Below are 461,373 nucleotides of genomic sequence, written 5' to 3'. Positions count from 1 at the left end.
AAGCATTTTCATTCTCGCAACATTCGGAGCCTGTCTTGCAATGTCGATTTCGCCCATGTAAACGATGCATTCCAAACCGAGAAGTGCACAAGCTGTTGCTGTTGCAACTCCGTGTTGTCCGGCTCCTGTTTCGGCAATGATTCTATGTTTCCCCAAACGTTTTGCCAATAAAACCTGCCCCAAAGCATTGTTGATTTTATGCGCTCCGGTATGATTAAGGTCTTCTCTTTTTAAATAAATCTGAGTCTTGTATTTTTCGCTTAAATTTTTCGCAAAATACAATGGAGTAGCGCGACCTACATAGTTTTTCAACAAATCCTGATATTCATTTTGAAAATCTTCAGATTCTATAATTTCAAGATAACTTTTTTGCAGTTCTTCTACATTCGGATAGAGCATTTCAGGGATAAAAGCGCCTCCAAATTCTCCGTAATAGCCTTGTTCGTCTGGATTTTTATAATTTGTTTTAATCATTTTTATAATTGATTTCAGGTTGATGTTTTACTTCAAAATTCAATGAATTGGCAATAAAACAATATTCATTTGCTTTCTGATGAAGTTCGATTGCTTTTTCGACCATTTCTTTTTCGGCAACCAAAATTTTTGGTTTTAAGATAATTTGTGTGAACTTTCCACTGCCGTTTTCGCTTTCTATCATTGTTCCTTCTGCAAAATCTTCATATTCTAAAACCAAAATTTTATTGACCGAACAAAAATGCAAATACCACAAAAGATGGCACGAAGAAACGGAAGCCAACAACAAATCTTCAGGATTATGAAGGTTTGGATTGCCTAAAAATGCAGGGTCTGAAGAACCTTTTATTTCAGCTTTTCCATCCACCGATATGGTATAACTTCTTTCATAAGAACGGTGATTTTTCGTGGATTCACCGGTATTTCCCGTCCATTTTATTTTTGATTTGTATTGATGGTTTTTCATATGAAATATTTTAAGTTTAAAAGAGTTCCGAAGGGACGATTTAACAGAGCATAGGAATTTATTCCTATGAATTTAACAATTGTTTAAATAACATTAATCCCAAATATATTTTTCATCATAATCTATTTTATATTTTTTATAATAATTAATCATCTCATTTTTGAAATCAAATTCTTTATGATGCTCTCTTTGGTTTTTAATATATTCAGAAACTGGAAAAATTTTATTAGGACTCACTGGAAAAGCTCCATAACCTTCCTGCCAAAAGAAATCTTCATATTTTTTTCCTTTCGTCTTTATCCATTTTGATGAAATTGCTTTTATTTCCTGAACCAATTTCATCAAAGCAATTTTCCTCGACAACAGACAGAGAATATGGATGTGATTGTCTGTTCCTCCTATTTGCAATGCTGTGCTTTCAAAATCTTTACATAATGTAGCAATATATGAGAACAATTCTTTTTCTATGCTTTCATCAATAAAATCATTTCTGTGTTTTGTGCTGAAAATGATATGGACGTAGTTTTTGACTAAGGATTGTGACATTTCTTTGTGTTTTTTATCTGTTTTTTGTTGATAGGATTGCGTCCTATCCTTTGTTAAGTCGTCCCTTTGGGACTTTTAAATTTATTTACAAATTCCTTTATTTTTTTTAAATCTTTAATTCCAGGCTCTATTTCAAATTTTGAGTTGATGTCTAAAGCAAATGGTTGTTGGTTGATGGTTTTGAGTTGATGGAAGTTTTCCAAAGAAATTCCGCCACTTAAAAAATAGGGAAGAGGGATTTCGATATCGTTGAGAATATTCCAATCAAATGATTTTCCTGTTCCGCCAAATGCTTTTGAATCGGTATCAAATAAGAGATAGTTGATGATTGTTGGTTGTTGGTTGTCAGTCTGAGCGGAGTCGAAGATTTTTTGTGTCTGAAATCTGAAATCTGAAATCTGATTTCCAACTCTAATCACTTTTATAATCTTAATTTCAGGATTTAATTTTTTTCTCAATTCCAAAATAAAATCTTCACTTTCATCGCCGTGAAGCTGAATAAAATTTAAATCTGCTTTTTCAGCAATTTCTATTATTTTATCTGTATTTTCATTGACAAAAACCCCAACTTTTCCTTGATGATCTATTTCTGATATTTCATCTAAATTTAAATGATTCAGAACATATCTCGGTGATTTTTCGTAGAAAATAAAACCTATAAAATCAATTTTTAATGCCACTAATTCAAGAATTTGACCAACATGAGTCAGTCCGCAAACTTTAAGTTTTGGTTGAGGATTTTCTGTTGATGGTTGTTGGCTTTCACTCATTGCTAAATTGGTAAACTGTTATATTTTTACATTAGAAACAAATTCAGAGAATTTATTTCCGGGATTTTCATTTTTCATAAAATATTCACCCATCAAAAAACCGTTGAATCCTTTTTCTTTTAAATATTTAAAATCATCTTCATTATAAATTCCGCTTTCTGCAACAGATAAAATATTTTCAGGAAGCTGATTTTTTAGATTGACAGAATGTTGTAAATCAACTTTAAAATCTTTTAAATTTCTGTTGTTGATGCCTACAAAATCAATGCTTTTATTAATATGTTCCAATTCTTCTTCTGTATGAATTTCCAATAAAACTTCTAATCCTAATTTATGAGAAAGTTCTGTAAATTCCTGAACCTGAGTTGTCGAAAGACAAGCTGCAATCAATAAAATTATATCTGCACCGATTGATTTTGCTTCATAAAACTGATAGTCGTCAACCATAAAATCTTTTCGCAGAATCGGAATTTGGATATGATCTCTTACACTCAAAATATCGTCAAAACTTCCGCCAAAAAAATCTTTATCAGTAAGAATAGAAATTCCGCTTGCCCCAAATTTTTCATAAGCGGAAGCCACTTCTAAAGGCGAAATTTCATTATTTATAATCCCTTTTGAAGGCGATTGTCTTTTAAACTCAGCAATAATTCCTGATTTTGATTCTAAAGTTTCTTTCAGAGAAAAAGTTTTTCTTCCGAAAAATTCTGAATCTTTCAATTGCTGCAAAGAAATTTTAGATTTTGAATCTTCTATTTCCTGTTTTTTTCTTGCAATGATTTTATCTAAGATGTTCATTTTTATAGTATTGATTATTTTTTGTCTTTGTCATTCAGAACGAAACGAAGTGTAGTGAAGAATCTAAAAAAGATTTCTCACTTTGTTCGAAATGACATTATACTAACATTTTCATTGAAAGATCTATTCAATTTTATCATTCCAAAAATCCCAATTCGGATTAATACTTTTGATCAGATTTTCTTTTTTCATTCTTGAATAGCCTTTGATTTGTTTTTCTCTCGCAATTGCTTGTTCTACATCTTGAAAATGTTCATAATAAACAAGATTAAAACATTTATACTTTGTTGTAAAATGAAGTTTATCTTCTGTTGTTGGATTTTTATGATGATACATTCTCATTTTTAAATCATTTGTTATACCTACATAAAGAACAGTTTTATTATAATTTGTTAATATGTAAACATAATAATTATGCGTTCCTAATATTTTCATCAGATTGTGTTTTAGTTTAGATTCTTCACTTCACTACGTTTCGTTCTGAATGACAAATGCAAAATTTCATCATTTAATCCAATAACAATTCAAGACTTTTTAATGCCTTTCCGCTTTCCAAGCTTTCCTTAGCAGTTAAAAGACAGTCTTTGTAGGTTCCATATTTCTGGGTGTGATACAAAGCAACCGCTGCATTGACTAAAACCACAGCATTTTGCGAATCTGTACCTTTTCCTTCTAATATATTTTTGAAAATTTTTGCCGTTTCTTCAATAGTTTTTCCAGCTTCGATGTTTTCAGAATCAACAGGTTTGAAACCTAAATCTTCTGCCGAATAAATATTTTCACCACTTTTTGTAATGATCTTACTGTCTTGAGTAAGGCTGATTTCGTCATATCCATCCATTCCGTGAACTAAAACAAAATCCTGATTTTCTTTCTGAAGCAGATATTGATATATTCTTGCAATCTCCAGATTGTAAACTCCAATCACAGAAAACTGCGGTTTTGCAGGATTTACCAACGGACCCAGTAAATTAAAAAATGTACGTAAGCCTAAAGATTTTCGCAAAGCTCCGACAGATTGCAATGCCGGATGAAAATAGGGAGCGTGAAGAAAACAGATATTTGCTTTTTCTAAATCCTGATTAAGCTCGTCTGATGTTTTTTTGAATTGATAACCTAAAGCCTCTAAAACATTGGATGAACCTGTAACCGTTGATGCGCCATAGTTTCCGTGTTTGGTTACTTTTTGTCCGGCTCCTGCAACAACAAAACTTGCTAAAGTAGAAATGTTGATGGTGTTTTTTCCGTCACCACCGGTTCCCACAATGTCGATGCTGTCGTTAGTATTCAAATTAACCGGAACCGCCATTTGAAGAAGTGCTTCTCGAAAACCTTTCAATTCTTCTAAGGTAATATTTCGCATTAGAAAAATACTGATAAAGGAAGTGACTTCAGTAGCGTTAAATTTATTTTGAGCAATCTCAATCATAATAGCTTTTGCCTGCGATTTTGACAAAGTGTGATGATTGAAGAGGTATTCTAATATTTCTTTCATAATAGTAAATGGTTGCTGGTTGTTAGTGATTGGTTGTTAGTTTTAAAGTATTTTTAGAATAATTTTCTATCAACTATCACCTAAAATCTATTAACCAATTAAAAAATTTCTAATAATGGTTTTTCCATCGGGGGTTAGAATGCTTTCAGGGTGATATTGAACACCATGAACATCAAATGTTTTGTGTTTCAAACTCATAATCATTCCTTTGCTGTCTGTACTGGTAATTTCCAATTCGTCAGGGAAATTTTCTGGATTTACTGCCCAACTGTGATATCGCCCGACTTCTAAAGTTGAAGGTAAATCATTGAAAATTTTATGATTACTTATTTGAATAGCTTCTGTCGCCACACCATGAAAAATCTCTGTAAGATTGATTAAGCTTCCACCAAAAGCTTCAGCAATTGCCTGTTGACCAAGGCAGACTCCTAAAATACTTTTTGTTGGAGCGTATTTTTTGATTACATCTAATAAAATTCCTGCTTCTTCGGGAATTCCGGGTCCTGGAGAAAGAATGATTTTATCATACTTCTCAATTTCTTCTAACGAAATCTCATCATTTCGGTAAACATCAACTTTTTGATTCAGAATTTGCTCAATCATTTGAACAAGGTTGTAGGTAAAGCTGTCGTAGTTATCGAATACGAGGGTTTTAGTTGATGGGTTTATATTTGTCATCTTTTCTATATTTTTTAATTGGATTTTATCCAATTCTATGTTAAATCGTCCTTTCAGGACTCATTATTATCTGTTTTTGATATTTTTTCTCACCTCGATTTTCAAGTTATGGCGAAATTGCGACCCGGCTTGAGCGGAAATCCTTTTTGTTATTGCGATTGCTGAAAAATTATAAAGATTGCTTCACTTTGTTCGCAATGACAAAAAGATTGGGAGCGGAAGACGGAATTTGTCGCCATAAAAGACTTAAACTAATCTCTCCGCTTTTTCAACAGCTTTTTTCAAAGCATTTAGTTTATTGTTAACCTCTTCCAATTCATTTTGAGGGATTGATTTTGCAACCAAACCAGCTCCTGCCTGATAAAATAATGTGTTGTTCTTGCTTAAAAATGTTCGAATCATAATTGCCTGATTGCAATCGCCATTCAAACCAATCATTCCGATGCAACCGCCGTAATAACCACGCGAATCTTTCTCGTATTCATTAATAAGCTGAAGGGCTTTGTATTTTGGTGCTCCGCTTAAAGTTCCCTGTGGGAAAGTATCTGAAACAATGTCAAAAGGATTGGTATTTCCTTCCAACTCAGCAGTAACTTCACTTACCATGTGAATAACGTGAGAGAAAAGCTGAATTTCTTTTAGCTTAGTTACAGTCACATTTTTTCCTTTTTTTCCTAAGTCGTTTCGGGCTAAATCTACCAACATTGTATGTTCAGCATTTTCTTTTGGGTCTTTTTTTAGGGCTTCTGCAGATTGTAAATCGGTTTCAAAATCGCCGCTTCTTTTAAAAGTTCCTGCAATAGGGTGAATGATGGCTTTGTTGTTTTTGATAATTAGTTGACTTTCAGGGCTTGAACCAAATAATTTGTAATTTCCGTAATCGAAAAAGAATAGATAAGGCGATGGATTGATATTTCTCAAAGCACGATAAACATTAAACTCGTCACCTTTAAATTTCTGCTCAAACCTTCTGCTCAAAACCAATTGAAACACATCGCCTCTTTTACAATGTTTCTGAGCTTTGTCTACGAGTTCCAAATATTCTTCATCAGTAAGATTTGAGGTTTCGTAGCCGTCTTTTTCGAATGGATAAACAAGTGCGTTTTTATTTTTAATTAAATCCTGTAACAACAGCATTTCAGATTTTACTCCGTCGATTTGATTTTCGATAAGATGCATTTCATCATTAAAATGATTAATGGCAATCACATATTGATACAGTCTGTAACGAAGAATAGGGATTTCAACTTCTTTGCTTTGAGGTTTAAAACTGATATTTTCAAAAAGCGGAACGGCTTCAAAACTTGTGTATCCAAAAAGACTTTGCGCAGTTTCTTCTATTTTATCGTTGGTTTTTTCACAAACAAAAACTTTAGAAAAATCGTTCAGCAATTGCGTAACTTCTATGTTTTCTAACGATTTTTTCTCCGGATTTTCATTGGGGAATTTGATTTCATATTCATGAAGATTTTTTATTTCAATTCCGGCAATGGCATTTACCGCAATGAAAGAAAAGTTATTATCGATATTTTTTGCATCAGAGCTTTCAAGCAAAATGGTATCGCGAAATTTATCTCTTATCTGAAGATAGATGTTCATCGGAGTTTGCAGGTCTCCCAATGTTTTTTTTGAGGTGGTTTTTATATTGATCGTATTGCTAAACATATTTATAATTTTTTAAAATAATGAACAAAAAAAAGACTTCAACGCAATCGTCAAAGTCTCTGTATATTTTTCTATAGAATTCAAGCTGTAATTTAACAACACGACAATAGCATCAGACCCGACGAAGAGTTTGAGTGCCACCACCAATTTTTGTTGTTAGAAATAATCATGGGACAAATGTAGAAATTTTTTTATTATCAAAAACAAAAAATTCAAAAAAAGAAAATTTATTTTTCCAGAAGTTGCAATTCTTGTTTCAGCTCGGTGATTTTTGACTTAAATTGTACATCATCATACACTTTTACATAATCTTCTAATGCAAGAATATAATCTTTTATAAATTTTATATTGGTTCTGTCGGCTTCGTATTTTATTCTTGCAGAATTAATTGGGCGTTGTAATTCGTACATTCTCAAATTCTTACCTTCCTCAGATTGTTGAAAAAGAATAACGATATTTTTCTCATATCCAGGAATGAATTTTACAGGAAATTCTTTGTCGGGAACCGGAATTCTGATTGCATTTTCTAAAGGATAAATCGCCGCAGACATCGTTGAAAAAAAAGTTTCAACATATTTGCCATCCTGTTTTTTTACAATGGCTTCGTAATCATGAATGTATTGGTCGTTCAAAGTTGAGTTGGTTTCAACATCTGAAGTGATAATTGCCGTGCTTTCAACACCGTACTTATTAAGAAACCAAGCGTTCAGATACTGCCCGGCAAAGCCATTACCTATGGATAAGGGAATGATAAATATGAGTAGCCATGCTTTCCGAGTGATGATAGATAAAACTCCGAAAAATAAAATAAATATCAATACGGAATAAAAACCATGATGACTAAAGAAAAACAGGATTTTTGATATGATGACCATTTTATTAGTTTTAAAATCACCCTTAAATATAATCATTATTAATTAACAGCCTCTTTCAAAATATCATTTAAAAAAGGCAAGAACACTCTTATTATAAAACTTTATTTTTATATTTTTGTCACCGAAATTATTAAAAAGTGAAATCGCAAATTGATTTCATTTGAAAATTAGAAAAAATAAGTATTTAGATATGAAAAAGTTATTAGCAATCGCATTTATCGGAAGTATATTCGCAGTAAGCTGCTCAAAAAAAGCTGACAAATCTCTACAAGACAGTAACGTTATGCTAGAAGAGCCAGCTGCACCTACAGTAGTAGATTCTACTAAATCTACACCAGCTCCAGTAGCAGCAACACCTGCACCTGCAACAGATTCTACAGCTGCAAAATAATGAAAAAACTGTTTTTGACAGGATTGATAAGCTTATTTATTGTTTCCTGTTCTAAAAAAGAAGATTCACAAGCTTTATCAACAGATTCTACAGATATTTCGACTCCAGTAAATAACAATATTTCAGGGAAAGATTTAATTGAAGCTTCTGATTGTATGGCTTGTCATAATGCTGTGGAAAGAACGATTGGCCCATCTTATAAAGAAATTGCTGAAAAATATTCTGAAAAAGATATCGAAATCTTGGCTTCAAAAATTATTGAAGGCGGAAGCGGTGTTTGGGGAAGTGTACCTATGCAGCCCCACCCACAAGTTTCTAAAGATGACGCCAAAAAAATGGTAGAATATATTTTAAGTCAGAAAAAATAAATGACTGCCGAAAAATCAACTCTGCACCCAAGAAATCTGCACCGAAATTCTTACGATTTTGAACAGCTGATTTCTTGTGTGCCAGAATTGAAACATTATGTTTTCATCAATTCTTACGGTACGCCAACGATTAATTTCAGTATTCCTAAAGCTGTCAAACTGCTGAATAAAGCTTTATTGCAACATTTTTACGGAGTTAAAAATTGGGATATTCCAGACCAGAATCTTTGTCCGCCAATTCCTGGGCGTGCAGATTATATTCATTATCTCGCAGATTTGTTGACTGAAAATTCTGAAGAAATTCTAAAGGATTTATCCATAAAAGGTCTCGATATCGGAACCGGAGCCAATTTGGTGTACCCCTTAATTGCCCATCAATCTTACGGGTGGGAAATGTTGGGAACCGATATTAATCAGAAATCTTTGGAAAATGCTCAGAAGATTTTAGATGATAATCCTGATTTTTCATCTCATATTCAGTTGAAATTTCAACCGGATTCAAATTTTATATTCAAAAATATTCTTTCTCCCGAAAATCGATTCACATTCTCTATGTGTAATCCGCCTTTCCATGATTCTGAAGAATCTGCAATGAAAGGAAATCTAAGGAAGACAAAAAATCTTAAAAAATCAAAAACTCCCAAAACCAATCTTAATTTTGGAGGACAACAATTTGAGTTATGGTGCGAAGGAGGTGAATTGGCTTTTATCTCAAAAATGATTGAAGAAAGCGCTTTGTTTTCATCTCAAATTCTTTGGTTTACGTGTTTGGTTTCCAAACAGGAAAATCTTTTTAAGCTGACATCACTTTTAAACAAAGTAAAAGCTGTTGAGGTGAAAACTATTGATATGGCTCAAGGCCAGAAAATCAGCAGAATATTAGCGTGGACATTTATTCCAAAAGAAAACAGGAAAAATTGGTTTTAAGATTTTAATAATTTGGGCAGCTTAATCCGCCTTCCACTCCAATCTTTTGTTCGTCGTTTCTCCTCACAAAAGGATTTCCGCTCAAGTCGGGCTGCGATTTCAACATAAAATCATAAATTGTCATTTCTATAGAATCTAAGCAACGCTGTAGAAATTCCTACGGATTGAGAAATTTACGCTGAATATAAATCTGCAAAATTTGCTTAATCTGCGAGAAAAATTTCTTACCAAAATTTAACTTCCATAAACCTATAAAATTCACTATTTTTGCAATTCGAAAAAATTGAATTACAATGCAATTATCAGAACAGGAAATCATTAGAAGAGAAAAGCTGAATAAGCTTGTTGAAATGGGAATCAACGCATTCCCTGCGGAAGAATATAACGTTACAGATACTACAGAATCTATAAAACAGAATTTTTCTGAAAGTAAACAGGTGAAGATTGCGGGAAGATTAATGTCTCGTAGAATTCAGGGGAAGGCTTCTTTTGCTGAATTGCAGGATTCTACAGGGAAAATTCAGGTATATTTCAACAGAGACGAAATCTGTACAGGAGAAGATAAAACTTTATACAACGACGTTTACAAACACCTTTTAGACATCGGTGATATTATTGGTATCGAAGGAGAATTGTTCACAACTCAGGTTGGTGAAATGACGGTTTTGGTAAAAAACTTTACGCTTTTAACGAAAACTTTAAGACCTCTTCCTCAGGCAAAAACTGATGAGAATGGAGTAGTGCACGATGCTTTCAATGATGCTGAATTAAGATACAGACAGCGTTATGTAGATTTAATCGTAAATCCTCACGTAAAGGAAACTTTCGTGAAGAGAACAAAAATGTATACTGCAATGCGTCAGTTTTTTAATGATGCAGGTTATATTGAAGTAGAAACTCCGGTTTTACAGGCTATTCCTGGTGGAGCTGCAGCAAGACCATTCATCACGCATCACAATGCTTTGGATATTCCTTTGTATATGAGAATTGCGAATGAATTATATCTGAAAAGATTGATCGTTGGTGGTTTTGACGGAGTATATGAATTCTCAAAAAACTTCAGAAATGAAGGAATGGACAGAACTCACAATCCTGAATTTACCGTTATGGAGATCTATGTAGCTTACAAAGATTACTATTGGATGATGGATTTCACCGAGAAAATGATAGAACATTGTGCAATCGCAGTGAACGGAACTACAAAAGCAAAATTCGGTGATCAGGAAATTGATTTCAAAGCACCTTATGCTAGAGTTTCGATGACAGAAGCCATTCAAAAATATACAGGTTTTGATATTACAGGAAAATCTGAACAGGAATTGTTTGACTTTGCTAAATCTATCGGAATCGAAGTAAACGAAACGATGGGTAAAGGAAAATTAATCGACGAAATTTTTGGTGAAAAATGTGAAGGAAACTTCATTCAGCCAACTTTCATTACCGATTATCCGGTAGAAATGTCGCCTTTGACTAAAAAACACAGAAGTCAGGAAGGTCTTACCGAGCGTTTTGAATTAATGGTTTGCGGTAAAGAAATCGCGAATGCTTATTCGGAATTAAATGACCCGATTGACCAAAGAGCACGTTTTGAAGACCAATTAAAATTAGCTGAAAAAGGAGATGATGAAGCAGGGCAATTTATTGATGAAGATTTCTTGAGAGCTTTAGAATACGGAATGCCGCCAACTTCAGGAATGGGAATAGGTATGGACAGATTGATCATGTTCTTAACTAACAATCCTTCAATTCAGGAAGTATTATTCTTCCCTCAAATGAAGCCTGAAAAATTAGTTCCTCAAATTGAGTTGGGAGAAGATGAGCATTTGATTCTTGATATTTTGAAATCAGGCGAGCAAATTGCTTTGGCTGAAGTGAAAACTTTAAGTAAATTATCCGGTAAAAAATGGGATAAGGCTTCAAAAACTTTAACGAAAGGAAACTTGGTGAAAGTAGAGAAGATAGACGAAGTTGTTTTGATGAAATTGGCTTAAGCTCAATTATCAAACAAAATTATATTTAAATTCCTGAAATTATTTTCAGGAATTTTTTGTTTTTTGAAACAATAATTAAATATTTTTCCGTTGTAAAGAAAACTCAAACCGATGAAATATTTTGTTTTGTTCTTTTTAATTTCAACAGGATTGAATGCACAAATGATGACTTCTGTTTATTTTATACACAATTCTTACGAACTAAATCTTGAATCTAAACAAAAACTGGATAGTTTAACACAATTGAGAACCAGCTTAAAATTCAAAATTTTTGGAAATTGTGATTCTTCCGGAACGAATGAATATAACGTGAAACTTTCAGAAAATCGTGCAAATACAGTTCGCCATTATCTTCAGGATAAAATTTCAGAAAACATCCAATTAATCAGTGTTGTTGGTTTAGGTGAAGAAAAACAAATCAATGACAACAGTACCGAGGAACTGCGTGGAAAAAACCGTAGGGTTGATATTTTTATTGAAAAAACTTTTGCTTCGGGAGAGAAAGTTTCAAGAAATGCTTTGCCCAGTTTTTTAAGTACGGAAATTTCTCAGATGAAAGTGAAAGATACTTTTGCACTTCCGAATGTCAATTTTGTTGGAGGTCGTCATATTTGGCTCCCGAAAGGGCAATCTGAGATTGTAAAACTTTTAAAAATTCTAAAAGAAAATCCTACATTAAAAATTGAATTGCAGGGACATATTTGCTGTGACTATGAAAATTTTGATGGTGAAGATTTAGATTTAAAAACATTTAATCTTTCGTTTACCAGAGCCAATGCAATCAAAGAATTTCTATTGAAAAACGGAATTGATTCCAGCAGAATTACTGCAAAAGGACTCGGTCACCTCCATCCTGTTGCATATCCCGAAGAAACAGAATTGGATAAAACTAAAAATCGCAGAGTAGAAGTTGTTTTGTTGAAGAAATAATGCTTTGAAAATCTAAGATTTATAAAAAATATTTTAAGTCATATATTTTTTATACATTTAAAATGGCTGAAATGGTCAATAAAAACACAATCTTAATCTATGTTTGATCTCAACAAAGCTATAGAGCTAATCGATGAAAAACTTGAACTTTGGTTCCGGGAAATTGTAAAAATTTTACCCAACCTGCTTTTGGCAGCGTTTATTTTGGTAATTGGATTTTTCGTTGCAAAATGGATCAGGAAACTGACATTGAAAATTTTTGGTAAAATTTCTTCCAATCATACGATAACCCATCTTTTCAGCACATTTATTTATATCACTGTTCTTGGCGTTGTTTTTTTTACGGCGCTGAGCATTCTAAAACTTGATAAGGCAGTAACCTCAATTCTTGCCGGAGCTGGAATTTTCGGGTTGGCTTTGGCTTTTGCATTTCAGGATATTGCAGCCAACTTTATTTCGGGAATTTTTATTTCGTTTCGAAAACCTCTGCATATCGGTGATATTGTTTCGGTTAAAAACTATATGGGAAAAGTAATGGAGGTGAATCTTCGTGATACTGTTATCAAAACTTTTCAAGGGAAAATGGTCATTATTCCGAATAAAGATGTTTTTCAAAATCCGGTTGAAAACTATTCTCTTCTTGGCAAACGCCGTCTCGATCTGAAAGTAGGAGTTTCTTATGATGCTGATTTAGAAAAAGTAGTTCAAATTACTGTAGATGCTTTAAAAAATATTGAAGGTCTTGCTCCTGAAGAAGAAATTACCCTTTTTTATCAGGAGTTTGGTGATAGTTCAATCAATTTTACCGTCCGTTTATGGTGTAGATCTACTGAGCAGATAGATTATCTTAAAATGGGGCATGATGCGATTATTTCCATAAAAAAAGCTTTTGATCAACACAAAATAAGCATTCCGTTTCCGGTCAGAACACTGGATGTAAACTGGCCGGAAAAAGTGTAGCTTTTCAGGAATTTAAAAATTATCAAAATTTAAAATTATTTATTTCTTTGATGCTTTTGAAAATGAAAACATCAGATAAAATAAAAAAGGTAAAATAAATAGGGAACCCAATAACAAAGCCCATCCTAAAGCAGAAATGGTTTTTGGTGAGGCTACATGTTCTAATAACGAAAGATGCTGTCCGTTTCCTAATAAAATAATATCAGGATTATGTTGGTAAGTTGCCGCCACTAAAATCATTATGATTTGGAATCCTGCCAAAGCTCTTACGGGAAGTAATTTCTTCTTATGCATCGCTCTTAAAATTAAACCTAAAGCAACTGTTGCAAAACTAATAGCCATCACTCCGAGATATTTTGAGAAGATCCATTTTGTTAAAGGGATACCGGAAAGATAAGCCGCTAAGAAAACCAATAATCCTGTAATGACTACAAAAATCATTGTTTGATGGGATTTGTGAATCATTAATTCTAATTCCAATCTATCGCTAGTTTCCCGTAAAGAAAAAATGGATGCCAAATAGGCACAAAGCGAGACGGTAAACAATCCCACCGCAACGCCGAACCAATTGAGCCAACTGAAAACATATAAATCTAAAAAGTTATTTGCATCTGGATTGATCGATTGTGAAACAGTTGCAGCAGCTATTAAACCTAAGAAAAAAGGCGTTAAAAGACTTGCATAATAGAAAATCTGAGTATAAATAATCTGCCATCGGTCTTCCACGGCATCGTAATGTCTGAAAGTAAATGCTGTACCTCTTGCAATAATTCCGACAAGCATTAATACTAATGGAATGTGAAGGTAAGTTGACAAGGTGGTGTAGATTTCAGGAAATCCTACAAACAGAATTACAATGGCAATGATGAGCCACATGTGATTGGCTTCCCAAACAGGAGCAATCGACTCGTACATGATTTTTTCGGTGTACTTTCTGTTTTTCTTTTTGGTCATTAATTCTACGATTCCGGCTCCGAAATCAGCGCCGCCCAAAATCACATAAAGACATACGGAAAGCCATAGAAAACCAATTACAACGTAGATCATGATTTTTTGTTTTTAGAATTAAACTGAGGGTCTGTAGGATCGTAAAGTTTGGGAACCATTTGTATCTGTCTTCTCAAAAGAAAAATAATAATTAATGATAATGAAATAAATATAGCCGTAAAAAAATAAAATGAATACTGAATTCCGGGCATCGGCGTAACAGCGTCCACTGTTTTCATAATTCCGTAGATAATCCAGGGTTGTCTGCCGACTTCTGTGACTGTCCAACCTGCTTCCAAAGCAATATATCCAAAAGGTGTAGCAAAAAGAAATGTTTTTAAAAGCCAGTTTTTATTCAGCCAATCTTTTTTGAAAAAGAAAGCATAAAGATACAGGCTTCCAATGCAGATCATCACAACGCCAAAGAAAATCATAATCTGAAAAGCATAATGTACAACAGCAATAGGTGGCCATTCATCTCTCGGGAAATCATTTAAACCTTTTACTTCAGCATTAAAATCATTACTCACCAAAAAACTTAAAACTTTTGGAATTTTTATAGCATATTTAATTTCTCCTTTTTCTTCATCTGGAATTCCACCCAATACAAAAGCTGCTCCTTTTTCGGTTTCAAAATGAGCTTCCATTGCGGCTAACTTTATAGGTTGTCTTTCAGCCACAGATTTTGCAGCAACATCACCACTCAAAGGTGCACCGAAAGCACCAATCATTGCAAAAGCTGCAGCAATTCTAAATGCTTTGGTGTGAAATTCTACATTTTTCTTTCGCATAATTAAAAAAGCATGAACTCCCGCAACCGCAAATCCTGTTGCACAAAAAGCGGCAACTGTCATATGTAATGCCTGTGGAAACCAAGCGTCATTAAACATGGCTTTTATAGGGTCTATATTGAGGTATTGTCCATTGATATAGTCAAATCCGATTGGTGAATTCATCCACGCATTTGCCGCAACCACTAAAATCCCTGAAGCTAAACCGCTTAAGCCAACCAAAAATCCACAAAACCAGTGAAACCATTTATTAAATTTATCCCATCCGTAAAGGAAAAAGCCAATAGCAATCGCTTCAATAAAAAATGCTGTTCCTTCAAGAGAAAACGGCATTCCGAAAATAGGTCCTGCATGTTTCATAAAACCAGGCCAGAGCAACCCGAGTTCAAATGAAAGCATGGTTCCGGAAACTGCTCCGGTTGCAAAAAGAATTGCAACTCCTTTGCTCCACGCTTTGGTAAGACCTTTGTAAATTTCGTTTCCGGTTTTAAGATATTTCCAGTGGGCAAATGCCATTAAAAAAGGCATAACCATTCCAACACAGGCGAAGATGATATGAAAACCTAAAGAAAGCGCCATTTGGGCGCGTGCAGCAATAAAATCATCCATAAAATTTAATTTTTCAAGTTTAAAGTTAAGGATAAATTGTTGAGAAGAAATATGATTTAAAACATTCCAATCAATTCAAATCTGCATTGTAACTTTATTGTTTTTTTTCGTTAAAATAAACTCTGTTTTTTAGGATAAATTCTGATATTTTATGATGGAAATTACTTTCATAAGTCGAAAAAAATCACGATATTTGTGGGTCTTTGCATTAAGCAAATTTATTTAAATTTATATGAGTCAAAAACAATATACAGCTAGTAGTATCCAAGCCTTAGAAGGGATGGAGCACGTTCGACTAAGACCATCTATGTACATTGGAGATGTAGGAACAAGAGGTCTTCATCATTTGGTTTATGAAGTGGTAGATAACTCTATTGACGAAGCTCTTGCAGGTCATTGTGATACGATATTAGTTACCATACACAAAGGTGAAAGTATTTCTGTAAAAGATAACGGTAGAGGTATACCTGTAGATTTTCACGAGAAAGAACAAAAATCAGCACTTGAGGTTGTAATGACCAAAATTGGAGCGGGTGGAAAATTTGATAAAGATTCTTACAAAGTTTCTGGTGGTCTTCACGGTGTGGGGGTTTCTTGTGTGAATGCACTTTCTACTTTGTTGGTGGCTACAGTTAGCCGTGACGGTAAATTATATCAGCAAAAATATTCTGAAGGTAAAGCTTTAACGCAGGTTGAAGAAATTGGTACTACTGACGAAAGAGGAACTGAAGTTTTCTTCCAGCCGGACGGAACTATCTTCCAGGAATTGGTGTATAATTATGATACACTTGCTGCAAGATTAAGAGAATTATCTTTCTTAAATAAAGGAATCACTATTACTCTTATAGACGAAAGAGAGCCAAACGAAGACGGATCTTTTGCTGTTGAAGTTTTCCATTCTGAAGGTGGTTTGAAAGAATTTGTTGAATTCATCGACGGAAACCGTGAATCAATCATGGAGAATGTTATTTTCATGGAAGGCGAAAGAGAAAATATTCCTATTGAAGTAGCAATGCGTTACAATACTTCATTCAGCGAAAATCTTCACTCTTATGTTAATAATATTAATACGCATGAAGGAGGAACTCACTTAGCTGGTTTTAGACGTGCTTTGACGAGAACGTTGAAGAAATATGCAGATGATTTAGGAATTCCTGCTAAAGAAAAAGTAGAAATTACGGGTGATGACTTCCGTGAAGGTTTAACGGCTGTAGTTTCTGTAAAAGTAATGGAACCTCAGTTTGAAGGACAGACAAAAACTAAATTGGGTAACTCTGAAGTTTCAGGTGCTGTTGATAAAATTGTAGGTGAAATGCTTACCAACTTCTTGGAAGAAAATCCAAACGAAGCAAAACTTATTGTACAGAAAGTTGTTTTGGCTGCAAAAGCAAGACAGGCTGCAAAGAAAGCTCGTGAAATGGTACAGAGAAAATCTCCGATGGGAGGTTCTGGTCTTCCTGGAAAATTATCTGACTGCTCATCAAAAGATCCTGCAGAATCTGAATTGTTCTTAGTCGAGGGAGACTCGGCAGGTGGAACTGCAAAGCAGGGTAGAGACAGACATTTTCAAGCGATTCTTCCGTTAAGAGGTAAAATTTTGAATGTTGAGAAGTCAATGCTTCATAAAGTTTACGATAACGAAGAAATTAAAAATATTTATACGGCACTTGGGGTTTCTGTAGGAACCGAAGAAGATAGCAAAGCCTTAAATATGGCGAAGTTAAGATACCATAAAGTAGTGATTATGACCGATGCTGATATCGACGGTTCTCACATTTCTACTTTGATTCTTACGTTCTTCTTTAGATTTATGAAAGAAATGATTGAAAACGGATATATTTATATTGCACAACCGCCTTTATATTTATTAAAGAAAGGGAACAAAAAAATATATGCTTACAACGAGAAAGAGCGCGAAGAATTAACTTTAGAAATGTCTCCGGACGGAAAAGGTGTAGAAGTTCAGCGTTATAAAGGTCTTGGGGAAATGAACCCGGAGCAGCTTTGGGAAACTACTCTAAATCCGGAACACAGAATTCTGAAGCAGGTAACGATTGATAATGCAGTAGAAGCAGATAATGTATTCTCTATGTTGATGGGAGATGAAGTTCCACCAAGAAGAGAATTTATCGAGAAAAATGCAAAATATGCTAAGATCGATGTTTAATCATCTTTTTAAATAATATTTTAAAGGCTCCATTTTTATGGAGCCTTTTTTTGATTAAAAAAAATCTAATAATTCTCATATTTATGATAATTTTTTAACATTTTATTAAGATTTTTTATATTTTTGAGGAAAATATTAACAATGATGAAATTATGGTGTGTAGGAGCATTTTCTTTAGCTTCTTTTTACTATGCACAAAGTTATCCGGTATCAGAAATTAGTGATGTTTTAAAAAAGAACGCAAGTGCTGTCATCCGAAACGAAAGCACAGTTTTGGAAATCAATAAAGTGGACGAAATCGTTTATCGGAACTCTTCAGCAATTACAGTAATCAATAAAGATGCGGTTGGTTTTTCGCTTCCAAAAATATATTATGAAAAAGGAAACACGGTTTCTAACGTCAAAGTAACAGTATATGATGAAAAGGGTGCTAAAATAAAAAGCTATTCTAAAAGTGATTTTACTGATGTTGCAGCTAATTCTCAGGGTTCATTTTATTCTGATAACAGGATGATGTATTTATCTTATACACCTACAAGTTATCCTTATACCATTGAGTTTAGTTACGATCAGAAAGATCAGAATACAGTTTTTATTCCGGATTTTACACCTTTTAATGACTTTAATATTTCGTTACAGAAAAGCAGTTTTAAAGTTATCAATAAATCAGGAATCAATTTACGCTCGAAAACTTATGATTCGCCTTTTGGGTTTGCTTCGGTAAATGTTTCAGAAGGAGATGGCGGGAAATTGTATACTTATCAAAATATTCCGGCAATTGATCAGGAAGATATGGTTCCAAGTCCTAAAAAAATACTACCCAAAGTAAGTTTTTCTTTGGATCAGTTTAATTTGGTTGGAAAAAAAGGGAATATCACAACTTGGAAAGATTTCGGTTTATGGTATTATAACAATCTTTTGACACCAGTTTCGGTTTCTACTCCGCAAATAAAATCTGAAATTGCTGCGCTTAATCTTTCAGGATCTACGGAAGAAAAAGTGAAGAAAATCTATCAGTATATGCAAAGCAAAACACGATATGTTTTCGTAGCCTTGGGAATTGGAGGTTGGCAACCGATGATGCCGGATGAGGTTCAGAAAAAAGGTTATGGCGATTGTAAAGGTCTTACCAATTACATGAAAACGCTTTTGGATGAAGCGGGAATAAAATCTTATTATGTAATTATTAATTCTAATTCTTCACCAATAAGTTTTGATATAGATTTTCCAAAAATGGGAGGGAATCACGTGATTTTGGTTATTCCAACAGAAAAAGGAAATATCTGGCTGGAAAATACATCTCAGGAAATGGCTTACAATCATTTAAGTTTCAGTACAACCGATAGGAATGTTTTAGCTGTAAAGCCTGATGGAATTGAGATTATGGAAACCCCAAGCTATTCTTCACAGCAAAATAAAGAAAAACAGGTTTTAAATATTCAGTTAAATCCCGATAAAACGATTACCGGGAACGGTAAATTTACTTATACCGGAAATCAGTATGATTTTAATTTAGTATTTGCAGGATTAGGGCAGTCTGAGAAAAATAATACCATAAAGAATACACTTTCTATATTAGATTTTGAAAAGGTTGAGATGTCTGATTTTAAAAATAACAGAGATTTGGCAACAATCGATTTTGATCTGAATTTTAAAGCTGTTAATTATTCTAAAATGGTAGGTTCTAGTTATATTTTCAGAGCTGTTCCTATTTATACCAATGCTAGATACCATCAGGATGAAAACAGAAGTCTTCCTTTTGAAAATCGCTTTTCTTACGAAGACGAATATGAGATCATTTATAAGCTTCCCGCAGGATATATCATTGAAGAAATGCCGGAAAACGGAAATGTAAATTCAGAATTTGGTACGTATAAAATTTCTTTTGAAAAGAAAGAAGATAAGCTTATTGTAAAAAGGTTTTTTCAAATGAAAAAAGGGCTTCATTCTAAAGATAAATACAATGACTATGTAAGTTTCAGAAAAAAAGTAATGAATGCCGATAACTCAAAAATTTTAATTTCAAAAAAATCATAAATGAGAAATATAATAACCCTATTTTCTGTATTTTGTATAAGTACAGCTCTTTTTGCGCAGAATCAACAGTTCCTAAAGATGCCTAAGTTTAATAAAGCTGATCTTAAAAAAGAAAAATCAGAAATTGATCCTAAAGCTCCTGCAGAATTATTGTATAGATCTATACATTATCGTATAGATAATAGCACAGGAAATCTTATAAAAGAATATACTTATCGTGTGAAAATTTATGAAAAAGATAAATCTGAAGATTGGCACAATTTAGAGGTTTCTCTTTATGATAACAACTCTGGAGATCGTGAGGTTTTAGCTAATATGAAAGCCCTTGTTTATAATTTGGAGGGTGATAATATTATTGAAACTAAAGTTGATAAAAGTTCAAAATTTAAATCCAAAGAAAATAAATATGTTACAGTTAATAAATATGCTTTTCCCAATATAAAAAACGGATCAATTTTAGAATATCAATACGAAGTTTCTTCTCCTTTTGTATATGAAATTCCACTGATTTATATCGAATTGGATGTTCCTTCAGTTTATACAGAATATGTTTTTGATACGCCGATGCAAATGTCTTATAGTGTAGATTTTACAGGAAGTTTAACTCCGAAATATAAAATAATGAAGGAGGATATTATTTATGGTTCACAACATAAGACTTATAGATTCGGTTATGATAATTTGAAAAGCTTCAAAACTGAAAAATATGTAAAAAATAACGATAATTACAGAACTAAAATTAGAGCAGAACTTCATTCAACTTATTTTGGCGATAATCTTAAAATGTATACATCCACTTGGGAGGATATTAGAAAGAAACTTTGGAATCATGATGATTTTGGTTTACAGTATAAAAAAGATAAACTGGTAAAAGAGTTACTTCCTGCAGGAATTCTTGATGATAAAGATGATATGTCTAAAGCCAATAAAATTTTGGATTATGTAAAGACTACCTTTACATGGAACCAGAATAATGGTATCTATGCAGAAAACGGAATCAGAGATCTTATAAAAAATAAAACAGGAAATGATGCAGATCTTAATCTGATGTTAATAGCAATGCTGAGAAGTGCAAACATTACAGCATATCCGATTCTTATTTCTACAGTAAGAAATGGATATTTAAATTTAACATTTCCGAATCTAGGTAATTTTAACTATGTGATTGTAGGAGCAGAAATCAACAAAACATTTTATCTTTTTGATGCAACGTCGAAACAGTCACAAGCAAATCTTTTACCATCACGAGTATGGAATGATAATGGGCTTTTGGTGAAAGATGACAAATCAGAACTTATTTCACTTACTAATATTAAAGTAAGCCAGAATAGCCATACAGTTAAAGCAAAAATAAATCCTGATGGTACAATTTCAGGTGCTTATCAAGATCAGGATGAAGGGTTGATGGCTATGAATGCAAAAGAAAATTTTGATGAAAATCCTGATAAGTATAAAAAACAGTATAAGGAAAACTTTTCAGTAGGTTTTGATAATATCAACTCTAGAGTTTTGGAAGGGGGAGAGTTTCGGTCTACTATGAGTTTTAACTCAAACAATATGATTGATAATGTAGGAAAAAAAATGATTATGAATCCTCTTTTATTTTTACATCAGACCAGGAATGATTTTGATCAGCAGGATGAAAGAAAATATATGATTGATTTTATTTCGCCAATTAGTAAAACGAAAGTTGTAGAAATAGAAATTCCTGAAGGATATGATGTAGCAGATCTACCAAAAAGTAAAAAAATCGTTACTGAAGATAAAGAAATTAGCTATTCTTACACAGTAGAGAAAAAAGATAATAGAATTATAACGATTTCTGAATATAATATTGCAAGTGCAGATTATCCTAAAGAATATTACCCTGCATTCAAGAAAATCTGGAAAGTAATTTCAGATTCTGAAAGCCAAGTAATGAGTTTGATTAAAAAATAATCGATTATTTATACAAATTTTTAAAACCATTCATTTTTTGAATGGTTTTTGCATTCTAGTCGAAAAATAAATTATTATGAAAAATAAAGTTGTACTAATCCTGTTCTCGGCAGCTTTCCTTTTGTCTGCATGTAAAAAGACAGAATCAGAAAAAGTTGACACAAAAACTGAGAATAAAAGTCCTGAAAAATTCACAATAGATTCTCTTAAAGTAAATGATTCTTTGAAGGTTAACGATAAACTTTCTGTAAATTATGCTTCAAAAGTATTGGTTTTCCCAACTTTAAAAGATAAAGCCCTTTTAGACAGTATTTATTACGATAAAACAGGAATTACTGATTACTCAAAACAAGGATTACAAAATTTTTTAGATAAAGATAAAACCGAATTTTACGCATCAGTAAAAGAAGACAGTAAAGAATGGATTTCCGATATTCAGAATCCGCAAACCTGTGAAGCTGGCTCGTTTATGAAACTGATTTCTCAAAACGATGATTTTCTTCAGATTGAATATTTACATACTTCGTATCAAGGCGGAGCGCATGGTAATTATTCTTTCGATACACGAGTTTTTGATTTAAAAAACAACAAAAAATTAGATTTAAAAGATATTACCACAATGCCTAAAGCAAAACTGGAAGAACTTTTAATGAAGAATATTGACAAACTTCCGAGCGGAACCACCGATTCTGATGGTCCGGTTAAAAATTCAGATATGCTTTTGGTGGATGTAATTCCGGCAAACAAAGATTTTTATTTTGATGAAAAGAATTTATATTTTCATTACAGTCCTTACGAAATTGCAGCTTTTGCAGCCGGAGATATTGTAATTCCTGTCTCTTGGAAAGAGCTCGACGGAACAATTAATCCGGAATTTAAAAAGAGAATGAAAATTAACTAATATTAATGCTTCCAAATCAGGAAGCATTTTTTACTTTTGTGGCAATGGAAAGAGTAGCTTTTATCATCAATCCTTTTTCGGCAAAAAAAAATTACCAGCCATTTCTGAACGAACTTAAAAATAAAGTGCAAAATCCTCTGTACTATATTTCTGAGTCTATTTTGGGAACTGATGATTTTATCCAAACACACTTCGATGAGGTTGATTTTTTTGTTGCCATCGGAGGCGACGGAACGATCTCTACGGTCGCGAAACAACTCATTAATACCGAAAAAGTATTAGCTATTTTTCCGGCAGGATCGGGAAATGGTTTTTCTAATGAAACACAATTCAGCAAAAATTTAGATGAATTATTAGATAAATTAAAAGCTAAAAAATCTCGTAAAATAGACACTTTTACGGTGAACGACAGACTTTCGATCAATGTTTCAGGAACTGGTTTTGATGGGAAAGTGGTTAAAGAATTTGAAAAAACCAATCGCGGATTCAAAAATTATATCAAAGTTTCTTTGAAGACTTTTTTTAATTATAAACCAATCAAGCTTAAATTTTTCGATGAAAATTATAAGCAGTACAATGGGAAGTATTTGATGGTGAATATTGCCAACACCCGTCAGTTTGGTAACAACGCTTACATTGCGCCAATGGCGAGTAAAAGTGACGGTCTGGTTGATATGGTTCTGGTGAAAAAATTTCCGTTGACGTATTCGCCGCTTTTTGCATTCAGAATGTTTACTAAAAAACTGAAAGAAGATGATTACATCACGTATCTTCCGGTTTCAGAAATAGAGTTTAAAGTAAATACCAAAAACTGGCATCTTGATGGAGAATTCAACAAAATAAAATCTCCGATTCATGTGAAAGTTCAGCCTTCAAGCCTGAATATTTTAATTTAAAATCATTGTGAAATAAAAAAGCCTTCCGTGAAGAAGGCTAAAAACACAAATGATGAAAAAATTATCATTACGATAATAATGTATTACAAAGTAAATACTTAGAACCTATATTTTTTATGGTTTTAATCATATAGATTAAAAAAACTTAATTTTATTGCCTATTACTTATTGTTTCATGAAGGGCAATTCGGTTTCCTTCACTGTCTTCAAATTCGGCAACCGCAAAACCATGTTTTTCGTTTAAGGTTTTTGGATAAAGAATTTTCCCCTTGTTTTCTAAAACTTTTTTTAATACAGAATCAATATTTTCGGTTTTAAAATAAATAATCACCCCATCTTTTGTTGGTTTATAAACGTCTCCTTTTGCCAAAGCTCCGGAAATTCCGCTTTGGGTTTCTTCGAAAGGGAAAAGCATCATTTCATAATCGTCAATTATTTCTTTTTCAAATTTAAAATTAAAAACATGGGTGTAAAATTTTTCCGCCCGTTCAATATTGGTAACAGGAATTTCAAAATATACTATCGGATTATTTCCATTCATCTTTTTGTTATTATTTTGTTCGTTGCAGGCTAAACAAATTCCTGCAATAAATAGTATTATGAATTTTGTGAAAATTTTCATTAAAACAATCTTTAAACTTCCAGTTTTTTCTCAATTTCATTAGGGTTTTCCAGGCAATATTGAAGCTGTTTTTTATCTAATTGCTTTTCCCAATTGGCTACCACTACGGTTGCGACAGAGTTTCCGATGACATTCGTTAAAGCACGACATTCACTCATAAATTTATCAATTCCTAAAATCAAAGTCATTCCCGCAATCGGAATTTCAGGAACTACAGCCAAAGTTGCCGCTAAAGTTACGAAGCCAGCTCCTGTAACTCCTGCAGCTCCTTTCGAACTCAGCATTGCCACCAAAAGTAGCATCAGTTGCTTTTCAATAGAAAGATCAATATTTAAAGCTTGCGCAATGAATAATGAGGCGAGAGTCATATAAATATTGGTTCCGTCAAGATTAAAAGAATATCCGGTGGGAACCACCAAACCCACGATCGCTCTGGAACATCCTGCTTTTTCCATCTTTTCCATTATTCCGGGAAGTGCAGATTCTGATGAACTTGTTCCTAAAACCAACAAAAGTTCTTCTTTCAGATAATACATCAGTTTAAAAATATTAAAACCATTGTACCAAGCTACGGCTCCCAAAACCAAAACGACGAATAGGATAGAGGTGATGTAGAAAGTTCCTACAAGAAAAATTAAATTTAAAACGGAAGCTAAACCATATTTTCCAATCGTAAAAGCCATTGCTCCGAAAGCTCCAATCGGCGCTAGTTTCATCAGCATATGAACTATTTTAAAAATAGGAGCAGCCAAAACCTGTAAAAATTCTGTGATTTTCCCGCTTTTTTCTTTCGTTAAAACCAAAGCAATTCCCATTAAAATAGCCACCAAAAGTACCTGAAGAATATTATCTCCAATCAATGGACTGAATAGTGTTTCCGGAATAATATTCATGATAAATCCGGTGAGCGTTGTATCATGTGCTTTTTGCTGATATTGCGAAACATCTCCCGATAAACTTGCTGGATCAATGTTTAAACCTGCTCCGGGTTGAATAATATTTCCTACAATTAAACCGATTATCAATGCTAACGTTGAAAATGTAAAAAAATAGAGCATTGCTTTTATGGCAATTCGTCCTACTTTTTTCAGGTCTGTCATGTGGGCAATTCCTAAAGTAAGCGTAATGAAAATGACCGGAGCAATGATCATTTTAACCAATTTAATGAATCCATCACCTAGAGGTTTCATTTTTTCGCCTAATTCGGGGTAGAAATTTCCTAAGAGAATTCCTAAAGTAATGGCAACAATTACCTGAAAATAAAGTTGCTGGTAGAATTTTTTTGCTTTCAAAAGAGATGAGTTTACTTTTTTAAGAACGAAAAATAGGAAAATTTGAAACAAACTTTAATTTAATTTGGTGAAAAGTTTAATTAAATTTAAAAGCTTCAGTTGAAATTGTTACCTAATTTTCCAAATCTCTAATCTTAACTTTGAATATCGAATCTCGAATCTCAAACCTCGAACCTCAAATAAAATTTATTCTACTGCAACAGAGTCATCACCACGACCATCTGCAACAGCATGAATATTTCCATTATCGTCTATGACAATCATTTCCGTTCTTCCTAATTGATTCACCCTTTCAGCTTTATACCCTAATTTTTCTAAATCTTTAATCGTTGTTTCCGGAAAATTCTTTTCAAAAGATACTGTTTCAGGCAGCCATTGATGATGGAATTTCGGAGAATTAACAGTCATATTGGTATTCAATTTAAAATCAATCACATTCACAATCGACTGATAAACAGAAGTTGGAATAGTCGTTCCGCCCGGAGTTCCTACAACCATATACGGTTTTCCCTTTTTCAAAATAATGGTTGGTGTCATCGAAGAAAGCATTCTTTTATTAGGCTGAATAGCGTTTGCTTCGCCTCCAACTGCACCAAACATATTGGGAACACCAGGTTTTATTGAGAAATCATCCATTTCATTATTCAAGAAAAAACCTGCTCCCGAAACAACAACTTTACTTCCATACAAACCATTTAAAGTTGTGGTAACTGCGGCTGCATTTCCGTCTTTATCAATCACTGAAATATGCGTGGTTTCCGTAGATTCTTTGGGCTGATTAATGACTTTTCCTACTTCCGAACTTGGCGTAGCTTTACTAAAACTAAAACTTTTCCATCTGTTTTTCAAATAATCATCAGAAATTAAATAGGCTGTTTTATCCTGAATAAAATCGGGATCGCCCATATATTCAGCTCTGTCGGCAAAAGCTCTTCTTTCGGCTTCCACCATAATCTGAACTGCCTGCGTGGAATTTTGTTGATATTTTTCTAGATTTTCATAACCCGACATCTTTAGCATCTGTGCTAAAAGAATTCCGCCGCTTGAAGGTAAAGGCATCGAAACAATATTGTTTCCTTTATAATCAAATTCGAGTGCCTTTCTTTCGGCGACTTTATAGTTTTTCAAGTCTTCTAAAGTGATGATTCCGTTTTCTTTTTTCATTTCTGAAACCAGAAGTTCGGCAGTTTTTCCTTCATAAAATCCTTTTAATCCTGATTTTTGAATTAATTTTAATGTTTCTGCCAATTCTTTCTGTATCAGAATGTCACCTGATTTCCAAACCTCGTTTTTTACAAATGCATTGGAGTTTTTATTATATTTTTGAAAATATTCTTTATGGGAATTTAATAATCTGGCTTCCTGTTCAGTAATAGCAAAACCTTTTTCAGCCAAATCAATAGCAGGTTGAATCAGTTTTTCCATCGGAAGATCGCAATGTTTTAAAGTTGCAAAAAATCCCGCTACACTTCCAGGAATTCCGACTGCTAATCTTCCGTTTTGAGACAAATCGGTATTGGCTTTTCCATTTTTGCTGAGGTACATATTTTTGGAAGCGTTTTTAGGAGCTGTTTCGCGATAATCGAGCGTAAATTTTTCTCCGTTATTTTTTACACCTACCAAAAATCCGCCACCGCCAATATTTCCGGCTTGAGGATAAACAACAGCTAAAGCATATTGTGTAGCGACCACTGCATCATAAGCATTTCCGCCCATTTTAAGAATTTTTGCTCCGGCTTCACTTGCCAAAGGATGCGCAGAAACTACAACTCCTTTATTTTTCACTTTAACTTCTTTTACAATATTAATATCAGTGTACTGTGCTGAAAGCGAGCAAGAAAGCAGAATGCAGGAAATAATAATTTTTTTCATTTGTAAAAATTGTAATCGAATTTACAATTTTGTTTTAAAATAGGGTCTAAAATTTCTATTTTTGCTTTTATCATAATAATAAAAAGTAAAATGGAGTCTTATACGGAAAAAATATTGATTACAGGGGCTTTAGGGCAAATCGGAACTGAGTTGACGAACAGATTGGTAGAGATACATGGCGCTGATAATGTAGTTGCTTCAGGTCTTGACAGATGGCAAAAGGGTCTTACTTCTGCCGGACATTACGAAAGAATGGATGTTACCAACACGCAATTGGTAAGACAGGTCATTAAAGATTACGAAATCACAACAGTGTATCATTTGGCTTCTCTTCTATCTGGAACATCAGAAAAACAACCCATTTTCGCATGGAAATTAAATCTTGAACCACTTCTTCAGTTTTGTGAGCTTGCAAAAGAAGGTTTGCTTAAAAAGATTTTCTGGCCAAGTTCTATCGCTGTTTTCGGAAAAGGAATTCCAAAAGAAAATGTAGGTCAGGATGTAGTTTTAAACCCTACAACCGTTTACGGTATTTCTAAAATGGCGGGAGAAAAATGGTGCGAATATTATTTTGATAAATATGGAGTAGATGTAAGAAGTATCCGTTATCCTGGTTTGATTTCTTGGAAAACTCCTGCAGGTGGAGGAACTACAGATTACGCTGTTGAAATTTTCTATGAAGCGATTGAAGAAGGAAAATATACAAGTTTTATTTCTGAAAATACAGGAATGCCGATGTTGTATATGGATGATGCGATCAATGCAACGTTACAGCTAATGGATGCTCCAAAAGAAAGTCTTACCGTTCGTTCTTCTTATAATTTAGGTGGAATGTCTTTTACTCCAGCAGAATTGGCATCAGAAATTAAAAAAGAAATTCCTGAATTTGAGATCGATTATAAACCGGATTTCAGACAGGCGATCGCAGATTCTTGGCCAGCTTCAATTGATGATTCTGTTGCTAAAAAAGATTGGGGATTATCTTATGATTTCGGAATTTCTGAGATGTCGAAAGATATGATCAAAAACTTAAAAGTAAAATTGAATAAAAATTAATTAAGATAATTATAGAATATTTTTTAAACCACAAAAGCAGCAAAAGATTTTATTATGGAGTAAGCTGTTCAAAAGCGCACAAAATTAGTAATAAATTAAAGTTTTACATTTTGTAAACTTTTGATTTTTTGCAATCGTCTCTTTTGACTCCTTGTGGAAAAAATATCATTTTTATTAATTATAAATTTCATCTAAAATCTATTGAATGATATTGCTCACTTTTAACATCGTAAACTTTGAAGCTGGAACCAAAAACAGCAGCATTATTTCTGATGATGAAAGATTGAAAATTTCCGAAAGCAATACCAAAGCAATTCTCAGGATTTTAGATCTTCACGATATAAAAGCAAGTTTTTTTGTAGAGATTTCTATTGCAGAAAAACTTCAGAATTTACTAAAAGCAATTTCTGCTCAAGGGCATGAAATTGTTTTTTATAATAAAGATTCGAGTCTTGAAAAGATCGATCAGGTAAAAAAATCAATTCAGGAATTTCTTGAAAAACAGATCAAAGGAATCCGCCAGAAAGACAATCAGTTTTCTTTGGAAGATTTAAAATCAATCGGTTTTAATTATATCTCAAACATCGATCACGCTGATATTCTGTTTCCTTTTAAACGATTAAAAAGAACCTCTGAAATTATCGAAGACAACGGGTTAAGCATTGTTCCGGAAAGTATTTCTCCATACAGTCAGTTGCCTTATAACGATTTTGTCTTTCAGATTTTGCCGATGCAGTATTATCAGAATATGGTTTTTGAAACCTTGAAAAATGATGATTTTGTCTTAATTTATCTTGAATCTTGGCAGTTTACTGATATCAATAAATATCAGTTTAAAGTTCCGTTTTACCGAAGGTTTTATTTAGGAAAAAAGATGGAGGATAAATTGGAAGCTTTACTTTCATGGATCAATGAAAAGGAATTGGCGACCTCAAGAATGAAGGATTATATTTTTTAGTTTTGGGTTTCGGGTTTTGGGTTCCGAGATTCGAGTTTAAAGATTCGTGGATTGAAATTCGAGATTTAAACCTGTAACTAAAAACCTCGAAACCCAAATCCCTGATTGCGAATCTCGCAACACGAAACTCGTATCGCATAGCTCGCATCTTTAACTCAATTCAAAAAGCGTAATTTCTGGTAAAACCCCAACTCTTCCTGGGTAGCCTAAAACTCCAAAACCTCTGTTTACATAGAGCATTTTTCCTTCACTTTCGTACAAATCAGCCCATTTTGGATAACGATATTGTACAGGAGACCATTTTATATTTTTTAAATCTAAACCAAACTGCATTCCGTGTGTATGTCCTGAAAGCGTTAAATGAATATCTTTAGGATGTTTTTTCACAACGTAATCAAAATGAGTAGGGTCGTGGCTCATTAATATTTTAGTGGCGCTTTGCGGAACGTTTTCCAAAGCTTTATCAATATCTCCATATTGTGGAAAAGGCTTTAATCCCCAGTTTTCAACACCTAAAATATAGATATTTTCTCCGTTTTTTTCGATAATTCTGTTTTCATTACGAAGCATATCAAATCCGGCTTGTCTTTGATAATCAATTAAGGTTTCAAGATTTTTGTTTTGTTCGTCCTTAGAATTCCATTTTACATAATCGCCGTAATCATGGTTTCCTAAGACTGCAAATTTCCCGTCTTTCGCTTTAATTTTAGAAAATAAAGGAATAAATGGTTTGAATTCATCTGCAACATTGTTGACCATATCTCCCGTAAATAAAACTAAGTCTGGATCTTGTTCATTAATTAAATCAATGGCGTGCTGCAGTTTGCTTGGGTCTGAAAAACTACCGCTGTGAACATCGGAGATCTGAATGATTTTATATCCTTTAAAACTTTTAGGAAGATTAGCGAATTTTACTTTTACTCTTCTTACAGTATGTCGGTATTTTCCAAATGTGATCCCATCAATAAACAAAGCTGAAAGTACACCACCTAGACCTAATCCCATTAAGCTTAAAAACTTCCTTCTTTCCGGGAAGAAATTCTCAGTAGGTTTTGTTAATCCTACCAAATAACCTCCTGTTCTGAAAATATCGTCAACCAATAAAAACAGAACAATGAAAATTTTAGGTAAAATAAAAATTAAAAATAAAGAGATCGTGATCTGAGCTCTTTCTGTACTTCGGTCGCTTCTTTGGAAATGGCTGACTTCATAGGCAAAAACACCGTAAACAGCTAAAGATAGAACGATATAGCCTAGTCTTACCCAGAAATTATCTGTTAAGGTTCTTATTGCCTGAAAAATATAAACTTCTAAAAATAAGAAGATTGCGGCTATGAATAAGAAGTTTTTTTGCATAATCAGGTTTAAAAAAAGCACAAAAAATAAATTTCCTGTGCTTTTTATATTGTTTAATTAATATTCTTATGGAAATTTATAAACGATCGCATTGATGTTCATTCCGGCTCCAACCGAAGTCATCACAATGTTCCCTTTATCTTTAAACGTATGACCCTCCATTTTTCCTTTAATTATTAAATCAAACATGGTAGGAATTGTTGCTACAGAGGTATTTCCCAAATCCTGAACTGTCATAGGAGATACAGAATGATCGTAATCTTTCACATCATAAAGCTTGTGAAGTCTGTCTATCATTGCATAATCCATTTTAGCATTCGCTTGGTGAATCAATATTTTGTCGATGTCTTCAATAGACAATTTTGCGTCTTCGATAGTTTCTTTAATAGCTGCAGGAACATTTTTAAGAGCGTACTCATAAATTTTTCTTCCCTGCATTCTTACAAATAAACGAGTCTGATCTGATTCTTCGTTGATAGAAGGTCCGTTTGCAAGATAATTAAGCTCAACACCATTATCACAGATTGTATTATGAGCAATAATCCCTACATTTTCTTCGTCAGTCGCTTTTACTACTACAGCTCCGGCTCCGTCTGCGAAAATCATTCTGTTTCTATCGTGCGGATCGGTTACTCTGCTTAAAGTTTCAGCTCCAATGACAAGGATGGTTTTTGCAACATTAGCTTTAATTAAATTATCAGCCAAAATCATCGCTTCAACCCAGCCCGGACAACCGAAAATCATATCATAAGTAATACATTTTCTGTTTTTAATGCCCAGTTTATTTTTAACTCTTGCAGCCATTGTCGGCATAAAATCTACATATCCGTTTACGGTAACTTCACCAAAATTACTTGCGTAGATAATATAATCAAGCTCTTCCTGGTCTATATTTGCGTCTGCAATAGCAATTTTTGCAGCTTCAAAACCGATTTGTGAATTTGAAAGATCTTCGTCAATAAATCTCCTGTTTTCTATTTCTGTAATTTCTACAAATTTTGCAATAGTTTCCTCAGCAGGTTTGTCAATCTTCACCCCGTCTTCTGTATAAAACTCTGAATCTAAGAAAAAATCCCTTCCAATTATTCTATTCGGAAGATAAGATCCGGAACCAATAATGATCGTATTTGGCATTCGCTTATGTAATTTTTTAAAGATGCAAAGTTAATAATTAATATTAATAAGAAAGAATTAAAAATATTATTAAATTTGCAAAAATTGTTTCAGCCAATCTATGAAAAACAATCCGTCTTTAAAAGGTTTAATTATTGCTGCTGTGGTATTTATCGGTGCTTTTGCCATTTACAACTTCTTTTTAGCAAAGAAAAATTATTACCTTGTAGATAATCCTACTCCCAATACCTACTATTTTAAAATAAATAATGAGCCTGAAGGTATTATTTCGGCAGGCCAATCTGTTCAGGTAGACTTACAGAAAGGGAAAAATTCTATAAAAGTTTTTGATCAGAATAAGAAAATGCTTTATGATTCTGCTTTTGAGGTAAATAAAATTCGTGGTCTTTTAAATATTGCCCATAAAGATTATTATATCAATGAGCAATATTATGGGTACAATCTTAAAAAAGATTCATTACTTTTGGCACTGGATAAAACCATGATTGACGGAAAACAATATTATGGGGGAGCTAAACGTTTTAATAAACTCTATACAGAAGGTTTTTATTATAATGTAGATGAAGACTATGATCAGATGATCAAAAATATTCAGAAAGTAGAGTCCCGTACAAAGATTTTCCGCAAGCAGGATTATCTTAATTATTATAAAGAATACTATAAGTTTTAAGTTTTGACAAAAGATATCAACCAAGTAACGCCTTACAATTCTGAATCTAGCAAAAAGAGTCAGGTAGAGGATATGTTCGACAACATTGCGCCTAAATACGATTTATTAAACCACGTTTTGTCTATGAAAATAGATGTATTGTGGAGAAATAAACTGGTAAAATGGATGAATCACGACAGCCCGAAAGAAACGTTGGATGTCGCTACAGGAACCGGAGATTTGGCCATTGCGGTAGAAAAAGGAACCGGTGCAAAAGTAGTGGGATTAGATTTGTCGCAACAAATGTTAAATGTTGGCGTTATTAAAATAAAAAAACTTAATTTAGACGGCAAAATTTCCATGCAAAAGGGCGATGCAGAAAATTTACCTTTCGAGGACAATAGATTTGATGCTGTTTCCGTTGCTTTTGGAGTGAGGAATTTTGAGAACCTTACCAAAGGTTTGGCAGAGTTGAGAAGAGTGGTTAAAGAAAATAAGAGTGTTTATATTCTTGAGTTTTCAAAGGTAGAGGGTTTTTTAGGACCATTTTATATGTTTTATTTCAAAAATATTTTGCCGGCAATCGGCAGATTGGTTTCTAAAGACAACAGGGCGTATACTTATCTTCCCGATTCTGTAAATGCATTTCCTTTTGGAGAAAAGATGAGACAAATTCTTTTAGATACAGGATTTAAAAAAGTAGAATACAAAAAATTAAGTTTAGGTATAGCCACAATTTATAAAGCAACAAAATAACCTATGAATAAATTTCTATTAAAAGCTCTGGTTTTAGCCTCAGTAAGTTTTGCAACAGTTGCAAATGCTCAATTTAGAACCCGTAACAGGATGGACAAGTTGGAAGACTTTGACCAGAAAAAAGTGAGTTGGGGTTTTTATCTGAATGGTAATTTACTGGATTATAGAATTGTACTCAACCCAAGATACGGAATGTATGAAAATCATAATTTGGTATCTTCAAAAGAAAGCACAAGCTTTGGGGCGGGTCTTATAGCCAAATTCAGATTAAATGATTATTTAGATGTAAGAGTAGAGCCAGGTTTGCAGTTTGCTCAGAGACAACTGACTTTTAATACCCAATCAAATAATATTTATAGTGATGGAAGTTTAACGAATCCTCCTTTCATTCCGATTGCTTTAACAGAAAAAGATAGGGTAAGAGATATTAAATCTACTTTGGTAGATATTCCTGTTATGTTGGAATTACACGGAGACAGATGGTACAACTCAAGACCATATGTTGCAGCTGGTGTGAATTATATTGTTAATTTACAGTCAAACTCAGATTCTCAGGATGATAACATGCAGCAGGTTTTCAGATCAACAACGCACAATTTTGCTTGGTCTGCAGAGATGGGAATTCAGTTCTATTTTAATAAATTTAAATTAACTCCCGCAATCAGAGGTACATTTTTCATGAATAACGAAATGGTTTCTGATAATGCTTCAACGCCTCCATATTGGTCTGCAGCAGTTTCTACACTACAAACAAGAGCGGTTATGTTTGTTTTGAAATTTGAATAATATAATATAAAATTAATATAAAAAGGAGGTGCTTGGCATCTCCTTTTTTATTTTTGTCAAAATATAGAGATTATTATTTTCATCGGTACTAATATTTTCCTATTTTTGCTAATAGTTAGAAAATTTATAAACCTGAAATGCTTCAAGAATTAGAAAATAATTTTTCAGAAATAGAAAAAAAGATTTTGAACCTCCAAAAAAGTTATCAAAATTTATCTGAAAAATATTTAGAATTAAATAAAGAGCATACTGAGCTGAAGACGAGATACGATGAAGAGAGAAAGAAAAATCAGGTATTGGCAGAAGAACAGAAAAATATAAAATTGTATTCAGCAATATCAGGAAATCCTGAACACAACAGACTCATGAAAAACCACATCAACAGATTGGTAAAAGAAGTAGACTTTTGTATTGCACAGCTTCAAAATAGTGGATTATAATGGAGGTAAGGAGAATAACCATCAACATTGCAGGAAGAGTATATCCGCTAAATGTACCCGCAGCAGAAGAAGAAACTCTGCGTAAAGTGGGGAAGCAAATAGAAAATATGATTAAAGATTTTGAACAAAATTTTGATGTAAGAGATAAACAGGATGCTTTGGCAATGTGTGCCCTAAAACTGGGAACCAACGCAGAAGTAGTTGCTCTGAATCATGATAAAAATATAAAATCAACCAACGAAAGATTAACAGAAATTAATCGGTCACTGGACGATATAGGAAAATAGATTTTTTTTTCCGAAACAAACTGCCTACAGTAATTCTAACACATTAAGGTAAACTCAACGCTAAACAATTTAATGTTCGAAAGTCTTTTCAATGGCGCGCTGCATTACGCAGATTACAGAGAGAAGAAATCAGATCAAATCGTGAAGATTAGGAGTTTACTCTAAATCACTGGATTGCTGTGGGTTTTTTTATTTAAGTTAACAAGACAATTAAAACTCAATATATATATGACAACAGCCATTATAGTAGGCGTTATTTGCTTAGTAATCGGTGCAGTAGCAGGGATGTTTTTCTCTAAAAGTTCACTGAATACAAAAGCTAAATTCATTGTAGATGATGCAAAAAAGAACGCTGAAAACCTTATAGAAAAAGCTAATGTACAAGCTGAATCCATAAAAAAAGAAAAGAATCTTCAAGCTAAAGAAAAATTCTTAGAACTAAAGTCAGAGCACGATGCAGATATTCAGGCTCGCGAAAAGAAAATGCAGGACGCTGAAAAAAGAACGAAAGACAAAGAAAATAAGCTGAATGACGAGCTTAGCAAAGCAGGGAAATTAGAAAAAGATTTAGACAGACAGATTGCTGATTATGCTAAGAAAAACGAAATTTTAGAAAAAAAGCAAAGCGATCTGGAGCAGGCAACTGCTAAGAAAGTTGAAATGCTTGAAAAGATTTCAAACTATACTGCAGAAGAAGCTAAAGCAGAATTGGTGGAAACCATGAGAGCAGAAGCAAAAACCAGAGCTCAGGCGCATGTTCAGAGCATTATGGAAGAAGCTCAGTTGAATGCGAAAAGCGAAGCAAGAAAAATCGTTATTCAGACTATTCAGAGAATTGGTACAGAACAGGCGATTGAAAATTCAGTTTCGGTATTTAATATTGAGTCTGATGAAGTAAAAGGTAGAATTATCGGTAGAGAAGGTAGAAATATCCGTGCTTTGGAAGCAGTTACAGGTGTAGAAATCATCGTTGATGATACTCCGGAAGCTATTCTTCTTTCATGTTTTGATCCGGTAAGAAGAGAGATTGCAAGACTATCACTTCACAGATTGGTTACAGACGGTAGAATTCACCCTGCAAGAATTGAAGAAGTTGTAGAAAAGACAAGAAAACAAATCGAAGAAGAAATTATCGAAGTTGGTAAAAGAACCATTATCGATTTAGGAATTCACGGTTTGCATCCTGAATTGGTGAAAATCGTTGGTAGAATGAAATACCGTTCTTCATACGGACAAAACCTTTTACAGCACTCAAGAGAAGTTGCCAACATCGCTGCAACAATGGCTGCAGAATTAGGATTAAACGTAAAATTAGCTAAAAGAGCAGGTCTTTTACACGATATCGGTAAAGTTCCTGAGCAGGAATCTGAACTTCCACACGCACTTTTAGGAATGCAATGGGCTGAAAAATATGGTGAAAATGCAGAAGTAATCAATGCAATCGGAGCTCACCACGACGAAGTAGAAATGACTTCTTTATTGTCTCCAATCATTCAGGTTGCCGATGCAATTTCTGGAGCAAGACCGGGAGCAAGAAGACAGGTTTTAGAATCTTATATCCAAAGACTAAAAGATCTTGAAGCTGCAGCATTAAGTTTTGAAGGTGTTTCTTCAGCTTATGCAATTCAGGCGGGTAGAGAACTGAGAGTTATGGTAGAAAGTAGTAGAATAAACGACGAAATGTCTTCTCAGCTTTCTTACGATATTTCAGAGAAAATTCAGAATGAATTGACTTATCCGGGACAAGTAAAAGTAACGGTAATCAGAGAAACAAGAACGGTAAATATCGCAAGATAATTAAAGTTTAAAACAAGAATATACTTAGAAACCTTTCATTTAATTGAAAGGTTTTTTTATGTATTTTTTTGAAGATTGAAAATTACTTTTATGGATGTTTTAGGCTAAATGGAATTATGTGTAATAATTTGATAATATTAATTTATTGTTTGTGATTTATTTATAAATAATACTTACATTTGGTACTCAAACTATATTGTTAAATTTAAAAACTAATCACATGACAAACATTTTGAAAAACGCAAAAAAATTAAAACAAGCAGATCTTAAAAACATCGTAGGAGGAGTAAGCGGAAACCCTGATTTATCTCTTTGTGGATGCGATTGTGCAGGAGCTGTTACAGGTCCTTACTATTGTGTACAGTATATCGGTTGCCCGCAAGTGTATACTTGCAAAGATGTATATTAGATCTAGACATTAAAAAATATGAATCTGCCCCAAAACTGAGGCAGATTTTTTTATTTTTAATGTTATATTTTATCCTTTCTATATTTTTGGAAGTTGATTTATATTGTAAATATTAAAAGATAATTAAACTTTAAAATTCAATTATGTATAATAATTTGATAATATTTATTATTTATTTGCGTTCTATTTAGAAATGATATTTAAATTTGATCATCAAACTATATTATTTAATTAAAAAACAAATCACATGACAAACATTTTAAAAAACGCTAAAAAATTAAAGCAGGCTGACCTTAAAAACATCGTCGGAGGAATTAAAGTGGGAAACCCAGATTTATCTCTTTGTGGATGCAGTTGCACAGGAGCCGTTACCGGTCCTTCATATTGCACACAATATATGGGTTGTCCGCAAGTATATAATTGTAAAGACTAAAATAATAAAACCCTTCCAAAGATAATTTGGAAGGGTTTTTACTTTTAACAATAAACCTTTATAAAAAAGGTTTCATTTCGTCTTCAATCTGAGTTCTCAGCTCCATAAGACGTTTTGCATATTTTTCCTGTTGTTTTTCTTCTTCGGTTTCAGGAATCCATTTCGGAACAGGAAGTTTCTTTCCATTTTCATCTACGGCTACAAATACAATGATACAATGCGTTTTCTTGTCAAAAGTAGGCTGCTTCAAATTTCTTGAGAAAACATTAATCGAGATATGCATACTCGAAGAACCGGTATAAATTACCTGTGCTTCCACTTTTACAATTTCACCAATTTTAATAGGTTCGTAGAAACGAATTCCTCCAACGTAGACTGTTACAGAATAATTCCCACTCCATGTTGTTGCACATGCGTAACCAGCTTGGTCGATCCACTTCATTACACTTCCGCCGTGTACATTTCCGCCGTAATTTACATCTGAAGGCTCAGAGATAAACTGAAAAGTAACAGGTTTGTTATCCATTTTTTTAATTTTAATAAAGGTATTTAATAATTTTCAGAATTTTATATTTAGCCTTACTTTTGGGGAAAATTTAATTTATGAAGAAAGTTTTTCACCTCAATACTTGTGATACCTGCAGAAAAATTTTAGCACAGTTTGATCTTTCAGACTGGGAAAAAAGAGAAATAAGAAAAGAACCGATCACCAAAGAAGAATTGGCTGAAATGTATGAGCATACAAAGTCTTATGAAGCATTATTCAGCAAGAAATCTACGCAAATAAAATTGAGAGGATTGGATGTGAAATCTTTAAAAGAAAACGATTTTAAAGATCTTATTTTAGATCATTATACTTTCCTAAAACGTCCGGTTTTCCTTACAGATAAAGAGATTTTTGTAGGAAATGATAAGAAGAATGTAGAGGCTTTGAAAGTGTTTTTCGGCGTTAATTAATTATTGTCATTGCGAGGAGCGAAGCGACGAAGCAATCTCAAAATAATTTGTTTTTACAAACAAGTTTTTTTTTACTGAAAAACGTTAAACAAAAGACGGAAATTTTAGCCCCGATTGAAGTGAAAATCCTTTTTTTGCAAAAAAAAAAGATTGCAACGGAAAGCGGGAATAGCTCCTAAAAAAAACCGCTTCATCAAAATGATAAAGCGGTTTTTTCTATATTTAAAGAATATTCGATTATACAAATGGCATTTTCACCACTTTCGCCGGAATATTTTTGGTTCTTACCTGAATAAAGATTTCTGTTCCTAATTTGAAATGAGGCTTGTCTACATAAGCGATTCCCAAACCGATTTTTTTCATTGGCGACTGAGTTCCCGAGGTAACTTTCCCGATTACATTTCCTTCAGCATCTACCACAGGATAATCATGTCTTGGAACGCCTTTGTCTGTCAATTCGAAACCAACTAATTTTCTGGTAACGCCAACCTCTTTTTGTTTTGCGAAAATATCTTTAGAAACAAAGTCCTTATCAAACTTTGTAATCCAACCCAATCCCGCTTCAATAGGAGACGTTGTATCGTCAATATCCATTCCGTAAAGACAGAATCCTTTTTCTAATCTTAAAGTGTCTCTTGCAGCCAATCCACAAGGAATAATACCTTCTTCAGCTCCGGCTTCAATAATAGCATCCCACAGTTTTTCTGCAGATTCGTTGTTGAAATAAATTTCAAAACCACCGCTTCCTGTATAACCAGTGTTTGAAATAATTACATCACTTACTCCGGCAACAGAACCAACAGTAAAGTTGTAATATGGAATTTCAGAAAGGTTAGTTTCTGTTAATTTCTGAAGAATTTCAGTCGCTTTTGGTCCCTGAACTGCCAATAAAGACATTTCGTCTGAAGCGTTGGTCATTTTTGCTCCGAAACTGTTGTATTTTGAAATATGATCCCAGTCTTTATCGATGTTTGAAGCATTTACAACTACAAAATATTTTTCATCTGCCATTTTGTAAACAATAAGGTCGTCTACAATTCCTCCGTTTTCGTTCGGAAGACAAGAGTACTGAGCTTTTCCGTTTTCTAAAACATCAACATTGTTTGTCGTTACAAACTGCAAAAGATCTTTTGCACCTGATCCTTCAACGAAAAACTGTCCCATGTGAGATACGTCAAATAATCCTGCTTTTTCTCTTACTGCAAAGTGTTCTTCCGTTACTCCGGAATATTGTACAGGCATTTCAAATCCTGCAAAAGGTACTATTTTCGCTCCCAAAGAAACGTGTTTGTCGTACAATGCTGTTTTTTTCATAGGTAGATTTATTTCTATTTTTTAATTTTAAAACTTTCAAAAGTCTCGTTAAAAACTTTCATATAATTTCCGTTCCAGTGTTTCTGTTGGCAATTGATGCTTACAAGAAACATATTTTTATCTTTCTGGTACAGTTTTGTAATCCAGAATAGTTTTTCTTTCTCATCAAAATATTCATACTGATATTCTGAATATCCTTTTTTGCTGCCTGTATTTTTTACTTTTTTCTCGTCATCAGGAGAATTGTACAAAGCAAGGATAAATTTTTTCACTTCTGCTTTTGGCAAATCCAGATTATGATATTCTGAAATGGTGATTGCGCCAATTTCATTGGTTGGGAAAATGTTTACAATTCCATCATCGTTCGTCGCTTTCCATGTATCGGGCATAGCGATTGAATAGTTTTCGCTTTCATAAAGCTCTTTTCCCAAATTCTGCGAAAACGAGAAAACGCTGAACAAGAATGCGGTAATAAAAAAGGTTTTTTTCATAAGTGTGTGTTTAAAAATGATGTTTGTATTCTTCCAGAATAATTTTAAACCATTCTGTAAATTGTTCGGGATGTTCCGAAATTTCTTTATCTAAATTTTCCAGCGAAATATAGCGAACTTCTGCCACTTCATCTTTATTCAGATTGAAATCAGAATTGTAAGTTCCTGTAAAGACGTGATCGAGTTCGTGTTCCCAAAGTCCACCTCCAACATCAGCTTTATAGATAAAATGAAATTTTTCTGAAAGTTCTGCATCAATTCCCAATTCCTCATTCAGCCTTCTTTTTGCGCCTTCAAGATAAGTTTCTTCAATTCTGGGATGCGAACAAACTGCATTGGTCCATTGGTGAGGAGAGTGGTATTTTTCTGCAGCGCGTTTCTGCAAAAGCATTTCTCCGTTTTCATTAAATAAAAAAACCGAAAAAGCACGATGAAGAAGTCCATTAATATGAGCTTGCTGTTTTTCCATCAAACCTAAAACTTTATCCTCGGGATTTACTAATACTACCAATTCTTTCATTCCTACAAATTTAAGTTTAAAACGTGATTTTGTAAAATAAATGTTTAGTTTTTTTAATTATTTATGAAATATTGGCTTTTTTGAATGCGAAAAACATTCTCTATATTTATGAAAAATGCAATGAAATATTAAGTTTCGTTAATTTTAAATTTGATTTTGTGTTAAATTTTTAACATAAATTAAGATTAACGTCACTGTTTGGATGAGAAAGTGTAACTTTGCACTTTAAAATTTTGAAGCGATGGAACTAGATTATATTGAGCATATCAGTCCGATTCTAAAAGACGGAATTAAAAATTATCTGATAGATATCGACGGAACAATTACAGAAGATGTTCCCAACGAAGAGCCGGAAAGAATGGTAACTTGTGAGCCATTTCCAGATGCACTAGAAACCGTTAATAGATGGTATGACGAGGGACATCAGATTTGTTTTTTTACTTCAAGAACTGAAAATTTAAAACAAATTACCATCGATTGGCTAGATAAACACGGTTTCAAATATCACAGCGTTTTGTGCGGAAAACCAAGAGGTGGAAATTATCACTGGATTGATAATCATCTGGTAAGAGCTACAAGATACAAAGGCAAATTTACTGATTTGGTAGAGAAGCAAGTTACAATAGAAGTTTTTAAAGAAGATTAAATCATAGAGAAGATTTAAAGATTAAACGAAAGGTGAAAACCAGATATTCTTTTAATTTTTAAATCTTTTTACATTTTAAATAGATTATAAGTTAGTTATGAAAGTTTTAGCAAACGACGGTTTAGATCAGTCTGGGATTGATGCATTAACTGAAAAAGGCTTTGAAGTAATTACCACAAAAGTTCCGCAGGAGCTTCTTTTAGATTACATCAACGAGCACAAGATTCGTACAGTTTTGGTGAGAAGTGCGACACAGGTAAGAAAAGATATTATTGATAATTGTCCATCGCTGGAAATTATCGGTAGAGGTGGAGTAGGAATGGATAATATTGACGTAGATTATGCAAGAGAAAAAGGAATTCATGTGATTAACACGCCTTCTGCTTCGTCAGAATCGGTTGCAGAATTGGTTTTTGCCCATTTATTTTCAGGAGCCAGATTTTTGCAGGATTCTAACAGAAAAATGCCTTTAGTTGGGGATACAGAATTTGCATCGCTTAAAAAAGCTTACGCTGCAGGTATTGAATTGAAAGGAAAAACCATCGGAATCGTTGGAATGGGAAGAATCGGCCAGGAAGTTGCTAAAATCGCTTTAGGCTTAGGAATGAGAGTAATTGCTGCTGATAATATGGTCGGGAAAGCAAGTATTAAAGTAACTTTCTACAACAATCAATTCATCAATGTTGATATTGAAACTGAACCTTTGGAACAGGTTTTAAGACATTCGGATTTTATCACACTTCACGTTCCGGCTCAGAAAGAAGGTTATATGATCGGTAAATCTGAGTTTGAAATGATGAAAGATGGTGTTGCTATCGTTAACTGTTCAAGAGGCGGTGTGATTGATGAAACTGCTTTAATTGAAGCTTTAGATTCAGGGAAAGTAAGATTTGCAGGGCTTGATGTTTTCATTAACGAACCGACTCCCTCAAAAGAAATTATTACGCATTCTAATATTTCTGTAACTCCGCATACGGGTGCTTCAACTTTGGAAGCTCAGGATAGAATAGGGCTTTCTTTGGCAGAGCAGATCTCAAGTATTTTTCAGATTCAGTAAAAATATTGTTTTATCATGATAAAAAATCCGCCGCAACTAAAAGTTGCGGCGGATTCGTTTTTTATATAAAATTTTATTATTTCTTTTTCAATTCATCGCGAATTTCAGAAAGTAACTGTTCTGTAGTTGTTGGTGCAGCAGGTTCTGCAGGAGTTTCAGCTTCAGTTTTTCTCATTCTGTTAATTGTTTTTACAAGCATGAAAACAACAAACGCAAGAAGGATAAAATTGATCGCTACCGTAATGAAATTTCCGTAGGCAAAAATTGCCGCATCCGGAGCAAGTTCTTTAGCCTTTGCAAGTGTTGATCCTGCAGGAATATTTTCAGAACCTTTTCCCATTGCGAAATAAATACTGCTAAAGTCTGGTTTTCCAACGATTGCTGCAACGATGGGCATGATTAAATCATCAATCATACTCGTTACAATTTTTCCGAAAGCACCACCGATGATTACCCCCACCGCTAGATCGAAAGCGTTGCCTTTAATGGCAAATTCTTTAAATTCTTTAACAAATCCCATAATTTATATTTTTAGTTGTTTTACACAAAAGTATCATTTAAAAATAATAAATCTTAAATGTTTTGGGTATTTTTTTTGCTTTAAATTATTAGAAATTATAATTAAATTGAAAAAAAACGATCAAAATGAAAATTTTTACTGTAGAAAATATCAGATTGGCTGATCTTTATACCATTCAGAATGAACCGATTTCATCTGTTCAATTAATGGAAAGAGCTTCTTCACTTTGTGCAGAATGGATCTTTTCAAATTGTAAACATCATACAAAATTTGCAATATTTTGCGGAAACGGAAATAATGGCGGTGATGGTTTTGCCATTGCAAGAATGCTGTATCTGAAAGGTTTTGATGTAGATGTTTTTATCAATAAAGAGCAGTTGAAATTTTCTGATGATGCTTTAATTAATTATAATAGACTGAAAGATATTTCCGGGATTTCAGTGATAGATTTTCATGAAATTTCAAAATACAATTTTGATGAAAAAACAGTAATCATCGATGCGCTTTTCGGAACCGGATTATCAAGAAATCCTAAAGGTATTTTTAAAGAGGTGATTGAAGTTTTAAACTCAAAAAGTAATCCTAAAATTTCGATTGATGTTCCTTCGGGATTATTTGCTGATCAAATCAATGATGAAAATTCAACCATATTTAAAGCAGATTATACATTGACTTTTCAATTCTGGAAAAAAACTTTTCTTCATCCTGAAACCGGAAGTTTCACTGGAAAAGTAATTGTTTTAGATATCAATTTAGCTAAAGAATTTATTGAAAATACTTCAACCGATGATTTTGTAATTGATGATGATGTCTTTCAGAATATTTTTAAAATCAGACAAGAATTCGCTCATAAAGGAACTTATGGAAAATTAATTATTGTGGGCGGAAGTTACGGGAAAATCGGAGCTGTAGTTTTGGCTACAAAATCAGCTTTGAAAACGGGTTCCGGCTTAACGTTTGTTTTGGCTCCCAATTGTGGTTATGAAATTCTGCAGACAAGTGTTCCGGAAGCAATGTTTATGGATGGTGGTGAGAAAAAGATTCATCAAATTGAAAAAGTGGAAAATACTGTTTACGGGATTGGTCCTGGTTTAGGAACAGAAAAAGAAACGAAAAAAGCTTTGCTGGAATTTCTTGAAAATCATCAATCTCCTTTAATTTTGGATGCTGATGCTTTAAATATTATTTCTAAAGATAAGAGTTATTTAAAATTAATTCCGAAAAAATCAATTATTACCCCGCATCCGAAAGAGTTTGAAAGACTTTTCGGAAAAACTGAAAACTCATTTGAAAGGTTAGATTTAGCCAAAACAAAAGCAAAAGAATTGGGGATTTATATCGTTTTGAAAGATCATCATACGCAAATGGTAACTCCAGAAGGAAAAGTTTTCTACAATATCACCGGAAATTCAGGATTGGCAAAAGGCGGAAGCGGAGATATTCTTACCGGAATTATTACCTCCCTTTTAGCTCAAAAATATTCTGAACAAGAGGCCGCTATTTTAGGCGTTTGGCTTCACGGAAAAGCTGCTGATTTTGCTGCCGAAAAATACTCTAAAGAAGCAATGCAACCTACAGATGTAATCGATGAGATTAGTAATGTCTTTCTTCATTTAAACAAAAAAGCCACAACTCAGTTGTGACTTTCAGATTTGTATGTGTTTTAAAAATTATTCAGGTTTTGCATTTTCAGCTTCTGTAATTTTTAAATTTTTAGAATAAAGCATAATGATAAATCCTGCAATCATAAACGGAATTGATAAAATCTGTCCGGTATTTAATCCTGCAAAAGAAATAAACTCGTCACCTTGAGGTTCTTTCAAAAATTCTACAAAGAATCTGATTGCCCATAAAATGATAAAGAATAAACCAAATAACCATCCTTGCTGATATTTTTTGTCAGTTTTTCTGTATAAAGTCCAAAGTAAAATAAACAATAAAACATAACCTACTGCTTCAAATAACTGAGTAGGATAACGCGGAATTGTTACACCATATTCACTGCTTTGTTGTGGAAAAAGAATTGCAAATGGTGAACTAGGATCAACTGGTTTACCAATGATTTCAGAGTTGAAAAAATTCCCCATTCTTACAAAAGCTCCGCCAATAGCAACTACAATTCCTAATCTGTCATATACCCAAAACGGATTTTTCTTGATGATTTTAAATGAATAATAAAGCGTTGTTAAAATCACGGCAATTGTAGCTCCGTGACTTGCCAATCCGGAAAAACCAGTGAATTTTAAACCGTTTTTTGTGCTGATTGGTAAGAAAACACTCCAAAAATCTTCTTTAAATAATTCAGGCTGATAAAAAATAACGTGCCCCATTCTTGCTCCCAGAATTGTACCGATTAAAGTCCAAGTAAAAATAGGCTCTACATATTTCAGGTTTACATTATCAGTTTGATACATCTTTGTCATTAAAACATATCCTATCCCAAATGCGAAAATAAACATTAAGCTATAAAAGTGCAGCGTAACTGGTCCCAATTTGATTCCTGGACTAATATCCCAAATTTTAAATGGAGTTTCTAATGAAACAGTGTCGGTTGGAGCGACTGGTTTTTTAGTTTTTAATGCATATTTCAGCGTTTCAATTTTATCTTCAGAAATATTTGAGTTTTCTACAAGCTTGAAATCTTTATCAAAAAATTGATAGTTTGCGCTCTTGTAACTATTGATAAGAATTGCATTAGAATGGTAAGGATCTGCTTCAACATTGGTTTTGGTGAAAATAACCAAAGTATTGTCATTGGTCACTACATCAGCAAATTTATTGATGTTTCTAAATTCTGTACTGGCATAAATTTTTACAGGTAACTCGGCAGAATTAATTTTTAATGTTCCGTCAGATAAACTGTCTTGATGATTCTGTGCAAAAAAACACTGGGTAACCAATGCGAATAGTACAAAATAAATTCGGAAGAAAATATTACTCATTTTTATTTGTTTATTATTGAATATTTTATTTTTTTGGAGGAACGGGATCATAACCGCTTCCGCCCCAAGGATGACATTTTGAAATTCTTTTTATGCCCAACCAAAATCCTTTAAAAATACCGTGAACCTGCAGAGATTCTACCATATAATGTGAACAGGTAGGTTCGTATCGGCAATTCTTCGGAAGTAAGGGCGAAATAAACCATTGGTAAAATTTGATGAGAATTACCAAAGGTGAAGTGATGATTTTGTTAAATGAAAGTTTCAAAACATTGCAAAAGTAGGGTAAAAAATTGAAATTTAGTTTAAATTTGTTTGAAGTTTCAGAGAGTAAACGGATGATCCGTCGGATAAATTGATAGCTTTATCAATTCTGTTTACTTTCGCCAAATATTTAAAATTCAAATAGATAAAATCTTGAATCACAACACTCCTTTAGCAGAAAGATTAAGACCAAAAACCTTAGATGAAGTTTTAGGGCAGGAGCATCTTACCGGTGAGAAAGGTACCATCCGAAAAATGCTTGAAAATGACACCTTAAATTCTCTTATTCTTTGGGGACCTCCAGGAACAGGAAAAACGACTTTAGCTGAAATTATTTCGGAAAAATCGGGAAGAAAATTTTTTAAACTTTCGGCAGTTTCTTCAGGCGTAAAAGATGTGCGTGATGTGATAGAAGATGCGAAAAAACAGAATCTTTTTTCAGGAAAATCTCCCATTCTTTTTATTGATGAAATTCACCGTTTTAATAAATCCCAACAGGATTCTCTTCTTCATGCCGTAGAAAAAGGTTGGGTTGTTCTTATTGGCGCAACTACCGAAAACCCAAGTTTTGAAGTGGTTTCAGCATTGCTTTCAAGAAGTCAGGTTTATATATTGAAATCTTTGAGCCACGAAAAGCTTGAAGAGCTTATTGATATTGCATCAGATAGGTTTAATAAAGATGAAGGAACTGATTTTACGATTAAAGAAAAAGAAGCTTTCATTCAGTATTCTGGTGGTGATGGTAGAAAGCTTATTAATTCTGTGGAGTTGGTACTGAATCAGTTTAAAAATTCTGATAATAAAGAAATTTCAAACGATGATGTAATGTCGGTTCTTCAGGAAACGATGGCGCTTTATGATAAAAATGGTGAGCAACATTATGATATTATTTCGGCTTTCATAAAATCAATGCGTGGAAGCGATCCGAATGGTGCAGTTTACTGGCTGGCGAGAATGATTGCAGGCGGAGAAGATATCAAGTTTATTGCGCGAAGAATGCTTATTCTTGCCTCTGAAGATATTGGTTTGGCAAATCCGAATGCTTTGGTAATTGCAAATAACTGTTTTCAGGCAATTAACGTTATAGGAAATCCGGAATCGAGAATTTTACTGAGCGAAACGGCGATTTATCTTGCAGTGTCTCCGAAAAGTAATTCAGCTTATATGGCAATTAATGATGCTTTGGCTTTTGTGAAGAAAACCGGAAATCTTCCTGTTCCTTTACATTTGAGGAATGCTCCGACAAAATTGATGAAAGATTTAGATTATGGTAAAGAATATAAATACGCCCATTCTTTTGAAGGGAATTTTGTGAATCAGGATTTCTTGCCGGAAGAAATAAAAGATGCCAAATTCTACGAACCCGGAAATAATGCTACCGAAAAGAAGATTTACGACGAGCTTAAGAAAAAATGGAATAACAAGTATTAGTCATAAAAAAAACGGATATTCAAAAGAATATCCGTTTTTTTATAATTTGATTTTTTATTTTGCCGTAGTCGTTATGAATACAGATTTTACACCGTTGTAGTCTTTAACTTCTACTTGTTGTGCAATTTCTGCATATATTCTCATAGCGGTATCTTTAAACTCATATCCTTCGATGATAACAGGAGTTTCTTTAGGAAGATTGTTTTGCTCGTTAAGTTGTGCTAAACTAATATTGTCTAAAAGACCTACATTGTTTTTAAACTTAACCTCAGTAAGACCTTGATCTGCAATAAAGCTGAATTTTTTAAATTTTTGAGGTAAATTGGCAGACTTATATGCCTGTGTACTTTTTACATATTCTTTTTGGTTTTCAAACAACGTTGTTGTACCCACCATATCTTCTAAGATAGCAAATTTTATCTTTGTATTTTTCTGAGCAAATAATGTTGCAGAAGCAAAGATGAATAAGGAATATAGGACTTTTTTCATAATTAATAATATAAACGTTAAAAACGTGATAAATATACTTACTTTTTATAAAATATCAAGGGGGATTTTAAATTAATTCTAAAATATTGATGAATAATAGTTTTTGAAAGGATTTTAAATATCTTCATTGGCTGAATTCTCATTCTTTTCCACGAGGTTTTTAAGTACATTTTTAAATTTTTGAAACATAAATGAACTCAGCAATAAAATAATTCCCAAAATAATGAAAGCGATAATTCTGGAAACGTTATCCATTTGCCAAACATCATATAGGTATAATTTGAGAATGGTAATACCGAGTAAACCAAAACCAATTTTGTTAAGTTCAGGAATGTTTTTTTTCAAACCTGCAAAAATAAATCCACAAGATAAAATTGCCCAGATGATAGGAAGATACAGAATGCTGAAATGCTCCTGCAATTGAAAAACATTTTTATAAGTGGTGTTATTCGAAAAAATATAAACTCGGTAAAGTTCAAAACTTACAGAAAGAATGAAGACAAATGAAATGAGTAAATAACCGGCTTTCTGCTTTAAAAACTGTGATGGTGGAATCAGTTTTATAATTAAATATAGAAGTGGCGCCAAATAAATCAAATGAATCCAATAGAAACTTAGTCCTATTTCTTTTGTTATTACTGCGTGTACAATTTGTGAATTGGTAATATGTGCAATAAATAAAAACAACAAAACATAAATCAACAGATTTTCTAAGTCTTGAAAAATGCTTAATCTTTTCTTTAATATTAATAATAAAATTGTGAAAACAATACTGTACAAAAGGCAGTAAGTAAGAATAATAACGATATTTAGTGACGAAAGCTGATAAATCAATTCAAATAAAATGGAAAAGTAAATCACTCCAAAGCATAAAACTTTAAAAGCATTTTCAAAAAACTCGGCATCGCTTTTTTCTTTGGATTCTTTCTTCAGTAAAATTAAATTGAAAAAACAACTTGCAATAACTACCAAACTCGTCAGAAAAACAGGATTGAAAATTATAGTTAAATGTTTTTCATTATTTATATATTCAGTCCAGGTCATTATTTGAGATAAAATAACCAACGGAAAAAGCAGATAGAAAAATATTTTGAAAATACTGTGACCGGTTTTTTTCCATATATATAATAAAAGAGAAGCTTCTATCGCCCAAACACTCGTGATGAGGTGGGGTTTAAATTGTAATGCAACAGCCAAAGTCAAAAGACTGATGCCAATTCCGGCAAAAACAGAATAATTTCTTTCAAATTTTTTATTCTGATATTCTCTGAACGCGAAAAAGATATTGATAAACGCAAAGCTGAGCGGGAAGATACTTAAAGGTTCATATTTTAAAATAGAAAAGATATAAACCAATCCGATGATGCTTGAGAAATTAATCAGAACCAACATTAAAATATCAAGCTTGGAAAGCAGATTTGTTTTAAAATAATTTTGAAGTGCAAAAGCGTAAAATATAATATATGTTACAATGTAAAAGATGATACTTGTAAGGTCAGTTTTCTCGATAGTCCAGAAATAAAGATAGATCGCCGTGAAAATAAATGCAATCCAGCCTACACTTTTCCAGTTTTTCAAATAAACGGTAATCAGCATTCCAATATTTAAAAGAGATAAATACGTGAAAAGGAAAATATAATTGCTTTGTCCGGTACTGATCATTAACGGCGCCAGAAAACCTCCGAACAATGAAAAAATAATCAGCGTCTCACTATTATAACGATAAGAAAGGAAAATTGAAAGCAGAGTAATCGCACAAGTAATTACAAATGCCGTATTCTGTGTAAACAAATGATACTCTCTGAATGCGATGGTTGTTGTAAAATAAAGCACCGCAATTCCGCCACCCATAATGATGGATGAAAAAATAGTATAATTTTTCCTGATAAAATGAGCAATGATGATAAGAATAAATCCTGCAAGAAAACCAATTCCCATTCTTGCGCTTTCACCAATCCAGTTTTTATCGATGGCATATTTTACAAAATAACCGATTCCTAAAACCAAAGTAAATATGCCAATAATCGTAAGAAAATTCTGCTTAATAAAATCAAAAAGCGGAGTCAGCCAGTCTTTTTCCGGTTCTGAATCTTCTTCAATGATTTCTGATTTTACAGTTTGCCCAACCTCGATTCTTTCATTAGACAAGGTTTGAAGTTTAATGGTTTCTGTGGAACTCTGTTCTTGTTTTTCAATATTGGCTTTATCTTTTGATAAATCAGAAATTTTCTGTTCCAGAATTTTAATCTTTCTGTTCAGGTTTTGATAAACTAAAACAATCAGTAGAATTAATATCGTGATAAGTGCGTAAATCATTCATTTGATTTACTACCAAATATAGTGATTTGAAAGTTTAACCGTTAAAAAATCTTAAAACAGATTTAATCATTTTCTTCTTTCCAGTTTTCTTCAATTAATTTCATTAAAAAATCCGGACATTTAATTACTTTTTGCGTTTCTGAATTTAAAAAAAATAGAGTAGTGGAAGCTTCGGTGATTTTAATTCCTTCTTCGTTGTAAATTTCATATTCAAATTCTATTCTTACTCCCGGATTTTTTTTCATAAAAGTGTGAATTTCTAATTTTTGATCGTATAGTGCTGGTTTTAAATACTTAATTTTATAATCAGAAACCGGAAGCCAAATTCCTTGCTTTTCTATCTCGTCATAAGAGATGCCGATGCTGCGAAAAAGTTCCACACGACCCAATTCAAAATACGTTGCATAATTGCCGTAATAGACGTATTTCATGGGATCGGTTTCTGCGTAACGTACTCGTAATGAGTGTTTTGAGTGTATCATTTTTATCTCTTAATTATACATACAAATATATTTTTAAATAATCAATATGAGAAATATTTTTTTATGAAAATAAAAAATGAGACCTTTGTCTTCCTCCTAAAACGACTAACCAAAGAATTAATCAGGGCATAAAAATGGGTGAAAATTTAATGATGATATGGCAGAAATGCCTTCAGTTTATGCGTGACAATCTTAACGCAGCTGAAGACAATTCTGATCTTAAAAAGCTTGAAAAATCTTTCGATTTACTATTCGACAAAGTACAACCAATTTCATTGGTTGAGAACAATCTTACGTTGATGGTTCCGAGTGATTTTTACAAAGAATATATTGAAGATAACTATCTGTCATTGCTTTCTGCTGCTCTAAAGAAAAATATCGGTAAAGGGGTAAAACTTTGGTATTCTGTAATGGAAAATAAACCAAGCGGTTTAGAAAGACCAGTTACCATGAATATGAAAGGGAAGTCTACTCCCACTCCGAAAGTTCAGGAAACCATGCCTCAAGGATTTTCCGGAAATATTGTGAATCCTTTTGTAGTTCCGGGAATTAAAAAAGTAAATATTGATTCTAACCTTAAAGCAGATTTCTCTTTTGATAATTATGTAGAAGGTGAAAGCAACAAGTTTGCTTCTACCGTTGCAAGATCAATTGCTAAAAGACCTGGAGCAACTGCTTTTAACCCTTTGTTTTTATATGGAGGTTATGGAGTTGGTAAAACTCACTTAGGTCAGGCTGTAGGTTTGGAAGTGAAAAGCCAGTTTCCGGATAAAGTAGTACTTTATTTATCATCTGAAAAATTCATTCAACAGTTTATTTCGGCTGCTAAAGCTCATAAACAGACAGAATTTGCCAATTTTTATCAAATGGTAGACGTTCTGATTATCGATGATATTCAGTTCTTGTCTGGAAAATCTGCAACACAGGACAGTTTCTTCCATATTTTTGATTATTTGCATCAAAATGGAAAGCAGATTATCCTTACTTCAGATAAGGCTCCGGTTGATATTATGGATATTCAGGACAGAATTGTTTCCCGTTTCAAATGGGGACTTTCTGCAGAGATCAAATCTCCGGATTTAAATACACGTAAACAGATTATTCAGGCTAAATTGAGCAGAGACGGTATCGTTCTTACCGAAGATATGCTTGATTTCCTTGCTGCGGAAGCAAAAACCAATGTAAGAGAATTGATTGGAATTATTAATTCTGTAATCGCTTATTCTACGATTTATAAATCAGATTTAAGCTTAGAATTATTGAAAGAAACGATTAATAAAATTGCGGCTAATCAGAAAAAGGTCATCAACATTCCTTATATTCAGGATGTAGTTTGCGATTATTTCGGAATTAAAAGAGAGCAGCTTTTATCTAAAACAAGAAAAAGAGAAATTGCACTTCCGAGACAATTGGCGATGTATTTTTCAAAAGAATATACCAACGCTACCTTCAGTAAAATTGGTGAAGAAATGGGAGGTAAAGACCACTCAACTGTAATGTACGCTTGCGATACCATTAAAGATGTTTCTAAAATTGATAAAGAAATTAAGAAATACGTAAAAGACTTAACAGAAAAAATCAAAAATTAATTCTGTACAAAATATTTATAGAAAGGAGAATAGGCTTATTCTCCTTTTTTATTTAGCTTTGTTTGAAGAAATATTATTAATTAAATTTTTAAATGATATTGAAATGAAAATTTTAATGGTCTGTCTCGGAAATATTTGCAGAAGTCCTTTAGCAGAAGGAATTATGAGATCAAAACTTCCTGAAGATTTTATAGTAGATTCAGCCGGAACAATTGATATGCATCAGGGAAGCAATCCTGATAAAAGATCGGTAAAAACCGCTGCCAAATACGGAATTGATATTTCAAAACAACTTTCCCGACCAATTACTACAGAAGATTTAAATCAGTTTGATAAAATTTACTGTATGGATTTGAGTAATTTAAAAAATGTAATTTCTTTGGCTCAAAATGAAGAGCAGCGAAGCAAAATTTCATTATTGATGGAAGCTGCTGATCTCAATCATGCTTCAGGAGAAGTTCCGGATCCTTATTGGGACGGAATCGATGGCTTTGAAAAAGTCTATCACCAATTGGATGAAGCCTGCGAAAAAATCGCCGAAAAACTTCTCATTTCAAAAACTCAAAACTCATAATTCACAACTCATAACTTACAAAAAATGCTTTTTCTACTTCCCGCTTATCTTTCAGAAAATACTTCAATCAGCCATTTTTCACCTGTCATAAAAGATTACATTATGCAGACCGATTATTTTTTTGTTGAAAATGAAAAAACAGCAAGAAAAGTCGTGAAGTTTTTTGCACCGGAAAAAAAGCAGTCAGATTTGAAACTTTTTTTGTTGGATAAATACACAGAAAATGCCGACATCAAAGAAGCTCAGGATCGAATGATCGACGGACAGGATTTTGGTTTGCTTTCTGAAGCCGGACTTCCGTGTATTGCAGATCCGGGAAATTTAATTGTAAAATGGTGTCACGAAAAAAATATAAGAGTGATTCCTATTTCTGGACCTTCTTCGATTATTTTAGCGTTAATTTCAAGTGGTTTTAACGGACAGGAATTTACTTTTAACGGATATTTGCCGATTGATAAAAGTGAAAAGAAAAAGCAGATTATGCACTTGGAATCAATTGTTCAGAAAACAGGATATTCTCAGATTTTCATGGAAACGCCTTATAGAAATAATGTGCTTTTCGAAGATTTAACCAAATTTTTATCGCCGAATACAAAACTTTGTATCGCTGCAAACATTAATGATCCTGAACATGAGTTTATTAAAACCAAAACAATAAAAGAGTGGCAAAAACAAAAACCGGAACTTCATAAAATTCCTGCCGTATTTGTTTTAGGAAAATAATGTCATTGCGAACTGAAGGTGAAGCAATCTTTAATAAATAAATGTCTGAAAAACATCTAAAATAATAATTTAACAGCCATTAACACCCTCTTTGCATCATTCTTGTCTATTGACAGATATAACTTTAAAAAATCAAATTATGTCTGAAAAAAAATTAGCAGGACTTTGGATCGATTCTCAAAAAGCCATCGTCGTAAAAAATCATGATGCACAGAATGCCTTTAAGTTTTTTCTTTGCAGCCCGGTGAAAGCGGTGATACAGCATGGCAACTCAAGTGAAAATGCAGGGAACAATGCAGAACAAACCAATAAAGTGAAATTCTTTAAAGAAGTAGAACACCTTCTGACAAATTCCGAAGAAGTTTTAATTACCGGTCCGGGAACGATTCAGGAAGAACTGAAGCATTATCTTCATGACACGGCTCAGTTTAAAAATTTAAAAATAACCTTAGAATCGTCTCAGCAAATGTCAGATGAACAGGTTTTAGAAACTGTAAAATCGCATTTTAATGCTTAATATAGTTTCATCTAAATAAAAAAATCCGAATGTCATTTGATATTCGGATTTTTTATGATGTTGAATTAAACTCAAATTATTCTTTTTTCTTTCTGTTTCTCCATTTTTTCCAAACCAAAATAACAATTGGAATTAATAAAAAGAATGGCCAAAGAGAAATGATTCCTAAGAAAAATGCTACAAAACTATTCCAGCCTTCTGTGAAAGAATCTCCGAAACGATTTCCAAAACCAATTTTTGAGGTTGCAGAGCTCCTTACTTTTTCTTTGTACAGCATTAAATTCAAGGTACTATAGTTTACTCTATCGTCAATAAAGCGAAGTCTGCCTTCAGCAACGTCAATTTCATCTTCAAGCTCGCGAATATTTTCCTGAATTTCCAGCATGTCTTTTGTCGTTTTTGCACTTCTAAGCATATCTCGGTATTTTTCGAGATAGATTTTTTTGTTGGCTAATTTTATTGAAACATCGGTGTATTCCTCGGTTACGTCATCGGAAGCAATATTTTTTGATAAAACAGAACCAATTCCGTTTGAAAAAGAATTGATTAAACCATCAAAATTTTTGTGTGGAACACGAATGGTAAAAAACTGTTTTTCATCAATATCAGTATTGTTAAAACGCTCAGTTTGTACATAAGCGTTGTTGCTTTTTACAATTTCATTAACTTGTTGATGTGCTTTTTTAATATCACCCACTTGAATCTCAAGATCACCATTTTTGATGATTTTTTTAGAGATAGTATTTTGAGTTTTCGAAGTTATAGGTTCGTTATCTACAGTTTTAGCCGAAACCATTGCCTCTACTGGTATTTCTTGAGCAGGGGGAGCATTATAACTCATAGCTTTATCTTCTGAGATAATCTCAACTAAATCAGACTTTATTTCTTGTTGTTTGCCGGATTTGTTGCAATTGATAAGAATTAAGAGAAATAAAGGGATAAATAATTTTTTCATAAATCGATTTTGTGAATTTGAGCAAAAACTATGCTTAAAATTTAGAATTACTTTTATATTTTTATTGAATGAAAAAAAGTCTTTTAGCATTTGCATTTTCGCCGTTCTTAATTTTTGCTCAGGAAAGCCCGAAACTGACAGATGAAATGGCAATAAAGTTATCCGAAAAACCGCTTCATTGTATCAATCAGGAATATCCGAACAAAACAGCACACATTATTAATAATGCGAATGAAGTAACTTTGAGCCCGAAAGATCTTCACCCAAGTTTTTATGGGTGTTTTGATTGGCACAGTTCGGTTCATGGTCATTGGATGTTAGTTCGATTGCTTAAAACCAAACCAGACTTATCAGTTGCTAAAGACATTGAAAAAATATTAGACAATTCATTTACTAAAGAAAATCTACAAACTGAAGCTGATTATTTTTCAAAATTTCAATTGACGACAACTTTCGAAAGAACTTACGGCTGGGCTTGGTTATTAAAGTTAGATGAAGAATTAATGACCTGGAACCATCCAAAAGCTAAAATCTGGCATCAGAATCTAAAGCCTTTAACAGATAAAATTCTGAGTTCTTGGAAAACATATCTTCCAAAACAAACGTATCCCAACAGAACAGGAGTTCATCCAAACACAGCATTTGCAATGGTTTTTGCATTAGATTGGGCAAGAGCAACAGGTGATAAGACTTTTGAAAATGAGTTAATTGAAAAAGCAAAATATTTCTATTTAAATAATACCAAAACTCCGGCATATCTTGAACCAGACGGTTCAGATTTCTTTTCTCCGAGTTTGGAAATTGCAGATTTGATGAGACGAATTCTTCCTCAGAAAGAGTTTGTAAAATGGCTTGACCAATTTTATGAGAAAAGAAGTATCGAAAATATCGAGAAAATTCCTGTAGTAAGTGATTTGAGCGATTATCAAACCGTACATTTAGTAGGATTGTCTTTTACAAAAGCATGGTGTATGAAAGGAATTGCAAAATCTCTGCCCGATAATCATCCGCTGAAAAAACAATTTCAAAAAACAGCAAATATCTTTTTAAATAATGGACTTCCATTATTATTTCAAGGGAATTATGGTGGTGATCATTGGTTGGCAAGTTTCGCAGTGTATGCTTTGGAAGATTAAATTTAAATGGATAAAATGACTGCTTTAGAAAAGTTCGGAGTTGATATTTTTACACAACATAATATTTTCGAAAGAATATCTGTGGATAAACCTTTCCGTCCGGATAATCCTGCCTTTATCTTTATTAAAAGCGGTTCTATAAAGCTTCGTCAACATTTTAACGATCTTGAACTTACTGCAAATACATTTATGGTGACAGATCCACAAACGGTTTATGAGATGATTTCTGTGAGTGATGATTTCCAATCGAGAATGGTTTCTTATAAACGTGAATTTATTTCTGCTTTGTCATTGAAATTCAATAGGTTGATTACGTATCGCTATTTCCGTCAGCAAATGAATGTAGGAGTTCCTTTTTCTAAAGATGATTTAGATCTTATTTGGAAAAGCGTTAATTTCTTAAAATCTATTTTAGATTCTGAAACTGAAATGACCTATAAAAAAGAGATTGTAGAACATCTTTTTTCAGTTTTCTGTTATCAGATAGCAGGAATTATTTCTAATGAAGATAGCCGTGCAATGAATCAGATGTCGAGACAGCAAGAAATCGTTTTTGTTTTCCTAAATGATTTGTCGTCTCACCATCTTAATAATAGAACAGTAGAGTTTTATGCCGAACGACAATCAATTACAACGAGACATCTTTCGTCGGTAGTAAAGTCTGTGACGGGTAAGTCGGCTAGTCAAATTATTGCTTCTATTGTAATCAATGAGGCAAAAGTATATCTTAACTCTTCAAAAATGCCTATTTCAGTGATTTCTACAATCCTTGGTTTCAGTGATCAGTATTCATTTTCACACTTTTTTAAGAAACATTTAGAGATAAGTCCGAGTCAATACAGACAACAATATCAATAACTGAATCCTACATTTGAACATCTTTTTCCAGAATTCAAACATTTGTTTGAATCTATGCTTCAACTAACTTTGCATCTGTAAAGCAAGGTAAAATGGTAAAAAACATAAAAACAGCTCTATCAGTTCTGATAGGTCTTTTTCCTGCGCTGTTTTTTTCACAAGAAATAAAACAGATGACAGTGGATGAAGTTGCCCAATTGGCAATTCAAAATCATCAGCAACTTAAAGTTTCAGCTCAGAATATCGATATTGCAAAACAGCAGAAAGATATTACAAAACTTCAGAAGCTTCCTACGATTACAGCTTCAACAAGCCAATTCTATTTGGGAAATGTAATTGCAATTGATAAAGATTTTTCCAACTCAACTACGATTCCGATGCCGCATTACGGAAGTTCGTATGGTGTTCAGGCGACTCAACTCATTTTCAAAGGAGGTTTGGTGAATAAGTCTATTGAGTTAGCAGGACTTCGTGAACAGCTTTCAGAATTAGATTTTGAAAGCAGAAAACAGGATATCAAGTTTTTGGTGATTTCTAATTATTTAGATATTTATAAAATTTTAAATCAGGAAGTTGTTATTCAAAACAATAAAAAACTGGCTCAGGAAAGGCTGAAAAATATCCAAAAGTTTTATCAGCAGGGAATGGTTACCAGAAATGAAGTTATTCGTGGTGAATTGGCGATTAAAAATTTAGACCAGGGAATGTTAACCTTAGTCAACAACAGAAAAATCCTTAATTATAATCTGAATATCGCTTTAGGATTAAATTCCGAAACTCAGATAATTCCCGTAGAAAATTTAGGCAATAAAGAGACCGGAATTGGGATGGATTATTATCTGAATTTAGCTAAAGACAGCAATCCACAAATGAAATCTGCACAAACCAATATTGCTGTTGCCGATAAAAATATAGAAGTTATTAAAACGGATAAAATGCCGACACTTTCAGGTTTTGGAGGATATACTTTGCAAAGACCAATTACGACAAGAAATCCTGTTTTGGATATGTACTCGAGCGGTTGGCAAGGCGGTGTTTCTTTGAGTTATAATATTGATAATTTATATAAAACCAAAGAAAGAGTGAAGCTTGGTGAGCTGCAGAAAAACCAGGCAAATGATGCGATGACTTTGGTGCAACAGAATCTTGATATGACAGTGAATGCAGCGTACACAAAATACCAGGAAGCGATTCAGCAAACTGCAATTCTGAATGATGCTAAAAGTTTAGCAGAAGAAAACTACAAAATTACAGAAGCTAAATATCTTAATCAATTGGCTGTGCAAGCTGAGATGATTGATGCACAACTTCAGAAATTACAGTCAGAATTAGATTTGGCAAATGCTGAAATCAATGTCTTATATCAATATTATAATCTGTTGAAATCAACAGGAACGCTTTAATAAAAAACATTCAACAACTAAACCTTTGTGTTCTTATATAAGTGAAACGCCTTTGCGAACTTAAAAACAGTCAGCAATAAAAAAAACTTTGAGGACTTTGCGTTAAAAGCGACACAAAAACACAACTATTTAAAACTGAAAATCAAGATAATGGAAAACAAGGAACAAAACACTCAAGATACAAAACCTGCGGTTTCAAGCGCAGAAGCTAAGAAAAAGCAAAATAAAAAGAATAAAGTAAGAGCTATCCTTTCAAATATCATCGTTTTTCTGGTGATTGGTTTGGGCTTATTCTGGCTTATTCGTCAATATTTTCACATTGGTGATAAAACGTATACCGAAGCTGCTCAAGTGGAGGAATTTATTAATCCGATCAATACAAGAGTTTCGGCTTATATCAATGAAATTAGATTCATCGAACATCAAACGGTAAAAAAAGGAGATACTTTGGTGATTTTGGATAAAAGAGAAATTCTTACTCAATTGGGTCAGGCTGAAGCGGCTTATCAAAATGCTTTAGCTCAAAAATCGGCAACAAGTTCATCGGTAAATACGGTTTCTAATAACGTAAGTGTTATGGAATCTAATATTGCCGGAGCAAAAGCCAGACTTTGGAATGCCGAACAGAATTTAAACCGATACAAAAATCTTTTAGCTTCTGAAGCAGTTACAAAACAACAATTTGACCAGGTGAAAACAGAGTACGATGCTCAAAAAGCGGCATACGAAACCTTGGTTAATCAGAAGCAGACGGCCAATCTTTCTACAACTGAAGTAAAAAGCAAATTAGGAATTAACGATGCAGAAATCAAAAGAACAAGATCTGCATTGGAAATGGCTAAAATCAATCTTTCATATACTGTAATTACCGCACCTTACGATGGAGTGATGGGAAGAAGATTGATTGCTGAAGGACAACTGATCCAGCCGGGTCAACAAGTAGGAACAATTGTTTTGAATGATCAAAAATGGGTAACCGCAAACTTTTTAGAAAGCCAAATGCCCAATATTAAGATCGGACAAAAAATGAAAATGACAGCCGATGCCTTAGGTAAAAAAGAATTTGAAGGTACGGTAACAGCGGTCTCTGCAGCAACAGGTTCTAGATATTCAAGTGTTCCTACAGATAACTCTACCGGTAACTTCATAAAAGTACAGCAGAGAATTCCGGTAAGAATTGAGTTTACAGCATCCAATAAAAAGGAAGATATCGCTAAGCTTAGCGCAGGGATGAATATGAATGTTTCAATTAATTAAAATTAACGACTAAAAGATTTCAGATATCAGATTCCAGACTTGATGTATGAAAAAATGAAGAATGCTGGAAATCTGATGTCTAATATCTGAAATCTAATATCTATAAAAAAATGTATAACAAAGGTCTTTTCAGCGATTGGGTTCCCAAGCCTGTTCAGCTGTTACTTATAGTTTTGCTGCTTGTGGTCGTAATGCCTTTAGGAGGTGTTTATGCCGGGAATATCAGCTTTATGACGAGCGGAACCGGTCATCTTACTGAATATTTTATGTGGGCAAATTATGCCACAACTATTGGGATGGGAGCTTGTATGCCGGTTGTTCTCAGATTTAAAATGAGATATAAAGTGCGTGATAAAGTGGTGCTTTTATTGGTGCTTTTAGGATTGTTAAGTTACATCAATGGAACTACTATGGAACCTGCAATTATCATTGTAAGTGCTTTGGTTATTGGATTTTTAAAAATGATGATCACCATCGAGCTTTTTCTTCCGTTGATGGTCATCATGGGTGGAAGAGGGGTTTTCTACGGAGTATTTTATACATTTGTTTTAACTTTGACGCAGATCTCCGGTTACTATGCGGTAGAAATTTCGATGCTCTATAATTGGCAGCAGTTTTTCATCATTGCGTCACTACAGTGTTTCGTGATGGCTTTAATTTGCTGGATCTTTATGCATAATAAATATTTTGCTTTAAAAGTTCCGTTACATTACATTGATTGGCTGAGTATCCTTTTATTTGTTTCTACTTTCATGTTTTCGGCTTATGTTTTTTCATTTGGAAAACAGCAGGATTGGTTGAATTCTACAAGGATCATTAATGCGAGTATTGCTGCGTTTGTTAGTTTTGCTTTGTTGGCAATTCGTCAGATGACCTTGAAAAGACCTTATTTGTCATTCAAAATTTTCAAGCGAAATAATGTTCAAAACGGATTGTTTTTACTGTTTTGTTTAGGAATGTTCTTAGGAACTGCTTCAATTCAAAATATTTTTTCAGTCGGAGTTTTAGGATATGATCAATTGACCAATGCTAAACTGAATTTAATGATGATCCCTGGATTAATTCTTGCCGGAATTGTCGCTGTTTATTGGTTTAAAAAAGAAAAACCTCTTAAAACGTTCATCTTTTCAGGATTTTCTGCGATGATAGGGTATACAATTATTATGTACTTTTCAATGGTGCTCGAATTCAATTATGAAAGTTGGTATTTGCCGATGTTTCTGAAAGGTTTTGGGATGGGATCGCTCTTTATTTCAGTGTGGTATTATACTTTAGATAAGTTGGAACTCGATGATATGTTGGCTGCGATCGGATTGGTTTTGGTTTGGCGTACATTTCTTGCGGTAGGCTTTTTCTCGGCTTTGTTTTCGTGGTTTCAGTATCAGTTTCAGATTGAAAGTTTAGGCAATTTAGCGGTTTATTTAGATGGAATGACGCTTACTTCACAAAATCTTTCAGCCAATTTAAAAAGTATTCAGCTCAATGCGATCCTTTCTGCCAACAAGAAAATTTTCGGCTACATTATCGTTGCAGGTTTCGGAATTTTACTGTTTGTTTTGACGCATCATTTTGGGGAAGAAAAATTCAAATATCCAAGATTTATTAGACTTATCAATGGGAAATCTGTCATTGCAAGAAGAAGACTTCAAGAACGCAGAAAATTATTAGAAGAAATAAAAGATGCGGCAGGACCGGTCATCTAAAGATACCTTGTTTTTACTTGTAAAGTCTCGTTTTATTTTCAAAACGGGACTTTGCTTTTGGAGAACAATCACTATCAAAAATAAGTAGAATTATTACTTATTAATCATTACCAATTACTCATGTTTTTCCGTAGCTTTTTCCCGCTATCCACTATATCTTTTGTTCCGCTTCGCTCCACAAAAGGATGCCGTTTCTATCGGGGCTATAAAGTAGAAGTATATCAAAAATAATTCCCTGTTTTTTAAAAAGATATTCTAAAACCACCCCGCCTTCTCCCTTTGGTCGAATCCACCCCTCCAAAGGAGGGGAATTCAAAATGTTACCAAATTTATTACTATTTGTCACATTCAGGATATTTTCTACATTTGTGAGGTAATCTTCACAAAGACATGAAAAATATTTTATTATTCTTATTTCTCACTTTCTCACTTTTATCGTATTCACAGGATAATTATGTGCATTCTATAACCAAGAAACAGCAGTTTCTCAATCTTTCCGGAAAACCGTTGACCGATAAGTTTACCAATATGAAGTCTGTAAAAGTGGTTTATGATTACGGTGCGAAAAAATTATATTTCTTTAACAGTACAAGATATACCTATCATTATGATTTCTGCTCGCAGGTTTTGGGATTTAGCCAGGAAATCGGAGAGTTTAACAAAGAATCTTACAATCCGACCAACAAGAGAACCTATCTTCTTGCGAATATCAATTATTTGGAAGATTCTGATGACTGGGTGATGGAACTGGCAGCTTCTGATGAGATGAATGCAGGTTTGATCAATTTCTTTTTTAATGAGGTCAATAAAAATGTGTTTTTCAAAGATAAGTTGAAGTTTTATTTGAATTCTCCCCATGTAATAGGTTTAAATTCAAAAAAAGCATTAAAAATACCAACAGTTTTCTCAGATTTTATTTTTAAAAGAATTACAGAACAGTCGATTGAGAATGCTTCTAATGTGGGAATTTTGAAAAAATATGATTTGCAGAAAAAACAAGATTTCAATCCTAAATCTGATGAAATTATCATCATTAATACAACTCCGGAATTTATTCCAACAGTTCGTGGAATTATTATTACCGAGCTTCAGACTCCTTTAAGCCATTTGGTTTTACTGGCGAAAAATAGAAATATTCCGGTGTATGTTGATACGAAAGTTTGGGATAAACAATCTGTCAATAACCTTTTAGGTAAGAAAGTGGAGTTGATAACCAAAGAAAATTCATATTCATTAAAAGCTTCACAAAAACCAATTCCAGCTAAAAAAGCAGTAAAAGAAATTATTCTGAAGAAAGATCTTTCGGTTACCAATTTGGTCGATTTAGAAACAACAACGCCTTTAAATATTGTCAATTCTATCGGTTCAAAAGCTACAAATCTTGGACTTTTAAAACAGATTCAAAAAGAATTAAAGTCGTATAAAACTCCGGAATACGCTTTTGCAATTCCATTTTATTATTTTGATCAGCATATTAAGGATAATCATTTTCAGGATAAAATCAATGCATTGTACGCGATTCCGAAAGATTCTGTAAAACTGTTGGAGAAAGAACTAAAAGCATTCAGAAAAACGGTAAAAAACTCAAAAGTGGATCCTGAACTTTTGAAGAAAATTGAAGAAAAGCTCAATGCACAAAGTGATTTTAAAAACTTCAGATTCCGTTCTTCAACCAATGCTGAAGATATGGAAGGCTTCAACGGAGCTGGATTATACGATTCTAAAACCGCAATCATCGGAGATTCTGCAAAAACTGTTGAGAAAGCTATTCTGGATGTATGGTCGAGTTTTTGGAATTTCCGTGCGTTTCAGGAGCGCGATTTGTTTGGGATCGATCATGAAAGCTGTGCAATGGGAGTTTTGGTACACCGTTCTTTTCCAGACGAAAAAGCCAACGGAGTTTTGGTCACAAGAAATTTGTACCGTGATCAATATGCAGGAATTACCGTAAATGTTCAATTAGGTGAAGAGTCTGTAGTAAAACCTGAGCCAGGTGTAACTTGCGATGAATTTTACTGTCACAATTTCAATTATTTAGGTTCGTTTGTGGTTGATTATCGTTCTACATCAAGCCTAAACAGTGGAAAACCGATTCTTACAGAAACAGAAATTAAAAAGTTATTTGATATTTCTCCTGTGTTAGAACGAAAATTATATCTTCTTTGGCAGAAACGAAAAATGACCAAGAGAAGCTATCCTTTAGATATTGAATTCAAATATTTAGGGGATGAAAAGCAATTGTACATTAAGCAGGCAAGAGCTTATATGGATTGAGTTTTCTCTCGCAGATTGAGCTAATTTCGCAGATCATTAAATTAAAAATCTGCTTAATTTCCTAAATCTGCGAGAAATTTAATTCTGCTATTTTTCAAAAAGAATGTCATTTCTACGTAGGAGAAATCTAAAAAGATTAATGTAATTATTAATGAGAAACCTTTAAAATCACAATATTATCATTCAGATTAATACTTTTAATGTTATAGCTGAAATTTTTCAATTTTGTTTTTTCGGTTAAAACTCTTTTGCGTTCTGTTTCTTCCAATTGAAGAAAATCTAATGAGGAAATAACTTCAATCGAGTTTTTTTCAGAAACGATAGGTGATTTTTTTTCGAAATAATTTAAGATCAAATAAATTACAACAATCGAAATGTTGATCCCTAAGAGAATTTCAAGATTTTTAATGGGCAAAAGTCCGTCTAATAGCGAAAGTGTGATGGAGACAAATAGAAAAACAATGGTCTGAATGGTAAAAGTTTCCGTTCTGAAACGCAGGATCGAGAAGATGGCAAAAAGACCAAAACCCACTCCGAGACTATATTCCGCTTTGGTAAAAACCAAACACATAAAAAATGTACAAACGCTAATTAATCCCAAAAGAGGGTGCAGTCTGATGTTACGGTTTCTATTTGAAAAATAATAAAGAGTAAAGATCGATATACAAAGTATCGCTAAACGTTCAAAAAGTTCCTGTAGTTCCAAAATTGTGCTTTAATTTCTGACAAATATACAATTTAGAATGAATGGTTTTTAGAAAAAATAAAATTCGTTAGTTCGAGTGTTTTTCCATAGCAAAGAGAAGGAAAAATATATCGAGAACTCTTTTATGATGCCTGTTCTCGATACAAAATTCTTTCAGAATTTCTACTCGAACTGACGTGTACCTAAAAACAAAAAAAGGGAAGCATAAATCTCAAGACTTACGCTTCCTCTATGTCATTATTATTGTTTCAAAATTAATTTCTGAACAATTGTCTTACATCTGCAGAATCAAAAGTATAAGTTGCACTGTTTTCAGACTTATCTAATTTTTTACTGATGGTTAAAGCCCAAAGAACTAATTCTTTGCAGAAGTTTTTGTCTTCTTTGCTAAATTCTGAAGCATTTTCTTCAACAACGGTGGTTAAAGGTGCAATGCTGTTAAATTTATTATAAAATTCTTCATCGGTATCGGTATAATTTAATTCCAAATGATTTTTGTTGAACCATTTAATCAAATCGGTGTACGGAGTTTTGATGCCTTCTTTTTCTAGTTTTGAAATGCGGGGAAAAATACTTTCAAACTGAATCATCACCGCTTTGTCAATCAGAATTTTTGCAACATAATCAGCGCCTTCCTGTTCTCCTTCGTAAACCAATTCAATCTTTCCGGTAATTGATGGAATGATCGATATGAAATCAAGCAGACGAACGGTAGTTTTATCGGTTCCGGTTTCTATTAATCGTAATTTTGCTGCTGCGACCAAGTTTTCCATTGCACTGATCGTCAAACGGGCACTTACACCACTTTTCGCATCAACATATTCGCTGTCACGGGCTGCAAAAGCCACTTCTTCCAATAGGTTTTTTGCTAAATCAGGAATCTGAATCTGTGCTTTATCTTCTGCAGAAACCTGAGCTTCCTGTTCGGTAATCTGTTTTGCTAAAGCAATGGTTTTTGGGTAATGTGTGAAAATTTGAGATCCGATTCTGTCTTTCAACGGAGTTACAATGCTTCCACGATTGGTATAATCTTCTGGATTTGCCGTAAACACAAACTGAATATCCAAAGGCATTCTCAACTGAAATCCACGAATCTGAATGTCACCTTCCTGCAAAATGTTAAATAGAGAAACCTGAATTCTAGCCTGTAAATCGGGCAATTCATTTAAAACAAAAATCGAACGATTCGCTCTTGGGATCATTCCATAATGTAGAACACGCTCGTCGGAATAAGGAAGCTTTAAAGTTGCTGCTTTAATAGGATCAATATCGCCAATTAAGTCGGCAACATTTACATCGGGAGTTGCCAGTTTTTCAAAGAAACGATTTGAACGGTGAACCCACGAAATTGGAGTTTCATCACCCAATTCAGCAATTAAATCTCTCGCAAATTTTGAAATCGGCTGAAACGGACTATCATTAATTTCAGAACCTTTTACGATTGGCATATATTCATCCAAAAGATTGACAATGCTTCTTGCAATTCTGGTTTTTGCCTGTCCTCGTAAACCTAATAAATTGATATGATGTCCCGCTAAAATTGCCTTTTTCAATTGTGGAACTACAGAATCTTCATAGCCCCAAAGTCCTTCAAAAACGGGTTCTTTTGCTTTGATCTTTGCAATTAAATTCGCCTGAATTTCTTGGCTGATGGTTTTATCGGTATATCCTGATTTTTTTAATTCTTTGAATGTTGTATCGTTTTTCATTTTTTGTAATGATGTTGTTATTAATGGTTGGGTGTTGGATGATTGAAGCTGGAGGTTAAGCTAATTAAGAAATCAAACAATGACTTTACTATAAAAATTTGCCAAATATTGATTTGTAAACTTTATAGACACCCAACATCCAGCTTCCTACATCCAACTTTATATTCTCTTAATCCTATTCTTCTCGTAATCCTCAAAAATCATTTGTCCTAAACCTGAAAGTCCTGTAAGAAAAGCTTTTCCTTTATTTTGAGCGGTAAAAGCATTAACAAACTGACGAAGATAAGGATCTTGGGCAATCATAAAAGTTGTAATTGGGATTTTCAATTTTCTGGCTTGTGCAGCTTTATTGAGACATTCCGTTACAATTTTCTGGTCTAAACCTACACTGTTCATGTAATATTCACCGGTTGGAAGTTTCAGGCAACTCGGTTTTCCGTCGGTGATCATGAAGATCTGTTTGTTGGTATTTCTTTTTCTGCGAAGAATATCCATAGCCAATTCTAATCCTGCAACGGTATTGGTATGATACGGACCGACCTGCAAATAAGGAAGATCTTTGATTTTTATCGGCCAAGCTTCGTTTCCGAAAACGATAATATCGATGGAATCTTTGGGATATTTTCTTTTGATCAATTCTACCAAAGCCATTGCAACTTTTTTGGCAGGTGTAATCCTGTCTTCACCATACAAAATCATCGAGTGACTGATATCGATCATTAAAACCGTACTCATTTGAGCTTTATGTTTGGTTTCTTCTACGATGAGGTCGTCTTCGGTCATTCGCAAATCTGAAATTCCGTTGTTGATCTGTGCGTTTTTCAAGCTTTCAGTCATATTGACGGTAGAAAGATCGTCGCCGTATTGAAAATTTCGGTTTTCGCCATCGCGCTCGTCACCGACTCCAGATTTGTTGGTTCTGTGATTTCCGATTCCGCTTTTTTTGAGTTTGCCAAAAATTTGATCTAAAGCATATTCTCGTAAAGCGGCTTCCAGTTTGGCTGTAAGAATATTTTTACCTTTCCCGGTTCCTGAATTTCCATCTTCGGAATCGTCTTCTTTTTTGATGTAACCTCGCTTTCTTAAATCTTCTTCAAAATCCTCAAGCGTATACTCGTCGGTGAAAATATCATACTCTTTGTCGAGCATATCGAGCCATTCAAAAGCCTCCTCGATATCTCCTGAAGTGTGGGTCAATAAATCTTTGAACACATCAAAAACTCGGTCAAAATGTGAAATGTCTTCCGGAATATGTTTGCTGAAAGTAAATCCCTGTTGAAAATTTAAATGTTTATCTGTCATGAGATGAATCTCGTTTTTAGAAAAGACAAGTTAGGGAAATATTGTAAGAAGAAATGCAGTTGAAAATAGAAAATGTGGATAATTCCGATAGTCACAGATAATTTAATTCAATATTTTTTTTGTTTTAAATTCTATTAAATTGATATTGGTTGGTAATTGGTAACTTGTTTTTTCTTTGATTCCCATCAAATAGTGTAAGTTTATTTTGCTTTAATACGTATTTTCTAAAAAATTGAAATGAAAATTCAATAGTCTCAAATTTTTGCAAGAAAAATAATGTGAGATTAAAAACTGATTTTGGGTGTTTATAGACAGTGCTTTTGCGAGTGGAACTTATTCGAATTAATATTGGACTTTTAATGCTAATAAAGATTGTGAAGCTTAAATTCAAGAAACTATATATAAACAGTACTTGACAAACAGGAGAAGCTATTATTTAATCAAACCTGATGATTCTGATAGAAAAAATTAACATACTCCTGAAGTACTATGGTTGTTGATATTACAGGAAACAGTAATACAACTATGCCTGTTAATTCAAAAATAAATTGTAATTATAAAAATAAATTGTAATTTTGATACAACAAAACGGAACAAAAAAACCACCTTCCGGTGTTCTGAATGTTAAAAAAAATGAATCCCTCTCAGCAAAATTGCAACAAATTCGGCGCTGATTGAAAATTCAAAATCGAAATGTTTATTTTTAAATTTCCATTTCATAGATTTCAAATTTAAATTAATATTTGTTCTAGTTTAAGCTAAAAAATTGCTAGACCTCGACCGTCTAGCTTTTTTATGTTCCTTAAAACTTATGTAAAGTTACAAAATGGATTGTGTAGTTACTATAGGTAAAGACTAATTACCTAAGTTTTAACCTTGAAAGTTTTCCACATTTGCATAGAACTCCCTTCACCATTGATTTACAAGTATTTATGTGATAAAAATAACACTATTGCGTAATAAACTATTAAACATTAATAAGTAATTGGTGTTTAATAGCTTGATATTTAACCTATTAAATCTTAAACAATTATTTGTTAAAAAATAACAAAATCGGACATAAATACTAATGTACACAGTACTTTGACAATAAATGTTAGTTATTTTATTTCTCAATTACAATGTGAATAATTCAAGAGTTATGAAAAACCTTAATTATCTAGACTCAACTAATATCTTCGGATAGAAAATTTCCCCTTATTATCCCACAAAACAATCCTGATGCTTTAAGAGGGTTGGAGTCATCACAATTGACTTATTACTAAAATAACGAATAATTAGTTTAAATCTAAATATAGCTTTAAATTGATATTACTAAATCTTATCTTTGCATCCATAATTACCACTATGAAAGACTTAATGGGACGTGCAATCTGGGATTATTTTCACAATGAAAATCCTGAGGATTTGCAGACTGAAACTTCAATTTCCGAACTCGATGAACTTCCGGTAGACTATCTTTTCAGAGATTTTGAAGGGATGAATAAAATTGAAAAGAAAGCTTTAAAACTAGCTGACGGAAAAGTTTTAGATATCGGAGCTGGAGCAGGTTCACATTCGTTGTATCTTCAAAATGAAAGAAATTTAGAGATTACTGCTTTAGATATTTCGCCAAAATCAATTGAGGTTTGTCAATCAAGGGGAATTCAAAAGGCGGTTGCTCAGAATATGCTTGAGTTTTCGGGAGAAACTTTTGACACGATTCTTTTGTTAATGAATGGAACCGGAATTTTTCAAAGCTTGAAAGTAATTGATATTTATCTTAAAAAGCTTCATTCTTTATTAAATAAAAACGGACAAATTTTAATTGACAGCACCGATATTCTGTATATGTTCGATGCGGATGAAGACGGTGGAGTTTACATTCCTGCAGAAGGATATTATGGTGAATTGGATTATATTGTTCATTACAAAGGGGAGTCTGAAGATCCTATCAAATGGCTGTATCTTGATTTTAATACCTTAAAAAATGCTGCTGAAAATAACGGTTTTAAAATAGAAAAAGTTATTCAGGATGAAGATTCTTATCTGGCAAAACTGACGAAGAAATAATTTGATTTTTTAAAATTATAAGTCTTTATTATTACAATAAATTGAAAGTCAATTCCGATAGGTTTTGGCTTTTTATTTTAGATTAAATCCAAATTATATTTTTAATCAATTGATTTGTAGTTGATTGTGTTGTTGTCTTTGTCAAAAATAAAGAAAGGGACTTTCCACGGAATCATTTTTGTATTTATAATTATAATCACACTAAAATATACAATTATGAATACCAACAGACTTTCACCTGCGCTGGAAAAAGCATTGAGTGACCAGATGAATAAAGAAATTCACGCTTCACACACATTTTTATCGTACGGAATTTGGGCAGATGACAAAGGTTATCAGGGAATTGCCAATTTTTTATACCGTCATTCGCAGGAGGAGAGAAATCATTCCATAAAATTTATGGAGTACGTTTTAAACAGAGGGGGAAAACCAAAAGTGGATGCAATTCCGGCTCCGCCTGCAGATCCGGAAACTTTATCGGCTTGTTTCGATGGTGTTTTTAAACATGAAGTAGACAATACAACCTCTATTTACAGGCTTGTAGATTTGGCTTTGGAAGAAAAAGACTGGGCAACATGGAACTTTATGCAATGGTTTGTTCAGGAACAGATCGAAGAAGAAACTTTAGCTTCCAATTTAATAGATAAATTAAAAATTGCCGGTGGCGATAGAGCTACAGACGAATCATTATTCAACTTAGACAGCGCAATGGCATCTGCTCCAAATGATGTTCCGCTGGCTCAGGAAGCAACAGGGAATAATCCATAAATGCAAATAGCAAAAAAAAATATTTCTGAAGATCCGTCAAATTATTGGCGGATTTTTTATTATGAATTTCACCGTAAAATCACTATATTTGCACGCTGAAAGTGAAAGGTAATATCACCTGCACTTTAAACCTTAAACTTTGAATCTAACGTTATGAAATGTGGAATCGTAGGCTTACCGAATGTAGGTAAATCAACTCTTTTTAACTGCTTAAGCAATGCTAAAGCACAGTCTGCCAATTATCCTTTCTGTACTATCGAGCCGAACTTAGGAACGGTTTCTGTACCGGATCAGAGATTATTTGAGCTTGAAAAACTGGTAAACCCTGAAAGAGTTTTGCCTGCTGTTGTAGAGATCGTAGATATTGCTGGTCTTGTAAAAGGAGCGAGTAAAGGAGAAGGTTTAGGAAACCAATTCTTGGCAAACATTCGTGAGTGTGAAGCGATTATTCATGTTTTAAGATGTTTTGATAACGGAAATATTATCCACGTTGAAGGTTCTGTAGATCCTTTGAGAGATAAAGAAATTATCGATATCGAGCTTCAGTTAAAAGATATGGAAACAGTGGGTAAAGCTGTTGACAAAGCAAAGAAGTTTATTAAATCTGGTAAGAAAGAAGATCTATTGACATACGAGACACTTCAAAATCTTCAGAAACATCTTGAAGACGGTAGAAATGCAAGAGAATTTGCGATGGATGATTTTGCAAAATCAATCATTGGTGAAGTTCAGCTTTTGACCAATAAACCGGTTCTTTACGTTTGTAATGTAGATGAAAATTCAATTAAAAACGGAAACGAGTGGATCGCAAAAATTGATGAAATGGCGAAAAGCGAAGGTGCTGAAACAGTAGTTTTGGCAGCTCAGATCGAAGCTGATATCAATGAACTTGAAACTTTCGAAGAAAGAGAAATTTTCTTGGAAGAATTAGGTCTTACAGAACCTGGAGTAAACCGTTTGATCAGAAAAGCTTACGATTTATTAAAGCTTCAGACGTATTTTACAGCAGGTGTAAAAGAAGTAAGAGCTTGGACAATCGGACAAGGTTGGACTGCTCCTCAAGCTGCAGGAGTAATTCACACAGATTTCGAAAAAGGTTTTATCCGTGCGGAAGTAATCAGATACAATGATTATGTAACGTATGGCTCTGAAGCAAAAGTAAAAGAAGCTGGAAAGCTTTCTGTAGAAGGTAAAGAATACATCGTTCAGGACGGTGATGTAATGCACTTCAGATTTAATGTTTAAAAATATTAAAAGTTAGTTATATAGTATTTTAAAATACGCTTCCATGAATTTGGGAGCGTTTTTTTACTATTTTTAGAGAAAATTAATAATCTTGAAATATCTAGTCTTTTTACTGTTCGTTTTTTCATGTTCTAAAAATGAAGAACAGACCAATTGTTTTAATGATAGATCTGAAACACTGAATCCTGAAGAGAAAATACCACAAACTGTTACAGGCATTCTTGCTCACAAACCTGAATATCTTCAAATTGTTGATTTAAAAAACTTTAGAACATTTAAAGAAGATAGTATTTATGAACATGACTTTAGGATACAGGCTTCTGAAATTCAAAAATACAATAAAGATTTCGGCATTTTTGATTATAAATTTGAACGTCAGTTTATATGCTTTGCAAAACAGGAAGTTGGGGATACTTTGTATTCTTTGGCAAAAAATGATGCAGGTTATTGGCTGCTGAAAATTCAAAACCGTATTCCTTATGCGTATTTTCTGGGTCTAAGTTTTAATCAGTATTACATTAATATTATTCAGGAAAAGCCTATTATTCAGGATGGATTTCTGCAAATGGAGGGAAGTTTTGCTGAAAAAATCAAGAAACATTATTCTTCGGCAATTGAAGACGGAAAGTTGTTTAAAATAGAATTAGAAGATTTAATAAAAGATACCGATAAGGATGGGTATAATGATATTTTTGAGCGTAGTTTTGGCTTAAATCCAAATAATAAAGATTCGGATGGCGATGGATTAAATGATCTTGATGATATGAATCCTTTGTATAAATCTGAGAAAAATAAATTTTCAGAACTTTATCAGCGTGCTCTTCCGGTTCCTTTTTCAGAAAGAAATTATAAAAAGCTGTATTACACAATCAATTTTTATAACAGCGACTGTAATTATTTTCATCAGGTTGATCCGTATATCAGAACGATATTTGTTTCTGAAGACAAGAAGAAAAAGACCGATTACCTTTCTGTTACTGACGTAATTAAGAATAAGATTATTAAAATTACCAAAAGCGATAAAAATCCAAATCTTTTCTGTGTTTATGAAGAAACAAAAAGCGGAGCATTAAGCTATTGTAAAGAGTTTAAAGACGGAAAATGGGAATCTATAAATGCAGGAGAATGTCTGTAGAATTATAAGTTCTTCTTATATTTGAATTATACAAATTCCGCATTATGGAAAAACTAGCTCATGCTTCTCTGGAAGATTTTTATCTTGAAATGACTAAAGGATTGGGAAAAGATATGGAAAGTATCTTTCCGAAAGGTCTTCACAAAGATATTGGTCATTTTAATGTATTTGATATTGCGCAGACCATCGCCAATATCAAAAAGACTTCTGAAATGCCTTATAACAGGAGAAAATATTATAAAATAAGTTTAATCAGAGGGAAAAACAGGGCAGAATATGCAGATAAAGTAATCTCAATAAAAAAGAATGCTTTGCTTTTTGCAACCCCGAAAGTTCCTTATCATTACGTACCTGAAGACGAGAATCAGTCTGGTAATTTCTGTGTTTTTACGGTTGATTTTTTTACTAAAAATTCTTCGAAAAATATTCTTGAAGATTTGCCATTATTTCAACCGGGTAGTATTCCTGTTTTTGAGATTGATGACGAGCTGGCTGATGAAATTGATTTGTTGTTTGGAAAAATCAAAAAAGAAATAGATTCTGACTATGAATTTAAATATGATTTGATCCGAAATTATGTTTCAGAACTGATTCATTACGGACAAAAGCTACAACCCGCAGAAAAAGTTGGAAATTCGCATAATGCAGCAGTGAGAGTGGTTTCTTTGTTTATCGAATTGTTGGAAAGACAGTTTCCGATTGAGTCTTCCAGTCAGCGAATTCAATTGAAAGTAGCTAAAGATTTTGCAGATCGATTGTCGATCCATGTGAATTATTTAAATAAAAATTTAAAGGAAAAAACCGGAAAGACAACCACAGAATTTATTGCTGATCGATTGATTCAGGAAGCTAAAATATTATTAAAACAAACCAGTTGGAATATTTCCGAAATTTCTTACGCTTTAGGTTTTGAAGAGGTGGCTCACTTTTCCAATTTTTTCAAACGTAAAACGTCATTTGCTCCAATGGAATTTCGTGCGTGATTTGAATTTTGCAAATTTCAGATTGATTGGAGTAAATAAATTCGTTTGAAATTGGCTCAACTTTGTACCAACAAAAGATCAAATATGAATAACAGAACAAAAATTGCCCTTGTAACAGGCGGAAGTAGAGGTTTAGGTAAAAACTCAGCTTTAAAAATTGCAGAAAAAGGATTGGATGTAATTATTACTTACAATTCTAATAAACAAGAAGCGGATAAAACCGTAGCTGAAATTCAGGCTTTGGGAAGAAAAGCAATTGCTTATCAATTGAATACAAAAGATGTGAGATCATTCGATGAATTCGTTAAAAAAGTAGGTGATCATTTAGAAGAAAATACGGGAAGCAGAAACATTGATTTTCTTATTAATAATGCCGGAACGGCTTTGTATATGCCGATTGCAGATGTTACAGAAGAGCAGTTGGATGATATGGTAAATATTCATTTTAAAGGAGTTTTCTTCCTTACTCAGAAATTTTTACCATTTATGAACGATAATGGCGGAATTATCAATCTTTCTTCAGGTTTGGCAAGATTTGCAATGCCCGGTTCATCGGTTTACGGTTCTATGAAAGCGGCAGTTGACCAATTAAGCAAATACATGGCGAAAGAATTAGGCGCAAGAAAAATTAAAGTCAATGCTGTTGCACCGGGAGCGATCGAAACCGATTTTGGTGGCGGAAGAACAAGAGATGATGAACATGTAAACGCTATGGTTGCTGGTAATACGGCTTTAGGAAGAGCTGGTTTGCCAGATGATATCGGTGGAGTAGTAGCTTTTTTATGCACCGATGATGCAGGTTGGATTACCGCACAAAGAATTGAAGTTTCCGGCGGAATGTTTTTTTAAAATAATAAGGAGTAGGCAATGTCTGCTCCTTTTTCTTATCTTTAATAGATGAAATGACATTAGATTCAGCGATAATTTTATGATGATTAAAGAGTTTTTAGACCAGTTTCCCTATATTTTAGTAGGTATTGAAGTTTTATACTTTGCAGGTGTATTTTTTCTTGCCGCTAAAATTATTATAGATACCAAGACCACGAGCAAAACGCTGGCTTACCTTATGCTGATTGTTTTTCTCCCTTTCGTAGGGATCATTATCTACTTTGTATTTGGGGTAAACTACCGAAAGAATAAATTTTATACGTTTAAAATTGAAGGGAATGAAGAAGTTTTTCAGAAGATTTTAAAGTTTGTTAAAGAAACTCATTATACAACACTAAACAGTCGGAAAGACGAGCTGAATCATTTTATAACCACCATAAATTTTCTTTATCATTCAGGATATTCTCCTTTAACACAGGAAAATGAAGTAGAAATATTGGTGAATGGAGAAGAAAAGTTTTCTAAAGTTTTTGAAGTCATCCAAAAGGCAAAACATCATATCCATTTAGAATATTATATTTATGAAAATGATGATATTGGAAATAAACTAGCTGATCTTTTGGTGCTAAAAGCAAAGGAAGGAGTAGTCGTTCGCTTTCTGTATGATGACATGGGAAGCGGAAAAATAGGAAAAAAACTTTTAAACAGATTAAAGGAAGCAGGCGTTGAAGTCTCTCCGGTGAATAAAATTACTTTTAGAATTTTTGCCAACAGAGTAAATTATCGTGATCACAGGAAAATTATTATCGTAGACGGAAAAGAAGTTTTCACGGGTGGTATCAATGTTTCAGATAAGTATATTAATCCCAATTCCAAACAATATTGGCGAGATATTCATTTGTATATTAAAGGGAATGGCGCTTTTTATTTTCAGTTTTTATTTTTAAGTAACTGGACTTTTGCTACTGAAAAAATTCCCAAATTATCGCAGGAATATTTCGAATATGAAAATTTAGGTTCGGAAAATAAAATCGTACAGGTTGCAGCAAGCGGTCCCGATACAAAACCTTCTATCATGCTGAGTACAACCTCGGCTATTCTTTCTGCTAAAGAAAAAGTGTATATTGTGACGCCTTATTTTATTCCGGTGGAAACTGTTCTGAATGCGATAAAGCAAGTAGCTCTTTCCGGGCTGGATGTGAGATTAATGGTTCCGAGATCAGGAGATTCTGTGATTGTGAACGCTGCTGCTTACTCTTATTATGAAGAATTGTTAGAAAATAATGTCAGGATTTTCTTTTACAAAAAAGGGTTTATTCATGCTAAAACAATGGTGATAGATGATAATTTCTCTTGTGTAGGAACGGCAAATATGGATGTTCGCAGTCAGGAGCTTAATTTTGAAGTAAATACCCTTGTGTTTGATAAAGAGGTTAATCAGAAACTACAAAATATATTTCTCAGCGATATGGATGATTGTGACGAGATTATATTAAATGAATGGAAAAAACGACCAAAGCATAAAGTTTTCTTTGAACATTTAGCGAGATTGCTTTCTCCACTTATCTGATTTAAATAGAATTTGAAATTAAATTTTAGCTAGATTTTCAATCGCCCTTTCTAGGGTTTCATTCTTCTTTGCAAAACACAGTCTGATCACATTTTCATTTAATTTATCCTTGTAAAAAGCCGAAAACGGAATACTTGCCACTTTATGATTGATCGTTAATTCTGTTGCGAAATCAAAATCATTTTTATCTGAAATTTTGTCGTATTTCAAAGCCTGAAAATACGTTCCTTCACAATCGAGAAGTTCGAATGAAGTTTGGGCTAAACCCTGTCTCAGAAAATCTCTTTTTTCCTGAAAAAACTGATTCAGTTGATTGTAATGTTCATCATTTTTCATGTATTCTCCCAAAGCCATCTGAAGTGGCGTATTTACGCAGAAAACATTGAACTGATGTACTTTTCTGAATTCATCGGTCAAAGCTTTTGGAGCAGCACAATATCCAATTTTCCAACCTGTGATATGGAATAATTTTCCGAAAGAGGCTACTAAAATACTTCTTTCTTTGAGTTCGGGATATTTACAAATGCTTAAATGTTTGTTTCCGTCAAAAACAATATTTTCATACACTTCATCACTCAAAATTAAAATATTAGTGTCTTGTACAATTTTTATTAATTCCTGAATATCATTTTCTTTTAAAATTTTGCCTGAAGGATTGTTTGGGTTATTCAGAATAATCATTTTTGTTTTTTCTGAAACTAAATTTTTCACAACATTCCAATCGATTTCGTAATCCGGAGCTTTCATTTGAAAACGTTTTACAACACCTCCGAAAAGCTCTACGGTCGGTTCGTAACAATCATAAGCGGGTTCAAAAACAATCACTTCATCATTTTTCTGAATGAAAGTGGCAATCGCAGTGAAAATTGCCTGAGTTCCGCCTGCGGTAATCGTAATTTCAGTTTCGGGATGGTAAGTCGCTTGATGACTGTTCTCAATTTTTCTTGCAATTTCCTCTTTTAAACCAATAATTCCCCCTAAAGGAGCGTATTGATTAAACCCTTTTTTAATGAAATCATTTGCTAAATTCAGTAATGCTGAATCTGTTTCAAAATCGGGAAAACCTTGTGAAAGATTAATTGCCTGATGTTGATTGGCGAGTTGAGACATTTGGGTAAATATGGTGGTTCCTACGTTGGGAAGTTTCGAAGAAGGAAGTTGTATCATTTAAAAATTCTTTATGAATCTAAATTAAAGCAAATTTTCAAATATTTTAAATTAAATTTCAAGAAATATATGGTTGTAATATTAAAATTTAACTAAAAATATTAATAAATAGAAACCTAAAAATTCGGATATTTTTCGGCGTTTTTGTACTTTTGTATGTTTGCTGAAATAACATATGTCACAAGAAATACAACCTATCTATTCCGAAGATAATATCAGAACCCTCGATTGGCAGGAACATATTCGTTTGCGTCCCGGTATGTACATCGGGAAGCTTGGCGATGGCTCGTCTGCTGATGATGGTATTTATATTTTACTGAAAGAAATTCTGGATAACTCGATTGATGAATTCAGGATGAAATCCGGTAAAAGAATCGAAATAAAAGTTGATGACGGAAAAGTCACGATCCGTGATTTTGGGCGTGGAATTCCTTTGGGGAAAGTCGTCGATGCCGTTTCAAAAATGAATACCGGAGGTAAGTACGACAGCAAAGCCTTCAAAAAATCTGTAGGTTTGAACGGTGTCGGTACAAAAGCTGTAAACGCACTTTCAGATTATTTCCGTGTGCGCTCTTTCCGTGAAGGGAGAATGAAAATTGCAGAATTTTCTAGAGGTATAATAACTGAAGAACATGATGAGAAAGAAACTTCAGACAGAAACGGAACCGAGATTTCGTTCATTCCCGATGCAGATATTTTTCTTCATTTTAAATACAGAAAAGAGTATATCGAAAGAATGCTCCGCAATTATGCGTATCTGAATCCTGGATTGAAAATTCTTTTTAATGGTGAAACATTCTTTTCTGAAAACGGATTGAAAGATTTGCTTGAAGAAGAATTGGAAAGTGATACTTTGTATCCGATTGTACATTTGAAAGATAATGATATTGAAGTTGCGATTACCCATACTGATAAATCTCAGACGGAAACGTATTTTTCATTCGTTAACGGACAAAATACAACGCAGGGTGGAACGCATTTGAATGCTTTCCGTGAAGCGTATGTAAAAACGATCAGAGAATTTTTTAATAAAAGCTTTGACGCTTCTGATGTGCGAAAATCTATCGTTGCGGCGATTTCAATCAACGTTGAAGAGCCTGTTTTTGAATCTCAGACGAAAACAAAATTGGGTTCGAATGATATGGGACCAAACGGACCAACTGTTCGTACATTTATTATTGATTTCTTAAAAAGTAAATTAGATAATTTTTTACATAAAAATCCTGAAATTGCTGAAGCAATTCAAAGAAAAATCTTAATTTCCGAAAGAGAAAGAAAAGAACTTTCCGGAATTCAGAAACTGGCAAGAGAAAGAGCAAAAAAAGTATCTCTTCACAATAAAAAGCTTCGTGACTGCAGACAGCATTACAACGATCAAAAAGCCGAAAGAAAAGCGGAGACACAGATTTTTATCACCGAGGGAGATTCTGCATCAGGATCTATCACAAAATCGAGAGATGTTGAGACTCAGGCTGTGTTTTCATTAAAAGGTAAACCTTTGAACTGTTATGGTTTGACCAAAAAAGTGGTTTACGAAAATGAAGAATTCAACTTACTGCAGGCTGCTTTAAATATTGAAGAAAGTCTTGAGGATTTAAGATATAATCAGGTGATTATCGCAACCGATGCCGATGTCGACGGAATGCACATCAGACTTCTGATGATTACGTTTTTCCTTCAGTTTTTCCCGGATGTGATTAAAAACGGACATTTATTTATTCTTCAGACTCCGTTATTCAGAGTTAGAAATAAAAAAGAGACAAGATATTGTTATTCTGAGCAGGAAAGAGTAAAAGCTTTGAATGAATTGGGTAAAAACCCTGAAATTACCCGATTTAAAGGTTTGGGAGAGATTTCACCAGACGAATTCAAGCATTTTATTGGAAAAGATATTCGTTTAGAACCCGTAGTGATAGGAAAAGATCAAACAATTGATCAACTTCTGGAATTCTACATGGGAAAAAATACACCGGATCGACAGGTTTTCATTCTTGAAAATTTGGTAGTAGAAGATCAGGATATTAATAAAAAGGAGATTTTAGATGAAGTTGAACTTTAAGAAATAAAAAAAACACAAACAAAAAACGCAAAAATGCACGATGAGATTAAGTAACAGGAAAAAAGCACCTGTATATAATTTTTTCAATACCTTTTTATTGATAATGTTAGCTGCAGGAATTACAGGTTTTATTTTAAATGAAATGAGATTTAATATTTTGGACGGCAAAAGTTACCTTTTGATCATTATTCCATTAATATTATTGATTATTTTTCACCTGAATGGAAGACAGATTTTTGAATATGATAGTGATGGAGAAGCATTGCATTTCAAAAACAGAAATGTGATTCCGTTTTTAAATAGGCCACTAAGTGATGAATTCCCAAAATATAAGCTGATTAAATTTGAGATGGTCTCCATTTTCTTTTTAAAAAGACTTTATATAACGATTTCGAGTAAAAATAGTGGCTCGGCAATTCTAAAGTATGAAGTTTCTTATTTAACAAGAAAAGAAACCATTGATTTAAAAGCATCCCTCAATAAAGTAATAAAAGCGAATAAAGAGAAAGACATCAAGAATAAGTAATGATAGAAGACAACTCTCACGAAGGCGAAAGCTTAAAAAAAGTTTCAGGACTGTATAAAGACTGGTTTCTGGATTATGCATCTTATGTAATTTTAGACAGAGCGATTCCGTCTGTTTATGATGGTTTCAAACCCGTACAGCGTAGAATTATGCATTCTATGCGTGAATTAGAAGACGGACGTTATAATAAAGTAGCCAATATTGTTGGTAATACAATGAAATATCACCCTCACGGTGATGCCTCCATTACCGATGCAATGGTAGGAATCGGGCAAAGAGAATTGTTGATCGACACTCAGGGAAACTGGGGGAATATTTATACCGGAGATTCTGCTGCGGCGGCAAGATATATCGAAGCAAGGTTAACTCCTTTCGCTTTGGAAGTGGTTTTTAATCCCAAAACAACAGAATGGTCTAAATCTTATGACGGTAGAAATAACGAGCCGATAGATTTACCGGTAAAATTTCCTTTGCTTCTTGCACAGGGAGTTGAAGGAATCGGGGTTGGGCTTTCTACAAAAATTCTTCCACACAATTTTAATGAACTGATTAATGCTTCTATTGCTCACTTGAAAGGTAAGAAATTTGAAGTTTTTCCGGATTTTCTGACGGCAGGTTTTCTTGATGTTTCAGAATATAATGACGGTCACAGAGGTGGAAAAGTAAGAGCCAGAGCAAAGATTTCTCAGGTCGACAAGCATACTTTGATGATTTCTGAGCTTCCTTTTTCTAAAACAACAACAGACTTAATTGATTCTGTTTTAAAAGCCAACGAAAAAGGTAAAATTAAAATCAAAAAAATTGAAGATAATACTTCAGACAAAGTTGAAATTCTGGTTTACCTTCATAACGAAGTTTCGCCAGATAAAACGATTGATGCTTTGTATGCATTTACCGATTGTCAGGTTACGATTTCGCCGAATGCGTGTGTAATTGTTGGTGATAAACCAATGTTCCTGAACGTTTCGGAGATTTTAAGAATGAATACCGATCATACAGTTTCTTTATTAAAAAAAGAACTGGAAATCGAGCTTCATGAATTGCAGGAAAACTGGCATTTTTCATCATTAGAAAGAATTTTTATCGAAAACAGAATTTACCACGATATTGAAGAGGTGAAAAGTTGGGAAGAAGTTCTGAAAACAATTGATGCAGGTTTAAAACCTCACACTGCTCATCTTTTAAGAGAAGTTACTGAAGAAGATATTTTAAGATTAACTGAAATCAGAATTAAAAGAATTTCAAGATTCGATTTAGATAAGTTTAAAGAAAATATTGCTGCATTAGAGGGTAAAATAGAGCAGGTAAGATTCCACTTGGCGAATCTTATAGCCTATGCAATTGAGTATTACCAAAATATTCAGAAAAAATACGGAAAAGACAGAGAAAGAAAAACAGAATTAAGAATTTTTGATACTATTGATGCGACAAAAGTTGCCGTTGCCAACGAAAAATTCTATGCTAATTTTGAAGAAGGTTTCATTGGAACTTCTTTGAAAAAAGACCAATATCTGTTTGACTGTTCAGACATCGATGATATCATCACGTTCAGAAAAGATGGAAGCATGAAAGTTGTAAAAGTGGAAGCCAAAACTTTCATCGGAAAAGACATTCAGCACGTTGCCATCTGGAAAAAGAACGATAAACGCACGGTTTACAACATGATCTACCGTGAAGGCAGAGACGGACCTTATTACATGAAACGTTTTTCGGTAACTGCGGTTACAAGAAATACAGATTATGCTTTAGGTTCAGATAAAAGAGGCTCTGAAATGCTTTATTTTTCGGCAAATCCGAATGGTGAAGCAGAGGTTGTAACGGTTTTATTAAAACCAAACCCGAGAATCAGAAAAAATAAAATGGAAATTGATTTTTCTGAACTGGCAATTAAAGGAAGAGATTCTAAAGGAAATTTGGTGACCAAATATTCTGTAAAGAAAGTCGACCTGAAAGAAGAGGGCGTTTCTACTTTGGCGCCAAGAAAAATTTGGTTTGATGAAACGGTAAGAAGACTGAATGCAGATGTAAGAGGAACTTTATTGGGGAGTTTTAAAGGGGATGATAAAATCTTAATCATTAATGCTCAAGGTGAAGCGAAATTGGTGAGTTTCGATCTTGGAAACCGTTTTGATGATGAATATATCGTTCTTGAAAAATGGAGACCAAACCAGCCCATAACCTGTATTTATTACGACGGAGAAAAGGATATGTATTTCATCAAAAGATTCTTGCTTGAAAACAATACCAACCTGCAAACCTTTATGCCTTCGGAACATCCTAAATCTTTTATCGAAAGAATTATAGTTTCAAACAATACAACGGCGGAAATTATTTTCGCAAAAGATAAAGGGAAAGAACGCGATCCTGAAACCATAAATATCGATGAATTTATTGCTGTAAAAGGTATTAAAGCAATCGGAAATCAGTTTACAAAATTTAAGGTTAAAAATATCAACATCACAATTCCTGAGCTTGAAGAAGAGGAACCGGAAGTATACGAAGAACCAGATTTTACTTCATCAAACGATGATGGTGCAATCGGAAATTTGTTCGGAAGTGATGATAACGAAAATACTGCAGAATGAATATCATAATTTTAGTTATTGCTATTACTGCAATTATCAGTTTTATCGCATTTAATAATAAAGAGATATTTGAAAAATATAAATTCAATGTTGGAGCTATTCGACATAGAAAAGAATATGTCAGAATACTTTCTGCAGGATTTCTACATGCAGATATAATGCACTTATTGTTTAATATGATGACTTTATATTTCTTCGGTCCTGTAATTTTAGAAGGATTTGGAAATATAGGATTTCTTATTATTTATATTGGATCTATTCTTTTAGGAAATATTTTTTCATTATTTATTTACCAAAAACAGCCGTGGTATTCTGCAATTGGAGCGAGTGGCGGAGTTTCAGGTATTTTGTTTGCAGCGATTGCAATGATGCCCAATATCGGAATCTATTTCTTTTTTATTCCTATTCCGATTCCGGGATTTATTTTTGGACTTCTATATTTTGGATATTCTGTTTACATGATGCTAAATCCTAAACAGTGGGATAATTTAGGACATGCAGCGCATTTAGGCGGAGCGTTTTTCGGGTTGGTTTATGCTGTAATTGTTCAACCCCAAAGTGCAATTGAACATTCGATGTTTATCGGGATCATGTCACTTCCGCTCATTTATTTAAGTTATCAAGTTTTTGTTAAAAAAAATATTAAATAAAAAACACATTAAATAAAAATACATATGAAACAAATTATTTTTCTCTTTTTGCTGATTTTTAGTCATTATTTTTCAGCTCAAAACAATTTTACTTTAGTTACTCCAAAACCTACGGATCAAAAAGCTGTTAAAATTGCTTTTTCTACTGATAATGTTGGATTTATCATTAACAATAATAAAGAATTGTTAACAACAAATGACCAAGGTCTGAATTGGAGTATTAAACAGATATTAAATTTTCTTCCGCGTGATATAAAATTCAGAAATAATATTGGATTTATTGTGGGTGAAAATACAATCCTTCGTACAGCAGATTATGGAGCGACTTGGAATTCAATACCTAATTATGGAACAAGTCTTAATTCCATCAATTTTATTAGTAATGATATTGTTTATATTTCCGGACAAACTCAAATTTTAAAATCTTCAGATAATGGAGTGACATTTCCTGAACAGAAAATAATGAACGGAATGTCGGTTTCTATGTCGGTTTTTACCGATGCAAATACAGCTGTTGTTACATGTTTTGACGGAAGAATTAGGAGGACGACCAATGGAGGAGATAGCTGGACGACGAATTATTCGGATAATAGTTCTGCAAACACCTTATATACATTAGTTTTCCCTTCTCAAAATATTGGATATGCTAATAAAGGATTCGGAGAAATGCTTAAAACAATAGACGGAGGACAAACATGGACAGCTTTTGGATATAGTACTTATTATAAGGAAACTTATGGAATGCAGTTTTTTGATGACAATAACGGAATTGTTGTAGGATATGGTGGTGCAGTTTATAAAACTACAAACGGAGGGACGTCTTGGCAATGGATGAGTCCAAACTCACCTTATTCCACCGATACTGATTATAATTTAAATTCACTTTATTTCTTTAATAATCAAACGGGTATTTGTGTTGGGAATAATGGCAGAATTATTAAAACCCAAAACGGAGGAACTAACTGGACTAACTATTCCCCGACTTACGATGTAATCAATGAGATTCACTTTATTGACCCGAATAAAGCCTATTTTAAAACTAATTTAGGAGAACTTTTTAAAACGCAGAATGCAGGTAATAATTGGCAGAAAGTACAATATCCTGCACACCAGTCTTATAGTAATGGATTTGTGTTTTTAAATGAAAATGTAGGCTATTCCTTTGGAGCTAATCAAGGTTTGGTATATAAAACAACAGATGGTGCAATAACATGGACTTCGAGTACTCTTATTCCTTATGAATCAATATATAGCTTCAGTTTTTTGAATGAAAATATAGGATTCGCAAGTGGCGGATATAGCAGTCAATATGCAGGATTTTATAAAACGACCAATGGCGCAAACTCTTGGCAGAAAATATCAGATGAAAAATTTTCATTTTTAAAATTTTTTAATAACAATGTTGGATATGCTGTAAAATCGGGTATTTTCTATAAGTTGTTTAAAACTACAGATGGAGGAATTACTTGGAATCAGTGCTTTGATACTGGATCTTCAGACATTCATTTTGACTTTTTAAATGAAAATCAAATATTTTTAAAAGGAAATAATGGAGATTTCTTTAAATCCAATGATGGTGGAACAACATGGATACAATCTACAGCGCCTTATTATTCTTTTGATAAAGTCAAATTTATTAATTCTACAACAGGTTTCATTGCTGATGACAGAATGGTTTACGGTACAATTGATGCGGGAGTAACCTGGACATTGCTTTTAGATAACAATTACAATTTTGATATCATGACACTTGAAGCTTCAGGTGATTATCTTTATATTTCTGGAAATGGAGGCAAAATTTTCAAATATTCTCTTGCTTATCTTGCTGCGAGTGAAGTTAAACCGGAAAAAAATTCTGTAAAAGTATATCCTAATCCGACGAGTGATTTTGTAAATATAAAATCTGATAAGAAAGTTTCGGAAATAAAATTAATTGATATCTCAGGTATGATCCTTAAAACAGTAAAAGCAGCCGCTCAAATCAATATTTCTGAATATCCGCACGGAATGTATTTCTTGGAAATTGTGTTTTCAGATAACACGAAACAGGTTTCAAAAATTATAAAGAAGTAATATTCTAGGAATCTAACTTAAAAAAGACTGTTTTCCATTAAAAACAGTCTTTTTTTTATTATGTTGAAAATTACTATTCAGCCCAGGCAATTGGGATATAAACATTCACATAACCGTCTTGTCCAACTGAAGATGGTGTCAAAGTTACTGTAGTAGAGCCGTAACCAACCCAACCTCCTTGACCTTGATAAGCCGAAATTTCATAAGTTCCTTCCGGAAGATCATTAAAATATCCTGGTAATTTTGCAAAACCACCAACATAAGTGATATATCCGTCATAAACATCACCTGTATTGACGTCGGTTGCATAAATTCCACCCATGTCATAAGTTCCGTTCATGTAGTTTACTCCGTTTTGAGTAGTCCCTACTTTTAGCTGATAAGTCTGTTGTTTCCTACTATTCTCACTTTTATTGGCAAGATTCATTTCAGAATCTGTCAGAGTTGTCGCATCAGTGCTGCAACTGAAAATCGTAAATAAAACTCCGCAAGCAAGCAGAGTGCTTTTCATTGAATTTTTCATAAAAATAATTTTTGTTTGGTGTGATAAAATTAAGAATATAAAAATAAAACGAAATTTGATTACAATTAACTTTATATGAATTATAAAAATTATTTTGTTGGAAAGCGCAAAGGCGCATTTTTTTTCTTTTTAAGGCGCAAAACACTTCGATTTCGCTCAGTGTGACTAAAAAACTTCATAAAGAATTTAGAAATAAAACAGTTGAAATTTTATCGTAGATAAAATTCTTGCGCCTTAAAACAGTTTATATTATAAATTGCGCCTTTGCGATTGCCAACTTATTTAATTCCAAAAATAAAACGGTCGTTTTCGCTCAGATCTTTTATCAGTTCAGCTTGCGCAAAATCTTTGTATAATTCTAGCGTTTCCGTTCCTAATTTCTGATTGATTTCTAAGAAAAGCAAACCATTTTTATTCAAATGTTTTTTAGAATCTTCAGCAATTTTTCGGTAAAAAATTAAAGCATCGGAAGTTGGAGAAAACAATGCCATTGTAGGCTCAAATCCCTTTACAGAATCTGCAATCTCGTTCTCTTCATTAATTCCAATGTAAGGCGGATTTGAAATGATAACATCGAAGTTCTGATTTAAATCTAAACTCAAATAATCAGCATGAATAAAATTGATATCAAGCTGGTGAAAATCTGCATTTTTTTTGGCAACTTCTAAAGCTTTTTCCGAAAAATCAATCGAACTAACTTCCGCTTCCGGGAAATGTTTTTTTAAAACCAGAGGAATAATTCCGCTTCCGGTTCCGATGTCTAAAACTTGGAGATTTGAGATTTGAGATTTGAGATTTGAGATTTTCTGAATCGTAATTTCAAGTAATTCCTCAGTTTCAGGGCGTGGAATAAGCACATTTTCATCCACAAAAATTTTCATCCCATAAAATTCGGTTTCGCCTAAAATCTGTAAATAAGGTTTTCCGGTTTTTAACTCTGAAATGATTTCCTGAAATCTGTTTGTATTTTCATCAGACAATTCTAAATCTGCAGATTGTCTTTGCTGAAAATTATTTAAGCCAAAAATATGTTCAGCAAAAATCTGAAATATAAAAACCGTTTCAGAATCTGTATAAACTTCCGAAAGTGAATCTGAAAAATGCTTTTTAAGTTGTGATAGCGTCATTATCTTGTGAAAACGAGTTTTGTATCGGTCGATTTTTCCTCATCAATTCTGTAGCCTTCATAGTTGAAAGCTTTCACATCGTTTAATGTTTTTGCATTATTTTCTGCGCAGAATCTTACGACTAAACCTCTTGCATGCTTCGTATAAACTACAATTGTTTTCAGTTTTCCGTCTTTTATTTCATAAAAATCAAAATCGATAACCTGATGATTGAGTTTTTTTCGGTCGACAACTTTTATATATTCGTTGCTCGCCAAATTCAGAAGAATTTCGTTTTTCTTCATCTCAGAATTAAGCTGTTCGGTTACTTTTTCTGTCCAAAATTGGTAGAGATTTTTATTGTTTTCAAATTCAAAATTTCTTCCCATTTCAAGTCGGTATAGCATTACTTTGTCTGAAGGTTTTAGCAAACCGTACAAACCGGAAAGCATTCTGTAGTTTTTCTGAAGATAATCAACTGCATTTTTGTCTAATGTTTTTGCATCCAACCCACGATAGACTTCACCCGTAAAAGCGAACATTGCAGGAGCAGATTCTTTTGCGGTGGGTTTAGATTTCCATTTTTGGTTTCTTTCCCAGTTTTCGTCTGCTAATTTTGCCGAAATTTCCATTAATTCGGAAAGATATTTTGGCGATTTATGTTTTAAATGAGATTGAATTAATTCTGCTTCTTCGATGAATCTTGGAGTAGAAGTTCTCAATAAATCTGTTGAGTTTTCTACGTTCATTAATTTTGCTGGAGAAGTTATGATTTTCATAAGTTAAGTAAAGATAAATGTTTAGAATCAATAAAATTCATGATCATCATCGAGATAAAGTCTATCAGGAAATGACAGATTATTAGAATTTTAATGTTTGAATATTTTTTATAAAATAAAGCAAATACGATCCCAATAAAGAAAGGGACAACAACCTGACCGATTGTTCCGTAAGTGCTGTGTAAAATGCCAAATAAAAGTGCTGAAACAACCACACCCAACATTGGACTGTTGTATATTTTTTCAATTCTTGGCTGAATATAAGCCCGCATCAGTAATTCTTCAATAATTCCTGCGGTAAGACAGGTGAAAATGATAAGGAAATAGTTGTTGTTAAATAAAATTTTAAACTCCAGAAGTCTTTTGCTAGCTTTTTCTTCGGTCAAGAAAATAATAATTGCATTCAGAAAAGCTCCGCCAAATACACAAATAAAGTATAAAGCGATTACAGCACCCAAATAAAATAAAGGGGAATACTTCTTTTCTTCCCAAACAAAAAATGATCTGTTTTCAATAAAAAAATTATAGACTAAAATCAAAATTAAAACCAACCACAGAGAAAGTCTGTCGTAAAAAAAGAGATCAGCCGTTAAGGTTTTATAATTCAAAAATGAATTAATTGTCGGGATTGAAAACAGCATTGAAGCGGCAAGTAATACGAAAGTAAGTATTATGCCTAAAGAATATCTTCCGCTAAGACTCATTTTATCAATCGTTCTAAATTTCTCCCTTTCCTTGTCTGATAATTTCCGGCTCGCCCGATGTAAGATCTACAATGGTTGAGGCAATATTGTCTCCATAACCAGAATCTATTACAATATCAACTAAATGATCGTATTTTTCAGCAATCAGTTCCGGATCTGTAGAATATTCAATAATTTCATCATCATCTCTAATGGAAGTTGATGCAATCGGATGTCCTAATTTTTCAACAATCAACTGCGGAATTGAATGATCGGGTACACGAATACCAATTGTTTTATGCCCCTTATATGCTAAAGGCAAACTTTTATTTGCTTCCAGAATAAATGTAAACGGACCAGGAAGATGACTTTTCAAAAACCTGAAAACAGAAGTATCGATAGGTCTTGTAAAGTCTGATAAATGGCTTAAATCATTACAGATAATCGAGAATTTTGACTTCTCAAGCTTCTGTTTTTTTATTTGTGCCAGTTTTTCCATGGCTTTGATATCAAAAATATTGCAGCCTAAAGCATAAATGGTATCAGACGGATAAATAATCAGTCCGCCATTGTTCAGGGTTTTAATCACCTCATTGATAAGGTTTTCCTGAGGATTATCGGGATAAATTTTCAAAATTTTTGCCATAAACAAATGTACGAATATTTAAATAAATTTTATAAAAATGCTTTATTTAAAAGGATTGCTTGCAGTTTTGAAATATATTCGTATATTTGCAATCCAATATCGCGGGATGGAGCAGTAGGTAGCTCGTCGGGCTCATAACCCGAAGGTCATCGGTTCGAGTCCGGTTCCCGCTACTAAGTATAACGTTTTCGGTAAACGTTTCAAAAAATATACCGCGGGGTAGAGCAGTAGGTAGCTCGTCGGGCTCATAACCCGGAGGTCGCACGTTCGAGTCGTGTCCCCGCTACTAAGAAAAGTGTTTTCGGTAAACACTATAAAGATATATCGCGGGATGGAGCAGTAGGTAGCTCGTCGGGCTCATAACCCGAAGGTCATCGGTTCGAGTCCGGTTCCCGCTACTAAGTATAACGTTTTCGGTAAACGTTTCAAAAATATACCGCGGGGTAGAGCAGTAGGTAGCTCGTCGGGCTCATAACCCGGAGGTCGCACGTTCGAGTCGTGTCCCCGCTACCAACAGGAGAATCAGAAATGGTTCTCCTTTTTTTTGTTATTTATGCTAAAGTTTAAAATAAAAAAGATCCCGCTTCATTGAAACGGGATCTTTTTTGTTTATGTAGTTCCTTATTTAACCAAAGTATCGAAAGGAGCCAATTTGAAATCTTCAGATTTTACCTGCTCAAAATAAGATGCTTTTGTCATACCTTTTAATTTACCTGCTGCTTTTGAAGCTGCTGTAAAGTCAGTATCGATTTTAGTAGCAATCTCTGTAGGTTTAAAATCTTTTTTCACAGAATCATCTTCTACTCCTAAATATCCGTTTTTCTTTGTGATGTAATTAATGAAGTTATCGTAATTACCTAATGTGTTTCTGAAATACAATGTGTGATAATTCATACATTTTGTTGCTTTTTTAGAAGATTTATTGACAATGCAGCTTGCCATATTTCCTCTGTAAAGATCAAACTCTAATGCAACAGCATCGTATTCTTTTTTAAGAGCAGTTTTTCCATTGGTAAGAATAGAGTTGTCATTCTGCGATTCGCTTATTTTTTTCAAATGTTCCAAAACTAAAGGAACGGTGTTTTCAATTTTTGTTTTTGCTTCAGTAACCGACCCGAAAACAGAAGATGTCTGCGCTGATGTTACATTAAATATCAACAACATTAAAACAGAAAGTAGAGTATATCTTTTCATTAGAAATTTTTAAAGCACTAAAATAAATATATTTTCTCATTCTGTGCACATTCATTTTAATTTTATTTAATAAAATTTAACAAGTTTTAAGAATTTACGCTCATATTTAGCTTTTCTCTGATGATTAATAATTGCATATTTTTTATTAATTAAAAATTTAACATATTTTAATATTTTTTATTCAATTGATTATCAATGATTTATTTGTTTTTAATTTTTATCACTAAAAAAATAGTTGTTCGAGTGAAAAATATTTCTACATTTGTATAACTAATTTATTAGTGATACGATTTTTTTAGTAATTTTATCACTTAATCTAAATTAAAATTATGATCATCCAAACTTTAACAAAAGCAGAAGAACAGGTAATGCAGTTTTTATGGAAACTCGAAAAAGGTTTTCTTAAAGATGTTTTGGATCTTTATCCGGAACCAAAACCTCATACCAATACAGTTTCTACGATTCTGAAAGTTTTAAAAGATAAAGAGTTTGTAGATTATAATGTGTACGGAAGACAGCACGAGTATTTTCCTTTGGTAACCAAAGAGCAATATTCTGGGAAAACGATGAAGAGTCTGGTGAAAAATTATTTTAAAGGTTCTTACAAAAGTGCCGTTTCTTTTTTGGTTGAAAAAAACGAAATGACCGTTGAAGATCTTGAAATGTTATTAAGCGAACTTAAAAACAAAGACTAATATGGAAGCTCTGATTTTTTACTTCGGAAAAGTAATCATCTGTTCGGGTGTAATGTTTTTGTATTATCAGTTGTCTTTAAAAGACAAGACCTTTCATCATTACAACAGATTTTATCTTTTGTCGGCAATGTTGATCTCGATTTTGCTGCCTTTGATTAAAGTGGAAGATTTCACCATTGAGGTTAATGAGAATCTGTTTGTGTTGATTAATAAGCTACAAAATTTAAATACAAATAAAACCATAAGCCATGACTACATTTATTTTAGAATTATTTTTTCAGCTTTGGGGCTGGTTTCTCTCTATTTTTTAGGGAAATTCATGTATGGGATTTTCAGAATCCAACAGCTCAAAAGTCAGTTTAAAAAAGAAAGTTTTGAAGGAGTAAATTTTTACCAGACCAATCTTTCTGAGGCTCCGTTTTCGTATTTCAAAAATCTTTTCTGGAAAAACTCTATTGTTATCAATTCAGAAGTTGGAAAGCAGATTTTAAAGCACGAAATGGTTCATATTGAACAAAAACACTCTATCGACAAGATATTTATAGAGATTCTTACTTCTGTTTTTTGGTTCAATCCGTTCTTTCATATCATCAAAAAAGAAATCAATTTAATACACGAATATCTGGCTGATAAAAAAGCCGTCAAACAATCGGACACAAAAGCATTTGCGCAGATGCTTTTAGCAAGCCACTTTTCCGGAAAACCGTTGCCTGCGACCAGTCCGTTTCTAAGTTCAAACCTTAAAAAACGACTCAAAATGTTACAAAAACCTCAAACAAAATTCGGGTATGCGCGCAGAATATTTGCCTTACCGGTTTTATTCACCGTTGCATTTGCATACATGGTTAATGCGAAAAACAAAGAAATAAAAGAAGTAAATAACGAAATTGAAAAAGCAGTTGCTGAAATTAAAAGAGACACTATATCTCCAAAAAATGAAGTTGATCAAATTGTGAAAATACAGCAAGAGAAAATTTCAAATGCAAATGAAAAACTGAAAATTCAGTCTGAAAAAATTAAAACTCTAAGTGAAAAATCAAAAGAAAAAGCTGCTGAACTTCAGAAAATAGCCAAAGAAAAAGGGGAGAAAAGCTACGAATTTGAATTGAAAGCAAAAGAGCTTAAACAACTTTCCAGTGAAATGGATAAGATTACCCGCGACAAACAGTTTTCTACGGATTTTGAAGATCTACTAAGTAGAAGAGACAAAATGCTGGCTGAGAAAGATGCTAAAGTTATCCTTAAGGACATGAGTTTTAAAAGAGTATTTCCTGATGGAGATAACTATAAAATAAGCGTTAATGGAGAAGAGCTTGATTTAGAAAAAATGTTTGATTCTAAAGAATTCAAAGAGAAAACAGGTTTAACTGATGAAAAGATCAAGTCTTTGAAAAGTACTTTTTTATCGCCGGAATTTAAAAAGAAATATGATAATATCAATAGGTTTTATATAAACGGAAAAGATGTATCTGCAATTAGCCCGGAAGATTCTAAAAAACTAGAAGTTTTTAAAGATTATGGTTACAGAATTTTAAATGATAATCTCGATCGTAGAATGGATCAAATAGCGAAAGGCAAAAATAATCTTTCTAAAAAAGACCAAAGAAAACTTGAAAGATTATCAAAAGAAAAAGCAGAACTTTCTAGAAAGCAAGCAGAACTCTCTAGAAAACAAGCAGAAATCATCAGAGAAAAAGCTCAAAACAATCCGTGGATTGTTTCAGTAAACGCTCATGCACCGAAAGTAAGTTACTCAGCAAGCTCTTCTTATACAGATTTTTCAAAGCCTTCTAATAGTAAATTTCTTTCTACAGGCGGAACTTTCCAAACAAATGTGAAAGATATGATTAAGACTAATTCTGTGGGAGATATAAAGTATTTTATTGATGGAAATGTAAGTTCGAATGAAGAAATGCAAAGTCTTGATCCAAAGAATATAGAATCTATTAATATCAACAAGACGAAAATTTCCGGTAAAGACGCGGGGGAAATTCATATCAAAACAAAACAAAAATAATTTTTAATTATTCACAAAATAAGTTTTAGAATGAAAAAACTAATAACCGTTTTCAGTGTATTGCTCATCGGGATCTTTGCCAATGCTCAAAACAAACGTTTCACTTACGAATATCGTTTTATACCAGATTCTACCAATGTAAGTGATGTAAAAACGGAGATGATGAATCTGGATATTGCAGATTCGGGATCTAAATTTTACAGCTACACTGCTTATCATTCAGATTCTATTATGAGAGTTGATTTGGAAAAACAATTGGCTTCAACCGGGATGATAAATGTTAAGACTGATGGACGAAAGGGCTCAATAAGATATTCATTTTCTAAAAAATATCCGAAATATGAAGTTTTCCTTCATAACAGAATTTTGAGAGATCAGTACAAAGTTTCTGATGACCGAAAAATAGACTGGAAAATAAGTTCCGAAAAGCAAAAAATCGGAGAATGGAATACCCAGAAAGCCGAAACTGAATTTGGAGGAAGAAAATGGGTGGCTTGGTTCACGTCAGATATTCCGATTCAGGATGGCCCGTACAAATTTCATGGTCTTCCCGGTTTAATTGTAAAGCTTGAAGATCTTAGTAAATCTCATGTTTTTAATCTGCAGGCTGTAAAAAATCTCACGGAAATTCCAAAAGATGTTTTTGGAGAAAAGGAAATTTTAGTCAATCAAAAGCAATATGATAAATTGGTTAAAGAATATGAAAATGATCCTACAAAAGGATTAAAACAAATGCAGATGGGCGGTGTTACGATGATTATGAAAGAAGGTACTGGTAATCAAATGAAAGATCAGGAAGAACGTCTGAAAGCAAGAATAAAAAAAGATAACAATAGAATAGAACTTAATAAAACAAAATAGAATGAAAAAAATATCTTTAGTACTTTTATTAATTATAGGATTCTCAAGTTTTGCTCAAAACCGTTTTTTCTACGATTACAAATTTATTCCGGATTCTACAGATAAAGCAAACGTTTTGAAAGAAATTATGCTTTTGGATATTGATAAAAGCGGATCAAAATATTACGGTCAGGAAAAGTTTATAGCAGATTCTACTTCACAAGCAGATTTAGAGAGACAATTAAAATTGAGTCCCAACAATATTAGTATCAGTAGAAACGATAAACCGGGAATGATTACTTACAAGGTTACCAAACAATATCCTGATTTTAAAACCCACCTTTTTACAAGGATTTCCAACGACAGTTATAAAATTGAAGAAGATAAAAAACCTGAATGGAAAATTCTTCCCGACAAGCAGAAAATTGGTGAATACAATGCTCAAAAAGCGACGACGAAATATGGCGGAAGAGAATGGACGGCTTGGTTTTCTACAGATCTGCCTTTTCAGGACGGACCTTATAAATTCTACGGACTTCCGGGTTTGATTGTGAAAATTGAAGATAAAACAGGTTCACATTCCCTGACTTTAGTTGGAAATAAAACGATTCAAACTACTACAGAAAAGGAGATGAATCTTCCGCAAGGAGTTCAGCTTTATGGAATGGGAGGTAAGGATATTGAGATTAATAAAGCTCAGTTTAAAAAAGCATGGAAAGCATATAAAAGTGATCCTACGAAAAATATGCGAGAAATGATGTCTAAAAGTTCTGATACCAATAAGGTTATTTTTAAAACGAAAACAGCCGATGGAAGAGAGATCTCAGATCCTAATCAGGTTTTCAGAGAAATGGAGAAAAAAGCAAAGGAAGGTTTTAAAAAGAATAATAATCCTATCGAGCCGGAATTGTATAATTAGTTATTAGTTGTTAGATTATTTGAATTTAAACTATTAAATATTTTCAGGAACTGTAAAATCTCATTCATAATAAAACAAGCGAGGAAATTTTTCCCCGCTTGTTTTTATTTTAAATTCTTTGAATAATATAATTTTTGATTTTTACATAGGATGTCAACCCATCAACTATCAACCAAAAACGATCAACAAAATAAATTAGCTTACTTTTTTCCAGTCAACCACTGATCCTGAAGTTTCTGTTCTGCAGGAGTAGGATTGGCTTTAAATGTAAGCGTTTCCAGCGTTATTTTATCTAAAACAGCTTTTCCTTTCAAATCAATTTTGTCCATTTTATCGCCGTTTTTACGAAGAACGGTTACGGTAACGTTTTGTCCGTCTTTGATCGATTGTGCATAGCCAATAAATTCCTGTGCATTTTGAATATTGATGGTTTTTCCGTCTAAAGCAAAAACTTGATCGGTAATTTTCATTCCGATGCTTTTTGAGAATGGTGACAATGCAGAATGATCATCAAAAGCAAAAGCATTGTTCTTCTCATCATATCCGGTTTGTGCAGGATCTTTGATAAACCAAAACATTGGCGGAGTTTCCTGTTTCGTGATTTCAACACCCACTTGAGCTAAATATTCTGCATAAGGAGTTGGCTGGCTTCCTGCAATATATTTATTGTAAAAATCTTTTACCTGCGGATATCCTGTAATGGTTACCAATTCGTCAATCAGTTTATCATCTTTAAAAGGTTTGTTTTCACCAAATCTCTGAGATAATTTTCTGATCATATCGCGATAACCCATTTCTCCGTTTGACAGTTTTCTCAACTCAATATCAAGACACATCGTCAAAAGTGTTCCTTTTTCGTAAACATTTCTGTACTGGTCTTTGTACTGATCCTGAAGAATATTTTTACTCATTACCGTAAAAGGCATGGTATCATCATAACTTTTAGAATTTTTGATCTTGTCGCCGATTCTTTGTAAAAACTGATCTTTGGTAATTAAACCTTCCTGAATCTGGAATAAATTGGCAAAATATTCGGTTCCGCCTTCATACATCCAAAGATGCTGAGACATTTTAGGATCTGCATAATCGAAATAATGAATTTCTTCAGAATGCGTTTTCAAAGGATTCACAGTGTGGAAAAACTCATGAGAAACTACATCAACAATAGATTCGTCAATCGCTTCTTTAGGCATCATCTCGTGAAGGACAACACTTGTAGATTCGTGATGTTCCAATGCTCCGAAACCTTTTATTTGCGGACCTTCAGTTCCTGCAAGATAAAGCATGATCGCATATTTCTTATTGGTATTCATATCGCCCAAAAATTTCTTTTGAGCAACGACCATTTTTTCTAAATTTTCTTTAAAATCTGCAGCTTTATATTTTCCTGTCGGAGAATAAACGCCTAAAACAAGATCCATTCCGCCTGCATTGAATGTAATGTAATCAGGTTTTGAATACATTAAAGGAGAATCGGTCAGTTTAGCGTAATTTGCTAATGTAAAAGTATCTGTTGCTTCAGATTTATCCTGATCTACCAAAGCGGTCGTTCCGTAAAAATCATTAGGTTTCTGAATTACCAATTGATACGGAACATCCTGCATATTGTCGATATAACCTACAAAACCGTGTGTATTAATCAAATAAACTTTTCCCTGCTCAATATCTGTTCCGGAAGGTGAAAATACAGCTTTATGTTTGTCTGTGTCGTTTTCCTCATCGAAACTGTCGTTTACTAAATACGTAATTTTACTTAAAGCTTTTGCGTTTTTTAGGGAGTAGGTATTGTCATTCACTTTGGTAAAAGCGATTTCTTTTCCTTTATTATCTAAAAATTTTATTCCTTCAATAAATCTTCCGTAATCATCCACAGAATAAGTTCCGGGAACCGTCTTTGGAAAGTGAAATTTTACGTCATTCGATTTCATTTTCGGAAATTCCATCGTAACGGCGATTTTATCGTCTTTTACGTTTACCAAATCAATATTGGTCTTGATCGACTGCGCTTGAACGAAAGCCACCGCAAGAATTCCTAAACTGAGTGCTATTTTTTTCATTAGGTTTATTTTATTGATAAGTAGTTGATTTTAAATTGAGATTGTTACAGAGAAATTTATAATTTTTTGCTAAACTTTAGTTAAAAAAAGCAAAACCATACTTATGATTTTGCCTTTTAAAATTTCATTAAATCTGTTTATACTTAATATAATAATTCTTGCTAAACTCTACCGGATCTGAATTTTTAAGCTTCAAAGTCTGCCAAGATTCACTCGGTGAAATGGTGTATTCACCAAATCTTATCGGAAGGTTTAGGTTTTTTACACCTTTTACAAAACGGTATTTCAATTCTGTTCCTTTTTGAGCATATTCTAAAATAGGAACATCGGTTGTCCGTAAATATTGGTTAAAAATCGATGTGAAATCGAAACCCGCTTTCTCTGAAATATATTTTTCAACTTGTTCGGTTGTGACGGTTTGATGATAAAAATCTTTATTTAAACCTCTTAAAATTTGTCTGAATTTTGCATCGTCATTAATAATCTGTCTCATTGTATGAACCATACTTGCGCCTTTCGCATACATATCGCCGCTTCCTTCATTTCGTACACCGTATTTTCCAATAATAGGAACGTCGTTTTCAATATTATTCTGAATTCCCTGCGCATACATATCCGCAGATTTTTTATCCATATAATTTTCGGTGAAAAGAACTTCAGAATAATTAGTAAAAGCTTCATGAATCCACATATCGGCTTGATCTTTTGCCGTAATATTATTGGCAAACCATTCGTGTCCACTTTCATGAATAATGATGAAATCCCAGTTTAAACCAACTCCGGTTCCTGAAAGATCTCTGCCTAAATATCCGTTTTGATAACCATTTCCGTAAGCGATATTGCTCTGATGTTCCATTCCCAAATGAGGGGAATCTACCAATTTGTAAGAATCTTCATAAAAAGGATAAGGACCAAACCAATATTCAAACGCTTTGAGCATCGGTTTTACCTGCTGAAACTGTTTTTTTGCTTTATCTAAATTATAGTCGATTACCCAATAATCAAGATCCAGTTTTCCTTTTTCTCCGCTGTAAGAATCTTTAAAATTTACATACTTTCCGATATTCGGAATAATAGAATAGGCATTGATCGGGTTTTTAACTTCCCAAGTGAAGATATTTTTATTGTTTTCTGTCTTTTTGTTGATTAATCTTCCGTTTCCAACTCCAACTAAATCTTTTAGAGTAATAATCTTCATAACAATCCCATTGTCTGGTTCGTCACTCCAAATATCTTTTGTAGGAAGCCAGACTGAAGCGCCAATTCCTTCATCAGCAACGCTCATCCAAGGATTTCCTTTTTCATCTTTTGTGAAAATCCAGCCTCCGTCCCAAGGTGCTCTTTTTGCAATCGTTGGATTTCCGGAATAGCCAATATCAATGGTGTATTTTTCTCCCTTTTTAAAGTTTTTATGAGAGGAAATAAAAATAAAATCACCTTCTCTTTTAAATGGTTTAGGAGTAGGGAAGCTACATTGTACAACATCAACTTTCATTGGCTGTTGCAGATCAATCTGAAAAACAGGATTTGAAATATCTTTCGTAATCTCAAAACTTATTTTATTATTTCCCGCGATACTTTTTTGCTGAAAATTGGGTTCCACAGAAAGTTCATACTTTTTTACATTCCAGAAATTTCTGAATTCGGTATTAGAACCTTTTAAAGTGTCCTGTTTTGTAAATGTTTTACCTTTTTCGAAAAACTGACCGAAAGCTAAACCTGAAACTAATAAAAGCGAGTAAGATATTTTTTTCATTAAGATGAAATTTGACTAAAGCCAAAATTAAAGAATATTGATTGGAATCTATTCATAAAAAGATATAAATCTCTTGAGTAAAGGTATATTTTTTTCTCCGTAAACATATCTTGAATAAGGATGGTAGTAGGGATTGTCAATTATATCTTTATAACTGAAATAATTAAATTTTGAATTTTTCACATAATCAAAAATTCCTCTTGCTGTCTTTTGTAAATATTCAGAATGCTTTGTTTTACGATAAGTGTAAAAATGAAAAAAACCTAAATAGACGGGTTTGTTTTTAAATTCACTAATCACTTTGTGTAAATCAATATATAATAAATCCTGATTAGCATTTTCAGCCTTTTGATAAGCAAGGTTTATTTTTGGTTCACAGATGTTATATAGATTGTAAATTTGAATTATACCATTAAGTTTTAAATCTTTGTCTACATGGTTACCATTAAAAATTGTAGCAATCCTTCTTATGGTAGGATCATTACCAGATACTGACCAGGTTTCGCTATTTATTTTTTCTCCTAAAAAATTTGAAATGTTTTGGTAAGTCGAATCGTCTAATGCAATTCCGGGCTTCGCGCTCCCCGGATTTTTCATTACTATAGAACCAATTAAGTCCCAAGAATCTCCGAATTGTAAAAGTGTTTTTGTACGAAATTGTAATCCATTATGTTCTATAAACTCTGCGAAAACTTTCATGTTTTTTTCATATTTAATATTTATCAAATATATAATCTGAAATGCAAAATCTATATTATTTCTACTGATTAATTGATAGCAAGAAAACAAGCGGCGCGAAAATCGAAGATTTTCGCGCCGCTACTATTTATATTAATTTTTTTAAGATTTTTGAACCGTTTTTAAAGCGGCATCACGTTTTTGTACCTTTTTATAAGTGTAACCACACATTACAATACTGAATTCATACAATAATAAAAGCGGTAAAGCTGCCATAATCATACTCAAAACATCGGCAGGAGTAATAATTGCGGCAACAACCATAATCAAAACAATAGCGTGTCTTCTGTACGTTTTCATAAACTTAGGATTCAGAATTCCGATATTGGTCAAGAAATAAATTAAAACCGGAAATAAAAAGACAACGCCCATTCCTAAAACAACCTGTAAAAATAGAGTAGTGTAATCACTAAGGTCATATAACGGAATAATAATGTCTGAAATTTTAAAAATAACTCCAAAATTTACCGCAAAAGGTAAAATCAGGAAATATCCGCATAAAACTCCGGTCATAAATAAAATCCAAACTGAATTGATAATGAAAAGCGAATTTTTTCTTTCATTAGGATGCAAAGCCGGACTGATGAATCTCCACAATTCCCAAACGATATAAGGAAAAGCTGCCACAACTCCACCAAAAATAGAAACTGCCATCATCACATTAAATTGCTGATACAATCTCTGAACTCGCACCGGAAATTCATCAGGTAAAGTAATACTGTCTTCACCCAAAATCCATTGTGAAAATTCATTCACAAGTTTAAACGTAGGGAAATCATTTCGGGTAGGACCAAAAAAGATGTGATCCATAATCCAGTTGATATTAAAACCGACAACAACTGCCGCGATAACAATAGCAAGAATAGAGCGGATTAAATGCCCTCTCAATTCCCCAATATGTCCGAAAAAGGACATGTCTTTATCTTCTGCCATAAATATATGTTATGAATTCTGAGATTCGATTTGCAATGATAATAATTATTTTAGTTAATTATTGTTCTGATAAGCTAATTCTTTATCTAATAAAGTTTTTAATTCGGAGTCAGGAATAAATTTCACATGAAATGTAAATGGAATTTTGTACCATATTTCTTCTTTAATCGTATATACGCCTAATTCTTTTAAAATGGATTTTAAAACTTCAAATTGTGGTTGAGCATTGGCTACAGAAATTTCATAAACTTCATACTGATCTCCGCCATCATTTTCTGTTTTTATATTTCCATGAATTAAAAATGAACCTAATAAATAAGATAATAATTGGTTTTTTGTTCCTTTTAAAACTTTGTCATGATTTAATCTCCCACGATAATTTTCTGTACCTTTTGTTTTAGAAAAAGAATAAAATTGATTGATTTCTTTTTCATAACTATCAGAATTAAGAGAAACCCAATTTGCTAAAGTTTCAGAATTGAAGTTTGAAAATTTTAAACCGGAAACTTCTTGAAGCCTTTTAATTTTATTAGTTTCATCTTTATTGACCATTAAAACGTAGCCTTTATAATCACTGTTTTTTAGTTCATAATTTCTACCGGAATAATTATCAACTGCTCCTAATAAATAATACGTTTTATCAATTTCCTGAGCATTTAGATTAAAAGATAAAAAGGCAAAACAAAATATGATGAAATTTTTCACTTTAATAATCACAGAAAAATTAATTAATTCCTTCGTCTAATAATGTGTGCAGATCAATAATTCCAAAGTATTGTCCGTTTTCTGTTACAATTAATTGTCCGATGTTGTTGTCTTTTAAAATTTTCATGGCTTCTTTCGCCAAAACATCTTTCTCTATTGTTTTAGGATTTGCAGACATAATATCTTTCGCCAAAACTTTAGAAATATCATCTCCTTTCAATAACATTCTTCGCAAATCTCCGTCGGTAACAACTCCGATAATTTTATCGTTATCTGTTACTACAGTGATTCCATGACTTGATGCACTGATAGAAATAATAACATCTCTGATCGAAGAATCTTCTGAAACCTGAGGTTTTTGTGAAGAAAGGAACTGTTCAACTCTTGCCGTTAAGTTTTTACCTAAACTTCCACCCGGATGAAATTTTGCGAAATCATTTTCTTTAAAGTCATTCATTTCCATAAGGCATACAGCCAAAGCATCGCCTAAAGCCATTTGATTGGTTGTAGAACTTGTTGGAGCTAGTTTATTCGGGCATGCTTCCAAATCTACATGAGTATCTAAAATGACATCAGAAAATTCTGCAAGTTTGCTTTTTCTGTTTCCTGTCATTCCAATGAGTGCAGAAGAATAATCTTTTAAATAAGAAACAAGATTGGTAATTTCAGGTGAATTTCCAGAATTGGAAATACATAACACCACATCCTGCTTTTGAATAACTCCTAAATCTCCGTGAATTGCTTCCGAAGCATGTAAAAACTGAGAAGGAGTTCCTGTAGAATTTAGCGTTGCAACGATTTTATTGCCCACATGAGCCGATTTTCCGATACCAACTACGATAAGTTTTCCGGTAGCAGAATGAATCAGTTCTACTGCTTTTACAAATTCGTCTCCAATTCTTTCTTTTAATTTTTCCAGTTCGGAAATTTCTATGGTCAATGTGCTTTTTGCTATTGAGATAATATTGTCTCTTTCCATTTTTATAACGAAATTAGTATGTAGATTTACCAATGATTTCAATTTATACTTAATATAAATTTGATTACTAAAAAATTCTATTACTTTTATTTTAAGTAAAAATTTTATAACTTTGGATTGGATGCAAATTTAGCAATACAAAATTAGATGAGCGCAAAAAAAGCCAATTTATCAGGCGAATTAAAAAAATACTTCGGATTTTCTACCTTTAAAGGACAGCAGGAAGAGATCATTAATAATCTCTTAAATGGAAAAGATATTTTTGTTCTTATGCCTACAGGAGGCGGTAAATCACTGTGTTATCAACTTCCGGCTCTTATTTCTGAGGGAACGGCAATTGTTGTGTCACCGCTTATTGCTCTTATGAAAAATCAGGTAGATGCAGTAAACGGTCTTTCTTCTGAAACGGGTGTAGCCCATGTTCTTAATTCTTCTCTTAACAAAACTCAGACCAAACAGGTCTTTGATGATATAAAAAGTGGTAAAACAAAGCTGCTTTATGTAGCTCCGGAATCTTTAATTAAAGAAGATTATCTGGAATTTTTGAAAGATGTTAAAATATCTTTCGTTGCAATTGATGAAGCGCACTGTATTTCAGAATGGGGGCATGATTTCCGACCGGAATACAGAAATTTAAAACAAATCATCGATAAAATTGCAGATGTTCCTGTCATCGCTTTAACGGCGACGGCAACCCCTAAAGTACAGGATGATATCCAGAAAACTTTAGGAATGAGCAATGCTTTAGTATTTAAAGAAAGTTTTAACAGGGCTAATTTATTTTACGAAGTAACTCCAAAAGTTAATATTGATAAAGAAATTGTAAAATTTATCAATAAAAATAAAGGAAAATCAGGAATTGTTTATTGTTTAAGTCGAAGAAAAGTAGAAGAATTTGCCCAGCTTCTTCAGGTAAACGGTATCAATGCGCTTCCTTATCATGCAGGTCTCGACCAGAAAGTGAGAGTTGCTAATCAAGATAAGTTTCTGATGGAAGAAGCAGATGTAATTGTGGCAACGATTGCATTTGGAATGGGAATAGATAAACCGGATGTACGTTTTGTGATTCATTATGATTTTCCAAAATCTTTGGAAAGTTATTACCAGGAGACCGGTCGTGCAGGTCGTGATGGAGGAGAAGGGTACTGCCTTGCTTTCTATGATCCTAAAGATATTGAAAAACTGGAAAAATTCCTGGCTCAAAAACCTGTTTCTGAAAGAGAAATCGGCTTACAGCTTTTAAATGAAGTAGTAGGTTACGCTGAAACTTCGATGAGCCGAAGACAATATATATTATATTATTTTGGTGAAACTTTTGATCCTATAAATGGTGACGGAGCCAAAATGTGTGACAATGCATCAAATCCGCCGAAGCTGAAAGATGCTACGGCTGATCTAAAGAAAACCTTAGAATTAATTAACGAAACGAAAGAGAAATTTAAATCTAAAGATTTGATTTCTGTAATTGTTGGAAAAGAAACAGCGGTTACAAAGTCGTACAAATTAGAGCAAAGCTCATTCTTTGGTTTTGGAAAATCTGAAAAAGATAATTATTGGAAAACAATTCTAAGACAAGCAACTGTACAGAATTTTTTACAGAAAGATATTGAAACATACGGTGTTTTAAAAATTGCCGAAAAAGGGAAAAAAGTCTTATCTGGTGATTTTAAAGAACCATTTTTGATTGCTGAAGACCGTGAATTTGATCTTTCACAGACAAAAGCTGAAAGCGATCAGGTGCAAATGCAGTCAAGTGGAGGTTTAGATCAAAACCTATTTGTTCTTTTAAAAGAACTTAGAAAAAAAGTAGCCAAAAAACATGGGATTCCACCTTACACGGTTTTCATGGATCCTAGTTTGGAAGATATGACCGTTCAGTATCCTATTTCTGTTGAAGAAATTGCCAAAATCTACGGAGTCGGAGAAGGAAAAGCTAAAAAGTACGGAAAAGAATTTGCAGATTTTATAGCAAAATATGTTGAAGACCACAACATAGAACGTACTCAGGATATGGTTTTGAAGCAGGTGGCGAATAAATCTAGCCATAAAGTTTTTATCATTCAGAGTACCGATAAAAAAATTGACCTTGAAGATATCGCAAGAGCCAAAAATCTTTCGATGAATGATCTTTTGAAAGAGATGGAACGTATTGTTTATCAGGGTACGAAACTGAATATCGATTACTATATCGAAGACAATTTTGATGAAGATGTAGTAGATGATTTTATGGAATTTATGAACGAATCTGAAAGCGACAGTATGAAAGTTTTGCTTGATGAATTCGGAGATGAGCTTTCTGATGAAGAAGTAAGAATGCTGAGAATAAAATTTATCAGCGATGTAGCCAATTAATTTTTGATAAAATTAAAATGGAAAATCCAATATTAGAAGCAAAAAGAGAACTCATTCAGTGGATAAAAGAAATGAATGAGCTTGATGATATTGCAGAATTACTTGAGATTAAGAATAGAAAAACTTCAGTTCATCAAGTTGCAGAATCTCAAGCTGAATACGTTGTAAAAGATGACTTTGATGAACGATTTGCGAGAGGAATAACTGGCGAAGATTTGATGAGAAAAGTTTATGCACATATTGAATCTTTACCTTGGAAAGAGAAATAATTTTTTCTAATGATGTTAAGGTATTCCTTACAGATTTAGTAGATATTTTATATTCAAAAAACTATTTTGGTTTTGAAGAAGATGCTAAATCTTATGTACAGGAAATTATTTTCTATATAATGAATTTTGATTTTCAGGTTAATATTTATGAAACTCCTGAGAATTTTAAAAAGTTTGGAAGGAAATTTTTTAAATATAAAGCAAACAACAATACGTCTTGGTATATATTTTTCGATCAGAAAGAGCATAAATTTTTAATAAATCATATTACAAATAATCATTCTCAGGATTTTCCAGACCTATTGTGAAACAAAATTCCTTTGAAAATATTTAAAAAAATCTTAGGATGAATAAGAAAATTTCTGTCATGTTTATTCTGCCGGATCTTGAAACCGGAGGTGCAGAAAGAATCGTTACCACCATTGCAAATCATCTTTCCAGAGATCGTTTTGAGCCTATGATTTTGCTTTTACGGAAACAAGGTGGTTACTTAAATTTTCTAAAAAAAGATGTAGAAATTATTGACATCGATACCGAAAGAATCAGACATTCTTTAAAGCCTATTCTTTCACAAATTTACCGCAGAAAACCCGATATTGTTTTTTCGGGATTTGGAGAAGTAAATGCATATTTGTCTGTATTTATCAAGCTTTTTCCGAAAATTAAATTTATTGCAAGAGAAACCAATGTCGTTTCAGAGCATATAACGAGAAAAGAAATAAAATTCTTCTATCATTTTTACAACAATTATCAGCAGATTATTGCGCAAAGCGACGATATGATGAATGATTTGGTGAATAATTTTAATATTAAAAGAAATAAAATCACCAAAATCAATAATCCTGTAGATTTTGAGTTTATCAATGAAAAGCTTCTTATTTCTACAAAACCTGAAAGTTTTAAATACAATTATAAAAATGTAGTTGCCATCGGCAATTTGTCTGCGCGAAAAGGATTTGATAATCTGTTAAAAGTTTTTTCAAGACTTAAAAATGAGAATATTATTCTCCATATTTTAGGAGATGGCAGAGATCGGGAGATTCTTCATCAGATGAAGGATTTTTTAGGTTTGAAAAAAGTTATTTTTCATGGAAGACAGGAAAACCCGTATCAGTTTCTGAAGTTTGCCGATTTGTTTATTCTTTCTTCACGTTATGAAGGCTTTCCGAATGTTTTGTTGGAAGCCGGAGCTTGCGGAACATATTCTTTGGCAAATAATTGCAGAGGCGGAATTAACGAAATTATTCAGCACAACACCAACGGTGAAATTGCAGACATTGAAAATCACGAAGATTTTTCTCAAAAAATTATGCAGATTTTACATCAGTCATTTGATCAGGATGCAATAAAAAATTCTATAAAATCTAGATTTTCCAAAGAAATTATTTTAGATAGATATGAAAAAATCTTATTGGATCTAATAAAAAAATAAGTTTTACAATCTCAAAAATTTTAAATGCAAAGATTTGTTTCTTTAATATTTCTACTGATCCTATTTTCTTGTAAAAAACAGGAAGCTGTAGTGATTAAAGAAAATAAAGATACTATCGAATACGAATCCACAAATTGGCAGGAAGGTTTCCGTCTAACTCATTCAATTGATCTTGATTCTGTTTGGGGTAAACCTATGAGATATTACATTACAAATAAAAACTGCGATCCTGTTGCAAGAGATTTTTATTTGGGAGTTTACAGACCAAAAGATGAACCTAAAACAGAAAAACTATTAAATTTAGTTACAACAGATAATGATTCTTTAAGACCTTTTTATCGATGGATTTTAGATAAGACGATATTTATTCAAGATGGCGCTTTAGGAGAATACACCGGACTTCCTGCAAGAAAATATGCAGAAAAATTCCCAAAAGAATTTTTTGAGTACATGGAGTTTGATGAATCTGGAAAAAAGTATTCTGATTGGTGTAATTCTATTTTATACAGCGGTTTTAATGATTTTGAAAATTCTGATAACACAGAAGAAATTAAACAGGGTCTTATTAAAACAATGACCCAGAATTGTAACAATTGTAATGCAAATTATGAAAAAAGAATAGTGAAATTTGCTGATGATTGTGTTTAAAATGAGAATATTACTAAATGAAAGCTTTTATATTTCCTTAAATTTGCGTTTCAATTTTATTTAAAATCAATATTTCATTCATGAAAAAACTTCCGAAACTGGGTTGTGCCTGCGAAAAACACGACTTAAGTGTATCTGAATATAGAACTTCAATAGTTGGTACAGATTTTACCAGTGGTAAAAATGCAGAAGTAAGTATAATTCAATGTAGACTTTGCCAAAGAATTTGGCTTAATTATGCTATAGAATTTCCTGATTCCCAAGAATCCGGAAGATGGTTCAAAGGAATTATCGCTAAAAAAGAGGTTGCAGAAATGAAACCAGAAAACGCAATAAAATATCTGGAAAACCTTCCATGGTACATTTGCGGGGGTTCTTATTTTGGAAATAAAGAAGTTTTTGGAGAAGGGAAATTGAATTTGTAAATTAAGTTAGATGTCAGAAGCTTTAAAAATATTCTCAATCATTTAAACATCCATCATCCCGCTTCAGACTTCCTACTTAAAAAAAATCAATTAAACTTCCATCCTCTAACATCCATTACCCTGCAACAAAAAAACTTGACAAAACTCACTTTGTGGCGTGGTAATTAATCATTAAATTTGTAAGAATTAATCATTTCAGATAATAATAAATAAAAATATAAAATGAGTCAATTTGATGTTACCGTAATCGGTTCCGGTCCTGGAGGTTATGTAGCTGCAATTCGCGCTGCACAATTAGGTTTCAAAGTAGCAATTATCGAAAAATATTCAACGTTGGGTGGAACTTGCCTTAATGTTGGATGTATTCCTTCAAAAGCGCTTTTAGACAGCTCTGAGCATTTCGAAAACGCAAAGCACAATTTCGAAAACCACGGAATTATCATTAACGAGCCAAAAGCTGATATCGCAAGAATGATTGCGAGAAAAAATGAAGTGGTAGAGCAAACTACAAAAGGAATCAACTTTTTGATGGACAAAAATAAAATCACTGTTTTTGAAGGTCTTGGAAGCTTTGAATCTGCTACTCAAATTAAAGTAACTAAAAACGACGGTTCTTCTGAAACGATCGATTCTAAATATACAATCATTGCAACAGGTTCTAAACCTTCATCTTTACCGTTCATTACTTTAGATAAAGAAAGAGTGATTACTTCTACGGAAGCTTTAAATTTAAAAGAAATTCCTAAGCATTTGGTAGTAATCGGTGGTGGTGTAATCGGTCTTGAATTGGGTTCTGTTTACCTAAGATTAGGAGCTCAGGTTACTGTTGTTGAGTTTATGGACAAAATCATTCCTACAATGGATGGTGCTTTAAGCAAAGAATTGACTAAAGTTCTTAAAAAACAAGGAATGAAGTTTATGCTTTCTACAGCAGTTTCTGCGGTTGAAAGAAACGGAGATTCTGTAAAGATTACTGCAAAAGATAAAAAAGGAGAGGAAGTTACTGTTGAAGGAGATTACTGTTTGGTTTCTGTAGGAAGAAGACCTTTCACAGATGGACTTGGATTGGAAAAAGCAGGTGTTGAGCTTGACGAAAGAGGAAGAGTAAAAACAAACGACCATTTACAGACTAACGTTGCCAATATTTATGCAATCGGAGATGTAATTAAAGGAGCGATGTTGGCTCACAAAGCTGAAGAAGAAGGAGTTTTCGTTGCTGAAACTTTAGCTGGACAAAAACCTCACATCAATTATAACTTAATTCCTGGAGTTGTTTACACTTGGCCTGAAGTTGCCGGAGTTGGTAAAACTGAAGAGCAATTGAAGGAAGAAGGTGTAGCTTACAAAATCGGAACTTTCCCAATGAGAGCTTTAGGAAGAAGCCGTGCAAGTGGTGATATCGATGGTTTGGTGAAAATTATCGCTGACGAAAAAACGGATGAGGTTCTTGGTTTCCACATGATCGGAGCGAGAGCTGCAGATTTGGTTGCTGAAGGAGTAATTGCAATGGAATTCCGTGCAAGTGCAGAAGACATCGCAAGAAGTTCTCACGCTCATCCAACTTACGCTGAAGCAGTGAAAGAAGCTGCTTTGGATGCTACAGGAAAAAGAGCTCTTCACATGTAAGAGTTAAGTAAAAAGTAGAAAGAGCTAAGTTTTGGCGAAAATATAAAAGAGAAGTTTTGGCTTCTCTTTTTTTTGTCTGAATTTCGCTTGGATTCAATATTTTGAACAAAGTTAAAACAAATGATTTTAAATTTTATTTTAATTGAAATTGTTCATTTTTGGCATGAAAATAGAGTGGGAATTCACTATAGAATGAAATCATTATGAAAAAAATATTTACAGTTTGTTCAATCTTATCCGGTCTATTGTTTTTTGCGCAGGAAGCAGGAAAAGCGGGTGAACTTTTAAAAAACGAAGTCTCTAAAAGAGAGATTGAATCTACAACCTCTAAAAGGCAAGATTCTCGAAATAATAATTCAGATAATTCTTCAGGATTCAGAAATTCAAATAATCAGAATAATACAAACAGAAGACCTGCAAATCCGAATTACCAATGGAATAATAACTATGGATATGCAGAAGTTTTCCTGAGAATTCCGGAGCAGGGAAGTTTTAGTGTGGAATTAGCGGATCAGTCGATTTCAAACAACTCAGGTAAATATAGATTCTTTGATCTTCCTTCGGGAAGAATTCCTATTTCAATCTACGAAAACGGATTTTTGATGTACAGAACGACTTTGAATGTCAGAAATAACAGCAGATTGGTTCTCGATTTTTTCACGAATGAAGGTTTGTATCTTTTAGATTCTTATCCGCTCCAAAATGGCTATTACGGTTTTAATAACTGGAATGATATCTGGAACAATCCTTATGGGAATTCAGGAAATATTGGAAACATAAATTATCCTAATGTCATGGATAATCAAACTTTCCAGCAATTTTTAAGTAAGATGAAAGAAGATGCTTGGTTTGATGATAAAAAAATCATTTTCATTAATCAGCAAGGTCGTCACGCTATGTTTACATCGGAGCAAATAAGTGTTCTGGTAAAAGATCTGAGTTTTGATAAGAATAAAATTGCTTTGGCTAAATCTTTATTCTCGAAATGTGTTGACAAACAGAAATATTTTGTTGTTGGAGATGCATTAGATTTTGAAAGTAGCAGAAGAGATTTGATGGACTTTGTATCTAACTATTAAGATTTTTCAATGAAAAAAATGATTCCGTTTTTGCTCATTTTTTTATCAGGATTGATTTCTGGTCAGAATATTGAGCCTGTAAGAAAAACTGTTCAAAAAATTAATCAGACAACAGATTTTAAAATTAAAACAGTTCCCTATTCTTATTTTATGGATAAATCTGAGGTAACAGATAACGGAATTGAATTAAAAGGATTTTATAAAAACGGTGCGCTTAAAAAGATGGAGCATTTTGTTGGTTTATCAGCCTGGAACATTGTAACCGAATATTTTTTTTCGGAAAATCATCAATTGGTTTTTGTACATTCAACAAAATATCAAACGGTTGACGAAAATGGATATTTAGAAAAACCTCAAAAGTTGTCTGAATTGAGATGTTATTATGAAAATGATAAGCTGATAAAATCTGTCGGAACATTTAATCCTGATGAAAAAACAGATTATATGAAAGAATCCCAAAATCTTATCAGTGATTTAAGAAATTACAATAATTAAATTTAAATGTAAAAAAACTCAAACTCATTAACTCTAAAACTCTCCAACTTATTTTCCTTACCTTTGCAGACTAAATTTATCATTAATGCAACTCGGAAAAACCCAGACTTTAAAAATTTCAGAAAAAAACAATTCAGGATGGATGCTTGAATCAGAAACAGGCGATACGGCTTTTATGTCTAAAGTTTTCATTCGTGAAGAAAAAGAAATTGGTGATGAGATTGAAGTTTTTGTGTATCAGGATGATAATAAACTGAAGGCAACGACTGAAATTCCTTTGGCTGAAGTAGGCGAGTTTGCAGTAATGACTTGTGTGCAAAGTCTTCCAACCGGTGCATTTATGGATTGGGGAATCATTAAAGATGTCTTCATTCCTTACAAACAACAGAAGGCAAAAATTATTGAAGGTAAAAGATATCTTGTGCATCTGTATGTTGACAATGATTTGAAATTGATTACCGGAACAACAAAATTTAAAAGAAATCCACAGTACGAAAATCTTCCTTTCAAACAAGGAGACAAAGTAGATTTGCTGATGATGAATGAAAGTGAACTGGGCTGGAATGTAGTAATCAACAAAAAGTATATCGGATTAATCTATACTTCGGATGTTTATAAAAAACTATATCCGCTTTCAGAAGAAGAAGGTTTCATCAAAGATATCCGTGAAGACGGGAAAATTGATGTTTCGCTACAGCCTGTAGGTTTTGAGAATATCGATGAATTCAAACAAAAGATTCTTAATAAATTAGAAGAGAATTTCGGTTTACTGCATCTTTCAGACAAATCTTCACCAGAAGAAATTAAAGATGAATTGCAGATGAGTAAAAAGAACTTTAAAAAAGCTTTAGGCGGATTGTATAAAGATAAAATCGTAGATATTTTAGAAGATAAAATTAAGTTAGCTTAAACGAAATTAATTTACCAAAATAAAAAAACGAGCAGAAATTTCTGCTCGTTTTTTTGTTTTACTCTCTATTCTTTATCAAAAGCCAGCCTGTATAATTTCTACCATCTGATACTTTTATCGAGTACCAATAATTTCCTGTAGGAATTGGTGAACCATTTATTTTACCATCCCATTCCAGAGGTTTTTTGTTGATGATCTGTTTGAAAACCAAAACTCCTTTTCTGTCGAAAACGTGAATTTCTGAACCCGAATAATTTTCTAAACCTGCAATTTTCCATTTGTCATTTATTCCGTCTCCATTCGGGCTGATTGCGTTCGGAATATTAAAAATAGAAAACGGTTTCTGACCAATGATACAGCCTGATTTTGTTCTTGCATAAACAATATATTCTCCCATTCCTAAATTGCTGAAGACATTAGAATCTTGCCAAGAAGAGTTGTCTAAAGAATACTCGTAATTTCCGGAAGCTGAAAGAATAACCGTTGCAGAATTGTTATTGATATTTACCGAAACAATTTCCGCTAAAACAGAATAGCTCAGCTGAATATTATCAGTATTGCTACATCCAAACATATTAGTAACAATAACAGAATAATTTCCGGGACTTGAAACATTGATTGTTTGTGTGGTTGCACCTGTATTCCATAGGTACGATGTAAAGCCGGTTCCTGCGTCTAGAGTTACGGTTTTGCCTTTACAGAAATCAAGATCTTCCGGAAGTGTAATAATTGGTTTTGGATTTAAAACTAATTCTAAAACAACATTTTTAAAACACCCATCTGCCGTTGCAACTTTTACATTGATCACATTTGAACCTATATTTAAAGTATAATTTGTAGGAATTGTAATTGGAGCTCCCGTTTGAGTGGTATAGTTGAAAATATAATTATTAGGATTTGCAATAAGGTTGCTTTGGTATGAAGTAAGGTCGACAACCATTGTATTTCCTGTAGAAACATTACAAAGTGACGTCCTGTAATTGTCTGCTGGAACATTGTTTTGTGAAAGTGTTACTGCAATTGCCAGTTTTTCAGATTCACAACCATTTAAAGTTTGGGTAACGAAATAAGTTTGCCCATGAACGAGCGGAGTGGTAAGCGGTAAAACATTTCCTGCAGCATCGTAATATATTAAACCAGTTCCGTTTACTACTAAATTTGCCAATCTAGGATTTGCCGATTCACAGAAATCCTGATCCATATTTGCAACAGGTTTGGGTGTTGTGTTTAAAGTAACCTGAATAGAGATTTTAGTACTTTCACAACCGTTAATCGTTTGTGAAGCAAAATAAGTTTGCCCATTTACCAGTGGAGTAGTTGTAGGTAAAATATTATTTGTAGCGTCATACCATTTTATATTTTGACCTGTGATTTGGAGGTTTGCTATTGTTGGTTGATCAATTGCACAGAAAGGTTGAATAGGATTTGCAATTGGGCCTGTATCTTGCAAAGAGAATACTTTAAAAGGAACTTTTTCACTCTCGCATTCTTCAACATATTGTACAACATAATACTGAACTCCGGGAGTAATATTTGAATAATTACCCAGAATATCTCCATTTGCATTATAAAACCTTATATTTTGATTATTATTGATATTAAGTTGGTTAAATGTCATACCATATACATTGCTGCAAAAATAAAAATCACTTACTGATAATGGAAGTGGTGATGTTTTAATAATAACTTTAACTGGAAGCCTTTTAGGATTTAAAGGACAAGATTCATCCTGTACTGATGCATAATATGTTACATTGTTCTGTAATAGTGTATTTGCAGGTAGAGGTACTATCGATAATGGTGAATCATACCATGTTGTATAAGATGTGTTTGGATGTAAATCCTGTATTTTAGGATTTGATAATGAACAAAAGGTTTGTGTTTTGGCACCATCTGGAGTTCCATTATAGCATTTACCAAACTTTTGTATAAACCCACTTATATCCCCACTTGTATATTTTATATTTTTAATATCTTGATCAGGATCAAAATCTTGGTAATCATCATAATATCCGACTAATATTATATTTCCTTCGTAATCTACATTTTGACTATAAGATGATGATGAGAAATCACTTTTATTAAAAATTAATTTACCGTCATTTCTAAATTTCAGATAAAAGGCTTTAGAATTTTGGGATAAATAATTATAATTTAAATTTATGTCCAATCTATGAACTGTTTCTTCAGAATTATTATGACCATTAATTACTTTTATAATCTTATCGTTTTGATAACTCACAAAGAAGTTTATTGTATTATCGGGATTTAGTTTAATCGAAAGAAAATCATAGGCATCCTCACCTTTAATGATTGACCTCCAAACCAAATTTCCAGTAGTATCAATTTTATAAATAATATTTCTTCCTCCATCTGGAGCTTGAAAAGTTTGATTTGGAAAACTGACAGTTTGTGGTTGATAATAGGTTGTTGCAGTATAAATATTATGATCGCTATCAATATCAATTTTCGAATTCGATGCAAATCCTCCACTGCTATAATAGGTGAGATTTCGATGCCATAAAAAATTACCGTTATTATTAAACTTTGCAACAAAACTTCTGTTAGACGAACTTGTATTCGCAGGATAAGTGACGTTATCAATTTTTAAGTATGCTTCATAATTACCTATCACAATGATATTGTTATTTTTATCTGTTTTTACGGTATTTATAGAAGGTGTATTGTGTGCGTGTATTGGTCGAGCCCAAGAGAAAGTTCCATCTTGCAGATTTTTCATAATAAATAATCCGTTTGGAGCTGGTAAGGTGTAAACATTTGTAGGACTCGGATCAAAATCAGTTATAGCAACTGGTAAATAATTTACATAATTTCCTGTTGAAATTATATTGTTATTTTCATCTATTGTACAGGTCATATTCCCGACATAATTGTAAATATTCCCGAATATAAAATTACCTGCGGAACTTAGTTTTACAAGAAAAGAACTGGAAGAAGTAATACCGGTGTCAAAAATTGTATTTGAATTAGGATTTAATTTTAAATTTTGTCCGTCTGTGTATCCTGTAACAACCACATTATCTTGCTTATCGATAACTAATGAGTTTATACCGGAGCCATAACTGGAGCTTATTTCTTTCACCCAAATCACATTTTTATTTTTGTCAAACTTAGCAATTACAGCTCTGGATAGCTCTGTGCTTGAAGTCGTATTACTAATACTTCCAAATGTTATATTATTTACACTCGGAAACGCAAGTCTTCCATATCTTCCTCCAACGTAAATATTTCCTTGAGAATCTGTATCGCTAAATGTAATAAAATGCTGGGATTGATTAATGGTACTTGTAGTTTGAAAATCCCAAATAATATTCTGCCCAAATAAAAAAGCACAGCTAATTATTGAAAATAAGAGTAAAGTTTTTCTCATCATTATTAATTTTCCGCAAATATAATCAAACAAAGATCTTATACGAATTAATAAATCATGAATACGTGATTCTGAGTGTAAAATATGATGCAAATCATATTAATTATTTTGTTTAACAATTTTGTCAAAACAAATGATTGATATATATTTGCACAAAATTGTTTAACAAAAATGTCAAAACAAGAAAAAAAAGATCAAACCCAAGAGTTAATCAAGCAAACCGCAAAGAATTTATTCTTTGTACAGGGTAAGTTTGATGCCACAACGCAGGAAATAGCAGATGAAGCAGGTGTCAATAGAACACTTATCAATTATTATTTCAGATCCAGAGATAACCTGATCCAGATTATTTTTGATGAAGCTCACCGAGTAGAAAAAGAAAAGTCTGAATTGATTATGAATTCAGATCTGCCTTTCAAAGAGAAGATTGCCAATTTTATCGATGGCAGTTTACAGACAAGCCTTCAATATCCTTATCTGGAGACCTATATTGTTTCACAGATCAATAAAGGAAGCTGTCATAAAAGAGATGTTGAAGAAGACGAACTGAAAAAACTGTATGCAGATATTGAAAAAGAAATGGAATTAGGGAACATCGAAAAGATGGCACCTGTGCAATTTGTACTCAATATGATTTCGCTGCTGGTGTTTCCAAGTGCGGTGCGTCCTCTCTTTTTAGAGAATATGATGATTGATGATAAAGAGTTTGATGCGTTAATCGCAGACCGAAAAGATATCATTCTTAACATGCTTTTTAAAAATTAATTAAAAACTGTTAAAGTAATTTAAGAATTAAATCGTCCTTTAGGAATAAAGATTTTAACAAAGACAACAAAAAATAAACGAAGTATAAAATTATGAACAGAAAACGTATAACTGCTAAAAAGCTCAAAATTGGTGTAGCTGCAGCATTTATGATGTTGGCCTCTTCATCAGCTTATGCGCAACAGCAGATTTCTCTGCAGGAAGCTATTAAACAGGCGTTGCAAAATAAAGCTGAAGCTAAAAAAGCGGCTTTACAGATTAAAAAAGCAGAGTACAAAATCAATGAGGCCAGATCTGGAGCTTTACCTCAGATTGGGGCTACTGCAGGAGTAACTTACAATCCGGTAATTCAGGAGTCATTGCTTGAATTTGGAGGCGAAAGAATTCGTGCACAATTGGGGCAGGCTTGGCAATCACAAGCGGTAGTGACTCTTAATCAGACTATTTTTGATCAGAGAGTTTTTACAGGTCTTAAAGCAGCAAAATCTACAAGAGAATTTTATGTTTTAAATGCTCAATTGACGAACGAACAGATTATTGAAAATGTAGCAACAGCTTATTATCAGGTTTTTGTACAGGAAGAAAATCTTAAAACTTTAAATGTAAGTTACACCAATACTGAAAAAGTAAGAAATGTAATTAAAAGTTTAGTAGATAATGGTTTGGCAAAAGGAATCGATTTAGATCGTACGAATGTTCAGTTGACGAATATCAGTTCGAGCAGACAACAATTGGTCAATGCAGTAGAACTTTCAAAAAACTCTTTGAAGTTTTATATGGGAGTTCCTATTGAAACTGATATTGAGCTTGAAGAAAAAACGATTGAACCTCAACCTCAGCTTTTGGCAGATGCTGTAAATCTTGAAGGTCGTTCTGAATTGAAAGTTCTTCAGAAAAACAGAGAGCTTTTAGTGTATAACAAGAAAGCTACTGAAGCCTATCTTTATCCTACTGTTGGATTGCAGGCAAACTACGGTTGGGCTGGAATGGGTAAAAAATTCCCTTTAACAAACGGATTGAATAACGGAGTTCTTTGGAGTGACTATTCTGCGATTGGTTTAAATATAAACATTCCGATTTTTACGGGTGGTTCTACGAAATCAAAAATTCAGCAGGCTGAAATTGATATCTTAGATCTTGATCAGGATATTCAGAATACACAGCTTCAGTTAAGTCTTGAATATAAAAATGCAGTAACCAATATTGAAAATTCATTGATCAATATTGAAAGCATGAAAAACAACGTAACACTTGCCGAAAAAGTACAAAAAGATACGCAATCAAATTATCAGTACGGTTTAGCAACGCTTACGGAAGTTTTAGATTCTGAAAATGCATTAACAGATGCAAAACAGAATTATACAACTGCTTTATTAGACTACAAACAGGCTGAAATTAAATTAATAAAAGCTAAAGGCGAGCTTAATACTTTACAAAACCCATAAGAACATGAAATCGCTATGAATTGTAGTACAAAAAAAATACTAAATATTTGGCGATTGCATTTGACCTTTAAATAATAAATAACTTCAAATGAAAAAAACTTTAATATATATCATCGTAGCAGCTGTACTTGTTGGTTTGGCAGCTTGGAAAATTGCTGACAACAAAAAGAAGCAAGATACTGAAGTAAAAGAGGTGGCAAGACAGGTTGACAAGATCAACGTGAACGTGATCACTGCTTCAAGAGAAAATATTGATACCGATTACAGCGCAAACGGAACTTTTCTTCCTAAGCAGGAAATGCAGCAGTCTTCTGAGATCTCAGGACGTATTGTAAGCGTTTTGGTAAAAGAAGGTTCAAAAGTTGGAGCCGGACAAACTTTGGCTACTATCAAAAGAGATGCAATCGAAGTTGATGTTACTCAGGCTCAGAATAATTTGCAAAATGCGATTATCGATAACCAACGTTACGAAAATGCTTATAAAACTGGTGGTGTTACTAAACAACAGCTTGATAACTCAAGATTACAGTTGAAAAACATGCAGGCTGCAGTAAGAGCTCAAGGAGTTAAAATTAACGACACAAGCATCAGAGCCGGAATCAGCGGTACCATCAACAAGAAAATGGTGGAACCGGGAACTGTAGTTTCTCCGGGAACAGCTTTATTCGAAATTGTAAATATCAATTCATTGAAGCTTTCGGTTTTGGTTGACGAAAGCCAAATCGGAAGAATTCAGCTAGGTCAGGAAGTTCCAATTAATGTAAATGTTTTACCAAACGATTCTTTCAGCGGAAGAATTACATTTATTGCTCCTAAAAGTGATGCTTCTTTAAACTTCCCAGTAGAAATTGAAGTTCAAAATAGAGGGAATTTGAAAGCGGGTATGTATGCAACTGCGACTTTCAAAACCAACAATGGTGCTGAAACTCAAAATATGTTGACTGTTCCTGCGGAAGCTTTCGTAAACGGTGTAAGTTCAGGACAATTATTTATCGTAAGCAACGGAACTGCTAAATTAATTAAAGTTCAAACCGGAAAAGTGTACGGCGACAAAGTTCAGATCTTAAGCGGATTGAATGGTGGTGAACAAGTAATTACCAGCGGACAAATCAACCTAGATAACGGTTCAAAAATCAATATCGTAAAGTAACAGCAGATGAAGTTAGCAGAAATATCCATTAAAAGGCCGTCCCTCGTTATCGTATTATTTACGATCCTTACGTTGGGAGGTTTATTAAGCTACTCCATGATGGGGTACGAGTTGATTCCGAAATTTGAAACTAATATGGTAACCATTTCTACGGTTTATCCGGGAGCTTCACCTTCTGAGGTAGAAACTTCGGTGACCCGAAAGATCGAAGATGCTGTAGGTTCTTTGGAAAACGTAAAAAAGGTAGAATCATCTTCATACGAAAGTTTATCAGTGATCATGGTTCAGTTGAACACAGGTGCTGATGTAAACTATGCTTTGAATGATGCTCAAAGAAAGGTAAATGCTATTTTGGCAGACCTTCCGGAAGATGCAGATCCTCCTTCTTTGCAGAAGTTCTCATTGGATGATCTACCGATCATGACTTTGAGTATTACCAGTAATAAATTGAATAATAAAGAGCTTTATGACCTTTTAGATAAGAAGATCGAGCCTATTTTTTCAAGAGTAAATGGTGTTGCTCAGGTTGACCTTGTTGGTGGACAGGAAAGAGAAATTCAGGTGAATTTAGATGAAAAGAAATTGCAGGGTTACGGTCTTTCTATTGGAGACGTGCAGCAGGCAATTCTTTCTTCTAACTTAGATTTCCCTACAGGTGCTTTGAAGACCAGAACTTCAAGGTCTACCATCAGACTTTCCGGAAAGTATAGAGATGTGAATGAAATGAATAACCTTGTTGTTTCTAATAAAAATGGAGCACAGGTGCGTCTTTCAGATATCGCTACTGTTTTTGACAGCCAAAAAGATGTAGAAAAAGTGGCAAGATTCAATCAGAATTCTACCATTTTAATGCAGGTGAAAAAACAATCTGATGCCAATGCAGTAGCGGTTTCAGAATTGGTTCAGAAAACTATTGCTCAGGTTCAGACAGATTATAAAGTTCAGGCGATCAAAGTAAGTATCGTAGATGACTCTACAGATTTTACGCTTGAAGCAGCAGATCACGTAATTTTCGATTTATTCTTAGCGATTATTTTGGTTGCTATTGTAATGTTGCTATTCCTTCATAATATAAGAAATGCATTTATTGTAATGGTTTCTATTCCATTGTCTTTGATTGCTACGGTGATCGGAATGTATTTAATGGGATATACTTTAAACTTAATGAGTTTACTTGGACTTTCATTGGTGGTAGGTATTCTTGTGGATGATGCGATTGTAGTTTTGGAAAACGTTTACCGCCACATGGAAATGGGGAAAAGCAGAATTCGTGCAGCGTACGATGGAGCTTCAGAAATTGGATTTACGGTAACGGCAATCACGATGGTAATTGTGGTGGTATTCTTACCAATTGCAATGAGTTCGGGCTTGGTATCTGATATCTTAACTCAGTTCTGTATAACGGTTGTTATTGCAACATTGTTTTCATTATTGGCTTCATTTACTATTATTCCTTGGTTATCTTCAAGATATGGTAAATTGGTTCATTTGTCAGGTAAAAATCCTTTCGAGAAATTTATCCTTTGGTTTGAAAAGCAATTGGAGAAATTCACACACTGGATCACAGGAATCTTGGAGTGGGCTTTAAAATCAACTTTAAGAAGAATAATGACCGTAATTGTTACTTTCATTATCTTAATTGCTTCATTTATGTTGGTAGCATTCGGATTTATCGGTGGTGAATTCTTCCCTAAAATGGATAGAGGACAGTTCCTTGTTCAGATGGAATTACCTAAAGATGCTTCTGTAGAAAAAACCAATCAAATAACTCTTGAGGTTGAAAAATATCTTAGAGCAGATAAAGATGTTGTTGATATGATTACAACAGTAGGTCAGCAATCATCAGGTTTTGGTGGTGCACAAGCAACTTTGTATCAGTCAGAAATTCAGGTAATTTTAGTTGATAAATCTGAACGTAATGAAAGTACAGATATTAAATCTGCTAAAATTAAAAGAGCTTTAGAAGAAAAATTCACCGGAGTTGAGTTTAAAACAGCGCCAATCGGATTAATGGGAGCAGACAATGCACCAATCGAAATGGTAGTAACTGCTCAGGATAACGAAACAGCAAACAAAGAAGCAAACAGAATTCTAGAATTGCTTAAGAAAGTTCCTGGTTCTGTAGATGCTGAATTGTCAACTGACTCAGGAAACCCAGAAGTTCAGGTGAATATCGATAGAGATAAAATGGCTTCTTTAGGTTTAAATCTTTCGAGTGTAGGACAAACGATGCAAACTGCATTTAATGGAAATACAGACGGAAAATTCAGAGCTGGAGAGTATGAATATGATATCAACATCCGTTTTGGTGATGCCAACAGACAGTCGATCGAAGATGTAAGAAACTTGATGTTTACAAATCCTCAAGGGGAACAGATAAGACTTAGTCAGTTTGCAGAAGTGAAAATGGGTTCAGGGCCAAGTTTGCTAGAACGTAGAGACAAAGCGCCTTCTGTAAAGGTGAAATCTAAAGTTGTAGGTCGTCCTGTAGGAGATGTTGCCAACGAATGGGCAGCGAAGTTTATGGATAACGAAAAAACAAAACCTGCAGGTGTTTCTTATATCTGGAGTGGTGATATGGAAAACCAGACTGAAGGTTTCGGTACTTTAGGAATTGCTTTATTAGCAGCTATTGTATTGGTTTATTTGGTAATGGTTTCATTGTATGACTCGTTTGTGTATCCGTTTGTGGTATTGTTCTCAATTCCTTTGGCATTGATCGGAGTAATGGTTATTTTGGCCATCACCGGAAATTCAATTAATATCTTTACGATGTTGGGGATGATCATGTTGATTGGTTTGGTTGCGAAAAACGCGATCATGATCGTCGACTTTGCCAATATGAGAAAAGCTGCAGGAGCAACTACGCACGATGCTTTGATTCAGGCAAACCACGCTCGTCTTCGTCCGATCTTGATGACTACTATTGCGATGATCTTCGGTATGATCCCGATCGCAATTGCAAAAGGAGCAGGAGCGGAGATGAACAACGGATTGGCTTGGGTAATCATCGGTGGTTTGACATCATCATTATTCCTTACTTTGATTATTGTACCGGTAGTATATTCACTATTCGACTCAATGTTAAGAAGAATGGGTAAACATGAAAAGCCAGACTATGAAGCTGAAATGAAAGCTGATTACGAACATAGAGAACTAAGTGAAGACGGGTTTACCGCAAAACACGTAGATTAATATAACAACCTTTAATTAACCTAAAAGCGCATCAATTTAATTGATGCGCTTTTTTATGTCATTGCGATGAGCGAAGCGTCAAAAGATAAACAGAATCTTTGTCATTCCGGTAGGAATTTAAGCAGAATTATTAGAGATTAACTTTGAAAAGATTCGTATTGGGATCTCTACGAGATGACAAAGTGGATGTGACTTTGCTAGGCAAAATCTTTGCTTCTTATAAACGTAACCTAAATCAAACACTTTGCGCCTTTGCGATTAAACAAAATAAACAAAATAAAAAAAGCCTCCGGAAAACCGAAAGCTTATCATTCATTTTTCATGCAGAGCATTAGTCTGCCATCACTTCACCAGACTTTCTAAAGGTAAAATTCCCATAGATATGTCTTCTTGCGAAACGACTTGGCGAATCTGCATTCACCATTTTGATATAGGTATTTCTAGGAACACCAATATATTCAAACATTTTACCATTCAAATGTTGCACTTTCAAAATAGATTTCTCCAAATAAAAATCAGTAATGATTGAAGTGGTAATCGTTTCTGTGTATTCTTCTTTGTATTTTTCCTGCGTTTCAGGGTTGATGCTTACCAAAAAATGATAGGCCTCAATCACAGATTTGCTTTTTTCTTCTGCAGCCAGTTTCCCTTCTTCATCATTCACAAATTTATCAGGATGTGTATCTTTCATCACATTTCTGTAAATTGTTTTCAAATCTTTCAAAGTAGCGGTATTGTCTACCTCAAGAAGTTTTCTGTAATCACCTATTTTTTTCATAACGTACAATCCTTATTTCGGGGTGCAAAATTAAGAATTTAAATTGAGAAAACCGTAAGTTTTTGATTATTAATTTATTTGAGATTAAAAAGATATGTTTAAATTAAGATTTAAGAAAGATTAATAATACTAAATTAAATTTTAATTAGTTTTTCATTAACAACTTTAATAATTTTTCCGGTAGCAATTAATTGTAAATTTTCATATAGCTTGAAACCCATTCCTGCTTTTAATTTTGCGTGAAAATATGCTTGAGATAGGATATCAATTTCTGCATTCACAATATCTCCAGGGAAAGCATAATCTGTCCCAATATAAATTTGACGAGCAGAAGTTTTGTAATCATCAAAGTTGAAAACTAATTGACATCTATAATCACTTTTTACATAATTTTGTCTCCCTCCTTCATTTTCTTTTTTTAAATGAATTTTAGCTATAAAATCACATTTTGAATTTTCAGTTTCTAATTTATTCTCATTAAAATATTCATAAGCATAACCTTCTAAATCTCCACCTTCAGAAATTAGATTGTCTTCTTCATCATAAATTTTAAGGGATTCTTGTGAACCTCCAATACTTGCCGAACCATCCAAACCAAGCAAAATTGTATAAAAGGTATCATCTAAAAGATAAGAAATGATCTTTTTTAATTTTTCAGTTTCAATATCATTAAGATTTAATTCTTCAATTTTTGTTGAAACAAAAGTTCTGTGTTCTGATTGAATATCAAAAGTTGAATGGAGAATATTTTGTTTTTCTAAATAGAAGTTTTTTATGAAATCTTCGGATGTCATTTGAGATTTAATTAATATTAAAAAAATTACTAATTAAGAATTTGGTGCTCTTAAAATACAAGCCCATAAATTACCATGATTAAACCAAGAAAACAAATATTGATTTTTTAATTCAAATAATATTTTTTTTCCACCAACACTTGTATCATAAACTTTGGCTTCGGATAAGAAGTTATTAGAAATGTCATAGCTCCAATTCTTAGATGCTTTATTTTTAGGGTTTATAAAATGTTCATAATCCGTTAAAACTAAACAAGTAGTAAAAGAAACATAATTGTTTATTAAATATAATTCAGAATAATGTAGATCTTTATAAACTTCACACATGAATATGTCACTTCCTCCTCTGTTTTTACCTGAGTATGCTAATTTTTTATAAAACTTTAATTCAATGGAATGTTTTTTATGGATTTTTGAATCTTTATAATCTATTATAATGTCTGCAATAATCTGTCTGTTATTTATAATATGTGATGATTCTAATTCTATTTCAAACCTTTCATCAGGAGAGAATTTTACTAACTGTAAGATATTACTTAAAATATTTGCATAATGAAGTTGTAGAGATGCTTCTTTATTAACCCTTATTTCATAATTACTAATTTTTGACAAGCAAACTTTCCAAGCAAAATCAATTGACCATTGTATTTTTTCGTCTAATACATCAGGTATATCATTCATGTAATTTTGAATTCATTTTAACAAAAGTAAATATTTATTTTAAATAAATTATAATAAAAAAAGGAGCCCCAAAAGGCTCCCGAAAAAATAAATATCAATAAATTAAAGCGTCTCCAAAGCAAACTCCTCATTCATCTCCCTCGAAGCCTCCACCATGGCAATCAGCGCCTTTTCCGTTTCATCCCAATGACGGGTTTTCAAACCACAATCAGGATTTACCCAAAGTTGCTGTGCAGGAATCACAGATTGTGCTTTTTTAAGCAATTCTACCATTTCCTCTTTGGACGGAACTCTCGGTGAGTGAATATCATAAACTCCCGGTCCAATTTCATTCGGATATTTGAAATCAGCAAAAGCATTCAACAATTCCATCTGACTTCTGGAGCATTCAATTGTGATTACATCAGCATCCATATCGGCGATATTTTGAATGATGTCATTAAACTCAGAATAACACATGTGTGTATGAATTTGCGTTGCATCTTCCACACCGCTTGCCGAAATTCTAAAGGCTTCAACTGCCCATTTCAAATAGTTTTGCCAGTCAGATTTTCTCAACGGGAGTCCTTCACGAATTGCTGGTTCATCAATCTGTATAATTCTGATTCCCGCTTTTTCCAAATCATTTACCTCATCACGGATCGCCAAAGCAATTTGTTTACAAGTCGTTGAACGAGGTTGGTCGTCACGAACGAAAGACCATTGAAGAATCGTTACAGGACCAGTCAACATTCCTTTTACCCATTTTTTAGTTAAAGACTGTGCATATTCTGACCAATAAACCGTCATCGGATTTGGTCTGTGAACATCTCCAAAAATTACCGGAGGTTTCACGCAACGGCTTCCGTAGCTTTGAACCCAACCGTTTTGTGTAAACGCAAATCCAGCCAACTGTTCGCCAAAATATTCCACCATATCGTTTCGCTCAAATTCTCCGTGAACCAACACATCGATCCCGATTTCTTCCTGCCAACGGATCGTTCTTTCGGTTTCTTGTTTCAATAAAGTATCGTATTGTTCAGCATTCAATTCCCCTTTTTTGAATTTTGAACGCCAGTTTCTCACTTCTTTCGTCTGCGGAAATGAACCAATTGTTGTTGTCGGAAACAAAGGAAGTTGCAACACTTCTTGCTGCGTTTCTTTTCTTATAGTAAATGGCGAATTTCTTTGTGCATCTTCTTCTGTTGTTACATCAACACGGTTTTTCACATCCTGATTGTGAATTAATGTGGATATTTTACGGTTTTCAATCGCCTTTTTATTTTCAGCTAAAGTCTGTAAAGCATTGTAATCCGGATTTCCTGAAGCTAATTTTTTTAAATGAACGATTTCATAGACTTTTTGTTTGGCAAAAGCCAGCCATTGCTTGATCTCAGGAGATAAAATGTCTTCGTTTTTCTCAGAATCAAGGTCGAAAGGAGAGTGGAGTAATGAACAAGACGGAGCAATGAAAATTCTTTCCGAACCAATTTTTTCAACGGCTTTTTTAATAAAATTTAAAGACTGGCTGAAATCATTTTTCCAGATATTTCTTCCGTCGACAATTCCTAAAGAAAGACTTAATGTTTCAGGAATTGTACTTAAAACTTCATCCAATTGTTCAGGACAACGAACCAAATCAACATGCAAAACATCGATCGGAAGGGAAGTAGCCAACGCCAGGTTGTCTTTTAATCCTTCAAAATAAGTTGCAACAATAAACTTTAATTTCGGGAATTGCTTTCTGATCTCAGCATAAATAAACTGATAGGTTTCTTTCGCTTTTTCAGTTAAATCTAAAGCTAAAAACGGCTCATCAAACTGAATATATTCCGCACCGTGATTTTCAAGTTCTTTTAAAATCTGAATATAAACCGGAAGCAAGTTTTGAGCTAAATCCAATTTGTCAAAACTTTCTTCTTTCTCTTTTCCTAGTAATAAATAGGTCAACAAACCGATAATCACAGGTTTTGCATTAATTCCCGCCTGTTTTGCGCTGATGAATTCTTTGATGATCTTATTGGAGAATAATTTAAACTCCTGATCTTTCTGAAATTCAGGAACGATGTAGTGGTAATTGGTATCAAACCATTTCGTCATTTCCATCGCGGTGATATCCAATCCATCTTTCTGAAATCCTCTTGCCATCGCAAAATAAAGATCGATTTCAGATTTTTTGAAAGCAATTTCCTGATAACGTTCCGGGATTGCTCCAACCGTTAAGGTCATATCCAAAACCTGATCGTAATACGAAAAATCGTTGCAAGGAATAAGATCGATTTCTGCTTCCTGCTGCAGTTTCCAGTTGTTTTGAGTGATGGTTTTTCCGGCTTCTAATAATTCGTCTAAAACAATTTTGCCTGACCAATATTGCTCGCAGGCTTTTTTGAGTTCTCTGTTGCTACCAATTCGCGGATAGCCAAGAAGGTGTGTTTGCATTTCTTAAAAACTTTTAAATTAAATAATGATTTTAAAAGCTCTTCAGATGCTTCGTAATGCTCTCTTAGAAAGAGATTTTGTGGAGTAGAGTAGATACCATGAATATGTAATTTTCTTATCAATAATTTTTAAAATTTGACCATTAAGAAGATTTAAGTAGTTAAGATACATTAAGAAACATCGAAGATGTTTTACATAAGCGTAACATTTAATAATTTGAGATGGTCAAATTATCAGAACTTAAAATTCTCAAATTCTTAATGTTGAATTTTTTGACGCAAAGTTTTAATTCAAATTTCTATATTATTTAAGTAGGCAAAGAAGAATCAATAAATTGATTTTAAGAAGCGGACGTATAAAAACATCCACTCCATCAGCGACAAAGTCGCAACTCTTTGCTCCCTAAAAATAAGAAGTCATAACAAAAAATCTTTGCGTTTAAAAATTAAAAAAGTTAGAATTTTAAACCAAATTACATTCAAAAGTATCATCTGTAAACCCAAAAACTCCAATTTGCGAGAGCATTGATCATTCGGAACAGGCAGGTCTCCTGACTTGTAACGGTTTTTGTCATCCTTCCCGTTTTCACAGTGGATATTCTCGGACAAAAACTTTTGGTGTGTTACTTACAGTTGCGCGACAGTTCGTGATTCTCACACGATTCCCTATTAATTTATCTTAAATAAAACCTTTTCCGTTTGATGAAGTATGTGAAAGAACAATTTCTTTGGTAAAGATAGGGTTAAAGTGAATTGATTGGTTTTAATTTAAAAATAAAGGATATTGTTCTTTTTATTTTAATTATAAAAGATATTTATTCTTTAAATTTGAAAATTATAATCAAAAAAAAGAATATTATTCTGTGGAAAGACTCGACGAAAAGGATTTACAACTATTAAGAATCCTCCAAAAAAATGCAAAACTGACCGTAAAAGAGTTAGCTAAAGAAGTAAATCTTTCAGCATCACCTGTTTTTGAACGGATGAAAAGACTGGAACAGGAAGGGTATATTAAACATTATGCAGCTGTTTTGGAAGCTGAAAAACTCAATCGTGGATTTACTGTTTTTTGCCAAATTAAACTCAAAATTCATGATCGTTCTGTAGGAAACCAATTTGTGGAAGATATTCTGCAGATCGATGAAGTGGCAGAATGTTATAATATTTCAGGCGATTTTGATTTCTTACTGAAGGTTCAGGTAAGAGATATGAAACATTATCAGGATTTTGTGTTTAATAAACTAGGAAGCGTAGATTCTATCGGAAGTACACACAGTACTTTTGTGATGGCGGAAGTGAAGAATATTTATGGGGTGAGTATTTAATCAAATATTTTCAAAAGGAATTATTTTATCATCAGTCAATCTCTTTTTCAAGCGATCTGCATATTGATTGGCAAACTTTTCTTTTTCGACTTTTGGAAGACTCATATAATGATTATCTCTGATTTCTTTTGCATCATAATCTTCATCATCATTTCCAGGTCTCTCCACAACTTCTAAACAATGTACGTAATGCCCAAATTCATGCAATAAAGTTCTGTAAAGTTGAGTATTTCTTGAAGATTCTAATTTTAGTTCAGAAACAAAATTTCTTTTATTTTCAATGAAGAGGTGTCCGTCTTCTTTTAACCGTGTAAATTCTTTTTGGTCTTCAATGGTTTGTTTTTTAGACCAGATTAATTTTTTATTTAAATCAATAGAATCTAAAACTATTGCAGGGAAATATTCGTTTTCAAATTCAAAACTATAGATTAATCTACCCCAAACCGGAGAAATTATTTCTTCTTTTCTTTTGGGTTGGCGAAGAATAATAAATCTCAATTCTCCATAATCTTCTTTAGGTATATGCTGAATAATTTTTGCTAAATCATTCACCGAACAAGAATGAAAGCAGTTTTCCCGGGTTTCTTCAGTTATAAATAAAAATTCATGTTCATTGATAATTCTAATCTCTGTTTGAAACTTTTCTATTCTTTCATAAAAAGATTTCAGTGTTCCGTAAGGAGTAGAAATTTTCAATTTATTATCCTGACTAAAACCTTGATTTTCGGTTCCTATATTTCTGTTTCTTCTTGTTGGATTAAACATGGGACTAAATTACAAACTTGGTTTTACTAAAAATAAATTATTTCAAATTACGATTCGTGTGATAAATCGATGCGAGTTCCTCTGTAGGAATTCTAACTGAATTTACATCATAAATATTGAAGTTTATCGACTGATGATCTTCATAAGTTTCAGCATAAAAAATTAATGCATATTTATTATTTCTAAAATAGATCGGCTTTGAAAAACTATAAACAATAGAACACATCAATTGTTCTTCTTTGGTTGGGAAATTTTGTATCAAACCATGATCGATGATCAGATCTTTAAAATATAAAGCTTTTGAATTTGGAAATAAATGATCATTCCACAAAAAAGTTTTTAACTTATTCAATTCTGAAATAAGATATTCCCGCTCAGATTTAGAAATCGAAAAATAATTCTTTTTACCATAATCTTTTTCAAACTTATTTGTTTTCGTTAAAATTTCTATAGCTTGATCAATTGATTCGCCATCAATATCTTTTGTGTAATATAAACTGTCGCATTTTACATTTCCATAACTTTCTCTGCTCTTCATTTCTAAAGGGATATCGAAATAATCGAACTTTTCTTGACTTGAAAATAAATTAAAACTTGAAATTAAAATGATTAAAATAAATTTTTGTTTCATTTTTTTACAATTTATTTGATCTATTCAGTATCAATATACGTCAGTTTTGCCCCTTTAATAAATTCTTCCAAAGAAATGTCTTTTGTAGCTTTATCATTCATCAATTCAAAAAGATAGGTTGAGGTTGTGTTTAATCGAATGTCTTTTAGTGAAACTTTAAATCTCTTTGTTTTTATGTTTGAATTAAAAAAAGTCAGTTCAGAAGTGTTGCTCAGCTTGATATTATTCACATCAAAAGAAGCTTTTGGATCTTTCTGAAGTTTTAAAAACCTTTTCTGGGTTTTATCGGTCGACTCATCCAGGAATTTCTGCATTTGATAATCGGTTAAAAGCTGCGGATAGATCAGACCTTCTTTCAGAATTGTAGCAGTTATTTTATCGGATTTGTCATAATAAACTGTCTTATCATCAAACTGTATCAGATTATCTTTTACAAGAATTTTACCTACAAATTTTTTATAATTTTTCTTTTTATAATCGGTTTTAAAATGGTCAACGATGGCAGCATCTTTCGTGCTCATTTTTTCATTTTTCTGGGCAAAAAAATTAGAAGAAAGCAATATTGAAAGACCAATTGTGAATATAAATTTCATAATACTTTAGATTTTTGGATTTAAATATTTAAAGAATATTTTTAAGACGAAGATGTTGCAAAAGTATAATGGTTTTGGCATCTTTTATTTCACCATTATCAATCATAGAAAGGGTTTCATCAAACTGAAGCTGTAAAACTTCGATGTTTTCACCTTCTTCTTCCAATCCGCCACCTTCGTTTATTTTCATATCATCAGAATATTCGGCGATAAAAAAATGCAGAATTTCGGTAACAGATCCAGGCGACATATAAGCTTCGAATATTTTTTCGACTTTCGAAATTTTATAACCGGTCTCTTCTTCAGTTTCTCTTTTAATGCAGTCTTCGGGATTATCGTTGTCTAAAAGTCCAGCACAAGCTTCAATCAACATTCCGTCCGGATTTCCGTTGATGTACGTCGGAAGGCGGAACTGTCTCGTTAAAATTACATTTTTAGTATGCGTGTTGTACAGTAATATAACGGCCCCGTTTCCTCTGTCATAAGCTTCCCGGCTTTGGGTTTCGGTGTGTCCATTTTCTTTTTTTATATTGAAGGTTACTTTTTTTAAAGTGTACCAGTTATCAGATAAAATCTCTGTTTTCTCGATACTTACATTCGTCTCTTGCATTCTATATTGTATGTCTTTTTATTTATTAAATTAATTCTTTCAATTGTCAAAGTTTTGTCTTTTTATTAATTTGTCATTCCGACGAAGGAGGAATCTATTAACCTTTAAAAAGATTCTTCATTCCACTTCGTTTCATTCAGAATGACAAGTAATTTATACCAATTAATATTGAAAATCATTTACTTCTTCAGCAAATCTTCCAAAGCCATTTTCAAATCAGGAAATTGAAATTCAAAACCTGCCTTCTCTATTTTCTCTGATGAAGCTCTAAAACCTTCCAGCAAAGCGTCTGCCAATTCACCAAATATCAATTTCAAAATAAATGATGGAACATTCGGCATGAACAAAGGCTTGTTTAAAACATTCGCAATTAATTTCGTCAAATTTTCATTTGTTGTATGTTGTGGCGCTGAAACATTGTAAGAACCTTCAATTTCAAGATTTTTTAAAGCAAACTCATACATCCTGCAAATATCATCAATATGGATCCACGGCATATATTGTTTTCCGCTTCCAAGTGGCGATCCAATTCCGAATTGTATCGGAGTCATCATTTTTGCCAAAGCGCCTTCATTTTTAGAAAGAACAACAGCTGTTCTTATTTTTACCACTCGTTCTGCGATATTTTGCTCTTTAAATTCATCAGCAGCTTTTTCCCAAACTATGACAACTTCACTTAGAAAGTCATTTCCGGGAGCATCGTTTTCAGTGAAAATTTTATCTGTAGTTTTTGTTCCGTAAAAATTAATTCCAGAAGCTGAAATAAAAGATTTTAGCTTTAAATTTTTCTTTTTAAGTGTATTTAAAATCAATTTTGCAGAATCTACACGACTCGAAATCAATTCTTTTTTTCGGTCTTCTGTCCAGCGTTTTTCAGAAATATTGGCTCCTGCAAGATGAATGATATGGCTTACGTTTTCAAAAGCATTTTCGTCAACAATCTGGTTTTCAAGATCCCATTCAAATTCGTTTTCAGCTTCTTTCTTGCGGGTTAAAAACCGTATGGAATATTGGTTTTCCAGTTTTTTTGAAAGCACTCTTGCAATGGCTCCGCTTGCACCGGTGATTAATACAATTTCTTTCATTACAGTGTTTACATTAATTTTTTACAATGAGAACGTAATCTTCTTCAAGAATTTTATAGCCGTGATCGTAAATAAACTTGTATTCCGAACCGTTTTTATACACTTTTATATTGGTGAAATAATTAAAATCAAAACCTAAGCCATCGAGTTTAGATTTTGGAATTTTGGTTTTTCCGTCGATATTTATTTCATTCAGAATGCGGTAGTTTTTACGGAGTTTATTGTTTACATTCCGCATCAGGTTGCTCGAATCTTTATTTTGCTTATTGTTGTAAGCATTTCTACAGGCATCATTACAGAATTTTTTATCAGATCTTCCAATGATTTTTTCGCCGCATTCTATACATTCCATATTTTTTTAATTTTTCAAATTGTGTTTGTGTCTTTTATGTAAAAGTCGCTTCCATTTTGTACTGTTGGGATAACTTCTGTGTTTAGTCATATTATTAAAAACCAAAGCCACCAAAAGTAAAATTAAGCAACCCGAAAGAACCGGAGAAAGTACATACCAATATCCCAGTTCAGGAATTTTACCCGTTGAGCTTACTGCAATTAACGCCGTTGCTCCACCGGGTGGATGAAGCGTTTTTGTATATTGCATGGCAACAATTGAAAAAGCAACAGCGAGTGGTGCAGAAAGCCAAATAATATCAGGAACAATTTTAAAAACGGTAACTCCGATTAATGCTGAAATTACATGTCCGCCAACAAGATTTCTAGGCTGAGCGAGTGGACTTTGAATGGCTCCGTAAATTAATACACAAGAGGCTCCGAATGAACCGATTAAAAAAATATTCTCTTGTTTGAATAGATATTGAGACTGCAGTAGAGCGATCAATCCAATTCCGAAAAACGCACCCAGAAAAGACCAAAAATGTTCTTTATAATCAACAAGTGTTTCTTTATAAATGACATATTTTGAAACTCTGAGCGTTCTTTTGAAAGTTTTTTTCACAATAAATTTATTTGAAATTTAAAGGTACGAAATATCCGTTTGTAAACGGGTATGAATGAAATCATTATTAAATCTAGGTAGTTTGTTTGTCATTCCGCAGGAATCTAAAATATGATGTAGAGAGATGTTTGCAGCACGACAAACTATTAACTCTCGCAGATTAAACAAATTTTGCAGATATAAAAGCTTAAAATAATCTGCTTAATTAACTCAATCTGCGAGAAAATTATTTCTAATCTCAATTGTTCCTTTTGCTTCTTTTTGCAATAAAAAAGACCAAATATTTTTTAATGTCATTTAAAAACATCAATTTTGCGCCATCAATGGGGTGCTGCTAATTGCGGCTGAGATGATACCCGGGAAAATTTTCCACACCTGATCTGGGTAATTCCAGCGTAGGGATTTTTTGATTTATCATCTCATCATTTAATTTATACAAGTTAATTTGATGCAGGACATTTTACAACAGATCACCTTACCAGAATGGTTTGGGGTTTTCTTTTCAGTATTTCAGGTTTTATTGGCAAGAAAAAACAATTCCAATAATTATCTTTTCGGTGTTGCCGGAATTTTATTAACGCTTTACGTGATGATTCAGTCTAAACTCTACGCAGAGTTTACGCTTAATCTTTACTATCTGGTAATGAGCATTTACGGATGGTTGTACTGGAAATTTGGAAAGAGAAAGTCTGAAACATCAATTTCTGAAACGACCAATAATGAAAAATTAATTACCGCAGGAATTGTGATTGGAACCTTTAGTATTTTCTATTTTTTCCTGACAAATTTTACCGATTCTGATGTTCCGATTTTGGATTCTTTAGTCAGTGCTTTTGCATGGGCTGGAATGTGGTTGATGGCTCGTAGAAAAATTGAAAACTGGATTTTACTCAACATCAGCAACATTATCGCAATTCCGTTATTGATTCATAAAGACCTTTATTTGTATGCGGTTTTGACGGCTTTCTTATTTATTGTCGCAATTTCTGGTTATCTGGAATGGAGGAAAATTATTAAAACTAAATCGGTTGTTGTTTAATTAAAATTCTCAAACGAATCGAGATTATCTGCTTAATCTGTTAAATCAGCGAGAAATAATTAAACGCAAAGTTTTATATTAAAAATACATATTTTAAAGGAGCAAAGATGGCGACAAGTCGCTGATGAAGCTTGAAAACATATGCTTAGAATCAATTTTATTGATTATTCTTTGCCTCTTAAATAAAAGCGCACAGAAATAAAACTTTGCGTTAAAAAAAATAAGAATTATAAAGTCCCATTTAGATTAAGGAAATTAATCTGTTTAATTATTCAGAGATAGATAAAAGGTATGTTTACACCTAAAGAAATAAGAGAAAAAATGCATGGAGCTTCTGAAGTCCCACAGTCAATCATGGCTCAGATCCATCATGAAAGATTGCTTCAGATTTGGGTCCCGAAAAGGTATGGCGGATTGGGATTACGATTAAAGGAAGGCTTGCAACTACTTTTTGATTGGTCAAAAATAGACGGGAGTTTAGGCTGGATGTTAACCTTATGTTCGGGTGCTAATTTTTTCTCAAGAAATTTAAACCCCAATATAGCTAAAGAGCTTTTTTCCAATTCAAAAACCTGTTTTGGCGGAAGCGGAATGATTGGCGGAACAGCTGAAAAACAAACCGACGGAACTTTTTTGATTAACGGACTTTGGCATTTTGCAACGGGCGCTCCCCATTTAAGTCATTTTACCTTAAACGCAAAACTAACCGAAAACGGAAATCCTTTGCTTGATGAATCAGGAAATGAACTCATCAGATCTTTTGTTATTTCTAAAAATCTGGTTGAAATAATTCCGAACTGGAAATCGATGGGAATGAAAGCAACCGGAACTTATTCTTTTAAAGTTGATAATGTAAAAGTTTCTGAAGATTACAGTTTTATTTATGATGAGTTTTTTACGGATGATGCTTTAGATAAAATTCCGTTTAGGATTTTTGCAGATTTGACATTGTTGGTTAATTATCTTGGAATGGCTTCTCATTTTTCAGAAGAAGCGATTAAAATCCGCCCTCATCTTGATTTAAAGTTTTTCGATAAAAAAATAGAAGATGCGATGGTAAAAGTGATTGAATTTGCCAATGAAATTGAAGGATTATTAAACATGTCTGAAACGATAACTCAGGAAAAACAATCAGAAATTCACGATTATTCTTCAGATTTGGTTGAAAGTTTATCACAACAGATTTTGCAGATCTACATTCAGTTAGGAATTAAAGCGAGTCATACCGATTCTACAGTTTATCAAGTTTTCTGTGATTATTTTACGGCGACGCAGCATTCTAATTTTAGGAGAGAGTTTAAGAATTAGAATGCAAGAATATAATTTGAAGGTGGAAGAACATTAAAATATTTTTGAAGCTATTTTATTCATTTACTAGTTCTATCCAATAATTTACCAAATCTTCTTCAGAAAATAATTTGGAAATGTTTTCTTTAACGTTTATGCTTTGCCTATCTCTATTTTTAATTTCACCCTGAAATGGTTTCGTTATCGAATAATACCACTGCTTCTCAATTAGTAAATCTTTTGGTGAAAATCTTTTTATAGGACCAACTATTTTATATGAATCAACAAGTATTGTATCAATTTGTAGGTTTTCATACGGATTATCTATTTCAATTGAATCATCCTGAAATAATTCTTTAACAATTTCCTGATCTGTAGGGTTACTATAAATAGTTGTCCAAAGATAAACAGGCTGATTTGACAAATTTAAAAAACCTCCTTTTTCAAGAATATTATTATCAACTTGAATATTTGCATTTACCAAAACTTTATCACAGTATGAATAAACCTTATGTTTTCCAAACTCAAGACTTACGTTAAATTCTTCTTTAGGTTTAATTATATGTTGCTCATCATCTATTTTAACAATCATCTCTTTGGAATAAGGATTATATATTACAATATCATTTTCATGAGATTTACTGATTAAGAAAAATGTAAATAATAGTATCGCAGGAAGTAAGCCTAAAAATATAAAGAATAAATTTTTATTTTTCATTTGAGAATTTTAATGAGTTATCAAGTTGATGAGATAAGTTCAAATATAATCAATAAAAATTTTAGGGTATGATTTTTTTACTATCCGTTTTCAAACGACTACAAACGAATTTAAACAGTTTATAACCGACTAATTTTTCCAAACTGGCGAATCTTTGCAACAGAGATTTGAGAAAACAAGTGAACGTCTCTTATCTAAATCGCTAATCTTAAAAATATAAAGTTATGTCACTAAGAAACAAAGTAACCTTAATCGGTTTCACAGGAAAAGAAGTTGAAACAGTAAACTTCGAAAACGGAGGAATGAAAATTTCAGTTTCATTGGCTACAAACGATCATTACACCAATGCAAAAGGTGAGAAAGTAGAAGAAACACAATGGCACAATTTGGTTGCTTTTGGGAAAACGGCTGAGATTTTTCAGAAATATGTTCCAAAGGGAAAAGAGATTGCCATTGAAGGGAAATTAACGTACAGATCGTACGATGATAAAGATGGTGTGAAAAGATATATTACCGAAATCAGAGTAGATGAACTTCTGCTTTTAGGAAGTAAATAATTATAAACTTTAAAATCACAAATAATGAAAATAAAAGTTTTAAAAATCAGAATAGCAGATGAATTTCTGCGTGAAGACCAGAAAGTAATTGATCAGTTTCTTGAAGATCATGATATTATTAAAACTGAAACGGCATTTGTGCACGACGAACAGTTTTGGTCGGTGGTATTGTATTTTAATGATGTAGAATCTGCCATTAATAAAACGAGTGTAAAAGATTCTAAAGCTGTAAAATATTTTGCCGAAGACGAAGCTCTGAACAATGATGAAATTAAAATTCTGGATGCACTGAAATTGTGGCGTTCCGAGAAAGCAAAAGAGCAAAATCTTCCGACCTATTTTATTGCAACCAATAAAGAACTCGTGTCTGTTGCTAAATATAAACCTGCAAAAAAAGAAGAGTTGCTCGATATCAAAGGCTTCGGCAAACATAAGATTGAAAACTACGGCGAAGAGATTTTAGAAATCTTAGAAAGCGTGTAAAATCAAAAACTAAAACACAAATGATTAAATGAAAGGCCGGAGAAATAAAATCTACGGCTTTTTTATTGATTTAAAAGTCCTTTCAATTCCTTATTTTTGCAATCTAGATTATTTATCAATCATCAATTATCATTTATAATAATGAAGCCAAGCTTAGCAAAAGGAACGAGAGATTTTACATCGCTGGAAGTTTCAAGAAGAAAATACATCATCAATATATTACAGAAGAATTTCGAATTATTTGGATTTCAACCTTTAGAAACACCAAGTTTTGAAAATCTTTCAACATTGACAGGAAAATACGGAGAAGAAGGAGACCGTTTGATCTTTAAAATTTTAAATTCAAGCATTAACGAAGCTAAAGAGGATAAGAAAACTCAAATGTTGACTGATTTTCAGAAAGCTTTAGACAAACCTTTCAGTGCAGAAAGTCTTACAGATAAAGCGCTTCGTTATGACTTAACAGTACCTTTCGCAAGATTTGTAGCGATGAATCACGGGAAATTGACATTTCCTTACAAACGTTACCAAATTCAGCCGGTTTGGAGAGCAGACCGTCCGCAAAAAGGAAGATTCAGAGAGTTTTATCAGTGTGATGCCGATGTTGTAGGAAGCGAAAGTCTTTGGCAGGAAGTTGATCTGGTTCAATTGTATTTAAAATCTTTTGCTCAGTTAAAAGTTTCAGTAACCATTCATGTCAACAACCGAAAGATTCTTTCAGGTTTGGCAGAATATGCCGGAATTACAGATAAACTAATTGATTTCACAGTTGCTTTAGATAAGTTAGACAAGATCGGAAAGGATGGAGTAGTGAAGGAGCTTTTGGAAAGAAATATTTCTCAGGAATCGATCGATAAATTAGATTTCCTTTTCAATCAGTCGAATGATGCTTTAGAAAATCTTCTTCAGTTGAAAGAAAAATTTGCTGGAAATGAAGTAGGTTTGAAAGGTGTTGAAGAACTTGAATTTGTGATTACGCAATCTCTAAATTTGGGTGTAGATATTCAGAATCTTGTTTTTGATATTACTTTGGCGCGTGGTTTAGATTATTACACCGGTGCAATTTTTGAAGTGAAAGCAGATGAAGCGCAAATGGGTTCTATCGGTGGTGGTGGAAGATATGATAACCTAACCGAAGTTTTTGGGGTGAAAAATGTTCCCGGAATCGGAATTTCTTTTGGCTTAGACCGAATTTATCTGGTAATGGAAGAGCTTAATCTTTTCCCAGAAGAAGCTACATCAAATGTAGAATATCTATTTGCCAACTTTGGTGGAGAAGAAACTTCAGAAGCTTTAAAATTAATCATCCAATTAAGAGAAAAAGGAATTTCTGCAGAGCTGTATCCTGAAAGCGCAAAAATCAATAAGCAGTTTACTTACGCTGAAAAGAAAGGAATTAAAAACCTTGTTTTCTTAGGTGAAGAAGAGCTGAAAAACAATACGGTTACTTTTAAAAACTTAGAAGCAGGAGAACAGAAAACGGTTTCTTTGGAAGAGTTTCTTAATTCTTAAATTCTCTGCAGATGAATACTTTTCACATTCTGAATGGCGATTGTTTAGCCGAAAAATTTCCAAAAAATTTGGAAGGTGAAATTATTATCTGGAGAGAAGCTTTAATTGATGGACCTGTTTCGGACAATAATTTCTTTGAAAATCGTAAAAAATTTATCACAGAAAATTACGATTCAGAAAGCGACTATGATGAATTGGTCGTAAAAGAATTTCAGAAAATACAAAATATTCCAGAGGATTCTGATGTGTTTTTCTGGTTTGAAGACGATTTGTTTTGTCAGGTGAATTTTTGGTTTTTAATTTCGAGTTTGAATTTAAATAAGAAAAAGATTTTTAGAGTTTTCCCGAAAAATAAAGAAAAAGGATTTGCGGAAAGTGATGAAAACGATTTACTGGAACTATTTGATTCGGCAAAAGAAATTAATGATACCGAAAGAAAATTAATTTCAAATCTTTGGGCAGATTTCCAACAGAATAATTTATCGAAAGGGAGCTCATCTGAAATTGTAAGAAACCTTGAAGAACTGATTACTGCTAATGAAAATAGGTTTAACAGAACTTTGGAAAATCAAATAAAAGATATTCAAAAGAATGCAGAAACTTTTGAAGAAGTTTTCAAAATCTTTAATCAAAAATATCCGATTTATGGTTTTGGAGACTTGCAGTTAAAGAGATATATTGATCAGTTTCTAGATTATTCTTAAAAGAAATATTGAGATTATAGTTTTTAGAAAAATAAAGTATAATTCTTGTAGATAAAATATAAAATTCCGGCTCGAAGAGCCGGAATTTTTTTCTGTTATTTAACTTTAAAAGTAGAAGATATGGAATGTTGGGAGGATTTTTTTCGTGATTTTCTCCATTCCCAAGGCGCTGTAGGAATTTTGTCATTCCATAATCCTAATTTCAGTTTTCTTGCCTGCTTTTCCAGATCATCATAACTGTTGTCTTTAGAATATTTTTTGTAATGCCAAGCAAAACCATTTTTCACTAGTTCTTTATTAAGATTTTTCCCGTTCGATAATATGATCTCGGCAAGCAATCTTTTATTGCGATCTTTTTTCCAGCCAGTAGAAAGTTTAACTTTTTTTCCAAAGCATAAATCAGATGCAAACTGTTTTGCATTGTTTCCGAACGGCTGTTTTTTTTCCGGACAATCAATGTGGGAAAGCCTCACGACTTGCGGTTTTCCATCCATTAATATTTCTACAGTATCACCGTCTTTTACCCCGATTACTTTGTAAGATTTATTTTGCGAAAATATAATAATTGGAAAGAGAAAGAGAAGAAAAGTTTTATAAATCATTTAAATATAATTACATTATCATTGTTATTCGCTTTCAATAATACCAAAATCTACAGATGAGATTTTTTAAAAAGTATGATCGATTACGATTGCCTCTACATTATTCTTAGTACACGACAGAAAAGCTTAAATATCTTTTTTGCTGCAAAAGTATCAAAAGAAATGATAAAAAAATCTATTCAAATGGGATGTATTCAATTAATTTATTTTACGCATTTTTAAAACACTTACTCTCAGTATTTTGACAACCTGAGAGTAAAATTATCAGTAATGAAAATTTTATTTTCAATGATCTGGGCTTTGATAAGTATTTATTTAGGGTACATTTTTATCAGAAGGTTTTAAGTAGAATGGTATTTTTAGTAATAAATCTTTCCTTATTAAAACTTTTTTTGAATCGAATGCATCAATATTTTCTTTAATTAAATCATCTGCATAATCGTTCTTTTGAAATTGATAAACGTCCTTGATTATCTTATTTTTTTCAAAGATTAAATTTACAATCTCTTCAACATGTGTTGTGCTGTCCGTAAGTTTATTCAAATCAAGGTTTTTGTTTTCTTCATTCAAAGCCATTTTATTAGGCAAAGGATTAAGCTTGCTTTTCCATAAGCTGTCTTTTTCTGAAACTTCATTTGTAACTGTTTCTTGAGATACGGGTGAAACGTCTGGAATTACTTCCTGTTTTTTTTCTTTCTCATAAAACATTGTGAAAAATATCAATGCACCTATCAATAAAATATTCAAAACAAAAGAAATAATGAGAAAGACTGCATTTTTACTTTGTTTTTCTTCAGTATGATTAGAAAATTCTGCAAAAGACGGTCTTTGTAACGGAAAAGAACTCGTATTTTGATTATTGGTTAAAGATGAAATTTGGGTAGGGTAATCTAATTTTCTTTTTTCTTCCTCAAAATTTTTCTTACAATCGTTATAAAGGCGAAGCACTTCATCAGGCTTTTTATCAGATTTTAGTTGTTGAATAAATTCATCATATTTTTTCAAAAAATTAAAATAAAGATTACTGATTTTGTTTACATTGTTTTTTGATTCGTCAATTTTTTTTGCATTTTCACTCTGTTTTTTCTCATTCGATTCAATTTGTTTTTTTAAATCGTCCACAATTTTTTTCCTTTCAATCTCTAGTTTTTCCTTTTGATTTTCGAGTGTAGAAATCGTATTGAGAACCTGTTGTTTTATTTCAGTTTGAAAGTTTTGAATTTCTTCTTCTAAAATATTGACGTCAATTAATCTGAAAAGTCTTTTTTGAGATACAAACTCAGCGATTTCTTTACTATCAATAAAAAACAGAGTATCATATTTTGGTAAAATTTCCAACGCTTTTTTAAACAGATTCTGAATTGAATTATTGTCTAATTTATTGGTGAAAATAACCAAGTTTTTATCTGAACTTTGCCAGTCTATAAAACCTATTTTTCTGCTGTTGTATTTAATTTTTTCAAAATCCTGATCAAAAACATTCGTGAGATTAAATTCTTTTGAATGATTGATATTTAAAACATTATTGCTTACATTATTGTTCTTTAATTTTTGATGAATCTGGTGCAATGAGTTTAATATCAAATTTTCATCAGCAATTTCGTCAGAAAAAATCAAACTTGTCCCAATAAAAGTACCTGTTCTATTAGAATTTTTTTCTTTTGCATAGGTATAAACAGAATAAGAGATCAAAAACTTATCGGCAATACCTTCTTTTCTAATCGAATAAATACGGTCATTGGGAGATAATAATTGTATGGCATCTGTTTTTAAATCGAAAGTTTTTAGAGCTTTTTCTAAAATTTTATTTCCATAAATACAGGATTGTGTAAAACCATTCGGTGTCCCAAATGTTGCATAACCAAAGACATTTATATTTTTCATTTATTTTGAAAAGCTAAATTTTATTTTTTCCCAGAAAGTCCCTTCGTAATCCAAATTGTAGCCAACAATATTGTGATAGAGCCACTTTGCAATGACTTCTGCCGATTCCAGATTCAATAGCGTTATTTTTTCAATTCCGGCCTGATTCTGTACATTTCCTATTGTAAAATAGGTTTTGCTGAGGTTATAAGTGTCAATTCGGTTATTGGTCATACTCAATCTTTCGCTGATGAAATTTTCAAGATGTTGTTCGTTATCTACGCCTGTATTTCCAGATTTATCCCATTTGGAAATCACAAGAAGCACATTTACATTTTTCAGATTCTTTCCTTTTTTTTCCAGATAATCTAAAAATTCTACAATTTTAGAATCTTCATTGTGCGCTTTGTCATAGCTTGTTACAATCAGAAAGTTCAGCGGAATGTCTGAATTTAAGTACGCTTCAATATCTGCATGATATCTTCCGCCTCTTGAAATTTCGTTATGATTTTCCCCAGCCGTTTCTAAAAATGAAATATTAATGGAAGGAACTTTTTTCGATTGATTATTCGGGTCAAATACAAAATCTAATCTTGTCACCTGATCTCTCGTACTTCTGTTGGGAAGAATGCCCTTTTTTATATTTTCAAAAAAATCAGCCAACAAAATTTGAGCTTCCCTGGAATTTGGACTTCCCAATTTTGGTCTTAAAACTCCGGCATAAGAATTTAAATAATACAAAATTGCCGATAAAATAACAGATTTTCCTGAAGCTGAAGTTCCGTAGAAGAAGACGAAATTACTGTCTTTATTTTTCACAGTGGTTGTACTGCCGTTTGAAGTGGGAACAAAACCATCATCTTCTATTTCAGGATGGGTGTAAATATTTTCATTCGTTACAATCTCGTTTTGAGGCTCTGTAAAATCATCGAATTTTTTAAAATCGTTATCATAATCATAGTTATCGAAGGAAAAAGGTTTGTCATTATTCATAATGGTAATTATTTATTTGGGATTAATGTTCTGCCTTTTTTTCTGTTTCCTAAAACGCTGTTATTGGTTCTGTTATCCGGACTTGTCACCAATAAAATAATAATTACAATCACAAAATCTAACAAAATACATCCCGCCAAAACAACAAACTGGTACATTCCGAAGTTTTTAACTGCATGTTCAAAAGCATAACCGATTTTTCCAACGTCTTGCGTTTTAGAAAGTAAAGGCTCGAATTTAAATTTTTCTTCTCCCAAAACATTGCTGCCTCGGTTTCCAAGCTTGTTATAATCTGTTAAGGCATTGTCTATAAGGGCTTGTGCCAAAATATCTTTATCTTTTTTAGGCAACAACAAAAACTCCTGTATTCTTTTATTCCATTTCAGAACAGAGTTATTAATGTCAGATTTTAAATTTCTTTCGTCTGGCGACAAATCCATTACCATATTATCGATTTGACTTCCCATTCTTTGAGCCAAATCTTCATAATCATTTCCAATCGGAGTTAAAAGATCTACTTTTTGCCCTGTCATTTTTTCAATATCTCTGATTAATGACTGCGCTCTTGAGCCGATTCCCTGATTTGCAGGATCAATAATTTGAGCCATTAATTGTTTTTTCTTAATCTCGATATTTCTTGTGGTTTCTTTCGGGTATTTATAATTTAATTTTGCTTCAATATTATTTTCCAGCGTATTAAAATCTTCATTAATCGTTTTTAATTCGTTGGTGTAGATATCGGTACGCATAAATCTTGTGTATAATGCGTTGAAATTAGCAATAAAGCAAAATGATGCAATAAATATGTAAATTCCTACCAAGCTTCCAGTAGATTTACCTTCAAGTTTTGCAGCACGAAGCATCCAGCAAAGGAATAATAATAGCAAAGAAAGCACAAGTGCTATTACAAATGATGCATTGCCGAAGATCTGTTCAAGCCCGACCCAGGTTTGATAAAAGCTCACGCTGATTAATAATATTGCGAGCACTCCTAAAAATAGATCTGATGCTCCTAAAGAATTTTTACTCATGGTTGGTATTTTATAATATTGTTTTTTTCTTTTTCTAAAACAAGAAATTTAGTATTCTAATTTTTCCCAAAACTACAGTGGCATTCTTATATTTTTTTACGGGAAACCATAAAGCGCGAATATTTCAGGAAAAAATTATATTTACAGAAAAAAACAATGGAAAATTATTTAGACATCAACAGGAAATCCTGGAATGCCAAAGTAGAACCACATCTGAAATCGGATTTCTATTTTGTTGATGAATTTTTGAAAGGAAGAACTTCATTAAATTCTATAGAGCTTGGGCTTTTAGGAGATATAAAAGGTAAAACAATTCTGCACTTGCAATGTCATTTTGGGCAAGATTCTATTTCGCTTTCGAGAATGGGAGCAAAGGTTACCGGAATTGATCTTTCAGATAAAGCGATTGAAGCGGGAAAAGATTTAGCAAAACAATGCAATACAGATACAGAATTTATTTGTTCTGATGTGTATGATTTACCTACTATTTTAGACGAAAAATTTGATATAGTTTTTACAAGTTATGGCACAATTGGCTGGCTTCCCGATCTTGAAAAATGGGCGCGTGTAATTGATCATTTTTTAAAACCAAACGGGCAGTTTATCATGGCGGAATTTCATCCTGTAGTTTGGATGTTTGATGATGATTTTAAAGATATTGCGTATAATTATTTTAATGAAAAGCCCATTGCAGAAACTTATGAAGGAACCTATGCAGACTTTTCTGCCGAAATCGTTCAGGATTATGTAATGTGGAATCATTCTTTATCCGAAGTAATGCAGAATCTGATGAATAAAAACTTAGTAATAGAGCAGTTTCAGGAATTTGATTGGTCACCTTACCCGTGTTTTAAGCACATTGAAGAATTTGAAAAAGGAAAATGGCGCACAGAAAAATTTGGAAATAAAATACCTATGGTTTATGCCCTTTCAGCACAAAAAAAGTCATCGTAATGATGACTTTTTTGTATATGAATGTTAAAATGAATATCTAAGTTTATCGATTCTAATCTTATAATTTAGATGCAGAATCTTCTACTTTTGTTTTTGCTTCGTCAAATTTACTTTGAGCCTGGGAAGCCACTTCATTTGCTTTATCTTTCAAATCATTTCCCCATTTGTTCAAATTATCCTTAGCAGAATTGATTTTGTCTTTCACAGCTTGTTGCTGTTCCGGAGTAGATTTTTTGTATTTCCAATATGCTAAAGCACCTATTCCTAATAAAGCTAATAATCCGTTTGTCTTATTTCCCATGATTTCTGATTTTTAAAAGTTATAATATTAAAATTTTGTTATTAATAACTATGTAAAATGTGTGCCAAAAAATTTATGGGAATAATAAAAATATGTTAAAATTATTTAAAGATTTCAAATTGATTTCCATCAAAACTTGCAAAAACCATTGTAGGGTAAGATTCTTGATGGTAAATGTTTCCGTTTTTATCAATCGCAATAGCTCCTGCAAAGCCATCGATTGTTTTTAGCTCAGTAAAAGTTTTGTCAAAAGCATCTTTTAAACTCATTCCATCTGTCACTCTGGTTACAATTTTGGCAGAAGTAGCATTGCTTACAATATCTTCACCCACTCCGGTGCAGCTTACTGCGCAAAATTCATTGGCGTAATTTCCAGCTACCGTTGCAGAATCTGAAATTCTTCCCGGAATCTCAAAACCTTTACCTCCGGTAGAAGTAGCAACAGCTAATTTTCCGTTTTTATCGATCGCAACACAACCAACAGTTCCTTTTCCTCCATTTTTTAGCTTTGCTTCGTATTCTTTTCTTCTTTGAGGAATTTCTGTTGAGAAATTTTCAAATCCGTTATTGTTAGCATAAATTTTAGCTCCGTTTCCACCTAAAACCCGGTCATCTTCTTTCATTAATTCTTTTGCTACAAAAATCGGATTTTTCACATCCTGAATATTGATAACACCGCTCATTTTCTGAGTTTCACCATCCATTAGTGCTGCACTCATTCTGATAACGCCGTCGCTTTGAATTTGAGATCCGATTCCTGCATTAAACAATTCATCATCTTCCAAAAGAGAAACCGCGTAAGCAACAGTATCAACTGCAGAATGGATTTCTAAATATTGATATGCCTTTTCAGCGATGTTTTTTAAAGAATTTTGTTTGGCTACTTTCACTTCGTGGCTCTGGTCACTTTCAGAAAAAAAACCTCCGTGGATAATGATTTTCATAAAAATTATAGTTGATGATTGATAGATGATAATTGATATTAAACCTTCGATTTTAAATAATTTGATTTGAAATTACAAATCAAAATCATTTATTATTTATCGATTATCAATGATTATTTTACGTTTGAGGTATCGGATTAAACTGTGAGTTTTCTATCGTCAGTTTTCTTGTCGTCAAATCATAATGATCGTTCATCGACATCACGTGAACGGTAAGATTATCTATTGAAATTGGCTCACCTAAATTGATATTGGTAAGATTAGTGTCTTTAATGAATCTTCCATCAACAATAATTACTAAACCAGATCCTACAGCGGTCATGGTATCATTATGTATAAAAAGTCCGGTGTCTTCACCTAAACCGATTCCTAAAGTTCTAGGATTGTTTACCACAGCTTGGAAAAGTCTTCCAATTCTTCCTCTTTGTACGAAATGCGTATCTACAATTACATTATCGATTAAACCTAAACCTTGAGTTGTTTTAATTTCACCTTTCAACAAAGCCTCAGAACTGCTTCCTTGATAAATCATATTTTCAGAAGCAGCAGCAGCTCCTGCAGAAGTTCCGGAGTAGATAAAATCCTGCTCCATATATTTCAGCAAAATAGTGTCATGAAATCTTGTACCGCCCAAAATAGAAGTCAGTCTTAACTGATCACCACCCGTAAACATTACAACATCAGCTGCATTTGCTCTTGCAACAATAGCATCCGAATTGGCTTCTTCACGGTTGTGAATATCAAGAATGTTGACATTTTTGGCTCCCAAAAATTCAAAAGCTTTTTTATATTCAGCACCTACTATTTGAGGAATTTGCGAAGCCGTAGTAATGACTTCGATAATTGAGTTTTCTTTATTCTTAGATTCAGTAATGATTTTTCTTAAGATTCCTCTCTCAAAAAAGTTAAGATTTTTTTCAACATTCTGATCGTAATCGGTCTCAGAAAAACTGCCTTTATTAACAGCCCCACCGATAATAATTAATTTTCCAACAGGTTTCATAGCTTGCAAATTTAAAAAATAATAAATTGTTAATGAAATGTAAACCGATTTTTAACGTATTTAGTTTGATTTCTAATTGATTACAGAAATTGTATTTTTTTAATAAATCTTTAATAACGCTATGGTTTTGTTTCATGTTTTACATTATCTTTGATTTAGAAAGATGTTTTTATTAATATAATAAGGTATAACTAAAGTATGAAAATTAAGAAGATACAGGCTTTGCGTGGTCCAAATATTTGGAGTATAAGAAGAAAGAAGCTGATACAGATGCGTTTGGATCTGGAGGAAATGGAAGATTTTCCTACAAATAAAATCGAAGGTTTTCGTGAAAGAATAGAACATCTTATACCTTCGCTCATTAGTCACCGTTGTTCAGAAGGAACGAGAGGAGGTTTTTTTCATAGAATAGAAACCGGTACCTGGATGGGGCATGTCATTGAGCATATCGCTTTAGAAATTCAGACTTTAGCGGGTATGGAAACAGGATTTGGAAGAACACGCGAGACAAAATCTCCCGGAGTTTACAACGTCGTGTTTGATTATATCGAAGAAAATGCAGGAATCTATGCAGCCGAACAGGCGGTAGAAATTGCTTTAGCTTTAATTGAAAATAAAGAATACGATATTAACGCTTGTATTCAAAAGTTAAAAGAAATCAGAGAGCGTGTAAGATTGGGACCTTCTACAGGAAGTATTGTTGAGGAAGCAGTTTCAAGAAAAATTCCGTGGATAAGATTGGGAAGCAATTCTCTGGTTCAGTTAGGTTATGGTGTTAATCAACAAAGATTTCAGGCGACAATTACCGGAAACACAAGCTCGATTGCTGTAGATATTGCATGCAATAAAGAGCTGACGAAAAGAATGCTTCATGATGCTGCAATTCCTGTTCCGATGGGAGATTTAATTGTGGATGAGGAAGAACTACAAAGCGTCATCAAAAAAATTGGTTATCCTATCGTTATCAAACCTTTAGATGGAAATCACGGAAAAGGTTCTTCAATCAATGTTAACGATTGGGTTTCTTCTGTGACGGGTTTAGAATACGCTCAGAAATATTCAAAAAAAGTAATTGTTGAAAAATATATTACGGGATACGATTTCAGAGTTTTGGTAATCAATAATAAAATGGTTGCTGCAGCGAGAAGAGTTCCAGCTCATGTTGTTGGTGACGGTGAATCTAATCTTGAGCAATTAATTGAAAAAGAAAATCAGGATCCAAGAAGAGGATATGGTCATGAAAATGTTCTGACGGAAATCACAGTCGATAAAGACACTTTAGAATTACTTGAAAAACTTCAATATACTTTAGAAACTGTTCCTCAAAAAGGAGAAATAGTTTATTTAAAGTCTACAGCTAATCTTTCTACAGGTGGTACTTCGATTGATGTTACCGATATGGTGCATCCAGAAAATATCACAATGGCTGAAAGAATTTCAAAAATCATCGGTTTAGATGTCTGCGGAATTGATATTATGGCAGAAAACCTTACCCAGCCTTTGAAAGAAAGCGGTGGAGCGATTATTGAAGTGAATGCAGCTCCTGGTTTCAGAATGCACTTGGCTCCGAGTGAAGGTCTTCCGAGAAACGTTGCAGCTCCGGTTGTAGATATGTTGTATCCGCAAGGAAAACCTTTTACTATTCCTATTATTGCAGTTACAGGAACTAATGGAAAAACAACCACGACGAGATTAATTTCACATATCGTAAAAAGTAACGGTTATAGAGTAGGCTTTACCACATCAGACGGAATTTATATTCAGAATACAATGTTGACGAAAGGTGATACAACAGGTCCTATTTCAGCCGAATTTATTCTAAAAGATCCAACTGTAGAATTTGCAGTTTTGGAAACGGCAAGAGGTGGAATTCTTCGTTCCGGTTTAGGTTTCGGACAGTGTGATATCGGAGTTTTAACCAATATTAAAGAAGATCATTTAGGAATGAATGATATTCACAACCTGAAAGATTTAACCAAAGTAAAAAGGGTAGTACTCGACAGTGTAAAGAAAAGCGGATGGAGCGTTTTGAATGCTGAAGATGAATATTCAATGAGAATCATCAACGATTTACCGAGTAATGTCGCTATTTTCAGTTTGGATGAAAATAATGAATACATCAAAAAATTCGCTAAAGAAGGGCGCACAACCTGTGTTTATGAAGAAGGCTATGTAACCATTAAAAAAGGGGATTGGAAAATAAGAATCGGAAAAGTAAAAGATTTCCCGATTACAATGGAAGGAAAGGCAAAATTCATGATAGATAATGTTTTGGCGGCTAGTTTGGCTTGTTATCTTTATGGTTTTGGAATTGAGGATATTTCAAATTCACTTCGTACATTTATTCCAAGTGCACAGTTGACTCCGGGAAGACTGAATGTATTTAAATTTAAAAACTTTAAAGTTTTAATAGATTTTGCACACAATCCTGCAGGCTATGAAGCGATTGAAGATTATCTTAAAAATGTAGAATCTACCAAGAAAATCGGAATTATTTCCGGTGTGGGAGATAGAAGAGATGAAGACATCAGACTGTGCGGAAAAATTGCCGGAAGAATGTTTGATCATATTATCATCAGAAACGAAAAACATCTTCGAGGAAGAACAGAAGAAGAAATCAACGGTTTGATTATTGACGGAATGCAATCTTCGGGAAGAGATGTTAGCTACGAAACGATTCCTAAAGAAATTGATGCGCTGAAACACGCAATGGGAATGGCAGAAGAAGGAACTTTTATTACAGCTCTAAGTGATGTAATTTCTAATGCGATTGACCTTGTACAGGATTATCAGGCGAGGGAATTGCTTGAAGACGATAAATTTTAAAATAAAAAAAGGAGTAAAGTTAATTTACTCCTTTTTTTATTTCCGGCTGCTCAGAATTAGCGTAAATCATGCCTATAGTAAGGTTTTTGTAATCCTTTAAAATCTGTTGATTAGATTTATTTTTTAGGCTGTCTCTATAAAATCCGATCCTCTTTGTTTCAGAATAAAAAAGCTTATTGGTTTCAACGTCTTGTTCTTTAATAAAAAGCGTTAATCTTGCAGGTTGTATTCCTTTTTGCTGAAGTTGATATTCATCTTTTCGATTACTAAATCTTAAAACAATGAAACTCATTTCTTCAGACCAGCCGCCGCCAACGTAAGCTATCTCAAAATTTACTTTAAGGTCTCTTAAAAGGTCTTTTACTTTTTTATTGAGGTAAAATTGTTCATTTTCTTTAAATTTTCCAATTTCCTGTTTAGAATAAATTTTTTGTTGAGCATTCAGCTTAAAAGTAAAAACTAAAATAATCGGCAAAATGATTTTTAATACATATTTATTCATTTTCATAAACTATTGTTCCCCAAAAAAGCATTAAAACTGCTTGTCCAAATTTTATCTTTTTTTACTACCAGTTTTTCTCTATTTTTTGGAGCTTAATCAAGTAAGGAATTAAAACAGCAACTTCAAGTCGTAATTCAAAATTTTTAGTAAAAAATGGTAAAACAAACATTGAAATTCCACAAACTACTAACCCGATAATTGCGTCTATTTTTGCGATTTTTATTCCCCAATCTTGTTCAAACCACAATCCGTACGAGACAATGCCTTTTAAAATAAATAAAGCTGTGAGGAAAAATCCTATTAAACTATATGCTTTATCAGTTTCAAGCCCGTAAAGAGATAAGTTAATTTTGCCCAAGAAAAATCCGAAAGCCAGAATTAAAACACCAATAAAACCGCAAGCAAAGAAAAGCCAAGTGAAAACTTTTATCCAGATAGGCAATAGATTTCTTCTTCTTTTTGTGTCTAATTGATGATCAAATTCATCAAAAACTGATTTTTCTTCCATATGTATTTATTATTTTTATTCTTCCCCAAAAAACGCATGAGAACTGCCAATCCAGATTGCATCTTTTTTGTTAAAATCTACATTTACCATTGCAGCTTTTGTCATTCTTGAAAGGTTTTGAAGTAAAATTGGTCTTTCTTCATTTTCTTTCCAGATATAAAGTAAACGAATTTCGGCTCTTGAGAAATCTCCGTTGATATCTTCAAAAACTGGTTCGTAGTTTACTTTTCGCTGCAAGATATAATTTTTTTTATCTAAAATAGCATCAGTAATCTCTTTTGTGGGATTTAGATTTACACCGCTACCTGCAAAAGAAAACAAAGGTTTTAAAACAAAATTTTCAAGGCTTTCATTTTCAGGAAACTCGTGCAGAAAATAGCTTTTCGGAACAAACTCGTGTTTTAGCAAAGGCAGAAGATATTTAGAAATTTTAAAAAACCAATTCGGATGAGTAATCCATTCTACATCTACATCTTCACGGAAATTAAACTCAGTTTTAAGATCAGGAATTTTATCAAGCTCATCAAAAATGACGCGGTTATAAATTCTTTTGATTCTGATCAGTTCACCATTGCGCTCATAAAATAAGTGATTTCCCTGCTTTTTTACTTTAGTTAGACAAACAGTTTTTATTCCTAAAAGTTTTTCGGTTAAAGCAAAATCAATAGCCGTTTTCTGTTTTTCAGGATAAATTTCAAGCAAAACAACGTTTTCAGGATTTTCTTTACCAACAATCAATTCATATAAATGTTTCTGATAATGTTCATCCGAAATATTATTTTTTAATTGATTTAAGAATGGATAAACCTCACAAAAAGTATCTTCATAAACATTCTGAAATGCATACAGCGAAGGAAACGCTTGCAATTCTATCAGTTGAGGTTCTATTTTACCGTTTTCGCTTCTGCAAATCCCAAAATCTATGGTGAAAAAATGAGGTTGTTTGGTATCGTTGGGAACTTTACAGTTTTCAGGAATCGAGTTTTCTAAAGTTCCTTCGGGGAAGTTTTTAATCTGATCAATAATACTTTCACTTGCCGAAACTAATTTTTCTTTGAATTCATGAGTTAAAAAAATAGGACTTTCAGACAATCTGAAGGTAGGTTGTATGCCGCTTTTTTCTTCTAATATCGATTTTATCTGATCGTATTTTTCGCTGGTGAATTCTTCGTTAAACTGTTTTCTGTATTTTTGGATCATAATTTTTTTCTTTTGTGATTTAAAAAATCGAGCAATAATGCTCGATTTTAATTGTTTTTATTTGAATTTTTTATCAGGCTGTTGCCGTATTTTGTTTCAAAATATTTTTCTTAGCATCGCTTAAAAAACGAGGTAGAATCTGAGATTGTGTAAGAACGATTTTGTCTTCGTCATTAATTCTGTCTACGGTTTCCAGATATTTTTCCATACCGTAATTTTCAATCATAGCTTCTTTATTTTTCTCGTCTTTCAGATTTTCAATCATTCCGTCAGGATTAGCTTCAGGATGAAACTGTGTTCCGAAAATTTCATCAGAAAAACGAACTGCCATAATTGCCCGCTCCAAATCGATATGAGGACGAGATTTTTCAATCGCCACCATTTTCATATCTAATTCTTCAAAACGCTCTACATTAGGCTCAATAAACTGATATGCTCTGGAATCTACAGCATAAAAAGGATCGGGTAGGTTTTTGAATAAAAATTCAGCTTCACCTTCTTCCGTTTTATGAATTGGCTGCACTCCAAAAGAATAAGATTTTCTTTTACAGATATTTCCTAAATCCCAATGAATACTTGCCAATTGGAAAGAATGACAAATCAGAAAAAGATATTTTTTTGTATCATTATGTTTGTTATATTCATAAACTGAATCTAAAAAATCTGCAAATTTCTGCTCCCATTCAAAGCCTTCACGGTGAGGATTTCCCGGTCCACCTGAAGAAATGAATATATCAAAATCTTCAATGTCTGGAATTTCATTTTTATGTCTTACATCAAAACCTGTAATACTTATATTTTCTTCCGATTGCTTCTGGAAATTCTCAGAGATTTCTTTTATATTTTTAAATCCCTGATTCGCCTGATTGTTGTTCATATCCAGCAAAGCAATTCTTACATCTTTCATAACCACATAATTTCTGCAAAGTTATGAAATTATTATAAAGCAGTTTGGTTATGCGTGATGCCGTACTCTGTCTCAGATATCATATAATCAACGACTTTCTTTAAGTCGCCTGTTTCTTTATAGACGGCTAATTGTCGGTCTGCACCGGTTCCGTTTTCCAAAATTTTCCAGGCATATTCTACTTCTTTTCTGCATCCTAAATCATCTACAACATCATCAATAAACTCTAAAAGTTCTTTTAAAAGATCAGGATAAGGTACCGATTCTTCTTTACCAAAATCAATCAGTTTAGAATGAACTCCATCTCTGGAAGCACGCCATTTATTTTCGTTAAGCAATAATCTTCTGTAGCTTCTGAAGCTTAAATTCTGCTGGTGAAGCTTGTAAATTTTAGCCACTAAACTCTGCATGATTGCAGCCAAACAAACCGTTTCTTCAATTCTTAGAGGCATATCACAAATTCTGAACTCAATGGTCGGATAAAATGGATGAACACGCAGATCCCACCAGATTTTCTTAGCATTGTCAATCGTTCCGGTTTTCACCAAAAGATCAACATAACTGTCAAACTCTGCCAACGAATTAAAGTAACTTGGAATTCCGGTTCTTGGAAATTTGACGAAAATTTCCTGTCTGTAAGATTTAAAGCCCGTGCTTCTTCCAATCCAAAAAGGAGAGTTTACGGAAAGTGCATAAACATGTGGAAGGAAATAACGCATTACATTCTGTATTCTCACGCCTTCTTCACGGTTAGGAATTCCAATATGAACGTGTAATCCAAAAATAAGATTTCCACGGGCAACATCGCCCATATCGTCTACAATTTTGTTGTAACGTTCACCATTTGTAATCGTGTTGTGTTCCCAGTTTGAAAAAGGATGAGTTCCACCGCCGGAAACACGAAGTCCCTGTTCATGAGCTGTATTGATCAAATGTCTTCTAAGATTGGTGAGTTCAGCCTGAGCTTCCTGAATATTCTGGCAAATTCCGGTTTCCATTTCAATCATTGATTCGTGCATTTCATGTTTTAAATTTTCGCTTAAAACAGCTTTTCCGCCTTCAATAATTTTTGAAACATGAGAAATTAAATCGCGGCTTTCAACATCGATAATCTGATATTCTTCTTCGATTCCTATTGTAAATTGATGCATTTTTTTTTCAGTGTTTTTTTTAGGTTTTTATTTTACAGAGTCTTTTACAAAAGTTCCCCACGAAATATTAGGTTTTCCGGGAACATATTCTTTAGCTTTTTCAATGGCTAATTTTGCAGAATGTTCTACAATCCATGCAAAATTTTCTTCTCCTACAGAGTTTTTGTCTGCATCCGGAGCTGGGTTACAGAAATCAATTGCATAAGGAATTCCGTCTCTTACCGCAAATTCTACGGTGTTGAAATCATATCCTAAAGCCTGATTCATTTTAATGGTATAATCATGAATTGTTTTCAATAATTTTTTCAAATCTTCACCTTCTGTTTGATGAGTAGTTTCATATCTCAAGTGAGGTGCATTTCTTGGCTCATACGGCATAATGTGAACGTATTTTTGTCCTAAACAATATACTCTGTAATAATCCTGGAAAACAATTTCTTCCTGCACCATCATTACTAATTGTTCTGTTTCGCTCAGTTTATCCCAAAGATCCTGCGGGTTTTCTACTCTGTATACGCTTTTCCAGCCACCACCATCATGAGGTTTCATATAAGCCGGAAATCCTACGTAATCAAAAATATATTCCCAATCATGTGGAAACTTTAGGTTTCTGAATGAAGTTTCTGAGGTATCTGTAGGTCTTTCGTGTGAAGGAAGTAAAACGGTTTTAGGTAAAGGAATTCCAAGTTTCGTCATTAAAGCATTGTTGAAGAATTTTTCATCAGCACTCCACCAAAAAGGATTATTGATTACATAGGTTCCGTTTAAAGCTGCATTTTTAAGATAAGCTCTGTAGAAAGGAACATCCTGAGAAATTCTGTCGATAATCACGGCATAACCATAATCTGCACCTTGCTCCAGTTTATCTATATTCACAGCTTCAGCGATTACTTCTCCACCTCCAAGTTCGTTTACTTTATCAATAAATGCCCACGGAAATGTATCTTCCATCCCGAATAAAATTCCTACTTTTTTTGCCATAATTTGTTTTTTTAATGATTTAATATTAATATTTGAGTTGTTTTAATTTAAAAAAATGCCCCGATGTACGTTGGAAAAGTCATTCTCCAAAGTGGCCAGTCGTGATTGATCCATTTTTTTTCGTCATACCAGAAATCAATTCCTTTTGAGGCTAAAATCCCTGCCATTTCCACATTTTTATCTTTGCATATATCTTCATCAGAAGTGCTTAAAACAATGTGCATATGCTTATATTTCCACGCTTCATCGTTTTTTACAAATTCTCTTGGACAGTTAAAATAAACGAGTTCACCATCATATCCATCCATGAAATTTCGAATGCTGAATGCTCCCGAAAGACAGAATAAATGCGAAATCACATCAGGAAATCTGAATGCAAAATTAGCTGCATGATAACCTCCGAAACTCGCTCCTGCAATCGCAACACGATGGATCTGATGAAGTTTTTGGATATAAGGAACAAATTCCTGAATCAGAAACTGGACATATTTTTCGTAATTTTTTATTCTTTGTTGCGGCGAAATTTTTTCGTCATAAAAAGTCCATGCATCAATGGTTTGAACGTTGTATAATTTTACTTTTCCCTGTTCAATAAAATAATTGATGCTACTGTTCAGGTGAAAATCATGATTTTGAGTATATAAACCCTGTGAAGTCGGAAACATAATAATCGGATAACCGTAATGTCCCGTAACTTCCACTTTAAGGCTTGTTCCTAAGATATTAGAATAATAATCTGTATGTTCTATATGTGGCATATTTTATTGTTTGAGCTTTTATTTGTGTTAATATTATATGAACTTAATGAATTCAATTCCACCCAGTTGATCATCTTGAAGAATATCCAGAACAATTGTTTTATATTTTGGATGTTCTAAAATAATATTTTCTTTAAACTGCCATTTTGATCCAGGTTTATTTGCACCTGTAGAATCAACAAATTTGTAATATGCTTTACTTTCCCATTTTCCAAATTTGATGGTGTTTAAATTAGTTTTTAAATTAGATTCTTTTGGTAAATTAAATGTTATAAAATCTATAATTTCTTGAATGTCAATTTTTCTATTCATTAAAATTAAGAACTCGGTTTATCTTTCGGGGGAAGTACATTCAGCATCTCCGCATGAATCTTTTCAGCTGCAGAATCAAGTCTGTCCTGAACAATATCAGAATCTTTCGATTTATAAACAATTCCTACATGATAGTCGATTGGAAGAAATTTCACGACTTCTTCACATTCAAAATCTTTATAATTGGGAGCTAAATCTTTAATCAGCGCAACAATCAATCCCGAATAATATCCAGTCGGTTTTGAAACTTCGTAATGATTTCCTCTTAATAGTGCATCTTCAATTTTCGCCCATTCACGCCAGATATTAATGTTGCTCGAAGCTTCTACCAAATCTGGAATATGGGCGCCTCCAACTCTTGAGGAAGTTTCGAGGAAATACCATTTTTTGTCTTCTTTACCACGAATGAATTCTGTGTGAGTAGCACCATTCAATAAACCAAAATTGTTTAAAACTTTAGCATTAGCTTCTTCCAAAGCTTTAAATTCTTCAGAATATCTTCCTAAAGTTTTGGTTCTGAAAACCCCGCCTTCATGAGAAACCTGCATCGGTGGAGCTAGGTATTTTGAAGCAGAAGTAAAAACAATTTCTTTATTGAATGTTAAACTGTCTACATGATAAACATCGCCCGGTTTAAAACTTTCGAGAAGAAATAAATGTCTTTCTTCACCCAGTTTTTCCAAAGCATTCCAAAGTTCTTCCTGAGTTTTTAATTTTTTAATTCCTGATGCTGAAGCTTCTGAACGTGGTTTTAAAACCCAAGGCGGAGAAACTTTTTCGGTGAAATCTTTTACTTCCTGATCATTAAACACAGCGGTAAATTCAGGAACGTTGATTCCAGAATCTTTTGCTTTTTGACGCATGGCCAGTTTATCTCTGAAATAACGGTGCGTTGTCTGTCCCATCCCGGGAATACGGAATGTCTCACGAATCAGTGCAGCTTTTTCAACATCATAATCATCCAAAGCGATTACAGCATTTACTTTCCTGGTTTTCATCAAGTGAGAAAATCCCTGAATAAGATGATCGAGATTCCAGACCGAAGGCTTTATCTCCGGCATATAGAAAACTTCATCGACAGCGTGCCATGGCCAGTTTTTGTCTTTTAAATTTTCCGATGTTACGAGGATGATTTTATTACCGAGTTTTTTCATCTCGTCCATAAAATCGTAACCTTTATAATAGCACGAAATACATACGATGGTTTTCTCCTTCATATAATGATTTTTAATTTTTATTAAATTATAAAAAATAAAAGCTTATGATTATTGATTATTTAATATTAAAAATTGATAATCGGTGTGCTTTTGAAAATTACTAATCAAGTATAAGAAGAAAAATTTTAAAAAACTAATTTTTAATGATAATTTTCGATTAAATCGGCCAGTAATTGCACTCCAAAGCCGGTTGCTGCTTTTTCTTTTGCGTATCCTACACTTCCAAATGCAACTCCTGCAATGTCGAGATGTGCCCAGTTGGGATGGTTTCCGATGAATTGCTCCAGAAATTTTGCAGCAATAATACAATCTCCGAGAGGTTTCATTGAAATATTTTTAAAATCGGCAACATCAGATTTAAAATCATCCAACCAAACATCCCATAATGGCAGATTCCATAATCTCTGATTAGTCTTATCACCGGTTTTAATTAAAAGATTTTTCAAATCCTCATTGTTAGAAAACATCGCTCCACAAGTATCTCCAAACATTCTTACAGAACTTCCTGTAAGGGTTGCAAGATCAATTAAAATATCGGTTTTATAATTTTTTGAAAGGTAAGACAGGCCGTCTGCAAGAGTCATTCTGCCTTCTGCATCGGTGTTTAATACTTCAATTGTTTTTCCGTTGTAAGCCGTGATGACATCGCTTGGTAAGTAGGCATTTTCAGAAATTGCATTGTCTGTAATCGGTAAAATTGCTGTAATGTTAACGGGAAGTTTCATTTGCGATGCGTAAATTAGCGCTCCAATCACTGCGGTTGCGCCTCCCATGTCAGATTTCATGTAGTGCATATTGTCTGAGGCTTTTAAGGAAATTCCTCCAGTGTCAAATAAAACGCATTTTCCTACAAGTCCAAAAGTTTTGGCATTTTTCTCCGTTGTTTTATATTCCAAAATAGTAAAAGCTGCATCATAAGCACTTCCCTGATTAACAGAAAGGAAAGCTCCAAGACCTAATTCTTCACACTTTTTTCTATTAAAAACAGTGTATTTCAGCTGATTTTTCTTGGCTAAATTCTTTAGATAAGTATTGAAAATCTCAGGCTTTTTTAAATTGGCAGGTTTATTAAGCCAATCCTGACAAGCTACTTGTCCTTCACAGATCGCATCTATTCTTGAAGAAATAGTATCTAATTTTTTCTGGCTTAAATTCCCAAAATGAAGCTCGAAAGATTTATTCCAAAAAGGATGGGTTTTATCAAATGGGTAAGTGTAAGTTCCCAATAGTAATCCTTTTGTGAACTCTTCAAATTGTTTTTGATTGATGAATTCAGAAATTAATAACGTAGGTACGGTTTGTATATTTTTTTTCTGAGTCTGAGAGAATTTTACTCCAATTTGCTGAAATTCAAAATTCTGTAAAGTTTCTTTTCCAAGACCTATATAATAAGTGATGGTTTTTTCATTGGTTTCAATAAAGACTTCATGTTTTTTTCCTGAAAAAAGAAGGGCAATATTTTTGTTGAATTTTTTAGAGTTTAAAGTCCAGGATTCTTCTGTGAATAATTGAAAAATCTGAGCGTATTGTTTATTTTTTTTGTTGAATAATTGCATTTTTAAATCGTTTTATTTTTAATATTTTCCTGTTGTGGTGTTACTTCAACAGGATTTTCTGTATTGTTATAGAAAAGCCATTCAATCGCTCTAGGAAATTCCTGTGACCAATAAAATTCGCTGTGTTCTCCGTCGGGATTGATATTGGTTTTAAATTCAAAATCAAAAAGATTTTTCTTTTCCCACCGTTTTAAATAATTTTCAAAAACCTGAATTCTTTTTACCATTTTAGCTCCTTCCTGTTCGCCTCCATAAAGATAGATTTTAGTCTTAAAAGGAACTCTGAAACTCATCATCGGAAAGTTATTATTAGGTTCTATCCAAAGCGAAGGTGAAAAAATAAGCAGTTTAGAATAAACTTCAGGATAAAGAAACCCACTGTACAAACTAATGAGCGCTCCTAAAGAACTTCCGCCGATCCCTGTGTTTTCGCGGTCTTTTTTTGTGCGATAATGTTCATCAATAAAAGGTTTTAAAGTGTCTGTAACGAATCTGATGTATTTTTTTCCTTCAGATCCGTTGGCAACGTTATCATTATCAAAAATATATTCTTTAATTCGGTCTTCGCTTCCGTGTTCTACTGCGATTACAATAACATCTCCACGACCGTATTCCGCAAGAATAGATAGCTTTTTGTCGATTTCCCAGTTTCCATATGCACTGCCTTCATTGAATAAATTTTGAGCATCCTGAAGATAAAGAACAGGATATTTTTTATCTGAAATATAATAATCGTAGGGGAGAAGCGCCCAAACTTTTCGGTAACGGTCAAGCTGCGGAATGTAAAATTCTTCAGAAATAACCTCAACAATAGGGAAGAACTCATCTTTAAATGGTCCCCAGTTGAATCTCCATTTTTCTACAAAATCATTGGTTGTTCCAGATTTTTTTTTGACTTTTCTGTTGGGCGTAATGTTTCCATATTGATCCAGTTCTACATTTTCCCACCCGCCTTTTGTGAATTTATATTCTATGTCATCACCGAGCAATTGGTCTTCAATGTCAATGCTGTAGGTGTTTTCATCCAAAATTGTAAGTTGAAAATTGTAATCTTTCGGATTCCATTTATTAAAATTTCCGGTGATGAAAATAGGTCTGTTGTCTTTTTCTGCCGTATTGAGCGTAAATTTCATTATGTGTTTTTAACGGTTTTAAAACTTTTAAATTTATAAAAAATATTTTTATGAATTCTTTTTAATATTGATTAAAAATAGCTTTTGCCAAGGGAAAATTTTATATATTTGGTAGTCATCGTAATTCTGTAAAAGATATATGTTTATGATGATGTAGACCAAAACCGATTATGATGAATTTTGTAAAAACCTACACCCTTTTTACGGATCATGATGTCTATCTTTTTAAAGAAGGTAAACATTACAGACTCTACGAAAAGTTTGGTGCTCATTCTGTTGAGAAAGACGGAATAAAAGGGGTTTATTTTTCGGTTTGGGCTCCGAATGCTAAAAAAGTTTCCGTTATCGGGAATTTTAATAACTGGAATCACCGCGAACACATCCTTTTTCCGAGATGGGATCAATCCGGGATTTGGGAAGGCTTTATTCCTGCACTTTCCTTGGGTACACTTTACAAGTATGCAATAGAAACTGTACAGGGGAAAATTTTAGAAAAAAGTGATCCATATGCTTTAAGTTGGGAACAAAATCTCCAGGCTGCATCAATGGTTTCTACCAATTGGTATGAATGGGGAGATCAGGAATGGCAAGAAAAACGCTGGCAAAAAAATAGTTTAGATGCTCCGATTTCCGTTTACGAATTACATTTAGGTTCGTGGCTACGAAACGAAAACAATCCTGAAAAATTTCTTAATTACAGAGATATCGCCTCGAAACTGGTTCCTTATATTAATGAAATGGGTTTCACTCATGTAGAGTTTATGCCTGTGATGGAATATCCTTATGATCCGAGTTGGGGGTATCAGATTACCGGTTTTTTTGCGGCAACGTCTCGTTTTGGTTCTCCGCAAGATTTAATGTTCTTAATTAATGAACTTCATAAAAATGATATTGGCGTTATTTTAGACTGGGTTCCTTCGCATTTTCCGGGTGATGCAAATGGATTGCATCGTTTTGACGGTTCTTATTTATATGAACATGAAGATCCCAGAAAGGGGTTTCATCCCGATTGGAAATCTTATATTTTTAATTACGGACGAAATGAAGTGAAATCTTTTTTAATTTCAAATGCTGTCTTCTGGCTCGATCGTTATCACGCAGACGGACTTCGGGTTGATGCAGTAACTTCGATGCTTCATTTGGATTATTCAAGAAATGAAGGTGAATGGGAACCGAATATTTATGGAGAAAATGTAAATCTTGAAGCAAAAGCTTTTCTTCAGGAATTTAATACAGCAGTTTATAAAGAATTTGGAAATAATATCATGACCATTGCCGAGGAAAGTTCAGACTTTCCAAAGCTGACAAAACCTGTCCACGAAGGCGGAGTAGGATTTGGTATGAAGTGGATGATGGGTTGGATGCATGATACTTTGTTTTATTTTAAAGAAGATCCAATCAATAGAAAACATCATCATAACAAACTGACTTTTTCTTCGATGTATATGTATAATGAAAATTATATGATTCCGCTTTCGCACGATGAAGTGGTACACGGAAAAGCCAGTCTGATCTATAAAATGAAAGGCGATGAATGGCAGAAATTTGCTAATCTCAGAGCTTTATACGTTTATATGTTTACGCATCCAGGAGCAAAATTATTGTTTATGGGAGATGAATTCGGGCAAACCAATGAATGGAATTTTAAACAGAGCTTAGATTGGCATTTATTGGAATATCCGGTTCATAAAGGCTTGCAGACTCTAGTGAAGGATCTGAATCATCTGTATAAGAACGAAACAGCACTTTTTGAAAATCAATTTGATCAAAATGGTTTTGAATGGGTTGAAGCTAATGATAAAGAAAATTCTGTATATATTTATTTAAGGAAAGGAAAAAGACGGGATGATGTTTTTATGGTCATTTTAAATCTTACCCCAAATGTTTTAGATTATAAAGTTGGCGTAAATTTAGGAACACACTGGGAAGTAGTTTTGAATTCTGATGATGAAAAATACAGTGGAAGCGGAGTTGAGGCGAATATTTTCAGAGAAGATCATGATGAATGGATGAATCGCCCAAGATCAATAAGCCTGAATCTTCCTGCGCTTTCCGGAATTGTTTTAAGACAGAGAAAAGATAAAAAGTATAAATTAAATAGGATTAAACAACACAAAAAATGACAATATTTCACCTCAGTACAGAATGTTATCCCGTAGCAAAAGTTGGCGGACTTGCAGATGTGGTCGGTGCTTTGCCAAAATATCAGAACAAAATAAAAGAGGTCAACGCAAAAGTAGTAATGCCTTGGTACAATAAACATTTTGTGTACGATTATGATTTTGAAGTGGTTTTTGATGGGTTTATTCATCAAGGTCCCAATATGCTTCAGGTTCAGGTAATGAAAGAAACTACAGATGTTTTGGGATTTGAATTGTTTATGGTGAAAATTCCCGGTTTGCTCGATCGTGAAAATCCATACGGCTATGAAGATGAAAGTTTTCAGTTTTTAGCTTTTCAGCAAGGAGTTTTACATTGGTTAACGGCGATGAAAATTCGTCCTGATGTGTTGCATTGTCATGATTACCACACCGGTTTGGTTCCTTTTATGATAGAAAATTGTGAAGAGTTTGAATTTTTAAAAGGTGTAAAAACCATAGGAACGATTCACAACGGAGAATATCAGGGAATGATGAGTTGGGATATGGTCAATTATATGCTTCCTTTTGATCATCACAAATGGGGACTTCTCGACTGGAATGGATTTATTAATCCTTTGGCGAGTATGATCAAGTGTTGTAGTGCTTTTACAACGGTTTCCGAAGGGTATCTTGAAGAACTGTTTGTAAGTTTCAGAGGCCTTGAAAGTTTGGTAAGAGAAGAATTTTCTAAAGCTTATGGAATTATCAACGGGATTGATACCGATGTTTGGAATCCACAAACCGATCCGATGATCGATTTTAATTTTAATAGTAAGAATGCGCTTAAAATAAAGAAGAAAAACAAGGCTAAGCTTTGTAAAGAATATGGTTTAAATCCTGAACTTCCTTTGTTTGCTTTTATCGGAAGATTTGCTACTGAAAAAGGTGCAGATTTGCTTCCTGATTTAATTTGGCGAAGCATTAAGCAGAGTTTTGGAGGTTTGAATATTATCGTTCTCGGTTCAGGAAATGCTTACATAGAACAACAGTTGAAAGAATTAGATTCAGTTTATTCAAATTTTGCGACAGATATTGGATATAAAGAGCATCTTTCTCATAAAATTTACGCTTCGGCAGATTTTTTGTTGATGCCTTCAAGAGTTGAACCTTGCGGCCTCAATCAGATGTATGCAATGCGTTATGGGACTGTTCCTGTCGTGAGTTATACAGGTGGATTGAGAGATACTGTAAAAGATATTACAACAGGAGGTTCCGGCTTGAATTTTACCTATCCCGGAGTTGACGATATTATTCACGCGATGAGTCGTGGTGTGAATATTTACAAAAACAAAGCACAAATGGATGAATTGGTTTTGTCTAATATGAAATTTGACTTTGCCTGGGAAAAATCAGCTGAAAAATATTTAACATTATATAAAAATTAAAAAAACGCAGATATTTATGAAACACAACGTTATTTCTATTGTGTTGGGAGGAGGTAGAGGAACAAGGCTTTTTCCATTGACTTATACAAGGTCTAAACCCGCTGTTCCGATTGCAGGAAAATACAGATTGGTAGATATTCCGATCTCGAATTGTTTGAATTCAGGATTAAATAAGATCCTAGTTTTGACTCAGTTTAATTCGGCTTCTCTTAACTCGCATATTAAAAATTCTTACCACTTTGATATTTTCAGTCAAGGTTTTGTAGATATTTTGGCTGCAGAGCAGAATGTTGACAGTGACAGCTGGTTTCAGGGAACTGCAGATGCGGTTCGCCAATCGATGAAACATCTTGAAAAATACGATTATGAGTATATTCTTATTCTTTCAGGAGATCAGTTGTATCAGATGGATTTTAATGAAATGCTCGATTTCCATATCGATAATGGAGGTGATGTTACGATTGCAACCATTCCTGTCAACGCAAAAGATGCAACAGGTTTTGGAATCTTAAAATCTGATGATGATGGAAACATTACTTCATTCGTAGAAAAGCCAGGATTTGATGAACTTGAAGGCTTACAGTCTGAAGTTTCAGACGAGAATAAAATGAAGGGAAAAGAGTTTTTAGCTTCAATGGGAATTTATATTTTCTCTAAAAGCATTCTTAAAAAAATGTTTGAAGATGGAGCGGGAGATGATTTCGGAAAAGATATTATCCCAAATTCTATAGGGAAATACACTACGTTAAGTTATCAATATGAAGGTTACTGGACGGATATTGGAACCATTGAATCTTTCTACGAAGCCAACTTAGATTTGTGTCACGATTTTCCACAGTTCAATCTTTTTTCATCAGCACCAATTTTTACGCGTGCAAGAATGCTTCCGCCATCAAAAGTGAACGGTTCGTATGTAAGCAAGGCTGTTTTCGGAGACGGATGTATTATTATGGCAGATAAAATTGAAAATTCTGTGATTGGAAACCGTACAAGAGTTGATAAAGGCAGTACGATTGTAAATTCTTATATTATGGGAGCTGATTTTTATCAAAATACTACAGAAATTGTAAATAATGACAGAAAAGGTTTACCTAATATGGGAATCGGGAAATACTGCTACATTGAAAAAGCAATTTTAGATAAAAACTGCTTCATCGGTGATAATGTAAGAATTATTGGCGGAAAACATCTTCAGGACGGTGATTACGGAACACATTCGGTACAGGATGGAATTGTTGTCGTGAAAAAAGGTGCGATACTTCCTCCTGGAACTCACATTGGATAAGAGAGGTTAGAAGTTTGATGCTGGAAGATGGATGTTTTGAGAGATTATAACTTTGAAGTTTGGTTGTTATTAATCAAAACTTAAATATTTGCATATTAACATCCGCCATCAAGCTTCCATCATCCATCAAAAATAAAAAACAAGAGTGATCAAGATATTGGTCACTTTTTTTATTTGTATTACTTTTGTACGATGCGTTTTTTCAAAATCATAGCGGTTATTATAGTTTTGTTAGTGGGAGCTTATGCGGCTTCCATGTATTATTTTGTAGATGAAAGTAAAGAATTTACGATAGAGAAGGAAGTAGATTATCCTTTAGAAAAGGTCTTCAATCAGTTTAATAATTTACAGAATTTCACCCGTTGGAATAATTTTTTCTCCAGCTCAAAAACCATTACGATTGATTATTACACACCTTACGAAGGAAAAGGAAGTGCAATCAGCTATAATGATCCTAAAAGCGACGATGGTGGCGAAATGTTTATCCGTTACGAAAACCCAAACAAAACGTTGAGGTATCAGCTTTTCGAAGATGAAGATGAAAATCCTACTTTAATTGATGTGAAATTTACCGCAGTTTCTGCTGAAAAAACAAAGATCACTTGGTATGTTCATACTCCGAAGTTATCAGTTTTATCAAGAGCTCAGAATTTTTGGACGGAAGATAAATTTGCTGATAACATCGAGAAAAGCATGCTTAATCTTAAAAATGTTTTAGGAAATAAAGTAGAAAAAGATAACCAGCTGGCTGCCATAAAATATGACAGTCTTATGGTGGAAAAGGAAGAGGAGAAAATGATTTTGGGAGTAAATGTAAGTACTTCTAATAAAAAAGATGCTTTGTACAGAAATATTGTCATGAATTATAACAAAATAAATAATTTCGTGACGATGGATCTAGGTAAAAAAAGTGATGAAGTGGGGTATCCCGTTCTTATTACCGATGCCGATAATTTTAAAGACAATGAGGTATCTTATTTTTTCGGAATTCCATTATCAAAAAAAATTGGAATTTCAGATAATAATTTCAGTTTCAGATCTGTGAGCCCAACAGAAAATTATGTAATGTATTTCAAAGGATCTTATCCGGCAAGAATAAAAGCAATTCAGCAACTTATACAAAAAGCAAAGAAAGATGAAATGCGCTATGGTGATGTTTATCAGACTTTTATAGAACCGCCTGTGGAAGGTCAGGATGTTAATATGAAACTTTCTCTCTCTGTTTACAGATGATTTTTTCCCAATTCTCTTTTTTATATTTTTTTTAAGGTTTTGAGGTTATCCCAACTCGGTTTTTTTTATTAAATTTGAAGATTAATACGTTAAACAAAATTTAATAATAGATAAACTGTAATAATGGACAGATTTTCATTCCTAAACGCAGCTCATTCTCAGTTAATTGAGGATTTATACCAACAATACTTAAAATTTCCTGACTCTTTAGAACCATCATGGAAAGCCTTTTTTCAAGGCTTTGATTTTGCCATTGAGAACTACAGTGATGACGAAAGCATCCAGTACGTGCAAAATTCGGTGAAATCTTCACCTGCAGTGCAGCAGATTTCTCAGGCGGCTTCAAACGGTGAAGTTCCGGAGCACATCAAGAAGGAATTTAAGGTGGTAAACCTTATTGAAGCTTACAGAACGAGAGGTCACTTGTTTACAAAAACCAATCCGGTGCGTGAAAGAAGGCATTATACGCCAACTTTGGATATTGAAAATTTTGGACTTGACAAGTCTGATTTAAATACAAAATTCAACTGCGCTGTTGAAACAGGTATGAAAGGTCCTGCAACTTTACAGGATTTGATTACACACTTGCAAAGCATCTACTGCGATTCTATTGGTGTGGAATACATGCACATCAACAACGTTCAGGAGAAAGACTTTATCAAGCAGTGGCTTCAGGTAAACGAAAACCACCCAATTCTTTCGGCGAACGAAAAAACTGAAATTTTATTAAAATTAAATCAGGCGGTTGCGTTTGAAAATTATCTTCATACAAAATTTGTTGGGCAAAAAAGATTCTCACTGGAAGGTGGCGAAACTTTAATTCCTGCTTTGGATCAGTTGATCTCAAGATCTTCTCAGTTAGGAGTTGATGAGGTTGTTCTGGGGATGGCTCACAGAGGAAGATTAAATGTTTTAACCAATATTTTCGGGAAATCTTACAAGCAGATTTTCTCAGAATTTGAAGGAAAAGAATTTGAAGAAGATGTATTCTCTGGTGACGTAAAATATCACTTAGGTTCATCTAAAAAAATAAAAACAGCTTCAGGAGAAGAGGTTGCAATTAATTTGACACCAAACCCGTCTCACTTAGAGACTGTTGCTGCTTTGGTAGAAGGTATTTGTCGTGCAAAAGTAGACGATAAGTATAAAGATTACTCTAAAGTTTTACCAATCATCATTCATGGTGATGGTGCATTGGCAGGTCAGGGTATTGCTTACGAAGTTGCTCAGATGATGACTTTGGACGGGTACAAAACGGGAGGTACAGTTCATATTGTTGTAAATAACCAGGTTTCATTTACAACCAATTATATGGATGCAAGATCTTCTACGTATTGTACAGATGTTGCGAAAGTAACAGAATCTCCTGTAATGCACGTAAATGCAGATGATGCAGAAGCGGTAGTTCATGCGATGCATTTTGCTGCTGATTTCAGAGCTAAATTTGGTAAAGATGTTTATATCGATTTATTAGGATACAGAAAATATGGTCATAACGAAGGGGATGAGCCAAGATTTACACAGCCTAATTTGTATAAATTAATCTCAAAACATCAGAACCCAAGAGAGATCTATAAAGATAAACTGTTGAAAGACAACGTTACGTCAAATGATGTAATTGCAAAAATGGAAACAGAATTCAAAGCGCTTTTAGATAAAGACTTTGATGCTTCTAAGGAAATCGAAAAGAATGTGATGGATATTTTCATGGCAGATGACTGGACGAATTTCCCGATTGCAAAAAGAGGAGCTGTACAAGATGCTGTTGACACAAAATATGACTTAGCTAAGCTGAAAGAATTGGCAATTAAAATGTCAACACTTCCTGCTGATAAAAAATTCATCAATAAGATTACAAGACTTTTCGATAACAGAATCAAAGCTATTGAGGCAAACTCTTTAGATTGGGCTCTTGGAGAGTGGTTGGCTTATGCTACACTTCTTGTGGAAGGTCACAACGTAAGAATTTCTGGTGAAGATGTAGAAAGAGGTACTTTCTCTCACAGACACGCTGTTGTAAAAACTGAGGATACAGAAGAAGAATATGTTCCTTTAAAAGAAGTTTCAGAAAGCAGATTTGATGTTTTCAACTCTCACCTTTCAGAATACGGAGTTTTAGGATTTGATTACGGGTATGCAATGGCATCTCCGAATACTTTAACGATTTGGGAAGCTCAGTTCGGAGATTTCGTCAACGGAGCTCAGATTATTGTTGACCAGTATTTGGCTGCAGCAGAAGAAAAATGGAAGATTCAGGACGGTTTGGTAATGTTGTTACCTCACGGTTCAGAAGGACAGGGTGCAGAACACTCTTCAGCAAGATTGGAGAGATTCCTTACGCTTTGTGCTAATGAGAATATGGTTGTTGCGAATATTACTTCTCCGGCAAACTATTTCCACTTATTGAGAAGACAGTTGAAATGGGCATTCAGAAAGCCATTGATCGTGATGAGTCCAAAATCTTTATTAAGACATCCGAAAGTGGTTTCGCCGCTTGAAGATTTCTCAAACAAAGGATTCCAGCCGATTTTAGATGATCCTACTGCAGATCCTGCAAAAGTTGAAAAATTAGTTCTTTGTTCAGGTAAATTATACTTCGAATTATTAGCTAAAAAAGAAGAATTAAATTGTGAAAATGTTGCATTGGTAAGATTCGAGCAGTTATATCCGCTTCAAACTGATGCTATCGAAGCTATTTTTGCTAAATATGATAACAGAAAATCAATCATTTGGGCTCAGGAAGAACCAGAAAACATGGGAGCTTGGTCTTATATCTTAAGAAATTTCAGAGATACAGGAATTCAGGTTGTTTCTCCGGTACCAAGTGGTGCACCGGCTCCGGGAAGTCACAAAATGTTTGAAAAAAATCAAAATGCTGTAATCAACAGAGTATTCGACAGAGACGATGCTCCGGCTAAAAGACCAGTAACAGCTTAATAAAAAATAGAAACTAGAAATTAGAGGTTAGAAATTAGTCTTTCATCTTTTATCTATTTTCTCAAAGTCTTAATAAATATCAATTAAAAAAATAAAAAATACGATATGTCAATTTTAGAAATGAAAGTTCCTTCACCGGGAGAATCAATTACAGAAGTTGAAATTGCAACTTGGCTTGTAAAAGATGGTGATTATGTACAAAAAGATCAACCAATCGCTGAAGTAGATTCAGACAAGGCAACTTTAGAATTACCTGCAGAAGAAAGTGGTATTATCACTTTAAAAGCTGAAGAAGGTGATGTGGTACAAGTAGGTCAGGTTGTTTGTTTAATTGATATGGCTGCAGCTAAACCGGAAGGTGCTGCTCCTGCTGCTGAAGCTCCAAAACAGGAAGAAGCTAAAGCTGCTGAACCTGCAAAAGTAGAAGCTCCAAAACCAGCTCCGGCTGCTCCTCAGTCTTACGCTACAGGAACTCCTTCTCCGGCTGCCAAGAAAATTCTTGACGAAAAAGGAATTGATGCTGCTCAGGTTTCAGGTTCTGGAAGAGACGGAAGAATCTCTAAATCTGATGCTGAATTAGCTGCTGTTCCTGCAATGGGAGGAAGCTCTTTAACAGCTACAGGTGCAAGATCTACTACAACAACTAAACTTTCAGTTCTTAGAAGAAAAATCGCTCAGAGATTAGTTTCTGTAAAGAACGAAACTGCAATGTTGACAACTTTCAACGAAGTTGATATGTCTGAGATTTTCAGATTAAGAAAGCAATATAAAGAAGAATTTGCTCAAAAACACGGAGTAGGACTTGGTTTCATGTCTTTCTTTACAAAAGCGGTTACAAGAGCATTACAAATGTATCCTGATGTAAATGCATCTATCGACGGAGATTTCAAAATTAATTATGATTTCTGCGATATTTCAATTGCAGTTTCAGGTCCTAAAGGATTGATGGTTCCTGTATTGAGAAATGCTGAAAACATGTCTTTCGCAAACGTTGAAGGAAACATCAAAGATTTGGCTATCAAAGTAAGAGACGGTAAAATTACGGTTGACGAAATGACTGGTGGTACTTTCACTATTACAAATGGTGGTACTTTCGGATCCATGTTGTCTACGCCAATTATTAACCCGCCACAATCTGCAATTTTAGGAATGCACAACATCATCCAAAGACCGGTTGCGGTTGACGGACAGGTTGTAATCAGACCAATGATGTATGTTGCAATGTCTTACGATCACAGAATTATCGACGGTAAAGAATCTGTAGGATTCCTTGTTGCGGTAAAAGAAGGGATCGATAATCCGGTAGAAATTCTATTGGGTGGAGACGAAAGAAAAGGCTTAGGATTATAATATTTTTTTAAATAGATATATATCTACAATCTCGCCTTGAAAAAGGCGAGATTTTTGTATTTAATGTTTTAAATTGAATGAAATGTTTTCTAAAATTACTTCTAATATCAAAGTTTCGGTAGACCCTGAATATGATAGTATGAACTCTTATCCTTCAGAAAACCGTTACGTTTTTAAGTATAACATTGTGATTGAAAACGATGGTGATTTCCCGATTAAAGTCCTTAAAAGAAAATGGCTTATTTTCGATGTAGGGTTTGGGTTTACAGAAGTTGTAGGTGATGGTGTGATTGGACTGACTCCCGATGTAGAAATCGGAAATAACTTTGCTTATTTTTCGAATGTGATGCTGCGTTCAGGCGTAGGAAATATGAGCGGAAAATATTTGGTTGAAAACTTATATACCAAAGAGCAGTTTGAAATAGATATTCCTAAATTTAATTTGGTGTCTGAGGTTTTAAGCAATTAAATTAAACCTAAATTATTTTAAAATATCTAAATAAGAGAATTTTTTGAGTGGAAATTCAAAGATTAAAGCATTTTAATTTTCTGCTTCATGAACTCTGAAACCTCATCATTGCTGGTAAGAAACAGTTTTTCAAAAGCTAAAAGCGAAATTCTTGCGCAAGCTTCTGCATCATCTCCGGCTCTGTGATGTTTAAACTGAATATCGTGATACTCCGCAAGATGTTTTAAGCCATATTTCGGAAGATAATTCCAAGATTTTTTGGCTAACTGAATACTGCAGAGATAATTCAATTTTGGGGTAAACATTCCGTAATAATCAAGACATCCCTTTAAAACTCCTGCATCGAAACTTGCATTGTGAGCAATCATCAAAGTTCCGTACATCATATCCTGTACTTCATACCAGATTTCATCAAACCTTGGTGCGTCTTTTACATCACTCGGTAAAATGCCGTGTACATCAATGTTTCTCTGATGAAAATAAGGGTAACTTGGCGGTTTTATCAGCCATGTTTTGGTCTCCACGATTTTAGAATCCTGAACAATACAGATTCCCAATTCACAGGCAGAATGCTTCTCGTGAGTGGCGGTTTCAAAATCTAATGCGCAGAAGTCCATAAATTATTAATAATAAGTGATGATTGATATTATTTTTTACCTCCTAAAAAGTGCTTAAAAATAAGCCACTTTGTTTGGTAATATTCTGATTTTTGATGCTTTTGACGGCGCTTAATTGTTTCAGGAAGTTGAGCATAAAAGCCAAAATGTCCTCTTGCAACTGCCCAAAGATGTGAAAATCCGTTTTTGTAAGCAAAGTATAAAGATGCAATTCCGTCTAAACACAACCTGAAAAAAATCAACCCAATCAATTTTGGAAAAGGCAAATTTTTAAGCATCATTGAAAGATTATTTCTGATGTTTAAATATGTTTTTTGTGCGCTTTGCTTATTTAAAGTTCCGCCACCAACATGATAAACTTCAGATTTTCCGGTATAAAATATCTTCTTCCCGGAATTGATTAACCTCCAGCAAAGATCAATTTCTTCCTGATGCGCAAAGAATCTTTGATCAAAACCATTCTGTTCCCAAAAATCTTTTGATCTGATAAAAAAACAACATCCTGAAGCCCAGAAAATTTCAGTTTCGTCATCGTATTGCCCTTTATCTTCTTCCACATCGTCAAAAACTCTTCCTCTGCAGTAAGGATAACCTAAATTATCGATCAAACCACCTGCAGCTCCGGCAAATTCAAAATAATTTTTATTATTAAAAGATAAAATTTTAGGCTGAATCGCAGCAATTGAAGGATCTTTTTCAAATAAATTTAAAACAGGGTTAATCCAGTTTTCTGTCACTTCTACATCAGAATTCAGAAGACAGTAATATTCCGCATTTATTTTTTTTAAACCTTCATTATAACCGCCTGCAAAACCATAATTTTTATCATTAATTACAATTTTTACAGTAGGAAAGTTTTGTTTTAAAAAATCAACAGAATCATCTGTCGAATGATTATCGATAACGTATATTTCAGCTTCTTCAGAAAAACGAATAACGCTCGGAAGAAATTTTTGTAACCAGTTTTTACCGTTCCAGTTTAAGATTGCTACGGCAATATTTTTAGAATTTTCTATCATTTATTCGCCGTCATAAGTTTTTATAGAATCCTGATATTTCCATTTTCTGTGTGACCAAAGATAGTTGTCCGGGTTTTTTCTGATGGTATTTTCAAGCAGCTGATGAAATTTTCTTACCACTTCATTCTTTACAAACTTTTCTCCATCTGGATAAATTCTGTGATAATTAACCTGATAAAAACCTCTTTTTACCTTCTTCATTTCACAGTAAATAAAAATCAGCTCCATTCTTGTTGCCAGTTTATCATAACCGATAAAAGCAGGAGTTCGCTGATTTAAAAATTTTAAACCATAATTGACGTGAGCAACATGCGGAGTTTGATCTGCCACAAACATATAAATAGATTCCCCGTCGTTTTGGTTCCTGAAAATATTTAAAATCACTTCATTGGCTTCAAGAGCTTCATTTCCGAATTTATTACGGACTTTCTTCATCTGATCTTCCCAAAAGCTGCTGTTTACTTTTCTGTAAACCGGATGTGAATTTTTTTGCGGAGTTAATGTTGCCAAAGCATTCATCCATTCCCAATTGAAAACATGTCCCGCCATCAGAATGATATTTTTACCTTCAGCTTTAGCCTCGTGAAATAAATGCTGATTAATATGCTGCATTCTTACACGCGTTTCGGTCTCAGAAATACTAAATGATTTTACTGTTTCTGCTAAATAATCTGAGAAATTTAAATAGAATTTCTTCCTTATTTCTTTAATTTCCTGATCTGTTTTTTCAGGGAAAGAATTTTTTAGATTTTGGGTAATAATTTTCTTTCTGTAGCCTACAAAATAGAAATTTAAAAAGAAGATAATATCCGAAAAAATATATAATATTTTTAGCGGCATCTTAGAAATCAGGAAAAGTATTTTTATCAGAAGATTCATAAAGTATGCAAATTTAGTGATAAAAAAAATATGGTTTCATTTTTGCTGGTAATAACTATTATTTTTATTTTTAAAGTATGAAAAAAATGTCGTTAGTAGCTCTTCTTGCCTTAAGCACATTAGCTTTTGCACAGAAGATACATCAACCAACAAAAGTTAAAAATTCAAACGATAAAGCTTTGTTGGTGAAAAGTGATGCAGCAGAACTGGAAGCGAAGAAAAAAGCTGCGGCAGAAGAAAAAGCAAAGCTGCCCAAGCCTTATGATTCTAAAGCAGATGCGCAGGCTGATATCAATAAACTTGTAGCTCAGGCTAAGAAAGAAGGAAAAAATATTATGATTCAGGCGGGAGGAAACTGGTGTATCTGGTGTTTGAGATTCAACCAATATGTACAGACAACTCCGGAATTGAAGAAAATTGTAGATAAAAATTATCTTTATTATCATTTAAATTATTCTCCGGATAATAAAAATGAAAAAGTTTTTAGTCAATACGGAAATCCTGGAGAGAAATTCGGGTATCCTGTTTTTATTGTTTTAGATAAAACGGGCAAAATGATTCATGTACAACAAAGTGACGTTCTGGAAGAAGGAAAAGGCTACAGTTTGGAAAAAACGAAAGCATTTTTCAACCAATGGGCTCCGAAATCATAAAAAAGTAAAACCGAGAAATTTTCTCGGTTTTTTTATTTAAAGAAATCTTTTGATCCAGCTTAGCTTTTTCTCAGAATAAGGCGGATATTTTATATTCGGTTCGCCCCAGGTTGCTCTTTCTAAAATGGCTTTTTGATGTGAAAAGGTTTCAAAACCAAATTTTCCGTGATAATTTCCGATCCCGGAATTTCCAACGCCACCAAACGGAAGGTTTTCATTTCCTAAATGCATGATCACGTCGTTAATACAACCTCCGCCAAAAGAGATTTTATTTTTAAAATTTTCTTTTTCTTCAGAATTATTGGTGAATAAATAAGCGGCCAAAGGTTTTTCGAGTTCTATAATTTCATTTAAAATCAAATTAAAATTGGTAAAAGAAATGACGGGTAAAATAGGACCGAAAATTTCTTCCTGCATCACTTCATCTTTCCAATTAATATTTGTTAAGATTGTGGGTTCTATATATCGTTTTTCTTCATCATAATTTCCTCCAAAATAAGTTTTATCCTGCTCAATAAGCTTTATTAATCGCTGAAGATTTTTTTGATTAATGATTTTTGTATAATGTTCAGATTGAGGTTCATATTTAAATTGCTGAATGTTTTTTCTCAGCATTTCTAAAAACTGTTCCTGTATAGATTCTTCAACCAATAAGTAATCCGGAGCAACACAGGTTTGTCCGGCATTTAAAAATTTTCCCCAAACAATTCTTTTAGCAGCGACTTCAAGATTAGCGTCTTTAGTAATGATTGCAGGTGATTTTCCTCCCAATTCCAGAACAACCGGAGTTAAATTTTCTGCTGCAGCTTTGTAAACGATATTCCCGATTTTTGTGCTTCCAGTAAAGAATATTTTATCGAATTTGAGCTTTAAAAGTTCTGTGGTCTCGTCAATTCCGCCTTCATAAACGTATAAATATTCCGGTGGAAAATTTTCATTGATGATTTTTGCCATCACTTTCATTGTATTTTCGGCAATTTCGCTGGGTTTTAAGATACAGCAGTTTCCGGCTGCTAAAGCTGCAACAATTGGAGATAACGAAAGCTGATAAGGATAATTCCAGGCTCCAATAACCAAAATATTTCCTAAAGGTTCGTTGTGAATTCTGCTTTTTCCGAATTGATTAGCAAGATTTGTTCGTACTTTTTTGGGTTTTGAAAGTGATTTTAAATTCTTTAGATAATATTTAATATCATTTAAAACAAATGAAATTTCTGTGGTAAATGTATCAAATTTTGATTTTCCGAAATCTTTATAAATCGCTTCATATAAAAGGTTTTCGTTTTCTAAAATCAAATCCCGAAGTTTTTCAAGATACATTTTTCTGAATCTTAAATTTTTCGTTTGCTGTGTTTTGAAAAACGCTTTCTGCTGTGATACAATTTCCTGAATTTCCATAAGTTAAATTGAAAATTTTAATGTACTTATCTGTTTTGTTGAATGAAAAATATTTACAATAAGCTTACCAATATTTTATTCATAATTAAAAAAGACACTTTATTAATGAAAATTTATATTTTATCATTGTTTTGTGATAAAAAAGTTATTAATTTTATTTCACCAAATTATTAAGATGAGAAAAATTCTACTACTAACTTTTCTTTTAATAAGTTATATTTTAAAATCCCAATGTACAGGATGTACAATTACAAATCCTACCAACCCCAATTTTCATTTTCCGGATAATGAAATTGTTTGTTTTACTACTAATACAACGTTTAATAATCCCACTTTTGGTTCCAATGTAAAGGTATGTATTGCGCCCGGAGTTACGGTTGAATTCGTGAACAATATTGCAGGAGTGAATAATGTGATGATTTATTTTGACGTGCATGGAACACTTCTTTTAGATCAAACAGTTACCACAGTTGCCGATCTTAATATACATGTTTTTAATAGTGGAAATATATCTGTAGGTTCCGGAAATGGAAATCTTACGTTAAACGGGCAACAGAATATTATTTTAAACGAAGGACTTATAGAACTGGGTGTTTTACAATTTGGAGACAATACTAATAATAACATCGATAATTATGGGAATTTAAATATCAACGGCAATGTTAATATGAGTAATTCTTCGGTGACTAAATTTAGAAATGAAGGTGGAGGGCTCATTCAGCTGACCGGAAATTATAGTAATAATGAAAACAGTGTTTACATCAATTGCGGAACGATTGTTTCTAATAATGGATTCAATATTAATGGAGGAGCTGTTTATAATACCGGTTTTTTTACAGTCGGAGGTGATATTAATATGTCGGGAAATTCCAGCGAAATTCATAATTACGGACTTTTTACTTCTACCGGAAATATGAATAATGCTCCCGCAGATGCTATTATTTATAACGAAGGAAAACTTTCTATAAATCAGTATCAAGGAGGAAATGCCGCATTTCATGGTCCTTCTTCTTCATCAAAAAAAGGATATATAGAAGTTGGAAATGCAATACAGGTAAATAATTCGGTGATCGGGCCTAATCTAGATTTTAAACGAACTACAGGAGTTTCTGATCCCGGTACAGTTTTTATAAACAGCAATCCTTCTTTTCTTGCCAATGTTACGTATGACTGTGCTTCAACAAATAGTTGTAGCGCACCTCTTATATTTATGCCTGGATTTTGTCCGACAATTAATGGTGATTTACCTCCAATGGCAGTAGATGATGCGTATACTATTGCGGCAGGTAATAATTCCACTGGGATTGTTTTAGATAATGATTTTGAAACATTCGGTGGAGCGCAAGCAACTGTAACGAATGTTATCATCTCTCAGGTTTCAACTTCCAATTCCGGAATTAATTTAAATACTGCGAATGGGCAAGTGGAAGTTAATGCAGGAACTCCTTCAGGAACTTATACTTTAGAATATCAGATCTGCCAGCAAGCCAATCCGTCCAATTGTGATACAGCCATTGTTACGATAACTGTTCCCGGAACTTCTACTTGTTACAAACCTGCTGCAAATACAGGAACAGTACTTCCTTCAAAAGTTGGAATTACCGCGTTGGGAAGAGCAGAATCGGGAGATGCAAATTGGCCTGCAGTAAGAAAAGGAGCTTGGATGGTTTTAGAATCTAAGACCAAAGGTTTTGTTTTGAATCGATTAACGGATGCAGAAGTTTCTTTAATTCCTGTAGCAGATCTAAAAGAAGGGATGATGGTTTACAATCTCACTCAAAACTGCCTTCAAATCAATATTAATGGAACTTCTACAGGTTGGAAATGTTTTAATAATCAAACTTGTCCGGATTAATTTTAAAATTAAATCAAAATGAAAAAAACAATTATACTGATAGGTTTAATAGCTTCTGTTACAGCGTATTCACAAGTTGCAATTGGGAAAACTATTTTGGAATCTGCGTCATCATCATTGGAATTTGGAAATGAAAACCGAGGAATGATGCTTCCTTGGGTGACGAATGCTTCAGATTTACAAAACACTGTCAACGGAACGCTGGTTTTTGATCTTTCTGATAAAAAAGTGAAATCTTTTCAGAATAATACCTGGGTAGATCTTTCTATCAACACATCAGGAATTGCCGACTCAAGCTTACAGGATAATCTTAATGATAATTCTTCAGCAAAAACTTCTATAGGAACACCCACAACAACTGCAGGAATTTTAGTTTTGGAAGATAATAACAAAGCCATGATTTTACCTAAAGTGGCAAGTCCGCATCTCAATATTATCTCTCCGGACGCAGGAATGATGGTTTATGATACCGTCAAAAAGCAACTCGCAGTTTTCAATGGTTCGGTATGGACATTTTGGGGCGAATGAAATTTAGGCTGGAAGTCTGAAGAGGGAAGCTGGAAGTTTAATAAGCACTATACTTACTTCCGACTTCCATCATCAAGCTTCCAACCTTAACAAAAGCTTACAGAATATTTCTTACTGCAATTTTTACCGGATGATACAGTAAAACGACAAATGCTGTAATTAATGCTAACCAAAACAATCCTGTGAAAATTTCCATATTGGAAAGAAGAATGGCTTGTGCATTAATTTTAGTTTTAAAAGCTCCTGCTGTCATAGATATCGACTCGTTTACCGGAAGTTTTGATATGTTTGCTCCAAAGATCTGACTCCATTGTGAGTAGAAAACAGGATTGGTATCGGTAAATTCGGAACTCAAAGTGTCTGAATGTTTTAAAGTTAAAAATAATATCAAATTTTGCATTAATGCATATCCTATTGCGGTTGTCCAGAATCTTGTGGAAGTTCCGACTGCCGTTGCATTAGAAACATATTGTTCGGGCATTCCTGCAATGAGAAAAAATACCAAAGGCGTGAAAAGCAATCCTTGCCCGACTCCCTGAAGAAATAATGGGGGACAAATCGTTTGAAGCGTTGTATCTGGATAAAAAGTATAAGTAAACCAGGCACAATCTATTGCTAAAATGAGAAAACCAGTGAAGAAAACCAATCTTGATGAAGCTCCTTTTGTAATACAAAGTGCAGACAGAAAAACGCCTAAGAGTGTTCCTGCAACATTCCAGTACTGAATTTCTACAATATAATCCCACGGCCATTTCCAAACGGTTGCCATAATATTGTAAACGTTATTGATGCTTGCTCTTAAAATATAAAAGATGAAGAAAAGTATGACACCAACGATCACATTTTTAGAACTGAATACTTCAAAATGAAAAAAAGGTCTTGCCGAATTTCTTTGTTTTAGCATAAATAAACCTCCGGAAATCATGCAGATAAAAAGACAGATGACGATAATATTTGATTCAAACCACATTAATCTCTTTCCATAAATAATTGCATATGCTCCAGATTGCAAACATAACCAAAGCAAAAACCAGCTCGCAATATCCAATTGGTACAATGGTTTCTTCGCAAAAAACCTGTTTTTATTGAAAATAGCCACCGCAATAATTAAAACAAAAACATGAAAATAAACCATCATTAAAATCATGTGCTGAAAATCGTAATCTTCAATACTCGACTTCAAAAGGGAAGTGGTAATCGTTCCGCCGGTGAGAATTATGGTATACATGAAAAGATAGGCAATCTCTTTGGCGTGTTTTGTTTTCAGTTCCGCAATGATTAACGGTAAGAATATAGCGCCTTCCAAAACTCCAAAAATTCCTTCCAAGACACGAATGACCAGAATAATATGATAGTCATTGGTAATGGAAAGAGCATAAAGAATAAGAATGGAAACGGAAGACATCAGCAACGTGTAGTATTTCACGCTGAAATACGCCATAAACCGCTGTATCACTAAAAGAGTAACCACAAATGTTCCGTACATTAAGATCATCAAATATTGAATGTCATCCGAATCCGCATCCATAAATGAAGAGGTAAAAGCACTGTTGGAATGCAAAAGCGACAACAACATCAGGTGAGGAAAAAGAGCTAAGATCAAAAGGGGTAATTTCAGCCATTGAGGCACCCATTTATGATAAACTGTATTGTGATGCATGATTTTTCTTTAAAAAGCGAATCAGCTTATTAGCCAATTACCGATTGTGTTTTATATTATTTTGTTTAATTTTTTAGGAGCTTGATCCCGCTTTTCACTATATCTTTTGTTTCGCTTCGCTACACAAAAGGATGCCGTTGCGATCGGGGCTAGAGTTGAGTCATTCCTTCAACGTTTATCATTATACAGAGCTTGTAATTCCGCAGGGATCTAGGCTCCAATCTTTCCTATAGAATACTATGTTTAGATCGCTACGGAATGACAAACTTGCTTAAAGAGTTTAAATAAAATTATTATTAGTGAAAAAATGCGAAAAGACAAAAAAGCAAGGGATAAAAGTAAAGGTAAGATGGCAAAATTGCGATTCTGTCTTTCCGCTAAAATATTTTAATTTGAAAATTTGACAATGAGATAATTTGAAAATTTCGAGCAGAATGTTTTTACTCTAAAACTCTAAAACACTCCGACACTCAAACTCTATATCTTTTTCGCGCTCACCAGAACATTCATTCCGGAAAGTAGCTTTTCGTTATTCTGATTGTTCTCAAGAATGATTTTCACCGGAAATCTTTGTTCTATTTTTACGAAATTTCCTGTTGCATTATCCGGTTTTACCAAAGAAAACTGTGAACCTGAAGCTGGGGAAACAGAAACTATTTTTCCTTTGAATTCAGCATTTGGATAAGCATCTGCAGTGATGATAACTTCTTTATTCTGATCAATTTCTCCTAACTGTGTTTCTTTATAATTGGCAATGATCCATTTTTCTTTGCTTACAATTTGTACCAAAGCCTGACCTTCTTTAATCAACTGACCTTCCTGAATGGTTTTCTTACCGACCCAACCGTCGTAAGGTGCTGTAACCACCGTGTAAGAAAGGAAAAGTTTGGCATTATTAAGATTTGCAGAGCTTTGCTGAATCTGGCTTTTTACCGGAGCAACTTTTGTTTCCTGTTCATTTACACTGGCTCTCACTGCATTTTTCTGTTGCTCTAAAGCTAAAAGGTTTGCTTTTGCCTGTTCATAAGAAGCTTTTGCATTTTCAAATTGCTGTTCAGTGGCGGCATCTTCAGAAACCAAGTTTTTATATCTTTTAAAATCCTGTTCGGTTCTCCAGATGTCTATTTTAGCGGAAGCTATTTTTGCATCAATAATTTTAGTGTCGCTGGCTTTTGTATTTACTCCGCTTTCGATGGTGTTAATGTTCTCAGAGTTTGCATTAAGGCTGGCTTCAGCCATTTTTACCTGATTGACAAATTCGCGATTGTCGATAATAATTAAAGTATCTCCTTTGTGAACGAATTGATTTTCGTTAAACTTAATAGTTTGAATAAACCCCGAAACTTTGCTTGAAACTGGCGTAATATATTGTTCGATTTGCGCATCGTTGGTCGTCACGTTTTTTCTTGAAAAAAGATAAAAGCTTAGCATTCCGGTAATTCCGGTGATGATGAGGATCCAGGCTAATAAAGTAATCGTTTTGTTGATTCTTTTTTCCTTTCGTGTTAATTGCTTTTGTGCCATAGTTTTTATAGGTTTCCAATAGTGTATTGGAGTTGGTAATATTTTAGTTGACGATTTATTTTTACTGAAATTAAATTAGATTGAGCTTCCAAATAAGCGTTGTCTGCATCGATTAATTCGGTGATAAGGCTTAATTTGTTGGTGTATTTCTTTCTTACAATTCTGTAGTTTTCCTTAGCCTGATCAATTGCTTCTTGTGCGATGCTCACTTTCTGATCGGTTTCTTCAAACTTTTTGTAAGCTTCATAAACATTATGTCTGATATTTTCTTCATTTTCTTCGATCTGCAATTTGGCAAGGCTAATATTTTCCTTTGCTTCCTGCATTTTGTATTTATTTTTATACAGACTTTCGATAGGATAAGTAAGATTGACACCAATCATTCCTAAACGATAGGCATAAGGTTCGGGCGGAAAAAACATCATATTCGGATATTTCATAAAATATTCTCCACCTGCTGTAATTTTGGGTAAATAATTAGCTTTTGTAATTTTTTTATCTAATTCCTTCAACGAAAGATTTTTGGTTGCCATTTCAACAGTTTCGTTTTTATGCAAAGCAGTTTCCGTTAATTCATCCACGTAAGGAATTTTTGCATTTTCTGAGATCAGATCTTCCGTATCAACATGCATTTCTTGATTTTCGGGAAGTGACAGAATGGTTTTTAATTTATGTTCTGCAATTTGTACATCATTATCCAGTTCTGTCCAGCTCATTTTGTGATTGGAAAGCTGTAAGGAAGTTCTCAAGACTTCATTTACCGTTACAACACCGTTTGCTTTTAAAGCTTTTACCTGTTTAATATTGACAGAATCTTCATGCATTTTATCATTGATTAAACCTTGCTGTTCTTTTAAATGATGGATCTGAAGAAAAGCAGTGATGATCTCCATCGTTAATTGTCTTTTATCTAAATGTGTTTTTAGTGAAGAAATTTCAGTGTCAATTGCTGCTTTTTTTTCAATATTTTTAATTTTTCCACCTATGTAAACTGGGATTGAAGCCGAAAGCGTAAAATCATACATTCCATTGATGATATCATACTTTGTTGCTTTTCCAAATACGCCATTTTCATGTTGAAAAAGATTTGAAACCTGATTATAACTTGTGTGAAATTCAATATCCGGAAGCTTTTCCATTTTGAGATCTTTCTCTTTGGTCTCGGACATTTCATTTTTTAAATGACTGATCTGAATTTTTTTATTGTTTTTTAATCCAATCTCAACAGCTTGTTGCAAACTGAGATGTTGATAATCGATCATCTGTGAATGTAGAAAACTGCTTATCAATAATAAGCACAACGCCATACAGTGATATCTGTGTGCGCCAAATATCATTTTCATAATTTAAATAAAAGTTTTTTGCTAAATTGATTTTGATTCTGCAAATTTACGGGGTGAAGCTTGAGACATGATTTGTGAAAACAGAAAAATATTTGTCCATTTGCGCCAAATTGATTTTTTTATTACCTTTATTCGATGAACGACAGTCATTTTGGAGCCGTTGAAGAATTGGATGCCGAATTTTATATCTATCATGTTCTTGCAGATAATGTAAAAACAGAAATACATCATCACAGTTCTGCTCAGTTAGTGTATGCAGAAGGCGGTATTGTACATATTTTTACCGATTTGAAACATTGGTATTTACCAGCAAGATGTTTTATGTGGATTCCTGCTGGAACTCCGCATTATATTTTTTCTACAAGCCCGAAAGTTGACCTTTATAACTTTTATTTTAAAAAAGAAGAAAATGAAAATGGCTTTTTTGATGAAATTAATATCTATTCAGTCAGTCATTTGCTTAGAGAGATGATTTTATATACAAAAGACTGGGATGGGAAAATCACAAAAAATGATGGTGCTAATTATTATTTCCTTAAAGCTTTAAAAGGTATTTTACCTGAAAAACGAGATAAAAAACTGGCATTTCCGATCCAGCATCCTTTTCCCAATGATGAAACATTATTGAAGGTTGCGCAATACATTCACGCCAATCTTGAAAAGCCCTTAACCATCGAATCTACCGCAAAAGAATTTGGAATGAGCACAAGAACGCTTTCGAGAAAGTTTAAAGAAATTTTGGGGATGAATTACGTTCGTTTTCTACGTGCTTTGCGAATTACCCGTTCTCTGGAATTAATGATCGAAGAAAAATACAATATGTATGAAATTGCTATGATGGTGGGGTACAACAGTCTTTCGTCTTTCAGTAATATTTTTAAAAAAGTAATCGGAATTCCTCCGACGGAGTATCAGCAAAAGCTGAGAGGGAATGATTAGGTGGAGAGTGATGTGTTTGAGAGTTGGATGGTTTTAGAGCTAGTGAGTTTTTACTGCGAAGTTTTTTGTGTCGTTGCGAGAAATGATGTGATGAAGCAATCTCTTTAAAAGAATCATTAATAAAGATCTTCATAAAGTTTGTCATCCTGACAGGATCTAGGCAATGGTTTTTACAAATCAGTCTCTACAAAAAGAGTTTAGATTCCTAAGGAATGACAAAGTGGACGTAGATTTTAATTTTATATCGAGATTACTTTGTCGCTACGCTTCTCGCAATGAAAAAACTTCTAACGCACGAATTCCCTTCCTTTGGAGGGGTGGCGAAAATTCGAAAGAATTTTTGACGGGGTGGTTTATGAGGCTAAAAATTGCTTCTTCACTAAACTTCTCGCAATGACAGAAATGGAATGAAAGACAGATTTCCTAGCCCCGATAAAAACGGTTACCCCGCAACAAGGAGTGGGAAAGTTTGAGGGTTTTGGTGTGGGAATGGGTTTAGAGTGAGGAGTATGAGTGGTTAGCGGGAAATAGCTTCTAAAAAACATACTAAAAACAAAAAACCACTTCAAATGAAGTGGTTCATATTTTTGAGAAAATCTCTTTAAATCTTATGCTTCTTCAGTAGAAGGAGTTTCTTCAACTTTAACTTTAGGAGCAGCTGGTTTTGGAGCTTCTACCGGTGCGTCAGATACGATGTCGAATTCGAAGTTGTATTCTACATTTCTGTGTAATCTTACGTTTGCAGTTACTTTACCAGTTCTCTTAATAGTGTTTCCTGGGATTTTGATATACTTCTTATCAACAGAAACTCCAGCTTTAGCAAGAGCAGCAGAAAGATCTGCATTGTTGATAGATCCGAATAATTTATCACCAGAACCTACTTTTGCAGGGATAGTAATAGAAGTTTTCTTTAATTGATCTACTACAGCAGTTGCAGCAGCAATTAATTTAGCTTCTTCTTCTTTTCTAGCTTCCAAAGTAGCTTCAAGAGCTGCAATGTTTTTAGGAGTAGCTAAAAGTGCATAACCTTGAGGTAACAAGAAGTTTCTTGCATAACCTGGTTTTACGCTTACTGTGTCGAATTCAAGACCTAAGTTTTCTACGTCTTTTTTTAGAATAATGTTCATTGTTGTTGTCCGTTTTAGTTTTAGAGCCAAGAACCAAGAATCAAGAATCAAGACTTTAAAAATCTTTTATCTCTTATCTTTTATCTCTTATCTAAATCGTTAGAATTAATATTTATTCAGCAACAAAAGAAGAGATTGCTCTCTTCTTTTATTTATTTTTTTAGCTTATTTCAATAAGTCAGCTACGTAAGGCATCAAAGCTAAGTGTCTAGCTCTTTTGATAGCAGAAGAAACTTTTCTTTGGTATTTCAAAGAAGTTCCAGTGTATCTTCTAGGTAAAATTTTACCTTGCTCGTTTACGAATTGTAATAAGAAATCAGCATCTTTGTAATCAACGTGCTTAATTCCGAATTTTTTGAATCTACAGTACTTTTTATCAGTTTTAGTGTTGATATCAAGTGGTGTAAGGAATTTTACTTCAGATTCTCCTCCAGCTGAGGCTTGTTTAGCCATATCATCTATTGCCATGTCTTGTCTTTTTTAAATTTTGGGTTAATAAATAATTAAGCTCTTGAAGCTTTAAGTTTAGTTCTTCTAGTTACAGCGTACTCTACAGCGTGCTTGTCTAGTTTTGTAGTAAGGTAACGAATTACTCTTTCGTCACGTTTGAATGCTAATTCTAAATCAGCAACTACATTACCTTCACCTTTAAACTCGATTAAAGTGTAGAATCCATTCTTTTTTAATTGAATTGGATAAGCTAATTTTTTTAATCCCCAATTTTCTCTAGTGACAATCTCACAGTTCTTTTCTTTCAAAAGATCTACATACTTGTTCACTGCTTCCTCCACCTGAGCTTCAGATAGAACGGGAGTTAAAATGAAAACAGTTTCGTAATTGTTCATAATGTTAAATGAATTTGTTAATTATTTCGAGGTGCAAAATTATGAAATCTATTTGTAATATACAATATGAAGCAGGTTTTTTATTGGAATAAAAAAAGACCCGCAAAAACGGGTCTTTAATTCATTTTAGAATAAATTGATTATTTCTTGATTATTTTCGCAGACTGTAAACCGGTTTCTGTTTCTGCAGTTATTACATAAGTTCCAGAACTTAGACTTGAAACATTAATTGCAGGTTTGTTTGAATCAATCATTTCAGTTAGTACATTCTTACCACTTAAGTCATATATTTTTACTGATTTTATTTTTGATACTGAATCAATATTTAAAATATCAGAAACAGGATTAGGGTATATTTTTAGGTTTGAATCTTTTTTAGTCAAGTCATTTACAGATAAAGAAGTAGCCACATTTACGGTGTAGTCTTCCGCTTGTCCATAACTACCATCTTCACAAGGGAGGGTAAGGTCCGTTGTTCCGTCTAGCTTTTTAATTCTCATTCTGGTATTTCCAAGAAGAGCAGTTGCGGGAACGGCGATAGAATGTACCGCCTGAGCAGCATCAGTTCCTGTAGAATTTGTAATCGTTTGTGTTACAGTATATACTTCCCCGGCATCACTTAGGCTTCCGTTTTGATTCCAGTCAATGAATACTGCAAAATTGTTTGTGTAATTTCCACCAGTATTACCTTTTAAAGTAATATCATAAGACTGTCCTCTGGCTACGTTGGCTGTTTGTGTAAGGAAATATTCATGACTGTTTCCAACGTATGCAGTTGCACTACTTGTATTATTGATTCCTGCAAAATTTACTAAAGTAATTGGTTCGTCAGCATCGTCCCCGAAAAAATCTGAAAATACAAGTGGTCCACAATAAGAAGGTGGTGGTGCAACATAAGTAAAATCTACTTTAATGTTATCTACCATCAACATAAATTTGTCATTACTGTTATTAACGAAGGCAAATCTTACATTTTGACCAATGTATGGAGTTAGACTTACAGCTCTGCTCGTCCAGTATTTGTTTTCGCCTGAGGTATTGTAAAGCTCTACAGTAAAATCATTAACTGTATTTCCTCCGTTTGGAGCAAGCATTACTTTGTAGCCATCAGGATAATCTCCGTCTTGTGCTTTGGCGTCCCAATATAAAGTGGGTGAAGCTCCAGAAACAGGAATTGTGGGGGAAATTAGCCAATCATTTGATGTTCCTGCGGGAGTATACCAAGATGTACTCATTGCTGCATAGTTTCCAGCCGGTCCTCCAAAACTTCCGTTAGCTCCTTGTCTGTCGATACGATTCCAGCCATTGGTTATGAAATTTACAGCCGAAGCGGGTGTTAATCCGTCAACATCTATTATAGTCCAAGCTGTGATTCCCTGACCGTTTCCATCGAAATTCTCCTGAAATATCTGGCTGAAACCAAATACAGGAAGTCCTAAAAGTAGTACACTGAGTAAATGTCTTTTCATAGTATTTAGTTTTTTTGTATTCTTTCCCAAGTTAAACAAAAAAATAATTACATTTCAAATGTAAGTGATATTTAAGATGTGTTTTTAATTAAATTTTAATCTTTCCTAATTTCTGTTAAGAAATTCATTTTCAGTACATCATACAAAGAATGTCTGCTTACTAAAATTGAAAATAATGAAGAAACCATTCCTGCCAACATCAAATGAAAAATCAAAGAATGTCGGTCTGTCATTTCTAAAACAATAATTGCTGATGTAAATGGAGCTCTCGTTATTCCCGTAAGAAAAGCGACCATTCCTGCGAGAATGACAACGTTGGTTTCGTTTGGAGTTAAATGAATAATACCTGAGATTACAGAACCAATACTTGCGCCCGCTGTTAAAGCCGGGGCAAAAATTCCACCTGCGCCACCGGAAGTAAAAGATAGGGCAGGACCAAGCATTCTTAATATCGGAACATACCAATCTTCATGTTTATCTGGAGTGAAAAGAACCCGTTCCATAATTTCTTTTCCAGAACCTAAAACTTCGCGGCTTATAAAAAATGAAATGAAAGCAATCACTAAGGCGCATACTACAAGAAATAATACATTGGATCTATCGGTTTTTAATTTTCTTTTTTTCCAATCACTTATCTTAAGCATAGTTACTGAAAGTTGACTAGCTAAAATTCCTGCAATTCCTCCAACTAAAATTATGGGGAACATCACCATTAATGAAACATCATTCGTTTTGGGATAGCCTAAATATAAATAAGAACCAGCCAAAGTTTGAGCCGTTAAACCGGCAATAATAACAGCGGTAAAAAGTGCTGTTTTAAAGTAATTAATATGTGTTTTTGAAAGTTCTTCAACGGCAAATACAATTCCGCCAAGAGGAGTGTTAAAAGCGGCTGCAAGTCCGGCAGCAGCTCCGGTCATAATCATGTTTTTCTTGGATATTTTTGGCCACCATTCAGGAAGATATTCGTTAACTTTTCGAAAAATTGAACCTGCGATCTGAATGGTAGGACCTTCTCGTCCAACTGCACCACCCCCGATAACTAAAACTACGGATGAAATAATTTTAAATACAATAATTTTGATACTTAAAAGACTTCTTATTTTTCTGTGTTCTTTAGGATTTGCCAATTCTACAGCCGCCATAACCTGCGGAATCCCACTTCCTTTTGCGTTTGGGGCAAATTCTTTTACCAACCACCATGATAATACAAATCCTATTGGTGCTATAATAAAAATCATCCAGTCGTGCCAGTCTAAAATGAAGTGAAGCAGATTTTCGCCCCAGGCAAATATCTTAGCATACATGACGGCGAAAAAACCCGTAATCACCGAACCTATCCAAAAAGGAATTGCCTGAAGCAAATTATGTTTCAGTTGTTCGTTTCGGATGTTGTCAAAAGATTTTTTTAACCCTTTTCGGATGTAGACCAATATTCTACGCATAACCTCAAATCTAAACTAATTTTTAAGGATATGAAAATTTTAAGTCTAATTTTGATAACTAAATTCTGAAATTCATAATAGTTTTGATTTTAAGCAAACTTTTGAATTTAATTTGAGTATTAAACAAACAAAAAAACCTCCGAAAAAAATTCGAAGGTTTATATTTAAAATCGACAGTAAACAAATCGCTCATTGCCAATTACTCATTACTTATATTTCTGTGTTAAGATCCCAGTTTTCAAGATAATCGTGAACATGTTTCAACATCATTCCACCTAAAGAACCATCTACTACTCTGTGATCGTAAGAGTGAGACATGAACATTAACTGACGGATTGCGATTACATCACCATCTTTAGTTTCAAGAACAGCAGGTTTTTTAACGATAGCTCCGATTGCCATAATAGCAACTTGAGGTTGAGGAATAATAGGTGTTCCCATTAGGTTTCCAAAGCTTCCTACGTTAGAAATCGTGTAAGTAGCACCTTGAGTATCTTCTGGTCTTAATTTTTTGTTTCTTGCTCTGTAAGCTAAGTCGTTAATTGCTTTTGCTAAACCTGAAAGTGATAACTGATCAGCATTTTTAATTACAGGAACAATAAGGTTTCCGTCTGGTAAAGCTGTTGCCATACCGATGTTGATATTTTTCTTCTTGATGATATTGTCACCATTGATAGAAACATTGATCATTGGGAAATCCTGAATAGCTTTTACAATCGCTTTTACGAAAATTGGCATGAACGTAAGCTTTTCACCTTCACGTTTTTCGAACATATCTTTGTTTTTTGCTCTCCATTTTACAACGTTGGTTACGTCTGTTTCGATGAAAGAGGTTACGTGAGGAGCAATTTGTTTTGCTTTCACCATGTTTTCAGCGATGATTTTTCTCATTCTATCCATCGGAATGATTTCGTCACCTGCAGAAGTAGAAATAGTTGTTGCCGGAGTTGACGCCGCTTTTACTGCTGGAGCAGAAGTTGCCTGCACTGCCGCAGCTTGTGGAGCTGGCTGGTTTCCTCTGTTGGCAACGTGTGCCAAAATATCTTCTTTGGTAATTCTTCCTTCCAAACCGCTTCCTTTGATAGTTTTCAGTTCAGATTCAGAAATATTTTCTTGTTGAGCGATAGATTTTACAAGCGGAGAAAGGTATAAATCTCCCGAAAACTCTACATGAGAAGTAGCTGTCGCATTTAAAGGCTCTTCAATTGCTTGAATTGTTGCTGCATCCGGAGCCGAAGCTTCAGCTTTCACTTCTTCAGAAGCTGTATTTCCGCCTTCTCCTTCGATTTCTAAAATAGCGATGGCTTCACCTACTTTTGCAACTTCGTCTTTCTGTTTAAGGATTTTTACAATTTTCCCCGAAACTGGTGTCGGAACGTCTGAATCTACCTTATCTGTTGCAATTTCCACTACTGAATCATCCTCCTTTACCTGGTCGCCTTCATTGAATAACCAAGTGATAACTGTAGCTTCCATCACGCCTTCACCCATAGAAGGAAGCAATAATTTGTATTCTGCCATTTTTAAATTTTAGATTTTGACAAATATATAAAAAAAATCGGTTTTTTTATGAAATAGATAATTTTAGAAAAATTCAATGTAAATATTTTCTCCCACATTCAGTCCAAAAAGTGTTTTTGCACCATTTTTTTTGCTGCCTTTATAGATGGTTAATTCAAGTTGATCGCTGTCATTAAAGATGGCTGCAGATTGCCCGTGATACTCGGTTTCTCTTTCCCAGTCTACCACCAGTTCTGTATGGCTTGAATATATTTTTGAAAGACTTAAGTTCCTGAATTTGATGGTGAAACTTTCAAAACCTTTAGCTAAAGTTTCAAAAAAATCTTTATTAATATTTGAGATTATATTTCCGAAATTATCAATATAGGTTACTTCACCAATAATCATTTTTTCAGGTTCATTATAAACCGGTTTTGGGAACAAAAGCTGTTTTGCAGATTCTATCTTCCTACCAATCACTTCAGGCAGTCCGCCATTGGCTAAATGTACCGCAACGGGTACAAAAACATCGGTAGAAGTGAAGCTAATTATATCATCAAACCTGTTATTGAGGGTAATTTCGTAAATAGCTTCAGGTTTAATGTCAAAAAAAATCAAACTTAAGAGCCCATTATCTGCTGCTAAAAAATAGTGTCCTCCTGCTTTATACAAAATATTTTTTCTTGATTTATGAAAAAAACTATCAACAGAAAGAATGTGGATGGTTCCGCTCGGAAAATATTTATAGGCGTTTCTTACAATATAAGACGTTTGAATTAAGTTATATGCCTGAATATCATGGGTGATATCAATAGTATTTACCTCAGGATTTAAAGACAGAATTTTTCCTTTCATAGCCGAAACTCTGTAATCTAAACGTCCGAAATCTGATGTAAGGGTAATAATTGACATGAATAAAAGGGATAGAATTGCAAATTTATCTAAAATAAAAAGAAAGAAACGGCTATTGTGGATAAGAATTTAATTTAAAATTGAAAAAAAACATTTAAATTTAAATTCTAATCTAAAAATATTTGCATGTTTGAATTAACGTATGATTTAGAAGGTATTGATTCAAAAAACTTCTATGGAGTTAATAACCAATATTTCAATTTAATAAAATCAAGCTTTCCGACACTTAAAATCACGGGTCGTGATCATTTTATCTTTGCGATGGGAAATCAGGAAGCTTTAGATATATTTAAACAAAAGCTCGACGACATTGTGTCGTTTATTTCCAAAAATAATTCTATCGGATTAAAAGATATCGAAAACTTCCTCAATCTTAAGGATGAGAATGAGAAACATTTGGTTTTTGACCAGGACATAATTGTAAAAGGTGTCAACGGGAAAATTATTAAAGCTAAGACAACCAATCTTAAAAAACTCGTAAAAGAAACCGAGAAAAAAGACATGGTTTTTGCAATTGGTCCGGCTGGAACAGGGAAAACTTATACCAGCGTTGCTTTGGCGGCGCGAGCTTTAAGAGATAAAGAGGTTAAAAGAATTGTCTTGACAAGACCTGCTGTAGAAGCTGGAGAAAGCCTTGGTTTCTTGCCAGGAGATTTGAAGGAAAAGCTTGATCCTTACTTACAACCTTTGTATGATGCACTTCGCGACATGATTCCTCATGAAAAACTGGAAGGTTTTATGGAGAAAAAAGTAATAGAAGTAGCACCTTTGGCTTTTATGAGAGGACGAACTTTAGATGATGCTTTCGTAATTTTGGATGAAGCTCAAAATACAACGCATGCCCAAATGAAAATGTTTTTAACGAGAATGGGGATGAATGCTAAATTTATTATTACCGGAGATCCTACTCAAATCGATTTACCACCTAAACAGCATTCTGGTTTGAAAGAAGCGATGCGAATTTTGAAAGATGTGAAAGAAATTGGTTTTGTGTATTTAACAGAAGAAGATGTAGTACGCCATCCTGTGGTGAAAAAAATCATATTGGCTTATAACGAAGAAGATAAGAGAACACGGGAATAGCCTAGTTTTTATATTTTTTCAGAAATGTTTAAAAGTATTTTGTGATTCCAGTAAAAGTGATATATTTGGAATCTTAAAATTTGTTAAAAAATTCAAACTATGAAAAAATTATTACTTATTGCTTCTGTTGCTGTAATGGGAATTACTGTTAAAGCACAAGAATTTCGATTTGGGCCTAAAGCAGGTTTCGCAATGTCAACGCTTAAAATTGATGAAAAACAAGACGATCTTGGTAAAAGAAATATGGATCCTAAATATACTTTCTATATAGGAGGTATGGCAGAATACAAAATCAATGATAATTTTGGTTTCCAGGCGGAAGTTTTATACTCACCACTTGGAGGGAAAGAGAAAATTGACGGAATAAATGCAGGAGTTGTTTTTGTGGGTGAACAAACTAAGGTTAATTTGGGAACTCTTTTGGTACCAGTTTCAGCGAAATATTTTATTACAGAAAGCTTTTCAGTTGCTGCAGGCGCTAACTTTGGAGTTATCCTTACAGCGAAGCAAAAAACGGTAATTGGTTCTGATTTTATTAGTATAGACGTACAAGAAGAGGGTTCAGGTGAAATGGATATTAAAAAAGACCTCAAAACACTCAATATTGCTCCGTTTGTAGGTGTTGAATACATGTTGGAAAACGGACTTTTCTTTGATGCAAGATACAGTTTAGGAGTATCTAATCTTTCTAATGACGGAAGTGGAGGGAAAGTTACCAATAGTTTCGCACAAATCGGGGTAGGCTTCAAATTCGGAGGAAACTAAAAAAATACTTACGAATCTATTATAAAGCAAGGCAATTATTTGTCTTGCTTTTTTATTTAAATAAAATCCTGCGGCATTATGTTTGCTGTAAAGCATCATTGAGTTAATAAACATTTAAATTTTTAAAATGAAAAAATTACTATTACTAGGTGCATTTGCATTGTTTGGAGGGGCTTTACAAGCTCAGGAGGGTTTTAAACTGGGAGCTCATGTTGGTGCACCTGTTGGTGATGCAGCAGATTTTGCTTCAGTTACATTAGGCGTTGATGCTGCATATATGTGGAACGTTACAAAAGGTTTAGATGTCGGGATTGCGACAGGATATTCACATTTCTTTGGTAAAGATCGTTGGGAAGATTTCGGATTTATTCCTTTAGCAGCTTCAGGAAAATATAAATTTAATGGGCTGCCTCTTTTTGTAGGTCTTGACTTAGGAGGTGCAATTTCTACTAAAGATGGTATTGATAGTGGTTTGTATGTATATCCGAAAGTAGGATTTCAATTACCTAAAGCAGAACTGTATTTAGGATATCAAAACATTGGAAGCGAAAGAGGAGATTGGGACAGAGATAGAGACAGAAGAATTGATTCTAATTTTGGTGCAATCAATTTAGGAGTTAATTTCTTTTTGAAATAAATTCTTAAGCAATGATATTGAACTCTGATTGAAAAATCAGAGTTTTTTTATGTTAATTTTTGAAAATAAAAACATTTCTATCTCTTAGATGTAATTTCTACATGATAAAACCTAATATTTATGCGTGATATTAATCACATTAACAAATTTTAATATTTACTGAGGTCGGTATAAATTTGCAGTCAAGAAAGTATAAAATTATTCAAAATGAAAAAATTATTAATTGCAAGTGCTGTTGCACTTTTCGGGTTATCAAACGCTCAGATTGCTAAAGGAACTGTTTATTTATCTGGATCTGTTGGTTATTCTCAAGAAGAATCTAACAACGGAAACTCTAAAGTAGAAAACTTCAACGTTCTTCCTACTGTAGGATATTTTGTTGCACCAAACTTTGCAGTAGGTGTAGGAGTTGGTTACCAAACTCAAAAAAGCACTGTAATCTCTACTACAACAACACCTGTGTCTACAACAGTAAACACTGCAGAAGTTAAGAATCCTGCTTTTGTAATTGCTCCTTTCGCTAGAAAATATTGGACTTTGTCTGACAAATTATATTTCTTCGGTCAATTAGCAGTGCCAATGCAGTTTGGAAAAACTGAAACTGTAGATTCTTCTGTAACTACAGTTGGAAATACTACATCTTCTTCATCTGTTTCAACAGAAGCTAAATACACTCAAGTAGGTGTTACAGTTAAGCCAGGTTTAGATTATTTCTTAAACAAAAACTGGACTATTGAAGCTACAATCGGTGAATTCGGTTACAATAACTTCAAACCAAAAAATGGTGATGCAGTAAACAACTACAGCTTCGGTTTAAACCTTGCTAATGTAGGTATCGGTGTTAAATATGTATTTGCTAAATAATTAGTAAACATTAATTAATATAAATCCTGAGATTTTTTCTCAGGATTTTTTTACATTTCAAAACTAAATATATCAAACAATAATGAATAAAATATTACTTACTATTGCAGTATTGGTAGGCGGATTAGCTTCTGCACAAATAGCTAAAGGAACAGTTTATCTTTCCGGGCAAGCGGGCTATTATAAAGAAGGAAAAGAAAGCTCAAACAATTATGTAGAAAACCTGAAAATATTGCCAACCGCAGGATTTTTTGTTTCTCAAAATTTTGCTGTAGGATTAGGCATTGGATATACAAAGAATAAGACTTCTCAAAACTATATACTTTTTGAAGGAGGTACTTCATATATTTATTCGAAATATACCAAAGAATCTGCTTTTGCAGTTAGTCCTTTTGCCAGAAAATACTGGGCTTTAAGCGATAAGCTTTACTTTTTTGGACAGCTGGAAGTTCCTTTAGAATTTGGTAAAACTGAATTGTACGAATATCAGTCACAACCTTTCAATCCTATCATAGGAAATTACTATGTAGGAAATACAAATACTTACAATGCCAATTATACTTCGGTAGGAGTTAACATAAAACCTGGTTTGGATTATTTTATTACAAAAAATTGGACAGTAGAAGCTACCATCGGTGAATTTGGATTTAATTCTTATAAGCTTGATCTGGAAGGTGCCCAAAACATTAATAAAACTGATTTAGGAGCTAAACTTTCTTCTGTAACATTAGGAGTAAAGTATGTTTTCGCTAAATAATTATTAATAAAATTTAAAAGAATAAAATGAAAAAAAAATTTTTTGCAGTTACAATTGCTATTTTCGGATTTTCAAATGCACAAATAGCTAAAGGAACAGCTTATCTTTCAGGTCAGGTTTCTTATGCTCACGAAAAAGATAATAATGTAAATAGTAAAAAGACCAATGTTACTATCATGCCAACTGCAGGATTTTTTGTTGCTCCCAATTTAGCAATCGGAGCCGGAATAGGCTATGTAAATACCAAGTTTACAAAAGATCAAACCATCAATGGAATGGCTGGAGTTTTTAGATTTAACAATATCAATGAGCAGTCTGCATTAAGAATTGCTCCTTTCGCAAGAAAATACTGGACTTTATCTGAAAAATTATTTTTCTTCGGACAACTTGAAATTCCTGTTGAATTTGGGAGAGAAGAGTATGAAGCACATTCTAGTTTCGTGGGTGATTTTGGTGATTATTCTGTTAATAACAGCAATGGTAAAACAAAATTTACTACTGTTGGAGTTAATATAAAACCGGGATTAGATTATTTTCTAAATAAAAACTGGTCTATTGAAGCTACTTTAGGCGAATTTGGATACAGTAATTATAAAGTAAATGACACAGATTATTCAAAAGATATTTACAATTTCGGAGTAAATCTGGCTTCTGTAGGAATCGGTATTAAGTATGTTTTTGCGAAGTAATTATCTGTAAAAAAATAGTAAAAACACTGATGTTTTCTCAAGGTTTTTTTAGTATTTTCGCCGATTCAAATATCAATAAACTATGAAAAAATTATTATTAGTTGGTGCAATAGCACTTTGTGGGTTATCTAATGCTCAAATGACTAAAGGTGACTGGGTGATCAGCGGAAATACCGGGATGGGTTTTAATAATGTGAATACTACTTTCAAAGCTGAAGGAGAGTCTGAAGACGGTCCTAAAGTAAGTACGTTTTCTATAACACCATCAGTAGGTTATTTTGTTATCGATAAATTAGCTGTAGGAATTGATCTTGGTTTCACAACGATGACTACAAAATATGACGGTGAAAAGTCTACTACTACAAATTTTGCTGTAATGCCAACCGCAACGTATTATTTTGCAAACGATTCTAAATTTGTTCCTTTCTTGGGAGCAGGAGTAGGTTATGCGTCAGTAAAAAACAAAGCTTCTGTAGACATTATGGGAGTAACAACTTCAGACGAAATGACTACTGATGGTTTAGCATGGAAAGTAAAAGGAGGTATTACTTATATGGCAACTCAGTCTTTAGGTATTAACTTAGGAGTTTCTTACGATCAGTTTTCAAACAAGGAAACTTATTTTGGTACAGAAGTTAAAACTAATGTTAAAACTTTTGGAGCAAACATCGGTTTCTCTTATTTCATCAAATCTAAACCTCAAAAATCTGATAAATAATCATTTATCAATTTGATTTAATATAATCCGATTCAAAAATTTGAGTCGGATTTTTTTATAAAAACAGGTACAAAAAAACTCTCAGAAAAAATCCTGAGAGTTTGTATATTTTAAAAAGATCTGTCGATTATTTTCCAAACATTCCGCCCATTCCCGGCATATTTGGCATCTTGCTCATCATCTGCATCATTTGTTTTCCTTGTGGACCCTGCATCATTTTCATCATTTTTCCCATTTGGTCAAACTGTTTCATCAAAGCATTTACGTCTTCAATTTTTCTTCCTGCACCTTTCGCAATTCTGTTTTTTCTCTGAGTATTGATAATAGAAGGTCTTCTTCTTTCATCCGGAGTCATAGAATGAATAATTGCTTCGATATGTTTGAATGCATCATCACTGATTTCAACGTCTTTAATGGCTTTTCCAACTCCCGGAATCATTCCCATCAAGTCTTTCATATTACCCATTTTTTTGATCTGATTGATTTGCTTTAGGAAATCATCAAAACCAAATTCGTTTTTGGCGATTTTTTTGTGAAGTTTTTTTGCTTCCTCTTCATCAAATTGCTCCTGAGCTCTTTCTACTAAGGAAACAACGTCTCCCATTCCTAAGATTCTGTCGGCCATCCTTTCTGGGTAGAAAAGATCTAAAGCTTCCATTTTCTCACCTGTAGAGATAAATTTGATTGGCTTTTCAACTACCGAACGAATCGTTAAAGCAGCTCCACCACGAGTATCACCGTCTAACTTCGTTAAAACAACTCCGTCAAAATTTAAAGTATCGTTGAAGGCTTTTGCAGTATTCACGGCATCCTGACCTGTCATTGAATCTACTACGAAAAGTGTTTCGTTGGGTTGAATCGTAGAATGAACAGTTTTGATTTCCTTCATCATCTGCTCATCAATTGCAAGACGACCTGCTGTATCGACGATTACAACATCATGACCGTTAGATTTAGCAAAAATAATCGCATTCTGAGCAATACTTGCAGGATCTACAGAACCTTCTTCTGTGAAAACAGGAACACCAATCTGTCCACCAAGAACTTTCAACTGATCAATTGCAGCAGGACGGTAAACGTCACACGCAACCAATAAAGGCTTTTTGGTTCTTTTAGTTTTTAAATAATTAGCAAGCTTCCCGGAAAAAGTAGTTTTACCCGAACCTTGAAGACCTGCAATTAAAATTACAGATGGTTTCCCTGAAAGATTGATTCCTTCCTGAGAACCTCCCATCAAGTCTACCAACTCGTCGTGAACAATTTTCGTCATTAATTGTCCCGGAGTAAGCGAAGTCAAAACGTTTTGTCCTAAAGCTTTATCCTGAACTCTTTTGGTAAGATCTTTAGCAACTTTATAGTTAACATCGGCATCTACCAACGCTCTACGAATTTCTTTTACGGTCTCCGCAACGTTAATCTCGGTGATTTTTCCACGTCCGGAAATATTATGAAGGGCTTTGTCTAATTTATCCTGTAAACTATTAAACATACTTTAATTAATTAAATGGTTTGCAAAAATAACAATTTTATATCTAAAAACCTTGATATGATTGATATTTAAAAAATAGTGAAGGAAAGAATGGGGAAATAGCTCTTGTCAAGATTCAAAACTTTAACAAGGATACTGAAGAAATTAATAATAAATTTCATTTTTCACATTCGGGAATTTAAAAGTAGAATTGCCGGGAACTACTGCATCCATTTTCGGAGGTGCTATTTTTTTATTTAATTTTTGTGATTGTAAAACTTTCTTTTCTCCATTTTCGCAATTTTCAACAGTTTTCTGATAAGTAGCATCGCCTGTACTGATGTTGTAATCGAATTTCACCCAATAATCACACGGCGCCCCAAAACTTGCCGATGCACCAATGAGATACCAATCACCATTCTGAAAACGATAGCGATGTGTATATTCCCATTTATCTCTGCTTCCTCCAAAATGATCGATGACAATGCTTTTCTTGGCAATAGAAATTCCGTTAAAAGGATTTCCCATCATTCCTCCACTTTGTGAAGAAAGTAGAGGAGAAGAAGTTTGATGAATGATTTTCCACTTTTCATTTTGTTTTTTATAAATAGCAAGTATTTGTTCAGCATCTTCACGATCTGTGTTTGGCATTTCGTAAACTGCAACAGCTTCTTCGTTTTCATCTTCATCTAAATTTCCGTAGGCAATTTCTTTTAGTTCCCAATATTTTGGAGTGAAATTTTTAATATCATCAGATTCTTTTACCGTGATTTCTGCATCATAAGAATTAGCTTCAATAGCACGTTTTTTTTCATTCAAATAAAAGTCATTTTCTTTGGCAATTTTTGGGATGTTTTTTCTTATTTCATTAATGATTTCTGGTACTTTAGGAAGTACATCGTCCTTTTGTTGACTGTCTTTTGTGTAATATTCAATTTCTCGAGTTTCAATCGAAGTCAGTTTTTTCTTTCCAATAATTCCATTATTTGCTTCGCTGTACAATCTTTTTTTAACAATCCAGTTTCCTTCTTTATCGTATTGATATTCAAATTCTTCGATACTGCCAATCGAGCCATCGTAATATTTGGTCTGGTCAAAAGTAATATTACCATATTGATCATATTTTTTGTAATTTTTTGATGCGATTTCCGTTCCTAAAAGATGATAACGAGATTCTATAGTTTCTGTATAATCATTATTATAAGTGAATTCTGTTTTGTTTTCTAATCCTTTTTGATTGTACCAAATTTCTGAGATGAGGTGTCCTTTTTTATCATATTTAAAATAAACTTTTCTGCCTTCTACAACGTAATCTTCAATTTCATCAAGCTTATAAATACCATTCAATAAAGATAATTTCTGAACTTTAGACTGATAAAGCGGACTGATTTTGATTAAATTTTTCTGATTGAAAATATAGGTTTTATCAGGATCTGAAATACTATCTGAACCAATTTGAGAAACCGTTATTTTTTTCTGGCTCGCAGAATCTTCTACTTTATATTTTGTGTAATTGCTTAAAGATATTTTTGTGTCATTTTTTTCTAAATTGATTTCTTCAGAAATGATTTGATTTTTATCATAAAAATACCAACTTGAATATTGTGATTTTCCGTATTCTCTATCGTATTGGCTTTCTTTTAAGACTAAATTCCCAGAAGATTCATTATAAAAATATTTTGAAGTTGAGACACCGCTTCCTGAAATTTCTTTTCGAAAACTTCTTCTGCCATCTTTTCTATAAATAGTATGATTTGTTAAGTGTAAAGTTTTTCCTTCAAATACTTTGTCGTCTTTTGATTTTTTTTGGTTGCTGTCGGATGTGTAGCTTTTTACAGAAAATACATTTCCTTTTAATACATTTCTATCTTCAGAAGGTTCTGAAAATGCTCCGATGTCGAGGTTTTCATTGATTTGCTTACTGGGAATATTTTGTTGAGAGCACATTGTAGTACTTACTAAAAATAAAGCTAACTGTAAAAATATTTTCATCACGATAGAATAGGGGGTTCTCTCTCAAAGATAAAGCAAATCTCAGTCAATTTTAAATTTTAATTTATTGATGAGTTTTTTATAATTATCAAGAGAAATGATTAAAACGCGTAGTTAATAATGAATTTTTATGACTTATTGTTTTAGTTATTTTAAAATAAAATTCAGCGATCAACAATCTGCGAAATGTCATTTTATATTGTTTAAATGATATTGATAAATTTTGGTAGTTTTGCAACCAATGGAAAAGTTTTTAGTTGTCTTAAAAGGATTAGGATTTTTTTTACTCTTGTCGGCATTATTATTTATTGCACAGTGGCAATTGGCAGAAAATAATGTAGTGGTGCTCAATTATAAAATCCATATTCTTATATTTTTTATTACGTTAATTAGTTTAGTAACGATTTTAGTGGTTTTTGCCTTAGAAAAAAAGAATATCATAGGCTTTATTTTTCTTGGGTTTGTGGTTTTTAAAATTTTCGCAATCGGCTATATTGCTGTGTTTCAGAAAGATTTTGAGCTGAATATTATACCTTACTTCGTTATTTACTGGATTTACCTACTGATAGAAGTAGTTTTTGTTTTAAAATTAGTTAAAAAACAAGACTAATATCATGTAATATAAAATTGAAGAATTGCTAAAAATCGAATAAAAATTTATATTTTTGCAAAAATTTTAGAAATAAAAGTCTAGTCATGAGTTTTAAAAAACTGTTAATCGCCCTTTATCTTTTTGTCTTCTGCTTCTCTTTTGCAGAAACACATGAAGGTACTGCGGAAGCTGCAAAGGATGAAGTATACAATCCGGTTCCATTTATTATGCACCATATTGCGGATGCACACAATTGGCATCTTTGGGGTGAAGGCCATAATTCTGTAGGAATTTCTTTACCTGTAATTCTTTGGGATAATGGTTTGAAAGTTTTCAGCTCTGAAAAATTCGGACATGAAGAAGAAAAAGTTGCTGAAGTAGATGGTAATTTCTACAAAGTACACCACAACAAAATTTATTCGACAGATGCTAACGGAACTTTGAATATGCACGACGGGCATCCAACAAACAATGAGCCTTTAGATTTTTCTATCACTAAAGTAGTTGCTCAAATGATGTTGGCTGCTATTATTTTATTAATCATCGGTTTTGCTTCGGCAGCAAGTTATAAAAAATCTCAGGTTCCTTCAGGAATTGCAAAATTCATCGAGCCTCTTGTAGTTTTTGTAAGAGATGATATTGCTTTACAAAACATCGGATCTGTAAGATATAGAAAATATGTGCCTTATTTGGTTACTTTATTTTTGTTCATCTGGCTTCTTAATATTTTAGGTTTGCTTCCGGGAGCTGCAAATACAACGGGTAACATTGCATTTACAATGGTTCTTTCAGTATTTACTTTATTAATTGTAAACTTAAGCGGTAGAAAAACATATTGGATGCACATGTTAGATCCTTTAGGAAAAAATATGCCATTCGGAGGGAAAATTTTAATCTATATTATCCTTATTCCTGTAGAATTATTAGGAATTATTACTAAACCTTTTGCATTGATGATTCGTCTTTTTGCGAACATGACTGCAGGACACATCATTATCATGAGTTTGATTTCTTTGATTTTTATCATGAAAACTTACTTCATTACTCCGGTATCATTAGGTTTAGCATTATTTATCTATGTATTGGAAGTATTGGTAGCGGCTTTACAGGCTTATATCTTTACAATGTTGACAGCATTATTTATCGGGTCGGCTGTAGAAGAGCCTCACCACGATCACTAATTAGAATTAAAAAAAAATAACTTTTTAAATATAATATTATGACAGGTAGTATCGCAGCAATCGGAGCTGGTTTAGCAGTAATCGGAGTTGGATTAGGAATTGGTAAAATTGGTGGTAGCGCAATGGAAGGTATTGCAAGACAGCCAGAGCAATCAGGAAAAATCCAAACTGCAATGATTATCGCAGCAGCTCTTATCGAAGGTGCTGGTCTATTCGGTATCGTAGTAGCATTACTAGGTAAATAAGAATAGTAAACAAACAGGATTCTACAAACGGTTGGTTTGTGGAATCCTTTTAAAAAAGTTAAAAAACAAATTAAAAATAATAATTGATATAAAATGGATTTATTAACTCCTTCAATTGGTAACATATTCTGGACAGCAGTAGTATTTTTATTATTGGTAGTTCTTCTTAAAGCTTTTGCTTGGAAGCCTATTCTTAGTGCTGTGAAAGAAAGAGAAGACAATATTCAGGATGCTCTTAACCAGGCTAAATTGGCTAAAAAAGAGATGGAAACTCTTAAAGCGGATAACGAAAGAATTATGCGTGAGGCTAAAATCGAAAGAGATGCTATGTTGAAAGAAGCTAGAGAAATTAAAGACAGAATTGTAGCTGAAGCTAAAGATGCAGCTAAGTCTGAAGGAGATAAATTGATCGAAGCTGCAAGACAAACAATCAACGAAGAGAAAAATGCTGCAATGGCAGACATCAAATCTCAAATCGGTATTTTGTCTGTAAATATCGCAGAATCTATCTTAAAGCAAAAGCTTGAAAACAGCGAAGCTCAAAATGAGTTGGTTCAGAATTATTTAAACAAATCAAATCTTAACTAAGAATGCTTACATCTAAAGTAGCTAAAAGATACGCACAAGGTTTACTGGAATTCACAAACGAATCTGGGCAAACTGAAGCGGTTTTTTCTGAAATGAAAGATGTAGTGAAGCTGATGTCTGAATCTAAAGATTTGAACAAATTTTTCCTTACACCTTACATTGATGCTAATAAGAAAACTGAGATTGCCAACGAAATTTTTAAAAGCTTTTCGCCTGTAGCTCAGAATTTAATTAAACTTATCATCAAAAACGGAAGAGAAAACCAAATTAAAAATATTGCACAGCAGTATATCAATAAAGTTGAAGATATTAAAGGAGTTCAAAGAGTTACGATTACTACCGCAACACCACTTTCTCAGGAAAATATCGATCAGATTTTAAAATCTACTTCTTTGGTAAATGCAAGTAATAATGCAGATGTTGAGGTAAATGTAAAACCAGAAATCTTAGGAGGTTACATTTTAAGAGTAGGAGATCAGCAAGTTGATGCTTCTGTGAAATCAAAATTGAATAAGATTAAAAAAGACTTTCAGTTAAATTAAGAAAAAAACAACCATACAATGGCAGAAATAAATCCAGCAGAAGTATCTGCGATCTTAAAACAGCAATTGGCCAACTTCGATACTCAATCTAATGTTGAGGAAGTAGGTACAGTTCTTACCATCGGTGATGGTATTGCTCGTGTTTACGGGTTAGAAAATGTACAATACGGTGAGTTGGTGAAATTTGCTAGCGATGTAGAAGGTATCGTACTAAACCTTGAAGAAGACAACGTAGGTGTTGCTCTTTTAGGGGAAAGTAAATTGGTAAGAGAAGGAGACACAGTAAAAAGAACAAACAGAATTTCTTCTATCAAAGTAGGAGAAGGAATGTTAGGTAGAGTAGTTGATACTTTAGGTAACCCAATCGATGGTAAAGGTCCTATCACAGGAGATCTATACGAAATGCCATTAGAAAGAAAAGCTCCGGGTGTTATCTACAGACAGCCTGTAACTGAGCCTTTACAAACAGGTATTGTTGCGATCGACTCTATGATCCCTGTAGGAAGAGGTCAGAGAGAGCTTATCATTGGTGACAGACAGACAGGTAAAACTACTGTTGCTATTGATACAATCATCAACCAAAAAGAATTTTTTGATGCAGGAAATCCTGTATATTGTATATATGTTGCAATCGGACAAAAAGCTTCTACAGTAGCTCAGATTGTAAAAACTTTATCAGATAAAGGTGCTTTAGCTTATACAGTAATTGTTGCAGCTAATGCTTCAGATCCGGTTCCAATGCAGGTTTACTCTGCAATGGCAGGTGCATCTATCGGTGAATTCTTCAGAGATACTGGTAGACCGGCTTTGATCATTTATGATGATTTATCTAAACAAGCGGTAGCTTACCGTGAGCTTTCTCTACTATTGAGAAGACCACCGGGACGTGAGGCTTATCCTGGAGACGTTTTCTATCTTCACTCAAGATTATTGGAAAGAGCGGCAAAAGTAATCGCTGATGATACTATTGCAAGCCAAATGAATGATTTACCTGAATCTCTAAGACCTTTAGTAAAAGGTGGTGGTTCATTAACTGCACTTCCAATTATCGAAACTCAGGCGGGTGACGTTTCTGCGTATATTCCAACGAACGTAATCTCTATTACTGACGGACAGATTTTCTTGGAGTCTGACTTGTTCAACTCAGGGGTTCGTCCAGCAATCAACGTAGGTATTTCTGTATCTCGTGTTGGAGGTAATGCTCAGATTAAATCAATGAAAAAAGTTTCTGGAACTCTTAAATTAGACCAGGCTCAATATAAAGAATTGGAAGCGTTTGCTAAATTCGGTTCTGATCTTGATGCTTCTACTTTAGCAGTTATCTCTAAAGGAGAAAGAAACGTAGAGTTGTTGAAGCAGCCGGTTAACTCTCCACTTCCTGTAGATAGCCAAGTTGCTATGATCTATGCAGGTACAGAGAACTTAATGAGAAACGTTCCTATCAAGAAAGTAAAAGAATTCCAAATCGAATACATCGAGTTTTTAAGATCTAAGCACCCTGAAACTATGGCTGCCCTTAAAGCTGGAAAAATCGATAACGATATTACAGGTGTTCTTAAGCAAGTTGCTACAGATTTAGCTTCAAAATATAACTAAAATTAGTTGATGGTTTTTGGTTGATAGTTGACAGAATTTTCTAAAACTAGCAACCAACAACCGACAACCAACAACTAACCCAATATGGCAAACTTAAAAGAAATACGAGGAAGGATCACTTCAATTTCATCTACGATGCAAATTACACGTGCTATGAAAATGGTTTCGGCAGCGAAACTAAAAAAAGCACAAGATGCCATCGTAATGTTGAGACCTTATTCTGAAAAACTTCAGGAGATCATTCAGAATGTAAATTCTAGTTCAGATCCTGATCAGGTTTCTGTTTACGCTCAGAAAAGAGAAGTAAAAAAAGTACTATTTATTGCTGTAACTTCAAACAGAGGTTTGGCAGGTGCTTTCAACTCATCTGTTGTAAAAGAATTAAACCACCAGTTTCAGAACAACGCTCAGTACGAAATTGAAATTCTTACTATTGGTAAAAAAGTTTATGATGCTGTAAGAAAAAACCGTTCGGTGTTTTCAAATGAAAGTGCAATTTTTGATAATCTTACTTTCGATAAAGTAGCAAACATTACTGAAAGTGTAATGACAAGTTTTATTGAAGGTAAATTTGATGAAGTTTATGTTGTTTACAATAAATTTATCAACGCTGCAACTCAGGAAGTGATCACAGAGCAAGTTCTTCCGATCTCAATGGTTGAAACTGAGAAAGAAGAAGGACAAACAGAAACTGATTATATCTTTGAACCTAATAGAAATGAGATTTTGGATAATTTGATTCCTAAATCTATTAAAACTCAGGTTTTCAAAGCTGTTTTAGATTCTGTAGCTTCAGAACACGGTGCGAGAATGACGGCAATGCACAAAGCAACAGATAATGCTGAAGCCCTTAGAAATGATCTTAAGATTTTCTATAACAAAGCAAGACAGGCTGCAATTACCAACGAGATCCTAGAAATTGTTTCAGGAGCAGAAGCTTTGAAAAACTCGTAATAAAATATTCAAAAAATATGAAAGCACCGATACCTTCGGTGCTTTTTTTGTTATTATTATTTTGTATATCTTTGCATAAATAATTATAATTTCTAAATGGATTCTGACATAGTCAGGCTTTTGCTAGCCTTGTTTCTTGTATTGCTTAATGGCTTTTTCGTAGCCGCAGAATTTTCAATTGTTAAAGTTCGTTACTCTCAAATTCAGCTTAAAGCTGCCGATGGCGATTCTATGGCAAAACAGGCAGAGCATATTATCAAACATCTTGATGAGTATCTTTCTGCAACACAGCTTGGTATTACTTTAGCATCTCTTGCTTTAGGTTGGGTGGGCGAAAGTGCGATGCACCACGTTATTGATAATGTATTTCATTCTTTAAATATAAATCTTGCTGAATCTACTGTTACAACAGTTTCTTTGGTTTTAAGCTTTCTGATTATTACAGTAATGCACATTGTTTTTGGTGAATTAATTCCAAAATCGATTGCGATCAGAAAAGCAGAAGCTACTACAATGGCAACTGCGGTTCCTTTGAGAGTTTTTTACACAGTTTTCAAACCATTTATCTGGTTGATGAACTTAATGTCTAACGGGGTTTTAAGATTAATCAAAATTCATCCCGCTTCAGAACAGGAAATTCACTCAACTGAAGAACTTCAGCTTTTGGTAAAGCAATCTGCCGATAGCGGAGAAATTGAGGAAGAAAACTACGAGATCATAAAAAATGCATTTGATTTTACCGATCATTCTGCAAAACAAATCATGGTTCCGAGACAAAATATCCTTTCTATTGACTTTTCAGATGATCTGAATGTAATTATTGATAAGATTATCGAAAGCGGATATTCCAGAATTCCGGTGTATGAAAACTCTATCGACAATATTATTGGGGTATTTTATACAAAAGAAATTATCAGAGAATTCGTTAAAAGAAAAGGAAACCTTAATCATGACGATTTAAAAAGTCTTATGGGAGAAGCTTTCTTTGTCGTTGGAAGTAAGAAAATTTCAGATTTATTAAAACTTTTTCAACAGAAAAAACGACATTTAGCTATTGTAATTGATGAATTTGGTGGAACTGAAGGAATTATTACCTTAGAAGATATTTTGGAAGAATTGGTGGGTGAAATTCAGGATGAAGAGGATGATGAAGAAAAATTGGTTGATAAAATTGCTGAAAATACCTATTGGGTAAAAGCAACTCAGCCATTGGATGAAATCAACGAATCTTTGCCTAAAAAATTGACTGTTTCTGAAGAAAGCGAGTACAATACATTAGCCGGATTTATTTTGCATGCTTTGGAAGATATTCCGGAAGAAAATCAGGAATTTGATTTGGAAAATTATCATTTCAAAATCTTGAAAATGAACAATAAGAGCGTCGAAATGGTTGAATTGGTATATATTGAACCGAATATAGTAGACGATATTTTAGATAAATTAGACGTTTAAAATACATAAATAATGATTTTTTATAACAGCATAAAAGATTATGAAGATCCAAAACGACAGTACGAAGAGGAAGTTCTGGTTTTGGATGATACAGATGAAGTGTACAAACTGATTCTGCATAACGACGATATTCATACTTTTGACGATGTAATTGAAGCATTGATTCAGATTTGTAAACACGATCCGATACAGGCAGAGCAATGCACCATGTTGGTTCATTTTAAAGGCAAATGCACCGTAAAAACAGGCTCAATGGATATTTTGAAGCCGATGCACGAAAAATTAATTGCAAGAAGCTTAACAAGCGAAATCGTATAATACAGACTCCGACATTTATGTCGGAGTTTTTTGTTTAATTTAAATTTAATTTATCAAAGAATACAATCTTTTTTCAAGCTAAAAAAACATCCGGCTTCAGACTTCAAACTTCCATCATAAATACTATCTTTGTAAAAACTCTAAAGAAATAAATAGAATGCTTGTAATAGGAATTGCCGGAGGTACAGGATCGGGCAAAACTACCGTTGTTGATAAGATTATTCAACAGCTTGATATTGAGGGAATGAATATTCTTTCTCAAGATAATTATTATAATGATAATCACAATCTTACACTTACAGAAAGAGAAGCTTTAAACTATGATCATCCGAAATCCATCGATTTTGATTTATTGATTAAACATGTAAAAGCTTTGAAAAATAACGAAACAATCGAGCAACCTCTTTATAGCTTTGTAACGCACGGAAGAACAGGGGATCATATAACCGTTGAGCCGAAAAATGTTTTGGTAGTTGAAGGAATTCTGGTTTTAACCAATAAGGAATTGCTTAAAGAATTTGATTTAAAAGTATTCGTTCACGCAGATTCAGATGAGAGACTGATCAGGAGGATCAAAAGAGATACACAGGAAAGAGGAAGAGATCTGAACGAGGTTTTACACCGTTATCAGACTACCTTGAAGCCAATGCATCAGGAATTTATTGAGCCTTCAAAAAACGAAGCCGATTTAATTATTCCAAATATGAGACAGAATTCTGTCGCAATTGATTTTTTAACGACCGTTATTAAAAATTCATTAAGAAAACACTAAAAAAATGGCAGAAAAAGAACTTATTAAAGATATCAAACCAAAATCTGAAATTTTTAAATTTTTTCAGAGTTATGTTTTAAACAAATATATTCTGACGATTTTCTTGTTTTTGGTGTGGATGATTTTCTTTGATCAAACTTCTTTTTTGGTAATCCATGAGCTCAATGGCGAAATTAATAAGTACGAAGAACAGCTCGATTATTACAAATCGGAATACGAAAAGAATGATAAATTCTACAAAAAACTGATGAATAATAAGTCTGAAAAAGAAAAATACGCCAGAGAAAATTATTTTATGAAAAAGCCTAACGAAGAGATCTTCATCCTCGTTGTAGACAGCGCAAATATTGCTAAAAAATAAACTTTAACGTGAACTGTGAATGTCAATTAGAGTCGCTGTCAATTTAAAATAAATAAGCGGATCAAAATTGTTCATTACCCATTACATATTACCCATCATTTATGTCAAATTCAGAAACTTTCTCAAGCTGGAAAAATCTTGTTAAAAAACAACTTAAAACGGAAGATATTTACACGATCCTGAAAAAAGAAAATTTAGAAGGAATTGATGTAAAACCTTTTTATAATTCTGTGGAAAAACCAATGGTAAACCTTCCGAAAGTAGAAGAAAGCACCCATTTGGTAGCAACATACCACGAAAGTCTTGAAGATGATGTTTTTGCATTTTTATTGAATGAAAATGTAGAAAATCTTGTAGGAAAAACTGTTTTTGTTAACAATAAGGATTTGGCAGAGCACATCAGTCCGCAAGATGAAGATCAATATTTCTCTTTGATTGATGTTTTTAATGAACAAAATGCAGAAATTAATGATCAGCTGGTAAAAGAGCTTTTGGCAAAAGATTTTAAAAGAAATATTTGTGTAGATATTTCGCTTCATCAAAATGCCGGAGCTGCAATTTATCAGCAATTGGGGATTGCTTTGGCAAAAACTAAAGAATTGATTGAAATTTACGGAGCAGAAATCATCAATAAGCTGATTTTTAGGATTGCTGTCGGAGGAAACTATTTCTTTGAAATGGCTAAAATCCGTGCTTTTAAATTGGTTTTTAATCAGTTATCTAAAGAATATGATTTAAACGAGATTCCATATATTTTTGCTGAAACCTCACTTAGAAATAAATCAATTTCAGATAATGAAAATAATCTTATTCGCTCGACTTTAGAATTGGCTTCTGCCATGATTGGTGGAGCAGATGCGGTTTACAGTACGAATTATCTGGTTGAAAAAAGCACAGAAAATTCAGAAGAAATTTCTTTTAAACAACAGATTGTCTTGGCTTACGAAAGTATCATCAATGTCTTTGAAGACGCATCCAACGGAAGTTATTACATAGAAGATATTACCAATCAAATCGCTGATAAATCTTGGGAATTCTTTGTTGAAATCGAAGAAAAAGGAGGTTATCTGGAACTTTTAAAACAAGGAATTATCCAGAAAAACATCTACGATCACGCTGTTGAAGAACAAAAATGGGTGGAAGAAGGTAAAATAAAACTGATTGGCGTTAATTTATACCCCAAATTAGAGCTAAAAAAATCTATTGAGGAATTATATCATCAAAATGAATTAAAAGCCGTTCGTTGGGCTGAAATGTTTGAATAATGAAAAGGCAATAAATTGTGTATTTGAATATACTTATCATTTGTTATTTCAGAAAATTTGAAGGATTGGGAAAAAATAAATAGTTTTATTAATAAGCGATTATTAAAATAAAAAATGCTTCGACTCCGCTCAGCATGACATTTCTAATATTACTACGTCATTTTATTACGTTGTCATGCTGAGCGAAGTCGAAGCATCTCTTTCAAAGAATCTACAAATCTGTGTTAAATAAAATAATTTTAAATAAAGACATTCAAAACTACATCAATGCAAATCTCACCGCAGATCTGCATTCTTTATTATTAAAAAAATCTCCGTTTCCTGAAGTTTCTATGCAGGAAATTGTTCAGCAGATTAAAGGAAAACAGGTTGCTCAGAAAAAGTTTCCATTTCTTTTACAAGACGGAATTATTTTTCCGCCACAACTCAATCTCGAACAGTCTTCTTCAGAAAAAACAGCTTTTTACAAATCAGAAATTTTAAAAGGACAGAAATTCATCGATTTAACGAGTGGTTTTGGGATTGATGCTTATTATTTATCTAAAAATTTTCATGAGATTACTTTAGTTGAACAAAATAAAGAACTTTTAGATATTGTACAACATAATTGGATTGTTTTGGGCAAGAAAGCAAGCTTTATTGACTTAAAACTGGAAGATTTTCTTATTGAAAACGAAGAAAATTTTGATGTAATTTATCTTGATCCGGCTCGAAGAGATCAAAATAAAAATAAAGTTTTTCTGCTTGAAGATCTTTCGCCAAATATTCTGGAAATTCAGGATCAATTGCTTTCTATTTCGGAAGAAGTCATTATAAAACTTTCGCCTTTAATTGATTTAAAATATCTGATTTCGGTTTTAAAAAACATTTCTAAAATTGAAATTATTGCCGTTAAAAATGATGTAAAAGAGATTGTGGTTTTTCTTTCTAAAAATTATTCAGGAGAAATTATTTGTAAATGTATTAATCTTGAAAGCGATGAAAAAGATTTTAGTTTTGAAATAAATGCTGAAAAACATTCAGAAGCTGAATATTCAGAACCTCAAAAATTTATTTATATTCCGAATAATACCATTCTCAAAGCAGGGATTTTCAATCTGATTTCAGAACAGTTTAAACTTAAAAAACTACATCCGAATACCCATTTGTATACTTCTGAAATTAAAATTGAAGATTTTCCTGGAAGAATTTTAGAAATGGAAGTGATTGATTCAAAACAGATTAAAAAGAAAGAACAGTTTAATTTGATTTCAAAAAATTATCCTTTAAAACCTGAAGAAATCAAGAAGAAATATCAGTTGAAAGATGGCGGAAATCAATATCTTATTTTTACACAATCCAAAAAAGGTAAAATAATATTAAAATCAGTCTAAAAATGTTGCCGAAAAATGCAATATTTCTTACTTTTGGGCAATAAAAAATTATAGAAGAAATCGCAAAGATTGTTTGAGCAACAAACATCGATCGATAAAGTGATTTCATTAGATTTAAAAATAAATATCTGCATATGAAAAAATTAGTTATATGTTTAGCTCTTGCAACGGTAGCGGTAAGCTGTAAAAAAATCCAGGCTGGAGGGAATAAAAATATCATCAAACTGGAAGAAGGTACAGAAAGATATTCTGATGATCATCAAGGTGGTTCAGAAGCTCATGGTACAGCTCACGAAGCGGCGGCTCCTGCACATGCAGAACCAGCTAAAGATGCTCACGGAACTGAAGCTCCAAAAACTGATTCTACTGCTGCAAAGAAACAAGAGCCTGCAAAAGCAGAGCACTAATTTTCTGAAAATAAAATATATGAATCCTGCTTTTTTGCAGGATTTTTTTGTTGAAACAAGATTAAATTTTTTCAAAAGAAATTAAAGCTAATTTGTTTGCTGTGGCGATACAATTTTTTTAATTTTAACAAAATTTAATTTACAATGCAAGAAACATTAAATTACATCAACGAAAACAAACAGCGTTTCGTAGATGAATTGTTTGAGTTACTTAGAATTCCTTCTATTTCTGCCGATCCGGCTTACAGCAATGACGTTTTAAAATGTGCTGAAGTTTGTGCAGAACACCTTAAAAATGCAGGAGCAGATAATGTTGAAATATGCAAAACAAAAGGATATCCTATCGTTTTCGGTGAAAAATTAATTGACGAAAACCTTCCAACAGTTTTGGTGTACGGTCACTACGATGTGCAGCCTGCAGATCCTTTAGAACTATGGAAAAAACCACCTTTTGAGCCTTATATTGAAAAAACTGATCTTCATCCTGAAGGAGCGATTTTTGCAAGAGGTTCAGCAGATGATAAAGGACAATTTTTTATGCAGGTGAAAGCTTTTGAAGCAATGATGCAAACTAATTCTCTGCCTTGTAATGTGAAATTTATCTTAGAAGGTGAAGAAGAAGTAGGTTCTATAAGCCTAGGAGATTGGGTAAATGAGAATAAAGAAAAGCTGTCTTGTGATTGCATATTGATTTCAGATACTCATATTTACAGCAATGAACAACCAACAGTTACAACTGGTTTAAGAGGTTTAAGCTATGTAGAGGTTGAAGTTGAAGGACCAAACAGAGACTTGCATTCAGGACTTTATGGAGGTGCAGTTCCGAATCCTATTCACGTGCTTTCAAGAATGATTACCAAATTAATTGATGAGGACGGACAAATCACGATTGATGGTTTCTATGACAACGTAGAAACTGTTTCTGATGAAGAAAGAGCTGAAATGAATAAGCTGAAAGATAATCCTGCAGAATTTAAAAAATCTATTGGTTTAAATGATGTGGAAGGTGAAAAAGGATATACAACTTTAGAGAGAACTTCAATCCGTCCTACACTAGATTGCAACGGAATTTGGGGTGGTTATACAGGTGAAGGCGCAAAAACGGTAATTCCGTCTAAAGCTTCAGCTAAAATTTCGATGCGTTTGGTTCCTTATCAGACACCTGAAGAAATTACAGAAAAGTTTACAAAATATTTTGAGAAAATTGCTCCTGCAAATGTAAGAGTAAAAGTTACTCCACATCACGGTGGAATGCCTTATGTTTTACCAACCGATACCAAAGAATATTTGGCGGCTAAAAATGCAATGCAAACTGCTTTCGGGAAGGAAGTTCTTCCATACAGAGGAGGAGGAAGTATTCCTATTACATCGATGTTTGAGCAGGTTTTAGGAGCTAAATCTGTCTTGATGGGATTTGGTTTAGATTCTGATGCAATTCATTCACCAAATGAACATTACGGTTTGTTTAATTTCTATAAAGGAATTGAGAGTATCCCAATGTTTTTTGAGAATTATTCTAAGTCTTAAAAAGTGAATTAATTTATTAAATAATAATCCTTAAGAAATTTTTCTTGAGGATTATTTATTTAATATTGATATTTTTTGTTGGATTGAATTATTTTCTTTAATTTTAGCATATAACTTAAATTAATATATCATGAAGAAAATTTTACTATTAAGTGCCCTAGTTGGGTTAAGATTATTGAATGCTCAAAATGTTTATAGCTATGGTTTTGATACCGTTTTTTCTGCAAGTTGGGCAATGACGAATCAAAGTACCTCTGCTAATGCAACTACAATATGGAGTAAGGCAACCTACACATCATCCTCTACATCTACTAATTCCATTTTTAGTAGCGGGATTGGCGGAGTTCCAGTAGGGCAAGCTGGTGGAGCTAATTCTTTTGCATTAGTAAATTATTCATCTACAACAGGGTCAGGAACTATAAGTAATTGGTTGATTAGTCCTGTTGTTAATGTTAAAGATGGTGATGTAGTTAGCTTTTACAGCAGAAAAGGAACTGACGGAACAATGGATTATCCAGACCGTTTGGAATTGCGCTATAGTACTGCAGCCACAACCGTAGTGCCTTCAACAGGTCCTACGGATCTCGGTTCTTTTACTACTCTTGGAGTTACGATAAATTCTGCACTTGCAGCCGGCTTTGTGTATCCAAAAACTTGGACTCAATATAGTTTTACTATCACTGGAGTTGGTAGTACGCCTGTTCCTATAAAATTCGGTTTCAGATATTTTGTAACAAATGGTGGAACTACAGGTGCTAATTCGGATATTATAGGTATTGATACTTTTTCAGTTGATCGCGTTAATTTAGGTGTAAACGATGCAATTGCTAAAAAACAATTACTATCAGTATATCCTAATCCAACTACAGATTTCTTGGCGATTAAAACGGAAAATAAAATAGGCAGTGTTTCTGTTTTTGATATTTCTGGTAAAAATATAAATGTAAAATTAGATGGCGACAAAGTAGATGTTAGAAGTCTTCCAGCAGGAACTTATTTAATCAATGTTGAAACAAAAGATGGTGTTTCTACAGAAAAATTCATCAAAAAATAAATTACTGATCAATCTCAGTATATTAAAAACGCTCCAATTGGGGCGTTTTTGTTATTTTAGAGTTTTAAAAAGATTAATCAATGATAGAAAATAAAGTAGCATATATTACGGGAGGAACAAAAGGAGTAGGATACGGAATTGCAAAAGTATTACTTCAAAATAATGTTTCAGTTGCATTTTCGGGAAGAAAAAAAGAAGAGGTTGAGAAAGTAGAGAATGAATTAAAACAATATTCAGCTAATGTTTTAGGTTTGATTTCAGATGTTAAAAATATGGATAATGAGTCTAATGCAGTCAAAAGCATCATAGACAAATTCGGAAGATTAGATTTTGTAATTGCAAATGCAGGATTGGGAATTTTCAAACCTGTTGATGAACTAAGTTCCGAAGAATGGAATGAGATGATTGATACCAACTTAACTGGAGTTTTTCATACTTTAAAAGCTTCAGTGGAAGAATTGAAAAAAACAGAAGGATATTATATTACAATTTCAAGTTTGGCAGGAGCCAATTTCTTCGAAAACGGAACAGGTTACAACGCTTCCAAGTTTGGTGTAGTAGGCTTTACTCAGGCTGCTATGATCGATTTAAGAAAGTATAATATTAAATCTACTGTAATAATGCCGGGCTCAGTTGCGACAAATTTTAACGGAAATATTCCTTCAGAAAAAGATGCCTGGAAAATTCAGCCGGATGATATGGGGAATTTGGTATTGGATATTTTGAAGATGAATCCAAGAGTTTTACCAAGCAAGATTGAGTTTAGAGCAACAAAACCAAAGTCTTAGAAACTTATAATGCGCTGAATAATAATTAAATAAGTATTATGCATGCATAATATATTTTTTATTTATATTTACAAAACTTAACAAACAAAAATAGCTTCCGAAAATCTCAGGATTTTAACAGGCTGATAATAAAAATTTATAACGCACATGGAGCCGTAAGGCGACATTTGGTAAATGAAAATAATTAAAACAACATATGAAATCGCCATGATTTGGAAACGCTTTTACCAATGAAACAAGCGATAACATATGGCAATTAAAAACAATAAAATCTACATATGAAAATATTAGTTTGCATCAGTAGTGTTCCGGATACTACTTCAAAAATCAATTTTACAGCAGATAAATCTGCATTCGACAAAAACGGAATTCAGTGGGTAATCAATCCGTTAGACGAATTCGCATTAACGAAAGCAATCAAATTACAAGAATCTCAGGGAGCAACTGTTACAGTTTTAAACGTAGGAGATGCTGGAACTGAGCCGGTAATCAGAAAAGCTTTGGCAATTGGTGCAAATGACGGAGTAAGAGTAAATCTTGACCCGAAAGACAGCTATTCTACAGCGAAAGAAATTGCTTCTGTAGCTCAGAATGGAGGATACGACTTAATTCTTTGTGGTAAAGAATCGATTGATTACAACGGAGGTTCTGTTCCTGGAATGGTTGCTCAGTTGTTGAATCAACCTTTTGTAAACGCTTCTGTTGGTTTGGATGTGAACGGAGCTGAGGCGACTGCTGTAAGAGAAATTGAAGGTGGTAAAGAAACTATTTCTGTGAAATTACCTGCTGTAATTGCTGGTCAGAAAGGATTAGTTGACGAAAAAGATTTGATTATTCCAAACATGAGAGGAATTATGTCTGCAAGAACAAAACCTTTGCAGGTTGTAGAGCCTACTTCATCTGAGGTGAAAGTTCAGGGAGTTTCTTATGATTCTGTTCCACCAAGAGCAGCTGTGAAGATCGTTTCTCCGGATAATTTAGATGAGTTGGTAAGACTTCTTCACGAGGAAGCTAAAGTGATTTAATAAGAACCAAGTAAAAAGTAAAAGATTCAAGTGGTTTGATTCGGAGTTTAAATTTCAAACGTCAAATCTCAAATCTTGAACATTAAACCTTAAACTTTAAACAAAATTAAAATGGCAGTATTCGTATACGCAGAAAATATAAACGGTGTTTACAAGAAAGCAGCTTTTGAAGCAGTTTCTTATGCTAAAGCAGTGGCAGATCAGGCGGGTGATACCGTTACGGCAATCTCCGTAAACCCAACAGATTCTTCAGATTTATTGTATAAATATGGAGCAACAAACGTAATCAATATCAAAGACGAAGGTCTTGAAAATTTCTCAGCAAAAGCTTATGCACAAGCTGTAAGTGAAGTTGCAGACGGAAATATCCTTGTTTTTCCTCACACAACAGATGCTTCTTCTGTAGCGCCAATGTTGGCTGTAATGAAAAATTATTCTTTAATTACTAATGTTTTGGAAGCTCCGGAAAGCCAGTCTCCGTTTCAGGTGAAAAGAAAAGCGTTCTCAGGAAAAGGTTTCATGCATGCAAAAGCTGAAGGAACAGGAGTAATTCTTACTGTTTCTCAAAATGCTTTCGGTGTTAAAGAAAATGCAGTTTCTGGTTCAGAAGAGGTGAAAAATCTTTCTGTTGCTAATGAAGATACTAAAGTAATCTCTCACGAGCAGAGTTCAGGGAAATTAGACTTGAAAGAAGCTGAAGTAGTAGTTTCTGCAGGTAGAGGAATGAAAGGTCCTGAAAACTGGGGAATGGTAGAAGATTTAGCAAATGTTTTGGGTGCTGCAACAGCTTGTTCAAAGCCGGTTTCAGACATCGGATGGAGACCTCACACAGAACACGTAGGTCAAACAGGTAAAGCAATTGCACCTAATCTTTATATTGCAATTGGTATTTCTGGAGCGATTCAGCATTTAGCTGGAGTAAACTCTTCTAAAACAATCGTTGTAATCAACAGTGATGCTGAAGCTCCGTTCTTCAAATCAGCTGATTACGGTGTTGTAGGAGATGCTTTCCAGATTATCCCTGCATTAACAGAGAAAATTAAAGCACTTAAAGGATAGAAAGGTTAATGGGGAATTTTGCTTCGCAAGTCAATAGTGAATTTTAAAATTGACAACGAAGTTAATTGACATTTGACCATTCACAATTTAAATAATTACAATAAAAGCTCGGCTTCCGGGCTTTTATTTTTGTCTAAAAAGTAAAACCTACAATAAAAAATTAATTTATATTTGTAGTCATGGATTATAAACAGCTAATCATACGCGGAATATCGTACAGCCAGACCCAATCGGGCGCTTACGCATTGCTATTGGAACATGAAGAAACAAACATTAAATTGCCCGTTGTTATCGGTAATTTTGAAGCGCAATCCATTTCTTTAGGCTTAGAAAAAGACATTCATCCGCCACGCCCGCTTACACACGATTTATTTACAAAATTTATTATTTCTACGAATTATAAATTGGTTTCGGTAATCATTTATCAGATTGTAGACGGCGTTTTCTTTTCAAATATTAATTTTAAAAATTCCGAAACCGAGGAAGAGCTGATTCTTGATGCAAGAACTTCAGATGCTGTTGCAATGGCAGTAAGATTTGATGCGCCAATTTACACAACACAGCAGGTTTTAAACGAAGCCGGAATTTTATTGGAATTAGAAGAAGTAGCTAAAGAAGAAGAAACTTTTTCTGAAACAGTACAACCAGAAGACAGCTTGACGTCTGTCTCAATGGAAGAATTGCAGAAATTGCTGGATGAAGCCGTAAAAGAAGAAGATTTTGATACCGCTCTTGAAATTCAGGAGGAGATCAAAAGGCGAAAAAAGAAAATAGATTAAAGAGATATTTACAATTAAAAAATGAATTTAAAATTACGATTGACCATCCTGAGCTTTTTACAGTTTGGGGTTTGGGGAGCTTATCTTACTTCCATGGGAAATTATTTGGGCTCTGTAGGATTAGGTTCCAAAATTGGACTTTTCTATGCAATGCAGGGGATTGTTTCCATTTTTATGCCTGCGATTATGGGAATTATTGCAGACCGATGGATCCAGGCTCAGAAACTTCTTGGAATCTCACATTTTCTTGCCGCAGTTTTCTTGATTTGGGCTGGTTATTATGGAATGTCAGCAGGAGAAAATGTTGAATTTTCAAAACTTTTTCTTCTTTACGGATTAAGTGTCACTTTCTATATGCCATCCATTGCACTTTCCAATTCTGTTGCGTACACAGTTTTGGTAAATAATAATTTTGATACGATAAAATCATTTCCACCCATTCGAACTATGGGAACAGTAGGTTTTATTTGTGCAATGCTATTTGTGAATTTTGCAGGTATTCAAGATGGAAATTTTAGTTTTAATTTTTCAAATGAATCGGGTTTCCCAAGTTTTCAGAATAGTTACAGCCAATTTTTTGTTTCGGGTATTTTAGGAATTATTCTTTTTATTTATTCATTTACCTTACCGAACTGTCCGGTTAATAAAAGTGATGAAAAAAGAACTTTATCTGATGCTTTAGGCTTGAAGGCTTTTGCTTTGTTTAAAGAGAAAAAAATGGCAATTTTCTTTATATTCTCAATGTTCTTGGGTGTTTCTTTGCAGATTACCAATGGTTATGCAAATCCATTCATAACAAGTTTCAAAGAAATTCCTGAATTTGCAAATACATGGGGCTCAAATAATGCTAATGCTTTAATTTCTCTTTCGCAGGTTTCAGAAACACTTTGTATCTTATTAATTCCTTTCTTTTTAAAACGATATGGAATTAAAAAAGTAATGTTAATGGCAATGTTTGCATGGGTTTTAAGATTCGGATTATTTGCAACAGGAAATCCTGGAGGAGGAGTTTGGATGTTTGTTTTATCAATGATTGTTTACGGTATTGCATTCGATTTTTTCAATGTTTCAGGATCACTATTTGTCGATAAAGAGACAGATAAAAGTATTCGTTCAAGTGCACAAGGAGTTTTCATGATGATGACTAACGGTTTTGGGGCAACAATTGGGATGTTGGGAGCTCAGGAAGTTGTAAATCACTATGTTTTCTCACAAACAGATCCTTCTTTACAGCTTGCAGGATGGCAAACTTCATGGTATATTTTTGCAGGTTATGCATTAATAGTAACTATTGCCTTTGCTATTATTTTTAAGCATAAACACGATCCCAATCAATTAAAAGAAGTAAAACATTAAATTTATTTCAATAATTAAAGAAATATAAATTGCACTTTTGAAAAAAAGTGCAATTTTTTTTTACTTTTAGGCAACCATTTTCAAACTGTACCGTCTTATAGATAGAAACTACTACATGAAGCATTTAGAAGAGAATTTTAAACTTGCCAAAAAATACGATCGGAGAGCTCAGAAAGCACTTTACGATTTGTTTTCAGCTAAAATGTTGGCGGTTGCAAATTCTTATACTAATAATATTCATGATGCAGAAGATGTTTTGCTGAATGCTTTTCTGAAATGTTTCAATAAAATCAACGATTGCAAAGACTGGAAAAGCTTTCCATTTTGGCTGAGAAAAATTGTAGTAAATGACTCAATATCCTTTATCAGGAGAAACAAGAATATTTTGTACACAGATATTGAAGTTGCTGATGAAATTTCTGAAGAAGAGCTGACTGATAACTTTAGTGAAATCAATATCGAAGAAATTTTTTCTAAAATGCCAACGGGTTACCGATTGATTTTTAATCTCTACGTTTTTGAAGATAAAAAACATCAGGAAATCGCTGAAATTCTGAATATTTCAGAAGGTACAAGTAAAAGTCAGCTCAGCAAAGCCAAAAAATGGATTGCTGATTATTTAAAATCAAAAGAAAATGGACAAAAAAATACGGAAACAGTTAAAAACTGACTACGAAGACCTCGAAATAAAGCCTTCTGCGAACCTTTGGGATCAAATTGAACTAGGATTAGATAATGATTCTGAAACTGTGCAGAAACCCTCGTTTCAATGGTGGAAATATGCTGCAGTAATTGTTCTTTCACTATCATTTGGAACCTTGTTTTACTACAATTCTGATCAGTTTTTTAAATCTAAAGAAACACTTGTAGTTAAAAAGCCTGTAGAAAATAACAGTAAACCAAAAGACAATATTGAATCTGTCGCTGATAATAAAATTGAGGAACTCAACAATACTTCTGAAATAAGTATTAAATCAGAAAAAGCTCAGAAAAAACAATCGGAAATATTAGTTCATACACAATCTGAAGTCTTAAAAGAAACTCCGAAAATCGTCAATACAGAACCTCAAATCAGTCTAAAACCTGAAGTTGAGATTAATAACAAACCTGAACAGCAAATCCCTGAATCTCCTCAATTAGCAAACGCACAACCTGTTGTGAAAGCTAACAAAGTAAAATATGTTACTGCAAATGATCTTATTTTTCAACGAAAATACAGCACTGAAAAGAAAGAAAATGCTCAGGAAAACGGAAAAAGGCTTGGGATTATTACGATTAATAGAATCAACGTAAGTCCGGAGTTTATTACCATTTTTAACGGTAGCAATAACAATACAAGCGAACAAAAATAATTCATCAGATATGAAACAAAAAATACTATTAACAGGAGCTTTTATGTTTCTGTTCTTAATCGGCTTTTCCCAAAGTAAAACAACTTTGAGAAAACAGATGGAGAATTACACCAACAAAATCGACAGCGTGGTTGTTGAAGAACGAAACAAAATGAATGCTGAATTTGATTTGCTTGAAAAGAAAATGAAAGCCGGTGAAATCTCTGAAAAAGAGATGAATGAACTGAAAAATACAGCAGCCATTCGATACGAAGCGATTATTAATGATGAGATTGATCGGCAGAAAGATGAATACGAAGAAATAACAGGGAAAACGGTAAGGAGAGCGCTTTTCAAAAGTAATATTACTAAAAATAATAATCTATTCAGAACAGCAAGAGGAGCTTTACTGGATCTTACATTCGAACAGCCTGAGTTTGATGATCCCGAAGATCCTAAAAATTATCTTGAAAGTTTTGGGTATGTTGCAGGAATTTCCCTAATCAACTTCACAGATAATAAGTTTTTTAATTTCTCTAAAGGAAATGAACTGAAAAATTCTATGTCCGGAAATTTTACTCTCCGTTACGAAAATCAGTTAGGTAAAACGACAAGCCCTGTTTTTTATCGTGTAGGATTAGGATGGAGACTTGAAAGCATAATTCCTTCCAACGACAGAATTTTTGCACAAGATGATAAAAACCTTTATTTAACAGATTTTGCGGGCAATAATTTTAAGAGTGCGTGGTTAAGAACCGATTATATCTATGTTCCTGTAGAAGCAATTTTCGTGTTAAATCCAAAATATAAAGAGTACAAAGGAGTGCGTTATATTGATAATACCAAAAAACAATTGCGTATAGGATTAGGGCTGTATGGTGGAACTAAAATAAATGACAAAATTCATCTTCAATACAAAAATGATTTTGGAAATCGTGTTTATAACCGTGAAGGAGTATCAAAAGGATTGAATCCATTTATATTTGGAGGTAAAATTTCGATAGAATATTTTGGGTTTAATATTTTTGTGATGAAAGATTTTACCCCTATTTTCAATAATGATGCATTGATTGGTAACAAAAGAGGAGTGCAGATTGGTATAGATCTTTGGGCAATAACATTTTAATTTTCAGAAAGATTTTACAATACTTTTAATGATAATGGTTCGTAAACAGTTAATATTGACTGTAAATTGGTTTATGAATAGTAAATATTAATTATTAAATATCTATCAAAATTAAATTAGTGTTAAATAATTGATAAATTTTACGTTATACTTTTATCTAAATAATATTATCATTCTTAAATAAATGATTTTAAAACATACTTACAAAAAGTATGTTTTTTTTTGTATTTTGGCATTCTGAGATTCATTTAAAATTGTAAAATAAAGTAATGAAAAATTTACAGCTTTTAGGATTACTTTTGGTCGTGGTGGGCAGTTTTTTACCACTTGTTCATGTTCCTATCATAGGAAACTGGAATTACTGGCAACTCGATCATTATTTGGCGATTTTTTGCTGGATATTCTGTGCATGTGCACTTTTCGGGATTGTAAATAACCGTGCAAAACTCGTCAATACTTTTGCTGTATTTCTACTTATTTTATTTGTATTCAGCTTATTTGCAATAAAATATCAGGCTTCAAGCTACTTCAGTTTTTTACCATTCAAATCTTGGACGAAAGCTTTGGCCGGAACAGTAAAACTACAATGGGGATGGTTTGCAGAGTTTTTGGGAGCATTAATTATGCTTTTCGTGAAATCTAAAAGAGAAAATTAAACTATAGTATAAAAGAGAAAAAATATGAAAGAAGTATTCATCGTTTCCGCAGTAAGAACTCCAATAGGAAGTTTTATGGGTAGCTTGGCTACAGTTCCTGCTACAAAATTGGGCGCTGCAGCGGTAAAAGGAGCATTAGATAAAATTAATCTGGATCCTAAAAACGTTCAGGAAATCTATATGGGGAATGTTCTTCAGGCAGGCGAAGGTCAGGCTCCGGCAAGACAGGTTGCTTTAGGAGCAGGGTTGTCAAACGAAACTCCATCTACAACTATAAATAAAGTTTGTGCTTCAGGAATGAAAGCTGTTTCAATGGCTGCACAGGCAATTAAAGCTGGTGATGCAGACGTAATTGTTGCAGGAGGTATGGAAAACATGTCGATGGTTCCTCATTACTATAATGCAAGAAATGCTACAAAATTAGGTGATGTGAAAATGCAGGACGGAATGATTTTAGACGGTCTTACAGACGTTTACAACAAAGTTCACATGGGAGTTTGCGCAGAAAAATGTGCAACAGATTACAGCATTACAAGAGAAGATCAGGATAATTTTGCAGTACAATCTTACACAAGATCTGCAAAAGCTTGGAGCGAAGGGAAATTTGCTGAAGAAGTTGTTCCTGTTTCAATTCCACAAAGAAAAGGTGACCCTATCATTTTCGCTGAAGATGAAGAATATAAAGCTGTAAATTTCGACAGACTTCCTACACTTCCTACCGTTTTCAAAAAAGAAGAAGGAACAGTTACTGCAGCTAATGCATCTACTTTAAATGACGGTGCATCTGCTTTAATTCTAGTTTCTAAAGAGAAAATGGAAGAATTAGGATTAAAACCTTTGGCAAAAATTGTTTCTTATGCTGATGCAGCTCATGAGCCTGAAAACTTTACAACAGCTCCGGCAAAAGCTTTACCAATCGCTCTTAAAAAAGCAGGTTTGGAAATTTCAGATATCGATTTCTTCGAATTTAATGAGGCTTTCTCTGTAGTTGGTTTGGCAAACAATAAAATCTTAGGATTAGATGCTGCTAAAGTAAACGTAAACGGTGGAGCAGTAGCTTTAGGACATCCACTTGGAAGTTCTGGTTCAAGAATCATTGTTACATTGATTAATGTTTTAAAGCAAAATAACGCTAAATATGGCGCTGCAGCTATCTGTAATGGAGGTGGTGGTGCTTCTGCAATTGTTATTGAAAATATATAATTATTGTTTTTATATAAATCTTGGAATCCGGAAGCGAAAGTTTTCGGATTTTTTTATACCTAAATAATAAAAAACTTGCTCCGGAGGAGCAAAATCTTTGTAGATAAAGTTCCCAGAGTATTTTGAGCTCCGTAGGAGCGACACGCTTATCTGTTCTTAAACATTTTTAAAACACTTCTAATTTTAACAAATCAATAAAATTTAGACTAAAAAAAATAAAAACTGCCGAATGTTCAGCGGTTTTTCTATTTTTGTGCAACTAATTCGTTTGAAAATGTCTGAAACTGAAATTCAACCTACTCAAAATATAAAAAATAATCCAAAGATCATGAAAGCTTGGGCGGTCTATGACTGGGCAAATTCCGTGTATTCTTTGGTAATTACTTCTGCGATATTTCCGATTTATTATACGATTCTTACGACAGCTTACAATAAAAAGGAGTTTGTTCCGGAAGCAGGAGAAGTTCAGGAAATTCCTGTAAGAAACATGATCAAGATCTTCGGAGACGCCTATGAGCCTGAAGCGGTTTTAAGTTTTTCTTACGCAATCTCATTCTTTTTAGTCGTTTTATTGTCTCCATTTTTATCTTCTTTGGCAGATACGATTGGAAATAAAAAATCATTTCTTCAGTTTTTCTGTTACTTAGGAGCAACTTCTTGTATGGGATTAGCTATGTTTACAGGCATGGAAAACATCTTTTTAGGATTGCTGTTCAGTATTACGGCGAGTGTAGGTTTTTGGGGAAGTCTGGTGTTTTATAACTCATTTTTACCAGATATCGCTACTCCGGATAAACAGGATGCATTGTCTGCAAAAGGATATATTTACGGATATATTGGTTCTGTAGTTTTATTGATTATCTGTTTGGTTTTAATTCAGGTCGTTGCAAAAGGGCCGGATCAGGCTAAAATTTATATCAGAATCAGCTTTTTATTAACGGGAGCTTGGTGGTTTGGTTTCTCACAATATACATTCAAACATTTACCTCAGTTTGGAGATGTGAAAGAAAAACTTCCTAAAGATCTTGTTCTTTTAAATTATAAAAACATCTTTAAAAAACACCAGGAACAGGGAGGTTTTTTTGAAGTATTAAAAGATAATATCAGTTTCTATAAAGATATTGCGAAAGAGAGTTTCAGAGAATTATTCAGTGTTGGGAACAAGCTTTTTTCAGACAAAGCTTTGAAGTTTTTCCTGTCGAGTTTCTTCTTTTACAGTGTTGGGATGCAGACCATCTTTTTAATGGCAGTTCCTTTCGGAAGTACGGTGATTTTTCCTAAGGAAGCTGATAAATACAAGTTGATCATTACAATCTTAGTTATTCAGATTATTGCGATTTTCGGTGCTTTCTTATTTTCAAGATTATCTAAAAAAATTGGAAATAAAAACGTAATTACCATTGCTGTAATTATCTGGATTGCCTGCTGTTTATCTGCATATTCTTTAAACAAAGAAAATCCAAATGTTCAGCTTCAGTTTTATGGATTAGCTGGTTTGATTGGTTTGGTAATGGGTGGTCTTCAGGCAATGTCGAGATCAACTTATTCAAAACTTTTACCAGAAAATTCTATGGAAAATACAACGTTTTTCAGTTTCTATGATGTACTTGAAAAGCTTGCAATCATTTGTGGAATGCTTATTTTCAGTGTATTTATTCAAAGGTTTCACAATATGCAATATGCATTTATTTCGATGTCGGTATTTTTTGCGGCGGGTGCAATTCTTATCAGATTCTTAAAAACGAAGATATAAGTTGTACAATGGCTTAAAATTTGTTAATATTCAGCAGAATAATAGTAACTTTGCATAAAGATTTTTAACACAAAATGACGAACCCTTTATTTTACGCTAAAATTATCCTCTTCGGAGAGTACGGAATGATAGAAGACTCACAAGGTCTTGTAGTTCCTTACAGTTTTTATAAAGGCACTTTAAAGTTTTCAGACTCAGATTCAGAATTTGAGAAAAAATCAAACTTTCATTTACAGAAATATGCTGATTTTCTGGAGAACTTAAGTCTTCCCGAACAATTCAAATTAGATGTAAACCGTCTGAAAGAAGATATTTCTAATGGACTTTTCTTCGATTCTAATATTCCTCAAGGATATGGAGTTGGAAGTTCAGGAGCTTTGGTTGCGGCCATTTTCGAAAAATACAGCTTTACAAAACACGACCCTGAAAGTATTTCAAAAGAAAATCTTAAAAATATAAAAGCCGTTTTTGGCGAAATGGAAAGCTATTTCCACGGTAAAAGTTCAGGAATGGATCCTTTAATTTGCTACATGAATCTTCCGATTCTTATTGAAAACAAGGAAAATTTAGATAAAGTAGCGATTCCAAAAGAAGAACAAGGAAAAGGAGCAATTTTCTTGATTGATTCAGGAATTACAGGCGAAACAGGACCGATGATTCAGATTTTCTTTGAAAAAATGAAGACCGAAGGTTTCCGTAAAACGCTAAAAGAAGAGTTTATTCGTTACAATAATGCTTGTATCGATTCTTTCCTTAAAAAAGATATGAATCCGTTTTTTAGAAACCTTAAAAAGCTTTCTTATTGGGCTTACGAACATTTCCGTCCGATGATCCCTGAAAGTATTTTCAACATCTGGAAAAAAGGTTTAGATTCTAATGCTTATTACCTTAAACTTTGCGGAAGTGGCGGTGGTGGCTATATTTTAGGTTTCACCAAAGACTATGAAAAAGCAGAAAAAATGCTTGACGGTTTCCAGAAAGAAGTGATTTATAGATTCTAAAAAGTTGGAAATGAGTTCTGAAAAAGAGAGTTTCCAACAGAAAAATTATATCCGAAAATCTTTATTTTACAGATTATCACAATTCGTGGGCTTTCTTTTAGGCGCACGTTTTTTTGTGGCTGTTTTGCTTACTTTCGCACTGTATGTTTCTACTTTTTTTCTGTTTAATCAGGAGGAAAGTTTCAGGAAATTTGTATTTGATTTCAAAGTTCACGGCATTATTTTCTGTACCGTTTTAAGCATTCTTGCAGGTGGAATTATCAATCAGTTCTACGATTTTGAAAAAGATCACATTGTAAAACCTTTTCGTACAAGAATTCAGAGCTTTATTCAGCAGAAATATTTTTTGTATGTGTATTTGGCTTTAACGGTAATTTCACTGGGTGTAGCAAGTTTTATTTCGTATCGGGTTTTGATTTTCTTCGTTGTTTATCAGTTCTTTATGTGGTTTTATAGCCATAAATTAAGTCGGATTTTAATTTTAAATAATCTCACTTTTGTCAGTTTAACATTATACCCTTTTTTTGGGATGATGGTTTATTATCAGACTTTTTCAAAGAAAGTTTTTTTAATGGCTATTTTTCTGTTTTTGATTCTTTTATGTATTGATATTGTGAAAGATACCTTAACGAAAAGTGTTGATAAAGCTTTTGGTTATACTACAATTCCAAACTATTTTAAAAGTAAAAATACCAAGATCATTCTTATCTCTTTGCTGATTGTAACGATGGCAGTTTCGATGAAACTTATTCTCAAAACCGGAATTTTAGGTTTTATGTCTTATTATTTTACCGGAGGTCTGTTTGTGATGGTTATCTGTGTTTATCTGCTTTTAAACTCCTCAAGACGAACTAAATTTCTTACACTCAATATTTTACGTTTCTGGGTTTTTATTGGAATTCTTGCAATGCTTCTTAACGGAATTGAAGGTAAATTGTAGAAAAAAAGCTTTAAAAAAGCTCAGGTTATTCTTACATTTGCAAAATTAAATTAACAAAAAGGAATGCCCATTTTCAACGATACCAAAGTTGCATTTGCCGATAAAACTGATGCACAATTAAGAAAAGCCTATTGGATGTTTAAAATGATTGAACAGCCTGCTTTAACAAGTCTTGGAACTTCTGTCCTGAATTTTACCGTTCATAATAATTTCCCATTCGTTACCGGAATTGTGAAAAACACTTTGTTTGAGCAATTTGTAGGTGGAGAAACTCGTGAAGAGAGTATGAAAGTGGTAAAACAGCTTTTCAAAAGAGGGGTTGGAAGTATTTTCGATTATTCGATTGAAGGGAAAGAAGACGAAGAAACCTTTGAAGCAGTGTGTCAGGAAATTAAAGATATCATTAAATTTTCTGTAGGAAATCCTGCTATTCCTTTTATTGTTTTTAAACCTACCGCATTCGGAAGAATTGATTTGTATGAAGCTGTCGGGAAAAATGCAGAACTGACTTCAAGCCAAAAAGAAGAATGGCAAAGAGTGGTAAAAAGATTTGATGAGGTATGCAAACTTTGTCATGAACATGATAAAAAAGTGATGGTTGATGCTGAAGAAACCTGGATGCAGGACGCAGCAGATCAGCTTTGCGAAGAGATGATGGAAAAATATAATCAGGAAAAACCGATTGTCTGGAACACTGTTCAAATGTACAGAACCGGCCGTCTTGAATATATGGAGCAGAACCTTCAGAGAGCCAGAGAAAAGAATTATTTTATTGGTTATAAGATTGTTCGTGGCGCTTACATGGAAAAAGAAAGAGCAAGAGCTGCAGAAAAAGGGTATGCAGATCCTATTCAGCCAACCAAAGATGCATCCGATAAAAATTACAATGCCGGAATTGATTTTGTGATGAATCATTTAGATAAAGTTTCTGCGTTCTTTGGAACTCACAATGAGATTTCATCTGAATTGGTAATGGATAAAATGAAGGCTAAAGGTCTGGAAAATAACAATCCTCACATCTATTTTGGGCAACTTTATGGGATGAGTGATAACATTACATTCTATTTGTCTGATAAAGGCTATAATGCAGCAAAATATCTTCCTTACGGACCTGTAAAAGACGTTGTTCCTTATCTTACAAGAAGAGCCAGAGAAAACACTTCTGTTGCCGGACAAACCGGAAGAGAATTAGGTTTAATTAAAAAAGAATTAGACAGAAGAAGAAAGTAATTTCTCTTTAGAATAATATAAAAGCTCGGTCATTTTGATCGAGCTTTTTCGTTTTTAAAATTTCAATCAGTGTATAATGTTCTTAAAAATTGAGTTTAGATTATTGTGATATTCTTTTAAATTTTAAAGAAAGATAGCCCTAAAAAAGTTGAAATAAATTCTATTAAAAGTATGAATTCAGTGGTGGAAGTTATAAAGATTGTCAAAACATTTGGATGGGTAAATCGCATCAAAGTAGATGGGGAAAAATGCATTTTTAGACTAAAATAACAGTTGTTTTTTTTATTTAAAAACTAAAAATAGACCTTAAATTATTGTGATATTCTTTTAAATTTTAAAGAAAGATAGCCCTAAAAAAGTTGAAATAAATTCTATTAAAAGTATGAATTCAGTGGTGGAAATTATAAAGATTTTCAAAGAATTTGGATGGGTAAATCGAATCAAGTAGACGGAGCAAAAATGCATTTTCAGAGTTGAAAATTTCTAAAATAAAGTTGTTTTTTTTGATTTAAAACTAAAAATAGACCTTAAATTATTGTGTTTTTTCACAGATTTTTCAAGAAAAATAGTCCTAGAAAAGCTCAAATAAAGTCTATTAAAAGTATGAATTGCGTGGTGAAAATTATAAATATTTTCAAAGATTTGGATGAGTAAATCGCATCAAATCTATAGAACAAAAATGCATTTTCAGAGTTGAAAATTCCTAAAATAACAGTTGCTTTTTGTGTTTGAAAACTAAAAATTGAGCTTAAATTACTATGATTTTTTCTCAAATTTTAAGATAAATAACCCTTAAAAAGCTCAAATTATCTCTATTGAAATTATGAATTTAACAGGAAAAATTGTGGCTATTTTGAAAGTTTTAGATGTGCAAATTGCATCAAATTGAAGGAACAAAAGTGTATTTTCAGGGCTGAGAATTTCCAAAATGACAGTTATTTTTTGTGTTTGAAAATTGAGCTTAAATTACTATGATTATTGTTGAATTTTTAAGATAAATAATCCTGAAAAGTTCAAATTATCTCTATTCAAATTATGAATTTAACAGGAATAATTGCGTAAATTTTGAAAGTTTTAGATGTGCAAATTGCATTAAATCGAAGGAACAAAAGTGCGTTTTCAGGGCTGAGAATTTCCGAAATAACAGTTGTTTTTTTGTGTTTGAAAACTAAAAATTAAGCTTAAATTATTGTGATTTTTCTCAAAATTTTTAGATAGATAATCCTGAAAAAAGTTCAAATTACCTCTATTTGAAATTATAAATTTAGCAAGAATAATTACGTGAATTTTGAAATTTTTAGATGAGCAAATTGCATTAAATCGAAGGAACAAAAATGTATTTTCAGGGCTAATAATTTCAAAAAAAATAGTTGTTTTTTGGGGTTTAAAAACTAAAAATAGAGCTTAAATTACTATGTTTTTTCTCGAAATTTAAAGATAATAATACTATAAAATGTCAAATTATCTCTATTCAAATTATGAATTTAACGAGAATAATTAAGTGAATTGTGAAAGTTTTAGATGTGCAAATTGCATTAAATCGAAGGAACAAAAGTGCGTTTTCAGGGCTGAGAATTTCCGAAATAACAGTTGTTTTTTTGTGTTTGAAAACTAAAAATTGAGCTTAAATTATTGTGATTTTTCTTAAAATTTTTAGATAGATAATCCTGAAAAAAGTTCAAATTACCTCTATTGAAATTATAAATTTAGCAAGAATAATTACGTGAATTTTGAAATTTTTAGATGAGCAAATTACATTAAATCGAAGGAACAAAAATGTATTTTTAGGGTTGAGAATTGCAAAAATAATAGTTGTTTTTTTGTATTTAAAAACTAAAAATAGAGCTTGAATTATTGTGATATTCTTTTAAATTTTAAAGAAAGATAGCCTTAAAAAAGTTCAAATTACCTCTATTGAAATTATAAATTTAGTAAGAATGATTACGTGAATTTTGAAAGTTTTAGATGTGCAAATTGCATCAAATCGAAGGAACAAAAGTGTATTTTCAGGGCTAATAATTTCCAAAATAACAGTTTTTTTTGTGTATTTGAAAACTAAAAATTGAGCTTTAAACTACTATGATTTTTTCTCGATTTTTTAAGATAAATAATCCTTTAAAAGTTCAAATTATCTCTATTCAAATTATGAATTTAGCGAGAATAATTACGTGAATTTCGAAAGTTTTAGATGTGCAAATTGCATTAAATCGAAGGAATAAAAATGTATTTTCAGGGTAGAGAATTGCCAAAATAACAGTTGCTTTTTTGTGTTTAAAAAACTAAAAATTAAGCTTAAATTACTATGTTTTTTCTCGAAATTTCAAGGTAAATAATCCTAAAAAAGCTCAAACTTCCTCATTTTAATTCTGAATTTAGCAGAGAAAATCACGAAGTTTTTGAAAGTTTTAGATGAATAAATTGCCTCAAATCAAAGGAACAAAAGTGTGTTTTCAGGGCTGAGAATTTCCAAAATAACAGTTGGTTTTGTGCTTGAAAACTGAAATTTGAGCTTAAATTAATGTGGTTCTCTTCAAGTTTTTAAGATAAATTAGACCTAAGAAAGTTCAAATTATCTCTCTTTAAATTATGAATTTGGATGGAATAATTGCGAAGATTTTCCAAGTTTTAGAAGAGTATATGGTATCAGATTCACCGAAATGAAAAATGTGTTTTAAAGAATAGAAGTAAGACTTTCAAAATTTGCTAAGCTTATTTAACTACTATTTTATCTTTGAAAAAAAGCCTGATTTTAAAATTAGTCTTTCTTATGGCTCAAAACTTTCAAATTTTCCATTTTCATAAAATAAAATGATACGTTTTATCTTATTCGATTGATTTCCAATAACTTGACTAATGATTTCTTCGTTTGATTTTTCTAATCGCTGAGAATCGAATATTTTTTCGTTTGCTTTACTTTGATACGTTTTAATCGATTCTGAAGGGCTCTCAATTATGACTGGTTCTTCAGGTTCTTTACTGCCAAAATCTTTATCGTTATTCATCATCGTAAATAAATCGGGTAGGGAAGTTGGTTTTTGTTTTTCTTGCGTTACTGGTTCTTCCGTATCGGGAAGTTCAGACTTCAGCATTTCGCCATCACCTGTCACTAACCAGTCCCATAAGATTTCGGGAAAGCGAGATTTTATTTTGATAATAAATTCTAGAGACGGCTTATTTCTTCCGGAAGTTACATGAGAAATAGACGAACGCTGTACATCTATCTCATCAGCAAATTCCGATGAAGTAAAACCTGAATATTCTATAACTTTTGAAATTCTTTCATTTAAACTCATAAAATAACTTGTAAAATATAGTTAACAAATGTAAACAATAAATTTACAAAACACAAATACAAATGTAAATAGCTGTAAATTGATAAATACACAAAAGTAAATTATTGTAAGTTACTGTAATACAGTGTTTTTACACAAATGTAAAATTTATTCCCATAAATTATTAAACAACGTTTCCACAATCTTTTGCTGAAAGATTCCACTTAAACTAAGTGAAGAAGCAAGATTGTTAATGTAAATTTGAATAATAATTGAAGATAAACGACAGAGTTAAATTCTTTTTTTTGAGATTAATAAGTACCGTTAATCCCTTTAAAAACTCTATTGAGTTGAAGAGAGCTTAAGTAGTATTAAAAACAGGTTTTAACATTATTCTTACCGATAAATTTTAATGCACCGTTGTCATTTACAATTGATAAACACTTTTAATAATTTTTAAGGATAAATGAATAATTATTTTAGAGTTTTTCCTAAAAATCTTAATTAAAAGTCTTTTTTTATACTTATTAAGATGATTTAGAACTGAAGTTATTCACAATTAACATTTGTATATTGATTAAAAAATGATTTTATCAACAAATATTTTGTTTAAGTTATTTAAGCACATTCTTGCGAAAACATGTGTAAGTTCACTTAAAGTACATTTCGTTTTCTACTTCATTTAAATATTGTAAGTATTTGATTATTAAATTATTGAACTTACTTAATTGAGATATTGTTAATTAACAATTTTACTAACAGACAAAATGGCAGTTTGTGTTGTTTGTTCTTTTTACAAATGTGAATTTTATTTTTAAAACCAAAATGGTTAATTTTGAAAAATGTAAATTATTATTAATGAACTTTGAACATTTCTACACTGCAAATTCTGATTTTCCTAATCGCTATATTTCTCCTGAAAAATTATTTTCTTACTTACAGACGAATCTCAAAGATTACATTCAAGAGATTGGAAGGTCTTATTTAGATAAACCCATTTATAAGTTAAGTGTAGGAACTGGTAAAATCAATATTTTAGCTTGGTCACAAATGCACGGAAATGAATCTAATGCAACGCATGCGATGTTGGATCTATTAAAGAGTTTTGATAAAGCGCCCGAATTAAAAGAAGATCTTTTCAGTAAGATCAATTTAGATTTTATTTTTATGCTAAATCCAGATGGTTCTGAAAAATGGACCAGGCTTAATGCATCGGAAATAGATCTTAATAGAGACTTCCATAATGAAGCAAGTAAAGAGATTAAATTTCTGAAAAATCTGGCAACTTCAAAGAAATACGATTATGCTCTGAATCTTCACGAGCAACGCACGATATTTACCACCGATGGAATTCATCCGGCAACATTATCATTTTTGGCTCCATCAGAAAATGTAGAGCGAACTGTTACCGATAATCGAAAAAAATGCATGGCGGTAATTGCGGATGTTTACAACCACTTGAAAGAATTAATTCCTAATCAAATTGGAAGATATTCTGATGAGTTCTATCCCACTTCTACGGGAGATAATTTTATAAAAGCAGGAATGCCGACCATCCTTTTTGAAGGCGGACATTTTGCAGATGATTATTCCAGAAAAGAAACCAGAAAATATTATACGATTGCTTTGTACTATGCATTAAAATCAATAAGCAAACTTGACTCAAATATTACAGGTTGGGAAGCTTATCAAGAGATTCCCGAGAATCAGGAAACGCATTATGATGTTGTGTACAGAAACGTAAAATTAAATACGGACCATGAATGTATTTTGGATATTGCGGTTCAGTACAGAGAAGTTTATGAAGAAGGGAAGGATGAAATTTCATTTATCCCTTTTGTGGCAGAAGCAGGAGATGTGAAGAAAAGAAAGGGCTGGCTGGAAATTGACTGTACCGGAAAAAAATATATCTCCGATACCAAATATCCTAAACTTGATGCAGAAGTTAATTTCAAAATAGAAGACTAAAAAACGCGGAACAATTTGTTCCGCGTTTTTGTTTTATATTCTTTCATGCTGATCAAAATCAAAGCATAGCAAAACAATATTTTTAAATCTGATTAGTTGACAACTTTAATTCCGTTGGCTACGAATCTTATTTCCTCTTTAGGTTGAGTAATGGCATCAATTTCTGCCTGAGGTTTTTTAGCATCTTCTGCGTAATGTTTCTGCTCATCAATAGAAGTTACTTTTCTTTCAGCAGTTCCGTCTAATACAACTGTTTTTCCTTTCAAAGCTGTTGGAACGAAGAATGCATAATCTTTCATTTTTACAAAAAACTGAGAATTATCTTCAGTTTGAATGGTTAACCAACATCCTTTTTTCTCGCAAACGTCTGTTACTTTACCTTTTACAGCTACGTTCTCAACTTTTTTATTTTCTTTCTTAAGCTTTTTGCCTAATTTTTCAACAGAGATAGCTTTAGATTCTACAGAAGAAGCTACAGCAGACCCATAAGTGTCTCCTACGATTGCATTACCTTCCGGCGGACCCATTTTTTTCTTTTCCTGAGCAAAAGCCAAAGTCGATACGCTTACTGCTGCTAAAACTAATATTGCCTTAAATTTCATTATTAATATTTTTTCCAAAATTAACAATAATATTTGAATTTAGAATGATTATAAACTTGATAAATAACAGGTCATTTAGAAATCGAAAACAAAAATGAAAAACAATTGCAGATTTATCTATATTTGAACGGAATATTTGAATATGCAGAAAAAACTAAAACTATGGGACGCCATTATGTTGGTAATGGGTTCGATGATTGGAAGCGGAATTTTTATCGTAAGCGCCGATATGATGCGGAATCTGGGTTCCGGATACTGGATGATCGTTGTTTGGGTGATCACCGGAATTATGACCGTTGCTGCAGCAATAAGCTATGGTGAGCTGTCATCGCTTTTCCCAAAAGCTGGTGGGCAATACACTTATCTTACAGAAATTTTTGGTAAAAAAATGGGTTTCCTCTACGGATGGGGATTGTTTACCGTGATTCAGACCGGAACAATTGCTGCTGTTGCAATGGCATTCGGAAAGTTTACCGCATATCTTGTTCCAGAATTAAATAATGCTGCACCTATTTTTCAAAGCGGAACATTTCAGATAACCTGGATTCAGATTTTGGCAATCGCAGTGATTATTTTATTGACCTACATCAACACAAGAGGAGTAGAAAGTGGCAAGCTCCTTCAAAATGTTTTTACGGGATCAAAAATCATTGCTCTCCTTGGATTAATTGCTTTAGGATTCATCTTAGTAGACGTTTCTCACTTGGCTGAAAATTTCAGCTTTGGAACAGATTCTTTCAACAACTTAAAACAGGACGATAAAGGCATCTTTTTACAATCGGGTTGGGAATCTATCTCCGGAATGACTTTGATGGGAGGAATCGCTGCCGCAATGGTTGGTTCGGTGTTTAGTTCGGTTGCCTGGGAGAGCGTAACTTTTGTTTCAGGAGAAATCGAAAACCCCAAGAAAAATGTTGTGAAAGCAATGATCTTGGGGACTTCAGCTGTAATGTTGTTGTACATCGCGGTAAATTTTGTTTACATTAATGCTTTAGACAGAGATTCGATTGCTTTTGCTGCCAATGACAGAGTGGCGGTTGCCGCTTCACAGAATATTTTTGGAAGCGCAGGAACGGTGATTATCGCTGTTTTGGTAATGATTTCTACATTCGGATGTAATAATGGATTAATTTTAGCCGGAGCAAGAGTTTTTCAGACGATGGCAAAAGACGGATTGTTCTTTAGATCGGCTGTTGACAACAACAAAAATCATGTTCCCGGAAATGCACTTTGGATGCAGGGAATTTGGGCATCATTACTTTGCTTGAGCGGACAATATGGTAACCTTTTAGACATGATTTCGTTTGTCATTGTATTGTTTTACATGATTACCGTTTTCGGAGTAATTTACTTGAGAATTAAACAACCTAATCTTGAGAGACCTTACAAAACTTGGCTATACCCAATTACTCCGATAATTTACCTTTTAATCGGAACCGCTTTTTGCGTATTGCTTTTAATTTATAAACAACAATACACTTGGCCGGGATTTTTAATTGTTCTTCTCGGGCTACCCGTTTATTATCTTATCAATAGAAATAAAAAAACAGATCAATAATTTTTTTAGGGGCTAATTCCCGCTTTCACTACTCGCTTTTTTCTTTCTTTTTTGGCGGCTTTGCCGCCGCCAAAAAAGAAAGAAAAAGAGCTCAAACATGCCGTTCAATCGGGGCTATAAAATTCGGCACTATTCAAAAAGTATCCTATTCATCAACTGATCAAATTTAAGATCAACCATGTCAAGGTTTCAAACCTTGACATGGTTTTTTTTAACAGTCCAAATTGAGAAGTAACTGAAAAGTATTTATTTTATTATCAGCGTATTTTTTCAACAAAATTTAATTCCTATTCTTTAAAAATTTTTAAAGAAAATCATCAAATCAATTTTACATCTTTTTTATAAGCTTAGCGAAGCAAATTTATTTGCCTTTGCTTCTTAAATATAAAATTTCAATATAAATCTTTGCGCTAAAAAGTTTTTGTATGCTATATAAAAATTCACAAATATTTTTATTCCAAATCTCGCTTAATACATCAATGAATTTTCATGTGAAAGTTCATAGCTTTCAAAATGTAAAAAAATCCTTTACTTTTAATAATAATTTTAATATTCCATAACTCATTATTTCCCAAAAATGATTAATTTGGTATTTCGTTTTAATTAACACCAAAGAGAAATAACGAAATATCACTTATGGACACACCAAATTACAGAATGCCTTTTGTACCGTCTACACTCATGTCCGAAGGTGGAAGTATCGATACCTGCGATATGGGAGAAAGCATCGCTCACAATATTATGCTTTTGATCACGACGAAAAAAGGAGAAAACAGATATGATGACAACTACGGAAACGATGTTTGGAATCTGGAATTCGATAATGGCGTAACATCAGCAGTTTGGGAAAGTGTATTTGTAAAAAGTCTTAAAAGACAGATCTTACAATACGAGCCGCGAATTGTACAGCCACAAGTTGATGCTCATGTAAAACTTGTAGAGCATAACTATGATACCAAAGAACATACGGAAATCAAGAAAAAAGTAAAAATAGGAATTAATGCAAAAATGGAAGCTACAGGGGAGCGTTTCAGTTTTTCTACCGAACTTTTTCTAAGCCCGATGTCCATCGACTAAATATTTATTTGTAAAAAGATTTTATGAATTTAGATCAGAATATTTATTCCAAAGAATCCGTAAAAGCGAGAATGCTTCAGAATGCTACAAAAGTTTGGGGATTGAAAAGTCCACAGTCATTAGATCCTTTTGTAAAATTACTGATTGATGCATTCAGCACCGAAGTTTTTAAAGCGAATAATGAAATTCAAACCGTTAATGCAAGAATTTTAGAAAAACTTGCCAAGCTATTAACACCGTCAATTTATACCCACCCGATTCCGGCTCATGCTTTGGCTTATACTTCACCCGATGAGTCCTCTGAAATTTTGCTGGAGCACACTGAGTTTTTTTTCAAAAAACACATGAACTCCACGGTAAAATCAGAATCAGATAAACAGCTGAATATTCCTTTTACACCCATTGGAAGCGTAAGAACAAATAAAGCACAGACTGCAATTATGTTTGTCGGGAATACCTGCTACAGTTTAGATGAAAGACTGAATAAAATTCCAATCTCAAGATTTCAGGGAAGACCGGAAGATTACAGAAAAGTAACCATCGGAATTGATGTTTCGAAATTTACCAACGAAAAGTTTCCGAAAACATTAAGCCTTTATTGCTCAAATCCTGCCTTTGAACATCTTGATTTTGTGTATAAGCTTTTACCTTACAGCACGGTCTCAAGCAACGGAAATCCTATGTTCATTAAGGAAGGAATATCTTATGTGAAGAATAATGAGAAAGAAGGATACGAACAGATATTTCATGAGCAATCAATAAAAACAAAAATTATTGAGGATATCAAAAGTATTTACAGTCATAAGTTTGTTGAGGTTACAGGTCTTTCAAGAGATCTTTTTACAAAAGAACTTCCACAGGATTTAGATTTTTTAAAAGGAAGAGAAGAAATTGAAAAATACCTGAACGGAAAAGAATATTTATGGTTAACTTTTGAGTTTCCGCCACAGTTTTCGGCAGAAATCTTAGATAACTTTACTTTTGTCTTAAATGCTTTTCCGGTATACAACCGTGGCTGGAAAAAAACAGAATACAGTTTAGATATCATGGGAAATAATATTCCGTTGATTACCGAAGAAGCTGAATATTTCCTATATGTAGATGAAGTTCAGGATGGAGAAGGAAGAAAATATACCGAAATTCCTTTCACACCTTCAGATAATCTTAAAAAAGGTTTGTACACCGTAAGAAAAGGCGGGATGGAACGTTTCAACAACAGAAATGCGGTTGATATGATTTCTAATGTTCTTGAACTGACAAGAGACGAAATTGCAGCATTTTCATTATTAAACCGTGATAATGTAAAAGGAATGTTGGGAGAGATGTCTGATAAAATGAAATCGATGGTGCAAAAAGTAAACAACGCCAAAAGAAATATCAGACAGGAGCTCAATTACGTGATTATGGAACCTGTTGAAAAAACAGGCCATACTTATGCAGCATTTTGGATTACGCATTGCACTTTTGCCAATCACATGCGTCCCGGAACCGAACTTTCGAACCAGTTGAAGTCGCAGTCTATGATTTTGCTGACAGAAACAATTGGCGGAGCAGAAGAGCAGAAAGGTTCAGACAGTATTCAGGCTTATAAATATGCTTTAACGACGAGAGATAAAATCATTTCTCTGGAAGATGTAAAAAACTATTGCCGAATGGTTTTGAAAGACGAAATGAAAGATGTTCGTGTTAAACGCGGAACCATGATCAGCAACAAACCAAAAGAAGGTTTTGTAAGAACCGTTGAGGTGGAAATCGTACCCAACAATTATTCTTTCTATGGAAGAATGTATTGGGAAAACATGGCAAACATTTTGCGGAACCAAATCGTAGCAAAAGCAATCGACGGAATAGAATATCTCGTGAAAATAAGCAACGAAGACACCGATTTTTTTGAAAATTAATTTTAACATCCAAATATAAAATATGAAAAAAATAATGATGGTTGCACTCGCTTTGTCGCTGAGCGTAGCAAGTGTAAGCTGTAAAAAAGGAATGGATAAAATAGGAAATGCCGTTCTGAAAGCCGGAGAAAACGAATCTCAGGCGATTATAGATTTTAATAACGATTTTTTAGATTCTTACAAAACCTCTTCAAGACATATTGAAAATATCGTAAAATATGCAGAAGCTGCCGTAAAAAAATCTAAAGGCGAAACAGTTTACAGCATGCCGGTTGTAATTGGATCTATGGATTATTCGCTTAGCAAAATAAAAGATGTTCCGTCTGGGTTTGAAAATGATAAAAAGGTAATTGAAACAGATTTTAATACCTACAAAGCAAAAAGAGAAAGCATAGAAAAAAAATACGAAGAACTAAAATCATATATTACTTCCGAAGATTATAAAGATGATAAAGGTGTGAAAGCTGAAGCTTTGCAAAAAGATATTACAGCAGAAGCACAGGCGTTTTTTACAGCGGGAGAAAATATTTTAACAAAAATAAAACCTGCAACCGATGCAGCAGAAGAAGTGATTCTTAAAGATCATCCGATGAAAGAGTTTATAGTTTCTTCTAAAGGTTTGATGAGTTCTATGGATTCTGTGATGGATGTTTTAGATAAACAATATACAGGAAGTTTTAATGAAGCTGAAGCACAGAAAAAGTATGATGAGTTTGAAAAGGTAGTTACAGATAACAGCAAAAAAGTTTTTAATGTAAAAGAACAGCAGTACGCTTACAAAAAAACTCAGTTTGAAAGTGTAAACCAAAAAGCCTCTGACTTTTTAGATAAATTCAGAAAGCTAATCAGAGATTCAAAATCTACAGGAAAAATTCCGGATAGCAATATTCAGGAAATGGATTCTGCTTACGAATCTGTTTTAAATTCTTACAACTCGTTTGTGAAATAAATTAAAATATCAACTAAATAAAAAGTACCGATGGAAAATTTCATCGGTACTTTTTTATACAGAAAACACGGGAAATTTTTAGAGGTAATTATTACCCATTGTGCATTTTGATTCGTTTTCGTCACTTCGAGTAGAATTTTGAAAAAAATTGTATCGAGAAGCTCTTAATTTCGAGAACAAATTCTATTCTCGATACATTTTTTCTCCCCTTCATTATGAAAAAACACTCGAATTGACGAAAATTTAAAAAGAAAATTAAAATATATATAGGCATAATTATTAATAACAAATCTATAGATTTAAAATTAAAATGGATAAAATATCTCTAATTTCACAGATGAGAAACTAACATTTTTTAACACAATAAATTCCATAAAATTCCGTAATTTTGCACATCGTGATTTTCAGGTAAAGTCACCCCAAATTATGAGTAAATCAACTGAATATATAGAAGTTTACGGAGCTCGTGAACACAATCTTAAAAATATTAATGTAAAAATTCCGCGCAACGAATTGGTCGTAATTACAGGTCTTTCGGGAAGTGGAAAATCTTCATTGGCTTTTGATACGATTTTTGCAGAAGGTCAGCGTCGTTACATCGAAACTTTTTCTGCTTATGCGAGACAGTTTTTGGGAGGATTGGAACGTCCGGATGTTGATAAAATCGAAGGTCTTTCGCCCGTGATTGCTATTGAGCAAAAGACAACCAATAAAAACCCTCGTTCAACTGTAGGAACTGTTACGGAACTATACGACTATCTTCGTCTTTTGTTTGCGAGAGTTTCTGATGCTTATTCTCAAACGACGGGAAAAAAGTTGGTAAGTTATACGGAAGATCAGATTCTGGAAACGATTAAAGAAAATTATAAGAACGAAAAAATAATGTTGATGGCGCCGGTTGTGCGTTCCAGAAAAGGGCATTATCACGAACTTTTTGTTCAGATGGCCAAAAAAGGATACGGACAGGCAAGAATTGACGGTGAATTACAGGACATTGAATATGATTTAAAACTTGACCGTTACAAAACCCACGACATCGATATTGTAATCGACCGTTGGATTATCGGAGAAAGCGCATCTGAAGCCAGAATGGAAAAATCGTTGCGTACCGCAATGGAAATGGGAGAAGGTTTAATCGGGATTCAAAAACTGGGAAGTACAGAAATTGAATATTTCTCAAAAAATTTAATGGATGCTGAAACCGGTCATTCATTGGCTTTACCGGAACCGAATACTTTTTCATTCAATTCACCGAAAGGAAGCTGCCCAAGTTGTAAAGGTTTAGGAACAATTAAAAAAATCAACACCGATTATTTTGTTGAAAATCCTAAATTATCAATCAATCAGGGGGCTTTGTTGCCTTTGGAAGATATTAAGTCTAATAAATATGTACTTTCTCAAATCAAAAATATTCTTGAAATTTTTGGTTTAGGATTGGCAACGTCTTTTAAAGATATTCCGGAAGAAGCGTTGGACTATATGTACAATGGTTGTCATAAAGAATTTAATAAAGATTTAAAATACGCAGGAATTTCCAAAAAAATCAAAATCAGTTTTGATGGTTTGATTCCTTTTATGGAAGAATTGATTGAAGAAAGAGAATCTTACGAAGCAATTTTGCTGGAAAGACATTTCACCACGGAAGAAACCTGTCCGGAATGTAAAGGAGCGCGTCTTCAACCTTCAAGTTTGAGTTTTAAAATTGACGGAAAAAATATTGCTGAAATCAACGGTTTAAGCTTATCGGACTTAAAAGATTGGCTGGCTGATGTAAAAGATAAATTTTCAGAGAAAAATTCTATTATTGCTCACGAAATTTTAAAGGAAATCGAAACCAGACTTCAGTTTTTACTGGATGTAGGTTTAGATTATTTAAGTTTGAGCAGAAGTTCAAAAACTCTTTCTGGTGGAGAATCTCAAAGAATTCGTTTGGCAACACAAATTGGTTCACAATTGGTCAACGTTCTTTATATTTTGGATGAACCAAGTATCGGATTGCACCAAAGAGACAACGAAAGGCTTATTAATTCATTAAAAAATCTTCGTGACATCGGAAACTCTGTTTTGGTTGTAGAGCACGACAAAGATATGATCATGGAAGCCGATGAGGTTTTAGACATTGGTCCAAGAGCCGGAAAATTTGGTGGAGAAATTCTTTGGCAGGGAAAACCGAAAGATTTGCTGAATGCCGATACAATTACCGCAGATTATATTACAGGAAAAAGAAAAATTGCCATTCCGGAAGTGAGAAGAGAAGGAAACGGTAAAAATATTATACTAAAAGGAGCAACAGGAAATAACCTTAAAAATGTAACGCTTGATATTCCTTTGGGAAAATTGGTTGTGGTTACAGGAATTTCAGGAAGTGGAAAATCTTCTTTAATTAACGGAACTTTATATCCGATTCTAAACAAACATTTCTACAGAGCGGTTCAGGAACCTTTACCTTACAAAAAAGTAGAAGGTCTTGATAATATCGATAAAATTGTAGATGTAGACCAGACTCCGATTGGAAGAACGCCTCGTTCAAATCCTGCAACCTATACAGGAATGTTTACCGATATCAGAAATTTATTTTCAGAATTGCCTGAATCTAAAATCCGTGGCTACAAACCGGGAAGATTTTCTTTCAACGTAAAAGGCGGAAGATGCGAAACTTGTCAAGGTGGCGGTTTGAAGGTAATTGAAATGAACTTTTTACCGGATGTTTACGTTCATTGCGAAACCTGCAACGGAAAACGTTTCAACAGAGAAACTTTGGAAGTTCGTTACAAAGGAAAATCGATTTCCGATGTGTTGGATATGACGATTGATGAAGCGGTAGATTTCTTCCAGCCGATTCCTAAGATTTTTGCAAGAGTAAAAACTTTGCAGGATGTTGGTTTGGGTTACATCACAATGGGTCAACAATCGACCACACTTTCCGGAGGTGAAGCGCAGCGTATCAAATTAGCAACAGAACTTGCAAAAAGACAGACCGGAAATACATTATACATTCTTGATGAACCAACAACGGGACTGCATTTTGAGGATGTGAAGATTTTAATGGATGCTATTAATAAATTGGTTGAATTAGGAAATTCTTTCATCATCATTGAACATAATATGGATGTCATCAAATTGGCAGATCATATTATTGATGTAGGACCGGAAGGTGGAAAATACGGCGGTGAGATTATTGCCAAAGGAACTCCTGAAGAAATTATCAAGTCGAAGAAAAGTTTGACAGGGAAGTATTTGAAGAAGGAGATGTAAATTGGTCTCATAGTTGCCTTATATAAAGAAAATCTTATGAAATCAATTAAAATTTATTTAGCTCTGTTGGCTTTTTCCTTGACTATTGTGTCTTGTGAAGTAAGGTCAACAACGCATGTTAAAACTTCGAAATCAAAACCTATTCCTCCGGGACAGGCTAAAAAGATTTATGGGACAAAATCTGCAAAACCTTTTGCTCCCGGACAAAATAAGTAAAATAATTAATATCAAAATTATATAAAGCTACAACTCTTGTTTGTAGCTTTTTCCTTTTAAAATTAGTTATAAACCATCTTTAATTTAAAGCTAAACTATTCTCCAATGTTAACTTTTTAAATATTTTTAAATAATAATACTCTGGTTATCAGTATTTTGAATTTTAATGTTAACTCAATGTTAACTCAATGTGAAATTTGTATGAATATTTTTTTATATCTTTGATTTAGAATTCAAAACAAGTTTAATATATAATTTAAAATCAAATGGTTATGAAAAATAAAATTCAAATATTTGTTGCTTCTCTTTTCGCATTAGGATTAACAGCAATCGCAGGTAACGTAAAAGCTCAGACAACTTCAAACAATACGATTGAAGAGATTCAATTAAATAAAAATGATGCATTCAGCGAGATCAGAAATCTATTGATGGCTAATTTTGATTTTACCAATCAGGATTATAAACAAGGAATTGTAAACTCTGAAGTGAAATTTGATATTGCAGAAAATGGTAAAATTGTAAATGTACGTTCAAAAGGAGACTGCAAAAATGTAAGTAAAGAAATAGAAAATGTATTGTCTCATCTTCAGTATAAAATAAATGCCAACAAACTGAATGAAAATATGCTGGCTTCTTCTTTTGTAATGCCTGTAAGAGTAGACATCAACAATAGATAATAATACATAAACTGTATATAATTTTCCTTAAACTGCTTGAAAAAGCAGTTTTTTTATTTCCGGTAATTGTATACATTTGATTTTAAATATTTTCTGCCGTGAATCCTATTCTTGATGTAGTTATCCGCTCACTTTGCGTTTACCTTTTTATGGTAATTGCCATCCGTTTGTTTGGAAAAAATCAGCTTTCACAACTCAACGCAGGAGATGTTGTTTTGTTGTTGTTGATTTCAAATGCAGTACAGAATGCAATGGTTGGTGAAAATACTTCCTTAGAAGGTGGAATTGTAGCGGCGCTTGTTTTATTCGCTGCTAATTTTACTTTAAAAAGATTGATGTTTTCTAATCGTAGCTTTGCGAGTTTTATGGAAGCAGATCCTGTAATTTTAGTAAAAGACGGAAGGGTAGATCAGGTTGCTTTAAGAAAAGTGAAAATTACTTTTGATGAACTGAATGAAGCGATAAGAGAACATGGAGTAGAAACAATGGAAAATGTAAAGCTTGCTATTTTGGAGGTGGATGGAAATATCAGTGTGATTTCTGAAGATAAAGATGATCAGCAGACTCACTATTCGAGAATTAAAAGAAAAAATAAAAGAAAATATCATTAAAAAATGAACTACGAGATAAGAGAAATGCTTCCGCATGACGAAACTAGAGTTTTAGAAATTTTCAAACAGGGAATTGACAGCGGAATTGCCACATTCGATACCGAATTGCCAAGCTCAGAAGCCTGGAATTCCAGCTTTTTAAATGACTGCAGATGGGTTTTGGAAAATGAAAATAGCGAAGTGATCGGTTGGTGCGCTTTAAAACCTGTAAGTAAAAGAGATTGTTTTAAAGGCGTTGCCGAAGTAAGTATTTATTTTGATAATAATTACCTTGGGAAAGGTTTGGGTTCGGTTCTTTTAAAAAAACTGATTCTCGATAGTGAAAACCACGGATTCTGGACTTTACAGTCAAATATTTTTCCTGAAAATGAAGCGTCTATAAAATTTCATCAGAAAAACGGTTTCAGAATCGTTGGTAAAAGAGATAAAGTTGGTCAGCTTCACGGTGAATGGAAAGACCTCGTTATGCTGGAAAAAAGGAGTCCGAATATTTTTTAAATAGTAAATAGCAGTCTTTTGGCATTTTGATTGTACCATTCATTTCATCAATTTAAATTTTAAAATTATGAAACTCCTGAAAAATACAATCGCTATCATTATTACAGCAGGATTTATATCTTCCTGTATTCCGCATCCGAGCCGAAGACCAATGCCTCCCGGTCATGATAAGAAAGTTGAAAAATTAAAAGAGCATCATCCAAGAAATAGAAATAGGTAATTGATTTTATACTATGATTATTCTGAAATAATAATAAAATTTCTTAAAAATTGTGAAAAATACAGAGGTAAACAATTATTGGCACTAGTATTGTAATTTTGATTTTTAATTTGAAATTGGTTAATATGAAAATCTTATCTAAAGTAATTGGGCTATTCTTGATTGTTTTCTCAATCATGCTTTCTCAGGCTGCACCTCTTCAAAGAGGGCATGGTCATGGACCACACAAAAAGCATCATTATCACGGTCATCACAAGCCAAAGTATAAAAAAGTTGTTTATTATAAAGCTCCAAGACATTATAAGAAGCATTATTACAAACCGGCAAGACCGCATCATTATTCTCATAAGAAATACAGACATCCGCGAGTTTATCATAGCAGACCGGTAATTGTTGTTAATTTATAAAAAAAAGGCTGTTTCAATTTTTGAGACAGCCTTTTTATTTATCCTTTAAGTTGAGTTTTACTAAAGATTTTTCTTCTTAGGATTTAAAGAAGTATTGAAAATCATAACATCCTGACCAAATTTAGTTTCGATTCTTTCGGAGATGTTTAATAATTCACTTTCCATAAACTCAGTTCTTTTTTCTTCGTTATCAAAGATTAAAAGAAGGTTATAATTTTTTCCTTCATCAATAAAATCACTGTGAACTTCAGATAAGATGTATTTATCAACATCCAGAAGGTTTTCAGCCATTAAAACTAAAGTTTCATCCACATAGTTTTCCCACTCATCTATGCTGCTGTTTATGCAATGAAAAGTTATACTTAATACACTCATATTTTAATTTTTTTTAAGATATTTTGCTTGATTTCTCAGGCAAAAATCGGTAAAAATTTTGTAACTTAGCACGTTATTAATTATTCAAAATAAATAGTTTTCAGACCAATTTTTAAAAGTCTGATTATCATTACAATAAAACTTATATATGCAAAAAGAAGGAGAAAGATTAATTCCTATCAACATTGTTGATGAAATGAAATCATCTTACATTGATTATTCGATGTCGGTTATTGTTTCGAGAGCATTACCGGACGTAAGAGATGGTCTTAAGCCAGTACACCGAAGAGTGCTTTATGGTATGTATGGTTTAGGGGTTTTCTCAAACAGAAAATACTTAAAGTCAGCGAGAATTGTTGGGGATGTTTTAGGTAAATATCACCCACATGGAGATTCTTCAGTTTATGACGCAATGGTAAGAATGGCTCAGCCTTGGAGTTTACGTTATCCACAGGTTGACGGTCAGGGTAACTTCGGTTCGATGGATGGTGATCCACCTGCAGCAATGCGTTATACCGAGGCAAGACTTAAAAAAGTTTCGGACGAAATTTTATCAGATCTTGATAAAGAAACAGTTGACTTTCAAAATAACTTTGATGACAGCTTAACAGAGCCTACTGTAATGCCTACAAAAATTCCAAATCTTTTGGTGAACGGTACTTCTGGTATCGCAGTAGGTATGGCGACGAATATGGCGCCTCACAATCTCTCTGAAGCTGTAGATGCAATTACTGCATATATTGATAATAAAGAAATTAGCATCGATGAACTGATGCAGCACATTGTTGCTCCGGATTTTCCTACAGGTGGAATTATTTACGGATACGATGGTGTAAGAGATGCTTTCCATACAGGAAGAGGAAGAGTGGTTCTTAGAGCAAAAGTAAGCTTCGAGGAAGTACACAATAGAAATGCAATTATCGTAACCGAAATACCTTATCAGGTAAACAAAGCTGAAATGATTGCCAGAACAGCTGAGTTGGTAAAAGATGAGAAAATTCCTGGAATCTACGAAATCAGAGATGAATCAGACAGAAACGGAATGCGTATCGTTTATGAATTGAAAAATGATGCAATTCCTAATGTTGTTCTGAACTTATTATATAAATATACTTCGTTACAAACTTCTTTCAGTGTAAACAATATCGCTTTGGTACACGGAAGACCGGAACAGCTGAATTTAAAAGACATTATTCACCATTTTGTTGAGCATAGACATGTGGTGATTGTAAGAAGAACGGAATACGAACTTAGAAAAGCAAAAGAAAGAGCCCACATCCTTGAAGGTTTCATGAAAGTGATTGGTTCTCAAGCTTCTTTAGATAAAGCAATTTCAATTATTCGTCACAGCGCTAATCCACAAGGTGCAAAAGAAGGTTTGATCGAAGCATTTGAATTATCAGAAATTCAGGCGCAGGCAATTCTTGATCTTCGTTTGGCTCGTCTTACAGGAATGGAGCTTGATAAGATCCGTGACGAATACGATGCTATTATGAAAGAAATTAATAATTTAGAAGATATTTTGGCTAATGAACCAAGAAGATTCCAAATTATTAAGGAAGAATTAGCTGAAGTAAAAGAAAAATACGGTGACGAAAGAAGAACAGAAATCGATTATTCTGGAGGTGAAATGTCTATTGAAGATATTATTCCGAATGAAGCGGTTGTTCTTACTATTTCTCATGCAGGATATGTGAAGAGAACGTTGCTTTCAGAATATAAAATCCAAAGTAGAGGTGGAGTTGGTAACAAAGCGGCTACAACAAGAGATTCAGATTTCTTGGAGTATATTGTTTCTGCAACCAATCACCAATATATGTTGTTCTTTACTGAAAAAGGTAAGTGTTACTGGTTAAGAGTATTTGAAATTCCTGAAGGTTCTAAAACGGCAAAAGGAAGAGCGGTACAAAATTTAATCAACATCGAACCAGATGATAAGATTAAAGCATACATCAGAACCAATGATCTGAAAGATGTAGATTACATCAACCAGATGAGCGTTGTAATGATTACTAAAAACGGTACGATTAAGAAAACATCTTTAGAAGCTTATTCAAGACCGAGAGTAAATGGTATTAATGCTATCGAAATCAGAGAAAACGATCAGTTATTAAGTGCTTATCTTACTAATGGTGAATCTCAGATTATGATTGCTACCAAAAATGGTAAATGTATTCGTTTCCCTGAGGAAAAAGTAAGAGAAGTTGGTAGAGGATCTATCGGGGTTCGTGGTATTACGATGGAAGAGAACGATGAGGTTATTGGTATGATTGTTGTCAACGATTTGGAAAATGATACCGTTCTTGTAGTATCTGAAAAAGGATATGGTAAGAGAACTGCAGTTGAAGACTATAGAATTACCAACAGAGGTGGAAAAGGAGTTATTACTTTAAATATAACTGAAAAGACGGGTAATCTTATTGCTATTCAGAATGTTACAGACGAAGATGGATTGATGATTATCAATAAATCCGGGGTTGCTATCAGAATGAATATGGACGAAATGCGTGTGATGGGTAGAAATACTCAGGGTGTAAGAATGATCAATCTTAAAAAGAATGACGAGATTGCAGCTATTGCAAAAGTATCAATGGATAAAGATGTAGAAGAGGAGGTTATTGAAGGAGAAGAATCTGAAGAAAATATTTCTACAGAAGAAAATGCTTCACCAAAGGCAGAAAATACAGAAGAAAACCCGACTGATGGAACTGAAAATTCAGATTCTGAAGAATAATATAAAAATATAATTAAAATTCTTATTTATGAAAAAGCTAATTTTAGGTATAGCAATCGTTTCTTCGGTTTTTGCTTTCGGGCAGAAGGAAGATAAAAAAGATGTAAATGCTCAAGTTCAAGCTACTAATAAAGCGGCGATGGATGCATATAATGCAAAAAATTATACGGTAGCAGGACCAAAGTTCATAGAACTTTATGATTTGTTAAAAGCAAACGGTCAAGAGGATAAAACTTACAAGTATTATGCGGGTTTGAGTTATGCTTTGGCAAACAACTTAGATGAATCTATAAAAATTTATACTGATTTAATTAATTCTGGCTATACAGGAATTCAGACAACTTATACTGCAAAAGAAAATAAATCAGGACAAGTTTCAGCTTATGATAAAGCAACTTGGGACCTTTTAAAGAAAAGTTCATCAAAAGATTATTCTGATTTTAAAACTGAGCAAACGAAAAGTGTTGAACCAGATTTATATGAAACTTTATCTACTTTGCTTTTAAATGCAAAGAAAAACGATGAAGCTTTAGCATTGATTGAAAAAGGATTAGCAAAATATCCTAATAATGCTAAATTAAAAGAATATCATGGTTCTGCATTATATGCAACAGGTAAAACTGACCAATTTATGGTAAACCTTAAGGAGCAGTTAGCAAAAAATCCTAATGATGCTACCAATTGGTATAATTTAGGTGTTTTACAATCAAAAAACGAAGCCACAGCAACTGATGCAATTGCTTCATTTAATAAAGCAATTGAGCTGGCTGGTAATGATACTAAATTAAAGGATAATGCTTATCAAAATTTAGTTTATACTACTATTGGTGATGATAATAAAGCGGTTGAAGCAATTAATGCAATCAGAAAATCAGATCCGGATAAAGCTACAACGTTAATTGAAGCAAGAAAAGAGAGATTTGGTAAGGCGTTGCCTCATGCTGAAAAATGGTATCAGGCAAATCCTAACAATATTGATGCTGTTTCCATTTTGAAAGACATTTACGGAATGCTTAAAAATCAAGCTAAAGTTACTGAAATGAAAGCTAAAGAAGCTGAACTTCAGGCTAAAGCTAAATAATATTTTAAATATTTACACTAAAGAAAATCGTCTCATTTTGAGGCGATTTTTTGTTTTTGAATAATTATTAAATAGGATGACCACGAATGCACGAAATATATTTATCAAAAAACATTCGTGTATTCGTGGCAACTTAATAAGAATTATAAAAAAATTAACTTCATATTTATAAAGCTTAGAAGAAAATTCATTCTAATTAATTTTGAATAGGTATTAAACATTGCTTTTCTCAGCAAAACAGAAAATATTTCCAAGTTTTATACTCGAATAGCCATTGCTTTTTATTTTAGAAGAATTAATCATCGCTTTAGCTAAAATATTGGTTGGTAAAGGTTTTTGGCTTTCAAAAAGCCCCAATGTATTGGCAAATTTTATAATTCTGCTTCCCAAAACTTCACCGGTTCTTTCAGAATCTTTTCTTTCGAGCATTCCGGGTTTGAAAATGGTAATTTTATTAAAATGAAGTTTTTTTACAGCTTCTTCAAGCTCGCCTTTCATTTTAGAATAAAAAATTTTTGATTTAGGATTGGCTCCGTAAGCAGAAACAAGAATATAATCATCTACATTATTTTCTTTTGCAGCTTTTGCAAATTGATATTGATAATCGAAATCAACTTTTCTCTGTGCATCTTTGCTTCCGGCATCTTTAAGTGTGGTTCCGAGACAAGAAAATGCAACATCACCTTTAACCAGATTTTTCCAGTCTTCATATTTTTCAAAATCAACAACATGAGTTTTTAACTTTTTGTTTTGAATAGATAGAGGTTTTCTTACAAAAACATTCACTTCCTCAAAATCGTTATCCTGTAACAACTGATTTACCAAATCTTTTCCTGTTGCACCTGTAGCACCGATTACTAAAGCTTTCATAATAAATAGTTTTGCGTGATGATCAATTCCTTTTTTAAATTTACTAAATTTGAGGTAATTATTTAAGATAAAAGATAAAAGATCTTTTAGTTAAATTAAAATATTAATTATAATTCATCATTTATCATTTATCATTTATGATTAATCAGTTATCAATTATTATTCATTACCAATTAATTATTACCCATACGAAATGGATGCCAACGAAATTTTAGATTATTGTCTTGCAAAAAAAGGAGTGACAGAAAGTTTTCCGTTCGATAACGAAACTTTAGTTTTAAAAGTAGGAGTTAAAATTTTTCTGTTGATGTCTTTAGAAAGACAGCCTTTAAGTATCAATGTAAAAACAGATCCTGAATGGAGCGAAGAACTTCGTGAGCAACATCCACAAATTACAGGCGCATTTCACATGAATAAAACCCATTGGAATTCTGTTTCTTTAGATGGTCTAAAAAGAGATTTAGTTTTAAAAATGATTGATCAGTCGTATGATTTGGTCTTTAAATCTTTGACAAAAAAAGCGAAAGAGGAAATTCTGAATAGCTAAAACTCAAAATTCTCGGTCAATCTTTTATCCTCATCCAATCTTTCAATCAATTTTTCTAAACCTTCAAATTTAATTTCCTCATGAAGAAAATCTCTGAATTTCACAGTAATTTTTTCATCGTAAATATCTCCTTCAAAATCAAGAATATAAACTTCAACGGTTAGTTTTTCTCCGTTTACAGTAGGATTGGTTCCTACACTCAACATTCCTTTATATTGCTGGTTGTTTACAAGAACTTCAACAATATAAGCACCTTTTTTGGGAAGTAATTTTATATTTTCAGTTTCAATATTGGCGGTTGGATAACCGATAGTTCTGCCTAATTTCTTCCCATGCACAACCTTTCCGGAAACAGAGTAGGAGTAACCCAACATTTCGTTGGCCTCCAAAATATTTCCTGCTAATAAAGCATTTCTGATTTTTGTTGAGCTGATATTATTTTCGTGGATGTTGATCGCTTCCATTTGCTCTACTTCAAAATCTAATTCTTTAGAAAGTTTTTGAAGCAATTCAAAATTTCCGCTTTTATTTTTCCCGAAAGAATGGTCGTAACCTATGATCAAATATTTGACATTTAATTTCTCAATTAAAATCTGACGCACAAATTCTTCACCGGTAAGATTTCTGAATTCGTCATCAAATTCTTTTAAAAACAAATTATTGATGCCATATTTTTCCATCAGTAAAGTTTTTTCATCCAAAGTATTAAGAAGTTTCAAGTCTTCATTTGGATTAAAAACAAATCTCGGATGCGGCCAGAAAGTAAGAACTGCAGTTTCCAGATGATAGGTAGAGCCCACTTTTTTCAGCTCATCGATGATACATTTATGGCCAAGATGAACTCCGTCAAACATTCCCAATGATAAGGCCAGAGGCTTTTGAGAGGGATAATCACTAAAATTTCTGAAAACTTTCAAGATGAAAAAATTTTGACTGCAAATATAGTTATAATGTACTTATTAATGTAACAATTTACCAATGTAATAGTGTAACAATAAAAATAGACACTTTATTGAGCCATTTATTGGTAAATTGCTAGATAACTAAACTGTTAAAAAAGCATGATAAAAATCTTTTTTTTAGCAATTGCAGGTTTGTGAAGATTCATTATATTTGCACCAAGAAAAAATTTAGCAATGGCAAACCAAATTAAAGGAAAAATTTCTCAAATTATTGGTCCTGTAATCGACGTAGTTTTTAATAATGTAGAAGCTATTCCAAGTATCTATGATGCTTTGGAGATTACAAAAGAAAACGGTGAAAAAGTAGTATTAGAAGTAGAGCAGCATATTGGTCAGGATACTGTAAGATGTATCGCGATGGATGCAACTGATGGTCTTAAAAGAGGTCAGGATGTAATTGGATACGGAAATCCTATTATCATGCCAATCGGTGATGCGGTAAACGGAAGACTATTCAACGTTGTTGGGGATGCTATCGACGGACTTCAGAATATTTCTAAGGAAGGTGGTCTTCCAATTCACAGACCAGCTCCAAAATTTGATCAACTTTCAACTTCTGCAGAAGTTTTATTCACAGGTATTAAAGTAATCGACTTAGTAGAGCCTTACTCAAAAGGAGGTAAAATTGGTTTGTTCGGTGGTGCGGGTGTAGGTAAAACTGTATTGATCCAGGAGTTGATTAACAATATTGCAAAAGGACACGGTGGTCTTTCTGTTTTTGCCGGTGTAGGTGAAAGAACGAGAGAAGGAAATGACCTTTTGAGAGAGATGTTAGAATCAGGTATTATTAAATACGGTGATGATTTCATGCACTCTATGGAAAACGGAGGTTGGGATCTTTCTAAAGTAGATTTAGAAGTAATGAAAGATTCTAAAGCTGCATTCGTTTTCGGACAAATGAACGAGCCACCTGGAGCAAGAGCGAGAGTAGCACTTTCTGGTCTTACTTTAGCTGAGTACTACAGAGACGGTGGTGAAACAGGACAAGGTAGAGACGTACTTTTCTTCGTAGATAACATCTTCCGTTTTACACAAGCTGGTTCTGAGGTATCTGCACTTTTGGGTCGTATGCCTTCTGCGGTAGGTTACCAACCAACTTTGGCATCTGAAATGGGTGCGATGCAGGAAAGAATTACTTCAACTAAAAATGGTTCAATTACTTCAGTACAAGCGGTTTACGTACCTGCGGATGACTTAACTGACCCGGCTCCTGCTACAACGTTTGCTCACTTAGATGCAACAACTGTACTAGATAGAAAAATTGCTTCGTTAGGTATTTATCCAGCGGTAGATCCATTGGCTTCTACGTCAAGAATCTTGGCTCCGGAAATTATCGGTGAAGAACATTATAACTGTGCTCAGAGAGTAAAAGAAATTCTTCAGAGATACAAAGCTCTTCAGGATATCATCGCAATTCTTGGTATGGAAGAACTTTCTGAAGAAGATAAATCTGTAGTTTACCGTGCTAGAAAAGTTCAGAGATTCTTATCTCAGCCTTTCCACGTAGCTGAACAGTTTACAGGTATTCCGGGATCATTGGTAGATATCAAAGATACCATCAAAGGATTCAACATGATTATGGATGGTGAATTGGATCACTTACCGGAAGCTGCTTTCAACTTGAAAGGAACTATCGAAGAAGCGATCGAAGCTGGACAAAAAATGTTAGCGGATAACGCATAAATTATTAACAATTTGAGATTTGAAATTTGAGATTCGATGGTAATTTCAAATTTCAAACATCAAATTTCAAATTTGTTTCTATGAATATAAAAATTTTAACACCAGAATACGTAGTTTTTGAAGGAGAAGTAGACTCAGTATTGTTGCCTGGAAAGAATGGTGAGTTTCACCTGATGAAAAACCACGCAGGAATTGTTTCTTCATTATCAAACGGTAAAGTAAAGCTGTTTACAAAATCTGTAGACGAAGCTTATGCTAAAAACTTTGCCAAAGAAAATGAAAATCAAAACGAAGTTTTTACGTATCCTATAAAAAGCGGTGTTGTAGAATTTAATAATGATAAAGGAATTATCCTTTGCGAATAATTAAAATCGAAGCTAAATATATTTTCAAAAAAGTGTAACTTTGGTTACACTTTTTTTTATGCTTTGTAAAATCTGATTTTATGAAACAAAGTTTAGTCATGTTCTTTACTGTTTTGAGCTTCATTCTAAATGCTCAAATTATTAAAACGAAAAGAGGCATTGTTAGTTTAGACGGAATTCATGTTGCGAAAATATCAAGCAAATCTGGAGAATATACTTTTATGGATTTGAAGGAAACTCCAATTTTCACGATGGAGTTTGTAGATAAGAGCGTAGTAGATTCTGTACGAGATAGTTACGTGAAGTTGAATCGTGTGTACAACCGCGAAAAAACTTTAGATATGGATTATATCTCTCCGTCCGCATTTTCCGGTGACGAAAAATCTGCAGTTTATACTTGCATTAGAGCGTTGAAAATTATCGATGAAAGAGGAATCAACGTAAAAAACTTGGATGAACTTTTCAAAAACATGCCGAAACGCAAGCTTGATACCAAAACAAAGGAAGCTTACACCATAAGATCTAAAATCGACAGATTAAATATTACCGTAAATAATGTAGGCGAAATTTTAAGCAATGGTGTTCCGGTTGGATATTTCACTAATTTACCTGTAAGTTTTGGCTCTGAAGATACGATTTCAGATAAAACATTTATTGATATTGAAATGTATGATGCTAAAAGTAAATTGGTTGGACGATATAGTACAACGACGAAAAGAATTACTACAGCAGGCGGAAAAGTTTTTACTTTATACAGAGAAATGTCAGGTCGGGCTTCTATTCTGAAATTTCCTACTTATAAAGCTCTTGCTGAAAGAATGGCAATTTTAGACCCTAATTTTATTAAAATTAGAGAAAAAGTAGAAGTTGGAGAGGTTATAAAAGATGGAGTTGAAAAAGATAAAAAATAAATCTCTATAATTTAAGAAATTCAATAGGAATAGGCTTTAGCCCGTTTGATTAAAAAAAGAATTCTAATGGCTTAGCCAAAAAAGATAAATCCTGAAAACTTACTTTTCAGGATTGGTTTTTTTTCAAAGTTTGTCATTCAGTAGGAATCTAAACTTAAATTTTAAAATGTTATTTCTGAGATTCCTACAGATTGACAAATTGATGTTTATTTTTTATGAATTGAAAATTTTAGAAGAAAATATTCAAAATTTACAAACTCAAAATAATTCCATTCTCTTTTAGTTGCTGCATTGGTTTTGAAAACCAGAATAGCTCAAAATCTTCAAAGTTTTCTTCAAAATTAAGCTTAAGTTGCTGAAGCGTGATACGTTTCGGATTTTCAAAAGTATTTTTAGAAATAATTTTTATCAGCCAATCTGCTTTTTCCTGCTCAAAATCTACCTTAACAATATTGGTTCGTAAATGGAACGTAATTTTCGTATACGTCCATGAGTTCTGTTTTTTTGTTTTTACGTAATTCTCAGCGATTACGTTTTTCGCTAAAAATATAACTTTAGAATTTCCTTTAAAACTAAATTGATCTTCATCTAACAAACAGTCGTGAATATAATCCGAGTGAATAGTTGTTTTTGGAATTTTAAAATCAAACCAATCCTGCAAAGGAATTTCAAAATTAATTCCGTGCATGAAATTGAACAGAGATTTTTTTAAACCAAAACTAAATTTACTGTGATCGATTCCGGTTTTGTCTTTGAAATCAATATCATTATTGGCAAACTTAATTTCCTGCTTAATTGGAGTCACGCCAAATTCTTCAGGATTTTGTCCGACCGGAGAATGCGCTGTCATGGCAAACTGATGCCAAAAACCACTTTGTAAAATTCCCATTTCAAAAAGCTGACGAACCATTTCCAAAGAATCCACAGTTTCCTGAATGGTTTGAGTAGGGTAGCCATACATTAAATAAGCATGAACCATAATTCCTGCTTCTGTAAAATTTTTGGTAACTTTCGCAACCTGATCTACAGAAACTCCTTTGTCAATTAATTTCAACAATCGATCACTTGCAACTTCAAGCCCGCCCGAAACCGCAACGCAACCCGAAAGTTTTAAAAGAAAACATAAATCCTGAGTGAAACTTTTTTCAAAACGAATATTGGTCCACCAAGTTACCACAAGATTTCTTCGTAAAATTTCCAAAGCAACTTCTCGCATCAGAGCGGGAGGAGCGGCTTCGTCTACAAAATGAAACCCGGTTTCGCCGGTTGTCTTAATTAATTCTTCCATTCTGTCAACTAAAATTTTGGCAGAAATGGGTTCATAAATTTTGATGTAATCTAAAGAAATATCGCAAAAAGTACATTTTCCCCAATAGCAACCGTGTGCCATTGTCAATTTATTCCATCTTCCGTCGCTCCATAAACTGTGCATCGGATTGGCAATTTCAATGACTGAAATATATTTATCTAACTGTAAATCAGTATAATCTGGAGTTCCTATTTCAGATTGTTTGTAATCGTGTTTGGTAGAATTATTTTTATAGGTAACTTCTTGGTTTTCAATTAAAAAAGTTCTTTTGAAATGAGATTCTTCGCTTTGCTCAGAACGACAAACATTTTCATAAACTAATTCTAAAGGAACTTCACCATCATCTAAAGTGATGAAATCGAAAAATTCAAAAACTCTTTCATCTTTAATTTCTCTTAATTCGGTATTCGGAAAACCTCCACCCATTGCAGTTTTAATGTGCGGATAATTTTCTTTTATAAATTTTGCTGACCGAAAAGCTGAATATAAATTTCCGGGAAAAGGAATTGAAAAACATACTAATTTCGGCTGAACCAGCTCTAATTTTTCATGAAGAATTTTTAAAGTAAAATCGTCAATAAACGTTTGAGAATCATTTAGTTTTGAATATAATTCGTCAAAAGAATTGGCACTTTTTCCTAATCTTTCTGCATATCTGCTAAATCCAAAATCTGAATCTACATTTTCAACAATATAATCAGATAAATCTTCTAAATATAAAGTTGCCAAATGTTTAGCTTTATCCTGAAGTCCCATATTTCCGAAAGCAAATTCCATATCGTCCAATTGGTTGAATCGGGAAGCTTCGGGAAGAAAATTCATCGAACAGATCTGTCTCGCCAAAGTAGGATTTTTATTTTGAAGAAATAAAATAACCTGATCAATTGTTTTTAAATATTCATCTCTTAAAGCAAAAATTCGCTGTGAGTTTTCTGAAATATTCTGCAGATCAATTTCGGTATCAAAAATTTTCTGAATTCCGTCTTTTGAAAATAACTCCAAAATAACTTCGATCCCCAAATCAATTTGATAGCTTGAAATATTTTTAGTATTGAGAAAACCTTTAATATAAGCTGTCGCAGGATAAGGAGTGTTGAGTTGCGTGAATGGTGGAGTAATAAGAAGAAGATCTTTCAAAGGGAATTTTTTTTGCAAATTTATTCTAAATCTTTATGAATCTGTTTGGGTTTTGAAAAGTTTTTTGCCACGAATGCACAAATATTTTTTTACAAATAGTAAACAAATTCGTGTATTCGTGGCAAAAAAATAAAAATAGAGTGTCCAAAATTTTTGAACACTCCTTATTATTTTAAATTAAATTTCTTTGAAACTTAAACCTTTTTCAGATAATAATTTTTGCTCCTGCTCTTTGTAGTATCCATTTTTCAATTTGTCATGAATAGCATCAAATGCAGCCAATGTTTCGTTGATTTCTGCATCTGTGTGAGAAGCGGTAGGAATTAATCTTAATAAAATCATTCCTTTAGGTATTACAGGATAAACCACTACAGATGTGAAGATTCCATAATTTTCTCTCAAGTCTTTTACCAACAGAGTTGCCTCTACCGGAGAACCTTGCATCATTACCGGAGTTACACAAGTATTGGTATCACCGATGTTGAAACCTCTTTCGCTAAGTCCGTTTTGTAATTTTAAGGTATTTTCCCAAAGTTTAGCTTTAATTTCAGGTCTTGTTCTTAGCAATTCCAATCTTTTCAAACCTCCGATTACCATTGGCATTGTTAAAGATTTAGCAAAAATCTGAGATCTTAAATTGAATTTCAAATATCTGATGATTTCTTTATCACCTGCGATAAATGCTCCGAAACCAGCCATTGATTTTGCAAAAGTAGAGAAATAAACATCAATCTGATCTTGACATCCTTGCTCTTCTCCAGCTCCGGCTCCGGTTTCACCAAGAGTTCCGAAACCGTGTGCATCATCTACTAAAAGTCTGAATTGATATTTAGATTTTAGCTCGCAGATTTCTTTCAGTTTACCTTGTTGTCCTCTCATTCCGAAAACCCCCTCAGTAATTACCAAAATACCGCCACCAGTTTCTTCTGCAACTTTCGTCGCTCTCTGAAGATTTTTCTCAAGACTTTCGATATCATTGTGTCTGTAAGTAAATCTCTTACCGGCATGAAGTCTTACACCGTCTACGATACAAGCATGAGAATCTACGTCGTAAACAATTACATCATTTCTGCTTACCAAAGCATCGATGGTAGAAACCATTCCTTGATAACCGAAATTTAATAAATATGCTGATTCTTTTTGTACAAATTCTGCCAATTCTTTTTCCAATTGCAAATGCTGATGCGTTTCACCAGACATTGCTCTTGCTCCCATCGGATAAAACATTCCGTATTCTGCAGCAGCTTTAGCATCCGCTTCCAAAACTTCAGGATGGTTACACATTCCCAAATAGTCATTGGCACTCCAGAAAATTACTTCTCTTCCCTGAAACTGCATTCTCGGACCGATAGGACCTTCTAGTTTAGGGAAAATAAAATATCCTTCACCATAATCTGCAAACTGTCCAAGAGGTCCTGGATTTTCTTTTATTCTTTCAAAAATATCCAACATTATATTCGTAATTTTTAAGTAAAAAAGCCTTTTGTGAATTACAAAAAAGGCTTTACTTGTATTTGTATTAAAATTTTATTTGATGATTTCTGTCTTAAAGACTTCTTCGTAATTGTGGAAACAATTGTTGATGAAACCTTGCTCAGCCATCCATTTATCACTGTACACTTTGGTAATATATCTCGATCCATGATCAGGGAAGATTAAAACAACCAAATCAGTCTCTGAAAACTGATGAGAATTGGCATACTGCATTAATCCCTGAGTAACTGCACCGGTTGTGTAGCCTCCCATAATTGCTTCTTTTAATGCAATTTCTCTGGTTCTGTAAGCAGACATTTCGTCGTTTACTCTTACAAACTCATCAATTTTATCAAAAAGAAGAGCAGAAGGAATTAAATTTTTTCCCATTCCTTCAATCTGATAAGGATGTACATCTTCTTTGTGAATTTCTCCTGTTTCGTGGAAACTTTTTAAAATAGATCCATCTGCATCAACACCGATAATTTTAATATCCGGGTTTTTCTCTTTTAAAAATTTTGCAGAACCGGATAAAGTTCCACCCGTACCTGTACAAGCAAAAAGGTGAGTGATTTTTCCTTGAGTCTGCTCCCAAATTTCAGGACCAGTTGTATGATAGTGCGCATCAATATTCAGCTCATTAAAGTACTGATTGATGTATACCGAATTTGGAGTTTCGGCAGCAATTCTTTTAGCTACCTCATAATATGATCTAGGGTCATTCGCAGGTACATTCGCAGGACATACATAAACTGTAGCTCCAAGAGCTTTCAGATAAGCTATTTTTTCGGGTTTTGTCTTGTCGCTCACTGCCAAAATGCATTTGTATCCTTTAATGATGCAAACCATTGCAAGTGAAAAACCGGTATTTCCTGAAGTGGTTTCTACAACTACAGAATCTTCCTTTAATAAACCTTTTTTCTCAGCGTTTTCTATAATATGAAGTGCGATTCTATCTTTAGTGGAATGTCCAGGATTATATGATTCTAACTTAGCATAAATGGTTGCAGGAATTTCTTTAGTTACGGTATTTAGTTTTACCAAAGGAGTACTCCCAATCAAGCCAAGAATATTATCGTAAACATTACTCATTATTTGTTATTTTTCAATAAAAATCTGACCGCAAAAATACAAAAAAATAAATAATTTTTAAACTTTTAGTCAATTATAAGTTCGCTAATTGTGTAAATAGGTGATTTATTTTTGCTTGCAGCCCACCGAACCAGACAAAAACCACGCCATAATTTTTAAATTTTGTTAAAATTAATTTAAACTAATCTAAAAACCCTATTTTCGCATAATTGATTTTATACTATGAAAAACTGGACTTTTAGGCAATGGAACACCCTTCTCGGATGGGTGACTTTCGTTATTGCATTTTTCACGTACTTATCAACGATAGAACCCAATTTTAGTTTTTGGGATTGTGGTGAGTACATTTCTTCAGCAGTAAAATTAGAAGTAACGCACGCTCCCGGAGCTGCTTTATTTCAGATTGTGGGAGCCGTAGCTGCCATTTTTGCTTTAGGTAAAGGTGAAAATTACTCTATCGTGATCAACGCAATGTCGGCATTATTCAGCGCATTTACAATTTTGTTTCTGTTCTGGACGATTACTCATTTTGTAAGAAGACTTCTTAACAAAGATTTTGAAGAAATCACAAAACACCAAGAGATTTCTATTCTTTTTGCAGGAGTTATCGGAGCTTTATGTTTCACCTTTTCTGATACGTTTTGGTTTTCAGCGGTGGAAGGTGAAGTGTACTCAATGGCATCGATGTTTATTGCGCTTTTAGTTTGGTTGATTACTAAATGGGAAAACGAATATCTTGAGAAAGACAATGAAAGATGGATTATTTTAATTTTCTTCATTTTAGGACTTTCTGTGGGAGTTCACATGATGGGAATGCTTGCAATTCCTGCTGTTTGTTTGGTTTATTACGCAAGAAACTATCAATTTACCTGGAAGAATTTCATTTTTGCCAACCTGATTACTTTAGGAATTTTAATTATTGTATTTAAAATTATTTTCCCTGTAATCATGTCATTATTCGGAAAATTAGAAATATTCTTTGTGAATGGTTTAGGATTGCCTTTCCATTCAGGAACAATTGCTGGTTTTATTATTATGGTAGCACTTTGCTATTTCTTTATAAAATATGCAAGACAAACGAAGAAAAATATTTTTCAGACGGTAGCTTTATCTGTTGTTTATATGATGATTGGTTTCTCTTGTTGGATGGTAATTCCGATCAGAGCAAATGCAAATCCGCCAATGAATCTTAATGATCCTGATACTGCAATTGGTATGCTTGATTATTACAATAGAGAGCAATACGGAGACTGGCCTACAATTTATGGTCAAAACTATACTGCATTTTTGGATGCAAACGGAATTCAGAAAAACGAAGACGGTAGTTTTAAAACTAAAAAGACCGGAGATGTTTACGAGAAAGATGAAAAAACAGGAACTTACAGAAAGACAAGCGAGCGTTTCAATTATATTTTTGATAAGTCTCATGTAAGCTTAATGCCGAGAATGTTTAATGACGATAAAGATGTAATGTCAAATTACATTTCTATGTACGGCGCACCAGATTTTCAGTTTAATTATGCAAACGAAGATGTTGCAGACAGCCCGGAAGCAAAACAGATTTTTGATGAACTGAGAACTAAATATGAAGACGGATCTATTACTGCTTCAGACTATTTAAAAGTAAGGCCTTATAATTTAATCACTGTTCAAAAGCCATCTTTGATGCAGAATATGGATTATTTTATTACGTTCCAAAACGGATATTATTTCTTAAGATATTTATTGTGGAATTATGCGGGGAGACAAAATGATCTTGAAGGAACCAGAGATACTACAAGAGGTAACTGGATTTCAGGAATTGCTCCACTTGATAATGCAATTTTAGGAAATCAGGATGCAATGCCTGCGAAATATAAAAATGAAAGTACAGTTGCATTCTTCTTTTTACCATTATTATTAGGAATTTTAGGATGTTATTTCCAATTCAGCAGAGATTTTGGAAGGTTCTATGCTATCTTATCTTTATTTGTTTTAACAAGTGTCGGAATTATTTTCTACACCGGAGTAAAACCTTTCGAGCCAAGAGAAAGAGATTATGCGATGGTTGGTTCATTCTACGCTTTTGCCATTTGGATTGGTTTGGGAGCCGGAGCAATTCTCTGGTATTTACAGTCTAAAGTAAAATCAAATGCCGCAAACATCGGTTTCGGAGTTATTTTGTTGGGTGTTCCATTTATGATGGGCTTCCAAAATTATAATGTACACGACAGAAGCAATAGATATACAGCGTATGATTATTCTTATTCAGTATTAAAATCATTACCAAAAGAAGATATTTTATTTGTTTATGGTGATAATGATACGTATCCGGTTTGGGCAATGCAGGAAACGGAAAGATTCAGAGATGATGTGAAAGTGGTTAACTTTACTTTGCTTTCAACTCCTTGGAATATCGATCAGGTGAAGAGAAAAACGTATAATTCAAACCCAATTCCTAGTCAGCTTACTCACGAAGATTACAGAGACGGTGTGAATGATCAGATTTATCTGATGAAAAACAGCGACTGGAAAAATATTATTGCCAATCTTCAGGAAGGAGGAGCTCCACAAAGTATGATTCAGCCTTTTGAAAAATATTTGGTTCAAGATTCTATGACTTTGAAAGAAGCGATGAATTTTATTAAAATGAAATCTCCTGAAAAAGATGAAGTTTTAAAAATGATTTTTGGAGAAGAGCGTTACGAAAAATACAATTTCCTTCCGGTAAGTAAATTTGTAATTCCTGTAAACAAAGCAAATGCAGTAAAAGCAGGAATCATCAATGCTTCAGACCTTCCAAATACAGTAGATCAGATTGTTGTTAACTATAAATCAGGAACTTTATACAAGAATAACCTGATGATGTTTGATATTTTGGCAAACTTCGATTGGAAACGTCCGATCAATTTCTCTTCAGGTGGAGTTTATGAAAGCGAAAACATTTTCTTCTTAGACGAATATCTTCAGTTTGACGGTTTCAGTTACAGATTGGTTCCGATTCATACACCAAGAAGCAGCGACGGAGAAATGGGAAGAGTAGATGCAAACTCATTATACAATGTTGTGAAAAACTACAGATGGGGTAATTTCAAAAACTTGAAAGTTCATTTTGATGAAACAGCAACTTCAAACATTATGAGCTACAGAAGCTCTGCAAGTAGAGCAGCGGCAGCTTTAGCATTATCTGGTCAGAAAGCAAAAGCTTTAGAAATATTAGATATTGCTGCAAAAGAAATTCCTGCAGAAAAATATAATGACCCTCGTTCTTTAAGCTCAATGGTTTATGGATATATCGTTGCCGGACAAGAAGAAAAAGGTCTGAAATTAGCCGAAGTTCTTAAAAAAGGAATTTTTGAAGAATACGATTATTATTTATCTTTAAGCCCGTCTGAACAAGGATATGTAGGAAGACCGATGAGATCAAAACCAATGGAATATTCATTAGTAGTGACTTCAGTAACCGATGCTTACAAAAAAATAGGTCAGAAGGAGAAAGCTTACAATTATCTTGTGAAATCTATTGAGCCGATTGATAAGAAATTTAATGTATTCATTAAAGATCTTCAGCAAATGGGTAAAGAAAAAGCAATGAAAGAATCTGAAAATGTGCAGAAAATCACACCTTTCTATCAATATTTATTTGATGTGATGGAACCATTCGATTCTACTTATGCTAAAGAAAAAGAAGATCAGATTACCACAGCGATCATCAAAGCAACTCAATAAAATAAATACTTAAAACGGAACTTCGGTTCCGTTTTTTTTTATGTTTGATATTCCTGAAATTTAGGATTATCTTTGTGTAACTAAAAAAACGCAATGGCTGAATCTCAAAACAAGAATCTCCCAATCTACGCTGTATTTTTTGCAATTATTGCAAAGCTTTATTTTTTATTAACTCACCACATTCAGGAGGATGCATTTATCACTTGGCGGGTTGCTCAGAATTTAATGGATTACGGAGTGATCGGTTTCAACGGAGCTACGAAAATTTCAGCATCTACAACGCATTTGTACGTTTTTGTTTCCTATATTTTTAATCTGATTTTCGGGAAAGAAAATTTTATAGAACCGTTGCTTATTTTTAATACGACGCTTTTTACAATAGGAAGTTTATTGCTGTCACATCTTTTATTTAAAAACAATTGGCATAAAGCAATTTTCATCTTTTTATTTGGAATTTTGCCGCCTGCAATAAAAATTTCAATTCTCGGAATGGAATACGGAATTCTGTTTTTCCTTGAAATGGCATTGCTGTATTATGGTTTCAAAAAAGAGAAAAAATGGGCTTTTATTTTGCTTCCTACATTCATATTATTTACCAGAATCGACACTGTTATTTTCCTCGGAATTGTATTTTTAGTGGATATTTTTTGGAATAAAAAAATCAGATGGAGTTATATTTTAGGGGGAATTTTGGGAATTGCAGTTTGTGTTTCTTTCAATTGGTTCTACTTCGGTGAATTGGTCAATAATACGATTGTTGCAAAGAAATTGGCGTATGATAAAGTATATACTTTACATCAGAATATAGAATATTTCAGATTAAACTATGGCAACTTTTGGGGAATGTTGAAATTACCCGGAGATTTTAATCCGATTACGATTGTGATTGCACTTTTTGAACTTCTTTGTTTTATTTATTTAATAAGACAACGAGAAAAAAGAAACTATTTTCTTTGGATTATTTTTCTGTTTGCATGGACAAAACAGATTGTTTTTCTTTCGCAAAAAAGCTTATTTGATTGGTATTACTGGGTTCCGCAGATTTTACTGTTCGTTCCGGTTTTAATCTTTGTTTTAGAACAGAAAGTAAAGCGAAATCTTTGGTTGACTTTATTAATTTTGATTTATATTTTACCAATGCTTGCTTTCCAAACCATACATTCTATTGCGACAGGAAATGGTGAATGGAACTATAGAAGATCAATCGGATTGTTTTTAAATACATATGAAAAAGATAAAAAACAGTGGATTTTGCTGGAACCGGCTGGTTATGTTCCTTATTTTTCACATTTAAAAACGATTGATGAAGTAGGATTGGTTGATAAGCAAATTCAGGAAGAAATTAAAAAAGACAAAACCAATTATTGGATCAATACGGTAAAAAACAGAAAACCAAAATATCTGCTTTCTTACAGAGATTTGTTTGAAGATAAAGATTCAGTATATTATAAAACAAATTACCGTGTTTTGAATGAATTCAGAATAAAAGATCATCTGAAAAGTGAATACCCGGTTTTAGAAAAAATTTATAAACTGAAACCTTCAGGAACAGATTATAATTTGTATGAAAAGGTAAAGTGATTTGTATTAAGTAAAAAGTAAAAAGTAAAAAGTAAAAAGTAATTTTGACCCTAAACCCTAAACCCTAAACCCTAAACCCTAAACCCTAAACCCTAAACCCTAAACCCTAAACCTTATGCAATACTGTGCTTTTCTCCGCGGCGTCAATGTAAAAGGAACCAATATGAAAATGGCGGAAGTCTGCCAAGTTTTCAAAGATGCTGGAATGGAAAATGTAAGCTCGGTTTTGGCTTCGGGAAATATTGTTTTCAGTTCAGATAAAAATACAAATGAACTTAAGGCAATTCTTGAAAAAGCAATGTCTGAATATTTTACTTATGAAGCATTTCTATTTGTAAAAACGGCAGAAGATACAGAATTGTTTTGGACTAAAAATCCTTTTGAAAAGAAAGAAGATTTTCACACGTATGCATTTGTTGGAAACGAAAATGTAGCAAATATTCTAATGAATGAGTTTGAAAATGCTTCAAAATCTGAAAATGAAAAAGCAGAGATTGTCAATAATATCTTTTACTGGCAGATTTCAAAAGGAAATACATTAGATTCCAGCTTTGGAAAAGTTTTAGGTAAAAAAAGCCTGAAAGATCAGTTTACCAGCAGAAATATTAATACTTTTGAGAAGATTCTTAAGAAATTTTAATACTCTCTTTTTGTCATTGCGAGGAACGAAGCAATCTTTAACTTTTTTCTCTTTTAAAGTAATTTTTAATTCTAAAAACCGTTTACAGGTTAAGGCTATAAATAATTTCCAATTATAAAACTTTCTCAGTATTTTTACTGAACTTTTAATTTAAATAAAAATAATGATTCAACATTTAGATAACATACAGCACAAAGATTCAAAAAACTTTTTTTTAATTGCCGGTCCGTGTATTATTGAGGGCGAAGACATGGCATTAAGAATTGCTGAAAAAGTAATTGAGCTCACCAATAAGTATAATATTCCTTATATTTTTAAAGGAAGTTTTAAAAAAGCAAACCGTAGTAGAGTAGATTCTTTCACAACAATTGGTGAAGAAAAATCTTTGGAAATTCTTAAAAAAGTAGGAGAGACGTTTAATATTCCTACCACAACAGATATTCATGAAAATGAACATGCTGCTTTGGCTGCACAATATGTAGATGTTCTTCAGATTCCTGCATTTTTGGTTCGTCAAACAGATCTTTTGGTTGCTGCAGCTGAAACAGGAAAATGTGTTACTTTGAAAAAAGGACAGTTTCTTTCTCCTGAATCAATGAAGTTTGCCGTTCAGAAAATTACTGATTCAAATAATCAAAAAGTGGCAATTATAGAAAGAGGAAATTCTTTTGGATATACCGATTTGATTGTTGATTACAGAGGAATTCCTACAATGAGAGAATATGCTCCGGTAATTCTGGATGTTACGCATTCTTTACAGCAACCTAATCAAAGTTCAGGAGTTACAGGAGGAAGACCAGATCTTATCGAAACAATTGCTAAAGCAGGAATTGTTGTTGGTGCAGACGGACTTTTTATAGAAACTCATCCAACTCCGGAAACGGCGCTTTCTGATGGAGCAAACATGCTAAGATTAGATTTATTGGAAGATTTATTACAAAAACTCACAAGAGTTAGAGAATCTATACTATAATTGTTAAAAAATACTTAATTTTAGAAATTATAAATAATTCCTTTTGAAAAAACTAGTTTTACCACTAAGCCTTATGGTACCTGTCTTGGTATTCTCACAAGCAAGAAAAAGAGATACTACGACGACAAGGGTTTCCTATATTGAGGAAGTTGTTTTCCAGAAAAAAGTTACCGGGAGAACCAACGATGTTACTGCAGTAAGAATTTCAGCTAAAGATGCCAAAAATGTCGCGAGTATTTCTGGCGGTGTAGAAGGAATGCTAAAAACACTTCCGTCGGTAAATTCAAACACCGAGCTTTCTTCACAATATATGGTGCGTGGTGGAAACTATGACGAAAACCTTATCTACATTAATGATATTGAAATTTACAGACCATTCCTGATCAGAAATTCTCAGCAGGAAGGTTTAAGTATCATCAATCCAGATATGGTTTCTGCGGTTAACTTTTCTGCGGGAGGTTTTGAGCCGAGATACGGTGATAAAATGTCTTCTGCTTTAAATATTTATTATCGTGAACCTAAAAAGTTTGAACTTTCCGGTGAAGCGAGTTTAATTGGCGGAAGATTAACCACAGGTTTTGCATCAGGAAAAGAAGATGAAAACGGAAACAAAAAATTTACGGCTTTATTTTCGGGAAGATACAGAAATACCAATCTGGTTCTGAATACTTTAAATGAAGACACCGATTTTAATCCAACATATTACGATTTTCAGTCGTATCTGAATTATCATGTGAACAGTAAACTTTCACTTTCATTTATCGGATATTATTCAAAGAACGACTACGAAATGGTTCCTAAAGAAAGAAGCGTAGATTTTGGAACGATAAATCAACCGATCAATCTATCTGTTTTTTATAATGGTAAAGAAAATGATCAGTATAAAAACATGATGGGTACGTTTTCTGTAAACTACAAGCCGTCGGATAAATGGAGATTTACGCTCGACAGTTTTTCTTATCAGAATCGTGAAAGAGAATATTATTCTATTGCATCAAGCTATATTCTGCAGACTTTTGATCCGATTACAGGAACTCCGATAACGTCTTATGATGTTGGCGGACAAATAGAGCATGCAAGAAATGATCTTTTTGTAAGAACATACGGAACACAGTTCAGAACCCGTTTTTCACCGAATGTGAATACCGATATTGAATTAGGTTTTAAATATGAAAAAGAAAATCTTCAGGATTTAACCAACGAATGGAAATTGGTGGACTCTTCAGGTTACAGTATTCCGCATCCGATTGATGATCCTAGATTTCCAGATGCTTCAGATTTAGATTTATTTTACAGTATTTCTGGAGCAAATCATATTCAACCGACAAGATTATCAGCTTATGCACAGTATTCTCAGAAGTTTTACTGGGGAGCAAGTAAAGTTTTGGTAAATGGAGGAGCAAGGGTTGCACACTGGAGTTTCAATGATGAGACTATTTTCTCGCCAAGAGCTCAGTTTGCAATAAAACCTGACTGGAATACCGAAATGTGGTTCAGACTTTCGGGAGGTGTTTATTATCAAGCTCCTTTTTATAAAGAAATTAAAGATCTAAATGGTAATTTTAATCCTAATATAAAATCTCAACGATCTATTCAGGCAATTTTAGCGAATGAAACCGAGTTTGAGTTTGAAAACCGACCATTTAAGCTAACCACAGAATTATATTATAAAAAAATGGATAATGTAATTCCGTATTATATGGATAATGTGAGGATTCGCTATTCTGGTCAAAATAATGCTTCAGGTTACGCTTACGGAATTGATACAAGATTATTCGGAGAATTTGTTCCGGGTGTAGATTCTTGGCTTTCTGCAAGTTATGCAAGAGTTTTTGAAAATATTGACGGAAGAGGAAATATTCCGAGACCGACAGATCAACGTTTCAGATTTGCAATGTTTTACCAGGATTATATGCCTAAGTTCCCGCAAATGCGTGTAAATCTTACATTAACTTACGCAATGGGATTACCAAACGGAGCGCCGGTTTTCACAGATCCTTATCAGTATCAGAAAACCTTGCCTTCTTACAAGAGAGTAGATTTAGGACTTTCGTATGCATTTGTAGATGCTGAAGCAAAAAAACAAACTTATGGTTTCTTAAGTAATTTTGATGAATTGACTTTAGGTGTGCAGGTTTTTAATGCATTTAATATTAATAATACGATTGCCAATCAATGGATTACCGATGCGAATAGTAGTATCATGTATCCGGTTCCGGTACGTTTGACGGGAAGATTTTTTAATGTAAAGCTTGAATTTAAGCTTAAATAAAATATATAAAAGTTTTTTGCCACGAATACACGAATTTTATAATTAATTTGTTAAAAATGATTCGTGCATTCGTGGCATTTTAAAAACCATAATTAGTGAAATTAAAATGAAAAAACATATCATCACTTTTCTGTTTTCAATATTTGCCGTTCTATCTGTAACTGCACAATCGAAAACTAACCCTCAATTATCAAAACTATATCAGAATTACATTTCTGTAAAATCTGCATTAGCTTCTGATGATGTTAAGAAGACATCGGCTGCAGCCGGAGAATTTTTGAAAACAGCTTCATCAGTCAATTCAAAATCTTTAGACGAGAAAAAGTTGAATTCATTAAAATCTGATGCAAAAATAATTTCATCAGCAAAAAATATCGATGCACAGAGAAAACCATTTTACAGATTATCTGAAGTAATGATTGCCGTTGCTAAAGAAAACAAAATTTCTGATAAAACCATTTTTGTACAATATTGTCCGATGGCAGAAGGAAGCTGGTTGAGTAACGAAAAACAGATTATAAATCCTTATTACGGAAGTTCGATGCTTAAATGCGGTTCGGTAAAATCTGAAATAAAATAATTAAATGAAAAGAAACTCAATTCGAGTTTCTTTTTTTATATCTCGAGTTTTAAAACTTTTTCTACCATTTTCTGATTGATACTTTCAGGAATCGAACGCATCAAAAAATTCCTTAGTTGATTTCCTTTTTCCCATTGAGAAATTTTACCGATTGTCCAGCTATTTTTAACAATCGTATCTACTTTTTTTCTTCTGATATTCTGAAATTCTTCAAAAACAGAATTGAAGTTTTGATTTTTTTCTAATAATTTACCAATCACATAAGCATCTTCAATCGACTGACAAGCGCCTTGTCCCGTATTTGGAGTTGTTGCATGAGCTGCATCACCAATTAAACAAAGATTTTCAGCATACCATTTTGGAATAGGAGCAAGGTCGATGATATCATTCAGAATAATATTTTCCGGTTTTGTGGCTTTTAAAATGTCCAAAACCAAAGAATCAAAATCGTTGAAGGTTTCTGTTAAATCAATATTTTCTTTAAATTTATTTTCATTCACCAAAGCATACCAATAGACTTTTTTGGCTGAGATTTTTACAAAACCAAAACGTTTTGCTTTTCCCCAGATTTCCAAAGCATGATGGTTGTATTTTTCGGGAAGTTCAAGATCGGTTAAACCACGCCAACATTTTTGTCCGGCATTTCTGATATTTCCATTCCCAAAAATCTGGTTTCTGATTTTAGAATGAATTCCATCGGCTCCGAAAACGATTTTACTTTCTGTTTTAAAACCATTTTCAAACTCTAAAAGATAATTTTTTTTCTTCTGAATTTGCTGTAATGAATAATTGAGTTTGATATTTTCAAAACCTAAATTTTCGGCTAAAATATTCTGAAGTTCAGCTCTATGAATGGCAACATTACAAGAATTGAATTTCTTTTCTAAAGCCAAAACGTTTGTCGTAGAAATAGTTTTTAGCTTTTCATCGGTAATAAATATTCCGTGAATTTTATTTCCTGCATTTTCAATTTTCTCTTTTAAACCTAATTTATCAAAGATCTGCATCGCATTCACAGCCATCATAATTCCGGCTCCGACAGGTTTTATTTCCGGGGCAGATTCATAAATGGTAAAATCTAAATGGTGTTGTTTTAGAATATTTCCTAAAGTTAAACCACCAATTCCGGCTCCGATGATTGAAATTTGATTCATTTATTAGCTTTTAGATTTGTTCAATTAATAAGCCACGAATACGCGAATAATTTTAAATAATAATTAGGAAAATTCGTGCATTTGTGGCAAGGATTTATTTAAAATTTTTCAACTCGTTTAATAATTGATTTTGCTTGTTGATGAAATTATTTAAGCTATTTGTTTTTAAAGGATGAGCATTTTGGTATTTTTCAATTTCGGGAAGTGTTTTTCTGATTTTAAATGCTTGATAAAAACTATAAATTTTGTGATTATTTATGTTAACTTGTTTTGCTAGTTCTTCAAATTTCATCTTCTTTTGAGTGAATTTTTCTGAACTATTTGTTACAATAGCAAGAATTTCTTTTTTCAGTAAAGAATCATTTATCGCCTTTGCATTAGATTCTGCAATGTTGTAATAATCATTTGAATTATTAATTATATCGCTATAGAGTTCCTTCATTATTTTGCTGTCGCTGGTAATTGCATTAACTTTTTTGTCAAGTTTTTGAAGTTCAGCATCATTTTTTATTAATTCAGAATAAATTCCATCTAAAATATTTTGAGCGTTACTCATTCTTTTAATTGGGAAACTTGATTCTGTATTTTCGGCTGCTGTGTCAACGATTTTATTTTCTGTGTCTTTTTGTTTACAGGAAATTATGAATAAAAATAGAGTAGAGGTAATAATTATTTTTTTCATGTTTGTTTTTTACTGCGTTTGTCATTTCGACGATAGGAGAAATCTCTGAAAGTTCTCTTTAATTTAAAATATTGAGATTCTTCACTTCGCTACGCTTCGTTCTGAATGACAAACGTGGTGGTTAATTTATTATTTTAATGAGTTGAAGATACTCAAAAAATTGTCATAAAAAAACGGAGCTTGAAAAATCAAACTCCGCTTAATAATTATGTAAACTAAAAATTATTTACCTAAATAAGACTTCAAAATCTTACTTCTTGTATTATGTTTTAGTCTCTTGATTGCTTTTTCTTTAATCTGACGAACTCTTTCTCTCGTAAGATCAAAAGTTTCTCCGATTTCTTCCAAAGTCATTGGATGTTTTCCGTTTAATCCGAAATACAATCTTACCAAATCAGCCTCTCTCGGAGTTAAAGTGTTTAATGCTCTTTCAATTTCAATTTGAAGAGATTCAAGCATCAAATCTTTATCCGGGCTTGGAGATTCTCCAGAACGTAAAACGTCATAAAGGTTAGAATCTTCACCTTCTACCAAAGGCGCATCCATAGACAAATGTCTTCCAGAGTTTTTCATAGATTCTTTAATATCTTCCTCGCTCATGTCAAGAACTTCAGCCAATTCTTCCGGAGAAGGTGGTCTTTCGTTTTCCTGCTCAAGGTGAGCGTAAGCTTTGTTGATTTTGTTGATCGATCCGATTTTGTTCAAAGGCAATCTTACAATTCTAGACTGCTCTGCCAAAGCCTGTAAGATCGACTGACGAATCCACCAAACCGCGTAAGAAATAAATTTGAAACCTCTGGTTTCGTCATATCTTTTTGCAGCTTTCATCAATCCTAAGTTACCTTCATTAATTAAATCGGGTAAAGAAAGACCTTGGTTTTGGTACTGTTTCGATACTGAAACTACGAAACGAAGGTTGGCTTTGATCAATTTTTCCAATGCGACTCTGTCGCCTGCACGGATTTTTTGTGCCAAATCTACCTCTTCGTCTGCCGTAATTAGTTCTACTTTACCAATTTCCTGCAAATACTTGTCTAATGAAGCGGTTTCCCTGTTGGTAACCTGCTTGGTTATTTTTAATTGTCTCATTTATTTTATTCTCAAAAATAGAGTTGCTATTATATTATACGTTTGAAACATTAAAAAGGTTACACAGGTTACAATTATTTTTTATTTAATTAAAACGAAGTTGAGAATTTAGTTGTAAATTATTACCCTTTGTATTTAGAAATAAAAAAATTATAGGTTTTTTCAAAAAAATGAATCTTAAATTTTTTTATAAGGAGCTTTTTCCCGCTTTCCACTGTATCTTTTTGGTAGCGGTCTCCACTTCGTTCCGTCCGCCACCAAAAAGAATGTCGTTTCTATCGGGGCTAATGATAACTTACCGCTTTAAAAAAAACCTAACAGGTTTTGAAAACCTGTTAGGTTTAGGAGAAGAACTTCCACAAAAAAAGCGAAACCGAAGTTCCGCTCTATAATGTAAAATAGATTGACAATCAACTAAAAACCATCAACTATCAACTCTTAAAACAAATCATTCAACAATTTCGCCAATCTTAAACCTCCGTAAAGAAGCTGTCTTTCCATTGTATCATTAAATTTGTACTGATAATCGTAAGATAATTTAGAACCATCCGGAGTTTGAGCATAAATTTTATTAGCTATCTGATGAGAATCGTACAACCAGTTTTCTAACGTTCCAGATTGAATTTGCTTTACTTCATCCTTAGATTTAATATCTAAAAGTTTTGCATATTCTGTGTAGCTGTATTTTTGTGAATCTACTAATTTTCCGTCCCAAACTGAGTGAAGATTTGTTTTATCTCCAAAATAAGTAACGTTAATTTTGTTTCCACCTAGATCCTCCGATCTTCCGGTGTGCATTGGTTGTGCCAAATCTCCCATCATGTGAATAAGAAAAATTAAAGCAATTTTTCTGTCTTTTTCAGAAGTTTTTTCATCTTTAATCTGGCTAGATAATACTTTGATTTGCGAATAAAGATTAGCTCCGGCCTGCGCTTTCAAATCTTTTTCAAACGCTGTAAAATCTGTCTGTGGATCAATGTTTACATAATGCCAAGCTGAAGCTTGTTTCCAGGCACCTGTAGTGTCAGATTTAATAAAATCTGGCCAGTTTGCCCAATACGCCATTTTTTCCTGCCCCAACATTTTTCTGATTTCTCTCTTTGCTTTTCCGGAAAGATGATTTTCTGCAATCTCAGCAATCACTCTGTGACCCGTTAATCCCCATGCATACGAATACACTGAACTTGCAACGAATGCCAAAAGCAAAATTTTAGAATAAATACTTTTCATTTCTTTAAATAATTTTCGAATTGCAAAGATAAGTCAGCCTTATGGAAATTTGACTTTAAAATTCTTTTTTGTTGGTTTAGGCACTGTTAATTTTATGTAAAGTTTATTTCTAAGCTTGCCGGAATTCCCTTTAAACTTTAAATATTTCTATTTTAATAAAGATTAATACACAAGAAAATCAATATTTTATATTAAATTACATCTTTAAATATGAAAATTTGAGATAAATACTTTTTCAATATAAAGAGATATTTTATCTTTACGATACCAAACATGATCACAGGAAAAAAATATGTACGACAACAGCACAATAGATATGCATTACAACAAGCTGCAGACAGATTTTAAGGCTGAAGCAGTTGCTGTAAATCTTCTTAAATATCACAGATCTGTAAGCAATATTTTTATTGATAGAATAGGAATAAACGACAGAGCTTATCTTAAAGATATTAAAAGTATTTCAAGTCATTATTTAGGTTTTGACGAGGAAGTTCTCAATATAAAAACATATCGCGAAGGTATTTACGATTATCTTCCGGAGGGTATTTTTCATCCGCCATCACTCAATACTTCAAGAAAAAATGTAGAAAGTGTTGTAAAAGAAATCCGTAAGCAGAAAAGAGTAGAAGACGATGCGCGAAAGTTTTTCAGACCTTTTGAACTAGAGATTTTTTTTACAGAAATCAGCGCTTTACTGAAAGAATATGATTTTGATTTGGCGAGTGATACAGATTCGCTTCTTACGATCTTCAGTGAGCTTTGGCCAATTATTAAAATGCTTGATAAGCAGAATGCCTACATTTTTCTTCATGTTTTACCGTTTTTTCACGATATCAGAGGTGATAAAAAATGGTTTGAGCGTTGCATGACCGCATTTTTAAAAGTTCCCGTTGAGATTACTTTTACCCCCAACGAAATCGACAGAATGAAAGAAGACGATTCATCTATTCTTCTTGGAAATTCAAGATTGGGAGTAACTTACATTGCAAGCGGAAAACATATGGATGGTGAAAGAAACTGGATTGTAAATGTAGGTCCGATTCCTTATGACGATATGAAAAATTATATTCCGGGGCATCCTTTCAGAAAAGTTTTACAAGCTTTGTACGATTATTGCCTTCCAGTTTCTGTAGATGTTGAAGAAAATTTTATTACAGAAAAAAAAGACTATTCTTTTGTGCTGGAAGACGACCAAAGAAATGCAAACAGGCTCGGTTATTCTACTTTTCTGTAAAATATTTTATTATATTTACAATTCATCAATCAAACTAAATATTAAAAGAAATAAATGGAAATTTCTTCAGTAAAAGGTATATTTTTCAGGTATATTTTCGTCCCGCTTATTGCTATTATCATGATGGTAATTCTAGGGGTAATCAGAAAAAACAAACCTGCAATAAAAATCAGAGTTATTATTATTTATGTACTCTTGTGCAGTTTGTGTCTTGCATTACCTGGGCTTTTTGGTTTTTCAGGAAACTCGTTTAATCCGTATTGGTATCTTATTTCACAGGTTATTTATCTTATTTTCGGGATTATCCATGTTAATTTGATGCATACATTTTTCAGAAAGCACTTTCAGTCGCAGACTTCAAGTATTACTTTTGAAGCTATTTTATCGGTAACCTGTGCTTTGGTAGGAGCTTATCTTTTTGTTCTGATTTTCGGATGGATCAGCAAAGGAGCAGGATATCCTGTAATGTCTGCAACCAGCGTCCTTATATTTTTTGTACCGATGGTTTTTTATTACTGTTATATTCAGTTTATCAGTATTCCGGTTGATATTTATAAAACGTGGAGGTATTCTCCAGATCAGAAACCACCGGATTTTGACGGAGCAGACTTTGACCGTTTAATGGTTTTAAATGTTGAATTGAGTAAAAACCTCGAAGATGCAAACCGTTTTAGAATTAAGGCTAAAACTTTACCGACAGGAGTAACCTTCGGAGACTGGTTTTTCCGTGTCGTTGACGATTACAATCACAAAAATCCTAAATCTGTTATTCATTTAACAGACGAACACAAAGAATCTTATTACTGGATTTTTTATACCAAGAAATCATTTTTCAGCTTTAGAAAATACATCGATTTCGATCAGGATATTACGACGAATACCATTTCAGAAAATGAAGTAGTAATCTGCAAAAGAGTTATTCAGCACGAAGAAGAAGGAAAAAAATAAATCAAATCAAAATCACACAAATAAAAGTATTACAATATGATACAGCCCATAAAACATTTTGCTATCAACTGGGTTGATGGAATGAAAGTTTCGCAGAGACATCTCAACGATCAGGATAATTTTTTAATAGATACGATAAGAGATGGAAATTCTCTTGGGATTACCAATTATAACTACGGTTTGCTGCCTTTGTCAAACGAGTTTACCGATAAAACTATTTTTGATGTTCATAATACAGCAACCAATGATGTACAGTTATTTATCAAAAATTGTAGTGCTGTAACTTTGGCAGGTTACAGATTGGAGCTAAAAGACAGGAGAGTGAGCGTAAAATCTCTGGCTAAATCTTTAAATCTTGATGAAAACCAAATGGATGGAGAATATTATATTTTGATATCTGTAAATCCGTTTGATAAAGTACCTTTTGGAGATATTGATCCTGAAGAAATTCCACCTAGACATCCCAATTCACACGCTAATTATCACATTGAATTGCTTCCGATAAGTTCACTGAACAGTAATCATTCGGGAGGAAATTATTTGGTTGTTGGAAAGGTAGATTTTAAAGGAAATATTGCACAAGTAAATACTAATTTTATTCCACCGTGTACATCGATTCAGAGTCATCCGGTTTTAATTGATTATTACAATGGATTTGCAAAATCTATTGGAAACTTACAGCAATATGCTTTCAAAATCATTCAGAAAGCTTCGCATAAAAATCAGAATACAGCTTTAGCATTGAATGTAAAAGCTTTGTGTAATGTTTTGGTAAGTACTTTTGGAGATATGTATTTTCAGTTCAGAAATATTATTCCGTATCAACCACCGGTTTTCTTGATCGAAACTTTTGCCACATTAGCTTTAAGAATGTATAATTCAACACAAGTTTTAGTTCCCGGAGAATTGGAAGAAATGCTGAATTATAGTTTGGAATGGAGCGAAATTGCACCACATACTTTATTAAATCAACTTTCTACTGTTGCAGAAACCAATTATGATCATCACAATTCCGGTGAACCGCTATTATACATCAGTCAAATGTTGAGAAGTCTGGAAACTATTTTCTCAAAACTGAGCGAGTTGGATTACATCGGGCAAAGAAGAGAAAACATTATTGTTAACGAGCAGGAAGTGTCTTCAAACACCAATCCGAAAAGAGGTTGGAGTGTTTTAGACTAATAAAAAAATAATTTTAAAAATAAATAAATCCCGATACTTCAAATTCGGGATTTTTTGTATAAAATTGTTACGTTTAAAGTAAATTATCATCTGTGAACATCTGTGTAATAAGTGGGATAACATATAATTCACGCAGATTATACAGGTTTTATAGCTAAAATATAATAGTAAAAAAAATGAATACAGATAAAATAAGACAGGAAATAAGAGGATTATCAGACGGAAAATTATTCTTTAATAATGCCGGTTCATCTTTAATGCCTAATATTGTGGTAGAATCTATGATTGATTATCTTCAACAAGAAGAGCAGTTTGGAGGATATGAAGTAGCCAATAAAAATGCAGAATTGCTTGAAAATTTCTATACCGAAACTGCAAAACTCATCAATTGTAAACCTTCAAATATTGCTTTTATGACAAGTGCAACAGAAGCATTTTCAAAAGCGCTTTCAAGTATTATTTTTAAAGAAGGAGATACAGTTATTACCACGGTTGATGATTATATTTCTAATCAGATTACATTTATTTCACTTCAAAAAAGATTAAACGTAAAGATTATCCGAATTAAAAAACTGGAGAATAACGAATTAGATTTAGAAGACCTTGAAAATTTAATCAAAGAACATCAGCCAAAACTGGTTGCAGTGACTCATATTCCGACCAATTCAGGATTGATTCAGGATATTGAAGCGGTTGGTAAAATCTGCCGTCAATATGATATTTTGTATTTAGCAGATTGTTGCCAATCGGTTGGACAAATGGTTGTTGATGTAGAAAAAATAGGTTGTGATTTTTTAACCGCAACTGGAAGAAAATTTATGAGAGGAGCAAGAGGAAGTGGATTTCTATATGTTTCAGACAGAGTTTTAGAACAGGATTATGCACCGATTTTGTTGGATATGAGAGGTGCGCATTGGTCGGAATACAATAATTACGAATTGTTTAAAACAGCCAAGAGATTTGAACATTGGGAAGTTTCTTACGCTGCTGTTTTAGGAATGATGGAAGCTGTAAAATATGCCAATATTATTGGTTTAAATAATATAGAAAATTATAACAAAAAATTAGCTGAAACACTTAGAAAGAATCTTGAAAAAGGTGGTTTTAAAGTTTTAGATATAGGAAAAAACTTAAGCAGTATTGTTACTTTTTGCGGACCTGATAATGATTTGGATAATATTCAGAAAGTTTTGAAAGAAAATAATGTTTTCTTCTCTGTAAGCTATAAAAATTCAGCATTGATTGATTTTACAGATAAGAAGGTTGATGGTGCAGTAAGACTTTCACCTCATTATTTTAATACTTTAGAAGAAATTGAAAAGGTTTCTGATATTTTACACAAGAGTTTGAAATAATATTTCAACAATTTCTAAAAGATAAATAGATAGATTTTTTTTGATTCGAAACTTTCATTAAATTCGTGAAAAATCAAAAAGATAATGAAGATCAAATTGACCATCTGTCTTCTTGCGTTTCTTAATTTCTATGAAGCTCAGGAAAATATCTCGTATCAGAAACCGTCTGCAGAAATTTTAAAGCTTGCAGATTATGACCGACCGCCAAGTGTTTTGACCAATTCTAAAAAAGATTGGGTTGTTTTTGTGTATCGACCAACCTATAAAACGTTAGACGATCTCAATCAACAGGAAATGAAATTGGGAGGATTAAGAATCAATCCGGTAACCAATATTTCAAGCACGGTAACGTATTCGAACAATCTGAAAGTGCGTAAAATGAATGATAAAACGGAGGTTCAGGTTAAAAATTTGCCTGCAAATCCGAAAATCAGCAACACCGCATTTTCACCGGATGAGAAAAAGCTGGCTTTTACACATACTACTGATAAAGGAGTTGAGCTTTGGATCGTTGATCTTGAAACGGCAACGGCAAAAAAAATTACCAAAGATAATTTGAATGCCAATTTGGGAAATCCGTACAACTGGATGAAAGACTCTCAAAGCTTCTTGATTAAAGTTCTTCCTGAAAACAGACCCAAACTAACAGATTCTTCAAAAGATCTTCCAACAGGGCCAATTGTTTCAACAGCAGATGGAAAAGTTTCTCAAAACAGAACGTATCAGGATTTGCTTAAAAATCCACAGGATGAAAAGAATTTTGAAATTCTTACCGCTTCAGAATTATATAACGTAGATTTAAACGGAGGTTTAAAAAAGATAAAAGATCAGGATTTATATTCCGGAATAAGTTATTCTCCCAATGGAAATTACCTGATGTTGACGACGATTAAAAAACCTTTTTCATACATCGTTCCGCTCAACAGATTTCCAATGACCACTACAGTTTATGATGCAAAAGGAAACGCAGTAAAAGTAGTGAATGAAGTTCCTTTAAATGAAATAATGCCGAAAGGTTTTTCATCTGTAAGAACCGGAAAAAGAGATATGGGTTGGAGAGCCGATCAACCCGCAACTTTGGTTTACGCTGAAGCTTTGGATGGTGGAGATCAGTCGAAAACTGTTGATTTCAGAGACGAAGTTTTCACTTGGGAAGCTCCATTTACAGCTCAACCAAAATCTTTCTTTAAAACCAAACAAAGATACGGTGGTGTAAGCTGGACCAACAATCACTATGCTATCGTTGGTGAAAGTTGGTACGATACAAGAAATACAAAATCTTATTTAGTTGATTTAAATACAGGTAAATCTGAAGTAATAGAAGATAGAAATTATCAGGATGTCTACAGTGATCCCGGAAATTTTAACACCACAAAAAATGACTTCGGAAGATATGTTGTAGATATGAAAGGGGAGAAATCTTATCTTATTGGAGACGGATTTACAAAAGATGGTCAACATCCTTTCATCGATGAAATGGATATGAAATCTTTGAAAAAGAAAAGACTTTACACTTCAAATCTTAAAAATGCTAAAGAAGAAATCATCGATATTATCAATCCTGCAAAAGGAGAGGTGTTGACGATTCAGCAGTCGGCAAGTCAGTATCCGAATTATTTTAAGAAAAATATTAAATCTAATAAAACAGAAGCGGTAACCAATTTTGCCAATCCTTTTGAAAGCATTAAAGATGTTTATAAAGAAGTGATTACTTACAAAAGAAATGACGGAGTTACTTTAACAGGAACACTTTATTTGCCGGCAAACTACGACAGAAAAGCTAAAAAAGAAAAGTTACCTTTATTAATCTGGGCTTATCCTACAGAATATAAAGACAAAAATACTGCAGGACAAAATACTCAGAATCCAAACGATTTTACCTTCCCATATTACGGTTCTTTTGTGTATTGGACGGCAAAAGGATATGCTGTGCTTGATGATGCTGCATTCCCAATTATCGGAGAAGGAAAAACAGAGCCGAATGATACTTTCATTCCACAGTTGGTTGCTAACGGAAAAGCTGCGATTGATGCGGTAGATCAGTTAGGGTATATCGACAGAACAAAAGTTGCAGTTGGAGGACATTCTTACGGAGCTTTTATGACGGCAAATCTTTTAACACATTCTAAAGATTATGCGTGTGGAATTGCAAGAAGTGGAGCGTACAACAGAACATTAACGCCTTTTGGTTTCCAAAGTGAGCAAAGAAACTATTGGGATGTTCCGGAAATTTACAACAAAATGTCACCATTTATGAATGCTGATAAAATGAAAACTCCAATGTTATTGGTGCATGGTGATGCCGATAACAATCCCGGAACTTTTACTTTGCAGACCGAAAGATATTTTCAGGCTTTAAAAAACCTCGGAGCGCCTGTGAAAATGGTTCTTCTTCCAAAAGAATCTCATGGTTATGCAGCCAAAGAAAATATTCTGCATTTGCTTTGGGAACAAGATCAGTTCCTGGAAAAATGTTTGAAGAAATAATTATATTTAAAACTCGTTCTTAGGAGCGAGTTTTTTATTTTATTTGTATTAAAATTGAAAACATGCCAATCATAAGACGTTCAGAACAAAAAAACAAACACTTGAAGATTTTTATAAGGAATTTATTCCTAAACCTGAAGATACATTCGGAGATGTTGGAACACCAATGTTAGAAGTATTGGAATTTTTGAATGTATGCTTTAAAAATACCGTTATTTATGGATTAACATCACATTCCCATCTGCTTTTGTTCAATAATAATAACAGCGAAGATTACTATGTTTCACTTGTTGGTTATAAATCTAAATACTATAATGAGTTCATTATCGAATATTTACTTTCTAGTGACAAAAGTCCATGGGAAGGTGCAGTGGTCAAAGGAGGAACAGCTGAATTGGAAGATTTCAAAAAGATGATTATTATTTCTATGACTGAATCTGGAGGATGGAAAGATAATCCCGAATTAGAAGATTGTTTTAAAAATTATAAATCTTAAAAACTGTTTCTTTAATCTTTTTTTATAGAATAATTCATATTCTATTCATTTTAGTTTTTGTAATTTTCTGCTGATAAAAGTGAGTATAAATAACAGATTCCGAAAGGTGTCTATCTGAAATAAAAATAATGTTAAGAACGAACCAACCATTTCTAAATTATCTTGAGATACTTTTCCATAATCAGGAACATAAAGGAAATATTATTTTAGAATCCTTCGAAAAAGACGAAAAATTATTGACACAAGGCGAAGTTTCCGACAAAATAATGCTTATTAAAAGCGGAATTACCAAATGCTTTTTTACAGAAGAAAGTGATGAGGAATACATTGTTGAGTTTTTGGGAAAAGGAGAAATTCTTGGAGAAATAGAGATGATGAAAAATGTTCCGTGTATCTGCAGCATTGAAGCGATTACTGAGGTTACTGTATTTACCATAACGATTCCGTATTTCCAGTCGTTGATTAAAAGTGATCTTAATTTAAACAATTTACTGTTGGATGTTTTTGCAGAACGTATTGCGAACACCTCAAACCGATCTTCTTATCAGCAACTTCACGCTACAGAACATACGCTGTCTCAACTTCTCGATTTAAAAGCAAAAGAAATGAAAATTTCAAAAGAAGATATGGCTTCCTATTTGGGAACAACTGTAAAAAGTCTTACCAAAGCCATAAAAGATTATGAAAAGAAAAAGAAGGTGTAAATTAAATCCAAAGATTTATTTTTTCGAAATTCAAAACAAAAAAGCTGGTGAAAATACCAGCTTTGAATATTTTTTAAGATACAATCCTTGCTTATTCAGGTTACGGAGAAAGTGTTCAAAATACGTAAAGCCAAGAGCTACTGAGTTTCAGATAAATCATATTCTCTACTCTGGTGAGATGGAATATTGAGGGAGCTTTATATAGAATGTGTTTTGTTTTTTGGTTTTGCCCTCCGATTTATGAAAAAAATCGTCCTGGCTTTTAGTATTATAATTCTGTAAAGTATGGCTTTTTGATTGTATAGATTTATTCATTTCTAAATGATGAATTAACCTTCAAAATCGCCACAGTCATGTTCTTTGAAAAGAGGCAAAGCTTTTTTGATTGTAAAATATTTTGATATTCTTTTGTTTTTCAAGTCTAACTTTTCACCTTCTATAACCAACTCGTAAACCGGAGCTTTATCTATTTTAGCTAAAGTATAAGTTCGTTCTGATGTTTTTATAATGGTTTTGTTTCCTTCGTTAAAGAATGACAAATTATTGATTTCAAAAGTATCATTTTCATCACAGACGTTCGTCCATATTATTTTGTTTTTTGTTACAGATAAGCTTGCTAAATCGCATGAATAACAATTTCCGGAGAATTCAATACCATATTTTTCATACACATTGGTGCTTTTGCTATCCAATACATCAATAGGAATTAAGTCTGAAAGATCACTTGGTAACTCTGAATCTGCTGTGATATTCTTTTCCGAAGCAGATGTAGTGATGGTGTCTGCTTTTGTTCTTAAAGAATCTATTTTGTCCACTTTTTTGTCTGTAGCAGGTGAACAAGAAGCTAACAAAGCTATCACAACTGAACAACTGATTATTACATTTTTCATACTCGTAAAATAATTTTAAAAATACCAAATTTATCATTTGTAAAATTCTCTAAAATACAGCATTTAAAATATCCCTGTTTTCAGCCATTTATTCCTTATATGAAGTGGTTTTGTTGGTCGCTACTGTGAATACCGATACCTTTGGCCGAAAATATAGAAAATGAAAATCTCTTATCAGTTTATTATATCATCAATGATTGTTGTCTTTGTGGGGTGTAATCCGAAAGATAAAATATCAGAAACTGCCAAATCCGAAGCGAAGTTTATACAGAAAATAATTACCCTTGCAGATTTTAAAAAGATAAAAGGTGTAGATAATGTGCAGGACGTTCCGTTCCAATTATTTACCAAGCTAAATTCTGTGCAGTTTTTTGTAGCTCCCGATAAAGATGCAGCTCACCTGAAAAAAGCTAATCATAAACTAGATAATTTTTATGGTTTTGAGGAGTTTGATGATTTTTATTCCATTCATTACAGTATTGATAATAATATTTCGAACAGCATCGAAGCTTTTGTTTTGAAGTCTGAGTTCACCGCTGCATTTGATTTAACTTTAAAAGGAGCAAATCTTTATGAAATCAGAAGCAGTACTTTTAAAGAGTCTGACGATTTTAATAATAAATCTTTTGAAAAGTTTGGTACAATTGCCGAGATTTCAGAGCATGAATTTAAAGCAAGCTCAAAAAACCGAATCGGTGAAGCATTGGTAAAAAATCCGAATATAACGCTGAAAGATAATAATTGGATATATAATGAAAACGGTAAAAAAATAATCATTACCCAACGTGAAGATATATCTACTGAAACGGGTCCACTTGCTAATGAATATGTAGGACAATCACCTTTCTTAAATCTGGAGGTTTTCAAAGAAAATACTGATGAAGCCGTAGATTCTTTCTATTCTTTTTACAATATAAAAAATGCACCCATGTTTGAATTGGGTACACAGGGTTATCCACAGATTCTGCCTACTAAGAGCTGGGTTACCTACATTTCATCCAATAATGATGTGGGGAGTAATTTTGTGGTCACCCAATATTTACTACAAACCAAAAGACAGGAGAACCTTTTGTATGCAAATTTCACCAACTTCAAAATTGCTGATGAGAAAAAGGCATTCTGGACAGCGAACGATACTTTTTATGCTGAGGTTTATCCACTCAATTCAGCTTCTTCAAAAGGTAAAAAACAGAAAGCTGCTTATATCAAAATTCAGTTAAAAGCTAATCTATTTTAAATCCAAAATGCGTTTGAAATAAAACAAAAACCCCTGAAATCAGCCAGTGTTTATCGAGGTAAAGTCTAATATCTTTGCTTCAATTATTTAAAGATAAACAATGAAAAAAATAAGTTTAACCATCCTTTTTTCTTTATTAAGTCTAATGACTTTCGCACAATCGTTAAAAGTAATTATTAAACAAGACGGAAAAGTAATTAAACCTGTAAATGATGTTTATGTGCTGAAAAAATCGACTTTTCTATTTGAAATCACGTCCAACAATCTCGATGGATTTTTAATTGGAGCGACTATGAATAAAGATATTTACACATCCGCTTTAGGTATTTACAATCCCGATGTGCCGTGGTTTCAGAACACAGGAATGGCTGAAGAATTATTTAACAAAGACAAAGAATTGTTTTTAATGGATCAGGCGCCGTCTTATTGGTATTACAATGATGCAAAAGATCATAGGTTTGATCAAAATCCTAAAGGAAATTCCAAACAATGGACTGCAACACGTACCATTACAAGATTTTATGACATCATGGTTGATCAGGCAATAGATTTAAAAGATTTTAATGGAAATGCTTATATATTGATGTATGAGCCAACATATAACGAAGAATATGATCTGATAGGAAAGAAAAATCTATTTCAGGCTGAGTTGAAATTTGAAGATTAATGATTACACATCCAATTATTTGATTATATAAAAAAAGGTCTGCTTACATGATGAAAGCAGACCTTTTTGTTAGGCGAATATTTTTATTCGATGATCAAACCGTATTCAATAGCTAATTTAATCGCTGAGCTAAGATTAGAAGTTTGAAATTTTTCAATAAGATTTTTTCTGTGACTTTCTACGGTGTGCGGACTGATAAAAAGCTTTTCTGCCATTTGATTGGTCGTAAGTCCTTTTGCTGCTTCGGCTAAAATTTCCTTTTCTCTTCGGGTTAATTTAGGAACCTGATTGAGTCCATCCGCTGATTTTTTTTCCAATACTAACTTGGTTTGAGAGCATAAAAACCTTTCGCCGGAATATACGGTAGTAATACCTTCCAGAATTTCAGAAACTGAAGCATTTTTTTGAATGTATCCCAAAGCGCCTTCAGCCAAAGTACTATTAATTACAGGCAGTTCGTTGTGAACGCTGAGCATAATAATCTGTAGATTTTTATACTTTTTCTTTAAAGGTTTTATAAGTTCGATGCTGTTGGTGTCTACCAGATTGATGTCCAGCAACAAAATATCGACTGCTTGTTTTGCCAGTCGTGCATTCATTTCCGAAACACTTTTAAAACAATCTACTACATCTATCGTATTGCTGTTTCCTAAAATATTTTTCAGACCTTCCAATAGAAGAGGGTGATCATCTGTTATCGCTACTTTTATCATGATTGATTAATCGGAATTTGAAGTTCTACACTGGTACCAATATTCATTTCAGATCTGATGTTCATTGTTCCTTTTAAAAACTGAACTCTTGATTCTATATTATGAATACCTGCTGTTTTTTTTAGGTTTAAACTTTTTGGGTCAAAACCTTGGCCGTTATCTTCTACAGTGAGGTTTAATACATTTTCTTCTTCGCTTATCTGAATAATAATTTCGGAAGTTTGGGCATGTTTTATTGCGTTGTTGACGAGTTCCTGAATGATTCTGTATACTATCAGTTGCTTTTCTTCTGATAGAGAATTGCTGTAATTGATAAATTCGGTATGGATTTCTAATGCGGTATTTGACATCCGTGAAGCAAACTCCTGAATACCCACTTTCAAACCATATTTCATTAGAAGATCAGGCATCAGATTATGTGCTACACGTCTCAGTTCTTCTACAGCGCCATCAATTTGGCTGATTGATTTTGAAATTCCTTCTTCTATATTTTCAGATTGATGAGGATTTAAATAAGATAATTGAAGTTTGGTTCCCGAAAGCAAACCGCCCAATCCGTCGTGAAGATCGCGGGCTAAACGACCGCGTTCCTGTTCCTGACCTTCAAGCAACGCCGTAAGTGTAGAAATTTTTGAATTTTGTTTTTCTTTTTCCATGGCTAAAGCATGCAGTTCGTCTCTTTGTTTCATCGACTTTGCACGCTGTTTATAAGCATAAAGTAACAAGATGATTAAAGCTATTGAGATGATAATAAAAACAATAGAGTAGGTGTTGATCTTTTCTTTGAAGGTCAAAAGCTTTTTATAATTGCTAATGTCATTGTTCTTTTGTTCGGTTTCTAGTTTTGATAAACGAAGCTGTTGCGCTCTTTTTTCAGATTCGAGTTCTGAAAATTTTAACCGTTCCCGCTGATTTTCTTCCACCAGTTTTAAGTTGCTGTAAACCTGTTCACGCTTTGCGCGAAGAATATTGATCAGCTTAATCTGTTGCGCTTTTTTATCACTTTCCAATTGTAGCTTTATGTACTTTTGTTCCTGTCGTTCTTTATCAAACTGTGATTCTAATCTTTTTGTAACATCCAGTTTTTCCTGATCGTAGACGCTTTTGTATTTGTCTACATAACTTTTATAATAAGTCAGCGCTTCTTCGTAATTACCTTGCTGCTCGCTAATTCGGGATAACGATTCGAGAATAGACAATTCTATATTATGATCTCTAACCGGACTTTTCCCGATTTCCATGGAAGCTTTCAGAAAGTAAGACTTTGCCAGATCATAATTCTTATCCTGAATAGCTAACTCCGCCAAAATTCCAAATGAAGAAGCGATATGAATCGCATCACCTGTTTCCAGACTCTCATTGTTAGCCAATTTGGCATATTGCATCGCCTTATCTCTATCAAAATCAGTATATAAATTAGCTAAATTGATGGCTGCATAAGAAAGATTGGTCTTGCTGAGCATCGCCTCTTTGTTTTTGTTGAAAGTTTTGACAGACTGCAGATAATACTGTTCTGCTTTATTTCTAAAATCTAAATTTGATGGATTTTGAGCATATTTTTGTTCATACACATAACCCATTCGCATTAAAGCATCAAAGGTAAGATTAGGATCATTTTGTCTGGATGCCAACAATAAAAACTGCTTGCTGTATTTTTCTTCAAGCTGATATTCATTGAGGTTAGAGTAAATGGTAGACAATTCTTTGACTACGGTAGCAAATCTTCCATACAGTGTTGAGGTCGTTGTTGAATTTTCATAATAATCAATAGCTTTCAGGTAAGCAGCAACGGCATCGGTTGTTTTATTATTGCGTATTAAAATCCAGCCTTTTGCATACTGAAAGTAGCCTTTAGCTTCGTTATTGTTCGTTTTTAAGCTATACGCATTTGCCATATCGAGGCTTTTTAAGGCTTCGTTTCCTTTATTATCAAGACGATAATTCATGGCTTGAACAGCATATAAAATAGTGGCGTATTTTCCTTCAGTTTGCTTTTTTGCAATGGCAATATTAGTTTCTAAAATTTGGTAGGATTTTGATTTTACGTTATGTAAAAACAATGCTTTGGCATATTTTGGAGCTAGATTTAGCTGCTCTGTTGTGTTGTTTGAAGCGTTGTTGTATTCCTTCTCTAATTTGCTTAAAACATCTTGTGCCTGAGTAAAAAAAGGAAAAATAAGTAAAATAAATATGAATAACAACTTGTGCGTCAAATCCTTGTCTCTATTAAGTTTATTGTATTAAAAAAAAGTAAATATAACTAAAATACCCTGCTAATTTATTTCGAAACCATTTTGTTCAGCGAAAGATTTCCACTTCTGAAACTTCTTTTCATTTTTAAATAACAAATCTTCCCCATAATAATGAAGCAAACGTTGGGTCGCGTATTCGTAGGCGCTGTAAGAATTAGCCTGTTCGTAATACTTAATAGCTTTCTTCACATCTTCTTTTACACCCATTCCATGTTCGTAGATGATTCCATAATAAATACCCGAATAAGACTGATCATAATCTTTCTTTAGATAAACCAAAAGGTTGTTGTAATCTCTTAATTGATAATAGATCTCTGAAATTTTATCGTAATTGTAGTAATATTTTTTCTCGGCTTTTTGATAAAAATCCAAAGCTTTATCGTAATCTCTGATTACATGTTCTCCAAAATAATACAGATCACCTAAATTAGCAAGCGCCATTCCGTCACCAAGTTCAGCCGCTTTTCCGTACGCCTTAAGGGCTTTTTTAATATTTAAAGAATATCCTATTCCATTTTGATACAAAGCGCCAATATTATTCCAGGCTGCAGGATGATTTTGCTGTGCTGCTTTTTCATAATACGCAATTCCTTTTTGAGGATCGAACAAGGTTTCGATTTCAGGATCTGTGAGTAATAAACCTATTTCTACCCAACTGTCGATGTCATTTTTTTGAGCTGATAATTCAAACAAACGTAACGCTTCTTGATGATTTTGATTTTCTTTTGCATCAAAAGCCATTTTTTTAATGATTTCTACATCCATGAATTGTTCAGAGTTGCTGCCTGTCTGTTTTTTCCGACGATCATAAAAAGAAATAAAATATTCTAAATCTTTTCCCCGAAATGAAAACCTATCCAGATAAATCGATCCATAATCGGGATTTTTGATCTGATGAATACTTTTATCTTCATTTATTCTGAACATATTATCATTCTGATACAGAAATAATAAACCTTCTTCTGATCTATAATTCAAAGGATTAGAAATATAATTATACAACTCCGGAAACAAGCCATTCTCGAAATCAAACAATTGATAACCTTCTTTTTTTTGAACTGATAAAAAACCATTATCTAAATAACGGATTTGTTGAATGTCGGAATGAGGAGCAATTAACCACTGATTTTGGTTTGCATCAAAAAGTCCTAATCCGTTTTGAGTTTCCAGGCTAAAAATATTGTTTTTATATCCGATACTTGATTCTGCTTTTACTTTAGTAATGTATTCATTTTCTAATAGAAACTGATGTTTTAAGGTGTGATAGATTCTCCAGTTTTTATCTTTACGAATGGCTAATGTTTCAAAATTATCTATCAAAATCAGTTGGTCTGCTTCGTCAATTATAAGTTTGCCGTTTTCGTCAATCAATTTCCCTTTTTTGTCAAATTTATTAGGTTTAATCCAAAAACAAGTACTGGTTTTCAGGATGCTGCCTTCCAAAAAATCACCAAGATAATTACCTTCTTTTGTATAATATTTACGCTTTCCTGTACCTTTTTGTTTGGTGAAAAAAAGTTCCGGAAAATAATCATATTCATATGGATTTTCGCTTTCAACGGGAAGAATAATTCCGTTTTCATCATTATAAACTCCGAATTTTCCGTCTTTTTCTATACCTAAAAATCCATACGTAATTCTTTCTATTGTATCATAGTCAGCGGGAATCATCCAGGTGTTTGAATAAATTTTTAAAATGCCTGATTTTCCCTTTGCTTTTACTTCTCCTAAAGGTTCGAGTGCAAAATCAAACACATCAAACGCCTCCTCATAAATTGGAGGAACTAGTTCTTTTCCATCGCTTTGCAGGTAGCCAAACATCTTATTTTTCTGAATTACTGAGATTCCGTAATTATAATCTGCTTCAAAAATTTCATCATAAATTGCGGGAGCCAAAACTTTACCTTTTGCATCCTTTAAACCAAATTTTCCATTTTCTTCAAATATCGAAGATGCTATTTTTTTATAAGCAAGTTCTTCAAAATATCCAAGTCCGTAATTGATCCAGTCAGTTTGTAAAATTTCAAGAAATGAGGTATAACCTGTTCGTGAAAATAAAGAATCTAATAATGAAAGATTTTGCGTTTTTACAGCCTTTTTATACAGCTTGCTTTTTTGCTGAATCTCCAATAACCATTGCTTTGCCTGTTCTTTATGCTTTTCTTCGTTCATATTAAAAACATCTGTAGCATTCAATACGAAAGAATCAAAAGGCAACGCTTCCAGGAATTCAAACATTTTGTTGACGGGTTCGTAATATGCTTTTTTATAATGCAGCTGATACGAATCTGCTAATAGATTGAAGAAATAGCGCAACTGAACAATTCCCTGCTCTTTGTTTGAGAAAAATTCAACGCCATCCACTTTGATGTTTTCTGCAATGAGAGGGTACAATAATAGTGGAATTTCATAGTTCCATTCACCTAGGTAAGTGTCGAAAGACTGATTGGTTTGCTGATCGTAATTGTATAAATAAATTCGGTGTGCCATTTGTTAAAATTGCTAAATCGCAGTTTTTAAATATCCTTGTTTGTTGCGGTTTAATCTGATATCCACTTTTGAAATTTGTGTATGAACTTTACAGATTTTTCGACTTTTAATTCTGATTTAATTTGTATTTTTCAATATTAACGAGAATTAAAAACTCAGACAATCCCTATTATCAGCTATATTGCATAATAATTTTAAGCATCAATTATTTTTATCTCTCGTAATTTATGATAAAGAGTGAAGATGTATTTAATATGAAAAGACTACAATTGAGGAAAAGAAGCTTAAAATATTTTGTAATAAACACTAAATAGAGTGGCAGAAAATAAAATAAAATTTCATCCAACTTTTGAGATGGATTTATAATGAAATTAGAATTTAAAAAGGTAGAATAACAGAAATTATATCAGAAAGTGTTCCTTAATAACTGATGCTGATTTTTTCTATAAGGTTATGAATTTTTGTTAACCACATCTATCAGGTGATCGATATCAAATGGTTTTTCTATATAATCATCAGCATTACAATTTTCTGCTGTTTTCGGTAGATCATAAGATGTGGAAGTTAGGATAGCTGATAAATCTTCAGTTTCAGGATCTGATTTTAATTCTGCGATAACCTCAGAACCGGTTTTTTTTCCTTTGATATGATCATCTACAATCAGAACGTCTGGTTCAATTTCATCAAGCTTATCGATAGGTTCTGTAGTTAATGATGGAACAACATCAAATCCTTCGTCTTTTAGCACTTCATCCATAATGTTAAGGGTCTCTTCATTATCCTGAATCAGCACAATTTTTTTATCCATTACCTGTAAATTTTACGGCACAAATATACAAATAAAATAAAGTGAAAACTATCTCCCTCATTTTGGGGTTATTGCAGGCAATTTTAAGCTAAAAATTTTTAATCCAACCAGATAGGATAGGAGAACTGTAGCTGGAGAGTTTCTCTTTTTTGACCAATATAAAACTAAAATTTATTAAACATTAATTAAACTTTGCTGGTCGTTTGTAAGAAGAAACATGATTTATCAAAAAATAATTTCGGATATCTATACAACAAAAAAACGTTCCTTGTTTGGAACGTTTTTTTATCTAAAAAATTAATTAAATAGAATCATCGGGACATTTAAAATCATCACTGCAGGTTGCACAAACTACAATGCCATTGCAATAATACATGCAGAAATCTGGTTCCGGTAATGGCTTAATTCCGTTTCCTGTAATTGTTTTTAATTGATTTTTGTTTAATTTTTTTAAATTTTTCATAGGTATTGTCTTTAAAGTTTGATGATAACGTAAAGATAATTAAAATATGAATACAATATACTTAACTAAATTATTTTATCTAAGAAAAAATGAAATAAATTAAAGATTGAAGATTAAATGGAAAAGGAATATCTGAAAAGATAATTTATAAAAAAAGATAGTCTTCATTGTGAAGACTATCTTTTTTATTGCGGAGAGAGAGGGATTCGAACCCCCGGACCTGTTACAGTCAATAGTTTTCAAGACTATCGCAATCGACCACTCTGCCATCTCTCCTTAAACTCCGATTGTATCGTTGTTTTCAGTGGTGCAAATATAGAACGTTTTTTTATTCCAACAAAGAAAAAATTAACAATTATTGTAAGTTTTTAGCTAAAATTCAAAAAATGAATTAGTTATAAAACTTAAATTTCTTCGATGACTTCTTCATAACTCACGGGATCTGCTATTTTCTGATATTGTTCCCATTCGGCTTCCAGGGTTTTATCGGTTTTCATTTCCTCTTCAAGCTTTAATGTCTCTCTGTATTGTTTTGCTTCAGCCAAAAGCGTCCATTTACAGTTGATTCCGATTGTTTCAATATGATTTTTCAGATCGCTTAAATCGAGTCTGAAAAATTCTTTTCTTGGATTAATTTTATTGAGCTGATTTTTAAGAAATTTCTTGTGAAGTTGTCGTTCCAAAGCGGGAGCATCATCTGAATAAATCATTGCATGCACGTCAAATTCAAAAGGAACACTTGCATCACCCAATTCACGAACCCGGTCTAAAGGCTCTAAACGTCTTGTCATCCCGATTTTATAAACATGTTCACCAAACGAACCGATGTTTGAAATAACATACACATTTCCGGTTTTGGTCTGTTGCGCCATAGAAATGGCTCTTTGATTTTTTTCTTCTGCCTGTTCGAGTTTTCCTTGCAGTTCTTCTAATTTTTGCTGAAAAAGAGCTTTTTGTTCTTCATTGGCTCTCGAAACTTGAGCTTCGGCTTTTTCAATCAGTCTTTTTAAAGTTTGCTCTTCTTTTTCGGCATCTTTTATTGCTTTTTCAAATTCTTTTCGGGCTTTTTCTTCTTCACGGATTTGTTCACGAATCTGTCGCTGCTCTTCAAGTTCAGCCGCCCGTAATTCCTGTGCTACAACTGCCCATTTTAGCTCTTCAAGTCTTGCCTGATGATAAATTTCTGAAATTCTTGCATTACGGAAAGCTTTTCCATTAAAATTAACCAACTGAAAAGCATCCTCAATTTTCTGTTTTAAAATTCCGTAATTATCTTTTCTTACAGTTGACAAAATAGAATCTACTTTTCCGTTGTAAGCATCTATTACAAAATCCACGGCTGTTTTGTGTCTTTCGTTATCCATATATTCACAGATTCCGGCTTGTCGGTTGACAATCATCATCTTATTATTCTGACGGAGCTTTTTAAGATTTTCACCTGCATCTTTATGACCAAAATCTTCAGCAAGCTCATCTAAAAGAGTGTAACTCGGCACAAGATATTCATTTCCGTATCCTTTAATAACGTTTTTCATGGCCTGAATTCTGCTCGCAATTTCATCAGCTTCTCTTAGACTTCGGTATGCATCTCCGCCAATAGTTTCTGCTTTGTTTTCAGCATGATCGATGATTCTTTTAGATTCTCTTACGGCGTTTTCATACAAAAGTTCGATTTCTCTCTGTTTCTTTTCAGTAAGTTCTTTGATACTTCTTCGGGATTCTTTAGCATTTTTCTCAGCTTCAGATAATTCCAGATTACCTCTTTCTCTCAGCTTTTCGTAGTCTTTTTGGGCTTTTTTAAGCAGGTATTCACATTCAATTTTTACATCAATAATGTTTTGATATTTACTCAGTTCTGCAATTTTATCTTTTAATTCCCGATTGGTAATCTGAATATAAGACAAGTCTTTTTTTGCTGACTGAAGATTTGTTTTTAAAGAACTATTTTCAGTCTGATATTTTAATATTTCAGATTGAAACTGATTAATAATCCTTGTTAAATCATTAATTTTAAGATCCTTATTTTTAATTTCGTTCTTTAGTTTTTTAGCTCGTGTATAGAAATAGACAGCCAAGACAGCCAAAATTACAATGAGAATAATTTCCATGGTTATTAGTTTTTGTGCTGCAATAATACACAAACATTGGATTATTTCTTTACGGGAAACCGTATTTGGATTTAAATTAATAATAAAGCTAAAGTTTGTTTAAAATAAAACGCATTAACCTTTTAATATTCATTCGGTCATTCATGATAAAACACTATTTTTATAAAAAATAATTCATGAGAAAATATATATTCTTTGTTCTACTATTTCTTGCAATCATAGTTTCGGCACAAGGAAAAAGATTTTTTGAAAATGGTGAAGCCGAATTAAAAAATCCTGTTGAAAAAATTAATCTGACATATACAAACGAACTGCCTTTCGTTAAGGTAAATATCAATGGAAAATTCTATCAGTTTCTTTTTGATTCTGGCGCTCCGACAGTAATTTCAACGGCAATTTATAATGAGCTTAATCTTAAGAAAAAACACCGCAGTAAAGTCACAGATTCCAAAAAAAATAAGCAGGAACAAATTTTTACAGTAGTTCCGGAAATAAAAGTTGATCAAATTACCTTCAAAAATATTGGAGCTATTGTGATGGATCTAAAAGGAATTGAGTTTGAATGTTTTAAAATTGACGGTATTATCGGAGCCAATCAGATGGCCAAACTTTTCTGGAGAATCAGTTATTCAGAAAACTCAATAGAAGCGACCAAAGATCTTGCAAATTTTTCTAAAGAAGGCTACGAAACCGTATTTTCATTTATTCCAAAACCTCAGAAAACACCTGTAATAAAAGCTAATATTTTAGATGAAAAGATAGACCTTACTTTTGATACAGGATTTACAGGGACGGTAAGAATTTCTAACAAAGAATATGATCTCAAAAACACTAAAGTAAAGTTTGTTGAAACTTATGGTACATCTTCTGTTGGAGCATTTGGAGCGGGGAAGCCTGAAAGTTCGTATTATTTTAAACCCAATGAAGTGCTTTTGGATGAACAAAAATTTGAAGAGGAAATTGTGTCTACCGGATCATCAAGTCTTCTTGGAAACGAATTTCTGAAAAAGTTCAGATTTATAATGGATTGGAAAAACAATAAAATCTATTTAAATAAAATTAAAAATTATCCTTCAAAACTGGAATCTTTTGGTTTTGGATATCGTTTTATAGATCATAAAGCAAAAGTAGTATTGCTTTTTAACGGAAGTGATCTTCCTCTAAAACTTGACGACGAAATTTTGAGCCTGAACAATATAAGCTTAGAAAATCTTGACCAGGAATCTGTTTGTAAATATCTGCAAGACCGTATAGAAAAAGACCTTAATTCTATCACCATTAAAGTGAAAAGAGAAGGGAAGGTTTTAAATTATATGATTGCTAAAAAAGAATATTTGAAATAATTAAACTCTATTTTTCAACAAAAAGTCCTCAATTTGAGGACTTTTTTGTTTTGTCATTTTACTACAAAAACTGGCTTAAAGCAATAATACTTTCTTCCAATTCTTTTTCTGAAAGAGAACCATAACCCAGCCTAATTCCATTGACAGATTTATCAAAACTGTAATTATCAGGCGGAATAATTTTTATGCCTTTAGATTTTAAATTTTCAGAAATTTCAGACCAATCAACCTCTTTTTTAGGGCTTATCCAGAAAGCTAATCCTCCTTCAGGAATGTTATAATCTGCTTTATTTTTAAGATGTTGGTTTAATAATTCAGCAACAGCATCCCGTTTATTTTTATAATAATTCGTCGCTTTTTTGATGTGTCTTTTTACAGTTCCGTCTTTTATTAATTGCAAAACAGCCTGTTCCATAATATTGTCGCCCTGTACATCAATTATTTTTCTTAGATCTCCTATTTTTTCGATAAATGAATGATCGTTACAAACCAAATATCCAATCCTTAAAGCAGGAGCAACCACTTTGCTCATCGTTCCGATGTAAACATAATTTTTAAGTTCCTGTAAACTTGATAAAGGCAAAATAGGACGATACCCAAAATGAAATTCATTATCATAATCATCTTCAATAATTGTAAAACTATATTCGTTGGAAAGTTTTATCAATTCTAAACGTCTTTTTAAGCTTAAAGTAACGGTTGTAGGATATTGCCGATGCGGAGTGATATAAATGGCCTTTATTCTTTTATTTTTCTTTAAATGATCAATGACATCTTCGATGATCAAACCGTCTTTGTCGACATTTACAGGTAACAGTTTTGCTCCGGCGTTTTCGAAAGTTTTCCAGGCCGGTTTGTATCCCGGATCTTCTATCATCACAAAATCTCCTTCCTGTAAAAGACATTGCGCCGTTAAATACATCGCCATCTGACTTCCTCTTGTAATGCAGATCTGTTCTTCATTGGCCTGCATTGCTCTTTGATGATTAAGCATTTGCGCAATTGTTTTTCTGAATTCTATGTCGCCCAATTCATCACCATAACCCATCATTTGCCATTTTGCTTTTCGGTTGAAAATCTGTCGATACGCTCTTGCCAGTTCCTCAATCGGTGCAATTTTACTATCGGGATAACCGTCATCAAACTGAATTCTAAAATGATTTTTACTTTTCAAATCAGATGCTTCATCTGTTTTTTGATCTCGACTGCTTTGATGTTCAGAAGGTAAAATATCGGCAACAAAAGTTCCTTTTCTTTCTTTAGAGATCAACCAACCTTCATTCAGTAAAACATTTAATGCTTCTACAACAGTATTTCTGTTGACTTTTAAAAGCTGTGCAAGATTTCGGCTTCCTGGTAAAGCATCTCCTGCTTTCAATCTTCCGGAATGAATGTCATTCATAATTGCATCGGCTATTTGCAGATAAATTGGTTTTTCTGAATGGCTGTTCAGTTCTATTTGAAATTTCCAATCTCGTAACATCTGGACTATTTGTTTTTATAAATTCTGTATCAGTAGAATGGTCCAAATGTACAATACTTTTGTCATGCAATAATGCAATAGGATATTAAAAATTTAAAAACATGTCAGAATTAAAAACAGATCAGGAGTCTGAACAAAAACAATTTAGTTCAAAAGATTTTCATCAAACATTCGCAAGACCCACTTTCGTAAAACCAAGTCATGTAATTCACAAAAATGTAGAAAATGAAGGGGTTCATAACCAGTTTTCTGAAGAAAGAAAGCATCCTGTTTTCTTCGTTGATCTTCCAAGTAAAAATGTGAGTATGACAATTGGTGGGCTTTTACCAGCACAAAAAACAAACCGTCACCGCCACACTTATGAAACAATTTTATATGTTTTGGAAGGAAAAGGCTGGACCTTAGTTGAAGATGAAAAAGTAGAGTGGGAAGCAGGAGATGCAGTTTATATTCCATCTTGGGCGTGGCATCAACATCAAAATTTAAGCGACACTGAACCTGCAAGATATATTGCCTGTGAAAATGCACCACAGCTTCAGAATCTAGGAGTTGCTTTGAGAGAAGAAGAGGGAAGAGATTTCAATTGATCATTTTAAAACAAAAAAATTATGAATAAAGTACCATTTAAAGGCGTAATTGCTTATCCGATAACTCCTTTTGATGAGGAAGAAAAAGTAGACATTTCTTTATTTAAAACATTGGTGGAGCGATTGGTCATTTCTGGCTCACACGGAATTGCACCTTTGGGAAGCACTGGAGTTTTGCCTTATCTGACTGATGAAGAAAAAGAAGCAATTACAGAAGCAACCATTCAGCAGGTTGGAGGAAGAGTTCCAATTTTGGTTGGAGTTTCGAGTCTTACGACTGAAAAAACAATTCATCATGCAAAATTTGCCGAAAATGCAGGAGCGGATGCCGTGATGATTATTCCGATGAGTTATTGGAAACTGACCGATGATGAAATTGTTGCTCACTATGATTCTGTTGCTTCAAAAATTTCGATTCCGATCATGGCATACAACAATCCCGCAACAGGCGGAGTAGATATGTCTCCTGCTTTGCTGAAACGCTTGCTGGAAATTCCGAACGTGACGATGATCAAAGAAAGTACAGGTGATATTCAGCGAATGCATTATCTGAGAAAAGAATTGGGCGAAGAGGTGGCTTTTTACAACGGTTCAAATCCTTTGGCATTGGCAGCTTTTGCAGCCGGAGCGAAAGGTTGGTGTACTGCTGCACCAAATTTAATTCCTGAATTGAATATTGAACTTTATAATGCTGTTGAAAATAACGATTTAGAAACCGCTCAAAACTTATTTTATAAACAGGTTGATTTGCTGAAATTCATTGTAGCTAAAGGTTTACCAAGAGCAATAAAATCAGGATTAAATATTTTAGGAGAAAATGGCGGACAATTAAGAAGTCCTTTAAAACCATTAACGACAGTGGAAACTTCAGAATTGAAAGAAATTTTGTCGACGATTACCAACAAAGTGTATCAATTATAATTCGTTTAATTTAAAAACAAACAAAATGTCAAAAGCAATTTTTTATCATGCAGGTTGTCCTGTTTGCGTAAGTGCAGAACAGGATCTTTTAAACCTAATTCCTGAAAATCAGGTAGAAGTAATTCATTTAGGAGAACAAAAATCGAAAGTGAAAGAAGCCGAAAAAGCAGGTGTGAAATCGGTTCCGGCTTTGGTTTTATCCAACGGAAATGTTTTGCATATTAACTTCGGAGCCTCTATTGAAGATTTGAAATAATCAAAAAAAGAAAACCCGAAAACAAACTGCTTTCGGGTTTTTATTTTACCAGTTTTTATCGATCATGTAAATCATTTGCGTCATAATTGTTGCTCCTAGTAACAACTCGCGACGATTGACTTTTTCAAAAGTATCTTCTTCGGTATGATGAATATCAAAATATCGCTGAGAATCTGGAACGAGTTCTGCCGTAGGAATTCCCATGTCTTTTAAAGGATAAATATCTGTTCCCGAATATCTTCCGTCAAAATCATAAGCTCCGTAAGGAAGAAAAAGGGGAGACCAGCTTTTAATCTGATTGATTTTATCTTCATCCATTTCCAAAGCAATTCCTCTCGGAGAAAAACCTCCCGCATCAGATTCTAAGGCAAAAAGATGTTTTTCTTTATTTTCTTTTACCGTTTTACCGTATTGTTGACCGCCTTTCACACCGTTTTCTTCATTCGCAAAACAAACAACTCTTATGGTGTGATTATTTTTCAGGCCTAAATTTTTAAAGGTTCTCAAAACTTCAATGCTCTGTACAATTCCGGCTCCGTCGTCATGAGCTCCTTCACCAACATCCCAAGAATCTAAATGTCCGCCAACAACAATGACGCTTTTATCTTTATTTCCTGTAATTTCGCCAATCACAGAGTGGGAGAGCTTCTCAGCTTTCATTCCGCAGTTTGAATTGAGTTTAGCGGTAATTTTTTGTGATTTTAAAAGCGATTCCAATTCGTCTGCAGTGGTATTTCCAATAGCAACGGCAGGAATTTTTTCTGAATCCCCATATCTCATCGCTCCGGTATGAGGTACATCATCAAACGCAGAAGAAAGCGATCTTACAATGGCAAATTTTCCACCTTTTTTTGCTGTTAAAGCTGCTGCTGTAGACCGATAAACTGCGGCGTCGCTGTATGCTTTGAAAGTCTGAACATAAGACTGACTGAAAGGATAATTAAAGAAAATAATCTTGTCTTTCACCTTTTCCGGATTGAGTTTATCGTATTCTGCTAAAGATTTTACCATGATGATTTCTCCCGAAACATCTTTTCCTTTTGTTCCTTCGGAGTTTCCAAGAGAAAGCATTTTTAAAGTTTTCCATTTCCCATTTTGAGCTTTTATTTTTAAAGATTCTTTTCCTCTTTCCCAAACCGGAATCATTACTTCCTGAAGCCAGACTTTATCAGCTCCGGCTTCTTTCAGCTTTTGTTCTGCCCATTTTACCGATTTTTCGTAAGCTTCAGAGCCGCTCAGTCTATGGCCTATATTTTTGGTTAAATCTCTAAGTTCGGTGTAAGACTTTCCTTTATTTAAAATTTCTGTTGAAATTCTGCTGAACTGTAAAGAATCTTCTTTGGTTTGCCCAAATAAGTTTAAGCTTAAAAAGACAATCGCAGTTGATAGAATGTTTTTCATAGTTACCTTTGTTTAGATTTTTAAATTAATATTTCAGCTCTACATCGATCTGTCTTCCTTCTTCCAATGCTTTCTTATCCATTGAAGAACCTACTGCAGCTCCGACACCTAAACCAATTGGTAATCCTATTGCCATTAATCCCATATTTTTCATCAGTAAACCAAAAAGAACTCCGATTGGTAAGCCGAAAGCCGTCATTCCTACCGCTAACCATAATTTTTTGTAATAGCTTTTAAGAACAATTTTATGCTCTTTTTCCAAGTATTTTATGATGAGATTTTGCTTGTCTTTTAAAAATTTCAGCAACGCTTTATCTTCTAATGTTGTCGAATTAGTTTGCTCAACAATATCATTAATATACTGTACCGCTTCAGAAGGTAATTTTTTATCGTTTAGTTTTTGCAAAATTTCCTGAAACTGAGAATAGAGTTCATTAAGTTTCGGATTATTTATTTTATCGGATTCTAAGTTTAATTGATTGATTTCCATTATAGTTTTTTGATTTGGCTTTTAATATTATTGAGTAATAATTTTTATAACTTGAAGTGTAATTTTCTACCAGTTTTTATCAATCATAAAAACAAACTGAGTCATCGCAACTGTTCCAAGCAATAATTCTCTTTTGTTGACTTTATCGAAAGTATCTTTTTCAGAGTGATGATAATCGAAATAACGTTGCGTATCGACCACCATTTCTACCAAAGGAATATCTAATTTTTTCAAGGGTGCAATATCCTGAATTGCATAAGTTTGGTCGAAATCATAGATTCCGTAAGGTAAAAAGTAATTTTTCCATTCGAAAATAAGCCTTCTTCTCTGTGGTGACATATCTAAAGAAAAACCTCTCGGAGAATATCCTCCGGAATCACTTCCTAAAGCCAGAATATGCTTTTCTTCTTTCTTTTTTACGCTCATTGCATACGTTTCACGACCCATTCCGCCATTTTCACTGTTGGCGTAAAGTACAACTCTTATGGTGTGATTATTATCGTACCCTAAAGCTTTAAACGTTCGTAAAACTTCCATACATTGTACCACTCCGGTTCCGTCATCATGTGCGCCTTCTGCAAAATCCCATGAATCGAGCTGAGCTCCGAGAACAATTACCTTAGAATCTTTTTTTCCTGGAATTTCACCGATAATATTGTGATTAATTGTTTCACCTTTTGATTCAGCAGACATATTAATTTTAGCTTTAACAGACGTTTTTTTAAGAAGATTTTCAAGTTCATCTGCAGAACGAACTCCAATGGTCATTGCCGGAATTCTTGTTTTATCATCCGGTTCATAATACACCTGTTTTGCATGCGGAATATCATCTGAAGCCGTAGTTAATGATCTTATGATTAAAGCTTTTGCTCCTTTCTGACCAATAACGGATGCCGAAATAAGCTTAGATTTGGCTGCAATCATATAAGAATCTACTGTACTTATTACCGTAGGATCGATAGGATAGTTGACAAAAATGATTTTATCTTTTGCATCGGAAGCTCTCAGATTCACCAGTTCCTGAACATCTTTCACCAAAAGAATATCCGCAATTAGATCTTTTCCTTTCGTACCTTCTGAATTCCCGAAAGAAAGCATTTTTATGGTTTTCCAATCACCACTGGAAGTTTTTATTTGTAAAGATTCTTTTCCTCTGATCCAAATAGGAACTCTTACTTCCTGTTTCCAGATATTTTCTGCTCCGGCTTCTTTTAAGTTTTTTTCAGCCCATTCTGTAGCTTTTGTGTAACCAGATGTCGCACTGAATCTTGAACCAATTCCTTTTGTTAATTCACCAAGATTGTCATAAGCGGTTCCGTGAAGAAAAATTTCGTCAGAAATTTTCTTAAACTCTTCGTGATAGTTGAATTTAGCGATTGGTTTTGGCTTTTTTGCCGGAGTTTTTTTCTGAGAAAATAAAAATCCACTCAAAAAGAGTGGAAATATGATAAGTAAGATTTTTTTCATTTTTACTGACCGTTTTCTTTTCGGAGCATAAAAATAAATAAAAATTAGATAATTATGGCTTCATATCGTACATTAATAATGCAGTAACCAGTTTAGGCTCAATAAATGTACATTTTGGAGGCATACGAAGCTTTAAATCTGATATTTTAATCATATCATTAAAGCTTACAGGATAGATCCCGAAACCTACTTTCCCTTCGCCATTGTCGATCTTTTCTTTGAGTAAATTGATTCCTTCAATATTGGAAGTTCCTTTCACATACATAATCTGATCTGAGCTGTCAGAATCTTCAATATTTAAGATGTCTTTAATGATATATTTATCTAAAATATGATGATCCAAATTATCAAGAGACATTTCCGGAGAACGCAAATCGTGTTTTACGTGAAGTGAATAGAATTTCCCATCTAAATACATTGAAATATGGAATTTCTGAGAAGGGTAGTACGGAGTCTGATCTTTTTCGTGAATAAGGAAATATTTCTCCAATTTTTTCAAGAAATCTTCAGTGGATAAATCTCCAATGCTGCTCAGAATTCTGTTGTAATCGTGAATTTTAATTGATTGATTGGAAACAATAAAACTATAGACAAAATTATACGCTTCAGTTCCGTTGTGGCGTTTGTTTTTTTCTTTAAGACGCTTTGCGTGAAGTGCTGTAGAACCAATTCTGTGGTGACCATCGGCAATATAAAAAGATTCGATCTGATCGATCACTTCTTTGAATTGCTGCAGTTTCAGACGGTTATCGATTCTCCAGATTTTATGTCTGATTCCAATGGTATCAACATGATTGAAAATCGGAACATTTTTTTCTTCATGATTCATCAGCAATTCAATTTTTGAATTTGACGGATAAGTCAGCAAAACAGGTTCTGCCTGAAGATTTACTTTATCAAGATAATGCGCCAGCTTTTCTTTTCTTTGAGGGATGGTACTTTCGTGCCTTTTTATTTTTCCGTTCCAGAAATCTTCAATGCTCGATAAGCCAAGAAGCCCTCTGAATATCTGTTTGTTTGGATAAATCTGCTCATAAAGATAATAGGCAGAGCTATCCTGAACTAAGGTTTTGTCTTCCAGAAGTTCTTCAAAAGTAGTACGGATTTTCCTTAAATTCCGGTCAACATCTTTAGATTTACTTACAACATAGGGTTTAATCATATTGATGTAAGTTTTTTCTTTTTGTGCTTTTTCAGCAATTTCAGCTTGTGTGAAATTATCTAAAGGATGAGTAGGAAACGTTGCCTCATGATCTTTATGAGGTCGTATTCCACGGAAAGGTTTAAAAACTGGCATATATAATTTATAGTTTCTTTTTAATTTCAATAATCTGATGGGCAAGTTCTACACCGATCTTTTCTTGTGCATCTATAGTATTTCCTCCTAAATGCGGTGTAAGAGACAGGTTCGGATTCATCAATAAAATCAGTTCAGGCGATGGTTCGTTTTCAAAAACATCAAGAGCGGCTCCTGCAACTTTACCAGATTCGATAAAATCGAGCAAAGTAACTTCATTGATGACGCCTCCTCTTGCGGTATTGACGATGTAAACACCATCTTTCATTTTTTCAAACTGTGGAGTATCAATAATATACTCGTCAGTTTTTGGTGTATTGATACTGATAAAGTCTGTATCTTTTAAAAACTCTTCGGTATCATTCGTAGAAGTAATTTCAAAGTTTAGTTTTTGTCCGTCGAAAAATTCTAAGCTTAAAACTTCTGTTCTGGGTTTTCTGGTCAGAACTTTTACTTTCATCCCTAAAGAGATTCCCATTTTTACTACTTCCTGACCGATACTTCCGAAACCAATTACTCCTAAAGTTTTGCCCGAAAGTTCGTACGCTTTGCTGAAAGATTTTTTCATCGCACTGAAATGAGTATCTCCTTCCAATGGCATCAATCGGTTAGATTCATGTAAAAATCTAGCTAAAGAAAAGAAATGTGCAAAAACCAGCTCTGCCACCGATTTTGATGAAGCAGTTGGTGTATTGATGACATATAATCCTTTTTCAATAGCATATTCAACATCGATATTATCCATACCGATTCCGCCTCTTCCGATGATTTTAAGATTCGGACAAGCATCAATCAAATCTTGTCTAACTTTGGTAGCACTTCGCACCAAAAGAACATCTACGTTATTTTCATTAATGAAATTGATAACGTGATCCTGAGCAACTCTATTGTCGAGTAACTCAATTCCTGCTTCTTTTAAAGCGATTTCTCCAGCTTTGGAGATTCCGTCGTTAGCTAAAACTCTCATTTATTATTAAATTTGATTTAAAGATTAAAAAATAAAATATTTAAAAATTAAAATCGGGTCGCAAATTAAGAAAATTTTAACAATGATAATAATCTTTTAATCGTTGAATTTTTTAATTCTAAAATTACTTAATAGATTTCATTACATCTACCAAAACCTGTACACTTTCTATTGGCAATGCGTTATACATACTTGCTCTGTAACCACCCAAACTTCTGTGCCCGTTTAATCCATTGATTCCCGCAGCTTTCCATGCCGCATCGAATTCTTCTTTCTTGTTTTCATCAATTAATTTGAAAGAAACATTCATCAAAGAACGGTCTTCTTTTACACAGAACGTTTCAAACAAAGGATTAGAATCTATTTCGTCGTACAATAATTTAGCTTTCGCTTCATTTCTTGCTTCTGCTGCTGCAATTCCTCCATTTTTTTCTAAATACTGTAAAGTCAATAAAGATGCATAAACAGGGAAAACCGGTGGAGTATTGTACATTGACTCTTTTGCAATGTGCTGAGAATAATCGAAATAAGAAGGCATGTTTTCTCTTCCTGATTTTTCAAGAATTTCCTTTTTTACAACCACTAAAGTTACCCCTGCAGGTCCCATATTTTTCTGAGCTCCGGCGTAGATCAAATCAAATTTAGAGAAATCTAATTGTCTTGAGAAAATATCAGAACTCATGTCGCAAACCATCAAAGTTTCCACTTCAGGGAAAGTTTTCATTTGAGTTCCGTAGATTGTATTGTTTGAGGTACAGTGGAAATAATCATATTCTGCACCTATTTTATAATCTTTAGGAATGAAAGAATAGTTTTCTTCTTTAGAAGAACCTACAATATCTACACTTCCTACTTTTTTAGCCTCTTTTATAGCTCCTGCAGCCCAAGTTCCTGTATCAAGATAAGCAGCTTTTCCGCCTACTTTCATCAAATTGTAAGGCACCATTGCAAATTGAAGACTTGCACCGCCTCCCAAATACAAAACTTCATAATCATCACCAAGATTCATCAGTCTCTTTACAATCGCACGAGCTTCATCCATTACCGCAACAAAATCTTTACTTCTGTGCGAAATCTCAAGAATTGATAAACCAATCCCGTTGAAATCTAAAATAGCTTCTGCCGATTTTTCAAATACTTCCTGAGGTAAGATACATGGTCCTGCGCTGAAATTGTGCTTTTTGCTCATAATTTTACTTGTTGTTTTTGCAAATTTTACTCAAGATAGAGAAAATTTGCGGTTTCATTATTACTATTTGAAGAGATTTAATTTAAATATAAAATAAAACCGTCTCATAATCTATGAGACGGTAGTTTTTATTCACCGTGTAAGAAAGCTTTTTTATTTAGCAAAGCTTCGTCAGATTCTACATGATCTTCATCCGGAACACAGCAATCTACCGGGCAAACCGCGGCACACTGTGGCTCCTCATGGAAGCCTTTACATTCTGTACACTTATCTGTTACAATAAAATAAACATCGTCACTCACAGGTTCCTGTGGTGCATCTGCGTCAACTGTAAGACCTGATGGTAAAGTTACAGTTCCTGAAAGTTCAGTACCCTCGGATGCTTTCCAATCTACCGCTCCTTCATATATTGCATTGTTTGGACATTCTGGTTCGCAAGCCCCACAATTAATGCATTCATCAGTTATTTTAATAGCCATCGCTAATTTTTTTTAAATTTGCACAAAATTACAAAATATTCCCCAATTTTACAGTAATTATGAATATCGAAAGTAGAGTTTTAGGACTAAATAAATTAAGTGCTTATATAAAAGAGTTTTTAGCAAAGAATTCTGAATATTATAATGAGAATGATGCTGAATTTCAACAAGTGTTGAAGAAATCAGAAATTGAAAATCCGTGGTTTACGGCTGATAATCAGAAATATGCTTTGAAGCAATGGTCTGAATTGCTGACTGAAGAAAATATAAATGAATGGTTGCAGCACTATTCACCATCTAAAACTTCAAAAAAAGTAGGATTAATTCTTGCCGGAAACATTCCTTTGGTAGGTTTACATGATGTGATCTCTGTGATCTTAAGCAATCACATTCCTCTAATCAAGTTATCATCAAAAGATAAAACAATGCTTCCGTTTTTACTTAAAAAATGGAACGAATTTTCTGAAGAAGCAATCAATTTTGAATTGGTTGAAAGATTAGAAAATTTTGATGCGGTGATTGCTACAGGAAGCAATAATACGGCAAGATATCTGGAATATTATTTTAAGAATCATCTAAGCATTATCCGTAAAAACAGAACCTCGATCGCGGTTTTGAAAGGTGAGGAAACGGAAGAAGAACTGAAACTTTTGGCTCATGATATTTTCCAGTATTTTGGTTTGGGATGCAGAAATGTGACCCGAATTTTTATTCCGCAGGATTTTGTAATCGACAGATTGTTTGAGAGTTTCTTAGACTTTAAAGAAATTATCAATCATAACAAATACGCCAATAATTACGATTACAACAGAGCCGTTTACCTTTTAAATCAGGATAAATTCTGGGATAATAATTTTGTAATGTTGAAAGAAGATGCCCAATTATTCAGTCCGCTTTCTGTGATTAATTTCAGCAGATATTCTTCTTTGGATGAAGTGAAAGATTTTATTGCTGAAAATGAAGAAAATATTCAGTGTGTTGTTGCTAAAAATGAGCTAGGAATCGACTCTATTCAATTCGGAGAAGCACAAAACCCAGGATTGAATACTTATGCGGATAATATAGATACAATGAAGTTTTTGGAGGTTATTTAATTTATTTAGCTTAAATTAGGTCAGCCAAATTTAAATATCTCATAAAAATGAAAAAATTAATCGTTGTTCTGTGTCTGTTTTCGGTTTCATCAGCTTTCGCACAAGAGGTGAAAAAAATGGAAGTTCAAAATCCTCCAATGGATATTTCGGCCTCTATTCCTAAAGATAAAATTGAATTGTACAATCAGTCATTCTCTAAATTTATTTCTGCTCTAAAAACAGCAGATAAACAAGCGGTTGGAACTCTTATTTCTGAAAAGGTAAAGAGTCTGGTAGATGAAAATATGATCCAAAGGCTTTCTGGCGGAATAAGCTTTGAAAGAAAGACTGAGGTTTATCAATCAGGATATCAAAAGCTACCCGATAATCAGACTTATCCTTCGGTTCAGTATAAATATACAGATGATAAAAATGATCCGCCGAGAGATTTGATTACGGTGATTTTTGAAAATGATGGTAAAATTCTTGGTGTAAAACCAGATTACAGTAAATAATTTTACAGTTGAAAATACAAATGAAAAGATTATTATTTGGATCTATTTTATTAATAAGCCAGTTTATTTTTTCACAAAATACTATTCAAACAGATATTAAGGGAAAGAAAATTGACTATTATTTTGAACTTGAAAAAAAATTAGGAAGTAAAATTTATAAAACTGATAAGGAATATATTTCAGTAAAACCAGTTATTGTTCCTTTTGTTTTTGAAAGAAAAGAAAAAGAAATACCAAATTTATTAGTATTTTATAAACTATATAAAGAAGACTCTGCAATAGCAGAAATTCTGTATGAATGGGATGTTCGTAACTTTGAAAAAGGTGATAACATTAATAAATCGCTAAGTTTTAATAAAGCGATGATCAAAAAGTATTATAAGCTTGTTGATGAAATTTCTAAAAAATATGGTGATAGCAAATATGAAGGAAATTTAGAAAAATTAGAATTACTCAATTCTGAAGAAGGTTTAAGTAGAAGAGATAATTGGCAGGTAAATGATAAATTTAAAGTTTTTTCGTATATTAATTTATCAGAATATTACGAGAGTAATGGTTTGGTTACAACTATTCCGACCCATAGAATTAGGTTTTATGTAATCAACGAAGAAGAGAAATAATTAAAATTATAAATAGAGAACTTATGATGACAGATGTTTTAGTCGCGCATTCTTCGGATGTAGAAAAGGCTAGTTTTTACAAAAAAACCTATTTGCATGTTGCTTTTGCGATTCTTGCATTTATTGCTGTTGAGACTACTTTATTAGCAGTTGTTCCAGGCGAAATGGTTTATATGATGGTTGGGCAGAAATACAGCTGGCTTTTGGTTTTGGGGATATTTTGGCTGGCTTCTTTTTTAGCAAACAAATGGTCTTTAGCTCAAAGCAGATCTACTCAATATTTAGGTCTTGCTCTTTATACTTTGCTTCAGGCAATTATCTTTTTACCAATGATGTATATGGTGATGGCTTATCCCAATACTGGTCAATTGATTTTTCAGGCAGCAACTCTTACAATTGCTATGTTTGCAGGAGTTTCTGCAGTAGCTTTTACTTCTAAAAGAGATTTTTCATTCCTTAGAAATATTATTACAATCGGAGGATTTATTGCTTTAGGATTAATTGTTGCCGGAATGATCTTCGGTTTTGACCTTGGACTTTGGTTCTCAGTAGGAATGGTGATCTTAGCTTCGGTTACAATTTTATATCAGACAAGTAAACTGAAAGATTCTTATACAACAGATCAGTACGTTGGAGCATCTTTACAGCTTTTCGCTTCTATTATGTTATTATTCTGGTATATCTTAAGAATTTTAATGAGCAGAAGAAGCTAATTTTAGTGAAGAATTATGAATTATAAGTTATGAGTTTGAGCGAAATTTTATAATTCACTTTTATAAACCCAAAAAATCCTGATGTCTTTTCATCGGGATTTTATTTTTGGTATTTTAAACACAAATAGCACTAATTTACTCACAAATAACACAATTTTTAAATTAAATATTTGTGCAGATTAGTGAAAAAACATTCGTAGAATTAGTGTTTAAATATTACTTATCAATTGATCCTAAAACTTTTTGTGCAAAAGAGTTTAAAGCATCTTTTTCGCTCATTCCGTTTTGTACGTTGGCGTGAACTTCTAAAGCTCCACAAATATTGGTAATCAATTCACCTGCAACATTCATGTCTTCTTCTGTAGTTCCTCTAAACTCTGTGAAAGATTCTAAAACCCCTAAAGTTTTTTCAAGATTTTCAGGAGTCTGATTCTGATAAAATTGTCTGATAATTGGCAGTTTCATAATTACAATTCATTAAAAAGGTTAATTAAACTTTCAGCTTGGTTAGACTGCACTTGGTTCACCAATTCACCATTTTTGAAAATTGCGAAAGTAGGCAAGTTGTCGACTTTTGCTAATTTTCTGCTTTCCGGTAATTTTTCAGCATCTACATATAGAAAAGGAATTGCGTCATTTTCTGATGCTAGTTTTTTGAATTTAGGCTTCATGATTCTGCAGTTGCCACACCATGTTGCGCCATATTGTACCACTACTTTTTCGTTTTCGTTAACGATATTTTGTAACGTATCTTCTGTTAATTCTGTATACATTGTTTATTTTTTTAGAAAAAATAAACAATGTAGCAATCTAATAATTTACCAGTGTAACAATTAAATTTACCAGATCCAAAATATTGGTAAACTGCTACATTGCTATATTGGTACATTATATTTTGCTACATTGTTAAATTTAATTTATTAATTTTTAGCTAAATATTCAGCAGTAGAAGTTCTGTCAGCTTTCATTGCATCTTTACCTTCTTCCCAGTTTGCAGGGCAAACTTCACCGTGCTTCTGAACGTGAGTATAAGCATCGATTAATCTTAAATATTCTTTTACGTTTCTTCCTAAAGGCATATCATTTACCGACTCGTGGAATACTTTTCCGGTTTCGTCGATCAAATAAGTTGCTCTGTATGTTACGTTTGAACCTGTGAAATACTCATTTCCTTCTTCGTCAAATTCAAGATCCTGATCCACAATATCTAATAAATTTGCCAATTGTCTGTGAGTATCAGCTAAAAGCGGATAAGTAACTCCTTCAATACCACCGTTGTCTTTTGAAACATTTAACCAAGCAAAGTGTACTTCGTTTGTATCACAAGAAGCACCGATTACTTTAGTGTTTCTTTTTTCAAACTCACCTAAAGCTTCTTGAAATGCGTGAAGCTCAGTCGGGCAAACAAAAGTAAAATCTTTTGGGTACCAGAATAAAAGCACTTTTTGTTGGTTTCTTGTAGTTTCTTCAAAGATGTTGATTCTAAGATCATCACCCATTTCAGACATTGCGTCAATCGTTACGTTTGGAAATTTTTTACCTACTAAAGACATAATTTTCTAATTTTTTATTTGATTAATTTTACAGTGCAAATATACACAGTTTTGTCTATTGAAAAAATACTTATTGATAAATAAAATCTATAATAGTGTTTTTTAGATTGAATAAAAAAAGAGCTTTAAAAGAAGCTATTTCTAGTTTTTAATAAAATTGTGCTCTTCTATTTTTTCAGGTTAAGTTTATTTTTTAAATCTTTAATAACTTCTTCATTTTCTTTATTTCTTATGACTAAATTTTTGAATTCTACTAAATAATTTTCTTGGAGATTATTTAGAAAAATAGTTTGATTGTGATTTTTATTTATATTATTCACTGGCTTTTCATCTAAGAAATATTTAAAATCTTTATCAAAAAACTGGCAAATTTTATCCACCAATAAAAAATCTATTTTCTTTGAATTTCCACTTTCTATGTTGTGTAAAGTTCCTTGTGAAATTTCTAACTCAAAAGCTAATTCACTTTGGGAAAGATGATTTTTGTTTCTTAATTTTTTGATTTTAGTACCAATATCCATATTTCGAAATTAATTTTTGTGAAAAGCTGGTGTCACTCATTTTTAAGTTATACAGCTGTTAAAATATTTAAAAAGCCAACTTACTGATGTTTGCTTATAAAATCAAGAAAAGGTATTGTACTTTTCCGGAATTTTACAAGTTAAAAAAGACCATATTTTGATTTTTTACTAAATTTTAAAATGTATTTTTAGATAGTTAAATTTTAGACAGAAATATTTTTAATTAGTTTTCTAATCGACGTAATTAATTTCTTAGTTGGTGGAGCATAAAGTAATTTTTAAACTTGTAAAAACAATCTAAAAAATTGCTACATCAAATATTATTAATTAAAAAATTTTATTTATGAAAAATTTAAAAAAGCTTTCAAGAAAAGAATTGAAGACTTTAAATGGTGGTTTGCGTAACACAGGAACAAGCAAGTTGTATCAATGCTGTAAAGAAGGAACTTATGATTGTGGAGGTTGTCATGAGGGTGGATGTGGTGCAGGATATTATGCTATTTATTGCGGAACCAATAATCCTCCATCAACTGGACTTGAACCAACCACAGACATAGGATAAATCTAGGCATTTTTTTATTTAAATTACAGTAGTTGAGGTACTAAATTACCTCAACTTTATGCTTAAAAATATACGATATGAAATTCTTAATCTTAATATTGAATCTTTTTTTCTTGACAGGTTATTCTCAGAATTTAAGAATAATTTACTTATTTTCTTCTAGACCTGATTATAATAGCGCAAATACAAATAAAAGAGAAATGGCTCTTGAGATTAACAAAAACAATAGTGTGTTCTACGATTATCAGGGTTTTAAGGAAGATTCTTTGTATACAGAAACGAAAAAGTTTGAAATATCTGATGGTAATATGTCTTATAAAATAAGTAAACAATTTGATAAGCAATATTTTGTCTATGAAGAAATTATGGATGGAGATAAATATATCTATCAAGATTCTATTTCCCTCGATTGGAAAATAACATCAGATAAAAAAAAGATCGGAGATTATAATGTGACGAAAGCTTTGACAAGATTTAGAGGTAGAAAATGGGAAGCTTGGTTTTGTGATAAGATACCTATACCTTTAGGTCCTTATAAGTTTGGAGGATTACCTGGATTGATTTTAGAAATGAAAGATTCTTCAGGTGATTATCAATTTGCATTTCTAGGTATTCAAAAAAAAATTACTCCAAATTCCCAATATCCTTCACGGATAAATTTTAGTTCTTCATATACAATTACCCGGAAAAAATTTCTAAAAGAAATAGAGCTAAATAAGAAAGATCCTGCTAGAAAATTCAAAGCATTAGTTTATAATAATAAAATTAAATTGGTCGATAAAAAACCAGAAGAAATAATTAAAGAAATTGAAAAAAAAGCTAAAGAAAATCAAATCAATAATCCACTTGAACTAACAGATAAATAAAGGTCTTAATCTTCTTCAGTAATTACTATTTTTATATCATTGTCTTTATGATTTTAATAAAATGAGAAGAATATTTTTTTTATTTCTGCTATGGGGTATTTTCATTAATGGAAAGGTAAAATCTGACACCTTGACAACAATAATAAAAGGGAATATTGAAAATTTATCCGATGGAAAAATTTATTTATACAAAAATACTTTTGATAATGTTATCGATAGTACTGATGTAAAAAATGAAAAGTTTCATTTAGAGCATATGTTTTTGGAAAACCAACCTCAATATATTGGCTTTTTTCATTACGATAGTCAGAATTTAAAAACATTATTTTTCTTTCCAAAAAAAGATTTAAAATCAGATAAAACAAAATATGTTGATAGAATAATGTCTGATTCTCTAATAATTTTTGATAAAGCTTTAAAAATAAATAAAGAGGTTTCAAATTCTCATACAATATATGCTAATACTACAGTAAATGGTGGGAAACAAACTTTAGCTTATCTACAATCTGAAATTGACTTATTTGATAATATAGATATAACAACAGTAAATTTAATTGGTGAAAGAATAAAAAAAAATCCTTTCTCATATCATCTTCTTTATGAATTGCAAGATCATAAAAATGATTTGGATGCAAAAGATTTAGAAAAATTGATGCATTTATTTAATAATGATATTAAGAAATCATTGGTTTACAATAATATTGAAAGTTTTGTCATTTTAAAAAATAAATCAAAAAAAGAAAAAATAATCACGTCTTTAAAAAACAATAATGGAAAGAATCAAAAAATTATAAATGAAAAATATAAGAAACATTTAATCATTTTTTGGGCGAGTTGGTGTGGACCTTGTTTACAAGAAATTCCGCATCTAAAAAAAATAAATAAGGAAAATAAAGACATAGAATTAATATCAATTTCAATAGATAAAGATGAAAAAGCATGGAAAAAGAAACTATCAGAGGAGAAAATAACTTGGAAGCAACTGATTGTAAACTTACAAGATCAAAAACTTTTAGAAGCTAGTTTTGGATTTTCAAATACTGTTCCTTATACGATACTTATTGATAATAACTTTAAAGTATTATACCAATTTACAGGATTAATTTCAAAAGAAAATTTAAATAAGATTTTAAAAGAATAAAAAAAGAGCCTCTTTCGAAGCTCTTTCTGGTTTTAATAACCGAATATTTCTGTAAGACTTAACTTTTTAAGTTCACCCAATTTCAGCAAATCTTCATCTTTTACTTTATCTTGTGCAGCGACAAGGCAATAAGTATAATTTTTCCCTTTCATTTCAGAATCATGGAAGGTATTAATGTCTGCAAAATTCAGTTTCGGAGACTGTTCATAAACATTTTTCCTTCTGTCATAATCGAGACCTAATTTTTGAGCTGATAAATAAGAGAAAATAATTCCGTCCTGAGTAATTCTTTCTGCAGCGATCGTTTTTCTCAATCCACTTTTTGCGGTTTCAAATAACTGTTCAGATTTTGGAAGAGTTGTTAAAAGCTCGTTCATTGCCGTTGTAGATTCATTCAGTTTATCTGCCTGAGTTCCTACATAAGCCATAATCATATTTTTGTCATCTTTTTTGTTTGGCTGACCAAAATATGCATAAGTAGAATACGCCAAAGCCTTAGATTCTCTTATTGTCTGGAAAACGATAGAACCCATTCCGCCACCAAAATAATTATTAAATAAACTTATTGTAGGACTAAGGTTAGGGTTGTAATTATCCGCATTTCTTACCCAGAATACTTCAGCCTGTACCATGTCATAATTGGCAAACAAAACTTTGTTTTTATCTGTCGGAACCTGAGTAAAGGTTTTAGATTTTGGCATTTCTTTCAATGTTGCCGGAACTTTATGGATCAAGGTTAAAGAAGATGAAACTCCGTGTGCCGATTTTGGCCCGTAGTGAAGAATTTTATGTTTAAAATTAAATAAATCATGAAGAATATTCACCAAATCTTCTGCTTTTAAAGCATCTAATTCCGCATCAGTTAGAACATTATTGAAAGGGTTTTGAGAACCATACTGAGCATAACTTCTTAGCCCACTCATGATTATTCCCTTGTTCTGTTTTGCATTGGCTCTCGCTTTTTTCAATCTTGCTTTGTAAGAATCTAAAGCTTTTTGGTCTGCTACACAATTTTTAATTAAATCTTCAAATAAATCTGCAGTTTTGTCAAAATTTTCATTCAAACCTTCCAGTGTTACATAAGTTTCTTCGTTTCCGGCGCTTATGTTAAAACTTGAAGCCAGTTTGTAAAACTCTTTACTTATCGCTTCAGAAGATTTATTCTTTGTTCCTAAATACTGTAAATATTCTGCAGCCAAAGGAAGCATTTTATTGTTCCATTTTCCTGAATCGAAGTAATAGTATAGTCTGAAAAGATCATTATCTGTATTTGTTACAGAAAGAACATCTACACTTTTCACTTTGCTCTTCTCAATGTCTTTTTCGAAATTTAACCAAACCGGAGAAATGCTATTTTCCGGCATCTCGTCAATTTTCTTAAGAAACAGAGACTGGTCTTCTCTGTTTACCGAAACCGGTGTAATAGTTGGCTTATCTACTTTTACAATGCTTTTATCTTCACCTTTCTTCTTGTAGATGGCAACGTAATTGTTATTCTGAAGATATTTAGATGCAAAATCCATAATATCTTTTTTCGTAAGTTTAGAGATCTCTTCTAAATATTCTAGTGAAGCTTTGTGATCAATATCTGATGTAAATTCATCCATTAAGATACTTGCTCTGGAAGAGTATTTTTCATCTTTCTGAATGATGTTTTTCTTCTCATTATTAACAATAGACTGAATTAGATCATCCGAAAATTCACCTTTTCTAAGCTTTTCAATTTCCTGAAGAAGAAGATTTTTCACTTCGTCCAACGATTGACCTTCAGTTGGTCTGCCTTGTAAAAGCAATACCGAATAATCTTTTAAAATATATGGAAAAGCATAAGCTGCCAAAAGTTTTTGTTTTTTTACAAGATCCAGGTCAATTAATCCGGCTTGTCCGTTGGTCAGCATATTTCCAATTAAAGTCAAAAGTCTAGCGTCTTTGGTCGTAGCTCCCGGAAATCTGAATCCCATCATTACACTTTCAGGATTTGGACCTACAACTTCTTTTACAATGGGTGATGCAATGGGCTTTTCTTGTCCGACAACGTAGCTTGGAATAGCTTTAGACTTCATGTAAGAAAAAGCCTTATCAATTTTAGCAATCATCTCATCCGGATTAAAATCTCCCGACATGATCACTCCCATATTATTGGGAACGTAATAATTGTTGTAATATTCTCTAATTGCTTTTAAAGAAGGGTTTTTCAAATGTTCGATCGTTCCGATGGTAGTTTGCTTACCATAATTGTTATTCGGGAACAAAGTCTCAAACATTTTATCATAAACTTTGTCGGTATCATCGTCCAAACTTCTGTTTTTCTCTTCGTAAACTGCTTCAAGTTCTGTATGGAAAAGCCTTAAAACAGGTGCTCTGAAACGTTCTGACTGCACTGCCAAAAATTTATCAACCGCATTTGCCGGAATGTCTTCTACATAAACGGTTTGCTCGAAAGATGTGAATGCATTCGTTCCATCTGCACCCATTCCTGCCATCATTTTATCGTATTCATTGGCAATGGCATAGTTTGCTGCTTCACCCGAAACTTTATCTATTTCTTTGTAAATTTCCTTTCTTTTGGCTTCATCTTTTGTCTGATTGTACTTCTCATAAAGAGCATCAACTTTATCTAAAAGAGGTTTTTCTTTTGCCCAATCTTTCGATCCAAACTTATCTGTTCCTTTGAAGAGCATGTGTTCCAGATAATGCGCAAGACCAGTGTGAGTTGCCGGATCGGTTTTGCTACCTGCTTTTGTCGCAATATAAGTCTGAATTCTCGGTTCTTTATTAGTTGCACTTAAAATTACGGTAAGTCCGTTTTTAAGCTTATAATATCTTGCAGAAGTAGGATCGTTGGTTACATATTTATACGTGTATCCATTTGATTTGGCTTCTTTCCATTGAAAGTCCTGAGCTTGAGCATAACCACAAAAACTTGCCGCAGCAATACTGGTTACAATCGTTAATTTTTTAAATAAATTCATGGTTGTTTTTAATTAAATTTTTCTAATAATACTTTTATTCTTCTCATCGCTTCTCTTAAATCTTCTTCAGAAGCTGCATAAGAAAATCTGATACATTCCGGACTTCCAAATGAAACTCCGCCAACACAACCTACATGAGCGTTTTCTAAAATAAACATTGCAAAATCATCAGCATCTTTTATTTCAGTTCCGTCTAATGTTTTTCCGATGTAATGAGAAACATCTGGAAAGAAATAGAAAGCAGCTTTTGGTAAAAGAACTTTAAATCCGGGAATTTCCTTCATTAAATCGAACACGAGATTTCTTCTTTGCTTGAATGCATCAATCATGTATTTATATTCTGAAGGATCTGTTTTTAAAGCAACAATTGAAGCTCTCTGAGCAACCGTATTCGCTCCGCTCGTCATTTGTCCCTGAATTTTTTCACAAGCTTTTGCCAACCATTCCGGACAAGCAGAATAACCAATTCTCCAACCTGTCATTGCAAAAGCTTTAGACATTCCGTTGATCACTGCGGTTTGCTCATAAACTTCAGGAAACTGAGCGATAGATGTAGTTTTAGTCTCGTAATTGATGTATTCGTAAATTTCGTCAGAAATTACCGTTACATGAGGGTATTTAGCAATCACTTTCGCCAAAGATTTCAATTCATCATACGTATAATATCCACCTGAAGGGTTACAAGGCGAGCTGAAAAGAATAGCTTTTGTTTTTTCATTAATCGCTTCTTCAAGCTGTTCTGCAGTGATTTTAAAATCGGTAACATAAGAAGTAGGAAGCATCACAGAATTTCCGCCCATCATTTTTACCATCTCATCATAACTTACCCAAAAAGGAGTAGGAAGGATTACTTCATCTCCATCATTGATAATAGCTGCCAAAACATTAATAATTGCTTGTTTAGCTCCGTTTGAAACACAGATTTGTGTCGGTTTATAATCGAGTTGATTGTCTCTTTTTAATTTTTCAGAAATCGCCTGACGAAGTTCTAAAAATCCCGGAACAGGAGAGTAGTGGCTGTAATTTTCATTGATTGCTGTAAAAGCAGCTTCTTTGATATTATCGGGAACGTCGAAATCCGGTTCGCCTAATGTTAAAGAAATTACATCTATTCCACTGGCTTTCATCTCCCTAGCTTTGTTTGACATGACGAATGTCTGCGAGTAACCCAACCTGTTTACTCTGTCTGAAAGTTTATTCATGTATTCTTTTTGTCTTTTTAACAAATATATATAAAAACTTAATTTGAATAAACTGTTAATAAAACTTATTTTTGCCCTTTAGAATTACTTTTATGTCGATAGCAATCATTCAAAAATACTTTCCGGATCTTACAGAAAAACAAATCGAGCAGTTTATAAAGCTTGAAAGCCTGTATGGAGAATGGAACGAAAAAATAAACGTCATTTCCCGAAAAGATATGGAATCTCTTTATGAGAAGCATATCCTGCATTCTTTAGGTATTGCAAAAATCATGGAATTCGCTCCCGGAACAAAAGTTTTAGACGTTGGAACAGGTGGTGGTTTTCCCGGAATTCCTTTGGCAATTTTGTTTCCTGAAACCCAGTTTACTTTAATTGATTCAATCGGTAAAAAAATTACGGTGGTGAATGCTGTTGCAGAAGGGGTGGGTTTGTCAAATCTTACCGCCATTCATGGAAGAGCAGAAAAAGTAAAAGAAAAGTTCCACTTCGTGGTAAGTCGTGCCGTTACTCAAATGCCTGAATTTCTAAGATGGCTGAAAGGTAAGTTTGAAAAAGAACAATTAAATGCAAAACATAACGGAGTTTTATATCTAAAAGGTGGAGATCTTGCCGAAGAACTTGCCGGACTAAAATGTGAGCTTTTCAGTCTTAAAAACTACTTCGACGAAGAGTTTTTTGACACTAAAAAGGTTGTTTATCTTTCAAAAGGCAATTTTAATTCTTAAAATATGTTAATTCGTATTTATTTTCACTAAATTTATCTTTCCAAACGATCAAAATCCAACATCATGAAATCTCTATTAAAAATAAGTTTCGCTGCGGCAGTTTTAGGTGTTTTTTTTACTTCATGTAAAGATGATGATGATTATCAAACGATAGAATCTGTAGATAAAGTAAAGATTGACAGTGTGAAAATCGTCAGTGATACGATGAGCGTTTTCTCAGTTCAAAGCATCAGAACCTATTCGACGTATGCTTCAACGTGTAGAGGATTCTATGGATACGATTATGTTCATACTGGAGAATTTGACAGAGATGTTACCGCTTATCAATACCTTACTAATGGAATGTGCTCTCAGGTAAATCATAAATCAGCAAATCAGATTAATTTTAGTCCAAGAAAAAAAGGAAATTACACATTCAGATTTTGGAATGGTAATAACAACTGGATTACAAAAACAATTGTAGTGGAATAATGAAGTTTTTTTTAATCGTTTTTTTATTGATTTTCAACATTGTCTCAGCTCAGAATATTGTCTGGAGCGAAAATCAGAAGCTGGTTTGGGATAATTTTAAAAGCAAAACCAATAATCTTGGTGGTGCAACGGTTGTAGCTTATACTCATTGCGGTTGGGAATTTTCAGCAACTACATCGAGCGATCCTAAAGTTCCTGTGAAAATAAATATTCAAACGGTTTTTAATGAAAATAAATCATGGAAAGACGTTAAAAGAATCAATGATTATGTATTGGTTCATGAGCAGAAACACTTCGATATTGCTGAAATTCACGCAAGAAAACTTAGAAAGGAAGTTTCAGAAAAAATAAAAACCACAGCCGATTACAATAAGTTTTTCAAAACAATTTACGCTAAAATCTCTTCCGATTACAAAAGCTTTCAGGCTGACTATGACCGTGTAACCGAACATGGGATGAATAAAGAAAAACAGGCAGAATATAATATTTTAATTACCGAAGAACTCGAAAAACTAAAAAACTACCAGAAAATTTGAAATTTCTAAACAAAATTATCGATGAATTATTAATTCAAAACACTGATTTATCGCAATTTAACATTGTTCTTCCCGGTAAAAGACCCATTGTTTTTATACGTCAGATTTTAGAAGAAAATAATTACTCAGGATTTCTTCCCAATTTTTATACGATTGAAGAACTGATTATCAATATTGTAGATCAACAGACGATTCAGGGGATTTCTCTGTGGCTTTTTGCATTTGATGTTTATAAAGGTTTAAATCTTATTCCAAACGACGATTTTTCTGAATTTTTAAAATGGTTTCCTACGCTTCAGAAAGATTGGGACGATATTTTAAAATTTTCAGATTCTGATGAAGCCGTTTTACAATATATGTTTGATGAAGAACGTATTAAAGAATGGGCGCAGGATTTGGGTGACGATGATGAAGTTCCACGAAAAAAATTCCTGAATTTTTGGAGGAATATGAATGTTTTTCTTCCTGTTTTAAAGGAAAAATTAAGAGAAAAAAACTGGGCAACTCCGGGAATGATTCACGAGTCTGCAAAAGCAAAAATAGGAGAGTTTGCAAAAAATAATATCGAAAATTTTGTTTTCTGCGGCTTTAATGCATTCACTCCGGTTGAAGAAAAACTGGTGAGAGGTCTTTTACAATGGAACAAAGCACAGTGTTTTTTTCAGGGAGATAAATATTATTTTGATGACGAAAGACAAGAGGCCGGAAAGTTCCTCAGAAATCATAAAATGTGGAAAGAGTTTGATGATAACAGAGCTTTCAACTGGATTGAGGATGATTTTAACCAGACTAAAAACATAAAGGTCTACGAAGTTTCAGGTAATGTAACACAAACTAAAATTTTACCTGAATTATTTAAAAATATTAATAATAAAACATTTACGAATACGGCGGTTGTTTTACTTGATGAAAACCTTCTTCCTGCAAGTCTGGATGTAATGCATGAAGTTGAAAATCTCAATATTACAATGGGTTTTCCGCTGAAAAATCTTTCTTTTTCGAATGCGGTAAAACAACTTTTTTATCTCCAAAAACAGCTTGAAAAGAGCAAATCTTCGTATTATTATCGTGATGTTTATCCAATTCTAGAAGAGCTTCCGAAATCTAATGATGATGAAAAGATTATCAATGATTTTAAATCTAAAATAGAAGAGAGAAATATTGTATATATTTCTCAGAAGCTTTTGACTGAGCTTTTGGGGAGTCTTTCGTATTTCAATCTTCTTCAGAAAGCAGACTCTGTTTATCAGTTTTTGGATGATCTTATAGCATTTTGTAAAAAGATTAAATGGCTTGAACTGGATGATATTCAGTATGAAAACGTTTCTCATTTTGAAAATGCATTCAGAATCATAAAAAACCAGATTACACCTTATGGTTTTAGAATTAATATAGAAACGCTTGAGATTCTCATCAATCAGCACATTAATTCAGAAAGCATAGATTTTCAGGGTGAACCACTGAAAGGGCTTCAGGTAATGGGACTTTTGGAAACCCGTCTTTTAAATTTTGAAAACGTAATTCTTCTGTCTGTTAATGAAGGTAAATTACCGCTCGGAAACTCGCAAAATACCTACATTCCTTTCGATATAAGAAGATATTTTGACTTACATACTTTCCTCGAAAACGACAATATTTATGCCTATCATTTTTACCGTTTAATTCAGGATGCACAGAATGTACATTTGCTTTTCAATGCTTTAAGTTCTGGTGTAAATACGGGAGAAAAGAGTCGATTTATTACTCAGATCGAAATGGAAAGTTCTCATCACATCGAGCATGTTATTGTTGAGAATTCTTCAGAGCCAATTTTAAGTCAGCCCATCGAAGTTTTTAAAACAAATATTGTTCAGCAACAGCTTTTAAAATGGAAAGAAAAAGTTTCGGCTTCACACTTAACAAGCTATCTCTATAATCCGATTGATTTTTATCTTTCAAAGATTTTAAATACTTCAGAAGCGGATGAAATTGAAGAAGAATTATCGATTAGAAATTACGGAAATTTAGTTCATTACACGCTTCAAGAAGTTTATGAAGTATTAAAATGTAAAGTTTTAAAATTAAATGATTTACAGAATTCAATTAAACGAATAGATGAATTTATAAATATTGCAATTGAAAAATTAAAACATCAGCCTGAGTTTTACAATAAAGGGATGAATTACATTCATAAAGCCATTGCAAAAAAAGTAATTGAGAATATTCTAAACCATGATTTAGAATTGATAAAAGCGGGTAATTCTTTAGAAATAATTGATATTGAAAGAAGATTTGAAGGAGTAGATTTTTATCTGAATGAAGACAAATCTGACAAGGTTTCTTTCTTTGGCTTCATCGATCGAATTGACAGACTAAATGGAACGGTCAGAATTATCGATTATAAAACCGCAAAAACAAAAAATCTTACCGTAAAAATCGATGAATTAAACAAGTCAGATTATTTCCAAAACAGCGACAGAAAACAGGCGATGCAACTTTGTTTATATCAATATGTAATTCAAAGTTTACCGGAGTTTTGGGGATTTCCTGTAGAAACCGGAATCTGGAGTTTTGCCGATGCTAAAAAAGGAGTAGTGTCGCTGGAATTTGCTCAGGGAAGTCTTGATGATGCTATGATTTCTATTCAAAATTTAATACATGAAATTCTGAATCCTGAAATCAGTTTCCTAGAAAATGTGAAAAACTATAATTATTAATTCGACAGCAGCTAATAGTGCGGAAAAATTAATTTTAAAAGTACAAAAAAACCTCACAGGTCTTTAAAAATCTGTGAGGTTTAAGAAAATATTATTTTAGCCTAAAAAGCGTTAATTCCTGTAATATCAAGACCTGTAATCAACAAATGAACATCGTGAGTTCCTTCATACGTAATTACTGATTCTAAATTGGCAGCATGACGCATCATCGGGAATTCACCCATGATTCCCATTCCGCCAAGAATTTGTCGTGATTCTCTTGCAATATCAATCGCCATTTTCACATTGTTTCTTTTTGCCATAGAGATCTGAGCCGGACTCGCTTTGTGATCGTTTTTCAGATTTCCTAACTGTAGACAAAGTAACTGAGCTTTCGTAATTTCAGTTAAAAATTCAGCTAATTTTTTCTGCTGTAATTGGTAAGAACCAATTGGTTTTCCGAATTGTTTTCTTTCTTTAGAATATTGAACAGCAGTACAATAACAGTCGATTGCAGCTCCAATTACGCCCCAAGAAATTCCGTATCTCGCAGAATTTAAACAAGACAAAGGCCCTTTTAATCCTGTAACATTGGGAAGCAAATTTTCTTTAGGTACTTTCACGTCGTTAAATACTAATTCGCCTGTTTTAGAAGCTCTTAAGCTCCATTTATTGTGTGTTTCAGGAGTGGTAAAACCTTCCATTCCTCTTTCAACGATTAATCCCTGTACTTTTCCTTCTTCATTTTTAGCCCAAATTACTGCGATATCGCATAACGGGGAATTGGTGATCCACATTTTGGCACCATTTAAAAGATAATGATCTCCCATATCTTTAAAATACGTTTCCATAGAACTTGGATCTGAACCGTGATTCGGTTCAGTAAGACCGAAAGATCCGATCATTTCACCGGAAGCTAACTTCGGTAAGTATTTTCTTTTTTGTTCTTCAGAACCGAATTCATTAATCGGGAACATTACCAAAGAACTTTGTACAGATGCCGCAGAACGCACCGCAGAATCTCCTCTTTCCAATTCTTGCATAATCAAACCGTAAGAAATCTGATCAAGACCAGAACCACCGTATTCTTCAGGAATGTAAGGTCCTAAAGCTCCGATTTTTCCCAATTCTCTCATTAAATTTGGTAAATCGGTATGATTTTGAGCCGCCTGATCAATATTTGGCATTACAAAACTTTCAACCCAATCTTTTACAGATTGACGGATAAGCTTGTGTTCTTCGGTAAGTAAAGCATCAATTCCATAATAATCAGGAATGCTTGTAAGAGGATAATATGACATGTAATTTAATTTCCCTAAAAATAAGATTTTTTCGGAATGCTGAAAAGAAAACTTCTTTAAAGAGAAAAAAAACTATTTTTTGATGAATTTATAGAGATAAGGTGCTTTATTTGCTGAACCGTCGAATAATTTCTCCATTCTTTCCAAAGAATTAGTACTTAATATTTTACGCTGAAAATTATTTCGTCTGAATTTTTCACCCAAAATGGTTTCATACAACGACTGCAAGTCTTTCATCGTAAATTTTTCGGGCAGTAAATTGCTTGCTGCAACCTGAGTATCGATGTTTTTTCGCAGATATTCTAATCCTTCAGCAATTACTCTGTCGTGATCAAATGCCATTTGCGGAAGTTTATTTACCTCAAACCACGCACAAGATTCGTTAAAAGCATCGGGAAAAGTGTTTGCCATCGTAAAATCTATTAAGCTGCAATAACCAACTGTGATAAATCTTTGTAAAATCCAATGATCTTTAGGAACATCTAAACCTTTATTATTAATTAATGTTTTGTGGACGTTATTTTCGGTTCTGTTGAGTCTCCCAAAAGTATGAAACTGCTCCAAAAATAATCCTTTAAGATGCGTTCTTTCGTATAAAACACGATCAGCTGCTTCTCTTAGATCTTCATCAATAAAAACAAAACCACCGGGAAGAGAGTACAAATTAAGGTCGTGGTATTTTAATAACAGAACTTTCAGGATGTTATCATGAAACCCAAAAATAGTACAATCGACGGATACATTGGGGATAAGATCTTTACTATCAATAAGTTCCTTTAATGTCTCTATGTTTTTATTGTGATCAGTTTTCATGGGGTAAAAATAAAATTATTTTTTAAATTTTATTAGCACTAAGTTTAAAATAAGAATATGCTAAAACGGAAACCATAATCACAGCTCCCAAAATATATAAAGAATAATAAGTAAGCATTTGATTTTTAAACAGTACCGAAATTGAAATTGAATTGATTGAGCTGCTTATTGATGATACACTTACTATTAAAGAAGTAAAAGCATTGATTTTATCCTTATCAATTTTTGCAATCATTTTTGAGTTAATGACCGGATAGAGTGGTGCGAGAAACAAACCGATAATTGGAAAAAGAAATAACAAAATCCTCGCATTCTCACTAAAATAAAACTGAATGCCTGAAATGATAACCAACAAAATGATAATCATCAACACACACATCATGAAATATTTTGACAACGGAAATCGCTGAATAATCTTTGAAGTAATTGCTCTTCCTGTATATGAAAAGAGCGCCAAAAACGAAGATGCCTGAAGTGCAAAGAAAGAATTAACTTTTAAATGATCTTTGTAAAATGCAGGAAGCCAGGAATTAAAACTCTGTTCGATAAAAATAATAAAAAAACTTACTGCAAAAAAAAGTATAAAAGTTGTTTTTCCAAATCCTGAGAGATCAGGGAGAATTCTCGTGGTCTTATTTTGCGGTTCGGCAATTTTAACTTTCGTAAAAAGATAAACAGTAAAAAAAGAAATCAGAGAAATAGACATAAAGCCAAATTTCCAATATTCACCAAACTGGCTGGAAATTAACCATCCGAAACCTGTATTGACCGTAAAGATACCAATCATAAAAGAAGCTTCAACGCTGTTCATGGTTTTGGCTAATGATTTTTCTTCGGTCATATTATTTCGGATAATGCCGTAAACACAAATTTTTCCTATCGCAAAACAGGTTCCGATAATAGCAAACCATAATTTAAAAAACCAAAAAACTTCGACAAAGGGTAAAAATAAAGAACATATTCCGACAAGCATTAAAGCAAAAACCAATGATTTTTTCGTTCCGAACCTGCTGATAAAATTAACTGCAAAAAGAGAAAATATTGCAATCGGTAAATCTTTAAAAGACTCTAAAAAACCAAGTTTATCATAGGTGATTTTCTGCTCGGAAAGCTGAAGAATAACAATCCCCATGCAATTTAAAACCATTGAAAAAACAAGGAAAGTAAGTTTCAGCGGAAGTGAAATATTTGGTTGTTTAGTGGTCATTTTGGGAATTTATATCAGCTAAATTTTAACAAATAATCAAATATTTATTAAAATCAACAGCCTTTGATTGCCCAAAAATAGTGGAAATATTAAAATAATTATTAAAAAAATGTTAATTAATAAAAAAAAGATATATTTTTATTGTCTCAATTTGAGAATTAAAAAACTTAACTGTATATGAATGTAAAAATATCAAGAAGCTTAGGGATTATTGCCGCACTTTATTTTACGGCAAATTTCAATGCACAGACTACGCCGCGCGATACTGTTTCAAAAGAGCAGAAGATCGAGGAAGTAGTAGTTATTGGTTATGGTTCAGTGAAAAAATCAAACCTTACGAGTGCGGTATCTACCGTAAAATCTGAAACATTTGACGACAGACCTATTTATAATGTAGGTCAGGCTTTGCAGGGAAATGCTGCAGGGGTGAATGTGATACAGTCTTCGGGTAAACCTGGAGCAGCAATTGATGTGAAAATCAGAGGAAACAATTCAATTTCATCAAGTGTAAACCCATTGTATGTAGTAGACGGAATTCAAACTTTTGACATCAGTGGAATTAATCCTGATGATATTACAGATATGACGATTCTGAAAGATGCTACTTCTGCAGCAATCTACGGAATCAACGGTTCTTCGGGAGTTGTAATTGTTACGACAAAGAGAGGAAAAGCCAATAAACCGCAATTGGCATTCAATGCATATTGGGGAATGTCTAAAACGGTAAACAATATTGATGTTTTAAATTTAGACCAATACAAAACGTTGATGGCGGAAATTAATCCATCTTTTCTTACAACAATTAACAATCCGAGATACCAAGGGATTAATACCAATTGGAGAGATGAAGTTTTCAGAACAGGCTTTGATCAAAACTATAACGTCAATTATTCTTTTGGAAACGAAAAAGTAAGAGCTTATACAGCATTAGGTTATCAGGGAATTGATGGAATTATTGATCCTGCAAGATTTGAAAGAATTTCAGCAAAAATGAATTTGGATGCAAAAATTACTAATTGGCTAAAGCTTACCGGTAACTTCAATTACATCAATACAGGTTTAAAAAATACAAACGATAATTTAGGAACTTCAAGAGGTGGAGTTATTTTAAGTGCTTTAAACACGCCTTCTTTTCTTCCAATTTATGGTAATCAGTTAAAAGTAAGAGAGAAAGATGCCTCCGGAAATTTCATTGATGGTTATAAAGACGGACAGTTTGCTTTAAACCCATTTCAATCTTCGTGGGAAAATCCAGTGGCTTATCAGTCCCGAAAAAATGAAACTCAGGCGCAACGTTTTATGAGTAATTTAGGATTGGAAGTTAATCTGCTTAAAAACTTAGTTTGGAAACCAACAGTTTCATTCGATTTAATTGAAAGCACAAATGACCAGTTTACAGATGGCTACCAAACGAGCTACGGAAGACAGCAGAAAGGTATTGGAGGAAAGTATTATTCAAGTTATCAGGATTTGAATATTGAGAATACTTTAACATATACCATAAAATCAGGGGTTCATGATTTAGCATTATTAGGAGGTAATCAAATTCATGAAAAAAGAAATTCTTGGCATAATTACTGGGGAGATAGCTTTCCCGAAGGAACTGCAATGTTTGATTTTAATACTGCTGTAAACAGACATGAAAGTCTGGTAAAAGAAAACTTACGAGAAATGTCTTTCTTTGGTAGAGCTTTATATACTCTTGATAATAAATATACCATTATGGGAGTTTTCAGATATAATGGAAGTTCAGCTTTAGCTTCAGGAAATAAATGGGGCTTTTTCCCAGGTATTTCTGCTGCCTGGACGGTATCTAATGAAGATTTTCTTAAAGATAATACTATACTTTCTGAGTTGAAACTAAGAGGAGGTTGGGGACAAACAGGTAACGCATCAGGAGTTCCTCCTTATTCTCACTTTAATTTAGAAAGACAAACGGAAATTGGTGACGCAGGATCTTGGTATACACGCCAATGGGATAATGCAGATTTGACTTGGGAGGTTACAAACGATGCCAATTTGGGATTAGATTTTGGGTTTTTAAATAACAGAATCAGATTGAATGTCGATGCCTATAAAAGAAAAACCAACGATCTAATTGTTAGAATTCCTATGGGATCTGCCTCTGTACCTTACTATAAAAATGTAGGAAGTATGGAAAACAACGGGTTAGAATTTGCTTTAAATACTCAAAATTTTAAAGGAGAAGGCTTTAATTGGAATACGAATTTTAATATTTCATTCACAAAAAATAAAGTATTAGATTTAAAATGGATTCCTGTTTTGGAAGGAGCAAATGTAGAAACCGTAGGCGCCAATTTAGTTAGATTTCAGGCGGGTCAACCTATAAGTTCGTTCTATGGTTATCAAGTTGATCATGTAGATTCTCAAACAGGAGATATCATTTATAAAGATAATAATGGAAACGGATATTTTGATCCAGGAGACAGAACATTTATTGGAAATCCAAACCCTAATTTTTCTTTTGGATTCAGTAATAACTTCTCATATAAAAATTGGTATTTAGATGTATTAATAACTGGATCTTACGGAAGTGAAATTTATAATGCTACCAGATTTGATTTGGAAATGATGAATGATTTTAAAAATCAATCTACCGTAGTTTTAGACCGTTGGACAACTCCGGGACAAATTACGAAAACTCCAAGAGCTTATTCTGCTAGCTCACAGTATGCTTCTGATCGATTTGTTGAAGATGGTTCTTTCTTAAAGCTTAAAAGTGCTACATTAGGTTACAATTTCTTGAGTCCTTTTAAAGGAGTGAGTAAAATAAACTTATATGTAACTGGTCAAAATCTTCTGACTTGGACAGATTACACAGGTTTTGATCCTGAAGTAAATGCTTTTAATACAACGGCTGGTATTTCTGGTGTTGATTATGGTACTTACCCACAAGTAAGAACATTTATTTTCGGTCTTAAAGCTAACTTTTAATTTAAATTCTTATGAAACTTAATAAAACAATATACTATTTTTTACTTGGAACAACTCTTACATTAGGAACAGCATCATGTAGCGATTATCTTGATACAGAACCTTTAACAGATAGAGCAGTTCCTCTTAATGATACTCCTTATAAAACTACTGCAGAAGCTGAAAGTTTAATGACCACAATTTATACTGACTTAGGAAATGAATATTGGCAGTTAGATTATTTCTTTAATGGCGATGCACAAACAGAAATTGCTCATGCAGGAAGTGATAATATTCAGAACTTCCAGATTGACGAATACAGAATTATCGCGACGAATTCAAACGTCAACAGAGATTGGAACTACTTATTTACTTTTATTAATAACTGTAATAAAATTTTAAATTATGTAGATAATATTCCTGATCCCTCTCTTACAAGTTCTCGTAAAGCCGAAATGAAAGCTGAAGCAGCGATTATGAGAGCGATGTATAATTTCCATGGAGTTCAGCTTTGGGGAGATTTTCCTTTGGTTACCAAAGCTGTAATCGGTGTGAATGACGAAAATTTTGATGAGGTTTACGAACAGGTTTATCCAACAAGAAAACCTATTAATGAAGTATATGCTCAAATTATTGCAGATTTAGAAGGAGCTTTAGCAAATGCACCTGCAAGTTCAAATAAATACAGAGCAACAAGAGGTTTAGCTTTATCTTTATTGGCAAAAGTTTACGCAACAAAACCAAATCCTGATTATGCAAAAGTAATTGATTATACAACTCAATTAATGGGACAAGGATACTCATTACTTCCGGTTTACGATCAGCTTTTTGATGGAAACCACGAAGCGAATGCAGAATCTATTTTCGAATCAAACGGAAATGCAGGAAATCTTTGGGCATGGGGATCTTCAATGTTTTACGGAACAGATTGGAAGAAATTTAATACGCCTTCTTACGACATTGTAAATACTTTCAACACGGAAGGTGATAATGTAAGAAAAAACTCAAGTGTATGGTTTTCTCCGACTACAGTAAGCTGGTCAGATAATTTCTGGCAAAGCAATAATTTCCCTTTCATGTATAAAATGAGAATTACTTCAGGACATCAGAATTTTTATGTGATGAGGTATGCAGATTTATTACTAATCAGAGCTGAAGCTTTAGTTCGTCAGGGAAATTTCACAGATGCTGCAACTTTGGTCAACCAAGTGAGAGCAAGAGCAAGCTCAAGTTTAACTCCTATCACAATTTCCAATGCAGATGACGGAATTAATAAAATTCTAAAAGAAAGAAAATTAGAATTAGCATTTGAGGGGCACCGTTGGTTTGATTTGAAGAGAACAGGAAAAGCAATTTCTATACTTTCACAGCAAAGAGATGCCAATGGAAATCTTTTGCCTTATGTAAATAATTTAAATCAAAACAGACTATTGTGGCCAATTCCACAGACTCAATTGGATAATAACCCGAATTTAACTCAAAATCCTGGATATTAAATATGTTAAACAAAAATTCATATAGTTTCTTTTTAAAAAGTACTGCACTGCTATTTAGCGGTGTGGTGCTTTTGCCTTTATCTTCGTGTAAATCTGTAGCAAATACAGATAATAAAGTCCAGATCTGGATGACGAAAGGTGATGAAAGTGTAAAATTACAGCAACAAAATGCATTGACTTTTGTAAATACTTCTAATAACTTTCAAAATATTGAAATTAACGACGCACAGAAGTTTCAATATATTGATGGTTTTGGGTATACATTAACCGGCGGAAGTGTTGAAGTAATCAATCGTCTTTCTCCTTCAAAAAGAAAAGCTTTACTAAACGAACTTTTTGGGAATGACAAGAACTCAATTTCAATAAGTTATTTAAGATTGAGCATTGGTGCATCAGATCTAGATGGCGAAGTTTTTTCTTATGATGATTTACCTGAAGGTCAAACCGATCCTTCTCTTTCTAAATTCAGTTTGGCAAGAGATAAAGATTTGATTTCAATGTTAAAAGAAATTTTAGCAATTAATCCTAAAATAAAAATCATTGCTGCACCTTGGTCACCACCGGTTTGGATGAAAGATAATGGTAAATCGATTGGTGGAAGCCTAAAAACTGAATATTATGATGTTTACGCAAAATATTTTGTGAAATATATTCAAGGAATGCAAAAAGAGGGAATTACAATTGATGCAATCACTCCTCAAAACGAACCATTACACCCAGGAAACAATCCAAGTTTACTGATGGTTTCCGATCAGCAGAGAGATTTTATTAAGCAAAGTTTAGGTCCTATTTTTAAATCAAATAATATTAAAACCAAAATTGTTGTTTACGATCACAATTGCAACAAACCTGAATACGCCATCAATATTTTAAATGATTCAGAAGCCAATCAATATATCGACGGTTCTGCTTTCCATCTGTATGAAGGGGATATTTCAGCTTTGAGTACGGTTCACGAGGCTCATCCCAATAAGAACCTTTATTTTACAGAACAATGGACAGGTGCAAAAGGGACTTTCAATGAAGACCTAAACTGGCACACCAGAAATGTTGTCATCGGCTCGATGAGAAACTGGAGTAAAATTGCTTTAGAATGGAATCTTGCGAATGATACTCAATATAAACCTCATACTCCAGGAGGATGTACAGAATGTAAAGGTGCGATTACGGTTTCAGACAGTGAAAATTTCACAAGAAATGTTGCCTATTATATTATTGCTCATGCTTCAAAGTTTGTTCCGGCAAATTCTCAGAGAATAGCTTCTACACAAACGGAAAACTTAGCTACGGTTGCTTTTAAAACTCCGGAAGGTAAAACGGTTTTGATTGTTCAGAACAACAATAAATCGGATGAAAGTTTCAATATAAAATATAATCAGAAAACAGCGCCGGTTACAATTACCGGAAGTTCTGTTGCGACCTATATTTTTTAAATTAAAGTTATTATTGATTGGTAAAACTTCGTTTTTCTTTGTTAAGTAAAAGATTTTAGTGAACTTAAAAAATCAACCGCATTATTTGCAAGAAATCTTAGCGAACTTTACATTTAGAAACATACCAAAAACTAATTATAAATGAAGAAGATATATTTCATATTAGCATTTACAGCATTCGGATTCAACGCTTTCGGACAAAAAACGGTCGATCAGAAAGTTTCCGAGTTGTTGTCAAAAATGACGTTGGAAGAAAAAGTAGGACAGCTGGTTCAATACAGTGGTTTTGAATATGCAACGGGTCCGCAAAACTCAAATTCTGCGACGGTTTTAGAAGAAATAAAAAAAGGAAAAGTTGGCTCTATGCTCAATGTTGCAGGTGCAGAAGAAACGAAAAAATTTCAGGAATTAGCTTTAAAATCTAGATTAAGAATTCCTTTATTCTTTGGTCAGGATGTAATTCATGGCTACAGAACAACATTTCCCGTGAATCTTGGTCAAGCGGCGAGTTGGGATTTAAAATTAATTGAAAAATCAGAAAGAATTGCAGCAACTGAAGCTTCAGCTTATGGAATTCACTGGACTTTTGCACCAATGGTCGACATCGCAAGAGATCCGAGATGGGGAAGAGTAATGGAAGGTTCAGGTGAAGACACGTATTTGGGAATGCAAATTGGTTTGGCAAGAATCAAAGGTTTTCAGGGAAAAGGTCTTGGAAATCTTGATGCAATTATGGCTTGTGCGAAGCATTTTGCAGCGTATGGAGCCGCAGTTGGCGGAAGAGATTACAATTCTGTGGATATGAGTTTAAGGCAATTACACGAAACTTATTTACCTCCTTTCAAAGCTGCTGCAGAAGCGGGAGTCGCGACTTTTATGAATTCTTTTAACGACATTAATGGAATTCCGGCAACAGCAAACAAATATATTTTAAGAAATCTTTTAAAAGACCAATGGAATTATAAAGGTTTTGTAGTTTCAGATTGGGGAAGTATCGGAGAAATGGTTCCTCACGGATATGCTAAAGACAATAAAGAAGCTGCCGAAAAAGCCATGAATGCAGGAACCGATATGGATATGGAAAGCCGTGCTTACATGGCTGAACTTCCAAAATTGGTTAAAGAAGGGAAAGTTGATCCAAAATTTATTGATGACGCAACGAAAAGAATTTTGGTTAAAAAATTTGAAATGGGATTATTTGATGATCCTTACAGATTTAGCAGTGAAAAGAGGCAGAAAGAACAATTAAACAATCAGGAAAATAGAAGGTTTGGGAGAGAATTTGGTTCAAAAAGCATTGTTTTACTTAAAAATGAAAAGAATATTCTTCCGCTTTCAAAATCTATTAAAACTGTAGCATTGATCGGTCCTTTCGGAAAAGAAACAGTTGCCAATCATGGCTTCTGGTCGATTGCATTTAAAGATGACAATCAAAGAATTGTTACTCAGTTTGATGGAATCAAAAATCAATTAGGCAAAAATTCCACTTTATTGTATGCAAAAGGAGCTAATGTTGATGATCAGGATAAATCTATGTTTGCAGAAGCTATAGAAACGGCAAAAAAATCAGACGTTGTGATTATGACTTTAGGTGAAGGTCACGCAATGAGCGGAGAAGCGAAAAGCAGAAGTAATATTCATTTTTCGGGAGTTCAGGAAGAACTTTTAAAAGAAATTGCTAAAACAGGAAAACCGATTGTCTTAATGATCAATGCTGGAAGACCTTTGGTTTTTGATTGGGCTGCAGATAATATTTCAACCATTGTTTACACTTGGTGGTTGGGTACTGAAGCCGGAAATTCTATCGCAGATGTTCTTTTTGGAACGGTAAATCCGGGTGGAAAACTTCCAATGTCTTTTCCTAGAACAGAAGGACAAATTCCTGTTTATTACAATCATTACAACACAGGAAGACCAGCAAAAAACAACACCGACAGAAATTATGTTTCAGCTTACATTGATCTTGATAATGATCCTAAATTTCCATTTGGTTATGGTTTAAGTTATACTCAATTTAAATATTCTGAAATGAATTTAAGTTCAACCAACCTTAAAGGAAATCAGACTTTAAATATCAGTGTAAATGTTTCCAACACCGGAAAATACGATGGGGAAGAAGTGGTGCAGTTGTACATCAGAGATTTATATGGAAAAGTAGTACGACCTGTAAAAGAATTAAAAGGTTTCCAAAAAGTTTTCATTAAAAAAGGAGAAACTAAAACCATTAATTTTACATTAACTCCTGAAAATCTGAAATTTTACGATGATGAATTGAATTATGATTGGGAAGCCGGAGAATTCGACATCATGATCGGAACCGATTCTCAAAATGTTCAGACAAAAAGAATTAATTGGTCAAAATAAATAATAGTTTTCATTACTAAGAGCGGGATAAAACCTGCTTTTGGTGGTAGAAGATATTGGTTTTAATGATTTTTCATCATTAAAAGCTTTTGAAAATACTGTTGTAATTGATCATGAAGAAGTTATAGATTTTAGAAATAATCCTATAAAAGAGATACCTCAGACGTTGTCCTAAAATACAAAATAATGATGATCAATGAAAACGGAAATCCATTAGATATTGAAGAAATGTTGAGAGAACAAGAGAGAGATGCCAAAGCAAATAATGCGGGGATAATAACTTGCTAGAATTAGATTTATTAAAGTAAAATTATAAATCGATAAATAAATAAAAAAACCTGCTGAAATATACAGCAGGTTTTATAAATTTTAGTTTTTTACTAAGTTTGATTTGCAAAAAGTTTTAAGTATAAAAAACAAGTTTACATTTATTTTTCGCTTCCTTTCCAATGCGCTCCATCTTTTGGAGGCTCTGTAGGTCCATTATAAGGATTAACCTGTAAAGGTAATGATAAAGAATCAAGTTTTTTAGTTCCACTAACTTCATCTACTTTCCAATGTGCTCCATCTCTTGGAGGATCAGTTTCAGCATTTTCTACAGATATTGAATCATTAACATTTTTTTGAGATTCATCAGTAGGATTTTGCTGTTTCAAGGACGACTGAAAAGTTTCTTCTCCCGGGCTTTCATCGTCTTGCCTACAACTCATTGTGCAGATTCCCGCTGCCATGAGACTGAGTACAATAAATTTTGTTTTCATTTTATTCTAGGATTAATGATTATATTTGTTTCTAAATTTAGTTAATCGAAAGTAGTCAAAAATATATACTATAGCAAATACATTAAGGTTCGATTTATAAATTTTTACCATGCAAAAATACGTTTTTTAAAATAAACAGAGTGTTAATTAAATAAACAGATTATCTTATAATAGCTTATAATAAATAGTTTTTGTGTATTTTTGAATAAAATTTTCTTAGAAATATCTGATGATTAAAAGAATTTTTACTTGTAGTTGCTTTTTCATTATAAGTATAATGTATTCGCAGGATTATTACTCAAAGCTTAGAGAAAAGTACTGGGCTTACGAAGAGAATGATCCTAAGGCGCTTGTATATGTAAATCAATATATCAAAAAAGCAAAGTCAGAGAAAAATTATCCCGAGCTTTTTCAGGCTTATAAAGATGCAATTTTATATTCTGAAGATCAAAGAATAATGTATGCAGATAGTGCTTTGGTTGCTGCTAAAAAATCAGAAAATAATGACTTGATAGGAAATGCTTTTTTAACGAAAGGATCAATTTATTATTTTAACCAAAGAAAATTTCAATTTGCTTTAGAAGAATATTTAAAAGCTTATGAATATTTAAAAGACTCGAAGGATGAGTATTTAAAATATAGAAATATTTACTATATCGGTGTTGTAAAAAGCTATTTGGGCTATTATGATGAAGCTTTGGCGATATTTCAACAATGTATCAGTTTTTTTGAAACTAAAATTGATGGAAATATTAAAAAGAATCTTGTTTTTAATAATACCAAAGGTTATTTAAACTCTCTGCATCAGGCAATTATTTGTTATCAAATGCTTAATAAAGATGCAGAAGCAGAAAATTTATTAAAAAAAGCAGCAGAAAAAACTCCCAAAACCAAAGATTTTTATTTGGAAACCAGCTACTTCACAAAAAGCTTAGGTGTTTCAGAATTTAAAAAGAAGAATTATAAAAAAGCAATTTATTATTTTGATAAAGCACTTCCTGAGCTTATAAAAGTTAATGATTTTACTTGGGCTTCTTATATTTATTTTTATAAAGGTAAAAGTTATGAGCTTTTAGGAGATTTACAGCTTGAGGTAGAAAATTACAGAAAAGTAGATTCCATTTTCAATGAAAATAAATTTATTCTTCCTGAATTAAGAAGCAATTATGAAGAATTGATTGAATATTATCGAAAAGGTAGTAATCATAAAGAAGAATTGTACTACACGAATCAGCTTCTTAAAGTGGATAGTGTAATAGCTTCAGATTTTAAACACCTTTCAAGCCGAGTTTATAAGGAGTATGATACCAAGATGCTTCTGGAAACAAAAGAAAACCTAGAGAAAACAAATTCTTATAGTAAATTACTCATATTTATTTGTTTAGCGATTATTACCGCATTAGGAATCGTAATGTATTATAGAATTCGAAAGCAAAAAAACATTCAAAAAAATTACGACGATTTATTAATAAAGCTTGAAGAAAATAATCAGTCTGAAGTGGCTGTTGCTACTGTAAAACCTGAAGTTATTGATACTGGTGATAAGAATATCAAGTTTGATAACAGTATTGTAGAAAAGCTTTTAAATGACATTAAGACATTCGAAACTAAGCAGGGCTATTTAGAGCAAGGATTAACGCTAAAAAAACTTGCAGAACAGTTTAAAACAAATACTTCTTATCTTTCACAGGTTATCAATGAATATAAAGGAAGTAACTTTAATACTTACATTAATGTCTTGAGAATCAATTTTGCGACACAGAAGATTTATCATGATAAAGAATGGAGAAAATATTCTATTGAGCATATTGCTTCTGCTGCAGGTTTTAGCAACAGACAAAGTTTCTCAAATATTTTCTTAGAGCAAAATGGGATAAGACCTGCTGATTTTATTAAAAAGAGAATTAAGGAATTAGAAGATCAAAATCAATCTTAGTTGTAAAACTTAAATATATAAAAAATGAAAACCGAACTTCAAAGAAGTTCGGTTTTTCTATTAATAAAATGTGATGATGGTGTCTAATTTAGAATTGTAGAGAACAGGGTTCTTTTTCCTAGATTGTCAGAACCCTGATGTTCTACATGAAAACTGAATGATGAAAAGTTATTATATATGAATGATTAAGTGTCTCGTTTTATCTGTAGCAAATATATCATCATAAAATTTCATCAACAACTTATTGTTGGAGCTATTTATAAATAATTACGTAAAAATTCACAAAAAAACACCATGTAAAAATATTTTAAGTAATTGATATTTAGATTTTTATTGTTTTGTCTTGTATTGCTTCAAAATTTAATTTAAATATGTTCTAATAATTAGACTTTTAATAAAAATTAAGTTGAAATCTGAACTTTTAGTGATAATTTATGGATAGATTTAAATCAATTTTAAAATTTTAGCATAAAAAAGCTGAATAATACTATTCAGCTTTCTTAATTTTTTCTATTTGTTTTTCTAATCTAAAGGCTTTCTGCCGGAAATAATATTGTATAGAACTACAATTACAGCAATTACCAATAAAACATGAATTAAATAATTGGTGCTAATTCCGGGGATAATGTTTAGCATTCCTAAAAGCCAAATAACAATACAAATGACGGCTACTAACCATAATACGCTTTTCATAATAATATTTTTTTAAGGTTTATATATTGTTATTAGCATATTATGTGCCTTTTCAGAAATAAATAAAATATTTTTAATATTTTGTACATTTATAGAGTAAATTTAAGACAGATTATTTTGAGGATTACCGAAGAAAAAAGGCCTTAATATATCTTCAAAATTATAGAAACCTTTAGAATAGTTTTTAAGGTGTTTGGCTACAAAGAGCGCACCGCTTCCAAATGCTTCTCTTGAAATTGATTCATGAACTAAACGAACTGTCTGATAGGGAAATCCAAAGATTACTTCATGCTTTCCTACAATACCTCCTGCTCGAACAGAATTAATGCTATTTTTTTCTATATCTAAAGTTTCTGCGATTTTAATTGCGGTTCCCGAAACTCCGCTTTTTGCTTTAAAATGCTCTTCTACAACTTCTATATCTACATCTGGAGCGATATTTTTAAGAAGACTGGCTGCAAACAAAAGATAATTTACTCCTAAAGTAATATTGGGTGACCAAAAAATAGTATTGATTTAGAAAGCTCTTTTAGAACTTTTATTTCATCATCTCCGTAATGAGAAATTGCTGAAATGATTTTTATTTTCTTTTCAGATGCAGCTTTTCCATATTTATGAATACTTTCCGAAGAAGAAAAATCAATAATTGCATCTACGGGATATTTTCTGAAATGTTCACTGATTTCGATATTTTGTTCTGAGAAAATCTGTGCTTTGTCAGTAGAATCAGTCTCTAATAATTCTTTAACAGATATGTTTTCCATGTTTTTACTTTTTCTTAAAACCCATTCAAGGTTAAACTCTGGGTTTTGAAGTATTACATTAGCAACCGCTTTTCCGGCTTTTCCAAATCCTATTAAACCTATTCTCATAATTAAAAATTTGTAGTGTTGGTAATTTTAAATTGTAAGTTATGAAAATATTTTTTGAACGATTTTATGCAAGCATTATTTAAATCGTGATCAGAGAAATTCGTAAACATTGTAAAATGCTTATCTCTATGGTTAAAAATTAATAAGAAATGTGATAATTAGGAGCAAAGTATAATAAAAATTAAACCCTCCTACTAGGAGGGTTTAATAAAAACACAAATGATGAAAAAAAAATTTTCATTTCAAATATAGTTAAAAAAATAACATATGACGAAATTAATTCTAAAAAAATACATATATATTTTTCCGATTAGTTTTTTAAAAGACTTTATTTTACGAAATATTTTAAAAATTAATTTGATTATTAAGAATTTATTATTTAATAATTAAAAAGGAATAGAAATTGTTATTAAAATTTTTGATTAGTTAAATTATTATTTATTTAGATTATTTTTTATATTTTTCTTGCAAGAATGAAATGATTTTATTTTTTAATCTATTCATTACCAATAACTAATATGGGTTGTGTTGTTTGTGTAGTAAGAAAAAAACGCGAATATTTTCATTTCAACGTGATATATATTAAATTTGTATTAAAATTTTAAAGAAATATTTATATATACTGACGTTTTAAGATTTTTTAAAAATAAAATCAAATAATGATTTAAAATCAAAAAATATTTAAAGCAAATTATATTATAGTAAATTAATGCAGGTAAAATTAATGAAGGCAAAAAAAGTTCCGGGAATTCCGTTGCAGGTAAAGGGAAATTTCCATGACACAGAAAGTATTCAAAAACTTGAAAATGCTCACGAAGCTGAGCTAAAGTATAATATTCTTAAAGAACGTTTTTTTGAAATAAATAAATGGGGAGCTTATTCAAAAGATAATATTGCAGATTTTACGTTATGTGATTCTTCGGGAGATAAGGTAGATAGATCACCTATAATAGGAGATTATATTAAAATTTTATTGTCGGAAATCAAAAATCCAGAGACAGAGGATTATCAATGGGTACGCATTGATATGATTGATAAAACAAATCCTAATCGTATAATGATGCAATGCCGACCTTCAAAATTACCGGGAAATGAGTTTGCAGGAAAAACAGTACATTTTCACTCAGCAAATACTACTTCTACATTTGTTATTTCTAAAGGGAATGATTATGTTAAGATGGCAATTTATGGAAGAAACGAAAAGCCTAATCAAAATACAGATATAATTAGTAGTGTAAAAAATATGTTCATTGCTTTTGGTAGAATGGTTGGTTCATCAAAAATTCAATGGAAACAACTCACTGATGGTATGGTAAGTTTAAAATAAAATACCACATCTGTCATTTTGTTGTTGTTTTTTATCATAAAAGCATACAATTTGCTTTATGCTATTTAAAGAAATAAAGATTCAGTATATTATTTTATGCTGAATTTTTATTTTAAACCATAATCACCAAAAATATATGAATAGATTACAACTTAATGGTAAAACAGCTTTAATTACCGGAGCCGACAGCGGAATAGGAAAATCAGCAGCTTTACTTTTTGCAGAAGAAGGCGCCAATATTGCGATTATTTTTCATTCGGATATTGAAGATGCCGAAAAAACAAAGAGTGAGATTGAATATTTGGGACGCCAATGCATGATCTTTAAAGGAGATGTAAATGACAGCAGTTTCTGTCAAAAAACAACAGAAGAAGTGATTGACAAATGGGGAAGTATTGATATTTTGGTTAATAACGCAGGAATTCAGTTTCCAAGTGACGATATTACCAAGCTAAAAGAAGAAGATATTCGCACTACTTTTAATTCAAACATCATCGGAATGATTCTTCTTACAAAAGCGGTTTTTCCTTATTTAAAAGAAGGAAGCTCTATCATCAATACGACTTCTGCAGTAGCTTACCAAGGTCATGAAGAATTACTGGATTATGCAGCAACTAAAGGAGCGATTGTTTCTTTTACAAGATCTTTGGCTTTACAGGCAAAACCGAAAGGAATAAGAGTAAATGCAGTTGCTCCGGGACCAGTTGCAACACCGCTTACAGAAGAAACTTTTAACGAAAAAGAGGAAGATGAGAATAAACCACCGTTGCAGAGAAATGCAAGTACTGAAGAAATTGCACCGTCTTATCTTTTTTTGGCAACCTCCGCTTCAGCACAAATGACAGGACAGGTTCTGCATCCCAATGGTGGAATTATTGTTAACGGATAATTTAGAAAAAATGAATGTAGAAATTTTAGGATTAATTGCCGGTGCTTTAACTGCTATCGCATCAATGCCGCAACTCATCAAAGTAATCAAAACAAAAAATGTAGAGGATATTTCTTGGTTGATGCTTGTGATTCTGATTTCCGGACTTTCACTTTGGATTTGGTATGGTTTTGAGCAGGATGAATTGCCTATTATTTTATCAAATTCATTTGCCGTTTTGGTAAACCTGACCTTATTGATCTGTTATTTTATTTTTAAAGATAAAAATTGATATAAAGAGATATTTAATTATTCAAATTTTTAATAATTTTCCCTGAATCAGTAATTAACAAATATTGATATTCAGGGAATTTTTTTATCAGCTTTAGACCTTCTTTTTTTCCTAAAACCATTATTGATGTACTGAAGCCATTGGCCATTGTTGCATTAGGTCCCACAACGGTAACGCTTGTTAACCCGGTTGAAGGATAGCCTGTTTTGGGATTCATAATGTGAGAATATCTTTTGCCGTGAATTTCTGCATATTTCTCATAACTTCCCGAAGTGGTAACGGCATTTTCATTTAAAAAAAGAACTGCAGCAATTTTATCATCTTTAAAAGGATTATTAATTCCAATTGCCCAAGGTTTTCCGTCGGGTTGATTTCCCCAAGTTGAAATGTCACCTGAAGCATTGATGATTCCTGCTTTTACTCCAAAACTTTTCATCAATTCTCTGGTTTTATCAGCAGTATAACCTTTTCCTATCGATCCGAAACCTATTTTCATTCCTTTATTTTTAAGAAAAATAGTAGAATTAGTTTTATCTAAAATAATATTTTGATAACCGACATTTTTCACAGAATTTTTGATAGATTCTTCAGAAGGTAATTCGTTCATAGAATCATCAAACTTCCAGATTTTATCCATTGCAACGATGCTGATGTCGAAAGCTCCGTCAGTTAAATTAGAAAAATAAATTCCTTTTTCTGTTAAAGCAAAAACTTCGGGATCAACTTTCACCGGCTTTATTCCTGCATTTCTGTTAACTTCCGAGATCTGAGTTTCCGGTTTCCATTCTGAAATTAAATTTTCAATTCTCCGGATTTCATCTATAGATTTATCAATGTTTTTTTCTGCCGAAAGAGAATCTTTATCGACCAAAGTAATTTCAAATTTACTTCCCATTAAAGTAACCAATCTGCTTCTTTCAACTTGAGCAAACATTGATGAAGAAAGTAAAATCAAAAATAATTGGGAGAAATTTCTCAGGTTTTTCATGTGCTATAAAATTAATAACAGTCGGTTAAAATTTGTCCGTTTGCTTTATAAGTTTCGTAATCTTTATTTTTCAGGGCACACAACTTTCTTAAAGTATCTTCCACATCATGCTGCATTTTAAGAGCACCACAAATCATGATAAAACCTCCGTTTTCTAATGAATTGATAAACAATTCGGCATCTCTTTCAACCAGATCCATTACATACTGAGATTTTTCTTCTCTAGAAAATGCCAAATTAAAAGACGTTAATTTTCCTTTTTTGATATTTTCATGAGCAAAATATTCATAATTAACAGTCAATTCACTTGATTTTCTGAAACCACAATATAAATGAGTTTTTGTTTTTCCGCTTTGCTCCTCAATCATTCCTAAAAATGGTGCAATTCCGGTTCCGTTTGCAATCATAGTTACTTCAGAAGCCTTTTTAGGAAAATGGAATTCTGAATTTTTAATAATTCTTGCTTTTATTTCATGATTTTCTTTTAAACGATGCAAAAATCCTGATCCAAGACCATTTTCATGAAGTTTTACAACCAGCTGAATGGCTCCGTTAACTTTTCCAATAGAATAGAATCTCTCTTTATGATCATTTTCAGGATAAATGGCAAGCAAATCTCCGGATTTAAATTTTACTAATGAATTTGGTTTTAAAATCACTTTAAAAGTAGTCACTTCATCAACGATTTCACTTTTACCAACAACTTTCATTTTCTTTAAAGAAGGAACTTTTTCGCTGTATAAAGATGGTGCAGTTGCCAAAGGAATTATTGTTTCATAGCTCCATTTCTTTGCCCATTCTGTAAATTCTGCCGTTGATTTATCGTTGACTGTAAAAAGTTCAAGCTGAGATTCTGCCCAGTTTTGTTCAGATAATAATTGGTCAACTTCAATTGCAAAACCACAAAAATCTTCATAAGATTTTGATCCAAAACCAACTACAGAATATTTAATCTTTTGATTCTGAGAAATTTCTTTTAAAAGTTTCTTGAAATTGGAAGCATTTGTTGGAGCTTCACCTAAACCATAGGTTGAAGTAAAAATGATAAAGTGTTCTGCTTTAGGATATAATTTATATTGATTAAGCTCTGTAATGAATGATTTTTTTCCGTCTGATAAAAGTTGAGAATGAATTTTATTGGCAAAACCTAAAGTTGAACCGTTTTCTGAACCTACAAAAATCACAATTTCTGCATTTTCAGCTTTGTGTTTATTCTTAATTTTATTTCTGGTTCGTTTAAAAGTAATGACAAAACCTGAATAAATAAACATCAAGATTCCAATAGAAGAAAGACCTAAAACGATTGACCAAAGAACGCTTCCACGACCTGTATGAAAGGTTAAACTTAGGTTTTCATAAATAAGAGTAAGTGGATATTTTTCCTCCTTTACAATTTCACCATTGATTTGGTTGACGGTAATCTCTCTGTCTTTTAGTTTTAAAACAAAAAATTCTTCAGCATCATCTTCAATAAAAGGAAATTCTATTTTTTTTACTTTGCTGAGTTTTGTTCCCTTAAAAATAGGGAAGTCTGCTAACTTTATCTGAGTTTCAGAATTAGTAATTTTATGAACAATCTTTTCATTTTTTCCTTTTGGTATCAATTCAAACCGATGCAGGAAAAGATAAGTTCCTGTTACAGAAACGACTAAAATTGGAATTAATAAAATTCTTCCAGAAACGACATGCAAATATTGTGAGAAAAAGTCTTTTTTGATATTGTCGAAAAAATGTCTGATTCCATTTTGTCTTTTGATAATCAAAATAAGCCCGGAAATACTAATGATCATTAATAAAAAAGATACAACTCCAACTGCAAACCTTCCGGTTTCTTTTAAAAATAAAGAACGGTGCAGCGAAGTTATCCAATTGATAAATTTGCTTTTCTCAACAGGTTTTCCCAGAATTTTTCCGGTTTTAGGATCGATGTATGCTTTGATATTTTCACCATTATCGTCTAAACCTTCCAAGGTTACAAACTGATTGTGATCAACACTAATCTCCGTAATTTCCGGAAAAACCTTGCGCAGTTCCGGTAAAGACTGGGCAAGGTTTATGTTACTGAAATCGTTAACTCGATAAGGCTGAACTTTTTCCTGTGCAGCATCATAAGCTAAAATAATTCCTGTGGCAGAAGCTACGATTAAAAACAGGAATGTAAGTACTGCTAAAGTTAAATGGGCATACCTCCAAATTGATAAGGTCATTTTTGGATCTTTTTATAACTTATTAAGTTTTACATATCGAATGTAACCTTTTCCTTCTGTTTTTGTTGTAATACCTTCAGTTGTAAAAGGTAGTTCTACATCTGAAACATTGTATTTTTTATCTTCAACAGCCGTTTCAAAACGTACTTTGTAACCTTTGTTCAGATATTTGTCTTCAATAGAAAACGTAGAGATACTTCTGTCTCCATCTGCTACAGAAGCTCCAGTAATTGCATTTAATTTTACAGGTTTTTTACTCTGAAATTTGTGCCATTCTTTCAATGTATCATGCCATTTTGTATCAGGACCCATCACATAAAGTGTTTTTTCGTAAGCACCTTTTGGGTTAATTAAAGAAACTACAACATAAGCACCTTCACCGCCATAACTGGTCAACTGAAGCATACATTTATATTTTGAAGCCTGTGCATTGGCAAAACCTGCACAAAATAAGGTCATTAAAATTCCTAAAGCCTGAATTTTAAAATATTTCATATTATTTATTTTAAAAAGTCGATTGATACGTTATTATTTTTTAAGCTTTCATTTTCTGAAGCAAGATCGTAAGCGGTTTCGTCAAATTCTGTTTTGATGGTTTTATTGGCACCCAAAGAAACCAGATATTTTAAAATTGTATCATCTTTTGCTACCAAAGCTGCTTTTTGAAGAGCGGTCATACTTTCTTTGTTAACAGAATTTACATCAATTTTTAGATCGCTCAATTTTTTCAGAAGATCAAGATCATTTTTTGCAATCGCTAAATGAAGCAGTGTATTACCGTCTTTTTGTGAAGCAGTAACATTTATATTATTCGATTGAAGAATATTTAATTTTTCTGAAAATTCATCAGGACCTCTTTGTGGACCAGGTCTGTAAGACTGAATTAAATAATAAGCTAAATTATTTCCTTTTGCATCAACAATTTTAGCATCAGCTTTATTTGAAATTAAAAATTTAGCGATCTCTGCAGAACCACTTTGAATGGCCTGAGTTAAGGCAGATTCTCCATTAGAATTTACAGCATTGATGTTTTTGGTTTTTGCTGCAATTGCTTTTACATTTTCAAGATCTTTTCCTCCTGAAGCCGTAATTAATGCATTATTTCCTTCACTGTCGGTTTTATTGGCATCAACTCCTTTGCTGATCAGATAATCGATGATTTCTTTCTGATTATTTTTTCTTGCAATAATCTGTAAAGCGTTTGCTCCGTTTGCATTGGTTGCAGAAGGATTTAACTTTACTTCATCAATTAAATATTGATAAACAGAAAGCGTATTCGTAACTGCTCTTGTTCCTGTTGCAGCATTGACCAAAGCTTTATCTGAAGCTTTTACACCCTGGTTTTTTAATGATTTTAAAAGCTCGATATTGCCGAAGCTCGCCGCATAATCAAAAGCAGTTGCTCCGGTGTCATCTACATCCTTTATAGACAGACCTTTTGACGTGAAAAGTTTTTGTAAAGAACCATCTTTATCATTTCCAATTGCCAATAGCAAAATATTGGCTCCGTTTTTATATTTGTGTTTCGGATTTACACCAGCTTTGAAGAATGTTTCGTATACTTTTGGATCATTTAAACCAAACATTGCAGCAAAAGCAAGAGGCGTTAAACCTTTTGTATCTAATTTATTAACATCAGAACCTTTAGAAATAAAATATTCAATGATTTCAGGATTTCCAGCCATTGCAGCCCAGTGAAGATAAATTCTACCATCATGAGTAAGCTTGTCTACTGCATTTCCTTTTTGCTCTAAAAGAAATTTTACAGTTTCCAGAGGTGCTTTATTGGTAAGGGCAAGAGAAACCGGATCGAAAGTACTTCCATTAAATTCAGAAGCACTGTTTCCATTGGATATTTCTTGCTTTACTTTTTCTACATTAGGTTTAGATTTCCAAAAATCTGCCTGTAATAAAGTGTTTTTTTGGGCACTGATTATTACAGAAAATAATAATAGAGCAGAATACAATATCTTTTTCATTGTTATTTTTATTTATTCTAAATACTGAGCGCAAAATTAGTGTTTCCTATCGAAGTTGAAAAGGAAACTATACAGAAATTTGAGCTTTAATTGTTGATTAATATCATTAAATGAATAAAACCAGGAAGCTTTAAAATAGTTTATGCGTTAGGTCATAAAAAATTATAACGAAAGTTTATAATTTTGAGTGTATAGATAGTATCAATCCAATTTTATTTGTCTATGTTTATAACTCAAGTTTTTTAAGACTGTCAATGTTTTTTGACAGTCTTTTTATTTTAATAATTATTCGGATATACCACAAATCTTATGGTTGGCAATAATTTTGTTCTAACTGAAGAAATATTAGTTTATGAAAAATTCAGTGAAAATTGCCTTAGGTATTGTTGCCGGTGGAGTTTTAGTCTTTTTAAATCAAAAAAGAAAAGGAAGAAACAATAAAAATCACACATTTACGGCTCCAGATGGAAATCAGTACAAAGAAAATCAAATGTACCGAACTGCTGAAGGAGAAGTTTTTAAAAACGGAAAAAAGATTCGTCTCGAAACTCCGGAAAATATCCTTTCAACTCATAATCATGTAGATGCGAGTTTTAATAATCAACATCTGAATGATCATTACAATTCAAATCAGCAGGTTTCTTATCATCAAAAAGGAACTAGACATCGTTAAATTTAGCAATCATTGGCGCTGTAATTGGCTTTTTCCAATTCGTCCTCCATTTTTTCTATCTCAGCTTTAGATTGTTTTATCTTTTTCAAATTGACCTTAAGCTGTTTTTTTCCATCAGGAGAAATCCACAGTCCTTGAAGGGTTTCTGAATTACGTTTTAAAAGCATAATTCCTGTATTATAATGCTCAACAAAAGTATATTGTTGAGCTTTTTCAGAAAAAGTAGTATCTAAAAGAATCCAGTTTGCAGTTTTGTTGTCGGTGTATTTATAAATTCCGGAAGCAATAATACTCGGACAGCCTGTTTCTTCAATTTTCAGATAAAATGAAATATTTATTTTTCCGTCGATGGTTCCGGTATATTTTTCTTGCTTAAGAATTTGCTGAGCATTGATTGCTAAAGATGAAAACGATAAAAGTAGAGTAGTGATAATTTTCATTTTATTCTTTTTTAAATAACGTTTTATCTTCTTCTTGCTCAAGAATCATTTCATTTTTTTCAGGATTGAAAATTAATTTAATTCCTGCCAAATCAAATGTAAATATATTGTTTTCTAAAGCTTCTGTTGGGAATTTATCTTGTCCTGTTGCTTGAGCATACAAAACATTGTTTTCTTTTGTAATGGTGACTTTCATCGGAAAATTTTCTGCAGAATAAACTCCTAAAAATTGATTAAGTTCTTTATCACTGTAAACTGCTTTTTTAGCCGTTGTAACAATAATTTTTTCATTATTAATAATTTTTCTTGCACTTTGAGCAGGAATCTCTGTTTTGTGAGTGTCTATATTTTGTAAAATAATAATAGTTTGGTCTTTAGATAAATTTCTTTCTATATAATTGGTATACCCAGCCCAAGATCCGGAATGCGCGACTACTTTACCGTATTCTTTATTTTCTCCAATTTGCCAACCAAAACCATAATTCGTCATTTTTCCATCATTAAGTTTTGTTCCCTGAAAAATAATGGCTTTATCTTTTTCATTCACCAATTTATCGGTGTATAAACTTCTGTCCCATTTTAAAAGATCTTCTGTGGTAGAATTGACCATTCCGTCACCTACCATTCCGTCAAGATAATAAGTGTAGTATGATTTTCCCAAATCGTCAGGTGAAATAATAGATCCAAAATCATTTTCGATAAATCCTTTTGCATAATTTTCTATAACTTTTGGCTGAAATCTACTTCTGTAAACAAAAGTATTTTTCATACCCAAAGGTTTAAAAATATTTGCTTCTAAATAATCTCCAAAAGTCTTTCCCGAAGCTTTTTCAATAATATATCCTAAAAGAGCATAACCTGTATTGCTGTATTCATATTTTTCATTGGGTTGAAAATTAATTTCTGGTTTGTATTTTGCAAATTCTGTGACGATGTCTTTGTTTGTTGCAAACTTTGATTTATCCCAGTTTTTTTGAAATAATCCTATATAATCCGGAAGTCCGCCTGTGTGGTTTAAAAGATTTCTTACTGTAATATTTTTATAGAAAGAAAGTTCAGGGATAAATTTAGAAATAGGATCATCATATTTTAACTTTCCCTGTTTTTCAAGCAAAACAATTCCCATTGCTGTAAATTGTTTGGAAACAGAAGCCAGTTCAAAAATTGTTGTATTATTCAGAAGTCTTTTCGTTTCATAATCTGCAACTCCAAAGCTTTTTTGGAAAATAATTTTCCCTTTTTCAGCAATTAAGACATTTCCATTAAAGATTTTGTCTTCATAATTTTTTGTGAAAAGACTGTCGAGTTTGTCCGTTTTAGTTTTTTCTTGAGCATTGACGGTAATTACGACTGAAAATAATATCGGAAGAAGAAATTTATTCATTGGTAAATATAATTTTTAACTAATATAAATGTAATCACTGAAATGTGATTTTTCAAAGATAATTATTTTTTATAAATCAATTACCAAATATTTGTCGATGAAATGTAGGTTTCTGTTGCAGATTCAAATTAAAAAAGGGTAGCTTTATTGGCTTATTTTTTGAATCTTCAAATAAAATGACATCATGTTTTTAGTAACTTTTTTAAACTTTACCTGGAAAGAATTATTCTTGGGAACCGAAGATTGGGGATTTCTTCTGGAAATTGTACTTCGTACGATCATTATGTTTCTTACCATTATTATAAGTCTTCGGGTTTTAGGGAAAAGAGGGGTGAAGCAACTTTCAATCTTCGAGTTGGTTGTGATTATCGGATTAGGTTCTGCAGCCGGAGATCCTATGTTTTATAAAGAAGTGGGAATAGTCTCGTCGATGCTTGTTTTTTTGGTCATCATTATTTTGTATTCTTCTATTACAGCATTGATTGGAAGATTCAAAAAAATTGAAAATTTATTTGAAGGAAAGGCAATATGTCTTATTGAGCACGGAGTTTTTGCCATCGAAAATTTTAAAAAAGAAAACCTAGGAAGTGATGAGTTTTTTGCAGAATTAAGAGTGAAAGGTATTTCTCATTTAGGTCAGATTGAGTTTGCTATTGAAGAAGTTTCCGGAGAAATAAGTGTTTTCTTTAATGAAGATAAAGAGGTAAAATACGGACTTCCGATCATGCTGAATTCTTTGGATCATCCAATGAAATATATCAAAAAAGAAGGACATTATTCTTGTACATTTTGCGGTTTTACAGAAAAAAAAGAAGAAGGAAATGCTGGAAGCTGTAAAAATTGTGGCAAAGAAAATTGGGTTGAAGCCAGCAACAAAATAAGAGTGACATAAAAAAAATCCCCAACCTAAGTCAGGGATAATAATATAAAAATATGAAGTTTAATCGCTTCGTTTTTAAATGGCTGCTTTATGAAAAGAGCTTTTAAGAAAAACTGTCGTTTCTTTTCCAAAAAGACAAGAGAAAATATTTTGGAATTCGTGAATGTATTTACATTTTATCGTATTCCCATAAATTTTTAAACCTTCAAAAATCTTTTTTGAATTTAAATCAATATCATATTTAATGAAAGATTCTGGTCTCTCGTAGCGAATAATCTGTTGATCGGAAGCGTAAGTTTTCAAAAAACCAAATTTCTCTAACCAGTCTTCTGTAATCTGAATAGGGCTTATTTTTTCTGCCGGTACAGAAATAGCATGACTTTCATTTTCAATCTTAACAAAATAATCCTTTTCATTCTGGAAAATCTCTGTTATCGTAAAAATCTCTTTTTGATATTCAACAAGATTTTTAATTTTTAAATCTGTAACTTTCATATTATTGGATGGTGGTATTTATTATGTTAACTAATAAGTTACAAATACTATGCCCCGCATCACTTATGTGGTACTTAATTTAAATGAATTTTCAATTTTTTGTTTTTAAAAATAAAGATTATTCTTTTACTGCTTTTTTATAAGTCTCCAAAGCTCTGTTTCTAGCAAAAGAATGTTCAATGATAGGCGCTTTTACAGCGTGTTTCTCAGGATTCCACTGAGTAATATATTTTAAATCTTTATCAAACTTTTTAGTTTGTTCACTCGGATTAAATATTCTGAAATAAGGTGCCGCATCGCAACCACAACCCGCAGCCCATTGCCAGTTTCCGTTGTTGGAAGAAAGCTCGTAGTCTAAAAGTTTTTCGGCAAAATAAGCTTCGCCCCATCTCCAATCGATGAGAAGGTGTTTGGTAAGAAAGCTCGCGACAACCATTCTTACTCGATTATGCATAAATCCGGTCTCATTGAGCTGTCGCATTCCTGCATCTACAATTGGATAACCGGTTTTTCCTTCACACCAGAGTTTAAATTCTTCTTCATTATTTCGCCATTGAATATTTTCATATTTTTCTTTAAAGCATTTTGTGACAACTTTTGGAAAATGATACAGAATCTGCATAAAAAATTCTCTCCAAATTAATTCATTCAGCCAGGTTTCGTTATTTTCTGAAGCATATTTTACACATTTTCTGATAGAAATTGTTCCAAAACGCAAAGCAATTCCCAATCGTGTCGTTTGATTTAAAGCCGGAAAATCTCTGTTTTTGTCATAAGTTTCTATCACATTTTTATCTAGAACAGGTTCAATGAAAACCATATCTGTTTTTTCAAAACCAATTTCTTTCAAAGTATGAATGTCTTTAGTTTTAAATGAATAAAAATTTTTAAAGTTAATTTTTGCTAAATGAATTTCAGTTTGATGAAATTTTTCTTTCCATTTTTTTGAAAACGGCGTGTAAACCGTGTAAGGCAAACCATCGTTTTTTACAATTTCATTTTTTTCAAAGATGACCTGATCTTTATAATCTTTAAAATTGATCTTGTTTTTATGGAGAAAATCTGAAATTTCCTGATCGCGTTTTATTGCATTTGGTTCATAATCTCGGTTACAGAAAACAGTTTCAACATCAAATTCGTTGATGATTTCTTTGAAAATTTCTAGTGGTTTACCGAGATAAGTTTTGATTCCTGATTGGTGGCTTTTGAGTTCATTATTGATTTTTTCGAGAGCCTGATGAATATAATCAACTCTTCGGTCTGATTTGTTTTCAAGCTGATCTAAAATTGCGGTATCAAATATAAAAATTGGAAGTATTTTCTGATCGGATTGTAGTGCGGCATTGAGACCTGTATTATCCGAAAGCCTCAAATCTCTGCGAAACCAGAATATATTAATTTTGTTCATCTTTTTTAAATTTATGAAAGAAGAAAAGATTCCACAGAATCATTTCGTAACCATAGACTGTATCTTCAATAGGAATCGTTAAAATTCTGAAACCTATAAAATCTTTTGGATTGTAATTAACAATGGGAGAATCGAGTCCGGTTCCGGTGAGAATTCCATTAACGGCCAAAAATCCGGGCATTAAAACCAGATAAATAAAAGAAGCTTTACCAATCCATTTTACTTTTAAAACAAAATAGAGTACCATTAAAGTGATTGCTGTGGTAAGAAAAGTAACAAGAGAGTAAATTTTATCTTTAAATAGAATTGCTAAAATAATACAAGCAATAATTGAAATAAGTACAAAAACCTTTTCAACAGAAGGTTTCCAGTCTAGTTTAAAGAATTTATCTAAACAGAAATAGGTAAATACACATGAAAATGGAATGCAGATAAAAAAAAATAATTCCTCAATCGGAAGTCCGAAAAGTCGTTTGCCAATTAAATATTTATCATTAAACCACCAAACTCCATTTACCGTGAACCAAACATCCCATGCAATAAAAAATAGAGCAACAATAATTGAGGAAAGCAAAAAAGCTTTAAAATGTCTGTGAAATTTAATTTTCGGATGAAAAGAAAATATAAAACAGATAATTATTGTGAAAAAATTAATCGCTAAATACGTGTATTGCAACATTTACTGTTTATTTTTATTAAAATACATTTTAAAAAACTTCACAGGAACCCACAAAAAGCCAAAGCATTCGCCGTGCTCTTTTCCTGTATGTTTATGATGCTGTTTGTGACCTCTTCGAATGGCCAGTAAATAAGGGTTTTTTGTGTTCTTTAAAATATTGAAACGCTGGTGAATAAAGATATCATGTACAAAAAAATAAGCCATTCCGTAGATCGTTATTCCAAGAGCGATATAAAAATAAATATTGAAATCATTAATCGTTCCATAGTACATTAATGCAATGGTTGGAATAGCGAAAATGGCGAAGAAATAATCATTTCTTTCCATATGTCCTTCGTTGCTGTGATCGTGATGATCGCGATGAAGCGGCCACAAAAAACCGTGCATAATGTATTTGTGAACTAGCCAGGTAATTCCTTCCATCGTAAAAAATGTAGCTACAACAATTAAAAAATTCATGCTATTTTTTATTAAATGTTTCTTCTAAAATTTTAAATCGGTAATCAAAAATATGTTCCAATTTTTTCTTTACCATTACACTGTGCGCTATTTCTCCTAAAAAACCAAAAGGCAATTCGTAACTTACTGTATCTATCATTAAAACACCTTTATCATTCAGAATAAACTCATGAAAATGATTCCATAGTTTGAAAGGACCTTTTTTCTGAAAATCTGTAAAACTTTTTTCAAAGTTAACTTCCGTAATTTCGGTTTGCCAGTTTAATTTTATTCCCAAAAGAGGCGAAATGTAATAATCGATCAGCATTCCTTCATAGATCTCATCATCAGAAAGCTGTGTTATTACCACAAATTTCATGTCTTTTGGGGTAATTTCTGAAAGATTATTTGCCGAAGAAAAAAATTTCCAGGCAGTTTTTATATCGCAGTTAAGTTGTTGTTGACGCTTAAGCTGGTGTACCATTTTTTTTAATTTATATTTTATAGGAAAGACATTTTGTATTGCACATAACTGCTCATCATTAAAGAAAATTTTCTACCGTTTGATATTCTTATCCTTTGGTTGATAATTTTATTGGCTGAGGTTTTTTTTATTTTCCTGAAAAGAGAAGTATAATATCGATAAGCCAAATAAACCCCAAATCTTGATGAATTGGGAAGTTTTTTGATGCCTTCTAAAGCTTCCTTAAATTCATCATAAATTTCTTTTTCAATTTGAGACTTTACAACGTTATCAAAATAAGAAATATCAACATTCGGAAAATAAGTACGTCCCAAGATCTGATAATCATCTTTCATGTCACGAAGAAAATTCACTTTCTGAAAAGCTGAACCCAATTTCATCGCAGAAGGTTTCAGTTGATTATATTTTTCTTTATTTCCGTCAACGAAAATATGAAGACACATTAAGCCGACAACTTCTGCAGAACCGAGAATATATTCTTTATAAAGTTCAGAATCATAATCGATTTTCTGTAAATCCATTTCCATACTTTTAAGAAACTGATTAATCAGTTGCACATCGATTTCATATCGGTGAATCGTCTCCTGAAACGCCTGCAAGATTGGGTTTAAAGAAATTTTTTCTTCTAAGGCCTGGTTGGTTTGCTCACGAAATCTAGCCAAAAGAGTAGTGCGGTCAAAACCATGAAAGCTGTCGACAATTTCATCAGCCAATCTTACATATCCGTAGATGGCATAAATAGAATTTCTGATCTTGGGTGAAAGCGCCAAAATTCCCAAAGAAAAACTCGTGCTGTATTGTTTTGTGGTCTGTTTGCTGATCTTATAAGAAAGTTCATCGAAAAGTTTTTTCATATTCTGTGGTTATTTAGTGGCTTCGGTTGCGGCTATTTTTCCGGATATAATCGAGGGCGGAACTCCCGGTCCTGGAACGGTGAGTTGCCCTGTATAAAAAAGATTTTTTACTTTTTTATTTCTCAGTGAAGGTTTCAAAACTGCGGTTTGATTCAGCGTATTTGCCAAACCATAAGCATTTCCTTGGTATGCATTGTAATCGTTTTTGAAATCATTAATGCAATAGCTTTTCTTATAATCGATTTTTGATAAAAGATTTGATGATTTGGTGTGTTTTTCAAGTCTTTCAATCATTTCAAGAAAATATTTTTCTCTGATTTCTTCGTTATCTTCAATTCCTATTGCGATTGGCATTAAAAGAAATACATTTTCGCAATTTTCGGGAGCTACATTTTTATCTGTTTTTGACGGACAACAAGCATAAAATAAAGGTTTTGTCGGCCATTTTTTATCTTCGTAAATTTCAGAAGTGTGTAGATCTAGATCGTTTTCAAAAAACAAAGTGTGATGTTTTAAATCTGAAATTTTTTCTTTAAATCCTAAGTAATAGATCAAGCAAGAAGGTGCAAAAGTTTTCTTTTTCCAATAATCTTCGTTGTAATTTTGATATTCTTTTGGAAGTAAATTCTGTTCTGTATGATGATAATCAGACGAAGCAATTACACTATCAAACTCAATTTCTGAACCGTTGACAATCATTGATTGCGCTTTACCATCTTTAATTTTAATTTCTTCAACATTTGAATTTAAATGAAACTGAGCGCCTTGTTCTTTGGCAATTTCAGACATAGCTTCAATCACTTTATAAAAACCTCCCATCGGATACCATGTTCCCAATTTGTAACCACCATAATTCATCAGGCTGTACAAAGCCGGAATATCTTTTGGGGCAGCTCCGAGAAAAATAACCGGAAATTCCATCAGCATAATCAGTTTTGGATGTGAAAAATATTTTCTTACAAAACGGTGAAAATTAGATAGCAAATCAAGCTTTAAAGCACTTTTTGCAATCTTTGGAGAAACAAATTCAAACCATGAATGACAGGGTTTTGTAACGAAATCTTTCATGCCGACTTCGTATTTGTATTGAGCATCATTCATGAATTCGTCAAGCTTTTTTGCTGCTCCTTTTTCGGTATTTTCAAAAAGATCACGCATTTCAGAATAATCTTTCGGAACAGCCATAATTCCGTCAGAAAAAACCATTTCAAATTGAGGGTTTAAAGAAACCAACTGGTAATAATCAGAAGTTTTTTTATTAAATGAATTAAAAAAATCTTCAATAATATCGGGCATCCAATACCAACTTGGGCCCATATCAAAAACATAACCGTTATCGGTGGTAAATTGTCTGGCTCTTCCTCCTAAACTACCGTTTTTTTCAAAAACGTGAACTTCATGACCAGCTTGTGCAGCATAAGCTGCAGCAGATAATCCTGAAAATCCCGAACCAATAACTGCTATTTTTTTAATCATAATTAATTATCATTAAATGAATATTCTTTAAAGACCGTATCTAATAAATTTGTACTGTCAATATTTCTGCCAAAAATAGGATTGTGGAAGTGGTCAAGTTTATGTAGAAGTTCAATTAAAGTATACTTTTCGTCTTCTGTAAGATTTCCACTGACGATTTTGGTAGCATTTCTGATATTAGTCATTTGCTTTTCCAGTGTTTCCAGTCCCTTTTCAGTAATACTCAATACTTTCGATCTTTTATCTGTTTTAGAATCAGATTGTTTTACCCAATTTTGTTTAATTAGTCTATTAATAATCAAGTTTCCGACCGGTTTGTCCTGAATATTTTTCTTAATCAGTTCGGTTTTGGTCATATTACCAAAAGATTTTAGAGTGATCAGATATATAAATTCTTCTTGTGTAGAAAATTCTGAACCGGCAATTGCAGACTTTGAATAGGTTTTTGCATATCTGTTCATATGAACAAGTAGTGTACTAATAACGCTTTCCGGACTTCTTCCGTTTTCTTTTCCTTCCCAAACAATATTCTTTTGAGTAGGTGTTTTTTTATTTTCTTGATGCTGAACCCAGGTTTTAAATCCTTCAATATCAGAAGTATATTGTGAATTTGTATTTTCAGAATCAAATTGTTCAAGCAACTGAATTACATCTTTTGCTAAATTATAATTCATAATTAAATCATTTATAGTAAACAAATATACTTAATTTGTTTTAAATAATATATTTATAAACTAGTTTTGTTTTAAATAAAAAAATAAGACTTTGAAAAACCAAAGCCTTATTCTTCTTTAATTAATGTTTACAAGCTATTTAATAAGTAGTAGAGGAGAGATGAAATTAAATTTGATCAATCCATTGATAAATGTCGATATTCTGAGGAATATCTAATTTTTTTCTAATTCGATACTTCTTATTCTGAACCGTTCTGGTTTCTATAAAACTTATTCTAGCGATATCTTTGGTTGAAAGCTTCATTTTTAACAGGGCGCAAAACTCAATTTCTGATTGTTGTAAATCAGGATTCTTACTGAGAAGTTGATTAGAAAACTCAGGATAGACTTTTTCAAAAGTAAATAAAAAAGCAGGATCCTTTTTCTCTAAAAGTTCCATAAGATGATGATAGGTTTCCCTGCGGTCAATTTCCGGTTTAACTTCCGGCTCAACTTTACTTTTCTTTCTTTTAAATGTTAGGAAAGCACCGCAAACGATCGCGGAAATTGCTGGAATAATCCAATACCAGATAGGATTTTGAGCGTTTTCCTGTTCTTTTTTATCCTTACTGATTACTTCCTGTAAAGAATTGTATTTGCTTTTGAGAGATTTTAGTTCATATTGCTCAATTTTATTGCTGTAAAAATGAGCACTGTCTTTATTATTCAGAATACTGTATATATCTTTTAATGAATGATAAATCTGATTATTATTAAGTTCTGTTCCGTTCTTGTTGCTTATAAATAATGCTTTATGAAAGTTTTTTATAGAATTTTTGTAATCTTTTTTGCCTTTATATACTTTTCCAATTACAGAATAATTATCAATCATCGATTTGTCATCGATTACATCCGAAGGTTTAATTAAAATTGATTTTTTGGCGTAATGATAAGCCGAATCTGAATTAATCTGGATGTAAATATTTGCCAGATTAGCATAATTCAAATATTGAAAATTGTCTTGTTCATTTTTATCCTTCAGCATTTTTCCACTTTCAATTTCTTCGTAAATCTTTTTTAAAGCTTCTTTTGGTTGATTTTTATCTAAATAAACATTGGCAAAACTATTCAGAACATTCGATTTTGCATAAAATATTTTTTTGCTGTTTGATTCATCTTTTTGAAGAATTTGATAGGCAGAATTTAGATATGAAATTGCTTTATCAGGAAATTTGTTGATAGAATATATTTCGGCAATATAAATATTAGACATCGCTTCAAAATAAATATCTTTATATAAACTCGATTTTTTTCGAAGATTCTCACTGGTGATAATCAGACTGTCCATCATATTTTTACTATAAAAATATCTGCATTTTCTGTCGAGAATTTTCATTTCAGAAATAGAGTCTTTCAGAATGATAGACTGTTTCAAGAGTCCGTTTAGTTCTTTATAAGCTTTGTCAATATTATTTTTATAGAGTTTAGAATTGTTGGAGATTTTGGTTTTCAGTTGTGAGGCAGTGAGATGATTCTGTGCTGCTGTCAGAAAACTTATAAGTAGAATGTTGAATAAGAGTATTTTTCTAAACACAAACATTGTAAATAAATAGATATTTAGAGAATTGAAAGTGTAAATTTAATAAAAATAGAATGGAAATTATATCAAATTAATATGATTTTTACCTTTAAAATTAAAAATAAATAATGGATAGGGTTGTAGTTATGACATCATTAAAAATGATTTGTTATTTTTTGCATAGCTTATCTTAATTCTATACTTTTGTAAAGAATACAGGTTTTCAGATCATTATCACTTTCATAAAACATGAAAGTAAAATTTGATTGTTTAAAATAATGATTAATAAGCCTTTACACAGTTTTCATATTCCCGTTATGGGATTATCTTACACGATAGACAGCCCGATTCGTGTCGCGCAATACGGAATTTCTTCAGTTATATCAATCATTGATGACGAAATTGTAGAGAAAATGAAAAATTTCTACAGCAAAAAATTCAATCTTAATTATTTTGGAATTTCTTCAAAAACCGAAGATTACAGAGCCAAAAGAATTACAGATTATCTCGACATGATGGACGATATCGTGACAGAGAAATTTGAATCTTTTAAAGAAGAAATTTCTAAAAATACAGATGCTCTGAAGAACTTCATGGCGATGCTTCCAAATACTTCCGAATTAAAAGACGGGCTACAGAATATTCTGAACCAGGGTGATTCCATAGCTTTAAATATTAAAAACTTTATAGAAAAAAATCTTACTCCGGGAAATATTGATGTCAATATTATGACTAAGGTTGATAAAGACAATTATCGTAATAATGAACAGCTTCCTGTTATTTTCAATGATGCACATGCTTCTCTTCGTGGGTTTGCCCAAAGTAAAATATCATCATCGATGGTACTTTCTGCGGGGATGAACCCTCGTTTGTACAGTTATATTGAAGAATTTGAAGACTTCTTTCCGGATGCTAATAATTTCATAAAAAAGAAAATCATTCTTAAAGTAAGTGATTTCCGTTCTGCGATGATTCAGGGGAATTTTTTGGCTAAAAAAGGACTTTGGGTTTCAGAATATAGAGTTGAATCGGGGCTGAATTGTGGTGGTCATGCTTTTGCTACGGAAGGTTTGTTATTAGGTCCGATCATGGAAGAATTTAGATTGAAAAAAAATGAATTGATTTCTTCGGCACATTCTTTAATGATTAAAGCTCTAGAGCAGAAAGAAAAATATATTCCGACTGAACCTTTAGAGATGAAAATTACGGTTCAGGGTGGAGTAGGAACTTCTGAAGAACATGATTTTCTTCTTGAAAATTATAAGGTTGACAGTATTGGTTGGGGTTCACCATTTTTATTGGTTCCTGAAGCGACATCAGTAGACCGTGAAACACGTAATCTTTTAGTGAAATCAAAACAAAATGATTATTATCTGAGTAATATTTCTCCTTTGGGAGTTCCGTTTAATACTGTAAAAGGAACATCAAATGAGATTTTGAAACATCATAAAGAAGCTAAAAATAAATTTGGAAGTTCGTGTCCTAAAAAATTATTGGCATTAAGCAAAGAATACTCTCCACAAGGAATTTGTACGGCCTCAAAAAAATATCAGGATATCAAACTGAAAGATCTTGCAACTGTAAGAGATGAAATTACTCAGAAGCAATTTGAATCAAGAAAAAAAGAAATCACAGATAAAGCTTGTCTTTGTGTAGGTTTAGTCAACTCAGCCTATTTGGAACAGGGAATTGAAATAAAAGGAGAAAAACAGGGAGTTGTAATTTGTCCTGGACCAAATTTGGCGTATTTCGATAAAGAGGTTTCTCTTTCAGAAATGATTCAGCATATTTATGGAAATAGAAATATTCTTCCTGAAACCGAGCGACCGAATATGTTTATTAATGAACTGAAAATGTATGTGAATCATTTAAAGAATGAAATTTCAGAATTTTCAGGAGAACTTACTAATTCTCAAATAAAAAAATGGAAAACTTTTAAATCTAATCTTTTTGAAGGGATTGATTACTATAAAGAACTTTTTGAGAAAACCTCTTTTTTCTCAACAGAAAAAGACCGAATTAAAAATCAGTTAGAAGGTTTTAAAATGAACTTACAGAAAATTTCAATCCCAGAATTGCAAAAATAAAACTTCAATCTAAGACCGAAGCGTAAAAATTTCGGTCTTAGGTTTTTCTTAAAGATATTCTTCTATTTTCCAATATCTTTTATTTTTGGGTTTACCGATGATCTGACTTTTATAAATGCTGTTTTGCCCGGAAAAAAAATAAGAAACAACGCAAGCGATAACAACATAAACTCCGCATTCTATTCCAAACAATTCAAAAGCCATTACGCTGCATGCAATCGGTGTATTGGTTGCTCCTGCAAAAACTGCCACAAAACCCATTCCCGCCAAAAGCGCTAAAGGTAAAGGGATAAAATATCCTAAAGCATTTCCTAAAGTTGCACCAATAAAAAATAACGGAGTCACTTCACCACCTTTAAAACCCGAAGCTAAAGTAATAATCGTAATAATCGCTTTTAAAGCAAAATCATAAGCCGGAAGTTGTTGCGAAAAAGAATCTAAAATTGTAGGGATTCCTAAACCAAGATATTTTGTGGTTCCCATTAACCAGACTGATACTAAAACAACAATTCCTCCAATCAACGGGCGAAGTGGCGGATAAGAAATTTTAGATTTAAAAAAATCTCCTGTTTTATGGATGGTTTTACTGAAAAAAGCGGCACAAATACCAAAGGAAATACCGGCAATAAGAGCATATAAAATATTCAATAACGAAATTTCAGGTACGAAATTGATGAGGTAATCAGTGTGATGGGTGTTTAAGAATTTTGTGACTAAATCCGCAATGATTGATGCGGAAATTGCAGGAAATAAAGCTTTGTATTTTATTCTTCCTGTAAGAGAAACTTCAAGCCCGAAGATCGCTCCGGCTATTGGAGTTCCGAAAACAGAACCAAATCCTGCCGCAATCGCAGAAATAATTAAAATTTTCCTGTCATCCGCTGAAAGTCTTAACGGTTTTGAAAACTGATCGGCAATTGATGCAGCCATTTGCAAAGCTGTTCCTTCACGACCTGCAGAACCTCCAAAAAAATGAGTAATCATCGTTCCAAAGTAGACCAATGGAGCCATCTTAAAAGGAATTGTCTTTTTGGGCTCATGAATGGTTTCTAATAATAAATTGTTTCCGGCTTCAACATCTTTACCAAAGTAGTGATAGAGTAAACCAACTAAAAATCCAGCTAAAGGTAAAAAAACAATAATCCAAAGATGATTTTCTCTCAATTGGGTTGCCCATTCTAAAGTCTGTAAGAAAAAAGCAGACGCACATCCGATAAAAACTCCAATAATTGCAGTAATGAAAAGCCATTTCACTACAAAAAATACAGAAGGATATTTTCTGAAAAACAATTGAATAAAAAAACTGAGAATTTTAAAAACTGATTTTTTATTTTTTTTAAACATAATAACCTGATTAAATGATAAACATTCAACTAATCAGGCGCCATCAGCTTTTTAATGCGGTTGGGTAAGGAAGACACCATTTCCTTTATTTCGAAAGAACAAATTTAAGATAAATATCTTATTCATAAATAATTTGACTGCAAGATTTGATTTAAAACTTTTTTAATCGAAATTTTCTATTGACTACATTTTTATTAAAACTAAATTCCAGAGCTGTTTTCCAAAGGTTGTTTCATAAATTAGCTTTACTTTTTAAATAATATAAAATCTGTTTATGGAAAAGATAAAAATAAAAAATACGGATCTTTTAATAGCACCGATAAATTTTGGAGGAAATATTTTTGGTTGGACTTTAGATGAGAAAAAATCGTTTGATATTTTAGATCAGTTTACAGCAGGAGGTTTCAATTTTATTGATACAGCCGATACGTATTCTTGGTGGGTAAATGGAAAAGGCGGTCAGTCGGAAGAAATTATCGGAAAATGGATGAAAGAAAGAAACAACCGAAATGATTTGGTGATCGCAACGAAAGTAGGCTCAGAAACAAAAGAGCATGGTTTCGACATCAGCAAAAAACATATTTTAAAATCGGTTGACGAATCTCTTGCTAGACTTCAAACCGATCGTATAGATCTTTATTACACGCATTTTGATGACCAGAAAACTCCGGTTGAAGAAACTTTAGAGGCGTATGATGAAATTATTAAAGCCGGAAAAGTAAGGTATATTGCGGCATCAAACCTTTCACTGGAAAGATTGAAAGAATCTTTTGAAGTTGCCGAAAAAAACAATCTTCCAAAATATGTTGCATTACAGCCGCATTATAATCTATTGGAAAGAGAAAAATTTGAATCTCAATATGCAGATTTGGTGAAAGAATATGATTTGAGTGTATTTACCTATTGGTCTTTGGCTGCAGGTTTTCTTACCGGAAAATATCGTAATGAAGATGATTTAAAGAAAAGTGCAAGAGGAGAAGGTGTCAGAAAATATTTGGATGAGAAAGGTCTTGATGTTTTAAAAGCTTTGGATGAAATCAGTGCAAGATTAGAAACAACTCAGGCTTCTGTTGCTTTAGCTTGGCTTTTAGCAAATCCTTTGGTGACCGCTCCAATTGTAAGTGCAACCAGTGAGTCTCAACTGAAAACTTTGTTTGCAGCTCCTGAACTCAAGTTAAGTTCTGAAGATATTGAGCTTCTAAATAAAGTAAGTCAATAATTAAGATCTTGTCATAAAAACCTCCTGTAAATCTATTTTGCAGGAGGTTTTTATTTGTGGGAATTTAGAACTGTAAAATACTTTTTTCAAGATCGTGATAAAGAAGAACTTTCCATTTATTTTCAATAGCTTCTTTTTGCCATTCTAAACGAAGTTGCATGGCTTTTTTACCATCGAAATCACTTTTGTAAGCGACATGATATTTTAAATAAGACTCTTGTGGGAGGTTATCGGCGCCATAAAATGTCGTTTCATTATTCTCGGTAATTTTGAAAATCTGCATGAAAGGACTGTGACCACCAACAACTTCATAATGAATTTCATCATTAATTTTTCCCTGATCATCATTCATCCAAATAATATTGGGTTGTTGAATAAGCGCTTCTAAAATTTCAAAATCAAACGATGGATTTCCACGGCTTTCAAAAGCAAAATCAAGTTCTCTTTTTTGAATATAAATTTCAGCATTCGGAAAATTAGGTTCAAATCCATAATCTGTTTTCACTAAAGTTCCATTGATGTGGTCTTTATGTAAATGTGAAAGCAAAACCTTTGTGATTTGACTGGTATGAATATTTTTTTCTTGCAAAATTTCATTGATAATCGGCTTTCCTTCTTTGTTTTTCCAGCCTAAACCTGTATCGATAAGAATATGATCATTTTCGGTAATAATTAAAAAAGGCTGAATAGACATTCTGACTCCTTTAGCTTCCGGATTTTCTTCAAGAATTTTAAAATTTTTAGATCTGTCGGCAATGAAATTACCTTCTTTTATAGGAATGATTTTCATTTAAGTATAATTATACCCTTGTTTTTTTTGAATAAAGTTAGAATAGAACTGCAAAGATACATCTGTAATATGGATGAAAATAAAATTTTGCTACAAAAAATAGAGCTGATGAATAAAAATTATTTTAAAAAACAAGGATGGCATCAAACATGCAACAGTACGGAGAAAGCAGTGAAAAAAAATATTAAAATCTTTTATGAATTATTAATTTAATATTGAAAAAAATTGTAATTTTAATTAAGAATGGTGAATTATTTTAATTCATGATATCATTTATCATATAATAGCTTTATTGTGATTGTTATTTTTAAATGCTTTTATTTTTAATTATATTTTACTCATAATTTATTTTGTGTAAATATTTCTTATTTTTTTATGATAATTAATTGATTTGTATGTAGTATTTTTGCACTCTTTATTTGAAAAAAAATTAAAGAATAAAATAAATTGTTTCCTTTTTTTACATTGCAAAACCGGATGATGAAAAAAATCGTAGTTAATTAAAATATATCTTATACAATTCTCACTCAAGAGATGTATATTTGTGAATAGACTTGATAAATCTTTTATAAATAAAACATTAGATATTGTGTAAGATTTTTAAATATTAAATAATTGCTTTTAGCAAAAAATAGAAACGATGCCCAGAAAAGTTGTACAAGGTCCTATTAGAGACAAAGAAAAAACAAAACAAAAACTACTGAATGCAGTAGGAAAGATTTTGAAAACGAAAGGATATTCAGGATTAATGGTAAGCAAGATTGCTGCTGTTGCCGGTTTTGACAAAAAACTGATCTATGAATATTTCGGAAGTACAGACAAATTAATTGATGAATACATCAGATCTCAGGATTACTGGAGTAAATTTGAGTTAGGAGAAGACGTCGATTTGTCTGATGGAGGAAGAGAAATGTCTAAATTGGCAATTCTTAACCAGTTTGAAAACCTGAAGAAAAATAAAGAGCTTCAAAAGATTTTAGTTTGGGAAATGTCTGAAAGCAGACCTATTCTTAAAAAACTTTTGGATCAGAGAGAAGAAGTAGGTGAAGAGCTTTTCAAGAATATTACAGATCCTCATTTCGGAGATAAAGCAGAAGAATACAGAGCGATTACTGCAATTTTGGTAGCCGGAATTTACCATTTGAATCTTTATACCGGTCACAACGGAGTTACTTTCTGCGGAATAGAGATGAAGACTGAGGAAGGAAGAAAGAAAATTGAAAAAGCATTGGTAGACATTATCGACTTCGCTTACAATAAATAATAATTTCTTGCCCAAATGTAAAACGTAGTTTTCTAAAATTTGAAAGCTAAAATTTTCAAATTAAAACTATATTTCTTACTTTTGGGCAATGGAAAATTTTATCGTATCTGCAAGAAAATACCGTCCTCAACAGTTTGACACCGTTGTTGGGCAATCTCATATTACAGATACTTTAGAACACGCCATTGAAGAAAACCAGTTGGCGCAGGCATTATTGTTTTGCGGACCGCGTGGTGTTGGTAAAACTACTTGCGCCAGAATTCTGGCAAGAAAAATAAACGAAAAAGACGGATCTGTCTCTGAAGATGGTTTTGCTTATAATATTTATGAGCTCGATGCAGCATCCAATAACTCTGTTGATGATATTCGTGAGTTGATTGATCAGGTGCGTTTTGCACCTCAGGTTGGTCAGTACAAAGTGTATATTATTGATGAGGTTCACATGTTGTCTTCAGCTGCATTTAATGCTTTTCTTAAAACTCTAGAAGAGCCTCCTGCTCATGCTATTTTTATCTTGGCGACAACCGAAAAGCATAAAATTATTCCAACAATTTTATCACGTTGTCAGATTTATGATTTCAAGAGAATCACAATTCTTGATATTCAGAGTCATTTAAGAGGGATTGCAGAAAAAGAAAATGTAAAGTATGAAGACGATGCATTGTATTTGATTGCTCAAAAAGCAGACGGTGCATTAAGAGATGCGCTTTCAATTTTTGACAGACTTTCTACTTTTTCTCAAAAAAATATTACTCTTGCAAAGGCAGCTGAAGTTCTCAATATTTTAGATTACGATCAATATCTGAAAATTGTTGATCTGGCTAAAGAAAATAAAATTCCGGAAATTCTTTTTGCTTTTAATGAAATTGTAAAAAAAGGTTTTGATCCGCATCTATTTATTGCCGGACTTGGAAACCATTTCCGCGATTTGATGATGGCTCAAAATTCTTCAACAATAGATTTAATTGAAGTAGGAGAGCAGACTAAAATAAAATTTGTTGACCAGGGACAAAAATGGAGTCCTCAAAATCTCATCGACGGAATTGAAATCTGTAATCACGCAGATATCAATTATAAGAATTCAAAAAATCCTAGACTTACTGTAGAAATTGCTTTGATGCAATTATCGTCTCTTTCAGCCACTGGCGAAATAGCTAAAAAAAAAAGTTCTTAATACTGGCTCCGTTTCTTAACGAGAAACAGGAAATAAAATTACCGACTCAAGTTCAGGAAAAGAAAGTAGAAGATGTGCAAGTTCAGGTTAAAACAACTGAGCCAGAACAAATTTCACAACCTGTTACTAAGCCTTTAAAGCCTTTATCAAAACCAAATATTTCTTCCGGATTTAGCATTAATTCTTTTCTTAATAAAGAAGAAAAAGCTGATGAAAAAGAAAAACCTGCGATTGTAAATACAGGAAATCTTCCAGAGCATCATTTCACAGATACGGATATTCAGACAGAATGGACGATACTTTTAAAAACTCTCCGCACTAAAGATCCTGTAGTTTTTAATGCCATTAAAGCTTTTAAACTGGCGAAAATTGACGAAAAAACCATTGAGATTTCTTACCCATCAGATTCTGCCAAAGGGGAGTTTGACAAAATAAGCATTGAGTTTTTCAATCATTTTAAACATAAAGTAAATAATCACTCCATCGTTTTCGAATTTAAAAAAGATCATGAGAATTTAAAGATAGAAATCATGACAACTAAGAAAATCTTTGAGAAATTTGTGGAAATGAATCCTTTATTAAAAGATTTAGATGATTTAATGAAGTTTGATTTGTCATAATTTTTTATATATTTGCTAAATATTTACAAAACAAAAGATAAATTATAGTATAAAAGTGGAACATTCTAAAATTCCATATACCTCTGGTTTTGCTACAAAAATCAATACTATACCTGCTTATTTCTTAAGCAGCTATCTTTCTTTTGACGCTTTTTATTATAGAAATTTTAGAAGTTATTATCGATTTTATTGGTATAGCTAATTAATTTCTTTCTTAAAAAAATATAAGGACTCACTTTTAGATTCCTGATTTCACAACAATTTTTGAACGACATTTTTTTGAAAGAATTATAAATAAACTTTATAATAGATATACTATTGACTCTAATTTAAAAATATAAATTTACAACAATATGAACTTAAGAGATTTGGAAAACAACTGGATTAACCAGTTCCAACAGCCACTCATTATCGCAGGACCTTGTAGTGCAGAAAGCGAACAGCAAATGCTGGAAACTGCCAAAAGAATTAAAGAAACTAATGCACAAGTTCCTATTTTCCGTGCAGGAATCTGGAAGCCAAGAACGAAACCTAATGGTTTTGAGGGAGTTGGTGTGATTGGTTTAAACTGGCTAAAAAAAGTAAAGGAAGAATATGGCTTCAAAACTGCAACAGAAGTTGCCAATGCTCATCACGTAGATGCCGCGTTGAAAGCAGATGTTGATATTCTATGGATCGGTGCACGTTCTACAGTAAATCCTTTCACAGTTCAGGAGATTGCGGAAGCTTTAAAAGGGACTGAAAAAATAGTTTTGGTAAAAAATCCTGTAAATCCTGATTTAGCTTTATGGATTGGTGCTTTGGAAAGACTTTTAGGACAGGGTATTAAAAACCTGGGAGCGATTCACAGAGGATTTTCTACGTACCAAAAAACTAAATACAGAAATAATCCAAACTGGCAGATTGCTTTAGACTTCAAAAGTCAGTTTCCAAATATTCCAATTTTGATCGATCCTTCACATATTTGTGGAAATCGTACCGGATTAGCGGGAATTACTCAGGAAGCCTTAAATGTAGGTTACCAAGGTGCTATTATTGAATCACATTGTAACCCTGATGAAGCATGGAGCGATGCTTCGCAACAGATTACTCCTGAAGTTTTGGGTGAGATGATTTCTAATCTTAAAGTTAGAAGTACAGGTTTAGCTGGTTTTGATGATGAAATGGGAAGACACAGAACTTTAATTTCTGATCTGGATTTTCAAGTAATCGAATTGCTTTCTCAAAGAATGAAAATTTCTGCAAAAATCGGTAAGTTGAAGAAGGAAAATGATATTGCTATTTTTCAGCCGGATCGTTGGAAAGTAATTACTGAATATGCTGCACAAAAAGCAACAGAAACAGGAATGTCTCAGGATTTTATTGAAAAAGTATTCAAAGCGATTCACGAAGAATCTATTGAAGTTCAAAACAATATTATGATTAATAGATAAATTGGTTTTAAAAAAGATGATAGGATTTAGAATTTATATTTAAGCAAATCTGATATAAACTAAATCCTGTTATCTAAAACCTAATTCCTTATCTTTGCAGTTATCGTATGAAAGGAAAAATCATTAAATCTACAGGAAGCTGGTATCAGGTTTTGGAAACAGAAACCGGAAAAATTTTTGAAGCGAGAATCCGTGGAAAATTTAAATTAATAAAAACCAGACTTACCAATCCCTTAGCTGTTGGTGATTTTGTCGAATTTCAGCTGGAGCAGGATGATATTGCTTGGATCACAAAAATAGAACCACGCAGAAATTATCTGATCCGAAAATCTGTAAATCTTTCAAAAGAAGCACATATTATTGCGTCGAATATTGATTTGGCGTGTTTCATTTTTACATTAAAGCATCCTGAAACATCTCTAGGTTTTCTTGACCGGTTTCTTGCTTGCTGTGAAGCTTATAATATAAAACCTCTTATTCTGTTTAACAAAATGGACGTTTTGTCTGAAGAAGAATCTGAGATTGTAAAAGACATTGAATTTCTATACAACGAAATTGGATATGAAACATTGGAGATTTCTTCTTATTCTAAACTTAATTTGGATGATTTGGTTGAAATACTAAAAGATAAAACTTCAGTATTTTTTGGCCACTCAGGTTGCGGAAAATCTACATTGGTCAATGCAATGCAGCCAAATCTTAATTTAAGAACTTCTGAAATTTCTGATACTCATTTAAAAGGAAAACATACCACAACTTTTGCCCAGATGCATTTTTGGGATTTTGGCGGAAACGTTATCGATACTCCAGGTGTACGTGAATTTGCCATGATTGATATTGAGAAAGAAGAAGTACAACATTACTTTCCTGAAATATTCAAAAAAAGGGAAGAGTGTAAATATCACAACTGCATGCATGTGAATGAACCAAAATGTGCAGTTCTAGAATCTTTAGAGACTGGTGAAATCCAACCTACAAGATATTCTACCTATGTCAAGCTTATGGACGAGGCAGAAGAAAACACTCGTATATAAGTAATTTCTTATCTTATTTTCTACGTTTAATTTATTGCTTTGATTGATTTTGAAGCAAAAGATTATTATGTATGATTGTGAATGATTGTGTTATTGTGAATTTTGCAAATAATTCGGTTGTTTTTTGTGAATAAAAAAACCCAGCCGAAGCTGGGTAAAAACTAATAACCATGAAAACTCAAATTAAACATGAGAATCGAATTAGTAATTACAATTACTGTGCCAAAAATGATTTTAAAATTTCTTAATAAAAGTTATTTTATGTTAAAATTAAATTAAAACTATATTTTGGATATTTTTTGTAATTTTGCGCCATTAAAAAAAATATACAGTTATGTCAAACATTACATTTACAATGATTAAGCCAGATGCAGTTGCTGACGGTCATATTGGAGCTATTTTAGGAAAGATTTCAGAAGGAGGTTTTAAGATCAAAGCTTTGAAATTAACTCAACTTACTGTTGCTGATGCAAAAAAATTCTACGAAGTACATGCAGAAAGACCTTTTTACGGAGAATTGGTTGATTTTATGAGCTCAGGTCCAATCGTTGCTGCGGTTTTAGAAAAAGATAATGCAGTGGAAGATTTCAGAACTTTAATCGGTGCTACAAATCCTGCTGAAGCAGCTGAAGGAACTATCAGAAAAATGTTTGCTAGAAGCATCGGAGAGAATGCTGTGCATGGTTCTGACTCTAACGAGAATGCTTTAATTGAAGCTCAATTTCATTTTTCAGGAAGAGAGATTTTTTAATTAAAATCCCATAAATAAAAAATCCGGAAATTATTCCGGATTTTTTTTGTGCTAATATTTTTTTTATTAATTATCTGCCATTTCGTCCTAAAAAAATATAATTTAAAAATTTGATTTTTATAAAAAATATTATTTAAATTAAATCTAATTAACTTTTTGGTGATTGAAAGTATTATAATCAAAAGTCTAATATGGTTGAATTAAAAATTAAAATAAAGATTTATTTATTGAAATTTCAGTGTTTTTACGGATAGGATGATGTTTTTTATTTTACCATCTTTATGTCATTAAAAAAAAGGTAATCGGTTTCACTAAATCGAAACAAAAAAAGAGAAAAACTAATAACCATATAATTCCTCAATGTAATGAGAAGAAAGGCAGTTGATAAAACTGCCTTTTTTTATTTGTACATTATTAAGGTAAATGCCTCTGTTAGAAAGAGTGTTTTTCCTGATAGTTCAAAAAGGTATTATTTTGAAATTTGCTTCATAATATTTAAATAAAAAATTATGAAAAATCTAAGTTTCCTTTTTGAGAAAAAATATGTATCAATAAAAAATGTATTGATGATATTACCTTTAATGATTGTATTTTCTTCTTTGAGCTGCAGTAAAGATGAAGATGATAATCAACCGCCGGCTGCAATTGTGTATAATGAAGAAAATCCTTTAGATAAATATCATAATCTAGCAGGTTTTACAACAACATCTAATTTTGTGAATTCTGGGAATTATGAATTTGGTCTTACATTTTCTCCAAATGTAAAAGGTAAAATAAATGCTTTGGTCGTAAAATTGCCTGATTTGAATCCGAATTTAAAAATAACGATCTGGGATTTTGATACAAAAACGGTGTTAAGAACTGAAATGGTAAATGTTGCTACAGCCAATACCGTTGTTGTAAAAAGTATTCCTGAAATGATGCTTGAAAAAGACAAAAAATATGTTATTACGATGAACTCTAACGATTGGTATAAAAGGAATAAAGCGGATAACAGTAATGCAGTCTATCCAATTACTGCGGGAAATATAAAAGTTTGGGAATATCGATGGGTAGGAGGCTCTTCTCAAGTTTTTCCAACCAATATTTCTCTGGATTATAATGGTGGAGATTTAAGTTTTAATTTTCAGCAAGTTGATTAAATAACCACAATATAATTTAAAAAAAAGGCTGTTTCATTTATTATGAAATAGCCTTTTGTATTTAGTTTGAATTCTTAAACCTTTAAAAGCTCAATGGTTCTTTCAGGATTTTCTGTAGAGAAAACTGCGTTTCCGGCAACTAAAACATCGGCACCCGCCTCAAATAACTTAGATGCATTATCTAGATTTACTCCACCATCAACCTGAATAAGCGCTGTAGAATTATTGCTTAAAATAAGATCTTTAGTCTCAGCAATTTTCTTGTAAGTGTTTTCAATGAATTTTTGTCCGCCAAAACCTGGGTTTACACTCATTAATAATACCAAATCTACATCAGAAATAATATCTTCCAACATCAAAACCGGAGTAGAAGGATTTAATACAACTCCTGCTTTTGCACCTTTGCTTTGGATTAAATTAATTGTTCTATGAAGATGTGTACAAGCTTCGTAATGTACAGAAACCAAATCTGCCCCGTAATCGATAAATTCTTCAACATATTTTTCAGGTTCTACAATCATCAAATGTACATCAACAAATTTCTTTGCGTGTTGTTGGATTGTTTTCATCACCGGAAAACCGAAAGAAATATTAGGAACAAATCTTCCGTCCATTACATCAACATGTAACCAGTCGGCTTGAGAATTGTTCAGCATTTCAATGTCTCTTTGCAGATTTCCAAAGTCTGCAGATAAAAGGGAAGGAGCAATAAGCTTCGTTTTCATTTTTACTTTACTTAGATATTAGATATATTAGAAGTTAGATATTAGAAATCAACCATTAGTTTTTAAACTAACTTCTAAGATCTAATATCTAACTTCTTTTTTAATGATATTTCAATTTCATTTCCGGTTTTATCTTAAGAAGTGTTTCGTAAATCAACTGAATGACATTTCCGACATCTTCTTTAGAGACCATTTCTACTGTTGTATGCATGTAGCGCAAAGGTAAGGAAATCAAAGCACTTGGTACACCGCCGTTAGAATGAGCGAAAGCATCTGTATCTGTGCCTGTTGCTCTGCTTGCTGCTGCTCTTTGAAAAGGTATTTTTTTAGTTTTTGCGGTATCAATGATTAATTCTCTAATCGTGTGATGTACACTTGGAGCGAAAAATACAACCGGACCATCGCCGCATTTTTGATCGCCTTCTTTTTTCTTTTCAATCATTGGTGTTGTTGTGTCATGGGTGACATCTGTAACAATTGCGATATTAGGTTTAATCGTATCTGCAATCATATCTGCACCGTAAAGACCAACTTCTTCCTGTACCGAATTCGTAATATATAAACCGAAAGGAATTTGTTTTTTATTTTCCTTTAAAAGCCTTGCAACTTCCGCAATCATAAATCCGCCGATTCTGTTATCTAAAGCTCTGCAAACAAAATAACGGTCGTTCATTTCAAAAAATTCATCAGGATATGTAATCATACATCCTACAAAAATTCCTAAATCCTCAACCTCTTGTTTTGAGATTGCTCCACAGTCTATAAAAATATTGTCGATTTTTGGAGTGGGTTCATTTTGATTGGCGCTTCTTGTGTGAATTGCAGGCCATCCGAAAACTCCTTTTACAATTCCTTTTTCACCATGAATATGAACAACTTTAGAAGGTGCTATAGTTTGGTCTGAACCTCCGTTTCTGATTACATAAATTAATCCGTCATCCGTAATGTAATTAACATACCATGAAATTTCGTCGGCGTGCGCTTCAATAACTACTTTGAATTCTGCTTCAGGATTGATGATTCCGTATGCGGTTCCGTAATGGTCAACTTCTACTTTGTCTACATATGGACTGATATAATCCATCCAAACTTTTTGTCCGTGATGTTCATAACCTGTTGGTGATGAAGTGTTTAAATATTTCTCTAAAAATTTCAAAGATTTCTTTTCGAATTTCATATAAAGGGAATGATTTTTGTTGTCAAATTTTGTTATAATACGTGTAAAAATAATGAAATTTCATAAAATTGCCTGCCTTTTTCTCCTGTTTTTTGTGATTGGTGTTTCTGGGCAGCAGAAAGATTCTATAAATATCAAGCCTCTCAGTCAATATCCACCGGAACAATTGAAAACCGATGAATTTGGTAATAAATATTATTATGATGAAAGGCAAAAAGCTAAATTCTACGAAATCAACGGTGAAACTGTCGTGGTGATGGATGAATTAGTTCTTTTAAATAAGCCTAAATTTAATAATCAACTCGATAAAAATTATTACTTCTTTTTAAATAAAAAATTATACCGTGTTTATCCTTTGTTTTTAACTGCATTGCAACAATACAGAGATATTCAGGGGGAAATGAACAATCTTGACAGTGCAGCCAAAAGAAAATATGTAAGAGACAGACAAAATATGTTGGCTGATCAGTACGAAAAGCAGTTGAGAGATTTAACAACAACAGAAGGTCAGGTTTTTGCCAAATTAATGAACAGAGCAACCGGAAAAAACGTTTATGAAATCATTAGAGAATTGCGCGGCGGATGGAGTGCATTTTGGTGGAATGTAAAAGGGAAAATGGCAGATATTGATTTGAAAGAGCCTTACAATCCTCACAAGAATAGAACGGATGAGTTTTTAGAATCGCTATTGCAGTCCAATTGGAATTCCGGTTATTTGCAACCATATCCCGGAGCAAAAGATTTTAAAGTATCTAGATAAATAAAAAATTCCTGTAAATTATTTACAGGAATTTTTCTTTCAGCTTATCGAAAACGATTTTATCAATAGGCAGACTAAAAGGATTCTCGGTTGAGTCAATAGAAATCCAGTCTATTTTTTCAATGCAGGGATCAAGAATAATAAAATCTTCTTCATTAATTATGTTTACCATATAATATATAGTAAGAAGCTGCTCGTTTTCTTTGAAACGGGAAACCAAGAAATCTTCCTGGGTATAAAGATGCTCTACAATTTCTATATTTACATTTAGTTCTTCTTCAAACTCACGCTTCAGGCAATCTGTCAATCCTTCTCCGTATTCTAATCCACCGCCGGGAAATTTCATTAAAGGTTCACCTGCATATTCTTCAAAAAGCGTAAGAACTTTTTTGTCTTTTACAACGCATGCATAAACTCTTATATTAATATTGTCAATCATAGATAGTATTTTGCTTAGCTAAAATAGGGAAAATATTGATAAGATGGAAGCTGGAAGTTTGAAGTGGGGTGATATTTGTGATTAAATTCACGTTAAACTTCCACCATCAAACATCCAGCTTTCAGCCTATAACTTTATGGCATTAATCATTTCTCTTTTTCCGGGAGGACCTTGTTTTTTTTCAACTTTAAAATTAAGGTCTTGTAAAATCCTTCTTACACTTCCTTTAGAAGAGTAGGTTGTTAACAGTCCGTTTACGTTCATTTTATCAGAAACCATTTCAAATAAAGGCATTTCCCAAAGATCTGGCTGCACTCTTGCTCCGAAGCAATCGTAATAGACAAGGTTAATTTTCGGTAAATCAATGTTTTTAAGATCAAAAAAATCGCATTGAATCTTATATAAATGAAAACCTGGAATAATTTCTACTGATTTTTCCCATTCAGATTGATGAATTTTTTGATAAATATTTTTTAATTCAACGTTATCAAAATGCTCAAAGTAGGCTAAGTTTTCAATTTCAGACTCGTTTATTGGATATTTTTCGAGGGTAAAATAGTTGATGATATGATTTTTGTCAGTTTTTAAATATTCATTAATTGTTACCAAAACATTCAAACCTGTTCCAAAACCGAGTTCTAAAATGTTAATTTCGTAATCATTTATTAAGTTTAATCCATTTTTAATAAATACATGTTCGGCTTCCTGAAGAGCTCCGTGATGAGAGTGGTAGTTTTCGTTTAATTCACTGATAAACAGTGTTTTACTACCGTCGTTTGTGGTCTTTATTTCTCTTTCCAAAGTAATTTTTTTCAAATTTAATCTAAAATTTTTATATTTGGAAAATTATGTTAAATTTGTAGAACATCATAAAAATTTTAAGAAATGATAATTCAAAAAACAGAAAACTCTAGAATTTCTACTTTCGATCCTAATAATTTTTCTTTTGGAGGTACTTTCAGTGATCACATGATTATCTGCGAGTATGAGAACGGAAAATGGGGCGAGGTAAAATTGGTTCCTTATGGTCCATTATTGTTTACGCCTGCTATGATGGGAGTGAATTATGGGCAAGCTTGTTTTGAAGGTATGAAAGCCTACAAAGATAAAGACGGACAGGTTTTCCTTTTCAGGCCAGAAAAGAATTTTGAGCGTATCAATAAATCTGCAGCTCGTTTGGCAATGCCTCAGGTTACAGAAGAAATCTTTTTGGATGGTTTGAAAGCTTTAATCGATATTGATAGAGAATGGGTTCCGCAAGGAGAAGGTAATTCTTTATATATCAGACCATTAATTTTCGCTACTGAAGAAGCTTTAAAAGCAAGAGTAGCTAATAAATATATGTTTGCAATTGTAGCTACACCGGCAAAAATGTATTATACAGAACCTGTGTCTGTAAAAATTTCAGATCATTATTCTAGAGCGGCAAGTGGTGGTGTTGGTTCTGCTAAAGCTGCAGGAAACTATGCTGCTTCTTTCTACCCAACTCAATTGGCAATGGAAGAAGGGTATGATCAGATTATCTGGACTGATGATGCTACTCACGAATATTTCGAAGAAAGTGGAACAATGAATGTTTTCGTAAGAATCAACGATACTATTTATACGCCACCTACTTCTGAGAAAATTTTGGATGGTGTTACAAGAGATAGTTTCATTCAATTGGCTAAGAAAAGAGGTTTTGAAATAAAAGTAGAGCCTATTAAAGTAAAAGATGTTGTGGAAGCTCAGAAAAACGGAACTTTGAAAGAAGTTTGGGGAGTAGGAACTGCGGTTGTTACAACTGTTTTCCAGGCTTTAGGATATAATGGTGAAAAACTTGAATTGCCTAGACTTTCAGACGAAGAAAGTTTTGCAGTAATCCTTAAAAATGATTTAGTAGATTTACAAAATAACCTTACAGAAGATCCTTTCGGATGGAGAGTTTTGGTTGATCATGCACTAGAAACTGTTTAATTTTAGAATTAAATATCAATACAAAGTCAGGAATTATTTCCTGGCTTTTTTTGTTTAAAATTGTAATACGAAATGGTAATTGATTTTAATATTAAATTAAAACTATCATTAACAATCTTAGTCTCTTAATGAAATTTCAGTAGTTTCTAAATATAAATTCACCAAGTTTTGTAATTGATTCCCGAAATGCTTATTTTCGCAAAAGTTTTTATGAAAAAATTAGTCTTTATATCTCTTCTTAGCTTATTGAGCTGCAAAAGAAATAACCCGGTGCATCCACCGGTTGGTGGTGTTTTGAGCCAAAATGATCTGGATGTTTCTAAAAACCGTATGAAAAATCTGAATACGGTGGAAAGGCAGCAAATTCAGGATTGGATTACAAGTCAAAATATAAAATTCTTTCCAACACAACTGAATTATTGGACGACGGTCGATGGTTTTGATAAGCGGGAAAGAAGACCTGATGAATCTACAGTTTCGTATTCGTACGATCTTTATGATTTTGACCAGACTAAAATTTATGATAAATCTATAAGCAGAAACGATGCAAGATTCGGACATTTTGATGAGCTTAAAGCTGTTGAAAATGCTCTTCGATACATGCAGAACGGGGAAGAAGTAACGCTTCTTGTACCATCATCATTAGCTTACGGAACTTACGGTGACGAAAATAAAATTGATAACGATATTCCTTTAATTATAAAATTAAAAGTACTGTAAAATGAAATTCTTAAACAAAAATATAATCTTAGCAGCGGCAAGCGTTTCGCTTTTAAGCTGTACTCCAATTTATAAAAAGATGAACGTAGACAAAGAAACTTACGAAGGGCTTAAAGACGGACTTTATGCTAATATTCAAACTACAAAAGGTAACCTTATTGTAAAATTTGAAGACAAAAAATCACCGGTAACTGTGGCTAACTTTGTTGGTCTTGCAGAAGGGAAAATCGATAATAAAGCGAAAGCGAAAGGAGTTCCTTTTTATGACGGAACAATCTTCCACAGAGTAATTAAAGATTTCATGATTCAGGGAGGTGATCCTCAAGGAACAGGAATGGGAGATCCTGGATACAAATTTGAAGACGAGAAAAACGACCTTAAACACACAGGAAAAGGTATTCTTTCGATGGCTAATTCAGGACCAAACACAAACGGTTCTCAGTTCTTCATTACTGAAGTGGCTACACCTTGGTTAGACGGAAGGCACACTATCTTTGGTGAAGTTGTAAAAGGAACTGAAACTATCGATGCAATTGCTACGGTTGAAAAAGGAGCTCAGGATAAACCAAAAACAGACATCGTTCTTGAAAAAGTAAGCATTTTCAGCAAAGGAGATGAGTATAAAGGATATGATGCTGCAAAAACTTTCAACGAAGGAAAAGGTAAAATCGCTGCAAATAACAAAGCTATGGCTGAAAAAGCTGAAGCTGAAGCTAAGAAAGCTTTGGAAGATTTAAAAGCTGGAATGCAGGTAACTGAATCTGGTCTTTACTATAAAATTACTAAAAAGACTGAAGGAAAAGCTGCTAAAGCTGGTGACAATGTACAAGTGCATTACGCAGGTAAATTGACTAACGGAACTGAATTCGACTCTTCATTCAAAAGAAATGAACCTCTTGAATTCCCTGTAGGAACAGGTAGAGTAATCAAAGGATGGGATGAAGGAATTTTGTTATTGAAAGAAGGTGAAACAGCTACTTTATTGATTCCACCAGCAATGGGTTACGGGGAAAGAGGTGCAGGAGGAGTTATTCCGCCAAATGCATGGTTAATCTTCGATGTAGAATTGGTAAAAGTTCCTTAATCGGAAATTTTTAAATATATTTGAAAGCCGTCTCGAAAGAGATGGCTTTTATAATTTTAAATAAAATCATTTCATGAAAACTAAATTAATTACAGCGCTGTTTATTTTTGTTTCTCTGTTTTCTTTTGCTCAAACAAAAGTAAATACAGACGATCAGGCAATCAGAAAATCGATGGTTTATTTTGCCAATACAATTAAGTATAAAAAGCTAGACCAGACTGTTGATGCTATTTATCCAAAATTCTTCACGATTGTCAATAAGGAGAAGTTCACGCAAATGCTGAACATGACCTACAATAATCCTTTTGTGAAAATAGATGTTCTGGATATGAAATTTATTTCGGTAGGAAAACCCGAGCTAGTTGAAGGCGAAAATTTTTCAATTACAAGCTATTACTTAAAATTAAAAGCGGATGTAAGTTCGATGAATGAAGAAATGAAAAAATCTATTTCAGAGATGCTTACCAAAAAATATGGACAGGGAACTGTAGAATATCTTGCTAAAGAAGGCGCTTATATTATTAACGCACCGATGAAAATGGTTGCCGTTTCAAAAGATAAGAAAAACTGGAAAGTGGTTTTTGCAGATAAAGAATATAAAAAACAACTGACGAAAGTTCTGCCAAAAAAGATTTTGGATAAGTTGTGAAAATGTAAAAGCCGATTCGTGAGAGTCGGCTTTTTTATTACTTTTGTGTTCAAAAAAAACTAATTTTTTAAGATGAAAAATAAATTCATTACAATATTATTTGTTCTTATATCTATACTTTCTTTCGCTCAAGCTAAAGGAAGCTCTGAGGAAATTCAGATAAAAAAATCTCTTACTTATTTTGTCAATAGTATTAAGGCTAAAAAGATGAACCAAGCTGTAGATTGTATTTATCCAAAATATTTTACGGTAATTTCTAAAGAACAGATGACGCAAATTCTGGAAATGACTTACAATAATTCACTTCTGAAAATTAATATACAGGATTTAAGTTTTGGAGTAATTGAGAAACCAGAATTTTGATGGGGAGTATTTTTCTATTACAAACTATGGTTTAAAACTACAATGTGATATCAGTTCGATGAATGATGAGACGCAAAATAAAATTGAAACGGCTATAAAGGCTAAATATGTACAAGATAATGTGCAATTATTGAAAAAAGGAGTTTATGTTATTAATGCCAAAATGAGAGCATGTGCAATTTCAACAGATAAAAAATATTGGAAGTTTTTAATTCTTGAAAAACATTATAAGCCCCAATTAGTGAGAATTTTACCAAAAAAGATTTTAGATAAAATATAATTGAAAAAGCCGATTCGTGAGAGCTGGCTTTTTATTTTGTGTTGCGTCTACCATCCCAAACAGATTGTATGATGATTTCTTTTTCGTTGAACTCATAAAAAATTAAATAGTTTCTAACAATGATAACTCTTGTTTTTTCATCACTAGTTTTTCTACCGAGATTTGGATAAATACAGATTTGCTTTAAAGATTCAACAAAAAACAAATTCAATTTTTTACTGAATGTTGCTGATTTATTTTTATCAATCCAATATTCTAAAATTTCTTTACGTTCAATATTGGCTTTTTTAGTCCAGATTATTTTTTGTTGAGCCATTGGTCAATTTCATTATTAGCATCTTCTTCAGTTAATATCTGAGCATTTTTATATTCATTACGAGCTTCTTCAATTCTGCTTTTTTGGGGTTGATTAAGTTCATATACTTTTTCATCAAGTTCAAAATCCAGCAATTTTTTAATCTCTTTAATAATTCTGGCATCATCCAATATTGATATTCTATTGATCAAATCAAGTTTCATTTGTAATTCAGAAGTACTCATTTTCAAAATCTTTTATTCAAATTTACATATTTAGATTTTAAATTACTCAGGCTTTTGAACACAAAAAATGAACGCTATTGAGATCTTTATTCTGCTTCACTTTATTCTAAATAAAAAACTTATTCTCGCTTTGTCATTCCGCAGTAATCTAAACAGAAAAATAAACTCACTACATTCTTACGAAATGAAAAACTTTATGGCAAAGAAATAATTCCTTTAAAATTTCGCATCAAATTACTTATTACCAATTAATCATTATTCATATTTCAAGAATGACTATCATAAAAATCTCTCCCTAATTCCGTATATTTGGGGAAAATTTTTACAAAATGATCGAGTGGAAAACCGTAAAGGAATACGAAGATATTACTTATAAAAAATGCAACGGGGTGGCAAGAATTGCCTTCAACAGACCAGAAATCCGTAATGCTTTCAGACCAAAAACAACTTCGGAATTGTATGATGCTTTTTATGATGCATCAGAAGATCCGTCAATTGGCGTGGTTTTGCTTTCAGGGGAAGGGCCAAGTTCTAAAGATGGAGTTTGGGCTTTCTGTAGCGGAGGCGACCAAAAAGCAAGAGGTCAGCAAGGTTATGTAGGCGAAGATGGAAGACACCGTTTGAATATTCTTGAAGTTCAAAGACTGATCCGTTTTATGCCAAAAGCTGTGATTGCGGTTGTTCCGGGTTGGGCAGTTGGTGGTGGTCACTCGCTTCATGTAGTTTGTGATTTAACTTTAGCAAGTAAAGAACACGCAATTTTCAAGCAAACTGACGCTGACGTAACTAGCTTTGACGGTGGTTACGGTTCTGCTTATTTAGCGAAAATGGTTGGACAGAAAAAAGCGCGTGAGATTTTCTTTTTAGGAAGAAATTATAATGCACAGGAAGCTTTCGACATGGGAATGGTGAATGCTGTAATTCCTCATGACGAGCTTGAAGATACTGCTTACGAATGGGCGCAGGAAATTTTAGCTAAATCTCCAATGTCAATCAGAATGTTGAAGTTTGCAATGAACCTTACAGACGACGGAATGGTTGGTCAACAGGTTTTTGCGGGTGAAGCAACCCGTTTGGCGTACATGACTGAAGAAGCAAAAGAAGGTAGAAATGCTTTCCTTGAAAAGAGAAAACCAGACTTTGGTAAAGATCAGTGGATTTCTTAAAATATAAATAATAGGTAATGAGTGATTTCATTACCTATTATTTTGTAATTTAGGGAAGTTCTAAATTCAATAGAAATGAGAAAGCATAAAAAAATATATTATGTTGCCGGAATTATCAGTGCACTTTTAGTTCCTCTTTTGTTTCTGTACTATGCGACGCCTGTTTACGATCAAATGAATAGGAGAGCGATAGATATTGGACTTCCTTATAAAGCTAAAAAAGGAGAAAAAGTTCCTGAATTTGCGAAGATTCCTATTGATGGCTGGAATTACAAAACAATTAATGTAAAGCCGGGTTTTGACGAAAAAACTGAAGAAAATTTCATTAAAGAGATCAATCAGTTAAAAGAAAATGATATTGACAAAACCGGGGTACGATTTCAGCTTTCTGATAAAAATATTTACGCAGATATTATTGGCTTACTCAATATTATGTTGAAAACCAAACAGGAAAGGTACGGTCTTGATATGGATGAAACCAATAGTTTATATGTTCTTTACAAAAAAAATGATTATCAAATGTTTTCTGGTATAGATGGTAATGGAGGTTGTGGATTTGGTTATTTTGATGCAGATGAATATAAATTTTCAAAAGCTAACTTCTGGGACAAACTTATTCACTATTCTCCCAAAGAATCTTATTATTTAATTTTTGCTTTTCTAATGCTGATTTACTGCGCTATGCTCAGACCTAAACTGAGTTTTAAAATTTAATTTATTCTTTCGGATGATTTTGCAGACAATAAATAATAAGAATCTGCTTTATCTGGAAAATCTGCGAGAGATCTTTATAATATGGAACAAAACTTTCAAAACCCACAGATTTTAGATTTCGAAATTCCTGATTTCGAGGATTTAAAACTGATGGCGGTTTCACCAAAATACCTTAAAATTATTTTATTTAATCTGGGTTTATTCTCTGCTTTTCTAATCGGAGCAGTTGCTGTAGCTTTTTATTTTTTTTATTTCAATTTGAGCATGATTCAGATTTGGGCGATTGTCATTGGAATTTTTCTGATGATCGTTTTTCTTTTTCTGAATGCGCTGATTGGTTTTAAATTCAGAAAATATGCAGTTCGTGAAAAAGATTTGGTATATCAATTTGGTTGGTTGAAACGAAGCGTAATTATTGTTCCATTCAACAGGATTCAGCACATCAAAGTAGAGCAGGGCTGGTTTTCTAAAATATTGGGCTTGAAATCGGTTTCTGTTTTTACGGCTGGAGTTAGCGGTGGAGATGTTACTGTAAACGGTCTTCCTGAAGATATTGCAGAAGGAATTAATCATCACATCAGAGGAACAATTTCGAAAGAAAAAACAGAAGATGGAGGAGAAGCTTAATTCTTTTTTTCAGCCTCAAAGACAGTCAAAAACGGGTATCGTATTGCTTTTTCTGTACAATATCGGAATGGTGATTAAAAACTTATGGGTTTTTGTTATCCTTTTTTTTGTCAGAAAAGATAAAATAGAACCTTGGATTATTGTTCTTGCCATAATTGCCGGACTCTTAATTCTCATTATTTCTGCGGTGTTGCAATACTATCATTTCAAATATTATATTGATGAAGAAAACGAGGAATTTGTTATTCATGAAGGAATCATCAATACATCGGTAACTAAGATTAAAAAAGAAAATATTCAGGAAGTGAATATTTCGCAACCTTTTGTTCATCGTTTTTTCAATATCTACAAACTCGAAATCGATACTCCCGGAAGTTCAGAAAAAGAAGTCAAAATTTCGGCATTGACGAAACAGAATGCAATTGACCTTAAAAAATATCTTTTAACAGAAACTCAGCTCGAAAATACTTTAATAAAGGATGTTGAAAATAACGAGAATCAAGAAGTTGAAAAACTTCGTTCAATCAAAATTTCTACGCTCAGTATTTTAAAATATGGCATTACGGCAAATTATATTCAAAGTTTTTTTGCACTGGTCAGTTTACTGATTTATGGATTTTCTGAGCTGACTAATTTGCTTAAAAAAGTAGAATTTGATACGCCATTAGATTACGATACTCTAGAATCGCAGTTTTTGGCATTTTCTATTCCTGTTATTCTTGGAATTGTTGTGGTTGTCATTATTGTAGGAATTCTGATCAATACGGTTCGTACGTTGATTAAATTTTTCAACTTTAAGATCAGCGAAAATAACCAGAGTTTTTCTTTTGAGTATGGATTGTTCAATACCCGAAATTCAATTGTCAACAAATCAAAAGTTCAGGTAATTACTGAAACACAGAACTGGATCCAGAAGAAAATGAAAATTTCTTTTGTGAAATTTCTTCAGATCGGAAAAAATGAAGAAGATGAAAAAAAAGTTGCGGCCGTTCCCGGAATTAATAATACAGAAAAAGCTAAACTGATTTCAACAATTTGGAAAGAAAATCCTGTTTTTGAAAATGAGTTAAAACCTAATTTCAGATTAATTATCGTCCATACTTTTCAATGGATTGCTTTTCCTTTGTTTCTTGTTTTCTTTATTGAAAAAGAATTATTCATAAATTATTGGTTTTTAGCACTTATCTATGTTGTTCTAGCGGAATTGTTTATTCTGATTTCTTTTAGAAATTTAAAATTGTTTTACAGCGAAAGATTCATAAGATTAAAATCAGGAATTTGGGATATCGATAACCGAACTTTTGAGGTAGAAAAGCTTCAAACTGTGAAAATTTCTCAGTATTTTTGGCAAAGAAAAACAAACTTAGGAAGTATCACTTTTTATACCTCTGCAGGACGCTTCAAGATCGTTGCTTTAAACTTTACAAAGCTTAAAAAACTGTTGAATTACTGCATTTATAAAATAGAAACAAATTAATATTAATAATTAGCAATAAGTAATCAGTAATTTTTAAAATTACCTATTGCCCATTACTCATTACTTATAAATTATGACTGATTGGATAAAAGCCGCAAGGTTGAGAACATTACCGCTTTCTTTAAGCGGAATTATTATGGGGTCTTTCATTGCAAAATGGAGACTTAATGAAGATGGAGGAATTTGGGACTGGAAAATCTTTGCTTTGGCGCTTTTGGTGACTTTGCTGTATCAGGTTTTATCAAATTATGCCAATGATTACGGAGATGGTGTAAAAGGAACCGATGCCAAAAGAATTGGTGAAGCAGAAGCCAGAGCAGTTGCATCGGGAAGAATTACTGCACAACAGATGAAAAATGCTGTGATTTTGTTCTCTGTTCTATCTTTCGTAGCGACAGTTGCGCTTTTATATTTGGCTTTTATTCCTGAGTTTATGAATGAATTTTATATTTTCATCGGATTGGGAGTGGCGAGTATTTTGGCAGCAATTGGTTATACAGTTGGTAAAAAACCTTACGGATATATGGGATTGGGCGATGTTTTCGTATTTATATTCTTTGGTTTGGTTTCAGTTTGCGGAAGTTATTTTCTGTTTACAAAAACTTTTTCTTGGGATATTCTTTTACCGGGAACGGCAATAGGAATGATGAGTATGGCAGTTTTGAATCTGAATAATATGCGTGACATTGAAAGCGACAGATTATCAGGGAAAAACAGTCTTGCTTTGAGAATTGGTTTTAGAAATGCAATGATTTACGAAATGGTTTTATTGCAGCTTCCATTGATTTTGATTCTTGTATTTTTAGGGATTAACAATTTTATTCAGATGCAAAATTATTACGTGTTTATTGTAATGATTTTGTTGATTCCTGTTGCGAAACTGAGAAGAAGCATCATGGCAGTGAAAGAACCAAAACAACTCGATCCGTTTTTGAAACAGGTAGGAATTCTTACTTTGATGATGGCGGTTTTAACGGCTGTAGGTCTTAATTATTTTAGCTAAAATTTTCTGTTATGGAATCTAAAATATTTGTTCAGGCTCAAATGCTTATCAGAAAACCAATTCAAGAGGTTTTTGAAGCGTTTATTAATCCAGAAATAACCACCAATTTTTGGTTTACAAAATCTACCGGCAAGCTGGAAGAAGGTAAAACTATTATTTGGGAATGGGAAATGTACAATGCGAAATCTGAAGTAAAGGTTCTCCAGATTATTCCAAATCAATTGATAAAAACAGAGTGGGGATTGTTTTCCAACAATGTAGATTACGAGTTTAAGGAAATGGAAAAAGGAACTTTAGTCATTATTAAAAGTTATGGGTATTCTGAAAAAGGAGACGAACTTTTATCTGTAATTAATGATAATACAGGCGGTTTTACAACCGTTTTAGATGGTTGTAAAGCATACTTAGAACATGGAATTAATTTGAAATTAATTGAAGATAAATTTCCTTCGAAATAATTTGAACAAACACAAATAACACTGATTTTTTTCACGAATAACACTATTAAAATTAGTGGAAATTTGTGAAAATATTTGAGCTATTTGTGTTTAAATATTTAACAAAATAAAAATTAAAAATGAAAATACAATACTTAGGACAAAACTGTTTTTTGTTCATGTACAAAGACAAAACGATTCTTTGTGACCCTTTTTACAACTACAAAAAAGCAGAATCAGGATTTGATATTTCGGCTCAGAAAATCGATTATATTCTGTTGACTCACGCTCACGGAGATCATATTGCTGATGTAGGAGAGGTTTTACAGCACTATCCTGAAGCTACGATTATTGGCCAACCGGAAATCTGTGCTTATTTCAAAAACGCTAAAAATACAGACGATGTAAACTTAGGAGGATCGGCAAAAATCGATGATCTTAAAATTTCTATGGTTCCGGCTCATCATACAAGTTCGTTTCCTGACGGAACTTACGGAGGTGTTCCTGTAGGATATATTTTCAGACTTCCTGAAGGTAAAAACATTTATTTGGCTGGAGATACAGGAGTAATGGCAGATATGGAACTTTTCCCAAGATTATTCGGAAATTTAGACTTGTCAATCCTTCCAATTGGTGGTCATTATACGATGTGTGCAAGAAAAGCAGCTTTTGCGGCGTCAGAATTATTGAAAACTCCAAAAGTAATCGGATGTCATTTTGATACTTTCCCTGCAATTGAAATTAATCATGATGGTGCAGCGAAACATTTTGCCGATAAGAATGTTGAATTGGTTTTACCTAAACTCGGAGAAAGTTTCGATATATAACAAAAAAAATTAAGAGATTAAGTAATTTAAATAAAATCATCTTAATCTCTTAACTTATAAAAATAAAAAATGGCAAGCTACCTAAATCACACCGCTCAACCAATTACCTTTGCTGCGTTCCCACCCTGGAGGATTCTCAGGAGCTGGTTGTTTAGGACTTGCCGTTGCAAAGATAGGAACTTATTTTAAAATTAAAAATATTATTACAGAAAAAATCTTTAAAAATCCCTTTATTAAAGCTAAAACGCTGAAATTTAGACCAATATTTTTTAAGAAATTTTCTAAAAATTAGAATTATGACGAAAAGTCCACTTACCCTAGGAATTTTATTGTATGCCATTACAATGGCGATCTTTTTTGTAGTCTACACATTTTTTTCTGGTATCGAATATTTTGATACTACATTGAAAGTCAATGCTTTCGTTTTGCCGATCGTCTATGTTTTATTTGCTTTTTGGTCTGTAAAATCTCATTGGAATAACCATGAAATGGATTTTAAAGGAGCTTTTAAAAGAGCTTTCGTTCCAATGTTTGTAGGCGGAATTTTATCTATCGTAAGTATCTTTTCTTTCTTAAACTTCATCGATACGGATGCTAAAAAACTGTTAAATTATCAATATGTACACCGTCAGAAATCTGAATTAGACAAAGAATACCAGTCTGCGAAAAAGATTTTAAAGCATCAAAAAGACATTGATGAGCTAGAGCAAAAATATCAGGAAGGTCTTCAAAGATTTGATCCTGCGACTATAAAAGATAAAGATATGCTTACGGCGAGTCATTTTTCAGGATATTTTGCCGCAATTCTTATATTTTACGTAATTTTGTCTGTCTTTTTTGGAGCGTTTTTCAGAAAGAAAACAAACCATCAGGAAGCAATTAATCAAGAATAATTTTTTATTAAAATTAAATGAATTTATCTATAGTAATTCCGTTACTCAACGAGGAAGAGTCTCTCGAAGAGTTGTTTACAAGAATCGACAACGTTTGCAAAACCAGCAACTTATCATATGAAGTTTGGTTTATCGATGACGGAAGTACAGATTTGTCGTGGAGCATTATTGAGAATTTAAAAGTTCAGCATCCACAAATCCACGGAATAAAATTTTCAAGAAATTACGGAAAATCTCAGGCTTTACATGCCGCTTTTGAAAGAGCACACGGTGATGTTATTATCACTATGGATGCAGATTTACAAGACTTCCCGGAAGAAATTCCTGAGCTTTACAGAATGGTGATTGAAGATAATTATGACATCGTTTCGGGTTGGAAGAAAAAACGTTTTGATAATGTAATGACCAAAAATATTCCTTCTAAGCTCTTCAACGCTGCCGCAAGAAAAGTTTCAGGAGTTTATTTGCATGACTTTAACTGTGGACTGAAAGCTTATAAAAAACAGGTTGTAAAATCGATTGATGTTTACGGAGATATGCACCGTTATATTCCCGTTTTAGCTGCCAATGCAGGTTTCAGAAGAATTACAGAAAAAGAAGTTCCGCATCAGGCAAGACCTTATGGAACATCAAAATTTGGAACTGAAAGATTCGTTAGAGGATTTTTAGATTTGGTAACACTTTGGTTTGTAAGCCGTTTTGGAGGAAGGCCAATGCATTTTTTCGGAGCAGTAGGAACGATTATGTTTATCGTAGGTTTTCTTTCAGCTTTTTGGTTAGGAATTTCTAAGCTAATTGACGTTGCACGAGGGATTTACGGACATTTAATTACCAATAATCCTTGGTTTTTTATTGCATTAACCATGATGTTGATGGGAACCTTGCTTTTCATCGCAGGATTCTTAGGAGAAATGATTATCAGAACCAACAGAGAGCATAAAAATTATAATATTGACGAAGTGATATAGGCTGTATGAAGTTTTATCTATTAATTCTATGTGCCTTATTTTTATCATGTTCAGAAGTGAAAAATACTGAACCGATAACTTCGCAATGGGAATTTATCAGCATAAATGAAGGTGAAAGAAGCGAAGTTGATGCTAAAATGCTGAATAATATCAACGCAGAATATGGTACAGGTACATTAGAGTTTAAAGATGATTTGTCTTTTTCGTCTTTGGGAAGCAAAAATAAAAGTGAGGGTACTTATACTTTAAAAAATAACATTTTGGTTATGCAATATTCTAATCTGCCTGAGCCAATAAAGTTTAATTATTCTGTTGTTGACAAAAAATATTTGCTTTTAAGAAATACTGATGGTAAAAAACTAACATGGCTTTATAAAAAAAGTAAATAATGAAAAAAATAGTTGTAGGAATAAGTTTACTTGCTATATTTTCTTGTGGTAAAATTTCTCCAAAAGGAAATTTAGAGAAGAAAGAAATTGATGTCGAAGAATTTGTAAACCTTGATCTTGAAGGGAAATTTAGGGTATTTTATGCAAGAGGACCGAAAAACTTTGTGGAAGTAGAAACTTACCCAAACATAGCCGGAAATCTTGATATTGATGTTGATGATAAAACCCTTTCCATCAAAGAAAGCCGAAAAACAAAAGGTGTCGATTTTTATAATATTACGATTTATTCAAAATATAATCTGGAAAAAATTTCAATTTCAGACTCTGTGGAAATGAATATTTCGAGTGAAATTAAAACCGATAATTTCAAATTAAATTTAAAAAATTACGCTACTTTTATGGGTTCTTTGAATACAAGAAGAGCTGAGATTGATATGCAGAATAGAAGCCGTGCTAATTTTTTAGGTGAAACTAAAGATGCATTAATAAAAATCTCAGACACAGCAAGTTTAATTGCTCCTTACTGGAAAATTGTCAATCTGAACGTAGATTCTCAAAACGGAAACTATGCAGAAGTCAACGTAAAAGATACGCTAAAAGGAACTGTAAAAAATACAGCAAAATTTGTGTATTATAATGATCCGATCAGAGCTTTTAAAGTTGATAGAACGACAAGAGTGGAAAATAAAAAATTGAACTAATCGATGTCTTTGTCATTCAGAATGAAACGAAGTGGAATGAAGAATCTAGTTAATTAAAAAACAGATTTCTCGTTCCTCGAAATGACAAAAAAATTTTTAATCATATAAAATATAAACGAACAAAATACAAATATGACAACATTAGAAAAAGCGAAACTTTGGTTAAGTGACACCTTTGATAAAGAAACAAGAGATGCTGTTCAATTATTGATCGACAGCAATTCTCCTGATTTGGAAGACTCTTTTTATAGAGAATTAGAGTTCGGAACCGGAGGAATGAGAGGGATTATGGGTGTTGGAACCAATCGTTTAAATAAATATACATTAGGTCAAGCTACACAGGGACTTGCGAATTATATGTTAGAGCAATTTGCAGGTGAGGAAATCAGTGTTGCGATTGCTTATGACGTTCGTCACAATTCAAAAGAATTTGGAAAATTGGTGGCAGATGTTTTAACGGCAAATGGAATTAAAGTTCTTTTGTTTAAAAACCACAGACCAACTCCTGAATTGTCTTTCACTGTGCGTGATAAAAAATGCAACGGAGGAATTGTTTTAACTGCTTCTCATAATCCACCGGAATACAACGGATATAAAGTATACTGGAATGACGGAGCGCAAATCGTTCCGCCACATGATGAAGCAATTATCAATGAAGTATATTCTGTAAAATTTGAAGAAATTAAATTTGAAGGAAATGATGATTTAATCGAATGGATCGGAGAAGGGCAGGATGATGTTTATATCGATGCTTGTATCGAAAATTCAACCTATCAAGATGTTGGAAAAGGAAATTTAAATATTGTTTTCACGTCTATTCACGGCACAACTTATACAACAGTTCCACAAGCTTTGGAAAAAGCAGGATTCAAGAAAGTAGACCTTGTTAAAGAACAGATGATTCCGAGCGGAAATTTCCCGACGGTAGATTCTCCGAATCCGGAAGAACCTGCAGCTTTGGAAATGGCAATGGATTTAGCTAAAATCACTAACGCAGATATCGTTATCGGAACTGATCCTGATGGAGACAGATTAGGAATTGCTGTTAGAAATTTGGAAGGTGAAATTCAGTTGTTGAACGGAAACCAGTGTAATACGATTTTAACGTATTATATTTTAGATCAGTGGAAAAAACAAGGAAGAATTACCGGAAAAGAATTTATCGGTTCTACGATTGTAACTTCAGATATTTTCTTTGATATTGCTGAAAAATTCGGAGTTGACTGTAAAGTTGGATTGACAGGTTTCAAATGGATTGGGAAAATGATCCGTGATTTTGAAGGCGAAGAAAAATTTGTTTGCGGTGGCGAAGAAAGTTTCGGTTTTATGACTGGAGATTTCGTTCGTGATAAAGATTCTTGTGGAAGTATCATTTTAGCTTGCGAAATTGCAGCTTGGTGTAAAGCCAACGGAAAAACCATGTATGAATACATGATTGAAATCTATCAGGAAACCGGAATGTATTACGAAGGTTTAATTAATATCGTTAAAAAAGGAAGAGACGGAGCAGAAGAAATTCAGAATATGATGAAAAATTTCCGTGAAAATCCTCCAAAATCATTGGCTGGTTCTTTAGTTGAAGAAGTTAAAGATTTTAAAGAGCAAACCAACTTCGTAGTTTCTGAAAATGAAAAACATGTGATGGATGGTATTCCAAAATCTAATGTTTTGATTTATTACACGCAAGACGGAACAAAAGTTTGCGTAAGACCTTCAGGAACAGAACCGAAAATTAAATTTTATGTTTCTGTAAAAGAGAGCATAACTTCAAAAGAAGATTTTGAAGAAACATTGAAAGTTTTGGAAGCAAAAATAGAAGAAGTAAGAAAAGACCTTCAGTTGAATTAACATAATGAGTTATAAGTTTTGAGTTATAAATTATGAGTGAAAGCATTATTGGAAAAAAAAGTTTTGAGTTCGCTGTAATTATTGTCAATTTTTATAGAAAGTTTATAGTTGATAAAAAAGAGTTTGTTTTATCTAAACAGCTTTTACGTTCAGGAACTTCTGTGGGAGCAAATGTGCGTGAAGCTTTAAATGCTCAAAGTAGATTAGATTTTATTCATAAATTATCTATCTCTCAAAAAGAATGTGATGAAACAATCTATTGGCTGGAACTTTTATATGAAACTAAATATATTTCAAAAGAAGAATTTGAAAAATTAAAAAATCAAGCAACGGAAATTTTAAAAATAATAAGAAGCATTATTATAACTACAAAGAGCAAAAACTCATAATTAAAAATATTGAGTTATAAGTTTTGAGTTATGAATTATAAGTGAAAGCATTATTTTTCACGGGAAGAGACTCATAATTCATAACTCATAATTCATAACATTTAACATCTAATATATAAAAAGTGAAAGTTTCAAAATTAGCAGCGAACCTCATTGGTTCTGAAATTGTAAAAATTGGTAATGAAGTAAATGATTTAAAGGCGAAAGGTGCAGAGATTGCTAATCTTACGATTGGTGATTTGAACTCAAATCTTTACCCGATTCCTGCAGAATTAAAAGAAGAAATTCAGAAAGCGTATCAGAATAATTTAACCAATTATCCACCTGCAAACGGATTATTGTCATTAAGAAATGAAGTTTCTAAAGACTTGAAAACAAGATGGAATTTAGATTATTCGGCAAACGATATTTTAATTACAGCAGGTTCAAGACCGTTGATTTATGCAGTGTATAAAGTAATCGTTGACGAAGGAGACAAGGTAATTTATCCTACACCGTCTTGGAACAACAATCATTATGCTTATCTTACTTCTGCAGACGCAATTGAAGTTAAAACAACTCCCGAAAACAATTTTTTACCAACTGCTGCAGATCTAAAACCACACTTAAACGGAGCTGTACTTTTAGCGCTTTGTTCGCCGTTAAATCCTACAGGAACCATGTTTACAGAGGCTCAGTTAAGAGAGATCTGTGAAATGATCTTGGAAGAAAATGCAAAAAGAGGAGCAGACGAAAAGCCGTTATATTTAATGTACGATCAGATCTATTCTAATCTTACTTTTGGTGCAAAACACGTAGATCCGGTTTCACTTTTCCCTGAAATGAGAGACTTTACCATCTATATTGATGGTATTTCTAAATGTCTTGCTGCAACAGGAGTTCGTGTAGGATGGGGATTCGGTCCGGCTCATATTATTGACAAAATGAAAGCTTTGCTGACTCACGTTGGAGCTTGGGCGCCAAAACCAGAGCAGGAAGCAACTGCAAAATATTTTCAGAATTCAGAGAATGTAAATACGTTTATCACTGATTTTAAAGGAAAACTGGAAGCAAGCTTAAAAGTTCTTCATAACGGGATCCAGAATTTAAAAACCAATGGTTTAGCAGTTGATAGTATCGAACCAATGGGAGCAATGTATCTTACCATTAAATTAGATTACATTGGAAAAACAAAACCAGACGGAACAGAAATCGGGAATTCTTCTGACTTGGTTTTCTATTTAATCAATGAAGCGGGAGTTGCTTTAGTTCCTTTCTCTGCTTTTGGTGAAGAAAAATCTGAGCCATGGTTTAGAGCTTCTGTAGGAGGTTTAGATATCAAAGAAATTGAACTGATGATGCCGAAACTGGAGAATGCTTTAAATAATTTAAAATAGTTTAAAAATTTTTTCTAAATTTATATCAAGTTGATTCTTAATTTTAAGAATCAACTTTTTTATTATAAATACTTAATAACTGTAACACAAATGGATAATGAAAAAAAAGAATCCAACCAGAATGAGTTGGAACAAGATCAGCCACAGCAAGATAATAATTCGCTTTCTGATGATTTTTCAGAGCAGCGAAATTATAAATCAGAAAATATAATTTCTGAAAATTCTACAAATGAGATTCAGGAAAAACCCATAGAAGATCAACCTAAAGAAAGCTTGCCCGTAACCGAAAAAAAGAAAAAGAACGGTTATAAAATTGCATTTTTCAGTTTGGGTGGAATCATTCTTTTAGGCGGAGCTTCTTATTTTGGATATCAATATTATAAAGATCATCAGGTTGAACCTATCGTTGAAAATGTCTGCTTAGATACCGATACCAAAATTTACGATGCTTATAAAGATGCTGTAGTAATGGTAAAACACAGATATGCTTTTGTTGCAAAAATTAAAGGAAAAGAAGTTCAGTTGAATATTCCTGAAGCTTCAGAAGAAACACTTTTTGGAACTGCATTTTTTGTTGACAAAAAAGGAAATATGATCTCAAACAATCATGTTTTGCAACCTTGGAATTCTCCGGGAAATATTGATAAAATAAATACTGATGCAGCCAACATCCGAAGAAAAATTGCTTCGATTCTTACTACAGATATTTCGGAAGACGGCTACGAAACTTTTATTGCATCCAATTGGGGAAATGCATCTTCAGAATATAATGAAGAAGGCGGCTATCATGAAGGAAACGATGAAGAAGGAGGCGAAGAGTTTATAAATTCAAATGATGTCACTGTAGATTCTGCTACAACTTCTAATGATATTGCAGCCTCAATTCCTCAGAAAGATTATGTTTCAGAAGACGAAATCGAAGTTTATATGAAAACAGTAGATATTTCTGTCGCTTTACATAATTCTGCTGAACTATGGTTGCCTTGTACAATTGAAAAAATTTCTGAAGACCAATCTATTGATTTAGGAGTTTTACAATTAACAAATAAAGAAACGCCAAATACTGTTGTAAATATTATCAATCTTGATAATGCTGTAACCGATGATCAAAGTTTACGCCCCGGTGAAAAAGCGGTGATGATTGGCTATCCTTTAGGCGAAGATTTAGCGCAAACCATTTCAGGAATTAAAGTACAGCTGTATAACGGACAAATCAGTAAAGAATCTGACGGAACAAAAATCCAATATAGTGTTACTTCAACACACGGTGCAAGCGGAGCTCCAGTTTTTAATAATTGCGGACAATTAATTGCCGTCAATTTTAGCGGAGTTGAAAAAGTACAGGGTTACAATTTTGGAATTATCGCCAAGAAAATTTACTCTATATATCCTGTTATAGCTGGTGAAGCAAAACCAAGTACGGAATAATCATGATATCAAAATATTAATTTGCTGTTATGAATAACAAAAAAATAGAAAAACAATTATTGAGCCTTCATAAAATTACTGCATATTTAAGACACTTATTGCACTAGATTATTTACTATCTCCGTTGCTGTGGAAGAGCAAAATCTGTGTAGCAAAAATATATAACACGAGGATTGCGCTCAGTAGGAGCGCTACCTTTATCGGATTGAAAATTTGAATGAGCAACATTATCATCAGATTTTCCGTAATTAATTTAAACCAATTTATGATAACAAAAACCAAAATATCAGATGAAAAAAATAAATAGTTTAATTGCAACTTTGCTTTTCAGTGTTGCAATGGCGCAAATTCCGACACTGGAAGTGGACAACCAGAAAAAACATCCTGTTATTCTACAGGAAGCTAAAATTGATACTAAAATTTTAGGAAATCTTGCTACAACAACGGCAACGTATACTTTTTATAATCCAAGCAACAGAATTCTGGAGGGAAAACTTACTTTTCCACTTCCGGAAGGTGTTTCAGTAAGTGGTTACGCTTTGGATATCAACGGAAAACTCAGAAATGCAGTTCCTGTTCCCAAAGAAAGAGCCAAAGAAGTTTTTGAAAGTATTGAAAGAAGAAATGTAGACCCGGGAATTATTGAGAAAGTAGAAGGAAATAATTTCAGAACGAGAATTTATCCATTACCTGAAAAAGGAACCCGAACGATCCAGATCACTTATCATCAGGAGTTAAAGGATGTTGCTTCAGATTATCAATATTTTTTAAGCTTTGCGAATGCAACGACAATTCCGAAATTTAATCTGAAAGTCTGGATAAGTGAAACAGCGAGTATTCCAAAAATTTTAGAAAATCCTGATGGGAGTTTTGCTTTTCAGAAACAGGGAAACCAGTGGATTGCAGAGATCGCTAAATCTGATTTTACACCTAATGAAAGTTTAAAAGTAACGATTCCAAAAAATCAAAATTCATCGAATGTTGTTTTGCAAAAAGCTTCGGGAGACAAATTTTATTTTGCTGCGAATGTCGGATTGGATTTTCCTGTAAAAGAAAAACCAAAATCTCAAAAAATTGCGATTATCTGGGATAATTCTTTCAGCGGATCCAAAAGAAACCGAGATAAAGAACTTGATTTTTTGAATGCCTACTTTGCTGACAATAAAAATGTTTCCGTTTCTTTTTCTTTGCTGAACAATACTTTTGAAAAAGCTGAAGAATTCAATATTTCTCAGGGAAACTGGAGCGAACTGAAAGCTAGAATTTTAAATTTAAAATATGATGGCGGAACAGATTTTGGAGCTTTAAAAGAAATCAATGGAATAGAAGAATATCTCTTGTTTTCGGATGGAATTTCCAATTTTGGAGATTTAACGATGAAGTTTAAAAAGCCTTTAAATAGTATTGCAAGTACACCGACTTCAGATTTTAATCTTCTTAAATTATTGGCAAATCAATCAGGTGGAAATTTTATTAATTTAAATGAATTAGATACACAATCAGCTTTAAAAACCTACAAAAAATTACCAATTCGTTTTTTAGGATTTAAAGAAAATCCCAATATGCAGGAATTATTTCCAAATATCGGTTCGGTAATCAGCGAGCCTGTCAATATTTTTGGAATTACAAGTGGAAATACAGGTAAATTAACCGCCATTTTTTCAGTTGGAAATGAAAAATTTGAAATACCTGTAGATTTTTCAAATGCACAACAGTTGGAAAACTGGCAGATTGCTCAGTTTTGGGTTCAGAAAAAAATAAATGAATTAGAACTAAATTCTACTCAAAATCGAAATGAAATTAAAAATATCAGTGAACAATTCGGCGTTGTAAGTAAAAATACAAGCTTGATTGTTTTGGACGATATTAATGATTATGTACGGTACAAAATTACACCGCCTCAGGAATTATTGGCTGACTATCAGAAAATTGTTTCTCAAAACAAAGGAAGAGTTTTAGAACAGAGAAAAAATCTTTTATCTAAAGCTTTTGATAAAACCAAAGAATTAAAAACGTGGTGGAACACAGAATTTAAGACTGTAGAAAAAAAGGAATATCCAAGAATATCTAATCAATCGACACCAGTTCCTCAAGCACAAAGAGATGTTCCGTTGAGTGAGGTGATTAATTCAGGAAGAGCAGATATGGCTATGGAAGCTTCAAGTTCAGATGCAATGGTAGATATTATAGCTGAAAAGCCAAAAGGAAAAATCACTTTAGTCGATGTAGAAAGTACAGAAGAATATATGAAAGACTTTCAGAATTTGCAGTCTGTGGAAGTGATTTATCAGAAATATTTAGAAAATCGTTCAAAGCATGAAAAACAGGTTTCTTATTATTTTGATATTTCTAAATTGCTGTTCAAAAAAGGTGACAAAGCACTTTCACTAAAAGTTTTAAGTACGTTAGCAGAGCTGGATCTTGAAAATGAAGAGCTGTACAAAACCATTTATTATCTGTTAAAACAAAGAGGTCATTACGATAAAGAACTTTGGATTACACAGAAAATCCTTGAATGGCGACCTTTTGATGCGCAAAGCCACAGAGATTATGCATTAGCTTTGGTCGATAACAAAAAACCGCAGGAAGCTTTAAATATTTATAAATCTTTGCTGTATCAGGAATTTACAGACGAAATTTCAGTAAGAGATAACGGAATTGAAGAAATCCTGATTATGGAAATCAACAATATTTTAAAGCAAAATAAAAATGTTGACGGAAGTAAAATCGATGATCGCTTGAAAGCAGATTTGCCTGTAGATATTCGTGTCGTGATTAATTGGAATAAAGACAATACAGACATCGATCTTTGGGTAACCGATCCGAAAGGAGAAGATTGCTCTTATCAGCATAAATCTACTGCGATTGGCGGAAGAATAAGTAACGATTTTACACAAGGTTTCGGTCCAGAACAGTTTTTGCTGAAAAAAGCAGTGAAAGGAAAATATAAAATCAAGACCAATTTCTTTGGGGAAAGACAGAATATTCTTTCCGGACCAACAACGGTGATGGCGGAAGTTTATCTTTATTATTCTGATGGAAGACAGGAAAGAAAGATTGCTGTTTTCCAAAGCCAGAAAGAAAATAAAAAAGAAAATGATAGCAAAATTCTGATTGGAGAATTTGAGTTTTAAGAAAAATCACATAAATTGCCGAAGGTTTGTACTTCGGCAATTTTATTTTTAAAACTTGTTTAAACTTTTTATTTAACCACAAAAGAGGCAAAAGATTTAGGTATTTCTATTTAAAGTTAATGAGTATAAAGAAAAAAGTTCACAAAAACCTTTAAAAATCTTTGATTTTTTATTCTTTTGAGAACTTTGATTATCTAATAATAGTAGCTATTATAATAGTCTTTTGTTACTTTTGTGGTTAAACTTCAAATTAGTTTACATCCTTTTAGTCATATTTTTTAGATAGATTAATTTGGGCAGCTTTTTCCGCCTTCCACTCCCGCTCTTTTTGCCTTCACTTCGTTTCGGCAAAAAGAGCTCCGTTCAAGTCGGGCTGCAAAGCAATTCGCTGTTGTACAACTGAAAAAATATTTAAAATTATTTAGAATTTATCGATGAAATTTCCCAAAAAAACTTTTCTTGAAACAAAATGGCTAAGTTATTTCACTCTAGCGATTATCGTTTTGGTCATTTTGAGTGTTTGGCTTTCAGGAACAAATTCTCATCGGTCTTTATTTCAAAATTCTATTGTTTCAACATCTATTTTAGCCGGAGCTTTTTTTATTTTTATCAGTTCAGGATTATATTTTGGTTTGAAGCTCAAAGATAATGTCGGACATATTTTGCATAGAGAAAGAGTCAAAAAATATTCGGATAATGTTTCTTTACCGGATGTTTCTGCGTTTGATCCTCCTGCTGTAGGAGACGGAATTGGTGGAGCTATTGCTTCAATTATTTTATGGTTTTTAATTTCAATTGTCTTTGCTTTCTTATTATATTTTTTAGGATTCTTCTTTTGGGCGGCAATTTTATTTTTTGCGGCGATGTTATATTGGATTTTTTTCCGAGCTTTACGATTGGTATTTAAAAATTCAAGAAAATGTAAAGGCGACTTGCTGAAAAGTTTTGCATTTGGATTTTTTTACTCATTTCTGTACATCTCATGGATTTACGGAATCATCTTTTTAGTTAATTATTTAAGCTAAATATTTTATCACAAAAGAATCAATCATTATTTTGTAAGCTTTTGAAAAACGTATTACAGACTAAAATCTTTTGATACTTTTGCGGTTTAAAATATCTTCAATTAAAATTTATATTTAAATAAAATGAAAATTATCGCTGTTATTCCTGCGCGTTATGAAGCCAGCCGTTTTCCCGCAAAACTGATGCAGATTTTGGGTGAAAGAACAGTCATTACAACAACTTATCAAAATGTTGTAGAAACAGGACTTTTTGATGAAGTTTTTGTAGCCACAGATTCTGAGATCATCTTTAATGAAATTCAAGATCATGGCGGAAAGGCTGTAATGACAGGACAACACGAAACAGGAAGCGACCGAATTGCAGAAGCAGTACAGAATATCGACTGTGATATTGTGATCAACGTTCAAGGTGACGAACCGTTTTTAAAATTAGAACCTTTAAAGCAGTTAATAGAAGTTTTTAAAGAAGACGAAAATCAGGAAATTTCTTTAGCTTCATTGAAAATAAAACTTCACGAAAAAGAAGAAATAAAAAACCCGAATAATGTAAAAGTGATTACCGATAACAATGGTTTTGCATTGTATTTCAGTCGTTCTGTAATTCCTTTTCACAGGGAAGTTTCTTATGATGTTGATTATTTTAAACACATCGGAGTTTACGCTTTCAGAAAACACGCTTTGCTTCAATTCTCAAAATTAGAAATGAAACCTTTGGAAATTTCAGAAAAAATAGAGTGCATCCGTTATCTGGAATATGGAATGAAAATTAAATTAATAGAAACCAATTTCATCGGAGTCGGAATCGATACACCGGAAGATTTAGAAAAAGCAAGAAAGTTACTATAAGAGCCAAGGTAAAAGTATAAAGGTAAAAATTTTGTTTACTGAAACAATACATTACAAATTTGTGATATTTTGTTACACTGTTAAACTGCTACATTGTTACATTAGACAAGAAAGGCTTATATTTGATTTTATAAATTGATTTAATGAAGAAATTACTCATCGTTTTCGTCCTGATTATTTCGCAATTATCTTTAGCTCAGACTGCTAAAGAAATTATAGATAAAAACATAGAATTATCGGGAGGGTTAACCAATTGGAAACTTTTAAATTCAGTATTACTTCAGGGAAAAGTAATTTTAGGAATTAAAGACGAATATCCTATCAAAATATATCAGCAAAGACCTAATTTAACCAAAACGGTTATTACAATCGGGAATAAAGAAACTGCAATTGAAGGTTATGATGGCTCTAAAGGCTATGCAATGAACTATGCAACCAATAAAATTCAGGAGTATAAAGAATATGTTCCAGAAAGTTTTGATAATGATTTTATCGATTGGGAAAACAAAGGTTTTGAAGCAAAATATTTAGGAAAGGAAAAAGTAGGAGAGATCTATTGTCACAAAGTAGAACTGACGAAAAATGTGAACAAAAATTACTATTATTTCGATACAAAATCGTTCATGCTTTTAAAAGAAATAAAAAAAGATGAAACTTTAACGTATTCAGATTACAAAAAGGTAGGGAATTTGATGATGCCATTCAGATTAGAATCATCGAGCGCCAAAAAAGATGGCGATTATGTGATGCTTCTCAACAAAGTGGAAATCAACAAAGTATTTCCTGCAAACAGTTTTAAATTTTAAAATAAATATCTCAAAATGAAAAAGTTTTTTATAGTGCTTATTTCTTTTATAGCATTTTCTAATAGTTGCGCTCAGAAAAAAAGCGAAGTTTCTAAAGTAAAAACCAAACAGGCTATGTCACAAACAATATACGATTACAAAGTAGATGCTCTTGAAGAAGGCAAAACAATCAATTTTGCAGATTTTAAAGGAAAGAAAATTCTTGTTGTAAATACTGCTTCAGAATGCGGATTTACACCTCAATATGCAGATTTGGAAAAGCTTTCTAAAGAATACGGCGATAAATTGGTTGTGGTTGGTTTCCCAGCAAATAATTTTGGTGGACAAGAACCAGGAACGAATGTCGAAATTGGTGCTTTTTGCCAGAAAAATTATGGAGTTACTTTTCCTTTAGCGGCTAAAGTTTCTGTGAAAGGAGAGGATACAGCTCCAATTTTTAAATTCCTTACTGAAAAACAATTGAACGGCGTAAAAGACACCGAAGTGAAATGGAACTTTACTAAGTTTTTAATTGACGAAAACGGTAAGCTAATCGATAGTTTTGTAAGCAAAGTAAAACCTACGGATGTAGAAATTACTAAATATTTGAAATAATTCTCAAATTATATTTTTAAAGCGGATTTTCTTAATCCGCTTTTTTTATGTTTAAATTTTCCTAATTCTATTCTAATTGCTGTAATATTTGATACGGTAATTCAAGATTAGATTTCAAAGTATCCATGGTGACCATGGTTCGAAAGTGGTTGATGTTTTTATTGCTATAGAAAATCTTTCTCGTTAAAACTTCATAATCCTTCATAGAAGGAACTACAATGATTAAAATAAAATCTGAATCTCCGGTTACAAAATAGCATTGCTGTACTTCCGGAGTTGCTGTAAAAATAGCTTTGGCTTGATCAAGCAATTCAATTTTCTCGCTTTCCATAAAAACTTCTACAACCAAGGTGACACAATGATGAATCTTGTTGATATCAATCACAGAAACATCGGCTTTTATAATTCCAGATTCACGCATTCTCTTAATTCTACGTTGAACAGCTGCAGCAGAAAGCCCAATTTTTTCGCCAATATCTCTTTGGGGAGTTAGATTATCCTTCTGAAGAATTTTTAAAATTGCCGTGTCAAATTGATCGAGTGATTTCAAAATACAATAATTAGGGTTAAATATGAAACAAAATTGCAAAAAACTATCGGTATTTCATTAAAAAGCAATTGGTTTTTGATGCAATTTTGCAAAATAAATCAATTGACGATGAATGTTTTTAAAGGCTTTCTGTTGGCTGTACTTGCGGCATTACTTTGGGGAGTTTCCGGTACTTTCGGGCAATTTCTTTTTCAGCAAAGAGGAATCAATATTGAATGGCTGATTACTGTAAGAATGTTGATCTCCGGAATATGTTTACTTTTATTTGCGAAATTTTTCGAAAAATCTGATCTTCTTTCTATATGGAAAAACAAAAAAGATGCTATTCAGCTTACTGTTTTCAGCATTACAGGAATGTTGGCGGTACAGTACACGTATTTTGCGGCAATCAAACATTCGAATGCAGCGACAGCGACGGTTTTACAATATGCAGGTCCTGTTGTAATTGCTGTTTATTTAGCTTTTAAAAACAAAAAAATTCCGTTGATGATTGAGTTTTTAGCTATTATTTTAGCTGTTGTCGGAACCTTTTTATTGGTAACTCACGGGAATATAAACAGTTTAAATATCTCAGGAACGGCTCTGTTTTTTGGGTTAGCTTCGGCGATTGCTTTGGCAATTTATACTTTACAACCTGTAAAATTACTTTCAAAATATAAATCTTCTGTGGTCATCGGATGGGGGATGATGTGTGGTGGTTTTGTCTTCAGCTTTGTGAAATCTCCTTTTAGCGTTGAAGGAATCTGGGATTTTCAGACCTATTGGTACACCGCATTTATCGTAATTTTCGGAACTTTAATCGCATTTTACGCCTATCTTACTGCGGTGCAAATTATTGGCGGACAAAAAACAAGTCTTTTAGCTTCAATGGAGCCTCTTTCAGCAACGGTTTTGGCGGTACTTTGGCTGAATGTTTCTTTTTCTACAATCGATTGGGTAGGGAGTCTGCTTATTATTTCGACCGTATTTTTATTAAGTAAAAAAAACGAAAAAATTACGTGAAATAAAAGAAACCGGGAACTAATGTTTCACCAGAATCTTTTCGGTTGCCTTCTTACTGAGAACTTCTGTTTTCCCTAAAATTTCTATAGTAATTGATTTGTCAAAATCTTCAATTTTAAGAATCTTGATTTTAGTATTTAGTAGAAGTTTTCTTTCGGTAAGATAATTCAGAAAGGCATCATCAGACAGAGTAACAGAGGTGAAAATAACGGTTTCACCAATTTTACAGTTGCTTAACTGCAGTAAATCCTGAGCGATGATATTTCCGTCTTTATCGGGAATGGGTTCACCATGAGGATCGAATTTCGGATAATCTAAAATTTCATCCATTTTATCAAAGAAAACCTGTGAATGTACATGCTCCAATTGTTCTGCAATCTCGTGTACATTTTCCCATCCAAAATTCATTTTTTTAACCAGAAACATTTCGGTAAGACGGTGCTTTCTTACGACTAAAGCGGCTTCACGTCTGCCTTTTTCGGTAACTCTTAGCGGTTTGTAGGTTTCGTAGATTACCCAATTTTTGTCGGCAAATTTCTTCATCATATTATTAACGCTGGGCATTTTTACGTTAAGAAATTTGCTCAGTTCGTTAATCGTCACTTTTCCTTCATGGTCAACTACATGAAACAAAGCTTTCAGATAATTTTCTTCTGTTAATGTTGTTTTCAAAATGTTAGATGATTTTCATTACAAATCTAACAAAATATTTTTTAAATGTAGGTCTTGTTATTTTAAGATTTTTTAATTTTACACTATGAAATTTTCTTTTAAAAACGATTATTCCGAAGGGTGTCATCCTCAGATTTTAGAATCACTTCTTCGAAATAATTTCGATCAGCAAGCAGGGTATGGTGAAGATGATTATTCTAAAAAAGCTAAAGATTTAATTAAAGCTAAAATTGAAAATCAGGACGCTGAAGTTTACTTTGTTTCCGGAGGAACTCAGGCAAATCTTATTGTAATTTCTTCAATTTTAAGACCTTATCAATGTGTGATTTCTGCTTCAACCGGACATATTTTAAATAATGAAACAGGGGCAATTGAAGCAACGGGACACAAAATTTTAAGTATAGAAAAAGAAGACGGAAAACTTTTCCCGGAAGATATTATTCCTGTTTTGGAAAGTCATCAGAATGTTCCGCATCAGGTAATGCCGAAGTTGGTTTATATTTCAAATTCTACTGAACTTGGGACAATTTATACAAAAAGAGAACTCGAAAACCTTTCTAAGTTTTGTAAGGAAAACAACTTGTATCTTTTTATGGATGGAGCTCGATTGGGCCACGCTTTAACTTCAGAAACGAACGATTTAGAACTAAAAGATATTGCTGAATTAACGGATGTTTTCTATCTGGGAGGTACCAAAAATGGCGCTTTATTAGGGGAAGTAATAATAATTACTGAAAAAGATTTGCGTCCGGATTTCGCCTTTAATATCAAGCAAAAAGGAGCGTTGTTGGCAAAAGGAAGACTTTTGGGAATTCAGTTTTTGGAGCTGATGAAAGACGATTTGTATTTTGATTTAGCCAGAAATTCAAACCAACAGGCGATGAAGATTAAAAAAGCATTGTCTGAAAGGGGAGTGCAGTTCCTTTCTGATACTTCTACCAACCAGATTTTTCCGATTTTGAACAATAAAATCATTGAAGTTTTATCTGAAAAATTTGAATTTTATATCTGGAAAAAAATAGATGAAAATTTATCAGCAATTCGTTTAATAACTTCTTGGAATACTCAGAATGAACCCGTTGAAGAATTTATTAAAACTTTTAATAGTGAATTATAATTAAAAAAATGCAACTCAAAAGAGTTGCATTTTTATTTTGTTTAATCAGTTCATCATGGCTTTTATGCCTTCAATAACTTCGTTTTCAAAGTCTTTAATTTTCTGTTTTTTAGACCAAACGTAAAGGCCAATTGGCAACATAATAATTAAAAAAGGCATAGAATCGAGCTGAGTTGTTGTCGTGATTTTTCCGGTATCAGGATTTGTATCGATTTTTACATTTCCTGTCAGCGTAAAACCACTTTTCCGAACCTGCAGCGCACCCAAACTGGTTTGAATTTTATATTGCGGAAATTTTTTCCTTAATTCGTCAATAAACTCATTTTTCGTAAATGGTTTCACATTAAAATTTTGCATAAAGATTTGGTTTGATTATAATTTAATTTAAAGCTTTTGTGACGACTTTGCAATCAGCTGTTTCCAGTTTTTGTCCGTCTTTATAAGTTATTTTCTTTTCATCTGCATAACGCATTGTTCCGTTTTCATCTTTCTGATCTCCAATTCCTTCTGTTAAAACATTACCTTTCTGAATGAAGTAAATATCTCTTTTACTCGTTGTTCCTTCAGAGGCAAATTCATAAGTCAGCTTTAAAGTATCGCCAGATTTAAACCCAAATAATTCACCTTTTGAACTGTCTTTTTCACTGTTTTTATAAGCCATTTTTCCTGAAAGCGTACCCAAATTATCGTCAAGGCTTACAAAAACGCTGTCTTTTCCTGTAACTCCCAAATAACAGAAGGTTTTTGCGCCTAAAGTATCAACAACAGGTTCTGCAGGTTTTTCAAGTGAATCTGTAGTAACAACAGGTTTTACAGTTTCATTTTTTTTATTACAGCTCATTGCCAAAACTGACAATGCACCGAGTACAATATATTTTTTCATAATTTCAAGAGTATGTTAAACTTTATTACTGCTAATTTAAACATAAAAAAATTCTGAAACTAATTGAGAATTTATGTTCAAATTCTAATCGCTGAGAATCGTTTAAAAAATATTTTCCGGATTGTATTAAGTTTAATTGAAGTTTCAAGAAATATTTTTATTATTCATTTTATTATCAAAGAATGACAGATTAAACATTTTTGATTTTGAGCATCAATTTTAAAAATAATCAGCTAAAAGACTAATCAAAATATTTTTAAAATTGTAATCAATAATTAAGCCCTTAATTTCAATATTAATATTTTGTAGCCAGATTATTAGATAAAAAGATTCTGTTTTCTATAATTATAAAAATCCTATAATTTATATTATGTTAAATTGGATATTTTTCTGGCAACAGTAAAACCTCACTATCGCTTCATATAATTAATGAGACGCCGATTTTGAAAATATATTGATAATCACTACTCCGATAATAATTAAGGCTATTCCCAAAATTGCAGGAAGATCAAGAGTTTGCTTATAAACAAAATATCCTACTAAAGAAATTAAAACAATTCCGACTGCTGACCAAATTGCATAAGCAATTCCGATTGGAATAACTTTGATCGCATGAGTCAATAAATAAAATGAAGCTGACATTGCCACGACAAAAATTATCGTCTGTAAAGGTTTTGTAAATCCTTCAGATGCTTTTAAAAAAGATGTTGCAACAGATTCGAAAAGTATTGCAAATGCTAAAAATATATAGTTTTTCATAAGTAGATTTTTAATTAATGTTGTTTTAATAAATCATTTAAGCCATATTTATCAAAAAGTATTTTTCCGATTTCGAGTTTAGACCAGCCTTCTTTTAGCTTGTACGTAAATGTTAATTCATTATCTGTAAGAAAAGATTCCAGATTTAGCAACATAATATTTTTATTGTTCACTAAATAATTTTCTATCAAATTTAAATGAGTTGAAAAAACAAACATCGAGTTTTTATATTTAGATAAGCCATCTATCGTGTCAACTGTTATTTTTGCGGCATCATTTATATTGGTTCCATTAAATATTTCATCAAAAACAACAAAGCAGTTTTTGGTCTTTAGTTCTTGGAGTACATTTTTAAGATTTACAATTTCCTGCATAAAGTGGCTGTATCCTTCTTTCAGATTATCATTTACAGAAAAATGCAAAAATATGCTTTCATAAAACGGAATATTACAATTTTCAGCCGGAACTGCAACTCCTAAATGAGCCAACAAAACAATGATGCTGATTGACTTCATGGCGGTTGATTTAGCAGACATATTGGCTCCTGTAAAGATAATTGTATTCTTCTCCTTTACTTCAATAGTATTTTTAACCGCATCTTTTAAGTCTAAATGATAAAAATTCTCAATCATAAAATTAGCATCAGAATTAAATTGAGGAAATTTTAAATTGTGTTGTTTTATTCCTTTTGCAATGCTTGCATAAACATCAAACATGTAGAAGAAATTCCAGAATGATACAAAGTTTCCGTTTTTAACTTCAGCTTCTATTTTGATTAAGATATTTTTTCTTTGTTTGAAATCTAAAATTTTATGGTGATATTCATTTACAGATAAAGAATCGATAAATTGAATGTTTTTTTCAATTTCATCAGAATAATCTTTACAAAGATTGGATTTCTGAAAGCTTTTTAACACAACCTCAAAACGATAAAAAAACTCAATAAATAAAGTAATATTATTATTGATTTGGTTGAAAAACTCTCTGTACGTAATTTTTGTCAGCAGATTATAATTGTCGGAATTTACTTCTCCTAAGAACTTTTGAATAGAAGAAATAATATTTTCACTACACTTGTATTCGTTAATAAGCTGGAAGTTTTCTAAAAACATCTTTAGCTTTTGCTGCGTGTATAAAGTTTGGTTTTTATTAAAATTTTTTTGACTGAAAAATGATGCTAAATACTGTTTAGATTTTCTGGTTTGGGTAAAATTAAAATGCAATATTATTTCAGAAATATTCTCCATAATTCATTTGTGTTGATCAATTTAATCTGTTATTTTTTGAAATTTACCACGATTTTTCCAACTGTTCTCCCCTTTTCCAATTCTTCATGAGCATTAGACATTTCATCAAAATGATATACCTTATAAATATGAGGTTTTATAAAGCCTTTTTCTAAGAGCTCGGCGAGCTTTTTCATATCATTTCCATCAGATTGAACCATCATTTTAAAGCCTTTTCCTCTAACAGAAGCCGCTTTTTCTTCTATATCATCATTCAAACCACTAGGAATACTAATGATTATTCCACCTTCTTTTAAAACTTTTACAGAATGATCAATATTTTCACCACCGATTGTATCTAGAATAAAATCAAACTTTTCTTCAGAATTTCCCCATTCATAATTTTTATAATCGATATGCTGATCAGCTCCGAGATTCAAAACAAATTCTCTGTTTTTGTCGGATGATGTTCCCGTTACAGAAGCTCCCAAATATTTTGTAATCTGAACGGCAAAATGACCAACTCCACCCGAAGCAGCATGAATCAAAACATTTTGACCTTCTTTCACTTCAGCTTTTTCGATTGCCTGTAAAGCGGTTAAGGCCGCTAAACTTGTCGTTGCAGCTTCTTCAAAACTGATATTTTTTGGCTTTAAAGCAATATGATTTTCAGAAGCAGCAACAAATTGAGCATAACCTTTTCCGTGTCCCGGAAAATTAATCATTCCAAAAACTTCATCATTCACTTTAAACATCGAAGAATTGGTTTCAACGACAACTCCGGAAATATCCCAACCTAAAATCAATGGATTTTCATCTTTTAATTTTTGAAAAGCTCCTTTACCTGAACGGGTTTTTACATCTATTGGATTGATGCTTATGGATTTTACTTCAACTAAAACTTCACCTTCTTTAATGTTCGGCTTTTCTACTTCTCTAAGCTTCAGATTTTCTGTTCCTCCTGCATTTTCTAAAATAATTGCTTTCATGTTTTGATTTTAGTTTGTGTTTAAATTTTACACTTCTGTAAACAAAATTTGCTTAAATGCTTCCGAAGCAAGATGTACCTGAACCGACCAATCATCAGCGGCATCACTTCCCGCATCGTCAGAAATATATTTTAAAGATAAAAACGGAATGTTTTCCTGCATAGCAATCAATGCCAAAGGATACGCTTCCATATCGATAACGTTGTATTCTGTGTTGATGTGGTTCATTTCAAAACTGTCACCGCTTCCACAAATTCCTTCTGGTAAATTATCCATTTTAAGCCCATTTTCCAAAACAATAGGAATTCCAGATAAAGGAGTTTCAAATTTTTTAAAACCTAAACCTTGGGCATCCATATCCCGTTGAATGAATTGTGTACAACAGATAATCTCTCCTTTTTTGAAACCATTTCCGCCTGCCGAACCAAGATTGACAATCAGTTTTGGTTTCTTTTCGTGAATTGCTTTTGTGAGTGCAATTGCTGCATTTACTTTTCCGATTCCGGTAATTAATTTTCGGGTGTGATCAAATACTTTTCCTGCTTCAGAATCTAATGCAAACACAAAAAGAGTTTCAGAAATCGGATAAGAAAGTTCTTTATTTAATTGAATCATGAAGTTATATTATGTTAAATTGAACAACCATCTGTATCACAAGAAAGATTGTTTTGTGTATTATCTTTAAAAGGAACTACGGTTTCCTCATAAGTCTGAGTTAAAGCGTTTTTCAAAACTTCTGCAGGTTGTGCCCCTGAAACCGCATATTTACCATTAAGAATAAAAAACGGAACTCCTGAAATCCCATTATTTCTAGCTTCTAAAATATCCTGATTGATTTCGTAATCAAATTCTTCAGACTGTAAAGATTTTTTAGCTTCTTCCGCATCAATTCCTAAAGAAACCGCCAAAGAAATAAGCGTATCGATGTCGCCTACATTTTTCCCATCCAGAAAATGAGCTTTGAATAGCTCCTCCTCCATTTCATTAGATTTATTATGTTTTTTTCCTAAATGAAGAAGTTTATGAGCGGTAAATGTATTGGTAATCAAAGCTTTTTCAAAATTGAAATCAATTCCTGAAGCCTCTCCCATTTGTATCACTTGATTAGTCATTTGTTTTGCCTGTTCTTCCGGAAACCCTTTTTTCTCTCTGAAATATTCTGCAGTAGTTTTTGTTTCCGATTGTTCCAAAGTTGGGTCAAGCTGAAAGCTCTTCCATTCTACTTTTACTTCATCTTTGAAAGGTAAAGTTTCTAAAGCCTGTTCAAAATTTTTCTTTCCAATATAACAAAACGGACACATCACATCCGACCAGATTTCTATTTTCATTTTATTTAAAATTTACGTAAAGATAATGATTCGTTCAATGATTGTCAGATTTTAGAAAGCAAAAAAATGTATTAAGCGTAATAGTTTTTTTCCATGAAATAGTGTAAAAGATTATATTTGGAAACTCTAAAAAATTCACAGAATAATGATTTCAAAAAAGATAATTTCGACCTTTCTTATTTTTTCTTTAAGTGTTAAATTTTTTTCTCAAACCGATAAAAATTGGCGAAATAAAATAGACAGTATTATACAGATTAAAGAACCGTTAAACTTTAACGGTGTCGTTCTGATCAATAAAAACGGTAAAACTGTTTATTCTAAAGCTTTCGGATTTTCAGATATTCAAAATAAAACTCCTCTGAAAATGAACAATCAGTTTGAAATCATGTCTAATACCAAACAAATTACCTCTGTTTTAGTTTTGAAAGAAGTTGAAAAAAGAAAAATTAATCTCCAAGCTCCTATCAAAAAATATTTACCCGAACTGAAGCAAACTTGGGCAGATTCTGTGACCATTCATCAGCTTTTGAATCATACTCACGGAATTGTAGATGTTGAAAAATCTTTAGCTTTTAAACCAGGAACTGATTTTAAATATGGTAATCTTTCAAATAACCTTTTAGGGAAAATTGTTGAAAATGTATCAGGGAAATCGTACAGGGAATTGGCTTCAAAATTATTTAAGCAACTGAAGATGAATGATACATTCTGCTATTCTAAAAACGATAAACGAAATCTTGTTTTTGGCTACATCAATAAAGAAAATAAGTTCACGAAAGTAGAAAATTCAATGATCAATGACGAAAATTTACCTGCAGATGGAGTGATTACGACTGTAAAAGATCTGATCATTTGGAATAATCAACTTCATAAAGGCAAGATTTTAAGCCCGAAATCTTATCAATTAATGACCACAGAATCTGTAAAATCACAGCATGATGTTTTTGGAAAAGAGAAAATGGGTTATGGTTACAATATCAGAATTGCTGAAACCAAGGGAATACAATATCTTGGTCACACAGGTTTAGGCGATGGTTTTTCGTCGTTGAATATTTATGTTCCAAAAGCTGATTTACATATTATTGTTCTTGAAAATCAAATGAATGAGAACAGCGATTTATTTTATCATACTGAAAAGCTAATTAAAGATATTGTTTTTGAAAGTGAACTTGTAAAAACGTCTCTTATTCATTAATTATTGTATTTTTAAATTCAAATTAAAGCATATGAAATTTTTTAAAGTATTTTTCATTCTTTCATTTTTTTGCTTTTCTTTTTATAAAGCGCAGGAACTTCCGAATGTGAAATTGAATCAGTTTAGAAATAGTTATGCACAAGATTATAAGAACGATACCTTATCTCTCAAAATTGAAAATCCATTGTTTTGCCCTTTAAGAATTATAGTTTTTTCAGACTATTTAAAAGGCGAAAATTTAATTGATGATACTTTAAAGGTTATGGCTAATGAAAATTCTTTTGTTGAAATCAAGATTTTTGCAAAGAATATTAATATCGAAAAAATAAAATTTAATATTAATCAGGCATTTGGTGATGATCGTAAGGCGATAAAACAAAATAATCTTGCACTCCCCTTTTCTAAAGGAAAAACGTATCAAATTATGCAATCTAATAATGGAAACTTCAGTCACAATGATGATTATTCAAGATATGCTGTAGATTTTAATATGAAAACTGGAGATACCATCACAAGTGCAGATGATGGATTTGTTGTCGGTGTTATTAAAGATTATGAATATGGCGGAAACGACAGAAAATGGAGAGATTATGCAAACTACATTACCATTTATCACCCAGAAAGTGGATTATTCACCCAATATGTACATTTAAAAAAAGATGGAAGTTTTGTAAAAGTTGGTGATGCTGTAAAAAGAAATCAACCTATTGGTTTGAGCGGTGCGACAGGTTTTGCTTCAGGTGAACATTTGCATTTTAATGTTCTGGTTCCTGAAAAAGGAAAGACTTTAAAATCGGTTCCGTTCAGTTTTGAAAATAATCTTTCTTCAGAAAGTTTAAAAAAGAATATGAAAGTGACGAACAAATAAAAATATAAGATTTATGAAAATCACCAGACACATTATCATCAGAATTTTGGCAGTAGCAATTCCCATGCTTTTGTTGTATTTTTATTCGGAAATAGCGATCGAGGCTAATCGACAAAGAGAGCATCGTACTGATGTAGGTTTAGGGATTGCTTTTCTCTTCGCTTTTGTTCTGATTATTTTATTGGTGGGTTTTATCACAGATTCTATTGTTAGAATTTTTAAGAAGCAATATTCTGTTGCTTTGATTAACGTTCCTTTTCTGCTTTTATTTCTAATTCCGGTCTTGTATATTTCTTGTCAGTTCTCTGGTGAAGTCTTTTACTGTAAGTGTTTTAGTTAAAAATTTCTTATAAATCATAAATAATATTAAATTTTACACCAGGTTGAGATTTATCTGTATTTTCGTTTTCATAAAATTGAATATATGAAAAGACTTTTTACAATCTCAGGCATTCTTATGCTTCTTCTACTCTCTCAAAACACTTTTGCACAGGAAAAAAAGATCATCAAAAGTTTTACTTTTAAATCTGATAAAATCAAAAGAAACTTAGAAGATAAAACGACCATTTACGAAGGTAATGTTATGATTAAAAATGATAATATTTCTTTTGAAAATGCAGAAAAAGTAATTCACAATCCGGAAAATGGAACATACACCATTTATCATCCGAAAAATTTTAAAATACTTGCCGCAAAATCGGTTCACAAGACAGGTAAAAAAGAAGATGCTCATGTAATTATCTACAATGATAAAGATGAAAGCGTTACATTCTAAATAAAATCACAAATATGAAAACAAAATTATCTATTCTGCTATTATTAATTGCAGGTTTCTGTTTAGCACAATCTAATCAGTTCATTTATGAATACACTTTCAAAATTGATTCTCTGAATCGCGATAAATCAGAAATTGAAAATATGGTATTGCAGACTTCTCCCAAAGGTTCTAAATTTTACAGTCAGGTAAAAGCTATTTATGATTCTACAATGACTGCGGCATTTAAAGATGCACAGGCAACGCAGAAGACACATTTTGATTTTACCAATTTGAAACAGTCTAAAGTAAGTACAGAAGTGATAAAAACTTATCCCGATTATAAAAGAACATTAAAGTGAAGCATCAGCTCAAACCGGCTTTTAATTGTTTATGATAAAAAAATAAAATGGGAAATCGGCAAAGAAAAATCAAAAGTTCTGGGTTATGATGTTCAGTTGGCAACAACTGTTTTGCACGGCAGAAAATGGAATGTTTGGTTTGCACCGGAAATTCCGATTCAGGATGGACCACACGAGCTTTGTGGGCTTCCCGGTCTTATTGTAAAAGCTGAAGATTCTAAAGGTGACCATCAATTTACGCTTATCGCAACAAAAAAAGTGACTGCTGATTTTGATGATTTGCTTAGCAAAAAAAACAGGGAAATTGTCGTAGACGAAGAAAAATTCAAAAAATTATGGAATAATTATAAGAAAGATCCTGTGAAAGATATGCGACAAACTTCAGGTTCCTCAAGTATTTCAGCTCCTGTGACCGTTTCATCATCGATTACTTTCGATGGTAAAACATATTCGCAAGATGATATGCTAAAGTTGATGGAAAAAGAAAGAAAAGATGCACTTAAAAAAACAAACAATTTTCTCGAACTCGATTTATACAGATAAAACACTCAATTTAAATATTATTTCAAACAAAACATAGGCAATTTAGTCTGTGTTTTTTGTTTTAATAATAGTTAGATTTAAAATTAATAGCTCAGAAATTCTTATTTGGTGTAAAAATAGATAGGTAACAGATAACACTTTATCTCAAATCTATAAACATCACAATATGAAATCACAAAACAGTTTAGAAAAAAGAAGCCTTCGTGGTAAAACTGTCGTCGTTACAGGAGGAACCAGTGGAGTCGGAAGAGCTGCTGTTGAAGCCTTTGCTTTTGAAGGTTGTAACATCGTTATCGCAGCAAGAGGTCAGGAAGCTTTAGACGAAACATTAAAGATCTGTAAAGACTTAGGCGTAAATGCTATTGCAGTTTCTACTGATGTTTCGAAAGCTGAAGAGGTAGACCATCTTTTGAAAACTGCAGTACAAGAATTTGGCAGAATTGATATTTGGGTAAACAATGCCGGAGTAATGGCAAGCGGAAAATTTGAAGAAATTCCGATGGAGCTTCACGAGCAGGTCGTTAAAACCAATCTTTTCGGATATATGCATGGAGCGTATTCGGTTTTACCGCTTTTCAAAGAACAGAATGAAGGAATTTTAATCAATAATGTTTCAATTGGCGGATTTATGCCGGCTCCTTACAGCGCAGTTTATTCGGCAACAAAATTCGGGATCCGTGGAATGATGGAATGTCTTCATGGCGAAATTTCAGATTATCCTAACATTCATATTGCCAATCTGTATCCTCAAATTCAAAGATCTACAGGAAATATGCATTCGGCAAAGTTTTCAGGATTAGATTTTAAAATTCCACCATTTGCTTCAGATCCTAGAGATACCGCAGATAAAATTGTACAGTTGGCGAAAGAACCACAAAAGGATTTGTTTCCGGATTTTAAATCGAGAGCATTGGTCAATTTATATGAAATGTTTCCAAAAGTTATTATCAATACCGCTTCTGCAGGAATGCGATTAATGATGAAACTTAAAAACGCACCACCCGATTCCGGAAATGTACTTGAACCTTCATCAGAACCTCATCGAATTTATGGTGAAACCATCCTTCCTGTTCCCGGAAAGAAAACAAAAATTGCATTGGTTGCCGGATTAGGTTTGGGATTAGCTTTTATGCTCTTAAAATCGAAAAAAGCAAATAATGATATTTACTTGGATGATTAATGATCAACTTCCGTCAGTTCGAGTAAAATTCTGAAAGAATTTGTATCGAGAACTATTTTAAAGCAAAAATTAAAACGAGAATCTGTAAAAGGTTCTCGTTTTTTATGATTCATATTTATTCGTCAAGCCGTCACGTCGAGTAGTTTTTGCAAAAAAGCGTATCGAGAAGTTTATGTTTTTAAATTCGGTTCTCGATACATTTTTCTCCACTTTGCTACGAAAAAACTCGAACTGACGCTAGTTTCCAATTATGTAACCACCCCGTCAAAAATTCTTTGAATTTTCGCCACCCCTCCAAAGGAGGGGAATTTTTTTAAGATTGTGGGATATTATTTTCGGGTTTATTTAATGTAGAATTTTTTGCTGCTTTTACCAGTTCATTAAGATCTGCATACAGCAATTTCCAATCTTGAATATCTTTCATAGCGGTGATGAGATTGAGGAAAGATTTTAAAATTTTCTCGAGATCTCTGCGAATTGCTGATGCATTTTTCATTTGTCTGAGATGGGCATTCGCTCCTGCCTGTTCTGCAAATAACAATTCGAAGTCTTCATGTTTAGACTTCATTTCATTGAAAGACGGAAGTAACGAAAGAGCGTTTAGCTTTTGAATATTTTCTGAGGTTTCAAGTTCTTCAATGAGTTTTTTCATCTGTGCGGTTTGGGACGAATAGCTCATTTTGTCAAGATTGAGACTGTACGCTTTAAAAATCTCAAATAAATCTTCGGCAAGATGATAATTGGGCATGGTTCCCATTTTCCGGTATCCGTTCAGGAAGTTTTTTAAGCTTCTGAAAGCAATATCTCTGCTTCTGTCTGCACCTGCAACATCTGCACCTTTACCACTGAATGTTTCTTTGGTGTAAACAGCATCGTAATCTGCATAATTTGTTTTGAGCTCTGTAAGAAGCGGATGATTAGCAATGACTCCATACGTACCGGAATCTGAAGTATTAATAATACGTTGGGTAAGTGTAGCCAAGTCTTTTGTACTCAGCCTTGTGAATGAAATTTTCATAATCAAGTGTGTTTTTGTTAGAAATTATCTAAATATTTCAAGCATGAAGATAATCATTTTTTCATTTGAGTAAAACAATTGGTTTAAACTTTTTGTAGTGTGACGGAGAGTTTATTCTGGTAGATAAAATATTCTGTACTTGTACAATGAGTTTAATCTATCGGTTTAGAGGTTTTGTAGAAGTGCGGAATGCTTGATCTAATGATTTGAGTCTTTGGTATGTGGTGGTTTGTTTTAATCTCCTATTATGCTTAGAATATTTATTTCAGTAGAAATACGGAAGATTTTTAATTTATTAGGATTTATTTTTGGAATTACGGAAATCCGTATTATTTGAAATAAATGATTCTTTATATTCGAATAACATTCTTCTTAGCAAGAAAAAATAATAAAAAGCATATTTATGAAATTCTCAACTATTTTTAACATAGCTCGTGATTTGGATGATAAATGGTTTGATCCAATTTTAAAGCGTGATACAAAATTATTTATAGATCCATTTTTGTTGTTTAAGGCTGAAGATGAATTATTTGGGAAGTCATATGATAATACAATATCTTTTTTTAATAAAGCATTTGAAATAGCAGCTGTTTCTAAAAAAAATAATTCTGACATGAGATACAAACAGCTTCTGAGAATGATGAGTTTTCCTGAGGTTTCTGAAATCTGTTTGGGCTATGCAGAAAGTGATACAGGAGGATCAGGATCTGGTGGTAGTTTTTCTAAAATAATTGTTGACTCTATTTTTGATTCTATTGAAATGGGAGTTACGAATTACAATTTTTTTGAAGAAATAGGATTGTTTAATTTAGGTTTTGGGTGCGATAGAATAAGTGATATGACTGCTACTTTGGTAAAAAGGGAATTAATAGAATACACTCAGCGTATTTGCACAAAACATGGTGTAAAAACAGATATTATAAAAATTAAGCAATATGAATTTAATAATAGATTTAATAGATGGGAGTCTAAAGAAGTCAGCTTACCAATAAATCCATATAATAAAGAAGCTATAATATTAGTACCACAAAAGTTTTTAAGAGAACTTCCAACTATAAATGCTAGTGATTTTTGGGATTACTGTTGGGATAATTTGAATGAAGAAATTAGAGAACAGTATAGTTTAGAAATAAAAGGAAATTTAAAAAAATCGGATTTAATTCAGATTGCCAGACAAAATAGACAATGGGTTAATAATTTTGAAGATTTTTTAAAAAGAACAGGTTCGAATCCATATGATATAGTTAAAGATGCTAGTGGATTATATCAATGGATAAATACTACAGAAGAATTTACTAAAGAGAATCAAATAAAAAATATAGATGTTATTTCAGATAAAGATTTTGAAAATTTTGTTCATACAGTTGTAAATAATTTTGTTCATTTTTTAGAAAATAATTCGGGATATAAATTGCTTTGGAATGATAATAAAAAACATAAAAAAGAGGAAGCTGTTCAATTAATTTTTTATGGAATTGTAGTTCATTACTGCGAAGCTAATAATATTGATCTGAACAGAGAGGTAAATTTAGGAAGAGGTCCAGTAGATTTCAAATTCAGCAGCGGATATAATAATAAATTTTTAATAGAAATAAAGCAAGCAAATAATTCTAAATTCTGGAATGGCCTTGAAATTCAACTTGTAAAATATTTGGAAGTTGAAAAAAATAAAAATGGGATATTTATTGCCGTCTGTTACAGTGAAAAAGAATTAAATAATGTATCAAATATTCAAAAAAATGTTGATTCATTAAATAAGAAATTAGGAACAAATATTCATTCTTATGTTATTGATGCAACACCAGAGAAACCTTCAGCCTCTAAATTGTAAAAGTGTAATTTTTTTGATTATAAATTAGATAACTAACAAAAAAACCTGCTTTAAAGCAGGTTTTTCAATATATAAAATTAAAAATATTAATGTCCAGATTTCGCATCAGCATCTTGTTTTACGTGTCCTAAATATTTAGTACAATAAGCACCAAAAATTAAGATGGCAATATAACAGAACACAGGAATAATAAATGATTGCTGTACTCCGAAAACATCTGCCAAATAGCCTTGGAAAATAGGAACAATCGCACCTCCTAAAATAGCCATTACGACTAATGAAGAACCTTGACTTGTGTATTTTCCTAATCCTGAAATTGCAAGTGTATAAATATTAGAGAACATAATCGAGTTGAAAATTCCGATTCCTAAAATGCTGTACATTGCCAATTCGCCATGATTTAACATTGCAGATATCAATAATAAAACGTTGACTCCTGCAAAGATGGATAACGTTCTTGCCGGAGCAGATTTTCCTACAAAGAACGCCACAAAGTTTAAAGCAATAAATACTAAGAAGAAACTGATTTGTGAGAATGTAAGATCAACAATACTGAAAATTACAAGAAACACTGCAGCTGCAGCTCCCAACATATATAATGCTTTCTTTCCTTGACTGATCGAATGATTTAATGAAATCGCACCTAAGAAACGTCCAATCATCGCACCGCCCCAATACAGAGAAAGATAGTTTTTACTTACCACTTCATTAAGGTTCATAATCTGAGGTTGTTCTAAAAAGCTGATGATAAAACTTCCTACTGCTACTTCCCCACCTACATAACAGAACATCGCAAAAACGCCGAATAAAAGATGCGGATATTGAAGTGCACCTAAACCTTTTTCAATTTCTTCTTCCGCAGTTTGGAAAGATGGTAATTTTACTCTTGAAATCAATAAAGCCACTAATAATAAAATCCCTGCAAAGATTAAATAAGGAATTCTTGTTGCCACTGCTGAGAAAGATCCGTCAGCTGCAGAGAAGAATTCAAAAATTAAATGTCCGCCTAAAACCGGGGCAATCGTTGTTCCGAAAGCATTGAAAGCCTGCGTCATATTCAGTCGGCTTGATGCAGAATCTTCTGAACCTAAAAGCGATACGTAAGCGTTTGCGGTAATCTGAAGAACGGTAAATCCTAATCCTAGAACGAATAAAGCGCCTAAAAATAATCCGTAAGAAGAGAATGTTGCCGCCGGATAAAATAAAATACATCCGAAAGCTGCAAGGAAAATCCCGAAAAGAATTCCTTTTTTGTAACCTACTTTGTTAATGGGATCTCCGCTCGACATGGAAATCAGAAAATAAATTAACGAGCCTATAAAATAAGCTCCGAAGAAACAAAACTGCACCAACATCGATTCGAAAAACGTCAGTTTGAATAGTTGTTTCAGGTATGGAATGAGGATATCATTCATGCATGTGATGAATCCCCACATAAAAAATAAAAGCGTAATAGTAATCAAAGGAATCGTATAGTTCCTTTTAGATTTTACTTCATTATTTATCATATACATTAAAATTAAGAGGCTAAGATAACCTCTTTTGTTGATAATATCTTAATTTGGGACAATAATTTTATCCTTAATTATCAATTTCAAAGACAATGTTGGAAAGAAATAGGGCTTTAAAAATTTGATTATAAGTAATTTATTATTAAATAAAATTAAATATATCATTGCTTCATTATGAGTTTATGATAGAGAGAAAGTTTAAAAAAATCTAAAAAAAGTTTCGGAATTGTATTATTAGGGTTAATGTTAAATTTTTAATGTTAAATTTGTCGAACTAAGTATTCACAAACAGTTTATGGATTCACAACAACAATTTTTAAAGAAATCTGAGGAGGCAAAAGATCTTTTTCTTCCGCACCTTTCTGCAGACCCTGTAGTTTTTGGTTTTGATCAAAGTGAATTAAAGGTTCTTCTTCTTCAGATGACGTATCGTAAGCAATGGCTTTTACCGGGTGGTTATGTAAAAAAAGAAGAAGATATAGATGATGCAGCTAAACGAGTTTTAAAAGAAAGAGCAGGAATTTCTGATGTTTATTTGGAAGAGTTTGCTGTTTTTGGTAAAAATAAAAGAAGCGAATTTTATTTTGAAGACTTCGACGATTCTCTATGGCAGAAACAGCGTTTTGTTTCTATAGGATATTATGCTTTATACAATCCTGATAATGCAATTCTTGTCGTAGATGAGCTCAGCGAAAAATGTGAATGGATTTCTCTGAGCCAGCTAAACGAAATAGAATTGGCAATGGATCATCGCGAAATTATAGAAAAAGCTTTATTGACTTTGCGTGAAAGAATTACGTATAAGCCAATCGGTTATAATTTATTGCCTGAAAAATTTACCCTTTCAGAATTACAGAAATTATACGAAACTATTCTGGGGAAAGAGCTTAACCGCGGAAATTTTTACAGAAAAATAAAAAATTTAGAAATTCTCAAAAAATTAAATGAGCAACGTCGTGGCGGTGCCCACAAATCTCCCGACCTCTACTCTTTTGACGAAGAAAATTATAAAAAAGCATTAGAGAACGGACTGAGCAATTGGTAATAAAAAATCCTGATTTATTCAGGATTTTCTTTTGTATTTTTTTGAAAAATATATTACCGCAAAAGGTTCAAAAGAAATTATTGAATAAATAGAAATTCAAAATTTCACAAAATCTAAAAAGCCTGAATAGCCAATCGTTTTGCAAGCTTTTGAATAACGAAATCCTAGTACGATCTTTTGATTCTTTTGCGGTTGAAAAAAGAATATATTTTTAGTTTATAGTACTTTGAACTCTAATCCATCAACAATCAACTAAAATCCATCAACCACTATAAGCTTAACTGTCTCTGAAATTCTTCAATATATTTTGCCAAATGAAGCCCATCTGCCAATCCATGATGTGCCTCAATAGAAACCGGAAGATACTTTTTACCTTCACGAATGGTGAATTTTCCAAATGCAATCTTTGGTATAGATTCTTTAGGATCAAAATTTGTCGGATGCAAAATGGTAGTAAATGAGTTCCACGGAATTGTAGTATGCCTAATGTGATTAATAGGTAAAACATCGTTGCTTATTCCTAAACCTGTAGAATTTTGTACAGATTTAATTTCTTCTTGAAGTCTTTCGTTAAAAGTTTCAAAGTCTTGAGAATAGTGAAAAAATGAAAACCCAAACGTTCCGTCTGCTCTTCCAATTGTGCCTCCTACATGTACCTCATCATACAAGATCACTTGTCCGTCAACAATTCTGAGTTTTAATTCATCCACAGTATTGATTGCCACCATTGATTTATAAAGATAAACAGCATAAAAAGAATGACCTTCTTTTTTGGCTTTATCATAAGCTTTCGTGCAGTCTACCTCCGTTGTAAATCCGAAATATGGACTTTTCATTTTAGAAAAAAACTCAAAATGCTCTTTTCTGTTCCAACTTTCTACATCTATAACCTTCATTGATTTATTTTTTGCAAATTTCCGTAAGATTTATTAATTCTAAAGTGATTAAAAACAGAAATTTGATTTTTAGAGAAATTATTCTGCAAACTTCAATTTATACTGAGAAGGATTTATTTTCATCTGCTTTTTAAAGTAATTGGTGAGATGGCTTTCATCTGTAAACCCAAACTCGAAAGCGATCTGCTTCATGGTCATTTTACCCGACAGAATTCTTCTTTCTATTAATCTTAATTTATAATTTTTCACATAATCACGATAGCTTACTTCAAAATTTCTTTTAAAATAATTACTGAAATAACCTGGTGAAATGCTGAAATGCTTGGCTATAATATGCATTCTTATAAATTCAGGATTATAAATGTTTTTATGAATGTAGGTGATGAGGTCTTCCTTTTCAGGTGTTTTCCGGTCGATATTAAACTTCATGTTTTTCATTGAAACTTCACGGATTAAACCAAAAAGCGACATGATCTGGAAAAAGACAATCGGCGAATCTGAAACTTTATGATACCGGTGATACTCAAAAATATTTTCAACAGTTTTCTTTAAAATGCTTTTGCACGGCTCATCAAAATTTAATTTTTCTTCTTTAAATACAGGATTTCGCATAATATCAAAAGGTGAAGCCATGAAAATGTCGTCCGGAGAAAGGTTTTTGTGAAAATTAAAATAACTGTCGTTAAATTTTATAAAACAGAATTTGGTTGATTTTTTGATGTCAAAAAAATGCTCATCATCGGGAGAAATCAAATAAAGATCTCCGGATTTATAAGGAATTACCAGTTTGTTGATGTGATGATTTCCTGCTCCTTTTACAATAAAAACAAGCTCGTAATAGGTATGACTGTGATTGGGGAACGGATAAACCTCAGCTTCAAAGCAATCAAGCTCTAAAGGCTCAAACTGTTTTCTCTTCATATAATAAAATTACAATATGTTGTAGAATTATTACAAGTATTTTGCCGTTTTTTTTGTCAAAATTTGTAATAGCCTATTCTTTATCTCTTTTTGAGATCGAATAAAAATTAAATTAATCTTTTTTACAATTCATTAAATAAAAAATTATATAAAATGCAATACAGAAAATTAGGAAACAGCGATTTGGAAATTTCAGCAATTACTTTTGGAGCTTGGGCTGCAGGAGGTTGGATGTGGGGAAGCACAGACAGAAACGATGCGATTGAAGCTATCAAAGCTTCTTACGATGTTGGTGTAAGTTCTATTGATACAGCTCCCATTTACGGACAGGGAACGAGCGAAGAAATAGTAGGTGAAGCCATCAAAGGAATTTCGCGTGATAAAGTTCAGATTCTTACAAAATTCGGAATGCGTTGGGATTTGGCGAAAGGTGATTTTGCAATGCACAGCAAAAATAATGACGGAAAAGACATTGATGTTTATAAATACGCAGGAAAAGAGAGCATCATTTATGAGTGTGAGCAAAGTTTAAAAAGACTCGGCACAGATTACATCGATCTATATCAAATTCACTGGCCAGATTCTACCACACCGATTGATGAAACTTTTGAAGCCGTTTCAAGATTGATTGATCAGGGAAAGGTTCGTTTTGCCGGAGTTTGTAATTATAATGCCCAGCAAATGGAAGAAGCAGAAAAAACGCTGAATTTAGTTTCCAACCAGATTCCGTTTAGTATGGTCAATCGTGGGATTGAGGAAGAAACAGTTCCTTACTGTATAGAAAACAATAAATCTATTTTAGCATACAGTCCGTTGGAAAGAGGTTTGTTGACAGGTAAAATGACAACTGATCATAAATTCCAGCAAGGAGATCACCGGGCAAAACTTCCTCATTTCCAGCCAGAATTTATTGAAAAAACAAATCAGCTTTTAGATAAAATTAAACCTATTGCAGAAAAGCATAATGCGAGTTTGGGACAATTAGTTTTAAGATGGACAATAGAAAGACCTGGAATTACCATCGCTTTAGCGGGAGCCAGAAATGCGGAACAAGCAGTTCAAAATGCAAAAGCTATTGAAATTAATCTTTCAAAAGAAGAAATTGAAACGATAGATCAATTGGTAAATACTTTTTAAAAATGGAAAAAAGAAACAATAAATATCATCTCCAGCTTAAAGAATTATCATTAAAAGATGGTTCTGCTGGAGATAAAAACTTAGATTTTGATTTTGAAAATCATGACGATCTTTTTAAAATATTTGAGGTTATAAAAGCCAAAAATATTTTTGAAGACGAAAATACTGCTCAGGAATTTGCATTAGGGTTAAAGCTTTTCACAGAAGTGATGTTAAAAAACAAACAGCATCCTTTATTTGAAGATCTGCGACCTGCCATCATGGAGTTTATGAAAAAACTGAAAAGTCAGTAATTGATGAAAGATTTTAAAACAGCATTCTTCTTTTTAAAACTTCCAATTGCCGTTTCTTTATTGGGACACGGATTGGTAAGAATTCCGAAGCTTCATACTTTTAGCGATTGGATGGTTACCACAATGGAAAAATCGATGATTCCAAAACTTATAATTGTTCCGTTTGGTTATGTTTTACCTATTGCCGAAACAATTCTTGGAATATTGTTGTTGATTAATTTTAAAACAAAATATACTTTATATTCAGCTTTAGTGTTAATGAGTATTTTGATTTTTGGAAGCTGCTCCATCGAAAACTGGTCTGCCATTGAAGCACAGCTACTCCATTCATTTTATTTATTCGGATTGTTTTGGTTTTATGAAAAATTTAAAACAGAAGAAAGTAGCTTGTAAAAGTATTATTTTTGATTAAATATTTTTCTAATGTTTGATATGCTCCTTTCTCACATTCAGGATAAAGTTGATTTAACGGATCAGCAGAAAACTGATTTACAATCTTTTTTTTCAGTGAAAAAATTGAAGAAAAAACAATATTTGCTGCAGGAAGGAGATGTCTGCAAGTATCTTTCTTTTGTAAGTGAAGGTTTGTTAAAGTCTTATTTTCCTGATGGAAAAGGTGGTGATCACATCAATATGTTTGCCTTCGAAGGATGGTGGATCTCAGATTTTAACAGCTTTATTAATCAGGAAAGATCTGTTTTGAATATTGATGCAGTCGAAAATACAGAACTGTTGATGATCACCAGAGAGGATTATGAAGATCTGATGCTTAAAATTCCAGTAATGGATCGTTATTTCAGGATCTTGTATCAGAATAGTCTGGTTACAAAAGATTATCGCTTGATTGTATCCAACAGTTATACGGCAGAAGAAAAATACAGGGAATTTGCCCATAAAAATCCACAGGTCATTCAGAGAGTTCCGCATAATCTTATTGCTTCTTATTTAGGATTAGCTCCTGAAACGATCAGTAGAATCCGAAAGAAAATTTTATTGAAAGGTTGATGTTTACTGAATATGGACTTGATTAAAGTCAACAGAAACTCATGATGTAGATCAAGTGTTTTCGCTTTTCATCCTCATAATTTTGTAGAAGAAATTTTACATTATGGAAAACAATAAAAGCATTGCATTGGTCGTCGGTGCAACAGGAATTACGGGAAGCAATCTTGCTCAGGAGCTTATATCTCAAGGCTGGACAACTTACGGAATATCCAGAAATACAAATGATAATATCAACGGATTGATTCCCGTAAAAGCTGATTTATTAAATGTGCAAAGTTTAGAGAATGCATTAGAGAACATCTCTCCTACTCATATCTTTTTCACAACGTGGATGCGAAATGATACTGAAGAAGAAAATATTCGTGTAAACAGCACATTGGTGAGGAATTTACTTAATGTTTTATCTCCAAAAAGATCGGTACAACATGTTGCTTTGGTTACAGGATTGAAACATTATTTAGGACCATTCGAAGCGTACGCAAAAGAAGGAAAACTTCCGGAAACTCCTGTGAGAGAAGACCAACCGAGACTTCCACTTCCTAACTTTTATTATGCTCAGGAAGATGAGGTCTATGCTGCTTCTGAGAGAGATGGTTTTACCTGGAGCATTCACAGACCTCATACTGTGATCGGTTATGCTGTCGGAAATGCAATGAATATGGGAACTACTTTGGCGGTTTATGCAAGTATCTGTAAAGAAACGGGTGAAAAATTTGTCTGGCCTGGATCTTCTGAACAATGGAACGGAATTTCGGATGTTACAGACGCAAGAATTTTAGCAAAACAATTGGTTTGGGCATCAACTGCAGAAGAAGCTAAAAATAAAGCCTTTAATATTTCAAATGGTGATGTGTTTCGTTGGAAATGGCTTTGGAAAAGACTTGCAGATTGGTTTGAAATAGAAGCTGTCGGTTTTGAAAATGAAATTAAACCTCTTGAAAAAGAAATGCAGAACAAACATGAGATCTGGAAAACAATAGCCGAAAAATATGGTTTAAAAGAAAGCAATTTAGACCGATTGTCTTCAGCTTGGCATACCGATTTAGATTTGGGAAGACCTTTGGAAGTAATGACTGACATGAGCAACAGTAGAAAATCAGGATTTGTAGAATATCAAAACACTGAAGAATCTTTTCTTGATCTATTTGAAAAATTAAGAGAAGAAAAACTGATCCCTTAGATCATTAATTTAAAAGAGTTGTTTCAAAGCAGCTCTTTTTTTTGATTGATAAAATTTGTTCCTTTGTAAAACAGACCCATTGGTATTTTATGAAAAAATCGGAAGCAACCCGCCAAAATATTCTTCAAAAAGCATTTGAACTGATCTACACCAACGGTTATCAGACAACGAGTGTTGATGAGATCATTGCCACGACTCAGGTAACAAAAGGAGCTTTCTATTATTATTTTAAAACGAAGGATGAAATGGGTTTGGCCATCATCAATGAAAGGATGAGACCTACTTTCAAAAATACTTTTATTGAACCTTTTCAAAGCGATGTAGATCCTTTAGATACAATTTATGATCTGATGCATCATTTATTGATGGAGAATGAAGATCTGAAGGTTGAATACGGTTGCCCGGCCTCCAACTTTACACAGGAAATGGCACCCTGGAATATTGAATTTACAAAAGCTTTAAATGAACTTTCTCTGGAATGGGAAAAAGCAATGATCGGTGCCATAGAAAAAGGAAAAGAAAATGGTAAAATTAAATCTGACATTAGCGCTAAAGAGGTTACTGTTTTTGTGATGTCCGGTTATTGGGGAGTAAGAAATCTGGGTAAATTAGAAAATTCTAAAGGAGTTTATCTTATTTATTTAAAGGGACTTAAGTCTTATTTTGATACACTGAAATAATTTTTTTATTTAAAAACATACCAATTAGTATGTTTTTGTTTTATCTTTGTCGTGTTGATAAAAATTTGAATATGTATCAAACCCTTACATTTCTGCATTCTACTTTTCGATGGTTGGTTTTACTGAGTTTACTCTACTCGATTTTCATTGCTTACAAAGGTTATTTTTCGAATAAAGAATTTACAAAAACAGATGATTTTGTAAGACATTCTACAGCAACGATCGCTCATATTCAACTGGTTTTAGGAATTACATTGTATTCTCAAAGCCCTATCTTCAAATACTTTTGGAATAATTTCAATGCAGCTAAAGAATCATTTGATTTACTGTTTTTCGGTTTGATCCATATTTTTCTGATGTTGTTTTCTATTATTCTGATCACGATTGGATCATCCATTTCAAAAAGAAAAACGACTGATAAAGAGAAATTTAAAACCATGTTGATTTATTTCATCATCGCTTTAGTCGTTATTTTCATTGCTATTCCCTGGCCGTTTTCTCCACTTGCTAACAGACCTTATTTCAGATAATTATGATTGATCTATTTAAAACTAAAATCGGACGCTTAAGGATTATTGCGATCCTTGAAGGAATTTCATTATTAACCTTAGTATTTATCGCAGTTCCATTGAAGTATGGATTTGATGATCCAGCCTTTGTAAAAATGATGGGACCAATTCATGGTTCATTATTTCTGTTGTTTTTATTTAATACGTTGAGCGTTGGTATAGAACAAAACTGGAAATTCAAAGAAACTACCTGGAAAGTATTATTGGCTTGCATCATTCCGTTTGGAACATTCTATATTGACCGAAAGATATTAAGTAAGCTATAAAGTCACCTCTTTAAAAAACAATAAATATTTACAAATGAAAAGTATTTTGATCTTTGGCGGAATTATTTTCCTGATGTATGTTGTTTACAGAGTCTATAAATTCCAAACGTTGGACGATGGTTTAGACAAATTAATTAAAAACGGCGCCGTAATTCTTGATGTGCGAACCGAAAAAGAGTTTGAAACCGGACATATTGATGGTTCACAAAATATTTCTTTAGGAACTATCCGTGAAAGATATGTAGAACTTGATCCGGAGAAAACTTATATTACAGTTTGCTCACACGGTTTAAGAAGTGTAAAAGTTGAATCTATTTTAAAAGAAAAAGGCTTTAAAAAAGTTTATAACGGCGGTGCATGGAGCGATTTGCAGAAAAGTCTTGATTTAAAATCTACCGAAAGCAAATAAACCGTGCGAAAAATCACACGGCTTATTCTAAAAATTTAATTCTGACTGATTTTTTATTACTGAATGGTGAATTGTCAATTCGCTTTGCTTGTCAATTTTTTGGTGAATATTTAAAATTGACTGATGACTTGCGAAGCAAAATTCACTATTGACTATTTTAAATATTTCTGTTTCAAAACGGCAATCTCTCTCGATCCTATCCCCATTTCTACCTGAAAGAAATTTTCTACGCTTCCGTATTTTTTATTGATGGCTGCAAAGAAATTTCTGATCAGTTCCGGTCTTAACTCCATTTGTTGTTTGATTTCTGTTTCTGTCATTCCCGCCATTTTTGATAATCCGGAATACATTCCTTTCATTGTCGGATTTTTTGCTAAATAAAAGTTTGAAGCTACATAATCGCTCTCAATAACTTCCTGCGGAACTCCCAATATTTTAAGAAATAAAGCTGAAGCCATTCCTGTTCTATCTCGCCCTCCTGTACAATGGAATAAAAGAGCTTCATTAGGTTTTAGAGTTAATAACTGAACGAATAATGATCTGTATCTTTCTCCGAAATAAGGCAATCCGCCATCACCATACATATCAAATAGAAAGTTTTTGTCTTTGAACATTTTTGCCATATCTTGTGTTGTCGGAAGATTGTTGCTTCCTGCAGGGCACAAAATATAATTTGTATTTTCCGGTAAACGATCCTGAGCTTTTTTAGCTTCTTCAACACCTCTGAAATCTACCACAGTAACGATTTTTTTATCTTTAAAGGTTTTTAAATCTTTATCTGTCAGTTTATCGATTGCATCACTTCTGAATACTTTTCCCAAAACAACTTCTTTTCCGTCTGCAGTTTTGTAGCCTCCCGTATCTCTGAAATTATAAGCTCTTTCCATTTTTACAACACGTCTCAAACTGTCTGTAATTTGTGCATTCGCAGTTGCTCCGAAGGCGATAATTGCCAATGCTAATCCTGTTTTTTTCATATATAAATTTTAAAATATTTGCCAACGAACTCCCATTTGTCCTCTGCTTCCGTACCATTCGTTTGAAGTGATTCTTTTCTTGTTATCACCCATATAAAGTCTTAAGCTCTCATTGCTCAAATTATTCAGCTCAATAAATACTTTAACTTTTTTAGTAATATCATAACTTGCTGAGAAATCAATCGTAAAGTTTTTATCTGACCAGATATAATAATCGGGTCCTAGTTTTTGGTTGATGGTTTCTACTGATTTTCCTCTGTAATTTCCGGCAAGACGCACCATCACTTTATTACCTTCGTAATATAAAATGGCGTTGAATAGATTTTTAGATTGATTCGGCAAAGAAGTTTTATCAAAAATATTGGCAGTTCTCGGAACCTCAACCTCAGAGTCGATGTAGGTATAATTGAATTCTACCCCGAAACCATTCCAGAAGCCCGGTAGAAAATCAAGACGTTTATTAATTCCAGCCTCAAATCCTAATAATTTTGAATCCTGAAGGTTTTTTGACTGAGTTACCGTGTAATTTGTTCCGTCAATATTCATCACAGAAGTATCTGAGAAAACAATGTCAGAGATCTTTTTATAAAATACACCTCCCGAAAGAATACCAATATTATTGAAGTAATATTCTCCCATTAAATCAAGATTTTGGCTGAATGTGGGTTTCAGATCAGGATTTCCTCTTGTGATAACAAACGAAGAATTGTCGATGCTTGATCCTGGAGACATATCACCAAAATTGGGTCTGATAAATGATTTTGTATAGGCAAATCTTAAATTTGCTTTTGGCGAAATATTATAACGTAAATGAAGCATCGGTAAAAACGCATCGTAATTACTTTCTACTACAGATGGGCTTAAAGTTGAAACACTTCCTTCCTTGGTTAGCTTTGAGCCGTTTAATGTTAATCTTGTAGATTCATTTCTGAAACCTCCGATAATTTTAAATTTTTCTGAAGCTTTGATCTCTGCCATTGCATAGGCTGCAAAAACCGATTCTTCGCCGGTGTAAAGACTAGTGTTTCTTGCAGGATCATTTAATTCATTAAAACCGTTTTGTTGTAGAGTTTGTGGCGAAAACAAATTGAAAAGCTGATCTTTTGTTGGCGGATTCATTACATATTGATTGTAATTTCCATTCATATTTCCCAAGAAAGCAGTTCCTTTTGGTGGTTCTGAAGTCGCTAACTGAGAAAGGGTAAGAGAATTACCAGCTGATGGAAGATACACTGCATTATAGCCAAAAGTGCTTGTACGGTCTTTTTCACGATATTTTGCACCGGCTTTTAATGTAATATTTGAATTGATATCATACTTAAAATTTACTCTTCCAATCTTATCTCTTTCATTATTATCTAATTTTGAAATCACCAATTGAGAAAGAAGTAGTTTGTTGGCGCTTATCACGTCGTTTGAATTTGCAATATCTGAGCTGTAATCAGTATATTCTCCTCCAATTCCCGAGGGAGAATCAAATCCCCAATACCGTTTTCCATTTGTAAGATTGTTGAAACCTCCGTTTATTTTTTGTCTGAAAGTTGCGATAGGAAGTCCTTTTGTATCATTTGTAGGAGGAGTGTCTAAGAAATATTTTGCGGAATAATCACTTAACATCCAGTCTAAGCTTAATTTTGAGGTAAGACTGTGCTCCCCACCCAATTCCATTCCGTACAATTCTGTCTGATAATGAGAATATCTGAAATTATATTGATAGCGGGTATTTGTATAATCTACATACGTTTCATAAACCGGACGGATATCATCAAACTTATTAAACATACCACGGAAATAAACTTTATTGTTAGCATTAAATTTATATTCCAATCCACCATTCAAACCAATCGTTCTTCTCGTTCCCATATACCTTTTCATCATCACGGTATTGATCGATTTTCTTTCAACATCATTGGCTGCGTTGGTGTTATAGGTTACATCAAAAGAATCTGCGCCCCATTGTCTGTCCCAAATCGCTCCGGATAAAAGTACTCCCAGTTTATTTTTGGAAAAACGGTCGCCATACACAAGTGACGCATTATAAGTCCCGTCCTTCGAAAAATTATTGTAACCTCCCGCTCCGCTTACACTTAATGTTTTCTTTGCTGGAGCAGTTCTTGTAATAAAATTGATACTTCCTCCGATGGCATCACCGTCCATATCGGGAGTTACTGCTTTGGCAACTTGTACAAACTGAATTAATTCTGAAGGAACAACGTCTAATACAAAAGATCGGTTTCCCAAAACATTGGCACTCGGAAGTCGGTTTCCGTTAAACAATGCCGAAGTCCAGGCAAAAGGAGTTCCTCTTACAGTCGCCTGATCTGCTTCACCATGATATCTTGCAACTGCTACACCCTGCACTCTTTGTACAGCTTCAGCTGCATTTCTGTCCGGAAGTTTTCCGATTGCATCGGCTGCAATAACTTCCATGATTGCATTATTGTTCTTCTTTATTTCGTAAGCTTTTGCCTGTGTTAATGCATTTGGTCTAGCAATGATAATTTCTTGAATATCTTTAAGCTTATCTTTATTTGCAATATTTTCAGGATCAATGGTGATGTAACCGATGTCGTTTGTACCTTCTTTTACAGTTACCGGGAAATATTTGGTTTCATAACCGATGTATTCTATTTTAAGATTAATTTCACCTAGTTTTGGAGAAAGTAAGTTGAAATCTCCGTCTAAAGATGATGCAGCTTTCGTATTCTCATCAACAATAGAAATGTTTGCTCCGGGAAGAGCGCCGTTTGTTTTTCCGACTACAGTTCCTTTAATAGTCTGTGCATGAATGGTTCCAAAAGATGCCATCAGAAAAAATGCAGATATCTGAATGATTCTCGACCTCTGTTTTAAAAAACCAGTAGAATTTTTCATTGATTTATTTTTTCTGCAAAATTGGACGGTTTATCGATTGCTTTCGTCCTGAGAAAAAAATCATCAATCAAAACGTATCACTCGTTGGAATGATACTGTTAATAGTCTTGTTTTTAATTGTTTATGTGAATTGAACTGTTTGTTATTTATTTATGAACAGAATATTAAATCGCTTTTAAAATGTTTAATAGATATATAACAGTATTCTGAATAATGAAATAATGATTTTGTATTTACTTTGTACAAACCTAAGGAAGAATGCAATATATCGTTATAATAGGAGCTTTTCAGGCACTTGTTGCGCTTTGGCTGTTGATTGTGAAAGAAAAAAAAGCGTTATCTAATTATCTGTTTATTTTTCTGCTTTCGGCAATTGCTGTACATCTTACAATCAAGTTTATTATATTTAGATTTATACCCGATGAAAGTATCAGACAGCAGATGAATACGTTTATCTCTGTTTGCTATGGACCTTTGATTTATTTATACACCCTTTCTAAGACAAAAAAAGAATTTTTACTACATCAAAAGTGGTTTATTTTTATACCGCTTTTTGTTTTAATGATTGCTTATTTCACAATTTCCTGTGTTTTCATTATCCTTGGTAAAGTAAATCATCAGCTTTTAGATGCTTATAATAGCTTCAGTTTGGCATTAATCTTCATCATTAATTTATATTACCCCATAAAAAGTATATTAATAATCAGAAAAAGTAGTCTGTTGATTGCTGATAAGAGTGAATATGATGTTATAATAAGAATTTCTGCCTGTATTCTGGTCATGGAATCTTTAGTTGTCATTTCCAAAACACTGCTTCAGTTTTATCCGGAAAGTATAGAAACGGTAAATATAATTTTAAGAAGTGTATCGTACTTTATATTACTTATTATTTGTCTTTTAATTATAAGAAAAAACTTTAGTTCCGGACTAGAAAATGCTAATGAAAATGATATTCAGTTAGAGATTAGTAATGACAGCCATGAGAAAGAAATACTGATTAATACGGTAGATTATGAGCGGAAATTTAAAAATATTTGGATAAAATTAGACGATTTAGTTGGTACAAAACAGCTTTTTAGAGACTGCGATCTCACTTTAGATCAATTAGCTTTAAAAACCGAAATTAATAAATACCAAATCAGTGAAATGCTGAACAATTATAAAAATAAACCGTTTTACCGCTATATCAATGAGTATCGAATAGAATATTTTAAAAACAGTGTAGAATTAGCCATAGAGAAAAACGAAAATATCAATTTTTTATCCTTCGCTTACGATGCAGGGTTTAAATCTAAATCTTCCTTCAACCGATATTTTAAAGAAATCATCGGAAAAACACCTTCTGAATACTATAAAGATTTGCTTCAAAAAAATTCGTTGCAGCTTGCAATAGATCAAGTTTAAAATATCTTCACCTTTTTCGGCAAAATTGGTTAGGTTTTTGAATATTCAGAAACACACTAATCATCACGCTCTTGAAACTCATCACATTCACAAACAAAGGTATTTACTGTCCGCAGGGAAAATTTTATATTGATCCTTGGCGACCTGTTGATTTTGCGGTCATCACACACGGACACGCTGATCACGCTCGTTGGGGAATGAAAAAATATCTTTGTCATCATTTTACAAAACCCATTTTACACCAAAGAATTTCTCCTGATATTGAGTGTCAAACTTTGCAATATGGTGAAGTTTTAGATATCAATGGTGTAAAGCTTTCGCTTCATCCTGCAGGTCACATTATTGGTTCGGCGCAGATCCGTCTCGAATATAAAGGTTATGTAAGCGTAATTTCCGGTGATTATAAAACTCAGGATGATGGTTTGAGTACCCCTTTTGAAGTGGTAAAATGTAATGAATTTGTTACAGAAAGTACGTTCGGACTTCCTATTTATAATTGGCTTGAAGTTCCTGATCTAAATAAAAGACTTCAAAATTGGGTTCTCAGAAATCAAGAGAATCAAAAAACATCCGTATTTATAGGCTATTCTTTAGGTAAAGCGCAAAGAATTATGAAAGCCGTGGAAGGAATGGGAAAAATCCACGTCCACTACTCGATTGGAAAACTCAATAAAGCCTTTGAAGAAGTAGGAATCGTACTTCCTGATTACGAAGTTCCTGATTTTAGAGAAAATATAAAACACGTTCAAGGCGAAATTGTAATCGTTCCTCCTGCTTTATTAGACAGCAACGTCATTAAAAAAATTCCTGATGCAGCAACAGCAATTTGTTCAGGGTGGATGCAGGTTCGTGGTGCAAGGAGATGGCGAAGTGCCGATGCCGGATTTCCAATGAGTGACCACGCCGATTGGAAAGGGTTGTTGCAAGCTATAAAAGCCACTGAAGCCGAAATTGTTCATGTTACTCATGGACAAACCGAAGTTTTTTCAAAATATTTAAATGAAATCGGAATTAGATCTGATGTTGTAGAAACTTTGTATGGAGACGACGATGAAGAAGAAAAAGAGAAAACAATTATTGAAAATTGAAACTGAATTAGATAATTATTAAACGCAAAGATTTTATCTATTCTTTTGATTTTAAGGAGCAAAGAAAGAATCAACAAGTTGATTTGATTAAGCTAAGGCATATGCTTTGCGCAGCAAATTTTATTTGCCTTTGCAATCTTAAAAAATATGAGATTTGTTATAAAATCTTTGCGATAAAAAAGATTTTAAAACCGTCAAAATTTATTATAAATAATATAAGAAATGAAAAATTTCGCAGAACTCATCAACGCTCTCGAAAGCACCAATAAAACCAATGCAAAAATCGATGCCATCATCGATTATCTCGAACGTGCGCCAGATGATGATAAATTGTGGTTTATTGCTTTATTTACAGGTAAAAGACCCAAGCGAAATGTTAATACGAATTATATGAAAGAATGGGCGTTGGAAATTACCCAATTGCCGTTTTGGCTTTTTCAGGAAAGCTATTCATCGGTTGGAGATTTAGGGGAAACGTTATCATTAATTCTTCCGCCACCCACCGAACAAATTGAAAGATCTTTATCTGAATGGATGCAAGAAATTATTAGTTTAAAGAATAAAACCGAGGCTGAAAAAAAAGAATTTGTTCTCAATTCCTGGAATGGTTTGGATTATATACAACGTTTGATTTTCAATAAATTATTAGGCGGAAGTTTCAGAATTGGTGTTTCTTCAAAAACATTGATTAATTCTCTTACAAAATTTTCCGGACAGGAAGCAAGTACTTTAATGCACAGTTTAATGGGAAAATGGCAACCGGATGAAGTTTCATTTAAAGAATTGATTTCTGCTGAAAATATCAATCCTGATAATTCAAAACCCTACCCTTTTTGCCTCGCTTATCCTTTGGAAAAAGACTTGGAAGATTTAGGGAAACCCGAAGATTGGCTCATCGAATATAAATGGGACGGAATTCGTGGACAAATCATCAGAAGAAATGATGAAGTCTTTATTTGGTCTCGTGGTGAAGAATTGGTAACCGAGCAGTTTCCTGAAATTGCGGAGACTGTAAAAGCAATGAAAGGTAATTTTGTGATAGATGGAGAAATACTTGCAGTAAAGGAAGGTAACGTTTTAAATTTTAATGAATTACAAAAACGTTTGAACCGTAAAACTTTAACCAAAAAAATGCTTGCTGAAATTCCAATTGAAGTTTTTGCGTATGATATTTTAGAACTCGAAGGAACTGATTTGCGCGAAAAACCAATGTCAGCAAGAAGAGCAATCTTGGAAGAATTATTATTAAATGAAGTTCCAGAAAACATAAAAATTTCTCAGTCAATCGATTTTGATGATTGGAACAAATTAGATTTAATCAGAGAAAACTCCAGAGAAATAAACAGCGAGGGTTTGATGCTGAAACAGAAAAATTCACAATATCATTCAGGGAGAAAAAAAGGCGATTGGTGGAAATGGAAGATCAATCCAATGACGATTGATGCAGTTCTTATTTATGCCCAAAAAGGAAGCGGAAGACGAAGCGCTTATTACACCGACTACAGTTTTGCTGTGAAAAGCGGCGATAAATTGGTCACGATTGCAAAAGCCTATTCCGGATTGACTGATAAAGAAATTATGGAAGTCAGCAAGTTTGTGAATAAAAATGCAATTGAAAAATTTGGTCCGGTTCGTACCGTAAAAGCCGAATTAGTTTTTGAGATTGCTTTTGAAGGAATTGGTTTCAGCAATCGGCATAAAAGTGGTGTTGCATTACGTTTTCCAAGAATTCTAAAATGGCGAAAAGATAAAACCGTTGACGAAATCGATGATATTGAGGAGATTAAAAAGCTGATACAATAATTTCTTGAAAGCTCTAGAGGAGCTTTATCTGTGTAGAAGAAAAAACATAAACATTGGAGAACTCCGTAGGAGTTCTATCTTATAACTAAATTTTAAAGAGATAGCACTCCTACGGAGCGCCGCTAATAACATTAATTAAATTACTACACAGATAAAACTGCTCTGCAGTTTTTCTTCTAAATCAGTAGATTTAATATTATTTAATTTATAAAAACAATTTGAGCAACTACGAAAATACAGAAGGATTCAAGATCATTCAAAACTGGATGATGGAAAAATCGATTTCTCCGTTCAAATTTCAAATTGATACCTGGAAAAAATTCGGAAACGGTTACAGCGGAATGGTCGTCGCTCCAACAGGATTCGGGAAAACCTATTCCGTTTTTTTAGCGTTAATTTCTGATTTTCTGAATCATCCTGAAAAATATAAGAAAGGATTAAAAATGATCTGGATCACACCGCTTCGATCTCTTTCAAAAGATATTGCGAAAGCAATGCAGGAAGCCATTGACGAAATTGGTTTAGATTGGTTAGTTGGGGTAAGAAACGGCGACACAGATCCAAAAGTTCGACAGCAACAGGTCAAAAATATGCCGGAAATTTTAGTGGCAACACCTGAAAGCCTACACTTGCTTCTCGGACAAAAAAATCACCAAAGATTCTTCCAAAATCTGCAAAGTATTGCCATTGACGAATGGCATGAATTATTAGGTTCGAAACGCGGAGTGATTGTTGAATTAGGGATTTCTCAATTAAGAAAATACGTTCCGAAATTAAAAATCTGGGGGATTACAGCGACAATTGGAAACCTTGATGAAGCAATGGAAGTGTTGATTCCTTACGATATAAAGAAGACAAAAATCACAGCTAAACAACATAAAACGATTGATATTATTTCAGTTTTTCCTGATGAAGTAGAGATTTTACCTTGGGCAGGACATCTTGGTCATAAATTAGCAGATAAAGTGGTTCCGATTATTTTAGAATCTAAATCGACCATTGTTTTTACCAATACTAGAAGCCAGAGTGAGATGTGGTATCAATTATTGCTCGATGCTTATCCAGATTTTGCCGGACAAATCGCCATTCATCATAGTTCTATCGATGCACATTTAAGAATCTGGATTGAAGAAAATTTAAGTTCAGGAAAATTAAAAACAGTCGTTTCTACCTCATCTTTAGATTTAGGAATTGATTTTAAACCTGTTGATACCGTGATACAAATTGGTTCTGCAAAAGGTGTTGCGAGGTTTCTGCAACGCGCTGGACGAAGCGGTCACTCCCCTTTTGAAACTTCAAAAATTTATTGTGTTCCTACGCATTCTTTAGAGTTAATCGAAGTTTCAGCTTTGAAAGAAGCCGTTAAACAAAATGTAATTGAACCTCGAGAACCCCAGGTTTTATGTTTTGATGTTTTGGTTCAGTTTTTAATGACTTTAGCAATTGGTGACGGGTTTTATCCCGAAGAAACATACGAAAGAATTAAACAGGTTTATACTTTTCAGGAAATCAGAGACGAAGAATGGAAAGAAATCATCGATTTTTTAACAATTGGTGGTAGTGCACTGAAAAACTACGAAGAATACCATAAAGTTGTGGTAATGGAAGATGGTTTGCACAAAGTCATTTCGAGAAAAATTGCGATGCTTCACAGAATGAATATGGGTGCAATTGTAAGTGATGCAATGCTGAAAGTAAAATTTATTTCCGGCGGATATATCGGAATGGTTGAAGAATATTTTATTTCGAGGCTGAAAAAAGAAGAAAAATTTATTTTGGCTGGAAGAGTTCTGGAAGTGGCGATGGTAAAAGATATGACTGTTTTTGTGCGTGCTTCTAAAGGAAAAGCAATGGCGCCAAGTTATCTTGGTGGAAGATTACCTTTAAGTTCAAATTTGGGACGATTTTTAAGAGAAAAATTATCTGGTGCATTAAATCCAAAAGCATCGGAAAAAGAACTGAAATTTTTACATCCCTTATTAATCAATCAGGAAGAACGATCTCACATTCCGAAAGAAGATGAATTTTTGGTCGAAATGATTAAAAACCGGGAAGGTTATCATTTATTTATGTATCCTTTTGAAGGTCGTTTGGTTCACGAAGTAATGGCTGCTTTAATTGCTTTCCGGATTTCAAAACTGGCTCCCATTTCTTTTTCTATGGCAATGAATGATTATGGTTTTGAATTATTCAGCGACAAAGAAATCCCTTTAAACGAAGATAATCTTGAGAAAATTTTAAACCGAGAAAATTTGATGGTTGATGTGATTTCCAGCATTAATTCGGCAGAAATGGCGAGAAGAAAATTCAGAGATATTGCGGTAATTTCCGGAATGGTTGTTCAGAATTTTCCGGGACAGCAACGGTCGAATAAAGCTTTACAAAGTTCGGCGGGACTTATTTTTAAGGTGTTGGAAGATCATGATCCGAATCATTTTCTTGTGAGACAGGCATATACTGAAGTTTTTAATATGCAATTGCAGGAACAGCGATTGGTAGAAGCTTTTAAACGAATCGAAAAATCTAAGCTTATTTTAAAATATTCAAATAAATTTACACCTTTAAGTTTTCCAATAAAAGTTGACAGTTTAAGACAGACTTTAACCAGTGAAAATCTGGATGCGAGAATTCAGAAACTGATTAAACAATCGGGAAGAAATATAAAGTGAATTGTCAATAAGTCAATTGTGAATTTATTTAATATGATTTATTATTGACTCCGCCGAATCTAAATATTTCTGGTTAAGGAAGAATCTAAACTATACAACGGATAGATTCTTCACTACACTTTCGTTTCGTTCAGAATGACAAACATAAAATTAAAATGAAGATAACAACAAAAAATATAACTATTCAAAACGAAATTTTCACTTTAACGAATCAGCGAGCGCTGTTTTGGGAAAAAGAAAAAGCATTGATTTTTTCTGATCTTCATATTGGTAAAACGGCACATTTCCGTAAAAACGGAATTGCTTTAGCCAACCAGATTATGAAAAATGATTTGGAAAGATTGTCAATTTTAATTGAATATTTTCAACCCGAAAAATTTATTATTGTAGGGGACTTGCTTCATGCCGGAGACAATTCTGATGTTGATCAATTTTGTGAATGGAAAAATCAATATCCAAACATTAAATTCTGTTTGGTGGAAGGTAATCACGACAGGATTTCAAAAACTTTAGAGAAGAAACTTTGCCTGGATTTAAAAAATAGTTCATTAGAAATCAATGATATTTTATTTGTTCACGATTTCGATAAATCAAATTCAAAATTTCAGATTACGGGACATATTCATCCCGGTTTTGTCATCAATTCTATGGTAAAAAGAATAAAATTACCATGTTTTGTCGTAACGGAAAATCAATTGTTGCTTCCTGCTTTCAGCGAGTTTACAGGATTAGACATAAAAAATCTTCCTAAAAAAGGAAGATTCTATGTTTTTACCGATGCAGAAATCTATGAGATATAATTTTTTACAATTGATCAAACCATTTGTAAATATCGGTATCTGAAGAGATTTGAAGTTTTTTTCTTAATCTGTTTTTTCTATTCTGAATGGCTTTTGGAGTTACAAATGTATAAGTTGCAATTTCTTTAGTACTCAATCCCAACTTGAGATAAATACAAAAAATAATTTCAGAATTTTGCAGATTAGAATTAACGGTAGCTAATTTTACAAAAAACTCGGGATATGCAGATTTAAATTTACTTAAAAGGCGCGGTGAATTTTGTTTGGCAAGTCTGATGATTTCCTCATCAAGCAAAATTTTTGCATTGTATTGTTCTGCATTAAAGTCTTGGGTGTTTTCTCTATTTCTATTCATTATTTGGCAGAATTTTTCTCTATCATTACCAAAGTTTCTGGGAAAACATTGGTTTGATTAACGTTCTTATTATCAGTTTTTTTCAATTTATTATCGTAGTTTTCAGACTGTGATTATTTTTAGTGGTAATAATTTCTAAATTCTTATTACGTTACCATTAAATTATTCTTAATCTTTCCTTCTTCAAAATTTGGATTCAAATGTATCAGAATTTTCATCTTTCTTTTTATGATTCTAATCAACAAATAACGATTTATATTTTTAGTTTAATTGGAGCTATATTATTTGTTTATGAGTTTAATTTAATCAAAATTCTAGCCTGTAACAGTTAATGTGGTATCTGTGTGGTAGGCAAATAATTCACTTTTGTATAAAATTACTCTTTCTTTACATGTCTAAAAATCTGAACATTCTTATGTTTCCGAACATAATGATGAATTTTTTAGATAAAATTAATCCCAATAATATGATAAATGAAGATAAATTATTTTCTTTTGGAGCAGATTTAAAAACTTACAATCCTGATGATCTTTTATTTTCTGAAGGTGAAGTTCCAAGCTACTTTTTCCTGATTTCCAAAGGAAAAGTGAAATTAAATAATTTTAATGAAGGAGGTAAAGAATTTATTCAAGGAATACTCTCACAAGGTCACAGTGTAGGTCTTTCTTCACTTTTTACAGAAAAAAACTACCCGGTAAATGCCGTTGTTGTAGAAGAATCTGAAGTGATAAGGCTTCCTAAAACGCAGTATCTACAGTTTTTGCAGCAACATCCCGAAGATTATTTCAAAAATATACAATTCCTTTCTGAGCATATGCATTACAAGTTTTTGATGATGCAGAGTATGGCTTTTCAAAAACCTGCCCAAAAATTGTTAACCTTGATGAATTATCTTAAAGATCATCATCACGACCAGTCGCAATATGCTCTTCAGATTCCTTTAACCAGACAGCAGCTCGCTTCTCTTGCCGGATTAAGCGTAGAAACTGTAATCAGGGTAATAAAAAACATGGAGAAAGAAGAAATTTTAAAAATCAAAAACAGAAAAATCTTTTATTAATCTCTAAAATATTATTCTTTACCTGAGCTTTGTTATTTTAAAATTAAAAGTTTATTAATCTCACTTTTAAAGCATCCCAAAATAAATTCTGTATAATATTGTTGCGCTCCTAAAGCCTGTGTTTTAGGATGAAGCTCCAGTTTTTTAGATAAAATAATTTCACCTTTGTAGGCAAAAGAATAATATGAAAATATTTTGTACGTAGAACTTCTCATTGGGTTGGCATAACCTGTAACTGCAATAGACCAATCGGTATCGAATAGTTTTGCTACACTGAGAGCCATTGTTTCTGCAATTTCCTCAGAAACACAGTCGCATGAGTTTCCTTCATCATAATCTACATTGAGAAGTTTAACTTTTTGGTCTAATGTATAAGCAGTTATTCCGCCTTTATAAAACATTGATGCATTGGGCATTTGTGAAAAAGCGAGCTGAAAAAGCCCGGAAGTTACACTTTCAGCGATAGAAATCGTTTCGTTGGTAGCTATTAATGATTCGCTGATATAATTGAGTAAGTTTTGTTGAAATTCCATAAGATTTGTTTTAATGAAGTTGTAAAATATTCACGTGTTTTTCAAAGTAATGGAGATCATCAGTTTTTTAAGTATAGCATAAAAAGCTTAATGAATATGCCAATTCTAAAGCGTTCTAAAGATTACCTCTTCCTCCACAAAAGAGGTAATCATGAAAGTAAATAATGAATAAAAAACTGACGTTACAGTTTTAAATCCGGGATTTAAAGACTGTAATTTCTAAACCTTATTGGGTGAAATATAATGCTGCTGTTTTCATATTATAATTAATTTAGGTGGTTGGTGTTGTGATTGTGGTTCTATGATAAAATATATCAAATATACTTCGCTAAGGATTTATTAACTTATGATTTGAGTCATGTACTTTCTTTAATAATATATTTTACGGTCTTCAATTTTCAGCAGATTATCTTTTTCCATTTTTTTGATGGTTCTGATGATAGTTTCTACGCGCAAACCGGTAAGATCGGCAATTTGCTGTCTTGTAAGTTTTATATTAAACGAATGCTGGTCTTCACAATCGGTATAGCTTTTAAGATAACTGAAAAGACCAAGAATTCTTGCGGAAGGCTGTAGTGAGACCATGTCATGAATCATTTTCATTTTGAAATAAAGACGGTGCGATAAACATGCATTTATTTCCAAAGAAACATGAGGATGTTCTTTTACGAGATTAATAAAATTCTTTCTTGGCAATATGATGAGTGTTGTAGGCTTTAGAGCGTAAGAATTCACAGTATATTTTTTTTCTATAAATAAATGCGCATCTCCAAAACTTTGCCCTTTTCCTAAAATATTATGTATAAATTCTTTCCCTTCATCATTAAAATTATTAACCTTTACAACACCTTCTATAATCTGGTAGTAAAAAGTCGGCGAATCGCCTTCTCTGAAAATAAGTTCTTTTTCTTTGTAAGTTTTAGTTTCAGCACTGTAAGATTTCAGCAATTGCTCGTCAATCTTCATGCAACTTATTGTTTTCATGGTGTAAAAATTTTATCATTTAATACAGTATACTGCCAATTGAGGTTAATTGTAAGTTTTACTGTCGGATTTTTTCAACACATATTTTGTGCCAGAATTTATTTAAAATGGAGCTTTTTAGAAAGATTTTTATTTATTTCAAAACACATTTTCGGATTTTTCTGCATTAAACTGATAAATAAATTTTTTTTTAAACTCAAAACTTCACAAGAATTGATGGCTATTGCATTCATAGGATATTGATGATCTATAAAAAGAAAAGACTCACCAAGACACTCTCCTGCCTCCAAATGATTTTGAATATGTTCTTTACCAGATGCATCATAATTATTCATTTTTACACTTCCGGAAACAATCTGGAAATAATATTGAGCAGACTCGCCTTCTGTGAAAATATTTTCTGTAGCTAAATAGTTTTTACTGATAGCTCCTGCAGATTTCAGGATTTTTTGGTGGATAACCATAATTTTAATATTTACGATTGATTGTGATTGTAATCTTCACAAAAGATATAAGTAAATATTAGTGGTAACAAGGTTTAAACGGATGGTGAATTACGATTAAAAGTAATGTCAATACTTAAATATTTTACTGAATTTCAGTATTTAGTATTTTTAAATAGAGAAATCTTTCACAATTTTCATTTTGTGAATAGTGATAACATACTATAAAATTGAGTCAGTATGATTTATCAACCTTACTCAAATATACGATAAATTAAATTAGGTTTTTATGATTTCAATCATAAATTTTAGTTAATGTTGTATCATTTTCATCAATAATTGTTGTTTTTAATTTATTTTATAGGGGAATTGAATTTTTTTTTAAAGATTTTATATTTTTGGTTAGGTTTTTGAAGCGACCAATCATCATAGAATTTTTTATTCTACAATACAAACCACAATTACAAAATATAATATTATGTCAACAGAAAATTTGAATAACGCAGAAGCGGTAAAAAAAATTAAGGAACTTTCAGAAAGAGCTAAAATCTGTATGTTCTGCACCAATCTAGAAAGTTTACCCATCAATACTAGACCGATGGGTCTTCAGGAAACTGATGAAAGCGGAAATCTATGGTTTATCAGCAGTGAAGCCAGCAACAAAAATTTTGAAATAAAAGATGACAAAAGAGTACAACTTTTATTTATGAATAACTCAGATTCAGAATATCTTTCTATATTTGGTGACGCTGTGATTTATAAAGACAGATCAACCATTGAAGAGAAATGGTCTGCAATGGCAAATGCTTGGTTTGACGGAAAAGACGATCCTAATGTTTCGATTATCCGTGTAACGCCGAAAGATACTTATTATTGGGACACCAAAGCTGGAAAACTCGTAAGTCTTCTAAGTTTTGTAGCTGCCGCAGTTACCGGAAATAAAACCGATAATTCTGACGGTGTAGAAGGGAACGCTACAGTTTAATTTTTAATATAATTACTTACTTTAAAAACTATAAGATCATGATATTCGAAGATGACCCGCACGCTGTTGTTCATGAAACGAATAACAAGCCATTGAGCAATTTTGCAATGATTACTCAGGTAATTCAATTCACTGGAGATAAGTCTTTTATATTAAATTCTTTACAAAAAATAAAGAACAGTACGATTTGCGATATCAAAAAGAAAGTGATCGATAAATTTATTCATGAATATACGGTGAACTTTACAGGATATGTTGAGAACGACAGTTATCAGCTCCATGCCGATGGTTATCAGTTGTCGCCTTCGTATGCCAAACAATCTTATGAGAAAGTTTTAAGAGAACAGGAATACCTAAATAGAATAATCACCACACTTAACAACGATTAGTTGTTTGGTGCGGTGATTTTATTTTTATCTTAAATTAATAAAGATTATTTATCGGTAACAAAATTCTTTTTTGCCAGTTCTTTTCTCACACGGCTTAAGCTTTCCGGAGTAATTCCCAGATAAGAAGCGATCATCCATTGCGGAACTCTTAGTAAAAGATCCGGATACATTTTGATGAATTTTAAATAGCGTTCTTCCGCCGTTTCTCCTAACAAAGAATTGATTCTGTCCTGCAAGCTTTTTACATGCTTCTGAATAATCAGATCATTTTTTTCAATCGTATTCGGGAATTCTTCTAAAAGTTTACTGAAAAAATCCGGCTGTAAAAACAACACTTCAGAATCTTCTACTGCTTCAATATAATAGCGGGATTTTTCATTAAAATAAAGACTGCTTCGGTCGCCAATCAGCCAATTTTCAGGAGCAAACTGTATAACGTGTTCTTTTCCGTTTTTATCAATAGAATACATTCTTAAAAGCCCTTTTTCAACAAAAAAAGTATTTCGGCATACTTCGCCTTCCTGCAAAAGCATTTCGTGCTTCCCTACTTTTTTCATTTCATACTGAATGCTGCATAAATTTACTTTTTCAGCGGGAACCTCAAAAACTTTTGCTAAATATTCGTTTATATTACTCATAGAATCTGGCTTAAAGAAATATCCTGATGTGATGCGTTATTGATGGCTTTTCCGTTTTCAAAAACAATCAATTGCGGACTTTCGTGACGAATCCCGAAATCTTCAGCAATTTTATTGGAAATTGGTCTGAAAGCCAAAAGATCAAGAAAATAAAAACTTGCATTTTGTTCGTCTGAATTTTCAATTTCTTTTTCAAAATTTTTCAAAACCGTTTTGCTTATAAAACAGCTTGTAGAATGTTTGAAAATGGCTACTCTATTTTCATAAGACTGTTTGATTGCTTTTTCTAAATCTTCTTCAGACTTTATTGTTTTCCAGAAAGATTTTGTTTCTCCCTGTTCCTGTTTTCCGCCAAATATTTTATCTAAAAAACTCATACATTAAATTGTTTTAAATGGTGATTGAGGTGTTTATATTCCATAAATCCCCAATCTTTTTCTTTCATTTCACCAAAAAGCTCATGGCGATTTGGCAAATGATGATTTTCGTAAGCAAGATAATACTCGTCTAACCTTTTTAAAAGATTGTTTCTTGCTTCTTCAAAGTTACATTCAAAATTAACGATTACTTTTCTAAAAGTAGGCATATTTCGGGGAATTCCGTTATTGAAAATCTGCATTTCTCTTTTCACAAAAATTCCGATTGATTTGAATAGAAAATTGATTGGTGGAAGAGTGATTTTCTTTAATGCAATCTGTAAGATCAAATCACAATGAACAAGCATTTGAGAAGCATTCATACTTCCCCATTTTCTTTCTGAAGTTTCTGAAAGCTGAGCAATTCTCTGCTTAATTTCGTTAAAATCGTTCTTGTTATGAAGGCTTTTCACTACCAGTTTTTTTCTTTCTTCAGATTTTCAATATGTGCAAAATGATGATTGCAATGCCAAACATAATTCGCAAGGTAAACTCTCAGATCATAACTTTCGTTGTGTTCAGGGTGATGAAAAGTTCTTTCAAACTGTTTATTGGTCATTGCTTTTAATAAAACAGTCCATCTTTGATGAGTTCCTTTTATAATTCTCATCGCAGGTTTTATCGGCATATTTACGCTATCTTGAAGCTCTGCAAATTTTGCTTCGTCGTAAGGTTTTATTGTGGGATTTTCTTCTGTAAGCGCCAATTTTAAACGAATAAGACTGTTCATGTGACTGTCTGCAATGTGATTCACAAGCTGTCTCACTGTCCAGCCGCCTTCTCTGTATTGTGTATCTAATTGATCTTCGTTAAAATCTTCAATTAAATTTTTTAATTTGTCTGGAAAATTTTTGATGACTTTAATATATTCTGTGAGTTGAATGTCGCAGATGTTGTCAGGAGCTTCAAAGCGACCTATCGGAAATCTTTTCTGTTCTAAATTGTCCATTTTCAATGATAATATTTAATGATTTGATCAAAATTAATTTATAAATAGTTTAATATTAAGTCTGTTTAAATTTAACCACAAAAGGAGCAAAAGACAATTATGATGCTATTATTAGATAATCGAAGTTCTCAAAAGAATAAAAAATCAGAGATTTTTAAAGAGCTTTTGTGTACTTTTTTCTTTATACTTATTAAAAATATCTAAATCTTTTGTCTCTTTTGTGGTTAATTAAAAATTAAACAAGTTTATTAATTAAAACTACTTATTGTAAATCTGCGAGAAAAATATTTAAATATTAATAACCATGCAGATTAATATCCTCCGTTCTTTGCAGAGTCACTTTCTTCCCCATTTTCTTTTGTATCACTCTGAAATGCTGTAATTCATCATCAGTCAAAATTGAAATTGCTGTTCCTTTTTCGCCTGCACGACCCGTTCTACCAATGCGGTGAATATAATCTAAAGGCGAACGAGGCAATTCGTAATTGATCACACAAGGTAATGACTCAATGTGAATTCCACGACCGATTAAGTCTGTAGCAACCAAAATTTGGGCTCCGTTTACTTTAAATTCTTCCAGGTTATTTCTTCGGGCACCTTGCGATTTTTGGCTGTGAATAGCAACAGCTTTTATTTTATTTTTTTTCAGTTTTTCAACCAAATTATCTGCAGATCTTGTAGAAGAAACAAATATTAAAGCTTTCTCAACCTTCTTTTCTTTAATTAAATATCTTAAGAACGGACCTTTGTTTTCCGGAGAAACATGATAAGCTAATTGTTCAATATTATCAATTTCAACTTCCTCTTTTTTAATTTCAATAATCGTAGGATCGATTGATAAACGTTCTTTCATCTCAGCAACTTTATCATTTAAAGTCGCAGAAAATAAAGTGGTTTGTTTTGCAACCGGCATCATGGCAAAAAGCTTGTTCATCTCTTCACCAAAACCTAACTGAAACATTTTATCTGCTTCATCAATCACTAAATGCTTTATTTGGGAAATGCTTAATGCTTTATGATCAATTAAATCCAACAAACGACCGGGCGTTGCAATAAGAACTTCTACCCCAAACATTCCCTTCATCTGTGGATTGATAGAAACACCGCCATAAACTGCCATTGTACGGACTTCACGTTTCAAATTGTCTGTAAACGCTCTGAAAACCTCATCAATCTGAATGGCTAATTCTCTTGTAGGAACCAATATTAAAACCTGTACATTACGATCTTTTTTAACTTCTGTATTTTGTAGCTTTTCTAAAATTGGCATCACAAAACAAGCCGTTTTTCCGGAACCTGTCTGTGCAATTCCCATCAAATCTTTTCCTGTTAAAATAATCGGTACCGTTTGCTCCTGAATTGGAAAAGGCTTCAGATAACCTAATTTTTTAACAGAATGAATAATATTGTGTGATAGACCTAAAGATTCGAATGACATATAGTATTTATTTAATGCAAAGATAAACTATTGCCGTCTGTTTTTTCTTTCTAAATATCTTTCAGATTGTAATTTTATTTTTTAAAATGCCGTTTTGTCAGATAATCAGGTTTTGGACAAATTTTTGAATGGTAACTTTCATCAATTAATAAAAAATTAGAAAGCTATATATGAAAAAAGCATTAATAATAGTCGATGTACAAAACGATTTTTGTGAAGGCGGAGCTTTGGCTGTTCCGGGAGCAAATGAAGTTATTCCCTACATCAATCTTTTGATGGAAGAAAACCATTACGATCAGATTGTTCTTACCCAAGATTGGCATCCTGCAAATCACAAAAGTTTTGCAAGCAATAACAATAGAAAAGTGGGCGAAAGTATTATTTTAAACGGTGTTCCGCAGTTTATGTGGCCAGATCATTGTGTAGAAAATACTTTTGGTGCAGAATTTCATAAAGATCTAAACAGAGATAAAGTAACTCATATTATTCAGAAAGGAAAAAATACTGAGATTGATGCTTACAGCGGTTTCCAGGACAACAATCATTTTATGAAAACAGGATTAGATGATTTCTTGAAATATCATGAAATTCAATTGGTGGAAATTGTAGGTTTAGCATTAGATTATTGTGTGAAATTTACTTGTCTTGATGCAGCTAATCTTGGATATATTACTTGTCTTCACTTCAACGGAACTCGTGCTGTCAATGTAAAACCTGATAACGGAAAAGATGCTATCTTTGAAATGTTGCAGAAAGGAGTGACAATCTTGGGATAGTTTTTTGAATAAACACAAATTTCAATTTTGTAATTTGCATTAAAACTTAACATTCGATTTGTCATTCTGAATAGAACAAAGTGAAATGAAGAATCTCTTTAATCCAAATAATAGATTCTTCCTTCGTCAGAGTGACAAACTTTGAAAATAAAAAAAGACGCAGAAATTTAATTCTGCGTCTTTATATTTTAAGTTAAGACTCGAAACTTTTAAGTTCGTATCTCGACTAAAGCATTTTAAGATTATTCACCTCCTGTTCCGTAAGGATTCTCCAGTGTCCTCTTTTGATGTTTTTCTTTGTCATTCCTGCAAACATTACTCTGTCTAGAGCTTCCACTTCGTATCCTAATCTTTGGAAAATTCTTCTGATAACACGGTTCCAGCCGATATGAATTTCAATTCCGACTTCATTTCTAGGTTTCCCTTCGATAAATGAAATCTGATCAACTTCAGCAACACCTTCATCCAAACGAATTCCTTCTGAAATAAGTTTCAGGTCTTCGTTCGTCAACTTTTTATCTAAAGTAACATGATAAATTTTCTTCGCATCAAAAGATGGGTGCGTCAGCTTTTTAGTCATGTGTCCGTCATTCGTCAAAAGAATAACTCCGGTTGTAGAACGGTCTAATCTTCCTACCGGGAAAACTCTGTATGGAGAAGCATTTGCAACCAAATCCATAACTGTTTTTCTTGCTTTGTCATCTTTTGTAGTCGAAATATACCCTTTTGGCTTGTTTAAAAGTACATAAACCGGCTTTTCAGGGGTAATGTTTTGTCCATCGAAAACTACTTTATCAGTTTTTTCAACCTGGTAACCCATTTCAGTTACTACTTTACCGTTTACTTCTACCAAACCTTGAGTAATTAACTCGTCAGCTTCTCTCCTGCTGCAAATTCCGGAATTGGCAATGTATTTATTAAGACGAATAGTATCTTTATGAACGTCCTTTTCTACTTTCTTGAATCTTCTTTGTTGTACAAAAGATTTTGCTTTATCCTGATCTTTGTCGTCTCCTTGAGATCCGGGTCTTCTTCCGTATTTCAGGCTGCCTCTTTCGTATTTATCTCTAGCGTCAAAACTATTGGGTCTGCTACCTCCTCTTTTGGGAGCAGATTTACCGAAAGTCTTTTTCTCTTCACCTGAACTGGTAATAAATGGTTCTTGTTCAGTTTTTGAATATTTCTTATTCATTCGAGCTTGATAACTGGTATCGTCACTTCTTTTGGAATCAGAATTTCTTTCTCCCGCTTTAGGGAATGACTTCTTGAAAGGTTTTGATCCGGAATCTCCAGATTTAAGAGAACGAGGACTGTCTGAGTTTCTTGTTGAAGATCTAGGTTTTTTAGGTCTCCCTGAATTATTATTGTCTCTGCTCATTCTAAATATTTTTGCAAAGATAGTAATTTAGTTACGAGTTAGAAATTAAGAATCATAACTTTGTAGCTTAGTATAGCTTTTAATTATAAAAAAATCATACAATGATTACTTTATTAGACGAAAATTTTTCGCAGCTCAATCAATTTTTGACCGAAAAATCATTCAGCAAAATTTTTATTTTGGTGGATGAAAATACGCATGAATATTGTCTCCCTGTATTATTAGGGAATTTAGAAACCGATATTTCTTTTGAAATTCTGGAGATTGAAGCGGGTGAAGAAATGAAAAATATTCAAACCGCCAATCAGCTTTGGGAAATTCTTACAGAAATGCAGGCCGACCGAAAAGCTTTGATAATCAATCTTGGCGGCGGTGTGATTACCGATATGGGAGGTTTTGTAGCTTCTACCTATAAAAGAGGAATTCAGTTTATTAATATTCCGACAACACTTCTTTCGATGTGTGACGCATCTATCGGTGGTAAAACAGGAATTGATCTGATGCATTATAAAAACATGGTGGGAACATTTTCTTTTCCTAAACAGATATATGCTTATACGCGATTTTTAGATACACTTCCTGCAAAAGAACTGAAAAGCGGATTTGCCGAAATGCTAAAACACGGATTAATTGCTGATAAAAAACACTGGGAAGCTTTAATAAAGCTGCAACATTTAGATCCTACAGGAGTTGAACCGCTGATTCCGCAGTCAATGGAAATTAAGCAGGAAGTTGTAAATGCAGATTTTCATGAGAAAAATGTGAGAAAAACTTTGAACTTCGGTCACACGATTGGTCATGCTATCGAAAGTTTATGTCTTCAGAGCGAAAATCCTATTCTTCACGGTGAAGCAGTTGCGTTGGGAATGATTTGCGAAAGCCATCTTTCTTATCTTGAAGGTTTGATTTCTAAAGAAGATGCAGACTTGATTATAGAAAATATTCAGAGATACTTCTCTTTTATCGATTTGGGTGACTTTAAAGATGAAGATATTTTCAACTTATTATTGAATGATAAGAAAAATACAGATGCAAAAATCAATTTTTCTTTGCTTTCAGGAATTGGTTCTTGTATTTATGATCACGAATGTAGCACTGAAAATATTCAAAAATCAATCAATTATTACAAAAAGCTGAGTGAATTTTAAGTTTTAAACTAAATTTTTAGATTTAAATTTAAATAATTGTTATTCGAAGCATATAAATTGAGTTAAATATAATTATCTGATATTCATGTTTTTATGATTTAAACCATTTGCTGTTGTGAATGGTTTTTTTATGTTTTTAGTTTTCTATGAGTTTTGGCAAACAATTTGAAAGATACGACTCGTCAAACTGAAAAAGTTTGGTAGTAAAATTTAAAATTAGAATTAGTAAAATATTAAAAAATTTAAGTTATGAAAAAGTTAATTTTAGGAATCGCAGTTTTGTCAACATCTTTGGCATTTGCTCAGACGACAACTACAACCACTACAACTAGAACGACATCGTCATCTGACGTAAGATTTGGTATCAAAGGAGGGATGAACGTTTCTTCATTATCAAAAGATGGATCATTGGAAGATCAAGGATCTAAAATAGGTTTTAATGCAGGTGTATTTGCAACAATTCCTGTAGCTGAATCTTTCAGCATTCAGCCTGAGGTTATATATACACAATATGGTGACAAATATGATTATAGAGCTCCAATTTCAAACGATAGAATTTCATATGCAAGACATTTGGATTATGTTGCAATTCCATTAATGTTCCAATATAATTTTATTCCTAATCTTTATGTTGAAGCTGGTCCTGAATTCGGATTTTTAGTTAGCGCTAAAAATAAGTTAAAAAATGAAACGAATAATGACCCTTTAAATACAACTGGAGATTATAAGGATCAATTGAATACTTTCAATTTAGGTATTGGTCTTGGTGCAGGTTATTACTTCACAGATAACGTTGGTATTACAGCAAGATACACAGCTGGTGTAACTGACGTTGCTAAAGACAGACCAAATGGTTCTGATGCAGTAAGAAACAATAACTTTGCAGTAGGTTTAGCATTTAAATTCTAAGAAAAGAAAATCTTATTTCAATAATAAAGGTCAGACTTAATTGTAAGTCTGACCTTTTTATATTTAGAAATTAAATCTTAATTAAATAATTCTATTTCTTCTCCTTTTGCTACCGGATACTCTTCTGTGAAGCATCCGAAACAGTGATTAGAAGAACCTAATATTTCTTTTAAATTATCAGTACTCAAAAACTCAAGAGAATCTACTCCCAAATAATTTCTAAGTTCTTCTGTCGTCATATTTGCAGAAATCAAATCGTCTTTTGAAGGTGTGTCAATTCCAAGATAACAAGGTGCAATAATTGGTGGAGAAACACTTCTGAAGTGAATTTCCTTTACGCCTGCTTCTTTTAAAATTTTAACCAATCTTTTAGAAGTTGTTCCACGAACGATAGAATCGTCGATGATCACTACTCTTTTGTCTTTGATCTCAGAAATAATAGGATTCAGTTTCAGATTAACGATTCTTTCTCTCATTTCCTGAGTTGGAACGATGAAACTTCTTCCGATGTATCTGTTTTTAATCAAAACCGGACGGAAAGGGATTCCCGAAGCTTTTGAAAAACCAATTGCAGCCGGAACTCCAGAATCAGGAACTCCAATTACAATATCAGCTTCTACAGGAGCCTGTTCCCAGATTTTTTCACCAGATTTTTCTCTGATTTCGTAAACGTTGATGTTTTCTAAAGTAGAATCGGGTCTTGCAAAATAAATGTATTCAAAAGAACAGATTCTTTGCTTCGCTTTTGTTTCATCTACCATGATTGAGTGAAGTTTTCCAGGCTCATTTTCATTGGTATAAATGATTTCACCAGGTAAAATATCACGAACATATTGAGCACCTACAGCATCTAAAGCGACAGATTCAGAAGCGACAACGTAAGAATTTTCGTTGATTGCTCCCAAAACCAAAGGTCTGATTCCGTTGAAATCTCTGAATGCAAAGAATTTATTTCTCGTCATTCCAACCACCGAATAAGCTCCTTCAATTTTCTCCATGGTTGCCTTAATCGCACCACGAAGTCCAAGGTCAAGATTTTTTTGAATTAATCTTAAAATAACCTCAGAATCTGAAGTAGCTCTGAAAACTACACCTTCAGCTTCCAGTTCATGCTTTAGCTCTTTCGCATTGGTTAAGTTACCGTTGTGAGCGATAGAAAGTATAATCTGGTCATATTCGTTTTTGGCAAAAAATGGCTGGAAATTATACTTCTTTTTGTCTCCTGCAGTCGTATAACGGGTGTGTCCGATTGCAGAATTTCCCATAAAAGTCTCAGGATTTTGAATCTCTTTATAAACATCCAAAACCAAACCTTCATCTTTCATATTGGTGATTTTTCCGTCTTTAAGAACAGAAATACCACAAGCTTCCTGACCTCTGTGCTGAAGCGCAAAAAGTCCGAACTGTGAAAGAGAAAATGTATCCAAATCATTATCAGAATACATTCCAAAGATCCCGCACTCCTCATTCGGAGCATCCAGTCTTTCTTCTTCCTGCGTTCTGAAGAGATTTCTTCCGTAGGTTTGATTTTCAAACTGTTTTAAATATTCACTTTTATGAATGTCTAAACTTTTCATTTCTATTTCTCTAAAATTAAAAGATTAAAAAATTTAATGATTAAAAAGATTACTGACTGCTTATTTTTTAAATTCTTAAATCTTTAAATAAATTAAATTATTTCTTTAAAACAGCTTTAAGACGATTGTAGATCTCAACATAAGCTTCAGTAACTTCACCAAGATCTCTTCTGAATCTGTCTTTGTCTAACTTCTTCATCGTGTCTTTATCCCAAAGTCTGCAAGTATCAGGAGAAATTTCATCAGCAAGAATGATTTCGCCGTCTGAAGTTTTTCCTAATTCGATTTTGAAATCTACCAAGATGATATTCATTTTATCGAAAAGATCGATCAAGATTTCGTTGATGTCTGAAGTTAATTCATACATCTCGTCTAGCTCTTCATACGTTGCAGCTCCTAAGAAAACAGCGTGGTGATCGTTGATAAGCGGATCTCCCAATTCGTCTTTTTTGTAGCAGATATCGAAGATGGTAACCGGAGATTTAATTCCTTCCTCAACTCCTAATCTTTGAGCCATGCTTCCTGCAGAATAGTTTCTTACGACCATTTCCAAAGGAATAATTGATACTTTCTTTACCAATTGCTCTCTTTCGTCTAGTTGTTTGATGAAATGAGTTTTAATTCCTTTTTCATTTAAATATTCAAAAATAAGAGTGGTGATAGCATTGTTCATTTCACCTTTCAAATCTACAGATCCTCTTTTTTGAGCGTTAAATGCAGTTGCATCGTCTTTGAAACGTACTACAACTTCGTCAGGATTTTCGGTTGCAAATACTTGTTTTGCTTTCCCTTCATACAGCATTTCTAGCTTTTGACTCATAATTTTTACTTTTTTTTACTTTAGAAAACCTTGAATCAAAGGTTTTCAATTATAGTTAGATTTATATACTTTTTATTTAATTAAAATTCCTGCTAAAACAGCGATCCCAAAACTTAATAATGTACCGATCAATACATATTCTGTCAGTTTTCTCTGTTTTGCCTGTGCCAAATCGCTGAATCTGAAAACAGATTTTGCCGCGATCATAAAGCCTACTCCTTCCCAATGGTTGACTACAATAAATGTGAAAACCAATAGTCGTTCTAAAATCCCGATATATTTTCCGGCACTCGATAAAGAATCGCTTTGTACGCTGTTTTCTTCTCCGGTAACGGGAGTCCAAGATGATAATAATAGTTTGATGAAAATTGAAGCAGGTGATGTTAAAAACAAGGCCGCCATTATCATTTTTAAAAAATCCTGATCTTTTAAAAATTCAAAATTAAATTCACTGAAATAAAGAGAAATTCCACCAATCACCGCTACATGAAGAGCCTGATCAATAAAAAACCATCTTTTTTTTGTCTGAATTTTTTGAAAACTCAGTTTACAGGCATCAATAATAAAATGAGAAATTCCCACTAAAACTGCAATCCACCAAAGTTTAAGATCCCAAAGGAAAATAAAGCTTAAAATGGCATGAATCAGAACATGAATATATAAATATGAACTTTTCAGTTTACGGTTCTCCTTATCTGCAACCCAAGAATTTGGCTGAAGAATAAAATCTCCAAGTAAATGTGCCAATATGAGTTGAATAAAAATCATCTTACAATTCTGAAATTTTCTTTCTAAAATATTGATTGGTTTCTACGATAAGTTCGTAGTTTGCCCGTTTCAGTCTTTGGCTGATTGAGGATTGCGAAATGGTAAATTTTTTGGCAAGATCTTCCTGTGTATAATCTTGATTCATTATCATTTCGTGGATGATTTCGGCAGTTGCCATCGTCCAGTTATCAAAATCTTTGGATGCCCATTTTAATAAAATATTGAGGTCGCGGTCTATAGAGTCGTTGGAAGTTTTGATGGAAACTGTATGACCATCACTCTTCAGATCATTCAACAACCTTCCTGAATTTACATAAGCCGAACCGTTGGATTCTGTAATTTTTTCAGAAGAAAAGTTTTCCTCACCAATGCCAATTGCAATTCTTACGTCTAAATTTTCCTGACTTTTTATAAGAGATTTGATAGCTAAGAAATGCCAAAAGACATCGTCGGTATTGCATTTAAACTGAAATTCGTCGCCTCTGTAGATTTCCCATGTTGCGGGAGCACTTCCCCACGTGTCGAGAAGATTTTTAAGCTTGGTAATCCAAACTTCTGTGTCTGCATGCTGCGAATTAATAATATCACCAGTGATGACCGCTATCATTTTGCAAATATAATCATTATTACTTATAAATAAAAAATATAAGTCAATTTGATTATAAATCTCAAATATTAGCTTTTTTGCTTATAAATTTTATCAACAAAAAACTTCGCTCAAAGTTGAACGAAGTTGTAAAGTTTTATATTTAAATTTAATTTTATTTCTTAATAAACTGATAAGCTTTGTCATCAAGTTTCAATAAATAAGAACCTGTTTTTAAATTCTGCACAGAAATATTTTTCTTGTTTTTAAACGGATTTTTCTCTGTGTAAATCAATTGTCCCGAATAATCTACAATTTGAGCAGTCTGAATATTTTCAGTTTTTCCGCTTACAAAAATGTTTTCATGAACCGGATTTGGATAGATTTTAAATTCTTTTCCAGCTAATAATTCTGCTTCAGAAGTCGATAATGTTCCTAAATTCTGGCAGTAATTGCTTGCATAAGAATCCCATTCTGAGACATCAAAAATTGTCACTGGTTGATTAATAGTCGCTTTTCTATATAGAGAAACATTTCCTAAAACTGAAGAATTGTTTTGTGAAGAAACTCCAATTGCATCAACGGTGGTAGATTTGTATCTCAGTTCTAAATATTGACTTCCAGAAAATGTCATTTGTGGAGCTGCAGTCACAAATTTTGCCTGATTAATGGTAAAACAAGAGAAGTTGGCTTCAGGATTTAGAAGGACAAAAGTTTCATTATTCTGTACCGTTCCTTCCAGTTCAAAAGGTGCAGGAAAATAATAATTGGTTCCGCTAGGAAACTGAATTGATAATCTGTAATCACTTAAATTAACAGAATGACCCGTTTTATTGGTAATCTCTATCGCTTTATTGTTTGATGTTCCTTCTAAATATTTTGTAACAATTAAATCTTTAGCATAAATATCCGTCGCTAAAGTGGTTGCAGAAGCTGTATTGCTATCACCAGAAAGTAAATATCCGTTGTCGTAGGCTTTTACGGTATAAGTATATGTTGTAGAAGGTGTTAGATGGTCAATGCTAATCGAATTTTCTTTTGTTGAACCGATTAAAGTTCCATTCTGATAAATTTTATAGCCAATAACATCTGTACTTGTACTTGGCGTCCAGCTTAATGTTGTAAAATAGGCGCTATTCTGAGTTACTGTTAAATTTGCCGGGGTTGAAGGTGCAGCAGAATCTGGAGTTTGCCCCCAAATCGCATTGACCCAAGATGGATTATCGATAAATGGATTTCTGTTTTTCTGCAGATTATAAACCGCATTATTTCTGTCGATTTCCCTTTGAGAAACAGGGTCTTGGTTGTGCCATTGAATAAGCATTGCAATATAAGCCGGCTCAAAAGCTCTTTCTTCTGTTCCGTCTAAAGGATTAGTGTCGGATGCAGGATTTGCATTATTGTTAAAATTAAAAGTTCCCAGTTTTCCTTCATATCTTACAGCAAAATATAATAAGCTTCTTGCTACATCGCCTTTAAACTCATTAATTGGCTCATAAACACGCCCTGTATAAACGTAATTAGGAATTGCACTATTGTTTATTTTTGAAGAATTTGTGAACGTATGATAATTTGTTGCTCCTGCGATTCCGTAAGGATAATTGCTTCTTAACTGATTGATTCTTGCATCAGTTGGAACTACATAAAACAAATCAGAATACATTGGGTAGTTACTATAAAATGTGCTTTGAGGCATCATATGTTCCCTGTTCCATCCTAATCCTTCTGCATTCGCACTTCCAATAATGTTTGCCGTAGTATATTCATAAGCATCGGGTCCTGTTGGAATTTCAGAATATATGTCTAGTAAAATCGTAGTATTGGTTGGTCCGTGATCATAATATTTATCTAAATCAGTCTGATTATAGTAATTCGTTAAATCACCATAATGCCAATTGATATTCTTTGTAGAAATAATATTATGCAGTTTTGATTTTAATGCATAACCCATCAATCCTGTCGTTCCGTCATAATATCCTGCCGGAATTTGCGCTGAAACATAAGCAGATATTAAAAGTATAGGAAGTAGAAGTTTTTTCATGTGTAAAAAATTGGACGGCTAATGTATGAAATAAACATACTGAATGCTAATTAATGGGATTAATATATTATTAATAATTTAAATTTAATTTACTGAAAGTTAATTACTTATTTGTGATAACTCAACTTCAAAATAAATTATTTTCGTATTTCGGCAATTTAAGTATCTTTGGGACATAACTATACAAGTAATATGAACACAGAAACGATTAACAACATCAAAATGATCGCGGAAACAGCAAAGGAATTTGCTGAAAAGAATATCAGACCAAATATTATGGAATGGGACGAAAGTCAGACTTTTCCTAAAGAACTATTTCACCAGTTAGGAGATATGGGTTTTATGGGAATTGTAATTCCTGAAGAATATGGTGGTTCTGGTCTTGGCTATCATGAGTATGTTGCTATTCTTGATGAAATTTCTCAGGTTGATCCTTCAATCGGATTATCAGTTGCTGCACACAACTCGCTTTGTACTAATCATATCTATGAATTTGGAAATGAAGAGCAGAGAAACAAATGGCTTCCGCAGTTAGCTACAGGGAAAGTAATCGGAGCTTGGGGATTGACAGAGCACAATACAGGATCTGATTCTGGAGGAATGTCTACTACGGCTGTAAGAGATGGTGACGAGTGGGTAATCAACGGAGCTAAAAACTTTATCACTCATGCAATTTCTGGTGATATTGCTGTGGTAATGACAAGAACTGGAGAAATTGGAGCTAAAAATAATTCTACAGCTTTCGTTTTAGAAAAAGGAATGGCTGGTTTTACTTCTGGGAAAAAAGAAAATAAACTTGGAATGAGAGCTTCAGAAACTGCAGAACTTATTTTTGATAACGTTCGTGTTTCAGATGCAAATCGTTTAGGTGAAGTTGGTGAAGGTTTCAAACAGGCAATGAAAATTCTTGACGGTGGTAGGATTTCTATTGCTGCGCTAAGTTTAGGAACTGCAAGAGGAGCTTACAAAGCAGCTTTAAAATATGCTAAAGAAAGAAAGCAATTCGGAAAATCTATTTCAGAATTTCAGGCGATCAATTTTATGTTGGCAGATATGGCAACAGAAATTGATGCAGCTGAATTATTGATCCAAAGAGCTTCTACGCTGAAAAATGCAAAACAGAAAATGACAAGAGAAGGTGCAATGGCAAAATTGTATGCTTCTGAAGCTTGTGTAAGAATTTCTAACAATGCGGTTCAGATTTTTGGAGGTTACGGATATACAAAAGATTTCCCGGCTGAAAAATACTACAGAGATTCTAAGCTTTGCACTATTGGCGAGGGAACTTCTGAGATTCAAAGACTGGTTATCGGTAGAGACATTACAAAATAAATTTTTGGTTTAATTTACCTTAAAATCAAAATAAAACAAAAGCATACGTGATTACGTGTGCTTTTGTTGTTTTATAGGGTTGTTTTCGTTATGTCGTACATTTTATTTAATGTAATGCATAATTTATTATAATGATTATCTAAAAATTTCTTAAATAATTTTGTTTTTCGTAATATAATTTTTATTAGCTTTGATATTCCAAAATCAAAATAGCTACTATATGAAAAAACAACTATTGGTGATTGGAATGCTGGTTTCAGGTATTTCATTCGCTCAGACAGACCGTCTTTGGTCTGAAGGTTCTAGAAAAACAACTTCAGAAATTTTTGAAAACAAATCAACAATCAACAATCCGAAAATCTATAGTTTAGATATTAACGGATTAAAAAATGCTTTAGCAAAAGCTCCCAAAAGATTGGCTGTTGGAGAAAAATCAGAAATTATCATCTCTTTCCCAAATTCTGATGGAAAATTGGAGCATTTCAAAGTAAAAGAAAACTCTAATTTCGATCCCCAGTTAGCTGCTAAATATCCTGATATCAAATCTTATGTTGGTGAAGGAATGGGAGATTCAAATTCTACAGTGTATTTTAGTATTTCGCCATTGGGGTTATCATCAATGGAAATTTACGGTGATAAGTCCGCTGTTTTTATTGAGCCTTACACAAAAGATCTTTCAACGTATGTCGTTTACAGAAAATCTGACAAAAAAGATGATCTTAATAAGTTTGAATGTACAGTAATTGATGTTGCTCAGAAAGGAGTTTCAAGCATTGATAATCTTGCAGCGAGACCGAATGCAGATGATGCAAAACTAAGAACATTCAGATTGGCTTTGTCTTCCACAGGAGAATATACATCCTATTTTGGAGGAACAAAAGCTCTTGCCTTAGCGGCAATGAATAATACAATGACCCGTGTAAACGGAGTTTTTGAAAAAGACTTTTCCGCAAGAATGGTTTTAATTGCCAATAATGACGCTGTAATTTATACCAATGCTTCTACAGATCCTTATTCTGCAGCTTCAGGAATGAGCAGCTGGAATTCTCAGCTTCAATCGACTTTAACTTCCGTAATTGGAGAAGCAAATTATGATGTAGGACATTTATTCGGAGCTTCCGGAGGTGGCGGAAACGCAGGTTGTATTGGTTGTGTTTGTGTAAATGGTTCGAAAGGAAGTGGTTATACTTCTCCGGCAGATGCAATTCCTTCAGGAGATAATTTTGATATCGATTATGTGGCTCACGAATTGGGGCATCAGTTTGGTGGAAATCATACTTTTTCTCATTCGAATGAAGGAACAGGTGTTAACATGGAACCTGGTTCAGGATCTACCATTATGGGATATGCGGGAATTACGGGGCAGGATATTCAGGCGCACTCAGATTCTTTCTTTCATGCGGTGAGTATTCAGCAGATTACTGATAATATTAAAGCTAAAACTTGCCCAACAAGCACAAATACAGGAAATGCTATTCCTACAGCAAACGCAGGTTCAGATTATACGATTCCAAAAGGGACGCCGTTTATGTTAACAGGTTCCGGAACTGATGCTAATGGAGATGCTTTAACCTATATTTGGGAACAGATGAATAATGCGTCTTCTTCTCAAACCGGAGCAAGTTCGGCTGCAAGTGCTACAAAAGCGACTGGGCCAACTTTCAGATCGTGGACTCCACAAACAACTCCTACAAGATATTTTCCGAGAATGGCTTCTGTTTTAACGGGTGCGACAACAACGGCTGGCTCAGAAATTACTGTGGAAGCTTTATCTAATGTAGCGAGAACGTATAATTTTAGATTCACAGTTCGTGATAACAAATCAGGAGGTTCTGGGAACAATTCTGATGATGCGGTAATTACCGTTAATGGAACTGCAGGACCATTCAGTGTAAGTTCTCAAAATACAGCGACAACTTATTCGGGAGGTACTTCTCAAACGATAACATGGAATGTTGCAGGAACAACTGCGAACGGCGTAAATGCAGCTAATGTAGATATCCTTTGGTCTACAGACAGCGGAAATACTTGGACTACTCTACTTTCAGGAACTCCAAACGATGGCTCTCAAGCAGTAACGATTCCAAATGCTTCCACAACTACAGGAAGAATTATGGTAAAAGGTTCTAATCATATTTTCTTTGATGTGAATAATGCAAATATTACAGTAAATACAGGTTCAGGAAGTTCAGATACTACTGCGCCAACAGCTCCGACTTTAGCGGCTTCGGGAACAACTTCTACAAGCACTAATCTTTCTTGGTCTGGCGCTACAGATAATGTTGCTGTAACGGGTTATGATGTTTACCAAGGGGCTTCATTGGTTGGTTCTACAACTTCTACTTCTTATACCGTAACAAGTTTAACGCCTTCTACAACGTATAGTTTTACAGTTAAAGCTAAAGATGCGGCAGGGAATAATTCTGTTTCAAGCAATACGGTTTCTGTAACGACGCTTGCTGGAAGTACAGTTACTTATTGTTCTGCAGCAGCAACGAATACGTCAGATGAAAGAATCGGAAATGTAAGCTTCGGAACGATTAACAATACGTCAACAGGAACTGCTGGTTACGAAAACTTTACTTCAGTTTCTACAAACGTAACAAGAGGTACAGCTTATACCATTTCTGTAACTCCGGTTTGGACTTCTACTAAATACAATGAAGCTTATGCAGTTTACATCGATTATAATAAAGATGGAGATTTTACAGACAGTGGAGAATTGGTTTGGACAAAAACTGGTTCACAAACAAGTCCGGTAACAGGCTCAATCACAATTCCGTCAACTGCAATTCTTGGTAATACGAGAATGAGAGTAATGATGCAGTATAATTCTGTGCCTTCGTCTTCTTGTGGTTCTTATACTTACGGACAGGTTGAAGATTACACTTTAAATATTGTTTCATCAGGAAGAGGTGACGATTTTGCTACAAAAGATTTAATAACAGATATTAAATTGTATCCAAATCCTGCAAGAGATATTTTAAATGTTTCAAATACGACTAGTGAAGATTATAAAATCTTCGATATGGGTGGAAAACTAATCAATTCAGGAAAACTCAAAGAAGGCTCGGTGAATGTAAGTGGTCTTGTAAAAGGTGCTTATGTAATTCAGATGGGCGAAGTTTCTAAGCGATTTATTAAAAACTAATTACCCTCTCAATTAACCTTGAGTAAAAAAGGCTGTTCGGAAACGGGCAGTCTTTTTATTTGGGATCTTGGGTTTCGGGTTTCGGGATTTAAGAACTCTTATAAATCGAATCTCGTATCTCCAACTTTACTGAGTGTGTTAATTTAAATCTCAATCAATCATATTTTCTCATTCCTAATTTTTATATTTGCCTTAAATAATAAAATTTCATGGATAAAATTGACAGCCTGAACCAAGTAGCAGAATTCCACACCACTTTTAAAGCACCTATTTTAGATACTCCACAAATTCCTTCTCAGGATAGATGCGATTTGAGAGTTGAGCTTTTGCAGGAAGAATTAAATGAGTTGAAGCAGGCTATTGCAGATAATAATATTGTAGAAATTGCTGATGCATTGTGTGATTTGCAGTATGTTTTGAGCGGTGCAGTTTTAGAATTCGGATTGGGGAATAAGTTTGTAGAGCTATTCAACGAAGTACAGCGTTCTAACATGTCTAAAGCTTGTGATAACGAAGAGCAGGCAAATGAAACGGTAGAATTTTACAAAGAAAAAGAAGTTGAATCTTTCTATGAAAAATCAGGAGAAAAATTTAATGTTTACAGAAAAGCAGATCATAAAGTATTGAAAAATAAATACTACTCTCCTGCCAATTTAAAAACAATTATTGAAAATTAATATGAAATCAAAGATTCACAAATACAATGAGAAATAATAGAAATATGATTTGTAAAAAAATCATCACCAATATTTTTACTCTTTCAGTTCTTACTTTGTCTATGCAGCAGTTTAATGCTCAGAAAGTCGTAGTAAACAGAGAGGTGGAAACTACCAATGACGGAAAAATGCTTTTGGGAAATCAGCTTAAAGAGCAGTTTTTGAAAGAGCCATATTCAGAATGGTACACAAAAGAATTTAATGAATATGCTTTGGATCAGAAAGCAGTTGGAGAACTGAGAAAAAAAAATATTACTTCTTATAATCTGATTGTTTTTATAGGAACCTGGTGCGAAGACAGCCACAGAGATTTTCCTAGACTGATGAAAATTCTGGAAGAAGTAAAATATCCGGACAGCAGATTGACGATTATTGCGGTGAACCGTAAAAAAGAGTCTCCTACAGGTGATGAAGTTAAATATAATGTTTCAAAGGTTCCTACAATCATTGTCGAAAAATATGGCAAGGAAATTGGAAGAATCATAGAAATGCCGACTACGGGTTACGTAGAAAGAGACCTTGTAGAAATCTTAAAAAAAGATGACGGGTCGGTATTGAAAGAAATATTTAAAAAAGAAAATTGAAAAATTTAAAACTTATTATTCCCTTTGTTGCGGGAATTCTTTTGATGCTGATTCTGTTTTTTAGTTTTAAGTCTTGTTTTAAAATGAGCGAAAAAACTGAAAAGTCCGATTATTATATTTTGACCAATCAGATCTCCAAAATGAACAAAATGGTGGTTTTGGAGCAGGATTTTTCTGCGATGCAGAAAACCAAATTTGGTTACGAATTTCTTGGGAAAGAAATGACGAGTAATAGCATTATTACTTATACCAAAACCAATGCGCAGGTTTCATATGATCTGAATAAAATGAAAATAGAAGTTGATTCTATTAACAAAAAACTGATTATTACAGAACTTCCCAATGCGGATATCAGAATTACGCCAAGTGTAGAAATTCAGTCGTTAGACGATTCTTTCATCAATAGGATTTCTGAGCAGGACATCAAAAATGTTCAGCAAAAAGCCAAACAAGCTGCTATAAAATCTGTAGATCAGAATAAATTAAGAAGTGAGGGTCATCAGCAATTGATGGAAAATCTTAATAATATTTTCGTTTTGGCAAAGGCTTTGAATTATAAGATAGAAGATCAAACCGGCAAAATCGGTGTTCTTGGACTCTAAAAATTCAAAATTATGGATTCAAAAGACGATAACAAAAAGAAAGAATCTGCCAATTCTGCAGAAACAAAAAAGCAAAATGAAGACTTCCGCGATATTCCGGCTTCTTCACAGAAACAAAATCCACCCGATGTTGATAAGGAAGACGTTCAGAAATCTTCCAAAAACAAGTCAGGAAAAACAGATAATACCAAGTGAAAGCTTGGTATTTTTTATGGCAGCAATTTCCGCCCTCCGCTCCCGCTATTTTTTGCATACATTTTAGGCTTAACAGAACTTTATGATCAAGCAAAAAATGAGCTCCGCTCAGGTCGGGCTGCAACTTTCCGCAGATTTTCAAGATCTGTTATAATCCGGAAATGATGTCCATGTATGATATTCAAAAGGAATCATCAACGTAAAAATTTAAAATAAATTGTATTTTTTGTGAATTATCGCGCTACGATTTCCTAAAGACGTAAAAAAAGCGTATTTTTGCAACTTAAAATTTCTTAGTAAACAATGATAAAAATTACACTTCCAGACAATAGCGTCAGAGAATTTGAAGGAGCAACTACTCCTTTGGATGTGGCAAAATCTATAAGCGAGGGATTGGCTAGAAACACCATTTCCGCAGTTGTAAACGGCACACAAGTCGAAATTACCACGCCTATAACCACAGATTCTACGGTACAGCTTTTGACATGGAATGACGATCTTGGTAAGAAAGCCTTTTGGCACTCTTCTGCTCACCTTTTGGCGCAGGCTATCCTTGAGTTTTATCCAAATGCTAAGTTGACGATTGGTCCAGCCATCGAAAGCGGTTTCTATTATGATGTAGATTTTGGTGACGAAACTTTATCTGAAAAAGATTTCGAAAAAATCGAAAAGAAAGTTTTAGAAAATGCTAAAAAAGGATCAACGTTCTCATTATATCCGGTTTCTAAAGAAGAAGCTTTAAAGACGTATGCAGACAATCCTTACAAAGTAGAATTGATCTCTAATCTTAATGATGGGGAAATCACTTTTGTAACACACGATAACTTCACAGATCTTTGTCGTGGTGGTCACATTCCAAATACAGGAATTGTGAAAGCCATGAAAATCTTAAATGCTGCAGGAGCGTACTGGAGAGGAAATGAGAAAAATCCTCAATTAACAAGAGTTTACGGTATTTCTTTCCCAAAACAGAAAGAACTGACTGAGTATCTTGAGTTATTAGAAGAGGCAAAAAGAAGAGATCACAGAAAATTAGGTAAAGAATTAGGAATTTTTGCTTTTTCAGAAAAAGTAGGTGCAGGTTTACCACTTTGGTTGCCAAAAGGAACCGCTTTGAGAAAAAAATTAGAAAATTTCCTTTCTGATGCTCAGAAAAAAGGCGGTTACGAATTTGTAATGTCTCCTCACATCGGAGCTAAAGAATTGTATGTAACTTCAGGACACTGGGATAAATATGGAGCAGACAGCTTCCAACCGATTAAAACTCCGAATGAAGGAGAAGAATTTA

General features: G+C 32.9%; 438 protein-coding genes, 5 tRNA genes, 1 other RNA gene, 1 pseudogene and 2 riboswitches (2 of these 447 only partly in view). Of the genes and pseudogenes, 260 read left to right on the top strand and 185 right to left on the bottom strand.

What is annotated here, in order from left to right:
* From trpB to BUR17_RS05285, 10 genes are all read right to left on the bottom strand, one after another.
* Positions 1 to 474 carry the 5' portion of a tryptophan synthase subunit beta gene (gene trpB / locus BUR17_RS05330; protein ID WP_074229297.1) on the bottom strand. Its footprint begins 714 nt before the window's first position, so only the first 474 of its 1,188 coding nucleotides appear in the window; it begins with the start codon at positions 472 to 474; its stop codon lies beyond the left edge, outside the window.
* The gene (locus BUR17_RS05325) at positions 467 to 940 is read right to left on the bottom strand and encodes an OsmC family protein (protein WP_074229296.1); all 474 of its coding nucleotides are present in this window, start codon (positions 938 to 940) and stop codon (positions 467 to 469) included. Before BUR17_RS05325 ends, trpB begins: the two co-directional genes overlap by 8 nt.
* A 93-nt stretch (positions 941 to 1,033) precedes the next feature.
* On the bottom strand, positions 1,034 to 1,486 hold the full coding sequence (tnpA, locus tag BUR17_RS05320) for an IS200/IS605 family transposase (RefSeq protein ID WP_074229295.1): 453 nt from the start codon (positions 1,484 to 1,486) through the stop codon (positions 1,034 to 1,036).
* Between the two features lie 53 nt (positions 1,487 to 1,539).
* The gene (locus BUR17_RS05315; RefSeq protein WP_074229294.1) at positions 1,540 to 2,256 is read right to left on the bottom strand and encodes a phosphoribosylanthranilate isomerase; all 717 of its coding nucleotides are present in this window, start codon (positions 2,254 to 2,256) and stop codon (positions 1,540 to 1,542) included.
* Between the two features lie 18 nt (positions 2,257 to 2,274).
* Positions 2,275 to 3,054 carry an indole-3-glycerol phosphate synthase TrpC gene (trpC, locus tag BUR17_RS05310; protein WP_074229293.1) on the bottom strand — a complete coding sequence of 260 codons (780 nt, stop codon included), beginning with the start codon at positions 3,052 to 3,054 and terminating at the stop codon, positions 2,275 to 2,277.
* A 123-nt stretch (positions 3,055 to 3,177) separates the two neighbouring features.
* Positions 3,178 to 3,489 (bottom strand): GIY-YIG nuclease family protein, encoded by a 312-nt coding sequence (locus BUR17_RS05305; RefSeq protein ID WP_074229292.1) that lies wholly within the window; start codon positions 3,487 to 3,489, stop codon positions 3,178 to 3,180.
* Positions 3,490 to 3,562: 73 nt separating this feature from the next.
* Positions 3,563 to 4,549, bottom strand: coding sequence for an anthranilate phosphoribosyltransferase (gene trpD, locus BUR17_RS05300; protein ID WP_074229291.1), 987 nt, complete (start codon positions 4,547 to 4,549; stop codon positions 3,563 to 3,565).
* A gap of 90 nt (positions 4,550 to 4,639) precedes the next feature.
* Positions 4,640 to 5,227: an anthranilate synthase component II gene (locus BUR17_RS05295; protein ID WP_074229290.1), complete on the bottom strand. Its 588-nt coding sequence runs from the start codon at positions 5,225 to 5,227 to the stop codon at positions 4,640 to 4,642.
* Between the two features lie 246 nt (positions 5,228 to 5,473).
* Positions 5,474 to 6,892, bottom strand: coding sequence for an anthranilate synthase component I family protein (locus BUR17_RS05290; protein WP_074229289.1), 1,419 nt, complete (start codon positions 6,890 to 6,892; stop codon positions 5,474 to 5,476).
* Positions 6,893 to 7,119: 227 nt separating this feature from the next.
* On the bottom strand, positions 7,120 to 7,767 hold the full coding sequence (locus tag BUR17_RS05285) for a hypothetical protein (RefSeq protein ID WP_074230236.1): 648 nt from the start codon (positions 7,765 to 7,767) through the stop codon (positions 7,120 to 7,122).
* Between the two features lie 190 nt (positions 7,768 to 7,957).
* Between BUR17_RS05285 and BUR17_RS05280 the strand changes: the two genes are divergently transcribed.
* From BUR17_RS05280 to BUR17_RS05255, 6 genes are all read left to right on the top strand, one after another.
* Positions 7,958 to 8,158, top strand: coding sequence for a hypothetical protein (locus tag BUR17_RS05280; protein ID WP_074229288.1), 201 nt, complete (start codon positions 7,958 to 7,960; stop codon positions 8,156 to 8,158).
* The gene (locus BUR17_RS05275) at positions 8,158 to 8,526 is read left to right on the top strand and encodes a c-type cytochrome (RefSeq protein ID WP_074229287.1); all 369 of its coding nucleotides are present in this window, start codon (positions 8,158 to 8,160) and stop codon (positions 8,524 to 8,526) included. Before BUR17_RS05280 ends, BUR17_RS05275 begins: the two co-directional genes overlap by 1 nt.
* Positions 8,527 to 9,453: a 23S rRNA (adenine(1618)-N(6))-methyltransferase RlmF gene (rlmF, locus tag BUR17_RS05270; RefSeq protein ID WP_074229286.1), complete on the top strand. Its 927-nt coding sequence runs from the start codon at positions 8,527 to 8,529 to the stop codon at positions 9,451 to 9,453. It abuts the gene before it with no gap.
* Positions 9,454 to 9,746: 293 nt separating this feature from the next.
* Entirely contained in the window at positions 9,747 to 11,444 is a 1,698-nt protein-coding gene (gene lysS, locus BUR17_RS05265; protein WP_074229285.1) for a lysine--tRNA ligase, read from the top strand.
* Positions 11,445 to 11,555: 111 nt separating this feature from the next.
* Positions 11,556 to 12,374, top strand: a complete 819-nt coding sequence (locus BUR17_RS05260; RefSeq protein ID WP_074229284.1) for an OmpA family protein — start codon at positions 11,556 to 11,558, stop codon at positions 12,372 to 12,374.
* 99 nt (positions 12,375 to 12,473) lie between these two features.
* Positions 12,474 to 13,334, top strand: coding sequence for a mechanosensitive ion channel family protein (locus tag BUR17_RS05255; protein ID WP_074229283.1), 861 nt, complete (start codon positions 12,474 to 12,476; stop codon positions 13,332 to 13,334).
* Between the two features lie 39 nt (positions 13,335 to 13,373).
* Here the strand turns inward: BUR17_RS05255 and BUR17_RS05250 are convergent, their stop codons facing one another.
* Both BUR17_RS05250 and BUR17_RS05245 read right to left on the bottom strand, forming a co-directional pair.
* Positions 13,374 to 14,381: a cytochrome d ubiquinol oxidase subunit II gene (locus tag BUR17_RS05250; protein WP_074229282.1), complete on the bottom strand. Its 1,008-nt coding sequence runs from the start codon at positions 14,379 to 14,381 to the stop codon at positions 13,374 to 13,376.
* Complete coding sequence (locus BUR17_RS05245) at positions 14,378 to 15,721, bottom strand: cytochrome ubiquinol oxidase subunit I (protein WP_074229281.1); 1,344 nt, start codon at positions 15,719 to 15,721, stop codon at positions 14,378 to 14,380. The genes BUR17_RS05250 and BUR17_RS05245 overlap by 4 nt, the downstream gene beginning before the upstream one ends.
* A gap of 232 nt (positions 15,722 to 15,953) precedes the next feature.
* On the opposite strand from BUR17_RS05245, the gene gyrB reads away from it, so the two are divergent.
* From gyrB to BUR17_RS05220, 5 genes are all read left to right on the top strand, one after another.
* On the top strand, positions 15,954 to 17,888 hold the full coding sequence (gene gyrB, locus BUR17_RS05240; protein ID WP_074229280.1) for a DNA topoisomerase (ATP-hydrolyzing) subunit B: 1,935 nt from the start codon (positions 15,954 to 15,956) through the stop codon (positions 17,886 to 17,888).
* Between the two features lie 141 nt (positions 17,889 to 18,029).
* Positions 18,030 to 19,925 (top strand): DUF3857 domain-containing protein, encoded by a 1,896-nt coding sequence (locus BUR17_RS05235; protein ID WP_074229279.1) that lies wholly within the window; start codon positions 18,030 to 18,032, stop codon positions 19,923 to 19,925.
* Entirely contained in the window at positions 19,926 to 21,863 is a 1,938-nt protein-coding gene (locus tag BUR17_RS05230; RefSeq protein ID WP_074229278.1) for a transglutaminase domain-containing protein, read from the top strand.
* A 76-nt stretch (positions 21,864 to 21,939) separates the two neighbouring features.
* Positions 21,940 to 22,764, top strand: a complete 825-nt coding sequence (locus BUR17_RS05225) for an RsiV family protein (RefSeq protein WP_074229277.1) — start codon at positions 21,940 to 21,942, stop codon at positions 22,762 to 22,764.
* 5 nt (positions 22,765 to 22,769) lie between these two features.
* A complete protein-coding gene (locus tag BUR17_RS05220) occupies positions 22,770 to 23,660 on the top strand; it encodes a diacylglycerol/lipid kinase family protein (protein WP_378085268.1) in 891 nt (296 codons plus the stop codon).
* A gap of 151 nt (positions 23,661 to 23,811) precedes the next feature.
* On the opposite strand, the gene BUR17_RS05215 is transcribed toward BUR17_RS05220, so the two are convergent.
* From BUR17_RS05215 to ggt, 3 genes are all read right to left on the bottom strand, one after another.
* Positions 23,812 to 24,282, bottom strand: a complete 471-nt coding sequence (locus BUR17_RS05215; RefSeq protein ID WP_228418617.1) for a VOC family protein — start codon at positions 24,280 to 24,282, stop codon at positions 23,812 to 23,814.
* Between the two features lie 11 nt (positions 24,283 to 24,293).
* The gene (locus tag BUR17_RS05210; RefSeq protein WP_074230233.1) at positions 24,294 to 25,574 is read right to left on the bottom strand and encodes a dicarboxylate/amino acid:cation symporter; all 1,281 of its coding nucleotides are present in this window, start codon (positions 25,572 to 25,574) and stop codon (positions 24,294 to 24,296) included.
* A gap of 186 nt (positions 25,575 to 25,760) precedes the next feature.
* A complete protein-coding gene (gene ggt / locus BUR17_RS05205; RefSeq protein WP_074229276.1) occupies positions 25,761 to 27,446 on the bottom strand; it encodes a gamma-glutamyltransferase in 1,686 nt (561 codons plus the stop codon).
* 90 nt (positions 27,447 to 27,536) lie between these two features.
* On the opposite strand from ggt, the gene BUR17_RS05200 reads away from it, so the two are divergent.
* Positions 27,537 to 28,502: an NAD-dependent epimerase/dehydratase family protein gene (locus BUR17_RS05200; RefSeq protein ID WP_074229275.1), complete on the top strand. Its 966-nt coding sequence runs from the start codon at positions 27,537 to 27,539 to the stop codon at positions 28,500 to 28,502.
* 205 nt (positions 28,503 to 28,707) lie between these two features.
* Positions 28,708 to 29,460 carry a polysaccharide deacetylase family protein gene (locus tag BUR17_RS05195; RefSeq protein ID WP_074229274.1) on the top strand — a complete coding sequence of 251 codons (753 nt, stop codon included), beginning with the start codon at positions 28,708 to 28,710 and terminating at the stop codon, positions 29,458 to 29,460.
* A gap of 150 nt (positions 29,461 to 29,610) precedes the next feature.
* On the opposite strand, the gene BUR17_RS05190 is transcribed toward BUR17_RS05195, so the two are convergent.
* Positions 29,611 to 30,816 (bottom strand): metallophosphoesterase, encoded by a 1,206-nt coding sequence (locus tag BUR17_RS05190; RefSeq protein WP_074229273.1) that lies wholly within the window; start codon positions 30,814 to 30,816, stop codon positions 29,611 to 29,613.
* Between the two features lie 66 nt (positions 30,817 to 30,882).
* Complete coding sequence (locus BUR17_RS05185; protein WP_074229272.1) at positions 30,883 to 31,950, bottom strand: 3-oxoacyl-ACP synthase III family protein; 1,068 nt, start codon at positions 31,948 to 31,950, stop codon at positions 30,883 to 30,885.
* A gap of 100 nt (positions 31,951 to 32,050) precedes the next feature.
* On the opposite strand from BUR17_RS05185, the gene BUR17_RS05180 reads away from it, so the two are divergent.
* The 8 genes from BUR17_RS05180 (at position 32,051) to BUR17_RS05145 (ending at position 37,507) form a co-directional block, all read left to right on the top strand.
* Entirely contained in the window at positions 32,051 to 32,620 is a 570-nt protein-coding gene (locus BUR17_RS05180) for a hypothetical protein (RefSeq protein ID WP_074229271.1), read from the top strand.
* Positions 32,621 to 32,623: 3 nt separating this feature from the next.
* Positions 32,624 to 33,355 carry a bifunctional demethylmenaquinone methyltransferase/2-methoxy-6-polyprenyl-1,4-benzoquinol methylase UbiE gene (gene ubiE, locus BUR17_RS05175; protein ID WP_074229270.1) on the top strand — a complete coding sequence of 244 codons (732 nt, stop codon included), beginning with the start codon at positions 32,624 to 32,626 and terminating at the stop codon, positions 33,353 to 33,355.
* A 3-nt stretch (positions 33,356 to 33,358) separates the two neighbouring features.
* Positions 33,359 to 34,141 carry a type IX secretion/gliding motility protein PorT/SprT gene (gene porT, locus BUR17_RS05170; RefSeq protein ID WP_074229269.1) on the top strand — a complete coding sequence of 261 codons (783 nt, stop codon included), beginning with the start codon at positions 33,359 to 33,361 and terminating at the stop codon, positions 34,139 to 34,141.
* A 137-nt stretch (positions 34,142 to 34,278) separates the two neighbouring features.
* Positions 34,279 to 34,581: a hypothetical protein gene (locus tag BUR17_RS05165; RefSeq protein WP_074229268.1), complete on the top strand. Its 303-nt coding sequence runs from the start codon at positions 34,279 to 34,281 to the stop codon at positions 34,579 to 34,581.
* Positions 34,581 to 34,868 (top strand): cell division protein ZapA, encoded by a 288-nt coding sequence (locus BUR17_RS05160; protein ID WP_074229267.1) that lies wholly within the window; start codon positions 34,581 to 34,583, stop codon positions 34,866 to 34,868. The genes BUR17_RS05165 and BUR17_RS05160 overlap by 1 nt, the downstream gene beginning before the upstream one ends.
* 228 nt (positions 34,869 to 35,096) lie before the next feature.
* Positions 35,097 to 36,665, top strand: coding sequence for a ribonuclease Y (gene rny, locus BUR17_RS05155; RefSeq protein WP_074229266.1), 1,569 nt, complete (start codon positions 35,097 to 35,099; stop codon positions 36,663 to 36,665).
* A gap of 220 nt (positions 36,666 to 36,885) precedes the next feature.
* Positions 36,886 to 37,074, top strand: coding sequence for a hypothetical protein (locus BUR17_RS05150; RefSeq protein ID WP_074229265.1), 189 nt, complete (start codon positions 36,886 to 36,888; stop codon positions 37,072 to 37,074).
* Positions 37,075 to 37,321: 247 nt separating this feature from the next.
* Positions 37,322 to 37,507, top strand: a complete 186-nt coding sequence (locus BUR17_RS05145; RefSeq protein WP_074229264.1) for a hypothetical protein — start codon at positions 37,322 to 37,324, stop codon at positions 37,505 to 37,507.
* Positions 37,508 to 37,565: 58 nt separating this feature from the next.
* On the opposite strand, the gene BUR17_RS05140 is transcribed toward BUR17_RS05145, so the two are convergent.
* The gene (locus BUR17_RS05140) at positions 37,566 to 38,033 is read right to left on the bottom strand and encodes an acyl-CoA thioesterase (protein WP_074229263.1); all 468 of its coding nucleotides are present in this window, start codon (positions 38,031 to 38,033) and stop codon (positions 37,566 to 37,568) included.
* 77 nt (positions 38,034 to 38,110) lie between these two features.
* Between BUR17_RS05140 and BUR17_RS05135 the strand changes: the two genes are divergently transcribed.
* Positions 38,111 to 38,464, top strand: a complete 354-nt coding sequence (locus BUR17_RS05135; RefSeq protein ID WP_074229262.1) for an arsenate reductase family protein — start codon at positions 38,111 to 38,113, stop codon at positions 38,462 to 38,464.
* Positions 38,465 to 38,701: 237 nt separating this feature from the next.
* Here the strand turns inward: BUR17_RS05135 and gcvT are convergent, their stop codons facing one another.
* From gcvT to idi, 3 genes are read right to left on the bottom strand one after another with little or no spacing between them, the layout of a single operon-like run.
* The gene (gene gcvT / locus BUR17_RS05130) at positions 38,702 to 39,778 is read right to left on the bottom strand and encodes a glycine cleavage system aminomethyltransferase GcvT (RefSeq protein WP_074229261.1); all 1,077 of its coding nucleotides are present in this window, start codon (positions 39,776 to 39,778) and stop codon (positions 38,702 to 38,704) included.
* A gap of 14 nt (positions 39,779 to 39,792) precedes the next feature.
* Positions 39,793 to 40,269: a hypothetical protein gene (locus tag BUR17_RS05125; RefSeq protein WP_074229260.1), complete on the bottom strand. Its 477-nt coding sequence runs from the start codon at positions 40,267 to 40,269 to the stop codon at positions 39,793 to 39,795.
* A 10-nt stretch (positions 40,270 to 40,279) separates the two neighbouring features.
* Positions 40,280 to 40,789: an isopentenyl-diphosphate Delta-isomerase gene (gene idi / locus BUR17_RS05120; RefSeq protein WP_074229259.1), complete on the bottom strand. Its 510-nt coding sequence runs from the start codon at positions 40,787 to 40,789 to the stop codon at positions 40,280 to 40,282.
* A 241-nt stretch (positions 40,790 to 41,030) separates the two neighbouring features.
* Between idi and BUR17_RS05115 the strand changes: the two genes are divergently transcribed.
* Together BUR17_RS05115 and BUR17_RS05110 are read left to right on the top strand one after the other, a co-directional pair.
* Positions 41,031 to 41,435, top strand: coding sequence for an LNS2 domain-containing protein (locus tag BUR17_RS05115; RefSeq protein ID WP_066677251.1), 405 nt, complete (start codon positions 41,031 to 41,033; stop codon positions 41,433 to 41,435).
* 97 nt (positions 41,436 to 41,532) lie between these two features.
* The gene (locus BUR17_RS05110; protein WP_074229258.1) at positions 41,533 to 42,492 is read left to right on the top strand and encodes a D-2-hydroxyacid dehydrogenase; all 960 of its coding nucleotides are present in this window, start codon (positions 41,533 to 41,535) and stop codon (positions 42,490 to 42,492) included.
* 76 nt (positions 42,493 to 42,568) lie between these two features.
* Here the strand turns inward: BUR17_RS05110 and mscL are convergent, their stop codons facing one another.
* Positions 42,569 to 43,012 (bottom strand): large conductance mechanosensitive channel protein MscL, encoded by a 444-nt coding sequence (mscL, locus tag BUR17_RS05105; RefSeq protein WP_074229257.1) that lies wholly within the window; start codon positions 43,010 to 43,012, stop codon positions 42,569 to 42,571.
* A gap of 125 nt (positions 43,013 to 43,137) precedes the next feature.
* Here mscL and BUR17_RS05100 point away from each other — a divergent pair, with 125 nt between their 5' ends.
* Entirely contained in the window at positions 43,138 to 44,655 is a 1,518-nt protein-coding gene (locus tag BUR17_RS05100; protein WP_074229256.1) for a bifunctional ADP-dependent NAD(P)H-hydrate dehydratase/NAD(P)H-hydrate epimerase, read from the top strand.
* 27 nt (positions 44,656 to 44,682) lie between these two features.
* On the opposite strand, the gene lgt is transcribed toward BUR17_RS05100, so the two are convergent.
* Both lgt and yidD read right to left on the bottom strand, forming a co-directional pair.
* Positions 44,683 to 45,531, bottom strand: coding sequence for a prolipoprotein diacylglyceryl transferase (gene lgt / locus BUR17_RS20960; protein ID WP_074230232.1), 849 nt, complete (start codon positions 45,529 to 45,531; stop codon positions 44,683 to 44,685).
* 448 nt (positions 45,532 to 45,979) lie between these two features.
* Positions 45,980 to 46,222 carry a membrane protein insertion efficiency factor YidD gene (yidD, locus tag BUR17_RS05090; protein WP_074229255.1) on the bottom strand — a complete coding sequence of 81 codons (243 nt, stop codon included), beginning with the start codon at positions 46,220 to 46,222 and terminating at the stop codon, positions 45,980 to 45,982.
* Positions 46,223 to 46,371: 149 nt separating this feature from the next.
* On the opposite strand from yidD, the gene BUR17_RS05085 reads away from it, so the two are divergent.
* Entirely contained in the window at positions 46,372 to 47,649 is a 1,278-nt protein-coding gene (locus tag BUR17_RS05085) for a replication-associated recombination protein A (protein WP_074229254.1), read from the top strand.
* Positions 47,650 to 47,703: 54 nt separating this feature from the next.
* Here the strand turns inward: BUR17_RS05085 and BUR17_RS05080 are convergent, their stop codons facing one another.
* The 3 genes from BUR17_RS05080 to BUR17_RS05070 all read right to left on the bottom strand — a co-directional run bounded on the left by BUR17_RS05080 (position 47,704) and on the right by BUR17_RS05070 (position 50,939).
* Entirely contained in the window at positions 47,704 to 48,138 is a 435-nt protein-coding gene (locus tag BUR17_RS05080) for a hypothetical protein (protein WP_074229253.1), read from the bottom strand.
* Positions 48,139 to 48,252: 114 nt separating this feature from the next.
* Positions 48,253 to 50,454: a DUF2339 domain-containing protein gene (locus tag BUR17_RS05075; protein ID WP_074229252.1), complete on the bottom strand. Its 2,202-nt coding sequence runs from the start codon at positions 50,452 to 50,454 to the stop codon at positions 48,253 to 48,255.
* A 65-nt stretch (positions 50,455 to 50,519) separates the two neighbouring features.
* Positions 50,520 to 50,939 (bottom strand): acyl-CoA thioesterase, encoded by a 420-nt coding sequence (locus BUR17_RS05070; RefSeq protein ID WP_074229251.1) that lies wholly within the window; start codon positions 50,937 to 50,939, stop codon positions 50,520 to 50,522.
* A 134-nt stretch (positions 50,940 to 51,073) separates the two neighbouring features.
* On the opposite strand from BUR17_RS05070, the gene dnaA reads away from it, so the two are divergent.
* From dnaA to BUR17_RS05050, 4 genes are all read left to right on the top strand, one after another.
* Entirely contained in the window at positions 51,074 to 52,528 is a 1,455-nt protein-coding gene (gene dnaA / locus BUR17_RS05065) for a chromosomal replication initiator protein DnaA (RefSeq protein ID WP_074229250.1), read from the top strand.
* A 103-nt stretch (positions 52,529 to 52,631) separates the two neighbouring features.
* Entirely contained in the window at positions 52,632 to 53,102 is a 471-nt protein-coding gene (locus BUR17_RS05060; RefSeq protein WP_074230231.1) for a low molecular weight protein-tyrosine-phosphatase, read from the top strand.
* A gap of 24 nt (positions 53,103 to 53,126) precedes the next feature.
* Positions 53,127 to 53,825, top strand: a complete 699-nt coding sequence (locus tag BUR17_RS05055; protein ID WP_074229249.1) for an SAM-dependent methyltransferase — start codon at positions 53,127 to 53,129, stop codon at positions 53,823 to 53,825.
* Positions 53,826 to 53,964: 139 nt separating this feature from the next.
* Positions 53,965 to 54,342, top strand: coding sequence for a hypothetical protein (locus tag BUR17_RS05050; protein ID WP_074230230.1), 378 nt, complete (start codon positions 53,965 to 53,967; stop codon positions 54,340 to 54,342).
* Positions 54,343 to 54,418: 76 nt separating this feature from the next.
* Here BUR17_RS05050 and BUR17_RS05045 read toward each other — a convergent pair whose 3' ends face one another.
* Positions 54,419 to 55,297 carry a DUF4349 domain-containing protein gene (locus BUR17_RS05045; RefSeq protein ID WP_074229248.1) on the bottom strand — a complete coding sequence of 293 codons (879 nt, stop codon included), beginning with the start codon at positions 55,295 to 55,297 and terminating at the stop codon, positions 54,419 to 54,421.
* A gap of 68 nt (positions 55,298 to 55,365) precedes the next feature.
* Here BUR17_RS05045 and BUR17_RS05040 point away from each other — a divergent pair, with 68 nt between their 5' ends.
* The 6 genes from BUR17_RS05040 (at position 55,366) to BUR17_RS05015 (ending at position 63,928) form a co-directional block, all read left to right on the top strand.
* Positions 55,366 to 56,433 carry a DUF2891 domain-containing protein gene (locus tag BUR17_RS05040; RefSeq protein WP_074229247.1) on the top strand — a complete coding sequence of 356 codons (1,068 nt, stop codon included), beginning with the start codon at positions 55,366 to 55,368 and terminating at the stop codon, positions 56,431 to 56,433.
* Positions 56,434 to 56,439: 6 nt separating this feature from the next.
* Positions 56,440 to 57,291: a helix-turn-helix domain-containing protein gene (locus BUR17_RS05035; protein ID WP_228418615.1), complete on the top strand. Its 852-nt coding sequence runs from the start codon at positions 56,440 to 56,442 to the stop codon at positions 57,289 to 57,291.
* Positions 57,292 to 57,383: 92 nt separating this feature from the next.
* Positions 57,384 to 58,694: a TolC family protein gene (locus BUR17_RS05030; RefSeq protein ID WP_074229246.1), complete on the top strand. Its 1,311-nt coding sequence runs from the start codon at positions 57,384 to 57,386 to the stop codon at positions 58,692 to 58,694.
* 150 nt (positions 58,695 to 58,844) lie between these two features.
* Positions 58,845 to 59,951 (top strand): HlyD family secretion protein, encoded by a 1,107-nt coding sequence (locus tag BUR17_RS05025; RefSeq protein WP_074229245.1) that lies wholly within the window; start codon positions 58,845 to 58,847, stop codon positions 59,949 to 59,951.
* 110 nt (positions 59,952 to 60,061) lie between these two features.
* Positions 60,062 to 61,654, top strand: a complete 1,593-nt coding sequence (locus tag BUR17_RS05020) for an efflux MFS transporter permease (RefSeq protein ID WP_074229244.1) — start codon at positions 60,062 to 60,064, stop codon at positions 61,652 to 61,654.
* Positions 61,655 to 62,044: 390 nt separating this feature from the next.
* Complete coding sequence (locus BUR17_RS05015; RefSeq protein WP_074229243.1) at positions 62,045 to 63,928, top strand: PEP/pyruvate-binding domain-containing protein; 1,884 nt, start codon at positions 62,045 to 62,047, stop codon at positions 63,926 to 63,928.
* 148 nt (positions 63,929 to 64,076) lie between these two features.
* Here BUR17_RS05015 and BUR17_RS05010 read toward each other — a convergent pair whose 3' ends face one another.
* From BUR17_RS05010 to BUR17_RS05000, 3 genes are all read right to left on the bottom strand, one after another.
* A complete protein-coding gene (locus tag BUR17_RS05010) occupies positions 64,077 to 64,634 on the bottom strand; it encodes a DUF4956 domain-containing protein (RefSeq protein WP_074229242.1) in 558 nt (185 codons plus the stop codon).
* Positions 64,635 to 64,888: 254 nt separating this feature from the next.
* Positions 64,889 to 66,343 carry a sigma 54-interacting transcriptional regulator gene (locus BUR17_RS05005; RefSeq protein ID WP_074229241.1) on the bottom strand — a complete coding sequence of 485 codons (1,455 nt, stop codon included), beginning with the start codon at positions 66,341 to 66,343 and terminating at the stop codon, positions 64,889 to 64,891.
* A 159-nt stretch (positions 66,344 to 66,502) separates the two neighbouring features.
* Positions 66,503 to 67,645 carry a vWA domain-containing protein gene (locus tag BUR17_RS05000; protein WP_074229240.1) on the bottom strand — a complete coding sequence of 381 codons (1,143 nt, stop codon included), beginning with the start codon at positions 67,643 to 67,645 and terminating at the stop codon, positions 66,503 to 66,505.
* Positions 67,646 to 68,992: 1,347 nt separating this feature from the next.
* Here BUR17_RS05000 and BUR17_RS04995 point away from each other — a divergent pair.
* From BUR17_RS04995 to cls, 7 genes are all read left to right on the top strand, one after another.
* Positions 68,993 to 69,697 (top strand): class I SAM-dependent methyltransferase, encoded by a 705-nt coding sequence (locus BUR17_RS04995; protein WP_074229239.1) that lies wholly within the window; start codon positions 68,993 to 68,995, stop codon positions 69,695 to 69,697.
* A 216-nt stretch (positions 69,698 to 69,913) separates the two neighbouring features.
* A complete protein-coding gene (locus tag BUR17_RS04990) occupies positions 69,914 to 70,465 on the top strand; it encodes a ferritin (protein WP_074229238.1) in 552 nt (183 codons plus the stop codon).
* Positions 70,466 to 70,618: 153 nt separating this feature from the next.
* The gene (gene ychF / locus BUR17_RS04985) at positions 70,619 to 71,710 is read left to right on the top strand and encodes a redox-regulated ATPase YchF (protein WP_074229237.1); all 1,092 of its coding nucleotides are present in this window, start codon (positions 70,619 to 70,621) and stop codon (positions 71,708 to 71,710) included.
* Between the two features lie 91 nt (positions 71,711 to 71,801).
* Positions 71,802 to 72,845 carry a hypothetical protein gene (locus BUR17_RS04980; RefSeq protein WP_074229236.1) on the top strand — a complete coding sequence of 348 codons (1,044 nt, stop codon included), beginning with the start codon at positions 71,802 to 71,804 and terminating at the stop codon, positions 72,843 to 72,845.
* Positions 72,846 to 72,889: 44 nt separating this feature from the next.
* On the top strand, positions 72,890 to 73,828 hold the full coding sequence (locus BUR17_RS04975; RefSeq protein ID WP_074229235.1) for a helix-turn-helix domain-containing protein: 939 nt from the start codon (positions 72,890 to 72,892) through the stop codon (positions 73,826 to 73,828).
* Between the two features lie 84 nt (positions 73,829 to 73,912).
* Positions 73,913 to 74,677: an SDR family NAD(P)-dependent oxidoreductase gene (locus BUR17_RS04970; protein ID WP_074229234.1), complete on the top strand. Its 765-nt coding sequence runs from the start codon at positions 73,913 to 73,915 to the stop codon at positions 74,675 to 74,677.
* Positions 74,678 to 74,756: 79 nt separating this feature from the next.
* Complete coding sequence (gene cls / locus BUR17_RS04965; protein ID WP_084550408.1) at positions 74,757 to 76,226, top strand: cardiolipin synthase; 1,470 nt, start codon at positions 74,757 to 74,759, stop codon at positions 76,224 to 76,226.
* 18 nt (positions 76,227 to 76,244) lie between these two features.
* Here the strand turns inward: cls and BUR17_RS04960 are convergent, their stop codons facing one another.
* Positions 76,245 to 77,393 (bottom strand): methionine aminotransferase, encoded by a 1,149-nt coding sequence (locus tag BUR17_RS04960; RefSeq protein WP_074229233.1) that lies wholly within the window; start codon positions 77,391 to 77,393, stop codon positions 76,245 to 76,247.
* A 175-nt stretch (positions 77,394 to 77,568) separates the two neighbouring features.
* Here BUR17_RS04960 and BUR17_RS04955 point away from each other — a divergent pair, with 175 nt between their 5' ends.
* From BUR17_RS04955 to BUR17_RS04935, 5 genes are read left to right on the top strand one after another with little or no spacing between them, the layout of a single operon-like run.
* The gene (locus BUR17_RS04955; RefSeq protein WP_074229232.1) at positions 77,569 to 79,452 is read left to right on the top strand and encodes a DNA topoisomerase IV subunit B; all 1,884 of its coding nucleotides are present in this window, start codon (positions 77,569 to 77,571) and stop codon (positions 79,450 to 79,452) included.
* 40 nt (positions 79,453 to 79,492) lie between these two features.
* A complete protein-coding gene (locus BUR17_RS04950) occupies positions 79,493 to 79,978 on the top strand; it encodes a hypothetical protein (protein WP_074229231.1) in 486 nt (161 codons plus the stop codon).
* Positions 79,978 to 82,563, top strand: a complete 2,586-nt coding sequence (locus BUR17_RS04945) for a DNA gyrase/topoisomerase IV subunit A (protein WP_185116683.1) — start codon at positions 79,978 to 79,980, stop codon at positions 82,561 to 82,563. The genes BUR17_RS04950 and BUR17_RS04945 overlap by 1 nt, the downstream gene beginning before the upstream one ends.
* Entirely contained in the window at positions 82,560 to 83,213 is a 654-nt protein-coding gene (locus BUR17_RS04940; protein ID WP_074229230.1) for a rhomboid family intramembrane serine protease, read from the top strand. Before BUR17_RS04945 ends, BUR17_RS04940 begins: the two co-directional genes overlap by 4 nt.
* Positions 83,214 to 83,237: 24 nt before the next feature.
* On the top strand, positions 83,238 to 85,286 hold the full coding sequence (locus BUR17_RS04935; RefSeq protein WP_074229229.1) for a YCF48-related protein: 2,049 nt from the start codon (positions 83,238 to 83,240) through the stop codon (positions 85,284 to 85,286).
* A gap of 73 nt (positions 85,287 to 85,359) precedes the next feature.
* Here BUR17_RS04935 and BUR17_RS04930 read toward each other — a convergent pair whose 3' ends face one another.
* The 5 genes from BUR17_RS04930 to BUR17_RS04910 form a co-directional block, all read right to left on the bottom strand.
* A complete protein-coding gene (locus BUR17_RS04930; protein WP_074229228.1) occupies positions 85,360 to 85,809 on the bottom strand; it encodes a hypothetical protein in 450 nt (149 codons plus the stop codon).
* Between the two features lie 278 nt (positions 85,810 to 86,087).
* Positions 86,088 to 86,936 (bottom strand): peptide chain release factor N(5)-glutamine methyltransferase, encoded by an 849-nt coding sequence (prmC, locus tag BUR17_RS04925; RefSeq protein ID WP_074229227.1) that lies wholly within the window; start codon positions 86,934 to 86,936, stop codon positions 86,088 to 86,090.
* Positions 86,936 to 87,694 carry a peroxide stress protein YaaA gene (yaaA, locus tag BUR17_RS04920; protein WP_074229226.1) on the bottom strand — a complete coding sequence of 253 codons (759 nt, stop codon included), beginning with the start codon at positions 87,692 to 87,694 and terminating at the stop codon, positions 86,936 to 86,938. Before yaaA ends, prmC begins: the two co-directional genes overlap by 1 nt.
* Complete coding sequence (locus tag BUR17_RS04915; RefSeq protein WP_074229225.1) at positions 87,691 to 88,398, bottom strand: CPBP family intramembrane glutamic endopeptidase; 708 nt, start codon at positions 88,396 to 88,398, stop codon at positions 87,691 to 87,693. The genes yaaA and BUR17_RS04915 overlap by 4 nt, the downstream gene beginning before the upstream one ends.
* 13 nt (positions 88,399 to 88,411) lie before the next feature.
* Positions 88,412 to 89,023 (bottom strand): L-threonylcarbamoyladenylate synthase, encoded by a 612-nt coding sequence (locus tag BUR17_RS04910; RefSeq protein WP_074229224.1) that lies wholly within the window; start codon positions 89,021 to 89,023, stop codon positions 88,412 to 88,414.
* A gap of 100 nt (positions 89,024 to 89,123) precedes the next feature.
* Between BUR17_RS04910 and BUR17_RS04905 the strand changes: the two genes are divergently transcribed.
* From BUR17_RS04905 to BUR17_RS04890, 4 genes are all read left to right on the top strand, one after another.
* Positions 89,124 to 89,196, top strand: a tRNA-Met gene (locus BUR17_RS04905).
* Positions 89,197 to 89,236: 40 nt separating this feature from the next.
* A tRNA-Met gene (locus BUR17_RS04900) sits at positions 89,237 to 89,309 on the top strand.
* A 39-nt stretch (positions 89,310 to 89,348) separates the two neighbouring features.
* Positions 89,349 to 89,421: transfer RNA gene (locus tag BUR17_RS04895), tRNA-Met, on the top strand.
* Positions 89,422 to 89,460: 39 nt separating this feature from the next.
* Positions 89,461 to 89,536 (top strand) — tRNA-Met (locus BUR17_RS04890).
* A gap of 108 nt (positions 89,537 to 89,644) precedes the next feature.
* Here BUR17_RS04890 and BUR17_RS04885 read toward each other — a convergent pair.
* Complete coding sequence (locus BUR17_RS04885) at positions 89,645 to 90,217, bottom strand: hypothetical protein (protein ID WP_074229223.1); 573 nt, start codon at positions 90,215 to 90,217, stop codon at positions 89,645 to 89,647.
* A 329-nt stretch (positions 90,218 to 90,546) separates the two neighbouring features.
* On the opposite strand from BUR17_RS04885, the gene BUR17_RS04880 reads away from it, so the two are divergent.
* Genes BUR17_RS04880 through BUR17_RS04865 form a run of 4 tightly spaced genes read left to right on the top strand, consistent with a single transcriptional unit; the run spans position 90,547 to position 94,688 of the window.
* The gene (locus BUR17_RS04880; protein WP_066679295.1) at positions 90,547 to 90,912 is read left to right on the top strand and encodes a BlaI/MecI/CopY family transcriptional regulator; all 366 of its coding nucleotides are present in this window, start codon (positions 90,547 to 90,549) and stop codon (positions 90,910 to 90,912) included.
* Position 90,913: 1 nt separating this feature from the next.
* A complete protein-coding gene (locus BUR17_RS04875) occupies positions 90,914 to 92,929 on the top strand; it encodes a M56 family metallopeptidase (protein WP_074229222.1) in 2,016 nt (671 codons plus the stop codon).
* A gap of 30 nt (positions 92,930 to 92,959) precedes the next feature.
* A complete protein-coding gene (locus BUR17_RS04870; protein ID WP_074229221.1) occupies positions 92,960 to 93,790 on the top strand; it encodes a GLPGLI family protein in 831 nt (276 codons plus the stop codon).
* Position 93,791: 1 nt separating this feature from the next.
* Positions 93,792 to 94,688, top strand: a complete 897-nt coding sequence (locus tag BUR17_RS04865) for a GLPGLI family protein (protein ID WP_074229220.1) — start codon at positions 93,792 to 93,794, stop codon at positions 94,686 to 94,688.
* A gap of 200 nt (positions 94,689 to 94,888) precedes the next feature.
* On the opposite strand, the gene BUR17_RS04860 is transcribed toward BUR17_RS04865, so the two are convergent.
* The 6 genes from BUR17_RS04860 to BUR17_RS04835 form a co-directional block, all read right to left on the bottom strand.
* Positions 94,889 to 96,745, bottom strand: coding sequence for a M61 family metallopeptidase (locus BUR17_RS04860; RefSeq protein ID WP_074229219.1), 1,857 nt, complete (start codon positions 96,743 to 96,745; stop codon positions 94,889 to 94,891).
* Positions 96,746 to 96,872: 127 nt separating this feature from the next.
* Complete coding sequence (locus tag BUR17_RS04855; RefSeq protein WP_074229218.1) at positions 96,873 to 98,501, bottom strand: M1 family metallopeptidase; 1,629 nt, start codon at positions 98,499 to 98,501, stop codon at positions 96,873 to 96,875.
* Positions 98,502 to 98,549: 48 nt separating this feature from the next.
* A complete protein-coding gene (locus BUR17_RS04850; RefSeq protein WP_143747524.1) occupies positions 98,550 to 99,200 on the bottom strand; it encodes a hypothetical protein in 651 nt (216 codons plus the stop codon).
* Between the two features lie 141 nt (positions 99,201 to 99,341).
* A complete protein-coding gene (gene tatC, locus BUR17_RS04845) occupies positions 99,342 to 100,172 on the bottom strand; it encodes a twin-arginine translocase subunit TatC (RefSeq protein WP_074229216.1) in 831 nt (276 codons plus the stop codon).
* 54 nt (positions 100,173 to 100,226) lie between these two features.
* Positions 100,227 to 100,877: a hypothetical protein gene (locus BUR17_RS04840; RefSeq protein WP_143747523.1), complete on the bottom strand. Its 651-nt coding sequence runs from the start codon at positions 100,875 to 100,877 to the stop codon at positions 100,227 to 100,229.
* Positions 100,878 to 100,896: 19 nt separating this feature from the next.
* Positions 100,897 to 101,856, bottom strand: a complete 960-nt coding sequence (locus BUR17_RS04835) for a KpsF/GutQ family sugar-phosphate isomerase (protein ID WP_074229214.1) — start codon at positions 101,854 to 101,856, stop codon at positions 100,897 to 100,899.
* 147 nt (positions 101,857 to 102,003) lie between these two features.
* Between BUR17_RS04835 and recQ the strand changes: the two genes are divergently transcribed.
* From recQ to BUR17_RS04785, 10 genes are all read left to right on the top strand, one after another.
* Entirely contained in the window at positions 102,004 to 104,208 is a 2,205-nt protein-coding gene (gene recQ, locus BUR17_RS04830; protein ID WP_074229213.1) for a DNA helicase RecQ, read from the top strand.
* Between the two features lie 17 nt (positions 104,209 to 104,225).
* The gene (locus tag BUR17_RS04825) at positions 104,226 to 104,477 is read left to right on the top strand and encodes a hypothetical protein (protein ID WP_074229212.1); all 252 of its coding nucleotides are present in this window, start codon (positions 104,226 to 104,228) and stop codon (positions 104,475 to 104,477) included.
* Positions 104,462 to 104,785, top strand: a complete 324-nt coding sequence (locus tag BUR17_RS04820; RefSeq protein WP_074229211.1) for a hypothetical protein — start codon at positions 104,462 to 104,464, stop codon at positions 104,783 to 104,785. The genes BUR17_RS04825 and BUR17_RS04820 overlap by 16 nt, the downstream gene beginning before the upstream one ends.
* A 38-nt stretch (positions 104,786 to 104,823) precedes the next feature.
* Entirely contained in the window at positions 104,824 to 105,909 is a 1,086-nt protein-coding gene (locus BUR17_RS04815; protein WP_074229210.1) for a glycosyltransferase, read from the top strand.
* Between the two features lie 24 nt (positions 105,910 to 105,933).
* Positions 105,934 to 106,557 (top strand): hypothetical protein, encoded by a 624-nt coding sequence (locus BUR17_RS04810; protein WP_074229209.1) that lies wholly within the window; start codon positions 105,934 to 105,936, stop codon positions 106,555 to 106,557.
* Positions 106,558 to 106,637: 80 nt separating this feature from the next.
* Positions 106,638 to 106,982, top strand: a complete 345-nt coding sequence (locus BUR17_RS04805) for a hypothetical protein (RefSeq protein WP_074229208.1) — start codon at positions 106,638 to 106,640, stop codon at positions 106,980 to 106,982.
* A 222-nt stretch (positions 106,983 to 107,204) separates the two neighbouring features.
* Entirely contained in the window at positions 107,205 to 108,608 is a 1,404-nt protein-coding gene (gene lpdA / locus BUR17_RS04800; RefSeq protein ID WP_074229207.1) for a dihydrolipoyl dehydrogenase, read from the top strand.
* A gap of 203 nt (positions 108,609 to 108,811) precedes the next feature.
* Entirely contained in the window at positions 108,812 to 109,687 is an 876-nt protein-coding gene (locus BUR17_RS04795; protein ID WP_074229206.1) for a DUF4476 domain-containing protein, read from the top strand.
* A 9-nt stretch (positions 109,688 to 109,696) separates the two neighbouring features.
* Positions 109,697 to 110,182, top strand: coding sequence for a hypothetical protein (locus BUR17_RS04790; RefSeq protein ID WP_074229205.1), 486 nt, complete (start codon positions 109,697 to 109,699; stop codon positions 110,180 to 110,182).
* Between the two features lie 85 nt (positions 110,183 to 110,267).
* Entirely contained in the window at positions 110,268 to 111,092 is an 825-nt protein-coding gene (locus BUR17_RS04785) for a CvfB family protein (protein WP_074229204.1), read from the top strand.
* A gap of 58 nt (positions 111,093 to 111,150) precedes the next feature.
* On the opposite strand, the gene BUR17_RS04780 is transcribed toward BUR17_RS04785, so the two are convergent.
* On the bottom strand, positions 111,151 to 114,483 hold the full coding sequence (locus BUR17_RS04780; protein WP_074229203.1) for a T9SS type B sorting domain-containing protein: 3,333 nt from the start codon (positions 114,481 to 114,483) through the stop codon (positions 111,151 to 111,153).
* 171 nt (positions 114,484 to 114,654) lie between these two features.
* On the opposite strand from BUR17_RS04780, the gene BUR17_RS04775 reads away from it, so the two are divergent.
* The 4 genes from BUR17_RS04775 (at position 114,655) to BUR17_RS04760 (ending at position 121,038) form a co-directional block, all read left to right on the top strand.
* Positions 114,655 to 115,248: a TetR/AcrR family transcriptional regulator gene (locus tag BUR17_RS04775; RefSeq protein ID WP_074229202.1), complete on the top strand. Its 594-nt coding sequence runs from the start codon at positions 114,655 to 114,657 to the stop codon at positions 115,246 to 115,248.
* 92 nt (positions 115,249 to 115,340) lie between these two features.
* Positions 115,341 to 116,693: a TolC family protein gene (locus BUR17_RS04770; protein ID WP_074229201.1), complete on the top strand. Its 1,353-nt coding sequence runs from the start codon at positions 115,341 to 115,343 to the stop codon at positions 116,691 to 116,693.
* An 88-nt stretch (positions 116,694 to 116,781) separates the two neighbouring features.
* Positions 116,782 to 117,843 carry an efflux RND transporter periplasmic adaptor subunit gene (locus BUR17_RS04765; protein ID WP_074229200.1) on the top strand — a complete coding sequence of 354 codons (1,062 nt, stop codon included), beginning with the start codon at positions 116,782 to 116,784 and terminating at the stop codon, positions 117,841 to 117,843.
* Positions 117,844 to 117,849: 6 nt separating this feature from the next.
* The gene (locus BUR17_RS04760) at positions 117,850 to 121,038 is read left to right on the top strand and encodes an efflux RND transporter permease subunit (RefSeq protein WP_074229199.1); all 3,189 of its coding nucleotides are present in this window, start codon (positions 117,850 to 117,852) and stop codon (positions 121,036 to 121,038) included.
* A 331-nt stretch (positions 121,039 to 121,369) separates the two neighbouring features.
* Here the strand turns inward: BUR17_RS04760 and BUR17_RS04755 are convergent, their stop codons facing one another.
* The 4 genes from BUR17_RS04755 to metE all read right to left on the bottom strand — a co-directional run bounded on the left by BUR17_RS04755 (position 121,370) and on the right by metE (position 125,709).
* Positions 121,370 to 121,816, bottom strand: coding sequence for a KTSC domain-containing protein (locus tag BUR17_RS04755; RefSeq protein WP_074229198.1), 447 nt, complete (start codon positions 121,814 to 121,816; stop codon positions 121,370 to 121,372).
* Between the two features lie 134 nt (positions 121,817 to 121,950).
* The gene (locus tag BUR17_RS21180; RefSeq protein WP_074229197.1) at positions 121,951 to 122,610 is read right to left on the bottom strand and encodes a hypothetical protein; all 660 of its coding nucleotides are present in this window, start codon (positions 122,608 to 122,610) and stop codon (positions 121,951 to 121,953) included.
* Between the two features lie 33 nt (positions 122,611 to 122,643).
* Entirely contained in the window at positions 122,644 to 123,291 is a 648-nt protein-coding gene (locus BUR17_RS04745; RefSeq protein WP_074229196.1) for a hypothetical protein, read from the bottom strand.
* Between the two features lie 102 nt (positions 123,292 to 123,393).
* Positions 123,394 to 125,709: a 5-methyltetrahydropteroyltriglutamate--homocysteine S-methyltransferase gene (gene metE / locus BUR17_RS04740; RefSeq protein ID WP_074229195.1), complete on the bottom strand. Its 2,316-nt coding sequence runs from the start codon at positions 125,707 to 125,709 to the stop codon at positions 123,394 to 123,396.
* Between the two features lie 523 nt (positions 125,710 to 126,232).
* A riboswitch (cobalamin riboswitch) is annotated at positions 126,233 to 126,417 on the bottom strand.
* 154 nt (positions 126,418 to 126,571) lie between these two features.
* Here metE and BUR17_RS04735 point away from each other — a divergent pair.
* On the top strand, positions 126,572 to 127,033 hold the full coding sequence (locus BUR17_RS04735) for an Lrp/AsnC family transcriptional regulator (protein WP_074229194.1): 462 nt from the start codon (positions 126,572 to 126,574) through the stop codon (positions 127,031 to 127,033).
* Here BUR17_RS04735 and BUR17_RS04730 read toward each other — a convergent pair whose 3' ends face one another.
* From BUR17_RS04730 to BUR17_RS04700, 7 genes are all read right to left on the bottom strand, one after another.
* Positions 127,034 to 127,798, bottom strand: a complete 765-nt coding sequence (locus BUR17_RS04730) for a hypothetical protein (protein WP_074229193.1) — start codon at positions 127,796 to 127,798, stop codon at positions 127,034 to 127,036.
* A 37-nt stretch (positions 127,799 to 127,835) separates the two neighbouring features.
* Positions 127,836 to 128,429 carry a hypothetical protein gene (locus BUR17_RS04725; RefSeq protein ID WP_074229192.1) on the bottom strand — a complete coding sequence of 198 codons (594 nt, stop codon included), beginning with the start codon at positions 128,427 to 128,429 and terminating at the stop codon, positions 127,836 to 127,838.
* Positions 128,430 to 128,449: 20 nt separating this feature from the next.
* Positions 128,450 to 129,022 carry a hypothetical protein gene (locus BUR17_RS04720; protein WP_074229191.1) on the bottom strand — a complete coding sequence of 191 codons (573 nt, stop codon included), beginning with the start codon at positions 129,020 to 129,022 and terminating at the stop codon, positions 128,450 to 128,452.
* Positions 129,023 to 129,050: 28 nt separating this feature from the next.
* The gene (gene nudK, locus BUR17_RS04715; RefSeq protein ID WP_074229190.1) at positions 129,051 to 129,632 is read right to left on the bottom strand and encodes a GDP-mannose pyrophosphatase NudK; all 582 of its coding nucleotides are present in this window, start codon (positions 129,630 to 129,632) and stop codon (positions 129,051 to 129,053) included.
* A 179-nt stretch (positions 129,633 to 129,811) separates the two neighbouring features.
* Complete coding sequence (locus BUR17_RS04710; protein ID WP_074229189.1) at positions 129,812 to 130,717, bottom strand: TIGR01777 family oxidoreductase; 906 nt, start codon at positions 130,715 to 130,717, stop codon at positions 129,812 to 129,814.
* 13 nt (positions 130,718 to 130,730) lie between these two features.
* Entirely contained in the window at positions 130,731 to 131,069 is a 339-nt protein-coding gene (locus BUR17_RS04705) for a DUF2116 family Zn-ribbon domain-containing protein (protein WP_074229188.1), read from the bottom strand.
* 6 nt (positions 131,070 to 131,075) lie between these two features.
* Positions 131,076 to 131,672 (bottom strand): HPP family protein, encoded by a 597-nt coding sequence (locus BUR17_RS04700; RefSeq protein ID WP_074229187.1) that lies wholly within the window; start codon positions 131,670 to 131,672, stop codon positions 131,076 to 131,078.
* A 445-nt stretch (positions 131,673 to 132,117) separates the two neighbouring features.
* Between BUR17_RS04700 and pnuC the strand changes: the two genes are divergently transcribed.
* Entirely contained in the window at positions 132,118 to 132,711 is a 594-nt protein-coding gene (pnuC, locus tag BUR17_RS04695; RefSeq protein ID WP_074229186.1) for a nicotinamide riboside transporter PnuC, read from the top strand.
* Between the two features lie 291 nt (positions 132,712 to 133,002).
* Positions 133,003 to 134,019 carry an acyl-CoA dehydrogenase family protein gene (locus BUR17_RS04690; protein WP_074229185.1) on the top strand — a complete coding sequence of 339 codons (1,017 nt, stop codon included), beginning with the start codon at positions 133,003 to 133,005 and terminating at the stop codon, positions 134,017 to 134,019.
* Between the two features lie 55 nt (positions 134,020 to 134,074).
* Here the strand turns inward: BUR17_RS04690 and BUR17_RS04685 are convergent, their stop codons facing one another.
* On the bottom strand, positions 134,075 to 134,716 hold the full coding sequence (locus BUR17_RS04685) for a hypothetical protein (protein ID WP_074229184.1): 642 nt from the start codon (positions 134,714 to 134,716) through the stop codon (positions 134,075 to 134,077).
* Between the two features lie 224 nt (positions 134,717 to 134,940).
* Here BUR17_RS04685 and BUR17_RS04680 point away from each other — a divergent pair, with 224 nt between their 5' ends.
* From BUR17_RS04680 to BUR17_RS04665, 4 genes are all read left to right on the top strand, one after another.
* On the top strand, positions 134,941 to 135,273 hold the full coding sequence (locus BUR17_RS04680) for a single-stranded DNA-binding protein (RefSeq protein WP_074229183.1): 333 nt from the start codon (positions 134,941 to 134,943) through the stop codon (positions 135,271 to 135,273).
* Between the two features lie 24 nt (positions 135,274 to 135,297).
* Positions 135,298 to 135,756 carry an HRDC domain-containing protein gene (locus BUR17_RS04675; protein ID WP_074229182.1) on the top strand — a complete coding sequence of 153 codons (459 nt, stop codon included), beginning with the start codon at positions 135,298 to 135,300 and terminating at the stop codon, positions 135,754 to 135,756.
* Between the two features lie 141 nt (positions 135,757 to 135,897).
* Positions 135,898 to 137,268, top strand: a complete 1,371-nt coding sequence (hisS, locus tag BUR17_RS04670; protein ID WP_074229181.1) for a histidine--tRNA ligase — start codon at positions 135,898 to 135,900, stop codon at positions 137,266 to 137,268.
* An 11-nt stretch (positions 137,269 to 137,279) separates the two neighbouring features.
* Positions 137,280 to 137,972 carry a DUF1835 domain-containing protein gene (locus BUR17_RS04665; protein WP_074229180.1) on the top strand — a complete coding sequence of 231 codons (693 nt, stop codon included), beginning with the start codon at positions 137,280 to 137,282 and terminating at the stop codon, positions 137,970 to 137,972.
* Positions 137,973 to 138,067: 95 nt separating this feature from the next.
* Here BUR17_RS04665 and BUR17_RS04660 read toward each other — a convergent pair whose 3' ends face one another.
* The 4 genes from BUR17_RS04660 to BUR17_RS04645 form a co-directional block, all read right to left on the bottom strand.
* Positions 138,068 to 138,574 carry a thermonuclease family protein gene (locus BUR17_RS04660; RefSeq protein WP_074229179.1) on the bottom strand — a complete coding sequence of 169 codons (507 nt, stop codon included), beginning with the start codon at positions 138,572 to 138,574 and terminating at the stop codon, positions 138,068 to 138,070.
* A 315-nt stretch (positions 138,575 to 138,889) separates the two neighbouring features.
* Entirely contained in the window at positions 138,890 to 140,458 is a 1,569-nt protein-coding gene (locus BUR17_RS04655; protein ID WP_074229178.1) for a hypothetical protein, read from the bottom strand.
* Complete coding sequence (locus BUR17_RS04650) at positions 140,459 to 141,430, bottom strand: hypothetical protein (RefSeq protein ID WP_143747522.1); 972 nt, start codon at positions 141,428 to 141,430, stop codon at positions 140,459 to 140,461. It lies immediately after the preceding gene.
* An 8-nt stretch (positions 141,431 to 141,438) separates the two neighbouring features.
* Complete coding sequence (locus BUR17_RS04645; protein WP_074229177.1) at positions 141,439 to 142,461, bottom strand: hypothetical protein; 1,023 nt, start codon at positions 142,459 to 142,461, stop codon at positions 141,439 to 141,441.
* Positions 142,462 to 142,617: 156 nt separating this feature from the next.
* On the opposite strand from BUR17_RS04645, the gene BUR17_RS04640 reads away from it, so the two are divergent.
* The gene (locus BUR17_RS04640) at positions 142,618 to 143,415 is read left to right on the top strand and encodes a class I SAM-dependent methyltransferase (RefSeq protein WP_074229176.1); all 798 of its coding nucleotides are present in this window, start codon (positions 142,618 to 142,620) and stop codon (positions 143,413 to 143,415) included.
* A gap of 58 nt (positions 143,416 to 143,473) precedes the next feature.
* Here the strand turns inward: BUR17_RS04640 and BUR17_RS04635 are convergent, their stop codons facing one another.
* From BUR17_RS04635 to BUR17_RS04625, 3 genes are all read right to left on the bottom strand, one after another.
* Positions 143,474 to 143,716, bottom strand: a complete 243-nt coding sequence (locus tag BUR17_RS04635; protein WP_074229175.1) for a YtxH domain-containing protein — start codon at positions 143,714 to 143,716, stop codon at positions 143,474 to 143,476.
* Between the two features lie 101 nt (positions 143,717 to 143,817).
* Positions 143,818 to 144,660, bottom strand: coding sequence for an isoaspartyl peptidase/L-asparaginase (locus BUR17_RS04630; protein WP_074229174.1), 843 nt, complete (start codon positions 144,658 to 144,660; stop codon positions 143,818 to 143,820).
* Between the two features lie 118 nt (positions 144,661 to 144,778).
* A complete protein-coding gene (locus tag BUR17_RS04625) occupies positions 144,779 to 145,663 on the bottom strand; it encodes a cyanophycinase (protein WP_074229173.1) in 885 nt (294 codons plus the stop codon).
* Positions 145,664 to 145,861: 198 nt separating this feature from the next.
* Here BUR17_RS04625 and cphA point away from each other — a divergent pair, with 198 nt between their 5' ends.
* Entirely contained in the window at positions 145,862 to 148,489 is a 2,628-nt protein-coding gene (gene cphA, locus BUR17_RS04620; RefSeq protein WP_074229172.1) for a cyanophycin synthetase, read from the top strand.
* Positions 148,490 to 148,508: 19 nt separating this feature from the next.
* On the opposite strand, the gene BUR17_RS04615 is transcribed toward cphA, so the two are convergent.
* The 11 genes from BUR17_RS04615 to BUR17_RS04565 form a co-directional block, all read right to left on the bottom strand.
* Entirely contained in the window at positions 148,509 to 148,991 is a 483-nt protein-coding gene (locus tag BUR17_RS04615; RefSeq protein WP_143747521.1) for a hypothetical protein, read from the bottom strand.
* A 64-nt stretch (positions 148,992 to 149,055) separates the two neighbouring features.
* Entirely contained in the window at positions 149,056 to 149,499 is a 444-nt protein-coding gene (locus BUR17_RS04610; protein WP_074229170.1) for a hypothetical protein, read from the bottom strand.
* 15 nt (positions 149,500 to 149,514) lie between these two features.
* Positions 149,515 to 150,699, bottom strand: coding sequence for a hypothetical protein (locus BUR17_RS04605; RefSeq protein ID WP_074229169.1), 1,185 nt, complete (start codon positions 150,697 to 150,699; stop codon positions 149,515 to 149,517).
* A gap of 73 nt (positions 150,700 to 150,772) precedes the next feature.
* Positions 150,773 to 151,606, bottom strand: a complete 834-nt coding sequence (locus BUR17_RS04600; RefSeq protein WP_074229168.1) for a type 1 glutamine amidotransferase — start codon at positions 151,604 to 151,606, stop codon at positions 150,773 to 150,775.
* A gap of 32 nt (positions 151,607 to 151,638) precedes the next feature.
* Entirely contained in the window at positions 151,639 to 152,757 is a 1,119-nt protein-coding gene (locus BUR17_RS04595) for a carboxylate-amine ligase (protein WP_074229167.1), read from the bottom strand.
* Between the two features lie 27 nt (positions 152,758 to 152,784).
* Positions 152,785 to 153,738, bottom strand: a complete 954-nt coding sequence (locus BUR17_RS04590; RefSeq protein WP_074229166.1) for an ATP-grasp domain-containing protein — start codon at positions 153,736 to 153,738, stop codon at positions 152,785 to 152,787.
* Between the two features lie 47 nt (positions 153,739 to 153,785).
* Positions 153,786 to 154,496 (bottom strand): alpha/beta hydrolase-fold protein, encoded by a 711-nt coding sequence (locus BUR17_RS04585; protein WP_074229165.1) that lies wholly within the window; start codon positions 154,494 to 154,496, stop codon positions 153,786 to 153,788.
* A 33-nt stretch (positions 154,497 to 154,529) separates the two neighbouring features.
* Positions 154,530 to 154,808: a hypothetical protein gene (locus BUR17_RS04580; protein WP_074229164.1), complete on the bottom strand. Its 279-nt coding sequence runs from the start codon at positions 154,806 to 154,808 to the stop codon at positions 154,530 to 154,532.
* Between the two features lie 5 nt (positions 154,809 to 154,813).
* Positions 154,814 to 156,025, bottom strand: coding sequence for an ATP-grasp domain-containing protein (locus BUR17_RS04575; protein ID WP_074229163.1), 1,212 nt, complete (start codon positions 156,023 to 156,025; stop codon positions 154,814 to 154,816).
* A 140-nt stretch (positions 156,026 to 156,165) separates the two neighbouring features.
* Entirely contained in the window at positions 156,166 to 157,581 is a 1,416-nt protein-coding gene (locus BUR17_RS04570; RefSeq protein WP_074229162.1) for a leucyl aminopeptidase family protein, read from the bottom strand.
* A gap of 2 nt (positions 157,582 to 157,583) precedes the next feature.
* Positions 157,584 to 158,714, bottom strand: a complete 1,131-nt coding sequence (locus tag BUR17_RS04565; RefSeq protein ID WP_074229161.1) for an alpha/beta hydrolase — start codon at positions 158,712 to 158,714, stop codon at positions 157,584 to 157,586.
* 173 nt (positions 158,715 to 158,887) lie between these two features.
* On the opposite strand from BUR17_RS04565, the gene glgB reads away from it, so the two are divergent.
* The 7 genes from glgB (at position 158,888) to apaG (ending at position 169,514) form a co-directional block, all read left to right on the top strand.
* Positions 158,888 to 160,837, top strand: coding sequence for a 1,4-alpha-glucan branching protein GlgB (glgB, locus tag BUR17_RS04560; RefSeq protein ID WP_185116682.1), 1,950 nt, complete (start codon positions 158,888 to 158,890; stop codon positions 160,835 to 160,837).
* A complete protein-coding gene (locus tag BUR17_RS04555; RefSeq protein WP_074229159.1) occupies positions 160,834 to 162,240 on the top strand; it encodes a glycogen synthase in 1,407 nt (468 codons plus the stop codon). The genes glgB and BUR17_RS04555 overlap by 4 nt, the downstream gene beginning before the upstream one ends.
* A 16-nt stretch (positions 162,241 to 162,256) precedes the next feature.
* On the top strand, positions 162,257 to 163,525 hold the full coding sequence (locus BUR17_RS04550) for a glucose-1-phosphate adenylyltransferase (RefSeq protein ID WP_074229158.1): 1,269 nt from the start codon (positions 162,257 to 162,259) through the stop codon (positions 163,523 to 163,525).
* A 192-nt stretch (positions 163,526 to 163,717) separates the two neighbouring features.
* Complete coding sequence (locus tag BUR17_RS04545) at positions 163,718 to 164,758, top strand: SRPBCC domain-containing protein (RefSeq protein WP_074229157.1); 1,041 nt, start codon at positions 163,718 to 163,720, stop codon at positions 164,756 to 164,758.
* A 123-nt stretch (positions 164,759 to 164,881) separates the two neighbouring features.
* Positions 164,882 to 167,695: a 2-oxoglutarate dehydrogenase E1 component gene (locus BUR17_RS04540; protein ID WP_074229156.1), complete on the top strand. Its 2,814-nt coding sequence runs from the start codon at positions 164,882 to 164,884 to the stop codon at positions 167,693 to 167,695.
* Between the two features lie 105 nt (positions 167,696 to 167,800).
* Positions 167,801 to 169,045, top strand: coding sequence for a 2-oxoglutarate dehydrogenase complex dihydrolipoyllysine-residue succinyltransferase (gene odhB, locus BUR17_RS04535; protein WP_074229155.1), 1,245 nt, complete (start codon positions 167,801 to 167,803; stop codon positions 169,043 to 169,045).
* An 82-nt stretch (positions 169,046 to 169,127) separates the two neighbouring features.
* Positions 169,128 to 169,514: a Co2+/Mg2+ efflux protein ApaG gene (apaG, locus tag BUR17_RS04530; protein ID WP_074229154.1), complete on the top strand. Its 387-nt coding sequence runs from the start codon at positions 169,128 to 169,130 to the stop codon at positions 169,512 to 169,514.
* A gap of 62 nt (positions 169,515 to 169,576) precedes the next feature.
* On the opposite strand, the gene BUR17_RS04525 is transcribed toward apaG, so the two are convergent.
* The 3 genes from BUR17_RS04525 to BUR17_RS04515 are packed head-to-tail and all read right to left on the bottom strand — an operon-like array spanning position 169,577 to position 172,029.
* The gene (locus BUR17_RS04525; protein ID WP_074229153.1) at positions 169,577 to 170,131 is read right to left on the bottom strand and encodes a 3'-5' exonuclease; all 555 of its coding nucleotides are present in this window, start codon (positions 170,129 to 170,131) and stop codon (positions 169,577 to 169,579) included.
* Positions 170,132 to 170,160: 29 nt separating this feature from the next.
* Positions 170,161 to 171,150: a glycosyltransferase family 2 protein gene (locus BUR17_RS04520; RefSeq protein ID WP_074229152.1), complete on the bottom strand. Its 990-nt coding sequence runs from the start codon at positions 171,148 to 171,150 to the stop codon at positions 170,161 to 170,163.
* A complete protein-coding gene (locus BUR17_RS04515; protein WP_074229151.1) occupies positions 171,151 to 172,029 on the bottom strand; it encodes a lysophospholipid acyltransferase family protein in 879 nt (292 codons plus the stop codon).
* Positions 172,030 to 172,106: 77 nt separating this feature from the next.
* On the opposite strand from BUR17_RS04515, the gene BUR17_RS04510 reads away from it, so the two are divergent.
* On the top strand, positions 172,107 to 172,682 hold the full coding sequence (locus BUR17_RS04510; RefSeq protein WP_074229150.1) for a thioredoxin family protein: 576 nt from the start codon (positions 172,107 to 172,109) through the stop codon (positions 172,680 to 172,682).
* 36 nt (positions 172,683 to 172,718) lie between these two features.
* On the opposite strand, the gene BUR17_RS04505 is transcribed toward BUR17_RS04510, so the two are convergent.
* Positions 172,719 to 174,080: an aldehyde dehydrogenase gene (locus tag BUR17_RS04505; protein ID WP_074229149.1), complete on the bottom strand. Its 1,362-nt coding sequence runs from the start codon at positions 174,078 to 174,080 to the stop codon at positions 172,719 to 172,721.
* 175 nt (positions 174,081 to 174,255) lie between these two features.
* On the opposite strand from BUR17_RS04505, the gene BUR17_RS04500 reads away from it, so the two are divergent.
* Both BUR17_RS04500 and BUR17_RS04495 read left to right on the top strand, forming a co-directional pair.
* Positions 174,256 to 175,935, top strand: a complete 1,680-nt coding sequence (locus tag BUR17_RS04500) for a hypothetical protein (RefSeq protein WP_074229148.1) — start codon at positions 174,256 to 174,258, stop codon at positions 175,933 to 175,935.
* Between the two features lie 18 nt (positions 175,936 to 175,953).
* Positions 175,954 to 176,463: a hypothetical protein gene (locus BUR17_RS04495; protein WP_074229147.1), complete on the top strand. Its 510-nt coding sequence runs from the start codon at positions 175,954 to 175,956 to the stop codon at positions 176,461 to 176,463.
* Positions 176,464 to 176,560: 97 nt separating this feature from the next.
* On the opposite strand, the gene BUR17_RS04490 is transcribed toward BUR17_RS04495, so the two are convergent.
* The 3 genes from BUR17_RS04490 to BUR17_RS04480 all read right to left on the bottom strand — a co-directional run bounded on the left by BUR17_RS04490 (position 176,561) and on the right by BUR17_RS04480 (position 180,990).
* The gene (locus tag BUR17_RS04490) at positions 176,561 to 178,123 is read right to left on the bottom strand and encodes an MFS transporter (RefSeq protein WP_143747520.1); all 1,563 of its coding nucleotides are present in this window, start codon (positions 178,121 to 178,123) and stop codon (positions 176,561 to 176,563) included.
* 477 nt (positions 178,124 to 178,600) lie between these two features.
* Positions 178,601 to 179,647 carry an HlyD family secretion protein gene (locus tag BUR17_RS04485; RefSeq protein WP_074229145.1) on the bottom strand — a complete coding sequence of 349 codons (1,047 nt, stop codon included), beginning with the start codon at positions 179,645 to 179,647 and terminating at the stop codon, positions 178,601 to 178,603.
* 5 nt (positions 179,648 to 179,652) lie between these two features.
* Entirely contained in the window at positions 179,653 to 180,990 is a 1,338-nt protein-coding gene (locus BUR17_RS04480) for a TolC family protein (protein ID WP_228418612.1), read from the bottom strand.
* 135 nt (positions 180,991 to 181,125) lie between these two features.
* On the opposite strand from BUR17_RS04480, the gene BUR17_RS04475 reads away from it, so the two are divergent.
* Entirely contained in the window at positions 181,126 to 181,929 is an 804-nt protein-coding gene (locus BUR17_RS04475) for a helix-turn-helix domain-containing protein (protein WP_074229143.1), read from the top strand.
* A 608-nt stretch (positions 181,930 to 182,537) separates the two neighbouring features.
* Here BUR17_RS04475 and rplI read toward each other — a convergent pair.
* The 7 genes from rplI to BUR17_RS04435 all read right to left on the bottom strand — a co-directional run bounded on the left by rplI (position 182,538) and on the right by BUR17_RS04435 (position 189,227).
* Positions 182,538 to 183,056, bottom strand: coding sequence for a 50S ribosomal protein L9 (gene rplI, locus BUR17_RS04465; protein WP_074229141.1), 519 nt, complete (start codon positions 183,054 to 183,056; stop codon positions 182,538 to 182,540).
* Positions 183,057 to 183,221: 165 nt separating this feature from the next.
* Positions 183,222 to 183,524, bottom strand: coding sequence for a 30S ribosomal protein S18 (rpsR, locus tag BUR17_RS04460; protein ID WP_074229140.1), 303 nt, complete (start codon positions 183,522 to 183,524; stop codon positions 183,222 to 183,224).
* A gap of 35 nt (positions 183,525 to 183,559) precedes the next feature.
* Complete coding sequence (gene rpsF, locus BUR17_RS04455; RefSeq protein WP_074229139.1) at positions 183,560 to 183,901, bottom strand: 30S ribosomal protein S6; 342 nt, start codon at positions 183,899 to 183,901, stop codon at positions 183,560 to 183,562.
* Positions 183,902 to 184,041: 140 nt separating this feature from the next.
* Positions 184,042 to 185,370 carry a T9SS-dependent choice-of-anchor J family protein gene (locus BUR17_RS04450; RefSeq protein ID WP_143747519.1) on the bottom strand — a complete coding sequence of 443 codons (1,329 nt, stop codon included), beginning with the start codon at positions 185,368 to 185,370 and terminating at the stop codon, positions 184,042 to 184,044.
* Positions 185,371 to 185,465: 95 nt separating this feature from the next.
* Positions 185,466 to 186,815, bottom strand: a complete 1,350-nt coding sequence (locus BUR17_RS04445; RefSeq protein WP_074229137.1) for a chloride channel protein — start codon at positions 186,813 to 186,815, stop codon at positions 185,466 to 185,468.
* A gap of 210 nt (positions 186,816 to 187,025) precedes the next feature.
* The gene (locus BUR17_RS04440) at positions 187,026 to 188,336 is read right to left on the bottom strand and encodes a dihydrolipoamide acetyltransferase family protein (protein WP_074229136.1); all 1,311 of its coding nucleotides are present in this window, start codon (positions 188,334 to 188,336) and stop codon (positions 187,026 to 187,028) included.
* 63 nt (positions 188,337 to 188,399) lie between these two features.
* Complete coding sequence (locus tag BUR17_RS04435) at positions 188,400 to 189,227, bottom strand: SAM hydrolase/SAM-dependent halogenase family protein (protein ID WP_074229135.1); 828 nt, start codon at positions 189,225 to 189,227, stop codon at positions 188,400 to 188,402.
* Positions 189,228 to 189,353: 126 nt separating this feature from the next.
* On the opposite strand from BUR17_RS04435, the gene BUR17_RS04430 reads away from it, so the two are divergent.
* The 7 genes from BUR17_RS04430 (at position 189,354) to BUR17_RS04400 (ending at position 194,740) form a co-directional block, all read left to right on the top strand.
* Positions 189,354 to 190,310: a PhoH family protein gene (locus tag BUR17_RS04430; protein WP_074229134.1), complete on the top strand. Its 957-nt coding sequence runs from the start codon at positions 189,354 to 189,356 to the stop codon at positions 190,308 to 190,310.
* Between the two features lie 99 nt (positions 190,311 to 190,409).
* The gene (locus BUR17_RS04425) at positions 190,410 to 191,075 is read left to right on the top strand and encodes a porin family protein (protein ID WP_074229133.1); all 666 of its coding nucleotides are present in this window, start codon (positions 190,410 to 190,412) and stop codon (positions 191,073 to 191,075) included.
* Between the two features lie 127 nt (positions 191,076 to 191,202).
* Entirely contained in the window at positions 191,203 to 191,712 is a 510-nt protein-coding gene (locus BUR17_RS04420) for a hypothetical protein (protein WP_074229132.1), read from the top strand.
* 207 nt (positions 191,713 to 191,919) lie between these two features.
* A complete protein-coding gene (locus BUR17_RS04415; RefSeq protein ID WP_074229131.1) occupies positions 191,920 to 192,576 on the top strand; it encodes an outer membrane beta-barrel protein in 657 nt (218 codons plus the stop codon).
* Between the two features lie 82 nt (positions 192,577 to 192,658).
* The gene (locus BUR17_RS04410) at positions 192,659 to 193,333 is read left to right on the top strand and encodes a hypothetical protein (protein WP_074229130.1); all 675 of its coding nucleotides are present in this window, start codon (positions 192,659 to 192,661) and stop codon (positions 193,331 to 193,333) included.
* A gap of 26 nt (positions 193,334 to 193,359) precedes the next feature.
* Positions 193,360 to 194,022 carry an outer membrane beta-barrel protein gene (locus BUR17_RS04405; protein WP_074229129.1) on the top strand — a complete coding sequence of 221 codons (663 nt, stop codon included), beginning with the start codon at positions 193,360 to 193,362 and terminating at the stop codon, positions 194,020 to 194,022.
* Positions 194,023 to 194,104: 82 nt separating this feature from the next.
* A complete protein-coding gene (locus BUR17_RS04400; RefSeq protein ID WP_074229128.1) occupies positions 194,105 to 194,740 on the top strand; it encodes an OmpW family outer membrane protein in 636 nt (211 codons plus the stop codon).
* A 127-nt stretch (positions 194,741 to 194,867) separates the two neighbouring features.
* Here the strand turns inward: BUR17_RS04400 and ffh are convergent, their stop codons facing one another.
* A complete protein-coding gene (ffh, locus tag BUR17_RS04395; protein ID WP_074229127.1) occupies positions 194,868 to 196,229 on the bottom strand; it encodes a signal recognition particle protein in 1,362 nt (453 codons plus the stop codon).
* 144 nt (positions 196,230 to 196,373) lie between these two features.
* Positions 196,374 to 198,200: a hypothetical protein gene (locus tag BUR17_RS04390; RefSeq protein WP_074229126.1), complete on the bottom strand. Its 1,827-nt coding sequence runs from the start codon at positions 198,198 to 198,200 to the stop codon at positions 196,374 to 196,376.
* A gap of 241 nt (positions 198,201 to 198,441) precedes the next feature.
* On the opposite strand from BUR17_RS04390, the gene BUR17_RS04385 reads away from it, so the two are divergent.
* The 30 genes from BUR17_RS04385 to BUR17_RS04240 all read left to right on the top strand — a co-directional run bounded on the left by BUR17_RS04385 (position 198,442) and on the right by BUR17_RS04240 (position 226,674).
* Positions 198,442 to 198,810 (top strand): hypothetical protein, encoded by a 369-nt coding sequence (locus tag BUR17_RS04385; RefSeq protein ID WP_074229125.1) that lies wholly within the window; start codon positions 198,442 to 198,444, stop codon positions 198,808 to 198,810.
* Between the two features lie 86 nt (positions 198,811 to 198,896).
* A complete protein-coding gene (gene atpB, locus BUR17_RS04380; protein ID WP_074229124.1) occupies positions 198,897 to 199,973 on the top strand; it encodes a F0F1 ATP synthase subunit A in 1,077 nt (358 codons plus the stop codon).
* Positions 199,974 to 200,011: 38 nt separating this feature from the next.
* Positions 200,012 to 200,218, top strand: coding sequence for an ATP synthase F0 subunit C (gene atpE / locus BUR17_RS04375; protein WP_066676872.1), 207 nt, complete (start codon positions 200,012 to 200,014; stop codon positions 200,216 to 200,218).
* A 93-nt stretch (positions 200,219 to 200,311) separates the two neighbouring features.
* The gene (locus BUR17_RS04370; protein ID WP_066676870.1) at positions 200,312 to 200,806 is read left to right on the top strand and encodes a F0F1 ATP synthase subunit B; all 495 of its coding nucleotides are present in this window, start codon (positions 200,312 to 200,314) and stop codon (positions 200,804 to 200,806) included.
* Positions 200,807 to 200,808: 2 nt separating this feature from the next.
* Complete coding sequence (gene atpH, locus BUR17_RS04365) at positions 200,809 to 201,348, top strand: ATP synthase F1 subunit delta (RefSeq protein WP_074229123.1); 540 nt, start codon at positions 200,809 to 200,811, stop codon at positions 201,346 to 201,348.
* An 18-nt stretch (positions 201,349 to 201,366) separates the two neighbouring features.
* Positions 201,367 to 202,944, top strand: a complete 1,578-nt coding sequence (gene atpA, locus BUR17_RS04360; protein ID WP_074229121.1) for a F0F1 ATP synthase subunit alpha — start codon at positions 201,367 to 201,369, stop codon at positions 202,942 to 202,944.
* An 84-nt stretch (positions 202,945 to 203,028) separates the two neighbouring features.
* Positions 203,029 to 203,898, top strand: coding sequence for an ATP synthase F1 subunit gamma (gene atpG / locus BUR17_RS04355; RefSeq protein WP_074229120.1), 870 nt, complete (start codon positions 203,029 to 203,031; stop codon positions 203,896 to 203,898).
* A gap of 96 nt (positions 203,899 to 203,994) precedes the next feature.
* The gene (locus BUR17_RS04350) at positions 203,995 to 205,350 is read left to right on the top strand and encodes a hemolysin family protein (protein WP_074229118.1); all 1,356 of its coding nucleotides are present in this window, start codon (positions 203,995 to 203,997) and stop codon (positions 205,348 to 205,350) included.
* A gap of 12 nt (positions 205,351 to 205,362) precedes the next feature.
* A complete protein-coding gene (locus tag BUR17_RS04345) occupies positions 205,363 to 205,668 on the top strand; it encodes an ATP-dependent Clp protease adaptor ClpS (RefSeq protein WP_074229116.1) in 306 nt (101 codons plus the stop codon).
* Positions 205,669 to 205,825: 157 nt separating this feature from the next.
* Positions 205,826 to 206,440 (top strand): uridine kinase, encoded by a 615-nt coding sequence (udk, locus tag BUR17_RS04340; protein WP_074229114.1) that lies wholly within the window; start codon positions 205,826 to 205,828, stop codon positions 206,438 to 206,440.
* Between the two features lie 4 nt (positions 206,441 to 206,444).
* Entirely contained in the window at positions 206,445 to 206,801 is a 357-nt protein-coding gene (locus BUR17_RS04335; protein WP_074229112.1) for an FtsB family cell division protein, read from the top strand.
* Positions 206,802 to 206,902: 101 nt separating this feature from the next.
* Positions 206,903 to 208,066, top strand: coding sequence for a methylmalonyl-CoA mutase family protein (locus BUR17_RS04330; RefSeq protein WP_074229110.1), 1,164 nt, complete (start codon positions 206,903 to 206,905; stop codon positions 208,064 to 208,066).
* Positions 208,067 to 208,287: 221 nt separating this feature from the next.
* On the top strand, positions 208,288 to 209,439 hold the full coding sequence (locus BUR17_RS04325) for a class I SAM-dependent methyltransferase (protein ID WP_074229108.1): 1,152 nt from the start codon (positions 208,288 to 208,290) through the stop codon (positions 209,437 to 209,439).
* 134 nt (positions 209,440 to 209,573) lie between these two features.
* Complete coding sequence (locus BUR17_RS04320) at positions 209,574 to 209,846, top strand: hypothetical protein (protein WP_074229106.1); 273 nt, start codon at positions 209,574 to 209,576, stop codon at positions 209,844 to 209,846.
* A gap of 144 nt (positions 209,847 to 209,990) precedes the next feature.
* Positions 209,991 to 211,373: a dipeptidase gene (locus BUR17_RS04315; protein ID WP_074229105.1), complete on the top strand. Its 1,383-nt coding sequence runs from the start codon at positions 209,991 to 209,993 to the stop codon at positions 211,371 to 211,373.
* Between the two features lie 175 nt (positions 211,374 to 211,548).
* Positions 211,549 to 212,427, top strand: a complete 879-nt coding sequence (locus BUR17_RS04310; protein ID WP_159437585.1) for a T9SS-dependent choice-of-anchor J family protein — start codon at positions 211,549 to 211,551, stop codon at positions 212,425 to 212,427.
* An 80-nt stretch (positions 212,428 to 212,507) separates the two neighbouring features.
* The gene (locus BUR17_RS04305; protein WP_074229101.1) at positions 212,508 to 213,215 is read left to right on the top strand and encodes an SDR family oxidoreductase; all 708 of its coding nucleotides are present in this window, start codon (positions 212,508 to 212,510) and stop codon (positions 213,213 to 213,215) included.
* Positions 213,216 to 213,493: 278 nt separating this feature from the next.
* The gene (locus BUR17_RS04300; RefSeq protein WP_074229099.1) at positions 213,494 to 214,240 is read left to right on the top strand and encodes an electron transfer flavoprotein subunit beta/FixA family protein; all 747 of its coding nucleotides are present in this window, start codon (positions 213,494 to 213,496) and stop codon (positions 214,238 to 214,240) included.
* A gap of 111 nt (positions 214,241 to 214,351) precedes the next feature.
* Positions 214,352 to 215,299 carry an electron transfer flavoprotein subunit alpha/FixB family protein gene (locus tag BUR17_RS04295; protein ID WP_074229097.1) on the top strand — a complete coding sequence of 316 codons (948 nt, stop codon included), beginning with the start codon at positions 214,352 to 214,354 and terminating at the stop codon, positions 215,297 to 215,299.
* A gap of 179 nt (positions 215,300 to 215,478) precedes the next feature.
* Positions 215,479 to 216,078 (top strand): bifunctional nuclease family protein, encoded by a 600-nt coding sequence (locus BUR17_RS04290; RefSeq protein WP_074229095.1) that lies wholly within the window; start codon positions 215,479 to 215,481, stop codon positions 216,076 to 216,078.
* Positions 216,079 to 216,099: 21 nt separating this feature from the next.
* Positions 216,100 to 217,434 carry an MFS transporter gene (locus BUR17_RS04285; protein ID WP_074229093.1) on the top strand — a complete coding sequence of 445 codons (1,335 nt, stop codon included), beginning with the start codon at positions 216,100 to 216,102 and terminating at the stop codon, positions 217,432 to 217,434.
* A gap of 115 nt (positions 217,435 to 217,549) precedes the next feature.
* Positions 217,550 to 218,104, top strand: a complete 555-nt coding sequence (locus tag BUR17_RS04280) for an RNA polymerase sigma factor (RefSeq protein ID WP_074229091.1) — start codon at positions 217,550 to 217,552, stop codon at positions 218,102 to 218,104.
* Complete coding sequence (locus BUR17_RS04275) at positions 218,070 to 218,786, top strand: hypothetical protein (RefSeq protein WP_074229089.1); 717 nt, start codon at positions 218,070 to 218,072, stop codon at positions 218,784 to 218,786. The genes BUR17_RS04280 and BUR17_RS04275 overlap by 35 nt, the downstream gene beginning before the upstream one ends.
* A gap of 10 nt (positions 218,787 to 218,796) precedes the next feature.
* Entirely contained in the window at positions 218,797 to 219,891 is a 1,095-nt protein-coding gene (locus tag BUR17_RS04270) for a hypothetical protein (RefSeq protein WP_143747518.1), read from the top strand.
* 269 nt (positions 219,892 to 220,160) lie between these two features.
* Positions 220,161 to 220,547, top strand: coding sequence for a hypothetical protein (locus BUR17_RS04265; RefSeq protein WP_074229085.1), 387 nt, complete (start codon positions 220,161 to 220,163; stop codon positions 220,545 to 220,547).
* Between the two features lie 24 nt (positions 220,548 to 220,571).
* Complete coding sequence (locus BUR17_RS04260; RefSeq protein WP_074229083.1) at positions 220,572 to 221,750, top strand: acetyl-CoA C-acyltransferase; 1,179 nt, start codon at positions 220,572 to 220,574, stop codon at positions 221,748 to 221,750.
* 274 nt (positions 221,751 to 222,024) lie between these two features.
* On the top strand, positions 222,025 to 223,503 hold the full coding sequence (locus BUR17_RS04255; RefSeq protein ID WP_074229081.1) for an MFS transporter: 1,479 nt from the start codon (positions 222,025 to 222,027) through the stop codon (positions 223,501 to 223,503).
* A 74-nt stretch (positions 223,504 to 223,577) separates the two neighbouring features.
* On the top strand, positions 223,578 to 224,504 hold the full coding sequence (locus tag BUR17_RS04250) for a mevalonate kinase family protein (protein ID WP_074229079.1): 927 nt from the start codon (positions 223,578 to 223,580) through the stop codon (positions 224,502 to 224,504).
* A gap of 10 nt (positions 224,505 to 224,514) precedes the next feature.
* Positions 224,515 to 225,444 (top strand): UbiA family prenyltransferase, encoded by a 930-nt coding sequence (locus BUR17_RS04245; RefSeq protein ID WP_074229077.1) that lies wholly within the window; start codon positions 224,515 to 224,517, stop codon positions 225,442 to 225,444.
* A gap of 63 nt (positions 225,445 to 225,507) precedes the next feature.
* Positions 225,508 to 226,674, top strand: a complete 1,167-nt coding sequence (locus BUR17_RS04240; RefSeq protein WP_074229075.1) for a proline dehydrogenase family protein — start codon at positions 225,508 to 225,510, stop codon at positions 226,672 to 226,674.
* Between the two features lie 2,765 nt (positions 226,675 to 229,439).
* Here the strand turns inward: BUR17_RS04240 and BUR17_RS04230 are convergent.
* On the bottom strand, positions 229,440 to 229,967 hold the full coding sequence (locus tag BUR17_RS04230) for a helix-turn-helix domain-containing protein (RefSeq protein ID WP_074229071.1): 528 nt from the start codon (positions 229,965 to 229,967) through the stop codon (positions 229,440 to 229,442).
* Between the two features lie 837 nt (positions 229,968 to 230,804).
* Between BUR17_RS04230 and BUR17_RS04225 the strand changes: the two genes are divergently transcribed.
* Positions 230,805 to 231,914 (top strand): M14 family zinc carboxypeptidase, encoded by a 1,110-nt coding sequence (locus BUR17_RS04225; RefSeq protein WP_074230225.1) that lies wholly within the window; start codon positions 230,805 to 230,807, stop codon positions 231,912 to 231,914.
* Between the two features lie 92 nt (positions 231,915 to 232,006).
* Here the strand turns inward: BUR17_RS04225 and BUR17_RS04220 are convergent, their stop codons facing one another.
* Positions 232,007 to 232,516, bottom strand: a complete 510-nt coding sequence (locus tag BUR17_RS04220; RefSeq protein ID WP_066676601.1) for a DUF4920 domain-containing protein — start codon at positions 232,514 to 232,516, stop codon at positions 232,007 to 232,009.
* Between the two features lie 142 nt (positions 232,517 to 232,658).
* On the opposite strand from BUR17_RS04220, the gene BUR17_RS04215 reads away from it, so the two are divergent.
* From BUR17_RS04215 to BUR17_RS04170, 11 genes are all read left to right on the top strand, one after another.
* Entirely contained in the window at positions 232,659 to 234,074 is a 1,416-nt protein-coding gene (locus tag BUR17_RS04215) for an APC family permease (protein WP_074229069.1), read from the top strand.
* A 636-nt stretch (positions 234,075 to 234,710) separates the two neighbouring features.
* Entirely contained in the window at positions 234,711 to 235,151 is a 441-nt protein-coding gene (locus tag BUR17_RS04210) for a GPW/gp25 family protein (RefSeq protein ID WP_066676605.1), read from the top strand.
* Positions 235,152 to 235,174: 23 nt separating this feature from the next.
* Entirely contained in the window at positions 235,175 to 237,052 is a 1,878-nt protein-coding gene (locus BUR17_RS04205; protein WP_074229067.1) for a type VI secretion system baseplate subunit TssF, read from the top strand.
* 22 nt (positions 237,053 to 237,074) lie between these two features.
* A complete protein-coding gene (locus BUR17_RS04200; protein WP_074229065.1) occupies positions 237,075 to 238,001 on the top strand; it encodes a DUF3829 domain-containing protein in 927 nt (308 codons plus the stop codon).
* A 426-nt stretch (positions 238,002 to 238,427) separates the two neighbouring features.
* Positions 238,428 to 241,256 (top strand): excinuclease ABC subunit UvrA, encoded by a 2,829-nt coding sequence (uvrA, locus tag BUR17_RS04195; protein ID WP_074229063.1) that lies wholly within the window; start codon positions 238,428 to 238,430, stop codon positions 241,254 to 241,256.
* A gap of 36 nt (positions 241,257 to 241,292) precedes the next feature.
* The gene (locus BUR17_RS04190) at positions 241,293 to 241,472 is read left to right on the top strand and encodes a hypothetical protein (RefSeq protein WP_074229061.1); all 180 of its coding nucleotides are present in this window, start codon (positions 241,293 to 241,295) and stop codon (positions 241,470 to 241,472) included.
* Positions 241,473 to 241,744: 272 nt separating this feature from the next.
* Positions 241,745 to 242,149 carry a hypothetical protein gene (locus BUR17_RS04185; protein WP_074230224.1) on the top strand — a complete coding sequence of 135 codons (405 nt, stop codon included), beginning with the start codon at positions 241,745 to 241,747 and terminating at the stop codon, positions 242,147 to 242,149.
* Positions 242,150 to 242,247: 98 nt separating this feature from the next.
* Positions 242,248 to 242,760, top strand: coding sequence for a DUF421 domain-containing protein (locus BUR17_RS04180; RefSeq protein WP_074229060.1), 513 nt, complete (start codon positions 242,248 to 242,250; stop codon positions 242,758 to 242,760).
* Between the two features lie 3 nt (positions 242,761 to 242,763).
* Positions 242,764 to 243,258, top strand: coding sequence for a GNAT family N-acetyltransferase (locus BUR17_RS04175; protein ID WP_074229058.1), 495 nt, complete (start codon positions 242,764 to 242,766; stop codon positions 243,256 to 243,258).
* 67 nt (positions 243,259 to 243,325) lie between these two features.
* Positions 243,326 to 243,478 carry a hypothetical protein gene (locus tag BUR17_RS20720; RefSeq protein WP_159437584.1) on the top strand — a complete coding sequence of 51 codons (153 nt, stop codon included), beginning with the start codon at positions 243,326 to 243,328 and terminating at the stop codon, positions 243,476 to 243,478.
* Positions 243,479 to 243,603: 125 nt separating this feature from the next.
* Positions 243,604 to 243,885 (top strand): hypothetical protein, encoded by a 282-nt coding sequence (locus BUR17_RS04170; protein WP_074229056.1) that lies wholly within the window; start codon positions 243,604 to 243,606, stop codon positions 243,883 to 243,885.
* Positions 243,886 to 243,945: 60 nt separating this feature from the next.
* On the opposite strand, the gene BUR17_RS04165 is transcribed toward BUR17_RS04170, so the two are convergent.
* Positions 243,946 to 244,260 carry a DUF4286 family protein gene (locus BUR17_RS04165; protein ID WP_074229054.1) on the bottom strand — a complete coding sequence of 105 codons (315 nt, stop codon included), beginning with the start codon at positions 244,258 to 244,260 and terminating at the stop codon, positions 243,946 to 243,948.
* A gap of 148 nt (positions 244,261 to 244,408) precedes the next feature.
* On the opposite strand from BUR17_RS04165, the gene gyrA reads away from it, so the two are divergent.
* Both gyrA and BUR17_RS04155 read left to right on the top strand, forming a co-directional pair.
* Complete coding sequence (gene gyrA / locus BUR17_RS04160) at positions 244,409 to 246,994, top strand: DNA gyrase subunit A (RefSeq protein ID WP_074229052.1); 2,586 nt, start codon at positions 244,409 to 244,411, stop codon at positions 246,992 to 246,994.
* 28 nt (positions 246,995 to 247,022) lie between these two features.
* Positions 247,023 to 248,075, top strand: coding sequence for a tetratricopeptide repeat protein (locus tag BUR17_RS04155; protein WP_074229050.1), 1,053 nt, complete (start codon positions 247,023 to 247,025; stop codon positions 248,073 to 248,075).
* 213 nt (positions 248,076 to 248,288) lie between these two features.
* Here the strand turns inward: BUR17_RS04155 and BUR17_RS04150 are convergent, their stop codons facing one another.
* Positions 248,289 to 248,945: an NAD(P)H-binding protein gene (locus BUR17_RS04150; RefSeq protein ID WP_074229048.1), complete on the bottom strand. Its 657-nt coding sequence runs from the start codon at positions 248,943 to 248,945 to the stop codon at positions 248,289 to 248,291.
* A 193-nt stretch (positions 248,946 to 249,138) separates the two neighbouring features.
* Between BUR17_RS04150 and BUR17_RS04145 the strand changes: the two genes are divergently transcribed.
* Complete coding sequence (locus tag BUR17_RS04145) at positions 249,139 to 249,492, top strand: MmcQ/YjbR family DNA-binding protein (RefSeq protein ID WP_074229046.1); 354 nt, start codon at positions 249,139 to 249,141, stop codon at positions 249,490 to 249,492.
* Here the strand turns inward: BUR17_RS04145 and BUR17_RS04140 are convergent.
* Positions 249,489 to 250,409, bottom strand: a complete 921-nt coding sequence (locus tag BUR17_RS04140) for a bifunctional riboflavin kinase/FAD synthetase (protein ID WP_074229044.1) — start codon at positions 250,407 to 250,409, stop codon at positions 249,489 to 249,491. The two genes, BUR17_RS04145 and BUR17_RS04140, sit on opposite strands and share 4 nt — an antisense overlap.
* A gap of 219 nt (positions 250,410 to 250,628) precedes the next feature.
* Here BUR17_RS04140 and atpD point away from each other — a divergent pair, with 219 nt between their 5' ends.
* The 3 genes from atpD to BUR17_RS04125 all read left to right on the top strand — a co-directional run bounded on the left by atpD (position 250,629) and on the right by BUR17_RS04125 (position 253,413).
* A complete protein-coding gene (atpD, locus tag BUR17_RS04135) occupies positions 250,629 to 252,137 on the top strand; it encodes a F0F1 ATP synthase subunit beta (RefSeq protein ID WP_074229042.1) in 1,509 nt (502 codons plus the stop codon).
* Between the two features lie 80 nt (positions 252,138 to 252,217).
* Positions 252,218 to 252,502: a FoF1 ATP synthase subunit delta/epsilon gene (locus BUR17_RS04130; protein ID WP_074230223.1), complete on the top strand. Its 285-nt coding sequence runs from the start codon at positions 252,218 to 252,220 to the stop codon at positions 252,500 to 252,502.
* An 80-nt stretch (positions 252,503 to 252,582) separates the two neighbouring features.
* The gene (locus tag BUR17_RS04125) at positions 252,583 to 253,413 is read left to right on the top strand and encodes a hypothetical protein (RefSeq protein ID WP_074229040.1); all 831 of its coding nucleotides are present in this window, start codon (positions 252,583 to 252,585) and stop codon (positions 253,411 to 253,413) included.
* A 250-nt stretch (positions 253,414 to 253,663) separates the two neighbouring features.
* On the opposite strand, the gene BUR17_RS04120 is transcribed toward BUR17_RS04125, so the two are convergent.
* The 3 genes from BUR17_RS04120 to BUR17_RS04110 all read right to left on the bottom strand — a co-directional run bounded on the left by BUR17_RS04120 (position 253,664) and on the right by BUR17_RS04110 (position 258,424).
* The gene (locus BUR17_RS04120) at positions 253,664 to 255,859 is read right to left on the bottom strand and encodes a B12-binding domain-containing radical SAM protein (protein WP_074229038.1); all 2,196 of its coding nucleotides are present in this window, start codon (positions 255,857 to 255,859) and stop codon (positions 253,664 to 253,666) included.
* Between the two features lie 177 nt (positions 255,860 to 256,036).
* Entirely contained in the window at positions 256,037 to 257,311 is a 1,275-nt protein-coding gene (locus tag BUR17_RS04115; protein ID WP_074229036.1) for an aminotransferase class I/II-fold pyridoxal phosphate-dependent enzyme, read from the bottom strand.
* A 75-nt stretch (positions 257,312 to 257,386) separates the two neighbouring features.
* Positions 257,387 to 258,424: a PLP-dependent cysteine synthase family protein gene (locus BUR17_RS04110; RefSeq protein WP_074229034.1), complete on the bottom strand. Its 1,038-nt coding sequence runs from the start codon at positions 258,422 to 258,424 to the stop codon at positions 257,387 to 257,389.
* Positions 258,425 to 258,646: 222 nt separating this feature from the next.
* Between BUR17_RS04110 and BUR17_RS04105 the strand changes: the two genes are divergently transcribed.
* The 6 genes from BUR17_RS04105 to BUR17_RS04080 all read left to right on the top strand — a co-directional run bounded on the left by BUR17_RS04105 (position 258,647) and on the right by BUR17_RS04080 (position 268,178).
* The gene (locus BUR17_RS04105; protein WP_074229033.1) at positions 258,647 to 262,132 is read left to right on the top strand and encodes a glycosyltransferase family 117 protein; all 3,486 of its coding nucleotides are present in this window, start codon (positions 258,647 to 258,649) and stop codon (positions 262,130 to 262,132) included.
* Between the two features lie 93 nt (positions 262,133 to 262,225).
* Positions 262,226 to 263,713 carry an LTA synthase family protein gene (locus BUR17_RS04100; RefSeq protein ID WP_074229031.1) on the top strand — a complete coding sequence of 496 codons (1,488 nt, stop codon included), beginning with the start codon at positions 262,226 to 262,228 and terminating at the stop codon, positions 263,711 to 263,713.
* 115 nt (positions 263,714 to 263,828) lie between these two features.
* Positions 263,829 to 264,353 carry a DUF1697 domain-containing protein gene (locus BUR17_RS04095; RefSeq protein ID WP_074229029.1) on the top strand — a complete coding sequence of 175 codons (525 nt, stop codon included), beginning with the start codon at positions 263,829 to 263,831 and terminating at the stop codon, positions 264,351 to 264,353.
* A 163-nt stretch (positions 264,354 to 264,516) separates the two neighbouring features.
* Complete coding sequence (gene kdsA, locus BUR17_RS04090) at positions 264,517 to 265,326, top strand: 3-deoxy-8-phosphooctulonate synthase (protein WP_066676633.1); 810 nt, start codon at positions 264,517 to 264,519, stop codon at positions 265,324 to 265,326.
* A 43-nt stretch (positions 265,327 to 265,369) separates the two neighbouring features.
* On the top strand, positions 265,370 to 267,598 hold the full coding sequence (locus BUR17_RS04085; RefSeq protein WP_074229027.1) for a TonB-dependent receptor plug domain-containing protein: 2,229 nt from the start codon (positions 265,370 to 265,372) through the stop codon (positions 267,596 to 267,598).
* Positions 267,599 to 267,704: 106 nt separating this feature from the next.
* On the top strand, positions 267,705 to 268,178 hold the full coding sequence (locus tag BUR17_RS04080) for a DUF3347 domain-containing protein (protein ID WP_074229025.1): 474 nt from the start codon (positions 267,705 to 267,707) through the stop codon (positions 268,176 to 268,178).
* A gap of 35 nt (positions 268,179 to 268,213) precedes the next feature.
* Here BUR17_RS04080 and BUR17_RS04075 read toward each other — a convergent pair whose 3' ends face one another.
* The 4 genes from BUR17_RS04075 to BUR17_RS04060 form a co-directional block, all read right to left on the bottom strand.
* Positions 268,214 to 269,332 (bottom strand): FAD-dependent monooxygenase, encoded by a 1,119-nt coding sequence (locus BUR17_RS04075; RefSeq protein ID WP_074229023.1) that lies wholly within the window; start codon positions 269,330 to 269,332, stop codon positions 268,214 to 268,216.
* Between the two features lie 94 nt (positions 269,333 to 269,426).
* Positions 269,427 to 270,014 carry a hypothetical protein gene (locus BUR17_RS04070; protein ID WP_074229021.1) on the bottom strand — a complete coding sequence of 196 codons (588 nt, stop codon included), beginning with the start codon at positions 270,012 to 270,014 and terminating at the stop codon, positions 269,427 to 269,429.
* A 222-nt stretch (positions 270,015 to 270,236) separates the two neighbouring features.
* A complete protein-coding gene (locus tag BUR17_RS04065) occupies positions 270,237 to 271,103 on the bottom strand; it encodes a sigma-70 family RNA polymerase sigma factor (protein WP_034757900.1) in 867 nt (288 codons plus the stop codon).
* A gap of 438 nt (positions 271,104 to 271,541) precedes the next feature.
* Positions 271,542 to 272,333, bottom strand: coding sequence for a S1/P1 nuclease (locus BUR17_RS04060; protein ID WP_074229019.1), 792 nt, complete (start codon positions 272,331 to 272,333; stop codon positions 271,542 to 271,544).
* A 292-nt stretch (positions 272,334 to 272,625) separates the two neighbouring features.
* On the opposite strand from BUR17_RS04060, the gene BUR17_RS04055 reads away from it, so the two are divergent.
* From BUR17_RS04055 to BUR17_RS04025, 7 genes are all read left to right on the top strand, one after another.
* A complete protein-coding gene (locus BUR17_RS04055; RefSeq protein WP_074229017.1) occupies positions 272,626 to 273,567 on the top strand; it encodes a type VI secretion system baseplate subunit TssG in 942 nt (313 codons plus the stop codon).
* Between the two features lie 54 nt (positions 273,568 to 273,621).
* Positions 273,622 to 274,515: a TssN family type VI secretion system protein gene (locus BUR17_RS04050; protein WP_074229015.1), complete on the top strand. Its 894-nt coding sequence runs from the start codon at positions 273,622 to 273,624 to the stop codon at positions 274,513 to 274,515.
* Positions 274,516 to 274,551: 36 nt separating this feature from the next.
* Positions 274,552 to 275,697: a hypothetical protein gene (locus tag BUR17_RS04045; protein ID WP_074229013.1), complete on the top strand. Its 1,146-nt coding sequence runs from the start codon at positions 274,552 to 274,554 to the stop codon at positions 275,695 to 275,697.
* 176 nt (positions 275,698 to 275,873) lie between these two features.
* Positions 275,874 to 277,052, top strand: a complete 1,179-nt coding sequence (locus BUR17_RS04040; RefSeq protein WP_074229011.1) for an aminotransferase class V-fold PLP-dependent enzyme — start codon at positions 275,874 to 275,876, stop codon at positions 277,050 to 277,052.
* 84 nt (positions 277,053 to 277,136) lie between these two features.
* Positions 277,137 to 279,539, top strand: coding sequence for an alpha/beta hydrolase family protein (locus BUR17_RS04035; RefSeq protein ID WP_074229009.1), 2,403 nt, complete (start codon positions 277,137 to 277,139; stop codon positions 279,537 to 279,539).
* A gap of 166 nt (positions 279,540 to 279,705) precedes the next feature.
* Entirely contained in the window at positions 279,706 to 280,035 is a 330-nt protein-coding gene (locus BUR17_RS04030; protein WP_074229007.1) for a hypothetical protein, read from the top strand.
* 128 nt (positions 280,036 to 280,163) lie between these two features.
* Positions 280,164 to 280,739 (top strand): Crp/Fnr family transcriptional regulator, encoded by a 576-nt coding sequence (locus BUR17_RS04025; protein ID WP_074229005.1) that lies wholly within the window; start codon positions 280,164 to 280,166, stop codon positions 280,737 to 280,739.
* Positions 280,740 to 281,068: 329 nt separating this feature from the next.
* Here the strand turns inward: BUR17_RS04025 and BUR17_RS04020 are convergent, their stop codons facing one another.
* On the bottom strand, positions 281,069 to 281,629 hold the full coding sequence (locus tag BUR17_RS04020) for a hypothetical protein (protein WP_074229003.1): 561 nt from the start codon (positions 281,627 to 281,629) through the stop codon (positions 281,069 to 281,071).
* A gap of 160 nt (positions 281,630 to 281,789) precedes the next feature.
* On the opposite strand from BUR17_RS04020, the gene BUR17_RS04015 reads away from it, so the two are divergent.
* A complete protein-coding gene (locus tag BUR17_RS04015) occupies positions 281,790 to 282,866 on the top strand; it encodes a resolvase (protein ID WP_074229001.1) in 1,077 nt (358 codons plus the stop codon).
* A gap of 100 nt (positions 282,867 to 282,966) precedes the next feature.
* Complete coding sequence (locus BUR17_RS04010; protein WP_074228999.1) at positions 282,967 to 283,533, top strand: hypothetical protein; 567 nt, start codon at positions 282,967 to 282,969, stop codon at positions 283,531 to 283,533.
* Positions 283,534 to 283,616: 83 nt separating this feature from the next.
* Here BUR17_RS04010 and BUR17_RS04005 read toward each other — a convergent pair whose 3' ends face one another.
* The 7 genes from BUR17_RS04005 to BUR17_RS03980 all read right to left on the bottom strand — a co-directional run bounded on the left by BUR17_RS04005 (position 283,617) and on the right by BUR17_RS03980 (position 292,367).
* Entirely contained in the window at positions 283,617 to 284,246 is a 630-nt protein-coding gene (locus BUR17_RS04005) for a response regulator transcription factor (RefSeq protein WP_074228997.1), read from the bottom strand.
* Positions 284,243 to 286,438, bottom strand: coding sequence for an ATP-binding protein (locus BUR17_RS04000; protein ID WP_074230222.1), 2,196 nt, complete (start codon positions 286,436 to 286,438; stop codon positions 284,243 to 284,245). Before BUR17_RS04000 ends, BUR17_RS04005 begins: the two co-directional genes overlap by 4 nt.
* A gap of 81 nt (positions 286,439 to 286,519) precedes the next feature.
* A complete protein-coding gene (locus BUR17_RS03995; protein ID WP_074228995.1) occupies positions 286,520 to 288,988 on the bottom strand; it encodes a tetratricopeptide repeat protein in 2,469 nt (822 codons plus the stop codon).
* 451 nt (positions 288,989 to 289,439) lie between these two features.
* On the bottom strand, positions 289,440 to 289,796 hold the full coding sequence (locus BUR17_RS03990) for a response regulator (protein ID WP_074228993.1): 357 nt from the start codon (positions 289,794 to 289,796) through the stop codon (positions 289,440 to 289,442).
* 301 nt (positions 289,797 to 290,097) lie between these two features.
* Positions 290,098 to 290,259, bottom strand: a complete 162-nt coding sequence (locus tag BUR17_RS20840; protein WP_167594290.1) for a bacteriocin-like protein — start codon at positions 290,257 to 290,259, stop codon at positions 290,098 to 290,100.
* A gap of 191 nt (positions 290,260 to 290,450) precedes the next feature.
* A tRNA-Ser gene (locus BUR17_RS03985) sits at positions 290,451 to 290,535 on the bottom strand.
* Between the two features lie 128 nt (positions 290,536 to 290,663).
* Positions 290,664 to 292,367: a DUF4041 domain-containing protein gene (locus BUR17_RS03980; RefSeq protein ID WP_084550396.1), complete on the bottom strand. Its 1,704-nt coding sequence runs from the start codon at positions 292,365 to 292,367 to the stop codon at positions 290,664 to 290,666.
* Positions 292,368 to 292,543: 176 nt separating this feature from the next.
* On the opposite strand from BUR17_RS03980, the gene BUR17_RS03975 reads away from it, so the two are divergent.
* The gene (locus tag BUR17_RS03975; protein ID WP_074228991.1) at positions 292,544 to 293,710 is read left to right on the top strand and encodes a retropepsin-like aspartic protease; all 1,167 of its coding nucleotides are present in this window, start codon (positions 292,544 to 292,546) and stop codon (positions 293,708 to 293,710) included.
* A gap of 61 nt (positions 293,711 to 293,771) precedes the next feature.
* Here BUR17_RS03975 and pdxR read toward each other — a convergent pair whose 3' ends face one another.
* On the bottom strand, positions 293,772 to 295,193 hold the full coding sequence (gene pdxR, locus BUR17_RS03970; protein ID WP_074228989.1) for a MocR-like pyridoxine biosynthesis transcription factor PdxR: 1,422 nt from the start codon (positions 295,191 to 295,193) through the stop codon (positions 293,772 to 293,774).
* 101 nt (positions 295,194 to 295,294) lie between these two features.
* On the opposite strand from pdxR, the gene BUR17_RS03965 reads away from it, so the two are divergent.
* From BUR17_RS03965 to BUR17_RS03955, 3 genes are read left to right on the top strand one after another with little or no spacing between them, the layout of a single operon-like run.
* A complete protein-coding gene (locus tag BUR17_RS03965; protein WP_074228987.1) occupies positions 295,295 to 295,780 on the top strand; it encodes a cupin domain-containing protein in 486 nt (161 codons plus the stop codon).
* Positions 295,781 to 295,801: 21 nt separating this feature from the next.
* Complete coding sequence (locus BUR17_RS03960; RefSeq protein ID WP_074228985.1) at positions 295,802 to 296,701, top strand: dihydrodipicolinate synthase family protein; 900 nt, start codon at positions 295,802 to 295,804, stop codon at positions 296,699 to 296,701.
* 25 nt (positions 296,702 to 296,726) lie between these two features.
* Positions 296,727 to 296,957: a thioredoxin family protein gene (locus BUR17_RS03955; protein ID WP_074228983.1), complete on the top strand. Its 231-nt coding sequence runs from the start codon at positions 296,727 to 296,729 to the stop codon at positions 296,955 to 296,957.
* Between the two features lie 45 nt (positions 296,958 to 297,002).
* Here the strand turns inward: BUR17_RS03955 and BUR17_RS03950 are convergent, their stop codons facing one another.
* From BUR17_RS03950 to BUR17_RS03920, 7 genes are all read right to left on the bottom strand, one after another.
* Positions 297,003 to 298,358 carry a M20/M25/M40 family metallo-hydrolase gene (locus BUR17_RS03950; protein WP_074228981.1) on the bottom strand — a complete coding sequence of 452 codons (1,356 nt, stop codon included), beginning with the start codon at positions 298,356 to 298,358 and terminating at the stop codon, positions 297,003 to 297,005.
* A gap of 25 nt (positions 298,359 to 298,383) precedes the next feature.
* Entirely contained in the window at positions 298,384 to 298,848 is a 465-nt protein-coding gene (locus BUR17_RS03945) for a hypothetical protein (protein ID WP_074228979.1), read from the bottom strand.
* A 66-nt stretch (positions 298,849 to 298,914) separates the two neighbouring features.
* Positions 298,915 to 300,315: a M28 family peptidase gene (locus BUR17_RS03940; protein WP_084550393.1), complete on the bottom strand. Its 1,401-nt coding sequence runs from the start codon at positions 300,313 to 300,315 to the stop codon at positions 298,915 to 298,917.
* 52 nt (positions 300,316 to 300,367) lie between these two features.
* Positions 300,368 to 301,612 (bottom strand): DUF1015 domain-containing protein, encoded by a 1,245-nt coding sequence (locus BUR17_RS03935; RefSeq protein ID WP_074230219.1) that lies wholly within the window; start codon positions 301,610 to 301,612, stop codon positions 300,368 to 300,370.
* Positions 301,613 to 301,619: 7 nt separating this feature from the next.
* Entirely contained in the window at positions 301,620 to 302,579 is a 960-nt protein-coding gene (locus BUR17_RS03930; protein ID WP_074228977.1) for a D-2-hydroxyacid dehydrogenase, read from the bottom strand.
* A 124-nt stretch (positions 302,580 to 302,703) separates the two neighbouring features.
* Positions 302,704 to 303,768, bottom strand: coding sequence for a 3-phosphoserine/phosphohydroxythreonine transaminase (serC, locus tag BUR17_RS03925; protein ID WP_074228975.1), 1,065 nt, complete (start codon positions 303,766 to 303,768; stop codon positions 302,704 to 302,706).
* 128 nt (positions 303,769 to 303,896) lie between these two features.
* Entirely contained in the window at positions 303,897 to 304,247 is a 351-nt protein-coding gene (locus tag BUR17_RS03920) for a 4Fe-4S binding protein (protein WP_074228974.1), read from the bottom strand.
* A 59-nt stretch (positions 304,248 to 304,306) separates the two neighbouring features.
* Here BUR17_RS03920 and BUR17_RS03915 point away from each other — a divergent pair, with 59 nt between their 5' ends.
* The 4 genes from BUR17_RS03915 to BUR17_RS03900 are packed head-to-tail and all read left to right on the top strand — an operon-like array spanning position 304,307 to position 307,168.
* Positions 304,307 to 305,341, top strand: coding sequence for an acyl-CoA reductase (locus BUR17_RS03915; RefSeq protein ID WP_074228972.1), 1,035 nt, complete (start codon positions 304,307 to 304,309; stop codon positions 305,339 to 305,341).
* 47 nt (positions 305,342 to 305,388) lie between these two features.
* A complete protein-coding gene (locus BUR17_RS03910) occupies positions 305,389 to 305,835 on the top strand; it encodes a hypothetical protein (protein WP_074228970.1) in 447 nt (148 codons plus the stop codon).
* 20 nt (positions 305,836 to 305,855) lie between these two features.
* Positions 305,856 to 306,455 (top strand): hypothetical protein, encoded by a 600-nt coding sequence (locus BUR17_RS03905; protein ID WP_074228968.1) that lies wholly within the window; start codon positions 305,856 to 305,858, stop codon positions 306,453 to 306,455.
* A gap of 23 nt (positions 306,456 to 306,478) precedes the next feature.
* The gene (locus BUR17_RS03900) at positions 306,479 to 307,168 is read left to right on the top strand and encodes a Bax inhibitor-1/YccA family protein (RefSeq protein ID WP_074228966.1); all 690 of its coding nucleotides are present in this window, start codon (positions 306,479 to 306,481) and stop codon (positions 307,166 to 307,168) included.
* A gap of 216 nt (positions 307,169 to 307,384) precedes the next feature.
* Here BUR17_RS03900 and BUR17_RS03895 read toward each other — a convergent pair whose 3' ends face one another.
* From BUR17_RS03895 to BUR17_RS03880, 4 genes are all read right to left on the bottom strand, one after another.
* Positions 307,385 to 307,633, bottom strand: coding sequence for a DUF6952 family protein (locus BUR17_RS03895; RefSeq protein WP_074228964.1), 249 nt, complete (start codon positions 307,631 to 307,633; stop codon positions 307,385 to 307,387).
* Positions 307,634 to 307,635: 2 nt separating this feature from the next.
* Positions 307,636 to 307,941, bottom strand: a complete 306-nt coding sequence (locus tag BUR17_RS03890) for a thioredoxin family protein (RefSeq protein ID WP_074228962.1) — start codon at positions 307,939 to 307,941, stop codon at positions 307,636 to 307,638.
* A 147-nt stretch (positions 307,942 to 308,088) separates the two neighbouring features.
* On the bottom strand, positions 308,089 to 308,721 hold the full coding sequence (locus BUR17_RS03885) for a peroxiredoxin (protein WP_074228960.1): 633 nt from the start codon (positions 308,719 to 308,721) through the stop codon (positions 308,089 to 308,091).
* A gap of 167 nt (positions 308,722 to 308,888) precedes the next feature.
* Positions 308,889 to 309,242 (bottom strand): helix-turn-helix domain-containing protein, encoded by a 354-nt coding sequence (locus BUR17_RS03880; protein ID WP_074228958.1) that lies wholly within the window; start codon positions 309,240 to 309,242, stop codon positions 308,889 to 308,891.
* Positions 309,243 to 309,585: 343 nt separating this feature from the next.
* Here BUR17_RS03880 and BUR17_RS03875 point away from each other — a divergent pair, with 343 nt between their 5' ends.
* From BUR17_RS03875 to BUR17_RS03865, 3 genes are all read left to right on the top strand, one after another.
* Positions 309,586 to 309,804 carry a bacteriocin-like protein gene (locus tag BUR17_RS03875; protein ID WP_074228956.1) on the top strand — a complete coding sequence of 73 codons (219 nt, stop codon included), beginning with the start codon at positions 309,586 to 309,588 and terminating at the stop codon, positions 309,802 to 309,804.
* 77 nt (positions 309,805 to 309,881) lie between these two features.
* Positions 309,882 to 310,670, top strand: a complete 789-nt coding sequence (locus BUR17_RS03870; RefSeq protein ID WP_074228954.1) for a GLPGLI family protein — start codon at positions 309,882 to 309,884, stop codon at positions 310,668 to 310,670.
* Positions 310,671 to 310,731: 61 nt separating this feature from the next.
* Positions 310,732 to 311,811, top strand: a complete 1,080-nt coding sequence (locus BUR17_RS03865) for a TlpA disulfide reductase family protein (RefSeq protein WP_074228952.1) — start codon at positions 310,732 to 310,734, stop codon at positions 311,809 to 311,811.
* 32 nt (positions 311,812 to 311,843) lie between these two features.
* On the opposite strand, the gene BUR17_RS03860 is transcribed toward BUR17_RS03865, so the two are convergent.
* Complete coding sequence (locus BUR17_RS03860; RefSeq protein WP_074228951.1) at positions 311,844 to 314,783, bottom strand: M16 family metallopeptidase; 2,940 nt, start codon at positions 314,781 to 314,783, stop codon at positions 311,844 to 311,846.
* Positions 314,784 to 314,791: 8 nt separating this feature from the next.
* Positions 314,792 to 315,985: a pyridoxal phosphate-dependent aminotransferase gene (locus tag BUR17_RS03855; RefSeq protein ID WP_074228949.1), complete on the bottom strand. Its 1,194-nt coding sequence runs from the start codon at positions 315,983 to 315,985 to the stop codon at positions 314,792 to 314,794.
* 92 nt (positions 315,986 to 316,077) lie between these two features.
* On the opposite strand from BUR17_RS03855, the gene rsmG reads away from it, so the two are divergent.
* From rsmG to BUR17_RS03835, 4 genes are all read left to right on the top strand, one after another.
* Entirely contained in the window at positions 316,078 to 316,713 is a 636-nt protein-coding gene (rsmG, locus tag BUR17_RS03850; protein WP_074228947.1) for a 16S rRNA (guanine(527)-N(7))-methyltransferase RsmG, read from the top strand.
* Between the two features lie 63 nt (positions 316,714 to 316,776).
* Positions 316,777 to 317,184 (top strand): hypothetical protein, encoded by a 408-nt coding sequence (locus BUR17_RS03845; RefSeq protein ID WP_074228945.1) that lies wholly within the window; start codon positions 316,777 to 316,779, stop codon positions 317,182 to 317,184.
* Positions 317,184 to 317,720: a DUF922 domain-containing protein gene (locus BUR17_RS03840; protein WP_074228943.1), complete on the top strand. Its 537-nt coding sequence runs from the start codon at positions 317,184 to 317,186 to the stop codon at positions 317,718 to 317,720. The genes BUR17_RS03845 and BUR17_RS03840 overlap by 1 nt, the downstream gene beginning before the upstream one ends.
* Positions 317,717 to 320,416, top strand: a complete 2,700-nt coding sequence (locus BUR17_RS03835) for a PD-(D/E)XK nuclease family protein (protein ID WP_074228942.1) — start codon at positions 317,717 to 317,719, stop codon at positions 320,414 to 320,416. The genes BUR17_RS03840 and BUR17_RS03835 overlap by 4 nt, the downstream gene beginning before the upstream one ends.
* 101 nt (positions 320,417 to 320,517) lie before the next feature.
* On the opposite strand, the gene BUR17_RS03830 is transcribed toward BUR17_RS03835, so the two are convergent.
* From BUR17_RS03830 to BUR17_RS03820, 3 genes are all read right to left on the bottom strand, one after another.
* The gene (locus BUR17_RS03830) at positions 320,518 to 321,696 is read right to left on the bottom strand and encodes an acyl-CoA dehydrogenase family protein (RefSeq protein ID WP_074228940.1); all 1,179 of its coding nucleotides are present in this window, start codon (positions 321,694 to 321,696) and stop codon (positions 320,518 to 320,520) included.
* Positions 321,697 to 321,768: 72 nt separating this feature from the next.
* Positions 321,769 to 322,509 carry an NUDIX hydrolase gene (locus BUR17_RS03825; protein WP_066679059.1) on the bottom strand — a complete coding sequence of 247 codons (741 nt, stop codon included), beginning with the start codon at positions 322,507 to 322,509 and terminating at the stop codon, positions 321,769 to 321,771.
* Between the two features lie 22 nt (positions 322,510 to 322,531).
* On the bottom strand, positions 322,532 to 323,716 hold the full coding sequence (locus BUR17_RS03820; protein WP_074228938.1) for an MFS transporter: 1,185 nt from the start codon (positions 323,714 to 323,716) through the stop codon (positions 322,532 to 322,534).
* Between the two features lie 177 nt (positions 323,717 to 323,893).
* Between BUR17_RS03820 and BUR17_RS03815 the strand changes: the two genes are divergently transcribed.
* From BUR17_RS03815 to BUR17_RS21125, 5 genes are all read left to right on the top strand, one after another.
* Positions 323,894 to 326,671: a SusC/RagA family TonB-linked outer membrane protein gene (locus BUR17_RS03815; RefSeq protein ID WP_074228936.1), complete on the top strand. Its 2,778-nt coding sequence runs from the start codon at positions 323,894 to 323,896 to the stop codon at positions 326,669 to 326,671.
* A gap of 11 nt (positions 326,672 to 326,682) precedes the next feature.
* Entirely contained in the window at positions 326,683 to 328,146 is a 1,464-nt protein-coding gene (locus tag BUR17_RS03810; protein WP_084550388.1) for a RagB/SusD family nutrient uptake outer membrane protein, read from the top strand.
* Between the two features lie 2 nt (positions 328,147 to 328,148).
* Positions 328,149 to 329,579: a glycoside hydrolase family 30 protein gene (locus BUR17_RS03805; protein ID WP_074228934.1), complete on the top strand. Its 1,431-nt coding sequence runs from the start codon at positions 328,149 to 328,151 to the stop codon at positions 329,577 to 329,579.
* A 141-nt stretch (positions 329,580 to 329,720) separates the two neighbouring features.
* Positions 329,721 to 331,943 (top strand): beta-glucosidase BglX, encoded by a 2,223-nt coding sequence (bglX, locus tag BUR17_RS03800; protein WP_074228932.1) that lies wholly within the window; start codon positions 329,721 to 329,723, stop codon positions 331,941 to 331,943.
* Between the two features lie 40 nt (positions 331,944 to 331,983).
* The gene (locus BUR17_RS21125) at positions 331,984 to 332,118 is read left to right on the top strand and encodes a hypothetical protein (RefSeq protein WP_262484503.1); all 135 of its coding nucleotides are present in this window, start codon (positions 331,984 to 331,986) and stop codon (positions 332,116 to 332,118) included.
* Between the two features lie 253 nt (positions 332,119 to 332,371).
* On the opposite strand, the gene BUR17_RS03795 is transcribed toward BUR17_RS21125, so the two are convergent.
* Positions 332,372 to 332,704: a hypothetical protein gene (locus BUR17_RS03795; protein WP_074228930.1), complete on the bottom strand. Its 333-nt coding sequence runs from the start codon at positions 332,702 to 332,704 to the stop codon at positions 332,372 to 332,374.
* Between the two features lie 277 nt (positions 332,705 to 332,981).
* On the opposite strand from BUR17_RS03795, the gene BUR17_RS03790 reads away from it, so the two are divergent.
* Complete coding sequence (locus tag BUR17_RS03790) at positions 332,982 to 334,640, top strand: helix-turn-helix domain-containing protein (protein WP_074228928.1); 1,659 nt, start codon at positions 332,982 to 332,984, stop codon at positions 334,638 to 334,640.
* Between the two features lie 522 nt (positions 334,641 to 335,162).
* Here the strand turns inward: BUR17_RS03790 and BUR17_RS20625 are convergent.
* Positions 335,163 to 335,333: a lmo0937 family membrane protein gene (locus tag BUR17_RS20625; RefSeq protein WP_143747516.1), complete on the bottom strand. Its 171-nt coding sequence runs from the start codon at positions 335,331 to 335,333 to the stop codon at positions 335,163 to 335,165.
* 102 nt (positions 335,334 to 335,435) lie between these two features.
* Positions 335,436 to 336,205 (bottom strand): annotated as a pseudogene (locus BUR17_RS21215) (4-hydroxy-tetrahydrodipicolinate reductase).
* Positions 336,206 to 336,914: 709 nt separating this feature from the next.
* Here BUR17_RS21215 and BUR17_RS03780 point away from each other — a divergent pair.
* The 3 genes from BUR17_RS03780 (at position 336,915) to BUR17_RS03770 (ending at position 338,692) form a co-directional block, all read left to right on the top strand.
* Positions 336,915 to 337,532 (top strand): hypothetical protein, encoded by a 618-nt coding sequence (locus tag BUR17_RS03780; RefSeq protein WP_074228926.1) that lies wholly within the window; start codon positions 336,915 to 336,917, stop codon positions 337,530 to 337,532.
* A 136-nt stretch (positions 337,533 to 337,668) separates the two neighbouring features.
* Complete coding sequence (locus BUR17_RS03775; protein ID WP_074228924.1) at positions 337,669 to 338,421, top strand: SDR family oxidoreductase; 753 nt, start codon at positions 337,669 to 337,671, stop codon at positions 338,419 to 338,421.
* 10 nt (positions 338,422 to 338,431) lie between these two features.
* Positions 338,432 to 338,692 (top strand): SemiSWEET transporter, encoded by a 261-nt coding sequence (locus BUR17_RS03770; protein ID WP_074230217.1) that lies wholly within the window; start codon positions 338,432 to 338,434, stop codon positions 338,690 to 338,692.
* A 13-nt stretch (positions 338,693 to 338,705) separates the two neighbouring features.
* On the opposite strand, the gene BUR17_RS03765 is transcribed toward BUR17_RS03770, so the two are convergent.
* Genes BUR17_RS03765 through BUR17_RS03750 form a run of 4 tightly spaced genes read right to left on the bottom strand, consistent with a single transcriptional unit; the run spans position 338,706 to position 343,866 of the window.
* Positions 338,706 to 339,680: an FAD:protein FMN transferase gene (locus BUR17_RS03765; protein ID WP_074228922.1), complete on the bottom strand. Its 975-nt coding sequence runs from the start codon at positions 339,678 to 339,680 to the stop codon at positions 338,706 to 338,708.
* An 11-nt stretch (positions 339,681 to 339,691) separates the two neighbouring features.
* A complete protein-coding gene (locus tag BUR17_RS03760) occupies positions 339,692 to 341,887 on the bottom strand; it encodes a PepSY domain-containing protein (RefSeq protein ID WP_074228920.1) in 2,196 nt (731 codons plus the stop codon).
* 12 nt (positions 341,888 to 341,899) lie between these two features.
* Positions 341,900 to 342,382, bottom strand: coding sequence for a DUF2271 domain-containing protein (locus BUR17_RS03755; protein ID WP_074228919.1), 483 nt, complete (start codon positions 342,380 to 342,382; stop codon positions 341,900 to 341,902).
* A gap of 5 nt (positions 342,383 to 342,387) precedes the next feature.
* A complete protein-coding gene (locus BUR17_RS03750) occupies positions 342,388 to 343,866 on the bottom strand; it encodes an ankyrin repeat domain-containing protein (protein ID WP_074228917.1) in 1,479 nt (492 codons plus the stop codon).
* A gap of 352 nt (positions 343,867 to 344,218) precedes the next feature.
* Between BUR17_RS03750 and BUR17_RS03745 the strand changes: the two genes are divergently transcribed.
* Positions 344,219 to 344,539, top strand: coding sequence for a hypothetical protein (locus tag BUR17_RS03745; protein ID WP_074228914.1), 321 nt, complete (start codon positions 344,219 to 344,221; stop codon positions 344,537 to 344,539).
* Between the two features lie 2 nt (positions 344,540 to 344,541).
* Here BUR17_RS03745 and BUR17_RS03740 read toward each other — a convergent pair whose 3' ends face one another.
* Together BUR17_RS03740 and BUR17_RS03735 are read right to left on the bottom strand one after the other, a co-directional pair.
* On the bottom strand, positions 344,542 to 344,979 hold the full coding sequence (locus tag BUR17_RS03740; RefSeq protein WP_074228913.1) for a hypothetical protein: 438 nt from the start codon (positions 344,977 to 344,979) through the stop codon (positions 344,542 to 344,544).
* A gap of 1 nt (position 344,980) precedes the next feature.
* Entirely contained in the window at positions 344,981 to 346,363 is a 1,383-nt protein-coding gene (locus BUR17_RS03735) for a serine hydrolase domain-containing protein (RefSeq protein WP_074228911.1), read from the bottom strand.
* Positions 346,364 to 346,547: 184 nt separating this feature from the next.
* Between BUR17_RS03735 and BUR17_RS03730 the strand changes: the two genes are divergently transcribed.
* Positions 346,548 to 347,255 carry a DUF421 domain-containing protein gene (locus tag BUR17_RS03730; RefSeq protein ID WP_074228909.1) on the top strand — a complete coding sequence of 236 codons (708 nt, stop codon included), beginning with the start codon at positions 346,548 to 346,550 and terminating at the stop codon, positions 347,253 to 347,255.
* 63 nt (positions 347,256 to 347,318) lie between these two features.
* Here the strand turns inward: BUR17_RS03730 and BUR17_RS03725 are convergent, their stop codons facing one another.
* The 9 genes from BUR17_RS03725 to BUR17_RS03685 form a co-directional block, all read right to left on the bottom strand.
* Positions 347,319 to 347,738, bottom strand: a complete 420-nt coding sequence (locus tag BUR17_RS03725; protein ID WP_074228907.1) for a hypothetical protein — start codon at positions 347,736 to 347,738, stop codon at positions 347,319 to 347,321.
* Positions 347,739 to 347,856: 118 nt separating this feature from the next.
* Positions 347,857 to 349,146: a cryptochrome/photolyase family protein gene (locus BUR17_RS03720; protein ID WP_074228905.1), complete on the bottom strand. Its 1,290-nt coding sequence runs from the start codon at positions 349,144 to 349,146 to the stop codon at positions 347,857 to 347,859.
* Positions 349,133 to 349,825, bottom strand: a complete 693-nt coding sequence (locus BUR17_RS03715) for a lycopene cyclase domain-containing protein (RefSeq protein WP_074228903.1) — start codon at positions 349,823 to 349,825, stop codon at positions 349,133 to 349,135. Before BUR17_RS03715 ends, BUR17_RS03720 begins: the two co-directional genes overlap by 14 nt.
* On the bottom strand, positions 349,826 to 350,284 hold the full coding sequence (locus BUR17_RS03710; protein WP_074228901.1) for a sterol desaturase family protein: 459 nt from the start codon (positions 350,282 to 350,284) through the stop codon (positions 349,826 to 349,828).
* 1 nt (position 350,285) lies between these two features.
* Complete coding sequence (locus BUR17_RS03705; protein WP_074228899.1) at positions 350,286 to 350,747, bottom strand: SRPBCC family protein; 462 nt, start codon at positions 350,745 to 350,747, stop codon at positions 350,286 to 350,288.
* Between the two features lie 17 nt (positions 350,748 to 350,764).
* Positions 350,765 to 351,601 (bottom strand): phytoene/squalene synthase family protein, encoded by an 837-nt coding sequence (locus tag BUR17_RS03700; RefSeq protein ID WP_074228897.1) that lies wholly within the window; start codon positions 351,599 to 351,601, stop codon positions 350,765 to 350,767.
* Between the two features lie 9 nt (positions 351,602 to 351,610).
* Positions 351,611 to 353,077, bottom strand: a complete 1,467-nt coding sequence (locus BUR17_RS03695; RefSeq protein WP_185116681.1) for a phytoene desaturase family protein — start codon at positions 353,075 to 353,077, stop codon at positions 351,611 to 351,613.
* A 2-nt stretch (positions 353,078 to 353,079) separates the two neighbouring features.
* Entirely contained in the window at positions 353,080 to 353,751 is a 672-nt protein-coding gene (locus BUR17_RS03690; protein ID WP_074228895.1) for a MarR family winged helix-turn-helix transcriptional regulator, read from the bottom strand.
* Positions 353,752 to 353,917: 166 nt separating this feature from the next.
* A complete protein-coding gene (locus BUR17_RS03685; RefSeq protein WP_074228893.1) occupies positions 353,918 to 355,330 on the bottom strand; it encodes a tetratricopeptide repeat protein in 1,413 nt (470 codons plus the stop codon).
* 257 nt (positions 355,331 to 355,587) lie between these two features.
* Here BUR17_RS03685 and BUR17_RS03680 point away from each other — a divergent pair, with 257 nt between their 5' ends.
* Positions 355,588 to 357,396: a hypothetical protein gene (locus tag BUR17_RS03680; RefSeq protein ID WP_074228891.1), complete on the top strand. Its 1,809-nt coding sequence runs from the start codon at positions 355,588 to 355,590 to the stop codon at positions 357,394 to 357,396.
* Positions 357,397 to 357,444: 48 nt separating this feature from the next.
* Here the strand turns inward: BUR17_RS03680 and BUR17_RS03675 are convergent, their stop codons facing one another.
* Entirely contained in the window at positions 357,445 to 358,740 is a 1,296-nt protein-coding gene (locus BUR17_RS03675) for a voltage-gated chloride channel family protein (protein ID WP_084550381.1), read from the bottom strand.
* 27 nt (positions 358,741 to 358,767) lie between these two features.
* Positions 358,768 to 358,833: riboswitch (Fluoride riboswitch) on the bottom strand.
* Between the two features lie 181 nt (positions 358,834 to 359,014).
* On the opposite strand from BUR17_RS03675, the gene BUR17_RS03670 reads away from it, so the two are divergent.
* The gene (locus BUR17_RS03670) at positions 359,015 to 359,959 is read left to right on the top strand and encodes an aldo/keto reductase (RefSeq protein ID WP_074228889.1); all 945 of its coding nucleotides are present in this window, start codon (positions 359,015 to 359,017) and stop codon (positions 359,957 to 359,959) included.
* Between the two features lie 64 nt (positions 359,960 to 360,023).
* On the opposite strand, the gene BUR17_RS03665 is transcribed toward BUR17_RS03670, so the two are convergent.
* A complete protein-coding gene (locus BUR17_RS03665; RefSeq protein WP_074228888.1) occupies positions 360,024 to 360,749 on the bottom strand; it encodes an MBL fold metallo-hydrolase in 726 nt (241 codons plus the stop codon).
* A gap of 640 nt (positions 360,750 to 361,389) precedes the next feature.
* Here BUR17_RS03665 and BUR17_RS03660 point away from each other — a divergent pair.
* The 7 genes from BUR17_RS03660 to BUR17_RS03630 all read left to right on the top strand — a co-directional run bounded on the left by BUR17_RS03660 (position 361,390) and on the right by BUR17_RS03630 (position 368,167).
* The gene (locus tag BUR17_RS03660; protein ID WP_074228886.1) at positions 361,390 to 362,013 is read left to right on the top strand and encodes a TetR/AcrR family transcriptional regulator; all 624 of its coding nucleotides are present in this window, start codon (positions 361,390 to 361,392) and stop codon (positions 362,011 to 362,013) included.
* Between the two features lie 88 nt (positions 362,014 to 362,101).
* Entirely contained in the window at positions 362,102 to 363,187 is a 1,086-nt protein-coding gene (gene dnaX / locus BUR17_RS03655; RefSeq protein ID WP_074228884.1) for a DNA polymerase III subunit gamma/tau, read from the top strand.
* A 74-nt stretch (positions 363,188 to 363,261) separates the two neighbouring features.
* Positions 363,262 to 363,807 (top strand): hypothetical protein, encoded by a 546-nt coding sequence (locus BUR17_RS20955; protein ID WP_228418608.1) that lies wholly within the window; start codon positions 363,262 to 363,264, stop codon positions 363,805 to 363,807.
* Between the two features lie 353 nt (positions 363,808 to 364,160).
* Positions 364,161 to 365,240 (top strand): chorismate mutase, encoded by a 1,080-nt coding sequence (locus BUR17_RS03645; RefSeq protein ID WP_074228882.1) that lies wholly within the window; start codon positions 364,161 to 364,163, stop codon positions 365,238 to 365,240.
* Between the two features lie 107 nt (positions 365,241 to 365,347).
* A complete protein-coding gene (gene rsgA, locus BUR17_RS03640; RefSeq protein WP_074228880.1) occupies positions 365,348 to 366,274 on the top strand; it encodes a ribosome small subunit-dependent GTPase A in 927 nt (308 codons plus the stop codon).
* 334 nt (positions 366,275 to 366,608) lie between these two features.
* On the top strand, positions 366,609 to 367,025 hold the full coding sequence (locus tag BUR17_RS03635) for a nucleoside-diphosphate kinase (protein WP_074228878.1): 417 nt from the start codon (positions 366,609 to 366,611) through the stop codon (positions 367,023 to 367,025).
* Between the two features lie 509 nt (positions 367,026 to 367,534).
* A complete protein-coding gene (locus BUR17_RS03630; RefSeq protein WP_074228875.1) occupies positions 367,535 to 368,167 on the top strand; it encodes a DUF4082 domain-containing protein in 633 nt (210 codons plus the stop codon).
* A gap of 74 nt (positions 368,168 to 368,241) precedes the next feature.
* Here the strand turns inward: BUR17_RS03630 and rpe are convergent, their stop codons facing one another.
* Together rpe and chrP are read right to left on the bottom strand one after the other, a co-directional pair.
* Positions 368,242 to 368,892 (bottom strand): ribulose-phosphate 3-epimerase, encoded by a 651-nt coding sequence (rpe, locus tag BUR17_RS03625; RefSeq protein ID WP_074228872.1) that lies wholly within the window; start codon positions 368,890 to 368,892, stop codon positions 368,242 to 368,244.
* A gap of 100 nt (positions 368,893 to 368,992) precedes the next feature.
* On the bottom strand, positions 368,993 to 370,069 hold the full coding sequence (gene chrP / locus BUR17_RS03620) for a chryseobasin maturation metalloprotease ChrP (protein WP_074228870.1): 1,077 nt from the start codon (positions 370,067 to 370,069) through the stop codon (positions 368,993 to 368,995).
* A 52-nt stretch (positions 370,070 to 370,121) separates the two neighbouring features.
* Here chrP and BUR17_RS03615 point away from each other — a divergent pair, with 52 nt between their 5' ends.
* Positions 370,122 to 370,829, top strand: a complete 708-nt coding sequence (locus BUR17_RS03615) for a DUF4294 domain-containing protein (protein WP_074228868.1) — start codon at positions 370,122 to 370,124, stop codon at positions 370,827 to 370,829.
* 22 nt (positions 370,830 to 370,851) lie between these two features.
* Here the strand turns inward: BUR17_RS03615 and BUR17_RS03610 are convergent, their stop codons facing one another.
* A complete protein-coding gene (locus BUR17_RS03610) occupies positions 370,852 to 371,268 on the bottom strand; it encodes an NUDIX domain-containing protein (RefSeq protein ID WP_074228866.1) in 417 nt (138 codons plus the stop codon).
* Between the two features lie 126 nt (positions 371,269 to 371,394).
* Positions 371,395 to 372,069, bottom strand: a complete 675-nt coding sequence (gene mnmD, locus BUR17_RS03605; protein WP_074230213.1) for a tRNA (5-methylaminomethyl-2-thiouridine)(34)-methyltransferase MnmD — start codon at positions 372,067 to 372,069, stop codon at positions 371,395 to 371,397.
* A gap of 84 nt (positions 372,070 to 372,153) precedes the next feature.
* Between mnmD and BUR17_RS03600 the strand changes: the two genes are divergently transcribed.
* The 6 genes from BUR17_RS03600 (at position 372,154) to BUR17_RS20945 (ending at position 376,320) form a co-directional block, all read left to right on the top strand.
* Positions 372,154 to 373,224, top strand: coding sequence for a branched-chain amino acid aminotransferase (locus BUR17_RS03600; RefSeq protein ID WP_074228864.1), 1,071 nt, complete (start codon positions 372,154 to 372,156; stop codon positions 373,222 to 373,224).
* A gap of 210 nt (positions 373,225 to 373,434) precedes the next feature.
* Positions 373,435 to 373,944 (top strand): FKBP-type peptidyl-prolyl cis-trans isomerase, encoded by a 510-nt coding sequence (locus BUR17_RS03595; protein WP_074230212.1) that lies wholly within the window; start codon positions 373,435 to 373,437, stop codon positions 373,942 to 373,944.
* 79 nt (positions 373,945 to 374,023) lie between these two features.
* On the top strand, positions 374,024 to 375,028 hold the full coding sequence (locus tag BUR17_RS03590; RefSeq protein WP_143747559.1) for a peptidylprolyl isomerase: 1,005 nt from the start codon (positions 374,024 to 374,026) through the stop codon (positions 375,026 to 375,028).
* Positions 375,029 to 375,101: 73 nt separating this feature from the next.
* Complete coding sequence (locus BUR17_RS03585) at positions 375,102 to 375,677, top strand: hypothetical protein (RefSeq protein ID WP_074228861.1); 576 nt, start codon at positions 375,102 to 375,104, stop codon at positions 375,675 to 375,677.
* 72 nt (positions 375,678 to 375,749) lie between these two features.
* Positions 375,750 to 376,040 (top strand): hypothetical protein, encoded by a 291-nt coding sequence (locus BUR17_RS20950; RefSeq protein ID WP_228418606.1) that lies wholly within the window; start codon positions 375,750 to 375,752, stop codon positions 376,038 to 376,040.
* On the top strand, positions 376,021 to 376,320 hold the full coding sequence (locus BUR17_RS20945; protein ID WP_228418603.1) for a hypothetical protein: 300 nt from the start codon (positions 376,021 to 376,023) through the stop codon (positions 376,318 to 376,320). Before BUR17_RS20950 ends, BUR17_RS20945 begins: the two co-directional genes overlap by 20 nt.
* Before the next feature lie 31 nt (positions 376,321 to 376,351).
* On the opposite strand, the gene BUR17_RS03575 is transcribed toward BUR17_RS20945, so the two are convergent.
* Both BUR17_RS03575 and BUR17_RS03570 read right to left on the bottom strand, forming a co-directional pair.
* Entirely contained in the window at positions 376,352 to 376,636 is a 285-nt protein-coding gene (locus BUR17_RS03575) for a type II toxin-antitoxin system RelE/ParE family toxin (protein ID WP_074228859.1), read from the bottom strand.
* The gene (locus BUR17_RS03570; protein WP_185116680.1) at positions 376,618 to 376,860 is read right to left on the bottom strand and encodes a hypothetical protein; all 243 of its coding nucleotides are present in this window, start codon (positions 376,858 to 376,860) and stop codon (positions 376,618 to 376,620) included. Before BUR17_RS03570 ends, BUR17_RS03575 begins: the two co-directional genes overlap by 19 nt.
* A gap of 329 nt (positions 376,861 to 377,189) precedes the next feature.
* Here BUR17_RS03570 and BUR17_RS03565 point away from each other — a divergent pair, with 329 nt between their 5' ends.
* From BUR17_RS03565 to BUR17_RS03535, 7 genes are all read left to right on the top strand, one after another.
* On the top strand, positions 377,190 to 378,026 hold the full coding sequence (locus BUR17_RS03565; RefSeq protein ID WP_066677606.1) for a 1,4-dihydroxy-2-naphthoyl-CoA synthase: 837 nt from the start codon (positions 377,190 to 377,192) through the stop codon (positions 378,024 to 378,026).
* A 75-nt stretch (positions 378,027 to 378,101) separates the two neighbouring features.
* Positions 378,102 to 378,740 carry a hypothetical protein gene (locus BUR17_RS03560; RefSeq protein WP_074228855.1) on the top strand — a complete coding sequence of 213 codons (639 nt, stop codon included), beginning with the start codon at positions 378,102 to 378,104 and terminating at the stop codon, positions 378,738 to 378,740.
* A gap of 81 nt (positions 378,741 to 378,821) precedes the next feature.
* The gene (locus tag BUR17_RS03555) at positions 378,822 to 379,367 is read left to right on the top strand and encodes a PH domain-containing protein (protein ID WP_074228853.1); all 546 of its coding nucleotides are present in this window, start codon (positions 378,822 to 378,824) and stop codon (positions 379,365 to 379,367) included.
* Entirely contained in the window at positions 379,351 to 380,844 is a 1,494-nt protein-coding gene (locus tag BUR17_RS03550; RefSeq protein ID WP_074228851.1) for a PH domain-containing protein, read from the top strand. Before BUR17_RS03555 ends, BUR17_RS03550 begins: the two co-directional genes overlap by 17 nt.
* Positions 380,845 to 380,917: 73 nt before the next feature.
* On the top strand, positions 380,918 to 381,847 hold the full coding sequence (gene menA, locus BUR17_RS03545) for a 1,4-dihydroxy-2-naphthoate octaprenyltransferase (RefSeq protein ID WP_074228849.1): 930 nt from the start codon (positions 380,918 to 380,920) through the stop codon (positions 381,845 to 381,847).
* An 11-nt stretch (positions 381,848 to 381,858) separates the two neighbouring features.
* The gene (locus BUR17_RS03540; RefSeq protein WP_074228847.1) at positions 381,859 to 382,305 is read left to right on the top strand and encodes an SRPBCC family protein; all 447 of its coding nucleotides are present in this window, start codon (positions 381,859 to 381,861) and stop codon (positions 382,303 to 382,305) included.
* Between the two features lie 119 nt (positions 382,306 to 382,424).
* Positions 382,425 to 383,111 carry a metal-dependent hydrolase gene (locus BUR17_RS03535; RefSeq protein WP_074228845.1) on the top strand — a complete coding sequence of 229 codons (687 nt, stop codon included), beginning with the start codon at positions 382,425 to 382,427 and terminating at the stop codon, positions 383,109 to 383,111.
* A 67-nt stretch (positions 383,112 to 383,178) separates the two neighbouring features.
* On the opposite strand, the gene ffs is transcribed toward BUR17_RS03535, so the two are convergent.
* An RNA gene (gene ffs / locus BUR17_RS03530) (signal recognition particle sRNA small type) lies at positions 383,179 to 383,275 on the bottom strand.
* 132 nt (positions 383,276 to 383,407) lie between these two features.
* Here ffs and BUR17_RS03525 point away from each other — a divergent pair.
* The 13 genes from BUR17_RS03525 to BUR17_RS03465 all read left to right on the top strand — a co-directional run bounded on the left by BUR17_RS03525 (position 383,408) and on the right by BUR17_RS03465 (position 397,508).
* Positions 383,408 to 384,004, top strand: a complete 597-nt coding sequence (locus BUR17_RS03525) for a DUF4199 domain-containing protein (protein WP_074228844.1) — start codon at positions 383,408 to 383,410, stop codon at positions 384,002 to 384,004.
* Positions 384,005 to 384,021: 17 nt separating this feature from the next.
* Positions 384,022 to 384,972, top strand: a complete 951-nt coding sequence (locus BUR17_RS03520) for a glycosyltransferase family 2 protein (RefSeq protein ID WP_074228842.1) — start codon at positions 384,022 to 384,024, stop codon at positions 384,970 to 384,972.
* Positions 384,973 to 385,028: 56 nt separating this feature from the next.
* On the top strand, positions 385,029 to 385,361 hold the full coding sequence (locus BUR17_RS03515; RefSeq protein ID WP_074228840.1) for a hypothetical protein: 333 nt from the start codon (positions 385,029 to 385,031) through the stop codon (positions 385,359 to 385,361).
* Entirely contained in the window at positions 385,361 to 386,062 is a 702-nt protein-coding gene (locus tag BUR17_RS03510; RefSeq protein ID WP_074228838.1) for a GIN domain-containing protein, read from the top strand. The genes BUR17_RS03515 and BUR17_RS03510 overlap by 1 nt, the downstream gene beginning before the upstream one ends.
* A gap of 132 nt (positions 386,063 to 386,194) precedes the next feature.
* Positions 386,195 to 387,910 (top strand): phospho-sugar mutase, encoded by a 1,716-nt coding sequence (locus tag BUR17_RS03505; RefSeq protein ID WP_074228836.1) that lies wholly within the window; start codon positions 386,195 to 386,197, stop codon positions 387,908 to 387,910.
* A 32-nt stretch (positions 387,911 to 387,942) separates the two neighbouring features.
* Complete coding sequence (locus tag BUR17_RS03500; protein ID WP_074228834.1) at positions 387,943 to 388,299, top strand: four helix bundle protein; 357 nt, start codon at positions 387,943 to 387,945, stop codon at positions 388,297 to 388,299.
* Between the two features lie 122 nt (positions 388,300 to 388,421).
* On the top strand, positions 388,422 to 389,675 hold the full coding sequence (locus BUR17_RS03495) for a pyridoxal phosphate-dependent aminotransferase (protein ID WP_074228832.1): 1,254 nt from the start codon (positions 388,422 to 388,424) through the stop codon (positions 389,673 to 389,675).
* A 90-nt stretch (positions 389,676 to 389,765) separates the two neighbouring features.
* Positions 389,766 to 391,103 carry a S1 family peptidase gene (locus BUR17_RS03490; protein WP_084550378.1) on the top strand — a complete coding sequence of 446 codons (1,338 nt, stop codon included), beginning with the start codon at positions 389,766 to 389,768 and terminating at the stop codon, positions 391,101 to 391,103.
* A 290-nt stretch (positions 391,104 to 391,393) separates the two neighbouring features.
* Positions 391,394 to 394,237 carry a VIT domain-containing protein gene (locus BUR17_RS03485; RefSeq protein ID WP_074228830.1) on the top strand — a complete coding sequence of 948 codons (2,844 nt, stop codon included), beginning with the start codon at positions 391,394 to 391,396 and terminating at the stop codon, positions 394,235 to 394,237.
* Between the two features lie 434 nt (positions 394,238 to 394,671).
* Positions 394,672 to 395,262, top strand: coding sequence for a hypothetical protein (locus tag BUR17_RS03480; RefSeq protein ID WP_074228828.1), 591 nt, complete (start codon positions 394,672 to 394,674; stop codon positions 395,260 to 395,262).
* Positions 395,263 to 395,385: 123 nt separating this feature from the next.
* Positions 395,386 to 396,108, top strand: a complete 723-nt coding sequence (kdsB, locus tag BUR17_RS03475; protein ID WP_074228826.1) for a 3-deoxy-manno-octulosonate cytidylyltransferase — start codon at positions 395,386 to 395,388, stop codon at positions 396,106 to 396,108.
* Between the two features lie 143 nt (positions 396,109 to 396,251).
* Positions 396,252 to 396,914 carry a histidine kinase gene (locus BUR17_RS03470; protein ID WP_074228824.1) on the top strand — a complete coding sequence of 221 codons (663 nt, stop codon included), beginning with the start codon at positions 396,252 to 396,254 and terminating at the stop codon, positions 396,912 to 396,914.
* Between the two features lie 15 nt (positions 396,915 to 396,929).
* Entirely contained in the window at positions 396,930 to 397,508 is a 579-nt protein-coding gene (locus tag BUR17_RS03465) for a glutathione peroxidase (protein WP_074228822.1), read from the top strand.
* Positions 397,509 to 397,575: 67 nt separating this feature from the next.
* On the opposite strand, the gene BUR17_RS03460 is transcribed toward BUR17_RS03465, so the two are convergent.
* Complete coding sequence (locus BUR17_RS03460) at positions 397,576 to 398,058, bottom strand: Lrp/AsnC family transcriptional regulator (protein ID WP_102980342.1); 483 nt, start codon at positions 398,056 to 398,058, stop codon at positions 397,576 to 397,578.
* A gap of 108 nt (positions 398,059 to 398,166) precedes the next feature.
* On the opposite strand from BUR17_RS03460, the gene BUR17_RS03455 reads away from it, so the two are divergent.
* On the top strand, positions 398,167 to 399,060 hold the full coding sequence (locus tag BUR17_RS03455) for a DMT family transporter (RefSeq protein WP_143747514.1): 894 nt from the start codon (positions 398,167 to 398,169) through the stop codon (positions 399,058 to 399,060).
* 18 nt (positions 399,061 to 399,078) lie between these two features.
* On the opposite strand, the gene BUR17_RS03450 is transcribed toward BUR17_RS03455, so the two are convergent.
* Positions 399,079 to 399,732: a metal-dependent transcriptional regulator gene (locus tag BUR17_RS03450; protein WP_074228820.1), complete on the bottom strand. Its 654-nt coding sequence runs from the start codon at positions 399,730 to 399,732 to the stop codon at positions 399,079 to 399,081.
* 85 nt (positions 399,733 to 399,817) lie between these two features.
* Between BUR17_RS03450 and BUR17_RS03445 the strand changes: the two genes are divergently transcribed.
* Entirely contained in the window at positions 399,818 to 400,849 is a 1,032-nt protein-coding gene (locus tag BUR17_RS03445; RefSeq protein ID WP_074228818.1) for a threonine aldolase family protein, read from the top strand.
* Between the two features lie 45 nt (positions 400,850 to 400,894).
* Here BUR17_RS03445 and BUR17_RS03440 read toward each other — a convergent pair whose 3' ends face one another.
* From BUR17_RS03440 to BUR17_RS03410, 7 genes are all read right to left on the bottom strand, one after another.
* Complete coding sequence (locus tag BUR17_RS03440; RefSeq protein ID WP_074228816.1) at positions 400,895 to 401,206, bottom strand: hypothetical protein; 312 nt, start codon at positions 401,204 to 401,206, stop codon at positions 400,895 to 400,897.
* A gap of 22 nt (positions 401,207 to 401,228) precedes the next feature.
* Complete coding sequence (locus tag BUR17_RS03435) at positions 401,229 to 401,732, bottom strand: hypothetical protein (protein ID WP_074228814.1); 504 nt, start codon at positions 401,730 to 401,732, stop codon at positions 401,229 to 401,231.
* Positions 401,733 to 402,158: 426 nt separating this feature from the next.
* Complete coding sequence (locus BUR17_RS03430; protein WP_074228812.1) at positions 402,159 to 402,491, bottom strand: DMT family transporter; 333 nt, start codon at positions 402,489 to 402,491, stop codon at positions 402,159 to 402,161.
* Positions 402,492 to 402,505: 14 nt separating this feature from the next.
* Positions 402,506 to 403,738 (bottom strand): MutS-related protein, encoded by a 1,233-nt coding sequence (locus BUR17_RS03425; protein WP_074228810.1) that lies wholly within the window; start codon positions 403,736 to 403,738, stop codon positions 402,506 to 402,508.
* Positions 403,739 to 403,767: 29 nt separating this feature from the next.
* On the bottom strand, positions 403,768 to 404,706 hold the full coding sequence (locus BUR17_RS03420) for an NADP-dependent oxidoreductase (RefSeq protein ID WP_074228808.1): 939 nt from the start codon (positions 404,704 to 404,706) through the stop codon (positions 403,768 to 403,770).
* A 27-nt stretch (positions 404,707 to 404,733) separates the two neighbouring features.
* Positions 404,734 to 405,321: a 5'-methylthioadenosine/S-adenosylhomocysteine nucleosidase family protein gene (locus tag BUR17_RS03415; protein WP_074228806.1), complete on the bottom strand. Its 588-nt coding sequence runs from the start codon at positions 405,319 to 405,321 to the stop codon at positions 404,734 to 404,736.
* A 14-nt stretch (positions 405,322 to 405,335) separates the two neighbouring features.
* Entirely contained in the window at positions 405,336 to 406,034 is a 699-nt protein-coding gene (locus tag BUR17_RS03410; RefSeq protein ID WP_074228804.1) for a DsbA family oxidoreductase, read from the bottom strand.
* Positions 406,035 to 406,179: 145 nt separating this feature from the next.
* Here BUR17_RS03410 and BUR17_RS03405 point away from each other — a divergent pair, with 145 nt between their 5' ends.
* The 7 genes from BUR17_RS03405 to BUR17_RS03375 all read left to right on the top strand — a co-directional run bounded on the left by BUR17_RS03405 (position 406,180) and on the right by BUR17_RS03375 (position 410,936).
* The gene (locus BUR17_RS03405; RefSeq protein ID WP_074228802.1) at positions 406,180 to 407,229 is read left to right on the top strand and encodes a serine hydrolase domain-containing protein; all 1,050 of its coding nucleotides are present in this window, start codon (positions 406,180 to 406,182) and stop codon (positions 407,227 to 407,229) included.
* A 31-nt stretch (positions 407,230 to 407,260) separates the two neighbouring features.
* Positions 407,261 to 408,097 (top strand): M23 family metallopeptidase, encoded by an 837-nt coding sequence (locus BUR17_RS03400; RefSeq protein WP_074228800.1) that lies wholly within the window; start codon positions 407,261 to 407,263, stop codon positions 408,095 to 408,097.
* A gap of 13 nt (positions 408,098 to 408,110) precedes the next feature.
* Positions 408,111 to 408,437, top strand: coding sequence for a hypothetical protein (locus BUR17_RS03395; RefSeq protein ID WP_074228798.1), 327 nt, complete (start codon positions 408,111 to 408,113; stop codon positions 408,435 to 408,437).
* A gap of 84 nt (positions 408,438 to 408,521) precedes the next feature.
* Positions 408,522 to 408,872 (top strand): hypothetical protein, encoded by a 351-nt coding sequence (locus BUR17_RS03390; protein WP_074228796.1) that lies wholly within the window; start codon positions 408,522 to 408,524, stop codon positions 408,870 to 408,872.
* A gap of 14 nt (positions 408,873 to 408,886) precedes the next feature.
* Positions 408,887 to 409,213: a hypothetical protein gene (locus tag BUR17_RS03385; RefSeq protein WP_074228794.1), complete on the top strand. Its 327-nt coding sequence runs from the start codon at positions 408,887 to 408,889 to the stop codon at positions 409,211 to 409,213.
* 3 nt (positions 409,214 to 409,216) lie between these two features.
* Complete coding sequence (locus BUR17_RS03380; RefSeq protein WP_084550375.1) at positions 409,217 to 409,756, top strand: GLPGLI family protein; 540 nt, start codon at positions 409,217 to 409,219, stop codon at positions 409,754 to 409,756.
* 166 nt (positions 409,757 to 409,922) lie between these two features.
* A complete protein-coding gene (locus BUR17_RS03375; RefSeq protein ID WP_074228791.1) occupies positions 409,923 to 410,936 on the top strand; it encodes an SDR family NAD(P)-dependent oxidoreductase in 1,014 nt (337 codons plus the stop codon).
* 313 nt (positions 410,937 to 411,249) lie between these two features.
* On the opposite strand, the gene BUR17_RS03370 is transcribed toward BUR17_RS03375, so the two are convergent.
* Positions 411,250 to 411,954: a DUF6261 family protein gene (locus BUR17_RS03370; protein WP_074228789.1), complete on the bottom strand. Its 705-nt coding sequence runs from the start codon at positions 411,952 to 411,954 to the stop codon at positions 411,250 to 411,252.
* A 403-nt stretch (positions 411,955 to 412,357) separates the two neighbouring features.
* Between BUR17_RS03370 and BUR17_RS03365 the strand changes: the two genes are divergently transcribed.
* Positions 412,358 to 413,785: a hypothetical protein gene (locus tag BUR17_RS03365; protein ID WP_074228787.1), complete on the top strand. Its 1,428-nt coding sequence runs from the start codon at positions 412,358 to 412,360 to the stop codon at positions 413,783 to 413,785.
* A gap of 86 nt (positions 413,786 to 413,871) precedes the next feature.
* Here BUR17_RS03365 and BUR17_RS03360 read toward each other — a convergent pair whose 3' ends face one another.
* Entirely contained in the window at positions 413,872 to 415,293 is a 1,422-nt protein-coding gene (locus BUR17_RS03360; RefSeq protein WP_074228785.1) for a sugar MFS transporter, read from the bottom strand.
* 298 nt (positions 415,294 to 415,591) lie between these two features.
* Here BUR17_RS03360 and BUR17_RS03355 point away from each other — a divergent pair, with 298 nt between their 5' ends.
* Positions 415,592 to 416,341: an NUDIX hydrolase gene (locus tag BUR17_RS03355; RefSeq protein ID WP_074228783.1), complete on the top strand. Its 750-nt coding sequence runs from the start codon at positions 415,592 to 415,594 to the stop codon at positions 416,339 to 416,341.
* 269 nt (positions 416,342 to 416,610) lie between these two features.
* Here the strand turns inward: BUR17_RS03355 and BUR17_RS03350 are convergent, their stop codons facing one another.
* Positions 416,611 to 417,237 (bottom strand): chloramphenicol acetyltransferase, encoded by a 627-nt coding sequence (locus BUR17_RS03350; RefSeq protein ID WP_074228781.1) that lies wholly within the window; start codon positions 417,235 to 417,237, stop codon positions 416,611 to 416,613.
* A 78-nt stretch (positions 417,238 to 417,315) separates the two neighbouring features.
* On the bottom strand, positions 417,316 to 418,158 hold the full coding sequence (locus BUR17_RS03345; protein WP_074228779.1) for an AraC family transcriptional regulator: 843 nt from the start codon (positions 418,156 to 418,158) through the stop codon (positions 417,316 to 417,318).
* A gap of 153 nt (positions 418,159 to 418,311) precedes the next feature.
* Between BUR17_RS03345 and BUR17_RS03340 the strand changes: the two genes are divergently transcribed.
* The 9 genes from BUR17_RS03340 (at position 418,312) to BUR17_RS03300 (ending at position 423,697) form a co-directional block, all read left to right on the top strand.
* Positions 418,312 to 419,295 (top strand): aldo/keto reductase, encoded by a 984-nt coding sequence (locus BUR17_RS03340; RefSeq protein WP_074228777.1) that lies wholly within the window; start codon positions 418,312 to 418,314, stop codon positions 419,293 to 419,295.
* A gap of 2 nt (positions 419,296 to 419,297) precedes the next feature.
* Positions 419,298 to 419,588 carry a DUF3861 domain-containing protein gene (locus BUR17_RS03335; protein ID WP_074228775.1) on the top strand — a complete coding sequence of 97 codons (291 nt, stop codon included), beginning with the start codon at positions 419,298 to 419,300 and terminating at the stop codon, positions 419,586 to 419,588.
* 3 nt (positions 419,589 to 419,591) lie between these two features.
* Positions 419,592 to 419,981: a MauE/DoxX family redox-associated membrane protein gene (locus tag BUR17_RS03330; protein WP_074228773.1), complete on the top strand. Its 390-nt coding sequence runs from the start codon at positions 419,592 to 419,594 to the stop codon at positions 419,979 to 419,981.
* Positions 419,982 to 420,011: 30 nt separating this feature from the next.
* Complete coding sequence (locus tag BUR17_RS03325) at positions 420,012 to 420,593, top strand: Crp/Fnr family transcriptional regulator (protein ID WP_074228771.1); 582 nt, start codon at positions 420,012 to 420,014, stop codon at positions 420,591 to 420,593.
* A gap of 103 nt (positions 420,594 to 420,696) precedes the next feature.
* On the top strand, positions 420,697 to 421,773 hold the full coding sequence (locus tag BUR17_RS03320; protein ID WP_074228769.1) for an SDR family oxidoreductase: 1,077 nt from the start codon (positions 420,697 to 420,699) through the stop codon (positions 421,771 to 421,773).
* 89 nt (positions 421,774 to 421,862) lie between these two features.
* Complete coding sequence (locus tag BUR17_RS03315) at positions 421,863 to 422,453, top strand: TetR/AcrR family transcriptional regulator (protein ID WP_074228768.1); 591 nt, start codon at positions 421,863 to 421,865, stop codon at positions 422,451 to 422,453.
* A gap of 71 nt (positions 422,454 to 422,524) precedes the next feature.
* Positions 422,525 to 422,983 carry a hypothetical protein gene (locus tag BUR17_RS03310; protein WP_074230208.1) on the top strand — a complete coding sequence of 153 codons (459 nt, stop codon included), beginning with the start codon at positions 422,525 to 422,527 and terminating at the stop codon, positions 422,981 to 422,983.
* A 2-nt stretch (positions 422,984 to 422,985) separates the two neighbouring features.
* Complete coding sequence (locus tag BUR17_RS03305) at positions 422,986 to 423,288, top strand: DUF3817 domain-containing protein (protein ID WP_074228766.1); 303 nt, start codon at positions 422,986 to 422,988, stop codon at positions 423,286 to 423,288.
* A gap of 34 nt (positions 423,289 to 423,322) precedes the next feature.
* Complete coding sequence (locus BUR17_RS03300) at positions 423,323 to 423,697, top strand: rhodanese-like domain-containing protein (RefSeq protein ID WP_084550372.1); 375 nt, start codon at positions 423,323 to 423,325, stop codon at positions 423,695 to 423,697.
* A gap of 152 nt (positions 423,698 to 423,849) precedes the next feature.
* On the opposite strand, the gene BUR17_RS03295 is transcribed toward BUR17_RS03300, so the two are convergent.
* Positions 423,850 to 424,674 carry a tyrosine-protein phosphatase gene (locus BUR17_RS03295; protein WP_074228764.1) on the bottom strand — a complete coding sequence of 275 codons (825 nt, stop codon included), beginning with the start codon at positions 424,672 to 424,674 and terminating at the stop codon, positions 423,850 to 423,852.
* A gap of 9 nt (positions 424,675 to 424,683) precedes the next feature.
* A complete protein-coding gene (locus BUR17_RS03290) occupies positions 424,684 to 427,548 on the bottom strand; it encodes a TonB-dependent receptor (protein WP_074228762.1) in 2,865 nt (954 codons plus the stop codon).
* A 258-nt stretch (positions 427,549 to 427,806) separates the two neighbouring features.
* On the opposite strand from BUR17_RS03290, the gene BUR17_RS03285 reads away from it, so the two are divergent.
* The 5 genes from BUR17_RS03285 (at position 427,807) to pdeM (ending at position 435,312) form a co-directional block, all read left to right on the top strand.
* Positions 427,807 to 428,952, top strand: a complete 1,146-nt coding sequence (locus BUR17_RS03285) for a helix-turn-helix domain-containing protein (RefSeq protein ID WP_074228760.1) — start codon at positions 427,807 to 427,809, stop codon at positions 428,950 to 428,952.
* Positions 428,953 to 429,023: 71 nt separating this feature from the next.
* Positions 429,024 to 430,040: a ligase-associated DNA damage response exonuclease gene (locus BUR17_RS03280; RefSeq protein WP_074228759.1), complete on the top strand. Its 1,017-nt coding sequence runs from the start codon at positions 429,024 to 429,026 to the stop codon at positions 430,038 to 430,040.
* Between the two features lie 222 nt (positions 430,041 to 430,262).
* Positions 430,263 to 431,843, top strand: coding sequence for an ATP-dependent DNA ligase (locus BUR17_RS03275; RefSeq protein WP_074228757.1), 1,581 nt, complete (start codon positions 430,263 to 430,265; stop codon positions 431,841 to 431,843).
* 266 nt (positions 431,844 to 432,109) lie between these two features.
* The gene (locus BUR17_RS03270) at positions 432,110 to 434,512 is read left to right on the top strand and encodes a ligase-associated DNA damage response DEXH box helicase (RefSeq protein WP_074230206.1); all 2,403 of its coding nucleotides are present in this window, start codon (positions 432,110 to 432,112) and stop codon (positions 434,510 to 434,512) included.
* Between the two features lie 155 nt (positions 434,513 to 434,667).
* Positions 434,668 to 435,312, top strand: coding sequence for a ligase-associated DNA damage response endonuclease PdeM (pdeM, locus tag BUR17_RS03265; RefSeq protein ID WP_074228755.1), 645 nt, complete (start codon positions 434,668 to 434,670; stop codon positions 435,310 to 435,312).
* Positions 435,313 to 435,316: 4 nt separating this feature from the next.
* Here the strand turns inward: pdeM and BUR17_RS03260 are convergent, their stop codons facing one another.
* Positions 435,317 to 435,667: a helix-turn-helix transcriptional regulator gene (locus BUR17_RS03260; protein WP_074228753.1), complete on the bottom strand. Its 351-nt coding sequence runs from the start codon at positions 435,665 to 435,667 to the stop codon at positions 435,317 to 435,319.
* Positions 435,668 to 436,082: 415 nt separating this feature from the next.
* Between BUR17_RS03260 and BUR17_RS03255 the strand changes: the two genes are divergently transcribed.
* The gene (locus tag BUR17_RS03255; RefSeq protein ID WP_228418601.1) at positions 436,083 to 436,727 is read left to right on the top strand and encodes a Crp/Fnr family transcriptional regulator; all 645 of its coding nucleotides are present in this window, start codon (positions 436,083 to 436,085) and stop codon (positions 436,725 to 436,727) included.
* A gap of 32 nt (positions 436,728 to 436,759) precedes the next feature.
* Here the strand turns inward: BUR17_RS03255 and BUR17_RS03250 are convergent, their stop codons facing one another.
* From BUR17_RS03250 to BUR17_RS03240, 3 genes are all read right to left on the bottom strand, one after another.
* Positions 436,760 to 437,260 carry a CinA family protein gene (locus tag BUR17_RS03250; protein ID WP_074228751.1) on the bottom strand — a complete coding sequence of 167 codons (501 nt, stop codon included), beginning with the start codon at positions 437,258 to 437,260 and terminating at the stop codon, positions 436,760 to 436,762.
* Positions 437,261 to 437,629: 369 nt separating this feature from the next.
* The gene (locus tag BUR17_RS03245) at positions 437,630 to 438,244 is read right to left on the bottom strand and encodes a Crp/Fnr family transcriptional regulator (RefSeq protein ID WP_228418599.1); all 615 of its coding nucleotides are present in this window, start codon (positions 438,242 to 438,244) and stop codon (positions 437,630 to 437,632) included.
* A gap of 98 nt (positions 438,245 to 438,342) precedes the next feature.
* A complete protein-coding gene (locus BUR17_RS03240; RefSeq protein WP_074228747.1) occupies positions 438,343 to 438,708 on the bottom strand; it encodes a Crp/Fnr family transcriptional regulator in 366 nt (121 codons plus the stop codon).
* 457 nt (positions 438,709 to 439,165) lie between these two features.
* Between BUR17_RS03240 and BUR17_RS03235 the strand changes: the two genes are divergently transcribed.
* Positions 439,166 to 439,672: a pyridoxamine 5'-phosphate oxidase family protein gene (locus BUR17_RS03235; RefSeq protein ID WP_074228745.1), complete on the top strand. Its 507-nt coding sequence runs from the start codon at positions 439,166 to 439,168 to the stop codon at positions 439,670 to 439,672.
* A gap of 38 nt (positions 439,673 to 439,710) precedes the next feature.
* Positions 439,711 to 440,061 (top strand): hypothetical protein, encoded by a 351-nt coding sequence (locus BUR17_RS03230; RefSeq protein WP_074228743.1) that lies wholly within the window; start codon positions 439,711 to 439,713, stop codon positions 440,059 to 440,061.
* Positions 440,062 to 440,105: 44 nt separating this feature from the next.
* Here BUR17_RS03230 and BUR17_RS03225 read toward each other — a convergent pair whose 3' ends face one another.
* The 5 genes from BUR17_RS03225 to BUR17_RS03205 all read right to left on the bottom strand — a co-directional run bounded on the left by BUR17_RS03225 (position 440,106) and on the right by BUR17_RS03205 (position 443,502).
* Positions 440,106 to 440,699 carry a Crp/Fnr family transcriptional regulator gene (locus BUR17_RS03225; RefSeq protein ID WP_074228741.1) on the bottom strand — a complete coding sequence of 198 codons (594 nt, stop codon included), beginning with the start codon at positions 440,697 to 440,699 and terminating at the stop codon, positions 440,106 to 440,108.
* Positions 440,696 to 441,076: a bacillithiol system redox-active protein YtxJ gene (gene ytxJ / locus BUR17_RS03220; RefSeq protein WP_074228739.1), complete on the bottom strand. Its 381-nt coding sequence runs from the start codon at positions 441,074 to 441,076 to the stop codon at positions 440,696 to 440,698. Before ytxJ ends, BUR17_RS03225 begins: the two co-directional genes overlap by 4 nt.
* Positions 441,073 to 441,528: a hypothetical protein gene (locus tag BUR17_RS03215; protein WP_228418597.1), complete on the bottom strand. Its 456-nt coding sequence runs from the start codon at positions 441,526 to 441,528 to the stop codon at positions 441,073 to 441,075. The genes ytxJ and BUR17_RS03215 overlap by 4 nt, the downstream gene beginning before the upstream one ends.
* Positions 441,528 to 442,064, bottom strand: coding sequence for a YfiT family bacillithiol transferase (locus BUR17_RS03210; RefSeq protein ID WP_074228738.1), 537 nt, complete (start codon positions 442,062 to 442,064; stop codon positions 441,528 to 441,530). The genes BUR17_RS03215 and BUR17_RS03210 overlap by 1 nt, the downstream gene beginning before the upstream one ends.
* A gap of 295 nt (positions 442,065 to 442,359) precedes the next feature.
* The gene (locus BUR17_RS03205) at positions 442,360 to 443,502 is read right to left on the bottom strand and encodes a DEAD/DEAH box helicase (protein WP_074228736.1); all 1,143 of its coding nucleotides are present in this window, start codon (positions 443,500 to 443,502) and stop codon (positions 442,360 to 442,362) included.
* Between the two features lie 170 nt (positions 443,503 to 443,672).
* On the opposite strand from BUR17_RS03205, the gene pncA reads away from it, so the two are divergent.
* On the top strand, positions 443,673 to 444,278 hold the full coding sequence (gene pncA / locus BUR17_RS03200) for a bifunctional nicotinamidase/pyrazinamidase (RefSeq protein WP_074228734.1): 606 nt from the start codon (positions 443,673 to 443,675) through the stop codon (positions 444,276 to 444,278).
* Positions 444,279 to 444,504: 226 nt separating this feature from the next.
* Here pncA and BUR17_RS03195 read toward each other — a convergent pair whose 3' ends face one another.
* The gene (locus BUR17_RS03195) at positions 444,505 to 445,656 is read right to left on the bottom strand and encodes a pseudouridine synthase (protein ID WP_228418596.1); all 1,152 of its coding nucleotides are present in this window, start codon (positions 445,654 to 445,656) and stop codon (positions 444,505 to 444,507) included.
* A 101-nt stretch (positions 445,657 to 445,757) separates the two neighbouring features.
* Between BUR17_RS03195 and aroB the strand changes: the two genes are divergently transcribed.
* Positions 445,758 to 446,804, top strand: coding sequence for a 3-dehydroquinate synthase (gene aroB / locus BUR17_RS03190; protein ID WP_074228732.1), 1,047 nt, complete (start codon positions 445,758 to 445,760; stop codon positions 446,802 to 446,804).
* Positions 446,805 to 447,053: 249 nt separating this feature from the next.
* A complete protein-coding gene (locus BUR17_RS03185) occupies positions 447,054 to 447,713 on the top strand; it encodes a porin family protein (RefSeq protein WP_074228730.1) in 660 nt (219 codons plus the stop codon).
* Between the two features lie 77 nt (positions 447,714 to 447,790).
* Here BUR17_RS03185 and purF read toward each other — a convergent pair whose 3' ends face one another.
* The 5 genes from purF to BUR17_RS03160 form a co-directional block, all read right to left on the bottom strand.
* Positions 447,791 to 449,290 carry an amidophosphoribosyltransferase gene (gene purF / locus BUR17_RS03180; RefSeq protein ID WP_074228729.1) on the bottom strand — a complete coding sequence of 500 codons (1,500 nt, stop codon included), beginning with the start codon at positions 449,288 to 449,290 and terminating at the stop codon, positions 447,791 to 447,793.
* 97 nt (positions 449,291 to 449,387) lie between these two features.
* Positions 449,388 to 450,110: a phosphoribosylaminoimidazolesuccinocarboxamide synthase gene (gene purC / locus BUR17_RS03175; protein ID WP_074228727.1), complete on the bottom strand. Its 723-nt coding sequence runs from the start codon at positions 450,108 to 450,110 to the stop codon at positions 449,388 to 449,390.
* A gap of 72 nt (positions 450,111 to 450,182) precedes the next feature.
* On the bottom strand, positions 450,183 to 450,878 hold the full coding sequence (locus BUR17_RS03170; protein ID WP_074228725.1) for a DUF3307 domain-containing protein: 696 nt from the start codon (positions 450,876 to 450,878) through the stop codon (positions 450,183 to 450,185).
* Between the two features lies 1 nt (position 450,879).
* On the bottom strand, positions 450,880 to 451,485 hold the full coding sequence (locus tag BUR17_RS03165; protein ID WP_074228723.1) for a SatD family protein: 606 nt from the start codon (positions 451,483 to 451,485) through the stop codon (positions 450,880 to 450,882).
* A gap of 154 nt (positions 451,486 to 451,639) precedes the next feature.
* Positions 451,640 to 453,505 (bottom strand): endonuclease, encoded by a 1,866-nt coding sequence (locus tag BUR17_RS03160; RefSeq protein ID WP_074228721.1) that lies wholly within the window; start codon positions 453,503 to 453,505, stop codon positions 451,640 to 451,642.
* Positions 453,506 to 453,697: 192 nt separating this feature from the next.
* Here BUR17_RS03160 and BUR17_RS03155 point away from each other — a divergent pair, with 192 nt between their 5' ends.
* The 7 genes from BUR17_RS03155 to thrS form a co-directional block, all read left to right on the top strand.
* On the top strand, positions 453,698 to 454,837 hold the full coding sequence (locus BUR17_RS03155) for an acyl-CoA dehydrogenase family protein (protein ID WP_074228719.1): 1,140 nt from the start codon (positions 453,698 to 453,700) through the stop codon (positions 454,835 to 454,837).
* 220 nt (positions 454,838 to 455,057) lie between these two features.
* Positions 455,058 to 457,988, top strand: coding sequence for a reprolysin-like metallopeptidase (locus BUR17_RS03150; protein WP_074228717.1), 2,931 nt, complete (start codon positions 455,058 to 455,060; stop codon positions 457,986 to 457,988).
* 209 nt (positions 457,989 to 458,197) lie between these two features.
* The gene (locus BUR17_RS03145) at positions 458,198 to 458,665 is read left to right on the top strand and encodes a pyrophosphohydrolase domain-containing protein (RefSeq protein ID WP_074228715.1); all 468 of its coding nucleotides are present in this window, start codon (positions 458,198 to 458,200) and stop codon (positions 458,663 to 458,665) included.
* A gap of 44 nt (positions 458,666 to 458,709) precedes the next feature.
* Positions 458,710 to 459,288 (top strand): TlpA family protein disulfide reductase, encoded by a 579-nt coding sequence (locus BUR17_RS03140; protein ID WP_074230202.1) that lies wholly within the window; start codon positions 458,710 to 458,712, stop codon positions 459,286 to 459,288.
* A complete protein-coding gene (locus BUR17_RS03135; protein ID WP_074228713.1) occupies positions 459,285 to 459,890 on the top strand; it encodes a DUF4230 domain-containing protein in 606 nt (201 codons plus the stop codon). Before BUR17_RS03140 ends, BUR17_RS03135 begins: the two co-directional genes overlap by 4 nt.
* A gap of 12 nt (positions 459,891 to 459,902) precedes the next feature.
* A complete protein-coding gene (locus BUR17_RS03130; RefSeq protein ID WP_074228712.1) occupies positions 459,903 to 460,085 on the top strand; it encodes a hypothetical protein in 183 nt (60 codons plus the stop codon).
* A 303-nt stretch (positions 460,086 to 460,388) separates the two neighbouring features.
* Positions 460,389 to 461,373, top strand: partial view of a threonine--tRNA ligase gene (gene thrS / locus BUR17_RS03125; RefSeq protein WP_074228710.1) — the 5' portion only. The gene runs 953 nt beyond the window's last position; only the first 985 of its 1,938 coding nucleotides appear in the window; it begins with the start codon at positions 460,389 to 460,391; the stop codon falls past the right edge of the window.

Source organism: Chryseobacterium scophthalmum, from assembly GCF_900143185.1.
Taxonomy (GTDB): Bacteria; Bacteroidota; Bacteroidia; order Flavobacteriales; family Weeksellaceae; genus Chryseobacterium; species Chryseobacterium scophthalmum.
This window is presented reverse-complemented; position numbering and strand designations above follow the sequence as displayed.

Coding starts and splice junctions, on each gene's coding strand:
- BUR17_RS03245 (WP_228418599.1), bottom strand. CDS start 438,244: ATGAAAACAATAAGTTGCATGAAGATTGACGAGCAATTGCTGAAATCT.
- BUR17_RS03535 (WP_074228845.1), top strand. CDS start 382,425: ATGAAAATACAATACTTAGGACAAAACTGTTTTTTGTTCATGTACAAA.
- BUR17_RS04760 (WP_074229199.1), top strand. CDS start 117,850: ATGAAGTTAGCAGAAATATCCATTAAAAGGCCGTCCCTCGTTATCGTA.
- rsgA (WP_074228880.1), top strand. CDS start 365,348: ATGAAAGGAAAAATCATTAAATCTACAGGAAGCTGGTATCAGGTTTTG.
- BUR17_RS03615 (WP_074228868.1), top strand. CDS start 370,122: ATGAAATTTCATAAAATTGCCTGCCTTTTTCTCCTGTTTTTTGTGATT.
- BUR17_RS03975 (WP_074228991.1), top strand. CDS start 292,544: ATGAGAAAATATATATTCTTTGTTCTACTATTTCTTGCAATCATAGTT.
- serC (WP_074228975.1), bottom strand. CDS start 303,768: ATGAGCAAAAAGCACAATTTCAGCGCAGGACCATGTATCTTACCTCAG.
- BUR17_RS03365 (WP_074228787.1), top strand. CDS start 412,358: ATGAAATTCTCAACTATTTTTAACATAGCTCGTGATTTGGATGATAAA.
- BUR17_RS04955 (WP_074229232.1), top strand. CDS start 77,569: ATGTCACAAGAAATACAACCTATCTATTCCGAAGATAATATCAGAACC.
- cls (WP_084550408.1), top strand. CDS start 74,757: ATGATGATTAAAGAGTTTTTAGACCAGTTTCCCTATATTTTAGTAGGT.
- rpsF (WP_074229139.1), bottom strand. CDS start 183,901: ATGAACAATTACGAAACTGTTTTCATTTTAACTCCCGTTCTATCTGAA.
- BUR17_RS05200 (WP_074229275.1), top strand. CDS start 27,537: ATGGAGTCTTATACGGAAAAAATATTGATTACAGGGGCTTTAGGGCAA.
- BUR17_RS04200 (WP_074229065.1), top strand. CDS start 237,075: ATGAAAAAAATAATGATGGTTGCACTCGCTTTGTCGCTGAGCGTAGCA.
- BUR17_RS04605 (WP_074229169.1), bottom strand. CDS start 150,699: ATGATCCAAAAATACAGAAAACAGTTTAACGAAGAATTCACCAGCGAA.
- BUR17_RS04755 (WP_074229198.1), bottom strand. CDS start 121,816: ATGAAAAAAATAGGTGATTACAGAAAACTTCTTGAGGTAGACAATACC.
- BUR17_RS04600 (WP_074229168.1), bottom strand. CDS start 151,606: ATGAAAGATGTAAGAATTGCTTTGCTGGATATGAACAACAATCAGGCG.
- BUR17_RS04870 (WP_074229221.1), top strand. CDS start 92,960: ATGAAAAAACTAATAACCGTTTTCAGTGTATTGCTCATCGGGATCTTT.
- BUR17_RS03895 (WP_074228964.1), bottom strand. CDS start 307,633: ATGAAACTGCCAATTATCAGACAATTTTATCAGAATCAGACTCCTGAA.
- BUR17_RS05295 (WP_074229290.1), bottom strand. CDS start 5,227: ATGACAAATATAAACCCATCAACTAAAACCCTCGTATTCGATAACTAC.
- BUR17_RS03360 (WP_074228785.1), bottom strand. CDS start 415,293: ATGATAAATAATGAAGTAAAATCTAAAAGGAACTATACGATTCCTTTG.
- BUR17_RS04450 (WP_143747519.1), bottom strand. CDS start 185,370: ATGAAAAGACATTTACTCAGTGTACTACTTTTAGGACTTCCTGTATTT.
- BUR17_RS03845 (WP_074228945.1), top strand. CDS start 316,777: ATGAAATCTCTATTAAAAATAAGTTTCGCTGCGGCAGTTTTAGGTGTT.
- BUR17_RS04595 (WP_074229167.1), bottom strand. CDS start 152,757: ATGCATCAATTTACAATAGGAATCGAAGAAGAATATCAGATTATCGAT.
- BUR17_RS05030 (WP_074229246.1), top strand. CDS start 57,384: ATGGTAAAAAACATAAAAACAGCTCTATCAGTTCTGATAGGTCTTTTT.
- ytxJ (WP_074228739.1), bottom strand. CDS start 441,076: ATGAGTTTTTTAGATAAAATATTTGGCGGAAAACAGGAACAGGGAGAA.
- BUR17_RS04665 (WP_074229180.1), top strand. CDS start 137,280: ATGAATACTTTTCACATTCTGAATGGCGATTGTTTAGCCGAAAAATTT.
- BUR17_RS04290 (WP_074229095.1), top strand. CDS start 215,479: ATGGATTATAAACAGCTAATCATACGCGGAATATCGTACAGCCAGACC.
- BUR17_RS04400 (WP_074229128.1), top strand. CDS start 194,105: ATGAAAAAATTATTATTAGTTGGTGCAATAGCACTTTGTGGGTTATCT.
- BUR17_RS03250 (WP_074228751.1), bottom strand. CDS start 437,260: ATGGAATTTCAACAAAACTTACTCAATTATATCAGCGAATCATTAATA.
- BUR17_RS05055 (WP_074229249.1), top strand. CDS start 53,127: ATGCTTTTTCTACTTCCCGCTTATCTTTCAGAAAATACTTCAATCAGC.
- BUR17_RS05070 (WP_074229251.1), bottom strand. CDS start 50,939: ATGATACACTCAAAACACTCATTACGAGTACGTTACGCAGAAACCGAT.
- BUR17_RS03440 (WP_074228816.1), bottom strand. CDS start 401,206: ATGCAAAATTTTAATGTGAAACCATTTACGAAAAATGAGTTTATTGAC.
- BUR17_RS04945 (WP_185116683.1), top strand. CDS start 79,978: ATGATAGAAGACAACTCTCACGAAGGCGAAAGCTTAAAAAAAGTTTCA.
- BUR17_RS04330 (WP_074229110.1), top strand. CDS start 206,903: ATGTCAAATTCAGAAACTTTCTCAAGCTGGAAAAATCTTGTTAAAAAA.
- rny (WP_074229266.1), top strand. CDS start 35,097: ATGACAACAGCCATTATAGTAGGCGTTATTTGCTTAGTAATCGGTGCA.
- BUR17_RS04210 (WP_066676605.1), top strand. CDS start 234,711: ATGGACACACCAAATTACAGAATGCCTTTTGTACCGTCTACACTCATG.
- BUR17_RS04315 (WP_074229105.1), top strand. CDS start 209,991: ATGCAAGAAACATTAAATTACATCAACGAAAACAAACAGCGTTTCGTA.
- BUR17_RS04580 (WP_074229164.1), bottom strand. CDS start 154,808: ATGAATAGAAAAATTGACATTCAAGAAATTATAGATTTTATAACATTT.
- BUR17_RS04230 (WP_074229071.1), bottom strand. CDS start 229,967: ATGAGTTTAAATGAAAGAATTTCAAAAGTTATAGAATATTCAGGTTTT.
- BUR17_RS04645 (WP_074229177.1), bottom strand. CDS start 142,461: ATGAGTAAAAATTCTTTAGGAGCATCAGATCTATTTTTAGGAGTGCTC.
- BUR17_RS03185 (WP_074228730.1), top strand. CDS start 447,054: ATGAAAAAGTTAATTTTAGGAATCGCAGTTTTGTCAACATCTTTGGCA.
- BUR17_RS04245 (WP_074229077.1), top strand. CDS start 224,515: ATGAGTTCTGAAAAAGAGAGTTTCCAACAGAAAAATTATATCCGAAAA.
- BUR17_RS03275 (WP_074228757.1), top strand. CDS start 430,263: ATGAAAAATTTCGCAGAACTCATCAACGCTCTCGAAAGCACCAATAAA.
- BUR17_RS03255 (WP_228418601.1), top strand. CDS start 436,083: ATGTTTCCGAACATAATGATGAATTTTTTAGATAAAATTAATCCCAAT.
- BUR17_RS03325 (WP_074228771.1), top strand. CDS start 420,012: ATGTTTGATATGCTCCTTTCTCACATTCAGGATAAAGTTGATTTAACG.
- BUR17_RS04775 (WP_074229202.1), top strand. CDS start 114,655: ATGTCAAAACAAGAAAAAAAAGATCAAACCCAAGAGTTAATCAAGCAA.
- BUR17_RS03720 (WP_074228905.1), bottom strand. CDS start 349,146: ATGAACAAAATTAATATATTCTGGTTTCGCAGAGATTTGAGGCTTTCG.
- BUR17_RS04410 (WP_074229130.1), top strand. CDS start 192,659: ATGAATAAAATATTACTTACTATTGCAGTATTGGTAGGCGGATTAGCT.
- BUR17_RS03310 (WP_074230208.1), top strand. CDS start 422,525: ATGTATCAAACCCTTACATTTCTGCATTCTACTTTTCGATGGTTGGTT.
- BUR17_RS05015 (WP_074229243.1), top strand. CDS start 62,045: ATGAAAAATATTTTATTATTCTTATTTCTCACTTTCTCACTTTTATCG.
- BUR17_RS05325 (WP_074229296.1), bottom strand. CDS start 940: ATGAAAAACCATCAATACAAATCAAAAATAAAATGGACGGGAAATACC.
- BUR17_RS03575 (WP_074228859.1), bottom strand. CDS start 376,636: ATGGCTCAACAAAAAATAATCTGGACTAAAAAAGCCAATATTGAACGT.
- BUR17_RS04285 (WP_074229093.1), top strand. CDS start 216,100: ATGAATTTAAAATTACGATTGACCATCCTGAGCTTTTTACAGTTTGGG.
- purC (WP_074228727.1), bottom strand. CDS start 450,110: ATGAGTCAAAAGCTAGAAATGCTGTATGAAGGGAAAGCAAAACAAGTA.
- BUR17_RS04415 (WP_074229131.1), top strand. CDS start 191,920: ATGAAAAAATTATTAATTGCAAGTGCTGTTGCACTTTTCGGGTTATCA.
- BUR17_RS03140 (WP_074230202.1), top strand. CDS start 458,710: ATGATTTGTAAAAAAATCATCACCAATATTTTTACTCTTTCAGTTCTT.
- BUR17_RS04300 (WP_074229099.1), top strand. CDS start 213,494: ATGAAAATATTAGTTTGCATCAGTAGTGTTCCGGATACTACTTCAAAA.
- BUR17_RS03725 (WP_074228907.1), bottom strand. CDS start 347,738: ATGAAAGTTACAGATTTAAAAATTAAAAATCTTGTTGAATATCAAAAA.
- udk (WP_074229114.1), top strand. CDS start 205,826: ATGCTTGTAATAGGAATTGCCGGAGGTACAGGATCGGGCAAAACTACC.
- BUR17_RS04480 (WP_228418612.1), bottom strand. CDS start 180,990: ATGAAAATGATATTTGGCGCACACAGATATCACTGTATGGCGTTGTGC.
- BUR17_RS03315 (WP_074228768.1), top strand. CDS start 421,863: ATGAAAAAATCGGAAGCAACCCGCCAAAATATTCTTCAAAAAGCATTT.
- BUR17_RS03870 (WP_074228954.1), top strand. CDS start 309,882: ATGAAATTCTTAATCTTAATATTGAATCTTTTTTTCTTGACAGGTTAT.
- BUR17_RS04430 (WP_074229134.1), top strand. CDS start 189,354: ATGTTTGAATTAACGTATGATTTAGAAGGTATTGATTCAAAAAACTTC.
- BUR17_RS05235 (WP_074229279.1), top strand. CDS start 18,030: ATGATGAAATTATGGTGTGTAGGAGCATTTTCTTTAGCTTCTTTTTAC.
- purF (WP_074228729.1), bottom strand. CDS start 449,290: ATGAAAAGTTTAGACATTCATAAAAGTGAATATTTAAAACAGTTTGAA.
- BUR17_RS05060 (WP_074230231.1), top strand. CDS start 52,632: ATGAAAATTTTAATGGTCTGTCTCGGAAATATTTGCAGAAGTCCTTTA.
- BUR17_RS03820 (WP_074228938.1), bottom strand. CDS start 323,716: ATGACCACTAAACAACCAAATATTTCACTTCCGCTGAAACTTACTTTC.
- apaG (WP_074229154.1), top strand. CDS start 169,128: ATGTTTTCTAAAATTACTTCTAATATCAAAGTTTCGGTAGACCCTGAA.
- BUR17_RS03550 (WP_074228851.1), top strand. CDS start 379,351: ATGGAGGAGAAGCTTAATTCTTTTTTTCAGCCTCAAAGACAGTCAAAA.
- BUR17_RS04215 (WP_074229069.1), top strand. CDS start 232,659: ATGCAGAAAAAACTAAAACTATGGGACGCCATTATGTTGGTAATGGGT.
- BUR17_RS04040 (WP_074229011.1), top strand. CDS start 275,874: ATGAATACAGATAAAATAAGACAGGAAATAAGAGGATTATCAGACGGA.
- BUR17_RS03285 (WP_074228760.1), top strand. CDS start 427,807: ATGCAATATATCGTTATAATAGGAGCTTTTCAGGCACTTGTTGCGCTT.
- BUR17_RS03330 (WP_074228773.1), top strand. CDS start 419,592: ATGAAAGATTTTAAAACAGCATTCTTCTTTTTAAAACTTCCAATTGCC.
- BUR17_RS04685 (WP_074229184.1), bottom strand. CDS start 134,716: ATGAAAAATAAAAATTTATTCTTTATATTTTTAGGCTTACTTCCTGCG.
- BUR17_RS03560 (WP_074228855.1), top strand. CDS start 378,102: ATGAGAAAGCATAAAAAAATATATTATGTTGCCGGAATTATCAGTGCA.
- BUR17_RS03770 (WP_074230217.1), top strand. CDS start 338,432: ATGAATGTAGAAATTTTAGGATTAATTGCCGGTGCTTTAACTGCTATC.
- BUR17_RS03690 (WP_074228895.1), bottom strand. CDS start 353,751: ATGAATTATAATTTAGCAAAAGATGTAATTCAGTTGCTTGAACAATTT.
- BUR17_RS04555 (WP_074229159.1), top strand. CDS start 160,834: ATGACAATATTTCACCTCAGTACAGAATGTTATCCCGTAGCAAAAGTT.
- BUR17_RS05255 (WP_074229283.1), top strand. CDS start 12,474: ATGTTTGATCTCAACAAAGCTATAGAGCTAATCGATGAAAAACTTGAA.
- BUR17_RS03750 (WP_074228917.1), bottom strand. CDS start 343,866: ATGAAAAAGATATTGTATTCTGCTCTATTATTATTTTCTGTAATAATC.
- BUR17_RS03145 (WP_074228715.1), top strand. CDS start 458,198: ATGGATAAAATTGACAGCCTGAACCAAGTAGCAGAATTCCACACCACT.
- BUR17_RS04540 (WP_074229156.1), top strand. CDS start 164,882: ATGGACAGATTTTCATTCCTAAACGCAGCTCATTCTCAGTTAATTGAG.
- BUR17_RS04265 (WP_074229085.1), top strand. CDS start 220,161: ATGAAAAATTTACAGCTTTTAGGATTACTTTTGGTCGTGGTGGGCAGT.
- BUR17_RS04710 (WP_074229189.1), bottom strand. CDS start 130,717: ATGAAAGAAATTGTATTAATCACCGGTGCAAGCGGAGCCATTGCAAGA.
- BUR17_RS03480 (WP_074228828.1), top strand. CDS start 394,672: ATGAAATTTCCCAAAAAAACTTTTCTTGAAACAAAATGGCTAAGTTAT.
- BUR17_RS05135 (WP_074229262.1), top strand. CDS start 38,111: ATGAAGAAAGTTTTTCACCTCAATACTTGTGATACCTGCAGAAAAATT.
- BUR17_RS04075 (WP_074229023.1), bottom strand. CDS start 269,332: ATGAATCAAATTTCAATCATCGGAGCCGGAATTGGTGGTTTAACTTTA.
- BUR17_RS05185 (WP_074229272.1), bottom strand. CDS start 31,950: ATGCCAAATACGATCATTATTGGTTCCGGATCTTATCTTCCGAATAGA.
- BUR17_RS04815 (WP_074229210.1), top strand. CDS start 104,824: ATGAATAAGAAAATTTCTGTCATGTTTATTCTGCCGGATCTTGAAACC.
- BUR17_RS04810 (WP_074229209.1), top strand. CDS start 105,934: ATGCAAAGATTTGTTTCTTTAATATTTCTACTGATCCTATTTTCTTGT.
- BUR17_RS04475 (WP_074229143.1), top strand. CDS start 181,126: ATGAACGACAGTCATTTTGGAGCCGTTGAAGAATTGGATGCCGAATTT.
- BUR17_RS04520 (WP_074229152.1), bottom strand. CDS start 171,150: ATGATAGAAAATTCTAAAAATATTGCCGTAGCAATCTTAAACTGGAAC.
- BUR17_RS03730 (WP_074228909.1), top strand. CDS start 346,548: ATGTTTTTAGTAACTTTTTTAAACTTTACCTGGAAAGAATTATTCTTG.
- BUR17_RS03610 (WP_074228866.1), bottom strand. CDS start 371,268: ATGATTGACAATATTAATATAAGAGTTTATGCATGCGTTGTAAAAGAC.
- BUR17_RS05260 (WP_074229284.1), top strand. CDS start 11,556: ATGAAATATTTTGTTTTGTTCTTTTTAATTTCAACAGGATTGAATGCA.
- BUR17_RS04860 (WP_074229219.1), bottom strand. CDS start 96,745: ATGAAAAAAATAGCACTCAGTTTAGGAATTCTTGCGGTGGCTTTCGTT.
- BUR17_RS03760 (WP_074228920.1), bottom strand. CDS start 341,887: ATGACCTTATCAATTTGGAGGTATGCCCATTTAACTTTAGCAGTACTT.
- BUR17_RS03290 (WP_074228762.1), bottom strand. CDS start 427,548: ATGAAAAATTCTACTGGTTTTTTAAAACAGAGGTCGAGAATCATTCAG.
- BUR17_RS03520 (WP_074228842.1), top strand. CDS start 384,022: ATGAATTTATCTATAGTAATTCCGTTACTCAACGAGGAAGAGTCTCTC.
- BUR17_RS03670 (WP_074228889.1), top strand. CDS start 359,015: ATGGAAAAGATAAAAATAAAAAATACGGATCTTTTAATAGCACCGATA.
- BUR17_RS04110 (WP_074229034.1), bottom strand. CDS start 258,424: ATGAGTAATGTTTACGATAATATTCTTGGCTTGATTGGGAGTACTCCT.
- BUR17_RS03875 (WP_074228956.1), top strand. CDS start 309,586: ATGAAAAATTTAAAAAAGCTTTCAAGAAAAGAATTGAAGACTTTAAAT.
- gyrA (WP_074229052.1), top strand. CDS start 244,409: ATGCAAAAAGAAGGAGAAAGATTAATTCCTATCAACATTGTTGATGAA.
- BUR17_RS04635 (WP_074229175.1), bottom strand. CDS start 143,716: ATGGGAAATAAGACAAACGGATTATTAGCTTTATTAGGAATAGGTGCT.
- menA (WP_074228849.1), top strand. CDS start 380,918: ATGACTGATTGGATAAAAGCCGCAAGGTTGAGAACATTACCGCTTTCT.
- BUR17_RS05020 (WP_074229244.1), top strand. CDS start 60,062: ATGTATAACAAAGGTCTTTTCAGCGATTGGGTTCCCAAGCCTGTTCAG.
- BUR17_RS03170 (WP_074228725.1), bottom strand. CDS start 450,878: ATGATTTTTATTCAACTCATATTGGCACATTTACTTGGAGATTTTATT.
- BUR17_RS05005 (WP_074229241.1), bottom strand. CDS start 66,343: ATGAAAAACGATACAACATTCAAAGAATTAAAAAAATCAGGATATACC.
- BUR17_RS20720 (WP_159437584.1), top strand. CDS start 243,326: ATGAAACTCCTGAAAAATACAATCGCTATCATTATTACAGCAGGATTT.
- BUR17_RS04295 (WP_074229097.1), top strand. CDS start 214,352: ATGGCAGTATTCGTATACGCAGAAAATATAAACGGTGTTTACAAGAAA.
- idi (WP_074229259.1), bottom strand. CDS start 40,789: ATGAAAGAATTGGTAGTATTAGTAAATCCCGAGGATAAAGTTTTAGGT.
- BUR17_RS03840 (WP_074228943.1), top strand. CDS start 317,184: ATGAAGTTTTTTTTAATCGTTTTTTTATTGATTTTCAACATTGTCTCA.
- BUR17_RS05165 (WP_074229268.1), top strand. CDS start 34,279: ATGCTTCAAGAATTAGAAAATAATTTTTCAGAAATAGAAAAAAAGATT.
- BUR17_RS04035 (WP_074229009.1), top strand. CDS start 277,137: ATGAAGATCAAATTGACCATCTGTCTTCTTGCGTTTCTTAATTTCTAT.
- BUR17_RS04005 (WP_074228997.1), bottom strand. CDS start 284,246: ATGATAAAAGTAGCGATAACAGATGATCACCCTCTTCTATTGGAAGGT.
- BUR17_RS04790 (WP_074229205.1), top strand. CDS start 109,697: ATGAAAAAAATGATTCCGTTTTTGCTCATTTTTTTATCAGGATTGATT.
- rpe (WP_074228872.1), bottom strand. CDS start 368,892: ATGAAAACGAAGCTTATTGCTCCTTCCCTTTTATCTGCAGACTTTGGA.
- BUR17_RS03710 (WP_074228901.1), bottom strand. CDS start 350,284: ATGAATTTTTTAATTGTTGTAGCTACATTTTTTACGATGGAAGGAATT.
- BUR17_RS04745 (WP_074229196.1), bottom strand. CDS start 123,291: ATGAATGATATACCTGATGTATTAGACGAAAAAATACAATGGTCAATT.
- BUR17_RS04125 (WP_074229040.1), top strand. CDS start 252,583: ATGAAACAAAGTTTAGTCATGTTCTTTACTGTTTTGAGCTTCATTCTA.
- BUR17_RS04260 (WP_074229083.1), top strand. CDS start 220,572: ATGAAAGAAGTATTCATCGTTTCCGCAGTAAGAACTCCAATAGGAAGT.
- BUR17_RS03465 (WP_074228822.1), top strand. CDS start 396,930: ATGAAAAAGTTTTTTATAGTGCTTATTTCTTTTATAGCATTTTCTAAT.
- BUR17_RS03825 (WP_066679059.1), bottom strand. CDS start 322,509: ATGAAAACTGATCACAATAAAAACATAGAGACATTAAAGGAACTTATT.
- BUR17_RS03295 (WP_074228764.1), bottom strand. CDS start 424,674: ATGAAAAAAACAGGATTAGCATTGGCAATTATCGCCTTCGGAGCAACT.
- BUR17_RS04730 (WP_074229193.1), bottom strand. CDS start 127,798: ATGTTTAATCCAACAAGAAGAAACAGAAATATAGGAACCGAAAATCAA.
- BUR17_RS04680 (WP_074229183.1), top strand. CDS start 134,941: ATGTCACTAAGAAACAAAGTAACCTTAATCGGTTTCACAGGAAAAGAA.
- BUR17_RS04975 (WP_074229235.1), top strand. CDS start 72,890: ATGGAAAAACTAGCTCATGCTTCTCTGGAAGATTTTTATCTTGAAATG.
- BUR17_RS03965 (WP_074228987.1), top strand. CDS start 295,295: ATGTCAGAATTAAAAACAGATCAGGAGTCTGAACAAAAACAATTTAGT.
- BUR17_RS04275 (WP_074229089.1), top strand. CDS start 218,070: ATGGACAAAAAAATACGGAAACAGTTAAAAACTGACTACGAAGACCTC.
- BUR17_RS05160 (WP_074229267.1), top strand. CDS start 34,581: ATGGAGGTAAGGAGAATAACCATCAACATTGCAGGAAGAGTATATCCG.
- BUR17_RS05280 (WP_074229288.1), top strand. CDS start 7,958: ATGAAAAAGTTATTAGCAATCGCATTTATCGGAAGTATATTCGCAGTA.
- BUR17_RS04115 (WP_074229036.1), bottom strand. CDS start 257,311: ATGTTGGATATTTTTGAAAGAATAAAAGAAAATCCAGGACCTCTTGGA.
- BUR17_RS04490 (WP_143747520.1), bottom strand. CDS start 178,123: ATGCATCACAATACAGTTTATCATAAATGGGTGCCTCAATGGCTGAAA.
- gyrB (WP_074229280.1), top strand. CDS start 15,954: ATGAGTCAAAAACAATATACAGCTAGTAGTATCCAAGCCTTAGAAGGG.
- BUR17_RS04385 (WP_074229125.1), top strand. CDS start 198,442: ATGGAAAAGTTTTTAGTTGTCTTAAAAGGATTAGGATTTTTTTTACTC.
- BUR17_RS04570 (WP_074229162.1), bottom strand. CDS start 157,581: ATGCAATTATTCAACAAAAAAAATAAACAATACGCTCAGATTTTTCAA.
- BUR17_RS04370 (WP_066676870.1), top strand. CDS start 200,312: ATGGATTTATTAACTCCTTCAATTGGTAACATATTCTGGACAGCAGTA.
- BUR17_RS03795 (WP_074228930.1), bottom strand. CDS start 332,704: ATGAAAACAAAATTTATTGTACTCAGTCTCATGGCAGCGGGAATCTGC.
- lpdA (WP_074229207.1), top strand. CDS start 107,205: ATGAGTCAATTTGATGTTACCGTAATCGGTTCCGGTCCTGGAGGTTAT.
- trpC (WP_074229293.1), bottom strand. CDS start 3,054: ATGAACATCTTAGATAAAATCATTGCAAGAAAAAAACAGGAAATAGAA.
- BUR17_RS04575 (WP_074229163.1), bottom strand. CDS start 156,025: ATGAAGGAGAAAACCATCGTATGTATTTCGTGCTATTATAAAGGTTAC.
- BUR17_RS04335 (WP_074229112.1), top strand. CDS start 206,445: ATGGCAGAAAAAGAACTTATTAAAGATATCAAACCAAAATCTGAAATT.
- dnaA (WP_074229250.1), top strand. CDS start 51,074: ATGGGTGAAAATTTAATGATGATATGGCAGAAATGCCTTCAGTTTATG.
- BUR17_RS03900 (WP_074228966.1), top strand. CDS start 306,479: ATGATGACAGATGTTTTAGTCGCGCATTCTTCGGATGTAGAAAAGGCT.
- BUR17_RS03490 (WP_084550378.1), top strand. CDS start 389,766: ATGGATAATGAAAAAAAAGAATCCAACCAGAATGAGTTGGAACAAGAT.
- BUR17_RS04015 (WP_074229001.1), top strand. CDS start 281,790: ATGAAAATCTCTTATCAGTTTATTATATCATCAATGATTGTTGTCTTT.
- BUR17_RS03505 (WP_074228836.1), top strand. CDS start 386,195: ATGACAACATTAGAAAAAGCGAAACTTTGGTTAAGTGACACCTTTGAT.
- BUR17_RS04610 (WP_074229170.1), bottom strand. CDS start 149,499: ATGGAAGAAAAATCAGTTTTTGATGAATTTGATCATCAATTAGACACA.
- BUR17_RS03810 (WP_084550388.1), top strand. CDS start 326,683: ATGAAACTTAATAAAACAATATACTATTTTTTACTTGGAACAACTCTT.
- BUR17_RS04505 (WP_074229149.1), bottom strand. CDS start 174,080: ATGGAAATTCAGGAAATTGTATCACAGCAGAAAGCGTTTTTCAAAACA.
- BUR17_RS04280 (WP_074229091.1), top strand. CDS start 217,550: ATGAAGCATTTAGAAGAGAATTTTAAACTTGCCAAAAAATACGATCGG.
- kdsB (WP_074228826.1), top strand. CDS start 395,386: ATGAAAATTATCGCTGTTATTCCTGCGCGTTATGAAGCCAGCCGTTTT.
- BUR17_RS04960 (WP_074229233.1), bottom strand. CDS start 77,393: ATGATACAACTTCCTTCTTCGAAACTTCCCAACGTAGGAACCACCATA.
- BUR17_RS05305 (WP_074229292.1), bottom strand. CDS start 3,489: ATGAAAATATTAGGAACGCATAATTATTATGTTTACATATTAACAAAT.
- BUR17_RS03405 (WP_074228802.1), top strand. CDS start 406,180: ATGATTTCAAAAAAGATAATTTCGACCTTTCTTATTTTTTCTTTAAGT.
- BUR17_RS04630 (WP_074229174.1), bottom strand. CDS start 144,660: ATGAAAATCATTATCCACGGAGGTTTTTTTTCTGAAAGTGACCAGAGC.
- BUR17_RS04425 (WP_074229133.1), top strand. CDS start 190,410: ATGAAAAAATTATTACTTATTGCTTCTGTTGCTGTAATGGGAATTACT.
- BUR17_RS04270 (WP_143747518.1), top strand. CDS start 218,797: ATGAAACAAAAAATACTATTAACAGGAGCTTTTATGTTTCTGTTCTTA.
- BUR17_RS05025 (WP_074229245.1), top strand. CDS start 58,845: ATGGAAAACAAGGAACAAAACACTCAAGATACAAAACCTGCGGTTTCA.
- BUR17_RS03205 (WP_074228736.1), bottom strand. CDS start 443,502: ATGTCATTCGAATCTTTAGGTCTATCACACAATATTATTCATTCTGTT.
- BUR17_RS04445 (WP_074229137.1), bottom strand. CDS start 186,815: ATGCGTAGAATATTGGTCTACATCCGAAAAGGGTTAAAAAAATCTTTT.
- BUR17_RS03375 (WP_074228791.1), top strand. CDS start 409,923: ATGAAATCACAAAACAGTTTAGAAAAAAGAAGCCTTCGTGGTAAAACT.
- BUR17_RS04250 (WP_074229079.1), top strand. CDS start 223,578: ATGACGAACCCTTTATTTTACGCTAAAATTATCCTCTTCGGAGAGTAC.
- BUR17_RS03455 (WP_143747514.1), top strand. CDS start 398,167: ATGAATGTTTTTAAAGGCTTTCTGTTGGCTGTACTTGCGGCATTACTT.
- BUR17_RS03240 (WP_074228747.1), bottom strand. CDS start 438,708: ATGGTTATCCACCAAAAAATCCTGAAATCTGCAGGAGCTATCAGTAAA.
- BUR17_RS05040 (WP_074229247.1), top strand. CDS start 55,366: ATGAAAAAAAGTCTTTTAGCATTTGCATTTTCGCCGTTCTTAATTTTT.
- BUR17_RS04545 (WP_074229157.1), top strand. CDS start 163,718: ATGCGTTTTTTCAAAATCATAGCGGTTATTATAGTTTTGTTAGTGGGA.
- BUR17_RS04350 (WP_074229118.1), top strand. CDS start 203,995: ATGGATTCTGACATAGTCAGGCTTTTGCTAGCCTTGTTTCTTGTATTG.
- prmC (WP_074229227.1), bottom strand. CDS start 86,936: ATGACGCTATCACAACTTAAAAAGCATTTTTCAGATTCACTTTCGGAA.
- tatC (WP_074229216.1), bottom strand. CDS start 100,172: ATGGCAGAAGATAAAGACATGTCCTTTTTCGGACATATTGGGGAATTG.
- BUR17_RS03705 (WP_074228899.1), bottom strand. CDS start 350,747: ATGGTACACCAGCTTAAGCGTCAACAACAACTTAACTGCGATATAAAA.
- BUR17_RS03340 (WP_074228777.1), top strand. CDS start 418,312: ATGCAATACAGAAAATTAGGAAACAGCGATTTGGAAATTTCAGCAATT.
- pdxR (WP_074228989.1), bottom strand. CDS start 295,193: ATGTTACGAGATTGGAAATTTCAAATAGAACTGAACAGCCATTCAGAA.
- glgB (WP_185116682.1), top strand. CDS start 158,888: ATGAATTTTGTAAAAACCTACACCCTTTTTACGGATCATGATGTCTAT.
- BUR17_RS05190 (WP_074229273.1), bottom strand. CDS start 30,816: ATGCAAAAAAACTTCTTATTCATAGCCGCAATCTTCTTATTTTTAGAA.
- BUR17_RS03955 (WP_074228983.1), top strand. CDS start 296,727: ATGTCAAAAGCAATTTTTTATCATGCAGGTTGTCCTGTTTGCGTAAGT.
- atpB (WP_074229124.1), top strand. CDS start 198,897: ATGAGTTTTAAAAAACTGTTAATCGCCCTTTATCTTTTTGTCTTCTGC.
- rsmG (WP_074228947.1), top strand. CDS start 316,078: ATGTCGATAGCAATCATTCAAAAATACTTTCCGGATCTTACAGAAAAA.
- BUR17_RS03935 (WP_074230219.1), bottom strand. CDS start 301,612: ATGCCAGTTTTTAAACCTTTCCGTGGAATACGACCTCATAAAGATCAT.
- BUR17_RS03995 (WP_074228995.1), bottom strand. CDS start 288,988: ATGGCACACCGAATTTATTTATACAATTACGATCAGCAAACCAATCAG.
- BUR17_RS03305 (WP_074228766.1), top strand. CDS start 422,986: ATGATTGATCTATTTAAAACTAAAATCGGACGCTTAAGGATTATTGCG.
- odhB (WP_074229155.1), top strand. CDS start 167,801: ATGTCAATTTTAGAAATGAAAGTTCCTTCACCGGGAGAATCAATTACA.
- BUR17_RS04850 (WP_143747524.1), bottom strand. CDS start 99,200: ATGAAAGTTTTCGCAGAGTTTATAGAACATAATGGATTACAATTTCGT.
- kdsA (WP_066676633.1), top strand. CDS start 264,517: ATGATTCAACATTTAGATAACATACAGCACAAAGATTCAAAAAACTTT.
- BUR17_RS03555 (WP_074228853.1), top strand. CDS start 378,822: ATGGAACAAAACTTTCAAAACCCACAGATTTTAGATTTCGAAATTCCT.
- yaaA (WP_074229226.1), bottom strand. CDS start 87,694: ATGAAAATCATAACTTCTCCAGCAAAATTAATGAACGTAGAAAACTCA.
- lysS (WP_074229285.1), top strand. CDS start 9,747: ATGCAATTATCAGAACAGGAAATCATTAGAAGAGAAAAGCTGAATAAG.
- BUR17_RS04060 (WP_074229019.1), bottom strand. CDS start 272,333: ATGAAAAGTATTTATTCTAAAATTTTGCTTTTGGCATTCGTTGCAAGT.
- BUR17_RS03775 (WP_074228924.1), top strand. CDS start 337,669: ATGAATAGATTACAACTTAATGGTAAAACAGCTTTAATTACCGGAGCC.
- BUR17_RS05285 (WP_074230236.1), bottom strand. CDS start 7,767: ATGGTCATCATATCAAAAATCCTGTTTTTCTTTAGTCATCATGGTTTT.
- BUR17_RS05245 (WP_074229281.1), bottom strand. CDS start 15,721: ATGGATGATTTTATTGCTGCACGCGCCCAAATGGCGCTTTCTTTAGGT.
- BUR17_RS04995 (WP_074229239.1), top strand. CDS start 68,993: ATGAAAGACTTAATGGGACGTGCAATCTGGGATTATTTTCACAATGAA.
- BUR17_RS03950 (WP_074228981.1), bottom strand. CDS start 298,358: ATGAAAAACATTCTATCAACTGCGATTGTCTTTTTAAGCTTAAACTTA.
- BUR17_RS03400 (WP_074228800.1), top strand. CDS start 407,261: ATGAAATTTTTTAAAGTATTTTTCATTCTTTCATTTTTTTGCTTTTCT.
- BUR17_RS05125 (WP_074229260.1), bottom strand. CDS start 40,269: ATGAAAAAAACCTTTTTTATTACCGCATTCTTGTTCAGCGTTTTCTCG.
- BUR17_RS04420 (WP_074229132.1), top strand. CDS start 191,203: ATGAAAAAATTACTATTACTAGGTGCATTTGCATTGTTTGGAGGGGCT.
- pdeM (WP_074228755.1), top strand. CDS start 434,668: ATGAAGATAACAACAAAAAATATAACTATTCAAAACGAAATTTTCACT.
- BUR17_RS04020 (WP_074229003.1), bottom strand. CDS start 281,629: ATGAAAAATGTAATAATCAGTTGTTCAGTTGTGATAGCTTTGTTAGCT.
- BUR17_RS03410 (WP_074228804.1), bottom strand. CDS start 406,034: ATGAAAATAGAAATCTGGTCGGATGTGATGTGTCCGTTTTGTTATATT.
- BUR17_RS03130 (WP_074228712.1), top strand. CDS start 459,903: ATGGATTCAAAAGACGATAACAAAAAGAAAGAATCTGCCAATTCTGCA.
- BUR17_RS03765 (WP_074228922.1), bottom strand. CDS start 339,680: ATGAAAAACCTGAGAAATTTCTCCCAATTATTTTTGATTTTACTTTCT.
- BUR17_RS04050 (WP_074229015.1), top strand. CDS start 273,622: ATGGAAATTTCTTCAGTAAAAGGTATATTTTTCAGGTATATTTTCGTC.
- BUR17_RS03510 (WP_074228838.1), top strand. CDS start 385,361: ATGAAAAAAATAGTTGTAGGAATAAGTTTACTTGCTATATTTTCTTGT.
- BUR17_RS05215 (WP_228418617.1), bottom strand. CDS start 24,282: ATGAAAATTTTCACAAAATTCATAATACTATTTATTGCAGGAATTTGT.
- BUR17_RS03445 (WP_074228818.1), top strand. CDS start 399,818: ATGAAATTTTCTTTTAAAAACGATTATTCCGAAGGGTGTCATCCTCAG.
- BUR17_RS04585 (WP_074229165.1), bottom strand. CDS start 154,496: ATGCCACATATAGAACATACAGATTATTATTCTAATATCTTAGGAACA.
- BUR17_RS05250 (WP_074229282.1), bottom strand. CDS start 14,381: ATGATCTACGTTGTAATTGGTTTTCTATGGCTTTCCGTATGTCTTTAT.
- BUR17_RS05035 (WP_228418615.1), top strand. CDS start 56,440: ATGGATAAAATGACTGCTTTAGAAAAGTTCGGAGTTGATATTTTTACA.
- BUR17_RS05220 (WP_378085268.1), top strand. CDS start 22,770: ATGCTTCCAAATCAGGAAGCATTTTTTACTTTTGTGGCAATGGAAAGA.
- BUR17_RS03865 (WP_074228952.1), top strand. CDS start 310,732: ATGAGAAGAATATTTTTTTTATTTCTGCTATGGGGTATTTTCATTAAT.
- atpA (WP_074229121.1), top strand. CDS start 201,367: ATGGCAGAAATAAATCCAGCAGAAGTATCTGCGATCTTAAAACAGCAA.
- BUR17_RS03780 (WP_074228926.1), top strand. CDS start 336,915: ATGCAGGTAAAATTAATGAAGGCAAAAAAAGTTCCGGGAATTCCGTTG.
- BUR17_RS04625 (WP_074229173.1), bottom strand. CDS start 145,663: ATGAAACCTGTTGGAAAATTAATTATTATCGGTGGGGCTGTTAATAAA.
- BUR17_RS04915 (WP_074229225.1), bottom strand. CDS start 88,398: ATGAGTCTTAGCGGAAGATATTCTTTAGGCATAATACTTACTTTCGTA.
- BUR17_RS04485 (WP_074229145.1), bottom strand. CDS start 179,647: ATGGCACAAAAGCAATTAACACGAAAGGAAAAAAGAATCAACAAAACG.
- BUR17_RS04885 (WP_074229223.1), bottom strand. CDS start 90,217: ATGAAAAGATATACTCTACTTTCTGTTTTAATGTTGTTGATATTTAAT.
- BUR17_RS04155 (WP_074229050.1), top strand. CDS start 247,023: ATGAAAAAGCTAATTTTAGGTATAGCAATCGTTTCTTCGGTTTTTGCT.
- BUR17_RS04030 (WP_074229007.1), top strand. CDS start 279,706: ATGTTAGAAGTATTGGAATTTTTGAATGTATGCTTTAAAAATACCGTT.
- BUR17_RS04055 (WP_074229017.1), top strand. CDS start 272,626: ATGTACGACAACAGCACAATAGATATGCATTACAACAAGCTGCAGACA.
- BUR17_RS03195 (WP_228418596.1), bottom strand. CDS start 445,656: ATGAGCAGAGACAATAATAATTCAGGGAGACCTAAAAAACCTAGATCT.
- mscL (WP_074229257.1), bottom strand. CDS start 43,012: ATGGGATTTGTTAAAGAATTTAAAGAATTTGCCATTAAAGGCAACGCT.
- BUR17_RS04835 (WP_074229214.1), bottom strand. CDS start 101,856: ATGGAAAGAGACAATATTATCTCAATAGCAAAAAGCACATTGACCATA.
- BUR17_RS04590 (WP_074229166.1), bottom strand. CDS start 153,738: ATGGCAAAAAAAGTAGGAATTTTATTCGGGATGGAAGATACATTTCCG.
- gcvT (WP_074229261.1), bottom strand. CDS start 39,778: ATGAAAAAAACAGCATTGTACGACAAACACGTTTCTTTGGGAGCGAAA.
- BUR17_RS04950 (WP_074229231.1), top strand. CDS start 79,493: ATGAGATTAAGTAACAGGAAAAAAGCACCTGTATATAATTTTTTCAAT.
- uvrA (WP_074229063.1), top strand. CDS start 238,428: ATGAGTAAATCAACTGAATATATAGAAGTTTACGGAGCTCGTGAACAC.
- atpH (WP_074229123.1), top strand. CDS start 200,809: ATGCTTACATCTAAAGTAGCTAAAAGATACGCACAAGGTTTACTGGAA.
- BUR17_RS03585 (WP_074228861.1), top strand. CDS start 375,102: ATGAAAACTAAATTAATTACAGCGCTGTTTATTTTTGTTTCTCTGTTT.
- BUR17_RS04045 (WP_074229013.1), top strand. CDS start 274,552: ATGATACAGCCCATAAAACATTTTGCTATCAACTGGGTTGATGGAATG.
- BUR17_RS03395 (WP_074228798.1), top strand. CDS start 408,111: ATGAAAATCACCAGACACATTATCATCAGAATTTTGGCAGTAGCAATT.
- BUR17_RS05075 (WP_074229252.1), bottom strand. CDS start 50,454: ATGATTTACGCACTTATCACGATATTAATTCTACTGATTGTTTTAGTT.
- BUR17_RS03355 (WP_074228783.1), top strand. CDS start 415,592: ATGGATTCACAACAACAATTTTTAAAGAAATCTGAGGAGGCAAAAGAT.
- BUR17_RS04795 (WP_074229206.1), top strand. CDS start 108,812: ATGAAAAAAATATTTACAGTTTGTTCAATCTTATCCGGTCTATTGTTT.
- BUR17_RS04990 (WP_074229238.1), top strand. CDS start 69,914: ATGAATACCAACAGACTTTCACCTGCGCTGGAAAAAGCATTGAGTGAC.
- BUR17_RS05150 (WP_074229265.1), top strand. CDS start 36,886: ATGACAAACATTTTGAAAAACGCAAAAAAATTAAAACAAGCAGATCTT.
- BUR17_RS04880 (WP_066679295.1), top strand. CDS start 90,547: ATGATCATCCAAACTTTAACAAAAGCAGAAGAACAGGTAATGCAGTTT.
- BUR17_RS03320 (WP_074228769.1), top strand. CDS start 420,697: ATGGAAAACAATAAAAGCATTGCATTGGTCGTCGGTGCAACAGGAATT.
- BUR17_RS03805 (WP_074228934.1), top strand. CDS start 328,149: ATGTTAAACAAAAATTCATATAGTTTCTTTTTAAAAAGTACTGCACTG.
- ggt (WP_074229276.1), bottom strand. CDS start 27,446: ATGAAAAAAATTATTATTTCCTGCATTCTGCTTTCTTGCTCGCTTTCA.
- BUR17_RS03910 (WP_074228970.1), top strand. CDS start 305,389: ATGAAAAAATTAATCGTTGTTCTGTGTCTGTTTTCGGTTTCATCAGCT.
- metE (WP_074229195.1), bottom strand. CDS start 125,709: ATGCAAACACACCTTCTTGGCTATCCGCGAATTGGTAGCAACAGAGAA.
- BUR17_RS04725 (WP_074229192.1), bottom strand. CDS start 128,429: ATGAAACAAAAATTTATTTTAATCATTTTAATTTCAAGTTTTAATTTA.
- BUR17_RS04655 (WP_074229178.1), bottom strand. CDS start 140,458: ATGAAAAATATAAATGTCTTTGGTTATGCAACATTTGGGACACCGAAT.
- BUR17_RS04615 (WP_143747521.1), bottom strand. CDS start 148,991: ATGAATAAATATGTATTAAAAATCATTTTGCCGATTATTTTAGTTTTT.
- BUR17_RS03635 (WP_074228878.1), top strand. CDS start 366,609: ATGTCAAACATTACATTTACAATGATTAAGCCAGATGCAGTTGCTGAC.
- BUR17_RS04390 (WP_074229126.1), bottom strand. CDS start 198,200: ATGAAAATATTTTTACAGTTAGCTTTATTTTTAGTAAGTACTACAATG.
- BUR17_RS04855 (WP_074229218.1), bottom strand. CDS start 98,501: ATGAAAAAAATATCTTACTCGCTTTTATTAGTTTCAGGTTTAGCTTTC.
- BUR17_RS03565 (WP_066677606.1), top strand. CDS start 377,190: ATGATCGAGTGGAAAACCGTAAAGGAATACGAAGATATTACTTATAAA.
- recQ (WP_074229213.1), top strand. CDS start 102,004: ATGAGCGCAAAAAAAGCCAATTTATCAGGCGAATTAAAAAAATACTTC.
- BUR17_RS04500 (WP_074229148.1), top strand. CDS start 174,256: ATGAGAAAAATTCTACTACTAACTTTTCTTTTAATAAGTTATATTTTA.
- BUR17_RS04720 (WP_074229191.1), bottom strand. CDS start 129,022: ATGAAATTTATATTCACAATTGGTCTTTCAATATTGCTTTCTTCTAAT.
- porT (WP_074229269.1), top strand. CDS start 33,359: ATGAATAAATTTCTATTAAAAGCTCTGGTTTTAGCCTCAGTAAGTTTT.
- BUR17_RS03225 (WP_074228741.1), bottom strand. CDS start 440,699: ATGAGTAATATAAACGAATATTTAGCAAAAGTTTTTGAGGTTCCCGCT.
- BUR17_RS04525 (WP_074229153.1), bottom strand. CDS start 170,131: ATGGACTTCTGCGCATTAGATTTTGAAACCGCCACTCACGAGAAGCAT.
- BUR17_RS03270 (WP_074230206.1), top strand. CDS start 432,110: ATGATGGAAAAATCGATTTCTCCGTTCAAATTTCAAATTGATACCTGG.
- hisS (WP_074229181.1), top strand. CDS start 135,898: ATGAAGCCAAGCTTAGCAAAAGGAACGAGAGATTTTACATCGCTGGAA.
- BUR17_RS03715 (WP_074228903.1), bottom strand. CDS start 349,825: ATGTTGCAATACACGTATTTAGCGATTAATTTTTTCACAATAATTATC.
- BUR17_RS04515 (WP_074229151.1), bottom strand. CDS start 172,029: ATGAATCTTCTGATAAAAATACTTTTCCTGATTTCTAAGATGCCGCTA.
- BUR17_RS03230 (WP_074228743.1), top strand. CDS start 439,711: ATGATATTCGAAGATGACCCGCACGCTGTTGTTCATGAAACGAATAAC.
- BUR17_RS03745 (WP_074228914.1), top strand. CDS start 344,219: ATGAAAAATTCAGTGAAAATTGCCTTAGGTATTGTTGCCGGTGGAGTT.
- BUR17_RS04510 (WP_074229150.1), top strand. CDS start 172,107: ATGAAAAAAATGTCGTTAGTAGCTCTTCTTGCCTTAAGCACATTAGCT.
- BUR17_RS03540 (WP_074228847.1), top strand. CDS start 381,859: ATGGAATCTAAAATATTTGTTCAGGCTCAAATGCTTATCAGAAAACCA.
- BUR17_RS04405 (WP_074229129.1), top strand. CDS start 193,360: ATGAAAAAAAAATTTTTTGCAGTTACAATTGCTATTTTCGGATTTTCA.
- BUR17_RS04780 (WP_074229203.1), bottom strand. CDS start 114,483: ATGAGAAAAACTTTACTCTTATTTTCAATAATTAGCTGTGCTTTTTTA.
- BUR17_RS03930 (WP_074228977.1), bottom strand. CDS start 302,579: ATGAGAGTTTTAGCTAACGACGGAATCTCCAAAGCTGGAGAAATCGCT.
- BUR17_RS03830 (WP_074228940.1), bottom strand. CDS start 321,696: ATGTCATATTATCCTCTTACAAGCATTCCTGATTATTATGGAATTGAT.
- BUR17_RS04675 (WP_074229182.1), top strand. CDS start 135,298: ATGAAAATAAAAGTTTTAAAAATCAGAATAGCAGATGAATTTCTGCGT.
- BUR17_RS03740 (WP_074228913.1), bottom strand. CDS start 344,979: ATGAAAATTATCACTACTCTACTTTTATCGTTTTCATCTTTAGCAATC.
- BUR17_RS03685 (WP_074228893.1), bottom strand. CDS start 355,330: ATGTTTGTGTTTAGAAAAATACTCTTATTCAACATTCTACTTATAAGT.
- BUR17_RS04705 (WP_074229188.1), bottom strand. CDS start 131,069: ATGGAATGTATAGAATGCGGCGAAAAAATCATTGGAAGATCTGATAAA.
- BUR17_RS04935 (WP_074229229.1), top strand. CDS start 83,238: ATGAAACAAATTATTTTTCTCTTTTTGCTGATTTTTAGTCATTATTTT.
- BUR17_RS03645 (WP_074228882.1), top strand. CDS start 364,161: ATGAACTTAAGAGATTTGGAAAACAACTGGATTAACCAGTTCCAACAG.
- BUR17_RS04875 (WP_074229222.1), top strand. CDS start 90,914: ATGGAAGCTCTGATTTTTTACTTCGGAAAAGTAATCATCTGTTCGGGT.
- BUR17_RS05195 (WP_074229274.1), top strand. CDS start 28,708: ATGATATTGCTCACTTTTAACATCGTAAACTTTGAAGCTGGAACCAAA.
- BUR17_RS03350 (WP_074228781.1), bottom strand. CDS start 417,237: ATGAAGGTTATAGATGTAGAAAGTTGGAACAGAAAAGAGCATTTTGAG.
- BUR17_RS03485 (WP_074228830.1), top strand. CDS start 391,394: ATGAAAAAAATAAATAGTTTAATTGCAACTTTGCTTTTCAGTGTTGCA.
- BUR17_RS04255 (WP_074229081.1), top strand. CDS start 222,025: ATGTCTGAAACTGAAATTCAACCTACTCAAAATATAAAAAATAATCCA.
- BUR17_RS03790 (WP_074228928.1), top strand. CDS start 332,982: ATGTATTCGCAGGATTATTACTCAAAGCTTAGAGAAAAGTACTGGGCT.
- BUR17_RS05080 (WP_074229253.1), bottom strand. CDS start 48,138: ATGAAAAAAGTCCTATATTCCTTATTCATCTTTGCTTCTGCAACATTA.
- BUR17_RS05100 (WP_074229256.1), top strand. CDS start 43,138: ATGAAAATTTTTACTGTAGAAAATATCAGATTGGCTGATCTTTATACC.
- BUR17_RS04435 (WP_074229135.1), bottom strand. CDS start 189,227: ATGTCAATTATTACCCTTACATCAGATTTCGGACGTTTAGATTACAGA.
- BUR17_RS03435 (WP_074228814.1), bottom strand. CDS start 401,732: ATGAAAAAATATATTGTACTCGGTGCATTGTCAGTTTTGGCAATGAGC.
- BUR17_RS05225 (WP_074229277.1), top strand. CDS start 21,940: ATGAAAAATAAAGTTGTACTAATCCTGTTCTCGGCAGCTTTCCTTTTG.
- atpE (WP_066676872.1), top strand. CDS start 200,012: ATGACAGGTAGTATCGCAGCAATCGGAGCTGGTTTAGCAGTAATCGGA.
- BUR17_RS05290 (WP_074229289.1), bottom strand. CDS start 6,892: ATGTTTAGCAATACGATCAATATAAAAACCACCTCAAAAAAAACATTG.
- BUR17_RS04150 (WP_074229048.1), bottom strand. CDS start 248,945: ATGAAAGCTTTAGTAATCGGTGCTACAGGTGCAACAGGAAAAGATTTG.
- BUR17_RS03370 (WP_074228789.1), bottom strand. CDS start 411,954: ATGAAAATTTCATTCACAAGGCTGAGTACAAAAGACTTGGCTACACTT.
- BUR17_RS05230 (WP_074229278.1), top strand. CDS start 19,926: ATGAGAAATATAATAACCCTATTTTCTGTATTTTGTATAAGTACAGCT.
- BUR17_RS04240 (WP_074229075.1), top strand. CDS start 225,508: ATGCCCATTTTCAACGATACCAAAGTTGCATTTGCCGATAAAACTGAT.
- BUR17_RS04660 (WP_074229179.1), bottom strand. CDS start 138,574: ATGATTTATAAAACTTTTCTTCTCTTTCTCTTTCCAATTATTATATTT.
- BUR17_RS03680 (WP_074228891.1), top strand. CDS start 355,588: ATGATTAATAAGCCTTTACACAGTTTTCATATTCCCGTTATGGGATTA.
- BUR17_RS03590 (WP_143747559.1), top strand. CDS start 374,024: ATGAACGTAGACAAAGAAACTTACGAAGGGCTTAAAGACGGACTTTAT.
- BUR17_RS04495 (WP_074229147.1), top strand. CDS start 175,954: ATGAAAAAAACAATTATACTGATAGGTTTAATAGCTTCTGTTACAGCG.
- BUR17_RS05145 (WP_074229264.1), top strand. CDS start 37,322: ATGACAAACATTTTAAAAAACGCTAAAAAATTAAAGCAGGCTGACCTT.
- BUR17_RS03960 (WP_074228985.1), top strand. CDS start 295,802: ATGAATAAAGTACCATTTAAAGGCGTAATTGCTTATCCGATAACTCCT.
- BUR17_RS03385 (WP_074228794.1), top strand. CDS start 408,887: ATGAAAACAAAATTATCTATTCTGCTATTATTAATTGCAGGTTTCTGT.
- BUR17_RS04220 (WP_066676601.1), bottom strand. CDS start 232,516: ATGAAATTTAAGGCAATATTAGTTTTAGCAGCAGTAAGCGTATCGACT.
- BUR17_RS05115 (WP_066677251.1), top strand. CDS start 41,031: ATGGAACTAGATTATATTGAGCATATCAGTCCGATTCTAAAAGACGGA.
- BUR17_RS03695 (WP_185116681.1), bottom strand. CDS start 353,077: ATGATTAAAAAAATAGCAGTTATTGGTTCGGGATTTTCAGGATTATCT.
- BUR17_RS04225 (WP_074230225.1), top strand. CDS start 230,805: ATGAACTTTGAACATTTCTACACTGCAAATTCTGATTTTCCTAATCGC.
- BUR17_RS03425 (WP_074228810.1), bottom strand. CDS start 403,738: ATGGAGAATATTTCTGAAATAATATTGCATTTTAATTTTACCCAAACC.
- BUR17_RS04025 (WP_074229005.1), top strand. CDS start 280,164: ATGTTAAGAACGAACCAACCATTTCTAAATTATCTTGAGATACTTTTC.
- BUR17_RS20625 (WP_143747516.1), bottom strand. CDS start 335,333: ATGAAAAGCGTATTATGGTTAGTAGCCGTCATTTGTATTGTTATTTGG.
- BUR17_RS04770 (WP_074229201.1), top strand. CDS start 115,341: ATGAACAGAAAACGTATAACTGCTAAAAAGCTCAAAATTGGTGTAGCT.
- BUR17_RS05275 (WP_074229287.1), top strand. CDS start 8,158: ATGAAAAAACTGTTTTTGACAGGATTGATAAGCTTATTTATTGTTTCC.
- BUR17_RS03880 (WP_074228958.1), bottom strand. CDS start 309,242: ATGGATATTGGTACTAAAATCAAAAAATTAAGAAACAAAAATCATCTT.
- nudK (WP_074229190.1), bottom strand. CDS start 129,632: ATGCAAGAGACGAATGTAAGTATCGAGAAAACAGAGATTTTATCTGAT.
- BUR17_RS03890 (WP_074228962.1), bottom strand. CDS start 307,941: ATGTATACAGAATTAACAGAAGATACGTTACAAAATATCGTTAACGAA.
- BUR17_RS04190 (WP_074229061.1), top strand. CDS start 241,293: ATGAAATCAATTAAAATTTATTTAGCTCTGTTGGCTTTTTCCTTGACT.
- BUR17_RS03415 (WP_074228806.1), bottom strand. CDS start 405,321: ATGATTCAATTAAATAAAGAACTTTCTTATCCGATTTCTGAAACTCTT.
- dnaX (WP_074228884.1), top strand. CDS start 362,102: ATGGAAAATTTTATCGTATCTGCAAGAAAATACCGTCCTCAACAGTTT.
- BUR17_RS03235 (WP_074228745.1), top strand. CDS start 439,166: ATGTCAACAGAAAATTTGAATAACGCAGAAGCGGTAAAAAAAATTAAG.
- BUR17_RS03390 (WP_074228796.1), top strand. CDS start 408,522: ATGAAAAGACTTTTTACAATCTCAGGCATTCTTATGCTTCTTCTACTC.
- BUR17_RS04785 (WP_074229204.1), top strand. CDS start 110,268: ATGCAACTCGGAAAAACCCAGACTTTAAAAATTTCAGAAAAAAACAAT.
- BUR17_RS03945 (WP_074228979.1), bottom strand. CDS start 298,848: ATGGAAATCAATCAATTAAACTTAGAATCCGATAAAATAAATAATCCG.
- BUR17_RS05315 (WP_074229294.1), bottom strand. CDS start 2,256: ATGAGTGAAAGCCAACAACCATCAACAGAAAATCCTCAACCAAAACTT.
- BUR17_RS03915 (WP_074228972.1), top strand. CDS start 304,307: ATGAATATCGAAAGTAGAGTTTTAGGACTAAATAAATTAAGTGCTTAT.
- BUR17_RS04305 (WP_074229101.1), top strand. CDS start 212,508: ATGATAGAAAATAAAGTAGCATATATTACGGGAGGAACAAAAGGAGTA.
- BUR17_RS03665 (WP_074228888.1), bottom strand. CDS start 360,749: ATGAAAATCATTCCTATAAAAGAAGGTAATTTCATTGCCGACAGATCT.
- BUR17_RS03675 (WP_084550381.1), bottom strand. CDS start 358,740: ATGTTTAAAAAAAATAAAAAATCAGTTTTTAAAATTCTCAGTTTTTTT.
- BUR17_RS04205 (WP_074229067.1), top strand. CDS start 235,175: ATGAATTTAGATCAGAATATTTATTCCAAAGAATCCGTAAAAGCGAGA.
- BUR17_RS04440 (WP_074229136.1), bottom strand. CDS start 188,336: ATGGCAGAATACAAATTATTGCTTCCTTCTATGGGTGAAGGCGTGATG.
- BUR17_RS03630 (WP_074228875.1), top strand. CDS start 367,535: ATGAAAAATCTAAGTTTCCTTTTTGAGAAAAAATATGTATCAATAAAA.
- BUR17_RS04175 (WP_074229058.1), top strand. CDS start 242,764: ATGAACTACGAGATAAGAGAAATGCTTCCGCATGACGAAACTAGAGTT.
- BUR17_RS04100 (WP_074229031.1), top strand. CDS start 262,226: ATGGCTGAATCTCAAAACAAGAATCTCCCAATCTACGCTGTATTTTTT.
- BUR17_RS05180 (WP_074229271.1), top strand. CDS start 32,051: ATGAAAAACAATCCGTCTTTAAAAGGTTTAATTATTGCTGCTGTGGTA.
- BUR17_RS03570 (WP_185116680.1), bottom strand. CDS start 376,860: ATGAGTACTTCTGAATTACAAATGAAACTTGATTTGATCAATAGAATA.
- BUR17_RS03855 (WP_074228949.1), bottom strand. CDS start 315,985: ATGAATAAACTTTCAGACAGAGTAAACAGGTTGGGTTACTCGCAGACA.
- BUR17_RS04165 (WP_074229054.1), bottom strand. CDS start 244,260: ATGAGTGTATTAAGTATAACTTTTCATTGCATAAACAGCAGCATAGAT.
- chrP (WP_074228870.1), bottom strand. CDS start 370,069: ATGAAATTCGAAAAGAAATCTTTGAAATTTTTAGAGAAATATTTAAAC.
- BUR17_RS03755 (WP_074228919.1), bottom strand. CDS start 342,382: ATGAAATATTTTAAAATTCAGGCTTTAGGAATTTTAATGACCTTATTT.
- BUR17_RS03335 (WP_074228775.1), top strand. CDS start 419,298: ATGGAAAAAAGAAACAATAAATATCATCTCCAGCTTAAAGAATTATCA.
- BUR17_RS04130 (WP_074230223.1), top strand. CDS start 252,218: ATGAATATAAAAATTTTAACACCAGAATACGTAGTTTTTGAAGGAGAA.
- aroB (WP_074228732.1), top strand. CDS start 445,758: ATGATTACTTTATTAGACGAAAATTTTTCGCAGCTCAATCAATTTTTG.
- BUR17_RS03815 (WP_074228936.1), top strand. CDS start 323,894: ATGAATGTAAAAATATCAAGAAGCTTAGGGATTATTGCCGCACTTTAT.
- BUR17_RS04185 (WP_074230224.1), top strand. CDS start 241,745: ATGAAAAATAAAATTCAAATATTTGTTGCTTCTCTTTTCGCATTAGGA.
- BUR17_RS04010 (WP_074228999.1), top strand. CDS start 282,967: ATGAAAAAAATAAGTTTAACCATCCTTTTTTCTTTATTAAGTCTAATG.
- BUR17_RS04690 (WP_074229185.1), top strand. CDS start 133,003: ATGTTTACACCTAAAGAAATAAGAGAAAAAATGCATGGAGCTTCTGAA.
- BUR17_RS20840 (WP_167594290.1), bottom strand. CDS start 290,259: ATGAAAAATTTAAAAAAATTAAACAAAAATCAATTAAAAACAATTACA.
- BUR17_RS05140 (WP_074229263.1), bottom strand. CDS start 38,033: ATGGATAACAAACCTGTTACTTTTCAGTTTATCTCTGAGCCTTCAGAT.
- BUR17_RS03165 (WP_074228723.1), bottom strand. CDS start 451,485: ATGATAGCGGTCATCACTGGTGATATTATTAATTCGCAGCATGCAGAC.
- BUR17_RS04765 (WP_074229200.1), top strand. CDS start 116,782: ATGAAAAAAACTTTAATATATATCATCGTAGCAGCTGTACTTGTTGGT.
- BUR17_RS04805 (WP_074229208.1), top strand. CDS start 106,638: ATGAAAAAACTTCCGAAACTGGGTTGTGCCTGCGAAAAACACGACTTA.
- BUR17_RS05000 (WP_074229240.1), bottom strand. CDS start 67,645: ATGACAGATAAACATTTAAATTTTCAACAGGGATTTACTTTCAGCAAA.
- BUR17_RS03885 (WP_074228960.1), bottom strand. CDS start 308,721: ATGTCTTTAGTAGGTAAAAAATTTCCAAACGTAACGATTGACGCAATG.
- atpD (WP_074229042.1), top strand. CDS start 250,629: ATGGCAAACCAAATTAAAGGAAAAATTTCTCAAATTATTGGTCCTGTA.
- BUR17_RS04970 (WP_074229234.1), top strand. CDS start 73,913: ATGAATAACAGAACAAAAATTGCCCTTGTAACAGGCGGAAGTAGAGGT.
- BUR17_RS04345 (WP_074229116.1), top strand. CDS start 205,363: ATGATTTTTTATAACAGCATAAAAGATTATGAAGATCCAAAACGACAG.
- BUR17_RS05050 (WP_074230230.1), top strand. CDS start 53,965: ATGTCTGAAAAAAAATTAGCAGGACTTTGGATCGATTCTCAAAAAGCC.
- BUR17_RS03660 (WP_074228886.1), top strand. CDS start 361,390: ATGCCCAGAAAAGTTGTACAAGGTCCTATTAGAGACAAAGAAAAAACA.
- BUR17_RS03700 (WP_074228897.1), bottom strand. CDS start 351,601: ATGAAAAAACTTTTCGATGAACTTTCTTATAAGATCAGCAAACAGACC.
- BUR17_RS03500 (WP_074228834.1), top strand. CDS start 387,943: ATGAGTGAAAGCATTATTGGAAAAAAAAGTTTTGAGTTCGCTGTAATT.
- BUR17_RS20950 (WP_228418606.1), top strand. CDS start 375,750: ATGAAAAATAAATTCATTACAATATTATTTGTTCTTATATCTATACTT.
- BUR17_RS03155 (WP_074228719.1), top strand. CDS start 453,698: ATGAACACAGAAACGATTAACAACATCAAAATGATCGCGGAAACAGCA.
- BUR17_RS04095 (WP_074229029.1), top strand. CDS start 263,829: ATGCAATACTGTGCTTTTCTCCGCGGCGTCAATGTAAAAGGAACCAAT.
- trpD (WP_074229291.1), bottom strand. CDS start 4,549: ATGAAAGAAATATTAGAATACCTCTTCAATCATCACACTTTGTCAAAA.
- ychF (WP_074229237.1), top strand. CDS start 70,619: ATGAAATGTGGAATCGTAGGCTTACCGAATGTAGGTAAATCAACTCTT.
- BUR17_RS03860 (WP_074228951.1), bottom strand. CDS start 314,783: ATGAATTTATTTAAAAAATTAACGATTGTAACCAGTATTGCTGCGGCA.
- BUR17_RS03905 (WP_074228968.1), top strand. CDS start 305,856: ATGAAAAGATTATTATTTGGATCTATTTTATTAATAAGCCAGTTTATT.
- ffh (WP_074229127.1), bottom strand. CDS start 196,229: ATGTTTAATAGTTTACAGGATAAATTAGACAAAGCCCTTCATAATATT.
- BUR17_RS04940 (WP_074229230.1), top strand. CDS start 82,560: ATGAATATCATAATTTTAGTTATTGCTATTACTGCAATTATCAGTTTT.
- BUR17_RS03470 (WP_074228824.1), top strand. CDS start 396,252: ATGAAGAAATTACTCATCGTTTTCGTCCTGATTATTTCGCAATTATCT.
- rpsR (WP_074229140.1), bottom strand. CDS start 183,524: ATGGCAATAGATGATATGGCTAAACAAGCCTCAGCTGGAGGAGAATCT.
- BUR17_RS03300 (WP_084550372.1), top strand. CDS start 423,323: ATGAAAAGTATTTTGATCTTTGGCGGAATTATTTTCCTGATGTATGTT.
- BUR17_RS03980 (WP_084550396.1), bottom strand. CDS start 292,367: ATGGAAATTATTCTCATTGTAATTTTGGCTGTCTTGGCTGTCTATTTC.
- BUR17_RS04065 (WP_034757900.1), bottom strand. CDS start 271,103: ATGAGACAATTAAAAATAACCAAGCAGGTTACCAACAGGGAAACCGCT.
- BUR17_RS03600 (WP_074228864.1), top strand. CDS start 372,154: ATGATAATTCAAAAAACAGAAAACTCTAGAATTTCTACTTTCGATCCT.
- BUR17_RS04910 (WP_074229224.1), bottom strand. CDS start 89,023: ATGGCAAAAATTTTGAAAATTTATCCCGATAATCCTCAGGAAAACCTT.
- BUR17_RS03160 (WP_074228721.1), bottom strand. CDS start 453,505: ATGAAAAAACTTCTACTTCCTATACTTTTAATATCTGCTTATGTTTCA.
- BUR17_RS04865 (WP_074229220.1), top strand. CDS start 93,792: ATGAAAAAAATATCTTTAGTACTTTTATTAATTATAGGATTCTCAAGT.
- rplI (WP_074229141.1), bottom strand. CDS start 183,056: ATGAACATTATTCTAAAAAAAGACGTAGAAAACTTAGGTCTTGAATTC.
- BUR17_RS03430 (WP_074228812.1), bottom strand. CDS start 402,491: ATGAAAAACTATATATTTTTAGCATTTGCAATACTTTTCGAATCTGTT.
- BUR17_RS04105 (WP_074229033.1), top strand. CDS start 258,647: ATGAAAAACTGGACTTTTAGGCAATGGAACACCCTTCTCGGATGGGTG.
- BUR17_RS03525 (WP_074228844.1), top strand. CDS start 383,408: ATGACGAAAAGTCCACTTACCCTAGGAATTTTATTGTATGCCATTACA.
- atpG (WP_074229120.1), top strand. CDS start 203,029: ATGGCAAACTTAAAAGAAATACGAGGAAGGATCACTTCAATTTCATCT.
- rlmF (WP_074229286.1), top strand. CDS start 8,527: ATGACTGCCGAAAAATCAACTCTGCACCCAAGAAATCTGCACCGAAAT.
- BUR17_RS03260 (WP_074228753.1), bottom strand. CDS start 435,667: ATGAATAGAAATAGAGAAAACACCCAAGACTTTAATGCAGAACAATAC.
- BUR17_RS04170 (WP_074229056.1), top strand. CDS start 243,604: ATGAAAATCTTATCTAAAGTAATTGGGCTATTCTTGATTGTTTTCTCA.
- BUR17_RS04080 (WP_074229025.1), top strand. CDS start 267,705: ATGAAAAAACATATCATCACTTTTCTGTTTTCAATATTTGCCGTTCTA.
- BUR17_RS03210 (WP_074228738.1), bottom strand. CDS start 442,064: ATGGACAATTTAGAACAGAAAAGATTTCCGATAGGTCGCTTTGAAGCT.
- BUR17_RS04320 (WP_074229106.1), top strand. CDS start 209,574: ATGAAAAAATTAGTTATATGTTTAGCTCTTGCAACGGTAGCGGTAAGC.
- BUR17_RS03420 (WP_074228808.1), bottom strand. CDS start 404,706: ATGAAAGCAATTATTTTAGAAAATGCAGGAGGAACAGAAAATCTGAAG.
- BUR17_RS04640 (WP_074229176.1), top strand. CDS start 142,618: ATGGAAAATTATTTAGACATCAACAGGAAATCCTGGAATGCCAAAGTA.
- pncA (WP_074228734.1), top strand. CDS start 443,673: ATGAAAAAAGCATTAATAATAGTCGATGTACAAAACGATTTTTGTGAA.
- BUR17_RS04145 (WP_074229046.1), top strand. CDS start 249,139: ATGGATGCCAACGAAATTTTAGATTATTGTCTTGCAAAAAAAGGAGTG.
- BUR17_RS05045 (WP_074229248.1), bottom strand. CDS start 55,297: ATGAAAAAATTATTTATCCCTTTATTTCTCTTAATTCTTATCAATTGC.
- BUR17_RS05110 (WP_074229258.1), top strand. CDS start 41,533: ATGAAAGTTTTAGCAAACGACGGTTTAGATCAGTCTGGGATTGATGCA.
- BUR17_RS03345 (WP_074228779.1), bottom strand. CDS start 418,158: ATGAAGAGAAAACAGTTTGAGCCTTTAGAGCTTGATTGCTTTGAAGCT.
- BUR17_RS04930 (WP_074229228.1), bottom strand. CDS start 85,809: ATGAAAAATTCAATGAAAAGCACTCTGCTTGCTTGCGGAGTTTTATTT.
- BUR17_RS03150 (WP_074228717.1), top strand. CDS start 455,058: ATGAAAAAACAACTATTGGTGATTGGAATGCTGGTTTCAGGTATTTCA.
- bglX (WP_074228932.1), top strand. CDS start 329,721: ATGAAGAAGATATATTTCATATTAGCATTTACAGCATTCGGATTCAAC.
- BUR17_RS04070 (WP_074229021.1), bottom strand. CDS start 270,014: ATGAAAAAAATAATTATTACCTCTACTCTATTTTTATTCATAATTTCC.
- cphA (WP_074229172.1), top strand. CDS start 145,862: ATGAAAATTAAGAAGATACAGGCTTTGCGTGGTCCAAATATTTGGAGT.
- BUR17_RS03595 (WP_074230212.1), top strand. CDS start 373,435: ATGAAAAAATTAGTCTTTATATCTCTTCTTAGCTTATTGAGCTGCAAA.
- BUR17_RS04565 (WP_074229161.1), bottom strand. CDS start 158,714: ATGAAATTTACGCTCAATACGGCAGAAAAAGACAACAGACCTATTTTC.
- BUR17_RS03990 (WP_074228993.1), bottom strand. CDS start 289,796: ATGGATAAAAAAATTGTGCTGATTCAGGATAATGAAGAGACCCTTAAC.
- BUR17_RS21180 (WP_074229197.1), bottom strand. CDS start 122,610: ATGACATCCGAAGATTTCATAAAAAACTTCTATTTAGAAAAACAAAAT.
- BUR17_RS04550 (WP_074229158.1), top strand. CDS start 162,257: ATGAAACACAACGTTATTTCTATTGTGTTGGGAGGAGGTAGAGGAACA.
- tnpA (WP_074229295.1), bottom strand. CDS start 1,486: ATGTCACAATCCTTAGTCAAAAACTACGTCCATATCATTTTCAGCACA.
- BUR17_RS04650 (WP_143747522.1), bottom strand. CDS start 141,430: ATGAATAATGACAAACCTTTTTCCTTCGATAACTATGATTATGATAAC.
- BUR17_RS03920 (WP_074228974.1), bottom strand. CDS start 304,247: ATGGCTATTAAAATAACTGATGAATGCATTAATTGTGGGGCTTGCGAA.
- BUR17_RS03940 (WP_084550393.1), bottom strand. CDS start 300,315: ATGAAAAAAATCTTACTTATCATATTTCCACTCTTTTTGAGTGGATTT.
- BUR17_RS03735 (WP_074228911.1), bottom strand. CDS start 346,363: ATGAATAAATTTCTTCTTCCGATATTATTTTCAGTCGTAATTACCGTC.
- BUR17_RS04825 (WP_074229212.1), top strand. CDS start 104,226: ATGGAAAATCCAATATTAGAAGCAAAAAGAGAACTCATTCAGTGGATA.